General features: G+C 72.9%; 375 protein-coding genes, 10 pseudogenes and 2 riboswitches (1 of these 387 cut by a window edge). Of the genes and pseudogenes, 206 read left to right on the top strand and 179 right to left on the bottom strand.

From position 1 onward, the window contains the following. Positions 1-44 precede the first annotated feature (44 nt). Positions 45-497: a helix-turn-helix domain-containing protein gene (locus C1N81_RS09145; RefSeq protein WP_394428235.1), complete on the top strand. Its 453-nt coding sequence runs from the start codon at positions 45-47 to the stop codon at positions 495-497. Positions 498-600: 103 nt separating this feature from the next. Here the strand turns inward: C1N81_RS09145 and C1N81_RS09140 are convergent, their stop codons facing one another. Next, a complete protein-coding gene (locus C1N81_RS09140) occupies positions 601-1407 on the bottom strand; it encodes a bestrophin-like domain (protein WP_394428233.1) in 807 nt (268 codons plus the stop codon). A gap of 308 nt (positions 1408-1715) precedes the next feature. Between C1N81_RS09140 and C1N81_RS09135 the strand changes: the two genes are divergently transcribed. Then, positions 1716-2642, top strand: a complete 927-nt coding sequence (locus C1N81_RS09135) for an NADP-dependent oxidoreductase (RefSeq protein WP_394437824.1) — start codon at positions 1716-1718, stop codon at positions 2640-2642. A 6-nt stretch (positions 2643-2648) separates the two neighbouring features. Here C1N81_RS09135 and C1N81_RS09130 read toward each other — a convergent pair whose 3' ends face one another. Continuing rightward, positions 2649-3323 (bottom strand): DUF5701 family protein, encoded by a 675-nt coding sequence (locus C1N81_RS09130; protein WP_394428231.1) that lies wholly within the window; start codon positions 3321-3323, stop codon positions 2649-2651. Between the two features lie 96 nt (positions 3324-3419). After that, on the bottom strand, positions 3420-3785 hold the full coding sequence (locus C1N81_RS09125) for an STAS domain-containing protein (protein WP_394428230.1): 366 nt from the start codon (positions 3783-3785) through the stop codon (positions 3420-3422). A 685-nt stretch (positions 3786-4470) separates the two neighbouring features. Here C1N81_RS09125 and C1N81_RS09120 point away from each other — a divergent pair. From C1N81_RS09120 to C1N81_RS09105, 4 genes are all read left to right on the top strand, one after another. After that, entirely contained in the window at positions 4471-5034 is a 564-nt protein-coding gene (locus tag C1N81_RS09120; protein WP_394428229.1) for a DUF488 domain-containing protein, read from the top strand. Between the two features lie 14 nt (positions 5035-5048). Then, a complete protein-coding gene (locus C1N81_RS09115; protein ID WP_394428227.1) occupies positions 5049-6167 on the top strand; it encodes a glucose 1-dehydrogenase in 1119 nt (372 codons plus the stop codon). 21 nt (positions 6168-6188) lie between these two features. Further along, positions 6189-6398: a hypothetical protein gene (locus C1N81_RS09110; protein WP_394428225.1), complete on the top strand. Its 210-nt coding sequence runs from the start codon at positions 6189-6191 to the stop codon at positions 6396-6398. Positions 6399-6461: 63 nt separating this feature from the next. After that, on the top strand, positions 6462-7844 hold the full coding sequence (locus tag C1N81_RS09105) for a mycothione reductase (RefSeq protein WP_394428223.1): 1383 nt from the start codon (positions 6462-6464) through the stop codon (positions 7842-7844). Between the two features lie 54 nt (positions 7845-7898). Here the strand turns inward: C1N81_RS09105 and C1N81_RS09100 are convergent, their stop codons facing one another. Next, positions 7899-8270 (bottom strand): ArsR/SmtB family transcription factor, encoded by a 372-nt coding sequence (locus C1N81_RS09100; RefSeq protein ID WP_394428221.1) that lies wholly within the window; start codon positions 8268-8270, stop codon positions 7899-7901. 117 nt (positions 8271-8387) lie between these two features. Here C1N81_RS09100 and C1N81_RS09095 point away from each other — a divergent pair, with 117 nt between their 5' ends. Both C1N81_RS09095 and C1N81_RS09090 read left to right on the top strand, forming a co-directional pair. Further along, positions 8388-10349 carry a heavy metal translocating P-type ATPase gene (locus tag C1N81_RS09095; protein ID WP_394428219.1) on the top strand — a complete coding sequence of 654 codons (1962 nt, stop codon included), beginning with the start codon at positions 8388-8390 and terminating at the stop codon, positions 10347-10349. Between the two features lie 17 nt (positions 10350-10366). After that, positions 10367-10759, top strand: a complete 393-nt coding sequence (locus C1N81_RS09090; protein ID WP_394428218.1) for a thiol-disulfide oxidoreductase DCC family protein — start codon at positions 10367-10369, stop codon at positions 10757-10759. 49 nt (positions 10760-10808) lie between these two features. Here the strand turns inward: C1N81_RS09090 and C1N81_RS09085 are convergent, their stop codons facing one another. Together C1N81_RS09085 and C1N81_RS09080 are read right to left on the bottom strand one after the other, a co-directional pair. Beyond that, positions 10809-11036, bottom strand: coding sequence for a DUF5133 domain-containing protein (locus tag C1N81_RS09085; protein ID WP_394428217.1), 228 nt, complete (start codon positions 11034-11036; stop codon positions 10809-10811). 113 nt (positions 11037-11149) lie between these two features. Beyond that, positions 11150-12115 (bottom strand): esterase/lipase family protein, encoded by a 966-nt coding sequence (locus C1N81_RS09080; protein WP_394428216.1) that lies wholly within the window; start codon positions 12113-12115, stop codon positions 11150-11152. 243 nt (positions 12116-12358) lie between these two features. Between C1N81_RS09080 and C1N81_RS09075 the strand changes: the two genes are divergently transcribed. Beyond that, positions 12359-13639: a helix-turn-helix domain-containing protein gene (locus C1N81_RS09075; protein WP_394428214.1), complete on the top strand. Its 1281-nt coding sequence runs from the start codon at positions 12359-12361 to the stop codon at positions 13637-13639. Here the strand turns inward: C1N81_RS09075 and C1N81_RS09070 are convergent. Both C1N81_RS09070 and C1N81_RS09065 read right to left on the bottom strand, forming a co-directional pair. Beyond that, positions 13608-14873: a GDSL-type esterase/lipase family protein gene (locus C1N81_RS09070; RefSeq protein WP_394428213.1), complete on the bottom strand. Its 1266-nt coding sequence runs from the start codon at positions 14871-14873 to the stop codon at positions 13608-13610. The two genes, C1N81_RS09075 and C1N81_RS09070, sit on opposite strands and share 32 nt — an antisense overlap. 251 nt (positions 14874-15124) lie before the next feature. Then, complete coding sequence (locus C1N81_RS09065) at positions 15125-16357, bottom strand: cytochrome P450 family protein (RefSeq protein WP_394428212.1); 1233 nt, start codon at positions 16355-16357, stop codon at positions 15125-15127. Between the two features lie 263 nt (positions 16358-16620). Here C1N81_RS09065 and C1N81_RS09060 point away from each other — a divergent pair, with 263 nt between their 5' ends. Together C1N81_RS09060 and C1N81_RS09055 are read left to right on the top strand one after the other, a co-directional pair. Next, positions 16621-17487, top strand: coding sequence for an AraC family transcriptional regulator (locus C1N81_RS09060; protein WP_394428211.1), 867 nt, complete (start codon positions 16621-16623; stop codon positions 17485-17487). A gap of 234 nt (positions 17488-17721) precedes the next feature. Further along, a complete protein-coding gene (locus C1N81_RS09055; protein WP_394428210.1) occupies positions 17722-17964 on the top strand; it encodes a hypothetical protein in 243 nt (80 codons plus the stop codon). Positions 17965-18106: 142 nt separating this feature from the next. Here C1N81_RS09055 and C1N81_RS09050 read toward each other — a convergent pair whose 3' ends face one another. Further along, the gene (locus C1N81_RS09050; protein ID WP_394428209.1) at positions 18107-18364 is read right to left on the bottom strand and encodes a hypothetical protein; all 258 of its coding nucleotides are present in this window, start codon (positions 18362-18364) and stop codon (positions 18107-18109) included. A gap of 150 nt (positions 18365-18514) precedes the next feature. Between C1N81_RS09050 and C1N81_RS09045 the strand changes: the two genes are divergently transcribed. Then, a complete protein-coding gene (locus C1N81_RS09045; RefSeq protein ID WP_394428208.1) occupies positions 18515-19066 on the top strand; it encodes a putative immunity protein in 552 nt (183 codons plus the stop codon). A gap of 23 nt (positions 19067-19089) precedes the next feature. On the opposite strand, the gene C1N81_RS09040 is transcribed toward C1N81_RS09045, so the two are convergent. The 5 genes from C1N81_RS09040 to C1N81_RS09020 all read right to left on the bottom strand — a co-directional run bounded on the left by C1N81_RS09040 (position 19090) and on the right by C1N81_RS09020 (position 22549). Next, the gene (locus C1N81_RS09040; RefSeq protein WP_394428207.1) at positions 19090-19635 is read right to left on the bottom strand and encodes a GNAT family N-acetyltransferase; all 546 of its coding nucleotides are present in this window, start codon (positions 19633-19635) and stop codon (positions 19090-19092) included. Between the two features lie 112 nt (positions 19636-19747). Continuing rightward, on the bottom strand, positions 19748-20866 hold the full coding sequence (locus tag C1N81_RS09035; RefSeq protein ID WP_394428206.1) for a glycoside hydrolase family 43 protein: 1119 nt from the start codon (positions 20864-20866) through the stop codon (positions 19748-19750). A 288-nt stretch (positions 20867-21154) separates the two neighbouring features. Continuing rightward, positions 21155-21571: a pyridoxamine 5'-phosphate oxidase family protein gene (locus C1N81_RS09030; protein WP_394437822.1), complete on the bottom strand. Its 417-nt coding sequence runs from the start codon at positions 21569-21571 to the stop codon at positions 21155-21157. Then, positions 21472-22077, bottom strand: coding sequence for a pyridoxamine 5'-phosphate oxidase family protein (locus C1N81_RS09025; protein WP_394428205.1), 606 nt, complete (start codon positions 22075-22077; stop codon positions 21472-21474). Before C1N81_RS09025 ends, C1N81_RS09030 begins: the two co-directional genes overlap by 100 nt. A gap of 7 nt (positions 22078-22084) precedes the next feature. Next, the gene (locus tag C1N81_RS09020; protein WP_394428203.1) at positions 22085-22549 is read right to left on the bottom strand and encodes a VOC family protein; all 465 of its coding nucleotides are present in this window, start codon (positions 22547-22549) and stop codon (positions 22085-22087) included. A 171-nt stretch (positions 22550-22720) separates the two neighbouring features. Here C1N81_RS09020 and C1N81_RS09015 point away from each other — a divergent pair, with 171 nt between their 5' ends. After that, positions 22721-23296, top strand: a complete 576-nt coding sequence (locus C1N81_RS09015; protein WP_394428202.1) for a CGNR zinc finger domain-containing protein — start codon at positions 22721-22723, stop codon at positions 23294-23296. 74 nt (positions 23297-23370) lie between these two features. On the opposite strand, the gene thrS is transcribed toward C1N81_RS09015, so the two are convergent. From thrS to C1N81_RS08995, 4 genes are all read right to left on the bottom strand, one after another. After that, the gene (gene thrS, locus C1N81_RS09010) at positions 23371-24600 is read right to left on the bottom strand and encodes a threonine--tRNA ligase (protein WP_394428200.1); all 1230 of its coding nucleotides are present in this window, start codon (positions 24598-24600) and stop codon (positions 23371-23373) included. 244 nt (positions 24601-24844) lie between these two features. After that, a complete protein-coding gene (locus C1N81_RS09005) occupies positions 24845-25486 on the bottom strand; it encodes an HAD-IA family hydrolase (RefSeq protein WP_394428199.1) in 642 nt (213 codons plus the stop codon). An 89-nt stretch (positions 25487-25575) separates the two neighbouring features. Continuing rightward, positions 25576-26631, bottom strand: coding sequence for an NAD(P)/FAD-dependent oxidoreductase (locus C1N81_RS09000; protein ID WP_394428198.1), 1056 nt, complete (start codon positions 26629-26631; stop codon positions 25576-25578). A 236-nt stretch (positions 26632-26867) separates the two neighbouring features. After that, positions 26868-27875, bottom strand: a complete 1008-nt coding sequence (locus C1N81_RS08995; protein ID WP_394428197.1) for an NAD-dependent epimerase/dehydratase family protein — start codon at positions 27873-27875, stop codon at positions 26868-26870. A gap of 171 nt (positions 27876-28046) precedes the next feature. Here C1N81_RS08995 and C1N81_RS08990 point away from each other — a divergent pair, with 171 nt between their 5' ends. Then, on the top strand, positions 28047-28268 hold the full coding sequence (locus tag C1N81_RS08990) for a DUF7489 domain-containing protein (protein WP_394428196.1): 222 nt from the start codon (positions 28047-28049) through the stop codon (positions 28266-28268). Positions 28269-28406: 138 nt separating this feature from the next. Here C1N81_RS08990 and C1N81_RS08985 read toward each other — a convergent pair whose 3' ends face one another. Both C1N81_RS08985 and C1N81_RS08980 read right to left on the bottom strand, forming a co-directional pair. After that, on the bottom strand, positions 28407-28733 hold the full coding sequence (locus C1N81_RS08985; protein WP_394428195.1) for a hypothetical protein: 327 nt from the start codon (positions 28731-28733) through the stop codon (positions 28407-28409). Then, positions 28726-29271 carry an RNA polymerase sigma factor gene (locus tag C1N81_RS08980; protein ID WP_394428194.1) on the bottom strand — a complete coding sequence of 182 codons (546 nt, stop codon included), beginning with the start codon at positions 29269-29271 and terminating at the stop codon, positions 28726-28728. The genes C1N81_RS08985 and C1N81_RS08980 overlap by 8 nt, the downstream gene beginning before the upstream one ends. 116 nt (positions 29272-29387) lie before the next feature. Between C1N81_RS08980 and ctaD the strand changes: the two genes are divergently transcribed. The 3 genes from ctaD to C1N81_RS08965 all read left to right on the top strand — a co-directional run bounded on the left by ctaD (position 29388) and on the right by C1N81_RS08965 (position 32526). Then, positions 29388-31007 (top strand): aa3-type cytochrome oxidase subunit I, encoded by a 1620-nt coding sequence (ctaD, locus tag C1N81_RS08975; RefSeq protein ID WP_394428193.1) that lies wholly within the window; start codon positions 29388-29390, stop codon positions 31005-31007. Between the two features lie 84 nt (positions 31008-31091). Beyond that, the gene (locus C1N81_RS08970; protein WP_394428192.1) at positions 31092-32078 is read left to right on the top strand and encodes a S8 family peptidase; all 987 of its coding nucleotides are present in this window, start codon (positions 31092-31094) and stop codon (positions 32076-32078) included. Between the two features lie 46 nt (positions 32079-32124). Then, on the top strand, positions 32125-32526 hold the full coding sequence (locus C1N81_RS08965; RefSeq protein ID WP_394428191.1) for a ribosomal maturation YjgA family protein: 402 nt from the start codon (positions 32125-32127) through the stop codon (positions 32524-32526). Here C1N81_RS08965 and C1N81_RS08960 read toward each other — a convergent pair. Beyond that, positions 32502-33476: a helix-turn-helix transcriptional regulator gene (locus tag C1N81_RS08960; protein WP_394428190.1), complete on the bottom strand. Its 975-nt coding sequence runs from the start codon at positions 33474-33476 to the stop codon at positions 32502-32504. The genes C1N81_RS08965 and C1N81_RS08960 overlap by 25 nt on opposite strands. A 205-nt stretch (positions 33477-33681) precedes the next feature. On the opposite strand from C1N81_RS08960, the gene C1N81_RS08955 reads away from it, so the two are divergent. Beyond that, the gene (locus C1N81_RS08955) at positions 33682-34104 is read left to right on the top strand and encodes a VOC family protein (protein WP_394428189.1); all 423 of its coding nucleotides are present in this window, start codon (positions 33682-33684) and stop codon (positions 34102-34104) included. A 22-nt stretch (positions 34105-34126) separates the two neighbouring features. Beyond that, positions 34127-35227, top strand: a complete 1101-nt coding sequence (locus C1N81_RS08950; RefSeq protein ID WP_394428188.1) for a winged helix DNA-binding domain-containing protein — start codon at positions 34127-34129, stop codon at positions 35225-35227. Positions 35228-35249: 22 nt separating this feature from the next. Here the strand turns inward: C1N81_RS08950 and C1N81_RS08945 are convergent, their stop codons facing one another. The 3 genes from C1N81_RS08945 to C1N81_RS08935 all read right to left on the bottom strand — a co-directional run bounded on the left by C1N81_RS08945 (position 35250) and on the right by C1N81_RS08935 (position 37737). Beyond that, positions 35250-35675: a cupin domain-containing protein gene (locus tag C1N81_RS08945; protein WP_394437820.1), complete on the bottom strand. Its 426-nt coding sequence runs from the start codon at positions 35673-35675 to the stop codon at positions 35250-35252. A gap of 163 nt (positions 35676-35838) precedes the next feature. Then, positions 35839-36588: an SDR family oxidoreductase gene (locus C1N81_RS08940; protein ID WP_394428187.1), complete on the bottom strand. Its 750-nt coding sequence runs from the start codon at positions 36586-36588 to the stop codon at positions 35839-35841. Positions 36589-36840: 252 nt separating this feature from the next. Beyond that, positions 36841-37737 (bottom strand): RNA polymerase sigma-70 factor, encoded by an 897-nt coding sequence (locus tag C1N81_RS08935; RefSeq protein ID WP_394428185.1) that lies wholly within the window; start codon positions 37735-37737, stop codon positions 36841-36843. A gap of 348 nt (positions 37738-38085) precedes the next feature. Between C1N81_RS08935 and C1N81_RS08930 the strand changes: the two genes are divergently transcribed. After that, positions 38086-38637: an HAD domain-containing protein gene (locus tag C1N81_RS08930; protein ID WP_394428184.1), complete on the top strand. Its 552-nt coding sequence runs from the start codon at positions 38086-38088 to the stop codon at positions 38635-38637. A gap of 44 nt (positions 38638-38681) precedes the next feature. Further along, entirely contained in the window at positions 38682-39926 is a 1245-nt protein-coding gene (locus C1N81_RS08925) for an MFS transporter (protein WP_394428183.1), read from the top strand. Here C1N81_RS08925 and C1N81_RS08920 read toward each other — a convergent pair. Together C1N81_RS08920 and C1N81_RS08915 are read right to left on the bottom strand one after the other, a co-directional pair. Next, complete coding sequence (locus C1N81_RS08920; RefSeq protein ID WP_394437818.1) at positions 39874-41316, bottom strand: sensor histidine kinase; 1443 nt, start codon at positions 41314-41316, stop codon at positions 39874-39876. The two genes, C1N81_RS08925 and C1N81_RS08920, sit on opposite strands and share 53 nt — an antisense overlap. Before the next feature lie 50 nt (positions 41317-41366). After that, entirely contained in the window at positions 41367-42065 is a 699-nt protein-coding gene (locus C1N81_RS08915) for a response regulator transcription factor (protein WP_394428181.1), read from the bottom strand. A 161-nt stretch (positions 42066-42226) separates the two neighbouring features. On the opposite strand from C1N81_RS08915, the gene C1N81_RS08910 reads away from it, so the two are divergent. The 5 genes from C1N81_RS08910 (at position 42227) to C1N81_RS08890 (ending at position 48542) form a co-directional block, all read left to right on the top strand. Then, a complete protein-coding gene (locus C1N81_RS08910; RefSeq protein WP_394428180.1) occupies positions 42227-43564 on the top strand; it encodes a ferredoxin reductase family protein in 1338 nt (445 codons plus the stop codon). Positions 43565-43647: 83 nt separating this feature from the next. Next, positions 43648-44058, top strand: coding sequence for an FMN-binding protein (locus C1N81_RS08905; RefSeq protein ID WP_394437816.1), 411 nt, complete (start codon positions 43648-43650; stop codon positions 44056-44058). Position 44059: 1 nt separating this feature from the next. Continuing rightward, positions 44060-44842 (top strand): FAD:protein FMN transferase, encoded by a 783-nt coding sequence (locus C1N81_RS08900; RefSeq protein WP_394428179.1) that lies wholly within the window; start codon positions 44060-44062, stop codon positions 44840-44842. A 121-nt stretch (positions 44843-44963) separates the two neighbouring features. Then, positions 44964-47000, top strand: a complete 2037-nt coding sequence (locus tag C1N81_RS08895; protein WP_394428178.1) for a glycosyl hydrolase family 28-related protein — start codon at positions 44964-44966, stop codon at positions 46998-47000. A gap of 183 nt (positions 47001-47183) precedes the next feature. After that, positions 47184-48542 carry a phosphatase PAP2 family protein gene (locus C1N81_RS08890; protein ID WP_394437815.1) on the top strand — a complete coding sequence of 453 codons (1359 nt, stop codon included), beginning with the start codon at positions 47184-47186 and terminating at the stop codon, positions 48540-48542. 123 nt (positions 48543-48665) lie between these two features. On the opposite strand, the gene C1N81_RS08885 is transcribed toward C1N81_RS08890, so the two are convergent. Further along, entirely contained in the window at positions 48666-49913 is a 1248-nt protein-coding gene (locus C1N81_RS08885; RefSeq protein WP_394428177.1) for a glycosyltransferase, read from the bottom strand. 136 nt (positions 49914-50049) lie between these two features. On the opposite strand from C1N81_RS08885, the gene C1N81_RS08880 reads away from it, so the two are divergent. Together C1N81_RS08880 and C1N81_RS08875 are read left to right on the top strand one after the other, a co-directional pair. After that, positions 50050-50784: a D-Ala-D-Ala carboxypeptidase family metallohydrolase gene (locus C1N81_RS08880; RefSeq protein ID WP_394428176.1), complete on the top strand. Its 735-nt coding sequence runs from the start codon at positions 50050-50052 to the stop codon at positions 50782-50784. A gap of 48 nt (positions 50785-50832) precedes the next feature. Further along, positions 50833-51753 carry a bifunctional helix-turn-helix transcriptional regulator/GNAT family N-acetyltransferase gene (locus C1N81_RS08875; protein WP_394428175.1) on the top strand — a complete coding sequence of 307 codons (921 nt, stop codon included), beginning with the start codon at positions 50833-50835 and terminating at the stop codon, positions 51751-51753. Here C1N81_RS08875 and C1N81_RS08870 read toward each other — a convergent pair. Further along, positions 51737-52630, bottom strand: coding sequence for an LLM class F420-dependent oxidoreductase (locus tag C1N81_RS08870; protein WP_394428174.1), 894 nt, complete (start codon positions 52628-52630; stop codon positions 51737-51739). The genes C1N81_RS08875 and C1N81_RS08870 overlap by 17 nt on opposite strands. A 165-nt stretch (positions 52631-52795) precedes the next feature. On the opposite strand from C1N81_RS08870, the gene C1N81_RS08865 reads away from it, so the two are divergent. Together C1N81_RS08865 and C1N81_RS08860 are read left to right on the top strand one after the other, a co-directional pair. Then, complete coding sequence (locus C1N81_RS08865; protein WP_394428172.1) at positions 52796-53482, top strand: peptidoglycan-binding domain-containing protein; 687 nt, start codon at positions 52796-52798, stop codon at positions 53480-53482. Positions 53483-53756: 274 nt separating this feature from the next. After that, complete coding sequence (locus tag C1N81_RS08860) at positions 53757-55748, top strand: hypothetical protein (protein ID WP_394428171.1); 1992 nt, start codon at positions 53757-53759, stop codon at positions 55746-55748. Positions 55749-55832: 84 nt separating this feature from the next. Here the strand turns inward: C1N81_RS08860 and C1N81_RS08855 are convergent, their stop codons facing one another. Beyond that, positions 55833-56006, bottom strand: coding sequence for a CsbD family protein (locus C1N81_RS08855; protein WP_394428169.1), 174 nt, complete (start codon positions 56004-56006; stop codon positions 55833-55835). Positions 56007-56290: 284 nt separating this feature from the next. Between C1N81_RS08855 and C1N81_RS08850 the strand changes: the two genes are divergently transcribed. Beyond that, positions 56291-56461 carry a hydrophobic protein gene (locus C1N81_RS08850; RefSeq protein WP_223775182.1) on the top strand — a complete coding sequence of 57 codons (171 nt, stop codon included), beginning with the start codon at positions 56291-56293 and terminating at the stop codon, positions 56459-56461. 104 nt (positions 56462-56565) lie between these two features. On the opposite strand, the gene C1N81_RS08845 is transcribed toward C1N81_RS08850, so the two are convergent. Further along, complete coding sequence (locus tag C1N81_RS08845) at positions 56566-56967, bottom strand: ATP-binding protein (protein ID WP_394428168.1); 402 nt, start codon at positions 56965-56967, stop codon at positions 56566-56568. 176 nt (positions 56968-57143) lie between these two features. On the opposite strand from C1N81_RS08845, the gene C1N81_RS08840 reads away from it, so the two are divergent. From C1N81_RS08840 to C1N81_RS08815, 6 genes are all read left to right on the top strand, one after another. Then, positions 57144-57665 carry an AAA family ATPase gene (locus C1N81_RS08840; RefSeq protein ID WP_394428167.1) on the top strand — a complete coding sequence of 174 codons (522 nt, stop codon included), beginning with the start codon at positions 57144-57146 and terminating at the stop codon, positions 57663-57665. Positions 57666-57763: 98 nt separating this feature from the next. After that, entirely contained in the window at positions 57764-58249 is a 486-nt protein-coding gene (locus C1N81_RS08835) for a hypothetical protein (RefSeq protein WP_394428166.1), read from the top strand. A 311-nt stretch (positions 58250-58560) separates the two neighbouring features. After that, positions 58561-59430: a nucleic acid/nucleotide deaminase domain-containing protein gene (locus C1N81_RS08830; protein ID WP_394428165.1), complete on the top strand. Its 870-nt coding sequence runs from the start codon at positions 58561-58563 to the stop codon at positions 59428-59430. Between the two features lie 40 nt (positions 59431-59470). Continuing rightward, positions 59471-61153 carry a WD40 repeat domain-containing protein gene (locus C1N81_RS08825; protein ID WP_394428164.1) on the top strand — a complete coding sequence of 561 codons (1683 nt, stop codon included), beginning with the start codon at positions 59471-59473 and terminating at the stop codon, positions 61151-61153. A gap of 143 nt (positions 61154-61296) precedes the next feature. Then, entirely contained in the window at positions 61297-62997 is a 1701-nt protein-coding gene (locus C1N81_RS08820) for a WXG100-like domain-containing protein (RefSeq protein ID WP_394428163.1), read from the top strand. Between the two features lie 43 nt (positions 62998-63040). Then, on the top strand, positions 63041-63658 hold the full coding sequence (locus tag C1N81_RS08815; RefSeq protein WP_394428161.1) for an SUKH-4 family immunity protein: 618 nt from the start codon (positions 63041-63043) through the stop codon (positions 63656-63658). A 78-nt stretch (positions 63659-63736) separates the two neighbouring features. On the opposite strand, the gene C1N81_RS08810 is transcribed toward C1N81_RS08815, so the two are convergent. Then, positions 63737-64096, bottom strand: a complete 360-nt coding sequence (locus C1N81_RS08810) for a DoxX family protein (protein ID WP_394428160.1) — start codon at positions 64094-64096, stop codon at positions 63737-63739. Positions 64097-64404: 308 nt separating this feature from the next. Here C1N81_RS08810 and C1N81_RS08805 point away from each other — a divergent pair, with 308 nt between their 5' ends. Together C1N81_RS08805 and C1N81_RS08800 are read left to right on the top strand one after the other, a co-directional pair. Next, positions 64405-65250 (top strand): LysR family transcriptional regulator, encoded by an 846-nt coding sequence (locus tag C1N81_RS08805; RefSeq protein ID WP_394428159.1) that lies wholly within the window; start codon positions 64405-64407, stop codon positions 65248-65250. Positions 65251-65388: 138 nt separating this feature from the next. Further along, a complete protein-coding gene (locus C1N81_RS08800; RefSeq protein ID WP_394428158.1) occupies positions 65389-66447 on the top strand; it encodes a hypothetical protein in 1059 nt (352 codons plus the stop codon). Between the two features lie 65 nt (positions 66448-66512). Here C1N81_RS08800 and aztD read toward each other — a convergent pair whose 3' ends face one another. The 4 genes from aztD to aztB form a co-directional block, all read right to left on the bottom strand. Further along, positions 66513-67721 (bottom strand): zinc metallochaperone AztD, encoded by a 1209-nt coding sequence (aztD, locus tag C1N81_RS08795; RefSeq protein WP_394428157.1) that lies wholly within the window; start codon positions 67719-67721, stop codon positions 66513-66515. Positions 67722-67794: 73 nt separating this feature from the next. After that, positions 67795-68772 carry a zinc ABC transporter substrate-binding protein AztC gene (aztC, locus tag C1N81_RS08790; RefSeq protein WP_394428155.1) on the bottom strand — a complete coding sequence of 326 codons (978 nt, stop codon included), beginning with the start codon at positions 68770-68772 and terminating at the stop codon, positions 67795-67797. Next, positions 68769-70118, bottom strand: a complete 1350-nt coding sequence (locus tag C1N81_RS08785) for a hypothetical protein (RefSeq protein ID WP_394437813.1) — start codon at positions 70116-70118, stop codon at positions 68769-68771. Before C1N81_RS08785 ends, aztC begins: the two co-directional genes overlap by 4 nt. Positions 70119-70164: 46 nt before the next feature. After that, positions 70165-71088: a zinc ABC transporter permease AztB gene (aztB, locus tag C1N81_RS08780; protein ID WP_394428154.1), complete on the bottom strand. Its 924-nt coding sequence runs from the start codon at positions 71086-71088 to the stop codon at positions 70165-70167. 15 nt (positions 71089-71103) lie between these two features. On the opposite strand from aztB, the gene aztA reads away from it, so the two are divergent. Then, positions 71104-71889, top strand: coding sequence for a zinc ABC transporter ATP-binding protein AztA (aztA, locus tag C1N81_RS08775; protein ID WP_394428153.1), 786 nt, complete (start codon positions 71104-71106; stop codon positions 71887-71889). 43 nt (positions 71890-71932) lie between these two features. Further along, a complete protein-coding gene (locus tag C1N81_RS08770; RefSeq protein WP_394428152.1) occupies positions 71933-72916 on the top strand; it encodes an alpha/beta fold hydrolase in 984 nt (327 codons plus the stop codon). Here the strand turns inward: C1N81_RS08770 and C1N81_RS08765 are convergent. Further along, a pseudogene (locus tag C1N81_RS08765) lies at positions 72891-73366 on the bottom strand (dienelactone hydrolase family protein). The gene C1N81_RS08770 and the pseudogene C1N81_RS08765 sit on opposite strands and share 26 nt — an antisense overlap. Before the next feature lie 103 nt (positions 73367-73469). On the opposite strand from C1N81_RS08765, the gene C1N81_RS08760 reads away from it, so the two are divergent. The 3 genes from C1N81_RS08760 (at position 73470) to C1N81_RS08750 (ending at position 76352) form a co-directional block, all read left to right on the top strand. After that, positions 73470-74054 (top strand): TetR/AcrR family transcriptional regulator, encoded by a 585-nt coding sequence (locus C1N81_RS08760; RefSeq protein ID WP_394428151.1) that lies wholly within the window; start codon positions 73470-73472, stop codon positions 74052-74054. A 187-nt stretch (positions 74055-74241) separates the two neighbouring features. Then, on the top strand, positions 74242-75000 hold the full coding sequence (locus tag C1N81_RS08755; protein ID WP_394428150.1) for an SDR family NAD(P)-dependent oxidoreductase: 759 nt from the start codon (positions 74242-74244) through the stop codon (positions 74998-75000). A 110-nt stretch (positions 75001-75110) separates the two neighbouring features. After that, on the top strand, positions 75111-76352 hold the full coding sequence (locus tag C1N81_RS08750) for a cytochrome P450 family protein (protein WP_394428149.1): 1242 nt from the start codon (positions 75111-75113) through the stop codon (positions 76350-76352). Between the two features lie 50 nt (positions 76353-76402). Here C1N81_RS08750 and C1N81_RS08745 read toward each other — a convergent pair whose 3' ends face one another. After that, on the bottom strand, positions 76403-76690 hold the full coding sequence (locus C1N81_RS08745) for a hypothetical protein (protein WP_394428148.1): 288 nt from the start codon (positions 76688-76690) through the stop codon (positions 76403-76405). Between the two features lie 249 nt (positions 76691-76939). On the opposite strand from C1N81_RS08745, the gene C1N81_RS08740 reads away from it, so the two are divergent. Further along, positions 76940-77878 carry a helix-turn-helix domain-containing protein gene (locus tag C1N81_RS08740; protein WP_394428147.1) on the top strand — a complete coding sequence of 313 codons (939 nt, stop codon included), beginning with the start codon at positions 76940-76942 and terminating at the stop codon, positions 77876-77878. Between the two features lie 42 nt (positions 77879-77920). On the opposite strand, the gene C1N81_RS08735 is transcribed toward C1N81_RS08740, so the two are convergent. The 6 genes from C1N81_RS08735 to C1N81_RS08710 all read right to left on the bottom strand — a co-directional run bounded on the left by C1N81_RS08735 (position 77921) and on the right by C1N81_RS08710 (position 84772). After that, positions 77921-79438, bottom strand: a complete 1518-nt coding sequence (locus C1N81_RS08735; protein WP_394428146.1) for an alpha/beta hydrolase domain-containing protein — start codon at positions 79436-79438, stop codon at positions 77921-77923. A 159-nt stretch (positions 79439-79597) separates the two neighbouring features. Beyond that, entirely contained in the window at positions 79598-80605 is a 1008-nt protein-coding gene (locus C1N81_RS08730) for an ABC transporter substrate-binding protein (RefSeq protein WP_394428145.1), read from the bottom strand. 35 nt (positions 80606-80640) lie between these two features. Continuing rightward, positions 80641-81402, bottom strand: coding sequence for an ABC transporter ATP-binding protein (locus tag C1N81_RS08725; protein ID WP_394428144.1), 762 nt, complete (start codon positions 81400-81402; stop codon positions 80641-80643). Positions 81403-81445: 43 nt separating this feature from the next. Continuing rightward, complete coding sequence (locus C1N81_RS08720; protein WP_394437811.1) at positions 81446-82474, bottom strand: FecCD family ABC transporter permease; 1029 nt, start codon at positions 82472-82474, stop codon at positions 81446-81448. Between the two features lie 186 nt (positions 82475-82660). Continuing rightward, a riboswitch (cobalamin riboswitch) is annotated at positions 82661-82749 on the bottom strand. 77 nt (positions 82750-82826) lie between these two features. Continuing rightward, complete coding sequence (locus C1N81_RS08715) at positions 82827-83675, bottom strand: endonuclease/exonuclease/phosphatase family protein (RefSeq protein WP_394428143.1); 849 nt, start codon at positions 83673-83675, stop codon at positions 82827-82829. A 263-nt stretch (positions 83676-83938) separates the two neighbouring features. Next, positions 83939-84772, bottom strand: a complete 834-nt coding sequence (locus C1N81_RS08710) for a PIG-L family deacetylase (RefSeq protein ID WP_394428142.1) — start codon at positions 84770-84772, stop codon at positions 83939-83941. Positions 84773-85055: 283 nt separating this feature from the next. Between C1N81_RS08710 and C1N81_RS08705 the strand changes: the two genes are divergently transcribed. The 4 genes from C1N81_RS08705 (at position 85056) to C1N81_RS08690 (ending at position 88237) form a co-directional block, all read left to right on the top strand. After that, positions 85056-86009, top strand: a complete 954-nt coding sequence (locus tag C1N81_RS08705) for an alpha/beta hydrolase (RefSeq protein ID WP_394428141.1) — start codon at positions 85056-85058, stop codon at positions 86007-86009. Continuing rightward, positions 86006-86347: a hypothetical protein gene (locus C1N81_RS08700; protein WP_394428140.1), complete on the top strand. Its 342-nt coding sequence runs from the start codon at positions 86006-86008 to the stop codon at positions 86345-86347. Before C1N81_RS08705 ends, C1N81_RS08700 begins: the two co-directional genes overlap by 4 nt. 31 nt (positions 86348-86378) lie before the next feature. Beyond that, positions 86379-86795 carry an ankyrin repeat domain-containing protein gene (locus tag C1N81_RS08695; protein ID WP_394428139.1) on the top strand — a complete coding sequence of 139 codons (417 nt, stop codon included), beginning with the start codon at positions 86379-86381 and terminating at the stop codon, positions 86793-86795. Between the two features lie 140 nt (positions 86796-86935). After that, the gene (locus tag C1N81_RS08690) at positions 86936-88237 is read left to right on the top strand and encodes a hypothetical protein (RefSeq protein ID WP_394428138.1); all 1302 of its coding nucleotides are present in this window, start codon (positions 86936-86938) and stop codon (positions 88235-88237) included. 140 nt (positions 88238-88377) lie between these two features. On the opposite strand, the gene C1N81_RS08685 is transcribed toward C1N81_RS08690, so the two are convergent. From C1N81_RS08685 to C1N81_RS08670, 4 genes are all read right to left on the bottom strand, one after another. Continuing rightward, entirely contained in the window at positions 88378-89586 is a 1209-nt protein-coding gene (locus tag C1N81_RS08685) for a phospholipase D-like domain-containing protein (RefSeq protein ID WP_394428137.1), read from the bottom strand. Positions 89587-89938: 352 nt separating this feature from the next. Beyond that, a complete protein-coding gene (locus C1N81_RS08680) occupies positions 89939-90850 on the bottom strand; it encodes a GNAT family N-acetyltransferase (RefSeq protein WP_394428136.1) in 912 nt (303 codons plus the stop codon). Positions 90851-91031: 181 nt separating this feature from the next. Then, positions 91032-91238, bottom strand: a complete 207-nt coding sequence (locus C1N81_RS08675) for a hypothetical protein (RefSeq protein ID WP_394428135.1) — start codon at positions 91236-91238, stop codon at positions 91032-91034. 139 nt (positions 91239-91377) lie between these two features. Continuing rightward, positions 91378-91935, bottom strand: coding sequence for a GH25 family lysozyme (locus tag C1N81_RS08670; protein WP_394428134.1), 558 nt, complete (start codon positions 91933-91935; stop codon positions 91378-91380). A gap of 149 nt (positions 91936-92084) precedes the next feature. On the opposite strand from C1N81_RS08670, the gene C1N81_RS08665 reads away from it, so the two are divergent. Then, positions 92085-92603, top strand: a complete 519-nt coding sequence (locus tag C1N81_RS08665; RefSeq protein WP_394428133.1) for a hypothetical protein — start codon at positions 92085-92087, stop codon at positions 92601-92603. A 1-nt stretch (position 92604) separates the two neighbouring features. On the opposite strand, the gene C1N81_RS08660 is transcribed toward C1N81_RS08665, so the two are convergent. From C1N81_RS08660 to C1N81_RS08650, 3 genes and pseudogenes are all read right to left on the bottom strand, one after another. Then, positions 92605-92997: a VOC family protein gene (locus C1N81_RS08660; protein ID WP_394428132.1), complete on the bottom strand. Its 393-nt coding sequence runs from the start codon at positions 92995-92997 to the stop codon at positions 92605-92607. Positions 92998-93092: 95 nt separating this feature from the next. Next, positions 93093-93386, bottom strand: a pseudogene (locus C1N81_RS08655) (ArsR/SmtB family transcription factor); the annotation flags it as partial. Positions 93387-93474: 88 nt separating this feature from the next. Further along, a complete protein-coding gene (locus tag C1N81_RS08650; RefSeq protein WP_394428131.1) occupies positions 93475-94056 on the bottom strand; it encodes a TetR/AcrR family transcriptional regulator in 582 nt (193 codons plus the stop codon). Positions 94057-94162: 106 nt separating this feature from the next. Between C1N81_RS08650 and C1N81_RS08645 the strand changes: the two genes are divergently transcribed. The 3 genes from C1N81_RS08645 to C1N81_RS08635 all read left to right on the top strand — a co-directional run bounded on the left by C1N81_RS08645 (position 94163) and on the right by C1N81_RS08635 (position 96478). Continuing rightward, positions 94163-94606 carry a MerR family transcriptional regulator gene (locus C1N81_RS08645; protein WP_394428130.1) on the top strand — a complete coding sequence of 148 codons (444 nt, stop codon included), beginning with the start codon at positions 94163-94165 and terminating at the stop codon, positions 94604-94606. After that, the gene (locus C1N81_RS08640) at positions 94603-95580 is read left to right on the top strand and encodes an NAD-dependent epimerase/dehydratase family protein (RefSeq protein ID WP_394428129.1); all 978 of its coding nucleotides are present in this window, start codon (positions 94603-94605) and stop codon (positions 95578-95580) included. Before C1N81_RS08645 ends, C1N81_RS08640 begins: the two co-directional genes overlap by 4 nt. Before the next feature lie 127 nt (positions 95581-95707). Then, entirely contained in the window at positions 95708-96478 is a 771-nt protein-coding gene (locus tag C1N81_RS08635; protein ID WP_394428127.1) for a phosphotransferase, read from the top strand. A gap of 46 nt (positions 96479-96524) precedes the next feature. Here the strand turns inward: C1N81_RS08635 and C1N81_RS08630 are convergent, their stop codons facing one another. Then, on the bottom strand, positions 96525-97163 hold the full coding sequence (locus C1N81_RS08630; protein ID WP_394428125.1) for a LysE family translocator: 639 nt from the start codon (positions 97161-97163) through the stop codon (positions 96525-96527). Between the two features lie 124 nt (positions 97164-97287). On the opposite strand from C1N81_RS08630, the gene C1N81_RS08625 reads away from it, so the two are divergent. Both C1N81_RS08625 and C1N81_RS08620 read left to right on the top strand, forming a co-directional pair. Then, the gene (locus tag C1N81_RS08625) at positions 97288-97839 is read left to right on the top strand and encodes a CGNR zinc finger domain-containing protein (protein WP_394428124.1); all 552 of its coding nucleotides are present in this window, start codon (positions 97288-97290) and stop codon (positions 97837-97839) included. Between the two features lie 139 nt (positions 97840-97978). After that, a complete protein-coding gene (locus C1N81_RS08620) occupies positions 97979-98740 on the top strand; it encodes a ZIP family metal transporter (RefSeq protein WP_394428123.1) in 762 nt (253 codons plus the stop codon). 19 nt (positions 98741-98759) lie between these two features. Here C1N81_RS08620 and C1N81_RS08615 read toward each other — a convergent pair whose 3' ends face one another. From C1N81_RS08615 to C1N81_RS08605, 3 genes are all read right to left on the bottom strand, one after another. Further along, a complete protein-coding gene (locus C1N81_RS08615; protein ID WP_394428122.1) occupies positions 98760-100337 on the bottom strand; it encodes an oxidoreductase in 1578 nt (525 codons plus the stop codon). A 48-nt stretch (positions 100338-100385) separates the two neighbouring features. Further along, a complete protein-coding gene (locus C1N81_RS08610; RefSeq protein WP_394428121.1) occupies positions 100386-101903 on the bottom strand; it encodes an alpha/beta hydrolase in 1518 nt (505 codons plus the stop codon). A gap of 65 nt (positions 101904-101968) precedes the next feature. Beyond that, positions 101969-103231, bottom strand: a complete 1263-nt coding sequence (locus tag C1N81_RS08605; protein ID WP_394428120.1) for a serine hydrolase domain-containing protein — start codon at positions 103229-103231, stop codon at positions 101969-101971. 847 nt (positions 103232-104078) lie between these two features. Here C1N81_RS08605 and C1N81_RS08600 point away from each other — a divergent pair. From C1N81_RS08600 to C1N81_RS08570, 7 genes are all read left to right on the top strand, one after another. Beyond that, entirely contained in the window at positions 104079-105317 is a 1239-nt protein-coding gene (locus tag C1N81_RS08600) for an ATP-binding protein (protein WP_394428119.1), read from the top strand. Further along, positions 105314-106159, top strand: coding sequence for a roadblock/LC7 domain-containing protein (locus C1N81_RS08595; RefSeq protein WP_394428118.1), 846 nt, complete (start codon positions 105314-105316; stop codon positions 106157-106159). Before C1N81_RS08600 ends, C1N81_RS08595 begins: the two co-directional genes overlap by 4 nt. Further along, positions 106152-106535 carry a DUF742 domain-containing protein gene (locus C1N81_RS08590; protein WP_394428116.1) on the top strand — a complete coding sequence of 128 codons (384 nt, stop codon included), beginning with the start codon at positions 106152-106154 and terminating at the stop codon, positions 106533-106535. The genes C1N81_RS08595 and C1N81_RS08590 overlap by 8 nt, the downstream gene beginning before the upstream one ends. A 4-nt stretch (positions 106536-106539) precedes the next feature. Further along, positions 106540-107100: a GTP-binding protein gene (locus C1N81_RS08585; protein WP_394428115.1), complete on the top strand. Its 561-nt coding sequence runs from the start codon at positions 106540-106542 to the stop codon at positions 107098-107100. Positions 107101-107111: 11 nt separating this feature from the next. Beyond that, a complete protein-coding gene (locus C1N81_RS08580; protein ID WP_394428114.1) occupies positions 107112-108500 on the top strand; it encodes a cytochrome P450 family protein in 1389 nt (462 codons plus the stop codon). Positions 108501-108593: 93 nt separating this feature from the next. Further along, positions 108594-109841 carry a cytochrome P450 gene (locus C1N81_RS08575; protein ID WP_394428112.1) on the top strand — a complete coding sequence of 416 codons (1248 nt, stop codon included), beginning with the start codon at positions 108594-108596 and terminating at the stop codon, positions 109839-109841. Then, the gene (locus tag C1N81_RS08570) at positions 109838-110623 is read left to right on the top strand and encodes an enoyl-CoA hydratase/isomerase family protein (RefSeq protein ID WP_394428111.1); all 786 of its coding nucleotides are present in this window, start codon (positions 109838-109840) and stop codon (positions 110621-110623) included. Before C1N81_RS08575 ends, C1N81_RS08570 begins: the two co-directional genes overlap by 4 nt. 119 nt (positions 110624-110742) lie before the next feature. Here C1N81_RS08570 and C1N81_RS08565 read toward each other — a convergent pair whose 3' ends face one another. The 4 genes from C1N81_RS08565 to C1N81_RS08550 form a co-directional block, all read right to left on the bottom strand. Continuing rightward, complete coding sequence (locus tag C1N81_RS08565) at positions 110743-111030, bottom strand: hypothetical protein (RefSeq protein WP_394428110.1); 288 nt, start codon at positions 111028-111030, stop codon at positions 110743-110745. 67 nt (positions 111031-111097) lie between these two features. Next, positions 111098-111547: a spore-associated protein gene (locus tag C1N81_RS08560; protein ID WP_394428109.1), complete on the bottom strand. Its 450-nt coding sequence runs from the start codon at positions 111545-111547 to the stop codon at positions 111098-111100. A 132-nt stretch (positions 111548-111679) separates the two neighbouring features. Beyond that, positions 111680-113887: a FlgD immunoglobulin-like domain containing protein gene (locus C1N81_RS08555; RefSeq protein ID WP_394428108.1), complete on the bottom strand. Its 2208-nt coding sequence runs from the start codon at positions 113885-113887 to the stop codon at positions 111680-111682. 111 nt (positions 113888-113998) lie between these two features. Beyond that, positions 113999-114958, bottom strand: coding sequence for a LacI family DNA-binding transcriptional regulator (locus tag C1N81_RS08550; RefSeq protein ID WP_394428107.1), 960 nt, complete (start codon positions 114956-114958; stop codon positions 113999-114001). Positions 114959-115176: 218 nt separating this feature from the next. On the opposite strand from C1N81_RS08550, the gene C1N81_RS08545 reads away from it, so the two are divergent. Both C1N81_RS08545 and C1N81_RS08540 read left to right on the top strand, forming a co-directional pair. Then, a complete protein-coding gene (locus C1N81_RS08545; protein ID WP_394428106.1) occupies positions 115177-116538 on the top strand; it encodes an NCS2 family permease in 1362 nt (453 codons plus the stop codon). Next, a complete protein-coding gene (locus tag C1N81_RS08540; protein WP_394428105.1) occupies positions 116535-118307 on the top strand; it encodes an adenine deaminase C-terminal domain-containing protein in 1773 nt (590 codons plus the stop codon). Before C1N81_RS08545 ends, C1N81_RS08540 begins: the two co-directional genes overlap by 4 nt. A 37-nt stretch (positions 118308-118344) precedes the next feature. Here the strand turns inward: C1N81_RS08540 and C1N81_RS08535 are convergent, their stop codons facing one another. Beyond that, positions 118345-118917 (bottom strand): TetR/AcrR family transcriptional regulator, encoded by a 573-nt coding sequence (locus C1N81_RS08535; protein WP_394428104.1) that lies wholly within the window; start codon positions 118915-118917, stop codon positions 118345-118347. Between the two features lie 59 nt (positions 118918-118976). Next, a complete protein-coding gene (locus tag C1N81_RS08530) occupies positions 118977-119678 on the bottom strand; it encodes an SDR family oxidoreductase (protein WP_394428103.1) in 702 nt (233 codons plus the stop codon). Between the two features lie 137 nt (positions 119679-119815). Here C1N81_RS08530 and C1N81_RS08525 point away from each other — a divergent pair, with 137 nt between their 5' ends. Beyond that, positions 119816-120211 carry a VOC family protein gene (locus tag C1N81_RS08525; RefSeq protein ID WP_394428102.1) on the top strand — a complete coding sequence of 132 codons (396 nt, stop codon included), beginning with the start codon at positions 119816-119818 and terminating at the stop codon, positions 120209-120211. An 18-nt stretch (positions 120212-120229) separates the two neighbouring features. Here the strand turns inward: C1N81_RS08525 and C1N81_RS08520 are convergent, their stop codons facing one another. Together C1N81_RS08520 and C1N81_RS08515 are read right to left on the bottom strand one after the other, a co-directional pair. Next, entirely contained in the window at positions 120230-121276 is a 1047-nt protein-coding gene (locus tag C1N81_RS08520; RefSeq protein ID WP_394428101.1) for a sensor histidine kinase, read from the bottom strand. A gap of 10 nt (positions 121277-121286) precedes the next feature. Further along, positions 121287-121982: a response regulator transcription factor gene (locus C1N81_RS08515; RefSeq protein ID WP_394428100.1), complete on the bottom strand. Its 696-nt coding sequence runs from the start codon at positions 121980-121982 to the stop codon at positions 121287-121289. A gap of 87 nt (positions 121983-122069) precedes the next feature. On the opposite strand from C1N81_RS08515, the gene C1N81_RS08510 reads away from it, so the two are divergent. Both C1N81_RS08510 and C1N81_RS08505 read left to right on the top strand, forming a co-directional pair. Continuing rightward, positions 122070-122765 carry a D-alanyl-D-alanine carboxypeptidase family protein gene (locus C1N81_RS08510; protein ID WP_394428099.1) on the top strand — a complete coding sequence of 232 codons (696 nt, stop codon included), beginning with the start codon at positions 122070-122072 and terminating at the stop codon, positions 122763-122765. A gap of 38 nt (positions 122766-122803) precedes the next feature. After that, positions 122804-123793, top strand: coding sequence for an endonuclease/exonuclease/phosphatase family protein (locus tag C1N81_RS08505; RefSeq protein ID WP_394437809.1), 990 nt, complete (start codon positions 122804-122806; stop codon positions 123791-123793). A gap of 103 nt (positions 123794-123896) precedes the next feature. On the opposite strand, the gene C1N81_RS08500 is transcribed toward C1N81_RS08505, so the two are convergent. Both C1N81_RS08500 and C1N81_RS08495 read right to left on the bottom strand, forming a co-directional pair. After that, positions 123897-125264: a carbohydrate-binding protein gene (locus tag C1N81_RS08500; protein WP_394428098.1), complete on the bottom strand. Its 1368-nt coding sequence runs from the start codon at positions 125262-125264 to the stop codon at positions 123897-123899. A 212-nt stretch (positions 125265-125476) separates the two neighbouring features. After that, complete coding sequence (locus C1N81_RS08495; RefSeq protein WP_394428097.1) at positions 125477-126556, bottom strand: LysR family transcriptional regulator; 1080 nt, start codon at positions 126554-126556, stop codon at positions 125477-125479. Positions 126557-126662: 106 nt separating this feature from the next. Between C1N81_RS08495 and C1N81_RS08490 the strand changes: the two genes are divergently transcribed. The 3 genes from C1N81_RS08490 to C1N81_RS08480 all read left to right on the top strand — a co-directional run bounded on the left by C1N81_RS08490 (position 126663) and on the right by C1N81_RS08480 (position 129714). After that, positions 126663-127601, top strand: coding sequence for a helix-turn-helix domain-containing protein (locus C1N81_RS08490; protein WP_394428096.1), 939 nt, complete (start codon positions 126663-126665; stop codon positions 127599-127601). A gap of 35 nt (positions 127602-127636) precedes the next feature. Continuing rightward, the gene (locus C1N81_RS08485; protein WP_394428095.1) at positions 127637-128494 is read left to right on the top strand and encodes a dioxygenase family protein; all 858 of its coding nucleotides are present in this window, start codon (positions 127637-127639) and stop codon (positions 128492-128494) included. A 350-nt stretch (positions 128495-128844) separates the two neighbouring features. Next, positions 128845-129714, top strand: coding sequence for an MBL fold metallo-hydrolase (locus C1N81_RS08480; RefSeq protein WP_394437806.1), 870 nt, complete (start codon positions 128845-128847; stop codon positions 129712-129714). Between the two features lie 40 nt (positions 129715-129754). On the opposite strand, the gene C1N81_RS08475 is transcribed toward C1N81_RS08480, so the two are convergent. The 3 genes from C1N81_RS08475 to C1N81_RS08465 are packed head-to-tail and all read right to left on the bottom strand — an operon-like array spanning position 129755 to position 133164. Further along, positions 129755-131128 carry an MFS transporter gene (locus C1N81_RS08475; protein WP_394428094.1) on the bottom strand — a complete coding sequence of 458 codons (1374 nt, stop codon included), beginning with the start codon at positions 131126-131128 and terminating at the stop codon, positions 129755-129757. Between the two features lie 38 nt (positions 131129-131166). Beyond that, positions 131167-132087: an amidohydrolase family protein gene (locus C1N81_RS08470; RefSeq protein ID WP_394428093.1), complete on the bottom strand. Its 921-nt coding sequence runs from the start codon at positions 132085-132087 to the stop codon at positions 131167-131169. A gap of 45 nt (positions 132088-132132) precedes the next feature. Further along, positions 132133-133164, bottom strand: coding sequence for an amidohydrolase family protein (locus C1N81_RS08465; protein WP_394428092.1), 1032 nt, complete (start codon positions 133162-133164; stop codon positions 132133-132135). A 211-nt stretch (positions 133165-133375) separates the two neighbouring features. Between C1N81_RS08465 and C1N81_RS08460 the strand changes: the two genes are divergently transcribed. From C1N81_RS08460 to C1N81_RS08440, 5 genes are all read left to right on the top strand, one after another. Then, on the top strand, positions 133376-134053 hold the full coding sequence (locus tag C1N81_RS08460; RefSeq protein WP_394428091.1) for a response regulator transcription factor: 678 nt from the start codon (positions 133376-133378) through the stop codon (positions 134051-134053). Positions 134054-134066: 13 nt separating this feature from the next. Next, a complete protein-coding gene (locus C1N81_RS08455) occupies positions 134067-135470 on the top strand; it encodes a sensor histidine kinase (protein WP_394428090.1) in 1404 nt (467 codons plus the stop codon). Then, positions 135467-136447, top strand: coding sequence for a TAXI family TRAP transporter solute-binding subunit (locus C1N81_RS08450; RefSeq protein ID WP_394428089.1), 981 nt, complete (start codon positions 135467-135469; stop codon positions 136445-136447). The genes C1N81_RS08455 and C1N81_RS08450 overlap by 4 nt, the downstream gene beginning before the upstream one ends. Positions 136448-136601: 154 nt before the next feature. Next, positions 136602-136850, top strand: coding sequence for a DUF6233 domain-containing protein (locus C1N81_RS08445; protein WP_394437804.1), 249 nt, complete (start codon positions 136602-136604; stop codon positions 136848-136850). A gap of 112 nt (positions 136851-136962) precedes the next feature. After that, positions 136963-137145, top strand: coding sequence for a hypothetical protein (locus C1N81_RS08440; protein WP_394428088.1), 183 nt, complete (start codon positions 136963-136965; stop codon positions 137143-137145). 72 nt (positions 137146-137217) lie between these two features. Here C1N81_RS08440 and C1N81_RS08435 read toward each other — a convergent pair whose 3' ends face one another. Then, positions 137218-138108, bottom strand: coding sequence for a class I SAM-dependent methyltransferase (locus C1N81_RS08435; RefSeq protein WP_394428086.1), 891 nt, complete (start codon positions 138106-138108; stop codon positions 137218-137220). A gap of 130 nt (positions 138109-138238) precedes the next feature. Between C1N81_RS08435 and C1N81_RS08430 the strand changes: the two genes are divergently transcribed. Next, positions 138239-138910, top strand: coding sequence for a TetR/AcrR family transcriptional regulator (locus C1N81_RS08430; RefSeq protein WP_394428085.1), 672 nt, complete (start codon positions 138239-138241; stop codon positions 138908-138910). A 28-nt stretch (positions 138911-138938) separates the two neighbouring features. On the opposite strand, the gene C1N81_RS08425 is transcribed toward C1N81_RS08430, so the two are convergent. From C1N81_RS08425 to C1N81_RS08415, 3 genes are all read right to left on the bottom strand, one after another. Next, a complete protein-coding gene (locus C1N81_RS08425) occupies positions 138939-139439 on the bottom strand; it encodes a pyridoxamine 5'-phosphate oxidase family protein (RefSeq protein ID WP_394428084.1) in 501 nt (166 codons plus the stop codon). A 146-nt stretch (positions 139440-139585) separates the two neighbouring features. Then, positions 139586-140998 carry a hypothetical protein gene (locus tag C1N81_RS08420; protein WP_394428082.1) on the bottom strand — a complete coding sequence of 471 codons (1413 nt, stop codon included), beginning with the start codon at positions 140996-140998 and terminating at the stop codon, positions 139586-139588. Positions 140999-141149: 151 nt separating this feature from the next. Continuing rightward, complete coding sequence (locus C1N81_RS08415) at positions 141150-142616, bottom strand: aminotransferase class I/II-fold pyridoxal phosphate-dependent enzyme (protein WP_394428081.1); 1467 nt, start codon at positions 142614-142616, stop codon at positions 141150-141152. 109 nt (positions 142617-142725) lie between these two features. On the opposite strand from C1N81_RS08415, the gene C1N81_RS08410 reads away from it, so the two are divergent. Further along, positions 142726-143820: a carboxylate-amine ligase gene (locus tag C1N81_RS08410; RefSeq protein ID WP_394428080.1), complete on the top strand. Its 1095-nt coding sequence runs from the start codon at positions 142726-142728 to the stop codon at positions 143818-143820. Between the two features lie 30 nt (positions 143821-143850). Here the strand turns inward: C1N81_RS08410 and C1N81_RS08405 are convergent, their stop codons facing one another. After that, positions 143851-144591 carry a dienelactone hydrolase family protein gene (locus C1N81_RS08405; protein ID WP_394428079.1) on the bottom strand — a complete coding sequence of 247 codons (741 nt, stop codon included), beginning with the start codon at positions 144589-144591 and terminating at the stop codon, positions 143851-143853. A gap of 335 nt (positions 144592-144926) precedes the next feature. Here C1N81_RS08405 and C1N81_RS08400 point away from each other — a divergent pair, with 335 nt between their 5' ends. Both C1N81_RS08400 and C1N81_RS08395 read left to right on the top strand, forming a co-directional pair. Further along, positions 144927-145505 (top strand): hypothetical protein, encoded by a 579-nt coding sequence (locus C1N81_RS08400; protein WP_394428078.1) that lies wholly within the window; start codon positions 144927-144929, stop codon positions 145503-145505. Between the two features lie 61 nt (positions 145506-145566). Then, complete coding sequence (locus C1N81_RS08395; protein WP_394428077.1) at positions 145567-145929, top strand: DUF6479 family protein; 363 nt, start codon at positions 145567-145569, stop codon at positions 145927-145929. A gap of 144 nt (positions 145930-146073) precedes the next feature. On the opposite strand, the gene C1N81_RS08390 is transcribed toward C1N81_RS08395, so the two are convergent. Continuing rightward, positions 146074-146883: an SDR family oxidoreductase gene (locus tag C1N81_RS08390; RefSeq protein ID WP_394428076.1), complete on the bottom strand. Its 810-nt coding sequence runs from the start codon at positions 146881-146883 to the stop codon at positions 146074-146076. Positions 146884-147033: 150 nt separating this feature from the next. On the opposite strand from C1N81_RS08390, the gene C1N81_RS08385 reads away from it, so the two are divergent. The 3 genes from C1N81_RS08385 to C1N81_RS08375 are packed head-to-tail and all read left to right on the top strand — an operon-like array spanning position 147034 to position 148224. Next, a complete protein-coding gene (locus C1N81_RS08385) occupies positions 147034-147288 on the top strand; it encodes a DUF6480 family protein (RefSeq protein WP_394428075.1) in 255 nt (84 codons plus the stop codon). A 60-nt stretch (positions 147289-147348) separates the two neighbouring features. After that, positions 147349-147711 (top strand): STAS domain-containing protein, encoded by a 363-nt coding sequence (locus C1N81_RS08380; RefSeq protein ID WP_394428074.1) that lies wholly within the window; start codon positions 147349-147351, stop codon positions 147709-147711. Positions 147712-147735: 24 nt separating this feature from the next. After that, positions 147736-148224 carry an ANTAR domain-containing protein gene (locus tag C1N81_RS08375; RefSeq protein ID WP_394428073.1) on the top strand — a complete coding sequence of 163 codons (489 nt, stop codon included), beginning with the start codon at positions 147736-147738 and terminating at the stop codon, positions 148222-148224. 166 nt (positions 148225-148390) lie between these two features. On the opposite strand, the gene C1N81_RS08370 is transcribed toward C1N81_RS08375, so the two are convergent. Further along, the gene (locus C1N81_RS08370; RefSeq protein WP_394428072.1) at positions 148391-148753 is read right to left on the bottom strand and encodes a hypothetical protein; all 363 of its coding nucleotides are present in this window, start codon (positions 148751-148753) and stop codon (positions 148391-148393) included. Positions 148754-149047: 294 nt separating this feature from the next. Here C1N81_RS08370 and C1N81_RS08365 point away from each other — a divergent pair, with 294 nt between their 5' ends. The 6 genes and pseudogenes from C1N81_RS08365 to C1N81_RS08340 form a co-directional block, all read left to right on the top strand. Next, the gene (locus C1N81_RS08365; RefSeq protein ID WP_394428071.1) at positions 149048-149827 is read left to right on the top strand and encodes a SigB/SigF/SigG family RNA polymerase sigma factor; all 780 of its coding nucleotides are present in this window, start codon (positions 149048-149050) and stop codon (positions 149825-149827) included. A 47-nt stretch (positions 149828-149874) separates the two neighbouring features. Beyond that, positions 149875-150600, top strand: a complete 726-nt coding sequence (locus tag C1N81_RS08360; protein ID WP_394428070.1) for a GAF and ANTAR domain-containing protein — start codon at positions 149875-149877, stop codon at positions 150598-150600. A gap of 103 nt (positions 150601-150703) precedes the next feature. Then, a complete protein-coding gene (locus tag C1N81_RS08355) occupies positions 150704-151516 on the top strand; it encodes an SDR family NAD(P)-dependent oxidoreductase (protein WP_394428069.1) in 813 nt (270 codons plus the stop codon). A 153-nt stretch (positions 151517-151669) separates the two neighbouring features. After that, positions 151670-151864 carry a hypothetical protein gene (locus C1N81_RS08350; protein WP_394428068.1) on the top strand — a complete coding sequence of 65 codons (195 nt, stop codon included), beginning with the start codon at positions 151670-151672 and terminating at the stop codon, positions 151862-151864. Between the two features lie 106 nt (positions 151865-151970). Then, positions 151971-152744, top strand: a complete 774-nt coding sequence (locus tag C1N81_RS08345) for a helix-turn-helix transcriptional regulator (protein WP_394428067.1) — start codon at positions 151971-151973, stop codon at positions 152742-152744. 31 nt (positions 152745-152775) lie between these two features. Further along, positions 152776-153123: pseudogene (locus C1N81_RS08340) on the top strand (DUF3291 domain-containing protein); the annotation flags it as partial. Between the two features lie 182 nt (positions 153124-153305). On the opposite strand, the gene C1N81_RS08335 reads toward C1N81_RS08340, so the two are convergent. Then, positions 153306-154046 carry an SDR family oxidoreductase gene (locus tag C1N81_RS08335; RefSeq protein ID WP_394428066.1) on the bottom strand — a complete coding sequence of 247 codons (741 nt, stop codon included), beginning with the start codon at positions 154044-154046 and terminating at the stop codon, positions 153306-153308. A gap of 187 nt (positions 154047-154233) precedes the next feature. Here C1N81_RS08335 and C1N81_RS08330 point away from each other — a divergent pair, with 187 nt between their 5' ends. After that, positions 154234-154812 (top strand): TetR/AcrR family transcriptional regulator, encoded by a 579-nt coding sequence (locus tag C1N81_RS08330; protein ID WP_394428065.1) that lies wholly within the window; start codon positions 154234-154236, stop codon positions 154810-154812. 117 nt (positions 154813-154929) lie between these two features. Here C1N81_RS08330 and C1N81_RS08325 read toward each other — a convergent pair whose 3' ends face one another. Next, complete coding sequence (locus C1N81_RS08325) at positions 154930-155772, bottom strand: maleylpyruvate isomerase family mycothiol-dependent enzyme (RefSeq protein WP_394428064.1); 843 nt, start codon at positions 155770-155772, stop codon at positions 154930-154932. Between the two features lie 218 nt (positions 155773-155990). On the opposite strand from C1N81_RS08325, the gene C1N81_RS08320 reads away from it, so the two are divergent. Both C1N81_RS08320 and C1N81_RS08315 read left to right on the top strand, forming a co-directional pair. Beyond that, entirely contained in the window at positions 155991-157454 is a 1464-nt protein-coding gene (locus C1N81_RS08320) for a lipase family protein (RefSeq protein ID WP_394428063.1), read from the top strand. A 52-nt stretch (positions 157455-157506) separates the two neighbouring features. Beyond that, the gene (locus C1N81_RS08315; RefSeq protein ID WP_394428062.1) at positions 157507-157944 is read left to right on the top strand and encodes a lipocalin-like domain-containing protein; all 438 of its coding nucleotides are present in this window, start codon (positions 157507-157509) and stop codon (positions 157942-157944) included. Positions 157945-157965: 21 nt separating this feature from the next. On the opposite strand, the gene C1N81_RS08310 is transcribed toward C1N81_RS08315, so the two are convergent. Together C1N81_RS08310 and C1N81_RS08305 are read right to left on the bottom strand one after the other, a co-directional pair. Further along, positions 157966-158994 (bottom strand): adenylate/guanylate cyclase domain-containing protein, encoded by a 1029-nt coding sequence (locus C1N81_RS08310; protein ID WP_394428061.1) that lies wholly within the window; start codon positions 158992-158994, stop codon positions 157966-157968. Further along, complete coding sequence (locus tag C1N81_RS08305) at positions 158991-159440, bottom strand: universal stress protein (protein WP_394428060.1); 450 nt, start codon at positions 159438-159440, stop codon at positions 158991-158993. The genes C1N81_RS08310 and C1N81_RS08305 overlap by 4 nt, the downstream gene beginning before the upstream one ends. 102 nt (positions 159441-159542) lie before the next feature. Between C1N81_RS08305 and C1N81_RS08300 the strand changes: the two genes are divergently transcribed. Both C1N81_RS08300 and C1N81_RS08295 read left to right on the top strand, forming a co-directional pair. Next, positions 159543-160601, top strand: a complete 1059-nt coding sequence (locus tag C1N81_RS08300; protein ID WP_394428059.1) for a sulfotransferase — start codon at positions 159543-159545, stop codon at positions 160599-160601. Between the two features lie 35 nt (positions 160602-160636). Further along, complete coding sequence (locus tag C1N81_RS08295) at positions 160637-161245, top strand: hypothetical protein (protein WP_394428058.1); 609 nt, start codon at positions 160637-160639, stop codon at positions 161243-161245. Here C1N81_RS08295 and C1N81_RS08290 read toward each other — a convergent pair. The 6 genes from C1N81_RS08290 to C1N81_RS08265 all read right to left on the bottom strand — a co-directional run bounded on the left by C1N81_RS08290 (position 161236) and on the right by C1N81_RS08265 (position 167589). Then, the gene (locus C1N81_RS08290) at positions 161236-161901 is read right to left on the bottom strand and encodes an MSMEG_1061 family FMN-dependent PPOX-type flavoprotein (protein ID WP_394428057.1); all 666 of its coding nucleotides are present in this window, start codon (positions 161899-161901) and stop codon (positions 161236-161238) included. The two genes, C1N81_RS08295 and C1N81_RS08290, sit on opposite strands and share 10 nt — an antisense overlap. An 83-nt stretch (positions 161902-161984) precedes the next feature. Next, the gene (locus C1N81_RS08285; protein ID WP_394428056.1) at positions 161985-162971 is read right to left on the bottom strand and encodes an SDR family NAD(P)-dependent oxidoreductase; all 987 of its coding nucleotides are present in this window, start codon (positions 162969-162971) and stop codon (positions 161985-161987) included. An 89-nt stretch (positions 162972-163060) separates the two neighbouring features. Further along, positions 163061-163999 (bottom strand): AraC family transcriptional regulator, encoded by a 939-nt coding sequence (locus C1N81_RS08280; RefSeq protein WP_394428055.1) that lies wholly within the window; start codon positions 163997-163999, stop codon positions 163061-163063. 40 nt (positions 164000-164039) lie between these two features. Next, a complete protein-coding gene (locus C1N81_RS08275) occupies positions 164040-165134 on the bottom strand; it encodes a SagB family peptide dehydrogenase (RefSeq protein ID WP_394428054.1) in 1095 nt (364 codons plus the stop codon). Between the two features lie 64 nt (positions 165135-165198). Next, a complete protein-coding gene (locus C1N81_RS08270) occupies positions 165199-167358 on the bottom strand; it encodes a YcaO-like family protein (RefSeq protein ID WP_394428053.1) in 2160 nt (719 codons plus the stop codon). A gap of 93 nt (positions 167359-167451) precedes the next feature. Then, the gene (locus C1N81_RS08265) at positions 167452-167589 is read right to left on the bottom strand and encodes an azolemycin family RiPP peptide (protein WP_394428052.1); all 138 of its coding nucleotides are present in this window, start codon (positions 167587-167589) and stop codon (positions 167452-167454) included. A 283-nt stretch (positions 167590-167872) separates the two neighbouring features. Here C1N81_RS08265 and C1N81_RS08260 point away from each other — a divergent pair, with 283 nt between their 5' ends. Then, positions 167873-168061: a hypothetical protein gene (locus tag C1N81_RS08260; RefSeq protein WP_394428051.1), complete on the top strand. Its 189-nt coding sequence runs from the start codon at positions 167873-167875 to the stop codon at positions 168059-168061. A 106-nt stretch (positions 168062-168167) separates the two neighbouring features. On the opposite strand, the gene C1N81_RS08255 is transcribed toward C1N81_RS08260, so the two are convergent. Continuing rightward, on the bottom strand, positions 168168-169133 hold the full coding sequence (locus tag C1N81_RS08255; RefSeq protein WP_394437802.1) for an alpha/beta hydrolase family protein: 966 nt from the start codon (positions 169131-169133) through the stop codon (positions 168168-168170). A gap of 332 nt (positions 169134-169465) precedes the next feature. On the opposite strand from C1N81_RS08255, the pseudogene C1N81_RS08250 reads away from it, so the two are divergent. Beyond that, positions 169466-169900: pseudogene (locus tag C1N81_RS08250) on the top strand (SOS response-associated peptidase); the annotation flags it as partial. 48 nt (positions 169901-169948) lie between these two features. Here the strand turns inward: C1N81_RS08250 and C1N81_RS08245 are convergent. After that, positions 169949-171595, bottom strand: a complete 1647-nt coding sequence (locus C1N81_RS08245) for a purine-cytosine permease family protein (RefSeq protein WP_394428050.1) — start codon at positions 171593-171595, stop codon at positions 169949-169951. Positions 171596-172105: 510 nt separating this feature from the next. On the opposite strand from C1N81_RS08245, the pseudogene C1N81_RS08240 reads away from it, so the two are divergent. After that, positions 172106-172660, top strand: a pseudogene (locus C1N81_RS08240) (nucleotide pyrophosphatase); the annotation flags it as partial. 31 nt (positions 172661-172691) lie between these two features. After that, positions 172692-173351 carry an ATP-binding protein gene (locus C1N81_RS08235; protein ID WP_394428049.1) on the top strand — a complete coding sequence of 220 codons (660 nt, stop codon included), beginning with the start codon at positions 172692-172694 and terminating at the stop codon, positions 173349-173351. Between the two features lie 9 nt (positions 173352-173360). On the opposite strand, the gene fabV is transcribed toward C1N81_RS08235, so the two are convergent. Together fabV and arr are read right to left on the bottom strand one after the other, a co-directional pair. Further along, positions 173361-174572 carry an enoyl-[acyl-carrier-protein] reductase FabV gene (fabV, locus tag C1N81_RS08230; RefSeq protein ID WP_394428048.1) on the bottom strand — a complete coding sequence of 404 codons (1212 nt, stop codon included), beginning with the start codon at positions 174570-174572 and terminating at the stop codon, positions 173361-173363. 165 nt (positions 174573-174737) lie between these two features. After that, positions 174738-175148 (bottom strand): NAD(+)--rifampin ADP-ribosyltransferase, encoded by a 411-nt coding sequence (arr, locus tag C1N81_RS08225; RefSeq protein ID WP_394428047.1) that lies wholly within the window; start codon positions 175146-175148, stop codon positions 174738-174740. Positions 175149-175323: 175 nt separating this feature from the next. Here arr and C1N81_RS08220 point away from each other — a divergent pair, with 175 nt between their 5' ends. From C1N81_RS08220 to C1N81_RS08195, 6 genes are read left to right on the top strand one after another with little or no spacing between them, the layout of a single operon-like run. Next, a complete protein-coding gene (locus C1N81_RS08220) occupies positions 175324-176172 on the top strand; it encodes an STAS domain-containing protein (protein ID WP_394428046.1) in 849 nt (282 codons plus the stop codon). Beyond that, positions 176169-176549, top strand: coding sequence for an STAS domain-containing protein (locus C1N81_RS08215; protein WP_394428045.1), 381 nt, complete (start codon positions 176169-176171; stop codon positions 176547-176549). The genes C1N81_RS08220 and C1N81_RS08215 overlap by 4 nt, the downstream gene beginning before the upstream one ends. Further along, the gene (locus tag C1N81_RS08210) at positions 176546-176965 is read left to right on the top strand and encodes an ATP-binding protein (RefSeq protein WP_394428044.1); all 420 of its coding nucleotides are present in this window, start codon (positions 176546-176548) and stop codon (positions 176963-176965) included. The genes C1N81_RS08215 and C1N81_RS08210 overlap by 4 nt, the downstream gene beginning before the upstream one ends. Next, positions 176962-178032, top strand: a complete 1071-nt coding sequence (locus tag C1N81_RS08205; RefSeq protein ID WP_394428043.1) for an ATP-binding SpoIIE family protein phosphatase — start codon at positions 176962-176964, stop codon at positions 178030-178032. The genes C1N81_RS08210 and C1N81_RS08205 overlap by 4 nt, the downstream gene beginning before the upstream one ends. Further along, on the top strand, positions 178029-179876 hold the full coding sequence (locus C1N81_RS08200) for a hybrid sensor histidine kinase/response regulator (RefSeq protein WP_394428042.1): 1848 nt from the start codon (positions 178029-178031) through the stop codon (positions 179874-179876). The genes C1N81_RS08205 and C1N81_RS08200 overlap by 4 nt, the downstream gene beginning before the upstream one ends. Beyond that, a complete protein-coding gene (locus tag C1N81_RS08195; RefSeq protein WP_394428041.1) occupies positions 179873-181534 on the top strand; it encodes a SpoIIE family protein phosphatase in 1662 nt (553 codons plus the stop codon). Before C1N81_RS08200 ends, C1N81_RS08195 begins: the two co-directional genes overlap by 4 nt. A 39-nt stretch (positions 181535-181573) precedes the next feature. On the opposite strand, the gene wrbA is transcribed toward C1N81_RS08195, so the two are convergent. After that, entirely contained in the window at positions 181574-182173 is a 600-nt protein-coding gene (gene wrbA, locus C1N81_RS08190) for an NAD(P)H:quinone oxidoreductase (protein WP_394428040.1), read from the bottom strand. Positions 182174-182314: 141 nt separating this feature from the next. Between wrbA and C1N81_RS08185 the strand changes: the two genes are divergently transcribed. After that, entirely contained in the window at positions 182315-183022 is a 708-nt protein-coding gene (locus C1N81_RS08185; protein WP_394428039.1) for an N-acyl homoserine lactonase family protein, read from the top strand. 255 nt (positions 183023-183277) lie between these two features. After that, positions 183278-183562: pseudogene (gvpJ, locus tag C1N81_RS08180) on the top strand (gas vesicle protein GvpJ); the annotation flags it as partial. Between the two features lie 49 nt (positions 183563-183611). Here the strand turns inward: gvpJ and C1N81_RS08175 are convergent. Continuing rightward, positions 183612-184052 carry a VOC family protein gene (locus C1N81_RS08175; RefSeq protein ID WP_394428038.1) on the bottom strand — a complete coding sequence of 147 codons (441 nt, stop codon included), beginning with the start codon at positions 184050-184052 and terminating at the stop codon, positions 183612-183614. 433 nt (positions 184053-184485) lie between these two features. Here C1N81_RS08175 and C1N81_RS08170 point away from each other — a divergent pair, with 433 nt between their 5' ends. From C1N81_RS08170 to C1N81_RS08120, 11 genes are all read left to right on the top strand, one after another. Beyond that, positions 184486-185337: a DUF2637 domain-containing protein gene (locus tag C1N81_RS08170; RefSeq protein WP_394428037.1), complete on the top strand. Its 852-nt coding sequence runs from the start codon at positions 184486-184488 to the stop codon at positions 185335-185337. 179 nt (positions 185338-185516) lie between these two features. Continuing rightward, positions 185517-186437: an ATP-binding cassette domain-containing protein gene (locus C1N81_RS08165; protein WP_394428036.1), complete on the top strand. Its 921-nt coding sequence runs from the start codon at positions 185517-185519 to the stop codon at positions 186435-186437. Continuing rightward, complete coding sequence (locus C1N81_RS08160) at positions 186434-187213, top strand: ABC transporter permease (protein ID WP_394428035.1); 780 nt, start codon at positions 186434-186436, stop codon at positions 187211-187213. Before C1N81_RS08165 ends, C1N81_RS08160 begins: the two co-directional genes overlap by 4 nt. A gap of 67 nt (positions 187214-187280) precedes the next feature. Further along, positions 187281-188528, top strand: a complete 1248-nt coding sequence (locus tag C1N81_RS08155) for a sensor histidine kinase (protein ID WP_394437800.1) — start codon at positions 187281-187283, stop codon at positions 188526-188528. Positions 188529-188566: 38 nt separating this feature from the next. Further along, the gene (locus tag C1N81_RS08150) at positions 188567-189259 is read left to right on the top strand and encodes a response regulator (protein WP_394428034.1); all 693 of its coding nucleotides are present in this window, start codon (positions 188567-188569) and stop codon (positions 189257-189259) included. A 76-nt stretch (positions 189260-189335) separates the two neighbouring features. Next, complete coding sequence (gene murJ, locus C1N81_RS08145) at positions 189336-190112, top strand: murein biosynthesis integral membrane protein MurJ (protein WP_394428033.1); 777 nt, start codon at positions 189336-189338, stop codon at positions 190110-190112. Between the two features lie 24 nt (positions 190113-190136). Then, positions 190137-190874, top strand: coding sequence for a lipid II flippase MurJ (locus tag C1N81_RS08140; protein WP_394428032.1), 738 nt, complete (start codon positions 190137-190139; stop codon positions 190872-190874). Positions 190875-190915: 41 nt separating this feature from the next. Next, positions 190916-191662 carry a class I SAM-dependent methyltransferase gene (locus tag C1N81_RS08135; RefSeq protein WP_394428031.1) on the top strand — a complete coding sequence of 249 codons (747 nt, stop codon included), beginning with the start codon at positions 190916-190918 and terminating at the stop codon, positions 191660-191662. A gap of 264 nt (positions 191663-191926) precedes the next feature. Continuing rightward, positions 191927-192838, top strand: coding sequence for a hypothetical protein (locus C1N81_RS08130; protein WP_394428030.1), 912 nt, complete (start codon positions 191927-191929; stop codon positions 192836-192838). Beyond that, the gene (locus C1N81_RS08125) at positions 192835-193827 is read left to right on the top strand and encodes a hypothetical protein (protein ID WP_394428029.1); all 993 of its coding nucleotides are present in this window, start codon (positions 192835-192837) and stop codon (positions 193825-193827) included. Before C1N81_RS08130 ends, C1N81_RS08125 begins: the two co-directional genes overlap by 4 nt. A 3-nt stretch (positions 193828-193830) precedes the next feature. Beyond that, entirely contained in the window at positions 193831-196614 is a 2784-nt protein-coding gene (locus C1N81_RS08120; protein WP_394428028.1) for a hypothetical protein, read from the top strand. Between the two features lie 13 nt (positions 196615-196627). On the opposite strand, the gene C1N81_RS08115 is transcribed toward C1N81_RS08120, so the two are convergent. Together C1N81_RS08115 and C1N81_RS08110 are read right to left on the bottom strand one after the other, a co-directional pair. Further along, positions 196628-197248, bottom strand: a complete 621-nt coding sequence (locus tag C1N81_RS08115; protein WP_394428027.1) for a DUF305 domain-containing protein — start codon at positions 197246-197248, stop codon at positions 196628-196630. A 130-nt stretch (positions 197249-197378) separates the two neighbouring features. Next, positions 197379-197861 (bottom strand): DUF6153 family protein, encoded by a 483-nt coding sequence (locus C1N81_RS08110; protein WP_394428026.1) that lies wholly within the window; start codon positions 197859-197861, stop codon positions 197379-197381. Positions 197862-198052: 191 nt separating this feature from the next. Between C1N81_RS08110 and C1N81_RS08105 the strand changes: the two genes are divergently transcribed. The 3 genes from C1N81_RS08105 to manD all read left to right on the top strand — a co-directional run bounded on the left by C1N81_RS08105 (position 198053) and on the right by manD (position 201338). Further along, complete coding sequence (locus C1N81_RS08105; protein ID WP_394428025.1) at positions 198053-198766, top strand: methyltransferase domain-containing protein; 714 nt, start codon at positions 198053-198055, stop codon at positions 198764-198766. 79 nt (positions 198767-198845) lie between these two features. Next, positions 198846-199883: a hypothetical protein gene (locus C1N81_RS08100; RefSeq protein WP_394428024.1), complete on the top strand. Its 1038-nt coding sequence runs from the start codon at positions 198846-198848 to the stop codon at positions 199881-199883. Positions 199884-200096: 213 nt separating this feature from the next. Further along, a complete protein-coding gene (manD, locus tag C1N81_RS08095) occupies positions 200097-201338 on the top strand; it encodes a D-mannonate dehydratase ManD (protein WP_394437799.1) in 1242 nt (413 codons plus the stop codon). A gap of 171 nt (positions 201339-201509) precedes the next feature. On the opposite strand, the gene C1N81_RS08090 is transcribed toward manD, so the two are convergent. Genes C1N81_RS08090 through C1N81_RS08080 form a run of 3 tightly spaced genes read right to left on the bottom strand, consistent with a single transcriptional unit; the run spans position 201510 to position 203414 of the window. After that, positions 201510-201704, bottom strand: a complete 195-nt coding sequence (locus C1N81_RS08090) for a DUF2795 domain-containing protein (RefSeq protein ID WP_394428023.1) — start codon at positions 201702-201704, stop codon at positions 201510-201512. A 32-nt stretch (positions 201705-201736) separates the two neighbouring features. After that, a complete protein-coding gene (locus tag C1N81_RS08085; RefSeq protein ID WP_394428022.1) occupies positions 201737-202141 on the bottom strand; it encodes a DUF2795 domain-containing protein in 405 nt (134 codons plus the stop codon). Positions 202142-202169: 28 nt separating this feature from the next. Continuing rightward, a complete protein-coding gene (locus C1N81_RS08080; RefSeq protein WP_394428021.1) occupies positions 202170-203414 on the bottom strand; it encodes a baeRF2 domain-containing protein in 1245 nt (414 codons plus the stop codon). Positions 203415-203599: 185 nt separating this feature from the next. Here C1N81_RS08080 and C1N81_RS08075 point away from each other — a divergent pair, with 185 nt between their 5' ends. Continuing rightward, positions 203600-204547, top strand: coding sequence for a DUF389 domain-containing protein (locus tag C1N81_RS08075; protein WP_394428020.1), 948 nt, complete (start codon positions 203600-203602; stop codon positions 204545-204547). Then, positions 204547-205239, top strand: coding sequence for a (2Fe-2S)-binding protein (locus C1N81_RS08070; RefSeq protein WP_394428019.1), 693 nt, complete (start codon positions 204547-204549; stop codon positions 205237-205239). The genes C1N81_RS08075 and C1N81_RS08070 overlap by 1 nt, the downstream gene beginning before the upstream one ends. A 96-nt stretch (positions 205240-205335) precedes the next feature. On the opposite strand, the gene metE is transcribed toward C1N81_RS08070, so the two are convergent. Both metE and C1N81_RS08060 read right to left on the bottom strand, forming a co-directional pair. Beyond that, positions 205336-207672, bottom strand: a complete 2337-nt coding sequence (gene metE / locus C1N81_RS08065; protein WP_394428018.1) for a 5-methyltetrahydropteroyltriglutamate--homocysteine S-methyltransferase — start codon at positions 207670-207672, stop codon at positions 205336-205338. Positions 207673-207838: 166 nt separating this feature from the next. After that, a riboswitch (cobalamin riboswitch) is annotated at positions 207839-208065 on the bottom strand. Positions 208066-208085: 20 nt separating this feature from the next. Then, positions 208086-208970, bottom strand: coding sequence for an alpha/beta fold hydrolase (locus C1N81_RS08060; protein WP_394428017.1), 885 nt, complete (start codon positions 208968-208970; stop codon positions 208086-208088). 53 nt (positions 208971-209023) lie between these two features. Between C1N81_RS08060 and C1N81_RS08055 the strand changes: the two are divergent. After that, positions 209024-209143 (top strand): annotated as a pseudogene (locus C1N81_RS08055) (tRNA (adenosine(37)-N6)-threonylcarbamoyltransferase complex transferase subunit TsaD); the annotation flags it as partial. Positions 209144-209212: 69 nt separating this feature from the next. On the opposite strand, the gene C1N81_RS08050 reads toward C1N81_RS08055, so the two are convergent. Further along, on the bottom strand, positions 209213-211186 hold the full coding sequence (locus C1N81_RS08050) for an NAD-binding protein (RefSeq protein ID WP_394428016.1): 1974 nt from the start codon (positions 211184-211186) through the stop codon (positions 209213-209215). 175 nt (positions 211187-211361) lie between these two features. Here C1N81_RS08050 and C1N81_RS08045 point away from each other — a divergent pair, with 175 nt between their 5' ends. Continuing rightward, positions 211362-212042, top strand: coding sequence for an Lsr2 family DNA-binding protein (locus C1N81_RS08045; RefSeq protein WP_394428015.1), 681 nt, complete (start codon positions 211362-211364; stop codon positions 212040-212042). Positions 212043-212134: 92 nt separating this feature from the next. On the opposite strand, the gene C1N81_RS08040 is transcribed toward C1N81_RS08045, so the two are convergent. Further along, positions 212135-212512, bottom strand: coding sequence for a hypothetical protein (locus C1N81_RS08040; RefSeq protein WP_394428014.1), 378 nt, complete (start codon positions 212510-212512; stop codon positions 212135-212137). Positions 212513-212595: 83 nt separating this feature from the next. Here C1N81_RS08040 and C1N81_RS08035 point away from each other — a divergent pair, with 83 nt between their 5' ends. The 4 genes and pseudogenes from C1N81_RS08035 (at position 212596) to C1N81_RS08020 (ending at position 216045) form a co-directional block, all read left to right on the top strand. Then, positions 212596-213519, top strand: a complete 924-nt coding sequence (locus C1N81_RS08035; RefSeq protein ID WP_394437798.1) for a phosphorothioated DNA-binding restriction endonuclease — start codon at positions 212596-212598, stop codon at positions 213517-213519. 159 nt (positions 213520-213678) lie between these two features. Continuing rightward, a complete protein-coding gene (locus C1N81_RS08030; protein ID WP_394428013.1) occupies positions 213679-214581 on the top strand; it encodes a phosphotransferase family protein in 903 nt (300 codons plus the stop codon). Between the two features lie 130 nt (positions 214582-214711). Next, a pseudogene (locus tag C1N81_RS08025) lies at positions 214712-215281 on the top strand (dihydrofolate reductase family protein); the annotation flags it as partial. A 107-nt stretch (positions 215282-215388) separates the two neighbouring features. Further along, positions 215389-216045, top strand: coding sequence for a maleylpyruvate isomerase family mycothiol-dependent enzyme (locus tag C1N81_RS08020; protein ID WP_394428012.1), 657 nt, complete (start codon positions 215389-215391; stop codon positions 216043-216045). A gap of 113 nt (positions 216046-216158) precedes the next feature. On the opposite strand, the gene C1N81_RS08015 is transcribed toward C1N81_RS08020, so the two are convergent. From C1N81_RS08015 to C1N81_RS07995, 5 genes are all read right to left on the bottom strand, one after another. After that, on the bottom strand, positions 216159-217748 hold the full coding sequence (locus tag C1N81_RS08015) for a dipeptide ABC transporter ATP-binding protein (protein ID WP_394428011.1): 1590 nt from the start codon (positions 217746-217748) through the stop codon (positions 216159-216161). Continuing rightward, positions 217745-218734 (bottom strand): ABC transporter permease, encoded by a 990-nt coding sequence (locus C1N81_RS08010; protein WP_394428010.1) that lies wholly within the window; start codon positions 218732-218734, stop codon positions 217745-217747. The genes C1N81_RS08015 and C1N81_RS08010 overlap by 4 nt, the downstream gene beginning before the upstream one ends. Then, a complete protein-coding gene (locus C1N81_RS08005; RefSeq protein WP_394428009.1) occupies positions 218731-219738 on the bottom strand; it encodes an ABC transporter permease in 1008 nt (335 codons plus the stop codon). Before C1N81_RS08005 ends, C1N81_RS08010 begins: the two co-directional genes overlap by 4 nt. Before the next feature lie 2 nt (positions 219739-219740). After that, positions 219741-221459, bottom strand: a complete 1719-nt coding sequence (locus tag C1N81_RS08000) for an ABC transporter substrate-binding protein (RefSeq protein ID WP_394428008.1) — start codon at positions 221457-221459, stop codon at positions 219741-219743. Positions 221460-221634: 175 nt separating this feature from the next. Then, positions 221635-221730 (bottom strand): Ms4533A family Cys-rich leader peptide, encoded by a 96-nt coding sequence (locus C1N81_RS07995; RefSeq protein ID WP_394428007.1) that lies wholly within the window; start codon positions 221728-221730, stop codon positions 221635-221637. Positions 221731-221905: 175 nt separating this feature from the next. Here C1N81_RS07995 and C1N81_RS07990 point away from each other — a divergent pair, with 175 nt between their 5' ends. Then, entirely contained in the window at positions 221906-222790 is an 885-nt protein-coding gene (locus tag C1N81_RS07990) for an aldo/keto reductase (RefSeq protein WP_394428006.1), read from the top strand. A gap of 107 nt (positions 222791-222897) precedes the next feature. On the opposite strand, the gene C1N81_RS07985 is transcribed toward C1N81_RS07990, so the two are convergent. Then, entirely contained in the window at positions 222898-223506 is a 609-nt protein-coding gene (locus tag C1N81_RS07985; protein WP_394428005.1) for a DUF4352 domain-containing protein, read from the bottom strand. 342 nt (positions 223507-223848) lie between these two features. Here C1N81_RS07985 and C1N81_RS07980 point away from each other — a divergent pair, with 342 nt between their 5' ends. Further along, the gene (locus C1N81_RS07980; protein WP_394428004.1) at positions 223849-224043 is read left to right on the top strand and encodes a hypothetical protein; all 195 of its coding nucleotides are present in this window, start codon (positions 223849-223851) and stop codon (positions 224041-224043) included. A gap of 14 nt (positions 224044-224057) precedes the next feature. Here C1N81_RS07980 and C1N81_RS07975 read toward each other — a convergent pair whose 3' ends face one another. After that, complete coding sequence (locus C1N81_RS07975; protein ID WP_394428003.1) at positions 224058-225335, bottom strand: MFS transporter; 1278 nt, start codon at positions 225333-225335, stop codon at positions 224058-224060. 211 nt (positions 225336-225546) lie between these two features. Further along, complete coding sequence (locus C1N81_RS07970) at positions 225547-226374, bottom strand: NAD(P)H-binding protein (RefSeq protein ID WP_394428002.1); 828 nt, start codon at positions 226372-226374, stop codon at positions 225547-225549. Between the two features lie 240 nt (positions 226375-226614). Here C1N81_RS07970 and C1N81_RS07965 point away from each other — a divergent pair, with 240 nt between their 5' ends. Next, positions 226615-227613, top strand: a complete 999-nt coding sequence (locus C1N81_RS07965; RefSeq protein ID WP_394428001.1) for an aldo/keto reductase family protein — start codon at positions 226615-226617, stop codon at positions 227611-227613. Between the two features lie 63 nt (positions 227614-227676). Here the strand turns inward: C1N81_RS07965 and C1N81_RS07960 are convergent, their stop codons facing one another. Further along, positions 227677-228096 (bottom strand): SHOCT domain-containing protein, encoded by a 420-nt coding sequence (locus C1N81_RS07960; RefSeq protein ID WP_394428000.1) that lies wholly within the window; start codon positions 228094-228096, stop codon positions 227677-227679. A gap of 312 nt (positions 228097-228408) precedes the next feature. Between C1N81_RS07960 and C1N81_RS07955 the strand changes: the two genes are divergently transcribed. Together C1N81_RS07955 and C1N81_RS07950 are read left to right on the top strand one after the other, a co-directional pair. Further along, entirely contained in the window at positions 228409-228774 is a 366-nt protein-coding gene (locus tag C1N81_RS07955; protein ID WP_394427999.1) for an ANTAR domain-containing protein, read from the top strand. 124 nt (positions 228775-228898) lie between these two features. After that, the gene (locus C1N81_RS07950) at positions 228899-229276 is read left to right on the top strand and encodes an ANTAR domain-containing protein (protein WP_394427998.1); all 378 of its coding nucleotides are present in this window, start codon (positions 228899-228901) and stop codon (positions 229274-229276) included. A gap of 17 nt (positions 229277-229293) precedes the next feature. Here C1N81_RS07950 and C1N81_RS07945 read toward each other — a convergent pair whose 3' ends face one another. After that, positions 229294-229935, bottom strand: coding sequence for a TetR/AcrR family transcriptional regulator C-terminal domain-containing protein (locus C1N81_RS07945; RefSeq protein ID WP_394427997.1), 642 nt, complete (start codon positions 229933-229935; stop codon positions 229294-229296). A 96-nt stretch (positions 229936-230031) separates the two neighbouring features. On the opposite strand from C1N81_RS07945, the gene C1N81_RS07940 reads away from it, so the two are divergent. The 3 genes from C1N81_RS07940 to C1N81_RS07930 all read left to right on the top strand — a co-directional run bounded on the left by C1N81_RS07940 (position 230032) and on the right by C1N81_RS07930 (position 232692). After that, entirely contained in the window at positions 230032-231477 is a 1446-nt protein-coding gene (locus tag C1N81_RS07940) for an FAD-dependent monooxygenase (protein WP_394427996.1), read from the top strand. 106 nt (positions 231478-231583) lie between these two features. Continuing rightward, on the top strand, positions 231584-232072 hold the full coding sequence (locus C1N81_RS07935; protein WP_394427995.1) for a hypothetical protein: 489 nt from the start codon (positions 231584-231586) through the stop codon (positions 232070-232072). A 110-nt stretch (positions 232073-232182) separates the two neighbouring features. Then, a complete protein-coding gene (locus C1N81_RS07930) occupies positions 232183-232692 on the top strand; it encodes a phosphatase PAP2 family protein (RefSeq protein WP_394427994.1) in 510 nt (169 codons plus the stop codon). A gap of 21 nt (positions 232693-232713) precedes the next feature. Here C1N81_RS07930 and C1N81_RS07925 read toward each other — a convergent pair whose 3' ends face one another. Next, positions 232714-233949 carry a beta-ketoacyl-[acyl-carrier-protein] synthase family protein gene (locus C1N81_RS07925; protein ID WP_394427993.1) on the bottom strand — a complete coding sequence of 412 codons (1236 nt, stop codon included), beginning with the start codon at positions 233947-233949 and terminating at the stop codon, positions 232714-232716. A gap of 154 nt (positions 233950-234103) precedes the next feature. Here C1N81_RS07925 and C1N81_RS07920 point away from each other — a divergent pair, with 154 nt between their 5' ends. The 3 genes from C1N81_RS07920 to C1N81_RS07910 all read left to right on the top strand — a co-directional run bounded on the left by C1N81_RS07920 (position 234104) and on the right by C1N81_RS07910 (position 236040). Continuing rightward, on the top strand, positions 234104-234640 hold the full coding sequence (locus C1N81_RS07920) for a TetR/AcrR family transcriptional regulator C-terminal domain-containing protein (protein ID WP_394427992.1): 537 nt from the start codon (positions 234104-234106) through the stop codon (positions 234638-234640). A gap of 102 nt (positions 234641-234742) precedes the next feature. Beyond that, a complete protein-coding gene (locus tag C1N81_RS07915; RefSeq protein WP_394437796.1) occupies positions 234743-235381 on the top strand; it encodes a hypothetical protein in 639 nt (212 codons plus the stop codon). Beyond that, positions 235378-236040 carry a hypothetical protein gene (locus C1N81_RS07910; protein WP_394427991.1) on the top strand — a complete coding sequence of 221 codons (663 nt, stop codon included), beginning with the start codon at positions 235378-235380 and terminating at the stop codon, positions 236038-236040. The genes C1N81_RS07915 and C1N81_RS07910 overlap by 4 nt, the downstream gene beginning before the upstream one ends. A 79-nt stretch (positions 236041-236119) precedes the next feature. Here C1N81_RS07910 and C1N81_RS07905 read toward each other — a convergent pair whose 3' ends face one another. After that, on the bottom strand, positions 236120-236965 hold the full coding sequence (locus C1N81_RS07905) for an SDR family NAD(P)-dependent oxidoreductase (protein ID WP_394427990.1): 846 nt from the start codon (positions 236963-236965) through the stop codon (positions 236120-236122). A 36-nt stretch (positions 236966-237001) separates the two neighbouring features. Next, the gene (locus tag C1N81_RS07900; protein ID WP_394427989.1) at positions 237002-237436 is read right to left on the bottom strand and encodes an Rrf2 family transcriptional regulator; all 435 of its coding nucleotides are present in this window, start codon (positions 237434-237436) and stop codon (positions 237002-237004) included. Between the two features lie 187 nt (positions 237437-237623). Between C1N81_RS07900 and C1N81_RS07895 the strand changes: the two genes are divergently transcribed. Then, positions 237624-238379 (top strand): SDR family NAD(P)-dependent oxidoreductase, encoded by a 756-nt coding sequence (locus C1N81_RS07895; protein WP_394427988.1) that lies wholly within the window; start codon positions 237624-237626, stop codon positions 238377-238379. A gap of 252 nt (positions 238380-238631) precedes the next feature. Here the strand turns inward: C1N81_RS07895 and C1N81_RS07890 are convergent, their stop codons facing one another. Then, positions 238632-240065 carry an FG-GAP-like repeat-containing protein gene (locus C1N81_RS07890; RefSeq protein ID WP_394427987.1) on the bottom strand — a complete coding sequence of 478 codons (1434 nt, stop codon included), beginning with the start codon at positions 240063-240065 and terminating at the stop codon, positions 238632-238634. A gap of 149 nt (positions 240066-240214) precedes the next feature. Here C1N81_RS07890 and C1N81_RS07885 point away from each other — a divergent pair, with 149 nt between their 5' ends. Both C1N81_RS07885 and C1N81_RS07880 read left to right on the top strand, forming a co-directional pair. Further along, entirely contained in the window at positions 240215-240727 is a 513-nt protein-coding gene (locus C1N81_RS07885; protein WP_394427986.1) for a TspO/MBR family protein, read from the top strand. Positions 240728-240770: 43 nt separating this feature from the next. Continuing rightward, positions 240771-240965, top strand: coding sequence for a hypothetical protein (locus C1N81_RS07880; RefSeq protein WP_394427985.1), 195 nt, complete (start codon positions 240771-240773; stop codon positions 240963-240965). 102 nt (positions 240966-241067) lie between these two features. Here the strand turns inward: C1N81_RS07880 and C1N81_RS07875 are convergent, their stop codons facing one another. Next, entirely contained in the window at positions 241068-242291 is a 1224-nt protein-coding gene (locus C1N81_RS07875) for an Rv0909 family putative TA system antitoxin (RefSeq protein ID WP_394427984.1), read from the bottom strand. Between the two features lie 82 nt (positions 242292-242373). On the opposite strand from C1N81_RS07875, the gene C1N81_RS07870 reads away from it, so the two are divergent. From C1N81_RS07870 to C1N81_RS07860, 3 genes are all read left to right on the top strand, one after another. Beyond that, positions 242374-243303, top strand: coding sequence for a LysR family transcriptional regulator (locus tag C1N81_RS07870; protein WP_394427983.1), 930 nt, complete (start codon positions 242374-242376; stop codon positions 243301-243303). Between the two features lie 79 nt (positions 243304-243382). Then, the gene (locus C1N81_RS07865; RefSeq protein ID WP_394427982.1) at positions 243383-243910 is read left to right on the top strand and encodes a 2'-5' RNA ligase family protein; all 528 of its coding nucleotides are present in this window, start codon (positions 243383-243385) and stop codon (positions 243908-243910) included. A gap of 399 nt (positions 243911-244309) precedes the next feature. After that, positions 244310-244633: an STAS domain-containing protein gene (locus C1N81_RS07860; RefSeq protein WP_394427981.1), complete on the top strand. Its 324-nt coding sequence runs from the start codon at positions 244310-244312 to the stop codon at positions 244631-244633. A gap of 224 nt (positions 244634-244857) precedes the next feature. Here C1N81_RS07860 and C1N81_RS07855 read toward each other — a convergent pair whose 3' ends face one another. From C1N81_RS07855 to C1N81_RS07845, 3 genes are all read right to left on the bottom strand, one after another. Next, a complete protein-coding gene (locus C1N81_RS07855; RefSeq protein ID WP_394427980.1) occupies positions 244858-245781 on the bottom strand; it encodes an ion transporter in 924 nt (307 codons plus the stop codon). 137 nt (positions 245782-245918) lie between these two features. Continuing rightward, the gene (locus tag C1N81_RS07850) at positions 245919-246527 is read right to left on the bottom strand and encodes a YdcF family protein (RefSeq protein ID WP_394427979.1); all 609 of its coding nucleotides are present in this window, start codon (positions 246525-246527) and stop codon (positions 245919-245921) included. A 45-nt stretch (positions 246528-246572) separates the two neighbouring features. Next, positions 246573-247343, bottom strand: coding sequence for an SDR family NAD(P)-dependent oxidoreductase (locus tag C1N81_RS07845; protein ID WP_394427978.1), 771 nt, complete (start codon positions 247341-247343; stop codon positions 246573-246575). A 143-nt stretch (positions 247344-247486) separates the two neighbouring features. Here C1N81_RS07845 and C1N81_RS07840 point away from each other — a divergent pair, with 143 nt between their 5' ends. Together C1N81_RS07840 and C1N81_RS07835 are read left to right on the top strand one after the other, a co-directional pair. Next, entirely contained in the window at positions 247487-248083 is a 597-nt protein-coding gene (locus C1N81_RS07840; RefSeq protein WP_394427977.1) for a TetR/AcrR family transcriptional regulator, read from the top strand. Positions 248084-248100: 17 nt separating this feature from the next. Continuing rightward, positions 248101-249165, top strand: coding sequence for a protein kinase family protein (locus tag C1N81_RS07835; RefSeq protein WP_394427976.1), 1065 nt, complete (start codon positions 248101-248103; stop codon positions 249163-249165). A gap of 20 nt (positions 249166-249185) precedes the next feature. Here the strand turns inward: C1N81_RS07835 and C1N81_RS07830 are convergent, their stop codons facing one another. The 8 genes from C1N81_RS07830 to C1N81_RS07795 form a co-directional block, all read right to left on the bottom strand. After that, complete coding sequence (locus C1N81_RS07830; protein WP_394427975.1) at positions 249186-249869, bottom strand: alpha/beta hydrolase; 684 nt, start codon at positions 249867-249869, stop codon at positions 249186-249188. Between the two features lie 40 nt (positions 249870-249909). After that, complete coding sequence (locus tag C1N81_RS07825; protein ID WP_394427974.1) at positions 249910-250710, bottom strand: DUF1295 domain-containing protein; 801 nt, start codon at positions 250708-250710, stop codon at positions 249910-249912. Further along, positions 250707-252020, bottom strand: coding sequence for a class I SAM-dependent methyltransferase (locus C1N81_RS07820; RefSeq protein ID WP_394427973.1), 1314 nt, complete (start codon positions 252018-252020; stop codon positions 250707-250709). The genes C1N81_RS07825 and C1N81_RS07820 overlap by 4 nt, the downstream gene beginning before the upstream one ends. Next, entirely contained in the window at positions 252017-253300 is a 1284-nt protein-coding gene (locus C1N81_RS07815) for a class I SAM-dependent methyltransferase (RefSeq protein ID WP_394427972.1), read from the bottom strand. Before C1N81_RS07815 ends, C1N81_RS07820 begins: the two co-directional genes overlap by 4 nt. Beyond that, a complete protein-coding gene (locus C1N81_RS07810) occupies positions 253297-254049 on the bottom strand; it encodes a DUF1365 domain-containing protein (RefSeq protein WP_394427971.1) in 753 nt (250 codons plus the stop codon). The genes C1N81_RS07815 and C1N81_RS07810 overlap by 4 nt, the downstream gene beginning before the upstream one ends. Continuing rightward, complete coding sequence (locus tag C1N81_RS07805) at positions 254046-255362, bottom strand: NAD(P)/FAD-dependent oxidoreductase (RefSeq protein ID WP_394437795.1); 1317 nt, start codon at positions 255360-255362, stop codon at positions 254046-254048. Before C1N81_RS07805 ends, C1N81_RS07810 begins: the two co-directional genes overlap by 4 nt. 91 nt (positions 255363-255453) lie before the next feature. Continuing rightward, positions 255454-256110 carry a class F sortase gene (locus C1N81_RS07800; RefSeq protein WP_394427970.1) on the bottom strand — a complete coding sequence of 219 codons (657 nt, stop codon included), beginning with the start codon at positions 256108-256110 and terminating at the stop codon, positions 255454-255456. A gap of 85 nt (positions 256111-256195) precedes the next feature. After that, positions 256196-256630, bottom strand: coding sequence for a hypothetical protein (locus tag C1N81_RS07795; protein ID WP_394427969.1), 435 nt, complete (start codon positions 256628-256630; stop codon positions 256196-256198). 328 nt (positions 256631-256958) lie between these two features. Here C1N81_RS07795 and C1N81_RS07790 point away from each other — a divergent pair, with 328 nt between their 5' ends. From C1N81_RS07790 to C1N81_RS07780, 3 genes are all read left to right on the top strand, one after another. Continuing rightward, positions 256959-257264 (top strand): STAS domain-containing protein, encoded by a 306-nt coding sequence (locus C1N81_RS07790; RefSeq protein WP_394427968.1) that lies wholly within the window; start codon positions 256959-256961, stop codon positions 257262-257264. Further along, positions 257254-257748 (top strand): ATP-binding protein, encoded by a 495-nt coding sequence (locus C1N81_RS07785; RefSeq protein WP_394427967.1) that lies wholly within the window; start codon positions 257254-257256, stop codon positions 257746-257748. The genes C1N81_RS07790 and C1N81_RS07785 overlap by 11 nt, the downstream gene beginning before the upstream one ends. Positions 257749-257823: 75 nt before the next feature. Further along, the gene (locus tag C1N81_RS07780; protein ID WP_394427966.1) at positions 257824-258222 is read left to right on the top strand and encodes a VOC family protein; all 399 of its coding nucleotides are present in this window, start codon (positions 257824-257826) and stop codon (positions 258220-258222) included. A 55-nt stretch (positions 258223-258277) separates the two neighbouring features. Here the strand turns inward: C1N81_RS07780 and C1N81_RS07775 are convergent, their stop codons facing one another. After that, positions 258278-258574: an STAS domain-containing protein gene (locus tag C1N81_RS07775; RefSeq protein WP_394427965.1), complete on the bottom strand. Its 297-nt coding sequence runs from the start codon at positions 258572-258574 to the stop codon at positions 258278-258280. Continuing rightward, on the bottom strand, positions 258574-262749 hold the full coding sequence (locus tag C1N81_RS07770; RefSeq protein ID WP_394427964.1) for a SpoIIE family protein phosphatase: 4176 nt from the start codon (positions 262747-262749) through the stop codon (positions 258574-258576). The genes C1N81_RS07775 and C1N81_RS07770 overlap by 1 nt, the downstream gene beginning before the upstream one ends. Before the next feature lie 353 nt (positions 262750-263102). Between C1N81_RS07770 and C1N81_RS07765 the strand changes: the two genes are divergently transcribed. Beyond that, a complete protein-coding gene (locus tag C1N81_RS07765) occupies positions 263103-263471 on the top strand; it encodes an STAS domain-containing protein (RefSeq protein WP_394427963.1) in 369 nt (122 codons plus the stop codon). A 174-nt stretch (positions 263472-263645) separates the two neighbouring features. Further along, positions 263646-264416: an SDR family oxidoreductase gene (locus C1N81_RS07760; RefSeq protein WP_394427962.1), complete on the top strand. Its 771-nt coding sequence runs from the start codon at positions 263646-263648 to the stop codon at positions 264414-264416. Positions 264417-264435: 19 nt separating this feature from the next. Here the strand turns inward: C1N81_RS07760 and C1N81_RS07755 are convergent, their stop codons facing one another. Next, positions 264436-265302: a LysR family transcriptional regulator gene (locus tag C1N81_RS07755; protein ID WP_394427961.1), complete on the bottom strand. Its 867-nt coding sequence runs from the start codon at positions 265300-265302 to the stop codon at positions 264436-264438. Positions 265303-265467: 165 nt separating this feature from the next. Then, the gene (locus tag C1N81_RS07750) at positions 265468-266373 is read right to left on the bottom strand and encodes an alpha/beta fold hydrolase (protein ID WP_394427960.1); all 906 of its coding nucleotides are present in this window, start codon (positions 266371-266373) and stop codon (positions 265468-265470) included. Between the two features lie 85 nt (positions 266374-266458). Between C1N81_RS07750 and C1N81_RS07745 the strand changes: the two genes are divergently transcribed. Further along, the gene (locus C1N81_RS07745; RefSeq protein ID WP_394427959.1) at positions 266459-267040 is read left to right on the top strand and encodes a TetR/AcrR family transcriptional regulator; all 582 of its coding nucleotides are present in this window, start codon (positions 266459-266461) and stop codon (positions 267038-267040) included. Positions 267041-267070: 30 nt separating this feature from the next. Here the strand turns inward: C1N81_RS07745 and C1N81_RS07740 are convergent, their stop codons facing one another. Then, entirely contained in the window at positions 267071-267850 is a 780-nt protein-coding gene (locus C1N81_RS07740) for an SDR family oxidoreductase (protein WP_394427958.1), read from the bottom strand. A gap of 387 nt (positions 267851-268237) precedes the next feature. Between C1N81_RS07740 and C1N81_RS07735 the strand changes: the two genes are divergently transcribed. The 9 genes from C1N81_RS07735 (at position 268238) to C1N81_RS07695 (ending at position 276043) form a co-directional block, all read left to right on the top strand. After that, positions 268238-268972, top strand: coding sequence for a GAF and ANTAR domain-containing protein (locus C1N81_RS07735; protein WP_394427957.1), 735 nt, complete (start codon positions 268238-268240; stop codon positions 268970-268972). Between the two features lie 51 nt (positions 268973-269023). Continuing rightward, entirely contained in the window at positions 269024-269719 is a 696-nt protein-coding gene (locus C1N81_RS07730; RefSeq protein WP_394427956.1) for a GAF and ANTAR domain-containing protein, read from the top strand. Between the two features lie 167 nt (positions 269720-269886). Next, positions 269887-270354, top strand: coding sequence for an STAS domain-containing protein (locus C1N81_RS07725; protein ID WP_394427955.1), 468 nt, complete (start codon positions 269887-269889; stop codon positions 270352-270354). After that, positions 270347-272527 carry a SpoIIE family protein phosphatase gene (locus tag C1N81_RS07720; RefSeq protein WP_394427954.1) on the top strand — a complete coding sequence of 727 codons (2181 nt, stop codon included), beginning with the start codon at positions 270347-270349 and terminating at the stop codon, positions 272525-272527. Before C1N81_RS07725 ends, C1N81_RS07720 begins: the two co-directional genes overlap by 8 nt. 193 nt (positions 272528-272720) lie before the next feature. Then, positions 272721-273152, top strand: a complete 432-nt coding sequence (locus C1N81_RS07715) for a DoxX-like family protein (protein WP_394427953.1) — start codon at positions 272721-272723, stop codon at positions 273150-273152. Continuing rightward, positions 273149-274105: a DUF3419 family protein gene (locus tag C1N81_RS07710; protein WP_394427952.1), complete on the top strand. Its 957-nt coding sequence runs from the start codon at positions 273149-273151 to the stop codon at positions 274103-274105. The genes C1N81_RS07715 and C1N81_RS07710 overlap by 4 nt, the downstream gene beginning before the upstream one ends. Beyond that, complete coding sequence (locus tag C1N81_RS07705) at positions 274093-274875, top strand: DUF2071 domain-containing protein (RefSeq protein WP_394427951.1); 783 nt, start codon at positions 274093-274095, stop codon at positions 274873-274875. Before C1N81_RS07710 ends, C1N81_RS07705 begins: the two co-directional genes overlap by 13 nt. Beyond that, positions 274872-275621, top strand: coding sequence for a class I SAM-dependent methyltransferase (locus C1N81_RS07700; protein WP_394427950.1), 750 nt, complete (start codon positions 274872-274874; stop codon positions 275619-275621). Before C1N81_RS07705 ends, C1N81_RS07700 begins: the two co-directional genes overlap by 4 nt. Continuing rightward, positions 275618-276043, top strand: a complete 426-nt coding sequence (locus C1N81_RS07695; protein ID WP_394427949.1) for a hypothetical protein — start codon at positions 275618-275620, stop codon at positions 276041-276043. The genes C1N81_RS07700 and C1N81_RS07695 overlap by 4 nt, the downstream gene beginning before the upstream one ends. Here the strand turns inward: C1N81_RS07695 and C1N81_RS07690 are convergent. From C1N81_RS07690 to C1N81_RS07670, 5 genes are all read right to left on the bottom strand, one after another. Then, a complete protein-coding gene (locus C1N81_RS07690; RefSeq protein ID WP_394427948.1) occupies positions 276036-277979 on the bottom strand; it encodes a CASTOR/POLLUX-related putative ion channel in 1944 nt (647 codons plus the stop codon). The genes C1N81_RS07695 and C1N81_RS07690 overlap by 8 nt on opposite strands. Positions 277980-278152: 173 nt before the next feature. Further along, positions 278153-278509 carry a hypothetical protein gene (locus C1N81_RS07685; RefSeq protein ID WP_394427947.1) on the bottom strand — a complete coding sequence of 119 codons (357 nt, stop codon included), beginning with the start codon at positions 278507-278509 and terminating at the stop codon, positions 278153-278155. Positions 278510-278592: 83 nt separating this feature from the next. Continuing rightward, positions 278593-279273 (bottom strand): hypothetical protein, encoded by a 681-nt coding sequence (locus tag C1N81_RS07680; protein ID WP_394427946.1) that lies wholly within the window; start codon positions 279271-279273, stop codon positions 278593-278595. A 102-nt stretch (positions 279274-279375) separates the two neighbouring features. After that, the gene (locus C1N81_RS07675) at positions 279376-279756 is read right to left on the bottom strand and encodes a hypothetical protein (protein WP_394427945.1); all 381 of its coding nucleotides are present in this window, start codon (positions 279754-279756) and stop codon (positions 279376-279378) included. Positions 279757-280003: 247 nt separating this feature from the next. After that, positions 280004-281188, bottom strand: a complete 1185-nt coding sequence (locus tag C1N81_RS07670) for a cation:proton antiporter (protein ID WP_394427944.1) — start codon at positions 281186-281188, stop codon at positions 280004-280006. Positions 281189-281467: 279 nt separating this feature from the next. Here C1N81_RS07670 and C1N81_RS07665 point away from each other — a divergent pair, with 279 nt between their 5' ends. Further along, complete coding sequence (locus C1N81_RS07665) at positions 281468-281728, top strand: hypothetical protein (RefSeq protein ID WP_394427943.1); 261 nt, start codon at positions 281468-281470, stop codon at positions 281726-281728. 20 nt (positions 281729-281748) lie between these two features. On the opposite strand, the gene C1N81_RS07660 is transcribed toward C1N81_RS07665, so the two are convergent. The 5 genes from C1N81_RS07660 to C1N81_RS07640 all read right to left on the bottom strand — a co-directional run bounded on the left by C1N81_RS07660 (position 281749) and on the right by C1N81_RS07640 (position 287130). Beyond that, entirely contained in the window at positions 281749-282630 is an 882-nt protein-coding gene (locus C1N81_RS07660; protein ID WP_394427942.1) for an STM4011 family radical SAM protein, read from the bottom strand. A 7-nt stretch (positions 282631-282637) separates the two neighbouring features. Continuing rightward, complete coding sequence (locus tag C1N81_RS07655; RefSeq protein ID WP_394427941.1) at positions 282638-284056, bottom strand: STM4012 family radical SAM protein; 1419 nt, start codon at positions 284054-284056, stop codon at positions 282638-282640. Next, on the bottom strand, positions 284053-284859 hold the full coding sequence (locus C1N81_RS07650; protein ID WP_394437793.1) for an STM4013/SEN3800 family hydrolase: 807 nt from the start codon (positions 284857-284859) through the stop codon (positions 284053-284055). Before C1N81_RS07650 ends, C1N81_RS07655 begins: the two co-directional genes overlap by 4 nt. 73 nt (positions 284860-284932) lie before the next feature. After that, entirely contained in the window at positions 284933-286174 is a 1242-nt protein-coding gene (locus C1N81_RS07645) for an STM4014 family protein (protein WP_394427940.1), read from the bottom strand. After that, the gene (locus tag C1N81_RS07640; RefSeq protein WP_394427939.1) at positions 286171-287130 is read right to left on the bottom strand and encodes an STM4015 family protein; all 960 of its coding nucleotides are present in this window, start codon (positions 287128-287130) and stop codon (positions 286171-286173) included. Before C1N81_RS07640 ends, C1N81_RS07645 begins: the two co-directional genes overlap by 4 nt. A 176-nt stretch (positions 287131-287306) precedes the next feature. Here C1N81_RS07640 and C1N81_RS07635 point away from each other — a divergent pair, with 176 nt between their 5' ends. The 4 genes from C1N81_RS07635 to C1N81_RS07620 all read left to right on the top strand — a co-directional run bounded on the left by C1N81_RS07635 (position 287307) and on the right by C1N81_RS07620 (position 289875). Then, the gene (locus tag C1N81_RS07635) at positions 287307-287633 is read left to right on the top strand and encodes a hypothetical protein (protein WP_394427938.1); all 327 of its coding nucleotides are present in this window, start codon (positions 287307-287309) and stop codon (positions 287631-287633) included. Positions 287634-287738: 105 nt separating this feature from the next. After that, on the top strand, positions 287739-288917 hold the full coding sequence (locus C1N81_RS07630; RefSeq protein ID WP_394437791.1) for a DUF6745 domain-containing protein: 1179 nt from the start codon (positions 287739-287741) through the stop codon (positions 288915-288917). Between the two features lie 263 nt (positions 288918-289180). Next, a complete protein-coding gene (locus C1N81_RS07625; RefSeq protein WP_394427937.1) occupies positions 289181-289708 on the top strand; it encodes a hypothetical protein in 528 nt (175 codons plus the stop codon). Positions 289709-289716: 8 nt separating this feature from the next. Beyond that, the gene (locus C1N81_RS07620) at positions 289717-289875 is read left to right on the top strand and encodes a hypothetical protein (RefSeq protein WP_394427936.1); all 159 of its coding nucleotides are present in this window, start codon (positions 289717-289719) and stop codon (positions 289873-289875) included. Between the two features lie 80 nt (positions 289876-289955). On the opposite strand, the gene C1N81_RS07615 is transcribed toward C1N81_RS07620, so the two are convergent. From C1N81_RS07615 to C1N81_RS07600, 4 genes are all read right to left on the bottom strand, one after another. Continuing rightward, positions 289956-290579, bottom strand: a complete 624-nt coding sequence (locus C1N81_RS07615; protein WP_394427935.1) for a VC0807 family protein — start codon at positions 290577-290579, stop codon at positions 289956-289958. 108 nt (positions 290580-290687) lie between these two features. Further along, complete coding sequence (locus C1N81_RS07610) at positions 290688-291320, bottom strand: TetR/AcrR family transcriptional regulator (protein WP_394427934.1); 633 nt, start codon at positions 291318-291320, stop codon at positions 290688-290690. Between the two features lie 100 nt (positions 291321-291420). Beyond that, positions 291421-292413 carry a Gfo/Idh/MocA family protein gene (locus C1N81_RS07605; protein ID WP_394427933.1) on the bottom strand — a complete coding sequence of 331 codons (993 nt, stop codon included), beginning with the start codon at positions 292411-292413 and terminating at the stop codon, positions 291421-291423. Continuing rightward, positions 292410-293789 carry an NDP-hexose 2,3-dehydratase family protein gene (locus C1N81_RS07600; protein WP_394427932.1) on the bottom strand — a complete coding sequence of 460 codons (1380 nt, stop codon included), beginning with the start codon at positions 293787-293789 and terminating at the stop codon, positions 292410-292412. The genes C1N81_RS07605 and C1N81_RS07600 overlap by 4 nt, the downstream gene beginning before the upstream one ends. A 310-nt stretch (positions 293790-294099) precedes the next feature. Here C1N81_RS07600 and C1N81_RS07595 point away from each other — a divergent pair, with 310 nt between their 5' ends. From C1N81_RS07595 to C1N81_RS07565, 7 genes and pseudogenes are all read left to right on the top strand, one after another. Beyond that, complete coding sequence (locus tag C1N81_RS07595; RefSeq protein WP_394427931.1) at positions 294100-306699, top strand: type I polyketide synthase; 12600 nt, start codon at positions 294100-294102, stop codon at positions 306697-306699. Next, positions 306696-321680 carry a type I polyketide synthase gene (locus tag C1N81_RS07590; RefSeq protein WP_394437789.1) on the top strand — a complete coding sequence of 4995 codons (14985 nt, stop codon included), beginning with the start codon at positions 306696-306698 and terminating at the stop codon, positions 321678-321680. The genes C1N81_RS07595 and C1N81_RS07590 overlap by 4 nt, the downstream gene beginning before the upstream one ends. Positions 321681-321799: 119 nt before the next feature. Continuing rightward, the gene (locus C1N81_RS07585; RefSeq protein ID WP_394427930.1) at positions 321800-322867 is read left to right on the top strand and encodes a glucose-1-phosphate thymidylyltransferase; all 1068 of its coding nucleotides are present in this window, start codon (positions 321800-321802) and stop codon (positions 322865-322867) included. After that, the gene (locus C1N81_RS07580; protein WP_394427929.1) at positions 322864-323649 is read left to right on the top strand and encodes a futalosine hydrolase; all 786 of its coding nucleotides are present in this window, start codon (positions 322864-322866) and stop codon (positions 323647-323649) included. The genes C1N81_RS07585 and C1N81_RS07580 overlap by 4 nt, the downstream gene beginning before the upstream one ends. 293 nt (positions 323650-323942) lie before the next feature. Then, on the top strand, positions 323943-348224 hold the full coding sequence (locus C1N81_RS07575; protein ID WP_394427928.1) for a type I polyketide synthase: 24282 nt from the start codon (positions 323943-323945) through the stop codon (positions 348222-348224). A 99-nt stretch (positions 348225-348323) separates the two neighbouring features. Beyond that, the gene (locus C1N81_RS07570; RefSeq protein WP_394427927.1) at positions 348324-358688 is read left to right on the top strand and encodes an SDR family NAD(P)-dependent oxidoreductase; all 10365 of its coding nucleotides are present in this window, start codon (positions 348324-348326) and stop codon (positions 358686-358688) included. A 40-nt stretch (positions 358689-358728) separates the two neighbouring features. Next, positions 358729-369564, top strand: a pseudogene (locus tag C1N81_RS07565) (type I polyketide synthase); the annotation flags it as partial. 65 nt (positions 369565-369629) lie between these two features. Here C1N81_RS07565 and C1N81_RS07560 read toward each other — a convergent pair. From C1N81_RS07560 to mqnE, 9 genes are all read right to left on the bottom strand, one after another. Further along, positions 369630-370664, bottom strand: a complete 1035-nt coding sequence (locus tag C1N81_RS07560) for a ketoacyl-ACP synthase III family protein (RefSeq protein WP_394427926.1) — start codon at positions 370662-370664, stop codon at positions 369630-369632. Between the two features lie 142 nt (positions 370665-370806). Then, positions 370807-374952, bottom strand: coding sequence for an AMP-binding protein (locus C1N81_RS07555; RefSeq protein WP_394427925.1), 4146 nt, complete (start codon positions 374950-374952; stop codon positions 370807-370809). Positions 374953-374963: 11 nt separating this feature from the next. After that, positions 374964-375815 carry an ABC transporter permease gene (locus tag C1N81_RS07550; protein WP_394427924.1) on the bottom strand — a complete coding sequence of 284 codons (852 nt, stop codon included), beginning with the start codon at positions 375813-375815 and terminating at the stop codon, positions 374964-374966. Further along, positions 375815-376804, bottom strand: a complete 990-nt coding sequence (locus C1N81_RS07545; RefSeq protein WP_394427923.1) for an ATP-binding cassette domain-containing protein — start codon at positions 376802-376804, stop codon at positions 375815-375817. Before C1N81_RS07545 ends, C1N81_RS07550 begins: the two co-directional genes overlap by 1 nt. Before the next feature lie 115 nt (positions 376805-376919). After that, on the bottom strand, positions 376920-378125 hold the full coding sequence (mqnC, locus tag C1N81_RS07540) for a cyclic dehypoxanthinyl futalosine synthase (protein WP_394427922.1): 1206 nt from the start codon (positions 378123-378125) through the stop codon (positions 376920-376922). A gap of 33 nt (positions 378126-378158) precedes the next feature. Beyond that, the gene (locus tag C1N81_RS07535) at positions 378159-379058 is read right to left on the bottom strand and encodes a menaquinone biosynthetic enzyme MqnA/MqnD family protein (RefSeq protein WP_394427921.1); all 900 of its coding nucleotides are present in this window, start codon (positions 379056-379058) and stop codon (positions 378159-378161) included. Between the two features lie 56 nt (positions 379059-379114). Then, on the bottom strand, positions 379115-379876 hold the full coding sequence (locus C1N81_RS07530) for a thioesterase II family protein (RefSeq protein WP_394427920.1): 762 nt from the start codon (positions 379874-379876) through the stop codon (positions 379115-379117). A 115-nt stretch (positions 379877-379991) separates the two neighbouring features. Then, positions 379992-380294 (bottom strand): ferredoxin, encoded by a 303-nt coding sequence (locus C1N81_RS07525; RefSeq protein WP_394427919.1) that lies wholly within the window; start codon positions 380292-380294, stop codon positions 379992-379994. Positions 380295-380378: 84 nt separating this feature from the next. Then, a complete protein-coding gene (gene mqnE / locus C1N81_RS07520; RefSeq protein WP_394427918.1) occupies positions 380379-381542 on the bottom strand; it encodes an aminofutalosine synthase MqnE in 1164 nt (387 codons plus the stop codon). 398 nt (positions 381543-381940) lie between these two features. Between mqnE and C1N81_RS07515 the strand changes: the two genes are divergently transcribed. From C1N81_RS07515 to C1N81_RS07505, 3 genes and pseudogenes are all read left to right on the top strand, one after another. Further along, positions 381941-382801: a 1,4-dihydroxy-6-naphthoate synthase gene (locus C1N81_RS07515; RefSeq protein WP_394427917.1), complete on the top strand. Its 861-nt coding sequence runs from the start codon at positions 381941-381943 to the stop codon at positions 382799-382801. Between the two features lie 288 nt (positions 382802-383089). Continuing rightward, positions 383090-393439, top strand: a pseudogene (locus tag C1N81_RS07510) (type I polyketide synthase); the annotation flags it as partial. Positions 393440-393504: 65 nt separating this feature from the next. Beyond that, the gene (locus C1N81_RS07505; protein WP_394427916.1) at positions 393505-403014 is read left to right on the top strand and encodes a type I polyketide synthase; all 9510 of its coding nucleotides are present in this window, start codon (positions 393505-393507) and stop codon (positions 403012-403014) included. A gap of 215 nt (positions 403015-403229) precedes the next feature. On the opposite strand, the gene C1N81_RS07500 is transcribed toward C1N81_RS07505, so the two are convergent. The 6 genes from C1N81_RS07500 to C1N81_RS07475 all read right to left on the bottom strand — a co-directional run bounded on the left by C1N81_RS07500 (position 403230) and on the right by C1N81_RS07475 (position 414997). Further along, positions 403230-403796: a LuxR C-terminal-related transcriptional regulator gene (locus C1N81_RS07500; protein WP_394427915.1), complete on the bottom strand. Its 567-nt coding sequence runs from the start codon at positions 403794-403796 to the stop codon at positions 403230-403232. Positions 403797-404360: 564 nt separating this feature from the next. Beyond that, positions 404361-407261 (bottom strand): helix-turn-helix transcriptional regulator, encoded by a 2901-nt coding sequence (locus C1N81_RS07495; protein ID WP_394427914.1) that lies wholly within the window; start codon positions 407259-407261, stop codon positions 404361-404363. Positions 407262-407873: 612 nt separating this feature from the next. Next, positions 407874-410762, bottom strand: coding sequence for an ATP-binding protein (locus C1N81_RS07490; RefSeq protein ID WP_394427913.1), 2889 nt, complete (start codon positions 410760-410762; stop codon positions 407874-407876). Between the two features lie 257 nt (positions 410763-411019). Beyond that, entirely contained in the window at positions 411020-412441 is a 1422-nt protein-coding gene (locus C1N81_RS07485) for an acyltransferase (protein ID WP_394427912.1), read from the bottom strand. A gap of 7 nt (positions 412442-412448) precedes the next feature. Continuing rightward, positions 412449-413669: a cytochrome P450 gene (locus tag C1N81_RS07480; RefSeq protein ID WP_394427911.1), complete on the bottom strand. Its 1221-nt coding sequence runs from the start codon at positions 413667-413669 to the stop codon at positions 412449-412451. A gap of 104 nt (positions 413670-413773) precedes the next feature. Beyond that, positions 413774-414997, bottom strand: a complete 1224-nt coding sequence (locus tag C1N81_RS07475; protein ID WP_394427910.1) for a cytochrome P450 — start codon at positions 414995-414997, stop codon at positions 413774-413776. Between the two features lie 341 nt (positions 414998-415338). On the opposite strand from C1N81_RS07475, the gene C1N81_RS07470 reads away from it, so the two are divergent. The 4 genes from C1N81_RS07470 to C1N81_RS07455 all read left to right on the top strand — a co-directional run bounded on the left by C1N81_RS07470 (position 415339) and on the right by C1N81_RS07455 (position 418704). Then, positions 415339-415584, top strand: coding sequence for a ferredoxin (locus C1N81_RS07470; RefSeq protein WP_394427909.1), 246 nt, complete (start codon positions 415339-415341; stop codon positions 415582-415584). Between the two features lie 11 nt (positions 415585-415595). Continuing rightward, a complete protein-coding gene (locus C1N81_RS07465; protein ID WP_394427908.1) occupies positions 415596-416843 on the top strand; it encodes an activator-dependent family glycosyltransferase in 1248 nt (415 codons plus the stop codon). A 71-nt stretch (positions 416844-416914) separates the two neighbouring features. Continuing rightward, positions 416915-417919, top strand: a complete 1005-nt coding sequence (rfbB, locus tag C1N81_RS07460) for a dTDP-glucose 4,6-dehydratase (protein ID WP_394427907.1) — start codon at positions 416915-416917, stop codon at positions 417917-417919. Beyond that, positions 417913-418704, top strand: coding sequence for an AfsR/SARP family transcriptional regulator (locus C1N81_RS07455; RefSeq protein ID WP_394427906.1), 792 nt, complete (start codon positions 417913-417915; stop codon positions 418702-418704). The genes rfbB and C1N81_RS07455 overlap by 7 nt, the downstream gene beginning before the upstream one ends. A gap of 29 nt (positions 418705-418733) precedes the next feature. Here the strand turns inward: C1N81_RS07455 and C1N81_RS07450 are convergent, their stop codons facing one another. Further along, positions 418734-419738 carry an NAD-dependent epimerase/dehydratase family protein gene (locus tag C1N81_RS07450; protein ID WP_394427905.1) on the bottom strand — a complete coding sequence of 335 codons (1005 nt, stop codon included), beginning with the start codon at positions 419736-419738 and terminating at the stop codon, positions 418734-418736. A gap of 203 nt (positions 419739-419941) precedes the next feature. Between C1N81_RS07450 and C1N81_RS07445 the strand changes: the two genes are divergently transcribed. Together C1N81_RS07445 and C1N81_RS07440 are read left to right on the top strand one after the other, a co-directional pair. Continuing rightward, positions 419942-420535 (top strand): dTDP-4-dehydrorhamnose 3,5-epimerase family protein, encoded by a 594-nt coding sequence (locus tag C1N81_RS07445; protein WP_394427904.1) that lies wholly within the window; start codon positions 419942-419944, stop codon positions 420533-420535. Between the two features lie 53 nt (positions 420536-420588). Beyond that, complete coding sequence (locus C1N81_RS07440; protein WP_394427903.1) at positions 420589-421812, top strand: macrolide family glycosyltransferase; 1224 nt, start codon at positions 420589-420591, stop codon at positions 421810-421812. A gap of 71 nt (positions 421813-421883) precedes the next feature. Here the strand turns inward: C1N81_RS07440 and rfbH are convergent, their stop codons facing one another. Next, positions 421884-423185 carry a lipopolysaccharide biosynthesis protein RfbH gene (gene rfbH / locus C1N81_RS07435; protein WP_394427902.1) on the bottom strand — a complete coding sequence of 434 codons (1302 nt, stop codon included), beginning with the start codon at positions 423183-423185 and terminating at the stop codon, positions 421884-421886. 292 nt (positions 423186-423477) lie between these two features. Here rfbH and C1N81_RS07430 point away from each other — a divergent pair, with 292 nt between their 5' ends. Next, positions 423478-424842: an acyltransferase gene (locus C1N81_RS07430; RefSeq protein ID WP_394427901.1), complete on the top strand. Its 1365-nt coding sequence runs from the start codon at positions 423478-423480 to the stop codon at positions 424840-424842. 30 nt (positions 424843-424872) lie between these two features. On the opposite strand, the gene C1N81_RS07425 is transcribed toward C1N81_RS07430, so the two are convergent. Beyond that, positions 424873-425493 (bottom strand): HAD family hydrolase, encoded by a 621-nt coding sequence (locus C1N81_RS07425; RefSeq protein WP_394427900.1) that lies wholly within the window; start codon positions 425491-425493, stop codon positions 424873-424875. Between the two features lie 205 nt (positions 425494-425698). Between C1N81_RS07425 and C1N81_RS07420 the strand changes: the two genes are divergently transcribed. From C1N81_RS07420 to C1N81_RS07405, 4 genes are all read left to right on the top strand, one after another. Then, positions 425699-426049 (top strand): DoxX family protein, encoded by a 351-nt coding sequence (locus tag C1N81_RS07420; RefSeq protein WP_394427899.1) that lies wholly within the window; start codon positions 425699-425701, stop codon positions 426047-426049. Between the two features lie 48 nt (positions 426050-426097). Next, a complete protein-coding gene (locus C1N81_RS07415) occupies positions 426098-426712 on the top strand; it encodes a nucleosidase (RefSeq protein ID WP_394427898.1) in 615 nt (204 codons plus the stop codon). A 91-nt stretch (positions 426713-426803) separates the two neighbouring features. Further along, positions 426804-428024, top strand: a complete 1221-nt coding sequence (gene metK, locus C1N81_RS07410; RefSeq protein ID WP_394427897.1) for a methionine adenosyltransferase — start codon at positions 426804-426806, stop codon at positions 428022-428024. Between the two features lies 1 nt (position 428025). Further along, positions 428026-428658, top strand: a complete 633-nt coding sequence (locus C1N81_RS07405) for a 4'-phosphopantetheinyl transferase family protein (RefSeq protein WP_394427896.1) — start codon at positions 428026-428028, stop codon at positions 428656-428658. A gap of 200 nt (positions 428659-428858) precedes the next feature. Here the strand turns inward: C1N81_RS07405 and C1N81_RS07400 are convergent, their stop codons facing one another. Further along, on the bottom strand, positions 428859-429242 hold the full coding sequence (locus C1N81_RS07400) for a hypothetical protein (protein WP_394427895.1): 384 nt from the start codon (positions 429240-429242) through the stop codon (positions 428859-428861). A 145-nt stretch (positions 429243-429387) separates the two neighbouring features. Continuing rightward, positions 429388-429876, bottom strand: a complete 489-nt coding sequence (locus C1N81_RS07395; RefSeq protein WP_394437787.1) for a TetR family transcriptional regulator — start codon at positions 429874-429876, stop codon at positions 429388-429390. Positions 429877-430103: 227 nt separating this feature from the next. Here C1N81_RS07395 and C1N81_RS07390 point away from each other — a divergent pair, with 227 nt between their 5' ends. The 6 genes from C1N81_RS07390 (at position 430104) to C1N81_RS07365 (ending at position 436155) form a co-directional block, all read left to right on the top strand. Further along, positions 430104-431546, top strand: a complete 1443-nt coding sequence (locus C1N81_RS07390) for an aldehyde dehydrogenase (RefSeq protein ID WP_394427894.1) — start codon at positions 430104-430106, stop codon at positions 431544-431546. Between the two features lie 180 nt (positions 431547-431726). Beyond that, the gene (locus C1N81_RS07385) at positions 431727-433349 is read left to right on the top strand and encodes a tannase/feruloyl esterase family alpha/beta hydrolase (protein WP_394427893.1); all 1623 of its coding nucleotides are present in this window, start codon (positions 431727-431729) and stop codon (positions 433347-433349) included. 72 nt (positions 433350-433421) lie between these two features. Continuing rightward, a complete protein-coding gene (locus C1N81_RS07380; protein WP_394427892.1) occupies positions 433422-433850 on the top strand; it encodes an SRPBCC family protein in 429 nt (142 codons plus the stop codon). 139 nt (positions 433851-433989) lie between these two features. Continuing rightward, complete coding sequence (locus C1N81_RS07375) at positions 433990-434352, top strand: peptidase inhibitor family I36 protein (RefSeq protein ID WP_394427891.1); 363 nt, start codon at positions 433990-433992, stop codon at positions 434350-434352. A 106-nt stretch (positions 434353-434458) separates the two neighbouring features. Then, positions 434459-435580: a hypothetical protein gene (locus C1N81_RS07370; protein ID WP_394427890.1), complete on the top strand. Its 1122-nt coding sequence runs from the start codon at positions 434459-434461 to the stop codon at positions 435578-435580. After that, on the top strand, positions 435577-436155 hold the full coding sequence (locus tag C1N81_RS07365) for a hypothetical protein (protein ID WP_394427889.1): 579 nt from the start codon (positions 435577-435579) through the stop codon (positions 436153-436155). The genes C1N81_RS07370 and C1N81_RS07365 overlap by 4 nt, the downstream gene beginning before the upstream one ends. 52 nt (positions 436156-436207) lie before the next feature. On the opposite strand, the gene C1N81_RS07360 is transcribed toward C1N81_RS07365, so the two are convergent. Then, entirely contained in the window at positions 436208-436906 is a 699-nt protein-coding gene (locus tag C1N81_RS07360) for a L,D-transpeptidase family protein (RefSeq protein WP_394427888.1), read from the bottom strand. A gap of 213 nt (positions 436907-437119) precedes the next feature. Here C1N81_RS07360 and C1N81_RS07355 point away from each other — a divergent pair, with 213 nt between their 5' ends. Together C1N81_RS07355 and C1N81_RS07350 are read left to right on the top strand one after the other, a co-directional pair. After that, complete coding sequence (locus C1N81_RS07355) at positions 437120-437707, top strand: TetR/AcrR family transcriptional regulator (RefSeq protein ID WP_394427887.1); 588 nt, start codon at positions 437120-437122, stop codon at positions 437705-437707. Between the two features lie 95 nt (positions 437708-437802). Next, positions 437803-438510, top strand: coding sequence for a type 1 glutamine amidotransferase domain-containing protein (locus C1N81_RS07350; protein WP_394427886.1), 708 nt, complete (start codon positions 437803-437805; stop codon positions 438508-438510). A gap of 141 nt (positions 438511-438651) precedes the next feature. Here C1N81_RS07350 and C1N81_RS07345 read toward each other — a convergent pair whose 3' ends face one another. Continuing rightward, positions 438652-439218, bottom strand: a complete 567-nt coding sequence (locus tag C1N81_RS07345) for an NADPH-dependent FMN reductase (protein WP_394427885.1) — start codon at positions 439216-439218, stop codon at positions 438652-438654. Positions 439219-439263: 45 nt separating this feature from the next. Beyond that, a complete protein-coding gene (locus tag C1N81_RS07340; RefSeq protein WP_394427884.1) occupies positions 439264-439917 on the bottom strand; it encodes a CatB-related O-acetyltransferase in 654 nt (217 codons plus the stop codon). Positions 439918-440034: 117 nt separating this feature from the next. On the opposite strand from C1N81_RS07340, the gene C1N81_RS07335 reads away from it, so the two are divergent. Continuing rightward, a complete protein-coding gene (locus C1N81_RS07335) occupies positions 440035-440658 on the top strand; it encodes a TetR/AcrR family transcriptional regulator (protein ID WP_394427883.1) in 624 nt (207 codons plus the stop codon). Between the two features lie 62 nt (positions 440659-440720). Here the strand turns inward: C1N81_RS07335 and C1N81_RS07330 are convergent, their stop codons facing one another. From C1N81_RS07330 to C1N81_RS07315, 4 genes are all read right to left on the bottom strand, one after another. Beyond that, positions 440721-441287, bottom strand: a complete 567-nt coding sequence (locus C1N81_RS07330; RefSeq protein ID WP_394427882.1) for a dihydrofolate reductase family protein — start codon at positions 441285-441287, stop codon at positions 440721-440723. A 96-nt stretch (positions 441288-441383) separates the two neighbouring features. After that, positions 441384-441665 carry a hypothetical protein gene (locus C1N81_RS07325; protein ID WP_394427881.1) on the bottom strand — a complete coding sequence of 94 codons (282 nt, stop codon included), beginning with the start codon at positions 441663-441665 and terminating at the stop codon, positions 441384-441386. 122 nt (positions 441666-441787) lie between these two features. Further along, complete coding sequence (locus C1N81_RS07320) at positions 441788-442213, bottom strand: DUF2267 domain-containing protein (protein ID WP_394427880.1); 426 nt, start codon at positions 442211-442213, stop codon at positions 441788-441790. Between the two features lie 124 nt (positions 442214-442337). Further along, positions 442338-442538, bottom strand: a complete 201-nt coding sequence (locus C1N81_RS07315) for a hypothetical protein (RefSeq protein ID WP_394427879.1) — start codon at positions 442536-442538, stop codon at positions 442338-442340. A gap of 100 nt (positions 442539-442638) precedes the next feature. Between C1N81_RS07315 and C1N81_RS07310 the strand changes: the two genes are divergently transcribed. The 3 genes from C1N81_RS07310 to C1N81_RS07300 all read left to right on the top strand — a co-directional run bounded on the left by C1N81_RS07310 (position 442639) and on the right by C1N81_RS07300 (position 445477). Further along, positions 442639-443817, top strand: a complete 1179-nt coding sequence (locus C1N81_RS07310; RefSeq protein WP_394437785.1) for a damage-control phosphatase ARMT1 family protein — start codon at positions 442639-442641, stop codon at positions 443815-443817. An 85-nt stretch (positions 443818-443902) separates the two neighbouring features. After that, positions 443903-444745, top strand: coding sequence for an alpha/beta fold hydrolase (locus C1N81_RS07305; RefSeq protein ID WP_394427878.1), 843 nt, complete (start codon positions 443903-443905; stop codon positions 444743-444745). 111 nt (positions 444746-444856) lie between these two features. Then, positions 444857-445477: a dihydrofolate reductase family protein gene (locus tag C1N81_RS07300; RefSeq protein WP_394427877.1), complete on the top strand. Its 621-nt coding sequence runs from the start codon at positions 444857-444859 to the stop codon at positions 445475-445477. A 108-nt stretch (positions 445478-445585) separates the two neighbouring features. Here C1N81_RS07300 and C1N81_RS07295 read toward each other — a convergent pair whose 3' ends face one another. Continuing rightward, positions 445586-445741, bottom strand: coding sequence for a DUF6131 family protein (locus C1N81_RS07295; protein ID WP_394427876.1), 156 nt, complete (start codon positions 445739-445741; stop codon positions 445586-445588). A 478-nt stretch (positions 445742-446219) separates the two neighbouring features. Between C1N81_RS07295 and C1N81_RS07290 the strand changes: the two genes are divergently transcribed. Continuing rightward, positions 446220-447527 (top strand): prolyl oligopeptidase family serine peptidase, encoded by a 1308-nt coding sequence (locus C1N81_RS07290; RefSeq protein WP_394427875.1) that lies wholly within the window; start codon positions 446220-446222, stop codon positions 447525-447527. 52 nt (positions 447528-447579) lie between these two features. Here C1N81_RS07290 and C1N81_RS07285 read toward each other — a convergent pair whose 3' ends face one another. The 4 genes from C1N81_RS07285 to C1N81_RS07270 all read right to left on the bottom strand — a co-directional run bounded on the left by C1N81_RS07285 (position 447580) and on the right by C1N81_RS07270 (position 450628). Then, the gene (locus tag C1N81_RS07285; protein ID WP_394427874.1) at positions 447580-448077 is read right to left on the bottom strand and encodes a hypothetical protein; all 498 of its coding nucleotides are present in this window, start codon (positions 448075-448077) and stop codon (positions 447580-447582) included. A 99-nt stretch (positions 448078-448176) separates the two neighbouring features. Beyond that, complete coding sequence (locus C1N81_RS07280) at positions 448177-449025, bottom strand: hypothetical protein (protein ID WP_394427873.1); 849 nt, start codon at positions 449023-449025, stop codon at positions 448177-448179. Continuing rightward, positions 449022-449918 (bottom strand): hypothetical protein, encoded by an 897-nt coding sequence (locus C1N81_RS07275; protein WP_394427872.1) that lies wholly within the window; start codon positions 449916-449918, stop codon positions 449022-449024. Before C1N81_RS07275 ends, C1N81_RS07280 begins: the two co-directional genes overlap by 4 nt. Further along, the gene (locus tag C1N81_RS07270; protein WP_394427871.1) at positions 449915-450628 is read right to left on the bottom strand and encodes a hypothetical protein; all 714 of its coding nucleotides are present in this window, start codon (positions 450626-450628) and stop codon (positions 449915-449917) included. Before C1N81_RS07270 ends, C1N81_RS07275 begins: the two co-directional genes overlap by 4 nt. Positions 450629-451172: 544 nt before the next feature. Between C1N81_RS07270 and C1N81_RS07265 the strand changes: the two genes are divergently transcribed. Together C1N81_RS07265 and C1N81_RS07260 are read left to right on the top strand one after the other, a co-directional pair. Then, positions 451173-451487, top strand: coding sequence for a hypothetical protein (locus tag C1N81_RS07265; RefSeq protein ID WP_394427870.1), 315 nt, complete (start codon positions 451173-451175; stop codon positions 451485-451487). Positions 451488-451618: 131 nt separating this feature from the next. After that, positions 451619-452224, top strand: a complete 606-nt coding sequence (locus C1N81_RS07260; protein WP_394427869.1) for a TetR/AcrR family transcriptional regulator — start codon at positions 451619-451621, stop codon at positions 452222-452224. A 22-nt stretch (positions 452225-452246) separates the two neighbouring features. On the opposite strand, the gene C1N81_RS07255 is transcribed toward C1N81_RS07260, so the two are convergent. Beyond that, on the bottom strand, positions 452247-453101 hold the full coding sequence (locus C1N81_RS07255) for an SDR family NAD(P)-dependent oxidoreductase (RefSeq protein ID WP_394437783.1): 855 nt from the start codon (positions 453099-453101) through the stop codon (positions 452247-452249). 229 nt (positions 453102-453330) lie between these two features. Between C1N81_RS07255 and C1N81_RS07250 the strand changes: the two genes are divergently transcribed. Together C1N81_RS07250 and C1N81_RS07245 are read left to right on the top strand one after the other, a co-directional pair. Then, positions 453331-454275 (top strand): quinone oxidoreductase family protein, encoded by a 945-nt coding sequence (locus tag C1N81_RS07250; protein WP_394427868.1) that lies wholly within the window; start codon positions 453331-453333, stop codon positions 454273-454275. Between the two features lie 125 nt (positions 454276-454400). Beyond that, positions 454401-455222, top strand: a complete 822-nt coding sequence (locus C1N81_RS07245) for an alpha/beta fold hydrolase (RefSeq protein ID WP_394427867.1) — start codon at positions 454401-454403, stop codon at positions 455220-455222. A gap of 66 nt (positions 455223-455288) precedes the next feature. Here the strand turns inward: C1N81_RS07245 and C1N81_RS07240 are convergent, their stop codons facing one another. Together C1N81_RS07240 and C1N81_RS07235 are read right to left on the bottom strand one after the other, a co-directional pair. Next, positions 455289-456779 (bottom strand): carboxylesterase/lipase family protein, encoded by a 1491-nt coding sequence (locus tag C1N81_RS07240; RefSeq protein WP_394427866.1) that lies wholly within the window; start codon positions 456777-456779, stop codon positions 455289-455291. Between the two features lie 25 nt (positions 456780-456804). Beyond that, positions 456805-457719, bottom strand: a complete 915-nt coding sequence (locus C1N81_RS07235; protein ID WP_394427865.1) for an MBL fold metallo-hydrolase — start codon at positions 457717-457719, stop codon at positions 456805-456807. A 188-nt stretch (positions 457720-457907) separates the two neighbouring features. On the opposite strand from C1N81_RS07235, the gene C1N81_RS07230 reads away from it, so the two are divergent. Together C1N81_RS07230 and C1N81_RS07225 are read left to right on the top strand one after the other, a co-directional pair. After that, complete coding sequence (locus C1N81_RS07230) at positions 457908-460730, top strand: helix-turn-helix transcriptional regulator (RefSeq protein WP_394437782.1); 2823 nt, start codon at positions 457908-457910, stop codon at positions 460728-460730. Positions 460731-460848: 118 nt separating this feature from the next. Then, positions 460849-461373, top strand: partial view of a Na+/H+ antiporter subunit A gene (locus tag C1N81_RS07225; RefSeq protein ID WP_394427864.1) — the 5' portion only. 2382 nt of this gene lie beyond the right edge of the window; 525 of the gene's 2907 nt are visible here — the first part of the coding sequence; the start codon lies at positions 460849-460851; its stop codon lies beyond the right edge, outside the window.

Here is a 461373-nt window from a genome sequence, read left to right as displayed (position 1 = left end):
GACACCTGTTCGATGAAGAGAGAGACGAAGAGAAGGGCGACGCATTGACGCGTACGAGCAAGCAGGTCAAGAGGGGCAGCAAGAAGAGCAAGAAGAAGGGCCGCAGGCACCGGACGGTCAACCGGACGCCCCGACCGGTGGGTCCGGCCCGCACGGCGGCCCGGTCCCGGGCGGACCTGACCCCCGCCCAGGACAGCGAGCGCAGACAGGCTCCGACCGTCCCGGCCCCCGCCACCGAGGCACAGCACGACGGTGAGCGGGGCCGGGGCGACGCCGAGGTGGTCGCCAAGCTGAACCGGACCACCCACACCACCTGGACGTGGCTGCGGGAGGCGGCGCCCGAACGCGCCTGGACGGTGGAAGAGGTGAGCGAGGCGGTCGGCTTCACCCCGCGCACCGTCACCCGCCACCTCCAGACCCTGGCCACCCACGGTCTGGCGGCCCAGGACGACAGCGGGGCGTGGCGGACGACGGCCACCGCGGGCGCGGCCGGCTGACACGGTCCGAAGAACCCGGGCCGGGGCGCCGAAACGGCCCCCGGCCCGACCCGCGCCGTGCCTACCACCGCGCCGCGGCAAGGGCGCGGCCTCTGATCAGGGCTCACGCACTGGTCGTGCGGCGGTCTCCCTCGGCGTCGCAGGGGATCTCGGCCGCGGGGCTGTGCGCGAGGTAGTCGCGTTCGGCCTGCCGTTCCGTCTCGCTGATCGCGGTCGGGTCCACCGAGGTGATGCCGCCGAAGGGCCGGTCCACGTCCCGGATGATGCACAGGGCCGTGGTGAGGAGCGCTGTGATCACGGCCAGGGTGATCAGCTGGCCGCGGTTGTTCTTGCGGGGCAGGCAGATGCCGAGCGCCATGACCGTGACGAGCAGCGTGGCGAGGAGGAACCAGAAGATGGCGCTCGGAATGCTGGGCGTCGCCTGGGTGAGCCGTTCGTCGCGCTCCTCGGAGCGCTTGTTGTCGGCGGCGGTCAGCATGCCGAACACCGGCTTGCCCTCCACCTTGCCGAACGTGCGCCGCAGGTCCGTCGACCAGACGCTCGGCGCGGCCGAACCGTGCCCGTCGGACATCGCGGGCCATTCCTGATGGCGTACGGCCCGCGCGTAGCAGACGGCGTCGGCCTGCACCCTGGCCCGCTGCTCCGCGGGCGCGTACTCGGCGCTCTCGACGAGCTGGTCCACGGCGCGGGCCTCACCGCGCGAGGCGACCTCGGCCTTTCCGTACGATCCGGACGCCGTGACGAGGACGAACGCGAGCAGCAGCACGGTCAGTGTCAGCATGGGCCCGACGAGGTCCTTGACGGCCATGCCCTCGTCGTCGTCGGCCTTGATCAGCCGGGGCCGAAGCCAGCGGTTGGCGGCGAGACCCGCGAGCAGCGCGAGCACGGCGACGACGATGACGACGACCACGGGAAGACCTCCGGTGCGGGGACACCCCGAGAAACACGGGGCGGGCCTGTAGAAGGTGCCCTTGGCACATGCGGGTGCCACGGTGTGTGCGCGCCGTGCCTCCTAACGGGTTACGCCGCCTGCGCCACCGGCAGCGGTGGCCCCGCCGACTGCCTGCGGCAAACATGGGTACCGGGAGTGTTTCCACACATAACGTCCACCCATGACGTCCGTACATGACGTCCATCCATGACGTCCGTACATGACGTCCGCATACCGTTCGTCCGGAGTGAGACATGGGCAGCAACGACCAGAGCGAGCAGGCCACGATGAAGGCCATCACCTACGACAAGTACGGGGACAACGGCGTCCTGTCCCTGACCGAACAGCCGGTGCCGAAGGTGGGCCCCGGCGAGGTCCTCGTACGGGTGCGGTACGCGGCCGTGAACCCGGTCGACTGGAAGGTGATGTCCGGCGGCCTCGACGCGATGATGGACACGTATTTTCCGGTGATCCCGGGCTGGGACGTGTCCGGTGTCGTGGAGCGCGTGGGCATCGACACCCCGGAGTTCACGGCGGGCGACGAGGTGTACGCGTACGCCCGCAAGGACTATGTGCACGGCGGGACCTTCGCCGAGTTCGTGACGGTCCCCGCGCGGGCCGTGGTCGCCAAGCCGCGCTCGCTGAGCTGGGGCGAGGCGGCCGGGGTGCCGCTGGCCGGGCTGACCGCGTACCAGTCGCTGACCCGGCTCGGCACGGGCAGCGGGGACACGGTGCTGATCCACAACGCGGCGGGCGGCGTCGGCACGTTCGGTGTGCAGATCGCGAAGGCGCTCGGCGCCCGGGTCATCGCCACGGCGTCGGAGAGCAACCACGACCGGCTGCGCGAACTGGGCGCCGAGCCGGTCGCTTACGGGGACGGCGAGGCCGACCGGATCAAGGAGCTCGCGCCGGACGGGGTCGACGTGGTCGTCGACTATGTCGGCGGCGTCCTGGACACCACGCGCGCGGTCCTGCGCGAGGGCGGCCGGCACGCCTCGATCGCCGACCCGGACGTGATCGGGGCGGGCGGCCAGTGGATGTGGGCCCGCCCCGACGCGCAGGGTCTGCGCGCGCTGGCCGACCTCGCCGATCAGGGCAAACTCCGGGTCCCCGTGGCCGAGACGTTCCCCCTGGAGCGCGTCGCGGACGCCTTCGCGCTCAGCCAGGAGGGACACGTCCACGGCAAGATCCTGATCAAGGTGGGGGACGCGTAGGACCTGCTACCGGCCCGATCCGCGCCCCGTGGCCGAGCCGAACCCCAGCCAGGTGTGCCGGTTGCCCCACCAGCACCAGCCGACCTTCGGTGCGCCGCGCCGCTCCCGGCCGTCCCGCCCCGTGCCGTTGCTGATCCAGATCGCCGGGGTGCGGGCGTCGAAGGTGCCGTCGGCCTTGCGCAGCCGGGAGCCGATGGTCATGAAGCAGCGGTTCCGTTCGAGGGCGGCGGGCTGCTGGAGCACCCAGTGGATGCCTTCGGTGAGGAGCAGCGGCGTGCGGTTCTCCCCGGTCAGGGCGGGCAGCGCCTCGTCGGGGCTCCAGTCGGCCAGGCGGTCGCCCCGGTCGACGCCGGTGACGAGGTAGAGCGGCGCGTCGGGCACCTCGACGCCGCTCGGGGCGAACGCGTCGACGTCGGCCATGTCCACGACGACGAACCCCGGCCTGCCGTCGCGGCGGAGCAGCGGCGCGAGGGCGGACGCGGGCACCCGGCCCGGGTGGACGGCGAGCAGCACGTCACCGCCGTCCCCCGGCCCCGCGCTCTCGGCGAAGGCCCGCAGTTCGTCGGCGGACAACCCCGCGAGGTCGTGCACCCCGAGCTCGATGAGGCGCTCCGCCTGGGTGGCGAGCGGCGGAAGAGGGGGGACGGTGACGGTGGGTGCGGCATGCGAGGTCTCGGGCAAGGCTCTCCTCGGTCCGTGGCGTGGTGGAGCGGTGACGAGCGGCGGTCCTGAAGCCCAACGGGGCGAGCCGCCCCGGCGTTCCCGATTCCGCTTCTCCTATCGGGAACTCGGCCCGCCGACCGGGTAGCGGTACGGCGGGGAGGACGCGGGGACGTCGCGCAGGGGGAGCTGGTCGCGTACGGCGCTGTAGGACAGGGCGTCCGCGACGCACCGGCTGGGGTTGGCGAGGGTGAGGCTGCCGCCCGCCTGGTGGAGGGCGTTGCGCAGGCCCAGCAGCGTGTAGAACGTGGCGTTGTCGCACCGGGTGACGGCGGACAGGTCCATGAAGAGATGGCGGCTGCCCTCGGCCAGCACCGTGGAGGTCGCGTCGCAGAGGACGGGGATGCTGCCGGTGTCCAGCTCACCCGTCAGCGCGAACTCCATGAAGAAGCCGGGTGTGTCGGGCGTGCGCCGTACCGCCATGCGGGGGCTCCGGCCGCACCGCCCGCCCGCGTCGGTGCCCACCGCGCCTCACACCCGCGGGTGGGTGTGCGGCGACGGGGCGGCGGCGGAACCGTGCGCCGCCGCGGATCGTGCGAGGTCGGTCTCGGATGTACGCATGTGGGCCCCCAGGGCTGAAGCGCCTCCATCGTCCCACCGCGCGGAACCGGCCATCCCTCGCATGGGGCGACGTCACTCTCCCCTGGCACCGTCGTGCCCGAATCGTTACCTCGCGGTGGTTCCCGAAGCGGCGGGGAGGCCCACGCCTCGCGGCGTTCCAGCGGTCCGGCGCGGCGGGATACCGTGCGGGAGAGGTTGGGACCACAGCCTCGTGGTCTCCCGGGACTGCCGCGCAGCCCCGGGAGACCGCAGAGCGGCGCCGCGCCGGGTGCGCCCGTCCCCTTCGTGTTCAACGATGGACGCAGAGCGTTCACCGATGGACGCGGAGCGCGGGCGTCCGGGCGGGCAGCGGAGCCGCCGGGAGGGCCCGCACTCGTACGACCGCGTCAGCCGCGCGGGCCCGCACGGTCCGTGAGCGCTGGGATGGATGGTGCGCCATGGCCCGCAGGGACCCGATCGCCGAGCCCTGGAGCGGGCGGGCCCCGTACGGGCCGGGGGAGCGGTGGCCGGTCCGGGCGGGCACCCGTGCGGCCGAGGAGTACGGCAGGTGAGCACGGGTACCCCGGACGACCTGGTGACGTTCGGACACGGCACGGCGGGGCCCGAGGACCTCGTCGCGCTGCTGCGGACCGCGGAGGTGCGTTCGGTGGTCGACGTACGCATCGGTCCCGGCAGCCGCCGCAACCCGCACCTCGCCCGCGACCGCCTCGCCGAGTGGCTGCCCGGGGCGGGCATCGGCTACCGCTGGGAGAAGGCGCTGGGAGGTTTCCGCAAGGCGCCGCCCGACTCCCCGGACGTCATCTGGCGCAACGCCTCCTTCCGGGGCTACGCCGCCCACACCCGCGACCCCGCCTTCGTGGCCGCCATGGACCGGCTCCTCGCGGACGCCGCCCGTACGCGGACGGCCGTGATGTGCGGCGAGGCGGTCTGGTGGCGTTGTCACCGGCGGCTGATCGCCGATTTCGCCGTCGTGGCCCGCGACGTGCCCGCCCACCACCTCATGCACGACGGACGCCTGACGCCGCATCCGCCGACACCGGGCGTGCGGCTGCGCCCCGACGGACTGCTGGTCTACGACGATGTGGCGGCGGCCGGAGGCGACGACACATGACGAGAAGGAGCCCCATGCGCGCGGTGACCGTCCGGCCGAACGACCCGGACTCGCTGGAAGTTCGTGACGTACCCGAACCGGAACCCGCAGACGGCGAGCTGCTCGTCGACGGACTCGCCGTCGGCGTGTGCGGCACCGACAAGGAGATCGTCGCGGGCGACTATGGCGGGGCGCCGCCCGGCAGCGAGCGGCTCGTCATCGGCCACGAGTCCCTCGGCCGGGTGCGCCGCGCCCCGCGGGGGAGCGGGTTCAGCGCCGGTGACCTGGTGGTGGGGGTGGTGCGGCGGCCCGACCCCGAACCGTGCCCGGCGTGCGCGCACGGCGAGTTCGACATGTGCCGCAACGGCGACTACACCGAACGCGGCATCAAGGAGCGGCACGGCTACGCGTCCCAGGTGTGGACGGTCGAGCACGACTACGCCGTGAAGCTCGACCCCGGGCTCGACCGCGTAGGGGTGCTCATGGAGCCGACGACCGTGGTCGCCAAGGCGTGGGAGCAGGTGGAGCGGGTCGGGGCACGCGCCTGGTTCGACCCGCGGCGCGTCCTGGTGACGGGCGCGGGCCCGATCGGGCTGCTCGCCGCGCTGCTCGGCGCGGAACGCGGCCTCGACGTGCACGTCCTCGACCAGGTCGACAGCGGCCCGAAGCCCGCTCTGGTCGGCGACCTCGGCGCGAAGTACCACAGCGACGGCATCGAGCGGGCCGTCGAATCGGTCCGGCCCGACATCATCATCGAGGCCACCGGTGCGAGCCACATCGTCTTCGAGGCCATCGCGGGCACCGCCGCCTTCGGCGTCGTCTGCCTCACCGGGGTCTCCCCGAAGGGCCGCCGGATCTCCGTCGACGCGGGCGCCCTCAACCGCGAGCTGGTCCTGGAGAACGACGCGGTCGTCGGCTCGGTCAACGCCAACCTGCGCCATTACCGGCAGGCCGCCGACGCCCTCGCCCGCGCCGACCGCGGCTGGCTGGAGCGGATGATCACCCGGCGGGTGCCCCTGGAGCGCGCCGCCGAGGCCTTCACGGCACAGGACGACGACATCAAGGTCGTCATCACCCTGAACGACCACGACCACGACCACGACCAGGACCACGAGAACCGGAACGAGAACGAGAACGACCACGAGCACGCGTAACGACGCGAAGGAGCACAGACCATGGAGCACCACATCATCGCCGAGCGGACCGAACCGGGCGGCGACACCATCAAGGAATGGCACATGGTCCGCGCCGGCGACACGGCCGCGATGTGCGGCCACAAGATCGACCTCGCGGAGGCGACACTGCCGCCGGAGGCGTGGGGGACGGAGCAGGCGAAGCCCTTCTGTCACTCCTGCGGCGCGCTGTTCCTGCGCGAGTCCCCGTGAACGGCGCGAACCCCCGTGCGGGGCGAAGGGTATGAAATGTCCGGCGCGGGCTACTGATGCGTTATGGCACATCATGATCTCGTCGTGATCGGTACGGGCTCCGGGAACGCCGTCGTCGACGACCGCTTCGCGCATCTGGACGTGGCGATCGTCTCCGAGGGCCCTTTCGGCGGCACCTGTCTCAACGCGGGCTGCATCCCCAGCAAGATGCTGTCCGTCACCGCCGAGGTCGCGGACGCGGTCCGGGACAGCGAGCGGCACAACGTGAAGGCCCCGGTGGAGGAGCTCTCCTGGCCGCAGGTGCAGGAGCGGGTGTTCGGCAGGCTCGACGCGCAGGCCGTGGAGGGCGAGCGGGGGAGACGCGACACGCCGTGGGTGACGGTGTACCGGGGACGGGCACGTTTCACCGGCGAGCGCGCGCTCCTCGTCACCACGGAGTCCGGCGAGACACGTGTGACCGCCGACCGGTTCCTGGTGGCGGGCGGCGGCCGGCCGGTCGTGCCGCCGCCGGTCGAGGACTCCGGGCTGCCCTACGAGACCTCCGACACCGTGATGCGGATGCCGTCCGTGCCGGGACGCCTGGTCGTGGTGGGCGGCGGATACATCGCGGCCGAGCTGGCCCACGTGTTCCACACGGCGGGGGCCGAGGTCACCGTCGTGGAGAAGAGCGAACGGCTGCTCTCCGGCGAGCAGGACGAAGAGGTCTCGCAGGCGTACACCGACCATGTGCGGCCCCGCTGGGACCTGCGGTTCGGCCGGGAGGTCACCGGCGTCGAGGGCAGCCCCGGCGATCTCACCGTCCTCCTCGACGACGGCACCCGGCTCCCCGCGGACACCCTGCTCGTCGCGGTGGGGCGCCGCTCCAACACGGATTCGCTCCATGTCGACGCGGCGGGTATCGCCTGCGACGACAAGGGTTTCATCAAGGTCGACACCCAACTGCGCACCAGCGCCGACGGGGTGTGGGCGCTCGGCGACATCACCGACGGCGGGCCGCCGCTCAAACATGTCGCCAACCGCCAGGCGGAGGTGGTCGCCCACAACCTCCTCCACCCGGACCGGCCGCGCGAGATGTCCTACGAGGCCGTCCCCTCGGCCGTCTTCGCGCACCCGCAGATCGGCCAGGTCGGAGTCACTGAGCAGGAGGCGCGCGAGCGCGGCCTCGACTATGTGGTGGGCCGCCGCGCCTACGAGGACGTCGCCTACGGGTGGGCGCTCGAGGACACCGAGGGTTTCTGCAAGGTGCTCGTCGACCGGGACACGGGCCTGATCCTCGGCGCACACGTGCTCGGCCCCCAGGCGGCCACGCTCGTCCAGCCGCTGGTCCTCGCGATGTCCCTCGGCATCACCGCCCGCGACATCGCCGAGGGCCCGCTGTGGATCCACCCGGCGCTGACCGAGGTCGTCGAGAACGCGCTGCGCGACGCCCTCGACCGCTTGCCGTAGGGAAGTCCGCAGGGGAAATTCGCAGGGGGATGCGCAGGCAAGTCCGCAGGAAAGTTACCCGGCAGCGGCACCGGGGGTGTCGCGGATGCCCATGCGCAGGTGCTCCACGTGGTAGAGCGCCTGGTCGAGCAGTTCGGCGACGTGGTTGTCGTAGAGGGCGTAGATGATCGAGCGCCCGTGCCGCTCGCCGGTGACGAGGCCGAGGTTGCGCAGCAGGCGCAGTTGGTGGGAGCAGGCCGACGCCTCCATGTCGACGGCCTCCGCCAACTCGCCGACCGAGCAGGACCCTTCCTGAAGACGGGCGAGGATCCGCAGCCGTGAGGGGGTGGCGAGGGCCTGGAGGGTGGCGGCGACGTCGGCGGTGCCGACGGCGTCGAGGCGCTCGCGGGTGGTGGCGCTGCTTGCGGTGTCCGTTCCGTGGCCCATGGAGGCATCATACCGGCGACATGTGAAGACCTATTCAGGTGTTCCTGTATGGTGTGCGCGTCGGCCGGCCCCCGCCCGGCCTCCCTCCGACCCGTACCCGCGAAGGGTTGCTCCGCCATGCCTCCAGTCCTCGACCAGCGGCCCGCACCGGCCGCCGCCGGGCCACGCCGCACGGCCCCGCGCAGGCGCACCCGCGCCCTGGCGCTGCCCGAGGCGCGGTGGGCGCTCGCCGCCCTGGTCCTGTTCCTGTTCGCCCTCGCCCTCGACCTGCTCGGCGCCCCGGCCTGGACGTGGGGCCCGCTGTACGCGGCCGTCTACGTCAGCGGCGGCTGGGAGCCCGGCCTGGAAGGGCTGAAGGCGCTCAAGGACAAGACCCTCGACGTGGACCTGCTGATGGTCGTCGCGGCCCTCGGCGCCGCCGCGATCGGGCAGGTCCTCGACGGCGCCCTCCTCATCGTCATCTTCGCCACCTCCGGCGCCCTGGAGGCGCTCGCGACCGCCCGTACCGCCGACTCGGTGCGCGGCCTGCTCGACCTCGCCCCGGCCACCGCCACCCGCCTGCTGCCCGACGGCGGCGAGGAGAGCGTGCCCACCGACTCCCTGGCCGTCGGCGACACGATCCTGGTACGGCCCGGCGAGCGGATCGGCGCGGACGGCCGGGTCCTCGACGGCACCGGCGACGTCGACCAGGCCACCATCACCGGCGAGCCGCTGCCCGTGGCCAAGCGGGCCGGCGACGACGTGTTCGCGGGCACCGTCAACGGCACCGGCGCCCTGCGCGTCCGCGTCGAGCGCGACCCGGCGGACTCGGTGATCGCCCGCATCGTGAAGATGGTCGAGGAGGCCTCCGGGACGAAGGCGCCCACCCAGCTCTTCATCGAGAAGGTCGAGCAGCGCTACTCGCTCGGCATGGTCGTCGCCACCCTCGCCGTCTTCGGCATCCCGCTGGCCGTCGGCGCCGGACTCCAGCCGTCCCTGCTCCGCGCCATGACCTTCATGATCGTCGCCTCGCCGTGCGCGGTGGTCCTCTCCACCATGCCGCCGCTGCTCTCCGCCATCGCCAACGCGGGCCGCCACGGCGTCCTCGCCAAGTCCGCCGTGGTGATGGAGCGTCTGGGCGCGGTCGACACCGTCGCCCTCGACAAGACCGGCACCCTCACCGAGGGCACCCCGCACGTCACCGACGTCCGGCCGCTGCCCGGCACGGGCCTCAGCGAGGACGGCCTCCTCGCGCTCGCCGCCGCGGCCGAGCACCCCAGCGAACACCCGCTGGCCCGCGCCGTCGTCCGCGCGGCCCGCGAGCGCGGACTCACCCTCGCCGCGGCGGACGGCTTCACCTCCGTCCCGGGCAAGGGCGTCACCGCCGTCGTCGACGGGCACACCGTCGAGGTGGGCGCCCCGGCGCGGCTCGCCCCGGCCGCCACCGACACCGTCCAGGACCTCGAAGAGGCGGGCCGCACGGTGATCCTCGTCGTCCGGGACGGAGAACCCGCAGGGCTCCTGGGCATCGCCGACCGGCCGCGCCCCGACGCCGCCGCCACCGTCGCCGCGCTCACCGCACTGACAGGGCGGGCACCGACCCTGCTGACCGGCGACAACGAACGCGCCGCCCGCCACCTCGCCGCCGAGGTCGGCATCACCGACGTACGGGCCGGACTGCTGCCGCAGGACAAGGTCGCGGCGGTGCGCGCGTGGGAGGCGCGGGGTCGCCGGGTGCTGGTCGTCGGCGACGGGGTCAACGACGCCCCGGCGCTCGCCGCCGCGCACACCGGCATCGCCATGGGCAAGGCCGGCTCCGACCTCGCTCTGGAGACCGCCGACGCCGTCGTCGTCCGCGACGAACTGGCCACGATCCCGGCCGTCGTCACCCTCGCCCGCACGGCGCGCCGCCTGGTCGTGCAGAACCTCGTCGTCGCGGGGGTGTTCATCACCGTCCTGGTCGCCTGGGACCTGATCGGCACGCTGCCGCTGCCGCTCGGTGTCGCCGGGCACGAGGGCTCGACCGTCCTCGTCGGCCTCAACGGTCTTCGCCTCCTGCGCGACTCGGCGTGGACCGGGTCACGGGGCGGGCGGGCCTGACGCGTCATGCTGGGAGCATGATGATTCAGCCCGTTCTCGTCTTCGACGGTGACTGCGGTTTCTGCACCACGTCGGTGAAGGTCGCCGAGCGGTGGGTCCGCCCGCGCTGCGAGATCGTCCCCTGGCAGTTCGCGGACCTGGACGCGCTCGGCACCACCCAGGAGCGCGCGCGGTACGAGGCGCTCTGGGTGACACCGGCGGGCACGGTGTACGGCGGCTCCCGGGCGGTGGCCAAGGCCCTCATGAGCGCGGGCGGGGCCTGGCCGGTCCTCGGCGCGCTGCTGACGCTGCCCCCGGTGAGCTGGGCCGCGCACGGCGTCTACCGGCTGATCGCGGACAACCGGCACCGCCTGCCGGGAGGGACGGCGGCCTGCGCGGTGGCGGGCCGCCGACCCGCGGAGCGACCGTAGGACCGTGTCATGGGCCGGTCGGGCCTGAGCCGTCCGCCTTCCGTCGGCTCTAGGCCGGCAGGAGGGAGTCGTCCTCCGGGCGGGCGCCGGGGAGGCGGTGGCGGGCGGCGATCAGGGCCGCGTCGATGTCGGCGGTCCCGGTCGCGATGCACAGGGAGTTCGCCACCTCGTCCATGCGCCGGCGGACCGCGTCGCTGCCCTCGGCGGCGTTGAGGGCCTGCAGCGTCTCGTACTGCTGGACGAGGTCGTTGAGCACGGCGGGGTGGGCCATCAGCATGGCGTGGACTCCTTCGGGGTGCGGAGCGCGGGGGCGCGGCCGGGGGTTCGACGCCCCAGTGCCCGCGCCCGCCACCCTCACACCCGCATATGCCGCCCCAGGCGCCGCCTCCCTCACAGGAGTTGCAGCCCGAAGCCCCGGCAGTCCGGCTTGAAGTCCTTCGGCCCGCCCGCCAGGGCGTTCATGGTGATCTGGAGCGTCGGATCGTCGTTGAAGAGCCCCATGTGCCCGGCGCGGTCGGTCGGGCAGGCGTCCTGCAGCACCACGTTGTCGACGTTCTCTCCCTTGAGCGCCTGGCTCGTGTACGGCGTGACGACCGTGTCGTACTTCGTCATGACGACCGTGTAGCGCGGGCCCGCCGGGACGGTGTCGCCGTCCGCCCACATCTGGCGGGTGTAGTCGGAGGTGTTCGTCTGCTCGATGACGCCCGGGAACCGCCCCACGTCCGACAGGTGGGTGACGAACCCCATGAGGTTCAGCTTCTCGCCCAGGCCGACGATGCCGTTGAGGTCGGTACCGTGCGAACTGGGCGCCCAGCCGACGTACTTGTCGACCTTGCGCGCCCCGTCCATCTTCTTCATCCACCACATCGGGACGCTCCCGCCGAGCGAGTGCCCGACGATGTTCACCTTCCCGGCGCCCGTCGACGCGAGGACCTTGTCCACGAACGCGTCGAGTCGCGCCGCCGACGCGCGGTTCGGCCCGAGACCGCCGATCCGGTTCAACGAGACCGACGTGAAGCCGTAGTTCATCGCGTAGACGCAGTACCCGGCGTTCTTCAGCCGGGGCGCCGCCTTCACGAAGTTCGCGCCGAAGTTGAAGAACGTGCCCGGCAGCAGGACGACCGGCTCGGGGTGCTCCGGGCCCGGCCTGCACGACCAGTCGTTGGCGCCCGGCACGGCGTCCGGCGAACTCACGTAGTTCCACAGCGCCTCCGCCACACCCCCCTCACGCAGCGGGGGCGCCTCCGCGGCCCGCGCCGGGGCGGCCGACGCGACGGTGAGGACGGTGGCGGCACAGACGGCCGCCGAGGTCAGCCCCGCGCGGAGCGTGCGCGCGGACGACATGGTCACTGACATGGGGTCTCCCGAATGCGTGGTGGGGTGGCGTGTCCCAGCAGACTGAAGGACCGGCCGCCCCACGGACCCCGGCTGTCGTCCAGACATCAAGGGCACCGTTTGTGAGCCGTCACAAAGGAGGATCCGCTCCGAGACCTCCCTCACACCAGCCGCCACGCCCTTGACGCCCCCGCGCGGGGCCAGCGACTTTTGCTACCGCGCACAGGGGAACGATCCCGGACCGGTGCAACGAAGGGCGGGCGCATGGAGCGTGGCAACGGCACACCGATGCCGCTCGCCTTCGACGGGATCGTCCTCCACCAGCGCCTCAGCGAGGCCCTCCCCGTCCTCGCGGGACGCGTGCTCGAACGGCTCGTCGACCATGTACCGGTCTACGACACGATGCCCGCCGAGCAGCTCAGAGGAGAGATCCGCCGCGTCGTCGAGCAGGGCATCGGCTCCTTCGCCGCCATGCTGCGCACCGGGCAGCTCCCCACGGACCACCAACTCCTGGCACTACGGCAGTCGGCCGCGAAACGTGCGGAGGAAGGTGTGCCCGTCGAGGCCGTCGTGCGCGCCTACCACGTCGGCGCGCAGGAGTGTCTGCAACAGATGCTCGGTCAGGCCAGGGCCGACGACCTGGAACACGTGCAGGCCGTGACCGTCCTCGTGCTGCAGTTCCTGGAGCGGATGACGGTCACCGTGGTGGCCGGGTTCTTCGCCGAGCGCCAAGCCGTACTCGGCGAGGAGCAGTCGGCGCGGCAGGCGCTGCTCAGCGCGCTGGTCGAGGGCGCGGACGCGGCGGGCACCGCCGCCCGCTGGGGCCTCGACGTGCCGTCCTGCTACCTCGTCCTGGACCTCGCCGTTGGCCCGCACCCGGACGAGGCGCTCGACGGGGTCAGCCCGGCCATCGCGGGCAAACGCAAACTGCGCCGGATACGTGTCGAACTCGACCGGCACATCGACGGCACCGTTCTGACCGCCCTGTCCGGTGACGGCGGCCTCGCGCTCGTCCCCTGCCGCACCCCACCGGACCAGGTGACCGAGCAGGACTGGGCGCGGGTCACCGCCGCCCTCACCCACATGCGGCGGGTCGCGGGCGTCGACATCATGGCGGGCGCGGCGGCCGCCGCACCCGACGCCGTCCCGGCGGCTGTGACCCTGGCCCAGGAGGTACGCCGGGTGGCGGCGGCCTCGGAGCGGCCGCCGGGACTGTACCGGCTCCCGGACGTGCTCCTCGAGTACCAGCTGATGCGGCCGGGACCGGCGCGCGACGAACTGGCCCGGCTCGTACGGCCCCTGACCACCCGCCCCGAACTCCTCGACACGGTGCGCGCGTACCTGCGGTGCGGACTCAGCAGGCGCTCCACCGCCCAGGAGCTGTGCGTGCACCCCAACACCGTCGACTACCGGCTGCGCCGCGCCGCCGGGATCACCGGCCTGGACGTGACGAGCGGCCCGGACGCGCTACGGGTCCGGGCCGCGATCAGCGCCCTCGACGCGACGGCGGGGTCTACCGGGACGTCACCGTCGGCAGGGAGATGAAGTCGGCGAGCGCCTGCTGACCGGCGACGTTGACATGGACCCCGTCCCCGGTGTCGTAGGCCGGGTCGATGCTGTTGGGCCGCACCGGGTCCTTCAAAACCTGGTCGAAGTCGAGGACCCCGTCGCAGGTGCCGGAGCAGTTCCCGTACTTCTTCACAAAGGTGCCGACCGTCTGCCGGTCCCGGTTGTTGGCGTCGGTGTAGCCGGGGCGCGGCGTGATCGGCGTGACGTAGACCTTGATCCCGGCCTTGTGGAGGCGGGCGAAGGTCTCGCGGTAGCTGCCGATGATCTGGTCCGCGTCGCACCCGGCGGCCAGGTCGTTGGTCCCGTAGTAGAAGAGCACGGCCTTGACGCCGTGCAGGGAGAGGACGTCGCGGTCCAGGCGGGCCAGGGAGTCCAGGCCGCGGAAGGCTTCGCCGGTGCCGGGGCAGTCGGCGAAGCTGGTGGTGCCGATGACGCCCGCGTTGGCGACCGCGAACTGGCGGCCCTCGGGCAGCTCGGCGCGGATCCGGCGCGCGAGGTCGTCGGTCCAGCGCCGGTTGTTGCCCAGGTCGGTGCAGCCGGGACCGCAGTCGGTGCTCCCCGTGCCGTCGACGACGGAGCTGCCGTAGGCGACGAGGGTGCCCTTGAGGGAGCTGTCGCGCACGTCGACCGCGCTGACCAGATAGGTCGACTCGACCGTCCGGGTGTACGCGGCGCCGCTCGTGTCCCCGGTCAGGTCGCCCGAGCCCGGCGCGGACAGGTAGTTGGTGCGGAAGGCGGAGTCGTGGCGGCCCGCGTCCGCCTGCCCCGACACGGAGAGGGACACCGCCACATCGTCCTGGGCCCGGGTCCGCAGCGGCACCGGATCGCTCCACACCTCGCCCCCGGCCGGCACCACGACCGCCCCGCGCCCCCCGAACCTGACCGTCCGCGCCGCACCCCGCAACGCCGCGCTCTTGCCGTCACTGCCCGCGACGGTGGCCGCGCCGATGGACAGCGGGCTCTTGGAGAGCGTGTTCTGCACCCGTATCCGCAGCGCGTCCCCGCCCTGGCTCAGGTGGCTGATCATCCGGACGGACTGATCGCGCAGCGGCGCCGGCGCGAGACTGTGCTGCGGGTTGGCCCACGAGGTGTGCCAGGAACCCTTGGACGCGGGCCGCTCCCCGGCGGCGTCCGGTGCCTCGGCTGCCGCGACGGACGCGGTACAGGTCAGCGCGGCGGCGAGGAGGAGGGCCGATGCGGCTCGGAACATGAACGCTCCTTCGACGGGGTGGGGGAGGTGCGGGGGCGGCTCCCGAGGCTCCTGAGAGCCATGAGCGGCATGAAAACACAGGTGCCCCTGGTACGAGTAGGGCGCCTGTGCACCAGCCGCACCGCCCCGTACCGAACCCCGCCGCCCCGCCTCGCACCGTCGGTCACAGGAGACGTGACGAGCCGGTGGCCGGGACAACACCGTTTCCGCGCACAGGCGTTGGCGCCGCGCGTACGGCCCGCCGGCCGAGGTCAGCCTCCGGTGCCCGGGCGCAGGATCACCGGCAGCTCCGCGTGCCCGTTGGAGATGAACGACCCCGCCGGACGCAGGTCCCCGGCCGGGACCGCGAGGGCGAGATCCGGGAAGCGGGTGAACAGGCCGCGCAGCGCCGTCTCCGCCTCCATGCGGGCCAGGGCCGCGCCGAGACACACGTGCACGCCGTGGCCGAAGGCCAGATGGCTCTTGCCGATCCGCGTCACATCGAAGGTGTCCGCACCGGAGCCGTGCAGATCGGGGTGGCGGCCCGCCGCGGCGTAGGACGCCAGGATCGCCTCGCCCCGCCGGATCACCAGGCCCCCCGCCAGCTCGATGTCCTCGACCGCGTACCGCATCGGCAGGTGGGCGACGGGCGCCTCGTAACGCAGCGTCTCCTCGACGACATCGGCCCAGGTGCTCTTGCCGTCCCGGACGAGGGCGAGCTGTTCCGGGTGGGCGAGGAGCGCGGCGATGGCCTGGTCGAGGAGGTTGACGGTGGTCTCGTAGCCCGCGCTGACCACGAGGAGCAGCGTGTCGAGCAGCTCCTGCTCGCTGAGTGCGGAGCCGTCGTCGTCGCGGGTCGCGATGAGGACGGAGGTCATGTCGTCGCCGGGCCGTGCGCGCTTGGCCGCCACCAGATCGGCCATGATCGCGTACAGCTCCTCGGTGTTCGCCGCGGCCTCCTCGACGTCGAGCCGGGTGTCGAAGACGTTGTCCACGGTGCGCCGGAAGTCGCGCTGCGCGGGCTCCGGCAGGCCCATGAGTTCGCTGATGACCCGGATCGGCAGCGGATACGCGAACCGCTCGCGCAGATCGGTGACCGCGCCGGCCGGTGCGGTGGCCAGCTCGTCGAGCAGCGTACGGGTGATCTCCTCGACGCGTGCCCCGAGCGCGGCGATGCGGCGCGCGGCGAAGGCCGGACTGATCAGCCGCCGCAGGCGCCGGTGGTCGCCGCCGAAAGCGGTGAACATGTTGTCCACGGCCACCCACAGCGCGAGCGGCCACACACCGACGATTCTGTCGGGGAACAGCGGCCAGTGCTGCCGTGGGTCCTTGGAGACCCGCGCGTCGGTGAGCAGCTGCTTGAGCAGGGCGGGGTCGGTCACCGCCCACGCCTCGACGCCGAGGACGTCGACCCGGGCGGCCGGACCGCGCGAGCGCAGCTCGGCGTCCTCCGCGTGCCGGTCGGCCCCGGCGGCGTCCAGGACAAGGATCTCCGGCTGGTGCATGCGAGGCTCTCCTCGTGACGCGACGGAGTGGCGGACGTGCGCACCCGGCGGACAAGGGCCGAAGCGCACCTCGGAGGAACAACGCGATCGCGCTTCAGCCTAGTTGGCCCTCGCGGACCGGTGAAGGGCGCTCGCCGGAGCGGAGCGGGACACATAGGGCGCAGGGCGGCCACGCGGACCCGACCGGACCGGGCACGGATTGTCGGGTCCCGGCGGGTGGCCGCTGCCTAGCGTGAGGCGAGTCGAAAGGAAGGAGGCCGGGGATGCTGGACCGGCTCAACCAGGCACTGGACCATCTCGAGCACCACCTCGATCAGCGGGTCGAGGTGGCGGAGCTGGCCCGGATCGCGGCCACGTCGGAGTACCACCTGCGCCGGATGTTCTCCGCGCTCGCGGGGATGCCGCTGTCGGAGTACGTCCGGCGCAGGCGCCTCACCGTGGCGGGCGCGGAGGTGCTCGCCGGACGGGAGTCGCTCCTGGACATCGCCGTGCGCTACGGCTACGGGTCCGGCGAGGCGTTCGCCCGCGCGTTCCGTGCCATGCACGGGGTGGGTCCCGGCGAGGCCCGGCGTGAGGGCACGGCGCTCGTGTCGCAGCCCCGGCTCACCTTCCGTCTCATCGTCGAAGGGATCAGCAGCATGCGCTATCGCGTCGTGGACAGGCCGGACTTCACCGTGGTCGGGATGAAGGCCCGGGTGCCGCTCGTGCACCTGGGCCCCAACCAGGCGATCATCGATTTCGTCCGCGGGATCGACCCGCGGGTCCTGGAGCGCCTGGACGACCTGTCGGACCAGGAGCCACGGGGCATCGTCGCGGTCTGCGACGATCTGGACCCGAGCCGCGCCGAGGGCACCTCCCTCGACTACTACCAGGGGGTCATCACCTCGGCGTACGCCCCGGAGGAGGCCGCCGTGCTCGCGGTCCCGGCCGGGACGTGGGCCGTCTTCACCACGTCGGGGCCCGCTCCGCAGGCGATCCAGGAACTCTGGCGGGACGTGTTCACGGAGTGGTTCCCGTCGAACCCGTACCGCAGCAGGCCGGGCCCGGAGATCCTGCGGACCGAGTGGTCGCAGGACAAGACGCGGGCCGATGCCGAGCTGTGGCTTCCGGTGGAGCGGGAACAGGCCTGACGGAGTCGGCGGACGCGGCGACCGTGCCGACGAGAGCCGTACCGTCGATCACCGGACGACGGCGCCGACGAGATCTTCGCGTCATGATGTACTGCCGTCCCTTCGTCACGTACGCGGATGTCGTGCGTCTGCGGGTGACCGTGTACGCGACGGCTGAAACGGGGGATTCCGGCGCGAGGACATCCGGGATGAACCGACAGGTGTCACACGTGCCGGGGCGAGCACTCGGTGGTCATGACGCACTGGAAGATCGCCATAGAGACGGAGAACGACGGCGGCCTGGTCACGGCCGTCGAGCCGGACGCCCTCGCCCATGCCTTCGACGTCGACGGCGGGCAGATCCCGCATCCGGTCTCCTCCCCGTACGCCCTCAAACAGGACGTCGACTGGGAGCTGCCGCTCCAGCGCGGCAAGCGCTGCCCCGTCTGCGCGGAGACGGTTCCGCCCGGGAAGGGCGACCCCTCCGGGCAGTACTGAACCGGTCGTGCGGCGGCCGGGCCGGAGGGTCGGTTCGGGGGGTCGGTTCGGGACGGCCTGAACGGCTGCCGCCACGACCGCCGGTGAGGACGGTTCGGGGCGAGCAGCCGCTCAGGAAGTACTACGTTCGAGAACGACCTCGTCAGTCGTTGTCCCAGTCGTAGCCGGTCTCGAAGCGCCAGCCACCGGCGTTCTCGTAGCCGGCCGCCCACATGTCGTGGTTGGTGACGCCGAGCGGACCACCGACGTTGGACGCGGACTGGCCGGCGACGTGGCCCTCGTTGTAGTAGACACCTTCGCCGCGGGAGCCGCCGTCGTCGTCGGAGGCCATGGCGGGCCCGGCCGCCAGGAACCCGGCGAAGGTGGCGACGGCGAGAGCGGTTGCAATGCGATTCAGCACAGTTTTCTCCTTGTGTGCGAGTGGAGTGGATCCCTTACACAAAAAGCTGTTCTGAGCTGCGGCGCATCTTCTCTGGCCCAGTTGGCTGACCCTGGCGGGCGGGCCGACCGGGCGCGGAGTCCGCCGTGGCGGGTCGTGCAGGATGGCGCCATGACGGCAGAACACGCGGACGAGATCGTCCTGAGCAAGCAGGAACTGCGCGCGGTCACCGGATTCGCCGCGGCGTGCGCCGAAGAGGTGCTCGACGTGTTCGAGACGGACCGACCGGACGACGCGCGACCGCGTGAAGCGATAGACGCCGCTTGGGAGTTCGCCCGGGGCGGCGAACGCGGAAAGGCTCTGCGGGACACCGCGTCGGCCGCCCTCAAGGCGGCGAAGGGCGCGAAGACGGTGGCCGCCCGGGAGGCCGCGTGGGCGGCGATGTCCGCGGCGGCCGCCGCCTATCTGCATCCGCTGGCCAAGGCCACGCAGGTCGGACACATCCTCGGTGCCGCTGCCCATGCGGCCAGGGCGGCCGAGCTTCGCGCGGGCGACGATCACGGCGTCGGTGCCGACCGCGTCGAGCGGGCGGTGCGGCGCGCGACGCCGGTCGTCGTCGACGTACTCAGGCGCTATCCGGCGGCTCCTCAAGGGGGCGGGCGCGTGGGGGAGTTGACGCGAGCGCTGGATGCCCGGCTCCGGTCGCGCGACTCGGGTGGGTGAGTTCACACGTCGGACCGGTGAGTTCACACCAGCGCGCGACGGTACCGGAGTTCCTCCAGCGTGACCGCGTCGTAGACGTCCGCTTGGGTGGCGCCGTCGGCCCGGTATCCGGCCCGCTCGTAGAAGCGGCGTGCCCGCCGGTTGTCGCGGAGCACCCACAGCGTCGACGTGTCGAAACCCGACGTCTTCAGCCATAGGTGTGCCTGGATCAGGAGGTCGCCGCCGATGCCCTGACCGAGCAACTCCGGTGCGACGTACAGGGCATAGACCTCGGCTTCGCCCCCGCCCTCGCTCTCCCCCTCGCCCTCCGCCGTGCCGGGCGCCGCGCTCCGGTCCGGTCCGCAGGAGACCCAGCCCACCGGCCCGTCGGCGCCGACCGCCACGAGGTTCGCCGAGTTCGGCCGGGGCCGGGCGAACATCCGACGTCGCCGCGCGACATCGTCCTCGACCGTCATCGCGTCCAGGTACGACCGGGGGACGATGCCGTCGTAGGCCGCCTGCCAGCCGCGGACCCGGATCGCCGAGACGGCCTCGATGTCGGCCTCTCTCGCCATTCGCACCTGCGCCATCGCGCCACGGTACGGCCGTGGGCAGGCGCGGGGCGACCCCTTAAACGCTCGTCACTGTCTTGACGGGTGACGAGCGCTCTGGCGGATTGATAACCGTTCAGGACGGTGACGGTCACTCGAAGAACTTGAGGCTCCAGCCGGTGTTGGTCTCGGCGCCGGGCACGTTGGCGCGCTTGTAGGTGGTGTTGCCCCACCAGACGAACGAGCCGCTGTACCAGTGCCGGTTCTCCCAGGAGTAGGGGGTTCCCTTGGCGACGGCGTGGAACATGGAGGGGAACTTCTGCCCGGCGGGCGGGCTCGTGTTGATGTCGCCGTCGAGCAGGACGAAGCTGTGGTGGCCGGGGCCGTCGACGTACAGCGTCGGGTCCCAGCCGGTCATCATCGTCTCGCGGTGCGAACCGAAGAGGCAGCCGTTCGACTTGTACCAGTCCCATACGTACGTGGGGTCGCCGCCCGCCCGCAGCCGCAGGTCGGCCAGGCAGTACTGGTCGCTCCAGCTGCCGTTGGCGGAGTAGACGATGTGCAGCTGCCCGTTCGGGTCCTTGATCGCCTCGGGGGCCTCGTTGATGTACGGATTGCCGACGACGCGTTCCCAGCCCTCGCGCGGCTGCGAGATGATCGACCGGCCGCCCGTCGGGGTCGTCGGGTCGCTCATGCGGGCGATGTACAGGTTCTGCTCGACGTTGGTGTCACCGGCCCAGCCCGACCAGACGAACCAGCGCTGCCCCTGGAACGTGAACAGGGTGCCGTCGATGGCCCACTTGTCGTCCGGGAGCGCCAGCTTCTTCGCCGCCGTGTACCCGCTGTCCGGCGCGGCGGAGCTGATGACGTACATGCGGTGGGCGGCGGAGCGGCCGGCCGAGAAGTAGATGTAGTACCGGCCGCCGTCCCGCACGATCTCCGGCGCCCACACCTCCCCGAGCCCGCCGGTGTCCGACCACACCTTCTTCGCGGCGGCGGAGGCGAGGCCGTCGAGCGACGACGCCTGCCGTACGACGATCCCGCCGTCCGCGGACTGGACGGCGACGTAGGTGCTGCCGACGCGCAGCACGCTCGGGTCCGCGGCCCGCAGTCCGGTCGCGCCCTGCACGGACGCGGCCCCCTCGGGCGCCGCTTCCCGCTCGGGCGCCGCCCCCTGCGCGGTGTCGGGCATCGAGAGGGCGAGCGGGACGGCGAGCGCGCCCGCCAGGAGGAGAGCGGCGGCAGCGGAGGAGCGTCTGAGGATTCCCATGGGCTTCTTCCCTCGTGGGGGCACGTGTGGGGGCGTGCGTGGGGGTGTGGGTGGAGCCTGGTTACATCGTTGGAAGCGCGCCCCCACAGGCTCCCGAAGCACATGAGTCATGTCAACGCCTGCGTCAACGCAGGTATCGGAGCATCGAGTTGGTTCAACGTTTACCCCTGCGAGTGCCTCCCGGCGGACGGATCACGTGACGGACGGATCACGTGACGGACGGGTCGCGTGACGGACGGGTCGCGTGACGGACGGGTCGCGTGACGGACGGGTCGCGTGACGGACGGGTCACGTGGCGGACGGCCCATGCGGCGGCGGGTTGAAGCGGGAGAACTCGGGCGCGCTCCAGCGCAGCGGGGAGGTGTCGGCGATGCGCACGGCCCGCTCGACGGTGAAGTCGACGACGCGCTGCGCGCCCGGCAGGGGAGCCGCGTGTCCCGGATCCCAGTCCACGGTGGCGGTGCCTGTGAGGTGGAGCAAGGTGCCCGTCGCCCAGTCGGGCAGCAGCAGGCCGGCGCGGGGGTTCAGCTCCAGGTTGCCGAAGGTGTTGAACATGGCGTTGCCGATGTAGTCGGGCCAGCGCAGTCGGGTCGGGCTCAGGGCGGTCAGGAAACCGGGGTTGCCGCCGCGGTGGGAGGCGTCGGCGTTGCCCGCGGGATCGGCCGTGGCGACGAAGAAGGTGTCCGCCCGCCCGACGAACTCCAGGTCGGCCGCGCTGAGTTCGTGTGCGTGAATGGGGGCCTCGGCGTGGTGCCGGGCTGCCACCGCGCCACCCGCTTCTGGATGTACTTGGGGCAGTTGGCGTAGATCTGGTCCGCCTCGATCTCGATGCCGTCCGTCGTCCGGTGTGCGGTGCCGTTGATCCGCATACGGCGTCGGCTGCCGGGGTCCAGGGCGATCAGGCCGACGCGGGCCGTGTCCGTGAGGACGGCGTGGAGAGGATCGCCGGGTACCGGCGCGGCGGCGACGGCCAGCGTCGACGGGCCCGTGACGGTGAGGAAGCCGGGAAGGCCGGTGAGGAGCGAGGCCCAGACGTCGCCGCGGTGGTCGGTGGCACCGACGACGATCATGGGCTGCTCGGCGAGGAAGTGGCGTGCCGCCTCCGGGAACCGGTCGCGGATGACCGCCGAGACGGCGCGGGCGGCCTCGCTCGTACCGGCCCGTTCCTGGGCGGTGAGTTCGCCGCGGTGGTACGTCGTGTGGGTAGTCATGGTCAGCCTAGAAGAAGCCGCAGGTGGGCTCGGTGCCGGCCGGGGCGGGAGCGCCCTCCGCGCCTTCGGGGACGTAGATCTCCAGGCGGATGCCGTCGGGGTCGGTGAAGAAGATGCCGCCGGACGCGGCGCCCTCGGCGTGGGCGACGACGCCGTCGTGCGCGAACTCGGCGCCCAGCTCGCGCAGCACGGCCTCGGCGGCGGCGATGTCGTCGAGCGACTCGACCTGGAACGACAGGTGGTGCAGCCCGGCGGAGCCGGTGGCGAAGCCGTCCGTGCTCTGCTGCCACAGCGTCACGACGAGCTCGCCGTCCCGGCCGAGGAAGGCCCAGCGCCTGCTGTCGGTCTTGCCCTCGGCGAGGGTCTCGAAGCCGAAGACGCGGGAGTAGAACGCCAGGGAGCGGTCGAGATCAGTGACGTTGAGGCCGATGTGGCCCGTGCGGAGCGTGGCGGGGGCGGGGGAAGAAGGCATGACGGCTTCCTTTCGGCTCGCGGGCCGGTGCGACGGAGAGCCCGCCGTCACCTAACCGGTGAAAGCGAGATTACTGGTTGGGTGCTGGAGCTGCAACCAGCAAAACGCGCTTAGCCGGTTGGGGTGGCATCCTGTGATGGCATGGCTCCTGACACGAAAGGGCCCACAGCAATGAGCACACGCCCCGTCCACGCCGCCGACGCGGACCCCCGCCCCCTCCTCGGCGAGCCCATGCCTCTGGACCTGCTCAACACACGCTGGACCGACGACGCCGGCCCCCACGACCTGCTCGCGCAGCCGGGCGGGCTCGCGATCTGGCTCTCCTCGGCCGGACTCGCGGGGATCGCCCCGGACCACCCCGAGACGCTCGACGCGCTCCTGGATACGCGCGACGCGCTGGCCGCGCTCGTCGACACCGGGAACCCCGACCCCGACAACGCGCGGCGCAGGCTCAACGCGACGCTCGACCACGGGCGGATCCGCCGCGCACTCGGCCCGGCCGGCCCGCAGACCGTCGTCGAGACGGACACCCCCGGCTGGCTCGCCGCCTGGCACGCCGCCGAGTCCTACCTGCGCCTCGTCGAGGACCGCCCCGACCGCATCCGCCGCTGCGCCAACCCCGTCTGCACGCTGCGCTTCTACGACACCTCGAAGAACGGCGCCCGCCGCTGGTGCTCGATGTCCCTGTGCGGCAACCGCGCCAAGACGCGCCGCCACTACGCGCGGCAGCACGAACGGAACGGCTGAGGAGCGTTCGGGGCGGCACGAACGGAACGGCTGCGGAGCGTTCGGGGCGGCAGGGCGGGAGGTTGGTGGCGTGGCTACGCCACCACGTCCTCGTCCCACAGCTCGGTGCTGTGCGCCTCGACGAGAGCGGAGATGCGGGCCAAGGCCTCGCCGACCGGCCGCGGACCGAGCCGGCGTCCGTCACGCAGACGGAGAGCGACCTGCTGGTCAGCGGCTTCCTTGGCGCCGATGACCGCCTGATAGGGGGCGAGCCGGGCGGCGCGGACGCGGGCGCCCAGGGTCCCGCGGTCCGGCCCCGCGATCTCGGCGCGCAGCCCGCGGTCGAGGCACAGCCGGGCGAGAGCCTCGGCGTCCGGGAGTTCGGCGTCGGACACGGGCAGGATCGCCAGCTGGGTCGGCGCGAGCCAGGCGGGGAAGGCGCCGCCGTGCTGTTCGACGAGGTGTGCCATGGCCCGTTCCACGCTGCCGATGATGCTGCGGTGGATCATGACGGGGCGGTGCCGGGCGCCGTCCGCCCCGATGTAGTGCAGGTCGAATTGTTCGGGCTGATGGAAGTCGACCTGGACGGTCGACAGGGTGAACTCCCGTCCGGCGCTGTCGCGGACCTGCACATCGATCTTGGGCCCGTAGAACGCGGCTTCGCCCTCCGCCGCCTCGTAGGGGAGCCCGGAACGGTCGAGGACTTCGGTCAGCAGGGCGGTCGAACGCCGCCATTTCTCCGGCGCGGCGACGTACTTGCCGCCGGGGCCCGGGAGGGAGAGGCGATAGCGGGCCGGGCTGATGCCGAGCGCCTCGTACGCCCGCCGGATCAGCTCGAGGGCGGCCCGCGCCTCCTCGGCGGCCTGGTCCAGGGTGCAGAAGACGTGCGCGTCGTTGAGCTGGATGGCCCGCACCCGGGACAGACCACCGAGCACGCCGGAGAGCTCGGAGCGGTACATGCCGCCCAACTCCGCCATGCGCAGCGGTAGTTCGCGGTAGCTGTGGGCGCGGGAGCGGTAGATCACCGCATGGTGCGGGCAGAGACTGGGCCGCAGGACGACCTGCTCCCCGCCGAGCTCCATCGGCGGGAACATGTCGTCGCTGTAGTGCGCCCAGTGGCCCGAGATCTCGTACAGTTCCCGCTTGCCGAGCACCGGCGAATACACATGGCGGTAGCCGGCCCGCCGCTCGACGCCGCGGACGTACTCCTCCAAGGTGTGCCGTACGGCGGCGCCGTCGGGCAGCCAGTACGGCAGGCCCGCGCCGATCAGCGGGTCGGTGTCGAACAGGCCCAGCTCGCGGCCGAGTTTGCGGTGATCGTGCATGGTGGTTCCCCTGTGCTCGTCGGGCGAGCGACCGCAGAACGAAGCCCCGGGCCACTCGACCCGGGGCTTCGGACTACGACATCGGTCAGCGCGCCGGGACACTCTCCGGCGTAGTCGTCACCACAGCGCGCTTCATGCCCCGCAAGCTAGCAGGACGCCGGGCACACCCGCGCGTCCTTTTCCGGGCGGGACCCCGGGTGCCCGGAGAACCGTGCCGACCGGGTGAGCGAACCGCAGGCACAGGTTACAGCGCGGGCGCGCGATGGAGCGGGGCCAGCGCGGCGCGCAGAGTGTCGGGGCCGCAGTAGAGCAGGCCGGTCATGCCGAGCGCGATCGCGGCCTCGACGTTCTCCGACCGGTCGTCCACGAAGAGGCACCGGTCCGGGGCGACCCCGGCGCGACGGGCCGCGATCCCGTAGATCTCGGGGTCCGGCTTGGCCACCCGTACCCGGGCGCTGCTGACGACGTGGTCTGCGAAGTCCGCGAGCCCCAGCGTCTCCAGGTCGTCTTCGAGGGCCGGCGTCGCGTTGGTGACCAGCACCAGCGGCACCCGCGTCTTCGCCGCGAGCAACAGCTCGACCACGACCTCGTCGGCCCGGAACGGGGCACGCGCGAGCGCCGTCGCCAACTCCCGCGCCCGCGCGCGCGGCACCCGCTCCGCGAGGCGGTCCGTGACGGCCTCCACCCACTGCTCCGTGGTGATCGCGCCGAGCAGCAGCGGCAGATCGGTCTCGGGCGCGTAGGCCACGCTCTCGGTCGTCCCGAGCGGCAGTCCGGCCGCGCGCTCCAGAGTGGCGAGTTCCGTGGTGTCGTAGAAGCGGATCACGTTGTCGAGGTCGCACAGCACCGCGTCGAAGGGCCTGTGCGCAACGGTCGAAGTCGTCACGCCCGAGTCTTAACAGGAGGGGACGGCGCGCCGACCACCGGGTCTCACCTCCTGCGGTCTCGAACTCCCCGCACCGAGCGCTCCCGCCCCTACGCCGTCGCATCGGCGGGGCGGCAGCGTCGCAGCTCGCGGGCCGGTGCGCCGGTCACGAGTTCGTCCGCGACGAGCCGCCCGACCGTCGGCGCCAGGGTGACGGCGGAGTGCATGACGGCGACGTAGACGGACCGGTCCGGCGCCACGTATCCGATGACGGGCCCGTTCGGCGGGACCGGCCGCCCGCGGGTGCGCTGGCCGAGGAAGCGGCACTGTTCGGCGCCGCGGAAGGCCGTTCGCAGGCGGCGCAGCGCGTCCCGCCCGGCCGACGGGGAAGCGACCGGCGCGCCGCCGCCGAGACCCTGCGCCAGCGGCATCCACAGTTCACCGTCCCGGACCTCCCGTACCTCGAAGTCGGGCCTGGCCACGATGGACCTGACCAGCCCGGGCGGGGCGCCGATCCGTACGAGGGTGGCGGGGGAGGAGAGCACGGACAGACCCGGCGCGACGGGTGCGCAAAGGCGCGGAATGTCGGTTCCGGCGGTGAGGACGACGGTCTCGGCGGCGAGGTGGCCCGTCGGCGTCAGCACGCCCCGCACTCGTCCGCCGGCCAGGTGCAGGGCGCTCACCGCGGTGTCGTGGAGCACGGTCGCTCCGTACGCGGCGGCGGCCGTCACGAGGGCGCGGGTCAGCGCCGTCGGGTCGACGCCCACGTCACCCGGGGTGTGGAGGGCCTGCTCAGGCGGATCGCGGAGGTGGGGTTCGAGCGCCGCGATGTCGTCGCGCCCGATCCGGAACCGGCCCGGCGCGGGCGGCTCCGTACTGCCTGAGTCGTACGGGTCCCAGGTCAGGGAGCCGGTCCGGCGCAGGGCGACGTCCGGCAGCTCGGACTCGAGGCGGCCGTGGTCCGCCAGGACGTACGCCCGCAGGTCCCGCGCCCCGCCGGGCCAGTCGCCGCCCGCCTCGCTGATCCAGGCGAAGGAGTCGCCGGTGACGTCGGCGGCCGGCGCGGCCCCGCGCTCGACCAGGGTGACCGGGACGCCCCGACGTGCCAGGTGGTAGGCGACGGAGGCACCGACGATCCCCGCGCCTACGACGACAACGGCCGACATACGTTCCTCCTCCGCCCCACGCCCACCTCCTGGCGGCCGCCACCTGTTCCTGGCCGCCGCCACTTACCTCTTGGCGGCCGCCACCTGTTCCTGGCCGCCGCCACTTACCTCTTGGCGGCCGCCACCTGTTCCTGGCCGCCGCCACTTACCTCTTGGCCGCCGCCACCTGTTCCTGGCCGCCACCTTCTTCGTCCCGCGCCTGCCTCCGGGCCGCCATCTCCCTCACCCCGCGTCGCCTACCCCCGGGCCGCCGGCTCCGCGCCCCACGCCTCCAGCAGCTCTCGTTCGCGCGCGGCGCTGAGGCCCGCGCGGCGGGGCCGGTCGAGCCCCTGCTCGCGCTCCCAGCGCAAGGTGTCCGCCAGCATCTCGCGCCGGGGACGGTGCCGCAGGCCCGCCGCGCGGGCGGCGGTGCCGGTGCGGGCGCTGAACCCGGCCCAGTCGGGGTCGGCCATCCACATCGCGAGCGACTCCGGGCCCATGAACTGCGCGACCTCCCGCCCGAGCAGCCAGTCCGCGTCGGGTTCCACGACGGGCCCGATGTGGCCGCCGATCTCGCGCGACAGGGCGACCCACTCCGCGAAGGGCAGCACCGGGCCGACCGCGTCGTACGTACCGGTGGTCCCCCTCTCCGCGCAGTCGAGCAGCCACGCCGCGAGGTCCCGGGCGTCGACGGCCTGCGTCACGATGCCGTCGGGGGCCGGTACGAGCATGGGGGCCAGCGGTGCGCGAGCCGCGCGCCCGACCCAGTAGCCGGTGCGGCAGCTGTGGTCGCCGGGGCCGCCGATCAGTCCGGCGCGCGCGATGAGCAGCCGGTCGCCGAGTGCGGCCGTCGACGCCTGCTCGCAGGCGACCTTGGCCTCGCCGTACTCCTCGCCGTCGACCTCGTCCCGTTCGGCCGCCGGAAGCAGCGGTGTCGACTCGTCGGCGTCCGGCCGGGCCTGCGTGGCGTAGGCGCTGACCGAGGACACGTACGACCAGTGCGCCGCCCGGGGGCCGAGCGCCGCCAGGGCCCCGCGGACGAACCCCGGCTGCCAGGACACCTCGAACACGGCGTCCCAGTCCCGGTCGGCGAGGGCCTCGTACGCCGACGGGTCGCGCCGGTCGGCGACGACGAGGGCGGCGCCCTCCGCCACGTCGCCGCTCTCCCCGCGGGCCAGGCAGGTCACCCGGTGCCCGCGCGCAAGCGCCTGCCGCGACAGCTCACGGCCCACCCATGCCGTTCCACCCAGAACCAGAATCTCCATCGGGCGACTCAAACACGGCGTGTGCGCCCGCGAGCGGCGGCTTCGCCGTGGGCGTAGCGGGGTTGACGTATGGGGCCCGGCGCGACGTGCGGGGGCGGGAGGACATTTGTCCTGCCCAGGACGGTACTCGTCGCTCTGCCGCGCCGGTCGCGCCCCTCGTAGGCTCGCCTCATGGTCACATCGCACAAGCCAGGACGGGACGACGCCTGGGAAGGTGTCGTCGAGGACAAGTCGCGGGGCATGCTCGACGGCTCCAACATGTACCACTTCGTCGAACTCCGCCGGACCGACGGGGAGTCGATGAGAATCCGCGTCGACCGCAGGCTCTGGAAGTCGGTCGGCGTCGGGGACCGGCTCGTCAAGCAGGCGGGCAGCGATCCGGTCAAGGGCTGACCGCGTACGGCGCCGGTGGCGGGCCCGTAAGGGCCGGCCCGGCCCGTCCGGAACGTCGGTGACGCCGGAGCGTGCAGGCGCTCCGGCGCCACCGACAGCGTGGGAGGCGGCCGGCGGGGGCATGGCCCACCGCCTCGGCTACCTCTTCTCCTCCCGTACCGCGTCCGGATGCACCGGCGACCCCACAAACTCCCGCGGCGTGGAACGCGGTTGGCCCGTCGCGCTCGCCGGGGGAGCCGCCGCGTACGACAGGGCGAGTACGAGGAGCGCGGCGACGGCGCACACGGCGATCTCGGCGCGCAGGACCAGGGCCCGGCGGGCGCGGCGGGTGCGGCCGCTGTGGAGGAGGCGGCCGAGCGCGCGTTCGGCACGGTGGTGCAGGGGGCCGTCCGTGTAGCGGGGGTCGCCGGCCGGGACCGGGTCGGCGCGGCGCATCAGGGCGAGGTCGTCGAGGGGGTCAGGCACGGTCGCGGTCTCCTGAGGTCACGGTCATGTTCATCCGGTCGATCTCGGCGCGCAGCCGGCGCCGGGCGCGGTGCAGCCGCATCGCCGCCGCGTTCTTTCCGCACTCCAGGGCGACGGCCAGCTCGTCGAGCGTCAGCTCCTCCCAGGTGGTGAGGCGCAGCGCCTCCTGGTCGGCGGGGCTCAGCCGGGCCAGCGCCTCGTGGACCCAGGCGCCGGGCCGTTCGGCGTCGGGCCCGGAGACGACGTGGCGGCGGTGGGCGCTGTCGTGGTGGGTGAGGCGGTCCAGGAGCCGGCGGCGCCGGCCGAGCCCCCGCACGGTGTTGGCGAGGCAGTTGCGGGCGACGGCGTAGAGCCAGGGCAGCGGGGTCTCGGGCGGGAGTTCCGCCCGGCGCCGCCAGGCTATGGAGAAGACGTCGGCGACCACCTCCTCGACCTCGTGGGCGGCCCCCGGGTCGAGTCGGCGCGCCACGAAACGGCTGACCGCCCAGTAGTGCGCGCGGTAGGCCGCCGCGAAGGCTTCGTCGTCGGTCGTGCTCATGCTGCGTTGGTGTCCGGCACGGCCCCGATCTTCACACCTGACCTGTGTGATCTTTCCGGTGGGGTGCGACGGGCCCGTGCGGTGAAGCGCGGGGCGGGTCCGGACACCTACGGGGCATGAGATCTTCGAGGTGGGTCACGTGGCTGACCAGCACGGACCACAAGACCATCGGCACGCTCTACCTGGTCACCGCGTTCGCCTTCTTCTGCCTGGGCGGGGTCCTCGCCCTGTTCATGCGGGCGGAGCTGGCCCGGCCCGGCACGCAGATCATGTCGAACGAGCAGTTCAACCAGGCGTTCACGATGCACGGCACGATCATGCTGCTGATGTTCGCGACGCCGCTGTTCGCCGGGTTCGCGAACTGGATCATGCCGTTGCAGATCGGCGCCCCGGACGTGGCGTTCCCGCGCCTGAACATGCTCGCGTACTGGCTGTATCTGCTCGGTTCACTGATCGCGGTCGGCGGCTTCCTCACGCCGCAGGGCGCGGCGGACTTCGGCTGGTTCGCGTACGCGCCGCTCTCGGACGCCGTGCACTCACCCGGGGTCGGGGCCGACATGTGGATCATGGGGCTCGCCCTCTCCGGGTTCGGCACGATCCTCGGCGCGGTCAACTTCATCACCACGATCGTGTGCCTGCGCGCGCCCGGCATGACCATGTTCCGAATGCCGATCTTCACCTGGAACGTGCTGCTCACGGGCGTCCTCGTCCTGCTGGCCTTCCCGGTGCTGGCGGCCGCGCTGTTCGCCCTCGAGGCCGACCGGAAGTTCGGGGCGCACATCTTCGACGCGGCGAACGGTGGCGCGTTGCTCTGGCAGCACCTGTTCTGGTTCTTCGGACATCCGGAGGTCTACATCATCGCGCTGCCGTTCTTCGGGATCATCTCCGAGGTCATCCCCGTCTTCAGCCGCAAGCCGATGTTCGGCTACTCGGGCCTGGTGGGCGCGACGATCGCGATCGCGGGGCTCTCGGTGACGGTGTGGGCGCATCACATGTATGTCACCGGGGGTGTGCTGCTGCCCTTCTTCTCCTTCATGACGTTTCTGATCGCGGTGCCGACGGGGGTGAAGTTCTTCAACTGGATCGGCACGATGTGGCAGGGCTCGCTGTCCTTCGAGACACCGATGCTGTACGCGGTCGGGTTCCTGATCACCTTCGCGTTCGGCGGCCTGACCGGGGTGATCCTCGCGGCGCCACCGCTCGACTTCCACGTCGGGGAGACCTACTTCGTGGTGGCGCACTTCCACTACGTCGTCTTCGGCACCGTCGTCTTCGCCATGTTCGCCGGCTTCCACTTCTGGTGGCCCAAGTTCACGGGCAAGATGCTGGACGAACGCCTGGGAAAGATCACCTTCTGGACGCTGTTCGCCGGGTTCCACGGGACGTTCCTCGTGCAGCACTGGCTCGGCGCCGAAGGGATGCTGCGGCGCGTCCCCGACTACCTCGCCGTGGAGGGGCTGACCGGGCTCAACACGGTCTCGACGATCTTCTCGTTCGTCCTCGGGATGTCCTTCCTGCCGTTCCTCTACAACGTGTGGCGGACCGCGCAGTACGGGGTGCCGGTCGGCGTCGACGACCCCTGGGGGTACGGGCGTTCCCTGGAATGGGCCACCTCGTGCCCGCCGCCCCGGCACAACTTCGTGGCGCTGCCGAGGATCCGCTCGGAGTCACCGGCGTTCGACCTGCGCCACGCCGACGGCTCCGCCGCGCCCGAGCCGGTGGCGGTGGACCGGTGACGAACGGCCCGCACCCCGGCGCGGTGCCACACGTTCGGACCGTTTGCGCGTGCGGGGCGCACCAGTGCCGATCAGGCTCGGACCATGCGTATGCGTATCCGTACCTCGTTCGCCCTGTGTCTGGCGGTCGGCGCACTGACGGTGACCACCGCGTGCGGTGGCGGCGGTGACCAGGCCGACCCCGACCCCATGCGGGACGACCAGTGGGCGCTCGACGCGATCCGGCTGCCGCAGGCGTGGAAGACGGCGAAGGGCGAGGACACGGTGATCGCGGTCGTCGACTCGGGCGCCGACCCGGACCACCCCGACCTGAAGGGCAGGCTCGTCGACGGCCACGACTTCGTCGACAACGACGACGAGCCCAAGGACATGAACGGCCACGGCACACATGTCTCCGGCATCGCCGCCGCACACACCGACAACGGCGTGGGTGTCGCGGGCGGCGCGCCCGGCGCGAAGATCATGCCCGTACGGGTGCTCGGGACCGACGGCTCGGGCAGCAACGCGAACATCACCAAGGGCATCGTGTGGGCGGCCGATCACGGCGCCGACGTCATCAACCTCTCCCTCGGCGAAGGCCCGCTGATGTCGAACCTGCTCCAGGGCGGCATCCTCAACCAGGCCATCCGGCACGCCCACGACAAGGGCGCCGTGGTCGTCGCGGCGGCGGGCAACGACGGCGCGAACACCCAGCCTTACAAGGTGGACACACCCGTGCTCGTCGTCGGGGCGAGCGACCGGGACGGCAAGGCCGCCTCGTTCTCCAACTTCGGCGCGCAGCAGGCGGTTTCGGCGCCCGGCGTCGACATCCTGTCCACGCTGCCCACGTACCGGACCAAGGAGTCCCTGAAGAACACCTCCGGGTACGGGAAGCTCTCCGGTACGTCGATGGCGTCGCCGTACGTCTCCGCGCTCGCGGCGCTCCTGCACCAGCGGGGCCTCGCGCCGGACGCCGTCATGTCCACCATCCGCGACACCGCCACCGACCCGGGACACGAGGACAAGCTGGGCCGCGGCATCGTGAACGCCGACGCGGCGGTGAAGACGGCGGCGAAGAAGGCGGGCGGCTGACCGGGCCCCGTACGCCCGCGGCATCAGGGGCACGTAGGGTCCGGGCATGAGCAGACGGTGGTGGGGGCTGGTCGTCGCCGTGGTGACGGTCGCGGCGGGGCTGGCGATCAGGTCGTGGACCGGCGGGCCCTTCGCGAAGTACGCGGGGGACGCGCTGTACACGGTGCTGGTGTGTGCGGTGGTGGTCGTGGTGGCGCCCCGGTCGCGGCCCGTCGTGGCCGCGGGCATCGCGCTGGGGTTCAGCTGGGCCGTGGAACTGCTCCAGATCGTGGGCATCCCCGCGGCTCTGCGGCCGCTGCTCGGGGCGACGTTCAACGCGCCCGATCTGTTCTGGTACGTCGTGGGGGCCGGGGCGGGGTGGTGCCTCGTCGCCGCGCCGGGGTGGCGACGCGCGGCAGGCGGATCACCGGCCGGGCCCGCCGTTCACCCGGACGCGGCGCGGCCGTAGCGGGCGGCGAGGTCGGCCAAGGCCGTGTGCAGCTCGGGCGGTCCCACGACCTCGAACTCCGCGTCGAAGCAGCCGATGGCGGCGGCCAGTCCGGTCCATGACCAGGAGCCGAGGGTGAGCCGGCAACGCCGGGGACCCAGCTCCTCGACGAGGCCGTCCCCAACGAAGGGCGCGGCCTCGGCGGCCGGGAGGTGGAGGATGACCTCACCCTGGCAGGGCCACTCGGTGGCGCTGCCGTCGTTGCCGCGAAAGCGGCTGATGACGAAGGCGGAGACGGTGTCGGCGGGGAGTTCACGCGGGGTGAAGCGGGGGCCGGTGGGGGTGCGCGGCCGGACGCGGTCGGCCCGGAAGACGCGCCAGTCCTCCCGGTCGAGATCCCAGGCCACCAGGTACCAGCGGTGCGACCAGGTGACCAGATGGTGGGGCTGCACGCGGCGCGGCCCGGCCGTCGCGCCCGCGGCGGCATAGTCGAAGCGCAGCTCCTCGCGGGCGTGGATGACGCGACCCAGCTCCACCAGGATTCGGCTGTCAACCTGCGCGGCACCGGACGTGTCGGCTGTGGTGGGCGGCCGGACAGCCGTGACCCGCAGCGAGTCGATGCGGTGGCGCAGACGGTCCGGCATGACCTGGCGGAGGGTGGCCAGGGCGCGGGCGGCGTCCTCGGCGACGACGGTGTCGGCCGCCGCCGTCCGCAACGCGACGGCCAGGGCGACCGCCTGACCGTCGTCGAACAGCATGGGCGGCATATGTGTGCCCGCGTCCAGCCGGTAGCCGCCAGACGGGCCCTTCACGGTCGTGATCCGGTAGCCGAGTTCGCGCAGCCGGTCGATGTCGCGGCGCACGGTGCGCGGGGTGACGTCGAGCCGCTCGGAGAGGTGTTCGCCGGACCAGTCCCGATGTGTCTGCAACAGGGAGAGGAGGGCGAGCAGCCGGGAGGACGTCTTCTGCATACGTGTCCTTCTGACTTCCTGGAGCTGTGCGGCGATCAGCGAGTGTGCGGGCGGTCAGCGAGCGTGCGGGCGGTCAACGGCTGTCGAGCAGTGGGTGTCGAGTAGCGGACACACCCTGTCCTGTACCTCCGTCATAGTGGCACACGAGCCGCCCGGGAGGCACCACACCCGCGAGGCGCCCGCACACCTAGGCAAGGAGCCCGTCATGTCCGTCACCACCACCACGCACCTGAACTTCCGGGGGGACGCCCGCGATGCACTGGACTTCTACCGGTCCGTCTTCGGCGGGCGCACCGTCGCCGTCACCTACAAGGACGCGGGCGCCGTCGGGAACGAGAACGAGGCGGACTGGGTCATGTGGGGCGAGGTGACCGGTGCCGACGGCTTCCACGTCATGGCCTACGACGTCCCGTCCCACCTCCCCTGGAATCAGGGCGAGAACCCGTTCTTCGTCTCCGTGCGCGGCGACGACGCCGAGGAGATCACCGCCCTCTGGCGCGGGCTGGCCGAGGGGGCGGCCGTCACGCGAGCGCTGGAACCCGCGCCATGGGCACCGCTGTACGGCATGTTGACCGACCGCTTCGGCGTCACGTGGGTCCTCGACGTCGCCGCTCCCTACAACGGCTGAGCCCGGACCGCCGGAGAATCCCATGACCGTGCTCGACAGCCGCGCCCTCAACCGCGCCACCCTCGCCCGCCAACACCTGCTCACACGCGCCGACACCTCCGTGGCCGGGGCCGTCACCCACCTGTGCGGTCTGCAGGCACAGGAGCCGCAGGAGCCGTTCGTCGGGCTGTGGTCGAGGGTCGCCGGCTTCGAGCCCGGTCACCTGGACGACGCCCTGACCGGCCGCACCGTGGTGCGCACCCACCTCATGCGCCGCACCGTCCACCTCATGAGCGCCCAGGACGCGCTCGCGTGGCGGGCCCGCCACGACGCCATGCTGCGCCAGCGCGTCCTCGGCACCTACCGCCGCGAACTGGCGGGCGTCGACCTGGACGAGGCCGCCGCCGCGGGCCGAGCGGTCATGGCCGACCGTCAGCCGCGCACCATGAGCGAACTGGTGCAGGCGGTCCGCGACCGGTGGCCGGACCCGCCCCGCCGGGCCCTCGGCGAACTGCTCGTCGCCGCCCTCGTACCCATGGCCCAACTCCCGCCCCGCGGCCTGTGGCAGCGGACCGCGGGCGTCCGCAATCTGCCCCTGGCCACCTGGCTGGGGCGGGAGATCGACCCCCTGCCCGACGACGACGGCACCGACCCCGTCGGACAGCACCTCGTGCGCCGCTACCTGGCCGCCTACGGCCCGGCCACCAGTGCGGACCTGCGCGCCTGGTGCGGCCTTGCCGGGCTGCCGGCCGCCGTCAAAGCCGTCCGGGACGAGCTCGTGACCTTCCGCGACGAACACGGCCGTACCCTCCTCGACCTGCCCGACGCGCCGCGCCCCGACCCGGACACCCCGGTCCCGGTGAGGTTCCTGCCGGCGTTCGACAACGCCGTCCTCGGCTACCGCGACCGGAGCCGGATCATCGACGACGCCCACCTCGGCCTGTCCGTCGCGGGCCAACGCGTGGTCCTCGTCGACGGGCGCGTCGCCGCGACCTGGACCGTACGCGATCGCCGCCCGCAGGTCAGCCCGCTGCGCCCCTTCACCCCCATCGAACGGGAGGCCGTCGACGCCGAGGCCCAGGAGCTGGCCACCTTCCTGGACGAGCAGGTCGTCACACCGGCCGCTTCACCCGTACTGTCCTAGGCGCACGGCCGCTGACGCACCGTCATTCGAAGTCGCACCCCGGGTTGGCGGCGTCCCTCGCGAACGGGGCGCCGTGCGGCAGCACGTAGAGAACGTCGAGGACCACGTCGGTGGTGCCCCGGTTCTGGCCGAGATGCACGTGGTCCGCGCCGGACGGCTCCTTGAGTGAACTCCCCTTCTTGTACACGCCGTCAGAGGCACAGGTGGCGTCGAAGTGGCTGAGAGTGCCCTGTCTGACGAAGCCGTACAGGGTGCCGTCGTGGTAGTGCCAGCCGGTGCCCTGACCGGGCGGGACGGTTATCTCGCGCAGGATGTAGTCCCGGCCGCCGATCGTGGTACTGGCGATGAGTCTCGCGGTGACACCGGGGCCGCCCGGGGTCGCGTGAGCGCTGGTGACGGTGGCGGCGGGGACGATGAGCGCGGCGCACGCGGCGCCGATCACTCCCAGACGTGACACGTGACGTGACACGTGACGTGACACGTGACGTGACACGTGACGGGACAGATGACGTGACACATGACGGGACAGACGACGGGACACATGACGGGACAGATCACGTGACAGATGGCGCATGGCAGATCCTTTCGGGAGCACAGTGTCGGTCAACGCTTCACGCCTGCTGCCGCGCGGCCCAGTCCGCGAAGCGCGTGGCGCCGACGTGCGCGTCGGGTCCGGGCAGGAGCGTCGTCTCCCGCAGCGCGACGCCGAAGTACGTGGCGTCGGGGTCGGTCACGACGGTGCGCGGGTCCTTCCGCGCGGCCAGGACGTCGCGGACCAGCTCGTCGAGTCGGAAGGTGTCGGGGCCGGTGACCTCGACGACGCCCTTCACCGGGGCGCCGACGGCGGTACGGCAGACGGCGGCGGCCACGTCGTCCGAGTACACGGGCCGGATCCTGGCGGGGGCGAGACGGACGGTGTCCCCGTGGGTCGCCTCGGCGGCGATGCCCTGGACGAACTCGAAGAACTGCGTGGCGTGCACGAGGGACCAGGGGATGCCGGACGCCTTGATCAGTTCTTCCTGGGCCTGCTTGGCGCGGAAGTAGCCGCTGTCCTGGAGGCGTTCGGTGCCGACCACCGACAGGGCGACGTGGTGCGTGACACCGGCGTCGGCCTCGGCCCTGAGGAGGTTGGCGGTCGACGTGCGGAAGAACTCCATCACGGCGTCGTCCGCGAACGAGGGCGAGTTGGACACGTCGACGACGACCTCCGCGCCTTCGAGGACCTCGGCGAGGCCCTCCCCGGTCAACGTGTTGACGCCGGTGTTGGGCGCGGCGGGCACCGCCTCGTGGCCTTGCTCCTCAAGCTTGGTGACCAGCTTCGAGCCGATGAGGCCGGTGCCGCCGATGACGACGATCTTCATGACTGTCTCCTTCCGGGTACGGGGGTACTTCCGGGTACTGAGGTACTGAGGTACTGAGGTACTGGGGTACTGGGGTACTGGGGTACTGGGGTAGCGCAGGGGGCGGGACGGGCGGGAGGACCTACTCGGCCAGCTTTCCTCGCGGGGCCGGGCTCCGGGTGGCGGCCACGATCGCCCCGATCATTCGCGTGTTCATCGACACTGACCGGGGCCGCGTTCGATGTGTGACACCTGTCCCGGGACGGGAGGAGTTCAGGCCGCCAGGGACGCCACGTACGGTGCCAGCTTGGCCGGGTTCATGATCCACATGAGGCGTTCGACGCCGTGCGCGGAGATGTCCAGGGACAGCAGGGCCACGGCGTCGCCCCCGGCGGAGACGAGGACGGCCGGCCGGCCGTTGGCCTCGGTCCACCGGACCTGCGCCCCGGGCCAGAAGCGCGGCGCGAACGCCACGAGGTACCGCGACACGTGAGCGCGGCCGACGACCGGGATCCTCGACGCGCCGCGCTTCCCTCCGCCGTCGGAGTAGCTGACGACATCGGTGGCGAGGACCTCTTCGAGCACCGCCAGATTCCCGGTGCGCGCGGCGTCCAGGAACACTTCGAGGAGGCGCCGGTGGTCGGCGGCGCTCACCCGTTCCTTGCGCTGCGCGGTGAGGTGTTTGCGGGCACGGCTCACGAGCTGACGTGTGTTGGCCTCGCTGGTCTCCAGGATCTCCGCGATCCTGCGATACGGGTAGTCGAACGCCTCGCGCAGCACGTACGCGGCCCGTTCCACCGGGTTCAGCTTTTCGAGGAGCAGCAGGACGGCCAGGTCGACGGCCGCCGCCCGTTCGGCCCCGATCTGCGGGTCCGCCTCGGTGTTGACCGGTTCGGGCAGCCACGGGCCGACGTAGGTCTCGCGCCGTACGCGGGCGGACTGGGCGTAGTTGATGGCGAGACGGGTGGTGATCGTGGTCAGGTACGCGGCGGGTTCGACGACGTCCGCGCGGTCGACCTTCCGCCAGCGCAGCCACGCGTCCTGCACGATGTCCTCGGCCTCGGCGACGCTGCCGAGCACGCGGTAGACGATGCCGAACAACTGGGGGCGGACGGCGAGGAAGTCCGCCGTCGCCCGGTCGAGGGAGGAGGCGTCGCCACCAGCGTCCACGGTCGCCCCTTCCGGCGTGCTCGCTGCTATGCGCGTCCATGCTACAAACCGGCGCCGGACGACACGTCGCACATTGTCGTCCCGCACCGCGCACCTCACACCTGTCGTCTCGCACCCCGTACCACCGGTCCGTGTCACACATCGGCGACGATCCAGGTCGAGTGGGAGCCCGGCGACCCCGGCAGGCCGGCGGCACGTTCTGGGAGCCTGGCGGCGTCGCGATCCACTACCAGGACGGCAACGCCCTGACCGCGAACGCCAGTGCGCCGCAGCGCCCCACGCGAGCGCCGCGGCGCTCCGGATAGCCTTCGCTGCCCGGAGTTTTCCCACGCGCCCTATGTTGTCCGCGTGACCAGTGCCGCGTTGCCCCTGCTGTTTCTCGATGTAGATGGGCCGCTCATTCCCTTCGGGGCCACGGCGCGGGAGATGCCCGGGGGGTATCCGGTTCATCGGCCCGCGCGTCCGCCGCGCGGCGTCGTCGCGAATCCGCTTGTCGACCGGATCGACCCGGCGCTCGGGCCACGGCTGTCGGCCCTGCCGTGCACGCTGGTGTGGGCGACCACGTGGGGGTCCGAGGCCAACGACTGCGTCGCCCCGTGGCTCGGCCTGCCCGAGCTGCCCGTCGTGGAGTGGCCCGACGCGGACAGCGAGGCGCACGACGACGGTCACGTGCCCGGCGTGCACTGGAAGACCCGCGTCCTGTTCGACTGGGCCGACGGGCGGCCGTTCGCCTGGGCCGACGACGAGATCAGCGACCGGGACCAGGTGTGGCTCGACGCGCGGCGGCCGGGACACACCCTGGCCCACCGTGTCGATCCCCGATTCGGCCTGCTGGACAGCGACTTCGCCGCGCTCGACCGGTGGCTGCGGCGGCACCGGGGCGCCGGAACGGCTGGTTAGGGTACGGACGTACGTTCGCCGTCCCGCCCCCGGAGGCCCGCTCCATGCACCCCGTCCCTCTGGACCCGCTCGTACGACGCCACCGCGCCGCCCTCCGGCTCTGCTTCGCGATACCCGGGCTCGCCCTGGCCACCTGGGTCACGCGGACGCCCGACGTGCGGGACCGGCTCGACGCGTCGACCGCCGAGATGGGGCTCGTGCTCTTCGGCATGTCGATCGGCTCGATGCTCGGCATCCTGGTGGCGGGCGCGCTGGTGGCGCGGTGGGCGACCCGGCCCGTGATCGTCGCCGGGATGCTGCTCGTGCTGGCCAGCGTCGCCACCGTAGCCCTCGGAACGACGTACGCCTCGGCCCCGGCGGTCGCCTTCGGTCTGCTGCTCATCGGCGCGGGCATCGGCCTCTCGGAGGTCGCCAGCAATGTGGACGGCGTCCATGTGGAGCGGCAGCTGGGGCGCCCCGTCCTGCCCGCCCTGCACGGGTGTTACAGCCTCGGCACCGTGATCGGGGCGGCGCTCGGCGTGGGCGGCGCCCTGGCCGGTGTCCCGGTGCCATGGCATCTGGCGGGCATGTTGATCGTCGTCGTAGGGCTTTTCGCCTACGCGGTGCCGGGGCTGCGGCCCGGGATCGGCAGTCGGTCCCCGGCCCAGCAGTCCGAGGACGCTGCCAGTGCGGGGGTCAAGGAGCGGCGCCTTTTCCTCGACCCCCGGCTCCTCATGATCGGCGGTGTCGTCCTCGGGATGACGTTGGCCGAGGGCGCCGCGACCGACTGGCTGCCGCTGCTGATGGTCGACGGCCACGACATGCCCGCGGGCCTCGGCTCCCTGGTGTACGCGGGGTTCGCCGCGGCGATGGCGGCGGGCCGGTTCGCGGGCGGCCCCGTGGTCGCCCGGGTCGGCCGCCCCGCCGTGCTGGGCGGCGGCGCCCTGCTGACCGTCGCGGGCATCGCCCTGGTCTCCTTCGTGGACTCCCCGGCCGCCGCGGGCTGTTCCGTGCTGCTCTGGGGGATCGGCACCAGCCTCGGCTTCCCCCTGGCCCTCTCGGCGGCGGGCGAGTCCGGCCCAGACACGGTCGGCCGCACCGCCCTGACCTCCCGGATCGGCTACGTGGCGCTGCTCGCGGGCCCGCCCGCGCTCGGTTTCCTCGGCGAACACCACGGGCTGCGCGCCGCGATGGTCCCGGTGCTGCTCCTGATGCTCGTCGCCGCCGCGCTGTCCCCGGCGACCGCCGCGCCCGGGGTCAGGGCACCGGCAGCCGCACCGCGAACACCGTCGACCCCGGCCGGCTCGTGAGGGTCAGCGTGCCGCCGTGCGCGTGGGTGAGGGAGCGGGCGACGGAGAGGCCGAGACCGCTGCCGCCGCGTTCGCGCGTGCGCGCCTTGTCGACGCGGTAGAAACGGTCGAAGACCTTCGCCCGGTCCGCGGGCGGGATGCCGGGGCCCGCGTCCTCGATCCGCACCACCGCCGTGTCCCGCTCCCGGACGACCGCCACGGACACACGTGTTCCGGCGGGTGTGTGCACGGCCGCGTTGGCGAGCAGGTTGTCGAGGACCTGCCGGACCCGCCCCGCGTCGACGCGCAGCCGCAGCGGGGCCGAGCGCGCCGGAACCGTCACCATGAGCGGGCGGTCGGGATGCCCGGCCCGGAACGCGGCGGCCGCCTCCTCGACCAGTTCCACGAGGTCCGCGTCCCGCAGCCGGAGCGGCGCGTCCATCTCGGCCTCGTCGAACCGCGCGAGCAGCAGAAGATCGTCGAGGAGCACCCCCATGCGGGCGGCCTCGGCGCGCAGCCGTGCCAGGTGTCTGTCGCGTTCCTCGGGCGCGTTGGCGGCGGCGTACTGGAAGAGGTCGGCGTAGCCCCGTACGGACATGAGCGGGGTGCGCAGTTCGTGCGAGGCGTCTGCGACGAAGCGGCGCAGCCGCTGTTCGGCGTCGGCGCGGACGGCGAGCGAGTCGTCGATGTGCTCCAGCATGGTGTTGAACGCCGCGCGCAACTCCTCGACCTCCGGGCCGCCGCCCCGCTTGTCGGCGCGGATCGGCAGCCGGGCCGCGGACTCGGTCAGGTCGTGCGAGGCGATACCGTGCGCGGTGTGCGCCATGTCGCTGAGCGGGTTGAGGCCGCGGCGCAACATGCGGCGGCCGGACTCCACCAGCGCCGCGAGCGCGAGGGCGAAGGCGACGACCTGTACACCGATCAGCCGATGCAATGTGTCGTCGATGTCCCGCGTCGGCGCCGCGCTCACCAGCACCACCCCGGGGGAGACCGCGCAGGCCCGCAGCCGGTACTCGCCCCTGCCGTCGAGGTGCACGGTGCGCAGCACCTCGGTGCGGTCGGTGATCTGCTTCTCGGCCAGGGAGGTGAGCGGCGCGATGTCGCGGGGCAGATCGCCGCGTTCCTCGGGTGAGCGCAGCTCGGCGGTGTGGCCCGACACGTCGTACACGGCGTAGTACCAGCGGTAGTACTTCTTGCCCTGGAGCGTGCCGTTCGCCGCGATGCTCTTGGACTGGGCGACCTGCGCGAGCCCGAGCTGATCGTCCAGCTGGTGCGTCAGATAGTCCCGCATGTATGTCGTGAGGGCCGTGCCGACGACGGCGAACACCACCAGGGCGAGTGCCCCGAGGCCGAGCGCGAGGCGGGTGCCGAGCCGCAGCCGCCGATACGCGCGGCGCACCCGGTCGGCCACCCGTCGCACCTGGGGCACACCTCGGGCACGTCGCACACGTCCTACGTTTCTCACTCGCCCGCCTGCTGCCGTATGACGTAGCCGAAACCGCGCACGGTCTCGATCAGCGGCGCCCCGCTGTCGTCGTCGTCCAGCTTGCGGCGCAGACGGCTGACGACCAGCTCCACGACGTTCGAGCGCCCACCGAAGCCGTACTCCCACACATGGTCGAGGATCTGCGCCTTCGTCATCACCGTCGGCGACTTGCGCATCAGGAAGCGCAGCACCTCGTACTCGGTCGGCGTGAGGGTGAGGGACCGCTCGCCGTGGCGCACCTCGTGGGTGTCCTCGTCCATCGACAGCTCGCCGATCCGCAGCACGGACCGCTGGAGGTTCGGCCCGGCGCTGCGCCGGAGCACCGTGCGCAGGCGCGCCATCAGCTCCTCCACCGCGAACGGTTTGACCAGGTAGTCGTCGCCGCCCCGGGTCAGCCCCGCGACCCGGTCGGCGACGCCGTCGCGCGCGGTGAGGAAGACCACCGGCACCATCGTGCCCGCCGCGCGCAGCCGGTCCAGGACGCCGAAACCGTCCACCCCCGGCAGCATCAGGTCGAGCACCACGATGTCCGGGCGGAACTCGCCGGCCAGTCTCAGCGCGTCCTCGCCGGTGTGCGCGGTGACCGCGTCCCAGCCCTCGTAGCGGGCGACGGTCGCGACGAGGTCGGCGATCGGGGGGTCGTCGTCGACGACGAGGAGGCGCACTTTTTCCACCCGCTCATAGTGCGTCATGGCGCAGGCCGGCCCGTATGCCCCGGCTCACACAGCTGACTCATTGATAAGGAGTTGTCAGCAGTCCGACAGGTTCCCGACAGCTTCCGCGGGCCAAGCTCGAACCGTCCCGTCTCCCCGCATCAGCAAGGAGCTGCCGTCCTGTGACGACCGTCCAGTCACCCGCCGCGCCGCCCACGGCGACACGCCCCCGCGTAGTGGCCCGCGCGGGCCTCTACGCGGTGCTCGCCGCCAACGCGGCCGTCGTCGCCTGGTTCTTCGCCCAGGCGGGCTTCGCCTCCAACGCGCTCATCGTCATCGGCCGCCTCACCGGTCTCTACAGTGCGCTGATCATGGCGTTCCAGCTGGTCCTCGTCGCCCGGCTGCCCTGGCTCGACCGCCGCATCGGCATGGACCGGCTGACCGCCCTGCACCGCTGGACGGGCTTCGCCCTGCTGTGGTCGCTGCTCGCCCACGTCGTCTTCATCAGCTTCGGCTACGCGGACGGCGCGGGCGTCGGGCCCGTCACCGAACTCGTCGACCTGGCCCGGACGACGGAAGGTGTGCTGCGCGCGGTCGTCGCCCTCGGCCTCATCCTCGTCGTCGGCGCGGTCTCCGCCCGCTGGGCCCGCCGCCGTCTCGCCTACGAGACCTGGCACTTCATCCACCTGTACACCTACGTGGCCGTGGTCCTCGCCTTCACGCACCAGGTCGCGGTCGGCACGACCTTCACGTCGTCGTCCGCCGCGACCGCGTACTGGTACACGCTGTGGGGCGCGGCCCTCGGCGCGGTCCTCGTCGGCCGCGTCGTGCTGCCGCTGTGGCGCAACCGGCGCCACCGGTTCCGGGTCTCCGCGGTCGTCCCCGAGTCGGACCACGTCGTCTCGGTCCACATCACCGGCCGCGACCTCGGCCAACTGCCCGCCCAGGCAGGGCAGTTCTTCCTGTGGCGGTTCCTGACGAGGGACCGCTGGTGGCAGGCGAACCCGTTCTCGCTCTCCGCCGCGCCCGACGGCCGCTCCCTGCGCCTGACCGCCAAAGCGGTGGGGGAGGGCAGCGCCAACCTGCGACGCCTGAAGCCCGGCACACGTGTCTTCGCCGAGGGGCCCTACGGTGCCTTCACCGCCCTGCACCGGACGCGGACCGAGTCGCTGCTCATCGCGGGCGGCGTCGGCGTCACCCCGATCCGCGCCCTCCTGGAGGACCTGGACGGCCACACCGTCGTCATCTACCGCGTCGCCTCCGAACGCGACGCCGTCCTCCACGACGAACTGCGCGACCTCGCCCTCGCCAAGGGAGCCGAGCTGCACCTCGTCACGGGCCCGCCCGTCCCCGACCGGCTCGCGCCGCGCGAACTGGCCCGCCTCGTGCCGGACCTCGCCGACCGGGACGTCTTCCTGTGCGGGCCGCCACCGATGATGAACGCCGTCCTGCGCACACTCGGCGACCTGGGTGTGCCCAAGCGGCAGATCCACTTCGAGCGCTTCAGCCTGGCCGGCTGACGAGGGCGCCCACGAGGCCGAGCACGAGGCTGAGCACGAGATCCAGGACAAGGACGGACAAGGAAGCAGACGTGAAGCGAAACATCCCCCGGGCCGTACCCGTCGTCGCCCTCAGCATCGTGGGCCTGGTCGCCGTCTGGCGCTACGAGCCCTCCATCGGCGGTACGACGGCGGTCGCGGAGCCCGCCGGCCCGGCGCCCTCGGCACCCGCGCCCACCTCGACCGGCTCCTCGTCCCAGGTCGTCACCGGGTCGACCGTCACCACCGAGAAGGGGCCCGTCCAGGTCCAGGTCACCTTCGACGGCGACAGGATCTCCGCGGTGAAGCTGCTCCAGCAGCCCAACCACCCCCAGACGGCGGCGGCCGTGCCGAAGCTCGTCGCCGAGACGCTGGAGGCGCAGAGCGCGGACGTCGACACGGTCACCGGCGCGACGATCACCAGCGACGCCTACGTGGAGTCCCTTCAGGCGGCGCTCGACGCGCGGGGCGCCTGACGTGCGCCGCGTCGAGCACGTCATGGGGTTCCCGGTCTCGCTGCGGATCGACGACGATGACGTGGCCAAGGAGGCCGTGGACGCCGTCTTCGCGTGGCTGCGCGAGGCCGACGCGCGGTTCAGCCCCTTCAAGGCCGACAGCGAGGTGTCGGCCTACGGCCGCGGCGACCTCGCACCGCACGAGCTGAGCGAGGATCTCACGGAGGTGCTCGGCCTGTGCGAGCGCTACCGGCGCGCCACGGGCGGCGCGTTCGCCACCCGCCTGCCGGGGCGCGGTTTCGACCCCTGCGCGGTGGTGAAGGGCTGGTCGGTGCAGCGCGCCGCACAGTCGTTGCGCGCGGCGGGTGTGCGGCGGTTCTGCCTGAACGCGGGGGGCGACGTCGTCGTCTCCGGCGGGCCCTGGCGCGCGGGGGTGCGCCACCCGGAACGCGCCGACAAACTGTGCGCCGTCCTCGACCTGACCGACAACGCGGTCGCCACCTCCGCCCGCTACGAGCGCGGCGACCACATCATCGACGGCCGCACCGGGCGCCCCGCGACCGGCCTGCTCAGCATGACCGTCGTGGCCCCCACCCTGACCGAGGCGGACGCGGTCGCCACCGCGGCGTTCGCGCTGGGCGGCGAGGGCGTCGAGTGGGCGGCGGCCCTGCCGGGGTGCGAGGTGTTCGCCGTGGACGCCGGGGGAGGGGTGCTGCGGACGGACGGCTTCCCCCTTCACGAACCGAGCGCACCCCACACGGTCAGCGCACCCAACGCGATCTGCGCACCCGACGCAAGAATCTGACAGAGGAACGCAAACAAGGCTCACCCGTACCGGAAATCTCGCACGAACACCTTGTGGCGATGTGCCAAGGCGCCCTACTGTCACGGCACTTGCGCAGCGCGACGAGAGAAACGAGATCCGGATGCCGTGGTACCCCCTGTCGTGGCACTCACCCCGCGCGACCGTGGCCCTGACCGCCACCACGGCCGTGCTCGCCCTCGCCCTGGCCCAGCCGGCCCTCGCCACCGGCCACTCCGCCCCGGCGCCCACCCCCGTGACCCGCGCCGCCCTCGCCCCGACCCTGGCCGAAGGGCGCGGCGCCGACGTGCCCTTCGTCGAGCAGGAGGCGGAGAGCGCGCGCACGAACGGCACCGTCATCGGCCCGGACCGCACCGCGTACACGCTGCCCTCGGAGGCATCGGGCCGCTCCGCGGTGAAGCTGAGACCGGGCGAGTACGTCGAGTTCACCCTGGACCGCGCCGCCAACGCGCTCACCGTCCGCTACAGCATCCCGGACAGCCCCACCGGGGGCGGCATCACCGCCCCGCTGGACCTGAGGGTCGACGGCAGGCGCGAGGCGCCGGTGGAGCTGACCTCGCGGTACGCGTGGCTCTACAACCAGTACCCCTTCAGCAACGATCCCCGGGCCGACCTCCTGCACCCCGACTGGTGGATCACCGAGTGCGGCTGCGTGCCGTCGGCGACGACACCCGCCCCCGTCATCGCCAAGCCGTTCCGCCCGAGCCACTTCTACGACGAGACACGTGTGCGCCTCGACCGGACCTACCGGGCCGGTGACACCGTGCGGCTGACCGCGCCCGCCGGTACGGAGGCCGCGTGGACGGTCATCGACCTGCTCGACTCGGAGCTGGTCGGCGCCCCGCACATCGAGGCCCGCGCCGCCAACGTCCTGCGGTACGGAGCCGACCCCACCGGACGCCGGGACTCCGCCGCCGCGATCGAGCGGGCCGTCGCCGACGCGAAGCGCCGCCACCTGAAGGTGTATCTGCCACCGGGCACGTATCAGGTCAACCGGCACATCATCGTCGACGACGTGACGATCGTCGGCGCGGGCAACTGGTACACGACCGTCAAGGGCCACCAGGTCACCCTCGACACCCCCGCCACCGACGGCTCCGTGCACACAGGTGTCGGCTTCTACGGCAGGAGCGCGGCGGACGGCGGCAGCCGCGATGTCCATCTGTCCGGCTTCGCCATCGAGGGCGACGTCCGTGAGCGCATCGACACCGACCAGGTCAACGCCGTCGGCGGCGCCATGAGCGACTCCACGATCGACGGCCTGTACCTGCACCACACCAAGGTCGGCCTCTGGTTCGACGGCCCCATGAGAAACGTACGGGTGACGCGGAACATCATCGTCGACCAGATCGCCGACGGCCTCAACTTCCACACAGGGGTGAGCGACTCCCTCGTCGCACACAACTTCCTGCGCAACACGGGCGACGACGCGCTCGCCATGTGGGCCGAGAAACAGCAGAACACCCGCAACACGTTCGCCCGCAACACCGTCCAGACCCCGGTCCTCGCCAACGGCATCGCCCTGTACGGCGGTGCCGACACCACGGTCTCCGGCAACCTGATCGCGGACCCGGTCCGCGAGGGCAGCGCCCTGCACATCGGGGCACGGTTCGGCGCGGAGCCCTTCACCGGCCGCCTCCGGATCACCGACAACACGACCGTGCGGGCCGGGACGTACGAGCTGAACTGGAAGATCGGGCTCGGCGCCATCTGGTTCTACGCCCTGGACAAGGACATCGACGCCGACATCCGGATCACCGGCGACCGCTACCTCGACAACACCTACAACGCGATCATGCTGGTCTCCGACTACGCGGTGAAGGACCAGTACTCGATCAAGAACGTCCACTTCAAGGACGTCAAGGTCGACGGCACCGGCACCTCCGTGCTCAGCGCCCGCGCGGCGGGCACGGCGTCCTTCGAGAACGTCGACGCGCGCAACGTAGGAGCCGTCGGCGTCAACAACTGCGGGGCGTTCAACTTCCCCGCGACCGGCTCCGAGTTCACCGTCGAGGACCGGGGCGGCAACGACGGCGGCGGCACGACGGGCCCCTGGCTCGCCGCCTGGGAGCTGCCCAACACGATCACCTGCGACGACCGCCCCCCGGTCGTCCCGCCGCCGGCGCCCGGCGCCTGGTGAGCCCTTGGGCGGGCCCCGTAAGCCCATAGGAGGGGCTGCATGTCGCCGTATAGGGTGAGCCGACTTGGTCACATGTCGGACACATGAATAAGCGGCGAAAAATTGAGATCAACGGTTACGCGTGAGCTATCGCGAGCAGGACGCGGCAGCGGCGGGGCCGACGCACGGCGTCGGCTCCGCACTCTGCTGTGGAGCGCGGCGGGGGTCGTGACGCTCGGTTTCCTCATCACTCTGGAGATCGTCGCGCGCCGCTACGGCGAGTCCGGCCCCTTCACCCTCGGGGCCCGGGAGCTGATCTTCGCTCCGGCGTCCGGGCCCCTGCTGTACGTCAGCATGGCGCTGATGATGGTCGTCCTGACCTGGCGGGAGCGGGCCGTCGCGTTCGGCGCCGCGATAGGCATCGACGTCGTCTTCTGGCTCGTCCGGTGGGCCGTCGACGCCAAGATGATGTTCGGCAACGGGGCGCTGATCGTCACCCTCGCCTTCGGCGTCCTCGCCCTCACCCGCCGCAAGGGCGAGGAACGCGCCCTGCTGCTCAAGGGCGTCGGCCTCGCCCTGCTCCTCCTCGCGGGCCGCAAGACCGGCGACACCTGGCTGATGATCACGTGGAAGACGCAGCCCACGGTCCTCGACCCGTACGTGGCCGTCGCCGACCACGCGCTCGGCGAACCCTCCTGGCTGGTCGGCCGGCTCGTCGAGGCGACGGGCTCGCTCGGCGCCCACGTCCTCGACTGGGTCTACGTCCAACTCGCGGCCTGCGCGGTCGTCGTCGCCCTGTACCAACTGCGCCACGTGAGGACGGCGCGCCGCTTCCCGCGCCACCACCTGCTGCGCACGTTCCTCGTCATCGGACTGCTCGGCCCCGGCATCTACATGATCTTCCCGGTCGTCGGGCCGGTCTACGCCTACGGCACCGAGGGCGGCCTCTGGGCGGCGGCGAACCTGTGGCCGCACACGCTGCCGGCGCTCACCGCCCCGCACCCGATACCGTTCGACGACATCACCCCGCGCAACTGCATGCCCAGCCTGCACACCGCCTGGTCCACCGCGATCTTCCTGCACTCCCGCAGAGGCCCGCTGCTCCTTCGCTACGTCGGCGCGTTCTGGCTGGTCGCCACGCTCGCCGCGACGCTCGGATTCGGCTACCACTACGGGGCCGACATCGTGGCCGGAGTCGTCTTCACGCTCACCATCGAGACGGGCCTGCGCACCTTCGACCGCGCACGGCGACGCGAAGGGGTCCTCCTCGCGGCCTACGGCGCCACGGTCTTCACCGCGCTCCTGCTCGCCTACCGCTACCTGCCGATGACGATGGCCGAACATCCCTGGGTGTTCGGCCCGCTGATGATCCTTTCGATGGTCTCGGTGATCCTCGGCTACATGGGGCTGACCCGCCGCTGGCGCGCGGAGGACGCCCAGGACGCCCCGCTGACGGCCCGCCTCCCCCCACCGCGCCTCACCCCGCCGCCCCCCTCCGACCTGCGCTCGGACACCACCCCGGACGACCCGACGGGCCCGAAGCAACCGGCCGGTATGTCCTAGCGCCCCACGACCCCGGCGATGAGATCGTGCACGAGGAACTCGCCGGGGCGGCGGTTCTCTTTGAGGTGTTCCACACCTCTCCCGGGCCGGGGACGGGTATCCCGACGCCCGGGTCCACGCGGGTCATGACGGGCTCAGCCGTTCGACCGCGTCGAGCACCCGCCGCGCGCCGTCCTCCTCGGCGAGGCGTGCGGCGACGTGCCGGGCACGGCTCCGCAGCGCGGGTTCGCGTACGGCCTCGGCGATCGCGTCGCCCAGGCGGCCCGCGCTGAGGCGCTGGTGGCGCACCGGCTTCGGCGCCACGCCGAGCGCGTGCAGCCGGGCGGCCCAGAAGTGCTGGTCGAGCTGGACGGGGACGGGCACGGCCGGGACACCGGCGCGCAGCGCGGCGGCGGTCGTCCCCGCACCGGCGTGGTGCACGGCGGCGGCGGTCCTGGGGAGCAGCCACGCGTGCGGCACCTCCCGCACCGTGATCACGTCGTCGTTCTCGACGTGCAGGCCGCTCCAGCCCGCCTGCACCACGCCGCGTACCTTCGCCCGCCGCAGGGCCGAACCGATCAGGCCGCTCAGCCGGTCCGCGTCGGCGGCGACGAAGCTGCCGAACCCGGCGAAGACGGGCGGCGGGCCCGAGGCGAGGAAGTCGACGAGCCGCGCTTCGGGCCGCCAGCCGGGCGGGATCGCGGGCCACCAGTACCCGCAGACCTGGTGCCCTTCGGGCCAGTCGCGCGGGCGGGGCACGACGTGCGCGCTGAAGCCGTGCAGCACCTGACGCCCCGGCGGCGGCCGCACCGGACGGCCGAACGGGCCGCTCGGAAGGCCGAGTTCGCGGCGCAGATCGCGCAGGACCGGGCCGAAGACGCGGTCGGTCCCGGCCTGGAGGGCGTGCCCGCCGAGCAGGTTGCCGTAGGGGCCGAGGGAGCGGGCGCCGGTGAGGACGGGGGCGAACGCCGTGGTGGGCCGGATCGGCTGGAGGTAGACGCCGAGGGCGGGAAGACGCAGGGCTTCGCCGAGCGCCGCGCACAGGGGGTCGGTGACGGTGGAGCTGAGCAGCACGTCGGCGCCCTGGCGCACGGCGTCGTGGACCCCGGCGGTCAGGCGCGGCATGAACGCCCGCGCCATGCGGACCAGCCGCGTCATCTGCACGGCCGGGTTGACCGCGCGGGCCACGCCCTGACCGCCCGCGGACGCCAGTTCGCCGCGCGGGTCGACGGGCAGGGACCGGAAGCCGAGCCCGTGCGCGGTCACCGCGGTCCGGAACCGTTCATGCGTCGCGAGCGCCACGTCGTGCCCGGCGGCGCGCAGCCGCACGCCGAGGCCGGTGTAGGGGGCCACGTCGCCCCAGCTCCCCGCTGTCACGATCAGTACGCGCATGAGGGCAGCATGTCAGTCGCGCGGGCCCATGTCGGCGTGTGCGGCCCGGTCCTGACGGGTCGGGTCCTATTGACGCGCGTAGCGCGGGAGCGGCAGTGTCGGGGTTCCGCACCTCACCCCACACCCGGGAGGCACTGTGTTTAGACGGCACCTTCGCGCCCTGCTCTCGCTTGTCATGCTCGCCTCACTGACGGTCCTCGGCACCGCGGCCACGACCGGCACCGCCCACGCCGACGGCTGTTACACCTGGAACCGCACCCTCAGCCAGGGCGCCACCGGCGAAGACGTGCGCCAGTTGCAGATCAGGGTCGCCGGATACCCCGGATACGGCGCCGTCATCGCCGTCGACGGACAGTTCGGGCCCGCCACGAAGGCCGCGGTCACGCGCTTCCAGCAGGCGTACGGCCTGGCGGCGGACGGCGTCGCGGGCACGAACACCTTCAACAAGCTCTACGCGCTCCAGGACAACGACTGCACGCCGGTCCACTTCACCTACGCGGAGATGAACCGCTGCAACTCCGACTGGTCCGGCGGCGCCGTCTCCGCCGCCTCCGCGAAGGCCAACGCGCTCCAGCAGATGTGGAAGCTGGAGGCCCTGCGCCACGCCCTCGGCGACCGCCCGCTGAGCACCAGCAGCGGCTTCCGCTCCACCGCCTGCAACAACGCCGTCGGCGGCGCCGCCAACAGCAACCACCTCTACGGGCGCGGCATCGACCTCGTCGGCTCCCCGTCGTTCTGCGAGATCGTCAAGCAGGCCCGCAACCACGGCTTCAACGAGATCCTCGGCCCCGGCTACCCCGGCCACAGCGACCACGCCCACCTCGGCAGCCAGGGCTCGCGCTTCTGGTCGGCTTCCTCCTGCGGCATTTAGACAGGGTCACCGCTGTCCGGTCGCCCGTTCTCTGACTAAAGTCAGAGGATGGGCAACGGGCATGTGGACCAGGTACGGCGCTTCAACCGGACCGTCGCCGAGCGCGTCGGAGTACTGCACGACCGCTACCTCGGCGGCGTACGCCCCTACGGACAGGCCCGCCTGCTGTGGGAACTCGGCGGCGATGACGCCGCGTCCGCCGTCGACGTGCGCAGCCTGCGGGACCGCCTGGGCCTCGACTCCGGCTACGTGAGCCGGCTGCTGCGCGCGCTCGAGAGCGACGGCCTCGTCACCGTCGCGCCCCACCCCCGCGACCGGCGGATCCGCACCGCCCGGCTGACCGCCGCCGGACGCGAGGAGCGCGCGCGACTCGACGCCAGGAGCGACGCCCTCGCCACCGACCTCCTCGCACCGCTCGACGCCGGCCAGCGGTCCCGGCTGACCTCGGCGATGGCGGAGGTGGAGCGCCTCCTGACCGCCTCCGTGGTCTCCCTCGAAGTGCTCGACCCCGGCCACGCGGACGCCGCGCACTGCCTGCGCGCCTACGCCGACGAACTGGGGGACCTCTTCGAGAACGGCTTCGACCCGGCGCACAGCCTGCTGCCCGACCCCGCCGAACTCCGCCCGCCCCGCGGCCTGTTCCTCGTCGCCCGGCTGCACGGCGAACCCGTCGGCTGCGGCGGCCTCAAGCTCCCGGCCGGCGCCCCCGCGGAGATCAAACGGCTGTGGATCAGCCCCCGGGTCCGCGGCCTCGGCCTCGCCCGGCGCCTCCTCGCCGCACTGGAGGAGCGCGCCGCCCGGCACGGCAGCGACCGCGTACGCCTCGACACCAACAAGGCGCTGCGAGCCGCCACGCGCCTCTACCGCACGAGCGGATACCGCGCGGTGCCCGCCTTCAACGACGAGCCCTACGCCCACCACTGGTTCGAGAAGGCCATCGGGGCGGCGGAACCTACAGCACGTCCCTGAACGCCTCGGCCAGCGCGCGCCACTGCGCCCGCGGCAGTCCGGGCCCGTCCTCGGCGGACGTGAGCACCTGAAGCGCCACATGGTCGGCGCCCGCGTCGACGTACTCCTGCGTCCGCTTGCGCACCTGGTCGGTGTCGCCCAGCGCGAAGAGCGCGTCGAGCAGCCGGACGCTGCCGCCGCCGTCGAAGTCGCTCTCGGAGAAGCCGAGGCGCAGCAGGTTGTCCGTGTAGTTGGGCAGCCGCAGATACATGCTCAGCATGGCGCGCGCGGTGCTACGGGCCCGGTCGAGATCGGTGTCCACCACCACGGACAGCTCGGGCGCGAGCAGCGCGCCGGCGCCGAGGGCCTCCCGCGCCTGCGCCGTGTGCTCGGCCGTGACCAGGTAGGGGTGGGCTCCCAGGGCGCGGTCGGCGGCGAGACGGAGCATCTTGGGGCCGAGCGCCGCAAGGACGCGGCGGTCGCCGGGCACGGGCGGCACCGCGGCGTCGAGCGCGTCGAGGTACTCCACCATCGTGCTGTAGGGCTTCGTGTACCCCTTCACCATCGGCCCGTGGCTGACGCCGAGTCCGAGGACGAACCGCTCGCGGTCCTGCGCGGGAACGGCCGCGAGCCGCGCCGTGACCTCCTGCGCCGTGTGGTCCCAGATGCTCAGGATGCCCGTGGCCACGGTGACCGTACGGGTGGCCGCGAGCGCGTCCGCCGCGTCGTCGGGGGAGGGGCTTCCGCCGAGCCAGACCGTGCCGTACCCGAGCGCCTCCAGTTCGGCGAGCGCTTCCGTGATACCCGTGCGTTCCTCCGGGGTGGCCGCCCGCTGCGCGCTCAGCGCGCTGCTCCAGATGCCGATCCGCCCGAATGCCGTCTGCGCTTGTGAGGTCATGGTGTGATCAACCCTGCCCCGCCCCGGCTATTCCCGCCATCCGGAGAACGCGCCGGACGGACCCGGTTATCCCTCCCTGAGCAGGCCCTCAACGCAACCTTAAAGATCACCGAGGCAGGGCGGGAGCCCCCTTTCCCGGCCCGTCCGGCGGCTACCTTCGGCCGGGTGAGTCCCGAACCAGCCGCCCCAGACCCGTACAAGTACCCCGCACTCTCCGCCTACCTGACGCAGCGGTCCGAGACGTGGCGGTCCGAGACACGACGCTCCGAGCACGTCCGTCCCGCGCCCACCGGAGGCCCGCGGGCGTCGACGGCGCGTGGCCACCGCCGCCATGCCCGCCCCCGTCCGGCGCACGGACGCCGCCGGGCCGCCGTGCCGGCCTCGTACGGCTACGCGTCCGCCGCGCTCCTCGTCTTCGCGACCCTCGCGTTCCTGGCGCCCTCGCACCGGCCGACGGCCCCGGACACGCCGCGTGCCGCGCCGCCCCGGCAACCGGAGATCCCCGCGCCGCCCCCGGAACCGACAGCGCCGCAGCGGTCCGCACCGAAGACGCCCGAGACGCCGCGGACACCCGCGCGGCAGACCGGTTCGCAGGCCCCGTCGAAGCGCCCGGAACCGTCGCCGACGGCAGCCGCGCCCGAGGTGCTGCGGCTGGGCAGTTCGGGGCGGCCGGTCGTGCGGTTGCAGGAGAAGCTGCGGCAACTGCGGCTCTACACCGGCCCGTTGAACGGCCACTACGACCAGGAGGTCGCCGCCGCCGTGGCGCGCATGCAACAGGCGCGGGCCGTACCGGAACCGCTCGGTGTCTGCGGGCCCGCCACGCGGACGGCCATCGACGCCGAGGCGCTGTGAGCCCGTCGGCGTCGTGGCAGGGCGTGGTGGGGGCGGGCGGCGACCCCTGGACACCACCCGACAGGTGCCGCCCGCCCGAACCACCGGCAGACCCGCGAACGGGGGGCGTGACGCAGGCCTGCTCACCACCCGGGTGCCCCTTGCACACCGGTGCACACGTCCCGTTTCGTCGGGGTCCGGACCGGGAGCGCGGGACACCGCGGGTGACCGTCGACCCGTCCAGTCGTTTGAAGGGTGACCGCCCCACTCCTCCTTCGACGCGGGAGCAGCGACGATGCCGACCCTTCGCCCCGGCCGACCGACCTTTCGCCCCGGCCGACCGACCCCCCGTACCCGGATAGCCGCCGAGCGGGCGGAATCCGCTCTCGTCGAGCAGTACACCGGCCTCGTACGCCTGGCCTACCTCACCTTCCCGGCCTCGCTCTCGCGCCATCGCCGGGTGCTCATGGCCCACGCGGCCGCCCAGCACGCCCTGCCCGGCGCACGGAAGCTTCGTGTGCCGGGCCCTCGTACGTCGGGCGACGGTCCCGAGGTCGCCGCCGACGCGCTACGGGTACGGGTGCTGCACGCCGCGCTCGCCGTCGCGCACCGCCCCGCGGGGTGGCCGAGCGCGCTGCCACCGCCGCGCGCCCTGCTGCCGCGCCTGCCCGTCGTGTGGGGGCTGCGGCTGTTCCCGCGGGCCGGCGGCGCCGAGGAGATCGCGCTCGGCCGGGCCCTCGCCGACGCCTCCGCACCAGCCAGGGCGGCGTTCGTCCTGCGCGCGATGGACGGTTTCTCCGACGAGCGCACCGAGGCGCTGCTCGGCGCCGCCGGCGTCCCGGAACCGGCCGACGCGCTGCGCGAAGCCGCGGGCCTGGACGGGGAGGCGGGCCCGGCCGCGGGCGCGCTGCTGCGCTCGCAGGAGTTCGACGCCTGCCTGGTGCAGACCCGGCCCACGGACCTGGTGCGCCGCGCCCGCCGCAGAAGGACGGCGTGGGGGATCGGCGTCGTGGCCGCCGCCGTCGTGGCCGCGGCGCTCGTCGTCCCCGGCGACGACCCCGTCCCGCACACCCCTGACCGTTCCGCCTCCGCGGGGCGCGCCGTACTTGACCCCGACCGGCTGGCCCGGACCGGCGCCGACACCTGGGCGGACACCTCGCGGGTCGACTTCACGGCGTGGCCCGCACGAGGCGACAAGACCGACGACCGGGACCTGCTCGAACGGGCGCTGCGCGCCTGGGACACGCCCTCCTCCGACGCGGCGGCCGTCCGGGTCACGGCGACGCCGTACACCCCGGTCGACGCCCCGCCCCGCGCACCGCAACTGCTGTTCGCGGGTGAGGTCGACGGGGCCACCGTGGTCCTCCTCAGCGACGGCGAGCGGCTCGCCCGCTACACCGACGCGGAGGGCGACACGCGCGCCTCTCTCGCCCTGGCCCGCGTCGACGACGCCGACGTGACCACGGCCGCCACGGTGGTCCTGACCCGCGCCGACGCATCCGCCCGCTACCTCACGGCGCCCTGGATCACCCAGGCGGCGACGCGCGACCTGATGCGGCCCGACACCCTGGCCGGGAAGCTGCACGTGTCGAAGGACGGCGTGACCGACGCCGTGCCCGTCGCCGCCGCGGGGGACTGCGACCGCCGCCCCGTACTCCAGCTCCGCTCCTCCTCGAAGATCGTGGAGCACCACACCTTCCTCGTCACCGACCTCGGCGGGCTCTCACCCGTCCACCTCACCTACACGCCGCTCCCGGGCCACGGCACCCCGCCGCCGCGCCAGCCCCGCGAGGCCACCAGCGGCAAGGCCCTCCTCGCATGGGCGCGCACCGCCTGCCGCCTCGGACCCTGGGACGGCGGCACCGTACGCGCAGTGAACGCCTGGGACTTCGCCGAACAGGACCTGCCCGAAGGCGGCGGACACGCGGTGTGGAGCTGCGCCCGCGCCTCCACCTGGCGGGGCCCCGGAGACGTCGCCCTGCTGCTGCGCACACCCTCCTCGTCCGTCACCCGGCCCGCCGCACTCGCCGGTCAGGCACGGAACACGGCCGCGTGCAGCCGGTTCGGGCAGCACGTGGTGGCCTCCACCCGCTGGAAGTCACCGAAGGACCACTGGTACGTGCTGGCCGCGGGCAGCCGCGCGGTGACCCGGATCGAGACGAGCGGCGCGGTCGACACCGAACGCTCCGCCCGCACCCTGGCCGTACGGGCGCCCGAGCGGGGCGCGGTGACGGTGACGGCACGGCTGGACGACGGGGAACGGCTGGACGAGGTCGGCGCGGACTGAACGAGTTCGGCACAGCCGAGACGTCGAGAGGGGCGACCCCGTGCACGGGGCCGCCCCTCTCGACGTCTGGGACGCGGGCGAGCGCTAGTGCTTGCCCAGGTCCTTGGTCTTCTCCTTGGCCTCGCGGGCGTCGCCCCGGGTCTGCAGGGCGCGGCCCTTGGCGGCGAGGGACTTGTTGCCCGTGGCGCGCCCGGTCGCCGCCGCAGCCGCTCCGGCGGCCTGCTCGGTCTTCGCCTTGGCCTTCTCGCCGGCGCTCATGTCCGTTCACGCTCCTTGGCTAGACATCGTGTGGGCTGCACATCGTGTGCTGGGGATCCGCCTGGCCGCTCAGCGGCCCGGTAAACATGTGAGGCGCTACGGGCGCTACGTGAGGCGCTATGTGAGGCGCTCATGAACGCGCGGTGCGGTGCACGGCGTGTGACCTGACCGGAACGGGGCACTCCACCGGCCGGGCGGATGCCCCGCACCTCGTGAAAGAAACGTGACTTTTGTGTGTTTGTAAGGAGGGGTTAAGAGCACACGAGGGCCAGGAGGTAATAACAATGGTTCCCCTGCTTCTGGTTCTTCTTCTGGCTCTGATCCTCTTCGGCGCGGGCTTCGCACTGAAGGCACTGTGGTGGATCGCCGTCATCGTGCTCGTGGTGTGGCTGCTCGGCTTCGTGATCCGGCCCGCCGCGAGTGGCGGCCGCAAGGGTCGCTGGTACCGATGGTGACCCACATGTGAACACCTGAAAGGGGCCCCGGCCACAACGGCCGGGGCCCCTTTCAGGTGTTCACATGTGGAACGCGTATGTCAGATGCCCGGTGTCGGGTGTCGTCAGGGACGAGGGGGCGGCGCCAGTTCGGCGGTGATCGTCTTTCCGCCGGTGCTGTGCCGCTCGACGGTGACCGAACGGGCCAGGCTCCGCACCATCAGCCAGCCGAAACCGCCGGGCACGCTGGGATCGTGGGGAAGCAGCAGCGGCTCTCGCTCGCTGCGGTCGCTGACCTGCACCACCAGCACGTGTGCGTGGACGCAGGCGCTGAAGCGGGTGATGCCGCCGCCATGGCGCAGCGCGTTGGCCGCGAGTTCGCTGGCGATCAGCAGCGCGTCCTCGTGCAGCCGGCGCGCCTGGTGGCGTGGCAGGCCCTCGCACAGGGGGAGCACGGCCGTACTGGTCTCGGCCCGTGCTTGGGAACAGGTCATGCGCTCCGTGAACGGCAGGGCGGGAGCGCTCATGGCGGCAACCTCCTTCGTACGTACATGCTTGCTCGTCTTTCTGCGTATCCGCTTGCCCGTTCACCGGATGGGGCACACACCGACCCTGCGCGCGGGCGGTCGCGGTGCGCTCGTCGTACCCGTTCTGTGACGCGCACGGCACCGGCCGGCGACGTACGCGGCGCTAGCGTCGGCGCATGATCGTATGGCTCAACGGGACACATGGCGCGGGCAAGACGACCACCAGCGCGCTCGTGCAGCGGCTGCTCCCCGGCTCGCGGGTGTTCGACGCCGAGAAGGTCGGCGAGACGCTCATGGACATCAGGCCCGGGCTGCCCGAGACGGACAACTTCCAGCACTGGCCGCCGTGGCGGACCCTGGTCGTCGAGACCGCGCGCCGCGTCCTCGACTACACCGGCGGCACGCTGGTGATGCCCATGACCGTCCTCGTCGAGGAGTACTGGCGCGAGATCAGCGCGGGCCTCGCCCAGCACGCCATCCCCGTACGGCACTTCGTCCTCCACGCCGACCAGGACACCCTGCGCGGGCGCATCGAGGGGGACACGGTCATGGGCCCCTCCGCGTTCCGCCTCGCCTACCTGGAGCCCTACGCCGAGGCGTGCCGCACCTGGCTGCACGCCGAGGCGACGGTCATCGACACGACGCGGCTGACACCGGCAGAGGCGGCGTCGCGGATCGCGGAGTCGGTCAGAGGCTGAGCGTTCGAGGGGTTGAGGGCTGGGTTGAGGGCTGCCGGTTGACGGTCGACGGTCGACGGTCGACGGTCGACGGTCGACGGTTCGGAAGGGAGCCAGGTTTGTTCGTTCTCCTGATGTACGCCGCCGTACTCGCCGCGCCGCTGTGGCTGATCGCGGTCGTGGCGAAGCTGCTCTCGGTCGCCTTACCGGGGCGCCGCCCCGACTGGGGCAGGGACCTGCTGCGCTGGTGCGCGGCCGCGATGGCGGTGGCGGCCACGCTCGTGTACGCGATCGGGCTCGGCACGGTCCAGTCGGACGCCCACGACGCGGAGTCCGGCGCGGGCTCCGCCCCGGCGAAGCCCTGCCGCTCCCTGGCCCCCGAACTGCTCGACCAGCTGGCGAGCCACGAACCCCGCTACCTGCCACTGGGCTTCGACTGCGTCCTGAGCGACGGAACCGTCGTCGCGGGCACCGGCGGCTACGACTGGTGCAACGCCTTGACGGCCGGGTGCGCCGTAGCGGCAGTGCTGCTACTGATCGCGACGGGCTTCCTGGACGAACTCCGGGCCAGAGCGGCGGTACGGGGGGCTGCCGCGAAGCCGTGACGTGTGCCGTGCCGGCGTCCGTCCGTCCGTCCGGCGTGACGGGCGTGTCCTCTACGGGTTCGGCCGGTTGTGTGCGGGGTCCGGCGCGCCGCGACCACGATCAACGCGAGCGCCGCGCAGGCGATGACGTCACACGCTATCCAGTCCATGTCCATGTCCATGTCCATGTCCGTGTCCGTCCTTCCCCGCCCGAAGCCGACCGGTGAAGCCTAGACGCTGCCACTCGTCCCGGATTCGGCACACCCTTCCGGGGCGCGCTCGGTCTGCGCATAGGGTGAGCCCGGTAAGTCCGTCACCATGGAAGGTCTGTGATGCCCGAGCTGCCCTCGGACCCCGCCGTCGCACAGTTCGGCCCCCAGGGGCTGCGCCGCATCAGCGTGCCCGCCTCGTACGGGACCGTGCCCGCGTCGGCCCGCACCCACCTCGCGCAGGTCGGCGTGCCGCTGCATGTCGGCCCGTACTTCATCGCGGCGGACGACACCGACGGGATCACCCTCGGGATGTTCACCGGGCACCGCGGGGTCACGCTGCAGGGCGACTGGGCGGAGTGGGTGCGCATCGGCACCGACCGCCTGGCGCACCTGTGCGTCCGCACCGACGGTTCGGTGCAGGCCCTTTTCCTCGGCCGTGACGAACCCGCCCTGTTCGTGAACTCGGACATCGCCGCTTTCACACACTGCGCCGCCGTCCTCGACCGCGCCCTTCCGGTGCTCGCCGCGTCCGACGGGCTGCAGGCCGCGGCCGAGGCGTTCGGCGCGCTGGTCCAGGAGATCCGGCAGATCGACCCGGAGGCCGTCGCCGACCGGGAGAACTGGTGGTCTCGGGTGCTCGACGACGTGCGGCACGCCCTCAACTTTCCGTTCTCGTCGGCGTTCGAGTTCGTCGACGGGCAGGGCGCGAAGCAGATCGTCACCGCCCAGGCGGGCCCCGGCCGGCTGCACCCCGAGGAGCAGCTGTGGCAGCAGCTCTCCTCCTCCGGCGTCGAGCCCGAGCAGGTCCTGCGCGTCTACTGCGAGCTCGAACCGTGCATGATGCCCGGCCACTACTGCGCCGCCTGGCTGCAGGCGGTGCTTCCGCACGCCGAGTTCACGCACAGCTTCGACTACGGGGAGAGCGCGGAGTCCCGCGAGGAGGGCCTCAAGGAGCTCATCACGCACGCCGCCCAGCAGGACCAGCGGTGACGCGAGGCGGGACAGCCGACGGAACCGTGGAGGTGGACGCATGAGCGCCGAACCCGCCCTGCCCTGGTCCCGGCCCGCTTCCGGGCGCGAGCCCGCCGCGGCCGCCCTGCTCGCCTGGCTCGGCGACCCGGCCGCCCCCGGCCTCGCCGTCGTCACCGGCTCCGAGTACTGCGGGAAGTCGCGGCTGCTCGCCTGGCTGATCGGGCACGGCACCCGGCCCGGCACCGTCGGCGAGCGCCGCGTCCACGGCTTCGTGCCGCTGCCCGGCCAGACGGTGACGACCACCGCCTGGATGCTCGGCGAACAGTTGTCGACAGAGGCCGGTTCTCCGGGCGCCCTGCTGGCCGGGCTCGCCGCCGACCCGCGCCGCACCGTCATCGCGCTGCCCGATCTGCACGCGGCCGAGGAGCCCGACGCCCTCACCGAACTGGCTCTGCAACTCGCGGCGTTGGGGCATGTACGGGTACTGGTCGAGGTCCGCTCCGGTACGTCCTGGGAGCGGCAGCTCACCGCAGGGCCGTGCGCGCGGATGGACCTGGACGAGCCCCAGTGGACCGACGAGGCGCGTCGCGCGTCCTGGGACGCCGAGCACCCGGAGCCGCCCGCGAAGCAGGACGCCGCACCGGCGGAGCCGGTCGATCTGGACGATCCGGCGTCGGTCTGCGCCGCCGACCCCTGGAGCGTGACCACCGCCTACGAACGCTCCGAGGAGAACCATGGCGGGCTGCGCGCCGCCTGGCTGCGGGCCGGTATCTCCCTGACCCGCGAGCAGCCGCCCGCCGAGCGGGCCCTGGTCCTGCTCGCCGCCCTCGGCGACGCGGGGGACCCGCGGCTGCCCGCCGCGCTCACCTCGCTGGCGCGGGACGCGTCCTGGTCGGTCGTCTGGCACCGGGTGCGCGGCGACGTGACCCCGCCGTGGCCGGGTCCCGTCCGCTCGGCGGCGGTCGGCAGCGGCCCTCTGGCGGGGCAGCTCGTCGTCGCCGACCACCAGGGCACGGTCCGGGTCCTCGACGCGGAGAGCGCCGCCGCCGTCGGCCGCCTCCCGCACTCCGCGCCCGGCGGCCGCGCCGTCGCGGAGCACGGCGACGGCGCCGTCACCGTCCTGGACGAGCACGGCCGTCTGCACACGCAGCGCGCCGCCGAGGCCGTGAAGCAGGGCGGGATCGCGGCCCTCCTGGAGGACGGCCCCTCCCCGCAGGACCAACTCCTCGACGCGGTCCGGGAGTACACGGAGCGTCAGGGGGAGCAGGTCACCGCCCTGACCGGTGGCGCCGGGGACCGGGTGGTGCTCGGTGATGCCGCCGGGACGGTGCATGTGGTGGCCGCGGGCGCCGCGCCGCGCACCGCCGCTCTGCACCGAGGGCACGTCACCGCGGTCGCCGGGACCGACCTGCCCGTCTCCGCCGAAGGCGACACCGTCCTCCTGTTGTACACGGGCGGCGTCGACGGCACCGTACGCGCGTGGGCTCCGCACGCGGACCCCATGCCCGAGCCGGTGGCCTCCCGCGACTGCGCGGTCGTGGCGGTGGCGGTGACGACGGTGGACGGCGGCCCCGTCCTCGCGGTCGCCTGGGCCGACGGCCTCGTGGAGCACCGGGTCCTGGAGGAGGACCGGCTGCGCACCTTCCGTCCCGGCAGCCAGGCCAACGCCCTTGCCTTCGCGGCGGAGGGGGACCTGATGGTGGGGACGGACGAGGCGCTGGTGCGGCTGCGAGCGCGGTGACAACTCCGTTGTCTTTGCCGCCACATGGGGGTCTTGTCACAGAACTGTAGTGCGGCGGGGCTGCCTTGTGCACCTGACAACCTGCACCGTTAGCCTGAGGGGGCAGGTGTCGCAGCAGGTGATGGTGAGCGGAGCGCACACGTATGGGTCTGGTACTGCCGAGCGTCATCGACGAGGCGCTCGACCTCATCGGGGTCAGCTGGCCCAACGTCGACGAGGACGACTACTTCGAGATGGCGACGTCCATGCGGGACTTCGCCGACAAGTTCGAAGGCCATGGCGGCGACGCGGACAAGGCGGTGAACCGCATCCTGTCCTCGTCCGAGGGCTGGGCCGTCGAGTCCATGCAGAAGCACTGGTCGCACGTGAAGGTCGGCCACCTCGACAAGATCCCCGAGGTGGCGCGGCTGTTCGCGACCGCCTGCGACGGCGTCGGGGAGATCATCCGCGGACTGAAGGTCAAGGCGGGCGTCGAACTCGGCATCCTCGCGGGCACCATCGTCGCCGAACTCGCCGCCGCCCCCTTCACCCTGGGCCTCTCCGCCGCGGCCGCCGCCGGTGAGATCGCGCTGATGCGCACCATCGTGAAGCGGCTCATCGACGAAGCGGTCGACCAGATCGTCGACGCGCTGATCACGAAGGTCACCGAGCCCGTCACCGGCAAACTCGCCGAACTCGTCTCGGACATGACGCTCGATCTGGCCGAGGGCGCCTTCAACCCCGGTGACAAGCCGGGCGGCATGCAACTGGCGTCCGCGGGCGACGAGGCCGGGGGCTCGGGATCCGGCGGCGCGGGCAAGCGGACCGTCATCGACCACCTCGAGTTCGAGGACGGCGCGGGCAAGGTCTCCCGGCACGGCAGCGACCTGGGCAGTCAGTCGAACGTCCACCTCACCAGCGGGCGCAGCTCCTTCGGCAAGACCAAGGGCAAGGATCCGATAACCGCGTCGTTCGACGCGATCCTCGAAGGCGCGATCGACGGCCTGGAGAAGGCGACGCTGAAGGTGACGAAGCATGTCACCGACACCGTCCCGGACCGGGTGAGGGCCGCCTCCAAGCACCAGAAGCGCAAGGACCGCGACATCGGCGACGACGCCGAGCGCGTCGACGTCAAGCGGGTCAAGCGCGACGGTGACACGCCCATGTACCTGCTCAGCGACGACGGTTCGATCCGCCAGCTGCACCACGACGGCACGACCAGCCCGGTCCCCTCCACCGACAAGTCCGGCGTGCACGACGTCCTCGGCAACAAGGCCTGGTACCCGTGGAACAACACGGGCGAGAAGCAGAGCAAGGTGAAGAACAAGAAGGGCGCCAAAGGCAACAAGGTCACCTCGACGAAGGTCGCCCCCGGAAAGACCGAACTGGGCCGGGCCGCTCAGCTCGGCCGCTACGCCAATCGCAGCGAGGGCCGTGGTTATGTCCCGGGCGGCAACTACGCCTCGGCCATGTACGACGACGGCAAGGGCAAGAAGTTCATTCTTGTCGGCGCGAGCGGCAAGGCCCACTCCGAACGCTCCATCGGGCACCCCCTGATCAAGAAGGGGCACCAGGACTTCGTCAGCGAGCTCTATACGGAACGCGAGCCCTGTCAGAAGAATCCCAAATGCGACAAGTATCTGGCGAAGGTGTTCCCCGACCATCTCGATGTCACCCACAGCCAGAAGTACGACCAGCACGAGAAGCTCCCCGACGGCACCGACGTCAGCGACTACAAGAAGGACCGGGAGCACCGCGCCTATATCAAGTGGCTGCACGACGAGTGGGACAAGAAGGGCGTCGCGGGCGGGCGCACTGATACGGTGATGGACCTTTCTCCCTCGGACAACAAATTCGTCCCCTAGAAGTTCGCGGCGCCCCTGTCGCCGCTGAATTCGGAGTGCGGCAGTGCTTTTCGACGTCACTCGCGGCGACCTCGTCGACCTGTTCGGCGAGGACCGCCTCGTGACCTTGCCCGTCACCGCTTTCCCGCCCGCCGCGGCGGACACGGAGGGCGCCCGTCTGCTGCAGACCGTCGGTGTCCCCACCGGGACGCTTCTGCTGCGTGAGCCCGACGGGGACAGCGGCCGGCTGGCTCTCGTGCGGGACCTCGTGGACACCGAGGACTTCGAGGACGCCGAGGAGGGCGCGGACGCCTGGCCCGTCATCGGCTGGCTGCTCAACGCCCATCTCGCGCTCGACCCGGACTCCGGCAAGGTGTACGCCTTCGACGACGACGAGGAGACCGTGCAGGAACTGCACGCGGACGTCTCCTCCCTCGTCCAGGTCACTTCCCGGCTTCAGCACCTGCTCGACACGTTCGCCTTCGGGGGCGACGACAGCGACGAGGAAGCCGAGTTCGAGCGCCTGGCGGGCGAGGTGAAGCGGATCGCCGACGAGACGAGCGCGGTCGACCCGTCGCCGTTCCGGGACGACGAGACGGCTTGGTCGGTGGTGGGCGAGGAGATCGCGGCGGGCCAGCGGTTCGTGGACGGCAGCCCGGGGGCGCGCTCGCTGTACGGGTGACAGTCGGTGTTCTCGGCAGGCGGCGGTCTCGACAGGCGGCGGTCTCGACGGGCGGGGGGTCTCGACGGGCGGGGGGTCTCAACGGGCCGCGGCTGTCCAGAGGGTGGCCGCCGCCAGGACGATCAGCGCGACGTTGAGTGCGATCCGCCGGTCCGCACCGGTCAGATGGACGGCGATCGCACCCAGCTGGAGCACGACGAGTCCGGCGGCCGCGGCCACCGCGAGCGCGGGCGCGATGCCCGTCAGCGGCGGCAGGATCAGGCCGGCGGCGCCGAGCACCTCGACGACGCCGAGCGCTCTGACGGCCGGCAGGGGGATGCGGTCGACCCAGGCCATCATCGGCCGGAGCTGATCGCGGCTGCGGATCACTTTCAGGGCGCCCGCGTAGAGGTAGAAGAGGGCGAGCGGGCCCGCGAGGATCCAGTGGGCGATGTTCATGGTTCCCGTTCGTATGGGGTGTGTGGACGTATGGGGCTTATAGGGCTTATAGGTCTTAGGGCTTGTAGCGCTTATGGAGTGTGCGGGTCGGGCCGGGTGGCTTCAGGACGGGTCGGCGGCGGGCTCGATCGCGTAGCGGCTCATCGCGTCGATCCCGGGGCCAGGACGGACCCGGCGACGGCGAGCCGGTGCCGCGCTCCGCGGTCTTTCGCTGCTTCCTCGGTCATGGTCACGAGTTCAGCGCGAGGCCACCGCCGCTGTCCAAGACCGGTCTGGCCGACTCGATACCGCCTGGGTATCGTTGCAGCGTGGAGCTACGGACCCTGCGTTATTTCCTGGCCGTCGCCGAAGAACTCCACTTCGGGCGGGCCGCGGGACGGCTGCACATGAGCCAGCCGCCGCTGAGCCGGGCGATCAAACAGCTGGAGGCGGAGGTCGGGGCGCCGCTCTTCCTGCGTTCCCCCACGGGCGTCACGCTCACCCCGGTCGGCACGGTCCTGCTGGAGGAGGCGCGGGCGCTGCTCGACCACGCCGAACGCGTCCGGGCCCGGGTGAGCGCGGCGGCGGGCGCCTCGACCCTCACCGTCGGCATCCTGGGCGACATCACCGACCCGGGGGTGTCCAAGCTGGCCGCCGCGTTCCGGCGCAGGCACCCCGGCGTCGACATCCGCATCCGCGACGCCGAACTGACCGATCCCACCTGCGGGTTGCGGGCCCATCTGGTCGACGTCGCCCTGACCAGGGCCCCGTTCGACGAGACCGCCCTGACCGTACGGGCCCTGCGGGACGACCCCGTCGGCGTGGTCCTGCGCGCCGACGACCCGCTGGCCCGGCGCGGCGCACTGCGCCTGGCCGAACTGGGCGAACGCCGCTGGTTCCAGTTCCCGAAGGGCACCGACCCGATCTGGCAGGCGTACTGGAACGCGGGCAGCCCGCGCGAGGGGCCCGTCGTGCGGGCCGTGCAGGAGTGCCTCCAGGCGGTGCTCTGGAACGGCACGGTCGGCCTGGCCCCGCTCGGCCACGATCTGCCCGCGGAGTTCGCCCTCGTACCGCTCGTCGACATGGCACCGAGCCGGGTGGTGGCGGCGTGGAACGAGAACGACACCAATCCGCTCATCCGGTCGTTCGTGGAGATGGCCGTCGCGGCGTACTAGCGGCGTACTAGCGGCGTACCAGCGGAGTACCAACCGAGTACCAGCGAAGTACTAACGGCGTGCTGGTGCCGTATCAGGGGAGGGCGAACCGGCAGGTCCGGACGGCCCGTTGTCAGTGCCGCCGCCTACATTGGCGTCATGGTGATCGACAAGCAGACACTCGCGGCGGCCTGGCGGCGGACGGCCGCACGGCACGCCCTGCTCACCGACGTTCCCTTGCCGCCGGTCGCGGCGTCGGAGGACGAGCTGGAGGAGTGGGCCGACCGTGCCGAGATGACGGGGGACGACCGCCTGTTCCTCCTGCTCGACGAGGACGGGACGGTGCACGGCTGCCTCGGCGCCCACGAGCGTTTCGCCACCCGTGACCTCGACGAGGTGGTGTACCTGATAGCCGAGGCCGCTGTGCGCCTGCGCGCCGACAGCCTCGCGGAAGCGGCGGAACTGCTCGACCGGATCGACCCGGCGTGGGGCGGACGGTTCCGCGGCCGCGACCCGGAGGAGACCGCGGCGGCCGAGACGTGCGGGCGCGACCCGCTGGAGGGGCTGGCCTGGATCGCCGGGTCCTGGCGCGAGCAGGCACCGTACACGCACCTCGCCTTCCACCGCGCGGCGCCCGGACAGCGCGTGGACGCCGAGCAGTTGGCCCTGTTGTACGGGGCGGACCCCGCGCAGGTCACCGGCGGGACCCGGCTGCGGGACCTCATGGCCGCCGACGACGGCCGGACCTACTGGGACCGCCAGTGGAAGAGCTGCTGCTTCGGCGAGGCGGGCGGGTGGACCTATCTGCTGCACCACGACACACCGCCGGGTGGATTCGCCGACAAGGAGGCGTACGCGGCACTCGGCATCAAGGAACACGTGCGGTTGTCCGCCACCATGGCGAAAGCCATCTACACCTTCGACTACGTACGGGACGGCCACCTTGTGGACGACGGCGACATGAGCACGATCGAGCTGGGGTCGTACGACCGTGGTTACGCGCCCTACTGGCGCGGCGGTGAACTGGACTTCCTCAACCGTGCTCTCCGCCGCGCCGAGCTGGACCACCCCGAACTCACCGACTCCTACCAGGTGTACTTCCACGCCCTGGAGGACGCCCTCGGGCTGCGGCTGCCGCGCGAGGAGTTCGCCGAGGGGGAGGTGCGGGCCGCGTACTGGGCCGGGGACCCGCACCGACCGGCTGGCGACCCGCACTGACCGGTTGGCGACCCGCACCGACCGGCTGGCGACCCGCACTGACCGACTGCCGCCGTCGCGGGTGGTCAGTGCGGTGCGACGCCTGACAGCTCGTTGCTGCTCTTCGGCAGGGTGACCGAGGCGAGCTTCCTACCGGAGTCCAGGTCGAAGGCGTGCACCTTCTTCGCGGCGGGCTCCGAGACGTACGCGGTGCGGTCGCGGACGAAGAGGTTGGGACGGGTCCGCTGCCAGTCCAGCGGCTCCTGCCAGGCGCTCACCGCCGGGATCTTCTTCACCTTCTTGCCGCTCGCCGGGTCGATGACGTGGATGGCGCCGTCGGTGCCGAGCACGAGCGCCTCGCCGTGCGGCCCGCGCGCCAGCGACCTGAACGTGTAGCTGGTGCCGAGGTCCACGAGGCGCAGGGTCTTCTGCTCGGTGTCGATGAGGGACACCCGGGTGGGCCGTTCCAGCTCCGCCTCCGGGTCGGTCTTGTAGTCGCCGAGCAGGACGGGGGAGACGTCGCTGCCGGCCTGGTTGCCGATGCGGCCGTAGGCGTCGGGGGCGTCGATCTTGGTGAACTCGCCGTCCTTGTAGAGGAGTACGCCGTCCTCGCAGCCGACGGCGATGGCCTCGTCCTTGGCCGCGGCCTCGCCGTGGACGCCGGGGCACGACTCGTTCCGGGCGACTACCTTGTCGTTCTTGTCCAGCACGAGGGCGCCGGTGCGCTTCTCCTCCGTGCCGACGGTGGTGAGGAGTTCGCCGTTCTCCAGCTCGATGGCGACGCCGTGGTGCGCCTCGGCGGAGGTGTACGTGCGCCCTTCGGGCTTCTTCCCCCCGCTGCGGTCTGCGGCGTGCGCGAGGTCTGCGGGGTTGAAGACGTTGACCTCGCCGGTGCCGTCCGTGAAGAGCGCCGTCTTGCCCGCGTGACGCACGACGTGGCCGGGCTTGGCGCCCTTGTACTCGATGGCCGTGAGCTTCTGACCTGCGGCGTCCAGGACACGGAAGCCGCTGTCGGTGGAGACGACCACATGGTCCGCGTCTCCGGCGGGGTTGACGCGGTTGTACCCGGCGAGCCGGATCGTGCCGGTCCGCTTCAGGGTCTCGCCGTCGAGGATGTACAGGCCGCCGTCGAAGGTCGCGACGACCGGGTCCGAGACCCGGGCCGCGGACGCGTCCGCGTTGTCGTTCTCGTCCTGCGCTCCGCAAGCGGTGAGGGCGGTGGCGACGGCGAGGGTGAGCGCCGTGGCGGTGACGACCCTGCCGGTGCGCCTCGGCCTGCGTATGGAGGTGTTCATGGGTGTGTGCGTTCCTTTCCGCGCCGCGGGGCGGCACGTGTGAGGGGGTTTCGAGGGGTGTGGGGGAGGCGGTTCAGGTGAGGCCGTCGGTCATCGCCCTGGTGTTGGCGCGCATCATCCGCAGATACGTGTCCGCGCCCTCGCCCTTCGCGGTCAGCGACTCGGAGTACAGCTCGACGACCTGGACCCCGCCGCCGAGTTCGGCGCGCAGCACGTCGGCGAGCCGTTGGGGCTGGGAGGAGTCCGCGAACACGGTCCGCACCCCCGCCTTGTCCATCGCCCGGGTGAGGGAGCGCAGATCGGAGGAGCTGGGCGAGGCGAGCGTGGTGCCGCTGGGCACGACCGCGCCGATCACGCGGAGGCCGAAGCGGTCGGCGAGGTAGCCGAAGACGTGGTGGTTGGTGACGAGGGCGCGGCGTTCCTCCGGTACGGCGGCGAAGGACCGCTCCATCCAGTCGGTGAGCCGCGCGAGGCGGCTGTCGTAGCGTTCGGCGTTGGCACGTATGGCGGCGCGGTCGACACCGTCGACGTGCTCGATGACCTGGTCGGCGATGAGCCCGGTCGCCTTGCGTACGCGGTCGGGGTCCGTCCAGAAGTGCGGATCCGGCTGTCCGGCGTCGTCCCGCGGCCCGCCGTCCGCGCCCGCGTGGAACGTGAGCGGGTCGACCGCCTCGCCCACCGCGAACGTGGCCACACCCGCCTCCCGAGCGGTGTCCACATGACGCGCCACGTTCTCCTCCAGGCCGAGCCCGTTGTGCACGACGAGGTCGGCGCGTTCCAACTCGGCGGCCTGCACGGCCGAGAGACCGAAGGAGTGCGGGTCGGCGTTGGGCCGCATCAGCACGGTGACCTCGGCCTCGGACCCGGCTATCTGCCGGGTGACGTCGCCGAGGATGTTGGTCGTGACGACGATGCGCGGGTGGTGCCCGCCGCCGGTACCGCACGCCGTGGCCGACACGGCGACGACGGCCAGCGACAGCAGGCCGAGGACCAGGGCGCGCAGCCGTGCCGCCCCCACCCGGACGCGCTGCCTCGCCTCCGCGCGGCTCATCGGCCGGTCTCCGCCATGAGGACCGGCTCGATGTCCAGGTCGAAGGAGCGCGCGACGCGCAGCGCGTCGTTGTAGTCGACCTCGTGCACGCGCCGACCGTGGGGGTCGTTGACGTACGCGCGACTGCGGTCGACCTCGATAACAGGTGTGCCGGTGCCGGTACCTGTGCCTGTATGTGTGCCTGTGCCTGTACGGGTGCCGGTACGGAGCCGGGTCAGCTGCTTCGTGCGGCCCGTCTGTTCGCCGGTGGTGATGTCGTAGCCGTGCAGGGCTCCGTCGCTCTCCAGGACGAGCAACGGGGCTCCTTCGCCGGCGGTGTTGGCGGCGACGACCGTGCCGGTGCGCACCCGGGTCCAGGTCCGTTCACCGACGTCGAGGACCCAGACCGCCCGGGGCCCGGCCGCCGCCGTGAGGGTGTCGCTGCCGGCGCGGTGCCGGAAGACGGTGGCCCGCTCCGTGGCCGGGACCTTGCCGGGGTACGGGATCATCTCGGCGGTGAAGGCCCCGCCCTCTTTCCCGCTCTTCTCCCCGCCCCTCTCCCCGCTGTTCTCCTGTACGAGGAGGGCTCCTTCGGCGCAGCCGAACACGACTCCGCGCCGGGTGACGGCGTCGCCCTGCGGCCGCGCACACGTGCGGGCGCCGTCAGGTGTGTCGAGCTGTTCGCCGTCGCGGTCGAGCACGACGAGTTCGGCCGTGTCCGTGTCCTCCTTGCCGGTGGGCCGTTCAAGGGCCAGGAGGTGTTCGGAGTACGGGACGACGGCGCCCTCATAGCTGCCCGGCAAAATCCGGGTCGAGGTGATCGTGCCCTTGTCCAGCGCGGTGCGGTCGTAGAGGACGGCGCGTCCGTCCTTGCCGACGGCCGCGGTCACGGCGGCGTCGCTGCGGACCTCATCGGCGGCCTTGCCGGGGAGTGCGCCGACATCGCGTATCTCGGCGCGGTAGTAGTGGACGTGGTCACCGTGGTCGACCAGCCAGGACCCGCTGTCGAGCACATGTGTCGCCCGCGACGTGTGCAGGTAGCCGAAGCGTCCGTCCGTACCGAGACGGAGCGCGCCCTTGGTCCGCGCGGTCCGGGTCACCTTGCCGGTGAGGAGGTCGAGGACGCGGGTCTCTCCGGTTCCGGGTTCGTTCAGGATCAGCCGGGCCTGCTGCTCGGCGGCCTCCTTCGCGCCTTCCACGTACCCGTGCGGGCGCGGGGTCGCGGTGCCGGCCGGCCGGGCGTCGTCGCTGCCGCCGCCGTGGCCGTCACCGTCGCCGGAAGCGCAACTGGTGACCAGGAGCGCGGCGAGGGCCAGCGCGGAGGGGGCCCGGAGAGGGTGTGGTTTCGGGGTGCGGATCCGCGCCATGCGGGTCCGCACCGTGTGCTTGCTTCCGACGGTCAAGAAGATCGCCTCAGATTTCGTTCGGTCGAGGTCGCGGGTGCGGGTGTGGGTGTGGGTGTGGGTGTGGGTTCGGGTTCGGGTTCGGGTGCGGGGCGGCGTCGGCGGCGGTCGGCCGTGGACGGTGATGCCGTAGCCCCGACGCGACGTGGGAGAGGAAGAACAGGCTCACGGCGAGGGCCGAGACCGTTGCCCCGGCGGCGGTGCCGAGGTGCCACGACAGGAGCAGCCCGCCGAACGTCGCGGCGACCCCGATGACCGCCGCGAGCGCCATCACCCCGCCCACGCCGCGCGCCCAGGGCAGGGCCGCCGCGGGCGGGGCGATGAGCAGGCCGAGGACGAGCAGCGTTCCGACGATGTGGAACGACGCGACGATCGCCAGGCCCAGCAGACCGAGGAGCACGGCGTGTGCGAGGCGCGGCCGCAACCCGAGCGTGCGGGCCTTGCGGGGGTCGAACGCCAGGGCCAGGAAGGCGCGGTGGCCGAGGAGCGTCACCGCCAGCGCCGCGAGGAGGGCCCCCGCGAGCAACCACAGGTCCTGCTCGCGGACGGCGAGCACGTCGCCGAAGAGGAAACCCGTCAGGTCCACGGCGAACGACTGCGACCGCGACACGATGATCACGCCGAGCGAGAGCATGCCGACGAACAGCAGCCCGATCCCGGTGTCCTGGGAAAGCCTTCGCGCCCGGCCGAGCGCCGAGACCCCCGCCGTCATCACGGTGGCGCTCACCACCGCCCCGACCAGCAGGTTCCCGCCGGACAACGCGGCCAGCGCCACCCCCGGCAGCAGCCCGTGGGACATGGCGTCCCCGAGGAACGCCATGCCTCTGAGCACCACCCAGGTGCCGGCCAGTGCGCAGATCGCCGAGACGAGGATGCCGCTCCACAGGGCGCGCTGCACGAATGTCACTTCGAAGGGGGTCGTCAACCAGTCCACGGCGAGGACACTACAATGAAAATCATGTTCAACAAACCGGCCGCTTCCGCCACACCACCCCGCTCGCTCCCGGATCTCGCCCCACGCATCCAGGTCGCCGACCTGTGCGCGGGCTACCCGGGCCGCCCGGTGCTGCATCAACTCACGGCAGCCATACCGGCGTTGGCGGCCACGGCGCTCGTCGGTCCGAACGGCAGCGGCAAATCGACCCTGCTCGGCGTTCTCGCCGGTGTGATCCGCCCGACATCAGGGACGGTCCGGTACGACGGCGGACGCCCGCCCGCCTTCGTCCCGCAACGCACGGCCGTCGCCGACGCCTTGCCGCTCACCGTGCGGCAGACGGTCGCGATGGGGCGCTGGGCCGAGCGCGGCCCCTGGCGGCGGCTGACCCGGCGCGACCGCGCCATCGTGGACGCGGCCCTCGACCGGCTCGGCATCGGCGACCTGGCCGCACGCCAGCTGGGCGAACTCTCCGGCGGGCAGCGGCAACGTGCCCTCATCGCCCAGGGGTTGGCCCAGGAATCGGACCTGCTGCTCCTCGACGAACCGACCACGGGGCTGGATCCGCGGGCCAGAGAGGTCATCGGAACGCTCCTGGCGGAACTCGTCGCCGACGGCGTGACCCTCGTCCAGGCCACGCACGACCTGACGGCCGCACGCCTCGCGGACGCCTGCCTCCTGCTCCACGACGGCCACCTCGCGAACGCGGGCCACCCCGCCGACGTCCTCACCGACGCGGCCCTCGACAAGGTTGCCGATCCGGCAAGCCCGTTCGCGCATGGCCCCTGCCGAACCGCATGATCGGCACACCAGGCCCCACCCGCCCGTGAGCCGAGGAGAGAGCATGTCGCCGCGTACACCGTCCGCCGACCTCCATCACCGCACCGTCGAAGCGCCCGCCGGGCGTCTGCACCTGGTCGAGCGGGGGAGCGGGCCGCTCGTTCTGCTGGTGCACGGGTTTCCCGAGTCCTGGTACTCGTGGCGGCACCAGCTCCCGGCCCTCGCCGCGGCGGGATACCGCGCCGTGGCGATCGACGTACGCGGGTACGGCCGCTCGTCCAGGCCGGAGGCGCCGCACGCGTACGGCCTGCTCGACCTCGCCGAGGACAACGTCGCCGTCGTCCGCGCCCTGGGTGCGGAGTCCGCGGTGATCGTCGGGCACGACTGGGGTGCGAACATCGCGGCGACCTCCGCCCTGCTCCATCCGGAGATCTTCAGCGCGGTCGGACTGCTGAGCGTCCCCTACGCGCCTCCCGGCGGCCCGCGCCCCACGGAGATGTTCGCGCGGATGGGAGGGGACCAGGAGTTCTACGTCTCGTACTTCCAGGAGCCGGGCCGCGCGGAGGCGGAGGTCGAACCGGATGTCCGGGGTTGGCTCGCCGGTTTCTACGCCGCGCTGTCGGCCGACACGATGCCGGGCCCGGACGCGCCCGACCCGCACTTCGTGACCCGCGACGGCGGACGGCTGCGCGACCGCTTCCCGCGCGGTCGACGGCCCGCGTGGCTGAGCGAGGAGGATCTCGACGTGTACGCGGGGGAGTTCGAGCGTACGGGTATGACCGGGGCGTTCAACCGCTATCGCTCGATGGACCGCGACTGGGAGGACCTCGCCCCGTACGCCGGCGCCCCGGTCAAGCAGCCGTCCCTGTTCATCGGCGGTGCGCTGGACGCGTCCACGACCTGGATGGCCGACGCGATCGACGCCTACCCCACGACCCTGCCCGGCCTGGTCTCCTCCCACCTCCTGGACGGCTGCGGCCACTGGATCCAGCAGGAACGCCCTGACGAGGTCAACCGGCTCCTCACGGCTTGGCTCGGTTCCCTGTGAGGCTCCGGTCCAGGAGGGGAAGCAGCCGCTCCCAGTGACGTCGCAGCCCTGAGGCGCTGAACGCGTCGGTGTCGGACATCGTGAAGCCGTGAACGGTGCCGGGGTAGATCTCCGAGGTGTGCTCGACACCTGCCGCGTCCAACGTGTGAACGAGCTCGGCGAGCGCCTCAGGTGTGAGGTCGCCCTCGGCGTGCCCGAAGTGGGCCCGAGCCTTGAGCCGTGCGAGGAGTTCGGGACCGTCGGCGTGCACGGGGGCGTGGAACGCGGCCACGGCGGCCACCCGCTCGGGATGAGCCGCGGCGGTCCGTACCGCGAGAAGACCGCCGAAGCGGGTGTGCGTTCGTCTTCGCCGATGTGTGCGGGGAGTTCGACGACCGGGGTCGGGCCGTGCCGGTGGAAGACGCTGGGGACGAGCACGTAATACCCGTGTCCTGCCAGCTCGCAGGCCATGTCGCGCAGGACGGGCCGGATACCGAAGCCGTCCGTCCACGGACCTGGTCGTGACCGACAGAGATACTTGACCGATCGTTCTTGATTCTTCTAGGGTTCCGTCGTGGCCAGGACCAAGGAATTCGATCCGGACGCCGCGCTCCAGTCGGCTCTCGAGCTGTTCTGGCGGCGCGGGTACGAAGCGACGTCGGTGGCGGACCTCGTCGAGCATCTCGGCATCGGCCGCGCCAGCCTGTACGCGACCTTCGGCACCAAACGCGAGCTGTACCTGAAGGCGCTGGACCGGTACGCCGAGTCGCGCGACCCGCTCCTGGTCGCCGAGTTGTCGCAGCCGGGCCCGGCGCTGCCCGCGGTGCGGGCGCTGGTGCGCCGCTTCGCGGCGGAGGCGGCCGCCCCCGACCAGCGGCTGAACGGCTGCTTCGTCACCAACACCGCGGCCGAACTCGCCCCGCACGACCCCGCCGCCGCGCGCAAGGTCGAGCTGAGCTGGGAGCACATCGAGACGCCGCTGCACTCCGCGCTCGTACGGGCGCAGGTGCAGGGGGAGTTGACGCGGGACCGTGATCCGCGGGCGCTGGCCCGCATGTTGCTCGTCCTGTTGCAGGGGCTGCGTGTCGTCGGCAAGGCGTCGGACGATCCCGCCCGGGTGCGGGACGCGGCCGAGCAGGCGTTGACACTCCTCGACTGACACGGCCGTCCCGTGCGGCGCGAGCCACCCGGGTCGGTTTCCTGCGTCCTGATATTGGATCGATCGGTTCAGAAATGCTGTTGCTGTCGCCAGTCCAGCAAGGCGGCGGGCCACCCGCGTCCATCGGCCTGCGTCCATCGGCCTCCATCCATCCGCCCCCACCCATCAACCTCCAGGAGTCATCGCCATGCATCGCTTCGTCGGCAAGAACGTCCTCGTCACCGGTGCCGGATCCGGGCTCGGCCGGGCCATCGCGCTCGCCTTCGCCGCCGAGGGCGCCGGCGTGGTCGTCGCGGGGCGCACCGCCGCCTCCCTCGACGAGACGGTGGGCCTCATCGGGGCAAAGGGCGGTACGGCCGTCGCCGTCACCGCCGACGTCACCGACTCGGGTCAGTTGCGTCGCCTCGTGAGCGAGAGCGTCGACCGGCTCGGCGGACTCGACATCGCGGTCAACAACGCGGGCATCCTGCGCGGTGCGGGGCTCGTCGGCGACGTGAGCGAGGAGGACTGGGAGGCGGTGCTGCGGACCAACGTCACCGGGGTGTGGCTGGCCATGAAGCACGAGATCGCGCACATGAAGGACAGCGGCGGTGGCGTCATCGTCAACATCGCCTCCAACCTGGGCGCCCACCGGCGCATCCCGAACGCCGCCGCGTACATCACCTCGAAGGCGGCGGTCTCCGCGCTGACCCGCGCCGCCGCTCTCGACCACATCCACCAGGGCGTCCGGATCAACGCGGTCAGCCCGGGGGCCTCCGCCACCACGATGTCGCTGCGGCCCGGCGAGACGGAGGCGGAGCGCGCGGAGCGGATGAAGTCGGAGAGTCCGCTCGGCCGCGTCGCGGAGGTCGAGGAGGTGGCGGCGGCGGTGCTCTACCTCGCCTCGCCCGCGGCCGGCGCGGTGGTCGGCACCGATCTGGTCGTCGACAGCGGGGCCTCGGCCTGAGCGACAGGCACCGGGGCCTCCTCCTGTTGGTCCCGTCGCGCGCGCGAACTTGCCGCCGCAGCACATCCATTGGGCGCGGAGGGAGTGGACGGAACACCTAGGGTGAGCGTATGGACCTTCCTGACGGTCGGCTCGCCGATGACCTGATCACCGACCCGTACGGCGCCTACGAGACCTTGCGGACCTCGTCGCCGGTGCACCGGATCAGGGGCACCGACGGGCAGCCGGCCTGGATCGTCACCCGTTACGAGGACGTACGGGCGGGGCTCGCGGATCCGCGCCTTTCGCTGGACAAGAAGAACGGGCTCCCCGGCAACTACCACGGCTCACGACTGCCGCCGGCGCTCGACGCGAACCTGCTGAACATGGACCCGCCCGACCACACACGTATCCGGCGCCTGGTCGGCAAGGCCTTCACCACGGGCCGGGTCGAGCGACTGCGCGCACCGGTCCGCGTACTGGCCGACGGCTTCCTCGACGCCCTTGGGCCGCACGGCAGCACGGACCTGATCGCCGCCTACGCGGCACCGCTGCCGATCGCCGTCATCTGCGAGCTGCTCGGTGTCGCGCCGGACCGGCGCGGTGACTTCCGCGGGTGGGCGCAGGCGCTCCTCGTGCCCGACCCGGACCGGCCCGAGGACGGCAAGAAGGCGGTCGCGGCGATGCTGTCCTACTTCGTCGAGCTGATCGAGCACAAGCGGCACAGCCCCAAGGACGACCTGCTGTCCGATCTGATCGCGGCCCATGACGCGGAGGACGGCCGGCTGTCCGAGGACGAACTGCTGAGCCTGGCCTTCCTCATCCTGGTCGCCGGGTTCGAGAACACCGTGCAGCTCATCGGCAACGCGGTCCTGGCGCTGCTCCGCCACCCCGCGCAACTGGCCGCGCTGCGCAAGGACCCGAGCAGGATTCCGGCGGCCGTGGAGGAGGCGGCCCGCTACGAAGGCCCCGCGCTCCTCGCGATCCGCCGCTTCCCCACGCAGGACATGGCGATCGGCGGCGTGACCGTGAAGGCGGGGGAGACGGTGCTGCTCTCGCTGTCGGCCGCCAACCGTGACCCCGGCCGGTTCCCCGACCCCGACCACTTCGACGTCGGCCGCGACACGGCCGGGCACCTCGCTCTCGGGCACGGCATCCACTACTGCCTGGGCGCGCCGCTGGCCCGCGCCGAGACCGAGATCGCGCTCCGCGCGCTGCTCGAACGGTTCCCGCGGCTCGAACTCGACGTGGACGCCGGGGACCCCGCCCCCTGGCGGCGATCGCTGCGCGCCCGGGGCCTCGACCGGCTCGCGGTGCGTTACGAGGCCGGCGCTTCGCCCGTCATCCGTTCGGATGAGAACGCCCGCGACTGAGGCCGCGGCCCGCCCGGTTCCCCCGTGGGCGGGCCGCGGCGGTCCGGAGGTTACCCCTGCTGGGTGTTGATGCAGCTCGCCCAGCCGTTGCCGATCTCCAGGCCGGTGTTCTCCCAGGTGCTGCGGTAGAAGTTCTTGGTCCCGCCGTCGGTGTGGTCGTAGGTGAAGCGGGCCATGCCGCCCTCGCCGTCCCAGGTCACGTACGCCTTGTAGTGGTGGCGCTCGCAGTCGTTGGGGAAGGGCCAGTCCGGGTCGGCGTGGGCCGGCGTCACCGCCAGGAGGAGGGCCCCCACGGTCGTGGTGAGGGCGGTGGCGGCGTGCCTGAGGGGCTTGTGCATGCGTGCTCCTTGGTGGTTCTCGTGGGTGGGTTCGCCCGGCCGTCCGGTGCCTCGGGTGTGTTCCACGAGGAGGGCTTCCGGGGCGGGATGAGTGCAGTTTGTGGCGGTCCGGAAAGGCTGTGCAAGCTCGTCCCGGTTGCTTCGCTGATGTCGGGATCCCTATCGTTCCGACCTGCTGGGACGGCGCGATCCCGGGACGGGGGACGGCCCGCTGAAGCACCGTCACGCCACACGGAGAGGGCCACGCCGATGGCCGACGGACAGGGTGAGGGGACGGTCGCTCCGGCGCAGCGGTTGGGCGCCGCGTTGCGGTCCTTGCAGCAGCGCTCCGGGCGGACCCTGCGGTCCCTCGAGGCCGAGGTGCTGATCAGTGACTCGTCGCTGTCGCGCTATCTGCGGGGCAGTACGGTCCCGCCGTGGTCCACGGTCAGGGACTTGTGCCGGGCGCTGGGCGGGGACCTGGTCGAGTACCGGGTGCTGTGGGAGGCCGCCGACCGGAGCCAGAGCCCGTCCGGGCCGGAGACGCCGCAGGTCAGCACTGTCGTGCCGGTACGGGTACGGGCACCCGGCGAACACGAGCTGAAGCCGGGTCCGGCCCCGGCCCCGACCCCGGTTCCGGCTCCCACTCCGGCTCCGAAGCGTGTACGCGGCGACGGCCGCTGGGCCCCATTGCGTCAGCGCTGGGCCGTCACCGTCTTCGGTGTGCTCGCGGGCGGGGTGCTCGGCGCGCTCCTCACTCTCTTCCTCGCGATGCCCGAACGGGACCCGGCGCAGGAGTCCGCCGGGCCCGCCGCGGTGACCGGTCTCGGCGACCGGCCCGGCCGGTCCGAGGCGGTGCGGCCCTTCATCAACCGGGCCACCGGGCACTGCCTGGACCACAGCCTCGACCACGGACTGCGCACCTATCCGTGCAACGGGCTGAGCTACCAGCGGTGGACCGTCCGCGCCCTGCCCGACGGCGCTTTCCAGATCCGCAATCACGCCACCGGGTCCTGCCTGAACAGCGCCGAGGCGGTCCTGCGCGTCGGCGGCTGCGCCACCTCACCGTCCGGCACGTGGTCGGTGAAGGCCTGGCCCGACGAGTCGGTGGGTCTGGTCGGCACGGCGACGGGCGCCTGCGTCGAGGACGGCACCGACGGACTGCGGCCCGCCCCCTGCGGGCGGACGGACCGCCAGCGGTGGGGCTGAGCGCGGACGTTCGCTTCGAGCGGGCTACGGGTCAGCTACGGATCAGCCGCCGATGTCCGCGTTCTGCGCGGCCGTGACGATCGCCGCCGCGTCCTCGGGCAGCAGGTACCCCTCGGCGACGGACGTCCGCGCGGCGGCGCGGACCTTGGCCACGTAGTCGGCATGGGTCGGGTACAGGCGGCTGAGCACGGGTTCGGGGGTGGCCGGCAGGCGCGGGTCGGACGGGTCGCCCTCGTCGTGCCGGTCCCAGGGGTCGGCGTCGCCGTTCCACGGGTCGCGGGCCCCGTACAGGCCGCAGAAGACGCCGCTGTCCGTCGTGGAGCGGGTACCGGTGAGGGTCCGGGTGGGCACGGTGACGTCGGGCAGCCGGACGCCGCCGGTGGCCAGGCCGGTCGCCGGGTCGCGCAGGACGGTGCTCAAGTGGGCGCCGCCCGGCGGCCGTTGACCGCCGTCGGCCCAGCCGGCCAGGTGGCGCAGCGCCGCGTTCATCGCCCAGTGGCCGGGGCCGTCGTTGAACGGGGCCGAACCGGCGGCGCAGTCGGGCGACGGGGCCGCCGCGCCCGCCGACTTCCGCACGGTCGGGTTGCCCAGGTCGTAGGCCCACTGGTCGCCGTGCGCGGTGCCCGCCAGCTCCCAGTGCACGACGCTGTCGGTGTCGGGCTGCCGGGCGGCCGCGGCGCCGGGCACGTCGGTCTCGGTGAGTACGACGAACGTCGGCTCGGCCAGATCGGTCCTGATCCGGGACGGGTTCGGCATCAGCAGGGTGTCGGCGAGCACCCCGCTGAGCGGGGCGGCGATCGCGCTGTTGCTGTGCACCATGAAGCCGTCGTAGACCTTGGCCACCGGGTGGACGGCGTTGACGTACGTCGTCATGAAGCCCGCCGACTGGGACTCCCCGTCGGCGAGGAGCGTCCTGACCGGGAGGCCGCCGAGCGGGTCCGGGCCGTCCGGGGACCGTAGCGCCTGTCCGGCCTGGGAGAAGATGTCGTAGGCGAAGGCGTCGCCGGGGTGGACGAGGCTGCCGTAGCGGGCCGGGTCCCAGCCCTTCAGGCCCTTGATCTGGCCGAGGCCGCCGTTGACGCCGACGGCCTGCGCCGAGACGCCGACCCAGGCGTAGCCCTGGCGCAGCAGCTCGTCGCGCTGGAACCAGTAGTCGGGGGAGAGGTCGAGCTGGCCGCTGACGTTGAGCCATTCCACGACCACCGTGCCGTTGAACTTCGCCGGGTCGGCGGGGCGGCGCACCAGCAGGCGGCTCCTGTAGTCGGCGGTGCCGGAGGCGCGGACCTTCCAGCGGCCGTCCGAGGTCCACAGACCGGACTTGGCGTACGAGGTGGCCGTGCCGGAGAGGAAGTACTCCCGCTCGGTGTAGCCGAACGAGCCGAGGTCCTCGGCGGCGGCGAGGAACGGGAAGCCGTGGCTGCCTTCGGGCGGGAGGGTGACGGCCGGGGGCGCGGCCGCCGCGGAAGCGGACGGGGGCAGGGTGAGGAGGGCGCCGCAGAGCAGCGCCCCCAACGCGGTGGCGGTGACGGACCGCCGGGACAACCGGGCGAGTGTGCGCACGAGGTGCCTCCGTGGATGCGGGTCCCCGAGGGGCTGCGACCGCAGTGTCGAGGCGGGCGCGACCTGTCGGCATCGGCGATTCCACCGGTGTCCCGTGGTGCGTGCGTCCGGTGTCCCGGGCAGCGCGTCGCGTCCGGTGTCCGTCCCGGAGCGCGCGTGTCAGGAATCGGCGGCGTGCTCGCGCAGGTACGCGCCGAGCCGTTCGATGGCTGACGGGTTGCGCGGGCTCTCGACGAGGTCGGCGTAGTCCAGGGTGTAGATCCGCTTGTTCTTGATCGCGGAGACGTTCCGCAGCGGTGGGTAGGAGAGCAGGAACTTCTTCTTCTGCGCCGCGCTGGTCGTGCCGTAGTCGTTGATGACGACGACGTCGGGGTTCCGCTTCACGACGGTCTCCCAGCCGACGGTCGTCCACGAATCCTTGAGGTCGTGCAGGAGGTTGACGCCACCGGCCTCGCTGATGACCTGCTCGGGCGCGGCGTAGCGGCCGGACGTGAACGGCTGGTCCTGGCCGCTGTCGTAGAGGAAGACCGAGGGCTTGTCGGCGCCCCGGGGAGCCTTCGCCCGTACGGCGGCGATCCGTGCCTTGTACTCCGCGACCAGTTTGCGGGCGCGCTCCTCGACGCCGAAGATGCGGCCGAGGTGGTCGAGGTCCGTGTAGAGCGCGTCGAGCGGCGGCATGATCCCGCGCGAGGTGCCGGTGACCGCGTTGCGGCAGGACTCGGTGAGCAGATACGTGTCGACACCTGCCTTGTGCAGCTCGTCCGGCGTCAGCGTGTTCTCGTTGAACCCGTAGTTCCAGCCGGCGAAGACGAGGTCGGCGCGGGCGTCGAGGGCGATCTCCTTGGTGATGCGGTCCTTGCCGAGCCACTTCACCTTGTCGTACGCGTCCTTGTACGGGAGGTCCTCGGTGGCGCCCTTGTCGGCGGGCATGACGTACCCGGCCATGCGGTCCTCAAGGCCGAGCGCGAACATCAGCTCGGTGATGCCGACGTCGTTGGTCACCACCCGCTCGGGGCGCTTGTCGTAGGTGACCTTCTTTCCGCAGTTGGTGACGGTCACCGCCCGCGTGTCACCGCTCTTGGACTCGGACGCGACGTCCGCTCCGCAGGCGGTCAGGGTGAGGGCGGCGGCGAGGCCGAGCGAGGCGGTGGGCAGGAGCTTGCGCACAGGAGCCTTCCAAAGGGGCGAGGGATTGCGGGAGTTCAGGGGGCGAGCTGGTCGAACAGGAACTGGGTGGTGCCGGTCTCCGGGTGGCGGACCCGGTGCGCGCGGACGCCGAAGACGTCGGCGAGCAGCGCGGGGGAGAGGACCTCGTCCGGCGGGCCGGAGGCGACGACGCGCCCGCCGTGCAGGACGTGCAGCATGTCGCAGTGGGCGGCGGCGAGGTTGAGGTCGTGCAGGGCGGCGAGGACGGTCGGGCCGCTCTTGCGGACCCTGCCCAGCACGTCGAGCTGGTGGGCGATGTCGAGATGGTTGGTGGGCTCGTCCAGGACGAGGACGCGCGGCTCCTGGGTCAGCGCGCGGGCGATGAGCACCCGTTGTTTCTCGCCACCGGAGAGCGACAGGAAGCCACGTGTCGCCAGGTGTGCCACCCCGGCCTGCTCCAGCGCGTACCGGCACAGTTCCCGGTCGCGGGCGGCGGTGCGGTCGCGGTGCGGGAGGCGGCCCATCGCGACGACCTCGGTGACCGTGAAGTCGAAGTCCGCCGCCGACTCCTGCGGCAGCGCGGCGAGCAGCCGCGCCGCCGCCCGCGGGTTCATGCGGTGCACGTCCTCGCCGTCGACGCGGACGAGGCCGGCGTCGGGGCGCCGGGCCCGGTAGACGCACCGCAACAGGGTCGACTTGCCACTGCCGTTGGGGCCGACGAGGCCCACGAAGGTGCCGGCGGGCACGTCGAGCGTGACCTCGTCGACGAGCCGGACGCCCGCCACCTCGACCGACACACCTTCGACGTCGAGCCGCACGTGTTTCTCCTCCTCGGGAACGAACCGCAGTACAGGGGACGGGTCAGCGCCCGGCGAGCGCGTGGCCGCCGCGCCGCATGAGCAGCAGGAACGCGGGCACACCGAGGGCGGCCGTCACCACGCCCACGGGCAGTTCGGTCGGTGCGAGCACCACGCGCGACACCACGTCGGCCCACACGAGCAGCACGGCCCCGGCGAGCGGCGCGACGGCCAGGACGCGGCTGTGCGAGGCACCGACGAGCATCCGCACGAGGTGCGGCACCATGAGGCCGACGAAGCCGATCGCCCCGCTCACGGCGACGACCGTGCCGGTCATGGCCGCCGTCACGACGAACAGTTCCCGCCGCAGCCGGTCGGGCGGTACGCCGAGCGCCGCCGACGTCTCGTCGCCCATCGCGAGGGCGTCGAGCGAGCCCGCCCGCACCCTGAGCCACAGCCAGCCCGCCACCACGGTCGCGGCGACCAGCGGCACCTTCGGCCAGGTGGCCCCGCCAAGGCTGCCGAGCAGCCACATCATGGCCGCGCGCGCCGCCTCGCCCCGTTCGGCGCCGAAGACCATGACGGTCGTGACGGCCTGGAACCCGTAGGCGAGGGCCGTGCCGGTCAGGACGAGGCGCAGGGGGCTGAGTCCGAGGGGTGAGCGGGCCACCGCGTAGACGATGAGGGTCGCGGCGAGCGCGGAGAGGAAGGCGGAGAAGGAGAGCGCCCAGACGCCGAGTCCGGCGAGCGCGCCGAACAGGATGACCGCGTTGGCGCCGACCGCGGCGCCGGAGGAGATACCGAGCACGAAGGGGTCGGCCAGGGCGTTGCGCACCAGCGCCTGGACGGCGACACCGACCGAGGCGAGGCCCGCGCCGACCACGGCCGCGAGGACGACGCGCGGGAAACGTATCTCCCACACGATGGTGTAGGCCCCCGCGTCCGCACTGCCCAGCTCCCCGCCGCTGAGCCCGGCCCACATCAGCCGCACCACCTCCCGCCAGCCCAGACCCGCGGCGCCGAGGGCGACCCCGCACGCGAGCGAGGCGATCAGCACGAGCGCGAGCCCGATGACCAGCGGGACGGTCGGCAGGTGTCTTCGGCGCGCGCGGGAGACACCCGCGGAATCCTGGACAGCGGCGGTGCGGAGCAAAGCGGGCGCACATCCTCCGGGTCGGTGCCACGGCCACAGCGGGCAGGGCACCTGAGGACCGGGAGGGCCTCGGCGGTCCCTGCTCGCAGTCCACGGCGAGCGGTCGACGGGTCGCACACCTGCCGTGGGTGATCGGACTCGCGCGGCCCGGACTCGGACGAGAACAGGCCACGCACACCGTTGCGGGACAGCGCCGGACTCGCACCGGCTTCCCCCACGGAAGGCAGCCGAAGCGTAGCAAGCCGGGGTCAGGGGCGGGGCAGGCGGGCGGGACTTACCGACGGCGCACCGGTCACCACGCGGGGTCGATCTCCGCGTGCAGGGGATGGTGGTCCGAGTACGGGCTCGGGCGCACCTGGTGGGTGAGCGGGGCGATGCCGCGGAGGAAGATGTAGTCGAACTTGCTCTGCCAGTCGGTGGTCGGCTCGCAGGCGCCGCCGTCGGGGAACGGGCGGCAGGCCGGATCGGCGTCCTTCGCCAGCGCCCACAGCGGGCGCAGTTCGGCGGCGTCCGGCACGGCGTTGAAGTCGCCGAGGACGATCGTGTGGTCGTGGCGGGCGACCTCGTCGGCGAGCACCCGCGCCTGGCCCGCCCGGATCTCCGGTTGCCTGCGCTCGGCGAAGTGCGTGTTGAAGACGCGGACGGACCGGCCGCCGACCTTGGTCGTGACGGCCAGGTACCCGCGGTCCTCGGTCCCGCCGTCGGGGTACTCCACGTTCACGGGGTCGCTCATCGGCGCCGCGGAGAGGATGGCCTGGCCGAACCCGCCGCCGTGCCAGGGCAGACCTCCGCAGCGGTTCCAGTTGCGCAGCACCGATCCGTACTCGACCTCGTAGACGAGACCGTAGAAGACCTCCAGGTAGTCCCGGATCTTCTCGACGTCGCGGACACATGCCTCCTGCAACCCGAACACCTGCGGCGCATACGTGGCGATCTCAGCGGCGCGGCCCATGTTCTGGCCGCTCCCGCACGGGTTGCAGATGTTCCAGGTCAGGACCCGGTTCGGCACGATGCCCTGGGCGGCGTCGGCGGGCAGCGGCTTGGCGATGAGCGCGCCGCTCGGGGCGCTGGGGCCGATGAGCACGATGCCGAGGGCGGCTATGGCGATCGCGAACAGACGTGTGCCCCGTCCGAGCACCATCGCCTCCCTGGAGTGGACGAACACGCGGTCACATGGCATCACATGCGGTCTTCGTAGCACGAAGAGTAGGCGACAAGGTGTCACCGGCACACGTCCGGGTCGAGCCGTTGTCACCGGCACACGTCCGGGTCGAGCCGTTGTCACCGGCACGGCGACGGGGACGCGACCCGCCACCCCGAGTGCGTCCAAGCCCGGTCGGCGGCCGCGCGCCTCTCCGCGCGGGAGCGGCGCGCGGCCACCAAGACCGTCGAGGGCCCGGCCGGTCAGCGCAGTCCGGCGAAGAGGTCGTTCTCGGGCACCGGCGCACCGGTGGTGTCCTGGACCCGTACGAAGGTCTCGATGCCCATGAACTCGCCGAACCGCTCCTTGCCCATCTTGAGGAAGAAGATGTTCTCGCCCTGGCTGGCGTGCGCGGCGAGGGAGTCGAACTTCTGCCCGCTGAACGCGGTGGTGTCCACCCAGGTGGTGATCTCGTCGTCCGGCAGGCCGATCTCCGCCATCGCCTCGGCCTCGGCGGGGTCCGGCTCCGGCATGTCCTCGCCGAACTCGCGCATGATCTCGCCGAAGCGCTCCATGCCCGAGCGGGGCATGGTCGTCCAGTACACCTTCGGGGTCAGATCGGTCAGCTCCAGCGCGGCCATCGTGATGCGGTGGGCCTGGATGTGGTCGGGGTGGCCGTAGAAACCGTTCTCGTCGTAGGTGACGACCACGTCGGGGCGGTAGTGCCGCATCAGCTCCGCGAGCCGGGCCGCGCCCTCCTCCACGGGGGTCTTCCAGAACGAGCCCGGGGCGTCGTTGCTCGGCCAGCCCATCATCCCGGAGTCGGCGTAGTCGAGCATCTCCAGGTCGCTGATCTTGAGGACTTCGCAGCTCGCCTCGAGCTCCTGCCGGCGCATCGCGGCGACGGCCGCGGGATCGTGGCCGGGATCGCCCGGCTTCACCCCTCCCGGCCCGTCCCCGCACGCGCCGTCGGTACAGGTCACGAGCACCGTGCGGATACCGTCCGCCGCATAACGCGCCAGGACGCCACCGGTGCTGGTCGCCTCGTCGTCGGGGTGGGCGTGCACAGCCATGAGCGTCAACGGCCGGTCAGTCATGGAACGGTCCTCCTGCGGACATATGTGTTTCGGTACGAGGGCACGGCGGACCTGCCTGGGTGCCGCTCCCTCAGGCGGTGCAACAGCGCGGGGCCGCATCGCTGTTCCCGGGGCCCCGTGCCGCTGTCCGGCGCCACGCTCCCGGACTTTCCGGCCGAATGTGCTCGGGCGGCCCCGGCCGCATCCGCGTAGCGTCGTACCCGGCATGTCACGAACCGGGTCCAGGTTCTGTCCTAGGTGTGGGGGACCTCCCCGGATCCGTTCGCCTCCCTAGGAGTACGCCATGAACGACGACATCGTTCTGGAACCGGCCGCGCAGCAGTTCGCCGACGCGACCGCCCGGCCGCCGCTGCTCTACGAACTCGGGGTCGAGGGCGCCCGCCGACTGCTCGACGAGGTGCAGTCCGGGCCGGTCGGGAAGCCGGACGTGGACGAGAAGTGGATCACGGTCGCGGCGGGGGCCGGGGACGTGCGGGTGCGCATCGTCAAGCCCGTCGGCACCACCGGTGTCCTGCCGGTGATCCTCTTCGTGCACGGCGGCGGCTGGATCCTCGGCAACGCGGGCACCCACGACCGCCTCGTGCGGGAGCTGGCCGTCGGCGCCGGGGCGGCGCTGGTCTTCGTCGAGTACGACCGCTCCCCGGAGGCGAAGTACCCCGTCGCCGTCGAGCAGGCGTACGCGACCGCACAGTGGATCACCACCAAGGGCGGCGACGAGGGCTTGGACGGTTCCCGCCTCGTCGTCGCCGGTGACTCGGTCGGCGGCAACATGAGCGCGGCGCTCACCCTCCTAGCCAAGCAGCGCGGCGACGTGACCTTCCTCCACCAGTCGCTCTACTACCCCGTCACCGACGCGGGACAGGACACCGAGAGCTACCGGACCTTCGCCCACGGCCCGCACCTGACCGCCAAAGCCATGGAGTGGTTCTGGGACGCCTACACCACCGATCCGGACGAGCGGAACCAGATCACCGCGTCGCCGCTCCGCGCGACCCTGGAGGACCTGCGGGGGCTCCCGCCCGCGTTCATCATCGTCGACGAGAACGACGTGCTGCGCGACGAGGGCGAGGCGTACGCCCGCAAACTGACCCGGGCCGGCGTCCCGACCACCAGCGTCCGCTACAACGCCACCCTGCACGACTTCATGATGCTCGACCCGGTCCGTGGGACGCGGGCGTCGTCCGCGGCGGTCGCCCAGGCCGTCCAGGTCCTGCGCGAGGCGCTGGGGACGGCGTGAACACCGGCGAACAGGCCTCGCGCGGCCTGGCCGACATCGAGGCGTACCTGTACCGGGAGGCCCGCCTCAGCTCCGCGCGCCGACGCGTCGCCGCATTCATCGAGCGCACCGAAGGACTCACGTACGAGCAGCGCAGAGACATCGAGGAGTGGTATCTCGACGAGCAGATATACGTGGCCCGCATGGTGACGGAGCACATCGCCGAGAGCGTCGACGCGGCGGAGGAAGCCCACCACACCCGGTTCGCACGGTGGCTGCGCGGCACCCTGTGCGCCATGGTGGTGACGGTCGTGGTGACGTTCGTGTGCACGGCGGTCGTCGTGGGGTCGATGACCTGACACGGCACCGGGGCGGCTAGCCTCCCGCCCCATGAACCAGCGCAGACGAAAGAAGCTCACCCGGCGCCTCTTCCACGCCATCTGGACGGGCGACCCGGCCGGTGCGCGGGCGGCGCTGCGGGCCGGTGCGGACCCCACCTGGACGGACAGCGAAGGCACCACCTTCCTGTACACGGCGGCCGTGCAGGGAGAGGCGGAGATCGTCCGCCTCCTCCTGGCGGCGGGCGCGCCGCCCGACGCCGAGAGCGAGGGGGCCGGAGCGGAGGGCACCCCGTTGTGCGCCGCCGCCTGCTGGGGGCACACCGAGGCGGTACGCGCGCTGCTGGCACACGGCGCGGACCCGCACCTGCGGGAGGACCGCGGCACCGGCCGGACGCCCCTGCAATGGGCGGACAACGGCCCGCACCCCGCGACCGCCGCCCTCCTCACCGCCGCGACGGGCACGTGACAAGGTCGGTTACCTCACAGAAAAAACACAGTCGGCGAGAGCAACTGCCCGAATCTGTCTGGGTTTGACGGCCCCGCCGAGGTCCGGACGGCGCAGAAAGGACCGGCCCGGAAGTCGTTCATGATCGTACGATCCTGCCCGTGAACATACGCCGCACCCTCTCCCTCGCCGTGGCCACCGCCGCGATCGTCCCCGCCTTCTGCCTGACCGCCGCCCCGGTGTTCGCCGCGACGTCCGCGGCCGCCGACGAGTCGGCCCGGCCGACCTACGACGAGCTGAAGAAGGCCGCCGAGGACGCGGACACGGCGTACGAGAAGGCCTCCGCCGACAAGAAGGCGGGCCTGGAGAAGCTGAAGGCGCTGTTCGACGCCCTCGACCACGACGACACCCACCCGCTGCGCGCCGCGTACCTCGCCGCCGACAAGGCGTACACCACCGCCAAGGACGACCGGAAGACGGCGGACGACGCCGTCACGGCCGCCGAGGCGAAGCTGGAGTCCGCGGCCGAGGCCGACAAGCCCGCCGCCCAGGCCGAGCTCGACACCGCCCGCACCGCCGCGCGGACCGCCGCCGACGCCGAGCGGGACGCCGAGACCGCACGGGACGAGGCGCGCGAGGCCATCACCGACGTCAGGGTCGCCGAGTCCCGTGTGTACAACGGGCTGACCAACGCGGAGAAGAAGGCCGCCGAGGACAAGAAGAACGCGCACGCCGCGCTGGAGGCCGCGCGCGAGTGCGTGCGCACGGACGACCTCACCGTCCTCGCCAAGGGCCTGCCGCAGAAGATCGTCGCGGGCACGACCACCGACTTCACGGTGACCGTCGCCAACAGCACCGACCGCACCCTGACGGTGCGGCCGCTGATGATGTTCCGCCTCGACGCCACCAACGACCGCCAGCACTTCATGACGGTGCAGTGGTCGCGCGACGGTGCGCCGTGGCAGGAGCTCGACCAGATGGAGAACCACCCGACCACCATCGAGTCGATGAAGCCCGGCGCCTCGACCGATCTGCGCCTGCGTCTCACGCTGGTCGACAACACCCCGGCCATGAAGGCGTGGGGGCTCCTCGCGGGCGACGCCGGCGACCCCTACAACCCGTGCGTGCTCGGCCCGATGAAGCGCTACGACTTCTCCGTCCTGACCGCGGGCAGCGAGTCGCCCGCCCCGGGCGACGCCGAGCCCGGCGAGGTGCCCGACAAGGACCGCCCGGCGCCCGGCGACGCCCCGAAGACCGACGCCCCGAAGACCGACGCTCCGAAGGACGCCCCGCAGGGCGGCACCTCCGGCAAGCCCGTGCAGGGCGTGGCCGACGAGCAGAGCGGCGGCCTGGCCGCCACGGGCTCCTCGAACGTCGTGCCGGCCGCGGCCGTCGCCGCCGGTGCCGTGGCCCTCGGCGCGGGCGCCGTGGTCGTCGCCCGGCGCCGTCGCGCCACCAGCTGATCCACGCGAGGGGCGGGCGCCTTCGCGCCCGCCCCGATCCGCACACCCGCGCACCCGCACGCAGGTCTCCGCGGTCTCCGCGGTCTCCGCGGTCTCCGCGGTCCCTCTGGTGTCTGTGCTGTCTGTGGTCTCCGCGGTTCCTACAGGAAGTGCTGCACGGCGCGCGTGGCGACCTCGGCGGCGCGGAACCCCAGCGGACGCTTCGCCCAGCGGCCGGGGTCCACCTTCACGCTGTGGGTCACGTCGTTCTCGTAGTCCGCGTCGAGGGCGGCGGTGAACTCCGGGTCGAGCACGGCGAGCATCACTTCCTCGTCGTGGTCGAGGGAGCGCCGGTTGAGGTTGGCCGAGCCGATGAGCGACGCGGTGCCGTCCACCGTGACGATCTTGCAGTGCAGCATGGTCCGCTGGTACTCGCGTACGCTCACGCCGCACTCGAGCAGCTTGTGGTAGTGGTGGCGCCCGGCGATCCGGCTGATCTGCTTGTCGGTGTGCGGCCCCGGCACGAGGAGTTCGACCTCAACACCGCGGCGCGCGGCCGTGCACAGCAGCTCGACGAAGTGGTCGTCGGGCGAGAAGTAGGCGGTGGCCAGGCGCAGCCGCTCCTCCGCGGACTCGATCGTCGCCCGCAGCAGCGTCTGGATGTCCTGCCAGCCGATGCTCGCCGACCCGCGCACCACCTGGACGACGGAGTCGCCCTTCGGCTCGTGCTCGATGAACCGGTCGCGCTCGTCGAAGAGTTCGTCGTGGCACTCCGCCCAGTTCTGGGCGAAGGCGGCGCAGATCCCGTCGACGGCCGGACCCTCCACCATGACGTGCGTGTCACGCCACTCGTGCGGCCCGCGCGCGTCCCCGCACCACTCCTCGGCGATACCGACACCCCCGGTGAACGCCGTCACCTCGTCGACGACGAGCACCTTGCGGTGGCACCGGTGGTTCTGCTTGAACGGGGACAGCAGCAGAGGCTTGCGGAACCAGGCGACGTCGACCCCCGCCTCGTCCATCAGGTCGAGCAGATCCCGCTCGATGGTGCGGCTGCCGAACGCGTCCAGGAGCAGCCGTACGCGCACACCGGCGCGCGCACGCTCGGCGAGGACGTGGGCGAACTCCCGCGCTATGTCGCCCTTCCAGTAGACGAACGTCATCATGTCGACCGTGTGCCGCGCCTCACGGATCGTCCGCAACATGGCGGGGAAGATCTCGTCGCCGTTGCGCAGGGGCGTCAGCTTGTTCCCCTCGGTCGCGGCCACGCCGATGAGGCGCTCCATACGACGTCGCAGCCGCTGTGTCCGATCGGACTGAGATCTCTCGGAGGCCGGGTCGGCGACCGGGGCCGCGGTACTGACAGACATGAACTTCTCCAGGTAGGAGCTGTAACGGGGGGCGCGCATCCGCATGCCCCGTCACGTTTCGTTCACACCTGACGCCCTCGGACACGACACCGTTGAGGGGGTGGGCCCGGCCGTGGCACCCTCCGCGGATGGATACGCGGGAGAGCGCGTCGTGGGACCCTACCTCCCCATGCGCGCGGCGGGCCTGCACCTGGCCGGCATGGACATTCACTTCTTCAGCCACTCCGAACTCGCCGCACTGCTTCCGGCGGACGAGTTCACCGCCGTTCTTCCTCCGCGCGTCCACCGCACCCGGCGCGGCCCGGCACACCTGGGCCAGTGGTCGCAGTGGGAGGCCATCTACCGACGGGCCTCACCACCCGCCTCCCATGAGTTCGGGGTAGTCGAAGCGGTAACCGGCGAAGTCGGCGATGTGGACGTAACCGAGACGCTGGTACAGGGCGTTGCTGGTCGGGTTGGCCGGGTCCGTGAAGAGGACGACGTCCGTCGCGCCCGCAGTCAGGGCGGCGCCGCTCGTCTCCACGGTGACCGCCCCCGCGTAGCCGCGACCGCGGAGGTGGGCCGGGGTGTAGACGGGGTCCACCCGGACCATGCCCCCCGTGACCGAGGTGGCCGCGGCCATGGCGACGGGTGTGCCGTCCTCGGCCTCCCAGAAGGTGAAGTGCCGGTCGCCGAAGCGCGACGCGTCCCAGCGTCCGGCGTCGATCAGGTCGATCGACACCTGCTCGCCGACATCGACGCAGAACGCACGGCACCAGCGGACGATCCGCTCCCGGTCCGTCCCGCCGGCGGCGCGCCCCCGCCCCTCGGGAAGCGGCCGGGGCGGGGTGAGGGTGCCGAGCCGGTAGAGGTGTGTCCACCAGAAACGTGTCGGCGCCGCCCCCGTGTGTCGCGGCCAGGCCTCGGCGAAGGCACCGGCGGTGTCCACGTCGGCGATGACGTATCCCGGGAGGTGGCCCAGCGCGGCCAGGTGTGCGGCGAGGGTGTGGACCTGCTCGAAGGAGAGGGGCGTGAGGCCCAGGCGGCCGCGCGGGGTGAGGTAGAGGATCGCCCGCACCTCACCGCCCGCTTCCAGCCGGCCGAACACGGGGACGTCGGCGGCATCGGCGGTTCCGGCGGGCGGGCCCGTGCGGAGCTTCTCGATGTCGGTCAGCGGCGTGTTGTGCAGAGCGGGGCGCGAACGCAGGAAGTCCCCGGCTCGGGCGAGGAAGTCGTCGACGTCGTGGGTGAGGTGCCAGCCTTCGGGCCAGTCAGCGGGAAGCATGCCTCATGGTCCCGGATGGGTAGCGCGCCGTCCGCCGCCCGGGGCGTACAAAGAGGCCCCCGCCGCCCGGGGCACACAAAAAACGTCGGCCTTCCTCATGGGGCCCGGGGATGGGCGGGACCCTGAGGAAGGCCGCTCGGTCACCGTGCGGGTCGGCGACGCGCGCCGGGCCGCCGGGTGATCAACGGGTGGGCGCGGTGACCCAGCCCTTCTTCACCAGCTGGTCACAGTGCCACTTGCTCTGGGACGGGGACTCGCCCTTCGCCTTCGTGGCCGCCATGCAGTCCTTGTAGGGGAACGGCGGCCCGTCCTGGGAGGCGGGCGCCGCGCTCGCCACCGAAGCGGCAAGGCCGGTGGCGGCGATGGCCGTGGCCAGGGCAATGCTCATTCGACGCATGAAAGTGCACCTTTCGCTGAGTACGGGACGGACCTGCACGAACCTCAACGGTCCCGGCCCGTGCGACGGCACGCCCGCCCTGCGGCCCCCACCCGTATGCAGGAATCGTCCGCACCGTGTGCGGCCCGGTTCAGGCGCCGTCGGCCCAGCCGCGGAGCGCGTCGCGATCAGGGAAGTGGGCGACGTTCTTGTCGTGGGGGTGGGAGGTGTACTGGTGGAACAGCCAGTCGGCCTGGATACGGGGTTCGCCTGCGGTGACGTAGTCGGCGATCCACAGGCCGTCTCCGGCGTAGGAGGCGGTGTCGGCGTTGAGCCAGAAGTCGCGGTTCGTGTAGAGGACGACGCGGTGGTGCGGCCGTTGCTTCTTCAGCCGGCGGATGAAGTAGTCCTTCTCCTTGCTGGAGGCGTGGCTGCCGTTGCCGGTGGCCTCCCAGTCCACGGCCAGCACGTCGCCCGCCGTGTCGGGGATCTTGGAGAGGAAGTGGCGGGCCTGGGCGCGGATACGGCCCGGCCACAGGAAGTGGTAGTAACCGACCACCAGTTTCGCGCGGCGGCCCGTCCGGGTCTGGGCTTCGAGATGGGGGTTGGCGTAGCTGCGGCCCTCGGTCGCTTTGATGAAGACGAACGACTGGTCGTCGGTGGCGTAGGAGGGCGGCTGGTACGCGCTGATGTCGAGGCCGTGCAGCATGTGGGGCTCCTCGCCGTGGTTCGTGCCTGGCGCTGCCCGGGTGATGCCCGCTGCGGGCGTGACGACCCGCGACCCGTGGTTCGAACGTGGATGTGGCTGGTCGCCCATATGGGTGCGCGCGGGCGGGGGCGCCCTGAGAGGATCCCGGCATGTTCGCTTACGGGATCGAGGGCTACCTGCCGCGCTGGTCGAGTGACCTCGCCTCGGTCGTGGCGGACCACGGCCGGCGCCTGCGCGCGCTCATCGGCCGTCCGCTGAGCCGCGTATGGCAGGTCTGGGACACCGAGGACGACGAATGGTTCCGCGACTGCCCGGTCGTGCTCGACTTCTCGGGCGAGCGGGTGGAGATCAATCACCGCAGGTTCGCCGATCTCTCGATCGCCTGGAACACGGTGGACCCCGGCCGACCGGTTCTGTGGCCGGGGTTCGACCTCCGCTGGCGGACCGGCGCGGACCCCGAACTAGGCGCACTGCGGGGTCAGATACTCCAGGACGTGGAGCTGCTCGAGTGGAGCGGGCCCGATGCGGCGCAGGGATCGCTCGCCGTCTCTTTCCGCTTCCCCGGAGATCGACTGACGATCGCCAACGCCCTCGACGAGAACGAACTGGCCTTCGGGCCACCGGACCCGCGCTACCGGCAACGCCACTCCCGGCCCGGAGCCGTGTGAACTACTTCGGTTCCGTCGCGATCTGGATGAGGTTGCCGCAGGTGTCGTCCAGGACGGCGCTGGTGACGTCGCCCATCTCCAGGGGCTCCTGGGTGAAGCGCACGCCGAGGCCGCGCAGGCGCTCGTACTCGGCGTGGACGTCGTCGACGGCGAACTGGGCGAGCGGGATGCCGTCCTGGACGAGGGCGTCGCGGTAGGTGCGGGCCGCCGGGTGGCCGGCGGGTTCGAGGAGGAGTTCGGTGCCGCCGGGCTCGTCGGGGGAGACGACCGTCAGCCATCGGTCCTGTTCGCCGACGGGCACGTCGTGCTTCTTCACGAAGCCGAGGACGTCGGTGTAGAAGGCCAGGGCCTTCGCCTGGTCGTCGACGAAGATGCTGGTGAGGTGGATCTTCACGGTGCGTTCTCCTGGGGTTCGGTGGCCTGGGGTGCGGTGACCTGCGGTCCGGTGGCGTGCGGTCCGGTGGCGTCAGGTCCGGTGGTGTGGGGTTCGGTGGCCCGTGGTCCGGTGGGGTCGGGGAGGGGCCAGCGCTCGGTTATCCGCCGCAGAGGGGCCGTGTTGAGGTCGTGGAACTTGTAGCGCCCCTCCCGCCTGCTCTCGACGAGCCCGGCGGCCTCCAGTACCGCCAGATGCTGGGAGATCGCCTGGCGCGACATGCTGAGCCGGTGCTTCATCGCCAGGCGTGCGCACAGCTCGAAGAGGGTCTGCCCGGATCTCTCGGCGAGTTCGTCGAGGAGGGTGCGGCGGGTGGGGTCGGCCAAAGCTTTGAAAAGGTCATCGGCCATGACTCCACCATAGGCAAGCCTGTGCTTGCATGACAACCGCGGCGGCAGCGGCCGACGGAGGCCGCCGGTCCGCGCCGTCGTCGTGGGGCTACGAGGCCCGGGCCAGGATGCCCTCGACGCCGCGGAGGAACGTCTCGGTCACCGGCGCCGGGTCCGTGAGGCACCCGGCGGCCATGGCGCCGTCGCGGAGCATGACGAAGTGGCGCCCCGTCGCGTCGGCGGGCGCGCACCCCGCCCGGGTCAGGAGCTGGGTGGCGGTCTCCAGGAACCACTCCCGGTGGGCGAGCACGGCCCGGTGGACGGGGTGCGCGGGGTCGGGATACTCGGCCGCCGCGTTCAGGAACGCGCATCCCCGGAACCCGGGGGACCGGATGCTGTCGGCGATGGCGCCGCTGACGGCCCGGACCGTGTCGGCCGGCGTCAGCTCCCGCGCCCGGATGGCGGCCACCTGCGCGCGCAGACCGTCGTCGGCCCGCTGGAGGTAGGCGACGATCAGCTCTTCCTTGCCCTTGAAGTGCCGGTACAACGTGGCGCGGGTGACCTGGGCCTCGGCGATGATCCGGTCCACGCCGACGGAGTGGATGCCCTCCGCGTAGAAGATCCTGGTGGCGGTGTCGAGCAGTCGGGACCGCGCTTCCGACGTGCTCCCGGTGGGTGTGCTCGCGCTCATGTTTTCACGGTACCAGCCAGTGAGGGAGAACGTTCGGTCCCGCCCGTCTCGACCCCCATCTCCCGACATTTGCCTTCAAGCGCTTGAGGTGTGTTCTGCTCGCCCCATGACAGCAACCGCCTTCTCCATCCAGGACGTGGCCCGGCGCAGCGGGCTCAGCGAACCGACCCTGCGCTACTACGAGGAGATCGGTCTCATCGGCCCGGTCGACCGCGACGAGCGCAGCGGGCACCGCCGGTACGGGGAGGGGGACCTCGACGAACTGCAGGCGCTGGCCTGCCTGCGGGCGGTCGGCATGAGCATCGAGGACATGCGGACCTACCAGGGCAACCGGACCCGGGGCCGCTCCGCCGCGGCCGAACAGCGCGACCTGCTGCTGCGGCACGCCGACCGCGTCGAGGCGGAGATCGCCGCCCAGCACGCCCGGCTCGCCTACCTGCGGGAGAAAGCCGCCCTGTGGGACGCGCGGGAACGCGGCGACGCGGCGGCGGAGGCCGAGGCGACCCGGCGTTCCCTCGATGCGGCCCGGCGGCTGGAGGGGACGCGATGAGCCGGGTCCTGGTCACCGGTGGCTCCGGATACCTCGGAAGCCAGCTGGTCGCGGCGCTGCTGCGGGCCGGCAGGGAAGTCCGTACGACGGTGCGCTCGCTCGACCGCGAGCCGGAGGTGCGGGCCGCCGTGCGCCGGGGCGGCGCCGACGACGCGGGCCTGGAGGTCGTCGCGGCACACCTGATGGCCGACGACGGCTGGGCCGCCGCGCTCGACGGATGCGAGGAGGTCCACCACGTGGCCTCGCCGATCCCGGCCGTCCAGCCCGACGACCCCGACGAACTGATCGTGCCCGCCCGCGAGGGCACGTTGCGGGTGCTGCGCGCGGCCCGTGACGCGGGCGCCCGGCGCACCGTGCTCACCTCGTCCTTCGCCGCGGTCGGCTACACCCCCAAACCCGGCGCCGAGTTCACCGAGGCCGACTGGACCGACCCCGGCACCCCCGGCCTCGCCCCCTATCCCCGATCGAAGGCGATCGCCGAACGCGCCGCCTGGGAGTGGGCGGAACGCGACGGCGGCGGCATGGAACTCGTCGTCCTCAACCCGACGGGCATCTTCGGCCCCACCCTCACCACCACGCTCGGCTCGTCCATGCAGCTGATCAAGGCGATGCTCGACGGGGCGATGGACGTCGCGCCCCGCGCGCGTTTCGGCATCGTCGACGTGCGGGACGTCGCCGACCTGCATCTGCGCGCGATGGCCGCGCCCGGGGCCGCGGGCCGCCGGTACCTGGCCGTCGCGGACGGGCCGACGCTCAGCTTCGTCGAGCTGGCCGGCGTCCTGCGCGACCGGCTCGGCCCGCTCGCCGCCCGCACGCCCCGGCAAGAGGCGCCCGGAGAGGATCTGCCCCGGCCGGTCATCCACAACGACCGGGCCCGTGACCAACTCGGCTGGCGGCCGCGCCCCGCCACGACGACGCTCGTGGAGTCGGCCGAGTGCCTGGGGGACCTGTCGCTCGTGACAACACATCCCTGATCCGGCTCCAGGCACGACAGATCCGGAACCGTGCACGCCAGATCCGGAACAAGGCACGCCGGATCCGGCACCAGGCACGACAAAAGCGCGGTGCGCGGGCGGCGTGCCGGTGCATAACCTCCTCGGCGTGACGAACGAGGACGTACTGCAGGACGACGCGCACCGGCAGGTCGTACGGCTCGGCGACACCGTCCGCCGCCCCGTGCAGCCCTGGAGCGCGACGGTGCACGCGCTGCTCGTCCACCTCGAAGCCGTGGGCTTCACCCGCGCTCCGCGCTTCCTGGGGATCGACGACCGGGGCCGGGAGATCCTCAGCCACATCGAGGGCGCGGCAGGGCCGTCGGGCTGGGCCGAGGTCCAGGCCGAGGAGGGCCTGACGGCCTTCGCCCGGCTGCTGCGCGACTACCACGACGCCACCGAGGGGTTCGTCCCGCCCGACGGCGCCGTCTGGGCGCCCGGAGGGGCGGAGCCCGCCGCGGGGGACGTCGTCTCGCACGGTGACTTCGGTCCCTGGAACGTGGTCTGGCGCGAGCGGCGCGCCGTCGGTCTCATCGACTTCGACTTCGCGCGCCCCGCCCCGCGTCTGCACGACATCGCCTACGCGCTGCAGTTCGCCGCGCCCTTCAGGGACGACACGGAGTGCGTCCGCTGGCTGCGGTATCAGCGACCGCCCGACCGCCGCCGGCGCCTGGAGCGGTTCTGCGCCGCCTACGGACTGACGTCCACCGAGGGTGTCGTGGACGCGGTCGTCGACCGGCAGCGCGAGAACGTCGACCGTGTACGCCGGCTGGCGGCCGCCGGGATCGAACCGCAGGCGGCCTGGGCGTCCGACGGGTATCTGCCGGAACTGGAGGAGAAGCTGGCGTGGAGCGAAGCGCACCGGCACCTGTTCCAGTGACCTCCGCCTGCCCTCCCCGTCATGTCCCTCACGTCTCTCGCTCTCCTCATGACATGACGCTGCTCAACGCGTCCTCCAGCAAGAGGGTCGCTAGGACGGCGAAGGTGAGGCCGACGACGACGTTCACGAGAAGGGCCGTACGACGCCCCCGTACCAGCCCCTGACCAAGGCGGCCCGCGCACAGGCCGACGACGCTGTCCCAGACGAGCCCCATCACGAGGAAGATCAGCCCGAGGGACAGCAACTGAAGTGACAGAAGGCCGCGTTCGGGGCTGGTGAAGCGTGGCAGGAATGCGGCGAAGAACAGCACGATCTTCGGGTTGAGCAGGTTGGTGAGCACGGCCCGGCGCAGCACTTGACGGGTGGGCGGTTGTCGCGCGGTCGCCGTCGGTGCCGCCCCGGCCGTGCGGAGTGTGGTCACCGCCAGCCATCCGAGATACAGGCCACCGGCCAGTTCGACCAGCAACAGCGCGGCAGGTGTGGTGCGCAGCAGGACGGCGAGCCCGAGTGCGGCGGCGGTCACGTGCACCGCCATGCCCAGGGCCATGCCGGTGGCGGAGACGAGGCCGGCCCGCGGACCACGCTCGAGCGCCACCGCCACGATGTACGCGGCGTCGGGCCCCGGGGCGACGGTGATGACCGCGACGGCGGCCAGGTAGGCGGGCAGAAGGGACAGGTCAAGCACGGCAACTCCCGCGTCGTCGGTGCAACGCCCGGCGCTGTAACGCCTTATTTCCCTCCAACACGTTACGGATGCGGGAGCATGTGCGCAACGGGTAAACCCGCCGCAAGGCGTTACGCTGACGTCCATGGCCGTCTCTTTCACGGAAATCGCCCCCGACGCCCTGGTGGACCTCGTCAACGGCTGGGGCGCGCTGCCGCGCCAGGGGGACGGGAGGGCGGACGCCCCGCACCGGGCCGTCTCCTCCCTCACGCGCCGCCTCAGTCTGCCCACGCGCGTGAACTCCGCGCTGACCGTGCGGACGCTCGCGGACGCGGCGGACCGACTGCACGCGGTCTTCGCCGCGCAGAACGGCGAGGCGTGCGCGCGGGAGCTGACGCGGCTGCTGACCAATACGGGCGTGCGCCCCGCCATGGAGGCGGGAGCCTCGGGAAGCCTCGGTGCGGCATGGAGTGTCGACTCCGCGAAGCAGGTGCTGCCCGCGGCGGCGGCGATCACCCTGCGCCAGTTCCTCGCCGACCGCGGATTCGACCGCATTGGCGTCTGCACCGGGGGCCACTGCGCTGACGTCTACCTCGACCAGTCACCCGCGGGCCGGCGCCGCTTCTGCTCGGTGACGTGTCAGAACCGGGCGCGGGTCGCGGCCTTCAGACGGCGCCGGGCGGACGCCGTCGGCTGAGGGGTGCCGCCGAATGGCCGGTCCGGTCATGCCCCGGTGGCTCCGTCGAGGCGTTCGCGGATGAGGTCGGCGTGGCCGTCGGGTGTCGTCCTTGTCGGCACACTGTGAGCGCGTTCCTGGTTCGGGTACCGATGGTCGTATGACACATGTGGTGCAGGCGGGACTGTGGGGGCTGGTGGCCGGATCGGCGTTGCTGGTCGGGGCGGTGCTCGGGTACGGGGTGCGGATCCCGCAGAAGGTGATCGCGACGGTGATGGCGTTCGGCGCCGGGGTGCTGCTGTCCGCGGTCTCCTTCGAGCTGGTGGACGAGGCGTACAAGAAGGGCGGCCTCGGCCCCGCCGCGATCGGCACGCTCGCCGGTGCCGGTGCCTACACGCTGGGCAATGTGTGGCTCGGACGGCGCGGCGCCCGGCACCGCAAGCGTTCGGGGAGCGGGCGGGGACCGTCGCAGCCGGGGGAGGACGAGCAGAGCGGGTCAGGTACGGCGCTGGCGCTCGGCGCGCTCCTCGACGGGGTCCCGGAGTCGGCGGTGATCGGCGTCAGCCTGCTCCAGGGCGGGGCGGTGAGCCTGGTGACCGTGGCGGCGGTGTTCATCAGCAATGTGCCCGAGGGGCTGTCGAGTTCGGCGGGGATGAAGCGGGCCGGGCGCGGCAAGGCATACGTGTTCGGGGTGTGGACGGCGATCGCGGCGGCGAGCACGGTCTCCGCCGTCCTGGGCTATGTGGTGATCGGCGCGTTCTCCCCGGCGGTGATCGCCGCCGTGACGGCTGTGGCGGCGGGCGCGATCCTCGCCATGGTCGCGGACACGATGATCCCGGAGGCGTTCGAGGAGGCACACCTGGCGATCGGTCTGGTGACGGTGTGCGGGTTCCTGATCTCGTTCGCCCTCTCACACGTGTGACCCGCTCCCCTTGCGTGTGTCACGGGCGGGCGAGCGCACGGGTGATGCCGGTGGCGGCCGTGGTGGCGAGGACCCAGCCGGCCACGGTCAGGGCGTAGCCGAGCCATTGCCCGGCGCCGTGCGCCGCGTAGGCGGTCTCCTGCCCGAAGGCGGTGAGGGGCACGAGCAGGTCGAGGGTGTAGGCGAGCGCGTTGAAGGGCGGCGCCTTCGCCGCTTCGAGCGGCGCGGGCGGATGTGCGTGGAAGAAGAGCGCGCCACCGGCGAGCAGCGCCGCGAGCCAGAGTCCGGCGCGCAGGGGGCGGTAGCCGTAGCCGACGGTGGCGTCCTGGAGGTAACCCCACAGGCGGGTGAGCGGGGGGAGCAGGGAGCGGCGGTGCCGTTGCTTGGCGAGCAGGACGGTGCGGGCCTCGTCCTCGTGGCCGAGGCGCCGGTAGGCGGCGGCGAGTTGCTCGTAGGGCTGGGGCAGGTAGCCGGTGGTGCCGCGCCGCAGCCAGGCGAGGCGTTCGACGGCGGGCAGGGGCGTGGCGAGGGCGTCGTAGGTGGCGTCGGCCAGGCGCAGGTCGGCGGGCCAGGTGGGCGGGGTGTCGTAGACGGTGCCGAGGTGTGCGTTGCCCGCGTCGACGGTGCCCTCGGGCGGGCGCCGGGTGCGCAGATCGGTCTCGCGGGCTCGGACCAGCCGGAGGGAGAGGGCGGTGTTCCGGGGGTTCCTCAGCGTGGTGTCGTGGAAGCTGAGCCGCGTGCCGATGTGGGTGCCGTCGAGTGTGACGCCGCCGTCGACGGTGAGGCCGACGCCGAGGTCGAAGTTGCGGGTGATCTGGACGTCGACGGCCTCCAGGGCGATGTCACCGGGGTTGCTCAGGCGCGCCCCGCAGAAGCCGATCGCCGCCGCGACCGTGGCGCCGGAGAGGATGACGCGGCCCTCGGCGCTGAACCGGGGGTGGCAGGTGAAGTCCTCGCCGGTCCGGACGTGGTAGGCGTCGAGGGCGTGGCCGCCCGGGTTGCGCAGGGAGGCGCCTTCGAGGTCGAGCTCGCCGGAGACGACGGCGCCGGAGAGGCGGAACGCGCCCTGGACGGCGAGGTCGGTGCCCAGGACGTCGCCGCCCACGGTGAGCCGGACGGCCGAGATCGCCTCGGTACCCGGGGCGGTGATCACCGCGTCGCGGAGGTCCCAGTCGCCGTGGATCTGCGCGCGGCTCACCACGAGGGGCCCGCTCAGCTGTGAGCGGGCCACCACGAGCCGGCCGTCGATCTGCGCCGAGTCGGCGACCAGACCGGGCAGGACGCAGCCGGTGAGGATCAGGTCGCGGGTCCTGGCGCCCCGGAGCAACGGCACCTCGTCGAAGCGGCACTGATCGAGGACGACCGGCGCGGCGATCTCGGCGAACCGCAGGTCCAGGGTCCCGGTGATCCTGGCACCGGTCAGGCGCAGCGCCGGGCGCTCACCCGGGGCGGGCACGTCGCCGTCGCCCAGCAGCAGCGCGGCGACGACCTCCGCCCGTACGCCCTCCCGCTGCCGCGGGGTGACGTGTACGGCTTCGCCCCGGGCGAAGGAGCGCCACAACTGGCCTTCGGCGGCGTTGAGTTCGTCGGTATGCATGATCGCCGATCATCCCGGTGCGCGCCTGTCCAGGACAACTGGCAAAGCTCACCGCTCGCGCGCGTCGCAGTCGACGTCCTTGGCCGGCAGCCGGCCGGTGGCGAGGTAGGCGTTGACCGTGGCGTCGGCGCACGCGGAACCGTAGACGCCGAACACCGCGTGCTGGTCGGCGCCGCGCAAGGTGACCAGGCGGGAGGAGGGCCAGGCCCGGCGCACCGCCGTCGCGCCGTCATAGGTGGTGCGGGGGTCGCCCGTGGCGTTGACCAGGAGGGCGGGCAGGTCGGCGCGGAGGGTGGCCGGGCGTTCGCGGGGCGGGTCCCAGAAGGTGCACGGATTGAGGTTCTCGGTGACGGGGCCGAACAACGCGTCACGCGCGCGTGCCCGTTGTATGTCGCGCCAGTACACCTCCGGGTTCCTCGGTGCGGCGGCGTCGCCGCACAGGATCGCGGTCTGGACGCTGCCGTAGGCGGAGTTGGCGCCGGTCAGTTCGAAGTCGAGGACGCCGGCGAGCCAGGGCGAGGGGGTGACGTGCTGTCCGTCCGCCGCGCGCCGCAGGTCTTGGACGCCCCGGGCGAAGTCCCCGTAGGCGGCGTCGTTGTCCTGCGAGAGTCCGTTGAAGAGGACGAGGGGGAGGATGTGCTCGTCCACCCGGTGGTCGCCGAGGCGCAGCGGGGCGCGGGTGGCGGCGGCCTGGAGGCGGTCCACGGACTTCAGGACGGCCGCCCGGGTGCGGCCGAGGCCGTAGGTGTCGTCCCGGGCGGCGGCCCAGGAGGCCCAGCCCTCCAAGGCGTGGCGGTTGGCCTTCCCGGCGCCCCGCAGGAGCCGGGGCCCGTAGGCGGCGGGGTCGATGACACCGTCCAGGACGACGCGGTCGGTGCGCCCCCGGAACATGCTCGCGTAGACCTCGCCCAGGTAACTGCCGTACGAGTAGCCGAGGTAGGAGATCCGCCGCGCGCCGAGCGCGGCGCGGACCACGTCCATGTCGCGTGCGGTGTTGCGGGTGGTGGCGTACGGCAGGACGTCACCTGCGTGCCGGCGGCAGCGTTCGGCGAGGTCGCGGGAGAAGGCCGCCATGCGGTCGAACCCGGCGCGGTCGGCGCCCGCGCCGCGGAAGGCGGAGCCGGTCGGCCACCGGCAGTCCAGCGGGGTGGAGCGGCCGACGAAGCGCGGGTCGACGCCGACCACGTCGTAGCGGGCGGCGACGTCCTTCATCGCCTTGGTGACCCAGGGCGGGTCCCCGATCGTCTGGCCGCCGGGTCCGCCGCCGTTGAGGAGCAGCGGGCCGACGCGGTGGGCGGTGTCGGTGGCGCGGATCCGGGAGACGGCCACGGTGATCGTCCGGCCGCGAGGGGCGTCGTAGTCGAGCGGTACGGTCACGTCGGCGCACTCGGCGCCCGCCTGTTCCAGCTCCTTGCCGGTCGCGTCGTCCGGGTCGAGCACGCAGCTCTTCCAGTCGAGGCGCTGCTGGTGGTAGCGGGCGAGCGGGTCGGCGGCGGCGTGGGCCTGCGGGGCGGTGGCGGGCAGCGCGGTCAGGGCGAGCGCGGCGGCGGCGAGACCGAGGGCCACTGTCCTGGCCGTCCTCGCTGGACTCGCCGTTCTCGCGGGGCCTTGGGGAGAGTGGGTTGAGCGCGTCACTGGTGTGTCCCTTCCGTCAGGGGCGTCGGGTGTGCGAGGTGCGTTGGGTGTGCGAGGTGCGTCGGGTGTGCGGACGGTGGGTCCTCGCAGAAGGCCGTCTCGACGACGGCGAGGAAGTCCTGTTCGGCCTGGAGCGTGTCCGGTACCTGGTTGAGCGCGACGGCGACGGCGCGTCCGCCGGGGCCGACGGCGGTCAGCGCGCGGTGACCGCCGGGCACGGTCCCCGCATGGCCCCACCACTGGCCGCCGCAGCGCAGCGGGGACGCGATCAGGCCGAGTCCGTAACGGGCGCCGGGCCAGAGCCGGTCGGGGTCGGCGGCCACGGTGCGGCGCATCTCGGCGAGTTGGGCCGGGGGCAGCAGACGGCCGCCGAGGAGCGCGGCGGCGAATGTCGTGAGGTCGGCGGGTGAGGAGACGAGGGCGCCGCCGACGCCGCCGAAGCTCATGTTCCAGGCGGTGCCGTCGGCGAGACGGCCGTCGTCGCCGGTGAAGTAGGAGCGGGAGTGCGGGCCTTGGACGCGCGTGGCGTCCCCGGGCCAGTACGTGGCTCGCAGTCCGAGGGGGTGGATGACGCGGCGCGTGATCTCCGCCTCGGGGGAGCGGCCGGTGACCTTCTCGATGATCAGGCCCGCGAGAAGGTAGTTGGTGGTGGCGTAGTGCCACGCACCGTCGGGGCGTGGCAGGTCGAGGGCGCGGTCGACGAGTTCGCGCGGCTCGAAGTGGCGGTACCGCAGGCGCTCGGGGTGCTCCCATTCGGGGGCTTCGAGGTAGTCGGGCAGGCCGCTGGTGTGCTGGAGCAGCCGGCGTACGGTGATGCGGCGGCCGTCGTGTCCGTTGCGCCGGATCAGGCCGGGCAGGTAGCGGTCGACGGGCGCGTCGAGCGCGAGGCGGTGCTCGGCGGCGAGTTGGAGGACGACGGTCGCGGTGAACGTCTTCGTGACGCTGCCCGCGCGTAAGTGGTCGGCCGCGTTCATGGGGCGTCCCGTGGCCCGGTCCGCCGCCCCGGCGGCCTCGGCGTGAGCCCCACAGGGTGTGCGCGGCCCGACGTCGGTGACCAGGACCGCTGCTCCGGTGATCCGGTCGCGGTCGACGAGGGTGCGCAGTGACCGCCGCAGCTCTTCGTGGGGTCCGCAGACGGTACGCGGCCCGGCCTCGGCCGGTTGTGCCGCAGCCGGGGCGACAGGCGCGAGGAGAGCCGCCAGCAAGGCCGCGACACCGGTACGTCTGCGCAGACTTGCGCTGATCAGGGAGGGTGGCATGGAGCCACGCTAGGGAGCGGCGCCGACCAGGTCACTCGGGGTGGCTGCCCAGTCCGGGGTGGGGGCAGCAGCAGTACGGGGGTACGGCAGACCCCCCGGGCGAGGGGCGCGCGGCCGAGGTGGTTACCTTGCGAGATGGCGAGGTGAGTACCTTGCGGGATGGCCGAGGTGAGTACCTGGCGGGATGGCCGAGGTGCTTACCTTGCGGGATACGGTGGCCTCCGCGCCGGCCCGTTCCGGGCGGCCCCCGGCCGCCCCGCACCCGGAAGGTTCCTCCCGCCGCCCCAGCCGCCCCAGCCGCGCCCCGCGTGTGAAGATCCCGTGCATCCTTCGGGGACCCGCGTACCGGGATGTGGCGCACCGCCCGCCCACCCGCATCTACAGGCCTGTAGATTCTGGCCAACTTCCGCCCTTGTACTGGCTGAAAACATCCCCTCAGGTGTTGCGGCCCACGGGCGCCGCCACCTCGCGGCGCGGGCGATTCTCCAGGTGTTCACCTACTGGGCGAGGTGTTAATGCGCCCGTCGACGTTCTATTGAAAACCGGACATCACGCCTGGTGGTGGAGGTGGACGAGGGGGTGTTCCCCGTGGTCGAGAGGGTGTTTCGCCGCCCGTCGGCACTGGGATGTGTGGCCCCTCGGGAGCGCGTTCCGGCACGGGATCCGAGCCGTGATCACGGTGATAGCATCCCGGCATCCGCGATCTTGATCCACTCGTCCCGCGCGCCGCCTTGCGACGCGACCCGCGCATGTGCCTCGCCCGCCGGGCGATGCCCCGGGCCGTGTCGTGGGCCCCGACGAGGTGCATCTGTCGCTCACTGCATGCCATGCGCCGAGAAAGGTTTCCATGACACGAGACGCACTTGTGTGGTGCCTGGTTGCGATAGCCGCGATATCCATCGCCGCTGTTGTGGCACTCACCGCCCGCAGTAGAGCCCTCGCGGCGAAGAAGAAGCAGACCGAGGCGGAACTGCGCCAGCAGTTGACCACCCTGAACAGCCAATTGCACGTCTCCCGCGTCGAGTTGCAGCGCATCTGGGACGAGCGCGACGGCGCCATCCTGGAGGCGAAGGAGGCAGCCGAGGAGAACACCAAGGCCGTCCTCAAGGGCGCCGCCAGCTTCCTGCAGAGCCTCGCGGCCGAGCAGACCACGCTGCTCGACGGCGTCCAGCGGCGCTACGGAGGACACGCCGTCCTCAGCGACCTCCTGGACGTGAACCACGCCAACGCCCAGATGGCGCGCAAGGCGCAGGGCATCGCCGTGATGTGCGGCGCGCCGCTCGGCCGCCGCTCCCGGCCTGCCAGCGTCTACGACGTGGTCCGCAGCGCCCAGGGCCAGATCCGTAACTTCAACCGGGTCGCCATCATGCAGCAGACCGGCCTCGCGCTGAAGGCGTCGGCCGTCGCGCCCGTGGCGCTCGCCGTCGCGGAGCTGCTTGACAACGCTGCCAGCTTCTCCCAGCAGGACGCCCCGATCGAGGTGACGTTCCAGCGGGTGCAGAACAACCTGTGCATCGTCATCGACGACGCCGGTGTCAGCATGAGCGACGAGGACCGGCAGCGGGCCACCGCACTGCTCTCCGGCAACGATGTCCCCCGCCTGTCGCAGCTGGGCAACCAGCCGAAGTTCGGTTTCCCCGTCATCGGCCTGATCGCCCGTCAGTACGGCTTCAAGGTGGACGTCACCGGAGTCTCCCGGTACGGCGGCGTGCGCGCCGTCGTCCTGCTGCCCGAGGAGCTGTGGACCATGGAGGAGACGCCCCCGCAGGCCGACGACGCGCCCGCGCAGCGCAGGGAGGCGGCGGTCAGCCCGATCCGCCAGCCCGAGCCGCGCGTCCAGGCCGAGCAGCCGCGTCCGGAACCGCGTGCCGAGGCGCCGAGGCGTACGGTGCACGGTCTGCCGAAGCGCGGAGCGCGCCAGTCCCCGGTCACGAGCGTGACCGACGCCGCGGCCGGCCGGCCGGGCCCCCGGGGCGCCACGGAGGTGCCGCGCACCTCGGGCCGCAGCCTCGGCGCCTTCCAGCGGGGAACGATGTCGGGCCGCAACCTTGAGGCGGCCCCGGCGGAAGGGTCCGAAGACGAATGACCGCAGACCTGTCCTGGATGCTCCAGGACATCGTGCAGAACGTGCCCCGGGCGCGCCACGCCGTCCTGCTGTCCGCCGACGGCCTGCCCCGCGGCGCGACCGAGGGGCTGGACGCCAAGGACGTCGGCACCATCTCCGCCGCGATGGCCGGCATGCAGTCCCTCAGCCGGGCCACCGCCCACTTCGCCGGTCCGGCCAAGGACGGCGAGTGGAACCAGACGATCATCGAGTTCTCGCACGGCTGGATCTTCCTGATCGGGGCCGGTCAGGGCGCCTACCTCGCCGCGGCGGCCGAGCCCGACGTGGACATGCAGCAGATCTCCTTCCGGATGCACCGCCTGGTGGCCCGGCTCGGCAACAACCTCACCTCGGCGCCGCGCGTCCCGACGGACGAGGGCGCGGCGGGCGGTTCCGGTGACGCGGCCCGGCAGTCGGCCACGAGCAGCGCGGGGTTCGTGCTGCCCGCCCTGGACCGGGCCGTCGCCGAGGTGCAGGGCGCCCGGCACGCCGTACTGCTCGGCGGCGACGGACTCCCGATCGGGGCGACCGCGGGCATGCCCCGTGACCTCGCGGACACCATCTCCGCCGCCATGACCGGCATCCACGCCTACAGCCGGGTCACGGCCCAGTTCGCGGGGGACGTCGAGGAGCCCGCGTGGCGGCAGACGGTCATCGAGTTCTCGCACGGCTGGATCTTCCTGATCGCCGCCGGGGGCGGCGCCTTCCTGGCCGCCGCCGCGGAACACGACTGCGACATCGAGGAGTTCACCACGCGCCTGCACGAGGTGGTGCCCGAACTGACCGCGCAGTCGGCGTACGGCGGGGGAGCCGCTGATGTCTGAGGACCCGGACGAGGGGCCCGAGCTCACCGCCCCGTTAGTGCCACTGTTCGTGATCACCAACGGGCGCGCCCTGCCCCCTGAGCACCAGTACGAACACACCGCCCTGGTGACCGCCGCCCGCGACGGCGGGACCGCCGCCCGCGGACTGTCGCCGGAAGCGCGCACGGTCGTCGACCTGGTCGCCGACGGATTCCTCTCCGTCGCCGAGGTGGCCGGCCACACCCATCTGCCGCTCGGTGTCGTGCGCATCCTCCTCGCACAGCTGGAGGAGAGCGGCCTCATCCTCGTCAGAAAGCCCATACCGCGCGCCGAACGGGTCGACAGGGAACTGGTCAGCGCCGTCCTCAATGGCCTGAAGAACCGATTCGGAGCGTGACTTCTTGTACCTGGATCCAGACGTCTCCCATGCGGTGAAGATCCTCATAGTGGGGCACTTCGGGGTCGGGAAGACCACCTGCATCGGCGCCCTCTCCGAGATCGAGCCGCTGCGCACCGAGGAGGAGATCACCGAGGCCAGCGTCGGCTTCGACGACCTCTCGGGCACGCCGGACAAGACGACCACGACCGTCGCCATGGACTTCGGCCGCCTCAGCCTCAGCGAGTCCCTCGTCCTCTACCTGTTCGGCACGCCCGGCCAGGAGCGGTTCAAAGAGATGTGGGAGGAGCTGTCGCGGGGCGCCCTCGGCGCGCTGGTCCTCGTCGACCCCGAGCGCCTGGACGAGTCGTTCCCGGTCCTCGACCTCGTGGAGCGGTTCGGCCTGACGTACGCGATCGGCGTCAACCACTTCGACGGCACCGTCGACTATCCGCTCGAGGAGGTGCACGAGGCGCTGAACCTCTCGCCCGAGACGCCGGTCGTCAAGTGCGACGTACGCGACGAGCAGTCCGCGGCGCAGGCACTCATCACCCTCGTGAAGCACCTCATGTCCCTGCTCGCCTAGGAGCCCCCGCCATGCAGCACCCCCAAGACACCTCGCACATACCGCCGGGCTGCCCCGCGCACGAGAACCTCCACCTGTACGGTCCCTCGTTCGGCGCCGACCCGGACGGGCACTACGCGCACCTGCGCGCGGCCGGACCCAGCGCGCCCGTGGACATCGCCCCTGGCGTCGAGGTCGAGCTGATCACCAGCTACGACGCGGCCCTGCACATCCTGCACAACCCCGCGTCGTTCGTCCGCGACTCCCGGCGCTGGAACGCGCTCAACGAGGGGCGCGTCCCCGCCGACAGCCCGGCCCTGCCGATGATGGGCTACCGGCCGAACGCGCTGTTCAGCGACGGCGCGGCGCACGCGCGGCTGCGCCAGGTCGTCACCGACAGCCTCGCGACGGTCGACGAGCGCCAGCTCGTCCGGCTCACGCAGCAGTCCGCCGACTACCTGATCAGCCGCTTCAGCGCCGAGCGCGGCGGCGAGGCGGACCTGATGGCGGCCTACGCCGCCCCGCTGCCGCTGCTCGTCTTCAGCCAGCTGTTCGGCTGCCCGCCCGAGATCGGTGACCGGGTCATCTCCGGCATCAGCGGCATCTTCGAGGGCACGCCCGGCGCCGACGAGGTCCTCGCCGGCGCGCTCAGCGAGCTGATCGCCCTCAAGCACCGCCGCCCGGGCACCGATGTGACGTCGCGTCTGATGCAGCACCCGGCCGGGCTGAGCGACGAGGAAGTCCTGCACCAGCTCGTGACCCTGCTGTCCGGCGGTACGGCGCCGCTCGCGGCGACCATCGGCACCAGCACCGCGCTGTACCTGGGCGAGGACTGGCAGGCCGGGCTCCCGGTCGAGGGCGCCGTCTCCCAGACGCTGTGGAACTACGCGCCGATCGCCAACTACGCGGCGCACTACCCGACGCACGACGTCGAGCTCGGCGGCCGCACGATTCGCGCCAACGATCCGGTGCTGATCTCCTTCGCCGCGGCCAACACCGACCCAAAGCTGAGCGTCCACCGCGAGCAGCTCAGCGCCAAGGCGCACCTGGGCTTCGGGGCCGGGCCGCACGCCTGCCCCGCCAAGGACCCGGCGTTCATGATCGCGGTCACCGCCGTCGAGTCGCTCCTCAAGCGGCTCCCCGACGTCGAGCTCGGCCGTCCGTTCGCGGCCCTCGCGTGGGTGCCCTCGCCGTGGAGCCGCTCCCTGGTGACGCTTCCCGTGCGTTTCACTCCGCGAACGATTCCCTTTGCAGGGGGCGATATGGGGCAGTCGTCCTCCGGTTCCGCTTCGCGGCCGGCCGCCGCGCCCTCGGATGCGCTGCTGTCACGGAACAGCCAGGTGGACGCCGGTTCCGCTGCTTCGAAGCAGCGCAAAGGGGGTCTCTTCAGCCGATTCCTCTCCTGGACCCGGGGCGAGTGATTTAAGTAACTCTGTGAAAACAGTAAGTAATTGGATGGTTCAACGATCTTGTGGGTATCCATGGCGCTCGATGCTCAGGAAGGAGCCGTCGCCATGGGAGTTGTCTCCACCCAGCCCTACGATCGTCGGGCCGCCGTCTCACTGTTCTCACGACTGCGAACCGCCAAAGGACAGGCCGACCCCTTTCCCCTGTACGCCGAACTCGCGGCGAGGGGCGGGGTCAGCCCGGCCCCCTGGGGCGGCTCCCTCGTCACGGACTTCGACATCTGCGATCAGATCCTGCGAAGTCGCGAGTGGCTCGAACCGGACGCGCGCTGGCGAGAACGGCAGGGGGCGGGCACACGCTGGAACGCGCCCTCCTCGCGGGAGATGGGCAAGACCCTTCCCGCGCTCAACCCCCCGGACCACACGCGCGTACGCCGGGCCGCCGGCGGATTCGACCGCTCGACCATCGCCGACCTCGGCCGGATCGTCGAGACCGTGACCGACCGGCTCCTCGACTCGCTGGCCGGGCAGTTGCGCGAGGGCCCGGCCGACTTCGCCGCCGCCGTCGGCGAGGAGCTGCCCGTCGCGGCCGTCGGGCACTGGCTCGGACTGCCCGCGGCGGACTGGCCCCGGCTGCGCGCCCTCACCCACGAGCAGGTCTTCACGCAGGAACTGCTGCCGTCCGCCAGCCAGCTCGCCAGGTCGGACGCCGCCACGGCCGAACTGCGCGACTACTTCGTGGAATTCGTCCGCGGCCGGCGCGCCCGGCCGGGCGAGGACCCCGTGTCCGGATGGATCCGGGCGTGGGACGCACTCGAACCGGACCGCGCCGAGGCGGACGAACAGGTCTACCTGCTGGCCCTGTTCGTCGTCCTGGCCGCCCTGGAGACGACCGCGACGCTGCTGACAACGATGGCACTGCGCCTTGTCGAACACCCCGGGCGGTGGGAGCTGCTGACCTCCTGCCCCGATCTCGTCCCCGCATTCGTCGAGGAGTCGCTGCGCTACGACCCGCCCACCCATGTCATCAGCCGGGTCGCCTCCCGCGACACGGTCCTGGGCGGCGTCGAGATACGCCAGGACGAGATGGTCCACCTCATGGTCGCGGCGGCGCAGCGCGATCCGGCCCGGCACCTCGACCCGCACCGCTTCGACCCGCTGCGCCGCCCCGCCCACCTCGCCTTCAGCGGCGGCATCCACTACTGCCTCGGTGCCCCGCTCGCCCGGCTGGAGGCGCAGACCCTGCTCCGCCGCCTGGTCCAGCGCCTTCCCCGGCTCACCCTCGTACGCCCTCCGACCTGGGCGCCCCGTGTGGCGTTCCGGCGCCCCCTGAGTTTGGACGTTGCTTTCGCATGACAATGCTGAATCGTTTCTTCGCCGGGTCGTCCGGGGCGTCCCGCAAAGCGGTCCTCGTCGAGGAGGACGGCCCGGTGCTGCACGTGCGCCTGAACCCCGACGGGCAGGGCGACGACACCCTGGGCGCCGCCGTCCTCGACGACCTGACGGCGGTCCTGGACGACCTCCACGACCGCCCCGGCGTACGGGTCCTGGTGCTCTCCTCGCTGGGCGAGAACTTCTGTCTGGGCGCCGACCGCGCCGAGTTCCAGGCCGCCATGGAGACGGACCCGAGCGGCGCCGCCCTGCGCCGCATCGCCGACAAGGCCCACCGGCTGTGCCAGGCGCTCGAGAACACGCACGCGGTCACCATCGCCCAGCTCCACGGCAAGGTCATCGGGGCGGGCCTCGCCCTCGCCTCCTACTGCGACCTGCGCGCGGGCGCGGACACCTGCACCTTCCGTATGCCCGAGGTGGGCATCGGCCTCGCCCCCGCCTGGGGCGGCGCCATGGGCCGCCTCATCTCCGAGGCCGGGGCGGCCAGGATCCGCGAACTCATGCTGACCTGCGACACGTTCGACGCCGACACCGCGCACCGGATCGCCCTCCTGCACAAGGTGGTCCCGGCCGACGGCCTCGAACGGGCCGTCACCGCCTGGACCAGACCCCTCGGCCGTCGCGCGCCCGAGGCCCTGATCACGACGAAGCGCATGTTGACGGCCTACTCCCGGGCCGACCGCGTCGCCGACATGACCCTGCTGGACTCGCAGTTGCTGGCCGCGCAGGTGGTACGGGCCAAGTGAGGGGCGGGCGAACGGCTGCCCGGCGCTGGGTGTGGGTGTGGGTGTGAGCGTGGGTGTGGGTGTGAGCGTAGGTGTGGGTGTGAGTGTGGGTGTGCCGACGTCCGGTACGTGTGCCGGGATCAGCCCACACCGCGGTGCGCGGCCCACATCTCCCCGGCCCGTCCCGCCGCTCGGGAGATCAGCGCCGCCAGTTCGGGCTGGTCGGGGACGGGGAACGACACGTAGGCGCCCCGGCCGCCTTCGACCGGCCTGCCGTACGCCTTCGTGGCGAGACGGCCGTCCGGAAGGAGCCGGACGTTGAGAGTGGTGAGGCTGAACACCTGGCCGCGCCGGGTGTCCGTCCAGCGGAGCGCCTCCGGGATCTTCACGTTGATCGCGAGCGCACTCACTTCGAGGTCGTCGTCCATGCCTGGATGATCGCACGCACGACACCGCCCCGGCCGAGGTTCTGGACCCGGCCGGGGCGGAACGCCGTCAGCGGACCGTGGTGACCCGCTGCTCCTTCAGCGCACCGCAGTTGGAGCCGGCCACCGAGACGTAGATGTTCTTGATGTTGCCGCCCCAGTCCACGCAGTGGGCCTTGCCGTACACGTAGGTCGGGCCCGCGTACGAGGTGTAGCGGCCGTAGTCCGAGTCGCCCTGGTCGGTGTCGGGCACGTAGACGTACGCCGACATGTCGACCGCGGTGCCGGGGGTGGAGCGGATGGTGGCGACACAGTTGCGGCCGTTGCTGCTGTTGTAGGTGAGGTAGATGGTCCCGAGCGATCCGACCGCCGCGGAGTTCACGGTCTTGTACGCACTTCCGCAGACCTTCTGCGGTGTGGTGTTGGGTGCGGCGGAGGCCGGTGACGCCAGGACGGCCGTGGAGCCCGCCGCGAGAGCCGCCACCGCGGACAGTGAGAGAACAGAACGGTTGAATCGCATATTTCCCCCTTGTTGTTCTTGGAGTGCTTCCTCCTGCTTGGTGTGACATCCCGGACCGGCGAAGGGTTGTTGTGCCCTCGCCGAAGTGGCCGAGATACGGCGGCGTGGCCGGGAATGTGCGGTGACGTGGTGTCAGTTCACCTTTGTCGTCCCGGACACGGACAGGGCGGCGCCCTGACCGTCGCGGGGCTCGGCGGTCAGGTCCCAGGTGTACGTGCCCGAGGCGACCCGGCGCCCGTCGTCACCCGCTCCGTCCCAGGACGCGCGGACGGCGGCGGCAGCGGTGGCCCCGGTCAGCGTGCGCACGACGGAGCCGCTCGCGCCGTACAGCTTCAGCGTCCAGGTGGCGGGCTTGCTGAGCTGCCACACCGGCTGCCAGGGCGATCCGGTCGTCGGACCCGGGCCCGCCTCGGTCTGCGCCTCCATCTGAGCCAGGGGAGAGGTGGGCACCTTCGCGGTGACCAGCGCCACCTCCCCGAAGCCGGCGGTCAGGTAGGCGATGTTGCCGCCGAACCGGTCCACCGCCCAACGCCCGGTGCTGCCACCCGTGTTCCGGTCCGAGGCGGGCAGCACGGCCACGGTGCGCGTGGTCGCCGTACCCGTGTGGAAGTCGGTGAGCAGCAGCGCGTGGCTGGTGCGGTCCTCACGGACCAGATAGCCGTCGGCGAGCCGGACCGGCCCGGCGGGAACCGTGACGCTGCGGCCGGTGGCGCGGTCGTACACCCCCGCGGAGCCGCCGCAGGACCAGTACAGCCAGGTGTTGACCGCCTGGAGTTCGGTGGGCGTGCACGGGGCGCCGGTCTCGACCGTCGCCACGTTCCTCTTCGTCTTCAGGTGGTAACCGACGACGCTGCCCGGCGTGGTGCCCGGGGTCCACAGCAGCTGGCCCCAGATCGCCGCGGCCGTACGGGTGCGGCTGAGCACGATCGCGCCGTCGGCGCCGCGGGCGAAGTCCGCGACTTTCTGCACACCGGCGGTGCCGCCGTTGTAGAGGACGTAGCGGCCGGTGCCGGTGCCGATGCGGCCCTTGGTGTCGCCGGTCGACGCGGTGGAGGCCGAGTTGGTCCCGGTGGTGGTGTACACCGCTTCGGAGGCGCCCGGGGCCGTCGCCAGGTAGGCGAGCCTGCCGTCGCCGAGCGCTTCCAACTGCGGGCAGGCCGCGTCCCCGGCGAGGCAGGGCGAGACATCGACGAGGCCGGCGCGCAGGGTCTGGCGGCCGGTGGGCCTGCCGTCGCGGTCGAGCGGGATCGCGTAGGCGGTGTTGACGCCGCCGGTGTTGGTGGGGTTGCCCTGGAGCAGCAGCTCACCGCCCGCGAGCAGCAGCCCGTCGATGTACCCCCGGCCCGCGGGTACGCGCAGCACGCGGGTGGCGGTGGCGTCGCCGCTCGCGGTGGCGGTGATCCGGTGGACGTACCAGTCGTCGCTGTCCGCGCCGCCCGTCGCGAGCGCGCCGCCGTCGAGACTCGGGCCGATGGAGCCGTGCGCGTTGTCGATCAGCGTGTGCCGGACACCGGTCGCCAGGGAGGTGGCCTCCACGGTGGGGTGCTGGCCCGCGGGCACGAACTCCGGGTTGCCGGTGAGCAGTTGGTCGCCCACGACGGCCAGGTGGTAGCCCGCGTACGAGGTGATCGCCACGGGCTCCGTCCCGGGCTCGGCGCCGGTGCGCAGCGCGCTGTTGCCGACGACCAGCCAGCGGTCGTTGAAGAGGACCGCCTCCGAGCCCGCCAGCGATACGCCGAACGTGCCGTCCGCGAGGTCGACGAGGCCGGTCGACACCTTGCCGTCCACGCGGTGGCCCACGGCGAGGTACCGGACGGAGCCGCCCTCGGTGACCGTGCCCGTCAGCTCGGCGCCGGACGGCAGACCCGTCACCGGTATGTCCCGCGTGGCGCCGTCGTCCCCCGCGCGCAGCACGTGCAGCGCGCCCGCCGCGTCCTTGGACAGCACACTCCAGCCGACAGCGGCCAGATAGGTGTGCCCGGCGGGCACGGTGACCTCGGCGGTGACGCCGGTGGCGTGGTGCTCCTGCGTCACGACGCTGCCGCTGCGGGTGCTGAGCACGTCCGCGCCCGAGGCCAGGTCGTCCGGGCCCGCGTGCGCGGGCGGGGTGACACCCTCGTAGTCCACCCAGAGCGCCTGCGGCGAGGAGCTCTGCGGCAGCGTGTAGCGCAGGCCGGACGCGCCGGCCCAGAGGTAGCGCACCTCGGTCGGCCTGATCAGGCTGAACTGGGTCGTCGCGACGGGCTCGTCGGCGGCGTACGCGGGTGCGGTCTGCGCGGCGTACGACAGGGCCAGCATCCCGCCGACGGCCAGGACGCCAAGTCTTCGTGAACGGCTCATGTCGGTGTTCCCTCCCCGGTGGCGGCGCGGGAGCGGGTGCCCCGCGCTCGCGCACATGCAAGCCAGGTCAGCGGGCGAGCAGCGGAAGGGAGGATGAACAGCCGGTGTGGATCAGCGGGAACGTGGGGGTGCCGTCGAGGCCCGCAGGACGGGCGCCGCGGGCAGGCGCGAGGTGACCGTGCGGCGGTGCCCGGTGATCAGGTCGTGCAGGCGGGTGACGGCGAGCGAGCCGACCTCGCGCAGCGGTACGTCGAGCGCGGTGACCGGCGGTGTCGTCGCGCTGAGCGTGCTCAGGTCGTCGGCCGCCGCGAGGCTGATGTCCTCCGGGACCCGGCGTCCGGCCGCACCGAGCCCGTGCAGCAGGCCGAGCGCCAGATAGCTGTTGTACGCGAGGACGGCCGTGGCGGCTTCGGGCACGGCGGCCGACGCCTCGATCCCGGCGTCGAAGGTGGGCGGCAGGGGGCCGAGCACATGGACGCGGGCGCCCGCGTCCGCGGCCCGCGTGGTGAGGGTGGCGCGCCGCTGCTCGTCCGCCCAGGAGCCGGCGGGTCCGGAGACGTAGGCGATGTCGCGGTGGCCCAACCCGAGGAGATGGTCGAGGAGTTCGGCCAGTCCCGGCACCGTGTCGGCGACGACGGCGGGGAGTCGCCCCACCTGGCGGTCGACGAGCACGAGCGGGCGGCGCCCGGACCGCTCGCGCAGCGCCGCGTCCGTGCCCACGGGCGTCACCATGATCAGCCCGTCGGCCTGCTCGGAGAGCCGGTCGGCCAGGGCGGCCTCGCGCTCGGCGTCGTACTCGGACACGGCGATGAGGAGATGGCTCTCGGTGTCCTCGGCCGCCTGCTGCGCACCGATGACCAGCGGCGCGAAGAACGGGTTGGAGAGCGTCGGCACGATCAGTCCGACGAGCCCGGTGCGGCCGGTGGTGAGGGCGCGGGCCGCCGCGTTCGCCTTGAAGCCGAGCCGGTCCGCCGCTTCTCGCACCCGCTCCCGCGTGGCCTGCGCGACCATGTCGGGGCGTTGCAGCGCGCGCGAGGCGGTGGCCTTCGACACCCCTGCCGCGCGTGCCACGTCCAAGAGCGTCGCCACCGCTGTCCCCCAGTCCGCAGTCCTGCCGAAGGCGCCGACGGCCCGCGGGGTGTCGGCGGTGTCCGGTGGCCGAGATCTCGGCCGGACCCTGTTCTCTTCGGCTTTTTCCCGTGTCATCATACCTGCAACCGGTCTCTGCAACCGGTTGCAGGAACCGGTTGCAGAGACCGTGACCACCCCTCACTCCCGCCGAGGTACCGATGTCCACCACCGCTCCGCCGACCGGCGAGCAGACCGGCGCCGCCCCGGCGCCCGCCTCCCTCGTCGAGCGGCTCTTCCGCGTCCGCGGGCGCGGCAGCAGCCACCGCACCGAGCTCGTCGCCGGCGCCTCGATGTTCATGGCCGCCGCGTACGCCGTCGTCGTGGTCCCGGGCCAGCTGGCCAACGCGGGGGTGCCGCACGGCGCCGCCACCACGGCCGTCATCATCGCGATCGCCCTGGCGACCCTGGCCATGGGCCTCGTCGCCAACCTGCCCTTCGTCGTCGCACCCGGCCTCGGCGGCGTCGCCCTCGTGGCGTTCACCATCGTCGGCCAGGACCACGTCCCCTGGGACACGGCCCTCGGCATGGTGTTCTGGTCCGGCGTCGCCTTCCTGGTCCTCACGCTGCTCGGCATCCGCGACCTCGTCACGCGCCTGATGCCGATGAACCTCAAATACGCCATCAGCGGCGGCCTCGGCCTCTACATCGCCCTCATCGGGTTCCGCGACGCCGACCTGGTCGTCGGCAACGCCGACAAGGCCGCGCTCGCCGTCGGCGACCTGTCCGAGCCCGCCGCGCTCCTCGCCCTGGGCGGCCTGCTGCTGCTCACCGCGCTGGCCTCGCGCAAGGTGCCCGGCGCCTTCCTCATCACCATCGCCGCGGTCACCGTCGTCGGCATCCCGCTGGGGGTGACGGACGTGCCGGACAGCCTCTTCGCGGCGCCCGACTCGCCCGGTCCGCTGCTGTTCGACATCGACATCCTCGGCGCGCTCAAGCCCGAGTACTTCCCGTACATCTTCGCCTTCTTCGTCTCCGAGTTCTTCTCCATGACCGGCACACTCCTCGCCGTCTCGGGGCGGGCCGGGCTGCTCGACAAGGACGGCAACATCCCCGGCGCCCGCCGCCCCTTCCTCGTCGACTCGGTCTCCGTGATGGGCGGCTCGGCGGTCGGCGCTCCCTCGATGACCGCCTACCTGGAGTCCTCGGCCGGAGCGGACGCGGGCGGCAGGACCGGGCTCGCCTCCGTCTGGGCGGCCTGCGGGTTCGCGCTGCTGCTGCTCGTCACCCCGTTCGCCACGTTGATCCCGTCGGCGGCCACCGCCCCGGTGCTCATCTACATCGGCCTGAACATGCTCGGCGCCCTGAAGAACGTCGACTTCAAGGACCCGACCAACGCCATTCCGGCGGCGCTTACCGTGGCGACCACCCTGTTCTTCGGCAACTTCGGCACCGGCATCGCCACCGGCCTCGCGGCGCACGTCCTGGTCAAGACCGTGAGCGGCCGCGTCCGCGAGGTGGCCTGGCCGCTGTGGATCGTCATGATCCCGCTCGGCTACTACTTCTACACGCTCGTCCCGTGACGGTCCCCGCCGCCCGCGCCGACACCCTTCCCAAGGAGCACGACCCCATGAGTGACCAGCACGACCTGCGGATCCGCGGCGGGCGCGTGGTGTCCACCTTCACCGGTGAGGAGTTCGCCGCCGACGTCCTCGTACGCGGCGACGTGATCAGCGCGGTGCTTCCGCCCGGCGCCCCGGCCGACGCGCGCGAGGAGATCGACGCGACCGGCATGCTGATCGTCCCCGGGTTCGTGGACGCGCACATGCACATCGAGAGCGCGTTCCTCACGCCGCAGGAGTTCGCCGCGGTGACGCTCGCCCGCGGCACGACGACCGTCCTCGCCGACCCGCACGAGATCGTCAACGTCGCCGGGCGCGACGCCATGCGCTGGATGATCGACGCCGGACGCGAGACCGCCCAGACCCAGCTGTGGGGCGTGCCCTCGTGCGTGCCCGCGTTGGAAGGGCTTGAGGAGGCGGGCGCCGCGCTGTCCGCCGACGACATCGCGGAGATGCTGCGGTGGCCGGGCGTGATCGCGCTCGGCGAGGTCATGGACTACCGGGCCGTGGTCGGCGGCGACCGGCGGATGCACGACATCACCGCCGCGGCCCGCGCCCAGGACGCCATCCTGGACGGGCACTGCCCCAACCTCACCGGTGCGGAGCTGAGCACGTATCTCGCCACGGGTGTCGACTCCGACCACACCAAGAACCGCACCGAGGTCGTCCTGGAGAAGGCCCGTCTCGGCATGACGATGATGCTCCAGGAGAAGTGCCTCCATGAGGAGGTCGCGGAGGCTCTGCTCGCGCTGCCGCAGCTTCCGCCGCTGTGCCTGGTCACCGACGACCTCGCCGCCGACCACATCGTCGACAAGGGCCACCTCGACCACATCGCGCGGGTCGCGGTCGCCGCCGGTTTCCCGCCGCACGTCGTCCTGAAGGCCCTGACCTGGACACCGGCCCAGCGCCTGCGCCTGCACGACCGGGGCGTCGTCTCCCCGGGCAAGCGCGCCGACCTGGTGCTGCTGCGCGGGGAGCTGGCCGCGTTCGACCCGGCCCTGGTGCTCGTCGGCGGCCGGATCGCGGGCCGGGACGGCGCACCGGTCCGGCCGGTGACGACCGACGACGCGTCCGGCCTCGTCCCCCTCGACAGCCGCGTCGACGTCGAGCCGCAGGACGCGGAGGCGTTCCGGTGGCCCGTGGATCTGCCCGACGGTGTGCACACGTTTCGCGCGATGCGGGTCAACCAGCGCGACACCTACACCGAGGCCGCGGAGATCGAACTCCCCGTGCGGGGCGGTGAGGTGGAGTGGGAAGGCCGCACCACAATCGTGCGGGTCCGCAACCGCTACGGGCGTCCGGGCGCCGTCTTCGCCCCGTTGCTGGGCCGCGAACTCGCCGAGGGCGCCGTCGCCTCCACGTACGCGCACGACAGCCACAACCTTGTGACGATCGGTACGTCGCGCGCGGCGATGGCGGCCGCCGCCACCACCGTCCTGGCCGACGGGGGAGGGGTCGCGGTCGTCCGGGGCCGCGAGGGCGCGACCGTCGCCGCGCGTATGCCGCTCCCCGTCGGCGGCGTGCTCTCCGCCCGCCCCGCCGGTGACGTCGCCGAACAGGCGGCCGCCGTCCGCGCCGCCCTGGAGGACTGGGGCTGGCTGCACCTCAACCCGTTCATGAGCGTGTCGACGCTGACGCTCGCCGTCTCACCGGCGCTGAAGATCACCGACAAGTCCCTGGTGGACGTCGTACGACGGGAGCCGGTGGGGGCGACGACGGGAACGGGCTGAGGGGCGGCGGACCCGGGGCGCTGCTCGGTCCTGGGCGCTACTTCATGCCCGCCGCGTCGAGCAGGGCCCCGGCCGTCGTCGTGGCCAGGCCCCGCAACGTCTCCGCCTTCGCCCCGGCCCGCGCGCTCGCTCCGTCGAAGACCAGGGTGAGCTGACGGGCGAGCAGCTCGGGGTCGCGGGCGCCGCCGCGCTCGGCCTCGGCGCGGAAGACGTCGGTCAGGCTGTTCTTGGCACGCAGGGCGACGGTCCGCGCCGGGTGCGCGGGGTCCTTCAGCTCGACCAGGACCGACAGGAACGGGCAGCCCTGGTAGCCCTCCGCCGCCGACGCCCGCTCCAGCTGCTCGAACACGTAGAGGATGCGCTCGCGGGGCGGCCGTGCCTCCGCCTCGTCCAGGCCGAACGTGCGCCGGTACTCGGGTGCCCGCCTGCGCAGGCTCTCCGCGAGCACCTCGTCCTTGCCGCCGAAGAGCTGGTACATCGAGCGCTTGGACACTCCGGCGGCCCGGCACAGGGCCTCGACGCCGATGGAGACACCGTCGCGGTAGAAGAGGTCCATGGCCGCGTCGAGCAGCCGGTCCCTCGGGGACGCCTTGTCCGTGCTGGTGGCCATGGAGTGACACTACCTCCGGGTACGGACGATCCGAAACCGATCGGTGTACGGGGCCGTGGTCAGGCGGCCAGCTGCGGGTACAGGACCGGGATGTCGGCCGAGAGTCCTGCCTTGACCTGGCGGGTCAGCTCGTCGGCGAGCACCTCGTGGGCCCCGTTCTCGATCCCGTCGAGGGCCTGGGCGGCGACGTCGGCGGGGGTGGACTTCGGGGCGTCGATCGTCGCGGTCATGTCCGTGTCGACGTACCCGACGTGGAGCCCGGTGACGGCGATGCCCCGCGGGGCGAGGTCGAGCCGCAGCGAGTTGGTCTGGGACCAGAGCGCGGCCTTCGACGCGCTGTAGGAGCCGGCCAGGCCGATCCACGACAGGACGGAGTGCACGTTCAGGATGTGTCCGCCGCCGGCGCGCTCGATGACGGGGACGAAGGCGCGGGTGGTGAGCAGCGGCCCGTAGAAGTTCGTCTCGAAGTCGCGGCGTACGTCGTCGAGCGGCGAGTCCAGGAAGGACGCCTTGGTGGACACGCCCGCGTTGTTGATCAGGATGGTCACGTCGCCCGCCTCGCGCGCGGCGGCCTCGACGGACGCCGGGTCGGTGACTTCGAGCGCCAGCGGCACGGCGCGCGGGTCCGTGATGGTGCGCGGGTCGCGGGCGGTGGCGTACACCTTCTTCGCCCCTCGTGCGAAGAGGCCGTCCACGAGGGCCTTCCCGATGCCCCTGCCGCCGCCCGTCACCAGGACCACTGCGCCTTCGATCGCGGTCATGACTCGCTCCGTCCGCCTTGTTTGGAAACCGATCGGTTTCCTCTTGCCGGAAGAGTAAACCGATCGGTTTCACGTGGCAAGCCCCGACCGATCCCGGCCTCGGTAAGCTGCTCCTCTCGCGTCGACAGGGGGAGCGGATGACCAGCAGGTTCACGGAGTTGGTGCTCGACTGCCACGATCCGGAACGGCTCGCGGCCTTCTGGTGCGCCGTCCTGGACTTCCGGGTGATCGACCGGAGCGAGGGCAAGGTCGAGATCGGATCGTGGGAGCCGACCGTCGAGGAGGTCCGGGCCCGCCAGATGCCGCCCACGCTGGTGTTCGTGCAGGTGGCCGAGGGCAAGCGCGTGAAGAACCGCCTCCACCTCGACGTCAGCCCGGTCGACAGGAGCACCGGCGACGAGGTGACCAGGCTCCTCGGTCTCGGTGCCACCACGGTCGACGTGGGCCAGGGGCCCGGCCGGAGCTGGGTGGTCATGGCCGACCCCGAGGGCAACGAGTTCGACGTCCTGCGCACCCTGGCCCCGCCGGACTGAGAGCCTCCGCGCACACCGTCAGGCCGCGGGAAGTTCCGCCGTCATGCGCAGGCCGCCCGAGGAGCGCGGTGTGAGGGTGAGTGATCCGTCGTGGGCCTGGGCGATCGTCTTGGCGATGGCCAGACCGAGGCCCGCCCCGGCGTGATCGGTGTGGACGCGCTCGGTGCCGCGCTGGAACGGTTCGCTGAGTGTCGCCACGAGAGCCGGGGCGAGCACCTCGCCGGTGTTCTCCACCGTCAGCACCACCCGGCCCGCCTGGACCCCAGTGCTGACCCACACGGTGCCCCCGGCGGGCAGGTTGTGGACGATCGCGTTGTGCACGAAGTTCAACGCCAGCTGGCGCAGCAGCGCGGGCGAGCCCTGGGTCGTGCTGATGTCGCCGTGGATCTCGATGGCGACCCCGTGCTTCTCCGCCAGGGGCAGGAGCGTCTCGACGGCCTCCTCCGCCACGAGCGACAGGTCGACACGCTCGCGGGCGAAGGACCGCTGCTCGGCGCGGCTGAGCAGCAGGAGCGCCTCGGTCAGGCCGATCGCCCGGGTGTTGACGGTGTGCAGCCGGTCGAAGAGTGCGTCGGCGTCGCGGTCCGGGTCGCTGCGGGCCACGTCGAGGAGCGTCTTGGAGATGGCCAGCGGCGTACGCAGCTCGTGGGAGGCGTTGGCCGCGAACCGGCGCTGCTCGGCGACGTGCGCCTCCAGCCGGGCGAGCATCGTGTCGAAGGCGTCGGCCAGCTCACGGAACTCGTCCTCGCGGCCCGGCAGCCGGACGCGGTGGGACAGCGAACCGGTGGCGGCCAGCCGGGTGGCGGCCGTGACGCGGGTCAGCGGCGCGAGCATCCGGCCCGCGAGGAACCACCCTCCGACCAGGCCGAACAGCAACAGGAACGCCAGCACGACGGCCGCCATCGGAGCGAAGGCGCGCAGGATCGGCAGACGGTATCCGGGCTGGACGACGAGCCCGGGGTGCGGCACACGCATCAGGAAGACCCAGGCGGCCGCGAGCAGCAGGACACCGGCGAGGGTGAGGAATCCGGCGTAGCTGAGGGTGAGTTTCAGCCGCACGCTCATCCCGGGTTCCCTATCCACGGTCCACCTCCTCGGACCCCGTACGGGCAGGGGTCTCGATGCGGTAGCCGACGCCCGGCACCGTGGCGATGAGCCAGGGCTCGCCGAGACGCTTGCGGAGCGCGGAGACCGTGATGCGCACGGCGTTGGTGAACGGGTCCGCGTTCGCGTCCCATGCCCGTTCGAGCAGCTCCTCGGCGCTGACGACACCGCCCTCGGCGCCGACCAGGACCTCCAGCACCGCGAACTGCTTCCTGGTCAGCGCGACGAACCGGCCGTCCCGGAACACCTCCCTGCGGAACGGGTCGACGCGCAGCCCCGCGATCTCCCGCACCGGCGGCCGACTGTGTGCCCGCCTGCGGTCCAACGCCCGCAGCCGCAGGGCGAGTTCCCGCAACTCGAAGGGTTTCGTCAGGTAGTCGTCCGCGCCCAGCTCGAACCCGGACGCCTTGTCGTCGAGCCGGTCGGCGGCGGTCAGCATGAGGATCGGCATCCCGCTGCCGGAGGCGACGATGCGCCGCGCGATCTCGTCACCGGACGGCCCCGGCACGTCGCGGTCGAGGACGGCGATGTCGTACACGTTGACGTCCAGCATCTCCAGCGCCGTCTCCCCGTCCAGCGCGATGTCGGCCGCGATCGCCTCCAGGCGCAGGCCGTCACGGATGGCCTCCGCCATGTAGGGCTCGTCCTCGACGATCAGCACACGCATGGGACCGAGGCTACGAGCCGCCGTGTATCGGCGGCATATCGAAAACCGCATACGTGTCGGCAACATGGCCGCTCCTTGACTGACGGTATGCATCGGACACCGCCTCCAGCACACACACCACCCTCGACACACACACCCGCCCGGCCGGGGCGCCGGGCCCGGTGGTGGCTCGTCGTCCTCGTCCTGGTCGCCGTCGTCGCGGCGGGCACCGCGGCTCTCACCCGGGTGGGAACGCGTTCGGGAGCCGCCTCCGCGCAGCCTCCCCCGACGGCGGCGCCACCTCCGCAACCCTCACCGCACGGCTCGCGCGCGGCGCGCGACGGCACCCCCGACGCGGCCGACGGCGTCGTCCCCGACGGGACGACCGTCTTCGACACCGCCGTCCCGGCCGTGGCCCGCCTCGACCCCGGCCTGCGCGACGCGCTGCGCCGGGCGGCGCGGGCCGCCGGGGCAGCGGGCACCGTCTTCCGCGTCAACAGCGGCTGGCGCTCCGCCGACTACCAGAACCAGCTGCTCCGCGAGGCCGTCGCCGAGTACGGCTCCGAGGACGAGGCCGCCCGCTGGGTGGCGACCGCGGCCACCTCCCCGCACGTGTCCGGCGACGCCGTCGACCTCGGCCGCGCCGACACGACCGCCTGGCTGTCCGAGCACGGCGCCGCCTACGGGCTGTGCCAGATCTACCGGAACGAACCCTGGCACTACGAGCTGCGCGCCGCCGCCCCCCGCGACGGCTGCCCGGCCATGTACGCCGACCCCACCGAGGACCCGAGGATGCGGCCGTGATCACCAGTCCCACCCGTGTGCGCGGCAGTGCCCGCCGGATCGCCCGCTTCCCCCTGCACCCCGAAGCGTGGAGGCGCGGCCGGATCGTGGCGGCGTCCGCCGTCCTCCTGGCCCTGTTCCTCCTGCTGCACACCCACCTGCCGAACCGCGTCGGCAACCTCGGCAGCCTGGTCGACACCTTTCTCCCGTGGTGCGGCGTGTTCGTCCCCGTCCTGCTGGCGGCGGCCCTCTGGCGGCGCTCCGCGTGCGCCCTGGCGGCGCTGCTCCTCCCGGCCCTGGTGTGGCTGAACCTCTACGGCGGGCTGCTCGCCGACCGGTCCCGCGCGGGCGGCGACCTCACCCTGGTCAGCCACAACGTCGGCGCGGACAACCCCGACCCGGCCGCCACCGCCCACGCCCTCGCGGCCTCGGGCGCCGACGTCCTGGCCCTGGAGGAGATCACCCCGCGGGCCCGGCACACGTATGAGAAGGAGCTGGTGACGGCGTACCCGCACCACGTCGTGCGCGGCACCGTCGGGCTGTGGAGCACACTCCCGCTGTCGGGGACCGAACCGGTCGACATCGGCATGGACCACGGGCCGCTCGCGGCGACGAAACCGCGCGGAGCCGACACGGCCGACAACCGGGCGCTGCGCACCACGCTCACCACCGACCGCGGCCCGCTCGCCGTGTACGTGGCCCACTTCGCCTCCACCCGGGTCACCCCCAGGGACGGCTTCGGGACGGACCAGCGCAACCGCGGGGCGCAGGCGCTCGGTGCCGCCGTCGCCACCGAGCGGACCGGGCGGGTCGTCCTGCTCGGTGACCTGAACGGGTCCACGGCCGACCGCGCGTTCTCCGGCCTCACCGCACACCTGCGCTCGGCCCAGGACGTGGCCGGCGCGGGCTTCGGGTTCAGCTGGCCTGCCAGGTTCCCCGTGGTGCGGATCGACCAGATCCTCGTACGGGGTGTGGAGCCGACGCGTTCCTGGGTGCTGCCCGCCACTGGCAGCGATCACCGGCCGGTGGCGGCCAAAGTCGCGTGGTGAGCGCCGGGTCGGCCGGGTCGGCGTTCTTCATGCCGGCGGTGCCGGTGGTCCGGCCGCGGTGAGCGGGCGCGGGGCCACCGGCACGTGCGGAGTCGGGCAGCGCTCACACCCGCTGCCACAGGGCCGGAACGTTCGGCGGTTCCCAGCCCGCCTGGGCCTGGTGGCCCTGGAGGCAGCGGTAGGTGGCGCCGCCGTACGTGACGGTGGCGCCCGCCTGGTAGACGGTGCCCGCCGCCCAGGTGCCGCCGGGCTCGCCGGGCTCGCCGGGCTCGCCCGGGTCGCCGGGGCCCGACGTGGTGGTCTTCAGGGTGAGGCCGTAGCTCTGCAGGATGGGGTTGATCGGCTGGAAGTAGGTCGTGCCGCCGCTCGTGCAGTTGCCGGAGCCGCCCGAGGTGACGCCCTGGGCCTGGCTGCCGGAGATGAACGAGCCGCCGGAGTCGCCCGGTTCGGCGCACACCGAGGTACGGGTGACTCCGGAGACGGTGCCCTCCTGGTAGGTCACGCTGGTGTTGAGCTGCTGCACCGTGCCGCAGTGCCAGCCCGTCGTGGACCCTGAGCGGCACACGGAGGAGCCGACCGTGGCCTGCGTGGACCCGGCGACCTGCGCCCCGGAGCCGGTCACGTACGGGGTCGCGGTCCAGTTGGCGTTGGTGGCGACCCACGCCATGTCGTTGCCGGGGAAGACGGACGCCTGGAACGTGCCCTGCGCGACCCGGTTGGAGCCGGACGTGGTGGCGCCCGCCCGGCCGCAGTGACCGGCGGTGGCGAAGCCCTGCTGGGTGCCGCGGGTGATCGGGAAGCCGATGGAGCAGCGGCTGCCGCTGCCTATGTAGTAGGCGTCGCCGCCGCGCAGGTCGTAGAGCGGACGTGGCTGTTCTGTGGCCCGCTCGATCCGGGCGAGGGAGGCGTCGACGCCCGCCGCGGCGAGCAGGGAGCGGGCGGCGTCCGCCCGGGTCGCCTGGACGACCAGCTTGTTGGCGGTGACGTCGACGTACCAGACGGGTGTGCCGGTGGTGGCGTGGCGGGCGGCAGCCCGGTCGACACGTGTCTTGGCGGCGTCGAGGGCGGCCAGGGTGTGGTCCACGACGACGGCGTCGGCGCCCCGCGCGCGGATGACGGACACGTCGGCCGGTTCGGTCGTGGCCACGGTCAGGGTGTCGGACACGGCCCCGCTCACCCAGGCGCCCGCGAAGTGCGCGCCCACGGCGGCGCGCAGGCGGCCCGCGGTGGCGCCCGCCCCGGCCTCGTTGGCCAGACGGTGGCCCGCCTGCTGCCGGGTGAGGCCGAGGTCGCGCTGGAGCGCGGCGAGCAGGGCGGGCGGGGCCGCGTCGGTGCGCAGGGTCTCGGCGGCCGTCAAGGCGGCGGGGGACGGTGCCGGTCGCGCGTGCGCGGAGCCGGTGAGCCCGGAAACGAGCAGGGCGCCGGCCGCCGCGACGGCGGCACATGTGGCCCTGAGGTGTCTGTGGGGCATGGGGAGGTCTCCTGGGGATCGGTGGGTCGGCGGCTGCCAGGTGTGCCGGTGGCTGCCGGGTGTGCCGGTGGCCGCCAGATGTGCCGATGGCGGCCCGGTCGATCGGCGGCTGTCCGGTGGATTCGGCGGCTGTCCGGTGTATTCGGTGGCTGCTCGGTGGAGCTGTGGGGAGTGCCGACACCGTAGGAGGAGCGGTCGCGACCCGTAAGACGTCAGCCGGCCCCCTGCCCGCGCGTTATGGAACCGCGAGTGCGGGGACCGCGCGGCGCCGAACCGTCGGCGGGGTGCGGGCGCAGGTCCGGTGCCGGGTGCGCCACGGCGTCCGGTTCCGGGTGGCGCTGGGCGAGCCACCGCGCGTAACTGTCGCTGCGCGCCGCCGCGTTCGCATGTGCCTCGCGCGCCTGGGCCAGTACGGTCGCCGCGGTGTCCGCCGGCTGCCCGGTGGGGAGCCAGCCGAGGAGATGCCGCCACGACAGGGGCGTCCCGGCGAGCGGACGGATGGTGAGCCCCGGCGTCGGCGGGAAGGTGGCCCGGCACAGGCCGACCGCCCGGCCGACCTGCACGAGGTGGACGCAGGACGCGGTGTCCGTCTCGTACATGCGCCGGGGTGTGAACCCGGACCGGGCGCAGGCCGCCGTGAAGCAGTCCGCGAAGCAGCCGTCGCCGGGCACGCACGACCACTCCTCGTCGGCCAGCGCGGTCAGTTCGACCTCCCGGCCCCGGGCGAGGCGGTGGCCGTCGGCGAGCATCACGAAGACCGGGTCGACGGCGACCTCCTCCCAGCGGACTCGCGGCGACTCGGGCGGCTCCGGGGGAGGGGCGAGGCCGCACGCCCCCGTGAGCACGAAGTCGAGGCTGCCCTCGGTGAGCTGGGTGGCGAGAGCGCGCTCCGACCAGGAGGCGCGGGTGGAGACGGTGGTGGCGGGCGCCGCGTCGGCGAGGCGGTCGACGAGGGCGCCGAGGAGCGGCCCGTGCGTCCCGCCGAGCCGCAGCCGCGTCCGCTGCCGGGCCCCGTCCGGCCGGGTCCGGGCGAAGTGGGCGGCCTCGCGCTGGAGTTCGCTCACGGCGGGCAGCACGATCCGGGTACGTTCCAGGACCAGTTCGCCGAGTGCGGTGGTCCGTACGCCGTGCCGGCCGCGCTCGAACAGCGGCCCGCCCAGGGCGCGTTCGATGCGCTTCAGCTGGGCGCTGAGGGCGGGCTGCGCGACCCCGAGCACCACCGCCGCCCGGGTCAGGCTGCCGGCGTCCGCGATGGCCCGGATGGTCTTCAGATGCCGCAACTCCAGCTCCATGAGGGGAGCTTGCGGCGGCCCGGCGGAACGGGCAAGGGGTTGGTACAGACCAGAACGGGAACGCATGTGCCCGACCCGGCCGGTGTCCGCGAGAGGAGCGCGACCGATGCGCAGCACCACCGTCCTACCGGGAGCCCCGAGCCTGCCGCACGGCGCCGGGGACGTGCCGCTGCACCGCCTGGAGGTGGCCCGGCCCGGCGCCCCGCCGTTCGCCGCGGGCTCCTTCGACGAGGTGGGCCCGATGTCCCGGTGGGACCGGCCGCACCGGCACACCTTCTACGAGATCGCGCACGTCCGCGCGGGTTCCGGCGCCCACGTCGTCGACCTGGCCCGATGGCCCGTGCGGCCCCCGCAGCTCGCGGTGATCCTGCCCGGTCAGGTGCACCACTGGGAGGGCGGCCGGGGCCCCGAGGGGTCGCTCGTCCTCTTCACCGACGACTTCCTGGTGGACCACCCCGGCGACCGCGAACTGCTGCGGAAGCTCGGGGCCCGCTGCTGGTTCGGGCTCGACGCCGAACACGACCGCTCGATCCGTGTGCTCATCGCCGAACTGGCCGCCGAGCACCGGCAACGCGCCGCCGGACACGAGAGCGTCCTGCGGTCCCTGCTCCACGTCCTCGTCGTCCGCGCCGCCCGGATCCCGGCCCCCGAGCGGCCCGGCCGGGTGCCGCGCGCCGAAGGCCGTACGGCCGCCGTCGCCGAGGACTTCGCGCGGCTCATCGCCCGCCCCGGGGCGGCGGCCCTGAGTGTGCGGGAGTGTGCCGACCTGCTCGGGGTCACACCCGGCTACCTCACCCAGGCGGTCCGTGCGGCCACCGGCCGCCCACCCGGCCGGCTCCTCATCGAGACACGTGTCTACCAGGCACAACAACTGCTCGCTCACACCGAGTTGTCCGTACGGCAGGTCGCCGCCCGCACCGGGTTCGACGACCCCGCCTACTTCGGCCGGTTCTTCCGGCGCGAGACCGGAAGGAGCCCCGGCGCCTTCCGAAAACACCACAGCCGTGCGCACCAGTCCCTCGAAGCACCTCCCGCGCCCGCCTAGCTTCGGTGCCCACCACCCCCCCACGAGGAGGAGACATGGACGAAGCAGGCATACGCGGCGCGGACCCGGGCGATCCCGGCACCGACGGCGGAGCGGACTCCCCCCGGCTCGTGCGCCGCAAGACGGTGCTGCGCGCGGCGCTCGCGGCCACGGTCGCCGTCCCCGCCGCCCTGGCCGCGGGCCCGGCCCTCGCCCGTACGGCGGCGACGAGCGGCGGGACGCCGGAGCTGACCCCGGAGTGCGACGACGGCGACGACCCCACCCCGGAGCAGATCGAGGGGCCCTACTTCAAACCGAACTCGCCGCTGCGCTCCAACCTGCGGGAGTCAGGTCTGCCCGGCACCCCGCTCACCGTGACCGGCTACGTCTTCGGCCGCGCCTGCCTCCCCGTCCCGGACGTCCTCCTCGACTGGTGGCAGGCCGACACCAACGGCGCCTACGACAACACCGGCTTCCGCCTGCGCGGCCACCAGTTCACCGACGCCCGCGGCGCGTTCACCCTCACCACGATCGTGCCGGGCCTGTATCCGGGGCGCACCCGGCACCTGCACGTCAAAGTGCAGGCGCCCGGCCGCCGGGTCCTGACCACGCAGCTGTACTTCCCGAACGAGCCGCGCAACAACACCGACACCATCTTCGACCCGCGGCTGCTCATGACCGTGCGGGACGGGGGCGGCGGCCGGGAGGCGGCCTTCGACTTCGTCCTCGACGTCCCCCAGGACCCGGGCCCCGGCACACCCACCCCGCCCGGCGGCACCTGGGCCGTGGGCGTCACCTACCGGGCGGGTGACCGGGTCACATATGCGGGGCGCGGCTATGTGTGTCTCCAGGCACACACGGCCCAGCCGGGATGGGAGCCGCCCCATGTGCCCGCACTCTGGCGAGCCGGGTGAGCCGGTGGCCGGGCGAGCCTCCTGACGGGCCTCGCCCGGCCGCGCGGCACGCCCGCGGGCCCCCTCCGCGGGGCTGTCCCACCGCCCGGCCGCGGAGGGGAGGGCCGGGCACCGCGACAGCGCTGGATCCGGCGGACCGGAGCGATGGCGCGGACCGGAGCGATGACAGGGACTGCGTGGGGCAGGTCGGCCACCGGCCGGCGAGAGACCGAGTCATCGCTCCGGCACCACCCGAGCGGTCACTTTCGTCCCTGTTTCGCCTAATAGGTGTTGTTTCGAGTCGGTGTCCCGGGCAACCCGGCGGCCGAGAGTGCGCCCTGCCCCCGCCACGACACGAAAAGGCACGGATGATGCCCCCGACGCAGACGACCCCGCCGGTCACCGTGGAGTTCATCGGCAATGCCACGATGCTGATCCGCCACGGCGACGTGACCCTGCTGACCGACCCGAACTTCCTCCACCGCGGCCAGCGCGCCTATCTGGGGCACGGCCTGAGCACCAAACGGCTGCGGGAACCCGCGCTCGGCATCGACGACCTGCCCGCGGACCTCGACGCGGTCGTCCTCTCCCACCTGCACGGCGACCACTGGGACCGGGTCACCCGGCGCGGCCTGGACCGGTCGTTGCCGGTCCTCACCACCCCGCACGCGGCCCGCCGCCTGCGCCACCTGCACCGCTTCCCCCGGGCGGAGGCGCTGGAGACCTGGCAGAGCCGCACGGTCGCGGGCCGCACGCACCAGGTCGCGGTCACCGCTCTGCCGGGCCGCCACGCCGGGCTCGTCGTGCAGCGGCTGCTGCCCCCTGTCATGGGGAGCCTGCTGGAGTTCGGCCCCGTCGGCGGCCCGGTGACCCTGCGGCTCTACATCTCGGGGGACACCCTGCCGTTCGCCCCGGTCGTCGCCGCCATCGCCCGCCGCTGCCCCGACCTGGACCTCGCCGTCCTGCACCTCGGCGGCACACGTCTGCCGGGCGGCTTCGTCGTCACCATGGACGGGGCCCAGGGCGCGGCGTTCGCGGAGCGGCTGGACCCCCGCTGGGTGATGCCGGTCCACTACGAGGAGTACACGGTGATGAAGTCCCCGCTCGTGGACTTCATCGGCGCGACGCGGGCGCGCGGCCTGGGGGAGCGGGTGGTGGTCTGCGAGCGCGGCGGCCGGGTCGCGCTCCGCCCCGGCGAGGCCCCGCGGGCCGAGCCGCCTCCCGCGGCTCGGCGGGCCTGACGCGCGGACCCCGGGGACCGCCAGGTGGTGGGGCGCCGTCCTAGCCGGCGCCGACCGTCTGGGCCCGTTCCTCCCGCCGTGCCTCGGCGGCCGCGAGGCGGGCCCGGCGTGTGCGCGGGCCGAACAGCGCCAGGACGAGGGCGCCGACGAGCCACGTACCGGCGATGAAGTAGAAGACGCTCCGGTACCCGTGGGTGCTGTAGAGCGCCGCCACGATCAGCGGCCCCGCGGCGTTCGAGAGCCGCCCGAGGCCGTAGGAGACGCTCGTGCCGAGGGAGCGGCCGTGGGTGTCGAAGAGTTCGGGCGAGTACGCGTACGCCAGGGCCGTGTAGCCGCGCTCGAAGAAGTTCACCAGGAAGCCGAACACGACGATGAGGACCGGGCTGAACGTGAGCCCGTACAGGAGCCCGCACCCCGCGATGACCGTGCCGAACACGGCGAGCGACCACTTGCGCTCGAAGCGGTCCGTGACGAGGGAGGCCAGGTACGAGCCGAGCGGTGCGCCGACGGTCGTGAGAGCCGCGTAGAAGACGGACTTCTCGACGCTCATGCCCTCCTTGGCGAGCAGCGTCGGCGCCCAGCTCGAATAGCCGAAGAAGCCGATGGTCTGGGTGACCCACAGGACCGTCAGGAGCAGCGTCGGGTAGAGGTACTTCTTCTGCAGGAGCAGCCGCAGCGGGGCCTTCCGGAAGACGGCCGCCTCGACCGGCGGGGCCGGTTCGGGCAGCGGCCCCTTCTCCGCCGCGACCTGCGCCTCTATCTCCCGCAGCACCTTGTCGGCGGCGGCGTGGTCGCCCCGGCTCTCCAGCCAGCGGGGTGATTCCTTGAGCCGCCGGGTGAACAGGATCAGCAGGACGCCGAGCGAGCCCCACAGGTAGACCAGGCGCCACGACCAGTCGCTGAGCGGGACGACGGCGCTGGCGATGAGGTTGGTGACCGGGGTGCCGCAGATGCCGATGACGATGGCGTAGGCCTGGTACTTGCCGCGTACGGCCGCCGGATACATCTCGTTGACGTAGACGACGGCGACGACGGTCATCGCCGACAGGCCCGCCGACGTCAGGACGCGGAACACGCCGAGGGACACCAGGTTCCAGGAGAAGACCGAGGCGAACGAGAAGAACGCGAAGAAGAACGTGGTCTGCAGCAGGGCCCGTTTGCGGCCCCAGCGTTCGGCGACGGCACCGCCGACGACGGAGCCGATGAACATGCCGAAGAACGACAGGGACGTGACATAGGCGACCTGGTCGACCGTCACCCCCCACACGTCGATGAGTTTGGGTGCCGTGGTGGCGAAGCTGTTGATGTCCGCGAACTCGAAGAAGTAGGCGAAGGAGACCGCGAGCAGGGTGAGCTTGTGGAACCGGGAGACGGGCAGCCTGTCGATCCGGTTCAGTGCGTTGGAGGGTGACATGTGACGCCTTCGTCAGGTTGTCGGGGGCGGGAAACGGCTCAGGCGTCCTCGCCCGGCCAGTACAGGCGCATCGGGTTGTCGACGAGGAGCCTGCGCTGCTGCTCCTCGTCCACCGCCACCTGCGGCAGGTAGTCGACGAGGAGCCCGTCGTCGGGCATGTGGTCGGTGAGGTTGGGGTGGGGCCAGTCCGTCCCCCACAGCACCCGGTCGCCGAACTCCTCGACGACGCGGCGGCCGAAGGGGACGACGTCGGTGTACGGGTGCCGTTCGCCGTCGAGCGCGGCCGGTCCGGTGACGCTGAGGCGTTCGGGACACGTCACCTTCACCCACACGTCGTGCCGGTCGACGAAGCGCAGGAACCGGCTGAACTCGGGGCTGTCGGCGCCCTTGGTGACGTCCGGGCGGCCCATGTGGTCGATGACCAGAGGGGTGGGCAGCGAGCCGAAGAAGTCCTCGAGGCCGGGCAGGTCCGCGCTCTCGAAGTAGAGGACGATGTGCCAGCCGAGCGGGGCGATCTTCCGGGCGATGGTGGTGAGCGCGGCGGTGGGCGGCGCGTCCACGAGGCGCCGTACGAAGTTGAAGCGCACCCCGCGCACACCGGCCGCGTCAAGGGCGAACAACTCGGATTCGGTGATGTCCGGGCGGACGGTGGCGATGCCACGGGCTCGGCCGTTCGCGGCACGGACCGCGTCGACCATGGCGGAGTTGTCCGCGCCGTGACAGGTGGCCTGCACGATCACATTGCGGGCGAGGCCCAACTGGTCCCGCAGCGCGAAGAGTTGATCCTTGCCGCCGTCGCACGGCGTGTACTTGCGCTCGGGCGCGAAGGGGAACGCGGCCTGCGGGCCGAAGACGTGACAGTGGGCGTCGACGGCACCGGCGGGGAGCCGGAACGTGGGCCGGGACGGGTTCCGGTACCAGTCCAGCCAGCCGGGCGTCTTGGGGGAAGGGGTGTGCATGGTGCGGTCTCCGGGCTGATCTCTCACGGGTCTCACGGGCGTGGTTCAGCGGCCCTGACGCTTCAGGAGGGCGTCGAGGCGCGGGTAGACGGCGCGGGCGTTGTGCTCCTGGACCGCCGCCAGATCGTCGGCGGGCAGCCGTGCCGCCTCGGCGTACCGGCGCGTGTCGTCGAAGTGGTGGCCGGTGCACGGGTCGATGTCCCGGACGGCGCCGATCATCTCGGACGCGAAGAGGATGTTCCGCGCCGGAACGACGTCGTAGAGGAGGTCGGAGCCCGGCTGGTGATACACACACGTGTCGAAGAAGACGTTGCCGAGGACGTGTTCCTCCAGGGGCGGCTTGCCCAGCGCCATCGCCAGGCCCCGGAACCGGCCCCAGTGGTACGGAACGGCTCCGCCGCCGTGCGGGATGACCAGGCGCAGCGTGGGGAAGTCGCGGAACAGGTCGCCCTGGACGAGCTGCATGAACGCGGTGGTGTCGGCGTTGAGGTAGTGCGCGCCGGTGGTGTGGAACGCCGGGTTCACACTCGTACTGACGTGGATCATGGCCGGGACGTCGTACTCCACCATCTTCTCGTAGACGGGGTACCACGAGCGGTCGGTGAGCGGCGGCGCGCTCCAGTGGCCGCCCGACGGATCCGGGTTGAGATTCACCGCGACCGCGCCCAACTCCTCGACACAGCGCGTCAGTTCGGGGACGCAGGTGGCCGGGTCGACGCCGGGGGACTGCGGCAGCATCGCGGCCGGGGCGAAGCGGTCCGGATACAGTGCGGCGACCCGGTGGCACAGGTCGTTGCAGAGCGACGCCCAGGCCGCCGAGGTCGCGAAGTCGCCGATGTGGTGCGCCATGAACGAGGCGCGCGGCGAGAAGACGGTCAGGTCGATGCCGCGCTCGTCCATGAGGCGCAGCTGGTTCGGTTCGACGGACGCGCGCAGCTCGTCGTCGCTGATCCGCAGATCCGTCCGGGCGGGGGCGGGTGAGCCGGCGGGATCGGTGAGCGAGGCGATCTGCCGCTCGCGCCAGTCCGCGAGGGCCTGCGGTGCGGTCGTGAAGTGACCGTGACAGTCGATGATCATGGTGAGGTGTCCTTTTACGGGTACGGCTCGTCGTCGTCGACGGCTGCAGCCTCGTCCCCGCCCGGGCCGCCCGCCGACGGCCCGCACACCGAACTAACCGTCCCTTAACATTCGGCCCCTCCACCGAGCGCCCGGACGGCTCCGCCCACCGGTGTGGTCTACATTCATCGGGCGGTGTCCCTACAGACATCGCAGATGGGAGGTGGTGAAGGTGCAGATTCTGCTGGCCGAGGACGACGACGGCGTGGCCGCCGCGCTCCTCGAGGTCCTCTACGACCACGGGCACGTCACCCGGCGCGTCCGGCACGGCCGGGAGGTGCTGACCTACCACCGCGGATCCGATCTGCTGCTCCTGGACCTGGGCCTGCCCGACATCGACGGCCTCGACGTGCTGCGCTCCCTGCGCGCGGTCAGCGACATGGCGGTGGTGGTGCTCACCGCCCGCGGCGACGAACGCTCCGTGGTGCGCGGGCTGCGCCTCGGCGCCGACGACTACCTGGTCAAACCGGTCCGCCTCGCGGAACTCCTGGCCCGCATCGACGCCGTCACCCGCCGCTCCGCCGCGCGCGGCGCCCCCGGAGCCGCCGGCGCCCGCAAGGTCCGGGCCGGCGACGTGGAGATCGACCTCGACGCGCGCCGGGTCGCCGTCGACGGCACCCCCGTCGAGCTGACCACCAAGGAGTTCGACATCCTCGCGGTCCTGGCCGCCCGCGCCGGTACGGCCGTCAGCCGCGAACAGGTCCTCGACGAGGTGTGGGGCGACGCCCACCACGGCGTGTCCCGCTCCCTCGACGTGCACCTCACCCAGCTCCGCACCAAGCTCGACCGGCCCCACCTGCTGACGACGATCCGGGGCTTCGGCTACCGGTTCGGCGACGCGGCGGACTGAGGGAGACCGGCTCGTGCGCAGAAGGGTCCAGGCCGCGCTCCTGGCGTTCGTGGTGCTCACCGTCGCCGCGTTCGCCGTGCCGCTGCTGGTCTTCACCGCGTCCGACCGCACGCAGGAACTGGTCCTCGCCCGCAGCTCCGACCTCGACCGCTTCGGGGCGCTCATGGACCAGGCCGCGACCACCGGCGACGTCTCCGGGCTCGCCGCCGAGGCGCGGCGCTACACCCAGCTGTACGGAGAGGCGCTGGTCGTCACCGACACCGGCCACGAACCCGTCGTCGAGACCGGCGGCATGCGCGCCGCGGACCCCGCCGTCTCCCGCCTCATCGACGCGGCCCTGCGCAACCAGACCGCACACCCGACGACCTCGCTGACCCCCTGGTCACGGGGGTACCGGATGTTCGCCGAGCCCGCGGGCACCGGCACCCGGGTCTCCGGAGCAGTCGTCCTGCGCGCCTCCGTGCGCACCGCCGCGCACGACATCGCCTGGCGCTGGGCCGCCGTCCTCGGCGCCGCCGCGCTGGTCGCCGTCGGCTGCACCGCCCTGGCGCGCGCGGTCACCGGCTGGGTGGTCCGACCGCTGCGCCGCCTCGACCGCGCCGTGGGCCGGCTCGCCGCAGGACTGCCGCCCGCGCACACCCGGGCGTCGGGCCCGCCCGAGCTGCGCCAGCTCGCCACCGGGTTCAACCGGATGGCGAGCACCGTCACCGCCGCCCTGGAACAGCAGCGCCGCCTCGTCGCCGACACCTCCCACCAGATGCGCAACCCCATGGCAGCGCTCAGACTCCGGGTCGACGCCCTCCACACCCACCTGCCCGCCACCGCGCAGCGCACGTACACCGGTGTCACCACCGAACTCGACCGCCTGGAGACCCTCCTCGACGACATGCTGGCCCTCGCCACCGCCGAACACCGCGCCGGTGAACTGACCGTCGGCGACGGACCCGCCGTCTCCTGCGACGCGGCGGCGGTCGCGACCCAGCAGCACCGGCGCTGGGAACCGCTCGCCCGTCGCGCGGGAGCCCGGCTCATCCTGCGGGCGGGCGGCCCCGCCCCCGCCGTCTGCACGGAGCACGAACTCGTCCAGATCACCGACGTCCTCCTGGACAACGCCATCAAGTACGGCGGCCGGGGCGCGCGGATCACCCTCGGCTGCGCCACCGAGGGCGCGTGGGTCACCCTCACCGTCACCGACGACGGGCCCGGCCTGGACGCCGAGGAGCGCGACCAGGCGACGCAACGGTTCTGGCGCTCCGGCCGGCAGACCGGCACCACCGGCACCGGCCTGGGCCTCGCCATCGCCGAGCAGCTCCTCACCGGACGCGGCGGCCGCCTGGAACTGCGCCCCGCCGCACCCCACGGCCTGTCCGCACGGGCGATCCTGCCCAGCGCCGACACGGCGGACGGTGCCCGGTGAACCGCCGCACCGCCCTGCGCGCCGCGCTCGGCACCACCGCCGCCGTGGCCCTCGGGGGCGCGCTCGCCGGGGACCGGTCCGCCCGGACGCACGGCCCCAGCGCCGTCCTGCGCCTGGCGACCGGCGAACCCACCGCGTTCTACGAGGCCTTCGGCCACCTGCTCGCCGAGCAGCTCACCGCCGAACACCCCGGCCTGGAGTGCCGTGTCCGCACCACCGCGGGCAGCGTCGACAACATCGGGCTGCTGCGCGACCACCGCGCCGACCTCGCCCTCGTCCTCACCGCCACCGCCCAGGACGCGGCGGGCACCGGCGTCTTCCCGCACCCCGTGCCGCTGCGGGCGATCGGCCGGGTCTACGAGACGTACCTCCAGTTCCCCGTACGCGCCGACGCGGGCGTGCGGAGCGTGGCCGACCTGCGCGGACGCGTCGTCTCCCTCGGGCCCCCGGGCTCCGGCGCCGCCGTGTTCGGCGAACGGCTGCTGCGCGCCGCGGGCCTGTCGGCGCCCTCCGACGTCGACGTGCGCCACCTGCCGCTGAACGAGGCGGCCCGCGCCATGGCGGCCGGCACCGTCGACGGCCTGCTCGTCGCGGGAGGCGTCCCCCTGCCCGCCCTGAAGAACCTCGACGAGGGGCCCGGCCTGCGCTTCCTGCCACTGGCCGCACTGCTGCCCCGCCTCGGGGGCGCGGAGAGCCGCGCCGGAGCGGGCCTGGAACAGGTCGCGTTCCCCCAGGGCGCCTACCGCACGGCGGGCGGCGTCGCCACCATCGGCGTCTCCAACCTCCTCGTCTGCCGCCCCGACCTGGACCGCGACGTGGCCGACGCGCTCGCCCGCCTCCTGGTGCGCCGCGCCGGTTCCCTCGTCCCCGGCAACGCCGTCGGCACCCAGTTCCTCGACGTCCGCAGCCTGATCGGCACGGGCGGCATCGCGCTGCATCCGGGGGCGGCCGCCGCGTACCGGGCGCTGCACGGCTGAGCGGCCCGCACCGTCTCCCGGGCCCCTTCGGGCCGAGGTCACGCACGTCACTAGAATCGAACGTGTGACCGATCGTGCGCCGCTGACCCGCCTCGACCTGCTGCGTTTCCTCCAACGCGTCCAGGAGTAGGACCTCGCGCGCACCAACAGGTGGATCGCGGACGAGGAGCGGCGCGAGACGGAACGCGCGCGCGGAGCGGCGGCCCGGCCACCGGCACCGCAATGGCTCATCGAACGCGGACTCCAGGGCCGCCACGCGGTCTACGTCCATGTCGGCGGCTGCCACATGGCGGGCAAGCGCTCCCGCGCCGCCACCCGGGACCAGGCGCGGCACTCCCTCACCAGCGGCATCGACGCGTGCCCGCACTGCCGGCCCGACACCGCGCTCGGCGTACTGGAGTAGGGGCCGCGGGCCCCGGGGTGCGTGGACCTGGGGCGCGGCCCACCCTGGAGTCGTGGGGGCCGAGCGCATCGCCGCGCAACCGCGTACTCATCCGGGAGGAACCGTGGACCCCGTGAACCCCTTGAAGCCCGTGAACCCTGTGAACCCCGACTTCGCCGACGTCCCCCCGCTCTGTCCCACCTGCGGCAAGCCGATGGTGGAACTGCTGGACGAGAGGTCCTTCGACCCGACCACGGGCCATGTGCATCAGCGCTGGGAGTGCCCGGACGGCCGGCTCGGCACTCACCTGGACTGACCGCGCGGGCCGTCGCCGACGAGCCGTGACGACGTCGGCCTTGTGTCCCTGCGTCAGCTTCGTGTCCCTACGTCAGCCTTGTGACCCTGCCCCGCCGACGCGTACGGCGGTGGTGGCCAGCGTGGTGTAGGGCATCGTGAAGTGGCCTCCCAGCGCGTCGATGGCGGAGCCGACCGCGTCGAGGATCTCGGCCAGTTGCCCGGCGCCGAGCCTGGTGAGGGTGCCGGTGGTCGGGAGCAGAGCGAGCCACTGGTCGCGGGTGTAGGTCCGCTCCCAGTCGAACCGCCACTGCTCCGGTGCGCCGAACCGTCCCGACGCGCGGATCTGGTCCGCGGTCTTCTCGTATCCGGCCTGGTACATCGCCAGCGAACGCCGTGCGGGCTGCGCGCTGAACGGGGAGTCGGGCGCCACCCGGCGCAGGGCGGCCGCGAACGGCTCGGCCACCTCGGCGGGCGGCTCGAAGACGTGCCCGAAAACGGCCAACAAGCCGCCGGGCCGCAGTACTTGAGCGGCTTTCACCGCACCGACGGCCGGATCCACCCAGTGCCACGACTGGGCGGCGATGACGGCGTCGAAAGCGCGTCCGTGGGGCTCCCACGCTTCGAATGTCGCCACCTCGACCCGCACCTCGTGGGCGCGCGCACGCTCGGCCATCCGCGCGTCGGGCTCGACGCCGAGCACGGTGCAGCCGGCGGCCAGAAACTGCCGGGCCGCGATGCCCGTACCGCAGCCGATGTCGAGTACGTACGGCCCCGGGCTCGCGGCGACGACACGGGCCACGAGCTGCGCGGGGTAGCCGGGGCGGGCCTCGTCGTAGCGCTCCGCGTCGGTGCCGAAGGACTCGGCCGTCAGCCGGGCTTCGTGGGGCTGGGCGGGTGCGGGTGCGGGTGCGGGTGTGGGTGCGGGTGCGGATCGGGGTTCGGGTTCGGGGTGCTCCGGCTGCTGCCGGGGTAAAGTGGGCATGCGGTCACTTTAATGGGCGGGTGCCCACCTGTTAATGGGCGGGCGCCCATTCATTGAGCGGCCGGACGGTGGCCCGGACGCGGGACAGGACGATGGCGCCGGACGACAGCCCGGACGAAAGGAACCCCGAGTGCCGACCGGAGTGCACCTTCGCGACGCGCGGCAGCAGCTCTTCGACGCCGCCGAACGCGTCCTGCTGCGCGCGGGCCCGATGGGGCTGACCAGCAGGGCCGTCACCGAGGAGGCCGCCTGCTCCAAGGGCGTCCTGCACCGGCACTTCGCCGACTTCGACACCTTCCTCGCCGAACTCGTCCTCGACCGGGCCGCACGGCTGGAGACCGAGGCGCGGGCGCTGCGCGAGGCCGTGGGCACCGGCACCGTGACCGGCAATCTCACCGGCGCGCTGACCGGCCTGTTCAGCCCCGTCGTCGTCGCGATCATCCCGCTCATCACGTTCCGGGACGAGCTGCGACTGCGCCTGCGGCGGGCGGTGCTGCCTGGGGGGAGCGGCGCGGGTGGCGCGGGTGGTGGGGGTGGTGGGGGTCGTGATGGTGGCGCGGGCGGTGGTGGTGGCTTGGCGATCCTCTCCCAGCTCACCGCCGCGGTCCGCGACTACCTGACCAAGGAGCGCGCGCTCGGCCGCATCGCCGCCGACGCCGACATCGACTCCCTCACCCTGTCCCTCGTCGGCGGTGGCCATCTCCTCTTCGCGGACCGCGACCCCGGCCCGCCGACCGAGGCCGCGGTCGGCAAACTGGTCACGACAGCCCTCGCCGACGCTCTGCGACGCCGTCCTTCCTGACCGCGCGGGGAGGCGCTCGCCCCGAGCCTCATGCAGCCCACGAACCGTCGCGCATGACGACCCTGCCGCGGAGTTCCGGCTCGCCGCGCCAAGCCCGGACCGTCCTCGGGGTCACACGTATGTACAGGTATGCGCTCTCCTCCGTGCGCGGATCCCAGCCGAACTTGTCCGCGAACGCCTCCGCCGCGTCGCCCGGCACCGCGTCGTCCGGGTACCCCTCGGCCTCGCCCTGGAGGAGGACGACGTCGAGGGTGTCCGGCAGCGCCAGGTGTACGCGCGGCTCCGCGCGGATGTTGCGCGCCGTCGCGGAGGTGGCGGTGGTGCACATCCACACTGCTCGGCCGTCCCAGTGGAACCACAGCGGCACGTGATGCGGCCCGTGGTCGGGGTGTGCCGTCGACACCCACATGTCCCGCTCAATGGCGAGCCGCCGCAGGGTGTCGCGGACGCGGTCCGCCGTCCGGCGGCCGACGCTTCCCGCGGTACTCGTGACGGCGTTCGTGGCGTTCGTGGTGTTCGTGGTGTTCATGAGAAGCGACCCTAGCCACGCGGCAGGGACGGGCGCCTGAGGCGCGGGACCTACGCCGGTGACCGACACGCCGCTGCCCCGGTGCGGCGACGGGGTCCGGGGGATCCGTCGTCCGCGGCCGGGGCAGCCTCAGCGGTGCGTAGTGCTCAGACGCGCTCGACCGGGGCACGGTCGGCGGCCGGGCCGCGCAGGGCCGCGACCGTCATCGCCACGACGAGCAGCGCGGCGAGCGCCGCGACGACCGCCGACAGCGCGGGAAGCGGCGACGGAGCACCGTCGGGGCGCAGCGCCGCCGTCAGCGAGTCGAAGCCCAGCCGGTTGTCGACGAGGTGGCCGACGACCAGCGCACCGGCCACCAGGGTGGCCGCGACGGGCACGGACAGCGAGCGGCTCACGCAGAGCGCGATGCCCGCCGCGGCGCAGATGGCGGAGATGCCGATCGCCGCGGAGACGCTGAACGCGGACCCACGCGACCAGTCCATCGGGAAGTGCGCCGCCGCGCAGAGCAGCATCAGCACCCCGGCGGCGCGCCGCGTCCAGACCAGGGGAGTGGCCGGGCCGTGCTCCCTCTTGCGCGCTTCGGGGGCGTCCGACGCCGTCTCGGCCGCGGTGTGCGCGGGCTCGGCGGGCGGGGCGGCCGGCTCGGCGGGGGCGACGGGCGTCGCCTCCACCACGGGCGCGCCGCTGCGGCCGTTGTCGCTCAGGCTGTTGATGAGCTGGAGGAGGTCCTCGACGGACCTGCTGGTGGCGGCGGTGTGCACCGCTTCGGCTCCGGTGCGCGGGTCGTGGGTGGTCGTCGAGAGCAGCCGGACGAGGCGGGTGACCTCCGGGATCGGCCGCTCCTGGGTGGCGTGCCGGATCGCCTCGTCCATGTGGTCGGCGGGGTACTCGGGCGGGCCGAGCAGCTCGACGAGGCGGGTGACGTCGTCCACGGGCCGGGCGACGGCGGCGAGGCGCATGACGGACGCGGCGGTCTGTGCGCCCTCGGGCGTCTGCTCCAGGCGGGACACCAGGTCGGCGATGTCGTCGAGGGGCCGCGACACGACGGCGATGCGCAGAAGCCGCTCCACGGCTTCGTTGTCGGCGTCCGAGGTGTCCGGCGCCGGCCCGACGGGCATCTGATCGGCCGCCGTCTGATCGGCCGACATGTGCTGCGCCGACACCTGCTCTGCCGAGACATGCTCCGCCGACACATGCTCCGCAGACACGTACTCGGCGGGCATCTGCCCGGCCGTCATCTGATCCGCCGCCACCTGATCCGCCGCCACCTGATCGGCCGTCACCTGATCCGCCGCAGGCGCCGCGCTCTCCTGAGGGACACCCGTGCCGGGCGCCGGGGGATACGGCGGTGCGGCGACCGGAGGCGCACCGGCGTCCGCCGCCCACGCCGGCGGGGCGCTGACCGGGCGGACGTGCGTTCCCTGCGGCATCGGCGCCGGCGGAGCGGCGGGCGGAGGTGGGGCGGCGACTTGTGCGGTGCCCCAGTGGACGGGCGTCGAGACCAGGGGGTCGCCGGTCCCGGATGTACCGGGCTCGGCGGAATATGACTCAGTGGCCATCTTCGCTTCTCCATTCCAGCGGGCTTCCTCGCCCCGCGCATGAGCGTTATCCCGTTGTATGCACCCTTCATTCACCCCGCCACCGGAACGGCCGGTTGGTGGTACGTACTGCATCCCTTGGGGGACACGTCGGCGAGACGCCGCGTGGAAATCAGTCCTCGACCGCCACGCGCACCGTCCTGACCTCGGTGTCGGCCGCGTCCGGCACGACCATGCCGGCGTCCACGCCCTCGCGCAGGTACCGCAGGACGTCCTGGTCGAGGCGCTCGCCGGGGAGCGCGGCCGGGATGCCGGGCGGGTAGGGCGTGAGCATCTCCGCGGTGACGCGCCCCGCGGCCTTCTCCCACGGCACCTGCTCGACCTGTCCGAAGTAGGCGTCGCGGGGGAGCATGACCTGCTCCAGGCGGAGCGAGGCGGGATCGGGCACGTGCATCCGCTCGGCGGGGCGCAGTTCGTCCGCGTGGGTGGCGACGTCGAGCAGCGCGGCGATCAGCTTCTCCGTGCTCTCGGTGTCGTCCGCGTGGGTGAGCTGGGCGCTGGTGCGCCGGTGGTCGGAGAGGTGCATGTTGACGCGGTGGCGCTCGCGCAGCCGGTCGGCGATCCGGTAGCCCGTGGTGCCCAGACCGGTGATGTCGACGGTGATCTGGAGCGGGTCGAGGTCGTACGCGCGGCCGGGCCCGCAGAAGTCGTCGCGGCCGTGGACGTGCATGCCCTGGATGTCGCCGACGCGGGCCCGCACCGTGCCGGCGAGGGCGAGCGTGTCGTCGTAGAGCGCGCGGCCGTGCTCCACCATCTGGCGGCGCCAGCCGTCGAGCGCCGCGTACAGGAGTACGGAGGGGCTGGTGGTGCCGAGGAGGTCCTCGCGGCTCTTGAGCACCTCGGGTTCGATCAGGTCGCCCTGGAGGTGGAAGACCGAGCCCTGTTCGAGCCCCGAGCCCATCTTGTGCACGGAGGTGACGCACACGTCGGCGCCCGCGTCCATGGCCCAGGTCGGCAGGTCCGGGTGGAAGGGCAGGTGGGCGCCCCACGCCTCGTCGACGATGAGCGGCACCCCGCGCTCGTGGCAGGCCTCCGCGATGGCGGCGAGGTCGGAGCAGGTTCCGTACGGCGTCGGCGTGGTGACCAGGGCACCGCGCGCGTCGGGGTGCTCGGCGAGTGCGGCGCGGAAGGCGTCGGCCGACGGCGGGTGGGCGAGGTGGAGGTCCGCGTCCCACGTGGGGTCGACCCAGATCGGCACGATGCCCGCGAGGACGAGACCGGAGACCACGGACTTGTGCGCGTCCCGCCCGACCAGGAGTTTCTCGTACGGGCCCGCGACGGCCAGCATGGCTGCCTTGACCGAGAGGGAGCTGCCGCAGGTGGAGAAGAAGGTGTGGTCGGCGCCGACGGCGTCGGCCATCAGCTCCTGGGCCTTGCCGAGCACCCCTTTGGAGGACCTGCGGTCGTCCAGGCCGCTGAAGGCGAGGATGTCCGAGCGGAACACGTCGTCCCCGAGAGCCGCGCGGACACGGGGGTCGGCACCGCGCCCCTGCTTGTGGCCGGGCGGCGTGAAGGGGGTCTGGCCCTCGGCGTGGTACGCGGTCAGCGCTTCGAGCACGGGTGCCTGTGAGTGGTCCATGGCATCCCGGATTCCCCGCCTGATCTGGGCAAAAACCCCACGGATCCCGGACGGCGCACCGGCCGAACATGTCCGATTAATCACTTTGGTCCACGGGTACCCGTAGCCCATGATCACGGTTGGGGTCGAGGAAGAGTACCTGCTGCTCGATCCGGAGACCTGCCTCCCGGTCCCGGCCGCGGACGAGGTGCGGGCGCTGGCCGGACTCGGGCCCATGACCCAGGACGGCGAGGTGCAGGCGGAGCTGCTGCAGGCTCAGGTCGAGGTCGCCACGCCCGTCTGCACCGAGCTTGACGAGGTCGGCGGTCATCTGCTGCGGCTGCGCCACGCGCTCGGCACGGCGGCCGAGAAGCACGGCTGCCGCCTCGCCGCCACCGGCGTCGCGCCCTTCCGCACGGGCACACCCGAACCGGTGACGCGCCATGCCCGCTACCTGGCCCTGCGCAACCAGGCCCCGCAGCTCGTCGCCGAGCAGCTCGTCAACGGCGCGCACGTGCACGCGGCCGTGCCCGACAAAGAGACCGGCGTCGCCGTCCTGAACCGCGTCAGGGTGTGGCTGCCGGTCCTCGTCGCCATGTCCGCGAACTCACCCTTCTGGGACGGCAAGGACACCGGCTTCGCGAGCTGGCGCACCGTGATGTTCGGCCGCTGGCCCGTCAGCGGACCCCCGCCCCGCTTCACCTCCCTCGACGACCACGACAGCCGCGTCCTGGCGCTCCTGGAGACCGGCGCCATCAGGGACACCGGCCAGCTCTACTGGCAGGCACGCCTCTCCGAGCGCTACCCGACCATCGAGGTCCGCTGCACCGACGTGCAGCTGCGCGCCGACGCGGCGGTCATGTTCGCCGGACTCGTCCGCGCCCTCGTCGCCACCGCCCTCCGCGAGCACGAGGCGGGCGCCCCGGTCCCGGAGTGCCCGCACGAACTCCTCCAGGCCATGAACTGGCACGCCGCGCGGCACGGTCTGAGCGGCCGCCTGATGGACCCGGCCGGCCGCTCGCGCAAGGCGGGCGACGTCCTGTGCATGCTGCTCGACCACCTCGCCCCGGCCCTGGACGAAGCCGGCGACACCCGCGAGGTGACCTCACTGGTGCACCGGCTCCTCCAGGAAGGGACCCCGGCCGACCGTCAGCGCCGCGCCCTGACCGAGGGCGGCCTGCGCGGGCTGACGGAACTGATCACCGCCGAGACCGCGGCGACCTGAGCCGGGGCCGGGGCGCCGACCGCGGCGGCCCTAGCGCAGATGCCGGGCGAAGAACCGGGCCGCCGCGTCCCCCTCGTACGGGGGGACGCCGGTGTGCCCGCCCATGTTGGCGTGCAGCCCCTTCTCGGTGGAGCCGAAGGCGTCGAAGAGGTCGAGGGCCGCCTGCCGGTCGTTGCCCTCGTCGTCCCACTGCAGCAGGACGTGCAGCGGGATGGTGACCCGCCGCGCCTCGTCGAACGTGGCCCGGGGCACGAAGCTCCCCGCGAACAGGGCGGCGGCCGCGATGCGCGGTTCGACCGCCGCGAGCCGTACGCCGAGGGAGATGACGCCGCCCGAGTATCCGACCGGGCCGCCGAGTTCCGGCAGCGACAGGAGCGCGTCGAGGGCGCTCTGCCACTCCGGGACCGCCCGGTCGGCGAGCGGGAGGACGAGGGCGTCGATGATCTCGTCGGTGACCGGTTCGCCCGCCGTCAGCGCCCGGCGCAGTGCGGCGCGGGCCTCCTCGGCCGCGGGCCACCGCGGCCGCTCCCCGCAGCCCGGAAGCTCGATCGCGGCGGAGGCGAAACCGTCGGCCGCGGAGCGCCGGGCGCGGGCCGCGAGGCGGGGGTGCATCGCGGGCAGGCCGAGCGCCGGGTGACCGAGCAGGATCAGCGGCACCGGCGTCCGCGGGGACGCCGACGCGGGCGTCCACAGGAAGCCGGGGATCTCCCCGAGGGTGAAGGTGCGTTCGAGGACACCGTCGTCGAGGTGCCGCTCAGAGGTGAAGTCCATGGTCGTGCCTTTCGGGACAGCGCGTGAAGCGGCGCTCCCGGGCGTGACCTATCGCCCGACCGTGACCCCGGAGGGGAGCACCCATGTCGATACAGCGTTCACGGGTACCACCTCCTCGTTCTCTCGCACGGCCGCCCGGAACGTAGCAGGAGCCGCCCCCGCGCGGCAAAGGTTTTTTGTCCGCCGCAGGCCGGGGCACCCGGGGCCCATGGGAGCAGCGCGTGTGGTGCGGTCGATCGAACGGGCGGCGGCGGGCGACGAGGCGGGACTGCCTCATCGGCTGTGCCGGGCGATGTGCGAGAGCCTCGGGATGGACGGGGCCGCGATGTCACTGAATGACCCACACCGAGGCGCGCCAGCTGTTGTGCGCCAGCGGGGACGAGGCGCTGCGCCTTGAGGAGCTGCAGTACGAGTCGGCGGAGGGGCCGTGCATGACGACCTCCGAGACCGGGACACCCGTCGTGTGCGCGGACCCGGGCGAGTATCTGACCGAGTGGCCCATCTTCGGCTCCCGGATGCGCGAGGAACTGCCCCGGGTGGCCCTCGTCCTGGCGCTGCCGCTGATCCCGTCCGGTGCCAGGAAGCCGATCGGCTCCGTGGACGTGCTGCGGCACACCCCGTTGCGCCCCGGCGACCAGCTCATGACGCAGGCCCTCGCGGCGGCCCGGAGCGTCACCGACATCCTGCTGCGCCGCGCCTTACGGCACTTCGGGGGCGCGGACCCCCTGCCGTGGGAGCCGTCCGACGTCATCGACGCCCACTGGGGCAGGGCGAGACAGACGGCGGGACGGCTCGCCGCGCGCCGCAACATCGCCGTCCCGGACGCACTCGCCCTTCTGCGGGCACGCGCCTTCGCCACCGGACGCCCGCTCCCGCAGGTGTGTGCCGAGCTTTTCGACGAACCGAGCGGCTGAGTAAGCCGCCGGACGTCGTAAGCGGAAGCTAATTTTCCGGCAGGGCGGGTACAACACAGCCATGGAGAAAAACGAGTGGGTACTGGCCATCTCTTCGACGGCGGCTTTGCTGATGTGGATTGCGGGCGTCGTAGTCGTCCTCGTCCTGATCGGCGCGTTTATCCTGGGGCGCCGTATTCAGAATCGTGAGTCGCGCCGGCCGAGCCCGGAGGAGCAGCCGACCCTGCCCGAGGGCGGCCCCGTCGGCGAGGTGCAGGAGTATCGCGACCCCGATGAGGTGCCGCAGGACGGCCACCGGCTCCTTCCGCACGAACTCAAGGGCGGTTACGGCACGTCGAGCACGCACAAGAGCGCGTCGCAGGATCCCGAGGACCACCGCAAAGGCAACAACAGCAGCTTCGGCAGCGGTGGATTCGGCAGCTGACGAGGAGCGGACGAAGAGCCTTTCCGTACGGAAAGGCAGCCCCGGGGACCCACGCAATTCATCCGGACGACGCCCCTTCACCGGCCCCGACCCGAAAAATTCGGGCTCGGGGCCGACGCGTTCCCAGAAATTGCGGCCCTCTTCTCAGGGGCGCCGCCACGCGTCACTGTGCAGGTGGGAACCGGCCTGCGGGCCCATCCGGAGCATCCCGCCGTCGGCCACATAGGACGAGCCGGTCACGTACGAGGCCTCGGGGCCCGCGAGGAACGCGACGACGGCGGCGATCTCCCGCGCGTCACCGGGCCGGCCCAGCGGGATGCCGGGGCGGCTCACGCCGTGCACGTCGACGTCCTCCTGGCCGGTCATGGGCGTGGCGATCTCGCCGGGCGCGACGGCGTTGACGGTGATGCCGTGCTCCGCCAGTTCCAGCGCCATCACCTGTGTCAGCAGCCCGAGCCCGGCCTTGGCGGCGCAGTACGGGGCCGCGCCGACCCGGGGCTGGTGCTCGTGCACCGAGGTCACGTTCACGATGCGTCCGCCGCCGCCCTGCCGGATCATGCGGCGCGCGGCGTGCTGGCCGCACAGGAACGGGCCGACGAGGTCCACGTCGAGCACGCGCGTCACGTCCTCGTGCCTCAGGTCGAGGTAGGGCGTCGCCGTGCCCGTACCGGCGTTGTTGACGAGGACGTCGAGCCTGCCGAGTTCCTCCGCGAGGTCGTCGACCACCGTCGCGGCGTCCGGCAGCCGGGTCAGGTCCATCCGGGCGACGGCCGCGCGGCGTCCATGACCGCGTACCTCCTCCGCCGTCCGCTCGGCGCCTTCCCGGTCGCCGTGCCAGGTGATGCCGATGTCCATCCCGGTTGCGGCGAGCCGGACGGCGGTGGCCCGGCCGATGCCGGAGTCCGCGCCGGTGACGACGGCCACTCGACCGGTGGAAGCGGTGGGGGCGGTCATGGGGGCTCCTCACGTACGACGTCGCCGCGCCCGGACCGGGCGGCGTGCACTCGCGGGTGCCCGCGGACACCCGCGCCCACCGTGCCGCGTACCCGCGGATCGTGGCGGGACCGGAGGTGAGCCCTGGCGTGTCGTGGGAACTCGGGACGCATGAGCCCTTCCCAGCCACCGACCCCGAACCCCAGCCCGGATCCGGACCCCCGGACCTCCACGGGGATCGAACCCGGCGGGAGCGTGCCGCCGGGGGAGACCCCGCCCGCCGAGAGCAGCATGCCGGGGGCGGGGCCCCAGGAGACGCACAACCCGACGAAGGGGTGGGCGAAGGGCCCCTTGACGGCGATCATCGCCGTGGTGGTGCTGGTCGCGGCGTTCTTCCTCGTCTACGCGCTGGTCCTGCTGCTGTGACGCCGTCCCGAGCAGGTAGCTTTGTCTCCTTGCGATGCCGCAGTCGTCCCAGGGGAAATCGTGCCGGAGATCAGTGACAGGACAGCAGCAGGACGCCTCAGGGTCACCACCACGACCCGGGGCGACGCCCGCGTCATCTCGGTGAGCGGGGAGATCGACCACGAGACGGGCCCGCCGCTGCGCGAAGCCGCCGTGGAGGCCCTCGCGGGCCGCGTCCCGCACCTCGTCGTGGACCTGACCGCCGTGACCTTCATGGACTCCGCGGGCCTCAACATCCTGCTGCGCGCACACCGCAGGGCCGTCGACGCCGGGGGCCGGCTGCGGCTGGCCGGGGTCGGCACCAATGTGCTGCGCATCCTGCAGATCGTGGGCATCGACGGGGTCATCGACCTCTACCCGGACGTCGAGGCCGCCCTCGCCTGAGCGCGGCGGGGCCCGGGAGGAGCGATGGTGAGCGGAGCGGGCGGACCGGCATCGTCCCGGGGTGCCCCGGGTGCCCCGTCGTCGTGGGGTGTCTCCGAGCAGAGCCGGCTGTACTGGCGCCAGGCCGGGAGCCGCGCCGTGACCCTGCGCCGATGGGCGCGGGACCGGCGCGCGCACGCGGTCCTCATGCGGGCCCGGACCCTGGAGATGCGCGAGGCCGCGCGGACCATGCTCGGTGGCCCCATGGGACCCGTCATCGACACGGCCGGGGCGAGTGCGCCGTGGACCGGGCCCTCCGTCATGGTCGAGCAGGCGGCCTGGGTCCTGATGGGGCGTCTCGGCTGCTCCCCGGAGGAGGCGCTCGGGGTGCTGCGCGAGCGCGGCGCCCGGGACAACCGGACCTTGGAGCACGTCGCCCGGGACGTCCTCGCCGACCACGAGACAAAGCGCGCGCCAGGTAGCGCCGAACCGGGCCGCCCGGATCAGGAGCCGGGCACCGGCCCGGAGCGCTGAGCCGGTCGGGCGGTCCGGACGACCGGGGACGCGCAAGCTGGTCGGGCGGTCTGGGCGACCGGGGGCGGGCAAGCTGGGCGGGCGCTCCGGACGACCGGGGACGAGCAAGCTGGTGGGGCCGCGACCACGGGCCGGGCCCCACACCTAGTCTCCCACTCTTGCCGGGTTACGCCAGAGGTGTGACGTACGTGCCCGGGTACGAGTCGGTGTCCGCGCCGTATGTCGCCGTGGTGTGGAGCAGCACACGGAAGTGATCGGCGCTGCGGCTGAAGCGGACGACCTTCTCCCCGGGCGGGAAGTCCACGCCCGCGTGGAAGCAGAGTGTGAGCAGGGTCTGCTGGAGCTGGTGCAGCAAGGAGGCGGGGAGCGGCAGGGCCGGTCGGTCGGAGTAGTCCTGGCGCGCCTGCTCAAGCGCGCTGAGCAGGGACCGGGAGTCCGCGCAGTCCTTGCTGCGCCCGTACTCGAGAAGCTCGCACGCCTCGGTGATCAGATCGGCCGGCGCGGGGATGAGGTCAGCGTTGCTGGTCATGGCATACGGCTAACCCATCGCACGGGGCGCCGCAACAGCACACGTGTCCCGAGATGCGGTGACACGTACGTGTGGCGATGCTCGACATACGGCGGACAGCGCCGCGCACCGCACGGCGGTGCGGGCGAGCTGTGCCCTCCCCCTCCGGTGGTTGTTTGCCGACGGAGGCGCAGGGCAGCCGGGTTCAGAGTGCTTGGGACAACAGGCGCATTGCGGGATCGGCCGATCCGGATGCCTGTCGTCACGGGGTGCCGCTTCCCGCGGTCACATCACCCCGTACGAATGGAGCACCCGATGGCCGTGCGCCGTCCCCACACCGACGCTCCCGACACCGCGGCAGCCTTCGTCCGGCTGGTCGCCGCGCCCGCTGGACGAGAGCGGGAACTGCTGGTCGAAGAGCTGGTGACAGCCTGGCTGCCGATGGCCCACCGGATCGCCGTCAAGTTCAAGGACCGCGGCGAGAACCTGGAGGACCTCCAGCAGGTCGCCGCGATGGGCCTGGTGAAGGCGATCGAGCGCTACGACCCCGCGCAGGGCGCCTTCGAGGCGTACGCCGTTCCGACGATCACCGGGGAGATACGCCGCCACTTCCGCGACCACGGCTGGGACGTCCGCGTCCCGCGCCGGGTCCAGGAACTGCGCAACAAGGTCCGGGTCGCCCGCCGGGACATCCTCGACCAGCCCGGCCGCACCCGTGAGCCCGCCCTGGAGGAGATCGCCGCCGGCGCGCAGCTGACGCTGGAGGAGGTACGCGCGGGGATGGAGGCGCTCGACAGCTACCGTGCCCTGTCCCTGGACGCCGCGACCGCCTCCGGCCAGGAGCAGGGGGACGCGTTCAGCCTGGCCGACACTTTGGGCGGCGAGGAGGCCGCGTACGACCGCATCGACGCGCGCGAGGCCGCCAAGGCGGGGCTGCGCGCCCTGCCCGAGCGGGAACGCCACATCCTGTACCTGCGCTACTTCGAGGACATGACGCAGGCCCGTATCGCCGAGAAGATCGGCGTCTCGCAGATGCAGATCTCCCGCCTGATCAACCACAGTTGTGCCCGCGTCCGCGACCGGGCCGCCGCCTAGCGCGCGGGCGGTGGGCCCGCACCCGGCACCTGGCGAAAGGAGAGCGGATGAGCACCCGGGGCACGTACGACAGCAGCCACATCACCCAGTGGCTCCTGGACATGGAGTCGCTGGAGGACTTCCTGCAGACGCTGACCGACGCCGCCCTCGCACTGGCCCCTTGCGAGGGCATCGGGGTGACGCTGGAAGGCCACGGCAGGCCGACGACCGTGGTCAGCGTCGGGACCGTGGCGGCGAAGCTCGACGAGAAGCAGTACGGGCAGGACGACGGCCCCTGCCTGCAGTCCCTGCGCAGCGGCGAGGAGGTGGCCGTCCACGACATGCTGCACGAGCACCGCTGGGGCGACTACCCGGCCTACGCCGTCTCCTGCGGCATCCGCTCGTCCCTGTCGCTCCCGATCGCCGCCCACACCGACACCGCGGGCGCGCTCAACCTGTACGCCGCCCCGCCCGACGGGCTCGCCGACGCCGACCTCGGCGCCCTGCGCTCCCTCGCCGCCCAGGCCACCGGCGGGATCGCCCTGGCACAGCGCTTCACCGACGCCCAGCAGTTCGCCGACCAGATGCAGCACGCGATGCGCTCGCGCGGCGTCATCGACCAGGCGCTCGGCATCATCATGGGCCAGCGCCACTGCACCGCGGACGAGGCGTTCGGCATCCTGCGCTCCGCCTCCCAGCACCGCAACATCAAACTCCGGGACCTGTGCACCCAACTGGTCACCAACGTCACCGGCCGCCCGCCCACGGAACCCGAACTGCGGGGCCGGCCCTGAAGGGCGCGCCGTTCGCCCGGCCGGCCGCGCACGGACGCGGCGGTGCGGGTGAAGCCGCCCACCTCACGGGCTTGGCCCGGGGCGCGGCGGTTACTCGTAGACCATGACGGAAACACGGCCACTCGCCCTGATCACCGGCGCGTCCAGCGGAATCGGCCTCGCACTGGCCGCGCAGTTCGCGCGGCACGGTTACGACCTCGTGGTGAACGCCGAGGACGAACGGCTCGAGTCCGCGGCCCGGGACCTGCGGGCGAGCGGCGCCGAGGTACACGTCGTCCGCGCCGATCTCCGCACCTCCGAGGGGCGCTACCGGCTCCTCGACGCGCTCGGCGAGCTGACGGTCGACGTGGCTGTGCTCAACGCCGGAGTGGGACAGGGCGGCGCCTTCGTCGACACCGACCTCGCCGACGACCAGGCGGTCATCGACCTGAACGTCACCGCGAACGTCCGCCTCGCCAAGACGCTGCTGCGGGCCATGGTGGCGCGCGGCACCGGCCGCATCGCCTTCACCTCGTCCGTCGCCGCGACGGTGCCCGGCTCGTTCCAGCCCGTCTACAACGCGTCCAAGTCGTTCGTGCAGTCCTTCGCCCAGGCGCTGGCGGAGGAGGTGAAGGACACCGGCGTGACGGTCACCTCGTTCATGCCGGGCCCGACGGAGACGGACTTCTTCCGCAGGGCGGGCATGGCGGACGACACCCGGATGGGCGCCATGAGGAAGGACGACCCCGCGCAGGTGGCGGCGCAGGCGTACGAGGCGATCGTGAAGGGCGAGCGGAAGGTCGTCACCGGCTCGCTCCTGACCAGGGCGCAGGAACTGGCGGGGAAGGTGGTGCCCGACGGGGTCAAGTCCGCGGCCCACCGGCGGATGGCGCAGCCGGGCACCGGTCCCGGGGACGGAAGCGGGCCGAAGGGGTAGGACGCCACCGCTGCCCGGGGAGGCACTGACGTCGTCCAGGTGCTCACACGCCGAACGTTTCGGACGGCGCACAGGTGTCACTCGGGTCGCAGCACGTGTCTCGGACCACGACCGATACGTGTCTCGATCCGCAGGTGACGCAAGGAGGAAGCCATGTCGAATCCGCAACAGCCCGAACTGCGGCGCAGCGACAAGGGAGCGGGCACGCCGCAGGACAGTGAAGCCCGTAAGGCGGCACAGCCCACCGCGGTGAACGGCGGCCACGCACACGGTACGGACCGCGGCGGAAAGGGCGGTGGCAAGGGCGGCGGCACGCCTCCCGAGCAGCAGCCGGACCACCCCGCCTGAGCGCCCGCGACGGCGTCCGCCAGGTAGGTCGCGACGGCGCCCGCGACGTCGGTCGCACCTCTCTACCGCCAACCCCGGTTGTTCATAGAGTTCCTACACTGGCCGGGTGGAAGACATCGATGCGATCGCGGCCCTGCAGGATCCGGTGCGCCGTCGCCTGTACGAGTACGTGGTGGAGCAGGGCCGCGAGGTGGGCCGCAACGAGGCGGCCGAGGCGGCCGGAGTGGCGCGGACCCTGGCCGCGCACCACTTGGACAAGCTCACCGACGTCGGCCTGCTGGACAGCGGCAGCCGCCGCCTGACCGGCCGGACGGGACCCGGTGCGGGCCGCCCCGCCAAGGTCTACTCGCCCGCCCGCGCCGAACGGTCCGTGTCGCTGCCCGCCCGCGACTACCGCACCGCCGCCGAACTGCTCGCGGAAGCCGCCGAGCAGGCGGGCCTCGACACCCGGCTGTTCGAGACGGCCCGCAGGCGGGGCGAGGCCGACCGGGGCTCCGCAAGGCCCTGCGCCAACGTGCACGAGGCAGTGGATGTGCTGGCCGCCCGTGGCTACGCCCCGCACCTGGAATCCCCCGACGCGGGCGACGGGGAGGGTGCCACGGAGGGCGACAGGAAGGGTGACGGCGCGGGCCTGCGCGTCGTGCGGATGCGCAACTGCCCCTTCCACGTGGTCGCGGAGCGCTTCCCGCCCCTCGTCTGCGGCATGAACCTGGCGCTGCTGGAAGGGCTGATCGGCGACGGTCCGGTGAGGGCGCGGATGGACGCCCGGCCGGGGGAGTGCTGCGTGGTCCTCGAAGACTCCGGAGGGGTCCTCGAAGGGTCCGGAGGGGTCCTCGAAGGGTCCGGTGGCGACGACGCTTCTAAAAACAACCTTCATTGACATAGAAAAGCCTCCGTGCTGGGATGGCGCCATGACCTCACCCCGACGCGCCTTCCAGCTGGCCGAGTTGAACGTCGTCACCCTTCGCCATGCCTTCGACGACCCGCACATGGCGGAGTTCGTCGCACAGCTCGACCCGATCAACGCCGATGCCGACGCCGCGCCCGGCTTCGTGTGGCGGCTCGTGGCCGACGGGGCCAACGACGCGACCGGTCTGCGCCCGGCGGGCGAGGACGTCGTCGTGAACCTCTCGGTGTGGGAGAGCCAGGAGGCGCTGTGGGACTTCACCTACCGCAGCGGACACCTGGAGGTGATGCGGCGCAGACGCGAATGGTTCGACCGGCACGTGCAGGCGCACCTGGTGCTCTGGTGGGTCCCGGCCGGGCACATCCCCACCGTCGAGGAGGCCCTGGAGCGGCTGACGACACTGCGGGCCGACCCCCGCGGCTTTCACCTTCGCCTCCTCCTACTCGGCGGAGGAGGCCGACGGCCCGCTCCGGGTGGGGTAGGCGCCTTGCGTGCCGGGCGTCGGGGCGCAGGCGGGGGTTTGCAGGCAGGCTCTCAGCGGCCCGTGGCCAGGTTCGCGCCGCCCGTGCAGTCCAGGACCACGCCGGTGATAAAGCCGTTCGTGGCAAGGGAGTTGATGGCCGCCGCGACCTCCTCGGGCGCGCCGACGCGGCCCACGGGAGTGGTTTTCGCGAGACCCGCGAAGAGTTCCTCGCGCTGCGCGGCCGGGACGCGGCTCCACCAGGGGGTGTCGATGACGCCGGGGGAGACGGCGTTGACACGGCGCGGGGCGAGTTCGACGGCGAGCGGGGGGACCATCGCCTCCAGGGCACCGTTGATCGCGGCCAGGCCGGCGGTGCCGGGGAAGGCGGCGCGGGCCGAGGCGGCCGTGATGAAGGTGACGGAGGCGCGCTCGGTCAGGTGAGGTAACGCCGCCTGCAGTACGCGGAGTTGGGGCCAGAACTTCGCGTCGAAGCCGTGTGCCAGCCCGGCCAGGTCCAGCGAGGCGAACGGGCCGCTGCCCGCCGCGCCGCTGACCGCGATGACCAGGTGGTCGATGGGGGCGGTGGTGGCGAAGAACGCCTCGATGTCCGTCTGCGCGGTGGCGTCCATGCGGTACGTGGTCGTCTTGCCGCCGATCCGGGCCGCGGCCTCGTCGAGCTTCGTCCGGTCGCGTCCGGTGATCGTGACCTCGGCGCCGCCGCGGGCGAAGAGGGCGGCGGTGGCTTCGCCGATGCCGGAGCTGCCGCCCATGACGACGGCGTGAGCGGTGGTGGAAGGTGCTGCGGTTTCCATGGTGAGCCCGTCTTCTTCTTGTGGTGTGTGGTGTGTGGGTGTGTCGGTGTGGGCGGAAAGGCGTGAAGGCTCTCCGCCTCCCCTCTTTGTCGAGACCGTCGGTCTCGGTAAGATGAGTGTTGCCGAGACCGGTAGTCTCGTCAAGGGGTTCGGGTTCACGAGCGACGAAGAAGGTCAGGTGACGGTGATGAGTGCCGAACGCGCCCACACGGGACGCCGCCGCAATGAAGAGGCCCGCCGGGCCGTCCTCGACACGGCATTGCGGCTGATCGCGGACGCGGACGGCGCGTCCGTCGGCGTCGACGCCATCGCGCGGGAGGCGGGTGTCGGCAAGCAGACGCTCTACCGGTGGTGGCCCTCGAAGGGTGCGGTGCTGCTCGACGCGCTGACCGACCGCGCGGAGCGAGCCGTGCCCGTGCCGGACTCCGGCTCCCTGAGCGCGGATCTGCGGGCTCTCATCACGTCGACGTTCGCGGAGGCGCAGGCGGCGCCGGTCGGCCCGGCCCTGCGGACCCTGGCCCAGGAGGCCGCCCGCGACCCCCATCTGGCCGATCTGATGCGGGAGTTCACCCAAGCGCGCCGGGCCGCACTGCGCGAGGTGCTCGCGCGCGGGCGGGAGCGGGGCGAGTTGACGCCGGACAGCGACCTCGACCTGATGGTGGATCAGGTCTACGGGGTCTTCTGGTACCGCTTCCTGCTCGGCCACGCACCACTGGGCGAACGGGAGGCCGTGCGGCTTGCCGACTCCCTCGTACCGCCTGAGTAGACCGGCCTGCCTAGACCGTCTGCTTAGACCCGCCTGAGCAGACCCGCCTGAGCAGCCCCCGGCCCAGTAGCCGCCCCAACTGCCCCGCCCCGTTGGACCTCGCCCCGTCGGGCCGTCTCAGCGGACGATGGACACGATCCGGCACGCGGCCTCCGCGAACCGGCGGTCGCCCCGTACGCGGGCGCGGGACAGGGCCTGAGCGGGTTCGATGCCCCGCGTGGCCAGGCGCCAGGCGGTCTCCGTGTCCAGCGTCACGGCCGCCTCGGGGCGGGCACGCGGCGCTTCGGCCAACGACCACCGGCCCTTCGCCGCGGTCGCCGCCCATGTACCACCGGCCGGGCCCTCGACCAGGACCTGGACCTGCACACCTGGCGGCGCCGACACATGTCGGAGGGTGTGCGGCAGCGCCCGCATGAAGGTGTCGAGGACGAGGGTCAGGGCGCGCGGTCCGGGGTCGGTGGCGAGGCCGACCGCATGGCGGATCTGCTGGCGATGCGTCCAGTGCTCGGTGAACTCCCGCGCGATGTCGAGCCACGCCGGTGCGGGATCGACGCCCGCCCAGGACACGCCGAGGGCGGGCGCGTCGAGGTCGGCCGCGGCGAACCGCCGGGCGAGCCGGGTGCCCGCGTCCGCCAGCGCGTCGACGAGCGCTGCGGGGCTCTCGTCCGCGTGCAGGTCGACCCATTCCTGGTTGGTGCGGTGGATGAAGGTCTCGACCGTCTCCCCCTCGGCGAACCCGCCCCGGGAGCCGTGACCGAGGCGGCTGTGAAAGTCGCCCAGGAGGTGGGCGGCGACGTCGTGCACCGTCCAGTGCCCGGCCGCCGTCCGGCGCCAGTCGGAAGGCGCCAGATCACTCAACGTCCTCAGGAGGGAGCGGAGTTCGGGGCCGAACAGGGCGCGCGCGTCGAGGGGGCGGCCCAGCCAGCTGGTGTCGGGCACGCCGCCGGTCCCAGGAGTCATGGTCGCAGCGTGTCAGCCGGGAGCGGGGGCGCGCCATCGAATACTCCGCACACACCTGCGCCGTCCCGCGCGCCGTGACTTCGTTGCGCCGCGCGCACAGTTTCAGGGGGCAAGGGTGTGGTCCCGCTGACTATTCGGGCTCGCGTCGCCGCTGCGAGCCTCACGGTGACCGGAACGGTCGACCGACCCCGGCCGTTCGCCACCGACCCAGGGAGCACATGGTGCGCAGACCAGGAACGAGCGGCAGCGGATCACGAGCCGACCGCGCGGGAGCGCGCGGCGCGGGCGTCGCACGACGGGGCAGGCGAGCCCTCGGCCCACTGCTCGCCGCGGCTCTGGCGGGCGGCGCCTTCGTCGCACCCGCGACGACGGCCGAGGCGTCACCCGCCACCACCCCGACAGCAGCGACCGCCGCCGCCACCCCGACAGCAGCGACCGCCGCCGCCACCTCGACAGCAGCGACCGCCGCCCCCACCCCGACAGCAGCGACGGCCGCCACTTGCTCCGCCGCCGACGCGGACATCTACCGGCCGCCCGCCGCCGTCACCGCGGCCCCGGGCAGCGTCCTCGTCTGCAAGGCGACGGACCTGCCGCATGTGCCCGGCTCCATCCCCCTGCACGCGTGGAAAGTGCAGTACAGCTCCCGTGACAACGCGGGCGCCCCCGTCGCCGTGTCCGGCACGATCGCCGTGCCCGACGAGGCGTGGCGGGGCTCCGGCAGCAGGCCGGTCGTCGCCTTCAACCCCGGCACCCTGGGTCTCGGTCCGCAGTGCGCCTTCTCCAAGCAACTGTCCGGCGCCTACCAGGACATGTACGAGGGTGACAACATCGCCGCGCTCCTCAAGGCCGGTTACGCGGTCGCGGCGACGGACGGCGCAGGCTACCTGGACGGCCGGACCCACCCCTACGTGTCCGGGGGCGACGCGGGGCACGCCCTGCTCGACGTCGCGCGCGCCGCGTCGCGCGTGCCCGGCAGCGGTGTCGCGCAGTCGGCCCCGGTCGGCCTCTGGGGTTACTCCGAGGGCGGCGCGGCCAGCCTCTGGGCCGCCCAGCTGGCAAGCTCGTACGCGCCGGAGCTCAATGTCGTGGGTGACGCGTCGGGCGGCGTTCCCGGGGACCTGCGCGTGGTGGCCGAGGGGCTCAACGGGGGCGCTTTCGCCGGGTTCCTGGCCGACGCCGTGATCGGGCTCGCGGCCTCGCACCCGGCGATGCCCTTCGATGAACTGTTCAACAGCTCGGGCCGCTCCGCGGTCGCCAGGGCCAAGTCGCTGTGCCTGGCGGGCACCGTCGCCGGGTTCGCGGGACAGAAGCTGGAGAACTTCACCGAGCGGGGTCTGTCGCTCGAGCAGATCTACGCCCTGACCGGGACCGACGGCAAGACGTGGGGGCAGGTCGTCGACGAGCAGAAGCTCGGGACGGGGATCGGCCGGAAGGGGTCGGGTGCCCGGTACGAGATCAAGTTCCCCGTTCTCCAGTACCGCGGCATGCTCGAGGAGGTCATCCCCACCTCGACGGAGGACGCGACCCGAAGGGCATACTGCTCCGCCGGGATCACCACGCAGTGGAAGCTCTACCCGGGCGACCACCTGCTGGCCGACCAGCAGGCCAAGGACGACGTGGTGAAGTGGCTCGGCGACCGCTTCGCCGGACGCCTCGAACTCGGCAACTGCCTGATGCCGTAGAGCCCGTGACGAGTGGACGAGTACCCGAAGAGACCCGGGAGGGGTGGTGGACATGGCGCACGCGGCGACGGAGTCGCTGGTCGGCGTCTGGGACCTGGTGAGTTTCGAGGTCCGGGCGGCCGACGGTCGGGTGGAGCGTCTGTTCGGGGAGCACCCGACCGGCCTCGGCATCTACACGCCGCAAGGACTCGTCTCCGCCCAGCTCATGGCGGAACGGAATCCGGCGGGGGCCGATCCGGTGGCGGCCGGGCCGGCGGCCCTCCCGCGTTTCCTCGCGTACGCGGGCCGCTACCTCCTCGATCCGGAGTCGCGCAGTGTCGCACACCACGTGGAGTGCGGTTTCGACCCGTCGTGGGTGGGCCTCGTCCTCCGCCGCAACTATGAGCTGGAGGGTGACCTGCTGATCCTCCGCCCGCCCGCTCAGGCGGAGGGGCAGCCCGTTCTCACCTGGCGCAGGCGCGAACCCCTCGGCGGTCAGGTAGCCCGGTAGACCTGCCCCACCTGCCCGCCGTCATCGGGCGCGGGCCGGCCGCAGCAGGACGGGCCGCAGCCTGCTGTACCCGCGCACCGACACCGGGCGCAGCACCTTCAGGTCGTACGCCGTCGTGCCCGCCAGCTCACCCGCGAACGCCGTGTCTGCCAGCACGGTGTCGGGGCGGGCCACCGCGGTGAGCCGGGCCGCGATGTTGACCGCCGCCCCGTACACGTCGCCGAAGCGGTGGAGGACAGCGCCGTGGGCCAGGCCGGTCCGCAGGTGCGGCAGACTCGGTTCGTCCTGGGCGCGCGCGGTGAGTTCCAGGGCGATTCCGGCGGCCTCGGACGCCGACTCGCAGACGAAGAGGACCTCGTCGCCGATCGTCTTGACGACCCTGCCGCGGCCCTCGGCGATCACATCGCCGGTCAGGCTCTCGAACCGGTCGAGGACGCGGGCGAGTGCGACGCTGTCGAGGCCGCGGGTCATCCGCGTGTACCCGACCATGTCGGTGAACCCCACGGCCAGATGGCGGACGTCGGTGTCCTCGCGGGGCGGCGCGGAGCCGTCCGCGAGCATCCGGCCCGCGGAGGCCGCGAGGTGGCGGCGCCACACGTGCCGCTGCAACAGCTCCAGCTCCGGCAGCAGGGCCGCGGCGTGCCGCAGCAGGGCGGCTTCGCCGTCGGGGGAGTCCTGGTCGTGGCCGAGCCAGTTCCAGAGGGTGTGCATCTGCCAGTCGGCGAGCCGGGACAGATGGTGGCCCAGGGCGCGGGCCATCATCGTCTCGCTCTCCTCCGTGATGAGCCCGGCCGCGATGAGGCGTTCGCCCGCGCGGAGCGCGTCGACGTCGGCGTCGGTGAACACCCGCGCGTCGTCGTCGACCACCGGGAAGCCGAGCACGCGCCAGATCTGTGCCGAACGCTCGGGCCGTACCCCCGACCGCTCGGCGATGTCCGGCCTCGTCCACAGGCGGCCGCCACCGAGCAGCAACTCCTCGATGACGCCGCGCAGTTCGTCGGCGCCGGACGGGCCTGCCGCCGGCTGCGCTTTCGGGTCCTTCGCACTCATGTGGTGTGCACGATCAAGACGTCGAGCCCGGCCTTCCTGGCGATGTCCGCGGGCACCGAGCCGAGGATGCGCCCGGCGAGCGAGCGCAGGCCGCGGTTGCCGACGACGACCAGATCGGCGGAGCACTCCTGGGCGACCCGGACCAGCGCCGGAACGGGCTCGTCCTGCACCGCGACCGAGCGGACGTCCGTCGCGCCCTCCGCCCGCGCCTTGTCGCTCGCCACCCGCAGCGTGTCCTCGGCGGGGGCGGAGCCCACCACCTGGTACGCCTCGGCGCCCAACTGGTCCTGCGCCTCGGACAGTTCGGCCCCGCGCATCGGGGAGTACGCGCAGGCGATCACGAGTGCGGCCCCGCAGGCCGCGGCGAGCCGGGCGGCGCTCGCGACCGCGGCGAACGACGACTCCGAGCCGTCCGTCCCGACCAGCACAGTCTGATAGGCGACCAAGGCAATCCCCTTACCCCGTAGTAAACTTACTTGAAAGTAAGGTAGGGCGTGGTGCGTGTCCTGGGCAAGATGTGACAGGAAAGTCCGGCGACACCACAGGGAGTGATCTTGTCCAGCCTGACCTTCGTCATCGGAACGGGTCGCAGCGGTTCCACCGCGCTGTCCCGCATCCTCCGCGCGCACCCCGACGTGCTGAGCCTCAACGAGTACATGGCCTCGGTCGGTGACACCGCGTTCCCCGAAGGACGGCTGACCGGCGCGGAGTTCTGGGAGGCCCTGCACCGGCCCACCCCCTACTTCGCGAGCATGATCCGCAGCGGGCTGCCGATGCCGGAGTTCCTCTACACGCGCCGCCCGGGGCGCTACTCGGCGCAGGCCGCCGGGATCCCCGCCCTCTCCCTCATGGTGCTGCCCCACCTCACCGACGACCCCGACGGACTCCTCGACGAGATCCGCGCGGCGGCCGTCGCCTGGCCCGCCCGGAGCGCCGCCGGGCACCACGAAGCGCTGTTCGCGTGGCTGAGCGCACGGTTCGGGCGCGGCGCCGTCGTCGAACGCTCCGGCTACTCGACGGGCTGGGCGCCGAAGCTGCGCGCCGCCTTCCCGTACGCGAAGTTCGTGCATCTCCACCGCGACGGGCCGGACTGCGCCCTGTCCATGAGCCGCCACCCCGGATACCGGGTCATCACCCTGATGCGCGAGATCAGGGAACGGACGGGCGTCGAGAACGTCGGCGACCTGACCCCCGAGCACCTGCGTCTCCTGCCCCCGGATCTGGCGCCGCTGCTGAACGAGCGCTTCGACCCCGCACTCGTCCGGGACCGGGACCTCCCCCTGCCGCGCTTCGGCGCCCTGTGGTCCGAACTCGTCGGCGAGGGAGCCCGGTTCCTCGACACCCTGCCCGCCGAGCAGCGTGCGGCACTTTCCTACGAGGACCTCCTCGACGGCCCCCGGACGGAACTGGCCCGGCTCGCCGCGTTCGTCGGGGTCGAGCCGCACGCGCCCTGGCTGGACGGTGCCTGCGCCCATCTCGACGGCAGCCGCCGGGGGAGCGCCGCACGGGAGCTGACCGCCGCGCAGTTCGACTCGCTGGTCACCAGCTGCGCTCCGGGCACGCGAGCGCTCGCCGGAAGCGCGGGTGACGGGGGCCGACGGGGGTAGCCGGTCGAGTACGAAGCGGGCGAAGGGGGCCGGGCATGTCACGGGCCGGGAAGTCGGGCAGGCGCGACCGGTGGGGCGCGATACGGCTCGCCCTGGTCGGGCTGGTGGCGTCGGCGTCGGCGGGCTTCCTGGTGGGCGCGGTCACCGGCGAGAGTTCGATGGATGTCTCGCGGGGCGTACTGTTCGCCGCCGCCTACGGCCTGTTGGTCCTGGCCGGTGTGGTCGTGGCGGCGTGCTGGGCCCGGCAACGTGCGGCGCGGTTCGGCCTGGGGGGCGCCCGGTACCTGCGGGTGGGCCGTCAGGTCGCGCGCGGCCGGGTTCCGGACGATCCCGCGGAGCGAGCGGCCGCGATCGACGTCGCCACACGTCAGGGCCATGCGCTCAGCACCCAGCGGCGCAGGTGGGTGCGGGGCCTGATGACGCTCGCCGCGCTGGTGTGGCTCCTGACCGGCGTGCTGGAGTTCAGCGACCGCGCCTACGGATTGGCCTGCTTCAACCTCGTGCTGGTGGTGGTGTTCCTGGTCAACTCGCTCACGCTGCGGCGACAGCGGCGGCGGCTGGAGCACGTCCGGCGCGAGTTGTGCCTGGACGAGGGCGCGCAGGACTCGCCGGAGGCCGGGCGCGCGGGCGGCGTTCACTCGTAACGCAGGCGCAGCGATTCCCGTTCGGTCTCCTCGATCTGCTCGACGGTCAGGCCGGGCAGGTCCAGCTGGGCCAGGGTGACCTGGGCGCTGGTCGGCTGGGCCTCGGCGGGCAGCCACCGTTCGGGCCGCCAGGCGTTGCCCCGCATCAGCGACTTCGGGCAGTGCGGGTACGCCTCGTCGACCCGCACCACGAGCGCCGTGACCGGCGGCTTCCCGACCGGGGTGAGCTGGTCGAGCAGGTCCTGGCGTGCCGAGACACAGGCCCGGCCGTTGACCCGGAGCGTGGTCGGACGGCCCGGGACGAGGAAGAGCAGGCCGACGTGGCCGGTCCGCACCACGTTGTGCAGGGTGTCGAGCCGCTTGTTGCCGGTGGCGTCGGGTATCGCCAGGGTCCGCTCGTCGAGCACCGAGACGAACCCGGGCGGGCCGCCGCGCGGCGTCACGTCCGCCCGGCCGTCGGTGTCCGCGCTGCCTATGAAGACCAGCGAGGAACAGCCGATCAGCGCCCGGGTCTCGGCGGTCAGCCGGTCGGTCTCTTTGCGGATCGAGTTCGGGTTCGGCTGCGGGTAGAGCGCGCGCAGCTGGTCCGGGCCGGTGAGTGCGTCCGCCCGGAGGGAGTCGAAGAGCAGGCCGGTGGTCCCGGCGTCGGTCGTCATACCGTCGACCCTAGAAGAAGGCCGGTGCGGTGCGATGGCCCAGTACGCGAACTCGCGCGCCCCAGGCTCCGCCTGAGTTGCCGTCAGGCCTGCGTCACCCCTGCGCGCGCCACGACGCCGCTCGCGTACGCCCACAGACGGTCGGCAGCCCCCGGGTCGAGGGCGTGGGCCGCCACCCCGCCCACGATGTGCTCGTCCTGGGCGCCGGAGACGACCGGCGCCTCCTGGTTGTCCTCGAAGTAGCGGCCTGTCACGCCCTTCACCAGCGGCGAGGCAGCGAGCAGGACGGAGGTCGAGGCGCCCTGGACCGCGGTCTTGTAGTAGGGCGTCTTGATGATCTCGCCGTTCTCGTCGACGGCGCCCATCGCCCGCATCGTCTCGGCGTCGATGTGGCGCTGAAGGTTGGTGCTGATCCAGCCGGGGTTCAGGGAGTTGGCGGTGATGCCGTCACCGGCCCATGCGCGGGCGCCCACGCAGAGCAGGACGTCCGCGGTCTTCGACTGCCCATAAGCGGTCCAGCGGTCGTAGGGGCGCCGCGCGAAGTGCGGATCGTCGAAGTCGAACGGGACGTCCCTGTGCGCGCCGGAACTGACCACGACCAGTCGGGCGGAGCCCGCCGCCTTCAGGTGCGCGTGCAGGCCGACGGCCAGCGCGAAGTGCCCGAGGTAGTTGGTGGCGAGCTGCGCCTCCCAGCCTTCGGCCGTCACTCGACGGTCGGGAAGCGCCATCACTCCCGCGTTCGCCACCAGGATGTCCAGGGGCCCCTGCCATGCCCGCGCGAAGGCGCGGACCGACCCGAGGTCCGCCAGGTCGAGCGGCGCCGTACGCACCGGGCCACCGCCCGGTACGCGGGTCAGGTCGCGTGCGAGGGGTTCGGCCGCCGCGGGGTCGCGCGTGGCGATGGTGACCTCCGCGCCGGCCGCCGCGAGGGCCCGCACCGTCTCCACGCCGATGCCCGAGCCGCCGCCCGTGACGACGACGCGCCGGCCGGTCAGATCGACACCGTCGATGACCTCGTGCGTGGTCGCGTGGGAGGGGAACGGGGTGGTCACGCGATGCTGCTCGTTCATGCTCGGTCCTTCTCGCCTCGGGATGCTTCTCCTTCACCGTAGGCAGGGAGGGACGGACGATCCATAAGTGAAAGACCGGGCTGCTTTCGTCAGCGTCCAGATTCCGTGGCGGTGTCCGGGCGCCGGGCGCGGTACTCACGCGGCGGGACGCCGGTGATCCGCTTGAACGCCGTACTGAACGCGCTCTCGGAGCCGTACCCGACGGTGCGGGCGATGGCGGCGATCGTGGCGTCCGACCGGCGCAGGCGCTGAGCGGCCAGTTCCACGCGCCAGCGGCCGAGGTAGTCGATCGGGCCCTGGCCGACGAGGTCCTTGAAGCGCGCGGCGAGCGTCGAGCGGGAGACCGCGCAGACCCGGGCGAGGTCGGCCACCGTCCACGGCCGCTCGGGACGCTCGTGCAGGGAGGTCAGCGCCGTGGCGACGACCGGGTCCCGCAGGCCCGCGAGGAGGCCCACCGTCGTCCCCGTGGAGTGGGCGAGGTGCAGGCGCAGGACGTGGACGAACATGACCGCCGCCAGGTGCTCGGCGACCAGGGACGAGCCCATCCTGCCGCGCAGCAGTTCCTCGCTGATCTGGGCCAGCGCCCACCGCAGGGTCTCGGCGTGCTCGCTCCCCGCCGGGACGTGGACGACCGGCGGCAGCTCGTTCAGCAGGAGGGCCGGGGAGCGCTCGCTCAGGGAGAAGTGCCCGCCGATCAGCAGCACTTCGTCGTGATCACCGTCGCCCGTCCGCGCGAGACCGCGGTCCGTCGTGGCGAACACCGACTCCGCGTCCACCGGCACGGCGTCCGGGTCACTGCGCAGGATGTACGGGAGGGGCCGGGTCAGCAGATAGCAGTCGCCCTCCTTCAGCGCGACGGGCTCCGCGACGCCCTCGACCTGGAGCAGACACGCGCCCTGCCTGACCGCGTTGAACTTCACCCCGGACGGCGCCCGGAACCGCACGGCCCAGCGGCCACCGGCCCGCAGCCCGGCCGACAGGTGACCGCGCAGCCCGAGCAGGGCCAGTACGTCCTCCAACGGGTCCACGCCTCATTTCTATCAAGGCCGCCGCGGGCGCACCCGGCGCTCACACCTCGGCAGCGGCGGCGACCAGGCCCAGCGCGAGGTTGCCGACGTGCAGCAGGCCGTCCCGGTGCGGGCCCAGGAAGGCGGCTTCGGCGGTGGGGCGCATGACACCTGTCGGGCAGGCGGCCAGGCCCAGGTCGGTCGCGGTGAGACACATGGTCTGCAGCAGGCAGCCCGTGTCGCGGTAGACGAGGCTGAGGGCGAGCCCCTCGTACTTCCAGCCGGTACGGGCGGCACACGAGGCGAGGTAGAGGCTGACGGGCGGCGCCTGGTCCAGGTATCCGGGGGCGGTGGCCGTCTCGCGCAGGAGGGTCGCCGCGCTCTCGTCCCACGGGGACAGCCGGTGCAGCGCGTGGTCGAACGGGTCGTAGTGGTGGATGCCGGGGGAGAGTCCGGCGACGTCGCGTGCGAGCACGTAGACCTCGACGCTGTGCCGTCCGCCGCCGGACGGGGAGGGGCGACGGGTCTGTTCCCACTCGGGCGGACCGAGACGTTCCCGTACGCGCGCGGCACGGGCGAGGAAGGCGTCGAGCAGGGCGAGGGGGAGCGGGGCGGGGGCGAAGGTACGCAGACACGTCCGCTGGGAGAGCACCGTGCGCAGCGGACGGCTGGGATAGGCGTCGTCGCCGGTGAGCGGGGTGGTCCCGGTGGCCTCGGGGTGGTGGAGGCGTGCGGGGGGCGGCTTGCCCCGCTGGGTGTGCGGGGCGGGGCCGCGGGCGGCCCGGGCATGGGCGGCGAGTTCGTACGGGGTCAGTCCCTGGGCGACGGGGGCCGGGCCGGCGGAGGAGAGGATGATGCCGGCCGCCGCCAGCCGCTCCAGGTGGCGCCGGGTCGTCCCCGGATCCTTGCCGTCGCCCGGCCACAAGGTGTGCGCCTGTTCCGCGGTGAGCGGGGCGGCGAGCACGTTCAGGAGCGAGAGCAGCGGCGCGCGGGCGGTGAACTGGCGCCAGCGGCGGCAGTCGACGAGGACCGCGCCGGCCCCGTCCTGCCAGGCGAGCACCAGGTCGGGGTTGCGCCGGTAACGGATCTCGTCGGGTGTCCGCGGGTGTGAGCCGGGTGTGTGCCGCGTCGGCGCCGGGTGTTCAGGGGGGTTCATGTGTCCGGGGTTCATGTGTCTCCGGTTCCGTGGGCGCGGAAGGCGGCCGGGGCGGTCCTCCGCGTCACATGAAGGGCAAGGGCAGCGGGTTCAGTTCCGGCTCCGTCAGCGGGGTCGTCCGGGCCCCCATAGCGACCGGCGCCTCGCGCACACGGGGGCCGCCCCGGCGGTGGAAGTCGCTGCGCAGGGTGATCGGGCACAGCCCCGGCACCACGGTTCTGACGACCGTCACCCCGCACTCGGCGACATCGACGGGCGTGATGTCCACGGCGACCGCCTCGTAGCCGCGCCGGGCCAGCCGCCGGACGCCTTCCGCCACGTCGGCGGGGTGCCCGCCGCTCGGCCGCTCGGCGGCGGGCGCCCGCACCGGCCCCTCGTCCCAGAACGCCAGGTGCCGTACCCGGTCGGGCGCCCAGTAGTAGAGGGAGAACTCCTTCAAGGTCGTCAGCACGTCGTCCGGGCCGGGGATGTCCTCGCCGTCGTCCAGGTGTTCCTGCCACAGCCGGGCGCCCGCCCAGCCCAGACAGCCCTCCTCCAGCGCCCCGAGCAGGGCCGCCTGCGGGTCCAGGTCGGCGCGCGCGGCGTGCGTGGTGACGGGGCGGCGCTCGGTGTGCCGGAGGAACCGCACGCCCACGGCGGGGATGCCGAGGTCGGTGGTCAGGTCCTTGGCCGTGACCGAGACCCCCTGCGCGCGCACCCGTGCGACGAGGTCACGGGCCGGGCCCTCGGGCAGCGCGTCGAGGTCGAGCGTGGGCAGCGTGAGCCGGTTCGCCCAGAACAGCACCGTCGCGTCCCGCTCCACCGCCTCCATCAGACCGCCGTGGACCGCGTGGTGGTAACTGCCGCCCGCGGCAAGGCCGGTGGAGATCGGGTCGTACCAGGCGCGGTCGCCCGGCCGGAACCGGTAGGGCAGGTAGACGGCGGACGCCGGCACGTAGCGGACGGCGCCCGTGCTCAGGCAGCGGCCCGGCACCCAGTCGGTCTCGGCGTCCGGGTCGCAGGGGGCCAGCCGGTTCTGCCGGGCGTACTCCGCGGGCGAACCGAGCGGCAGCGTACGGGGATCGACCGCCTCCTCGCCCAGTGCGGACCAGGAGGCGCGCAGGAGTCTCGCGGGGTCGTAGACACCGGCCGCGTACCGCTCCATCGTCTCGCCCACCGCGCAGACCCGCGCCGTCACCGGATCGTTCTTGACCGCGCCGCCGCGCGCCTCGGCGGACACCGGGGAGAACCACCGTGTTTTCGTCATCCCCGCCGTGCGTGCGTACGTGGCGCCGCCCAGCGCGCTGTCCCGCTCGTCCACGCGGAGCTGGAGCACCAGGCCGGTGAGCGGGTCGACGGCGGGGCGCATCCGCTCCCATGACGCCGCGTCGTCCGTACGGTCCGGCTCCTCGGGCCGCTTCGGCAGCGGGACGACGTGGGCGCAGGCCGGGCAGTTCGGCAGGTGGAGGAGGCGGTGCTCGACGCGTTCGAGCGAGCCGTGCGCGACTTCCGACAGGGTGCCGGCGCCCGGTGCGGGAGCGGCGCAGCCGGCCAGGAGGGTGAGCACGGCGTCGGCGAGCAGTCCGACGACGACCGGCGTGCTCGGCCACGCGGGGTCGTGCGCCGCGCCGAACAGGACGTCGAGCGGCAGATCGGCGATGGCCTGCCATGTGTGGTTGGCGCGGAGCCTGCGCACCACGCACACGGCGCACGCGGTGTGCGGCGGCGCGAGCGTGGCGAGGAACAGCCGTGTCGGAGTGGAGAGATACGCGACCATCGGCGTCCCGGTCTCCAGAGCGGCCCGTACCCGCGCCACCAGGTGCTCCTCGGGGACGGAGAGGGAGACCACCGTGACGGCCGCCGCGTCCTCCTGACCCTCGGCGGCGGTCCGGACCCCCGCACGCGCCAGCTGCGCGCCCAGTTCCGCCGCCAGTGCCCGGGGCGCGACGAGCGCCACCTCCCGGTCGCGGAGCGCCGCCATGTCCCCGTACAGGGGATGCGTCTCCCGCCCGCCGCCGTGCGCCATCCCGCGCTCGTGCAGGGCCCGCGACACCTGCTCGGGCACCGCGTCGAGGCGGACCGTCCGCGCGTCCGCCCCCGGCGGCGGGGCGATCCGCAGGGCGACCCGGAGGGTCTCGGTGCTGGCACAGACGTAGAGCCGGTCGTCGCGGGGCACGAGCCGCACATCGGCTCGCAGTTCGCGCCGTGACGCGATCGGGGCGTCCGTGTCGTCCGTGTCGTCCATCTGATGCCTTCCGCGACGTCGAGGAGAACCAGGTGCCGTGCCGTACGGGGCGGTGCTCCTGGCCGCGCTGCGGCGGCCAGGAGCCGGGAGCCGCTACTCCCGGGTCGGCTCCGCCTCGGCCGCGAAGCACAGGCAGCTGTGCCCGGCGAAGGCCTCCTCCGTCTCCGGTACCGTCATCTCCTCGAACAGGGACTCGGCGGTGGTGTCGAACTCAAGGGTGGTCGATTCCACGATGTCCTCCTTGGAAGCCTGCTCTGCTGATGGACCGACGGGCCGCACCGGCCCCGAACCGCGTCGGAGGTCCGGACGCACCCCGTTCGCCTCAGTGAAGGGCCCGCGCGACGACGCCGGACAGGGCTCCTTCGGCTAACCACCCTGATGGGTGGAGTGGAGGCCCTGCGGCGCAGGCTAGGGGCGTGCGGAGGCGCGGACACCGTTCCCGCGAGTGCGTCCAGTAGGTTGACCGTGGTCGTCCTTGTCGGAAGGACGGCCACCCCAGGGAGAGTGGGCCCGGATGGTGCAGGCGAGGAGTTACGCCGACTCGGCCGGCAGCGCGGATCTGCACCAGGCGCGCCACGAGGCCGAGACCATCAGAAGACGCGCCGCCGAACTGCGGCGCCAGGCCCGGGACTTGGTGCGCAAGAGCCGGAGGCAGCGGCAGGCCGCCGAGGCGGCGGCCGCGCGCCTGCGCCAGAGCCGCTGACCGCGGGACGAGGACGCCGGTGAACCGGACGAGCGGCCGCTGACCGTTCGGCAGCAGGGCGGTGCACCACGCGGATCCGCCGGGCGCCCGGATCAGGGACGGGGCGCTACTTGGTGTCGACGCGGCCGATCGTCGTCCCGGCGTCGGCGAGGGCGGCGACGGCCCTCTTCCAGGTGGTGTCGGCCGAGGTGAGCGCGCCGCGCAGATAGGCGGTGGTCAGGCGCTGGAGGACGGCGACGCGTTCCGGGTTCTCGTCGGTGGTCTCCGCAGCCTCCCAGTTCGGGATGCCGCCGAGGGAGTGCTCGGCTCCGAACAGGGTGAGCAGGTCGGTGGCTCCGGGGCTGTGGGTGTAGGCGTCGGTGAACCAGTCGGGGCCGCGGCTCGACATCGTGGAGCGGTCATGGTCACCGGCGACGACGAGCGCCGGCGTGGTCAGCTCGGCGAAGGACGGGTTCATGAAGGGCAGGTGCTCCTTGGCGAACGGGGCCAGCTCCTCGCCGCCGAGCCCGGTCGCCGCCAGCAGTACCCCGGCTTCGACCCGCCGGTCCGCGTAGTCCTGCCCCGCGTTCCCGGACGCGTCGAGGACGCGCGCACCGAGCAGCAGCTGTGCCGTCTGCGCTCCCCAGGAGTGCCCGGCGACGACGACCCTGTCCCTGTCGACCCGCCCGGCGAGCCCGGGTACGGCCGCCTCGACGGTGTCGAACTGGTCGAGGGCGCGGACCAGATCCTCGCGCCGCTCGGTCCAGACGCGGCCGAACTCCGGGTGCTCGAAGGAGATGCCGTCCCGCCGGGAGTCCAGGTGGGAGGGCTGCACGACGACGAAGCCGCGCGAGGCCCAGAAGGCCGTCAAGGGCGCGTAGCCGTCGTAAGACCAGCCGTTGCCGTGCGAGAACAGCAGCACCGGCAGGTCCGTACCGGTGGCGGGCGCGGACACCCGCACGTTCAGGGGGACGGCCCGGCTGGGCGCGTCCAGCGCGATGGGGGCAACGGAGACGACACGGTCGCCGGCGCCGACGATCGCGTCCAGGGCGCGCACGACCGGGGTGTCGGTGGTCGCGGGGGTGTTGCTCATGAGGTCATCAGTCCTTCGGATCGGCGCGAGGAATGCCGGAACCGCCCGGCGCACACAAAAGCGGAGCGGTGCTCCAAATAATATGGAGCGCCGCTCCGCTTTGCAACGCGGTCGGCGGTACGGGGCGCACTGCGCCTCATACTCCGCGAGCAGTTGCTGGAGCCGGACGCCGTCGGTCCGCCAATCGGTGTCCTCCCGCGTCTCGTCGACGGCCGGGTTCGGCGTCCTGTCGCCGCCCAGGAACAGCACGTCCAGCCACATGTGCTCGACCCGCCGCATGTGACTGAAGAACGGGCGCCGCGCCGCTCGCCGGGAAATGGCACAGTGGCGGTATGTGCGGTCGATACGTCGCCACTCGTGGCCCTCAGGATCTGTCCCGCCTCTTCGACGTGCGGGACTGGCGGCCGGAGGAGGTGATCGAGCCGAGCTGGAACGTCGCGCCGACCGATCCGGTCCCCGCGGTCCTGGAGCGCCCCGCCGGGCCCGGGGCCGAGCGGGCGGGGCGCCAGTTGCGGGCCCTGCGGTGGGGGCTCGTGCCCTCGTGGGCGAAGGACCCGAAGATCGGCGCGCGCATGATCAACGCGCGGGTGGAGACGGTGCACGAGAAGCCCGCTTTCCGCGCCGCCTTCGCCAAGCGCCGCTGCCTGCTCCCCGCCGACGGGTTCTACGAGTGGGACCCCGTCAAGGACGAGTCCACCGGCAAGACGCGCAAGCAGCCTTACTTCATCCACCCCGCCGACGGGTCGGTGATGGCGCTCGCGGGCCTGCAACGTCCGCAACAACGGGCCGCGGCTGCTCACCGCCACCGGGTGAGGTCAGCCGGCCGGCAGCACATGGTCGCCGACCTTGTCCGTGCTGAGGCACAGGGAGCAGACCACGGCGTCGTGCGTGGCGCAGGCGGCCAGGTCGGGGCGCTCGTAGGACTGGTGGCAGACGTGGCAGTCGAGGGTGACCGCGCTCGGGTTGCCGTCGGTGTCGAGTACGGGGGTGTCGATGCCGTCGTCGGTGCGGCGCAGGTAGTACCTGCCCTTCGTGACGATCGCCATGACCGGGGTGAGGACGAAGGCGATGACGACCGCGGCGACGGGTGAGTACGGCTGGAGGGTGTCGCCGAGGGCGTGGAAGTACATCGCGATGGAAAGCCCGGACGCGGCGACGAACGCCACCACACCCACCGGGTTGACGGCGTAGAGCATGCCGCGCCGGAACTCGGGGGTGAGCGGGGACAGCTTCAGCAGGTACTTGTTGACGCCGATGTCGGTGGCCACGGTGACGACCCAGGCGATGGCGCAGTTCGAGTAGAAGCTCAGGATGCTGTTGAGGAAGCTGAACATGTCGGCCTCCATCAGCGCGAGCGCGAAGCCGAGGTTGACCAGGACGAAGACCATCCGGCCCGGGTAGTGCTTGGTGACGCGGGTGAAGGAGTTCGTCCAGGCCAGGGAGCCGGAGTAGGCGTTCGTCACGTTGATCTTGATCTGGCTGATCACGACGAGCACCACGGCCAGCGGCAGCACCAGCCAGGAGGGCAGCATCGCGTCGAAGGCCCCCTTGAACTGCTGGATCGGCTCGGGCGCGACGTCCGGGCCCACCGCGGCGAGGATGTATACGGCGAGGAAGACACCGATGGCCTGCTTCAGCGCGCCGAGGACCACCCAGCCGGGACCGGCCATGACGACCGCCGTCCACCACGTGCGCTTGTTGGCCTCGGTCTTGGGCGGCATGAAGCGCAGGTAGTCGATCTGCTCGCCGATCTGCGCGATGAGCGAGAGGCACACACCGGCGCCGAGGAGCACGGAAGCCGTGTTCACGCCCCCGTCGCCGTCGGTCCCGGCGTAGGCGAGGAAGCGGTCGACCGTGCCCGGGTCGGTGGCGACGAGGTAGACGAGCGGGCCGACCATCAGGAGCAGCCAGACCGGGGTCGTCCACACCTGGAGCTTGCTCAGCGCCTTCATGCCGTAGATCACCAGCGGGATCACCATCAGCGTGGAGACCAAGTAGCCGAGCCACAGCGGCAGTCCGAGGCCGAGCTTGAGCCCCTGCGCCATGATCGAGCCTTCGAGGGCGAAGAAGATGAAGGTGAAGCTGGCGAAGATGACGCTCGTGAGCACCGAGCCGTAGTAGCCGAAGCCGGAGCCGCGGGTGATCAGGTCGAGGTCGATGTTGTAGCGGGCGCCGTAGTAGGCCAGCGGGAAGCCGGTGACGAAGATGACGACCGCGGCGACGGCGATCGCGAGGAGCGCGTTGCCGGTGCCGTGGGTCAGGCCGATGCCGGCGCCGATGGAGAAGTCGGCCATGTACGCGATGCCGCCGAGCGCGGTGGTGGCCACGACCATGGGGGTCCAGCGGCGGTAACTGCGGGGCGCGAAGCGGAGGGTGTAGTCCTCCAGGGTCTCCCGCACCGCCTGGTCCTCGGCGGCCTGGGGGATGTCTGGCGTGGTCCGTCGTGACGCGGTCGTACTCATGCCGGGCCTCCTGGTGGGGGCTCTGGGGGTGCGGGCTGGGGCGCGTGCGGTGGAGAGTCCGGCTCCGTGCGCGGTTCTGCCGCTCCCCACGGCCGGTCACGGTAGGAATCGCGTGTTACCCGTGACGTGCCTTGTCGTGAACACGATGTTTCCGTCCCGTCCGGCGTCCGCCCGGGAAGTGCGCTTTCGCATACGGAAGGTGAGCCCAGGGCCCTGTCGTGAATGTCCATGGCTATTCGTCCACGTGTCACCGAAAGATAACGGGTCTGGTCCAACGCTGCTGTGCACTCAGGGGCCTTGACCACCATCCGACCCACCATCCGACCCACCACCCGATCCATCAGCGGAGGACCGCAATGCCGCCTCGCACCCCCGGCGTCTCCCGCCGCTCACTCCTCGTCGGCACCGCCACCGCGGCGCTCGCCCTGACCCTTCCCGCGACCGCGTCCGCCGCCGCGAAGACCCCGAAGGTCCTCGTCATCGGCCTGGACGGCACCCTCCTCAGGGGCGAAACTCACCGGCCCCGTCGACGAGACCGGGATCGGCGCGGGCACCGTCGGCTTCACGCACACCCCGCCGAGCGGCTGGTCGGTCGACAACTCCGCCATGGGCACGGGCGGGGTCACCGAGTGGCGCGGCTGGTCCTTCACCACGGACGAGTTCTGGACCAAGGCCGAACGCGACCAGCAGCGCGAGTCCAACATCAGGGCCCGCGACGTCTTCGCCGTGGCCGACGGCGACGAATGGTCCGACAGGACCGTCTCGGGCACCTTCGACTCGACCCTCGTCAGCCCGGACTTCCCGGTCACCGGCGGCCGTCCGGCGACGCTCACGTACACCACCTTCTACCGGCAGGAAGCGCCGCAGAAGGGCGAGGTGCTCGTCTCCTACGACGGCGGCACCCCGGTGGCGGTGAAGACGTACACGGCCGACACCTCCTCCCGCACCGAGCTCCTCACACTCCAGGTGCCCAGCGGGGTCAGCAGGGCGAAGGTGCGGTTCCGCTGCACCGGGGGCAACAACTGGTTCTGGACGGTCGACGGGGTCGGGATCGCCCCGAGCTGAGAGACGGGGTGCCGGGCTCCATACTCCTCGGATGGACACACCCGGCACGCCACGCACACCGAGCGCACCCGGCACCCCGAGGGCTGCCTGGCGCAACACCACGCACGACTGGGCGGGCACGGTCGACCTCGACCACCTCGCGGACATCCGGCAGCGCCCGGCCGTCCTCGCCCCCGGCGGGCTCCGGCACCTGATCCTCGAAGTCGTCGCCTACGCGGCGGACGAGGCCGCAAGCGGCGGCGGCGGACGGTGCCGGATCACGCTGTACGCCGACGGCTCCGTGGCCGTCGGCGACGACGGGCGGGGCACCGACACCCGCCGCGACGCACACGGCCGGCTCGTGAAGAAGCCGGTGATGGCGACGAAGGACCTCCGCTTCTTCGACGACCCCGGCGCGCCGCCGCTGCCCGACACCCACCCCCGCCGGGGCATGTCCGTCGTCGCCGCGCTCAGCACCTGGCTCGTGCACACCAACCGCCGCCGCGACGGATCCTGGACCCAGCGCTACGCGCACGGCGTGCCCGCGACCGGCCTCGAACCGCTCGCCGGTGACGGCACGACCGGGACCGTCGTCCACTTCCTGCCGGACGGCGAGGCCGCGCGCACGGCCCACCCCCTCACCGCCGACGACCTGGCACGGCTCGTCGCGGCATGGCCGAGGCTCTCCGTCGAGATCGACGACCGGCGCTGAGGCGGCAGGTCAGAGCGGGGGAGTGGGCCAGGGGACGTCGGTCTCGACGGGGGCCGTGTAGTCGACGCCGGGCACGGAGAAGCCGTAGAGGCGGCGGACCTCGTCGCCGAACCAGTCGAGGTCGGCGAGTTCGCCGAGGGTGGCGTCGGTGACGTTCGACCAGCGTTCCGCGACGGCGCGCTGCACGGCGGGGTCCAGCTCCCAGGCGTCGAGACGGACCCGCCCCTCGTCGTCGAGGCCGAGCGGCCGGACGCCGGTCAACTGGTCCCACAGGTCGACCAGTTGACCGACCGGGTCCACCATGTCGGCGCCGAGGACGCCGCGCAGCAGTCCGATGTACAGGGCGATGCCGGGGATGGCGGTGGAGGACTGGGTGACCGCGGCGGCGTTGACCGAGGTGAAGGACCGGCCGCCGACGGTCTTGGCGAGACGCTCGTGCAGCGTGCGCGCGGTGGCCTCCAGATGGGCCTTCGCGGCGCCGATGGTGCCCTGCCGGTAGATGGGCGCGGTGAGCGGCGAGCCGATGTAGGAGAGGGCGGCGGTGGAGAAACCGTCGGCGAGCAGCGCGCGGTCGCCCAGGAAGGTGATCCACCGTTCCCAGTCGGCGCCGCCCATCACCGCCACCGTCCGCTCGACGTCGTCGCCCTCGGCCGGGGTGGTGGTGACGTCCTTCACCCCCGGGGCGCCGTCCTCGTCGAAGACCAGCGTCTTGGTGGTGTAGGGCGCGCCGACCGGCTTCAGGACCGAGGCGTGCACGGCGCCGGTGTCCGGGTCGGTGCGGCGGGGCGCGGCCACGGAGTAGATCAGGTGGTCGAGCCGCCCCCCGAACCGCTCGGCGAGCACGTCCGCGACCCGCTCCTTCATCGCGTCGCCGAACGCGTCGCCGTTGAGGAACACCATGTCCCGCCCGTGCTCCCGGGCGAGCCGCGCGGTGGCCGCGGTGCGGTACCAGCCGGCCGTTCCGGTGCGGCGCGCGGGCGCCTTCTCGAAGCACACGCCGATCCCGCGGATCCCCGCGCGGGCAAGGCCCGCGACGGTCGCGGCCAGCCCGTACCCGGCGGACGAGCCGACGACCAGGGCCACCGGTCCCTCGCCCCCGGAGGCGGCGGACGGCCGGGGGACGGCCCGCCACATCGCCTCGACCGACCGCGCGCAGCCGTCCGGATGGGAGTCGAGGAAGAGGAAGCCCCGGCTCTGCGGCGCAATGACACGTGCGCTCACGGTGTGTCCCGGGTGTCGTCGTGGACAAGGGCGCGGCGGCCGCCTCGGCCACCCCGTCCCGCCAGTCTGCTGCCAGGCCCGCGCACACCGGGATCCCCGGAGCCACAACGTTGCACGGCCCGCCTTGGTGGGTTCCCCACTGGCCCCCGCCGCGGTCCCGGCCCCTCAGTTGATGATCTCGGCGCGCCCTTCCGAACGCATCGTCGCCAGCCGGTCCCGCCACATCCGGAGGGCCTCGGGCGTCTGGCGCGTCCAGTCGGTGACCTCGCCGACGACGCGGAGCGGGTCCCTGCTGCGGTAGGACCTCGTGGGGTTGCCGGGGAACTTCTTGTCGGTGACGTTCGGGTCGTTCTCGAACTCTCCGACCGGTTCGACGACGTACACGCGCGGGTCCCCGTCCCCCGCGGCGAGCTCGGCCGCGAGGCCCGCACCGTCGCGCAATGCCGTGAAATAGATGTGGTTCATCACGATCTCGGGCCGGTAATTGGACCGGAACCCCGCGGTGAGCCGGTCGCCGACCCGCAGATCGGCCTTCGTCCCGTGAAAGAACGGCCCCTCGTCCAGCACCTCACGCATCGCGGCAGGCTACCAACCGGCCGGGACGAGGGCGAGGGACCGGGGCACCGGTCGCCCGCGCGAAAACCCGCCATATCACTCCGGGCAGGCCCTGTGGGGGCGACCGCGAAACGGGGCGTGTGATGACGTATCCTCAGCCAGATTGACGTTTTGAGCATCCGGTTGAAGGGCTGACATGGCGAGCGAGATAGGCGCGCAGCGCCTGCACGAACTCCTGACGACACAGCGTGAGGAGTTCGTCGCGACGTGGGTTCGCACGGTGGGCGCGACGCTGCACGGCCGGTTGAGCGATGCCGAGCTGGCGCGCGAACTCGGTGACCTGTACGACGCGTTGACGAACGCGGTCGCCGGGGGCGGCCTGGCCGGGCGCAGCAGCGCCTTCGGCGAGGTGCGCAGCCTGCTGGTGGAGCTGTCGCGCAACCGCGCGCGGCAGGGTTTCACGCCGACGGAGACCGCGGTCAGCGTGTTCGCGCTGAAGCAGGTCCTCGAGCCCAGCCTGACCGGTGACAAGGACGGCAGCGACGCCTACCTGGCGCTGGCGCGGCTGCTCGACGATCTCGGTCTGTTCACGGTCGAGGAGCACGCCCGCACGCGTGAGGAGATCATCTCCTCGCAGGCGGAGCAGCTGCTCGAACTGTCGACGCCGGTGGTCAAGCTCTGGGAGGGCGTCGTCGGCGTGCCGCTGGTCGGCACGCTCGACTCGGCGCGGACCCAGGTGGTGATGGAGAAGCTGCTGCAGGCGTTGGTGGACTCCAACTCCACGCAGGCCATCATCGACATCACGGGTGTGCCGACGGTGGACACGCAGGTCGCCCAGCATCTGCTGAAGACCGTCGTGGCCGCGCGGATGATGGGCGCGACCTGCACCATCTCCGGTGTGCGCCCGCAGATCGCGCAGACCCTCGTGGCGCTCGGGGTCGAGTTCGGCGACATCCCGACGAAGGCGACCCTCGCGGACGCCCTGCGCTTCGCCCTCGCCGACGCCGAGCGGCAGCGTGCGCTCGCGGCCGGGGGCGCGCTGTGAGCGAGCGAGTTCCGATCATGAAGATCGGCGACGTGCTCCTCGTGTCGATCCAGACGGATCTCGAGGACCAGACGGTCCTCGACCTGCACGAGGACCTGTCGGAGCGGATCGTGTCGTCCGCCGCGCACGGCGTGATCATCGACATCTCCGCCGTGGAGATCGTGGACTCGTTCGTGGGCCGCATGCTGGCCACGATCGCGTCGATCTCCCGCATCCTCGGTGCGACGACCATCGTGTGCGGTATGCGCCCCGCGGTCGCGATCACGCTGGTGGAGCTGGGGTTGTCCCTCAAGGGAGTGCGGACCGCTCTCAACCTGGAGCAGGGTCTCGCCCTCCTGCGCGGACTGCGTGCTGCTGAGTCCGGCGTCGGAGCATGAGCGAGTACGGGGCCGAAGGAGCCCCGGCGGAGTCGGTCACCGTCGCCGGCAACTCGGACGTGGTCACCGCGCGCCAGATGGTCCGCACCATGGCGCAGCAGGCGGGGCTGCCGCTCGTGCAGCAGACGAAGCTGGTCACCGCCGCCAGTGAGCTGGGCCGCAACATGGTGGTGTACGGCAAGGGCGGAGTCATCCGCAGCCGTATCACCACCGAGGGCAGCCGCAAGGGCGTGTGGGTGGAGTTCCAGGACGAGGGCCCCGGCATACCCGACGTCGAGCTGGCGCTCACCGACGGGTGGACGTCCGGCGGCGGCATGGGCCTGGGGCTCAGCGGTGCCCGGCGACTGGTCGACAAGTTCGATCTGGAGACCGGCCCGCAGGGCACCACGGTGAGAGTGGTCAAGTGGAACCGGTGAGCAGTTATCTGGTCATCGAACCCGAGGACGTGGTGTGGCTGAGGGCGGGCGGCGCCCTCGCCGCCACCGCCCGCAGGGAGGCCGCGGCGCTCGCGACCCGGATCGGCCTGGCCGAGAGCCGGGTGGCCGACGTGTCGCTGGCCGTGACCGAGATCGCCACCAACCTCGTACGGCACGCCGACGACGGGGCCATCGCCCTGCGCACGAGCCGGATGGGCAACCACGTCGCGGTCGAGTGCCTGTGCCTGGACACCGGGCCGGGGATCGCCGACCTGACCGGCGCGGTCCGCGACGGCTACTCGAGCGGCGGCACGCTCGGCATCGGCCTCGGCGCGATCGAGCGGCTCGCCGACACCTTCGACGTGCACTCGCTGCCGGGGCGCGGCACCGTCCTGCTCGCCCGTTTCCACGCCGACCGTTCCCTGACGTACGGCCTCACCGGTGACAAGGGCACGGACGGGGTCGACGCACGTCCGGTCGCGGCCGGGCTGACGCGGCCCATCAGCGGGGAGACCGTGTGCGGCGACACCTGGGCGGTGCGGGCCGGCACGGCGGCGGACGACGGCCCGCTGATGGTGCTGATGTGCGACGGCCTCGGGCACGGGCCGCTCGCCGCGCGGGTCGGTGAACGCGCCCGCCAGGTCTTCCGGCAGTCGACGGCCGAGCACCCGAGCGACCTCCTGCGGCAACTGCACGAAGGGCTGCGGGGCACACGGGGCGCCGCTCTCGCGGTCGCCCGCCTCGACCCGCGGGCCGGCCGCGTCGACCTGTGCGGCGTGGGCAACATCAGCGCGTTCATGGTCGAGGAGTCCCGGCGGTCCGCGCTCCTCTCGCACCCGGGGATCGTGGGCGCGCAGATCCCGACGGTCCGCACCTACTCCGCCGACCTGAAGCCGGACACCGCCCTGGTGATGCACTCCGACGGGCTGCACCAGCGCTGGTCGCCCGCCGACCTGCCCGGGCTGCTGCGGCGCCACCCCGCGGTGATCGCCGGGCAGATCCTCAACCAGGCCGGCCTGCGGCGCGACGACGCGGGCATCGTCGTGGTCCCCGTACCGTCCCGATGAACGAGACCCCGGCGGGGGCGTACGAGCTGTACGCCACCGCCCTCGATGACCAGCAGAGCGTGCTGATGATGCGCCGCTGCCTGCAAGCGGTGTGCCGCGCCGTCGGGGTGCAGGGGTCGACGCTGGTACGGATGGCGACGGTCCTCAGCGAGGCGGGCCAGGACCTGCTCGGGGCCGAGGGGCTCAGCGGGCGCCTCGGCCTCCTCGCGACGGCCGGCGGGCTGCGCGTGGAGGCGCGGCTCGCCTGGAGCGGCGCGCGACCGCTGAGCCGGGGCGTCGCCGCCGCCGCCGAACGGCTGCTCGACAGGGTGGCGGTCGCCCCGGACGGGCACGGCGTCGTCTTCGCCCAGCAGGCGCCCGCCACCGGACAGCACCCCGAGGAGGTGGCGGCCGCCTGCCGCGCGGCTCTGCAGACGGTGGACGGCGTGGACCTCGGCGAGGTCCTGCGGCTGCAGAACAGGAACCTGCTCGCGGCCCTGGAGGAGTCACGCAGCCAGCAGGACGAACTGACCCGTCTGAACGCGGAGCTGGAGGACACCAACAGCGGCGTCGTCGCCATGTACTCCGAACTCGCCCGCGAGCTGGAGGAGACCAACAGCGGCGTCGTCGCCCTCTACGCCGAACTGGAGGACAAGTCCCGCCAGCTCCGGGAGGCGTCGGAGTCCAAGACCCGGTTCTGGGCCAACGTCAGCCACGAACTGCGCTCCCCGATCAACTCGGTCATCGCCCTGGCCCGGCTGCTGCTCGCCCCGGAGTCGGACCGGCTGACCGACGAGCAGCGCCAGCAGATCACCATGATCTCGGCCTCGGGCACCACCATGCTGGCGCTCGTGGAGGAACTGCTCGACGTGGCCAAGGCGGAATCGGGCCGTATCGACCCGCACTGGGCCCCCGTCGACCTGCGGACACTGCTGCATCTGCTGCGGGGCACCATGCAGGGCATGACCCGCCCCGGCGTCGCCCTGCGCATCGCGGATCCGCGGCTGCCCGTGGAGCTGATCAGCGACGAGGTCATCCTCACCCGCGTCCTGCGCAACATCCTGTCCAACGCGCTGAAGTTCACCGAGCACGGTGAGGTGGAGCTGGCGGTCGCCGCGGAGCGACGTGACGAAACCGACTGGTTCGTGCTGAGCGTGCGCGACACAGGGGTGGGTATTCCAGAGGACCAGGTGGAGAAAGTCTTCGAGGAGTTCTACCAAGTGCGTGGACAGCATCAGCGCGGCCGGGCCGGCACGGGCCTCGGGCTGCCCTACGCCCGACGGCTGACCAGCATCCTCGGCGGCCGGCTCACCCTCACCAGCCGCCCCGGACACGGCACCCTGGTGACGGTCGAGCTGCCCGCCGGGCCCCCCGGGCCCACACCCCTCGCGACGGCCGACCGGACCGCCGCCGAGGACGGGTCCGATGCGCCCCCGGCGCGCCGTCCGTTCGCCTCGGTCGTCCTGGTCGACGACGATCCGGCATCCCTGGCCGCCCTGCGCCCCCTCCTGTGCGAACTCGCCGATCAGCACACCGAGATCAATGACAGCACCCGTGCCATGGACACCATCCGGCACCTGCGCCCGGACGCCGTCGTCGTGGACCTGATGATGCCCGCGCCCGACGGCTACGCGCTCCTCGCCGCGCTCGACGCCGACCCCGGCACGGCAGCCCTGCCCGTCGTCGTCCTCAGCTCCGCCGATCCGCACGAGGTCGACCAGGCACGGCTGCGCGGCCGGACCATCCTGCCCAAGGCGCACCTCACGGCGGCCGCGCTGACCGCCGCCCTCACCGCGGGCCGGGGAGCGGGCGGCGAGGAGAGCGCCGGGGCCCCGACGTTCGACAAGGACGCCGATCAGCCATGACGTACACCGCAGCCGACGGCGGACCCGCGCTCGTCCTGGTCGTCGACGACAACCCCATCGCCCGCTACGTCCTCGGCACCACCCTGCGCCGGGCCGGACACGACATCATCGAGGCCGAGGACGGCACCAGCGCGCTCGAACTCCTCCGCACGGCGCCCGTCGTCCCGGAGGCGGCGATCATCGACGTGCAGCTGCCCGACCTGACGGGCTTCGAGGTGTGCGAACGCATCAAGTCGAACCCGCGCACCGAGGGCGTGCCCGTCCTCCACATCTCCGCGACCGCCGTCAGCGCCACCGACCGCACCCAGGGCCTCAACCGCGGCGCGGACGCCTACCTCACCGAGCCCATAGCGCCCGACGAGCTCATCGCGACGCTCTCGGCGACCCTGCGGTACACCCGCGCCCGCCGCCGTGCCGAGACCCTCGCCGAGCGGCTCCACCAGCTCCACGGCGCCACCCTGGCGCTCTACAGCGCCCCCGACACGGCCGCCCTCGCCCGCGCCGCCGCCACCGGCGCCGCCACCGTCCTGGGCCGTCCCGCCACGGTGACACTGACCGCGCCCGACGGCACCGTGCACACCTCGCAACACCCGCACACACCCGCGGAGCCGGACGCACACGTCCTCGCGGAGGCGGCGACGCTGCTGAGCGGAGGCGGAGTCCAGGTCGCCCCCTACACCTCACCCCTCGACGGCCGCCGCTACCTCCTCGCCGCGGCCCGCACGAAGGGCGCACGCCCGCCCACCTGCATCGCCGTCCCGCACCCCGCGGGCCCCGCCCGCACCACCGACGCGGCGGAAGACGCCGAGGCCCCGCACGGCGGCGCGGGGGCACACGGCGCCGAACCCGCCTCCCAGGACGACGAGGAACTCCTCGCCCAGGTCACCCACACCACGGCCCTCGCCCTGGAGACCCTGCGCACCTACAGCGAGGAACACACCCTCGCGCTCACCCTCCAGCGCAGCTTCCTGCCCGAGGCGCTCCCCGACACACCCCACGCCCGGCTCGCCGTCCGCTACCTGCCCGCCAGCGAACAGGCCGAGATCGGCGGCGACTTCTACGAGGTCCTCACCACCCCGGGCGGACTCATCACGGCCATCGGCGACGTCGCGGGACACTCCCTCGAAGCGGCGATGATCATGGGTCAGCTGCGCCACGCCCTGCGCGCGTACGCCCTCGAAGGGCATCCGCCGCACGTCATCCTCCAGCTCCTGGACACCCTCCTCACCACCGTGGCGCCGGGTGTCACCGCCACCCTGTGCATCACCCTGCTCGAGACCGACGCCGACAGCGACACCGGCGCCCGGACCCTGCACATCGCCAACGCCGGACACCTGCCGCCGCTCCACCTCGGCCCGGCCACCGAACCCACCTACCACCACCGGCACGGGCCTCTCCTGGGCCTCAGACTTCCGCAGCCGACCGCAGGCACCATCCGGCTGCACCCCGGTGACCTGCTCATCCTCACGACAGACGGGCTCATCGAGCATCCCAGCGAACACCTCGACGTGTCCCTCGACCGGCTGGCCGCCATCGCCGCGAAGGGGCCCGACGCACCCGAGGACATGTGTCACCACCTGCTCACGCACCTGCCGCCCACCGGACGTGACGACGTCGCCCTCATCACCCTCGCGACCCGGGAACTGCCCGCGAAGTGAGCGGCCGGGCCGTCGGGCCCGGCCGGTCGGCGGCGCCGGTCAGCGCAGGCGCTCGGCGATGTCCGCCAGGTGACGGCCCTGGTAGCGGGCGGCCTCCAGCGTGGCCTCGTCGGGGGTCTCGCCCCCGCCGCTGGCCCAGCTGGTGCCGTAGGGGTTGCCGCCGGCGGCGAACAGGAGAGGGTCGGTGTAGCCCGGCGGGACGATGAGGCAGCCCCAGTGGTAGAACACGTTGTTGAGCGACAGGATGGTCGACTCCTGGCCGCCGTGCCGGTTCATCGCGGAGGTGAAACTGGTGGCGGGCTTGTTGTGGAAGACACCCGCCTGCCACTGCCCTCCGGCGAGGTCGATGAACTGCTTGAGCTGCGAGGCGACGTTGCCGAACCGGGTCGGGCTGCCGAACGCGTACGCCGTCGCCCACTCCAGGTCATCGAGCGTCGCCTCCTCCACCTCGTTCTTCGTGGAGTCCACGTGTGCGCGCCAGGCGGGATTGGCGTCGATGGCGGTGTCCGGCGCCAGCTCGTGGACCCGGCGCAGACGGACCTCGGCGTTGCGGGACCGGGCCCCCTCCGCCACCGCCTGGGCCAACTGGTGGACGTTTCCGGTAGCGCTGTAATAGACCACAGCGACGCGCGTGCTCATGGACGGGCTCCTGACTCGGGCGAAGGGACGGAGACCTCACTTTTGCCGCAAACCGCCCGGCCATGAAGCGACACGCCGTCGAGCCGCCCGGTGTCCGCCGAACGCACGCGCCGGCCTGCCGGTCCGGGCAGGATGGCCGCCATGGGGAAGAGCATGGCGGTGCGCCGCCTCGATCTGGGGTACTTCGTCCGGCCCGCGGCGGAGACGGGAGGCCCGCGACCGCGCGTCGAACCCGTCCTCGCCTATCTGGTGCGGCACGAGCGGGGGCTGATCCTCTTCGACACGGGCATCGGCGCGGGGGATCCCGACGCCGAGGCGCACTACCGTCCCCGGCGCCGCGCCCTGCCGGAGGCGCTGTCCGCGGCCGGGGTCGCCCTCGGCGACATCTCCCTGGTCGTGAACTGCCACCTCCACTTCGACCACTGCGGCGGAAACCCCCTCCTGGGCGGCAGGCCCATCCTGGTCCAGGAGAGCGAGCTGGCCGCCGCCCGGCGGGGCGACTACACCATCGACGCGCTCGTCGACTTCCCCGGCGCGTCCTACGAGGTCCTCACCGGCGAGGCCGAGATCCTGCCGGGCGTCCGGATCGTCCCGACCCCCGGACACACCCCGGGACACCAGTCGCTCGTCCTGAGGCAGAGCGACGGCACCGTGGTCCTCGCGGGCCAGGCGCACGACTTCGCCTCCGAGTTCGGGTCGGACCAACTCGCCCGCCGCGCCGCGCTGGACGGCACGGAGCAACCGCTGCCCGGGCACGCGCCCTGGCTGGCGCGGCTCGCCGAGTTCGACCCGCGCCGGGTGCTGTTCGCCCACGACTGCTCGGTCTGGGAACCCGCGGAGCAGCGATGACGCGGGAGCGGGCCGCCTGACAGGACTGATCCACCGGGAGCCGGGCACACGCACGGGGCACGGCAAACGAGAGGCAGGCTCCAGCACGCGACGGTGAGGGGCGGGACGCATGAGCGGCGTGACAGTGCGGACACCCGGCAGCTGACCTCCCCCATGAGGTTGTTGACGGTGACGACGTTCGCGGGCCGGGCGCCACTGACGCGCCCGGCACTCACGTGGTGGCCGCCTTCCTCCCCGACCAGAAGAGGCGAGTTCATGAGTACGGTCCCGGCGCGGCGGGGTGGCGGACAGGGCGGCACCAGCGGCCTCTACGACGTCCTGGAACTGATCCTCGACCGGGGCCTCGTGATCGACGCCTACATCCGGGTGTCCGTCATCGGCATCGAACTCCTCACGATCGACATCCGGGTCGTCGTGGCCAGCGTCGACACGTATCTGCGTTTCGCGGAGGCGTGCAACCGCCTCGACCTGGAAGCGGGCCCGAGCCGGAGCCTGGGCCTGCCGGACCTGATGGGCGGCGGGAGCAAGTCGGGCTCCCGCCGGGCCTGACGCCACGGCCGCTCCACGCGGCGACGCTCGCCGAACGCCGTCAGCTCACCTGCTCGGCGAGCCCGACGATGATCCCGGCCGGGCCGCGCAGATAGCAGAGCAGGTAACTGTTCTCGAACCGGGCGATCTCGCCGAGGACCTCCGCGCCGTGCGGGCGCAACCGCTCGACGGTGTCCTTGATGTCGTCGACGGCGAACATCACCCGGTGCGTCCCGATGATGTTGTGCGGCTTGTCGCGCGCCCCGTCGTCGACCGGCGCGGGGCTGCCGTACCGCGCCAGTTCGAGCCGGCTGTGCCCGTCGGGGGTGCGGACCATCGCGATGTCGCAGACCACGCCGTCGAGCCCGGTGCACTGATCGGCGAAGCCCCCTTCGATCCGCGCCCTGCCCTCCAGCTCCAGACCGAGCTCCACGAAGAACGCGACGGCGGCGTCCAGGTCCTCGACGACGATGCCCACGTTGTCCATCCGCTGAACCGTCATGCTGTCTCTCCTCCTCGACGACGCGGCCGCTCCCGGCCGCTCCTGCCTCAGGGACGAAGCCGACGCCATGTTCTCGACATCGGGAGCCGCGACACGCCGCCTCCGCGGTCTTGAACGGGTCCGTCACGACCACGGAGGCGCCGGTCCGGTGCAGAGCTGCAGAACCGATCAAGCGCTTGCCCGAATTGCCCACAATGCGACTTTGCGGCCACCCGTATGCCGCACATCCTTCCCCGCGCAAGAACGGTTGTGCGCAATATGACGACAGTGCGGCGGCAGATCCGATCGGAACGTCCGGCAACCGATGCACAGGTTGACGCGGTCGCACGTGTCGACGCAACTGGCGCCAGCCGTATGGGGTGGTGGTACTACACGCCGCCAGGAAGAGACGCCGCGAACGCCAGGTCGCAGAACGGCCCCCGGCGGCACCCCCGTGCATGACACGTCAGGCCGTCACCGCCGCACCCAGCCCTTCATCCCCGGCCCCTCCACCGACAGCCCCGTACAGCCAGGCCACTCGCAGCAGTGGGAAACGCCCTTCGCGCCGCTCGACTCCGTGGGCCCGCAGTGGGATCCGACCGAGGAACTCGCCGACCTGCTGAGCGAGGCCATCGACCACGAGACCTACGCCGAGCCGGACCCGGAGACGGGCGGCATCGCCGTCTTCGCCGAGGAGACGGACCCGGCCGCCCCCGACACCGAAGAGCCCGACGCCGCCACCGGCCCCGCGTCCGACGACACGGCCGCCGAGCCGCAAGCACCCCCGCGCGCCCGGCCCGTGCGCCGCCACCGCTCCTACTCCCGCGCCCGCAAACGGCCGTCCGGCGGCCTCCTGCGCATGGCCAGCGTGGTGATCGCCGCGCTCGCCGCCGTCACCGTGTCCGTGGTGTGCGTCTTCGGCGGCATGGTCAGCTACCACCCGCTGCGCCAGCTCGCCGTGCACCGCACCGCCTCCTACACGGTCAACGCCTGGCCCCTGCTGATCTACGGGCCCTGGATCGTCGCCTCCCTCTCGGTCCTGCGGGCAGGACTGCACCGGCGCCGCGCCGCCCACTCCTGGGCGGTGGTCCTGCTCTTCTCACTCGTCGCCATGGTGCTGTGCGTCGCGCAGGCCGGACACCGGCCCCTGGACGCGGCCACCGCGGCGCTCCCCGCCCTGGCCTCGCTGGTCTGCTTCCAGCAGCTGATGCGCCAGATCACGCTGAGCCGCCCGCCACGCCAGAGCCACCCGCGCCACCGCGTCCGCGCCGCCGAACCCGCACGGAAGCGACCGGATCTGCGGTGAGCCGCGCGCCTGCCGGGTGCCTGGGGCGCGAATGGGAACCTTTCACCGGCCCTCGCGGTCCGTAGCACCGCGTTCCACCGGCCCTACGGGTCCGTAGTGCCCCGGTACTACGGCACCTTGCGAGGCCGGGTGCCCGGGGCGGACGACCCGCCGGGGCGGCGCACGGCATCGTCCCTGCCATGACGATCCGAGCGCACGGCCTCACCAAACGCTACGCCGACAAGACCGTCGTCCAGGACCTGACCTTCACCGTCGAACCCGGCACGATCACCGGCTTCCTCGGCCCGAACGGCGCGGGCAAGTCCACCACCCTGCGCATGCTCCTCGGCCTGGACGCCCCGACCTCGGGCAGCGCCACCATCGGCGGACGCCCCTACGCCGCCCACCCCGCACCCCTGCGCGAGGTGGGCGCGCTCCTGGAGGCGAAGGCCGTCCACCCGGGCCGCAGCGCCTACCACCACCTCATGGCGCTGGCCCACACCCACGGCATCCCCCGCTCCCGCGTCCAGCACGTCCTGGACGTCGCGGGCCTCACCGACATAGCCGGTAAACGGGTCGGGGGGTTCTCCCTCGGCATGGGACAGCGCCTCGGCATTGCCGCCGCCCTGCTCGGCGACCCGGCCGCCCTGATCCTCGACGAACCGGTCAACGGCCTCGACCCCGGCGGCGTCCTGTGGATCCGCACCCTCCTCAAGTCCCTCGCCGCCGAGGGGCGTACGGTCCTGATCTCCTCGCACCTCATGGGCGAGACGGCGCTGACCGCCGACCACCTCGTCGTCATCGGCCGGGGCCGCCTCCTCGCGGACACCACGGTCGCCGACCTCGTCCGCGTGTCGGGCGCGGCCCACGTCAAGGTCGTCACCCCGGACGCCGCCCGCCTGCGCTCCCTGCTGAGCGGAGCCGAGGTCACCACCGAAGCCCCGGACACCCTGCGCGTACGGGGGCTCGACGCGCCCGGCATCGGCCGGATCGCCGCCGCGCACGCCGTCCCCCTCTGCGAACTGAGCCCGCGGACGGTCTCCCTTGAACAGGCCTTCATGAACCTCACCCGTGACGCGGTCGAGTACCGGGCCGCCACCCGGACAGGAGCCGCACGATGACCACGACCCTCCCCGCCGCCCACACGGTGACGGCGCGCCGTGTCCTGTACGCGGAGTGGCACAAGTTCCGTACTCTGCGATCCACTTGGTGGACCCTGGGGCTCGCGACCGCGACGGTGGTCGGCATGGGCCTCGTCATGGGCCGTACCTACGACGGTGGCGACGCCGACGTCGACGCGGTCCTCCTCACCCTCTTCGGCTCGCAGCTCTCGCAGATCTGCGTCGCCGTCCTCGGCATCCTGACCACCGCGAACGAATACGCGACGGGGCTCGTGCGTGCCACGATGGCCGCGGTGCCGCGCCGTCTGCCCGTGCTCTGGTCGAAAGCCGGGATCTTCACGGCCTGCGCGTTCACTCTGACCTTCGCGACCAACGTGGTGACGTTCCTGCTGGCCCAGATCTGGCTCTCCGACACCGACAAGGCTCTCTCCCTTACGGACTCCGGAGTCGTCGGCGCACTCGCCGGCAACGCGGCGGGCGTCACCCTCCTCGGCCTGATCGCCCTCGGCCTGGGCGCCCTGTGCCGCTCGATTCCGGCCGCCATCGGGGCGTTCGTCGGCCTCGTCATGATCCTGCCCGAGGTGCTCGGGGCGATCGACAACGACCTCGTCCAGGGCGCCGTGAAGTACTTCCCCGCCCGGTCCGCGGAGTCCCTCGGCACGGTCACCCGGCTGGCCGGCCATCACACCCCCGCCGTCGGACTGCTCTGCCTCCTGGGATGGGCCGCCGCCGTGCTCGCCGGGGCCGCACTGCTTCTCAAGCGCCGTGACGTGTGACCAGGATGAGCATGTGACGCCCGTACCCGGCGAGCCCGAACTCCGTGAGCCCCTACCTCGCGAGTCGGTGCCCCGCGAGCCCGAACTCCGCGTGTCCGAGCCCCGTACCAGCCGTTTTCTGCACGGCACCGCTCAGCGGGTGCGCGCCTTCGACCGGCGCCGCCCGCTGGTGTGGGACCTGCTCCTGACGGGGTTCTGCATAGTCTCGGCCGTCGTCGACTCCGTGGGCGGGGGCTGGAAGAACACCGCGACCGACACACAGGTGCCCGGCCCGCTCGTCCTCGTCATCGGCCTCGCCCTGACCGTCCCGCTGCTGTGGCGCCGCACCCGTCCCATGACGGCGCTGACGGTCATGGTCGCGGCCGGCGTCGTGAACAGCGCGACCGGCGCCATGCTCCAGGTGGCGCTGGTCCAGCTCTGCGTCGTCTTCAACGTCGCCCTGCGCGGGCGCCTGCGCACCCTGCTCCTGGCCTGCGCCTCGACGCTGGTCCCCGTCGTGGTCGGGGCCGTCCGCCATCCCCGGGGCAGCTGGGACGAGCAGGTCGTCCCGCACTTCTGGTCCCTCGTCGTCGTCTGCGCGCTCGGCATCGCCGTCCGCAGCCGCCAGGACTACACGCACTCCCTCGTCGAACGCGCCCGCCGGCTCGAGGTCGAACGCGACCAGCAGGCCCGGCTCGCGGCCGCCGCCGAACGGGCCCGCATCGCACGCGAGATGCACGACATCACCGGCCACCACCTCTCCGTCATCACGGGCCTCGCCGACGGCGGCTCCTACGCGGCCGCCCGCACCCCGGAACGCGCGGGCCAGGCGCTCACCGCGATCGCGACGACCAGCCGCCAGGCCCTGACCGAACTCCGCCGCCTCCTGGACGTGATGCGCGAGGAAAACCCTCCGCCCGAACCGGAGTTGACCCCGCAACCCGCCCTGGCCGATTTCGACGCCCTCGTCGACGGCGTACGCACGGCGGGCCTCCCGGTCGCCCTGTCCCACACCGGCACACCATCCGCCGCCCCACTACCACCCGGCACCCAGCTCGCCCTCTACCGCATCCTGCAGGAAGCGCTGACGAACACCCTCAAACACGCGGGCCCGCGCGCCACCGCCACAGCCTCCCTCACCTACACCCCCGACGCCGTCACCCTCACCGTCACGGACACCGGCCGCGGCGGCTCCCCCGACGGCAGCGGGCGGGGCCTGACCGGCATGAGGGAGCGCACCTCCCTCTACAACGGCACACTTGAGGCGGGCCCGCTGGCGGAGGGAGGCTGGCGGGTGACCGCCCGCCTCCCCGTACCCGGAGACCCGCTCACGTGAACCCGCCCCCCGCGTCATCGCCGCCGTCGCCGTCGCCGATGCCGAAGCCGACGACGGCGTCGGTCCTCGTCGTCGACGACCAGCCCATGCAGCGCTTCGGGTTCCGCATGCTCCTGGAGAGCCAGGACGACCTCAGCGTCGCGGGGGAGGCGGGCACCGGCATGGAAGCCGTCCGCCTCGCGGACCGGCTGCGCCCGGACGTCGTCCTCATGGACATCCGTATGCCGGGCATGGACGGCATCGAGGCCACGCGTCGCATCGTGTCCGCCACGTCCGGCTCCGCGGCAGGCCCGCGCGTCCTCATCCTGACCACGTTCGACATGGACGAGTACGCGTACGCGGGACTGCGGGCCGGCGCCTCCGGTTTCCTCATCAAGGACGCTCTCCCCGAGGAACTCCTCGCGGGTCTCCGCGCGGTGGCGGCGGGCGACGCGATAGTGGCCCCGGCGCTGACCCGCCGCCTGCTCGACGCCTACGTCCGCCACCTCCCCGCCGCACCGGGCGCGACGGCCCCGCCCGACCCCCGCGTCACCGCGCTCACGGACCGCGAACGCGAGATCCTCACGGTCGTCGCACGGGGGTGGACCAACGCGGAGATCGCCGCACGCCTGCACCTCGCGGAGTCCACCGTCAAAACACATGTCTCCCGGATCCTCGCGAAGACGGGGGCGCGGGACCGGGTCCAGGCGGTGATCGTCGCGTACGACGCGAGGCTGGTGGAACCGGCCTAGAGACGCGCCTGCGGGGGAGAGGTGTGCGCAACAGGCGTGCGGTGCCACAGAGAGCCTGAGGAAGTCCAGTGCTCTCATGGCGGCGGGCACCGTCGTGTCGCGCGTCACCGGATTCCTGCGCACCCTCGTGATGGCCGCCGCCATCGGCGTGGGCGTGCTAAACGACTCCTACCAGGTCGCCAACGTCCTGCCCACGATGGTCTACGTACTCGTGGGCGGAGGCGCGCTGAACGCGGTGTTCGTACCGCAGCTGGTGCGCGCCATGAAGAACGACGACGACGGGGGCGAGGCGTACGCCAACCGGCTGCTCACCCTGGTCGTCGTGGTGCTGGCCGGGGTCACCGTCGTCTGTGTGCTGGCGGCGCCGGCGCTGGTGCATCTGATGTCGCCCGACATCGCCTCCGACCCGCGGCGGATGGCCATCACCGTGGCCTTCGCCCGCTACTGTCTGCCCACCATGTTCTTCATGGGCGCGCACGTGGTGCTGGGGCAGATCCTCAACGCCCGGGGCCGCTTCGGGGCGATGATGTGGACCCCGGTCCTCAACAACGTCGTGATCATCGCCGCGTTCGCCGGGTTCATCTGGGCCTTCGGGGACTTCACCTCATCCGGGACGAGCCCGGAGACCATCACCCCGCAGGGGGTGCGGCTGCTCGGGCTCGGCACCTTGCTGGGCCTCGCCGTGCAGGCACTCGCGATGCTGCCCTCACTGCGCGATGCGGGCTTCAGGCTCCGCCCCCGTCTCGACTTCCGCGGGCACGGCCTCGGCAGGGCTCTGGGGTTGTACGCGGTGATGCCGGATCCGGTGTGCCCGGACCGCTCGGCGAGCGAGCCCGCCTTGGTGGCGAGTTGAGTCACGACCACCATGCCGATCTGGTTGACGAGGACGAAGAGCAGAGTCCATTTCGCCGGCTACGCGCTCCTGCTCTGGCAGATGCCGCAGGCCATCATCACCGTGTCGGTCATGACCGCCGTCCTCCCGCGGATCTCGGACGGCGGCGATGTCGCCGTCCTGGGCCGAGCGGGAGCCGTGGGGTTGCCGATGGCCACGCTGCTCTACTCCGGCTCCGACGCCGAGGGCGCCCGGGGGATCGGCCGCGTCCTCATGGCGTTCGGTCCGGGCCTGGTCCCCTACTCGGTGCAGTACGTGGTGCTCCGTGGCTTCTACACGTTCGAGGACACCCGGACGCCTTTCTACAACACCGTCGTCGTGGCCCTGGTGAACGCGGGCGCCGCCTGGCTGTGCTTCACGCTGCTTCCGCCGCGCTGGGCCGTGACGGGGATGGCGGCCTCGTACGGGGCGGCCTTCGCCGTCGGGGTCGTCGTGGCCTGGCGGCGGCTGCGCGCTCGGCTGGGCGGTGACCTGGACGGCGCGCGCGTCCTGCGCACCTACGGGCGGCTGGCGGGCGCGGCAGCCCCGGCGGCGGCCGTCGGCGGAGGCGCCGCCTTCGTGCTGAGGGGGAGCCTGGGCGGCGGCGTGCCAGGGGCGGCGGTGTCGCTGTTCGTCGGGGGCGGCATCTTGCTCGGCGTCTTTCTGCTGCTGGCCCGTCTGCTGCGGGTGGAGGAGCTCAATTCGTGGGGCGGGGCGGCCCGTTCGGGGCGAGGGGCGCGGTAACTCGTTGGACATCGCCGGGTTCCGCGGTGAGCCTGGGGTGTATGGAGCAGGAGGAGATCTGGGACGCCGATGCCGCTCGGCGCTATGAAACGCCCGGGGCCGGCATGTTCGCGCCGGAGGTCCTGGGGCCCGCCGTGGAGCGGCTCGTGCGGCTCGCCGACGGCGGGGCGGCGCTCGAGTTCGCGATCGGCACGGGCCGGGTGGCGGTACCGCTCGCCGAGAGGGGGGTCTCCGTCACCGGCATCGAGTTGTCGCGGCCGATGGTGGAGCAACTGCGGACCAAGGTCGACGAGGCGACGATCCCCGTGGTCATCGGTGACATGGCGACCGCTGTCGCCCCCGGCGAATACAGCCTGGTCTACCTCGTGTTCAACACCATCTCCAACCTGCTCACCCAGGACGAGCAGGTCGAGTGCTTCCGCAACGCGGCCCGCCATCTCGGGCCCGGCGGCCGGTTCGTGATCGAGCTGTGGGTGCCCGAGGTGCACAAGCTGCCGCCGGACCGGAAGGCCGTCGTCCTCGGCTCCGGGCCCGGTCACATCAGTCTGGACACGTATGACGTGCTCACCCAGCACGTCGTCTCCCACCACTTCGACTTCGCGGAGGCCGGGCGGACCGCGCGCCTCTTCCGGAGCCCGCACCGCTACATCTGGCCGGCGGAACTCGACCTGATGGCGCGGCTCGCCGGGTTCGAACGGGAGACGAGGCACGCGGACTGGGCCGGTGCCGCGTTCACCGCCGATGCGGGTTCTCACGTCTCCGTCTACCGCATTCCCGCCGCGCGGTAGCGTGCGACGGCCGCTGCCGGCCTGCCGGACCGCGTGGTCGTCCGGGTGGCGTCACCGCATGGGCGTCCGGCAGGCGTCCGGAATCCCATTGAGCACAGGGGACCCGCGCGGCACCGAATTCCGAATACATGTGCGCCGCCGATAAGAGGCACCCCGCCGGGGTCGGCAAATAGGTCGCAATGGCCCTTCCGCCGCCGCGCTTCCGCCAACTACGCTCGTCGCAGCGCCATGTCACGGCGCTTTCAGGAGGGGCGGGGCGGGGGGATGACCGACTCCGGGAACTATGCGGCTCGTGCCGCGGCGCTTCGGGAAACCGCGAAGTGGGTCGCGGCCATCTTCGCCGGTGCCGGAGTGATCCTCTTCTCCGGGCTTTCCTTCACGAATATCGAAAAGGTCGCCGCGTCCGACTATTGGCCGGTCCCCGTCCTGCTGGCGGCGATTCCCGTGTGCGCGGCGACGGTCGCCGTGCACGCCGCAGCGCAGATGATCAGTGGCGGCCTGCCGGACGTGCGTGCCCTGTTGCCCCGGCTGATGGAGAGCGGGAGTCCCGGGATACGCGACGACCTCCTGCGCGACAAGGTGGAGAAATACACGCCGGCCACAGTCGCCACGTACGGGAGCATAGAAGCCTTCGAGAATCATGTCGTCGAGGCACGGAAACGTATCCGGGAAGCACAAAAGGCGTTCGAGGCGCAGCGCACACCGGACAATCGGCGAACAGTGGACGCCGAACAACGAAACCTCGCGGATCTGCAAGAGGGTGTCCGGGACCTGATTCTCTGCGCGGAATTCATTCAGGCCGAGGAACAGTACGCCAGGATACGGAAGCGGCTGCTCGTCGCCACCGTCACCGGTGTCGTCGCCGCCGCGCTCTCCGGAGTGACCGCCGCGAGGATGACCCCGGCGCCGGAGGCCGAGGCGACCGCGGCGGCGATCACCGGCCCTCTCCATGTCCGCGTCTATCCACGGGGCGGGCACGAACGTCCTTCGTGCCCGGTACGGAACGGACAGGAGGCGACAGCCATCGGCGGGACCCTGGCGCAGCCGCTGCTCGTACTGCCCGCGACAGCACCGGCGCGTGAGGCGCCTTCCCAGTGCCACCGCCCTTGGCGCTGGGAACCCGCGAGCGACGCGGTGGTGATCGTTCCACAGGGCGACCACGGGGGAGACGGATGACCAGCACATTGATGATCGAGACAGCCATCGCCGCCTACGAGCTGCGGGGCTTTCCCTACGCGCGGCGCGAACTGGATCCGAGGAAGGACTGCAATGACCTGGATCTGTGGTGTCCCGTCGACGGATGGCAGACCGCCGAGGACATCGGTGACTTCGTCGCGAAGCAGGCCGCCGCACGGCAGCCGGCCCTCGTGGTCGTCCAAGGGGGCAGCGGCACGGGGCGGACGTCCCTGGCGAACTACCTGATCCACCGGTGGGCGATTGGCCGCGCGAGCGCACCGGGCATCGGCTTCGACCCGGCCAAGCTGATCGTGGCCAACGGCCGGATGGAGGACTACGCGGCGGAAGAGGCGCTGTGGGACTGGGTCCTGGGCCTCTATCCGCAGGCGGTCGACAAGAACTACGAGCCCAGTGCCGCCACCGAGGAGGCCTTCAACACCCTGGTGGACAAGAAGCCCGCCGCCATCGCGGCCGCGCTGCAGACGTTCCTGCGCAAGCTCACGGGTGACCTGGCCTCGAAGGGCTGGGCCCTCGCCGGGATCCTCGAGGACGTCAAGAAGCAGGAGCTCCTGGCCCTGGCCAACAGGAGCCTGAAGTACGTCGATTCGCTGCTGATCACGACCGTCGAGGACACGGTCGGCAACCTCGACGCCGTCATCAAGAACCTCGGTTCGGCCCTGGACAGCAATGCCTCGCGCGTCGTGCGGCTCGGAGAACTCGACGGACCGGAAGCGCGCCAGGTCATCGTCAGGCGCTGGGAGACCTACGCCAGCGGAGAACTGCCCTTCGACCAACAGGCGGTGGAGGACGCCTTCGCCCTGAAACGCCGTCCGGTGGCGCGCGTCCTCGTCCTCATGGAGCTGCTGCTGACGGGCAAGGTCAACGTGGACCAGCCCGTGCGCTGGCCGGACGCGCGGCTGCGGTTCAGCAACGACGAAGTGATCGCACGCATCCCGTACCTCGACGAGCTTCTGCTCGCGGGGAGGTGACCCATGCCTCCGGACCGCAACCCCTTCCCGCCGCACGCCACCATGACGCTGGACGCCCTGGCGGCGTACCGGCTCGACGACTTCCCGACCTCGCTGTCCCGCATCCCGCTCGAACGCCTGCTGTCGATCCAGCGCCGGTACGTGCAGGACCCGGCCGCCGGCCGGGCGGTGGCGCTGCACGGCCCGCACGGCAGCGGGAAGACACACACCCTCCTCGTCGCCCTGGCCACGGCGCACGCCGGCGGACCACCGGTGAAGCCGTGCATCGTCATGTACGTCCGTGCCGACGGCCCCGATCCGCTCCTGCTCTACCGCAAGCTGATGTCCCGCTGGACGCTCTCCGAACTGACCGACCTCGCCGAACAGGCCTTCGCGGGGTACGCGATGGACGAGTTCGTCGCCTCCCGCACACCCGAGGGCGGCGAGACGGCGGACACCAGGCGGCTGCGCGACAACCCGCACCTGGTCAGGCAGGCCATCAGGGACAACGAACTGTCCTACACCGCCGTGGCGGACCGGGTGGAGCTCGACATCAGGCGCATCCAGGGCGGTTACGGCGCCTTCGAACGGGTCCTGCGCAGTCTGTCCAACCCGGCCCTGCGGCAGGCGGCCCACCGCTGGCTCCTCGCGGAGGACGTCAGCGACGAGGAGCGGGACCGGCTCGGCGTACCGGGCGCCATCGACCAGCCGTCCGAGATCCGGAAGGCCATCCACGTCCTGGCCACGCTCGCCCGCAGGGCGGGCCGGCCGTTCACGCTGGCCATGGACCAGATGGAGGCGTTCCTGCGGACGGCCGACGGACGCATCGACGGAACGAACGCCGGGCTGTTGCGCGGAGTCGTCGAGGACCTGGTGCAGGAGAACGCCTTCGTCGTCGCCGCCGTCGCGGAGCAGGTGTGGCAGGAGATGCCCCCGGACCTGCGCCAGCGATTCGGACCTTCGGAGATCTGCATGCCGGAGCTGTCCGTCGCCGAGGCGGAGGACGTCCTGGCCGCGTACCTGGCGCCCTGGCCGCCCGGGCCGGGGCAGCCCAGGACGTTCCCGTTCCTGCCCGACGCCGTGCGCCAGCTCCTCGCGGAGAGCGGCGGCAACATCCGGCGCTTCCTCCAGGCGAGCCACGTCGTCTTCGGGGCATGGCCACCGGGATCCGCGGCCATCGACCGGGGCGCGGTCCGCTCGGCACTGAGTTCGGCGGGCGGCGACCGGGCACCCGACGAGAGCGCTGTCCGCCGTGCCGTCGAGGACGCCCTGCTCAAGTCCAACCGGCGCTTCCGCACCGACTACGTCGTCGACGGGCAGCACATCGAGTACGCCGTACTGAGCGGCGAGCGGGTGGTCCTGGCTGTCGAGGTCGTCCAGGCCGTCTTCGCCCAGGACGAGGCGAAGCGGGCCGCGCACAAGATGGAGAAGATCCACGCGCTGCGCCAGCACCGGCCCGCCGTCGTCCTCGTCGTGGTCGGCTACTCCTCGCCCGACGTGCGGAACAAGCTGCGCGAAGCGGCCGGGCACGTCCTCACCGCCAGCAGCCGGGGGTTCGCCGCCGAACTGGAGCGGGCGCTGACGGAGGCGGCTCCCGAGGCGGACCACCTCGACCTCGATGTGCTCGACGAGCGGCTGGAGCGGCTGCGCCGGGAGACGGTGACGCTGATCCAGCAGCGGAGCGTGGACGAGCAACTCGTGGCGACCCGCTTCCAGCAGATCACGACAGAGCGCTCGGTGTCCCAGTGGAGGGAACAACTGCAGCGCTTCCGCCTGCTGTGGCTGCAGGAACGCGAACACCTCGAGCAGGAGATCGACCGGCGGCGCTCGCACCGCAGGCAGGCCGAAGTGGCGGAGATCGTCCAGCTCCACGACGAACACATCAAGAAACTGGCCGCACGCGCACGCCTGCGCCGCGATCAGGAACTGGCGATGCTGGGCAGCGCCACGCTCCTCCTGATCGCCGTCGCCACGTACGTCGCCGTGATGCTGTCGGTGCCCTCCTACCTGCCGGTCTTCGCGGCGGTCATCGGCATCGTCATCCTGCCGGTTCCGGTGATCCTGCGTCAGCGGCAGCAGGGCGCGGTGGCGGCGGACCGCGTGCGCACCATGGACGATCTCACCAGACTGGCACGCCACGAGGCGTCGCCGGACGTGTTCAGCCACGACGCCTTCGACCGCTTCAGCGCGATCGTCAGCCATCACCTCTTCACGGACGACGCCGACGCGCTGCTGCGGGCGGCCCACCACGAACCGTCCGCGCTCATCCGGCGCGCCCTCGTCGCCGAAGCGGTCGCCCGTGACCCCGGGCTGATGGGGCAGGCCGTCGCGTCCGGCGCGGACCCCGCCGATCTCAGCAGCGCGGTGGAGGCACACCCCGACAGCGCCGGGCTGCGGGAAGCGCCCCCACCGCTCCGCGTCCTCGCCTTCCTGCGGCTCAAGTCCCTGCGCGACCAGGACCGGCCCCCGGGCCCGCCACCGTTCGCGCAGCGCACGTGGCTCGAACAGTTCGCGGCGGCCACCGCCACGACGATCTCCGCGCTGCCTCCCGCGATGAGCCGCCTTGTCCTCGCCTACGAGAGGGACGACGACGAACTGCTCGCCGACGCCATCCGCGACGTCACCGAGAGGGACCTGCGGCAGGCGACCACCATGCTGCAGTCCGGCGGCGACGAAGGGCTCGTCGGCTACTACTGGCTGGAGTCCAGGGACGCCGTCCACGACGTGTACGTGTTCCTGCGCAAAGCCCTGTACTTCCTGGCCGGAGGCGTCGAGCGGCCGCCCGCGGGCGACATGCCCGCGGGCTAGCCGTCCGGGCCGGTCAGCTCTTGCCGAGCAGGCCGGTCATCAGGGAGATCTCCGCGGACTGGGAGGTGATGACGGAGTCGGCCATCTTCTGGGCGCCGGGGTAGGCGCCTTCGGCCTTCTCCGTCTTCGCCATCGCCACCGCGCCCTTGTGATGTTCGATCATCATCTTCAGGAAGGCGGTGTCGAACTTCTCGCCGGACGCCGACTTCAGGCTCCCCATGTCGGCGGCGGTCATCATGCCGTTCATGTCATTCATGTCATTCATGTCGTGCGTGGAGTGGTTCATGGCTCCTGCGGAGGGGACCCGCTCGCCCCATGACGTGAGCCAGCCGGACAGTGTCCTGATCTCCGGGGCCTGAGCCTTCTCGATCTCGCTCGCCACCTTCTTGACCTCGGCGGACCCGGCCCGCGAGGGAGCGAGGCCGGCCATCTCGACGGCCTGACGGTGGTGGGGGATCATCCCGGTGGCGAAGGCGACGTCGGCGGTGTTGTGCTGCGCCGGGGAGGCCGGGGTGTCGTCGCCCGATCCGCACGCGGCGAGTACGAGGGCGGTGGCGCCCGCGACGGCGCCGAGGGCCGAGCGGCGGATGAGGTTCTTGCTCATGACGGTGTGACTCATGATGGTGTGACTCATGATGGTGCGACTCCTTGATACGCGGCCCTGCTACGGGCATGCGTCGAGGCGGAAGAGAACGTGACCGGAGCGCGACACCGCGTCCGCCCGCCCGGGCAGGGCCGGGGCGCGAGGTGCCGTGCGGGCCGTCCTAGATCCGCAGGAGTTGCAGTTCGGCAAGGTCGGGCGGTGCGCGCCCGCCCACGGGAGCCCCGGCCGCCACGCCGGACAGCACGCGCGTCGGCAAGGGGACGCCTGCCGCGGGAGCCGGCGGGGGAGGGGTGTAGGCGGCGACGACACCCGCCGCGGCGCACGTCGCGTCCGCGTGATGTGCGTGTCCCGAGCCGCCGGAGCCACCGTCGGCTCCGTGCGCACAGGCCCCGGCGGCTTCCATGACCGGCTCACCGGCCGGTACACCGGCCGTGTCGGGGACGCTGTCGGATGCGGTGTCAGCCGCCGTCCTGTGGGTCATCATCACCGCACCATGACCGCTGCCCGCCGCCCCAACCATGGCCGGTGTCGGACCGGGGGCAAGGCCGTGCATCGCCAGCACACCGGCCAGCACCGCGAGCACCAGCAGCACGACGCCGCGCCCGGCGGGGCGGTGACTCGGCGGCCGGTGGGTGCGGGACATGCGGCCATCGTACGGGCCGGAACTGCACGCGCCGCCCCCACCCGCCGGGGAGCCGACTGTTTGCCGGACCGGCAACTTCGTGTGCCGTTCGGCGCGGGGCCGGTGCATCATCGGCAGCACGCGGCGCGCAGCGCGCCGGACCGGACGGCAGGGGTGCCGAACGACACCCTCGGCAACAGGAGGCGTCGCACATGACGGGGCACCACGAGCACGGCGACACGCACGGCCACACACACGGCGACACCCAGGGCCACACCCATGGCGACACCCATGACGAGCAGGCGGCCGCCGACATGTTCGAGCCGGCGGCCTGGGACGAGCGGTACGCGGGCGAGGAGCGGTTCTGGAGCGGCGAGCCCAACCCGCAACTGGTCGCCGCCACCCGCGACCTCGCCCCCGGGACCGCGCTCGATGTCGGATGCGGGGAGGGCGGCGACGTCGTCTGGCTGGCCAAGGAGGGCTGGCGGGTGACGGGGGCCGACTTCTCGACGGCGGGGCTCGCCCGTGCGGCCCGCCACGCGGAGCAGGCGGGGGTCGCCGACCGGGCCGACTGGTGGCAGGTCGACGCCCGGACCTTCGATGCCGAGGGCCGCTCGTTCGCGCTGGTCACCAGCCACTATCTGCACGCGCCGGACGGCGGCATGGTCGACGTGACCCGGCGCCTCGCCACGGCTGTCGCGCCCGGCGGACTGCTCCTGGTCGTCGGCCACGCGCCGTCCCACGAGTTCACACAGCTCTCCGAGAGCCACCGCAAGGCGATGTTCCTCGCCGAGGAGCTGCTTCCCGGTCTCCCCGACGACTTCGAGCCCGTCCTGGTGGAGCAGCGTTCCCGCACGCTCAAGCGGGACAGCGGCCCGGTCGAGGCCGAGGACTCGGTCCTGCTGGCCCGCCGCGCGCAGCACTGACCCATGAGCCCGGCCCGGCCCCTTTCCCCTGCGTCGTGCCGCTACCCTTGCGGACGTCGTCGCGAGGGGAGGGGCAGCCGTGCGGGTCGGATCGGCGCGTGCCGCCGCCGAGCAGTGGGTCGCCCGGTACGCCCGACCCGAAGCCGGCTACCGGGGCGCGTACTTCAGCGGCTCGACCGTCGGGCTGCCGGACGACGCGGAGCTGGAGCCCTCCTCGGACGTCGACGTCTTCGTCGTCACCGCCGAGGACGACCCTCCGGCCAAGCCCGGAAAACTCCGCCACCAGGGCGCGCTGCTCGAAGTGAGCTACCTGCCCCGGAGAGAGATCGCGTCCGCCGACACCGTCCTGGCGTCGTACCACCTGGCCGGCAACTTCCGTACCGACGCGATCATCGACGACCCCACCGGCGAACTGCGCAGACTGCACGCACACGTCGCGCACCACTTCGCGGCCCGGCCCTGGGTCCGCCGCAGGTGCCAGGACGCGCGCCACCGGATCGAGTCCCGCCTCGCCGCGCTCGACACCTCCGCGCCGTTCCACGAGCAGGTGTTGTCCTGGCTGTTCCCCACGGGCGTGACCTGCCACGTCCTTCTCGTCGCCGCCCTGCGCAACCCCACCGTCCGCGTGCGCTACGTGGCCGCGCGCGAGGTCCTCACCGCGTACGGCCACCCGGATCTGTACCCGGAGCTGCTGCGCCTTCTCGGCTGCTCGCACCTGTCGGCGCGGCGTGTCGAGCACCATCTGAGCGAACTCACCGCGACGTTCGACGCCGCCGCGCGAGTGGCGCGGACCCCGTTCTTCTTCAGCAGCGACATCACGCCCGCCGCGCGGCCGATCGCGATCGACGGCAGCCGGCGGCTCATCGACGCGGGCGACCACCACGCGGCCGTCTTCTGGATCATCGCCACGTTCGCCCGCTGCCACACGATCCTGGCGGCCGACGCGCCCGAGCTGCACGAAGCCCGCGCCCCCGCCTTCCGCGCGGCGGTCGCCGACCTCGGCATCGACTCCGCCCACGACCTCGTCCAGCGTTGCGACGAGGTGATCCGCTTCCTGCCCCGGCTCTGGCGGACGACCGAGGAGATCCTGCGGCGCAACCCCGGCATCACCGACTGACCGGGGAACCGTCCGCCCGCACAAGGGGCATTGATCGGCATGGCTGACGGGAGGCCGTCGACCGGGATATCTCTGGACGCGTACGGCGTCGTAGTGGCGCAGGGCAATCTGATCCGCACCGATCCGCACCGATCCGCACCGATCCGCACTGATCCGCACCGAGCCGCGCCGGGCCACCAGCCCGGCGTGGCCCGTCCGTTCGAGGAGCACCCTGTGAAGATCACAGCTGTCGACACCCTCATCACCAGCCCCGGCCGCAATTTCGTCACCCTTCGCATCACCACCGACGACGGCCTCACCGGCCTCGGCGACGCGACCCTCAACGGCCGCGAACTGGCCGTCGCCTCCTACCTCCGCGACCACATAGCCCCGCTCCTGGCCGGCCGTGACGCCGGAGCCATCGAGGACACCTGGCAGTACCTCTACCGCGGCGCCTACTGGCGGCGCGGCCCGGTCACCATGGCAGCCGTCGCCGCCGTCGACACCGCCCTGTGGGACATCAAGGCCAAAGCCGCGGGCATGCCCCTGTACCAACTGCTCGGCGGCGCCTCCCGCACCGGCGCCCTCGCCTACGGACACGCCTCGGGGCGCGACATCCCCGAACTCATCGACTCCGTACGCGCGCACCTGGAGGAGGGCTTCCGCGCCGTCCGCGTCCAGAGCGGCATCCCCGGCCTCGACTCCGTCTACGGGGTCGCCGCCTCCGCGGCCGGGCAGGGCGAGCGCTACGACTACGAACCCGCCCGCCGTGCCGGGGAGGGGCCCGCACGGCCCGCCGAGGAGATCTGGGACACCCGCGCCTACCTGCGCCACATGCCGCGCGTCTTCGAAGCCGTACGCCACGAGTTCGGCCCCGAACTGCCGTTGCTGCACGACGGCCACCACCGTATGACGCCGATCCAGGCGGCCCGCCTCGGCAAGGACCTGGAGCCCTATGACCTGTTCTGGCTGGAGGACGCGACCCCGGGGGAGGACCAGGCGGCCCTGCGCCGCATCCGCGAGCACACCACGACGCCCCTCGCCATCGGCGAGGTCTTCAACTCCGTGCACGACTACACGACGCTCCTGTCGGAGCGGCTCATCGACTACGTGCGCTCGGCGGTCACCCACGCCGGTGGCGTCACCGGTATGCGCAAACTCCTCGACCACGCCGCCGTGTTCGGTGTGAAGTCCGGGATGCACGGCCCCACCGACATCTCGCCCGTGGGCATGGCCGCCGCGCTCCACCTGGACCTGGCGATCCACAACTTCGGCATCCAGGAGTTCATGCGCCACTCGGCGGAGACCCTGGAGGTCTTCCGCACGTCGTACCGCTTCTCCGCCGGTCTCCTGCACCCCGGCGACACCCCCGGCCTGGGTGTGGAGTACGACGACGAGGCCGCCGCCCGCTTCGCCTACCGCCCCGCGTACCTGCCGGTGAACAGGTTGCGCGACGGCACGGTGCACGACTGGTGACCGGCGGGGGAGCGGTGGCGTCAGCTGAGCGCAACGGGCAGATCGGCGCCGCGCTCGACCTCGACGAGGGCCGGGCCCCGGGCCTGTGTACGCACATCGCTCTCTCGCGCGCGAAAGGCGCCCGGCCAGGACCTCGTCCCGGCAGGCGCCTCAGCCCCGTATCGGGCGTCGCTACGCGTTCTTGAACACCGCCTTCTGGACCTCGTCCGGTCCGTCGAAGCGGTCCGGCCGGGTGTCGTCGAGCTTCGAGACGACGGAGTCGTCCGCGCCGTTCTTCCGGGCCAGTTCCACCAGGTCCTCCTTGCTGGTGGGGTACTCGGCGCCCTTGAGGGCCTTCTGCAGGTCGATGGGGCTCAGGTCCGCCATGGCGGTCTCCTCGGGCTGGTGGTGGGGGGCTGCTACGGACGGTCGTCCTCGACAGCGGTGACGATCTCGGTGACGTTCGTGTACGTGGTCCCGTCCGGCAGGCGGCGCGCGGCCTCCAGGACGTAGTCCGGCGCGTGATGGGCCCGCAGGGTGTCCAGGACGGTCCGCCGGTCGGCCGGAAAGGCGGCTCGTTCGAGGTGGCGCGCCAGCTCCAGGCGCAGGGACTCGGTGTCGGCCTCCGCGCGGGCCTCGTCGCGGGCCTCGCCGGGCGGGGGGACGGGTCCGCCGGGGTCCACGCGGATGTCGTCGTCCGCCGGGGGCTCGGGGTCGTTGCCCTCCTCCACGTGTGTGTGCTGACCGGACCGGAGATACCCCTCCAGTTCGTGTTTCATCTCGTCGTCCTTGCGGGGACCGACCTGGTTGCTGCCTCGCTCCATGGGTGCACACCTCGGTTCGTGCGAAGGGTTACTGGTCGCTCCGGGTCTCGTCGGCCGCGTCGGTGACCTCGTACGTCCAGCGCAGCAGCGCGCCGATACCGCCGACCGGGATGTCGGTGACGACCGCGCCCGCCGGGCCTCCCGTCCGGTCCGTGCCGTCCGACGCCTCGTGGCCGGCGTCGGCGTACAGGGAGGGGTTGTCGTCGGGAAGGGGGAGGACGAGCACGTCGGCTCCGGTGACGGCGGCCGAGCGCAGCAGGGCGTCGTCCGCGCGTACGGGGTACGGGTCGCTCTCTCCCAAAGTGTGCGCATCGCTGCGCCGTACCGCCACTTGGTCGGGGCCTGGGCCCACCCAGGTCTCCCGGGCCAGGTCGGGCCCGTCGGGGCGCAGCAGCAAGGTGTCGATCCGGTGCTCGCGCGCGGCCTCGACGACGGCCGGAACACCCTCGACGGCGCTCTCCGGCCGGTCGTCCTTGCGCGCGCGGCCGGAGCGGAAGCGGTCCAGGGCTGCCTGGAGGCGGCGGCTCGTGTGCTCGCTCCGGGCGCGTTCGACGGCCTCTTCGAGCGCTGAGGAGTCGGAGCCCGCGGCACGGCCGCCGTGCTCGGTCTCGACCGTGGCCTCGCGGACGGCTTCCGGGAGCTTCTCGTGCACCGCGTGCCGTTCGCGCGGATCGCCCACGAGGACCACCAGCTCGGCGCCGGACTCCTCGTAGGCCGTGGCCAGTGCCTCGGCGATCTCGGCGGCGTTCTGCTCCCAGGTGTTCTCCACCTTCAGCTGGAAGTGCCGTTCGGACCAGTCGGAGCTGGACGTGCGGTGGACGGGCCACTGCTGCCCCTCGACGCCGCCGACGTCCCGCGATCCGCCGGGGCCGCGCCGTTCGAAGTCGGCGCCGGTGCGGTCCACGTACGCGACGAGGCAGACGGGGTCCTGGCCGCACAGCTCGACCAGCGGCGTCAGCCGGGGCAGCGGGCCCCAGAAGGTGAGCTGGCCCTGCGGGGCGCGGGAGAGGCGGTGACTCAGGACCACCTCGCCGTCGGCGGCGAAGAGGGCCCGGCCCGTCGGGTACTCCGCGACGGCCGTGCCGGTCAGGGTGTCGCCCACGGCCCGCACGGTCGCGGCGTCGGTGCCCTGCTCCTCCAGCGTCCTGCACACCTCGCGTACGGACAGCTCGCGCCGCTTGGCCCCGGACTCGTCGTTCTGGCCAGGATCGAAGTAGACCGTGGCCCATGGGCCGGCGCGGTCGAAGAGCGGCCCCAGAAATGACACATGCATGTTTCCTCCTCGATCATCCCGCTTCACCCTTTTCGCTCCTTATGGGGCCTGGGTACCCGGGGCGCCGCGAGGAAACCTCCCGGAATCCGGAGACCCTCACGAAATGCCGACCGGTCGGGCCCGCGAGCCGTCCCCCGCGCACAGCCGACGGCCGGCGTCGGGGCGGGGCCGGTTACGGTACGCGGATGCTGCATCTGCGTTTGATCACCCCGGCGGGCACGACGGACGCCGTGGTGCGTCTGATCGAGGACACGGTCGGCACCACACACCTGGTTCTGCTGCCAGGGGCGGCCCGTGACCCGGCGGGGGACGTCGTGATGTGCGACGTCGCCCGGGAGGCCGGTGACGAACTCATCGACGGGCTGCGGAAGTTGGGGCTCGACCGGACGGGCTCCATCGCCGTCGAGGACATCGACCTGTCCCTCTCGCGGCGTGCGGAGCAGGCGGAGGAGGCGGCGCCCGGCGAGGGCGCGGACGCCGTGCTGTGGGAACACCTGGAGGAGACCACCCACGAGGAGTCGACGCTCACCGTCACCTACGTGGCGTTCCTCCTCGTCGCCACGATGATCGCGGCGTGCGGTGTCGTCCTGGACAACGCCATCCTGATCGTGGGCGCCATGGCCGTCGGCCCGGAGTTCGGCCCGCTCGCCGGGGTCTGCACGGCCCTGGTCCAGCGCGCCCCGCGCCTCGCCCTGCGCTCGCTGGTCGCGCTGCTCGTCGGGTTCGCGGCCGCGATGGCGGTGACCGTGGGCTTCAGCGCCTTCATGGACGCGGTGGGCCTGTTCACCAAGGGGCAGCTGGAGGCGGAGCGCCCGAACACGGGGTTCGTCTACGCGCCGGACTGGTTCTCGTTCGTGGTCGCGGTGCTCGCGGGCGCGGCCGGCATGCTCTCCCTCACGTCGGCGAAGTCGGGCGCGCTGGTGGGGGTGGCCATCTCGGTGACCACCGTGCCCGCGGCGGCGAACGCCGCGGTCGCCCTCAGTTACGGCGACATGACCCAGACGTGGGGCTCCTCGCAACAGCTCCTGCTCAACCTGCTGGGCATCGTCCTGGCCGGCACGTTCACCCTTCTGACGCAGAAGTTCCTCTGGGCCAGGCAGCGTGCACGGACCGCGGAACGGGTCGGCCGCTGATGCCCGGGACGGAGCCCCGCGCGCTCCCGGCGGACGACGCGCTCCGGGACGTCACCGAACTGGGCGGATTCTTCGTCCTACCTGCCGGTGGTGGTGGGCACGGCGCCGGGGCGCCGTCGTTCGCTGAGGGCTTCGCCGCGCGGGCCCGTGAGGTGAACCGCAGGTACGCGACGACGACCGAGGCACGTGTCGGCTGGTCCATCGCCCACCTGGGGCTCGCCGCGCGGCTCTGGTCACCGCTCCTCGCGTGCACGGTCCTGCACGGCATCGTGCTCGATCTGAGCCGCGTGGAATGGGCCGACGACAGCTCGGCGATCCGCCTGCGGGGCGCCGCCGAAGGACGCCTCGTCGCCCCATTCCGACTCCCCGACGTGGTCGAGGCGGTGTACGAGCAGGTGGCCGGCCCGCTGGCGGCGCTGGAGAGCACCTTCGACGTGAAGGTCGCGCCCCGGCTCCTGGACGGCAACGTCGCCTCCGCGCTCGTCGGATCCGCGGCCGTACTGCTGCGGGCACGCCCCGGAACGGGCCCGGCGGTGACCCGTCTGACCCACGCCCTGCTCGGCACCGGGCGCCTCACGGGCACGGGCCGCGTCACCGGCCCGGGGCTGTCCTTCCGGCGCAACAGTTGCTGCCTCTACTACCGTGCGCCCGGCGGCGGGAAGTGCGGCGACTGCTGTCTGACGGGCCGCTGACGGCCGACAGCGGAAGGTCACGCGCGATCCGTCGGGCCGGGCGGGCACGGTCCGTGCCTGCCCGGCCCGACGGATCGCCACCGGAGGGCCGGTCCGTCAGGAGGCGCCGTCGGCGTCGTGGTGCTCCAGTTCCCCGCGGACGGTGCGGGCGGCGGCGACCAGGTTCTCCAGCGAGACACGTGTCTCGGGCCAGCCCCGGGTCTTCAGGCCGCAGTCCGGGTTGACCCACAGCCGTTCGGCGGGGATGGCGTCGAGCCCCGTACGCAGCAGGGCGGCCGCCTCCTCCCGGCCGGGGACGCGGGGGGAGTGGATGTCGTAGACCCCGGGCCCCGCCTCGCGCGGGTAGCCGTGCCCGGCGAGTTCACGGGCGACCTGCATATGGGAGCGGGCGGCCTCCAGGCTGATGACGTCGGCGTCGAGATCGTCGATGGCCTGCACGATGTCGCCGAACTCGGCGTAACACATGTGCGTGTGGATCTGTGTCTCCGGGCGCACACCCGAGGTGGTGAGCCGGAACGCCTCGGTCGCCCAGGCCAGATAGGCGGCGTGGTCGTCGGCGCGCAGCGGGAGGGTCTCGCGCAGGGCGGGTTCGTCGACCTGGATGACGGAGGCGCCGTTCGCCTCCAGGTCGTCGACCTCGTCGCGCAGGGCGAGGGCGACTTGGCGCGCGGTGTCCCCGAGCGGCTGGTCGTCGCGGACGAAGGACCAGGCGAGCATGGTGACGGGCCCGGTGAGCATGCCCTTGACGGGCCGGTCGGAGAGGGACTGGGCGTACGTGGTCCAGCGCACCGTCATCGGCTCCGGCCGGGAGATGTCGCCGGCCAGGACCGGCGGACGCACGTACCGGGTGCCGTAGGACTGGACCCAGCCGTGCTGCGTCGCCAGGTAGCCGGTGAGCCGCTCGGCGAAGTACTGCACCATGTCGTTGCGCTCGGGTTCACCGTGCACGAGGACGTCGAGGCCGGTCTTCTCCTGGAAGGAGATCACGTCGCGGATCTCGGTCCTGATGCGCTCCTCGTAACCCGCCGTGTCGAGACGTCCGGCGCGCAAGTCGGCTCGTGCGGCGCGCAGTTCGGCCGTCTGCGGGAAGGAGCCGATGGTGGTGGTCGGCAGGAGCGGGAGGCGGAGGCGGGCGCGCTGGGCGGCGGCCCGCTCCGGGTACGCCTGGGCGCGGCGGGTGTCGCTCGCGGTGACGGCGGCGGCGCGGGCGCGCACCGCCGGGTCGCGGGTGATCGGCGAGGTGGCGCGGGAGGACAGGGCGGCCCGGTTGACCGCCAGTTCGGCGGTGATCGCGTCCCTGCCGAGGGCGAGCCCCTTGGCGAGCGCGGCGGTCTCGGCGGTCTTCTGCCGGGCGAAGGCCAGCCAGCGCCGGATCTGCGGGTCGATGTCGCGTTCGAGCGTCGCGTCCAGCGGGACGTGCAGCAGCGAGCAGGAGGTGGCGACGTCGACCCGGTCGGCGAGCCCGAGCAGTGTTCCGAGCACGGTGAGCGACTTCTCCAGGTCGTTGACCCAGATGTTGCGGCCGTCGACGACACCGGCGACGAGGCGTTTGCCGGGCAGCCCGCCGACGGCGGCGAGCGCGTCCAGGTTGGCGGCCGCCGGGCCGGTGAAGTCGAGGGCGAGCCCGTCGACCGGCGCCTTGGCGAGCACCGGAAGCGCGTCGCCGAGCCGGTCGAAGTACGACGCGACCAGGAGCTTCGGCCGGTCGGTGAGGCCGCCGAGGTCGCGGTAGGCGCGGGCGGCGGCGTTCAGCTCGGCCGGGGTGCGGTCCTGGACCAGGGCGGGTTCGTCCAGCTGCACCCACGCGGCGCCCGCCGCCCGGAGGTCGGCCAGGACCTGGGCGTACACGGGCAGCAGCCGGTCGAGGAGGGTGAGCGGGTCGAAGTCGGCGGCGACGCCGGGCGCGGGCTTGGCGAGCAGGAGATAGGTGACCGGCCCGACCAGCACCGGCCGGGGCGCGAGGCCGAGGGCGAGGGCTTCCCCGACCTCCGCGACCTGCTTCGCGGAGTCGGCGGCGAAGACGGTGCCGGGCCCCAACTCGGGCACGAGGTAGTGGTAGTTGGTGTCGAACCACTTGGTCATCTCCAGCGGGGCGGCGTCCTGGGTGCCGCGGGCCATGGCGAAGTAGCCGTCCAGGGCGTCGGCGTCGAGGGCGGCCCGGTGGCGCTCGGGGACCGCGCCCACCATGACGGTGGTGTCCAGGACATGGTCGTAGTACGAGAAGTCGCCGGTGGGGACTTCGGTGAGGCCCGCGTCGGCGAGTTCCCGCCAGTTGGCGCGGCGCAGGTCGGCGGCGGTGGCCCGGAGGGCGTCGGCGGTGACGCGGCCCTTCCAGTACCCCTCGACCGCCTTCTTCAGTTCGCGGCCCTGGCCCTGGCGGGGGTAGCCGTGCGCGGTGGCGCGAGCTGCCGCGGCGGCGGTGCTGGTGGTCACGGAGATCTCCTTCGAGAGACGTATCCCTTGGATCCCGGGGACTCGTTGGGCACGAAGGAGTGACACGGACGGCGGGGCGATGCCGCGCGCCGAAGGCGCGGTCCCGTCCGCCGCACATGTACGCCGACCCGCCCACGAGGTCACACGGAATGTCCGTGTGCGCGTCGTACGCACACGGGCAGTCGGCAGGTCTTCGGACTCGTGAGCACGTCCGTCCGAGGCCGGACGGGACACCTACTGGCCGTCGCTTCCCAGACCTCTTTCCCGAGGCCCAGTGCGTATGACGGCGGTCGTTCCCACTCACCGCTGCGGGGCAGTCCCGGAGTTTCACCGGGTTCCCTCTTACGACGCCCTGCCTGGCTGACAGGGCGAACCAGCTGCGGGAGTCACCCTAGGCGTTGTCGACGGGTGTGTCACTGCCGGTCGGCCGCGGCCCGCACGAACCGCCGCAGATGCGCCCGGGTCTCGGCGGGGCGCTCCAGCCACGGCTCGTGTCCCGCGCCGTCGACCCGGGTCAGCGGAGCACCGAGGCGCGCGGCGAGCGAGGCGAGCGCGGACAACGGGCGGGGATCGTCGGCGCCGCCGAGGATCTCCAGCTGCCGGGGCAGACACGCGGCCAGTTCGTCGAGGCGCTGCCCGACCGGGTCGGCGCGTCCTTCCGCCCCGAGTTCGCGGTTCATCGTCCAGTTGACCGGGCGCCGGTGCCGGGCATCCTGTGCGGCCCAGCCCCAGGCGCGTTCGGGGTCGGCGTGGTCGGTGAACCAGGACAGCGTCAGCAACTCGGTCTCCTGCTCCTCCGTGCGGCGGGTCAGGTTCTGGAGTGCGCACAGGCGTTCCCGCTGGTCCGGTGTCATCCGCCGGTCCCGCGCCGCCCGGTCGGCCGCGCGCCAGTCGCCGACGAACGGCCCGCACAGGAGAAGCATCGCGGCCACGCGGTCCGGGTGGGCCATGCAGAAGCGGGCGGCGAGGTCGGTGCCGTAGGAGTGGCCGATCAGTACGGCCGAGGGCAGGCCCCAGAGGTCGAGGAGTTCGGCGAGATCGTCGAGGTGCCGTGCGAGGGTGTGACGGCCCTGCCAGGGGGACTTGCCCGTGCCGCGTTGGTCGTAGCGGTACACACGTGTGAGGTCCGCCGGCATGACGGCGACGTCGTGCAGGTAGTCCGGCAGGCCGGGCCCGCCGTGCAGCAGGACCACGGCGGGTGCGTCACCACCCCGCCGCGTCGGGTCGTCCAGCCGGACCCAGTGCAGGCGGGCGGTGTCGGTCATGAGGGCGTACCCGTGCGTCTCCGTCAGATCCACCGCGCAGAAACTACCGGTGCGGCGCGGACTTCACCACACCACCCCGGCCTCCGCGGAAGGCGCTGCGGGCCTGCCGCGAGCATGGCGTGCGGACGCTGATCGTGGTCGGCGGGGTGGCGGCCAACTCCCGTGTGCGGGCGCCCACCGAGGAACACTGCCGGGCCGCGGACGTCGAAGACGTCGGCGGCGCGCCGCGTGACGCCATAGGGGTGCCGGGCGTCCTACGGGCTTCGGGGCGGCGGTCAGGATCTGGCCCGGTACGGTACGCGGCCGAGGAGTTCGGCGAGACCCTGGCGGGTGGTGGCGAGGACGACGCGGTCCTGGGCGCGCAGGACATAGCCGGGCGGGAGGTTCCAGACCAGCCCGGTGGTCTGGGCCCCGGAGGCGTCGTGCGCGGGGGACGCGGTGAGGTCCGGGCGGCGGTCCGCGGGGGCGGCCGGATCCAGGGCGAGGACACGCCAGTGCCCCGGCCGGAAGGACTCGGCGATGGTGCGGCCCTCCAGATGCGGATGACCGGCGACCTCCAGGGCGGCGAAGAGCAGGACGCTGCGTTCGACGGGTATGGCGCCCAGGATCTGCCGCCCCATCATGGCCCCCGCGAAGGCGGGCGCGGCGAGCGTGGAAACGCTCCGGCTACGGGTCAGGGCGCGCGGGTGGGCGGCGCGCAGGGTGCGGTAGACGGCGGCGGCGAACGCGTCGTCGTACAGGCGGAGCACCACGCGCAGATCGGGTTTGAGGGCCCGCGCCGACAGGGCCGCCTCCAGGTTCGTGGCGTCGATGCTCGTCAGCGCGAGCAGGGAGTGCGCGCGGTGCACCTTGGCGGCCTCCAGCACGCCGTCGTCGGTGACGTCGCCGATGACGGTCGGGACGCGCAGGCGGCGCGCGAGCGGGATGCCGCGCGCGTCCGGATCCTCCTCGATGCAGACGACGGGGATGTCGAGCTCGCGCAGGCGGGCCAGGACACGGGAGCCGATCTTGCCGAGGCCGAGCAGCACGATGTGACCGGACAGGCCGCGCGGCGGGCGGCGCAGGGTGGCGGTGGTGCGGAAGGTACCGAGGGCTTCGAGGACGGCGGCGAGCAGCACGGGAAGGAGCAGCAACCCGGCGAAACCGGTGAGGAGTTGCAGAACCTTGCGGGCGGTGGGCTCGCCGATCGCGGGATCGTCGATGGCGAACAGGTCGAGCAGGGTCAGGTACCCGGCGTGCAGCGGGTGGATGTGGTCGCCGGTGGCCCAGGTGGCGATGGCGAGGCCGAGGACGCTGACGGCCAGGCCGAACAGGGACCAGCGCAGGCGGCGCGAGAACAGCGAACCCAGCTGCATCGTCCGGGCTTTGACGCTGCGGGACGAGCCGCCGCCCGTGGTGGGCGCCACGGCCTGGAGGACGATCGTGCCACGCCCCGCGGCGTCCTCGACGGCCCGTTCGTCGGGCAGGAGCAGCGGGCTGTCGCCGCCGTCCGTCTCCGAACTGTCGGATCCGGCGGGGTCGTTGGTGGTGGTGGAGAGCAGGGCGAGGGTGGCGAGTCCCGGGTCGGCCGTCGCGCCGTGCCGGGGCGGGGTCCGCTCCACGGCGCGCAGGAGCAGACCGTCCGCCTGGATGACCTTGCTGGTGCCCGCCACGGCGGTGGCGGCGAGCGCGGGGGCGGCGGTGTCGGCGTCGGACAGGACGGTGGTGGAGGTGTCCCGGGCGGCCGGGTCGAGGCCGGGCGTGGAGAGGGCGGCGGCCTGGTCGAGGAGGGCGGCGAGGTGCTGGCCGAGGCTGCGGTTGTAGAGGCGGATGACCAGGCGGAGCCGCGGGTTGAGGCGGCGGGCGGTGAGCGCGGCACGGATGTTGGTCTCGTCGTCGTCATGGACGAGCGCGAGCGCGCTGGCCTCGGTGACCCCCGCCTCCGTGAGCGCCTGTTCGTCGAGCACGGGGGCCTGGAGGACGTGCACGGGGTCGTCCGCGGGGTCCGGCTCGGCGTCGGGCGCGCGGTCGGGTGTGCGGTTGAGGAGGTTCTGGACACGGTTCAGCAGGGTGGCCGAACGGACATGCGCCCGCACGGCCGGCCCGGACGACGTCTCGTCGCCGGGGCCGGTCGCCAGGACGACGGTGACCCGCTCGGCATAGACGGTGCGCAGCTCGGCGGCGAGACGTTCGGCCAGCGCGTCGTCACCGCACACGATCATGTGCCGTCCGGGCGCGGGCCGTTGGGGTTGGCGGGGCAGCGTGTCCATGGAACCAGTCAAGCGGACGGTTCCGGCGGCGGGACCAGCAGGTGGGGGTGGCCGCCCGCGGCGCGGCACGCGTTCTTCACGGGGCGGGTGGCCGGGGCATCCTGTACGCGACCGGACCGCCGGGCCCGCGGACGCGTCAGACTCCGGGATCACCTCTGCACAGGAACAGGAACGAATGAGCCCTCTCGATCGCCTCAAGGAACTCTGCCCCCCGCCGCGGCCGAAGCAGCAACCGGTGGACTGGGCCCGTGTGGAGGCCGCCCTCGGCACCCCGCTTCCCGGCGACTACAAACACCTCACCGCCACCTACGACCCCGGCTGCTTCATCGGCTTCCTCTGGGTCCACGACCCTCGGCACACCTCCGTCCACGTCAACCTCGTGGGCCCCGCCGTCGACCGGCTGCGCGAGCAGATGAGGACCGACCAGAAGCGGGGCATCTGTCCGGCCCCCGTCGACGCGGCGCTGCTCCTGCCCTGCGGTAGCACTGACAACGGTGAGCAACTGTTCTGGGTGACCGGCCCGGGGGAGACGCCGGACGCGTGGACGATCGTCGTCAACGAAGCACGTGGACCCCGCTGGTTCCACTTCGCGGGGAACCTGACGGAGTTCCTGGTGTCCGTCCTGGGCGGAGAGACAGCGGTTCCGCAATTCCCCGATGGCCTCCTGAGGGGCGGCGTCGGGTTCAGGCCCTCGGACCTCGATCAGTGGTATCCGCCGCTTCCGCCGGTGAAGCCGCAGCTCGACGGGGCCGCCGTCCGCGCCTGGGGCCGGGCGAACGGCTTCACCGTCCCTATGCGCGGACGCATCCCGGCCGCGGTGTGGGAGGCGTGGGAGCAGGCGCACGAGGACGCCTGACCCGTCCCCGGGTTCGGTCACCGGCCACCCTCGCCCCGGACGTCGCGGAGAAGGTGCGTGCGGCGTCCTATTCCGCACACCATGACGGCACCTCAGCCGCGTCGGCCCGTCCTGTGCAGCGACTGGACCAGCAGCAGGGCAGCCGCGGTCCCGGCGCCGACCGCTCCCACCGCTCCCGCGGCCAGGGCCTTGTGGGACGACTTCCAGGACATCACCGACCACCGTGAATGCGCCGAGAACAGGGACCCCGTACTCAGCCACGACCCGGTCGAGATCAGCGACAGCGCGGAACCGATCGAACCGGCCGACAACGCGCTCCCGATGGACCCGACCGACAGCGCCGAGCCGACGGACCCGATGGAGAGCACCGAACCCACGGAGCCGATCGACAACACCGAGTCCTGCGACCACAACGACAGCACCGAACCATGGGAAGAAGGGCGGCCCGACCGTACCGGCAGTTTTGTCATGCGGCGATTCTGCCTCGCGGACGCCCGGGTGTCCCGCCTCGGCCGTCGAAAGCTCGCCCCGGCCCTGGCAGGCTGGCCCCGTGATGACGCGAGACGAACTCCTCGGCGCGCTGGCCGGGTTGCGGCGGGCGCAGGTCGGGGGGCGGCGGGCGCCGCACAAGCCGTTGCTTCTGCTGTGGCTGCTGGGGCGGTTCGTGGGGACGGGCAGTACGGCCGTGACGTACGACGAGGCCGAGGAGCCGGTCAGCCGGCTGGTCAATGACTTCGGGCCCCCGGTGACCAGCCCGGCGCGGGCGCGCGAGCGGGCGGCGATGCCGTTCGTGCACCTGGAGCGTGTGCTGTGGGATCTCAGGGACGCGACGGGCGCCGAGATCGGCCGGGAGGTCCCGGAGCGCGGGACGTCGCTGCGGAGAGCAGGCGCGCACGGGCGGCTGCGGCCCGAGGTGGAGCGGCTGCTTGCCGACCCGGAGATCCTTGCCGCGGCGGCGCGGCTGCTCCTGGAGCGGCACTTCACCCCGGCCCTGGAGGCGTCCATCTGTGATGCCGTCGGGCTGGATCTCGTCGCGCCGGACGGCACGACGCGCAGCCCCGCCGAGCGGACACGGCGCAGGCGCCGGGCCGGGTTCGCCGAGGAGGTGCTGCGGGCCTACGCGTATGCCTGCGCCTTCTGCGGTTATGACGGCGCCCTCGGGCGGAACCCGGTCGGCCTGGAGGCGGCGCACGTCCGGTGGCACAGCCAGGGCGGCCCGGACGAGCCGCACAACGGCCTGGCCCTGTGCTCCCTGCACCACACCCTCTTCGATCTCGGTGTGCTCGGGCTCCTGCCCGACCTGCGCATCCAGGTGTCCCCGTTGTACGTGGCGCGGAGTGCGGCCGGTCAGTCACTGCACACCTTGCACGGTCGGACCGTGACGGCGCCGCAGCCGGGCCGCCCGCCGGTGGACACCGAGTTCGTCGTCTGGCACGGCCTCCAGGTCTTCAAGCGGCCCGGTGCGCAAGCGGCTTGATGCGCAGGCCCCTTGATGCGCGGGCCCCGTGATGCGCGGCCCGCCACCCGTCAGGCAGCGCGAGAAAAGCCTTTGCATGCGTCCGCGTCCGGATGATGACCTGGCCCGGTGATCGAGCGCGACGGAGCGCCGGGTGTCCGGCCGAGGACACATGCGTGGGTGAGCAGGCAACTGGAGCCCGGGGAGCGGGTCGTCGAGGCGGTGCCGTTGCACGGCGGCATCACCGCGGAGATGCGCAGGCTGACCATCGGCGGTCGGGACGGCGGGACCCGGAACCTCGTGCTGCGGACCTTCGTCGGCCAGGAATACGCCGAGGACTGGCTGGGCCGGGAGGCCGCCGCCCTCACCCTCCTGCCGGGAACCGGTGTGCCCGCCCCTGAGCTGGTCGCTCTGGACCCGAGCGCGGCGCAGTGCGAGTACCCGTCGCTCCTCATGACCCATCTGCCGGGGCGGACGGTGCTCGGCGACGAGGGGGTGGAGCACCGTGTCGCCCTGCTGGCCCGGCAGCTCGTGGCGATCCACGCGGTGCGCCCCGCCGAGCGGCCCCGCCCGTATGTGGCCCTGACGAGGGCCGACACCGTCGTGACTCCGCGCGGCGCCGACACGCGCACCTGGGCCGCGGCGATCGACGTGATCCGCAGGCCCGCACCGCCCTACGAGGGCCGCTTCCTGCACCGGGACTTCCAGCCCGGCAACGTGCTGTTCGACGTCCCGTCGTCCGGGCCGGCGGCGGCCGGGATCACCGGCGTCGTCGACTGGGCGGCGGCGTCCTGGGGTCCGGCGGACCTCGATGTGGCGCACTGCGCCGCCGCTCTGGCCCTGCTGCACGGTCCGGAGTGGGGCCTGCGGTTCTCCGAGGCGTACGAGGAGGCGGGCGGGGAGCCGGCCGCCGACCCGGGCCGACGACTGTACTGGCTGGTCCGTGACGCGCTGGCCTCATCGGAGGAGGTGCGGCCGGTGTCGCGGGGCTGGCGGGAGGCCGGGCGGGGCGAACTGACGACGCGCGTGGTGGAGGAGCGGCTGGACGCCTATGTCGCCGCGCTGATGGACCTCTGGGGCTGAGCGGAGGGCGCCGATGAGTTCTCGGGACGGCCGAAGTCTTCCCTGTGACCCGTGTGTCCGGTCCGTCGCCCACCGGCGGCGCCCATCAGTGAGCGGCCGCTCCGGCCGCTCCGGAGGAAGCAGCGAGGCCATGACGAACAATCCGATCCGGCTCTACATGACGATGTCGCTCGACGGGTACATCGCCGGACCCGACGACGAACCGGGGCAGGAGCTCGGGCGCGACGGCTGGCGGCTCTTCAACTGGCTCGACGACCGGGACTCCGACGGCCCGAGCGGCCAGGTCTACCGCGAGGCGCTGGCCACCGGCGCGCTGATCTCCGGCCGCCGGACCTTCGAACTCGCCGGGCGGTGGCAGGGCGACCACCACGACGGTGTGCCGATCTTCGTCCTGACCCACCGGATCGACGAGGGGGACATGCCGCCGGGCCACGCGCGCTTCGTCACCGACGTGGAGGACTGTGCCCGCCGGGCCCGTGCGGCGGCGGGGGACAAGGCGGTCATGGTGCACGGGGCGGGGGCGGCCCAGGCGCTGCTCCGGGCGGGGCAGCTGGACGAGATGGAGATCCACCTCGTGCCGGTTCTCCTCGGGGAGGGCCGGCGGCTCTTCGACCATCTGGGCAGCGGGCACATCGAGCTGGACCTCGTCCGACGCCTCGAAGGCCGCGACGTCACGCATCTCCGCTACCGGGTGCTTCGATCCGGGGACGGGTCCGCGTCCGCGTCCGGGGAGGGGTCCGCGTCCGGGGACGGGTCCGGGTCCGCGTCCGGCGAGGGCACCGCCTCCGCGTCCGAGGAGGGCACCGCGTGAGCACGCCCCCGACCACGGGAGAGGCGAGCCCCTGGCCGCTGATCCGGGCCGAGCGCGCGGCGCTGGCCGCCGATCTCACGGAGCTGCGCGACGACCGATGGGCGACGCCGTCGCTCTGCGCGGGGCTCTCCGTGCGGGAGGTGCTGGCCCACCTCACCGCCGGGGCGAGCCTCAACGCGGTGCGCTGGTTCGCCGGGGTGCTCCGCTGCCGGTTCGACTTCGACCGGCAGGTGGCGATGCGGCTGTCCGAACAACTCGGCGCGACCCCGGCGGAGACGCTGGAGCGGTTCCGGCGGACCGTGCCCAGCCGGACGAAACCCCCGCTCCCCGCCATGGCCATGCTCGGCGAGACGCTCGTCCACGCGGAGGACATCCGGCGCCCCCTGGGGATGCGTCGGGACTACCCGGTCGAGGTCGTCACGCGCGTGGCCGAGTACTACCAGGGGTCGGACCTGGTCGTACTCGCCAAGGGCCGCATCGGCGGCCTGCACCTGGTGGCGACCGACGGCCCGTTCGCGACCGGGTCCGGCGCGCTCGTGTCCGGGACGACCCTGGCGCTGACGATGGCCATGACCGGACGCACGGCCTTCCTCGACGACCTGTCGGGTGACGGTGTCGAGCGCCTCCGCGAGCGCTCCGGAACGGCGGCGTGACAGGCCAGGAACCTCCAGGGGGGACCCCGAAATCGCGGAATTCCGAAATCGCGGAAGCCCGAAATCGCGGAAGCCCGGAACCCCGGAACTCCGGAACCCCGGCCCTGCTCGGTTCAAACCGATGCCGACAACTCCGCCCGTTCCGCCCTGCGTCGTTCCGCCAGCGCGGGGTCGAGCGCGGGGACGGCGGCGAGGAGCCGTCGCGTGTACGGGTCCCGGGGCTCCGCGTAGACCGTCTCCACGTCGCCCTCCTCGACGATCCGGCCCCCGCGCATCACCGCGACCCGGTCGCTGACCTGCCGTACGACGGCGAGGTCGTGCGCGATGAAGACCAGGGCCAGGCCCAGTTCGCGCTGCAACCGGCCGAGCAACGCGATGACCTGGGCCTGCGTCGTCACGTCGAGTGCGGAGACCGCCTCGTCGCAGACGATCAGGTCCGGGTCGCCCGCCAGGGCCCGCGCGATCCCGACCCGCTGGCGCTGGCCCCCGCTGAACTCGTGCGGATACCGGTCGTACTGCCCGGGGTCGAGGCCGACGCGTTCGAGGAGGTCGCCGACGCGGGAGCGGAGGACGCTCTCGTCGCGCTCGCCGGACGCGCGCAGGGGGTCGGCGACCGACTCGCCGATGGAGCGGCGCGGATTGAGGGAGGACTGCGGGTCCTGGAACACCATCTGCACGCGCGCCCGCCGGGCGATGCGGCCGGACGTGGGGTCGAGCAGTCCGACGAGCATGCGTCCGAGCGTGGTCTTGCCGCTTCCGCTCTCGCCGACGATGCCGAGGGTCTCGCCGCGGCGGACGGCGACGGAGACGCCGTCGACGGCGGTGTGGGCGGAGGAGCCCTTGCCGAAGACCCGGACGAGATCGACGGCTTCGACGAGCGGTTCGCCCGCCTCCTCCTTCACCGAGGCCGGCTCGGTGACCGCGGTACCGGCCGTGACGCGGGGCACCGCCGCGAGCAGTGCCCGCGTGTACGGCTCGCGCGGGGCCAGCAGGACGTCACCGACGGGCCCGCGCTCCACGGCCCGCCCGGACCGCATGACGAGCACGTCGTCGACCGACTCCGCCGCGACCGCCACGTCGTGCGTGACGAGGAGCAGGCCCATGCCCGTCTCGGTCCGCAACTGGTGCAGCAGGTCCAGGATCTGGGCCTGCACCGTGACGTCCAGGGCGGTGGTCGGCTCGTCGGCGATGAGGAGCCGCGGCTCGCAGGCGAGGGCCATCGCGATCAGCGCCCGCTGGCGCATGCCGCCGGAGAACTCGTGCGGCCTGGACCGCGAGCGCCGAGCGGCATCGGGGATGCGGACCCGGTCGAGGACCTCGACGGCCCGCGCCCGCGCCGCGCGCCGGGAGACCCGGTGGTGGACCCGGTAGACCTGGGCGATCTGGTCGCCGACGGCGTAGTACGGGTCGAGCGAGGACAGCGGGTCCTGGAAGACCATCGCTGCGCGACCGCCGCGCAGCGCGCGCAGCTCGGTGTCGTCCGCCGCGTTCACGTCGACTCCGGCGACCTTGACGGAACCGGTGACCTTTGCCCCGGTACCGCGATGGAGGCCGAGCAGTGCGTACGCCGAGGCGCTCTTGCCGGAGCCGGACTCGCCGACGACACCGAGCGCGCGGCCCCGTTCGAGGGTGAACGACAGGTCCCGTACCGCCTGTACGTCGCCGAACGAGATGGAGAGACCGGAGACTTCGACCAGGCTCATGCGAGCACCACCCGTCGGTCGGCCATCGCGTGCAGGACGTCCGCGACGGTGTTGGCGAGGACGACGAAGAACCCGGTGGTGAGCACCAGGCCGACGACGACCGGAAGGTCCACGGTCTTGACGGCGTCGACGAGTTCCCGGCCCACCCCGGGGATGCCGAAGAGGGACTCGGTCAGGACGGCGCCGCCGAACATCGAGCCGACGTCGAGCGCGGCGAGCGCGATGACCGGTGCCAGCGCGCCGCGCAGGGCGTGCCGGCCGACCAGCGTCCCCTCGCCGACCCCGTACGCGCGGAAGGTGCGCACGTGGTCCTCGGCCAGGGTCTCCAGCATCGAGGCGCGGGTCATCCGGGCGTACGGGGCCGCCGACACCAGCGCGAGGGAGATCCAGGGCAGCAGCAGGTTCCATGCCCACTGCTCGGGGTCGTCGGTGAAGGGCACGTAGTCGGGGAACGGCAGGATCTGGAGCCAGGTCACCAGCAGGATGATGAGCAGCAGCCCGACGACGAAGACCGGGGTGGCCATCCCGGCGAGCGTGATCCAGGTCAGGACGCGTTCGGTGACGCGGCCGCGCCGCCACACCGAGAGCACGCCGGTGCCGACGCCGAGCACGATCCACAGCACGAAGGCGCCGACGACGAGCGAGGCGGTCGCCGGGAGCTTGGCCAGGATCAGCTCGGTGACCTGCTGGTCGCTCTGGTAGGAGAGGCCGAGGCAGGGGGCCTGGCAGTGCATCACGCCGGTTCCGGTGGAGTAGTCGCGACCCGCGAAGAGAGCCTCGACGAAGTGCGCGTACTGCACGTACAGCGGGTCGCCCAGGTGGAGTTGCGCGCTGACCTGCGCGACCTGTGCGGGGGAGCAGCGGGGGCCGCACGCGATCTGCGCGACGTCGCCGGGAGCGACGTAGAAGGCGGCGTAGACGACGATGCTGAGCGCGACGAGGACGAAGACCGCCCCGCCGACGCGCCGGAGCAGGAAGCCCCTCATGCGTCGGCTCCCTTCTTGGCGCCGCGGCGGCGGCCGGTGCCGATCCGCAGCCGGGACTCGGCGCGCGGGTCGAGCGCGGTGCGCACGCCGTCGCCGAGGACCGTCAGCGCGAGCACGGTGACGAACAGCAGCAGGGCGGGGATCAGCAGATAGCTCGGGGCCGCCTGGTACCAGGTGTCGGCGTCGCTGAGCATCTGTCCCCAGGACGGGGTGGGCGGCTTGATGCCGACCCCGAGGAAGGACAGGGCCGCCTCGACGACGATGTTGGCGGGGAAGAGCAGCACGGCGTACGTGATGACGGGCGCGGCCAGCGCCGGAAGCAGCTCGCGCCGGGCGACCTGCCACCCGCTCCAGCCGCTCAGCCGGGCGGCGGCGACATGGTCGAGCGATTTCAGCGCGAGGGTCTGGGCCCGCACGATCTTCGAGGTTCCGGCCCAGCCGACGAGGCCGATGACGACGGCGATCAGGACCGGGCGCGGGAAGGAGGCTGGGACGACAGCCAGGGCGCCGAGCGCGATGACCATCACGGGCAGGGCGACCATGACGTCGGTGACGCGGCTCAGCGCCTGGTCGACGAAGCGGTTGCCGAGCCCTGCGGCGAGCCCGACGGCGACGCCGATGAGCACCTGGAAGAGGGTCGCGGTGAGCGCGACGCCGAGGGAGACGCGGGCGCCATAGACGACGCGGGCGAACAGGTCGCGGCCGGTGAGGGGTTCGACCCCGAGCCAGTGGTCGGCGCTGATCCCGCCGAACGAGCCGGTCGGTACGCCGCCGGTCGCCGAGTCGACGAGCGCCGGGTGGTACGTGGTCGGGTTCTGCCCCTCGATCGCGGTGAGCAGGGGTGCGGTGAGGGCGACGAGGACGAGGAGGGCGACGACCGCGCCCGCGACGAGGGCCGCGCGGCGGGCCCGCAGGCGCCGCCAGAACGTACGGCCCCCGGGGGCGGGAGCCGCGATCACGGCGCCCGCCCCTTCCGTCTCCTCGGCGAGGAGTGTCTGTGCCATGGCTACTTGACCGCGACCTGCGAGACGTCGAGCACACCGGTCCAGTCACTGATCACGATGTTCTTGACGGACTTGCCGTACAGGCGCTTGTAGACCGGGTGGAACAGCGGCACGGTCAGGGCCTGCTCGCCGACCTTCTTGTCGAGGGCGCCCCAGCGCTGCGCGGCGGCGCTCAGGTCGGTCAGCTTGTTGATCTCGTCGATCTCCTTGTTGACCGAGGCGTCGTTCAGCTGGGCCGCGTTGAAGTTGTAGCCGGACTTGACGATCTGGCGGCCGTCGAAGATCGGCGCGAAGAACGGGCCGCCGGAGGGCCAGTCGGCGCCCCAGCCGGTGAGGAAGAAGCCCGGCTCGCTCTTCACGTCGTGGATGGTGTCGGAGTAGTCGTTGTCCTCCAGGCCCTGGAGCTTGACGGTGATGCCCGCCTTCTTCAGCGCCTCCTGGACCGCGGTGGCGATCTCCGGGCTGGTGGCGAAGTCCTTCTCGTTGGAGTGCGTGAGGGTGACGGTCAGGCCCTTGGCGTAACCGGCCTCCTTCAGCAGCTCCTTTGCCTTGGCCGCGTTGCCGGACTTCCCGGCGGGGAAGTGGTCGTAGGGCGTGTGGCCGAAGGACTTCTGGTCGGGCAGGAACGTGGTCGCGGCCTCGGCGAGGGAAGAGCCGCCCGCCGCGTTGACCACGGAGGAGCGGTCGACGGCGTAGGCGATCGCCTGGCGCACCTTCGGGTTGTCGAACGGCTTCACCTTCGGGTTGAAGGCGATGTAGTTCGTGTAGCCGAAGTGTCCTGTGCCGACGCGGGCGGCGAGATCCTTGTCGCCGCTGACCTTGGCGAGTTCGGCCGGGCCGAGGTTGGTGTCGGTGGTGACGGCGGCGGCGTCGGCGCCCCGGGACGCGGAGAGCCGCTGGTTGATGACGGCGGAGTCGAGACCGGAGCGGACGTCGATCCGGTCGGGGTAGGCCTTGCGCTCCTCGTCGGTCGCGGCCGACCAGTGGGTGTTGCGCTCAAGGACGAGCCGCTCGCCGTCGCCCTCGTTCCTCACGACCTTGTACGGGCCGGAGGAGAGTGGGTGCTGCTCGTACTTGGTGCCCTTGTCCTTGGCCTGCGGCACCGGGGTGGTCTGCGTCTGGGTCGCGAGGTAGGGGAACTCGCCCTCGGGCTTGTTCAGGTGGAAGACGATGGTCTTCTCGTCGGGCGTCTCGATCGAGTCGAGGCCCTTCTTGTCCTTGTACGGGCCCTCGTAGTCGGCCCCGCCGATCAGCCAGTCCCGCAGGTAGGGCGCGCCGCCGGACAGTTCGGCGGCGAAGGAGCGCTCGATGCCGTACTTGACGTCGGCGCTCGTGATCTTGCTGCCGTCCTCGTACCTGAGGCCGTCCTTGAGCGTGAACGTCCACACGGTGGCGTTCTTGCTCGGCGTGCCGAGGTCGGTGGCCAGGTCGGGGACGACCTTCGCACCGGCGGCGCCGTCCTCGCGGTTGCGGGTGGTGAGCGTCCGGAAGACGAGGGAGGGGATGTTGCCGCCGCCGGAGGTGTAGAGCCGGGCGGGGTCGAAGTCGGTCTGCGGGCTGCTGTTCAGGACGGTGAGCGTGCCGCCCTTGTGCGGGGTGCCCGAGGCGCCGGCGGAACCGCTCCCGCTGTCCTGGGGGCCGCAGGCCGCGGCGCCCGCGCCCACGGCGAGTACGGCTGCCGCCGCGGTGAGGCGGCGCGATATGAAGGGCGGTTGACGCATCGGGACATGACCTCTCGGAGTACTGCCATAACGGGATGAAAACCGCGCAGGCGGCACCGAGGAGTTCAGATGGCCGGGATGGCGACCGGATGCACCGGGGACTGTCGCGCCTGCGAGGGGAAGGAATGCAGGTGCGCAGTCGGGAACAAGGCCGACGCGCGCACGCCTGCAGGCGTCAGCAACAGTGGATGTCGGAAACGCTGTGCCCGGTCACACCGATGAGCGCCAGCCGGAAGGCGGCGTTCGCGGGGGTGAAGGAGCTGCGTGACATGGACAGGAATATGGATCACTGATCCGGGAAATGTCAACGCGGGGTGAGACGAAACGTCTCAGTGGCCGGACCGGCGGATCAACAGGGCACACGTGCGGCGCAGTTGACCCAGAAGTCCCGCCCGAAGATGACCGTACGCGTTTGAGAGACTTCCCCCGTGGTTACGTCGTCCACCATGCAGACACGATTCATCGGCAATGACACCGTCGGACGCCACGAGGTCGGGGCCATCGGGCTCGGCCTGATGACGTTCGACCAGAGCGGGACCCAGCCGCGCGGCCGGCTCCTCGACACGGTGACCGCCGCCCTGGACGCCGGCGTCACCCTCTTCGACACCGCCGACGCCTACGGACCCGGCGCCGAGAAGGGCGCGGACGCGCAGGGCGAGAACGAGCGCCTCATCGCCGGACTGCTCGACGAACTCGGCGTCCGCGACCGGGTGCTGCTCGCCACCAAGGGCGGGCACGTCCGCACCGACGGCGGCGACTGGGACACCGACAGCTCCGCGCCGCACCTGCGCGCGTCCGTCGACGACTCGCTGCGCCGCCTCGGCGTCGAGCAGCTCGCCCTGTGGCAGCACCACCGGCCCGACCCGGCCGTCCCGTACGAAGAGGTCATCGGCACCCTCAAGGAGGTCCACGACAGCGGCAAGGTCGCCATGATCGGCCTGTCCAACGCGGACCCGGAACAGATCCGGCAGGCCCACGCGGTGCTCGGCCCCGCGCTCGTCAGCGTGCAGAACCAGTTCTCCCCGGCCTTCCGCAGCAGCCGCCCGGAGATCGACGTCTGCGCCGAACTGGGCCTCGCCTTCCTGCCCTGGAGCCCGCTCGGCGGCCTCGACCGCGCCAAGGGACTCGCCGAGGACCACCCCGCCTTCCAGGACGTCGCCACGGAGCTGGGTGTCAGCCCGCAGCAGGTGGCGCTGGCCTGGGAGCTCGCCCAGTCCCCCGTGGTGATCCCGATCCCCGGTGCCAAGCGCCCCGCCTCCATCACCGACTCCGCCGCCGCGGCCGACCTGAAGCTCAGCGCGGAGCAACTCGCCCGGCTCGACGCGGCCTGACCCGCCCGCGCCGCCGTGCGCGGGGCGGGCGTCCGGGCCCCGCGACGCGTGAGACACCGGACGGCTGCGGCAGCTTGCGGCAGGCCGCGGCTGTCCGGCTGCGCCGGCTACTCCGGCAGAAGGACGGCGAAGGAGCCTCTGCCAGGGCCGTCGTAGTACGTGACCGTGCCGCCGTGCCGCGGGACATCCAGGACGACGGAGCCCGTCACCGCCTGACCCGGCCGGTACTCGGCGTCGAGATCCGGCCCCTCGACGGATTCACCCGTGGTGCAGTCCCGCAGCGAGGTCTTCGCGTCCTGCCACTGCATGGCGCCGCGCGCCGCGAAGCGCCCAGGCGCCTTGCCGACGTTCTTCAACGTCAGCGTGAGGACGAGGTACTGGCCATGGACCGGGTCGTTCGCCGTGCCGAGGTCCGCGGCCGTCACGTACTTCGCCGACTCGACCTTGACGCTCATCCGCGTCCGGACGGCCTCGCCCGCCTCGTCGAAGACGTCGAAGGGGCCCCGCGTACCCACGACGAGCAGCGGCGCCGGACCGGCCCCCGGCGCTCCGGCCGGCTCACCCACATCGACCTTGCCGAAGGAGGCGGACGCTTCGACCGGCTCGCTGGGCGCTGCCGCGTTCCGACCACCGCCCTCGCCGGAGCAACCGCACAACACGGTGGCGAGCGCGACAGGAACGGTCAGCAGAGCGGCAAGGCGGACGTGGCTGCGCATGGCGAACCCCCCCAAGAATCAGCGGCCTCCCCAGCCGCACCATGGCGCAAGCCTAACGAGGGCACGTTGTCGGTGGGACGGTGCATGATCGACGTGCCCATGCGCATATGGACGCGCACGGAGTGGGGGCAACATGTCGATCAACGGTGGGGGGAGCGAGGCCATGCACGTTCATGGTGAAGGGCCGGATGAAGACCCGTATCCGGAGGTGACCGCTTCGGGCGGCCTCGGGCCCGCCCTGAGCCCACCGCGTCACAGTGGTCCGCCCTTCTGTCGTCCGATTTCCACCGGAGGGAGAGGGGCCTCCTGCGCCGCCTCCACGCGGACGAGGTGCTGCGGGGCATGTTCCCGACGATCACGCTTCGTGCCGTGCGCCTGCGGGTCGATCCGATGAACTCGACGAGTCGGCAGGTTCTGGTGTGCGAGGCGGCCCCGGAACGCTATGAGGCGCTGCGCGTGGGGGTTCCGGAAGCCGCCTGGACGGAAGTACCGGCCGGTGAACTGATCGCCTGCCTGAGAACCTCCCTGGGTCGGTGACCCTCGTGCGGGGCCTAACCGTCGGAAGGCGATCGGGGTGTGGACCTCCGGGCCTTCCGGCGGGGTCCCGTCCCGGTCGGAGCCTGTTCAGAGTCGGTGGTCGCGGGCCGGCGGGGGCCGATCGTCGGGGACACCACCGCCATGACGGCGAGTACGCAGGACAGCGCGGCGAACCCGGCCGAGAACGTGGCCACTTGCGCGGCGAAGCCGAGCAGGAGGGAGCCGAGGCCGGTGCCGGTGTCGTAGCCGATGTTCCAGGCGACCGAGGTGGTGTGCCGGTTCTTCGGCCCGGCCTGATTGAGCGCTTGGACGAGTGTGATGCTCTGCAGCCCGCCGTACGCCGCCCCGAGCAGGACGAGTCCGCACAGCAGGAGCATCACACCGGGCGCGGCGGAGCCGATGGCCACGGCGATCAGGGCGAGTCCGGCGCCCGCGGCCACGAGGAGGGCGCAGCTCAGGGGGCGGGGTGAGAAGCGGTCCACCAGCACTCCGAAGCCCCAGCGGGTGCCCGCGGCTGTCGCGGTGAAGAGGAGGAGTGCCGTTGCCGCGAGAGCCGCCCGCTCGGCGAACTGAGGGGTGAACGTGAGGACGGCGCCTCCGGCCGAGGTCACCAACAGCAGGGTGGTGAGCGGCAGCCAGATGCGGCGGAGGACGGTGAGCGAGGACGCCGTGCCGGCGTCGCCCCCGGCGATCCGCTCGGGGTCGGGGGCCGCGGCCCGGGTGTCCACCGCCCGGCCCAGCGTGCGCGCGAAGGGCAGCGCCAGGACCGGCACCGCACCGCACGCGATGATCGTGGGCAGGGCGAAGGCCGCGGTCAGGGCCGGGGCCGCCGGGGTCAGCACCATCTGCGGCAGGGCGACGGCCAGACCGTACAGGCCGATGGCCGCCCCCTGGCGTTCACGCGGGGCGAGCATCGCGACGGCGGTGGAACCGCACACGGTGATGATGCCGAAGCCGAGTCCGCGCAGGGCGGTGGTGACCAGGATGGCCCACAGGCTGTCGCTGACGGCCTGAACGGGCGCGGGCAGTCCGAGCAGCAGAGCCCCGAGCGACAGGGTGCGGGACCAGCCCAGGGTGCGCAGAGCCAGTTTGACGAGCAGCTGGGCCAGGACGGTGGCGGCCATCAGCGTGGCGGTGACGAGTCCGGCGCCGAACTCGTCGGCGCCTCCGTGCAGGGCCCATTGCGGGGTGACGGGCAGCAACAGTGCGAAGCCCGAGAAGCAGAGGAGCACCAGCACCAGGAGGTGCGGTATGCCGGGCGCGGTCAGGACGGACGACTTGGTGCGGGTCATGGGCAGTCTTGCTTTCTGCGCCGCCCGTGTGGACGACGTAGGGGGCAGATGTCGGCACATGGGTGTGCGCGGTGCGGCTCGGCGCTCGCCCAGGGGCCATGCCTGCGAATGTAACGGCCGCCTCAGGCGCGTCGGAGGTCGGCGGTTGGCAGTCGGCAGTCGGCAGTCGGCGGTCGGCCGTCGGCCCGTAGCGGTGGTGATGTCGCCGCGGCTACGTGGACGTGTCGGTGAGGAGTGCGCCAAGCGCCTGGTCCAGGGCGGTGGGCGGGCGGCGGAGGACATGCGCCAGGTCGTCGGTCTGCCGTTCCAGCGCGCCGGAGCGGATCTGGTCCTCCAGCCAGCCCTGGACGCCCGGGGCACGGTCCTGCCGTACGCGATGGGCGACGGGTCTGCCGCAGACGCGGGTCAGGGCCGAGGCGAGCTCCGGGTAGGTCCACAGGGTGCCGGTGAAGTCGTAGGCGCGGCCCGTATGGCCGTCCTCGGTGAGGATCCGCGCCGCGGCTTCGGCCAGGTCGGCGCGGGTCGCGGTGTTGAGGCCGCGCCCGCCCGTCGCGTCCCGCACCTCTCCTGACGCGCGCGCGACCCGCAGCGCGGGGTGGAGGAACCCCTCGCTGTAGAAGGGGTGGCGCAGCAAGGTGTGCGGCAGGCCCGCGGCCTTCAGGGCGTGTTCGGTGGCGTGGTGCGCCGCGGTGACTCCGTCGGAACGGGTGTCGGCGTCCAGGAAGCTGGTGTAGGCCACGGCGCCCACGCCGGCGTCGCGGGCGGCGTCGACGGCGGCCCGGTGCTGCCGGATGCGGCGGGCGGGGTCGAGTTCCGGTGAGGAGATCAGCAGCAGACGGTCGGCGTCCTGGAAGGCGGTGCGCAGCGTGCCGGGCGCGTCGTAGTCGCCGTGGCGCACTTGGACGCCCCGGGCGGCGAGATCGGCGGCCCGCTCCGGCGCGCGTACCGCGACGGCGAGCTGCGACGCGGGGCGCCGGGCCAGCAGTTGGTCGACGACCAGTCGCCCCAGGACACCGGAGGCGGCGGACACCACGATCATGGAGATTCCCACTCCTTCGCCGTGCGGCTGCACCGTGCGGCCGGCTTTCGCGGCCGCGATGACCGCCACACCCTCGGACACCGGCCGCGTGCCCGTCAAAGGGTTTTCCGTACGACGATCGGGCAACCCTGGACCCCGGCACCGCCTGCGACGCGGCCGCCCCAGGTGCCGTCAATACCGCGCTTCGGCCGACGTCTCGTCGACGCTGGCCACACGGTCATACCTACGCAAGGAGCAACCATGCGCTACCGCAGGCTCGGCGACTCGGACCTTCAGGTCTCCGAGATCTCGCTCGGATCCTGGCTCACCTACTCCGGCGGCATCGAGGCCGACAAGGTCCGGGCCTGCACGGACGCGGCGTTCGACGCGGGCATCAACTTCTTCGACACCGCCAACGTCTACGGCAGGGGAGCCGCGGAGACGGCCTGGGGCGAGATCCTCTCCTCCCGCCCCCGCGACTCCTACGTGCTGGCCACCAAGGTGTTCTTCCCGATGTCCGACGACCCGGCCGACCAGGGGCTGTCCGCGGCGCAGATCGCCAAGCAGATCGACGCCTCCCTCACCCGGCTGCGGACCGACCACGTCGACCTGTACCAGGCGCACCGGTTCGACCCCTCGGTGCCCGTCGAGGAGATCGTCGAGGCGTTCCGGAAGGTCGTGGAGCAGGGCAAGGCCCGCTACATCGGCTTCAGCGAGTGGACCCCGGAGCAGATCCGGGCCGCGATCGACGTCGCGGGCCCCGGCCTGTTCGTCTCGTCGCAGCCGCAGTATTCGATGCTGTGGCAGGCCCCGGAGGCCGAGGTGTTCCGTCTGTGCGCCGACAACGGCATCTCCCAGATCGTGTGGTCGCCCCTCGCGCAGGGCGTGCTGACCGGCAAGTACAAGCCGGGGCAGCCCGTCCCGGAGGGCAGCCGGTTCGCCTCCGCCGACATGGCCGTCTCCAAGGATCTGGTCTACAGCGACGCCACGCTCGAAGCGGTGCAGCGCCTCGTCCCGATCGCAGAGGAGGCCGGGATGAGCATGCCCACCCTGGCGCTGGCCTGGGTCCTTCGCCGCCGCGAGGTCGCGTCCGCGATCACCGGCGCTTCGCGCCCCGAGCAGGTCCACGCCAACGCGGCCGCTTCCGGCGTGGACCTGTCGGACGACCTGCTCGCAGCCGTCGACCGGGCGCTCGGCGACGCCCCCGTCACCGGGCCCACCCTCGCCCCCGGCGCCCGAACGGGCGTCAAGCACCGCTGAGCCGTGCGGCGCCGGGCGGTCGGGACGACGGGGTGCCGGGCGGTCGGGACGACGGGGTCCGGATCAGTGCAGCACCTTGCCCTTCGCCCGCTGGAACTCCTCCTCCGAGATGTCGCCCTGCTCCCTGAGCCGGGACAGCTTCGTCAGTTCGTCGGCCGGGGTGGCGGGGGGCGTGTCGGCCGCGGCGGTCCGGCGTACGTAGTCGTCGAAGGCCTTCTGCCGGGTCTCCGCCGCCCGCACCTCGCGGTGGCCCATGCCGCGGCCGCGGGCGAGGACGTAGACGAAGACGCCGAGGAAGGGCAGCACGATCACGAAGACGATCCAGGCCGCCTTGAGCCATCCGTTCAGGTCGTCGTCGCGGAAGACGTCGCCGATGATCCGGAAGAGCAGGAAGAACCAAAGGATCCACAAGAAGAACCACAGCGTGGTCCAGAAGACGCCGAAGAGCGGATAGTCGTAGGCGAGAGTGACGGAACTGCTCACAGTGCTGCTCTCCTTCCTCGCACCCGCGCGGGTTCCGCGCCGGCGGCAGGTGTCCCTCCGGGAGTTGCCCCTCATTGAGCGACGCACCGACGGCGGACGGCATCACCCGCGAAAGGTGAGTCGAGTCGCGCGTGATCCCGGTGGCCCCCGGGCCTCTTGACGGGGGTGGCGGTCCACCCGTGCCACCCGTTCGGCCCCGCCGTGCCGCCGTCGCGCGAACGGGACTTGAGCCCGCGGGCCCGCGCTGACCGGCGGCGGAGGGCCTCCGGTGGGAAACTGGCGCCGATGCCCCCCTGACCCCGGAGGCAAGAGTTGACGTCCGATGCACACAAGCAGGCCGCCCGCACGGGACCGGTGGCGGCCGAGGCGCGCGTGGCGGCGCTGGAGAAGGAAGTCGTCCAGTTGCGTGAGGCGGTCGTCTCGCACGCCGATGTGGACCGGGCCATCGGCGTCATCGTCGCGTTCGCCCGGATCCCGCCCGGACGCGCGTGGGACGTGCTGCGTGAGCTGTCCCAGCACACCAACATCAAACTGCGTCACGTGGCGCTCCTGATCATCCAGTGGGGCCACACCGGCGTCCTGCCCGCCGAGATCCACGCCGAGCTGAGGCGTCGGCTGCAGGGCTGTCAGGGGCGCCGTCCGCGGGCGCAAAAGGCTTCCTCGCCGCCTCCCCGCTGAGCGCTCGGTGCGCAGGGTACGCGGTTCGCGCTGGTCAGAGCGGGTTACTTGCATACGGGGCGGGAGCGGAGAGACGGTAGTGAGTGCTGTGACATTGCTGCCCCCCTGACCCCGGAGGCACGAGTTGACGCGCCAAGCATCGAAGAACGCCGCCGACCCGCGATCGCGCGGCACCGAAGCCGAAGTGGCGGAGCTGCGACAGGAGAACGAACAGCTGCGGGAGGCGGTCGCCTCGCACGCGGACGTCGACCGGGCGCTCGGCGTCCTCGTGGCCCTGGCCCATGTTCCGCCCGGCCGGGCCTGGGAGATGCTGCGGGACATCTCCCAGCACACCAACGTCAAGCTCCGCGTCGTGGCGCTGCTGATCATCCAGTGGGGCCACACCGGCGTCCTGCCCGCGCGGATCGAGGACGAACTGCGACGACAGGTGCGCGCCTGCCGCGGACACCGGGCGCCCGGTGCCCGGCGGGGGCCCGGCAGGGGCGGCTGCCGGGCCCGGTGACCGGTTCCGACGCGGTGTCAGTCCGAGGGCAGTGAGCGCAGGATGCGGCTGAGCCCGTACGCGAAGCGGTCCTCGAAGGACGTGTCGGTCAGGTAAGGGGCGGCCAGGCCGAGGGAGGGGAAGTCCCCGGCCGCCGACGCCAGCGCCTGCGTGAAGCGCTCCGGGTCGGCCGCCGTGCCCGTCGCCGCCTGTTCCTCCTGGGTGAGGCCGAGGACGAAGTAGAGGACGGTCCAGCAGGCCCACGCCGCTTCGCGCGCGGGCAGCCCTCCGTCGAGCAGCGCGCCGACCATCGTCTCGGCGAAGGCCAGCGTCGCCGGTTCGGCGGCGTAGGTGCCGGTGACGATGGCGGCCCCGTCGCGGTGGGCGAGCAGCGCGCGGCGGTAGCGGCGGGCGAGTTCGGCGACCCGCTCGTCCCAGGCGGCGGGCAGCGCGTCGAGGGGGGCCTCGGCGACGATCGCGTCCGCCATCAGTTCCAGCAGCCGCGCCTTGGTCTTGGCGTGCCAGAGCACGGTGTTCATGCGGACCCCGAGCCGGTCCGCCGTGCCGCGCACGGAGACGGCGTCCGCGCCTTTGTCGTCGAGCAGCTCCAGCGCCGCGCGGACCACGGCCCGGGTGTCGAGACGGGGTCCGGCGGCGGTCCGCGTTTGCTTTTTGGTCACTGACCTAGTCTACTGACGATCACGCTTCTTGGTCGCTGACCAAGAAGCGTGGGGGCGGCGCGAGAAGGGCCGTCACAGGACGAGGAGAGGGACGCCATGGAACAGGTCATCGTCGTCGGAGCAGGACCGGTGGGACTCTGGCTAGCCGCCGAACTCCGCCTGGGCGGCGCGGAGGTGACGGTCCTGGAGGCCCGGCACGCGCGCGACCCGCACTCCAAGGCGCTCACCGTGCACCCGCGCACGCTCGAAGTGTTCGCGCTGCGCGGGGTGGTGGACCGGTTCCTCGCCGAAGGACGCCGCATCCCCGACGGCCACTTCGGTGGCCTGGACGAACGGATGTCCTTCGCCGGTCTGGACACCCCGTTCCCCTTCACCCTCGCCCTGCCGCAGGCGCGCACCGAGGAACTCGTCGAGGACCACGCGCGCGCCGCGGGAGCGCGCATCCGGCGAGGACACAAGGTCACGGGACTCACGCAGGACGAGCACGGGGTGACGGTGCGGGCGGCGGGGCCCCAGGGGTCCTACGAGATGCGCGCGTCCTACGTCGTCGGCTGCGACGGCACCCGCTCCACCGTCCGCGAGGCCGCCGGAATCGACTTTCCCGGCACGGACGCCACCACATGGGGGTGGCTCGGCGACGTCGTCCTGGACGAGCCGCCGCACACGCCCGTCCTCAACGTCTCGGGGCCGCACGGCGGCCTGATGGTGGTCCCCCTGCCCGACGGTGTCCATCGCATCGTCGGCGGAGACCCCGAGGGGCGGCACGGCGAACGTCCCGGACCCCTCACCCTCGACGAACTGCGCGCCAAGGTCACACGTATCGCGGGCAGCGACTTCGGCATGCACACCCCGAGCTGGCTGTCCCGGTTCGGCAACGCCGCGCGGCAGGCCGCCCACTACCGCGCCGGCCGGGTCCTGCTGGCCGGCGACGCGGCCCACATGCACTATCCGGCCGGCGGCGTCGGCATGAACGTCGGCATCCAGGACGCCACCAACCTGGGCTGGAAACTCGCCGCCACCGTCCGCGGCGCCGCGCCCGAAAGCCTCCTGGACACCTACCACGCGGAACGCCACCCGGTCGGCGCGGACCTGCTGCTCAGCACGCGGGCCCAGACGGCGCTGATGAACGCCCACACACCGGAGATCGCCGCGCTGCGCACCCTGCTCGCCCAGTGCATCGCCACCGTCCCCGCGTTCTCCCTGGAACTCGCGGGCCGCCTGTCCGCCCTCGCGGTCGCCTACCCCGCGCCGGGAAAGCATCCGCTGACCGGCCGACGCGCCCCCGACCTGGCGCTGAACGGCACCGGCCTCTTCGCTCTCCTGCGCCCCGCCCGGCACGTCCTGCTCGACCTGACGGGCGCCGGGGTCCTGCCGGGCCCCTGTCACCGCGCCGCGCCGGCCGAGCCCCCCGCGGAATGGTCGAAGGTGCGGGCCGCACTCGTACGGCCCGACGGTCATGTCGCCTGGGCCTGCGACGAGACGGACGACGCGGCCCTGGCCCGAGCCGCCCGCGAGGCGGTGGCGGCGGCGTACGCGGGCTGAGGTGAAGCGGGCGTCCTCCCTGCTCAGAGGCCATGCCGCCACTCCCCGCACACAGTGTGGCGAAGCCGCGTCGATTGAGCGCATGACCCGGGGGTAGTCGCACCGCATGCTTGAGACACTCGCAGCGGCGCCGACATCGCTCGCACGTGCGCTCCCCGGGCGCCCGGCCTCCCGGCACGCCCGGGCGCGTCGCCGACGCGGCAAACTGCACCGGCGGCTCCTCGCCTACCGCGACGTGCAGATCGTCCACTCGCCCGCACCGGCAGCCACGGCCGACAGTCTGCTGCTGGTCTACACCCGCCGCATCGTCGGCCAGCTCACCTACGAGGTGTGCGAGGAGTGCGGGAGCGGAGTGATCACCGAGATGTACGTGGCCTCGCCGCTGCAGGACAGCGGTCTCGGTATGCGCGCCGTGGCCCATCTGCGCGCGTGCTACCCCGATGTCGCCTGGCGCAGCCGTCTCACCCGGCGTGCGACGCGGGGTCTCGTGCACCGCATGCGCCTGCCCCACACCGAGACCGCGGGCACCTGCGCGCACAAGGAGATCGGCGGGCAGCCGGGCACCGGGGCCCTGCCGGCACAGCGGGCGGCCTGAGCTCGCCGCACGTCTCAAGACCGCGCGCATAGGTCGCGCATAAGTGCGGATCTTTGGGAAACTCCCAGGTCATGGGCGTGATGTCAGAGATTCGTGAGACGGACCGGAGCGTGAGCAAGGGGCTGGCCGCCAGTGCCCCGCCCGCTCTGCACCGTACGTTGTCGGCCGTGGAAAAAGCGGCGGAGCGTTCCAAGCTGTGGTGCGGCGCGGCCGTGGCGATGGCCACGCTGGGCGGGCCGCGCGGACGCAGGGCCGCCACCGCGGGCCTCACCGCCGTGGCCCTGGCGCAACTGGTGTCCAACGCCGTGTGCAAGCAGCTGGCCGATCGCCCCCGGCCGCCGAAGGAATGGTTCCCGCACGACGAGGCGGAGGACCGCCCCGACTCCTCCTCCTTCCCCTCCGGCCACACCGCCGCCGCCGTCGCCTTCACCGCCGCGGTCGCCGCCATCTGGCCACCCGTCGGCGCCGTGTGCGCGGTACCGGCCGCTCTGGTCGCCGTCGAACGCGTGCAGAGCGGCGCCCACTACCCCAGCGACGTCGCGGCCGGCGCGGCCATCGGAGCGGCCGCGGCCTGGCTCGCCCGCCATGCGCCGCGACTGGCGCTGCGTTCGTGGCTCTGACGGCTCGGTCGGTCGTTCGTGTCACCGCGCCCCGGTGAAGACGAGTGAGACGTTCTGGCCGCCGAAGCCGAAGGAGTTGCTGAGTACGGCCTGTTGCGGCGCGTGGCGGGGCTCGGTGACGAGGTCGAGTGCGCGGGTGATGTCGGGGTCGGCGCCGGTCGCGGTGAGGTTGCGGGTGGGCGGGATGGTGGCGTGCTCGACGCTGAGGACGGCGATCAGCGCCTCGATCGCCCCGGCGGCGCCGAAGAGGTGGCCGAGCGCCGCCTTGGGGGCGGTCACGGTGGCGCGGCCGAGGAGCTGCCCGATCGCGTGGGCCTCGGCGGCGTCGCCGAGCGGTGTTCCGGTGGCGTGGGCGTTGACATGGCTGATGTCCCCGGGAGCCAGCCCTGCCTGGGTGAGGGCCTTGCGCATGGCCGCGATCTGGCCTGATCCGTCGGCCGCGGGCGCCGTGATGTGGTGCGCGTCGGCCGCGATCCCGGCCCCCGCGAGCACCGCGTGGACGCGGGCGCCACGGGCCCGGGCGTGCTCGGCGCTTTCCAGAACCATGACGGCGGCGCCCTCGCTGAGGACGAATCCGCTGCGGTCGGCCGCGAACGGCCGGGACGCGGAAGCGGGGTCGTCGGTGTGCCGCGACAGCGCCTTGGCCTGGGCGAAGCCCGCGACGGTGATCGGGGTGATCGCCGCCTCGGTGCCGCCCGCGATGACCACGTCCGCCTCGCCCGCGCGGATGAGCCTGGCACCCAGGGCGATCGCCTCGGCGCCGGAGGAACAGGCCGAGACCGGCGTGTAGACCCCGGCCCGTGCCCCGTACTCGATGCTGATCAGCGCCGCCGCCGCGTTCGGCATGAGCATGGGGACCGTGCGGGGTGAGACGCGTCGGGTCCCGGACGCCTCCAGGACGTCGTCCTGCGCCAGCAGCGTCTGTACGCCGCCGATGCCCGTACCGATCGCCGCCGCGAGCCGGTCCGGATCCGCGTCCGGGGTGCCGGCGTCGGCCCAGGCCCCGGCCGCCGCGGCGAGGGCCGCCTGCTGGGAGCGGTCGAGCCGCCTGGCCCGCACGGGCGACAACGACTCGGCGGGGTCGGCCGCCATTGTCCCCGCGACGGTCTCGGGCAGGCCGTCGCCCTCCTGCTCGCCCATGACTCCGCCCCGGATACCGGATGCCCCGGCGAGCAGGGCGTCCCAGGTGGACGCCGCGTCCGCGCCGAGCGGTGTGATCGCGCCCAGTCCGGTGACGACGACTTCGGTCCGGTCCATGCCCTCAACCCTCATCCTTCTTGTATGCGATACAACGAACAGGCGCAGTTGTATCACATACAATTCGTGGGTGGAGAAAAAGCGAACCGCAGCCCGTTCAGTTCCGGCCCGGCCCCGTGAGCGCGGTCACGCGACGAAGCGCAGACTCGTGGAGGTGACCGCACAGCTCTGCACGGAGCGACCCGGCGCCGAGTTGAGCGTCGCGGAGATCGCGAAAGCGGCAGGCGTCTTCCCCAACCAGGTCACCTACCACTTCGGCTCCAAGGACTCGCTGCTCGTGCACGCCGCCTTCCTCGGCCTGCTGCACGACGCCCAGCGCGTCGAACGCGTCGGCCGCCAGGCCCCGGACGCGGCGGCGTTCCGGCGGAACATCGCGCGGGCCGTACTCGCCATGCCCTCGCTCCCGTCCGTCGCGCGGGCGCTCGCCGCCGGGATCTCCAAGCCCGAACTCGCCCCGGTGGTCGACCAGCACCTCCAACTGCTGTTCCGGCAGTCCGAACGGTTCGTGCGCCAGTTCCTCGGCAGCCGCGGCTGGCAGGCCCGGCGCCCGCCCGACGTGGAGGCCCGCACGTTCTGGAGCACCGCGCTCGGCGCCGTCCTCCTCGTCCGCGCCGGAGCGCACGGCAAGGTCGCCGACCTCGACCTCGCCGGATCGCTGACCATCCACGACGGAACCACCGATCCCGACTAGCTCCCGAGGGGGCGTCGCGGGCGGGGCGTGCGGGGGCGGGCGGGCGGCCAAATTGTGTGGCGGCGCGGCACCCCTTCCGGCATTGTCCTGCCTGTGTGGGAGATGCGCCCCGTGCTGGAGATCTTCGCCTTCGACGACTTCGCGCTCTGGCCTGTGGGCGAGCACGAGCCGTACGGCTACCTCGTGCTGAACGGGAAGATGACCCCGGCCGACGTCGGCACGGCGGTCATGCGGATCGCCGACGACAACGCCGTCGAACCGGACCCGCGGGACGAGCCCCGCCCGACCGATCCGCTCGACGCGTTCCTGCACGGGCTGCTCACCATGCCCGACCTCATCGCCTCCGGCGGATTCCGGGTGACCGACGACGCCACCGGCACGGTCTACGTCGAGCCGGGCTGCTGCAACGGCCTGGAGTCCTGGCGGGACTGGCTGGAACTGTTCGACGGAACCGGCCAGGCCGCCTTCGGACACGATCCGTCGTCCATGGCCGAGCGCGTCGGTGACAGCGTCCGCCTGACATATGACGTCATGCCGGACGCCGACGCCGACCCCGACGCGGACAACCCGGTCGTCGAACTCCCCGTGGACCAGGTGCGCGCCCTCGTCACCGGTGCGCACCAGGACCTCCGGGACTTCTTCGGCCTCGCCGAGACCTGGGCCGAGAAACACCTGCCGACGCGGAGCGCCGCCGTCACCGCCGCTCTCGCCCGCGCCCTGGACCTGGCGTCCGACCGGTGACCAGCTTCCTCACCCAACGGGCCCGCGTGCACGACACCCGCCTGTCTCCCGACCGGCGCCACATCGCGCTGCGCACCTGCCTCGCCTGCTTCGCGCCCTACGGCCTGCGGGCGACCTACCACCACCTGACGCTGAGCGCCGCGATCCCTCGCCGCCTTGAGGCGGACCCGGCGGCGCTGGTGCGGGCGGTCGAGGAACTGCACGCGGCGCGACTGCTGTGGCTGGAGCGGGTACAGGAGTACACCGCATGGCGCCGGGCGGAGAAGCAGGCCGGGCGGCGCGACGTCCCGAGCCCTCGGCCGTGGTGGGACCGGATGGCGTGGGCGGGGGCGGAACGGGCCTGGTACGACGATCCCCTCCGCCACCCGTCGCTGCTGCTGCCCGCATATGTGCGGCGGCGCAACGCCCTCATGGACGGCGCGGAGCTGCCCGGCTGTCCGGCCTGCGGGGACGAGGGGCCGCTCGCGTCGCAACCGCTGGAAGCGCACGAGGACGGCCGCGGGCGGATCGACCTGTGCGGCCGCTGCGCGTGGGCGCCGGCGCCGTGTCCGTGCGGGCGCCGCCACCCACTGGTGCGGGGCATCCAGTACGGCTGGAATCAGATCTGGCGGCGGGCGCACATGAACGACACCGGGGCACCGAACCCGCATTGGCCGTAGGACCCCGCGGAGCGTCCGGCCCTCACCGATCCCGGCGCGCGGTCGGCCGACGACGTACGGTGCGCTCCGCGCCGGACCGTTACGCCGGGCCTTGATAGCGCGGAGCGAGAGTACTGCCGGACGAGGCGCGGAGCCCCGTCTCCGCCTCCGTGACACGGTCGACCGCCGCGGCGTCGACCAGCCCGGGCACGCACACGGTCTCGCCGTTCTCCAGAGCCTTGAACGAAGCCGCCACCACGTCCTCGACGGGCATGCCCCCATCGTCGTGGACCCGGGCCCGCGCGCCGCCCACCGGTTCCTGACCCTGCGTGAGGTGGAACTCGGTCGCGGTGAGCCCGGGGCACACCACCTGGACACGGACCGGGGACGCGGCCAGCTCCGCCGCGAGGGTCCGGGTGAAGGTGACGACGTACCCCTTGGTCCCGCCGTAGACCGCTCGAGTCGGCAGCGGGCCGGGCGGCAGCGATCCCGCGAAGGCGAGGGTGGAGGCGACGTTCACCACGGTGCCGCGGCCGCGGGCCAGCATGCCCGGCACGGCGGCGCGGGCGAGCCGGGTGACCGCCACCACGTTCACCGCGATCACCTTCTCCAGGAGGGCGGGATCGGTTTCGGCGAAGGGGCCGTAGCCGTTGATGCCCGCGTTGTTCACCAGCGTCTCGATGTCGTCCCCGGCGGCCCGCCGCGCCACGCGGTCCACCTCGCCGGCGTCGCTCAGATCCGCGACGAGGGTTTCCACGCGAACGCCGTGATGCGCCTCGGTCAGCTCCGTCGCGAGCGCCCGCAACCGCTCCGCGCGACGGGCGACCAGCACCAGGTCGTGGCCGTCCGCGGCGAGCCGTCGCGCGTAGGCCGCTCCGATGCCCGAGGAGGCACCGGTGACGAGCGCCGTTCCCCTGACGAGTGAAGATTCCGCTTGCATGGTCATGGAGCTCCCTTGTGTGGATCGACGCGCGGCGGAAGGTCAGCGCGGTGCCGCGAGTACGTCCTTGAGTACGTGCGCGAGCGTGACGTGGGCCAGCTCGTCCCGCAGGGTCTTCTCGATGCCGTCGTAGATGCCCCGCATCGCCGGCTGGATGCCATGGCCCACCACGCAACCGTGGTCGGGGGTGGTGCGGTGCAGCGCGAACAGCGGGCCGGGCTCCACGGCCTCGTACACGTCGAGCAGCGTCATCGACTCCAGATCGCGCGCCAGTGACCAGCCCGCGCCCACGCCGCGCCGGGACTCCACGAGCCCGGCCCGGCGCAACTCGCCGAGCAGGCGGCGGATCACCACCGGGTTGGTGTTCGCGCTGGACGCGATCTGCTCGGAGGTGGCGACGTCATGGCCCTGGCGCTGGTAGAGGCCGATCCAGGCCAGCGCGTGGGCGGCGATGGTCAGCCTGCTGTTGGCGCTCATGGACCTCACCCTCCGGCTGACGGCAGCGACAGTAACGCTTCATGTTACGACGCCGGATCGCGGCGGCGACGGGGCCGCACCCAGTCGTAACAGAGTTAGTTGCGATGCCCTGTCGTAACAACTATGGTTTCGACAGCGGTGAGAGTCGCGACAGCAGTTCCGAAGGTCAAACAACGAGGTGAGAACCATGAGCAAGCCACTCGCGGGCAAGGTCGCCCTGGTCACCGGCGGTTCACGCGGACTGGGAGCGGCGACCGTACGGTTGCTGGCCGATCAGGGCGCCGACATCGCCTTCACCTATGTCAGCTCGGAGGAGCGGGCGCAGGCCGTCGTCGACGACGTGCAGGGCAGGGGAGTGAAGGCCGTCGCCATCCGGTCCGACCAGGCGGACACGGGGCGGGCACCGGCGCTGATCGACGAGGTCGTCGCACACTTCGGCGGCCTGGACATCCTCGTCAACAATGCGGCGATCTCCGTCGAACAGGGCCGCATGGTGGACGACCCGGACGCCGACATCGCCGCACTGGACCGGATGCACGCCACCAACTACCTCGGCGTCATCGCCGTCACCCGGGCCGCCTCCCGCGTGCTGCGCACCGGCGGCCGCATCGTCACGGTCAGCTCCGGCCTCGGCTCCCGGGTCGGCGCCCCCGGCCTCGCCGACTACGCGGCGACCAAGTCGGGCATCGAGAGGTACACCCTGGGCGTCGCACGCGACCTCGGTCCCCGCAACATCACCGCCAACGTCGTCGAGGCCGGGCTGATGGAGGGCGGCATGGAGGGCCCGGGCCCCGAAACCCTCAAGGCACTGCTCAGCTCGCTGTCCCTGCAACGCATGGGCCGCCCCGAGGAGATCGCCGAAGCCATCGCCTTCCTGGCCGGCCCCGGGGCGTCGTACGTGACGGGCGCGGTCCTCGACGCCCACGGCGGCTACAACGCCTGACCTGGACGCAGGTCTACGTCCAGGGCGAGCAGTAGGCCGAGTCCCGCACCGGCCCGTCCAGCGGCCCGCGCGTTCCTGACGTCGTCATCAGATTTCGGTCGTCCAGACTCCGCCCGGGTGGTCGTTCGGGAACGGATCATCAGTCATGCGCGGAGGGCACGCGGTGGTCGTGCGGGCCGGTACACCTGCATTCGTCCTGGACAACCCGGCGGGTCGCAGTGCGAAGCGGCCCGCGTCGGCTGGGCAGGTGTTTCAGCGGGCCAGTACGGAGCCGTACTTGGTGGCGCCCGTCAGGTTGAGGGCGGTCGGGGAGAGGGCGCGGGTGTTCTGGGCGAGGGCGCCGGGGAAGGACCAGATGCCGCCGGCGGCGTCGTTCTCCTGGGGTGCGCTCACGGCCAGGTCGGCCCGCGCGGGCGAACCGTAGGTGCCGAGAGCGACAGCGCTGCCGAAACGGTCGCCCGCCTCGGCGGTGCCGGGAACGCCTGCGCTGCCCTGGTGGTAGCCGTACCCGCCGGTGACGGGCCCGTCGGCGGTGCCCTTGAGCACGACGACCATGCCCGCGTTCCTGGCGCTGCCGATCGCCTCGCTGTCGATGCCGACGGCCAGCTCCGGGTAGCCGTCGGCGTCGGTGTCACCGGCGGCCAGGGAGTACCCGAAGTCGTCGTCGGCCTCGGCGGTGCCGGGGACACCCGGGCTGTCCTGGGTGATGCAGTCGAAGGCGCCGCCCACACCCGCGCCCTTGGCCCCGTGGAGAGTGAGAACCGCCCCGCCGTTCAGGTCGTCGCACCACTTGGAGCGGCCGTCCTCGGAGTCGGGGTTGGGGTGCAGCAGGCCGACGGCGAGGTCGTCGACACCGTCCCGGTCGAGGTCGGCGACCGCGAGGGACTGGCCGTAGTCCGGCGTGCTCCAGCTCTTGAGGGGCTTGTCCGCCGCGTCCCAGGTGTAGACGTCGATGCCGGAGTTCTCCAGGGCGCGCCAGGTGACGGCGAGATTGTCGACGCCGTCGCCGTCGAAGTCACCGGTGGCGAGGTCGCGGACCCGCCCGCTCATGCCGAGCCCGGCGATGCGCGCGGTGGTGTCGGGCGTGGCGGCGGTGAGCGGGCCGGGACGCCAGACGAGGGAACCGCTCTCCTCGCCCGCGACACCGATGGCGAGGTCGATGTCCCCGTCGCCGTCGAAGTCACCCAGGCCGAGCCGCTCACCGAGCTTGTCGAACTCCCCGGCCCCCTTGGCCACGGAGAAGCCGCCCGCGAAACCGCCGGGCGCACCCCGTACGACGCTGACCATGCCCTCACCGTCCGTGGTCCCGGCGGCAAGATCCTCGCCGGGCGCGCCCACCACCAGGTCCGCGTAGCCGTCGCCGTCGGTGTCGGCGCTCTCCACGGCGGCCCCGAAACGGTCGTACGCCTCCGCGGCGCCGGACACGCCGGGGCTGTTCTGGCTGATGGTCGTGGACCCCTTGGACCCGAGACCACCGGGTCCGCCCCAGATGACGTTCACATAGCCTGCCTGCGCCTTGCCGGCCACGGTGGCGTCGGGCACCCCGACGGCGAGGTCCTGATAGCGGTCACCGTTGAAGTCGCCGCGCAACGCGGGCGCCGCACCCGCCGCGCCGGCCGTCGGCAGGGACAGGCCGGTCGCCGCGAGGGCCGCGGCGGCAGCGGTGACGAGAAGACGAAGACGCACAGGCCAACTCCCGTTCGAAGGTGCTTTCTTGTGGGGGGTTCGACTGCCTGGGACGGACAACGGTTGTACGCGGACGGCACCGATTCCGGTGGATCGGCGGTCCCCCATGCGCACCGAGTGGTGGGCCGGGTGCGGGGAACACGTGAGGCATGAGGCTACTGAGTACTTTGTCGAGGCCCGCGCGACGACCGGAGCGGGGTGCGCTGCGCAGCTACGTTCCCGTGGGCGCGGGGGTGGCGACCGCGGCGCTGGTGGGGTCGCTGGCCATCGATCCGGACGACGTCTGGTACCGCTCCCTGAAGAAGCCGCCGTGGCAGCCGCCCCCGGCGGCCTTCGGCGCGGTGTGGACCCCGCTGTACCTCTCCATCGCGGCGGGCGGCGGACGCACTCTGCGCCGGGCCCCGGCGAAGGAGCGCCGCCGCTGGGCGAAGGCACTGACCGTCAACCTCGCCCTGAACTCGGCGTTCGGCTGGTCCTTCTTCAAGGCCCGCACGCCGTACGCGGGCTTGGCCGTCACAGCGGCCACGGCCGCCTCGTCCTGGGATCTGGTGCGGCGCGCCGCACACCTCGACCGGGGGACGGCGGTCGCCCTCGTTCCCTACGCGATGTGGTGCACCTTCGCCACCGCCCTGAACGCGGACATCGCCCGGCGCAACAGGTGACAGACGGCCATCAGCACCCCGCTCCGTCGGGGATGATGGCCGGGTGTCCATCCGCATCAGCGCCCTCGTCTCGGCCTTCGGCGTCCTCGTCGCGGCCCTGCTGCTCGTCTCCGCCGTTCATGAGTACCGTTCCGGGGCATCGGCTCTCTGGGTCGGGGCGGGGGCCGCGCTCCTCGTCGGCGCCTCGTACACGCTCGTGCGGGACGTGCGGCGGCTCCGTTCGCGGCAGACGGGCTGAGCGGTATCGCGCGGCGCCGTGCACTGCCATTCCCTGTCCGGGGGAGCGGAGCGCGAAAGCGCCCCCGGCCGAAGAAGCCGGGGGCGCCAGAAGCACAAAACCTCAGTGCTGATCCGTGCCGCTGCCGCTGCCGCTGCCGTAGCTGCGGCGGGCGGCGTCCGCGGCCTTGTCGGTCTGCGCGTCGTACTTGTTGCCCGTACGCTCGTCAATGACCCGCTCGGCGCTTTCGACGCCCTTGTCGGCCTGGTCCGGATGGCCCTTGGCCATCTGCTTGGCCTTGTTCGCGACATCGCCCAGCTTGCCCATGGTGAATACCTCCCACGTTCGTACGTGCGTTGTGCTTGATCCCAGGTACCCCGGATCTCCAGAGGAATCCTTCCTTCCTCTTCTTTTTCGAGCGGCAGGCAGCCGCCGGGAGATGGCGACCCCCGCCAGGCAGAGCGCGCCGCCGACGAGGCCGTACGCCGTGGGGATCTCGGCGAGCAGCAGCCACGACATCAGCACCGAAACGGCGGGGACCGCGTAGGACACGGCGGAGAGCCGGCCGGCGTCCATGCGGCGCAGCGCGTAGGCCCAGGCGGTGAAGCCGATCGCGGTGGGGAAGGCGCCGAGGTAGACGGCGCCGGTGATCGCTCCCGCGGACGCCGACCGCACTTCGCCGACGAGTTGGGGTGCCCAGGGCAGCAGGGCGACGGTGGCGACGACGCAGCCGAGCCAGATCGCGGTGAACCCGTCGACGTGGCGGAGCGTGGCCTTCTGGACCATGACCCCCGCGGCGTAGAGCACGGCGGCCAGCAGGCACAGCAGAACTCCCGCCCAGTCGCGATGCGTGCCGGCCCCGGCCGCGATGAGCGCGGTGCCGCCCAGCGCGACGAGCGAGCCGACGACGAGCGCGCGCGAGAAGGGTTCACCGAGAAATTTTCCGGCGGCGACGGCGACGAGGAGCGGCGCGACGTTCACCAGCAAGGCCGCTGTCCCGGCGTCCACGTGCTGCTCGCCCGCGTTGAGAGCGACGGTGTACCCGGCGAGCCACAGCACGGCGTAGGCGGCGATCAGCGCGAACGCCCTGCGGGACACGCGGACGCGGACGGTCCGCCGGGCCACCGCGAGCACCGTGAGCGTGGCGGCGGCGACGCCCAGCCGCAGCAGTGCCAGCGGCGCGGGGGACAGCGTGTGCCCGATGTCCCGGATGGCGACGAACGCGGAGGCCCACAGCACCACGGCGAGGCCGGCGGCGGCCGCGGTTCTGCCCAGGTGCGAGGAGGTGGTGGCGGCGGTGCTCGGGCCCGGGATGGTGGGCTGGGCTGTCTCTCGAAGATCGGTCACTCCGTCATCGTCGGCCGCCACCTGTGTTCAGGACAAGCGACGTATTCTGTACGTTCGTTAAGCGCTGCTGTACGGTACGCGTATGTTGGACATTTCCCGACTTCGCGTACTGCGGGCGGTCGTCGCGACGAGTTCGATCCGCGCGAGCGCCGCCGCGCTCGGCTACACCCCCTCCGCAGTGAGCCAGCAGCTCGCCACTTTGCAGCGGGAGACCGGGCTGCAGTTGTTCGAACGATCCGGTCGCGGCATCGAGCCCACTGCGGCAGGCCGGACCCTCGCTGCCGAGACCGAGACGTTGTTCGAGGCGGTCGGCCGGGTCGAGCGCGTGGTAGGCGATCTGCGCGCCGGGCGGGTGGGCAGTCTCTCGATCGGCTACTTCAGCTCGGCGGGCTCGGCGTTGCTGGCGCCGGTCGTCGCCGCGCTGCGCACCGAGTTCCCGGAACTCCGGCTCGATTTGCTCCTGACCGAATACACGCAGGGCGACCCGGACCTGGACATCTTCGTGGAGGAGACGGGCGCCGAGCACCCCGGGGCCGTCCATGTGCACCGGCTCGCCGAGGACCCCTACTACGCCGTCGTCCGCGTCGACGATCCGATCGCCGGTCTGCCGGAGGTACCGCTCGCGGACCTCGCGGAGCGGCACTGGGTGGACAACGACCTGCGCGAAGGGGCCTGCCGCCAGGTGCTCCTCAACGCGTGCGCCCAGGCCGGGTTCGCCCCGAGTTTCGTGGTGGAGACGCACGACTACCGGACGGCGATGTCTTTCGTGGCGACGGGCATCGGGCTGACGGTGGTACCGGCGCTCGGCATCGGCGAGCTGCCGGAGGAGCTGACCACCGTCCGGCTGGTGTCCCCGGCCCCGGTGCGGTACCTCAGTCTCGCGGTGAAGGATTCGGTGGCGCGCCATCCTGCCGTCCGGCGCGCCGTCGAGCTGCTGGAAGGTCTGGTGTCCGCGGCGAGGGCCGAGCGGACCGAGAGGGTGGCGGGCGCGGCGGTGGCGCCGCCGGTCTAGCCCCGGTCGCCGTGTGCTGGGTGGGTGCTGCGTGGCGCGCCGACCCGCCCGGCGGCGGACGGGACCCTAAGCTGCCGCGGTGCACACTGTCGAGCTGCTGCCCGACCCGGCCACGGAGGACCGGGTGGTCCGCGTCTGGCGCGCGCTGGCCGCCATCGGGCTGCCCAGTCAGGCGGGCCACCGCCACCCCACGAACCGGCCGCATCTGACGCTGGCCACGTCGGCCGAGCTGACACCGAGCGGTCGTCCCGGGCTCGTCCCGGCGCTGAGCGTGCTGCCCGTGCCCCTGCGTCTTGAAGGCGTCGTCCGCTTCGGTGGGCGGACCCGCGTCCTGGCCTGGCGTGTCGTTCCCGGCGCTGAACTGACCGCGTTGCAGCGTCAGGTGTGGGAGCTTCTGCGCGCCGACGGCGACGAGGACCGCAACCCTCTGCACGACCCCGAGAACTGGACCCCGCATCTCACCCTCGGCAGATCCCGATCCGCGGACGCTCGTTGGCCGGACGGCTCGCTCCCGGCGGAACTGGCCGAGCCGTGGGAGGGAAGTCTCACACTGGCCCGCAGCTACGACAGTGTGCGGCGGACGGTGGTACCGCTGGCTGAGGGCTGAGGGCTGAGGGCTGAGGGCTGAGGGCTGAGGGGTGGGGGCGGTGAGCGGAGTGCGGAATGCGGAGTGCGGAGTGCGGACAGGCGTGGGACACGCCTCGTGGCCGCGCGTCCCACCGTCCGACCTCGACCGCCGCGCCCGTCAACACCCCACTCCGCCATACCGTTTCGGCCACCGCGGCCCGCACCCGGATTCTGTTCGACAGGAACCGTCCTGGCGTCCACCCCGCCGACTGTGCGACGGTAGGGGGACAAGAGACTGAGCCGATATACGCAAGCGTCGGCTCTTCGGCAACCGGACGTTGCCCCCTTCACGGGCATCCGGCACCCGCCGAAGCCGCCGGCCCCCCACCCATGGGGCCGTAGCGTCTTCGGTCTCATCAACCCCCGAAAGGGGGCCAGCATGGACATCACCACTGAGCTGAACGGCCACCGGGCCACGCTCACTCCGCATGGGGACATCGACTTCGACACCTTGGACCAGGTGCAGGCCGGCGTGGCCTGTCTCCCGACCGCCACCACCCACGTGGTCTTCGACCTGAGCGACGTCCCGTTCGTCGACATAGCCGGTCTGCGCCTGTTCGACTCGTCGCGGAACTTCGCCCACGTCACCGTCGTCCACCCGAACCCTCAGGCCCTGCGCGTGCTCCGACTGGCCGTGCGGCTGTTCCCGCACATGGACTTCGAGCGCCATCTGTCGGAGGCCGACCGTTCGCAGGTCGCGTAGCCCTGTAAGGACCCCGCGTCGCCCGTGGCGCTTTCCCGCGTGAAACCGAGGCCGCGGGCGGCGGCGCCGCGACGGACGCTGGGACACGCGGGCGCGCGAGACCTACGACCGCGGTAACGGGGCCGGCGCACACCCCCCTCGCCGCAGCCGCCCGCAGGTCCGACCGGTTCGGCGGACGACTGCCAGGAGAGCGGGCCGTCCGAGGCGGCCCATTGCAGAGGGCCTCAGTCCGTTGCCGCGCTGCCGACCGGGCGGGGTGCCGACAGGGCCGGCAGGGGCGTCATGCCCGCCAGGCCCTCCTCCAGTTCGTCGAGTGCTCTGCGTGCCGTGGTGATGCGCTGCCTGAGCTCCTCCTCCGACAGGGAGGCGGGCGCGGTGGCCTCGGCGGAGGGGGCGGGGTCCGGCTCCTCCATGGCGCGGGCCTCGTCGAGCGAGGTGATGACGACGCCGATGAGGACGTTGACCAGGACGAAGGAAGCGATGAGAACGTAGGAGGCGAAGTAGACGATGCTCCAGCGGGAGATCTCGAGACCGGCGCGGACCGCGTCGCCGAGCCCGTCGAGCGTCATGAGCAGGAAGAGGGTGAGCACCGCGCGGCCGATCGAGCCGAAGTGCTCGGGGTCGGAGGTGGCGAAGAAGACCCAGCCCACCATCGCGTACACGTAGAGGAGCAGGCCGCCCACGAGCAGGAAACTGACTGTGCCGGGCAGGCTGCGGCCCACCGCGACCAGCACGATGCGCAGTTGGGGCAGGAAGCGGGCGGCGCGCAGCACGCGGGCCAGCCGCAACAGCCGCAGCACCGTGGCGTTCTCGCGGACGAGGGGCAGGAAGGCGCACACCACGACGGCCAGGTCGAACAGGTTCCACGGGTCACGCCAGAAGGCGCGCGGCCGGTCCGCGTGCGCGGCGATCCGCACCAGGATCTCCGCCGTGAAGACGGCCAGGAAGACGTGCTCCACCAGTTTCAGCTCGTCGTGGAAGCGGTCGCTGACGCCGCTGTAGGTCTCGACGCCCAGGACGGTCGCGTTGACCAGGATCAGAACGAAGACGGTGACGGCGAACCAGCGCGCGTCGGTGACGGTCCGGGCGCGGGCGGCGAGGGTCGCCCTCGCGGCCGGGCCGGCTAAGCGGAATGTATTGCTGCTCACGGGAGTTGGATCTTACGTGCCTCACGGCCGGTCGGGCCCTTCGAGCGTGTGGCGGGGGCCCGTGCTCCGCCGGTGTGTCGCACCCCGCCCGGATGCGAACCTCGTACTCCGCCCGGATCCGGAACCCCCCGCTCACGTCATGCGCGACGCCCCGGACGAACCCGTCGCTCCTTGGGTTCGAGGGCGCGGAGGGTCCACAGCCCGTACAGGGCCAGCAGCGGCTTGACGGCCGTCCACTCGCCGAGGCGGCAGTCGTCCGCGCCCGCCAACTTCCCTGCCAGATCGGGGCGTTGGCGCCGCAAGTACGCCCGCGCCTTGAGCGCGTGGGCAGGCTGGGAGACGATCTTGATGCGGTCCACGCCGTCGAGAAGGGGGATCACGCAGGTGATGTTCTCCCACGTCGTCGTGGACCGCTCCTCAAGGAGCGCCGGGCCGTCGAAGCCGAGGACCGTCCTCGCGTAGTCGGCCATCAGTCGCGCCTCCGTGGCGCCGTCGCCGGTCGTCCCGCCGCTGAAGATCAGGCGGGTCTCGCGCGTGCCACCGTCGAGGGAGCGGAGACCGGCGCGGACGCGCCATCGGTTGATGACGTTCGCCGACGTCCCCGGGTTCCGGTAGCCGAGCACGACCACCGCCTCGCAGGCGCCTTCGCCGGTCCCGACGAGCGTCCGGGACCAGCGCCGGTTCAGCCACTCTCCCCAGGCCAGGGCCGCCACCCCGGCCATGACCAGTCCTGTCCTTCGCCGCATGGGGCGACTCTAGGCCAGGTCATGCCGGTGCGGCGTGGCGTCGTGTCACGCCGCGACCACCGCGACGCCCGTCCGTCCGCCGTCCACGTCCACCACGGTGCCGTGGACGAAGGACGCCTCGTCGCTCGCCAGCCACAGCGCGGCGTGGGCGATCGCGGCGGGTTCGCCGACCGTCCCCGACGGGGTGCCGTGCATCATGACCTGGCCGGGGCCCGGGGTGCTGCCCTCGGGGGCGGGCGGCAGGATCACCCCGGGGGAGACGGCGTTGACCCGGACGCCCCGGGGTCCGAACTCCGCCGACCAGGCCCGGGTCAGGGTCTCCATGGCGCCCTTGGTGGAGCTGTAGAGGGCGCCCGCGGGGACGCCCAGGCGGGCGATCCAGGAGCCGAGGTTGATGATCGTGCCGCCGCCCGTGGCCGCCATGGCGGGGGCGACGGCCGCGGTCAGGAAGAACGGCGCCTTCACGTTCACGGCGTAGACGTGGTCGAAGGTCTTCTCGTCGGTGTCGGTGGTGGAGGGCGACGGGTAGACGCCGGCGTTGTTGACCAGTACGTCGATCCGGCCGCCCAGGGCCGCGGTGGCCTCCTCTGCGAGTGCGCGGGACGCCTCCGCGCTGCCGTCGAGGTCCGCCGCCACGAAGTCGGCCCGGCCGCCTGCGGCGCGGATGCCGGCGACGACGGCGGCTCCGCGTCCGGTGTTGCGTCCGGACACGACGACGTGCGCGCCCTCGGCGGCGAACACCTCGGCGATGGCCTGACCGATGTTGCTGGTGGACCCGGTGACCAGTGCCGTCTTGCCCTGCAGTCGTCCAGTCATGGCGTGCTCTCCCTGTTCGCTGTGCGTATCTCGCTCGCGTGGTGCCCTACGGTGCTCCGCGAAAAATGGACCGGCAAGTCCAGCCTGGGGGTACCGTTGTGCCGTAAGCCCGGGAACCACGTACGCGGGAGAGGGAGGGCGGCATGGGTGAGACGCTGACCGCGAAAGGGCAGGCCACCCGGGCCCGCATCGTCGAGGGCGCGGCCGAGGTGCTGCGCGAGCAGGGGGTCTCCTTCACGCGGCTCGACGACATTCGGGCCCGTACCGCCACCAGCAAGAGCCAGCTGTTCCACTACTTCCCCGGCGGCAAGGACGACCTGCTCCTGGCCGTGGCCCAGTTCGAGGCCGACCGGGTGCTGGAGGACCAGCAGCCGCACCTGGGCCGCCTCGACTCGTGGGAATCCTGGCAGCGGTGGCGGGACGTGGTGGTGGAACGCTATGAACTGCAGGGCGACCATTGCCCGTTGGGCGCCTTGTTCCTCCAGGTCGGACGGTCGAGCCCGGGCGCGCGGGCGATCGTCACGGAGCTGATGCGGCAGTGGCAGGAGCAACTCGCCCGCGGAGTGCGCGCCATGCAGGCCAACGGCCTCGTCTCGTCCCGCCTCGACGCGGACCGGACGGCGGCCGGACTGCTCGCGGGGGTCCAGGGCGGTGTCACGATCATGATGTCGACCGGTGACTCGACCCACCTCAGGGCCGCCCTCGACACCGGGATCGACCATCTGCGGTCCCACCCGTGACGGGTGAGGTGTCCTCCGTGACCAGCCTGGATCCGTCCCATGACGCGCGGCTCGCCACGCACGCGAGGGTTGCCACGGCGCTGGCGCGATGCGGCGACCGACAGCTGCGCGCTCTCGTCGACGCCGCCGCCCCGGCCGGTGCGGGCATCGGCGGACAGACAGTCCTGGTGGAGGTCGCGGGGGCCACCGTCTTCGTCAAGCAGGTCCGGCTGACCGATCTGGAGCGCAGGGCCGACCACGTCCACTCCACGGCGAACCTGTTCCGCCTCCCCGTCTTCTGCCACTACGGCGTCGGCCGCATCGGCAGCCCGGGCTTCGGCGCCTGGCGTGAGCTGGCCGTGCACACCATGACGACGGACTGGGTGCTGGCCGGGGACCACGACGGGTTCCCGCTGATGCACCACTGGCGGGTGCTGCCGGACGCGGGCCGGGCGCTGCCCGAGGAGCTGGCCGACGTGGAACGAGCCGTCGCCTACTGGGGCGAGGGCTCATCGATGCGCGGCCGGATCGAGGCGCTGCGACAATCCTCGGCGAGCATCCTGCTGTTCCTGGAGTACGTTCCGCACACCCTGCACGACTGGCTGGCCGCCGAGATCACGGCCGGGGGCCGGGCGGCGGAACGGGCCTGCGCCATGGTCGAGCGGGAGCTGGAGACCGGCATCGAGTTCATGAACACCCGTGGGCTGCTCCACCTCGACGCCCACTTCGAGAACATCCTCACCGACGGTCACCGGCTCTACTTCGCCGACTACGGCCTCGCCCTCTCCGCCCGCTTCGACCTCGCCCGGGACGAGGCCGACTTCCTCACCCGCCACCGCACCTACGACCTCGCCTACGCCCGCACACACCTGGTGAACTGGCTCGCTGTCGCCCTGTACGGCCACGCGCCCGACGCGCGCAGGGCGTTCGTGCGCGCCTGTGCTGACGGAAGACCTCCCGAGGGCGTTCCGGCGGCGGTCGCGGACGTTCTGGGCCGGCATGCGCCGGTCGCCGTGGTGATGGGGGAGTTCTACCGCCGCTTCCGGGAGACGGACCGCGCGGTCCCCTACCCCCTGGAGGAGCTCCGCGCGATCGGTGGGTGATCCGGGCGGCGTGCCCCGCCTCACTCGGGCGGGGGCGCGGTCCACGGTCGCAGGAGGTCCGCGACGGTCGTCGCGGTCGTGCGGTGCCAGCGGGCGCTGTCGCGCAGCATCGCGTGGTCGCCGCCGGGCACGATGTGGGCCCGCGCACGCGCGCCGGCCAGGCGGGCGCGTGCGACGAACGTCGACGACGCCTCGGCGGAGGTCACGCGGTCGCGGTCGCCGTGGAGGACGACGACGTCCTTGCCGCTCAGGTGGGCGACGGGCTCGCCCGCCGGGCACCAAGGCGCGAGTGCCACGACGGCTCTGACCTGCGGTGCCCGCGCCGCCGCCAGGGCCGCGCGGCCACCCATCGAATGGCCGACGAGAACGACCGGCACGTCACCGACGAGCCGTTCCAGTTCGTCGAGGGCCCGCTGGGCATCACGGAAGGCGTCGGCCCCCTGCCCGTTCCAGCCGCGTACGCGGTAGCGCACCTGGGCCAGGGCGACCGGATCGGGCGGCAGGGCCGCGGCGACCGCGCGCACGAAGGGCCTCATCCGCAGAGCGGCGAGGTGCCAGGGCCGTGCGGGGGAGTGGCTGTCGGCGCGGCCGCCGTGCAGGAAGAGCACCGCGGCCCGGGGGTCGGGCGGGGTGCGGCGCGGGATCAGCGCCGGAGCGTCGTCCTCCTCCGCGCGGGTGCGGTGTTCGTTCTCGATGCCGGTCATGTGCCCTCCTGTGCTGTACCCCTGCCCGCTGCCACGGATGTCATCGCCGGGGCGGCAGCGGGAAGAAGCCGCTGGTGCGGGCCGCGTACTGGGCGTAGCCCGGCCGGTCGGCCATGTGCTGTTCGAGGAGTCGTTTGCCGCTGCCCTTCGTCAGCAGCAGAGTCATCACCACCGGCGACACGACGCTGACGGCGGCGGCGGGGAGCGCGTCGCAGGCGATCAGGAACAGACCCCACCACACGCAGAAGTCGCCGAAGTAGTTGGGGTGGCGGGTGTAGCGCCACAGGCCGCGGTCCATGATCCGGCCCCGGTGCGCCGGGTCCGCCTTGAACCGGGCGAGCTGCGCGTCACCGACCGCTTCGAAGGCGAGGCCGACGGCCCACAAGGCGGTGCCCGCCCAGGCGAGACCGGTGACCGGCCCCGGCACGTAGGCGGCGGCCTGCACCGGCAGAGACACGAGCCAGACGAGCGCCGCCTGCAACAGGTAGACCATGCGCAACGCGTAGAGGTTCCGGTTCCCGGGGGCCTTGGCGAGGAGCCGTTCGTAGCGGGGGTCCTCGCCGTGCCCGCGTCCGCGCCGGGCGATGTGGACGGCCAGGCGCAGGCCCCACACGGCGGTCAGGACGGTGATCAGCGCCCGCCGCGCCGGGTCGCCGCTCCCCGCCGACGCGAGGCAGGACACGACGGCGACCGCGGCGAACCCGAGCCCCCAGGCGACGTCGACGATCCGGTGCACCCCCTTGCGCACGGCCACGGCGAAGGTGGTGAGCAGGACGGCGAGCGCGGCGGCGGCCGACCAGGCGAGGTTGGCCGCGAAGCCGGCCCAGGGGAAGCCGTTCACCGCTGCTGCTCCAAGCCGTCGTACCAGGTGTGCGGTGTCATCGGTGTGCCGCCGCCCGGGGCGGTCGTGGGCCGGGTGGCGAGGATCTGGTCGACGCCCATGCGCCGCTCCTCGAAGGCCAGCGCGCCGCCGACCAGGTACAGCCGCCACACCCGGGCCCGCTCCTCGCCGACGAGCGCGACGACGTCGGCCCAGCGCTCCTCCAGCGTCCGGTGCCAGGCGGCGACCGTACGCACGTAGTGTTCGCGCATCCCTTCCGCCGAGCGCACCTCGAGGCCCGCGCCCTCCAGGAGGTCCAGGGTGTCGCCCAGGGGACGCATGTGCATGTCGGGCGCGATGTACGCCTCGATGAAGGCGCCGCCGCCCGGAGCGGTCGCCCCGCGGGACATCTGCTGGACGAGGACCCGGCCCGCGGGCCGCAGCAGGCGGTACAGCGCCTGGGCGAAGGCCGGGTACTCGGCGTCGCCGACGTGTTCGCCCATCTCGACGGTGGCGATGGCGTCGTAGCCGCCGCCCGCGATGTCCCGGTAGTCCTGGCACACCACGTCGACCCGCTCGGTCAGGCCCCGCGCGCGGACCTGTTCCCGTACGTGGGCGGCCTGTTCGCGCGCCAGGGTCACGGCGGTGACCTGCGCCCGGTGGTGCTCGGCCGCGTACAGGGTGAGGGAGCCCCAGCCGCAGCCGATGTCGAGGAGGCGGGAGCCGGGGGTCAGGGCGAGCTTGCGGCAGATCAGTTCCAGCTTGGCGCGCTGCGCGTCCGCGGCGGTGAAGTCCGGCTTGTCACTGGCCCAGTAGCCGCAGGAGTAGGCCATGGTCTCGTCGAGGAGCAGCCGGTAGAAGTCGTTCGACAGGTCGTAGTGGTGGCTGATGGCGGCGCGGTCCCGGGACTTGGTGTGCAGGGCGCCGCGCAGCCGCGCCTGGGAGGCGGGCGGCGCCGGGGCGGGCCCGGCCGCGCCGAGGCGGACGGCCGTCGCGACGGCCCGGGCCCGGTCGGCGGGGCTCAGCCGGGGCGCGGACAGGGCCCCTTCCCGGGCGGCCGCCCACATGGCGCGCAGGCCCGTGGCCAGGTCGCCCTCGACGTCGATCTCGCCGGTGACGTATGCCTGGGCCAGGCCCAGCTCGCCCGGCTGCCACAGCAGGCGGCGCAGCGCCCGGCGGGAGCGCACCACGACCACGGGGCCTTCGGCCGGCCCGGTCTCGCTGCCGTCCCAGCCGCGCAGGCGGACGGGGAGGGGGCCGCCGAGCGCGGTCCCGGCGAGGGCGGCCAGCCGGTGCGCGACACCGGTGCGGGGGGAGGCGGGGGCACTCATCGCTGGGGGTTCTCCTTGGTGAGCAGGTACTGCTGGACGTCGAGGTAGCCGGAGCGGAATCCGGCTTCGGAGTAGGCGAGATAGAACGTCCACATGCGGCGGAACGTCTCGTCGAAGCCGAGGGCGGCGACCTCGTCGGCGCGTGCGGTGAAGCGTTCGCGCCACAGCCGCAGCGTCTCGGCGTAGTGGGCTCCGTAGGCGTCGCGGCGGGCGATCGTGAGGCCGGTGTGGTCGCGCACGGTCGCGGCGACGGCCTCGGTGGAGGGCAGCAGACCGCCGGGGAAGATGTACTTCTGGATCCAGGTGTAGGTGGCGGCGCTGGCCAGCATCCGCTCGTGCGGCATGGTGATGGCCTGGAGCGCGGCCCGGCCGCCCGGTGCGAGACGGTCCTCCAGGGTGCGGAAGTACGTGGGCCAGAACTCGGCACCGACGGCCTCGATCATCTCCACGCTGACGACGGCGTCGTACGTGCCCTGTACAGCGCGGTAGTCGCACAGCTCGATGGTGATCCGGTCGTCGAGCCCGGCCGCCGCCGCGCGGGCGCGGGCGAGGTCGCGCTGTTCGGCGGAGAGGGTGATCGAGGTGACCCGTGCTCCCCGCGCGGCCGCCTGCATGGCCAGTTCCCCCCATCCGGTGCCGATCTCCAGGACCCGGCTGCCGTCGTGCACGTCGGCGAGGTCGAGCAGCCGGTCGATCTTGCGGCGCTGGGCGTCGGCGAGCAGGTCGAAGCGGGCGGGCAGGGCGCGGAAGAGCGCGGAGGAATAGGTGAGGGTCTCGTCGAGGAAGAGGGCGAACAGGTCGTTGGACAGGTCGTAGTGGTGGCTGATGTTGGCCCGCGAACCGTCCGGGGTGTTGCGCCGCGCCGACGGCTGGCGCGGCGCCCACAGCTTGCGCAGCCTCTGCAGCGGCGCGGGCACCAAGTCGGCCGCGTTGGCGGCGAGTTCGGTGAGGACGCCGATCAGGTCGGGGGTGTCCCACTCCCCGGCGAGATACGACTCGCCGAACCCGATGAGCCCCTGGGTGCCGATGCGGGCGTGGAACGCGTCGGGCCGGTGGATGGTCAGGGCCGGTCCGCCCCGGCCCAGTACCGGCCCGTCCGCGTACCGCACGCGCAGCGGCAGCCGGTCGAGCGCGCGGCGGACGACGGCGGCGGCAGCCGCCGCCCGTACGCGGGAGGCGGCCGGCACGGCGGCGACGTCGGGCCAGCGCTCCGGATCCACGGTGGCGGGGGGCGGCACGGCCGGGGGAGCGGTGACGCAGTGGGGTTCGTGGGTGGTCATGAGACGTTCTCCGAGGTCCTGGGGTCGGGGTGCGGGTCGGGGTGCGACGGGCGGGGCTGTACGGGCAGCCCGCGCAGGTACAGGCGGATCCCGTGCAGCCGGATGGCCGCGGACACGGCGAGCGTGGACCACGGCCGGCGCAGGGCCAGGCGCAGCAGGGTGCGGGTGCGGACGTCGCGCCGTGGGCCGCGCACGGTGGCGGTGAAGGGCCTGCCGCCGTCGCGCTCCAGGTGGACGGTGAGGTCGACCCGGTCGCCCGGCGCGGGCAGCCGCATCCGGTAGCGGCCGTCGACCGGGAAGAACGGCGAGACGTAGAAGTCCTTGCCGACGACCGCCCGGCCGGTGCTGTCGGGGCGCAGGAGGTAGCAGTGGCGCTGCCCGTAGGTGTTGTGGACCTCGGCGACGGTGCAGCGGGGTGCGCCGTCGGGGCCGTGGCACCAGTAGAGGGTGAGCGGGTTGAACACGTGGCCGAACACGCGGGCGTGGGTGAGCATCACGACGTGGCCGCCCTCCAGGTCGACGCCGTGGCGGGCGAGGAAGGCGTCGAGTCCGGCGCGGATGGTCGGCGCCCCGCCGTCGAAATGGTCGCGGGCGTCGAACCGGGCCAGCGGCCGCAGCGGCGCGGGCAGTTCGGGCGGACGGTCGGGGTCGGTCAGCCACATGTAGGTGTGATGGCGCAGGGTGTAGCGGCGCGGAGAGGTGCGCACGTGGGCGATGGCGACGCTGTAGAGCGCGGGGGCGGTGCTCACCAGCGCACCCCTAGAGCCTCGGCGGCCATGACCCCCGAGCGGCAGCCGTCCTCGTGGAAGCCCCAGCCGTGATAGGCCCCGGCGAAGGCGGTGACGGCTGTGTTCAGCTCCGGCAGGCGCTGCTGCGCGGCGACCGACTCGGGCGTGTAGACGGGGTGTTCGTAGACCATGCGGGCCAGGACCCGGTCGGGGTCGACATGTGTCTCGCCGCCGAGTGTGACCACGTAGGTCTCCGGTGCGGTGATGCGCTGGAGCCGGTTCATGTCGTAGCTGACCTGTACCCGGTCCGCGGTCGCCGTGCAGGACGGCATCCGGTAGTTCCAGGAGGCGCGGGCGCCGCGGGCGCGTGGTAGTTGCCGGGTGTCGGTGTGCAGCAGCGTGGTGTTGCGCGAGTAGGTGAACGCGCCGAGTACGTCCTTCTCCCGCGGTGTGGCGTCGGCGAGGAGACCGAGGGCCTGGTCGGGGTGGGTGGCGATGACGACCGAGTCGTACGTGTGCGTGGTGCCGTCCCCCAGGGTGAGGCGGGCGCCGTCCGGATCCCGCTGGACGGCCCTGATGGGCGTCGCGACGCGCACGGTGTGCAGGTGGCGGGCTATCCGCTCGACGTAGGTGCCGGAGCCGCCGGTGACGGTGCGCCAGGTCGGTGTCCCGCCGACCGAGAGCATGCCGTGGTGGTGCAGGAATCGGAACAGGTAGGCGGCCGGATAGCGCTGGGCGGTCGCGGCGTCGCAGGACCACACGGCCGACACCAGCGGCGTCACGAAGTGCGTACGGAAGTACGGGGTGAAGCCCTCACGGTCGAGGAACGCGCCCAGGGTGAGGTCCTCCTCGCCGCCCCGGGCCAGGACCCGTCGCGCGGCCTGGTGGAAGACGGGCACCTGGGCGAGGAGCCGCAGGTAGTTCCCGCGCAGCGCGCGGGAGGGCTGGGCGAACAGTCCGGCGGGGCCGCGCGCGCCCGCGTACTCAAGGCCGCAGCCCTCGCACCGCACCGACATGCTCATCTCCGACTCCTGCGTGGCGACGCCGAGTTCGTCGAAGAGCCGTAGGAGGGTGGGGTAGGTGCGGCGGTTGTGCACGATGAAGCCGGAGTCGACGCGGTGCGTTCCGCCGTCGGGCGACGCCAGCTCGTGGGTGTGGGCGTGTCCGCCGAGCCGGTCGTCGGCCTCGTAGAGCGTGACGTGCCGCGCGCGGGCCAGCACGTAGGCGGCGGTCAGCCCCGCCACCCCGCTGCCGATCACCGCGGTGCGTCGCAGCCCGCGCTCCCCGCCGCCCCCGAGCCCTTCGGCCGCCCGCGACGTGCTCGCCGCCCCCATGTCCATCTCCGCTCCTCCTCGCCCGGCCCCGAACGGGGCCACGGCTGTAATCCGGAGCAGGTCGGGGGGCGGATTGGCGGCGGATGATCAGTTATTTCGCGAGCGGGCCCCGCCCGGTGAGATGGGCGCTGACGACGACGTTGCCGTTGTACTGCCCGCGCCGGTGGTCGTAGCCGCCGCCGCAGGTGATGAGGCGCAGTTCCGGGCGGCCGGTGTCGGCGTACACCTTGTCGTCGGGGTAGTCGGCGGCGTCGTAGACGTCGATGGCGTCGACGGTGAAGCGTGCGGTCACCCCGTCCTCTCGGGGCACGTCGATGTGCATGCCGGGCTCCAGGGTGCCGAGGTCGTAGAAGACGGCGCGGCCGGAGGGCAGGTCGACGTGTCCGGCGATGATGGCGGTGCCCTGGCCGCCGGGGGAGGGGCCCCGACTCCACCAGCCGGCGAGCTTCGGGTCGTCCTCGGGCGGCGCTTCGAGGCGGCCGTCGGCGGTGAGGCTCAGACCGGTCAGCGGGGCGTCGACGCGGAGATCCGGGATCCGTACCCGGATGGGCCGTGACGCCGGCAGCGGCTGCGCGGCCGGGGCGGCGGCCGTCGTGCGCTGACTGTGGCGCTGCGGCGGCTGGGGCGGCTCCTGGCTCTGCTCGATACCGGTGAAGCCGAAGGCGACGGCCGCGCTGCCGACGAGGAGCAGCGCCCAGACGCAGCCTGCGGCCCGGGTCTTCGTCCTTGCTGTGCGTTGCGGGGCCACGGCCCGCCCTCCCGGGATCTGTCGTCGGGGCGGGTGTCGCCCGGGGAGCCAGCCCCGGGCGGCACCCGGTCACCCGGGCCGGTGGTCAGTGCCGGCGGCCGGAGGCGGTGCGGCGGCGCAGGTAGACACCCGCGGCGGCGGTGACGGCGAGCGTGCCGGCGGCGGCCAGGGCGGGGGTGCCGAACAGGTCGCCGGAGCCGGTGCCGGTGTGCATCGCGCCGGTCGGCTTCTGGGTGGGGTTCATGACGGTGTCGCCGCAGATGCGCTGCGCCTCGGAGGCGGCGGAGTCGGCCTTCTGCTTGAGCTGGTCGACGTTGTCCTTCTCGGCCGTGCCGGGGTGACCGCCGTCGTCGATCTGCTTCTGGTAGTCGGCGAGCGCGGACTTGTAGGCGGTCTCCGCCTCCTGGGCGGCCGCGGTGGCCGGGTCGCACTGGGTGTCGGAGGCCGAGGCCATCGGCGCGGCGAACAGCAGGGCGGCGCTGGCGAGGGCGGTGCCGGTGGCTATCTTCAGCGAACGCATGTACTTCCTCCAGGGGAAGAGCCCGCAGCACACCGTAGGCCGCTATGAAGGGCTCATGGCTGGAGGTAAACCCGCTCACTCGGGCGGTGCGCGACACGCCGAGGGCGTTCCGGCGCTCCAGGGCCCATTGCCGACGGCAACGTCGCAGGCCAGCCCGGGGCGGCTGCTGCCAACGGGTGAACCCGCACCGCCTGCTCCGAACGGGCGCCGCCCGCCGGTACGGAAGCGGCTGCGCGGGACCGTCGCGTCACCGGTCGGCGGACGATGACAGAATGGCGCCGTGCGAGCGTCGGTGCGAATCAGTTGTGACCCAGGCCCGGAGCAGTCGGTGATCGCCCTCTCGGGTGATTGCGACGAGGAGACCGAGCCTGCCCTGACAGCGGCTTTGACCAAGGCGCTGGCGGGTGCTCCCGCGGTGTTGGTCGTCGACGTGGCGGGCCTGCGCTTCGCCGACTCCACGCTTCTGCACGCATTGCTGGAAGCATGGCGGACACAGAAGGACGGGCAGCGCCGGCTCGTCGTGCGCGGGCCGTTCAGCGTCGGCGTGCGGCGCCTGCTGACCGAGACAGGGACCCTGGACCTCTTCACGGACCTCCCGGGGCAAGGCCACGAGGATCAGGGGGATGCGGAGTGAGTACGGTGTGCAGGCCCCCGGACGGGGCTCCGAGCGACACGTGGTCACCGTGATGGGGCCGGGCCGCGGCGGCGACCGCGAACGGCCCCGGTCCACCGCCGACGACGCCCCGCAACTGTCCGGCGCACAGGCGCGGGAACAGGTGCGCGACACGGTCCTGGCCTGCGCGGCCCTGGCCGGGAAGAGTCCGGAAGCGGTGCAACAGCGGGTGGCCGACGCGGAGTTGATCTGCTCGGAGCTGGTCTCCAACGCACGCCGCCACGGCAGCGGCCTCACCTCGTTCCGGGTGTGGCACGAGCGCGGCTGTGTCCTCATCGAGGTGAGCGACCGCAGCGCGGCCCTGCCGGTCACCCCCGGCGGGCACCGGGCCGAACCGGGCGGTTTCGGCTGGGCGCTGGTGCGCAAGCTCGCCGCGAGCGTCTCGGTGAACGCGCACTCCGACGGCACCGGGAAGACCATCACCGCCTATCTGCCCGTGCGCTGACGCGGACCGCCGCGCCGTCCGTCCGGTGTCGCCGAGGCGGCCCTCTCCGGACCGCCGGGCGGGAAGAATGCGGGCATGGAACTCACCCAGATACGCCTGCTGGTGTCCGACTTCCCCGCCGTCTACCGCTTCTACCGGGACGTGCTCGGGCTGAAGCCGCGGTCCGAGGCGGAGAGCGGCCCGTACGCCAAGCTCAGCCCCGACACCGGGCACGCCGCGATCGCGCTGCAGGACCGGGCGCAGATGGCGGGCGTGCTGGAGCGGCTGGAAGCGGAGGGCGAAGGTCACCGGGCGCTCGTGGTGCTGCGCGTGGACGACCTGGACGCGACCCACGCGGCGCTCACCGCGCGAGGCGCGCGGTTCCTCCGGCCCCCGGGCCCGATGGGCGACCGGATGCGGGTCGCCTACCTGGAGGACCCGGAGGGAAACCTGATCGAACTGCAGGAGTGGCTGGCGCTGCGCGCCGGCGCCTGAGCGCCCCGCGGTGCGGGTGCGTCGCGGGGCGCTCAGGTGTCCATGGCGTGACCCGTCACTTCGCCGGAGGGTCGGCCTCGCTGGTGAGGTCGCTCAGGCCGGAGATGGCCAGGACCGGCGCCAGCAGGGAGTTGGCGATCAGCTGGATGCGGTCGGCGTGGGGGAAGAGCACGCTCAGGCCCGCGCTGTCGAGGTACTCGACACCGCTCAGGTCGAGGACGAGAGCGCCGGACGTGCCCGCGAGCGCGGCGGCCAGCTCGCCGGCGTTGCTCATGTCGATCTCGCCCACCGCGGTCAACGCGGCGGTGCCGTCGGGGCGCCGGCCGGGTGTGAGGGTCAGAGGGGTAGTCATCAGGCGATCCTCGTGTGCATGTCGACGGTGGTCCCGGCCGGTCCAGGGGTGACGGTGACCTGCTGCATCAGGGCACGCATCAGCCGCAGACCGCGACCGCGGTGGGTGTTGAGCTCGGGCTGGGGCGTCTTCCACTGCCCCGTGTCGGCGACCGTCAGACGCAGATTGTCGACGAACGCCTCGGCACGGAAGTGGACGACGTCACCGGGGGCGTCGCGGTGCCCGTGCTCGATCGCGTTGGCGCAGGCCTCCCCGGCGGCCACCAGGATGTTCTGCGCGGTCGCCGGGGGCAGCTCACACTGTTCGAGCCAGCCGCGCAGAGCTTTGCGGACGGGCGCGAGCTGCGCCGATTCGGCGGGGAAGGTCATCTCCAGCGGTGCCGGGTGCCGGTACAGGAGGAGGGCGACGTCGTCGTCGAAGCCGTCGGCCGGAGCCAGCCGGGACATGACGTCGGTGGCGAGGTCGTCGACCGCGCTGTCGCGGCCGTCCTGGAGCGCCTCACCGGCCTGGGTGATGCCGACGCTGAGCGGACGGCGGCGGCGCTCGACGAGCCCGTCGGTGTAGAGCAGCAGGGTCGAGCGCGCCGGGATCGTACAGGTGGCCTCAGGGCGCATATTGCCCGGCCGGACGGCGAGGGGCAGGGACCGGCCGCTCTCGAGGAGGTGGGTGGTGCCGTCGGGGCGGACGAGGATGCCCGGCGGGTGGCCCGCGCTGGAGTAGGTCAGGTGCCCGGTGTCGGCGTTGAGGACGCCGCAGAAGACCGTGGTGCACATGGCCCCGGGGATACCCGCCGCGAACTGGTCGAGGGCCATCAGGGTCTGCGCGGGGCTGGCGTCCTGCAGCAGCAGGGCGCGGCAGGCGCTGCGCAGCTGCCCCATCACACTGGCCGCCTCCAGACCGCGCCCGACACAGTCGCCGACGACGATGCCGATCCGGCTGTCGGGAAGGGTGACCGTGTCGTACCAGTCGCCGCCGACCTCCAGCGGCTGGGTGGCGGGCTCGTAGCGGACGGCGAACCCGGCGGGCAGGTGGGACGGGCCGAGGATGGCGCGCTGCAGGGCGATGGCGGTCTCGCGCTGCTGGTCGATCTGGTGGGCGCGGGCCAGGCCCTGGGCGAGGTGCCCTGCCAGCAGGGACAGCAGGAGCTGGTCCTCGCCGGTGAACGGGCGGTTCTCGCCGAGGTCGATCCACAGCGCGAGCGGCCCGTCGGGGTATTCGAGGAGGATGCCCGCGCCGCCCTGGGCGAGGGTCGGGGTGAGCGGGGCCTGATGGCGCAGGTCGGCCAGTGCCTGCCGGCGCTCCTCGGGCAGCCGCTGCCAGGTGAGGGCGGGGTCCGTGGAGGTGAGGGCGGGCTGGTCGCCGCGCTCGAAGACGGCGGCGGTGACGCGCTCGGCCCGCCACAGCTCCCTGAGCTCGGTGAGGGCGCCGCTCACCGCCTCGGAGAGACAGGTGGCCCGCGACAGGGACGTGCTCAGGGCCGCCAGGGCCATCTCGCGCTGGATGGCGTAGTGCTCGGCGCTCACGTCACGGAAGGTGCCGACCACGACGGAGCGCCCGGAGTCCGGGTCCTGGACCTGGTTGAACGTGGCCGTGACCCACAGACGGTGGCCGTCCCGGTGGGTGACGGGGATGGTGTAGCTGCCCCGGGTCTGGTCGAGCAGGGTCGAGAAGGCCTCGGCGACCTGCCGGTGCGCCTCGGGGTCCGTGGCCGCGTCGGGCCACCAGGGGTGGATCGGCTGGTAGGGAAGGTTGTCGGTGTCGTAGCCGAGGATGGTGGTGAACGCCGTGTTGATCTCGATGACGGCGCCTGCCTCGTCGCAGACGAAGAAGGCCTCCTGGAGGGAGTCGACCAGCGCGGTGCGCCAGCGGGCGTGGTGGTTGCGCAGCCGCGCCATCTCGACGTTGGTACGCACCCGTGCGAGGAACTCGGCCGCTGCGAACGGTTTGACGAGGTAGTCGTCGGCGCCCGCCTGCAGCCCCTCGATCGACGCCTCCTGCCCGGCCCGCGCGGACAGCAGCAGCACCGGCACGGACGCGGTCCGCTGATCGCTGCGCAGCAGACCGACGAGGCTGAGCCCGTCCAGGTGGGGCATCATGACGTCGCTGACCACCAGGTCGGGGGCGTCGTCCCGGATGCTGTCGAGGGCCTGGCGGCCGTCGTCGACGGTGTGGACCTCGTAGCCGGCGTCGCGCAGCAGCCGGCTGAGGTACTCGCGCATGTCGGCGTTGTCGTCGGCGACCAGGATCCGGGCCAGGGCGGCCGTCGGCGCGCCGGCGGGCGGCGCCGCACCGGCGGAGGCGGCCTGGTGCCCGTCGCCGGTGGGCGACGCGTCGGCCTCCTTGTCCGGGAGCCAGCGCAGGGCTTCCTGCACGAACGGGTCGGCGGCGAGAACCGCCGGGTCCCCGCCGTCGGCGGGGCGCACCGCGTCGGCGGGAAGGTGGGCGTGGCCGAAGGGCAGGCGGATGGAGAAGCAGGTGCCCCGGCCCTCGGTGCTGTCGGCGGTGATGGTGCCGCCGTGCAGGGTGACCAGCTCCTTCACCAGGGCGAGCCCGATGCCGCTGCCCTCGTTGGAGCGGGAGCGGGCGTTCTCTATGCGGTGGAACCGCTCGAAGAGGCGCGGCATCTCCTCGGCGGCGACGCCGATCCCGGTGTCATGGACGTCCACCACGGCCTCGGGGCCCTCGGCCCGTACGGTGACGCGGATCGAGCCGTCGAAGGTGAACTTCAGGGCATTGCTGAGGAGGTTGAGGACGATCTTCTCCCACATGCCCCGGTCGACGTAGACGGAGTCGGGCAGCGGTGCGCACTCGACCTCGAAGTCGAGCCCGGCCTTGTCGATGGCGGAACGGAACACACTGGCCAGCTCGCCGGTGACCGTGGCCAGTTCGACCGGCTCATAGCTCGCCTGCATCCGCCCCGCCTCGATGCGGGAGAAGTCGAGGAGGGTGTTGACCAGCTTGCCGAGGCGCAGCCCGTTGCGGTGGATGACCTCCAGCTCGGCGCGTACCCGCGGAGCGGCGTCGGCGAGTTCGTCCTGCAGCCCTTCGAGCGGCCCCATGATCAGGGTGAGGGGGGTGCGGAACTCGTGGCTGATGTTGGAGAAGAACGTCGTCTTCGCCCGGTCCAGCTCCGCGAGTTCCTCGGCCCGGCGCTGCTGGGCCTGGTAGCTGCGGGCACTGGCGATCCCCGTGGCCACGTGCCCGGCGACCAGTTCCACGAAGCCGCGGTAGTCCCCGTCGAGCGCCCGGTAGCGGTTCAGGCCGGCCACCATGAACCCGTACGGTGCCCCGCCCTGCTGCAGCAAGGGCACCACCATCGCCTCGGCGGGCGCCTTGGCCCACGGCCCGGACGGAAGGTCGGCGAACGGCGGCCCGTCGAGGGAGACGTCGGCGGACTCCCCGCGGGCCGCGGCGGCGGCCGGCCACGGCGTCCCGGCGCCCGCCGGGAGGAGTTCGAGCGCGGCGGGGTGACCGGCCGGCAGGCCGCTCGTCGCGGCAAGGGCGGCGCCGCCGTCGTCCCCGAACAGATAGGTCAGGGTGAAGGGCAGATCGTGCGGGTTGCGGCCGAGCTGCTCACCGGCGAAGTCGAGCATCTCCTGCTCGGTGCGGACCACGCTCGGATCGGACCCCAGATCCCGCAACGTGGCCATACGGCGCTCACCGATGACCCGCTCGGTGTCCTCGCTCACCACGCACAACATGCCGACCACGGCGCCGCCGTCGTCACGCAGCGGGCTGTAGGAGAAGGTGTGGTAACTCTCCTCGACATAGCCCGAGCGCTTGAGGAACAGCAGCAGCGCCTCGTCCCACGTCGACTCGCCCGTGGTCAGCACGGTGTCGATCCGGGGCCCGATGTCGTCCCAGATCTCCGCCCACACCTCGCTGGACGGCCTGCCCAGCGCCCACGGGTATTTCTGCCCCAAAGTATTGCGGCGGTACGCGTCGTTGCAGAAGAACGTCAGCTCCGGACCCCATGCCATCCACATGGCGAACTTCGACGACAGCAGAATGCTCACCGCCGTCCTGAGGCTCTGCGGCCAGCTGTCCGGCTCCCCGAGGGGGGTCGCCGACCAGTCCACCCGGGACAGATCCTTGCCGACCCTTTCCTCCGCCGCGAAAATGTCGTCCCCGGCCCTCGACGGCACGGTCAGCTCGCCGTCGTCCGCACGTGTCACTGAACACCCTTTCCTCAGCCCCCGGCCCTGGCGTATTGCGCCCGCGGGCCGCGCTCCATTGTGCCGTCAAAGCCGCATGCCCAGTAGAGACGATTTCCTGCGCCCGCCAAGGGGCCTATTCGGCTCGGGTCGTAGGATGAGACGGCCGTGCCCCTGAAGGCGGCAGTCACAGCAGACGGCACCGGGCGGAAGGCAGCGCATGACGGCGACCCAGCGACGGACGCCGAGAGCCTGCCGGCCATGTCATACACACTTCGCATCGAACTGGGCACTGGAGACAGCGACGACACCGTGCCGCTCGCTGCCCGCTCTGTCCGTCCCACCCGCCCCTCAGCGTCCCCACAGGAGAAAAGGTGACCGACCGCACCTTGACCGCCACCCGACGCACGGACCCCTCGGGGGTCGTCGTGCTGACCGTGGACGGCGAACTCGATCACCACACCGCCCCGGAAGTCACGCAGGTCCTGCACCAGACACCCTTCACCCCTGACAGCCCCGTGGTCATGGATCTCGCCGGCCTCACCTACTGCGACTCCACCGGCATCACGGTGTTCGTCGGTGCCTTCAACCGCTCCCGGGAGACCGGCACCCCGCTGATCCTCGCCGCGGTGCGGGACGACCTCATGCGCGTACTCCAGATCGTCGGGCTCGATCAGATCTTCACCTTCCAGCCCACCGTCGAGCGGGCCATCGCGACCCTGCACACCTCCGCCGAGTCCTGACACCAGAGTCCTGACACCAGGACCCTGCGGACGCGTTATAGGCATCTCCTCTATCCCCTGCTGCAATTTCGTCTTTGCCTCTCCATATTTACCGGACCTACGGTGATCGAGCCCGCCGGGAAGACACCTTCCCGGCGCGGGCGAAAAGCCGGAGAGTTCGAGAGGGACAACGCAATGAACGCGATGGACAGCAATACGCGGACGCGGGAATTCAAGGGGAAGCGCGCTCTGGTCACCGGCGGAACGCGCGGCATCGGAGCGGCCATCGTGCACCGGCTCCTCGACGCCGGCGCCGAGGTGCTCACCACCGCCAGATCGGCGACGCACACAGGACCGCAGGGGGCGGCCTTCGTGGCGGCCGACGTCCGCACCAGGGCCGGGGCGGAGTCGATCGCCACGGCCGTGCGGGAGACGCTCGGCGGGGTCGACTTCGTGATCCACAACGCGGGCGGCGCACAGCCCTACGACAGCGCCCTGTCCATGACCGACGAGGTCTGGCAGGACGCGCTGGAGCTGAACTTCCTCTCGGCGGTACGGCTCAACGCGCTTCTCGCCCCTGCCATGCGGGACCAGGGCGCGGGCGTGATCGTGCACGTGTCCTCGGCCGCGGTGCCCGCCGTGCCGCCCCCGTTCCTGCACTACACGGCGGCCAAGGCGGCCCTGGAGAACTACAGCCGCGGCCTCGCCGCCGAACTGGCGCCGCACGGCATCCGGGTCAACACCGTGTCACCCGGCAGGACCGCCACGCCCGGCGGCGAAGCCACCCGCAAGGAGTGGGCGCTCCTGGACCCGGGCCCGGGTCAGGCCGCCAACACCCCGCCGCTGGGCCGCGAGGGCGCACCCGACGACATCGCGGACGCGGTGCTGTTCCTCGTGTCCGACCGGGCGGGCTGGCTGACCGGGACCAATATGGTGGTGGACGGCGGAGAATTCTCCCGACCGTGAAAGGGTGAATTCGGGTCCGTCACCAATTCTCGTTGCGCAAAAGTTCGAGCAGAGCGGTTTTCGCCGGGCTCGTGCCATTGCGGAGTACGGCGATGACCGGCTGGGACACGACCGGGAGGACCGGGCGAACGAGATGCTCGTGCCCCGCGGGCACCGCGGAGGCCGGGACGAGCGTGGCGCCGAGCCCGTCCGCGGCCCAGCGGACGGCCGTCGAGGTCCGGGAGGTGCGGGCGGCGGTGGCCGGCGTCAGGCCGTTGTCCCGCAGCGCGGAGACGAGGACGGTGTCGAGCGCGCTGTCCCGGTCGAACCGCACCCACGGCTCGCCCGCCAGGTCCCGCAGCTCGACCCGGTCCGCCGCGAGCCGCGGGTCATCGGCGCCCAGCACCACGACGAACTTCTCCTCGCCGAGGTGGTGGGCGTCGGCGGGGGTCCGCTCGCACGCCGCCATCAGCGCGAGGTCCAGCGTGCCCCGCCGGCACAGCCGGTCCAGCTCGGCGGAGCTCGGCTCCTCGAAGACGGTGACCTCCAGGTGCGGGAAGCGCCGGCGCAGCGCGCTCAGGGCGCCCGGCAGCTGACGGGCGCCATAGCCCATCTGCACCGCCACGACCAGCTCGCCCGCCGTGTCGTCGGCGCCCGCCTTCGCCGTCTCCCTGGCCCTGCGCGCCGCGGTCACCGCGACTTCCGCCTCCCGCAGGAACGCGCGGCCGACCGTGGTGGGGACCAGGCCGGTCGGCGTGCGGTCGAACAGCTCCACCCCGAGTTCCCGCTCAAGGCCGCGGATCTGCTGGGACATCGACGGTTGCGCGACACGCAGCAGCTGCGCCGCCGCGGTCACGGAACCGGCCTCGGCCACGGCCAGGGCGTACTCGAACTGGCGAAGGCTCATCGGTCGCCGTCCCCTTCCGTGGACACGCGGGACCGCGTCGGCCCCGGCGACGCGAGGATACCGGCGACGCGGGCGGGTCCTCGGCGGGTGAAAGGCATCGCCAACGGCACACGGCTCCAACTCCGGGACCGCGACGGCTCCGGCGCCTGCCCACCCGACCCGGTCTCAGGCGTTGCCGGTGGTGAGGAAGGCGCCGAGCGCGGTGGCCACGGCGCCGGGCTGTTCGTCCGGGATGAAATGCCCCGCGTCCGCGACGACGACGCCGGTGACGTGCTCCGCCCATGGCCGCAGGGAAGCCGCCATGTCGGGGATGGAGCCATGGCTGCCGGAGATCCCGAGGACCGGGACCGTGAGGCGCTGTCGTTCCAGCGCTTCGTGGTTCTTCCGCGCCGATTCGGCGGCGTCCCGGTAGTAGGCCAGGGACGCGCGGAGACCGCCGTCGGCGGCCACGGACGCGGCGTACCGCTCGATGTCGGCGGCGTCGAAGGTGGTGGGGGAGAAGGACTTGGCCTTGAGGAACCAGCCGACGTACTCCCGTTCGCGTCCGGTGAGGAGCGTCTCGGGCAGGTCGGGCACGAGGTGGAAGGCGAAGTGCCAGGTCTTCCAGGCCTGTTCGGGGTCGGTCGGAACCGCGTCGGGGAGGGTGATGCCCGGGATTCCGGCGTCGAGCAGTGCCACGCCGTGCAACTGGTTTTGGTGGGGCAGGGCGAGGGAGAAGGCGACCCAGGCGCCGATGTCGTGGGCCGCCAGCCAGTATGCCGAGACTCCGAGCGCCTCGACGGCGGCGTGGACGTGCGCGGCGACCGTGTGCGTGTCGTAGCTGATGTCCGGGCGCTCCGAGTGGCCCTGGCCCGGCAGGTCGATCGCGATGACGCGGAACCGGTCGGCCAGCTGCGGCATCACCTTGTGCCACGCCCACCAGGTCTGCGGGAATCCGGCGAGGAGCACGACGGCCGGGCCGTCCGGGCGTCCGCCCTCGACCGCGTGCACGCGGGCGCCGCCCGTGTCGAGCCATCGGTGGGTGAAGCCGTCGAGGTGGGGGAGTGGCAGGTCGCGGACAGGGTTGTCCATGGTGTTTCTCCACTGGTCCGGTGTGCGGTATGCCCGCACCCTAACCCATCTTGAACCGAGCGTTTCAAGATGGGATGATGGTGCCATGGCAGGCAAGAAGCAGTTCGACATCGCCACGGCGCTCGACGCCGCAATGCTCCAGTTCTGGCGCGCCGGCTACGCCGACACGTCGGTGGGCGACCTGTCCCGGGCGACCGGACTGAACCGCAGCTCCCTCTACTCCTCCTTCGGCGACAAGGACGCGCTCTTCCTGCTCTGCCTGGAGCGCTACACCATGCGCTACGGAGACAAGTACGACGCCGCGCTGTTCGGCGCCGCCGACCGGCCCCTGGCGGCCGCCCGGGCGTTCTTCGACGTCACCCTGGAACGCCTCGCGGACCCCGGCGTGCCCGACGGATGCCTCGTCGCCCAGACCGTCATGGCGGCCCCGGTGCTGAGCGCGGATGTCGCGGCGCGTGCGCGGGAGGCGATCGGCCTCCAGCACACCCGCCTGCGCGCCGCCCTCCGGACCGCCCGGCCGCACGACGACACGGCCGACGCCCTCGCCACCCACCTCGCGGCCGTGAACCAGTCCCTCGCCGTCATGAGCAGAGCCGGAACGAGCGCCAAGGACTTGCGCGCCATCGTGGACATAACCCTCGACGGCCTCGCCCGAACGCTCACCTGACCCCTGGTTGAGTCGGAACCCCGCCGACGGTCACTCGGGGAACGGGCCGCGCACGGATACCCCTCCGTCGAGCACCATCTGCTGCCCGGTGACGTAACGCGCCTCGTCGGAGGCCAGGTAGACGGCCGCCGCGGCCATTTCCTCCGGCGTGCCGTAGCGGCCCACTGGAATCTCCGGCACCCATTCACCTCCAGCCTGACCGCTGTTGACCCCCGAGCTGATGGCTCCGCCGGCGACGATGTTCATCCGGATGCCATCGGCCGCGTACTCGGCGGCGACGGTGCGCGCCAGACTGGTGAGCCCGGCCTTCGCGGCGCCGTACGCGGCCTGCTTCGGCGCGGCCATGAAGCCGGTGACCGACCCGACACCGACGATGCTCCCGCCGGTTTTCTGCTCGAGGAACAGGCGCAGTACGCGCCGTACCGCGCGGGCCACGTAGCGCAGGTTCAGGTCGTAGACGGTCTCCCAGTCCTCGTCCCGCATCTCGTGGAGCCTGACCGCGGGGACGAAGGCCATCTGCCCGCCGACCACGGTCACCAGAATGTCCAGGCCGCCGAGTCGTCCGGCCGCGTCCGTGATCAGGTCGTCGAGCTGTTCGCGGACGCGGACGTCGCCGCTCAGCGCATGGGCGGTGTGTCCGGCCGCCCGTACCTCCTCCGCCGCCTCGGCCGCCCGCCCGGCGTCCACGTCGGCCACGGCCACCCGCGCCCCCGCCGCGGCGTAGGCGCGGACGATGGCGCGCCCGATGCCCTCCCCGCCCCCGCCGAGAACCAGCGCTCTCCTGCCGTCGAGCCTGCCCACCCCGGTCATGCACCCTCCCCTGTCGTCGAGTGGGCCAGAGTAGTTCGCGACGACGGTCCGATCCGGCCGGTCGTGGGCCGGTGTGCCGCACCGTGTACGTCGGGCAGCGGCCCGTGCGCCGCCTTGCCCCCGTTCTGGCGGCGCCGGCGCGGTCGGGGCGCGGGCTTCCGCCGTGGCCCGACACCGTGGCGGGGCTCGCCGACCAACTCGGCGCACGACGAGGCGTGTTCGCGTCCGGCTGTCCAGCCCTCCGCGCGAGGAGTAGCGTGAGCGATGGCGTGAACCCGCCTGTCGCGGCGCGCATCGAGCCGGGTCGGACCGTTCCGCCGGATTCCGCCCTGACCCCGCGCTCCAGCGACACACAGCCCCCTCCCGGGGGCGGAGGCAGGTCAGGTCATGACGGTCACCACGCGTGAACTGGACATGTGCCGGGCGGTACTCGATCTGATGAGCCGCCCGCCGGATCTCGACGTGCTGGAACTTCTGCACGACCTGACCGCCTACGCGGCGGCGTTCGTCCCCGTGCGGGCCGGGATCACGGTGCTGGACGACGCCGGTGACGTGGCCTATCTGACCGCTTCCGACGAGCTGTGCCGCCGCTTCGAGCAGGAGCAGCTCGACCTGGACGAGGGGCCGTGCCTGGACAGCGCCCGCAGCCACGACCCGTTGCCGGTGACCTCGCTGGACAGCGAGGAGGCCGCTGCCCGCTGGCCACGCTTCGCGCCCCGCGCGCTGGCCGCCTCGATCACCGCCGTGGCGGCGCTGCCCCTGCACACCCCCGAGCTGATGCTGGGCGCGCTCAACCTGATCAGCACCGGCCCGCCCCTGCCCCAGGAGCGGGACCTTCGGCTGGTGCAGGTCCTCGCGGACGCCGCCGCGCTCGCCCTGACCCACCGCCGGGACGTCGTCGGCCGGGAGGAGACCATCCGCCAGTTGCAGACCGCCCTGGACAGCCGGATCGTCATCGAACAGGCCAAAGGTGTCCTCGCCGCCCGCCTTCAGGTCCCCATGGACGAGGCGTTCGCACTGCTGCGCGCCCATGCCCGCTCCAGCCGGCAGCGTCTGACCGTCCTCGCCACCCGGATCGCGGGCGGCGACCTCCCGGACGCCCTGCTAGGGCAGGGCGGCTGAGGCGGCCGGCCGTGCCCGCCCGACACCTCCCACCCTGGTGGGGGGCCGGCCATGGACGGACGTGACCTCGCCGACCTGCTGAGGCGCATGCGCCGGGCCGCCCGTACCGGACATGACCTGTCCGCGTTCTCCGCCCGCGCCCTGGCCCACCACACCCACGTGGACTCCCTGACCCTCAGCCTCATCTCCGCCCTGGGCGCGTGCGAACCGCTGTGGGGCGATCCCGAGGACCGGATCGGGCTCCCGCTGGAGGACCTGCAGTACACCCTCGGCGAAGGCCCCACTCTGGACGCCGCCCGCGCCCGCCGCCCGGTCACCGCGCCCGACCTGCACACCGCCGTCCGGTGGCCCGCCCTGGCCGAGGCCGCCCCCGCCGTCTCCACCGCCCGCGCCGTCGCCGCGCTCCCCGTCCGCCTGGGCGTCATCGTCCCCGCCGTGCTGACCGCCTACCGCACCTCGCCCGGCCCCTTCACCCCCGACCGGCTGACCACCCTCACCACCCTCGCCCACGCCCTCATCCATCCCCTCCTGCACACCACCGGCCACCTCACCGACACCGGTGCGGGCTCGCCCGACCTGCTGCGGGCGGAGGTGCATCAGGCCGCCGGCATCACCTCCGTCGACCTCGGCATCCCCATCGACCAGGCCCTGCTGCGACTGCGCTCGCACGCCTGGGCGCACGGGAGGCCGCTGCGCGAGACCGCCCACGACGTGGTCACCGGCCGTCTGCACCTGGACCCCGGCTGACGCACCTTCCGCACGACGGGCGCTGGGCGTGCGGGCCCGGGGACGGCGGCCGTCCGCACTCATGGGACCGGGGCTGACCTGCGGCCGGAGCGTGGCTCCCCGCCCGCCGTCCTTATCATCGAGTGGTACCCGTGGCACGGATGTGGAGGCGGCTGAGGGTGTTCTCGGTGGATGTCAGGCTGGACGAGCGGGCGTGTGTGCTCGCCCTGCGCGGGGTGCTGGACTTCGACAGCGCCGTCCAGCTGCGGGAGGCGGCCGACGGGCTGCTCGGCGCGGCGGAGCCGCCGTCGTCGGTGGTGGCCGACTGCACCGGGCTGGAGTTCTGCGACTCCACCGGGATCAGCTGCCTGATCGTGATCTATCAGCGGCTGCAGGCGCACGGAGGCGTGCTGCGGCTGGCGGCCGCGCCCGCGTCGGTGGCGCGAATCTTCCGGCTCACGGGCCTGGACCAGGCCATTTCCGTGCATGAGACAGTTCACCAGGCACTCGGTGCAGGTGGCGGCGTACTCGGGGTACCTGCCGGGGACGGAGTGTCCGGGGCGCGAGCGGAGAGCGAGAGGCGGCAGGGCGATGACCCACGTACCGAACAGGCAGCCTTTCCCGACCGCGAGGTACGGCGCCGGTCCGATGTCTGAGGACGACGAGACGAAGGGACTGCACGCCCTGTTCGGCCGGTCCTCCGTCATCTTCGCGTCCCTCACGGGCCCCGCCCACCTCGTGGAGGCGGCCAACGACTCCTTCTTCACGGCGATCGGCCGGGGCGAGCGGGCCCGTACGGGGCTGCCGCTCGCGCAGCTGATGCCCGAACTGGCCGGGCAGGGCTTCCTCACCCTCCTGGACCGGGTCTACCGCACAGGCAAGCCCTACACCGCCCGCGACGCCCGGGTCATGCTCGGCACGGGCCCCACCGTGCGGGAGGGCTTCTTCGACTTCACCTACGAGCCCCGCACGGACGCCGGCGGCATCGTGTCCGGGGTCCGGGTCCTCGGGGTGGAGACCACCCAGATCGAGCACGCGCGGCGGCTGACCGCCGAGCACGGGGCGCTCCTCGAACAGATCGCCCGGCAGGCCCCGCTGACCGACGTACTGGCGGGCATGGCCCGTGTCATCGAGGACCTCACCCCCGAGGAGGTCCTGGTCTCCGTCCTGCTCGCCGACGCCGACGGACGCCACCTGCGCCACGGCGCCGCTCCCAGCCTCCCGGCGTTCTACAACGAGGCGATCGACGGCATCGCCACCGGTGAAGGCGTCGGCTCCTGCGGCACGGCGGCGCACCGCCGGGAGGCGGTCATCGTCAGCGACATCGCCACCGACCCGTTCTGGGACGACTTCCGTGATCTGGCCGACCGCGCCGGGGTGGCGGCCTGCTGGTCCACCCCGATCCTCGCCCGCGACGGCTCCCTGCTCGGCACCTTCGCGATGTACCACCGCACGCCCCGCAGTCCGCAACCCTCCGACCTGGCCCTGGCCCGCGTGTTCGCCGGCACCGCCGCGCTGGCCATCGAACGCCACGAGGCCGAGCAGGCCCGTCTGGCGGCCGAGGCGCGGGAGAAGGCCGCCCGGGACGACCTGGCCTTCCTGCTGAAGGCCAGCACCGTCCTGACCTCCCGCCTCGACTACGCTCAGACCCTGGAGCGGCTGGCGGAGATGTGCGCACCGACGCTGGCTCCCCTGGCCGCCGTCGACATCGTCGAGGGCGGCCGCGTCAGGCGGATCGCCACCGTCGCGGCCACCCGCCGGCAGGAGGGGCTGCTCGCCGCGCACATCCCCGTCTACGACGCCGCCGACGACGCCGTCGCCCGGGTCCTCGGCACCGGTCTGAGCGAGGTCGCCCGCCGCGCCCCGACCGGCCCCGGCCCCTGGCAGGACCTCGGCGTCACCGGCTACCTGTGCGTCCCCCTGACCGACCGGGACAGTGTCTTCGGCACGCTGACCCTGCTGTCCACCGGCGAGCACTCCTTCGACGGCCACACCGTCGCCCTGACCGAGGAGCTCGCCCGCAGGGCCTCGTCCGCCGCCTTCAACGCCCGCCAGTACACGCAGCGCGCCGCGCTCGCCCGCGATCTGCAGGCCGGTCTCCTGCTCGCCCAGGTCCCCGCCCTGCCCGGCGCGGAGGCCGCCGTCTACTACCACCCCGCCGGTGAAGGACTCGACATCGGCGGCGACTTCTACGACGTCTTCCCGCTGGCCGACGGCCGCTGGGCCTTCATGCTCGGCGACGTGTGCGGGCGCGGAGCCCACGCCGCCACCACCACCGCGCTGGTGCGCCACACCGCCCGCGCCGTCGCCCCGCTCCTGCCCGGCCCCGACATGGTCGTCGACGCCGTCAACCGGGCTCTCCTGGAACGCCCCCACACCCACGGCACCGGCTTCGTCACCCTCGTGTACGGACACCTCACCCCGACGGCCGGGGGCGGGCTCGACATCACCTTGGTCCGCGCCGGACACACCCTGCCCCTGGTCATCGACGGACGCGGCGCCGCCCACCCGTTGCAGAGCCAGGGCGCCCTCCTCGGGATCGCCGCCGACCCCGAACTGCCCTTGTGCCACCTGCACCTCAAGCCGGGCGAGAGCCTGCTGCTCTACACCGACGGCATCACCGAGGCCCGCGACGACGACCGCGACCAGTTCGGCGAGGAGCGTCTCGCGGAGACCCTCGGCGCCGCCCTGGGCGCCCCGCACTCGGCGCAGGACGTCATCGACACCCTCACGCGGGCGGTCCGTGCCTTCACCGGTGGCCACGACGTCGACGACGACCAGGCGGCACTCGTCCTCACCGCCACGCAAGAGCTGCCGCGCCGCGACTGACCAGCACGGCGCGCAGGAGGCGCACGGCGCGCAGGGCCCGCTCGGGGGTGCAGCCCCACCAGTAGTCCCACCAGCGGGCACGGTCGTCTTGACGCCGCGTCGCATCAATCCCGTACACGGCACCGTACCGCTACCGCTACGCTGTTCTTGAACGCGTTCAAATCAGCGGATCGACGAGATCGGTGCGATGCACATGAACCAACGGGCCGACTTCGGCATGTCCACTGCCGTACAGGGGGAACGCACCGCCAGGGACCGGGGCGGTGAGGCGGCGCGCTGGGCCGTGGCCCTCGTGTGGTTCTACGAAGGCTTCTGGTGCAAGGTCTGGCCCGGGCGGACGGACCAGCGGGCCATCGTCGGCGACGTGCCGTTCCTTCCCGACCGGGCGCTGACCGTGGCCCTGGTGGCGATCGGCCTGGCCGAGGTCGGCATCGGCGTGTGGGTGCTCGCCGGGCGACGGGTACGCCTCGCCGCCCTCGTCCAGACGGCACTGGTGGTGGGGTTCAACGCGGGCGGCCTGCTGTTCAGCCCCGGCCGGATCGAGGAACCCGGGCGGCTGCTCACACAGAACCTGGTCTTCCTCGTCCTGATCTGGAAGCTCTCCCCGAGGCCGGCCGTCCGGTGAGCGCCAGCCCATCGAACGCCACCCCATGGTCCCGCGGCCGGATCATCGGCGGACTCGGCGGCCCCCGCCTTCTGTTCGGCCGGATGTACGAGGACAGCGCCATCGAACGGAGAGTCCTGCCACCGACCGGCGCACGGGTGCTCTGCATCGCCTCCGCGGGCGACACCGCCGCCGCCCTCCACGAGGCAGGACACGACGTGACGGCCGTGGACCTCAACCCCGTCCAACTCGCCTACGCGCGGCAGCGGCTCGCCGGGGGCGCCACCGCGGACGGCTCCGCCGAAAGGCTGATGCGCCTCGGGCGAGGGGCGGCCGGTGCGTGGCTGCCCGCCTGGCGCGCGCCCGCGCTCCATACCTTCCTCACCCTGGACGACCCCGCCGAACAGGCCCGGCGATGGCGTGCGGAGCTGGACGGTCCGGGGCTGCGCCGCCTGATGCGCGTCACCCTGCGCCCCGGTGGCGCCCTCGCGGCAGCGCTGCGGCCCTCCTTCGCCGCGGTCGTCCCCACCCGCTTCGACGAGGTGCTCAGACAGCGCGTCGAACGCACCGTCACCGGCCACCCGAACGCCCGCAACCCCTGGATGTGGCGACTGCTCGCGGGCGCCGAACCCCCGGACACCGCACCGCCGTACGCCCCCGGTCTCCGCCTCGTCCACGGTGAGGTCGTGGACGTCCTCGAGCGGTCGCCGCGCGGCGCCTACGACGCCGTGACCCTCTCGAACGTGCTCGACGGCCCCGGACTCGCGTTCGCCCGCCGCCTGCACACCGCGGTACGCCACGCCGTACGCCCCGGCGGCACCGTGATCCTGCGCAGCTTCCGCCGGCCCGGGCCGGCCGGCCCGGGATGGGCCGCACAGGACCGCTCCGCGCTGTGGGGCGTCGTGCGCGTCCTCCGGCTGAGCACCGGCCCGGCCCCGACCGACGACAGAAGGATCGAACCGTGCGACACCTGATACAGCGTCACCCCATACCCATCCGCACCCACTTCGCGCACTCGCTCGTCCTGACGTACGCCCTGCCCGCCGAAGTGCTGCGCCCTCTCGTACCACCGGCCCTGGACCTCGACACGTATCGCGCCGGTCCGGAGGAACCGCGGTACGGCTTCGTGGCCGTCGCCCTCGTCGACACCCGTGCGCTGCGGCCCGCGGCCGTCCCCGCCCGGCTCGGCCGCGACTTCCTGCTCACGGGCTACCGGGTCTTCACACGTTTCCCCACCCCCGACGGCCGGACCATGCGCGGCCTGCGCATCCTGCGCAGCGACACCGACCGGCACCTGATGCGGCTCGGCGGCAACCTGCTCACCCGCTACAACTACCGCCGCGCACACATACGTACATGTGTCTCGGACGGCATCCTGGAGTTCCGCGTCGACAGCGCCGACGGGCACGCCGACCTGACCGTGCGCGCCGATCTGCGCAGCGCCCCCGCGCCCCTGCCACCGGGGAGCCCGTTCACGGACGCGCGCGCCGCCCGGCGGTTCGCGGGGCCGCTGCCCTACACCTTCGAGTACGAGGCGCGGACCCGCTCCGTCATCGTCGTCAAGGCGTCACGCGCGCAGTGGGACCCGCGACCCGTCCGTGTCGACGTGGACCGGCTGACGTTCTTCGACCACGGGCCGCTCGCCCACACGCACCCCGTTCTCGCCAACGCCTTCCATGTCTCCGGCGTCGACTACGGCTGGGAACGCGGTGTGCGCCGCGACGAGAGCGGCGGTGCGAGATGACCGCGCGCCACTCCGGCGTCCGCGACGTCATCGCCTACAACTGGCCGCAGTACGCGGCAGGTCTGGCCACGGCGCTGGCCGCCGCCGGCCTCGCGGGACGGCTCCCGCCCGCCCTCGGCCGCCTCGCCCGCGCCGGATCCGCCGCCGCCGTCACCCTCCTCGGCTCCGCCACCGCCGCGAGCTGGTACGTCTACGACCGCTCGGAGCTGTACACCTACGACTGGCTGGCGGACCTGCTCCCCGCCACCCCGACCACGTACGCGGTGGTCAGCACCGGACTCGACGAGGTGAGCGCCCCGCTCGCCGAGCGCTGGCCGGCCGCCCGGCCCACCGCCGTCGACCTGTACGACCCGGCGCTGACGGACGAGGGCTCCATCCGCCGCGCCCGGCGCCGCGTGCCACCGCCCGCACACGCCGTGCCGGGCCGCCCCGACGCACTGCCGCTCCCCTCGGGCGGGACGGACGCGGTCCTGCTGGTCTTCGCGGCACACGAACTCCGCCGGGCACGCGACCGGGAGCGGCTGTTCACCGAGTGCGCGCGCCTGCTGCGGCCGGGCGGCACACTGCTCCTGGCCGAACATTTGCGGGACCTGCCGAACAAGGCCGTGTTCGGGCCCGGCGCCTGGCACTTCCTGTCCCGCGCCGAATGGCTGCGCCTCGCCGCCCATGCCGGACTGCGGCCGACGGCGGAGCGGCGCACGGCCCACCTGGTCACGGCGTTCACCTTCACGAAGGACCAGGTGTGACCGAGTTCCTCACCCTCACCGGCCAGTTGCGGCTGGCCGGCCTCGCGCTCATCGTCATGGCACTGGTGCACGCCACGCTCCCGCGCATCCTGGGCTGGCCCGCGGACCTGCGTGACAGCAGCCTGCTGACGCGGCAGGTCTCGTACGCCCACCTCGTCTTCATCGCGCTGACCTGCGCGCTGCTCGGCCTCCTTCCGCTGGCGTTCGCGCCGGACCTTCTCACCGGTGCGCCGCTGCCCACGTTCCTGCTGTGCGCCCAGACGCTGTTCTGGGGGCTGCGCTGGGTCATGGAGTTCGCCTACTTCTCACCGCGTCTGTGGCGCGGCAACCGCCTGCGCACCGGGGGACATGCGGCTCTCGCCGTGCTGTGGACCTGGGTGACGGGGGTCTTCGCGGCGGCGACCGTGCACGTACTCAGGTGAGGGGGCCGACGACGACCACTTGGTCCCCGGCCGTCCAGCGGCGCCGTTCGCCCTTCGGAGGGTTGATCCGCACGCCGTAACGAGGGCCGGTCGAGGACTCCGCACGGACGCGGTAGCCGATGGCGCACTGGCCTCGGTGCCGTGCCGCGGCGACGACGGTGGCGTAGGACGTCTCGTGGTCCGGCCGCACGTAGTCGCTCGCGGGCCGCAGGGTGATCCCCGTGCCGTCCGCCGAGAAGAGTTCGTCGAAGACGGCCGCGAGGTGCCGGTTCTGGGAGATCTGCGCCATGAGCAGGCCGACGAGCTTGCCGCTGATGATGACGTCGGCCCCCGGGCCGATGGGGGCGAGCGCCCGGCTGCGGTCGTCGACCAGTTCGGTGACCACCGGCAGTTCGCGCCCGGTGACCTCCTCGAGCTGTCGCAGCAGCAGGAGGGTGACGAGCGCGTGGTCGTCGGGGTCGCTCGCCCGTGCCGCGGAGCCGGGGTCGGGGCCGAGGACGATGACGCCGTCGTAGGAGGCGACGTCCAGGGTGTTGAGGGTGTCGGGGCGGGTGACGTCACCGTGGTGCACGGTGACGCGGAGGGCGGTGCCCGGCCCACCGTCCGGGCAGCCGGTCGGGGCGCAGGTCGGGTCGCGCGGGTTCTCCAGGTCGTTCAGGGTCTCCATCGTCGTACCACCGTGACCGGCCACCACGTCCAGGATCGACCCGGGCCGGGCACGGCGGCGTAACTGATCGACCAGGAGCGGGACCCGCCGGTTGTGGCCGAGCAGGAGAATGCGCTTCGGCCCGGCGGGTGTGGCGGGCCCGCCCGCCATCGCCGCCTCCTCGACCAGCTCGGCGCAGTCCCCGACGCAGGCCGTGTCGTCGTCCTGGGTGATGAGGACGAGCCGGTCGCCCGGGGCGATCAGCGTCTCCGGCGACGGGTTGAGCAGCGGGGTGTCTTCCCGTACCACTCCCACCGGGCTCGACGTCGGGTAGGCCAGCAGGGCGTCGCCGAACGGACGGCCCACCAGGGCGGGCGCGTCGACCACGTAGAACTCGTCGCCCGCGAAGTCGAGAAGCTCCTGATGGACGAGGGAGAGCCCCGGGCAGTGGACCGCCTGGACGATCAGCCGGGCGGTGACGGCATCGCTCTCCAGGACGGCGCCACCCGGTCCGGCGGCGAGATCGGCGGCGAGCCGGAACCGGTCGTCCCGGACGGCGGCGACGACGGGCGGCCGGGCCGTCTCCGCGGCGAGGACCGCCCCGAGCGCCAGCAGGGTCTTGACCACTTCGGCATCGGCGTCGGGTTCGTCACGGGGCAGTACCAAGACCACACCCGCGGTGGCCGGGCTGGTCAGGGCGAGCACGGCCGGGTCGGTGGTGGGGCCGCTGCGGCAGATCAGCCGCAGACGACCCGGCGCGCCGACCTTCGCGGCCAGGGACTCCTCCATGAGGGTCTTGTCCCGGTCCGCGAGAACGGCCACGGTCGCCCGCGGACAATTGCTGTGGGCCGCCATCAACTCGCCCACCACCGTGTAGACCTGCTCCGACCATCCCAGGACCACGGTGTGCCCCTGTTCCAGCACCGTGGAACGACCCCGCCGCAACGCGGTGAGCCGGTCCGTGAGCGCCGTCGTGATCAGACCGACGAGCGTGGAGACGTACAACAGCGCCACCAGAGCGAGCAGCAGGGACAGCGACACCCGCAACGGCGGCCCCGTCCCCGCACCCAGCCGCAACGTCTGTCCGGTGAGCCGCCACACCTCCGCAAGGCGGCCCGTCATCGACACGGGGGCGTCCGGGTCGGTCCACACCAGCACCGCGTTGGCCGGGACGACGACGGCCAGACACAGCACCGCCATCCACCCGACGAGAGCGGCGGCCCCCCGCGCCAACGTACGGTCGAACCAGTAACGCGCCCTGTCCCCGGGCCGAAAGCGGCGCTGCGCCACCCTTTCCCCTCCCTCACGTCGACCACGTCGAACCGCCCGCCGGAGAGCGGGTGTGCATACATGTGTCGAAGTGTGAGTGGCGGGTCGCCGCGAAGAGCGGGCTTTTGTCGGTGTTCATTCCTTCGGGGTGTGGTGCCGTCCTCGACGCGGACGGCGGAGCTCTTGGGACGACCTCACCAGGTGCGGCCCCCGGACCTGGCCCGTCGCTCCCGTCGGACGCGCAGCGTCATGACCAGACCGGGGATGCCGAGCCCCAGCAGCAGCGGAAGTGCGATGAGGGCGACGGCCCAGCAGACGAGGGCGAGGTAGCCGAGGGCCTGTTTGTCGCGGTCCGCGTCGGCCAGGACGAGAAGCACGAAACCGGCGACGACGGCCACCGCCATGAGGACCGCGAGGCCGATCGCGAGACCGAGCAGGATCGCGGCCCACCGCCGGTAGCCGGGGCCCAACTCCCCGCCGTGGGGCGGCGCGTGACCTGGGGGCGGGCCGGGCACCGGTGCCGGGTGCCGGGGTGGCCAGTGATCGGACATGAGGCCCAGTTCTACTGGGTGCCGACGCGGAACACCACCCCCGCCGCCCCGTGGCCCGAGCCGCGGCACGGCTCCACCCGGGGTCACTTCTTCGCGGAGTCCCACGCTCCGGCGTGGAAGCTGCGCAGCAGGGCGATCAGCGCGGCCGCGAGCCGCCAGTCCACCCCGGGGGTGTGCATGTGCAGTGCGTCGCCCTTGGACCTGAACTCCAGCGGGACCTGTCCGTTCGCGCGCCATCTGATGCGGCGGGGCGCCCGCGCGAAACCGGTCTCGTTGTTCGGCACGGTGTCGAGAACGGTGGACACGAGCAGCACCACCATGAAGGGCAGCAGCAGCCACCACATCCACCACCACACGATGCGGCCCTTGAAGCCGACGGCGTCGGGGCCGCCGGCCTGTGTCACGATCCAGCGGGTGCGCAGGCGCCTGCCGCGCAGCGCCTTCTCCCGCACGAGTGTGCCCACATGTTCGCCGTGTGTGCCCAGCACCTGGAACCGTGCGACACCGCCGCGCGCGGACTGTGTCACCACGGTCGCCACACGTTCCCGCCGGGTGTCGTCGAACCAGAGCGCGAACGCCCGCGCCCCGCTGCGGCGTGCCGCCCGGTAGGCCGGTATGCCTCCGGGCGGCAGTTCGCGCTCCACGTACACCGCCGACGGCGCCGCTCCCGACGTGTCGGCGAAGCTGACCATGTGCCGCACTTTCGCGGGTGTGCGGTCGTCGCTCTTCTTCGGGCCGCCAAACATGGTCAGTACGTTGCTCATCCGGGGGCTCCTCCTCGCGTGTGGCCGGGCAGGGCTGCAGTCTCACGCACGGGCGTGCGCGGGGTACAGGCGGCGCCACCGGATGAGCGGGCCGGGATCGGGTCAGGGGCCGGGGCACTCGTAGGCGTAGGTCGCCTCGATGTTCTCCTGGAGCGTCGAGACCCAGGTGAACCGGGTGCTCCGATCCGGCGCGAGAGCCTGGCAGGTGGGGTCGACGTGGTAGTCGAGCTGGACGCTGACCCGGTCGATCTGGCGGCCGCAGTCGTTGCGGACCTCGGCCCACCTGTTGAAGATCGTCGGGTGTCCGCCGCCCTGGGCGGTGATGACGAGGCAGGCGGTGCGTGCTCCGCTGCCCGCCGGCACGGCGTCCGCCGCGCCGACCGGGGCGGCCGACGCGGCCCCGAGAAGCAGCGTCGAGGCGAGGGCGAGCGCGGGGGGCAGGAAACGGCGTCGGTGCATGAGGGACCGAAGGCTGGAACGCATGTTTCTCCTCTGTGGGACTGAGTGGGGGTGACGGCCCATCACATGATCGGAGGGCCGGAAGCCGCCGTCCGAGGCGCGGTCCGGAGGTCCGTGACCGCTCCGGGGAACCGGGGCGTCTCCGAGTCTGTGGCGATGCGCCGGACCCCCACAAGCGGGTCCCGGCCGCTTCGCCGATGTCGGGATCCCTACTCCGCTGACCTGCCGGGACGTACCTGTCCCGGGACGGGGGCAGTCGCGCCGCGCGGGGCTACCAGCTCTCGGTCTCCGCCGACCGGGTCAGCTCGGGCCGTACCTTCCGGGCGCGTGCGCGAAGCCGCATCGCCAGCAGCGGGAAGACGAGGACGGAGATCATCGCCGCGCCGACGAGGGCCGCCGCGTCGCTCTTGGCGAGTACGTGCTCGTCGACGCCGATCGTCGTGATGGCGACGACGAGCGGGAGGCAGGCGGCGGAGTAGAGCGTCAGCGCCCGCCGGCTGAGCGGCGTGAGGTCGCGCGGCGCCAGCAGGTACGCCGGCAGGCCCCGTACGAGAAGGAACAGGACCAGGAAGACGGGCACGAGGAGCAGCGGGCGGCCGCCGTGCAGCAGCGACGACAGGTCGAACTCGATGCCGGTGACGATGAAGAAGAGCGGCACGAGGAAGCCAAAGCCCATCGCCTCCACCTTCTGCAGCACCTCCGCACTGCTCTCCGGGGCCGCGCTGTGCAGCACGAGCCGGGTGAGGAGGCCCGCGGCGAAGGCGCCGAGCAGCACGTCGAGACCGAAGGCCCGGGACAGCGCGAGCATGGCGACGAGCAGCAGCATCACGAAGCGGACCGCGAACTGCGCGCTGGTGTGCAGCGTGTTCCGGACGACCGCGGTGAACCAGAAGGGGCGCGGGCGCAGCGCCCAGAACACGGCGGCCGCGGTGATCGCCGCGAAGCCGGCCAGGACGGCCGTGGAGACGCCGGGGGCGCGCCCGCTGAGCAGCACGGAGATCGCGATGATGGGGCCGAACTCGCCGACCGCGCCGAACGCCATCATCACCGTTCCGAAGCGGCCGTCCAGGTCGCCGCTGTCGCGCAGGATCGGCAGGACCGTGCCCAGCGCCGTACTGGTCAGGGCGGTGCCGATGATCACGGCGCGGGCCGGGTCGAAACCGGTCAGGGCCAGCGCGAGACCGAGACCGAGGACGAGCGAGATCACCCAGGCCCACACCGAGCGGCGCAGCGTGTCCCCGCGGATCTCGGCGAACTGGATCTCGTAGCCCGCGAGGAAGATCAGCATCGAGAGACCGAGGTCGGAGAGTACGTCGATCACGTCGCCGCCGTGCGCCCAGCCGAGCACGTCGGGGCCGATGAGGATGCCGAGGACGATCTCGAAGATCACCACCGGGATCCGTGCCCAGCGGCCGGCCCCGTGGGCGAGGAGCGGCGCGAGCACGGCCGCCGACATGATCAGGATGAGTGTCGCAGCCTGGCCCACACCGTTCCCCCGCCCGTGTCGCACCGGATTCCGCTGCATCGACCCTGTGGGCTACGGACGTCCGGCGCACGCGGGACCGGCCGTGCGGGTGACCGGCCGTGCGGGTGACCGGTCGTGCGAGTGACCGGTCGTGCGGGTGGGGCCGGGGCCGGTCACCCATTCGGAGGTTGTCGTCTGGGGCCTTCCGCACGGCTCCGTCACGATCGAAGGACGATCCGGTATGGAGCCGGCCGATGAAGGGGAAGTTCCGTGATCCGCAAAGCCGTAGCAACCGCGTCCGTCACTCTGGCCCTGCTCGTCGCGGCGCCCGCCGCCGCGTGGGCCGCCCCGATCGCACCCGAGAAGGACCCCGTCGAGATATGCAAGAGCCTCGTCGCGCTCGTCAAGGTCCTCAACCCGTCCATCCCCGCGGCCGACCTGGACAAGCTGTGCGAGCCCAAGGAGCAGAGCCCTTCGACCTCGCCTTCGCCCTCGACGTCTCCCTCGTCCTCGCCCGCGGCCCCTCAGTAGACGCCCCGCCCCGCGCTCCGTCAGGGCGCGAGTGACAGCGGCGTCCTGAGCGCGTGCACCGGCGCCGCCGGTATCCGCTCCAGGACGCCGCCCGCGAACACGTCGTACAGCGGCAGCGTCTCCAGATGGACGTAGCCGATGTGACAGTCGCAGACCGCGAGCGGGCAGGCCCGGGGCGCGAGCGCCGCGCGCCAGGAACCGTCGTACAGGTTGCCCAGCTCGGAGCGGACGAAGTGGCAGCGGCGCACCGTGCCCTCGCCGTCCACCGAGACGACCGACGAACCGGTTCGGCAGGGCAGCCCCGCCGAACGGTGCGGGTGTCTGCTGTACGGGAAGAGGGGGTCGACGGCCGTCCAGGCCGCGGCCTCCTCGTCCGTGTAGGTGCGGCCCTCCGCCGCGTTCACCCACAGGTACACCTCCGGCGGCAGCGCCTCGCGCAGGGCGCGGGCCTGCGCCAGATGGTCCGGGAAGCCCACCACGCCGACGCTGAACCGCACACCCCGCCGCGCCAGTTCCCGCGTCTTGCCGAGGAACCGCTCGTAGGGTGTCTGCCCCGGGTGGAACGTGCACCACAGCGCCAGCGTGTCCAGGTCGGCGTCGGCGAGCCACTCGGTGCGGCAGCTCAGATTGGTCTGGATGGCCACGCGCGCGACGTGCTCCTGGTGCGACAGCTCGACCATCGCTTTCCGGTACCAGGAGCGCACGAGCCCCTCGCCCCACGGCGTGAACAGGACGGACAGCCGGTCCTCGCGCTGCCCGGCCGCCCAGCCGGTGAAGCGCTCCAATGCCGCACGGTCCGCCCGCAACTGCGCTGTCGCATCGCGGCGCTTGGCGAACGGGCAGTACGGACAGTCGTAGTCGCACGAGGCCAGCGGGCCCCGGTACAGCAGGGTCAGATCCATCGGGCGCTCACCTCGGTTCGTACGCGGCCATCGCGGCGCGCACCTCGGGGGAGAACAGCTCGGGGCCGAGCGCGTCCGAGTGCGCCAGGCCCTCGGGCGTCAGCCGCAGCCGCGCCCCGTCGTCGTACGCGTCGTACGGCTCCAGCCAGCCGCGCGCGGCGAAGGCGGCGAGTTCGGCCGGGAAGTCGTCGGACGGGCCCGCGCCGAACCGGGTCCGGTAGTCCTCCACCGGCATGCCCTCCGCTTGCAGCAGCGACTGGAGCAGGTGACGGCGGCGCGCCTCCCGTCCGTCGACGCGACGCCCGTGCCGTGCCCGCGCGAACTCCTCGGGCGAGGTGGCCGTGTAGTCGTCGATGATCGCGCGGATCTCCCGCATGTCGACGGCGTACTCGAAGGAGTAGTGCAGTGACGACGTGTACGAGCGGGCGCCGCAGCCCAGACCGATCATGCCGTCGGTCTGACAGGCGTAGTCGTCCGGGCCCTGCGCGGGCGCGTCCGCGCGCCGGAACATGCGCATCGACACCTGCTCGTAGCCGTGCTCCAGGAGATGGTCGCGGCCCTGGCGGTAGAGGCGGAGACGCTGCTCGTCCCAGGCCCCGTCGGAGAGAGGGGCGGCGCCGCGGCCCAGGCCGGTGAGCGGCCGGACGTAGAGCGGGTAGAGGTACAGCTCCTCGGGGCGCCAGGTGAGCGCCGCGTCGAGGGAGGTGCGCCAGCTCGCCGGGGTCTGGCCGTCGATGCCGTAGATCAGGTCGATGTTGAGCACCGGGATGTCCGTGTCGCGGATGCGGGTGAGCGCCGCCTCCACGTCCGCGCGGCGCTGCGGGCGGACCGCGGCACGGGCCTCCGCGTCGACGAAGCTCTGCACGCCGATGCTGAGCCGGGTCGTGCCGCGCTCGGCGAGGACCGCGAGCCGCTCCGCGGTGGCCGTCGAGGGGGAGGTCTCCACCGACAGCGGCACCGCCCTGAGGTCCGCGCCCATCCGGAGCTCGGCGATGTCGCACAGCCGGGCCAGCTCGTCCGCGTCGAGGAAGGTGGGGGTGCCGCCGCCGAACGCCGCGTTGGCGAACCGTACGTCCGTGGCGTCGCCGAGCGCCTCGCGCACCGCCACGGCCTGCCGCTCCAGGGCGTCCAGATAGCGGCCGGTCAGCTCGTCCGGGGCGCCGATGCGCGTGAACAGATTGCAGAAGCCGCAGCGGACCTCGCAGAACGGTATGTGGAGGTAGAGGGAGAGCGCGCCCTTGGGCTCGGCACGCCACAGGTCACGCAGCGCGGGACGCTCGGGCAGCGGCCGGTAGGCGGTCTTGTGGGGGTAGGCGTAGACGTAACTTTGGTACGGGCGTGCGCTGTTGGGGAGGAGGGACCCGGCGTGTCCGGCGTGCCCGGCTTGTCCGGTCGGCCCGGCCGCTTCGGCGGTGGTGGTGGTCATGCGGTCGGCTCCAGGAAGAAGTGGGCGTAGGGCACGGTCCAGACCGCTTCGTGGCCGAGGCGGTGGCCGGTGTAGCCGTCGTCCCCGTAGGTCGTGCCGTGGTCGGAGCAGACGATGGCGAAACAGCGGCGGCGCGAGCTCATCGCCGCGAACAGCCGCCCCACGTGCCGGTCGATGTACTCCAGAGCGGCGGCATGGGTCTCGCGGGTGTCGCCCGACGCGCGCGTGGCGCCCGGCAGATGGAACCAGTTGGGCTGGTGCAGCGCCGCCGCGTTCACGAACAGGAACAACCGCTTCTCGCGGGGGAGCTCGGTGACGATCCGCTCCGCACGCGCGACCTGGCTCTCGAACGACGTGGGGGAGGCGACCCCGAACTCCGGCTCCCAGTGGCTCTCCTGGAACAGGCCGGGCAGCACGCTCCCCAGGGCGCCTTGCCGGTTGAAGAAGCCGACCCCGCCGACGCACACGGTCCGGTACCCGGCCGCTGCCAGGCCCGACACCAGGTCCGGGGTGTCGAAGACATAGGTGCGGCCCGCCGTGGTCTCGCTGCCCGCGAACTGAGCGGCGAACAGCCTCGGATGCGGGCCGGGCGCCGCGGGGGTCGGCAGGAATCCGGCGAACATGGCCTGGTGGGAGGCGTACGTGAAGCTGCCCGGCGCATGCCGCTTCTCCCAGGTGCCGCCCGGCAGATGGCGGGCCAGGTGAGGGATGCGGCCCGCCTCCGCCAGCTCGGCCGCCACGTCGTGGCGCAGCGTGTCGAGGGTGAGCAGCAGGAGGTCGTCGCGGCCCACCACCTCGTTCATGTCGGGATCGGCCGCGCTCGTATCGGGATCGGCCGACGCGCCGTCCGGGGCGGGCGGTCGTGGCGAGGTGGTGTCAGATACGGGCATCGAGGGTCCTTGCGAGCGGATGTGCGGCGGCGGGAGCCGCCCGGTGCGGGGCGACGAAAGCGGCCGGGGCCCGCGTGGGGTGCTCGGCGTCGGGGAAGTGCCGGAGCACGGCGGCGACCTGGGCCGCGTACGTGTCCTGCCCCTCGGCGCCGCTGCCGGGCAGACCGGTCAGGCGGGGCAGCAGATCGCCGAAGGCGTTGACCTCGCCGACGGTGAAACGCCGCCAGCCCACGGAGGGCAGCAGGTCGACGCCGACGCAGAGCGTCCGGGGGAAGCAGGCGGCGGCCCGCTCGCACAGGTCGAGTGCGTGCGCCCAGGACGCGCCCGCGGCCTGCCTGGCGGCGGCCAACTCGCCCCGCAAACCGCCCAGGTGCAGGTTGGTGAGCGGGGTCCGGCTGGTACGCACGACGGCGTGTGTGGCGCGCCCCGCGATCACGACGACCCGCAGATCGGCCGCGCGTCCGTGCAGCGACGCCTTCGGCAGCCAGCGTTCGACGTGCAACCCGTCCGGTGCCAGCGCGTCCACGATCGCCGCGATGTCGCTCTCGCGCGTGTAGCGCCGTACGCGAAGGGAGTTGTGGAGGACGCCGTCCGTCAGTTCCACGGAGGTCGTGGCGCGGATGCGGCCGGGTCCGGCCGTCTCCAGGGCGAGAACGCCCGAGGCCGACGAGCCGTGGGCCGGTTTGACGAACACCCGGGGCGAACCGTGCTCCGCCATCAGCGCCCGTACGTCGTCCCAGCCGCGCACCTCGGCGGCGCCGCCGGACGTGGGGGAGGCCGGAACGGCCACCCCCGCGGCGTCGAGAACGCGATGGCAGTGGCGCTTGTCGAACAGCACGGCGAGGTCGTCGGGGTCGTCGAGCCGGACCCCGCCTTCGAGCGAGCCCACGGCCGCCAGGAACCGCCGGTACCACCGGGCGCCGCCCTCGACACGCGTCGGATCGGACACGTCGCGCAGGGCGCGCTCGACCTCCTCGTCCTCGCCTGCCGAGTCGACTCGCACGATCTCGTGGTCGGCGAACGAGGCCCCGCCGTCACGCAGTACGTCCCGCCACGCCACCACACGCGGCGCCGGCAGTCCGGCATCCCGTACAGCGGCGGTGAACAGGTCCACCCGGCGGTTGCCGGGGTTGCCGACGACCGCGAGACGCAGCGGCGCGCTCGGGTTGTCCGGGGTATCCGGTACGCCCGGGGTATCCGGTACGCCCGGGGTGCTTTGCCTGGTCATTCGCCGACCGAGACGTACCGCCACACGGTGTCCCCGTCCTGGTCCTCGTCCGCGTCGTCGGCGTCGAGGTCGACCTCGACGCCCGCGGGCACCAAGGAGTCGAGAACGCGCTGGCGCAGCCCCTCGCTCAGGTAGTTGTGGTGCAGGTCGAGCTTGCTCAGGTGCGTCAGCGGCTGGCCCGCGAGGAGCGCGGTGGCGCCGTCGTCGGTGAGGACGCCCATCGACAGGTCGAGCGTGTCGAGCCGGGCCACCACCGGGGCGGCCGCCACGGCCGCCGCGATCTCGTCCTGGATCTCGCTGTTGCACAGGGCCAGGTGCTTCAGGGCCGGCAGCCGGGCGCCCGCCAGGAGGGGCTCGACGTCGGCGACGGTGGAGTCGCCGCCGTAGTCCGAAGTGCCCAGCCACAGGGCGAGGCGGGTCAGGGCGGGCAGGTCGCTCGCCGCGATGCCGCGCACCGCCTCGGCGGGCAGACCGCCGGTCTCCACGGTGAGGGAGCGCAGCCGCTCGTGGCGCACCGCCGGGAACGCCAGGCTGGTCCCACCGCGCACCGCGAACTCCGTCAGCTCCGGGAAGCCGTTGAGCAGCGGGGTCACGTCGCCCTGGGTGATCCAGGAGATCTCGCACTCCTCGAAGACGATGTCGCCGAGGAACAGCGCGCGCAGCGCCGTCAGCCGGTCCCGCGCTTCGAGGAGCGCCGCGATGATCGGCTCCGGCCCGTTCTCGTACGGGTCGCTCCACGCGCCGACCACGATCGCTTTGACGCGGCCGAGGTCCACGGCCTTGGCGAACCGGGCGAACGCCTCCGGCCACGTCTCCTCGCTGTCGTAGGACTCGACGGAGATCCGCCACGCGACGGTGTCGGCCGCGGGCAGCGCCGCGGGGTGCTTCGCGTCCGCCGCCGGAAAGTCGAAGGTGGGCAGGCCGTACAACTCCTGCAAGTGGTTCCCGATGGTCATGTCCGCTCCGTCCCCGATCCGTTCGCGCCGTCCGCGATCTCCGTTGGAAGTGAAGTTGTATCAACCGGCACTGACATCGACCGCCGCGGGGCGGCGTCCGGCCGCCGTTGTCAGACCCTGCCTCTACCGTCGGAAACGACGCGGCCGCACTCGGCGGACCGTGGGACGGGAGAGCCATGTACCGGCAGGGAGACGTGCTGATCGTGCCGCTCGCGGAGGGCGCGGTGCCCCCGCACACAGCGGACGCCCCCGACGAGCCGCGGGACGCCCGAGGGCGGCTCGTGCTCGCGCTGGGCGAGGTCACCGGCCACGCCCACGCGGTCGTCGGACCTGGCCGACTGGTGCGCGAACCGGGCCCGTTCGGCCCGCTCCTGCTCCATCTGCCCGACGGGGGACGGGTGGTGCACGAGGAGCACGCGGCGATACCGCTGCCCAAGGGCTGGTTCCGCGTGATCCGGCAGCGGGAGTACGTGCCGGGGTCGGTGCGGATCGTGGCGGACTGAGCTGGACAGGGGCGGGGACGTCGAGTGAGCGCGGACGGGGAGATGCGGGGGATGCGGGGGATGACCGACATGATGGGGGCGGATCGGATGACGCCGATGGAAGAGATGGGTGCACCGGCCGGGGGCGGCGCAGCGGCCGAGGGTGACGCACCGGCCGGGACGGTTGCGTCTGACGGAGTAGGCGCACCGCTCGGGGCGGGGGTGCAGGAGGTCGCGGGGAGCGGCCCGGCGGACCTGGCGCACTGGCGGGCGGTGGCCGCCGCCACCGGGCCCGCCGACCGGGATGCCGCCGAGGCCGGTGTGCGGCGCGCCTACCGTGCGGCCGGGCTGGCCGAGCCCGAGCGCATCCTGTGGGCGGACTCGCCCCGCGCCGCCGTGCTGCTGCTCGTGCGGCTGGCCGAAACCGGCGAACAGGGTTCCCCCGTCCGGGACGTGATCCGCAACGCACCATGGGCCGAGGCCCGTGAGCGGCTGCACGCGCGGCTCGGCCCGGCCGGTTGGGCCGCGCACTGGAACGCCACGGGCGGCCGTCTGTGGGACAGCACTCAGATGCTGGTCGACCGCATCAGAACGGGCCTGGTGGAGGAACTGTCCGCGCCGTCGCGCACGGTCGCGGGCGCGCGGGACCGCAGGAGCGAGACCGCGATCCGGCTGATGCTCCTGGACGCGGTGCTCGGCCAGCACGAGGCGGCCTGGCTCAGCGCCTTCGGGGCGGCGGACGCGGAGTCGGACCTGCGACTGTTCGCGCTCGACGGGTTGGCGCAGGTCGCCCGGTCGGCCGGATGGTGGTGGCCGTACGAGCGGGTGGCCGTGGTGTGCGAGCGGCCCACCGCACTGCACCGCGACGAGGCCGGCCGCCTCGACTGCGCGACAGGGCCCGCCCTGGCCTTCCCCGACGGATTCGCGCTGCACGCCTGGCGCGGTATGCCCGTGCCCGCGGACTTCCTGGCCGGGCTCGCCGGGCTGACCCCGCAGCGCATCCGCGAGGAGGAGAACGCGGAACTGCGCCGGGTGATGCTGGAGCACTTCGGCTACGACCGCTATCTGACGGAGTCCGGCGCGGAGCCCGTGCACCGGGACGCCACCGGCATTCTGTGGCGGGTCCAGCTCCCCGGCGACGAGGACGTGGTGATGGTGGAGGTCGTCAACTCCACCCCGGAGCCCGACGGCACCCACCGCACCTACTGGCTCCGCGTGCCCCCGCGCACGAGAACCGCACGCGAGGGCGTCGCCTGGACGTTCGGCCTGCAGGCGGACGCGTACGAGCCACAGCGCGAGACGTGACGGCGACGGCGACGGTGACAGCCCAGGCAGCGGATCCCGCCGGGTCGACGAACAGCGCGGCCGACGGCGCGAGCGCCATCACGGAGGAGTGGCACTTCTACAGCGGTCTGCAGCGGTCTGCAGCGGTCTTCAGCGGTCTTCAGCGGTGTACAGCGGCGGTGATGCGTTGGTTGCCCGGCACCGTGGCCACGACCGTGACAGTGACCGGTGCCACCACCGCAATCCGCGTTTGAACGTGTTCAAAAGAGGCGTACGATCCTGTCATGAGTGACAGAGCCGCCCAGCTCAAGGGCGTTCGTGCGTGGTTGGTCCTCTTTGTCGTGTGCCTCGTGCTCAGCGGGGCCACGGCCTTTCCGCTCGTGCATGAGCTGCGCTGGGCCGAGGACCTGTTGAACTGGCTGTCCGTCGGTGAGCACCTGCCCGCGCTGATGGAGTGGGTGGAACGCGTCCGTGCCGGACTCGACGAGGCCGACGCGGACTATCCGTTCCTGCTCTACGGCACGGACTGGCTGGCCTTCGCCCACCTTGTCATCGCCGTCGCGTTCTACGGGCCCTACCGCGACCCGGTGCGCAACGTCTGGGTGATCGAGTTCGGGATGATCGCGTGCGCCGGGATCATCCCGCTGGCCCTCATCTGCGGGCCGGTCCGGGGGATTCCCTTCTGGTGGTCGGTGATCGACATGTCCTTCGGGGTGTTCGGGTTGATCCCCCTGTACGTGGTGCGGCGGAAGATCAAGCGGCTCGAGGCGCTGACCCGCACATCCGGCGACGCCGCCCCCGTGCCGGCCTGAGTGACCGAGTGGCTGACAGCCCGTTCGGATCCTGGCCGCACGATCACAGGTCCGTCCCGGAGGACGTCACCCGTCGTCCGTCGCTCGCCTTCGACGAGGACGGCCTCCTCCGGCGGGTGCTCGCTCCGTCCGGGCAGGACGTCGTCGTACGCGGCCTGGTCAGGTGACCGCGGCGCGGCCTGTTGGCCGACGGGCACGTGCCCGTCACCGTCTTCAGGTCCCGCGCCGCGACGCGTCGCCCTCGTGCTCAGCGGCCGAACGCGCGGCGGCCCGGTCCGCGCTCACCGAAGATCTTGGTCAGGGTCTTCGACCGGAACAGGACGATCTGGGTGATCACCTGGAGGAGGATCCACGACACCGCGTACAGGGCGCCGTCCAGAGCGGGCACGGTGTCGACCGGGAGGGTGTACGCCATGATCAGCCGCGCCAGCGCGTCGCACAGCAGGCCGACGCCCCACAGCACGGTCAGGGCGCGCCATACGCGGCGGAAGCCCGCGTCCGACTCCCACAAGTGCTCCAGTTTCTCGGTGCGTCCGGGCAGCAGGGTGCGCAGTGCCTGGTAGGTGAACGGCCGCGCGGTGAACAGGGTGATCAGGAGCCAGACACCGGCCAGCGCGGTGAACAGGCCGTTGCGGGCCAGGGCGATGCGCGGGTCCGAGGTCAGCAGCGAGGCCAGCGCGCTCACCAGGAGCAGGGCGACGGTGAAGACGCCGATGGCGTCCAGTTTGCGGTGGCGTATCGCGGAGTGGAGCGTGTGCAGCGCGGGTGCGGAACCACTGAGCAGCAGTGCGGTGATCTCACTCGCACCGGCTTCGCGGAGCACGTAGTAGAGCCCGACGGGCAACACGATGTCGCAGACGACGGTGATCACGAAACCCCAGCGTGAGGAGGAGGTTTCGGGTGGGGTGGGGGGAGTCGCCGTCGTGGGCTGGGGGCTGGGTGTGGGGGAGGTCATGAAGTGTGCTCCAGGGGGAGGGCCTTACGGCGTACGCTGCACGGCCTGCGTACAGCGGTCGAACATGTCTGCCAGTTCCCGGGCGCACCGGTCGAGGTCGAGCGCCGCTTCGCACACGTGGTGGCGCAGGACGTTGTCGATGGCACCGCGAATGGCCAGAGCCATGGTGAGGCAGTCGAATTCGGCGAACTCCCCGGCCGTGCGGCCCTGTTCGAGGAGTGCGCCGAGCCGGTCCACCGACATGACCCTGCGTTCGATGGTCTCCAGGCCGGTGATCTGCTGATCCCCGATCATCCGCACGATCTCGGTGAGCGCCTGGGTGTCGAGCGGATAGCGGGCGGCGAAGTCGAAGTGGGTGATGACGTACGCGCTGAGCTTTCCGCGACAGGTGTTCTCCTCGCTCATCCGCGCACCCGCCAGTTGGTCGGCCTTTTCCATGATGGTGTGGACAACTTCGGCGAACAGCTCGGGTTTACCGGAGAAGTGGTACGAGATCATCCCGGTACTGCTGAGTTGGGCCTGCTGTGCGATCCTCGTGAATGACGTCTTCGCATATCCGGATTCGGCGAGCGATTCGATAGCCGCCTGTACTATCTGGGCTCGCCGTGCTTTCTGCGTGAAGGTCCGGGTATTCGCCTTGGCTGTCTTGGCCATCATGGCTTCAGGTTAGCCGGGTCATGATCGGGATTTTCCTAAAGTTCAAGAGTCCGTAGTCGCGCGGTGACACGTCCCTGTGCCTCGCGCGGCTCCTTGCCGGTCAGTGCGCCTGAACCCGCCGTGCCGTCGCGCGGACGACGTCCACCAGATCCATCGTGGCGAGGGAGCCGGTGTGCGGCCCAGTGGTCACCCCGGCGCGTATCGCCTCGGCGAACTCGTCGAGCAGCAGCATCAGTTGATCCGCCGCAGGCAGGGTCAGCCGCTCCTCGCGGTCCTGTTCCTCGATGAGCAGCGTCGGCTGGTGGGTGGGCGGCGGGGTGAACGCGCGCGTCACGGTCAGCCGCGCCCGGTCGCCCCACAGCGTGTAGGTCGACGCGTAGGTGTGCTCGAATCCGAACGTAAGATCGGCCAGCACCCCCGACGGGGAGGTCAGGAGTACCTGCCCCGACAGGTCGAGGCCGTCCGAGGCCCGGGTGCGCAGCGTCGCGCCGGCCACTTCGAGACCGGGACCGAGCAGCAGCACGGCGGCCCGCAGCGGATACACGCCGACGTCGAGGAGCGCGCCGCCGCCCAGACGGGAGTCGTAGCGGATGTCGTCGTCCGGCAGCGGCGGGATGCAGAACGCGGCGCTGAACGAGGCGGGCCGTCCGAGCCGGCCGTCGGCGGCCAGCGCGCGCACCCGGTCGTGCTGCGGGTGGTGGAGGAACATGAAGTTCTCCCGCAGCGTCAGGCCCCGCTCCGCCGCCAGCGCGCACAGCGAGCGCGCCTCGGCCGCATCGGTCCCGAGGGGCTTCTCCACCAGGACGTGCTTGCCCGCGCGCAAAGCCCGCTCGGCCCACTCGTGGTGCAGGGCCGTCGGGGTCGACACGTACACGGCGTCGATGTCGGGGCGCGCGAGGAGCGTCTCGGCGTCCTCCTCGGCCGCGCACCCGAACTGCTCCGCGAACAGGGCCGCCTTCTTCGCCGTCCGTCCGGCGACGGCCACCAGGTCCCATTGCGGCATCCGCGCCATCGTGGGCAGTACGCGCCGCTTGGCGATCGACGACGTACCGATCGCTCCCAGCCGCAGCGGCGCGGCCGCGGGCGCCGTCACAGCGACCTCAGCGCGGTGATCAGGGTGCGTGCCTGCACGTTCAGGTGGTGGCTGTAGCGCAGCAGCTCGTCGACCTGGTGCGCCGACACCCAGCGGAACTCGTCGGACACGAGGGGCAGCTCGTCCTCGACCTCGATGATCATGTAGTGGCTCTGCGCCTCCAGGAAGCGCCCGCCCTCCTCCGACAGCAGCACGTCGTACGCGGCGGTGCCGCGACGCTCGCGGACCTCGTCCCAGTACGGCGGCCAGGCGTCCGGCGGCAGCTCCGCGTAGTTCTCGGGCGTGTACTGCACCGTCGGGCCGAGCTCGACGACGGTCAGGAAGCCCGCTTCCGCGCGGGCGCGCAGCAGGACGTGCGGTACGCCGTCCACCCGCCGGACGAACAGCGCCGCCGTGCCCGTGCCGTGCGGCGCGATGAGCGGCTGCGACCACGCCGCGACCTCGCGCCGTCCCGAGACGACGTCGACCGCCACGACGCTGAAGTGGCGTCCGCTCACATGGGACACGGTGTGCGGGTCGCGCCGCCAGCCCTCGGTCTCGGCGAGCCCGATCGGCGTCACCCGTACGTCGTGCTCCGCCCTGCGCCGGGTGATCCAGCTGCGGATCTCGGCGTCCGTGTGCAGGGAGGGGGCGGGGCCGGTGGCGTCGGGCCGCCAGTCCGGCAGGCAGGACAGGACGGTACGGGCGTCCATGTTCACCACGTTGTCCTGCCGCAGAAGCATGTTGACCTGGCGCAGTGTCAGCCAGGCGAAGTCCTCGCCGGCCTCGACCTCGGGGCCGACCCGCACGATCATGTTGCGGTTCCGCTTGCGCAGGAACCAGGAGCCCTGCTCCGACTGGAGCACGTCGGCGATCACCGAGCCCGGCTCGGGGCGGCGGAAGCAGTCCAGGTACTTCACGGCCGAACCGCCGTGCACGCGCAGGTAGTTGCTCTTCGTCGCCTGGATCGTCGGGGACAGCTGCATCCCGTTCACATTGCCCGGCTCCGACTTCGCCTGCATCAGCAGGTGCGGGATGCCGTCGAAGTCCCGTACGGCGATCCCCAGGATGCCGATCTCGGGCTGGTCGATGACGGGCTGCTCCCACGCGGCCACCGGGCCGAAGTCCGAGCGGACCCGCAGCCCGTGCACCGCGAAGAACCCGCCGCTCGCGTGGCGCAGGTCGCCGGTGCCCTCCTCGAACCGCCAGCCGTCGAGCTCCGCGAACGGCACCCGCTCCACCTGCTGCGGCTGCGTACGACGCCGGTCCTCCAGCCACGCGGCGAGCTCCACGTCGCTCAGCACACCGCCCTCGACGGCCGCCGCCGAAGCGGCCAGCGCCGCCCGGATGCCGGCCTCCTCGCCGCGCGACGGCGCAGGCGCGGTTGTCGGAGCCATGGATCTGCCCTTCTCTCGATGCGGGACGGCCCCAAGACTGCCCGCTCGAATTCCGGCATTCGCCTAGAACATCGCCCTTGCGGCGGCTTCCCCCGCTGGCTACTATCCGCGGCCGCTTACGGTCCGCCCGGCCCGAAAACGTTCGCCGTGGGGCCTTCGCCAAAACCCGCGACATGCCGGTGGCCTGTCCGCCGGAAGGGCCCTAGAGATTCCCCTAGAGCGTTTCCTCCCCTCGCCGGACGGCCCCCGACCTCGTGCGAATGTGTGAACCGTCCCCGCCCTCCCGCCCTCGGTATTTGGAGTGCCATCGATGAACGAGCCGGTGCCCACCGACGTCCGGAACACCGCTCCGGGCCCTGAGCCCGTGGCTGTCGTCGGCCTCGCGTGCCGGCTCCCCGGCGCCGACGATCCGGCCGCGTACTGGCACCTGCTCACCGAGGGCCGCGGCGCCGTCACCGACACCCCCGAGGACCGGCGCACCGGTGTGCCCGCCGACGGCTGGCCCACCCCGCACGGCGGCACGGCGCCCCTGCGCGGCGGATACGTGACCGCCCCCGCCGACTTCGACGCCACGTTCTTCGGCATCTCGCCCCGCGAGGCCGACGCCATGGACCCGCAGGCCCGGCTCGCCCTCGAACTGGGCTGGGAAGCACTGGAGCACGCCGGCATCCCCGCCACCGCCGCCCCGCGCGCCACCGCCGTCTACCTGGGCGCGGACACCTGCGACTACGCCGACGTCGTCCGCGACGCCGGGCAGGGGGCGGGACACCACACCCTCACCGGCCTCAACCGCTCCCTCATCGCCAACCGCCTGTCCTACGCGCTCGGCGTCAGCGGCCCCAGCATGACGGTCGACAGCGCGCAGTCCTCCTCCCTGACCGCCGTCCAGCTCGCCTGCGACAGCCTGCGCCTCGGCGACAGCGAAGTCGCCCTCGCGGGCGGCGTCCACCTCAACCTCAGCCCCGAAAGCACCCTCGCCGCGGCCCAGTTCGGGGCGCTCTCCCCGGACGGCGCCTGCCACACCTTCGACGCCCGCGCCAACGGCTACGTACGCGGCGAGGGCGGCGGAGTCGTCGTCCTGAAACTGCTCTCCCGCGCCCTCGCCGACGGCGACCACGTCCACGCCGTCATCCGCGGCGGCGCCCTCAACAACGACGGCACCGGCACCAGCATCACCACCCCCGACGCCGACGCCCAGGCAGCCGTCCTGCGCGCCGCCTGCCAGCGCGCGGGCGTCGACCCCGCGGGCATCGGCTACGTCGAACTGCACGGCACGGGGACCCGCGTCGGCGACCCCGTCGAGGCCGCCGCGCTCGGCGCGGTCCTCGGCACCGCGGAAGGCCGGCGCGCGCCGCTCGCCGTCGGCTCCGTGAAGACCAACATCGGCCACCTCGAAGGCGCGGCGGGCATCGCGGGCCTCCTGAAGACCGTGCTGTGCCTCAGCCACCGCCGGCTGGTGCCCAGCCTCCACCACGAGGAGCCGAACCCCGCCATCGACCTGGACGGCCTCGGCCTCCACGTCCAGCGCGCGACCACCGACTGGACCCCGGCCGTCCCCGGCACCCCGCTGCGCGCCGGAGTCTCCTCCTTCGGCATGGGCGGCACCAACGTGCACCTCGTACTCGAAGAGGCTCCGGCGACGGAGGCGGCCCCGGCGACGGAGGCGGACCCGGGGGCCGAGACGACCGTGCTGACAGAGACGGCCGCGACGACTGAGGCGACTGGTACGACCGAGGCCACCGAGGCCGCGGCGGAGCCCACCGTGCCGTGGCTGCTCTCCGCCGCCACGCCCGAGGCGCTCCGCGCCCAGGCCGACCGCCTCGCCGCGCACGTCCGGGACAGCGGAGCCGGCCCCGTCGACACCGCGTGGTCACTGCTCACCACCCGTACCCACCTCGCGCACCGGTCCTTCGCCGTGGGCGCCGGCACCACCGCTCTGCTCGACGGAATCACCACCGCGACCCCGGCGGGACCGGTCGACGGGGACATCCACCGCCCGGTGTTCGTCTTCCCCGGCCAGGGCAGCCAGTGGCCCGGCATGGCGGCCGAACTCCTCGCCGGATCGCCCGTATTCGCCGCCCGGCTCGCCGAGTGCGCGGACGCCCTCGCCCCGCACGTCGACTGGGACCTCGCGGCCGTCCTGCGCGGCGACCCGGACGCCCCGCCGCTTGACCGTTCCGACGTCGTACAGCCCGTCCTGTGGGCCGTCATGGTGTCCCTCGCCGCTCTGTGGCAGTCCCACGGGATCCGGCCCGCCGCCGTCGTCGGTCACTCCCAGGGCGAGATCGCCGCGGCCGTCGTCGCCGGCGCGCTCAGCCTGGAGGACGCCGCGCTCGTCGTCGCCCTGCGCAGCAAGGTCCTCGTCCCCCTCGAAGGCCGCAGCGGCATGGTGTCGCTCGCCCTCGCCCAGGACGACGCCGTCCGCTTCGTCGCGCGGTGGGGCGACCGCGTCACCGTCGCCGCCCTCAACGGGCCCGCCTCCACCGTCGTCTCGGCCGACATCGACACCGTCACCGACATCCTCGCCACCGCCGAACGCGAGGACGTGCGCGCACGCCGCGTCGGCATCGACTACGCCTCGCACTCCCCGCACGTCGAACCCGTCCGCGAGGAGATGCTGCGCGCCCTCGCCCCCATCACCCCGCGCCGCCCGGACGTGCCGTTCCTGTCGACCGTCACCGGGGACTGGCTCGACCGCCCGGCCACCGACGCCGCCTACTGGTACGACAACCTCCGCAACCCCGTCCTCCTCGAACCGGCCCTCCGCGCCCTCACGCTCGCGGGCCACGGCGCCTTCGTCGAGGTCAGCCCGCACCCCGTACTGACCGCACCGGTGCAGGACACCGTCGAGACCAGCGCGGGCCCCGGGCACGCCGTCGTCACCGGCACCCTCCGCCGCGGCCAAGGCGGCGCCGCCCGCTTCCAGACCTCCCTGGCAGCCCTGTGGACCCGGGGCGCCGACGCCGACTGGACACCCTTCTTCACCGGCCTCGCACCGCGTCGCGTGCCGCTTCCCACATACGCGTTCCAGCGCCGCCGCCACTGGATCGGCGGCGCTCCCGGAACCGTGACGCCGCACCGGACGCACCGCACGCACCCGAACGTGGACGCTGCCGACACCGCCGCTACGGACCTTGAGCGCGACCGCGTACTTGCCCGCGACGGCGTACTTGCCCGCGATGCCGCGCTGGACCGCGATACCGCGCTGGACCGCGATACCGTGCCGGACCGCGATGCCGCGCTGGACCGCGATGCCGCGCTCGACCTCGTCCGCGACTGTGCCGCCGTCGTCCTCGGCCACCCGGACCGCACCCAGGTCGACCCGCAGCGAACCTTCAAAGAACTCGGCATCGACTCCGTCACCGCCGTGGAACTGCGCGACCGGATCAACACCCTGTCCGGCGCCCGCCTCCCCACGACCGCCGTCTACGAGTACCCGACCCCCGCCCGCCTCGCCGCGCACCTGAGCGCCCCCGACGCCGCGACCGACGACACGGACCGCCCCGACCGCCGCACCGCCGCGGACGAGCCGATCGCCATCGTGTCGATGGGCTGCCGCTACCCCGGCGGCGTCCGCTCACCGGAAGACCTCTGGCGCCTGGTCCGCGACGAGGCGGACGCCGTCTCCGCCTTCCCCGCCGACCGCGGCTGGGACCTCGACGCCCTCTACGACGCCGACCCCGACCGCACCGGCACCACGTACGTCCGTGAAGGCGGGTTCCTGCACGACGCGGGCGAGTTCGACGCCGCCTTCTTCGGGATCTCGCCGCGCGAGGCGACCGCGATGGACCCGCAGCAGCGGCTGCTCCTGGAGACCACCTGGGAGACCGTCGAACGGGCCGGACTCGACCCCCGCGCCTTGCACGCCAGCACCACCGGCGTCTTCGTCGGCGCCACCGCGCCCGAGTACGGTCCGCGCCTGCACGAGGCCGGAGAGGCCGTCGAGGGGCACGTCCTCACCGGCACGACGGCCAGCGTCGCCTCCGGCCGCATCGCGTACGCGCTGGGTCTGGAGGGGCCGGCGGTCACGGTCGACACGGCCTGCTCCTCGTCGCTCGTCGCCCTGCACCTCGCCGTCCGCGCCCTGCGCGCCGGAGACTGCTCGCTCGCCATCGCCGCGGGCGCCACCGTCATGTCGAGCCCCGGCATGTTCGTCGAGTTCGGCCGCCAGCGCGGACTCGCCGCCGACGGCCGCTGCAAGCCCTTCGCCGCCGACGCGGACGGCACCAACTGGGCCGAAGGTGTGGGCGTTCTGCTCCTGGAGCGCCTGTCGGAGGCGCGGGCCAATGGCCACCAGGTGCTCGGTGTCGTACGCGGCTCGGCGATCAATCAGGACGGCGCGTCGAACGGCCTGACCGCGCCGAACGGCCTCTCCCAGCAGCGGGTCATCCGCGCGGCACTGGCCGATGCAGGCCTGTCGGCCGGGGACGTGGACGTGGTCGAGGCCCATGGCACGGGCACCAAGCTCGGCGACCCGATCGAGGCGCAGGCGCTGCTTGCCACCTACGGGCAGGAGCGCGCGGCCGAGCAGCCGTTGTGGCTGGGGTCGTTGAAGTCCAACATCGGTCACGCCCAGGCCGCGGCAGGAGTCGGCGGCGTCATCAAGATGGTGCAGGCCATGCGGGCGGAACTCCTCCCGAGGTCCCTGCACGCCGAAGCCCCCTCGCCGCTCGTCGACTGGCAGTCCGGCGCGGTGGAGCTGCTGGCGCAGACCCGGGACTGGGCGGAGCCCGACGGGCGTCCGCGCCGGGCCGCGGTGTCGTCCTTCGGGATCAGCGGCACCAACGCCCACGTCATCCTCGAAGCCGCACCCGAGCCCGTCGTCACCGACAAGCCCGAGAGCGCCGTCACCCTGCCCTGGCTCGTGTCCGCCCGCACCCCGTCCGCGCTCGCGGAACAGGAGCGGCGGCTCGCGGAGTTCACCGCCGACACCACGACCCATGACCCGGTGGATGTGGCGTGGTCGTTGTGGCGGTCGCGGTCGGCGTTCGAGTGCCGGTCGGTGGTGGTCGGGGGAGAGCCGGTGGTGTCGGGCTCGGCGGTGGCCGCGGCGTCGTCCCCGGTGTTCGTGTTCCCGGGGCAGGGGGCGCAGTGGGTGGGGATGGCGGTCGAGCTTCTCGACTCCTCTGCGGTGTTCGCGGCGCGGTTCGAGGAGTGTGCCGTCGCGCTGGACGAGTTCGTTGACTGGTCGTTGATGGATGTGGTGCGGGGTGTGGAGGGTGCGCCCGGGTTCGACCGGGTGGACGTGGTGCAGCCTGTGTTGTGGGCGGTGATGGTGTCGCTTGCGGCGTTGTGGGAGTCGTTCGGTGTGAAGCCGGCTGCGGTGGTGGGGCATTCTCAGGGTGAGATTGCTGCTGCTGTGGTGGCGGGTGCGTTGAGTGTGTCTGATGGTGCTCGGGTGGTGGCGTTGCGGTCGCGTGCGATCACGGCGTTGGCCGGTCGTGGCGGCATGGTCTCGGTTGCGCTTCCGGCGCAGGGTGCTCAGGAGTTGGCCGATCGCTGGACGGGTCGGGTGTCGGTGGCCGCCGTGAACGGGCCGACCTCGACCGTGGTCTCCGGTGACGCCGACGCGCTGGATGAGCTGGTCACGTACGCCGACGCCGAGGGCATCCGCGTCCGCCGCATCGAGGTCGACTACGCCTCGCACTCGGCCCATGTGGAGTCCATCGAGGCCGAGTTGGCGGACGTTCTGGGTTCGGTGACGGCCCTGGAGCCGTCCGTTCCGTTCCTGTCCACCGTGACGGGGGAATGGATCGACTCCGCTGTCACGGACGGCCGGTACTGGTACCGCAACCTGCGCCAGACCGTGCAGCTGGCGCCCGCCATCGCCGCGCTGGTCGCCGAGGGCCACGGCGCGTTCCTGGAGATGAGCCCGCACCCGGTCCTGACGGTCCCGGTCGCCGAGACCGTCGAGGACGCGGGCGCGGATGCGGTCGTGGTGGGTTCGCTGCGGCGCGGTGAAGGCGGCCTCGACCGCTTCTACCTCTCCCTCGGTGAGGCCTGGGCGCGGGGCGTTGCCGTCGATTGGGCGCCTGCGTTCGATGGTCTGTCTCCTCGCCAGGTCGATTTGCCGACTTATGCCTTCCAGCGCCGCCGTTACTGGCTTGAGGTGCCGAAGGCGCAGGTCGCCGCCGACCCTGTCGAGGAGCAGTTCTGGCGGACCGTCGAGGAAGGTGACCTGGAGGCGCTCGCCGGCACGCTCGGTGTCGAGGAGGGGCTGGACGCGGTCGTCCCTGCCCTGGCCGCCTGGCGCACCGCCCGTCGCGAGCGGGGCGCGGTCGACGGCTGGAGGTATCGCACGGAGTGGAGGCCCCTGCCCGTCGCCGCGCCGGCGTCGATCGGCGGGACCTGGCTGCTCGTCGTCCCGGAGCAGTTGGGCGACGATCGGCTCGTCGCCGAGGTGCTGTCCGCGCTGGAGACACGCGGCGACCGTGCGGTCGTCGTGACCGCCGCCGGAGACCTGGACGGTGCCGCGTTCGCCACTCTGCTCGCGGAGTCCGGCGCCGGGTCGGCCGACTACGCCGGGGTGCTGTCGCTCCTGGCCCTGGACGAGCGCCCGCACCCGCGGCAGCCCGCCGTGCCGCTAGGCCTCGCCGGGACCCTCACGCTCGTCCAGGCCCTCGGCGGCGCGGAGATCGACGCACCGCTGTGGTGTGTGACCCGGGGTGCCGTGGGCACCGGTCCGCAGGACGCGCCGACCGCGCCCGGGCAGGCCGGTGTGTGGGGCCTCGGCCGGGTCGCCGCCCTGGAACACCCCAAGCGGTGGGGCGGGCTCGTGGACCTCCCGGCCGCCGGGACCGACCAGGCCGTCGACCTGCTCCTGGACACCGTCACGGCGGGCACCGCGGAGGACCAGGTGGCCCTGCGCGACGGCACGGCGTACGGCCGTCGCCTTGTCCACGCGGCCACCGGCGGCAAGGCGGCCCCGCGCGAGTGGAAGCCGCGCGGCACGGTCCTTGTCACCGGCGGTACCGGCGCGCTCGGCGCCCACGTCGCCCGTTGGCTGGCGGCGCGGGGAGCGGACCACCTCGTCCTCACCGGCCGCCGCGGTGACGGCGCCCACCTGGCCGACCTGCGGGACGAACTCGCGGCCCAGGGCACCCGGCTCACCGTCGCCGCCTGCGACACCGCGGACCGCGACGCCCTTGCCGGCCTGGTCGGCAGCCTCGCCGAGGACGGCAGCCCCGTACGTTCTGTCGTTCACGCGGCGGGCGTCAGCGTGCTCGGCCCGATGGCGGAGACCGGCGTCGACGACCTCGCCGCCACCCTGTCCGGGAAGGTCCTCGGCGCCGCCCGCCTCGACGAGGTCCTCGACGCCGCCGAGCTCGACGCCGTCGTCTACTTCTCGTCGATCTCCGGTACGTGGGGCGTCGCCGACCACGCCGCGTACGGCGCGGCCAACGCGATCCTCGACGCCCGCGCCGAACGCCGCCGCGCCGACGGCGCCCCGGTGCTCTCCGTCGCCTGGGGACCGTGGGCGGGCGGCGGCATGATCGCCGAGTCCGTCCAGGACGACCTGCGCCGCAGGGGCGTCCCCGTCATCCGGCCGAGCGCCGCCGTCGCCGGGCTGCAGCAGGCCCTCGACCACGACGACACGGTCGTCGCGGTCGCCGACGTCGACTGGCGCCGTTTCGCCGAGGTCTTCACCTCGGTGCGCAGCAGCGCCCTGCTGGCCGAACTGCCCAGCGCACAGGCCGAGAACACCGACACAGCGGTCAAGGACGGCGACGAGACCTCCGCCGCGCTCCGCGCCCTGGCCGACCTCCCGCCCGCCCGTCGACTCGCCGCACTGCGGACGCTCGTCGCCACCCATGTGGCGGCCGCACTGGGCCACGCCGACACCGAGGCCGTCAGCGTGGAGGCCGCGTTCAAGGACCTGGGCTTCGACTCCCTCACCGCCGTCGCCCTGCGCGACCGGCTGCACCGCGCCTCCGGCCTCAAACTCCCCACCACCGTTGTCTTCGACCACCCCAGCATCTCCGCACTCGCCGCCTTCCTCGACGACGTCGCGTTCGGGGCACAGGACCACGAGCAGACGGACACGCGGCCGGGGACCGAGGTGGCGCGCGCGGCGGACCTCCGGGGCGCGGGCGACGACGAGGACGACGACCCGATCGCCATCGTCTCCATGGGCTGCCGCTTCCCCGGCGGCGTCCGCACCCCGGAAGACCTGTGGCGGCTGGTCCTCGACGGCACCGACGCGATCACCCCGCTCCCCACCGACCGGGGCTGGGACCTGGCCGCCCTCTACGACCCCGACCCCGACCACCTCGGCACCAGCTACGTGCGCGAGAGCGGGTTCCTCGACAGCGCGGGCGAGTTCGACGCCGCCTTCTTCGGCATCTCGCCGCGCGAGGCGACCGCGATGGACCCGCAGCAGCGGCTCCTTCTCGAAACCTCCTGGGAGACCCTGGAGCGGGCCGGAATCGACCCGAAGAGCCTGCGGGGCAGCTCCACCGGCGTCTACGTCGGCCTCACCGACCAGGAGTACGCCACCCAGCTGCGCGCCGCGTCCGGCGACAACGAGGGATACCTCGCCACCGGCGCGGCGGCCAGCGTCGCCTCCGGCCGCATCGCGTACGCGCTGGGTCTGGAGGGGCCGGCGGTCACGGTCGACACGGCCTGCTCCTCGTCGCTCGTCGCCCTGCACCTCGCCGTCCGTGCCCTGCGCGCGGGCGAGTGCCGCCTCGCGCTGGCGGGCGCCGCCACGGTGATGTCGGGACCGGGTGCGTTCGTCGCCTTCAGTCGGCAGCGCGCGCTCGCCGCCGACGGCCGCTGCAAGCCCTTCGCCGCCGACGCGGACGGCTTCGCGCTCTCCGAGGGCGTCGGCGTCCTGCTCCTGGAGCGCCTCTCCGACGCGCGGGCCAACGGGCACCAGGTCCTCGGTGTCGTACGCGGCTCGGCGATCAATCAGGACGGCGCGTCGAACGGCCTCACCGCCCCGAACGGGCCCTCCCAGCAGCGGGTCATCCGCGCGGCGCTCGCGGACGCGCACCTGTCCGCCGGGGACGTGGACGTGGTCGAGGCCCACGGCACGGGCACCAAGCTCGGTGACCCGATCGAGGCGCAGGCGCTGCTTGCCACCTACGGGCAGGAGCGGGCGGCCGGGCAGCCGTTGTGGCTGGGGTCGGTGAAGTCCAACATCGGGCACACGCAGGCCGCGTCCGGCATGGCCGGGATCATCAAGATGGTGCAGGCCATGCGCCACGGCACGCTGCCCATGTCCCTCAGGGCGGAGGAACCGTCCCCGATCGTCGACTGGTCCACGGGCACGGTCGAGCTGCTGGCGCAGACCCGGGACTGGGCGGAGCCGGACGGGCGTCCGCGCCGGGCCGGGGTGTCGTCCTTCGGCATCAGCGGCACCAACGCCCACGTCATCGTCGAGGCCCCACAACCGGCCGGCGAAGAACCTGCCCCGGTCCGTGAGTCCGCGCCCGCCCTGCCCTTCCTGGTCTCCGCCCGGACCGAAGAGGCACTGACCGCCCAGGTCCGTCAGCTGACCGCACACCTGGAGTCCACACCCGCGGACCCGGTGGATGTGGCGTGGTCGTTGTGGCGGTCGCGGTCGGCGTTCGAGTGCCGGTCGGTGGTGGTCGCGGGGGAGCCGGTGGTGTCGGGCTCGGTGGTGGCCGCGGCGTCGTCCCCGGTGTTCGTGTTCCCGGGGCAGGGGGCGCAGTGGGTGGGGATGGCGGTCGAGCTCCTCGACTCGTCGCCGGTGTTCGCGGCGCGGTTCGCTGAGTGTGCTGCGGCGTTGAGTGAGTTTGTGGACTGGTCGCTCACCGATGTGGTGCGGGGTGTGGAGGGTGCGCCCGGGTTCGATCGGGTGGATGTGGTTCAGCCCGTGTTGTGGGCGGTGATGGTGTCGCTTGCGGCGTTGTGGGAGTCGTTCGGTGTGAAGCCGGCTGCGGTGGTGGGGCATTCTCAGGGTGAGATTGCTGCTGCTGTGGTGGCGGGTGCGTTGAGTGTGTCTGATGGTGCGCGGGTGGTGGCGTTGCGGTCGCGTGCGATCACGGCGTTGGCCGGTCGTGGCGGCATGGTCTCGGTCGCGCTGGCGGCCGAGGGCGCTGCTGACCTGGCGGGTCGTTGGCCGGGTCGGGTGTCGGTGGCCGCCGTGAACGGGCCGACCTCGACGGTGGTCTCCGGTGACGCGGACGCGCTGGATGAGTTGGTCGCGTACGCCGACGCCGAGGGCATCCGCGTCCGTCGTATCGAGGTGGATTACGCCTCGCATTCGGCTCATGTGGAGTCGATCGAGTCGGAGTTGGCGGAGCTGCTGTCTCCGGTGACGGCCTTGGAGCCGTCGGTGCCGTTCCTGTCGACGGTGACGGGGGAGTGGGTCGAGCCGGGTCAGACCGATGGCGGGTACTGGTATCGCAACCTGCGGCAGACGGTGCAGCTGGCGCCCGTTGTGGCGAAGCTGGTGGCCGAGGGCCATGGCGCGTTCCTGGAGATGAGCCCGCACCCGGTGCTTACCGTTCCGGTCGCCGAGACCGTCGAGGCTGCCGGTTCGGATGCCCCGGTCGTCGGGTCCCTGCGGCGCGGCGAAGGCGGCCTCGACCGTTTCTACCTCTCCCTCGGCGAAGCCTGGGCGCGGGGCGTTGCCGTCGATTGGGCGCCTGCCTTCGATGGTCTGTCTCCTCGCCAGGTCGACTTGCCGACTTATGCCTTCCAGCGCCGTCGATACTGGCTTGAGGTGCCCAAGGCGCAGGTCGCCGCCGACCCCGTCGAGGAGCAGTTCTGGCGGACCGTCGAGGAAGGCGACCTGGAGGCGCTCGCCGGCACGCTCGGTGTCGAGGAGGGGCTGGACGCCGTCGTCCCTGCCCTGGCCGCCTGGCGCACCGCCCGTCGCGAGCGGAACGTGCTCGACGACTGGCGCTACCGGGTGGTGTGGAAGCCGTTCGCCGCTCCTGGCAGTGGCGCCCTCACCGGCGACTGGCTGCTCGTCGTGCCGGAGGCCCGGGACGGTGACGACCTGACCGCGCGTACCCGTCGGGTGCTGACGGAGTCGGGGGCCGGCGTCGTGCCGGTCGTCGTGCCCGAGCAGGCGGACCGTGCGGTCCTCGCCGAACTGCTCGACGCCGCAGTCCTGGACGCGGGAGGGGTACCGGCGGGAGTGCTGTCGCTGCTCGCCCTCGACGACGAGCCGGACAAGCGCAGCCCCGGTGTCACCAAGGGACTGCTGGCCTCCATGGCGTTGAGCCAGGCCCTCGACGACGCCGGGGTCCGCGCCGGTCTGTGGACGCTGACCCGCGGGGCCGTCACCGTCGACACCGACGACGAGCGGACGCCGAACGCGGATCAGGCCGCCGTCTGGGGCCTCCTCCGGGTCGCCGCGCTCGACGACCCCGAGCGGGCCGGGGGCCTGGTCGACCTCCCGGCCACCGATGCCGCCGACGCTGACGTGCTGGCCCACCTGCCCGCCCTGCTGGCCGGGGGTGAAGGTACGGCCAAGGAGAGCGAGTTCGCGCTGCGGGCCGGTGCCGTGGGCGTCCGGGTCCGCCGCATGGTGCGCTCCCCGCTCGGCGCCGCACATTCCGGCGGGGCGTCCGCGTGGCAGCCGCGCGGGACGGTCCTGGTCACCGGTGGTACGGGCGCGCTCGGCGCCCACGTCGCCCGGGACCTCGCCCGGGAGGGTGCCGAGCACCTCGTCCTGACCAGCAGGCGCGGCCCCGACGCGCCCGGGGCGGCCGAGCTGGGGCGGGAGTTGGCCGATCTCGGCTGCCGGGTGACGATCGCCGCCTGCGACGTCGCCGACCGGGCCGCGCTCGCCGCGCTCCTGGCCGGTCTGCCCGCCGAGCCCGCGCTGACGGCGGTCGTGCACACCGCGGGCGCCGTCGACCAGGCGCGGCCCCTCACCGAGGTCGACGCGGGCGAGGCGGTCGACCTGATGCACGCCAAGGTCGTCGGCGCCCAGAACCTGCACGACCTGCTCGCCGGGCACCCCTTGGACGCCTTCGTGCTCTTCTCCTCCGGCGCCGGGGTCTGGGGCAACGGCGGCCAGGGACCGTACGCGGCGGCCAACGCCCACCTCGACGCCTTCGCCGAGCGGCGCCGAGCCGCCGGGCTGCCCGCGACCTCCGTCGCGTGGGGTGCCTGGGCGGGCGGCGGCATGGTCGACGCCGAGGTGGCGGAGCAGCTGCTCCGGCGCGGCGTGCCCGCGATGGAGCCCCGGCTCGCCGTCCGCGCCCTGCGCGAGTCGGTGACGGCGGACGACGCGACCGTCGTCGTGGCGGACATCCGCTGGGACCGCTTCGTCCCGGCCTACTGGGCCCACGGGCACCGTCCCCTCATCGACGAGATCCCGGACGTCCAGGCGCTGTCGACCACTGACGCCGCCGACGCCGCCGAGCAGGCCGGGGACGCGGCGGACGGGGCCCCGGCCCTGGGCGGGCTGCGCGCCGAGCTGACCGCACTGCCCCCGGCCAAGCGCAGGCGTCGCCTTGCCGAGCTGATCCGTACGCACGTCGGCGCGGTCCTCGGTGACGGAGCGGCCGAGGCGGTCAAGCCGGGCAAGGCGTTCCGCGACATGGGCTTCGACTCCCTGACCGCCGTGGAGCTGCGCAACAGGCTCGGCGCCGCCCTCGGCACCAAGCTCTCCGCGACGCTCGTCTTCGACCACCCCACGCCGAACGCGCTCGCCGACCACCTGGGCGCCGAGCTGTTCCCGGCCGACGACGACGGCGCCACCGGCCTCGACCCCCGGCTCCGGGAGATCGAGGCGGCCTACCGCGCCGACTCCGACCCGGCGGGCCGGCGGGAACTCGTCGACGCGCTGCGCGGCCTGCTCGACTCCTGGACCGCGTCCGCCGCCACCGGCGACACGGCCCCCGCGGCCGTCGACGAGGAACTGGTCGGCGCCTCCGACCAGGACATGTTCGACCTGATCGACAAGGAACTCGGGATCTCCTGAGCGGTCCCCGACACGACATCCCGATTCTCGAAGGGCTGACTGGCATGGCCAACACGGACAACACCGAGGACAAGCTGCGGGACTACCTCAAGCGCGTCACCACGGACCTGCGGCAGACCCGCGGCAGACTCACCGAACTGGAGACGCGGGCGCACGAGCCCGTCGCCATCGTGGCCACCGCCTGCCACATGCCCGGCGGAGTGCGCAGCCCCGAGGACCTGTGGCGGATCGTCGCCGACGGCGTCGACACCGTCTCGGATCTGCCGACCGACCGTGGCTGGGACATCGACGCGCTGTACGACCCCGACCCCGAGCACATCGGGACCAGCTACGTCCGCCAGGGCGCCTTCCTCCACGACGCGGCCGAGTTCGACGCGGGCTTCTTCGAGATCTCGCCGCGTGAGGCGACCGCGATGGACCCGCAGCAGCGGCTCCTCCTGGAGACCACCTGGGAGGCGTTCGAACGCGGCGGCATCGACCCCACCACCCTGCGCGGCAGCTCCACCGGTGTCTTCGTCGGCGCCAGCAACCAGGCGTACGCGCCCGACGGCACCCGCGCCCCCGAGGGCATCGAGGGACACCTGCTGACCGGCGGGTCCGCCGCCGTCCTGTCCGGCCGCATCGCCTACAACTTCGGCTTCGAGGGCCCGGCCGTCAGCCTCGACACCATGTGCTCCTCGTCCCTTGTGGCCCTCCACCTCGCCGTGCGGGCCCTGCGGTCCGGCGAGTGCTCCATGGCCGTCGCGGGCGGCGTCACCGTCATGGCCAGCATGCGCAACTTCATCGAGTTCAGCCGCCAGCGCGGACTCGCCGCCGACGGCCGCTGCAAGCCCTTCGCCGCGGGCGCCGACGGCACCGGCTGGGGCGAGGGCGTGGGCGTCCTGCTCCTGGAGCGCCTGTCGGACGCGCGGGCCAACGGCCATCAGGTCCTCGCGGTCATCCGCGGCTCGGCGATCAACCAGGACGGCGCCTCGAACGGCCTGACCGCGCCGAACGGGCCCTCCCAGCAGCGCGTCATCCGCGCCGCACTGTCCGACGCGGGCCTGACGGCCGCGGACGTCGACGTGGTCGAGGCCCACGGCACGGGCACCAAACTCGGCGACCCGATCGAGGCCCAGGCGCTCCTCGCCACCTACGGCAAGGAACGCGACGCCGACACCCCGCTGTGGATCGGCTCCCTCAAGTCCAACGTCGGCCACACGCAAGCCGCTTCCGGTGTCGCCGGCGTCATCAAGATGGTCGAGTCGCTGCGCCACGGCGTGGCGCCCGAGTCGCTGCACGGCGAGGAGATCACCCCGCACGTCGACTGGTCATCCGGCACCCTGCGCCTGCTCACCGAGGCCGTCGACTGGCCCGAGACCGGTCGGCCGCGCCGCGCGGGCGTCTCCTCCTTCGGCGGCAGCGGCACCAACGCCCACGTCGTCCTGGAGCAGGCGCCGGCCCCCGAGCCCGCCGAGGAGACGGCCGTCGAGGACGCCGCGCCGGCCGGCGAGGACGCCGCGCCGGCCGGTGCCGCGCTGCCCTGGCTGCTTTCGGCCCGCTCGGACACCGCACTGCGGGAGCAGGCGCGGCGGCTCGCCGACCGCGTCGAGTCCGCCGAGCTGTCCGCCGTCGACGTCGCCCACGCCCTCGCCACCGGCCGCGCCGCTCTTGAGGAGCGCGCCGTCGTCGTCGGCGCCGACCGCACGACGCTCCTGAACGGCCTGCACGCCCTGGCCCGCGGCGAACAGCCCGCGACCGCCGCCCGCGGCCTCGCCGAGAGCGAGAGCGCGGACCCCGTCTTCGTGTTCCCCGGGCAGGGGGCGCAGTGGGTGGGCATGGCGGTCGAGCTTCTCGACTCCTCGCCGGTGTTCGCGGCGCGGTTCCAGGAGTGTGCCGTCGCGCTGGACGAGTTCGTCGACTGGTCGTTGATGGATGTCGTGCGGGGTGAGGAGGGCGCGCCCGGGTTCGACCGGGTGGACGTCGTACAGCCCGCTTTGTGGGCCGTGATGGTGTCGCTTGCGGCGCTGTGGGAGTCCTTCGGTGTGAAGCCCGCCGCGGTGGTGGGGCACTCTCAGGGCGAGATCGCTGCCGCTGTGGTGGCGGGTGCGTTGAGTGTGTCTGATGGTGCTCGGGTGGTGGCGTTGCGGTCGCGTGCGATCACGGCGTTGGCCGGTCGTGGCGGCATGGTCTCGGTCGCCCTTCCGGCGCAGGGTGCTCAGGAGTTGGCCGATCGCTGGACGGATCGGGTGTCGGTGGCCGCGGTGAACGGGCCGACCTCGACGGTGGTCTCCGGTGACGCCGACGCGCTGGATGAGCTGGTCACGTACGCCGACGCCGAGGGCATCCGCGTCCGCCGCATCGAGGTCGACTACGCCTCGCACTCGGCCCATGTGGAGTCCATCGAGGACGAGTTGGCGGACGTTCTGGGTTCGGTGACGGCCCTGGAGCCGTCCGTGCCGTTCCTGTCCACCGTGACGGGGGAGTGGATCGACTCCGCTGTCACGGACGGCCGGTACTGGTACCGCAACCTGCGCCAGACCGTGCAGCTGGAACCCGCCGTCGCCGCGCTGGTCGCCGAGGGCCACGGCGCGTTCCTGGAGATGAGCCCGCACCCGGTCCTGGCCGTCCCGGTCGCCGAGACCGTCGAGGCGGCCGGTTCGGACGCTCCGGTCGTCGGGTCCCTGCGGCGTGGCGAAGGCGGCTTCGACCGCTTCTACCTCTCCCTCGGCGAGGCCTGGGCGAAGGGCGTCGCCGTCGACTGGGCCGCCGCCTTCGCGGAGCTGTCGCCGCGCCGGGTCGACCTGCCGACCTACGCGTTCCAGCGCAGCCGCTACTGGCTCGACCTGCCCAAGGCGCAGGCCGACGCGGACCCCGCGCAGGAGCAGTTCTGGCGCAGCGTCGAGGAAGGCGACCTGGAGGCGCTCGCCGGGACGCTCGGCCTGGAGGGAACTGACGGTCTCGGCGACCTCGTGCCCGCGCTCTCCGCCTGGCACCGGGGACGACAGGGCCGTGCCCGCCTCGACAGCTGGCGCTACCGGGTCGTGTGGCGGCCGCACCGCCTGCCGGAGGACCACGAACTCAAGGGCACCTGGCTGCTCGCGGTGCCCGCGGAGCAGCTGGGTTCGCCGCTCGTCAGCGGGGTCGCCGGGGCGATGGGCCGGGCCGGGGCGACCGTCGTCACCCTAGTCATGGCCGACGACGACCTCGACCGCGAGCGGATCGCCGCCCGGCTGACCGCCGCCGTCGCCCAGACCGGCACCGACTCCGGCACCGACTCCGGCACCGAATCCGGCACCGAATCCGGCGCCGACTCCGTACAGGGCGTCGTCTCGCTGCTCGCCCTCGACGAGCGCCCGGCACCCGCGCACCCCGGGGCGACCGCGGCGATGGTCTCCTCGCTGCTGCTCGTCCAAGGGCTGCTCGACGCCGACATCGACGCCAAGATGTGGTTCCTCACCAGCGGAGCCGTCGCCACCGGCGCCCAGGGGGACGCCGTCGACCACCCGGTCCAGGGCGCCCTGTGGGGCTTCGGCCGTGTCGTCGCCCTCGAACAGCCGCGCCGCTGGGGCGGGTTGATCGACCTCCCCGCCGACGTGGACGACGACACCGCCCACGGACTGGTCGCCCTCCTCGCCGCCCGCGGCGACGAGGACCAGGTCGCCCTGCGCGGGCGCGATGCCCACATCCGCCGCCTCGTCCGCGCGCCGCTCGCCGGCCGGAGCGCCCCGCGCACCTGGCGCACCGGCGGCGCCGCGCTCGTCACCGGCGGCACCGGCGGCCTCGGCGCCCACACCGCCCGGCTCCTGGCCCGCAGCGGCGCCGAGCACCTCGTCCTGACCAGCCGCCACGGGGCCGACGCGCCCGGCGCGGCCGAACTGGAGCGGGAGCTGACCGGCCTCGGCTGCCGGGTCACCATCGCGGCCTGCGACGTCGCCGACCGGGACGCGCTGCGCCGCCTCGTCGAGCAGGTCGAGGCCGACGGGCCCGCCATCCGTACCGTCGTCCACACCGCGGGCGTCGGGATGCTCGCGCCGCTCGCCGACACCGAGCTCGACTTCTTCGCCGAGGGCGCCCGCGCGAAACTGCTCGGTGCCGCGAACCTCGACGTGCTCTTCGACCACGACCGCCTCGACGCCTTCGTCCTGTACTCGTCCGTCGCGGGCACCTGGGGCAGCGGCGACCACGGCGCCTACTCCGCGTCGAACGCCTACGTCGACGCCCTCGCCGAGAACCGCAGGGCCCGCGGCCTGACCGGCACGTCCCTCGCATGGGGCATCTGGAGCCCCGAGGGCGGCGGCATGGCCGTCAACGTCGTACGCGAGCAACTGCGCTGGCGCGGCATCCCGTTCATGGACGCCGACCTCGCCGTCGCCGGGCTCCAGCAGGCACTCGACCACGACGAGACCTTCCTCGCCGTCGCCGACATCGACTGGGAGCGCTTCGTCCCCGTCTTCACCGCCGCCCACCCGCGGCCGCTGCTCCACGAGGTGCCCGAGGTCGCCGAGGCGATGAAGGCCGACGAGGCCGTTCTCGACCGCGCCACCGACCGGCGCGGCGGACTGCGCGAACAGCTCGCCGCCCTGCCCGCCGCCGAACGCGAGCGGGCCCTCACCGACGTGGTCCGCACCCAGGTCGCCGCCGTCCTCGGCTACGCCGACGGCAACGACGTCGCCGCCACCCGCGCCTTCCGCGAACTCGGCTTCGACTCCCTCACCGCCGTCGAACTGCGCAACCGCCTCAACGAGGCGACCGGCCTGGCCCTGCCCGCCACCATCGTCTTCGACCACCCCAACGTCCGTGACCTCGTACGCCACCTGCGCGGACACCTCATCGACGACAGCGCCGACGAGCAGCCTGCCGCGCTCCCCGCCGTACCGGCCACCCGCCCCGCCCACGAGGACGAGCCGATCGCCATCGTCTCCATGGGCTGCCGCTTCCCCGGCGGAGCGCACTCGCCCGAGGACTTCTGGCGGCTCGTCCTCGACGGCACCGACGCGATCTCCCCGCTCCCCGCCGACCGCGGCTGGAACGTGGAGGACCTGTACGACCCCGACCCCGACCGGGCGGGCACCACGTACGCGCGGGACGGCGGATTCCTGCACGACGCGGGCGAGTTCGACGCCGCCTTCTTCGGGATCTCGCCGCGTGAGGCGACCGCGATGGACCCGCAGCAGCGGCTCCTCCTCGAAACCTCCTGGGAGACCCTGGAGCGGGCCGGCATCGCCCCCGACAGCCTGCGCGGCAGCGACACCGGCGTCTTCGTCGGCGTCTCCCACCAGGGCTACGGCGCCACCGGCGAGGTCCCCGAGGGCCTCGAAGGCCACCTGATCACCGGCACCGTCACCAGCATCGCGTCCGGCCGCGTCTCCTACACCCTCGGCCTCGAAGGCCCGGCCGTGACCATGGACACCGGGTGCTCCTCCGCGCTCGTCGCCATGCACGTGGCGATGCGCTCCCTGCGCTCCGGCGAGTGCTCCCTCGCGCTGACCGGCGGCGCCGCCGTCATGGGCGAGCCGATCGGCCTGGTCGGCTTCAGCCGCCAGCGCGGCCTCGCCGTGGACGGCCGCTGCAAGGCCTTCGGCGCGGGCGCCGACGGCATGGGCATGGCCGAAGGTGTCGGCGTCCTCCTCCTGGAGCGCCTGTCGGACGCGCGGGCCAACGGACACCAGGTCCTGGCCGTCGTACGCGGCTCCGCCATCAACCAGGACGGCGCCTCCAACGGCCTCACCGCCCCCAACGGCCTCTCCCAGCAGCGGGTCATCCGCGCGGCGCTCGCGGACGCGAACCTGTCCGCCGGGGACGTGGACGTGGTCGAGGCCCATGGCACGGGCACGAAGCTCGGTGACCCGATCGAGGCGCAGGCGCTGCTTGCCACCTACGGGCAGGAGCGCGCGGCCGGGCAGCCGTTGTGGCTCGGGTCGGTGAAGTCCAACATCGGGCACACGCAGGCCGCGTCCGGCATGGCCGGGATCATCAAGATGGTGCAGGCCATGCGCCACGGCACGCTGCCCAAGTCCCTGCACACCGAGGAGATCACCCCGTTCGTCGACTGGTCGGCGGGGCAGGTCGAGATCCTCACCGAGGCACGCCCCTGGGAGCGGAGCGACGACCGGCCGCGCCGCGCGGGCGTCTCCTCCTTCGGAGTCAGCGGCACCAACGCCCACGTCATCCTCGAAGAGCCGGAGCCCGTTGGGATCGGGGCCGCCGAGGAAGCGGCACCGGCCTCCGACGACCAGCACACGGCGGCCGTCGTCCCCTGGCTGATCTCCGCCCGCTCCCAGGCCGCCCTGCGCGACCAGGCGGTGCGGCTCCTGGCCCGTATCGAGGGCACGGACACCGACCCGCTCGACGTCGCGCACTCCCTGCTGACCGGCCGCGCCGCTCTTGAGGAGCGCGCCGTCGTCGTCGGCGCCGACCGCACCACCCTCCTGAACGGCCTCCGCGCCCTGACCACCGGCGCCACCGCCACGAGCTTCGCCCGGGGCACCGCCCCGCACAGCGGCGAGACCGTGCGGCCCGTGTTCGTGTTCCCCGGGCAGGGGGCGCAGTGGGTGGGCATGGCGGTCGAACTCCTCGAATCCTCGCCGGTGTTCGCGGAACGGTTCGCTGAGTGCGCCGTCGCCCTGGACGAGTTCGTCGACTGGTCGCTGATGGATGTCGTGCGGGGTGAGGAGGGCGCGCCCGGGTTCGACCGGGTGGACGTCGTACAGCCCGCTTTGTGGGCGGTGATGGTGTCGCTTGCGGCGTTGTGGGAGTCGTTCGGTGTGAAGCCGGCTGCGGTGGTGGGGCATTCTCAGGGTGAGATTGCTGCTGCTGTGGTGGCGGGTGCGTTGAGTGTGTCTGATGGTGCGCGGGTGGTGGCGTTGCGGTCGCGTGCGATCACGGCGTTGGCCGGTCGTGGCGGCATGGTCTCGGTCGCGCTGGCGGCCGAGGGCGCTGCTGACCTGGCGGGTCGTTGGCCGGGTCGGGTGTCGGTGGCCGCCGTGAACGGGCCGACCTCGACGGTGGTCTCCGGTGACGCGGACGCGCTGGATGAGTTGGTCGCGTACGCCGACGCCGAGGGCATCCGCGTCCGTCGTATCGAGGTGGATTACGCCTCGCATTCGGCTCATGTGGAGTCGATCGAGTCGGAGTTGGCGGAGCTGCTGTCTCCGGTGACGGCCTTGGAGCCGTCGGTGCCGTTCCTGTCGACGGTGACGGGGGAGTGGGTCGAGCCGGGTCAGACCGATGGCGGGTACTGGTATCGCAACCTGCGGCAGACGGTGCAGCTGGCGCCCGTTGTGGCGAAGCTGGTGGCCGAGGGCCATGGCGCGTTCCTGGAGATGAGCCCGCACCCGGTGCTTACCGTTCCGGTCGCCGAGACCGTCGAGGCTGCCGGTTCGGATGCCCCGGTCGTCGGGTCCCTGCGGCGCGGTGAAGGCGGCCTCGACCGTTTCTACCTCTCCCTCGGCGAAGCCTGGGCGAAGGGGCTCACCGTCGACTGGACGTCGGTCTTCGAGGGCCGGTCGCCGCGGCAGGTCGAGTTGCCCACGTATGCCTTCCAGCGCAGCCACTACTGGCTGGAGCCGGTCGTCAGGGAGCAGGCCGACGGCGTGCTTCCCGGCGGTTTCGACCTGCTCGACGACGGGTTCTGGGCCAGCGTCGACAGCCACGACGTGGACTCGCTCGCCGAGAGCCTCGGCATAGAGGACGTGCGCTCCCTCGCCGAGGTCGTGCCCGCGCTCTCCTCCTGGCGGCGCGACCGGATCAACCGCTCCACGCTCGACGGGTGGCGCTACCGCGTCGCCTGGCAGCCCCGCACCGAGCGGTCCGCCCGCGCCGACGACCTCCCCGCCACCTGGCTGATCGTCGTGCCCGCCGGACACGAGGACGACCCGCTGGTGCGGCAGGTCCAGGCGGCCGTCGACGAGCGGTCGGCCGGAGCGCTGCTCCTCGTCGCCGACCGGGACGCCGCCGAACGCGACCGTATGGCAGAGCTCGTGGACCAGCGCGTCGACGGCGTCGAGATCGGCGGCGTGCTCTCGCTGCTCGCCCTGGACGAGTCGCCGTGGTCCGCCGAAGGCGCCATGCCCACCGGCCTCGTCCTGTCCGCCGCGCTGCTCCAGGCGCTCGGTGACGTCCGGGTCGGCGGCCCCGTGTGGTCCGCGACCCGCGGCGCCGTCTCCGTGCACCGCGGCGACGTGCTGCGCACCCCGCTCCAGGCGATGAGCTGGGGCCTCGGCCGGATCGCGGCCCTGGAGTACCCGCAGCGCTGGGGCGGCCTGATCGACCTGCCCGAGACACTCGACCCCCGAGCCGCGCGCCGGCTCGTGACCGCACTGTCCGGCGTCCTTGAGGAGGACCACCTCGCGGTGCGTCCGTCCGGGCTCTTCTCCCGCCGGCTCGTTCGCGCGGGGCAGGGCCCCCGGCCCGGCGGCACCTGGCGGCCCTCGGGCACCGTCCTGGTCACGGGAGGCACCGGCGGCCTCGGCCGGCACGTCGCCCGCTGGCTCGCCCGGGGCGGCGCCGAGCACCTGGTGCTCGCCTCCCGGCGCGGTCCCGACGCCCCCGGCGCCGACGAACTCGTCGCGGAACTGGCTGGGTTGGGGACTCCGGCGACCGTCGTCGCCTGTGACGTCGCCGACGCCGACGCCGTGCGGCGGCTCGTCGACGACCTGCCCGGCGGCGGCACGCTGACCGCCGTCGTGCACACGGCGGGCATCATCGACGACGGCGTCATCGACACGCTGACCCCGCAGCGCGCGCACGGCGTCATGCGGCCCAAGGCCGATGCCGCGCTCGCCCTCGACGCAGCCACCCGCCACCTCGACCTCGACGCGTTCGTCCTGTTCTCCTCCATGGCCGGCACGCTCGGCGGGCCCGGCCAGGGCAGCTACGCGGCGGCCAATGCCTTCCTCGACGCCCTCGCCGCCCGCCGCCGGGCCGAGGGGCTGCCCGCCACCTCCGTCGGCTGGGGCACCTGGGCCGGCGGCGGCATGGTCGGGGAGGAGGTCGCCGAGCGGCTGCGCCGCGACGGCGTCCCGCCGATGGACCCCGAGCTGGCCATCGCCTCCCTGCAGAAGGCGCTCGACGAGGACGAGGAGTTCCTCATCGTCGCCGACGTCGACTGGAAGCTGATCACCGCCCGCGCGTTCGCCGCACTGCGCGAACTCCCCGAGGCGCGCCGTGCCGTCGAGACCGACAGCGCGGCGAAGAAGGAGACCGAGACCGTCGACGGGCCGCCGCTCGTCCGACGTCTCGCCGCCCTGTCGGCCGCCGAGCGCCGGGCCGCGCTGCTCGCCGAGGTCAGGTCGCAGGCCGCCGCGGTGCTCGGCCACGACGACGCCGACGCCGTGCCCGACGGGCGCGCCTTCCGCGACCTCGGCTTCGACTCGCTGACCGCCGTCGAACTGCGCAACAGGTTCGCCGAGTCCACCGGTCTTCGGCTGCCCGTCACGCTCGCCTTCGACCACCCCTCCGCCAGCGCCCTCGCCGCCCACCTGGACAGCGAACTGTTCGGCGCGGACACGGCGGGCGACGCCCTCCCGCAGCTGCCCACCGCCGCCGTGGACGACGACCCGGTCGTCATCGTCGGCATGGGCTGCCGCTTCCCCGGCGGCGTCACCTCGCCGGAGGAGCTGTGGCGCCTGGTCGCCGACGGCACCGACGCCATCACCCCCTTCCCCGCCGACCGGGGCTGGGACGTCGAGAACCTCTACGACCCCGACCCCGAGCGCATCGGCCACTCCTACGCACGGCACGGCGGATTCCTGCACGACGCCGACCGGTTCGACCCGGCCTTCTTCGGCATCGCCCCGCGTGAGGCCGTCGCGATCGACCCGCAGCACCGGCTGCTGCTCGAAACGTCCTGGGAGGCGTTCGAGCGCGCCGGGATCGACCCGGACCGGCTGCGCGGCGCCCGCGCGGGCGTGTTCGTCGGCTCCAACTACAACGACTACGGCAGCCGCGCCCGCCGCGCCCCCGAGGAACTGGAGGGCTACCTCGCCACCGGCAGCGCCAGCAGCGTCGCCTCGGGCCGCATCGCCTACACCTTCGGCCTGGAAGGGCCCGCGGTCACCGTCGACACGGCCTGCTCCTCCTCCCTGGTGGCGATGCACCTCGCCGTGCAGGCCCTGCGGTCCGGGGAGTGCGAACTCGCCCTGGCCGGCGGTGTCACCGTGATCTCGACGCCGGACACCTTCATCGAGTTCAGCCGGCAGCGCGCCCTGTCGCCCGACGGCCGCTGCAAGGCGTTCGGCGCGGACGCCGACGGCGCGGGCTGGGCCGAAGGCGTCGGCCTGCTCCTCCTTGAGCGCCTCTCCGACGCCCGCCGCAACGGCCACCCCGTGCTCGCCATGGTCGCCGGTTCCGCCGTCAACCAGGACGGTGCCTCCAACGGCCTCACCGCGCCCAGCGGCCCCGCCCAGCAGCGCGTCATCCGGCAGGCCCTCGCCTCCGCCGGACTGTCGCCGCAGGACGTGGACGCCGTCGAGGCGCACGGCACAGGGACCAGCCTCGGCGACCCCATCGAGGCCCAGGCGCTGCTCGCCACCTACGGCCAGGACCGGCCCGCCGACCGGCCGCTGTGGCTCGGCGCGCTGAAGTCCAACATCGGGCACACGCAGGCCGCCTCGGGCGTCGCGGGCGTCATCAAGATGGTGATGGCGATGCGGCAGGGCGTCCTTCCGCGCACCCTGCACGCCGAGCAGCCCTCGCCGCACATCGACTGGTCCTCCGGGTCCGTCCGGCTGCTCCACGAGGAGCAGGGCTGGACCCCCGGTGACGCCCCGCGCCGGGCCGGCGTCTCCTCGTTCGGCGTCTCCGGCACCAACGCGCACGTCATCCTCCAGGAGCCGGACGCCCCCGCCGCCGCCGAGCTGGACCGCCCCGCCGGGCGCACCGACGGCGTCCTGCCCTGGGTGCTCTCCGCCCGCTCCACCGCCGCACTGCGCGACCAGGCCCGCCGCCTCCTCGACCACCTGGCTGGCCGTCCCGACACCGAGCGTGCGGACATCGCCCTGTCGCTGGCCACGACCCGCGCCCACCACGACGAGCGGGCGGCCGTCGTCACCGACGCCGCGGACGGCCTGACCGAGGCGCTCACCGCCCTCGCCGACGGCCGCGAGCACCCGCTGCTCACCACGGACCGGGCCCGCGGCGGCAAGGTGGCGTTCCTGTTCTCCGGACAGGGCGCCCAGCAGGCAGGCACCGGACGCGTCCTGTACGAGCGCTACGAGGCCTTCGCCGACGCCCTCGACGAGGTCTGCGCCCACCTGGACGCCCACCTCGCACTGCCGCTGCGCGACGTCCTGTTCGCAGAGCCGGACACCGAGGAGGCCGCTCTCCTCGACAGCACCGCCTACACGCAGGCCGGGCTCTTCGCCGTACAGGTCGCCCTGTACCGGCTCCTGGAGAGCCTGGACGTACGGCCCGACGCGCTGCTCGGCCACTCCGTCGGCGAGATCGCCGCGGCCCACGTCGCGGGCGTGCTCACCCTGGAGGACGCCTGCGAGCTGGTCGCCGTGCGCGGCCGTCTCATGGGCGACCTTCCCGCGGGCGGCGTCATGATCTCCGTACAGGCCGGTGAGGACGAGGTGACCCCGCTGCTCGCCGCCCACGAGGGCCGGGTGGCGGTGGCCGCCCTCAACAGCCCGCAGGCCACCGTCCTGTCCGGCGACGAGGACGCGGTCACCGCGGTCGCCGCCGAACTCGCCACCCAAGGACGCAAGACGCACCGCCTCAACGTCAGCCACGCCTTCCACTCGCACCACATGGACGGCATGATCGACGCCTTCGCCGCCCACACCGGCGGACTCCGGCACACCGAGGCCGCGCTGCCGGTCGTCTCCACCGTCACCGGGCGGCCGGTCACCGCCGACGAACCCTTCGACGGCGCCTACTGGGTGCGCCAGGTCCGCGAGGGTGTCCGCTTCCACGACGGCGTCCGCGCCCTGGAGGAGCAGGGCGTCACCACGTACGTGGAGATCGGTCCCGGCGGAGTCCTGACGGCCCTCGCCGGCGACTGCGTCGACGGCGACGCCACGCTCGTGCCGACCCTGCGCCGCGACACGGAGGAGGAGTCCTCGCTGACCTCCGCGCTCACCCGGCTCCACACGCACGGCCACCGCGTCGACTGGGACACCTGGTTCGCCCCCACCGGCGCCCGCCGCACCGAGCTGCCCACCTACCCCTTCCAGCGCCGCAGTTACTGGCTGGAGACGACCGGACCCGACACCGACCGCACGGACCTCGACGCCGTGCACCACGGCCTGCTGACCGGAGCCGTCCCGCTCGCCGAGAGCGCCGGGACCGTCCTGACCGGCACCGTCTCCGTGGACGGCAGGCCCTGGCTCGCCGACCACGCGCTCGACGGCCGCATTCTCTTCCCCGGCACCGCCTTCCTCGACCTCGCCATGGAGGCCTGCGCCCACACCGGAGCCGTCCGCGTCGCGGACCTGACCCTGCAAACTCCGCTCGTCCTCCCCGAGAACGGCGCCGTCCAGCTCCAGGTCGCCGTCACCGCGGCCGACGCCCACGGCGACCGCGCCCTCACCGTGCACTCCAGGACCGCCGACACTTCCGGCGCCTGGACCCGGCACGCCGAAGGCACCCTCAGCGACAATCCGGCGCCCATCGCCCCCGCACCCCTTCCCGCCGCGTGGCCGCCGCCCGGCGCCACCGAGGTAGCGGTGGGCGGGCTGTACGAGCGCATCGCCGCCGGAGGCTTCGCCTACGGGCCCGCCTTCCGCGGACTGCGCGCCGCCTGGCGCGACGGCGACACGGTGTACGCGGAGATCGCCCCCGAGGACGGCGAACACCTCCAGGGCACCGACCGGTTCCGCGTCCACCCCGCCCTCCTCGACGCGGCCCTGCACACGGTGGCTCTCGCCGCCGGCCAGCGGGACGGAGGCACGGTCGTCCCGTTCACCTTCTCGGACATCACCGTGCACCGCGCCGGGCCCACCGCCCTGCGCGTCCGCCTCACCCCCGACGCGGAGCACACCTACCGGGTGGCGCTCCTCGACGGCACAGGCCAGCCCGTCGCCGACATCGGCGCCCTCACGCTCCGCCCGGTGGACACCAGCGCCCTCCCGGCCGCCCCGGGCCGCGGCGCCCTTCACCGCCTGCGCTGGACACCCGCCGCACCCGAAGCGGCTTCGGCGGGCGCCCCGCACGTGCTCGGCGACGCGGCACCCTGGCTCGCGGACGCCGTCCGGCACACCGATCCGGCCGAACTGGCCGCCGCCACCGGCGCGCTCGGCGTACCCGGCGCCGTACTCGCCGCCGTCCCGCAGACGTACGGGGACGAGGACCTCGGCGCCGCCACCCGGCACGCCACCGCGCACGCCCTGCGCCTGGTCACCGCATGGCTCGCCGAGGACGACCTGGCCGGCTCCCGGCTCGTGGTGCTCACCCGGAACGCCGTCGCCACCGGCGCCGACGACCGGCCGCACACCGACCCCGCGCAGGCCGCCGTATGGGGCCTGGTCCGCGCGGCACGCGCCGAGAACCCGGGGCGCTTCGTCCTCGTCGACCACGACGGCAGCGCCGCGTCGCTGGCACGGATCGCCTCCCTGCCGGTCCTGGAGGAGAGCGAGATCGCCCTGCGCGACGGGGTCGCACTGACCCCGCGTCTCGCCCGGGTCAGCCCGGCGGACACCCCCGCAGCGCCCACGGACCGCGCACCCGGCGACGGCACCGTCCTGATCACCGGAGCCGGTGGCGTCCTCGGCCGGCGCATCGCCCGTCACCTCGTCACCGCCCACGGCGCCCGCTCCCTGGTCCTCGCCGGGCGGCGCGGCGAAGCCGCCGAGGGGATGCCCGAACTCCGCGAGGAACTCACCGGACTCGGCGCCCACGTCACCGTCGCCGCCTGCGACGTCGCCGACCGCGACGCCCTGACGGCGCTGCTCGGCGCGGTGCCCGCCGACCGACCGCTGACCACCGTCCTCCACACCGCCGGCGTCCTCGACGACGGCATCGTGCAGTCCCTGACCCCCGAACGCGTCGACACCGTGCTGCGCGCCAAGGCCGACGCCGCCGTCCTCCTGGAGGAACTGACCCGCGACAGCGACACGGACCTCGTCCTGTTCTCCTCGGTCGCCGGCACCTTCGGCGGCGTCGGCCAGGCCAACTACTCGGCCGCCAACGCCTTCCTGGACGCCTTCGCCGCCCGCCACGACACCCCCGAGCGCCGGGTCCGCTCGCTCGCCTGGGGCCTGTGGGCCGAACGCAGCGGCATGACCGGCAAACTCGGCGACGCCGACCTGCGCCGCATCGCCCGCAGCGGCCTGCGCCCCATGGAGAGCGACCACGCGCTCGCCCTGCTCGACGCCGCCCTGAGCGCCCCGGAGCCCTGGTACGCGCCCGTCGACCTCGACCCCGCCGCCCTGCGCGCCTCCGACGGCAGCGTGCCCGACCTGGTCCGCGACCTCGTACGGGCCCGCACCCGGCGCCCCGCGGAAGCGGCGGCCACCGGCTCGGCGGCGCCCGCCCCGGGCGACCTGAACGCACGCCTGGCCGCACTCGCCCCCGCCGACCGGCACGCCGCCGCCCTGGACGCCGTCCTCACCCAGGCGGCCCTCGTCATCGGCCACGACAGCCCCGACGCCCTCGACCCCGAAGGAGGCTTCCTCGACAGCGGATTCAACTCCCTGACCGCCGTCGAACTCCGCAACCGCATCGGCGCCCTCGCGGGCGTACGACTGCCCGCGACCCTGATGTTCGACTACCCGACCCCGGAGCGCCTCGCCGCGCACCTCCTGGAACGCCTCACCCCCGAGGACCGGCCCGCCCCGTCCCCGGTCCTCGATCAACTCGACGCCCTGGAAACCGAGTTCAGCGGAGCGGCGCTCGACGACACGCTCCACGACCAGCTCCGCGCCCGGCTGCGCGGCCTCCTCGACCGCCTCGAAGGTGTCGCGGGCCTTGCAGGGGCCCCGGCGGCCCCGGCGGACGCCGACGAGGTCTCCGACGACGAACTGCGCGCCTTCCTCGAGGGCGACCTCGACGACGCCTGAACCCCGCCGAAGTCGTCCCGGCCGCGACCCCACGGTCCGGCCGGGACGACCGCAGGCCCCAGCCCCAGCCCCAGCTCCACCCCCGACCCGTCACCCGTCACCCGTGATCTGGATGGACCATGAAAGCTCTCGTGCTCGCGGGGGGATCCGGTACGCGGCTGCGACCGATCACCCACACCTCCAGCAAACAACTGGTCCCGGTAGCCAACAAACCGATCCTCTTCTACGGCCTGGAGGCCATCGCCGAGGCCGGCATCACCGACGTCGGCGTCATCGTCGGCAGCACCGCCGCGGAGATCCAGGCCGCCGTCGGTGACGGCTCGGCCTTCGGACTCGACGTCACCTACATCCCGCAGAGCGAACCCCTCGGGCTCGCCCACGCCGTCCTCATCGCCCAGCCCTTCCTCGGCGACGACGACTTCGTCATGTACCTCGGCGACAACTTCGTCCTCGACGGGATCAGCGACGTCGTCGAGGCGTTCCGCAAGGACCCCCGCGACGCCCACGTCCTCCTCACCCGCGTCGGCGACCCCACGGCCTTCGGCGTCGCCGTCATCGACGACCACGGCAACGTCGTCGAGCTGGAGGAGAAGCCGAGCCGGCCGCGCAGCGACCTCGCCGTCGCCGGCGTCTACCTGTTCACCACCGCCGTCCACGAGGCCGTCGCCGCCATCTCGCCCTCCGCGCGCGGCGAACTGGAGATCACCGACGCCCTCCAGTGGATGATCGACCAGGACATGGACGTCTCCTCCACCGTCATCACCGGCTACTGGAAGGACACCGGCAACGTCACCGACATGCTGGAGGTCAACCGCACCCTCCTCGAACGGCTCCAGCCCCGCATCGACGGGTACGTCGACGACGAGAGCGAGATCATCGGCCGCGTCCGCATCGAGGCGGGCGCCGAGGTGCGCCGCTCCCGCATCGTCGGCCCCGCCATCGTCGGAGCGGGCAGCGTGGTCACCGACTCCTACATCGGCCCGTCCACCTCGGTCGCGGAGCAGTGCCACATCGCCCACAGCGAGATCGAGTACTCCATCGTGCTGCGGGAGTCGTCCTTCGACCACATCCGGCGCGTCGCCGCCTCCCTCGTCGGCCGCAACGTCAAGGTCACCCTGACACCCCGGCTGCCCGCCGCGCACCGCCTCGTGATCGGCGACCACGGGCAGGTCCAGATCTCTTCATGAACCCCGTCCGCCTCCTCATCGTCACCGCCGTCGACGCCGAGCGCGACGCCGTCGCGCACGGCCTCGGCCCCGCCACCCCGCTCCCCGCGCCCGGCCTGCCCGGCCGCACCCTGCTCCGCGTCACCAGCGACGAGTCGGTCTCCTGCGGGGACGCCTTCGGCATCCCGTCCACCCTCCGCCGCCGCCCCCTCACCGCGGACCTCCTGAGCGGTGGGGTGGGCCCCGCCGCCGCGGCCGCCGCCACCGGCGCCGCGCTCACCGCCGCCGCCGTCCGGGAGGACCCCTACGACCTGGTCATCTCCGCGGGCATCGCGGGCGGCTTCGCCCCCATCGCCGCCGTGGGCTCCGTCGTCGTCGCCGACCGCGTCATCGCCGCCGACCTCGGCTGCGAGACGCCCGACGGGTTCCTGTCCGTCGACAGCCTCGGCTTCGGCACCACCGAACACGCCTGCCCGCCCGACCTGTCCGCCGCCGTCGCCCGCGTCCTCGGCGCCGTCCACGCACCGGTCCTGACGGTCTCCACCGTCACCGGCACCGAGGAGCGCGCCCAAGCGCTCCAGCGGCGCCACGCGGCCGCCGCCGAGGCCATGGAGGGCTTCGGCGCCGCCGAGGCCGCCGCCCTGCACGGGATCCCGCTCCTCGAAGTCCGCACGGTCTCCAACACCGTCGGCCCCCGGGATCGGGCCGCCTGGCGGATCCCCGACGCGCTCGCCGCCCTCCGCGACGCCTTCGCGGTGCTCCACTCCGTCCTCGCCCGCGGCGCCCCGCCGCCCTACACCTGACCCGCCCGGCCCCGGCCCCCTCGCGGTGGTCCGGGGCCTTCGCCACGGTGCGGCCGGCGCCGGGCGCACCGCTCCGGCCTGCGCGAACGACGGCCCGCGCGCGAAGTTCAGGCGTTTCCCCAGACAACCCGGCCGGCCACCGAAATAGCCCCTGAGCCGGGTCATGCTGTCCCCACCGCACTCGGAGCCGAGCGTCGGACCCATGCCCGCGCAGGGCGCCCCGGGGACGACGCGACGGGCCCGGCGCGGACCGCCGCTCCGTCACCGAAACCGAAACAGCATGGGGGCAGTCCATGACGAAGGAAGCGCAGCTTCGGGACTACCTCAAGCGGGTCACCGTCGATCTCCACACCACCCGCCGCAAGCTGCGGCAGCTGGAGGCCCGCGAGCAGGAGCCCGTCGCCATCGTCGGAATGAGCTGCCGCCTGCCCGGCGACGTACGCACCCCCGACGACTTCTGGGACCTGCTGGTCTCCGGGACCGACGCGGTGACGGACTGGCCCGCCGACCGCGGCTGGCCCGCCCCCGAAACGCAGACCGGCACCGGCGGCACCGACGACAGCTCTGCCACCGGTGGCGGCCGGCGGCGCGGCGGCTTCGTCCCGGACGCCACCTCCTTCGACCCCGCCTTCTTCGACATCTCCCCGCGCGAAGCCCTCGCCATGGACCCGCAGCAGCGCCTGCTGCTCGAAGTGGTCTGGGAAGCCTTCGAACGCGCCGGCATCGACCCCGCCACGCTGCGCGGCAGCCGCTCCGGCGTCTTCGTCGGCTGCAGCGACCAGGGCTACACCTCGGGCCTGCGCGAGGTCTCCGACGACGTCCGCGGCCATCTGCTCACCGGCAACTCCATGTCCGTCCTGTCCGGCCGCGTCGCCTACACCCTCGGTCTTGAGGGGCCCGCGGTCACCGTCGACACCGCCTGCTCCTCCTCCCTCGTCGCCCTCCACCTCGCCGCCCAGTCCCTGCGGTCGGGGGAGTGCTCCCTCGCGGTCGTCGGCGGCGTCACCGTCATGTCGAGCCCGGGCGCGTTCATCGAGTTCGGCCAGCAGGGCGGCCTCGCGGGCGACGGCCGCTGCAAGGCCTTCTCCGACGACGCCGACGGCACCGGCTGGGCCGAGGGCGCGGGCACGATCATCGTCGAGCGGCTCTCCGACGCCCGCCGCAACGGCCACCAGGTCCTCGCCGTCCTGCGCGGCAGCGCCGTCAACCAGGACGGCGCCTCCAACGGCCTCACCGCCCCCAACGGCCTCTCCCAGCAGCGCGTCATCCTCGCCGCCCTCGCCAACGCCGGGCTGCCCGGGGCCGAGATCGACGCCGTCGAGGCGCACGGCACCGGCACCGCCCTCGGCGACCCCATCGAGGCCCAGGCGCTCCTGGCCACCTACGGACAGGGCCGCCCCGCCGACCGCCCGCTGCTGCTCGGCTCCGTCAAGTCGAACATCGGCCACACGCAGGCCGCCGCGGGCGTCGTCGGCGTCATCAAGTCCGTCCTCGCGCTGCGCCACGGCGTCCTGCCGCCCACCCTGCACGCCGACACCCCCTCCACGCATGTCGACTGGAGCGCCGGGAACGTCGCGCTCCTGAGCGGGCCCACCGACTGGCCCGCCACCGACCACCCGCGGCGCGTCGGCGTCTCCGCGTTCGGGCTCTCGGGCACCAACGCGCACGCCGTCATCGAGCAGGCCCCCGAGGCCGCTGAATCCGCTGATGCGGCCGACTCCGCCGACCCCGCCGAGTCCCCCGACTCCGTCGAGTCCACTGGGGACGAGGCCGCCTTCGAAGCGGCCCAGCGCACCGGTCTCCCCGTCCTGCCGTGGCTGCTGTCCGCCCGCGACGACGACTCCCTGCGCGCCCAGGCAGGACGCCTCGCCGGCCACCTGACCGCGCACCCGGCGACCGACCTCTACGACCTGGCCGCCTCCCTCACCACCACCCGCACCGCCTTCGAACACCGGGCCGCCGTCCTGGGCGGCGACCGCACCGAACTCCTGGACTCCCTCACGGCGTTGGCCCAGGGCGAGCCCGACGCCCGCACCCTCCTCGACACGGTCCGGGAGGGCAGGACGGCGTTCCTGTTCGCGGGGCAGGGCGCGCAGCGGCTGGGCATGGGGCGCGAACTGTACGACGCCTTCCCGGTGTTCGCGGAGGCCTTCGACGCGGTCTGCGCGCTGGTGGGGGAGGAGCTGCGGGGTGTCGTCTTCGGTGATGACGCCGAGCGGCTGAACCGTACGGAGTGGACGCAGCCCGCGTTGTTCGCGGTGGAGGTCGCGCTGTTCCGTCTGGTCGAGTCCTTCGGGGTGCGCCCGGACTTCCTGATGGGCCACTCCATCGGTGAGATCGCCGCCGCGCATGTCGCGGGGGTCATGTCGCTTGAGGACGCGTGTGCCCTGGTGGTGGCGCGCGGCCGGTTGATGCAGGAGCTGCCTGCCGGTGGTGTGATGGTGGCTGTCGAGGCGGCGGAGGCGGAGGTGCTTCCGCTGCTGGTCGACGGGGTGTCGATCGCTGCCGTCAACGGCCCGCAGGCCGTGGTGATCGCCGGTGCCGAGGCGGCTGTCGAGGAGGTCGCCTTCGAACTCAAGCAGCAGGGTCGGCGCACGTCGCGGCTGCGGGTGTCGCACGCCTTCCACTCGCCGTTGATGGAGCCGATGCTCGACACCTTCCGTGAGGTGGCCGAGCGGATCACGTACGCGGCGCCGTCGATCCCGGTCGTGTCGAACGTGACCGGGCGCCTCGCGGACCCCGCTTCAGCCGATGGCGAGTTGGTGTCGGCCGAGTACTGGGTGCGGCATGTGCGGGAGGCGGTGCGCTTCGCCGACGGTGTGAGCGCCCTCGCCGCGCACGGCGTGACGCGTTTCCTGGAGATCGGCCCCGACGGCACCCTCACCGCCCTCGCCCACAACTCCGTGCCGGACAGCGACGCCCTGTACGCGCCGGTGCTCCGCAAGGACAGCCCGGAGACCAATGCCCTCCTGAGCGCCCTCGCGCGACTGCACCTGCGCGGCGCCGCCGTTCAGTGGGCCGCGCTCCTGCCGGGGGCGCGCACGGTCGAGCTGCCCACCTATGCCTTCCGCCGCGACCGCTACTGGCTGGAGCGCTCGTACGCCGAGGACGGTTCGGCCGTCGGCGCGGCGGGCCCGTACCACCGTGTCGTCTGGCGCACCGTCGCCGGTCTGCCCGAGGGCGTGCGCCTGGCCGGCCGCTGGCTGTTCGTGCGGCCCGCCACGTCCGAACGGGACGACGCGCTCACGTCGGTGCTCACCGACGCCGGGGCCGAACTGGTCGTCGTGGAGCATCACCGCACCGACACGCGCGCCGAGCTGGCCCGCCGTGTCGCCGCCGCGACCGGGGACGACCCCGTGACCGGGGTCGTGTCCACGCTCGCCCTCGAAGACGGGGACGAGGAGGTGCCGCACGGCGTCCTCGCGACGGCCACCCTGACCCAGGCGCTCGGCGACGCTGGCGTCCAGGCGCCGGTCTGGACCCTGACCCGCGGAGCCGTCACCGCCACCGCGAGCGACGAGGCGCCGCTTCCGGACCAGGCCGCCGTGTGGGGCCTCGGCCGCGTCGCCGCCCTGGAACACCCCGACCGCTGGGGCGGCCTCGTGGACCTCCCGCCGGCCCTGGACCGGCGCTCGGCCGCCCGCCTCGTCGCCCTGCTCGCCGGAGGTGTGCGCGAGGACCAGGCCGCGATCCGCCCCGGGGCACTGCTCGGCCGCCGTGTCGTCGCGGCGCAGGCCGGGTCGGAAACGGCCTGGCAGCCCGCCGGTACGGTCCTGGTGACCGGCGGCACCGGCGCGCTCGGCGCCAGAGTCGCCCGGTGGGCGGCGCTCCATGGCGCCGCGCACCTGGTCCTGGTCAGCCGCAGCGGCGATCAGGCGCCGGGCGCCGAGGCGCTCCGCGCGGAACTGCGCGACCTCGGCGCCGAAGTGACGTTCGCGGCGCTCGACCTGACGGACCGGGCCGCGCTCGCCGCGCTGCTCGACGCCCACCCCGTCGACGCGGTCGTCCACACCGCGGGCGTGCTGGAGGACGGCGTCCTCGACGGCCTCGCCCCCGAAGCCTTCAGCCGGGTCTTCGCCGCGAAGGTGACCGGCGCCCGCCACCTCGACGAGCTGACCCGGGACCGCGACCTCTCCGCGTTCGTCCTGTTCTCCTCCTTCGCCGGGACCGTCGGCTCCGCCGGTCAGGCCAACTACGCCGCCGCCAACGCCCTGTTGGACGCCCTCGCCGAGCGACGCAGGAGCGCGGGCCTGCCCGCCACCTCGATCGCCTGGGGGCCGTGGGCGGGCGGCGGCATGGCCGCCGACGCCGACGCCGAGGGCCGCCAACTGCGCGGCGGTGTCGGACTGCTCGACCCGGACCGGGCACTGGACGCCCTCGCGGCCTGTGCCGGCTCCGCACCCGCCACCGCCCTCGTGGCCGACATCGACTGGAACCGGTTCGGCCCCGCCTTCACGGCCGTCCGCCACAGCCCCATGCTCACCGAGGTGTTCCGCGCCCCGGCCGGACCCGGGACGACCGCAGAGACCGTCGCCACCGGCCTGCGGGCCCGCCTCCAGAACCTCGACCCCGAGTCCCGCCGCCGCGAACTCCTCACCGAGGTCCGCACCCGGGCCGCCGCCGCCCTCGGCTACCCCGGCCCCGAACGGGTCGGTGCGGACAAGGCGTTCCGCGACCTGGGCGTCGACTCGCTGATCGCGGTGGAGTTGCGCAACGTCCTGGCGGCCGTCTCGGGCGTCGCACTCCCGGCGACGGCCGTCTTCGACCACCCCACGCCCCAGGCGCTCGCCGCGTTCCTCGACGGCGAACTGTTCGGTGACGTCGTCCAGGCCGCCACGACGACCGTGGCGGCGGTGGACGAGCCGGTCGCGATCGTCGGCATGGCGTGCCGTTTCCCGGGCGGCGTGGAGTCGCCCGAAGACCTGTGGGCCCTCCTCTCCGACGGCCGTGACGGCATCGGCGACTTCCCCACCGACCGAGGCTGGGACCTCGACCTGCTCTTCGCCCCCGACCCGGACAACCCCTACGCCAGCCACACCGCACGCGGCGGCTTCCTGACGGGCGTCGGCGGTTTCGACGCGGAGTTCTTCGGGGTGTCGCCGCGCGAGGCGCTGGCGATGGACCCGCAGCAGCGGCTGCTGTTGGAGGCGTCGTGGGAGGCGGTGGAGCGGGCCGGGATCGACCCGCGTTCGCTGCGCGGCAGCCGCACCGGTGTGTTCGCCGGGACGAACGGCCAGGACTACCCCGCTCTGTTGAGCCTGTCGGAGGGTGACTTCGGCGGGTATGTCGGTACGGGGAACGCGGCGAGTGTGGCCTCGGGCCGGGTCTCGTACGTGCTCGGCCTCGAAGGCCCGGCGGTGACGGTGGACACGGCCTGCTCGTCCTCCCTCGTCGCCCTGCATCTCGCCGCGCAGGCGTTGCGGTCGGGGGAGTGTGACCTGGCGCTGGCCGGTGGTGTGACGGTGATGTCGACGCCGGGCGCGTTCGTGGAGTTCAGCCGGCAGGGCGGTCTCGCGGGTGACGGCCGGTGCAAAGCGTTCGGCGAGAGTGCGGACGGCACGGGCTGGGGCGAGGGTGTCGGTGTCCTGCTGGTGGAGCGTCTCTCCGACGCACGCCGCAAGGGCCACCGGGTGCTTGCGGTGGTGCGCGGCTCGGCGGTCAACCAGGACGGTGCCTCGAACGGCCTGACCGCCCCTAATGGCCCCTCGCAGCAGCGGGTGATCCGCGCCGCGCTGTCCTCGGCGGGTCTGTCGGCGGCGGACGTGGACGTGGTGGAGGCGCACGGCACGGGCACGAAGCTCGGTGACCCGATCGAGGCGCAGGCCCTCCTTGCCACCTACGGGCGGGAGCGGGCCGGGGACCGCCCGCTGTGGCTCGGTTCGGTGAAGTCGAACCTGGGTCATACGCAGGCGGCTGCCGGTGTGGCCGGTGTGATCAAGATGGTGGAGGCACTTCAGCACAAGGTGTTGCCCGCGACGTTGCACGCGGAGGAGCTGTCCTCGCATGTGGACTGGTCGTCCGGTGCGGTCCGCCTGCTCACCGAGCGGCAGGAGTGGCCTGGCGATGAGCGTCCGCGTCGCGCGGGTGTGTCGTCGTTCGGGCTCAGCGGCACCAACGCCCACGTCATCCTCGAAGAGGCGCCGCAGGAAAGCGCGGAGCCGGTCCGGTCCGACGCCCTGCCTGTGGTGCCGTGGGTGCTGTCCGGCCGTAGCTCCGACGCTCTGCGCTCCCAGGCAGCCCGTCTGCTGGAAACCGTACGCTCCGCGCCCGAGAGCGACGCCGTCGAGATCGGTACCGCCCTCGCCACCACGCGTACGGCCTTCGAGAACCGAGCTGTCGTCTGGGGCGGGGACACCACCGAACTCCTCGCCGGTCTGGACGCGTTGGCCCAGGGCGAGCCGCACCCTCGTACCCGCACGGGCACCGTCGACGAAGGTCGCATGGCGTTCCTGTTCGCGGGCCAGGGTGCGCAGCGGCTCGGTATGGGGCGCGAGCTGTATGACGCCTTCCCGGTGTTCGCGGAGGCCTTCGACGCGGTGTGCGCTTTGGTGGGGGAGGAGCTGCGAGGTGTCGTCTTCGGAGATGATGCCGAGCGGCTGAACCGTACGCAGTGGACGCAACCCGCGCTGTTCGCGATCGAGGTCGCGCTGTACCGCCTCGTCGAGTCCTTCGGGGTGCGCCCGGACTTCCTCATCGGCCACTCCATCGGTGAGATCGCCGCCGCTCACGTGGCCGGGGTGCTGTCCCTGGCGGACGCCTGCGCCCTGATCGTTGCGCGTGGCCGGCTCATGCAGGAACTCCCCACCGGTGGCGTGATGGTGGCCGTGGAGGCGTCGGAAGTCGAGGTGCTTCCCCTGCTGGCGGACGGGGTGTCCATCGCTGCCGTCAACGGCCCGCAGGCCGTGGTGATCGCCGGTGTCGAGGCGGCTGTCGAGCAGGTCGCTCACGCACTCAAGGAGCAAGGCCGACGCACGTCGCGTCTGCGCGTCTCGCACGCCTTCCACTCCCCGTTGATGGAGCCGATGCTCGACGCCTTCCGTGAGGTCGCCGAGCAGATCACCTACGCGGCGCCTTCGATTCCGGTCGTGTCGAACGTGACCGGACGCCTGGCCGCCGAAGGCGAGTTGGCGTCGGCCGAGTACTGGGTCCGGCACGTACGCGAGGCCGTCCGCTTCGCCGACGGTGTCGACACCCTTGCCGCCGAAGGGGTGACCCGGTTCCTGGAGATCGGCCCCGACGGCACCCTCACCGCCCTCACCCGGAACTGTGTCACGGACGGCGACGCCCTGGCCGTGCCGGTGCTGCGCAAGGACCGGGCCGAGGCAGACACGCTGTACGCCGCCGTGGCCGCTCTGCACACCGTCGGCGCCCCGGTCGGCTGGGACAAGGTGTTCGCCGGGGCGCGGCCCGCGTCCTTGCCGACGTACGCCTTCCAGCGCTCCTGGTACTGGCCCGAGCCGCGGCGCGGTGCGCACCCCGTGAACGGGACCGGTGCGGCTGCGGCGACGACGGCCGGGGAGGCCGCGTTCTGGGAGGCCGTGGACCGGGGTGACGCCGAGCGGCTCGCCGGTGTGCTCGACCTCGACGGCGACGTGCTCGACGGGGTCGTCCCCGCGCTGTCCGCGTGGCGGCGTGACCAGGTCGAGCGGACGACTGTCGACTCCTGGCGCTACCGCGTGCGCTGGGAGCGGCTGGAGTCCGGCGACGGACGTGCGGCCGGCGGGCGCTGGCTGCTGCTGCAGTCCGGTGACGGCCCCGCCCTGTCCGGCATCGAGGAGTTCGTCCCGGGGATCGAGCGCGTGGAGTGCGCGGCCGGGGTGGAGCGTGAGGCGCTCGCCGAGCTGCTGCGCGCCGTGGGCGCCGACCCGGAGCCCGTCGCCGGTGTGCTGTCCTGCCTGCCTGATGTGGAAAGTGCGCTCGCCCTCGTGCAGGCCCACGCCGACGCGGCGCTCGCCGCGCCGTTGTGGCTGCTGACCAGCGGTGCCGTCGCCGTGGGCGGCGGGACCGAGGCCGTGGTCGAACCGGCGCGGGCCGCCGTGTGGGGGCTGGGGCGCGTCGCCGCCCTGGAACACCCGGACGTCTGGGGCGGGTTGATCGACCTGCCTGCCCGCCCGGACCGGCGCTCGCTCGCCCGGGCCGCCGCCGTGCTCGCCGCCCGCGACGAGGACCAGGTCGCCGTGCGCGGCACCGACGCCTACGCGCGCCGCCTCGTGTCCGCGCCCGCGACCGCCGCGACCGGCGAGTGGACGGCCCCCGAGCGCGTTCTGATCACCGGCGGCACCGGCGCCCTCGGGTCGCGGGTCGCCCGCTGGGCCGTCGGGCACGGTGCCCGGGAGCTGGTGCTGACCAGCCGGCGCGGGGCCGATGCGCCAGGCGCGGACGAGCTGCGGGACGAACTTGCGGCGGCCGGGGCGCGGATCACGGTCGTCGCCTGCGACATGGGGGACCGCGACGCCGTCGCCTCCCTGCTGGCCGAGCACCCCGTCGACGCCGTGCTGCACTGCGCCGGTGTCCTCGACGACGACGTCATCGCCTCCTACGGCCCCGACCGGCTCGCGGCCGTCCTGGCCGCCAAGGCGGACGCCGCCGACCACCTGGACGAACTGACCCGAGACAGCGGCCTGTCGGCGTTCGTGACGTTCTCCTCCATCGCCGGTGTGTGGGGGAGCGGCGGCCAGGCCGCCTACGCCGCCGCCAACGCGCACCTGGACGCCCTCGTCGAGCGCCGCCGGGCCCGCGGCCTGTCCGGTACGTCCGTGGCCTGGGGGCCGTGGGGCGGCACCGGCATGGCCGCCGACGAGACCTCCCGCGCGCTCCTCGAACGGCGCGGACTGCGCCCCCTGGACCCGGACGCCGCGCTGACCGCTCTGGGCCGCGCCCTCGCCGCCCGGGACACCGCCGTGGTCGTGGCCGACGTGGACTGGGAGCGGTTCGCGCCCGCGTTCACCACCGGCCGTCCCAGCCCCCTGCTCGCCGCCCTGACGGGCGGGGACACCGCGGCGCCGGCCCCGACCGCATCCGCCGCAGCGGGCGGCGCGCTGCGCGACCGGCTCGCCCCGCTCGGCGCGGAGGAGCGCGACGCGGCCCTGCTCGACCTGGTGTGCCGCCGGGCCGCAGCCGCGCTCGGGCACAGCGACCCGGCGGCCGTCACCGTCGGACGCGCCTTCCGGGAGATGGGCTTCGACTCGCTGACCGCCGTCGAACTGCGCAACGACCTCACCGCCGAGACCGGCGTCGCGCTGCCCAGCACCCTCGTCTTCGACCACCCCACGCCGCTCGCCGTCGCCGCCCACCTGCGGGACGCGCTGTTCGGCGCCGAGCGGGAGGGGCACGACGAGGTGACGGTGCGGGCCACCGACACCGACCCCGTCGTCATCGTCGGCATGGGCTGCCGCCTGCCGGGCGGCATCGAGGGACCCGACCAGCTGTGGGAGCTGCTGGCCGCCGGTGGCGACACGGCCGGCGGGTTCCCCGAGGACCGCGGCTGGGACCTGACGGCCCTCCTGGAGGCGAGCGACACGGCGTCCGGCGGGTTCCTGTCGCAGGCCGCCGCGTTCGACGCCGCGTTCTTCGGCATCAGCCCCCGCGAGGCGCAGGCCCTCGACCCGCAGCAGCGGCTCGTCCTGGAGACCTCCTGGGAGGCCCTGGAGCGCTCCGGGATCGCCCCCACCGCACTGAAGGGCTCGCGCACCGGCGTCTTCGTCGGCGCCGGAAGCTCCGGCTACGCCACCGGACTCACCGAGGTCCCCGAGGGGCTCGGCGGCCACCTGCTGACCGGCCAGGCGGGCAGCGTGGTCTCCGGCCGCGTCGCCTACGCCCTCGGCCTGGAGGGCCCGGCCGTCACCCTCGACACCGCCTGCTCCTCCTCACTCGTCGCCCTGCACCTCGCCGTGCAGTCGCTGCGCTCCGGCGAGAGCGACCTGGCGCTCGCGGGCGGCGTCACCGTCATGGCCGACCCCGGCGCCTTCGTCGAGTTCAGCCTCCAGGGCGGCCTCGCCCCCGACGGCCGCTGCAAGGCGTTCTCCGACGACGCCGACGGCACCGGCTGGGCGGAGGGTGTCGGCATCCTCGTCGTCGAACGGCTCTCCGACGCGCGCCGCAACGGCCACCGTGTGCTGGCCGTCGTGGAGGGCACCGCCGTCAACCAGGACGGCGCCTCCAACGGCCTGACCGCGCCCAACGGGCCCTCGCAGCAGCGCGTCATCCGGCAGGCCCTCGCCTCCGCCGGGCTCACCCCGCAGGACGTCGACGCCGTCGAGGCGCACGGCACAGGGACCGCCCTCGGCGACCCCATCGAGGCACAGGCGCTGCTCGCCACCTACGGGCAGGACCGGCCCGCCGACCGACCGCTGCTGCTCGGCTCCGTCAAGTCCAACCTGGGGCACACACAGGCCGCCGCCGGAGCCGTCGGCATCATCAAGATGATCCTGGCGCTGCGCGAGAACACCCTGCCGCGCACCCTGCACGCGGACCGCCCCTCCTCCCGCGTCGACTGGCAGGCAGGACAGATCCGCCTCCTCGACGAAGCCGTCGCCTGGCCCGGCGCCGACGACCGGGTCCGCCGCGCGGGAGTCTCCGCGTTCGGTGTCTCCGGCACCAACGCCCACGTCGTCCTGGCGGAAGCCGAACCGGCGCATACGGCCATCGAGTCGCCCTCGTCGGGTGACCCGGCCGTCTCCGGCACCGGCCGCACCGCCCTGCCCTGGCTGCTCTCCGCCCGCAGCGAGTCCGCCCTGCGCGACCAGGCCACCCGCCTCCTCGCCCACCTGGAGCAGCGCCCCGAACTCGGCGCCGCCGACGTGGCGCACGCTCTCGCGTTCACCCGGGCCCCGCTCGAGCACCGGGCCGTCGTCACCGGCACCGGCCGCGACGCCCTGCTGGCCGCGCTCGGCACCCTCGCCGCCGAAGGCACCGACCCCGCCGTCGTCACCGGGTCCACCCTGACCGGCGGCGGCCTCGGGTTCCTCTTCGCGGGCCAGGGCACCCAGCGGCCCGGCATGGGACGCGGCCTGTACGACGCGTTCCCCGTGTACGCCGACGCGTTCGACGCGGTCTGCGGACACTTCGACGGGCTGCTGCCCCGGCCGCTCGCCGAGGTCGTGCACGGAGCCGACGCCGACACGCTCAACCGCACCGAGTTCGCACAGCCCGCCCTCTTCGCCGTCGAGGTCGCCCTCTACCGGCTCGTGGAGTCCTTCGGGGTACGCCCCTCCCACCTCCTCGGCCACTCCATCGGCGAGATCGCGGCCGCGCACGTCGCCGGGGTGATGACGCTCCCCGACGCCTGCCGACTGGTCGCGGCGCGCGGCCGGCTGATGCAGGCGCTGCCCGAGGGCGGCGCGATGATCGCCCTCCAGGCCGCAGAGGAGGAGGTGCTGCCGCTGCTCGCCGGACGGGAGGACGTCCTCGGGGTGGCCGCCGTCAACGGCCCCCGCTCCGTGGTGGTCTCCGGTGACGAGGACGCGGCCCTGGAGGTCGCCGCCCACTTCGCCGCACAGGGCCGCAAGACGACCCGCCTCCGAGTCAGCCACGCCTTCCATTCGCCGCGCATGGAGCCCATGCTCGACGACTTCCGCGCCGTCGCGGCCGGCGTCGAGTACGCCGAGCCGCGGATCCCCGTCGTCTCCGACCTCACCGGCGCCCTCGCGGGACCCGGTGAACTGACCGACCCGGAGTACTGGGTCCGGCACGTGCGGCACGCCGTACGGTTCGCCGACGGCGTCACCGCCCTGGAGGAGCTGGGCACCGGCCGCCTGCTCGAACTCGGCCCCGACACCACCCTCACCGCGCTCGCGCAGAACGCCTGGCAGGGGCCCGCGCCGGTCGCCGTTCCCGCGCTGCGCGACGACCGCGACGCGGCGGAGACGCTGCTGAGCGCCGTCGGTGCCCTGCACGCCCACGGCACCGCCGTCGACTGGCGTGCCGTGCTCGACACCGTGGCGCCCGGCGCGGTCCCCGTCGACCTGCCCACCTACGCCTTCCAGCACCGGCCCTACTGGATCGAGTCCACCGCCACCGGGGACCCGGCCGCCGCCGGGCTCGTCCCGGCCGGACACCCGCTGCTCGGCGCCGTCGTGCCGTCGGCCGTCGACGACACCCTGCTGCTCACCGGCCGCCTCGCCGCCCGCGGCGCGGGCTGGCTCGCCGCCCACCGCATCGGCGGCGCCGCCGTCGTCCCGAGCACCGCCTTCGTCGAACTCGCCCTCGTCGCCGGGGTGCACGCGGGCCGCCCGCAACTCGGCGAACTCGTCCTGGAGCGCCCCCTCGCCCTGCCCGAGCACGACGGCGTCGCCCTCCAGATCCGGGTCGAGGCCCCCGACGCCCGCGGCGACCGCGCGTTCGCCGTGCACGCCAGGCCCGCCGCGGACACCGGCGCGGAGTGGACCCGGCACGCCGCCGGTGTGCTGACCGCCGAGACGGAGCCCATCCCGGCCCACGACCTCACCGCCTGGCCGCCGCCCGGCGCGCGGGAACTCCCCACCGACGGCCTGTACGCCCGCCTGCGCGAGGCCGGACTCGACTACGGGCCCGTCTTCCAGGGCCTCACGGCCGCCTGGCAGGACGGCGACGCCGTGTACGCGGAGGTCGCGCTGCCTGAGTCCGCGGCCGGCGACGCAGCCCGCCACGACCTGCACCCGGCGCTCCTGGACGCCGCGCTGCACCCCGTGGGCCTCGGCGCGTTCGACGGCCTGGGCGAGGGCCGCGTGCTGTTCACCGCCGGTCCCGCCCGCCTGTTCGCGACCGGCGCCACCACCCTGCGCGTCCGCCTGGAGCGCACCGGGCCCGACACCCTCGCCCTCACCGCGGCCGACGCGGTCGGCGAACCCGTCCTGAGCATCGGCTCCCTGCTGCTGCGCCCGGCCCCGGGTAGTACCGCGGGCCAGGGGACGGGCGTGGCCGTCGCGTCGACCACCGGTCAGGAGGTCGCCCCGGCCAATACTTCGGCCACCGGCCAAGTGACGGTCTCGGCCGTCGGCCAGGAAACCGTGTCCACCACCGCGACAGCCACCGGTGAGGAGGCTTCCCCGGCCGCCGTTTCGGCGACCGGTCAGGAAACGGCCGTGGCCGCCGCCGCGTCGGCCACCGGCCGGCGGACCACCCCGGTCACCACCCCGGCCCGCCGCCGCGCAGCGACCCGCACGCAGCCGCCCGGCAGCCTCCTGGAGCGCCTCGCCGCCCGGCCCGCCGCCGAACGCGAGCGCACGCTGCTTGCCACCGTCCGCGAACGCGTCGCCGCCGTCCTCGGCCACAGCGGCCCGGACGAGGTCGAACCGGCCCGCCCGTTCACCGACCTCGGCCTCACCTCGCTGACCGCCGTCGAACTCCGCAACGCGCTCAGCGCCGCCCTCGGCGTCACCCTGCCCGCCACCCTCGTCTTCGACCACCCCACCCCGACCGCGCTCGCCCACCACCTCGCCGACGACCTGTTCAACGCCCCCGAGGCGTCCGGCCCCGTAGCCGTACGGCGCGCCGTCGACGACGACCCGATCGCCGTCGTCGGCATGGCCTGCCGCTACCCGGGCGGCATCGCCGACCCCGAGGACCTGTGGAACCTGGTGCGGGCCGGGGCCGACGGCATCTCGCCGCTGCCCACCGACCGCAACTGGAACCCCGAGACGCTCTACCACCCGGACCCCGACCACCCGGGCACCGTCTACACCCGCGAGGGCGGCTTCCTGCACGACGCCAGCCGCTTCGACCCGGCGTTCTTCTCCATCAGCCCCCGCGAGGCCCTCGCCATGGACCCGCAGCAAAGGCTCCTCCTGGAGGTCTCCTGGGAGGCCCTGGAGCGCGCGGGCGTCGACCCGGCAGCGGCGCGCGGCTCCTCCACCGGCGTCTTCGCCGGTGTCACCTACCAGGACTACGTGACGATCCTCGCCGCCTCCGACGACAACTTCGAGGGCTACGTCGGCACGGGCAACTCGCCCAGCGTCCTGTCCGGCCGTATCTCCTACGCCCTCGGCCTGGAGGGCCCCGCGGTCTCCGTCGACACCGCCTGCTCCTCCTCGCTCGTCGCCCTGCACCTCGCAGCCCAGTCCCTGCGCCAGGGGGAGTGCGAACTCGCCCTGGCCGGCGGCGTCACCGTGATGTCGACGCCCGGTTCCCTCATCGAGTTCAGCCGCCAGCGCGCGCTCGCCGAGGACGGCCGCTGCAAGCCGTTCTCCGCCGACGCCGACGGCGCCAGCTGGGCCGAGGGCGTCGGCATGATCGTCCTCGAACGGCTCTCCGACGCCCGCCGCAACGGCCACCAGGTGCTCGCCGTGATCCGCGGCTCCGCCCTCAACCAGGACGGCGCCTCCAACGGCCTGACCGCGCCCAACGGGCCCTCGCAGCAGCGCGTCATCCGGCAGGCCCTCGCCTCCGCCGGACTCGCCCCGCAGGACGTCGACGCCGTCGAGGCGCACGGCACCGGGACCACCCTCGGCGACCCCATCGAGGCACAAGCACTGCTCGCCGCCTACGGGCAGGACCGCGACGAGGACCGGCCGCTCTGGCTCGGCTCGCTCAAGTCGAACATCGGGCACAGCCAGGCCGCGGCCGGTGTCGGCGGCGTCATCAAGATGGTCATGGCCCTGCGCGAGAACCTGCTCCCGCGCACCCTGTACGCCGAGAACCCGACCCCGCACGTCGACTGGAACGCCGGGAACGTCCGCCTCCTCACCGAGGAACAGCCCTGGCCCGAGACCGGCCGCGCCCGCCGCGCCGGCGTCTCCTCCTTCGGCATGAGCGGCACCAACGCCCACGTCATCGTGGAACAGGCCCCCGAAAGCCCCGAACGCCCCGCCGCGCGCACCACGCTCCCGGCCGTTCCCGTCCTGCTGTCCGCCCGCACCCCGGCCGCGCTCCGCGCCCAGGCCGCACGGCTCCGCACCCACCTGCGCACCCGCCCCGGCACCCCGCTCGCCGACCTCGCCTACACCCTCGCCGTCGGCCGCGCCGCCCTCACCCACCGCGCCGCCGTCCTCGCCGACGACACCGCCCAGCTCGACGAGACCCTGTCCGCGCTTGCCGCCGACGCGCCGCTCACCACGCCCGTCCCGGTCGGCAGCGCGCTGCCCGGTGGCGCCGAACCCGTCCTCGTCTTCCCCGGACAGGGCGCCCAGTGGGCGGGCATGGGCCGTGAACTCCTCGCCGCCTCCCCGGTGTTCGCCGACTGGATCGAGCGTTGCGAGCAGGCGCTCGCCCCGCACGTCGACTGGTCCCTGACCGCCGTCCTGCGCGGCGACGAGGACGCCGCCGACCTCGGCCGCGTCGACGTCGTCCAGCCCGCACTGTGGGCCGTCATGGTCGCCACCGCCGCCCTGTGGCGCGCGCACGGCGTCCGCCCGGCCGCCGTCGTCGGCCACTCACAGGGCGAGATCGCCGCCGCCTGCGCGGCCGGGGCCCTCACCCTGGAGGACGGCGCCCGCGTCGTCGCCCTGCGCAGCCGCGCCATCACCCGGATCGCCGGGACCGGCGGCATGATGTCCGTGCCGCTGTCCGCCGACGAGACCCGCGCCCGTATGGAGCCGTGGGCGGAGCACCTGGCCCTCGCCGCCGTCAACGGCCCCGCCTCATCCGTCGTCTCCGGTGAGGCCGCGGCCCTCGACGAGCTGCACGCCGCGCTCGTCGCGGACGGCGTCCGCGCCCGTAAGGTCAACGTCGACTACGGCTCGCACTCCGCGCAGGTCGAGGCGATCCGCGACACCGTCCTCGACGCCCTCGACGGGATCGCCCCGCGCGACGCGGAGATCCCCTTCCGCTCCTCGCTCACCGGGGACTGGCAGGACACCACCGGGCTCGACGCCGCCTACTGGTACACCAACCTGCGCGAGACCGTCCGCTTCGAGGACGCCGTCCGCGGCCTGATCGCGGCAGGGCACCGCACCTTCATCGAGGTCGGCCCGCACCCCGTGCTCGCCGTCGGACTGCGCGACACCCTCGACGCGGCCGGTGTCGACGGCGCCGTCCTCGGCTCGCTCCGCCGCGACCAGGGCGACCTGCGCCAGCTCCTCATCGCGCTCGCCGAGGCCCATGTGCACGGCGTGGACGTCGACTTCGGGACCGTCTTCGACGGCACCGGCGCCCTCCGCACCGACCTGCCCACCTACGCCTTCGAGCACCAGCGGTACTGGCCCACCGTCCGCGAGGCGGCGGCGGCCGACCTCGCCGCGAGCGGCGCCCTCACGGCCGACTCCGTGGAGGCCCGCTTCTGGGAGACCGTCGAGCAGGAGGACCTGGAGTCCCTCACCGACAGCCTCGACCTGCCCGCCGACGCCCCGCTCAGCAGCGTCCTGCCCGCCCTGTCCCAGTGGCGGCGCACCCGCAGGGAACGCGCCACCACGGACGCCCTGCGCTACCGGGTCGCGTTCAGCCCCCTCGACACCGGCGCGGCCACCCTCACCGGTACGTGGCTGATCGTCGCGCCCGCCGAGGAGGCCGGGCACGCCGAGGTCGTCGACGCCGTCGCCGACGCGCTGACCGCGGGCGGTGCCCGCGCCGTCCGGCGGATCGTCGTCCCCGACGGCATCGCGGACCGCGCCGCCCTCGCCGCACTGCTCACCGCCGACGAGGACACGCGTCCCGCAGGTGTCCTGTCCCTGCTCGCCCTCGACACCCGGGACCACCCCGGCCACGTAGCCGTCCCCGTCGGTCTCGCCACCACCCTCGCCCTGATCCAGGCCCTCGGCGACCTCGGCATCGACGCGCCCTTGTGGTGCGCCACCCGTGGCGCCGTCGCCGTCGGCTCCGCCGATCCCGCGCCCGACGCCGACCAGGCCCTCGTCTGGGGCCTCGGCCGGGTCGCGGCCATGGAGCACTCCGACCGCTGGGGCGGCCTCGTCGACCTGCCCGTCGAGCTGGACACCCGCACTGCCACCCGGCTCGCCGCCGTCCTCGCGGAGCCCGGTCAGGAGGACCAGATCGCGCTGCGCGCCACCGGCGCCCACGGCCGCCGCCTGGTCCACGCCCCCGGCGCCGGCGCCCCCGCCGAGACGTGGCGGCCCCGCGGCACCGTGCTGGTCACGGGCGGTACGGGCGCCCTCGGCGGCCATGTCGCCCGCTGGCTCGCCGACCGCGGCGCCACCCACCTGGTGCTCGCCGGTCGACGCGGCGCCGACGCGCCGGGCGCCACCGACCTGCGCGACGAACTGGCCGCGCGCGGCGTCGAGGTGACCCTCGCCGCCTGCGACGTGTCCGACCGCGCCGCCCTCGCGGAGCTGCTCGCCGCGATCCCAGCCGACCAGCCCCTGGACGCCGTCTTCCACGCGGCGGGAGCCCTCGACGACGGTGTCGTCGACTCGCTCACCCCGGACCGGATGGACCCCGTCCTGCGCGGCAAGGCGACCGCCGCCCGTGCCCTGCACGAGCTCACCCGCGACCTCGACCTCTCCGCGTTCGTCCTGTTCTCCTCCACCGCAGGCGTCCTCGGCGGCGCCGGACTCGGCAACTACGCGCCCGGCAACGCCTACCTCGATGCCCTCGCCGCCGAACGCCGCGCGGCCGGACTGCCCGCCACCGCCGTCTCGTGGGGCCTATGGGCCGACGGCGGCATGGTCGGGGACAGCGCCGGGGACCGCATGCGCCGCCACGGCGTCCACCCCATGGACACCGCCGCCGCCTGCGAGGCCCTCGGCCACGCCCTCGACCTCGGCGACACCCACGTCGTCGTCACCGACCTGCGCTGGGACACCTACGCCCCGTCCTTCACGGCGCCACGCCCCAGCCACCTGCTCGACGAACTCCCCGCCGCCCGCGCGGCGTTGGAGAGCGTGCGGCAGAGCGCGGGACCGGCCGTCGACGACATGTCCTCGCTCCACGCCCACCTGGCCGCCCTGCCCGGCTACGAACGGGCCGGAGCCGTCCTGGAGATCGTGCGCGGACACGTCGCGGGTGTCCTCGGCTACCCGGCCGCCGACGCCGTCGACTCCGAGCAGCCCTTCACCGACCTGGGCATCGACTCGCTCAGCGCCGTCGAACTGCGCAACGGCATGAACCGCATCACCGGCCTGCGCCTGCCCTCCACCCTCGTCTTCGACCACCCCACCTGCCGCGCCCTCGCCGACTTCCTGCTCGCCGAGGTCGCCGACAACACGGCCGACGACGCGACGGCGGAAGCGCCCGAGCGAGGCCCGCGCCGCGACGCCACGGACGACGACCCGATCGCCGTCGTCGCGATGGGCTGCCGCTTCCCCGGCGACATCCGCACCCCCGAACAGCTGTGGACCATGCTCCTCAACGGTGAGGAGGGCCTCGTGCCCTTCCCCGAGGACCGCGGCTGGGACCTGGACGCGCTGCACGACACCGAGTCCGGCAAGACCGGCACCGTCGCCACCCGCACCGGCGGCTTCCTCACCGACGCGGGCGGCTTCGACCCGGCCTTCTTCAACATCTCGCCGCGTGAGGCCGTCGCCATGGACCCGCAGCAGCGACTGCTGCTCGAAATGGCGTGGGAGACGTTCGAGCGGGCGGGCATCGACCCGCGCGGCCTGCGCGGCAGCCGTACCGGCGTCTTCGCGGGCACCAACGGCCAGGACTACACCGGCATGCTCGCCGCCTCCGGCGAGGACTTCGAGGGCTACATGCTGACCGGCAACGCGGCCAGCGTCGTCTCGGGCCGGCTGTCCTACACGTTCGGCCTCGAAGGCCCGGCGGTCACCGTCGACACGGCCTGCTCCGCCTCCCTGGTCGCCCTGCACCTCGCCGTGCAGTCCCTGCGCACGGGGGAGTGCGACCTCGCCCTCGCGGGCGGCGTCACCGTCATGGCCTCGCCCGGCCTCTTCGTGGACTTCAGCCGTCAGCAGGGGCTCGCGGAGGACGGCCGGTGCAAGGCGTTCGCGGAGGCCGCGGACGGCACCGGGTTCTCCGAGGGCGGTGGCCTGCTGCTGGTGGAGCGGCTGTCGGACGCGCGCCGCAACGGGCACCCGGTGCTCGCGGTGGTCGCCGGTTCGGCGGTCAACCAGGACGGTGCGTCCAACGGATTGAGCGCGCCGAACGGTCCCTCGCAGCAGCGGGTCATCCGCGCCGCTCTGGACTCGGCCGGGCTGTCCGCGCGCGACGTGGACGCGGTGGAGGCACACGGAACGGGCACCAAGCTCGGTGACCCGATCGAGGCGCAGGCCCTCCTTGCGACGTACGGCCAGGACCGTGACGGGGACCGGCCGTTGTGGCTGGGTTCGGTGAAGTCGAACGTCGGTCACACGCAGGCCGGTGCCGGTGTGGCGGGTGTGATGAAGATGGTGCTCGCGATGCGGCACGGTGTGCTGCCCGCGACGCTTCACGTGGACGCTCCGTCCTCGCACGTGGACTGGGAGCAGGGCGCGGTCGCCCTGCTCACCGAGGCGCAGGAGTGGCCCGAGACGGGGGAGCGTCCGCGCCGTGCGGGCGTGTCGTCCTTCGGCATCAGCGGGACCAACGCCCACGTCGTCCTGGAAGCCGTGCCGGAAGAAGCCCAGAGCCAGGAGCCGGCCGCGCGGACGGAGGGCCCGGTGCCGTGGGTCCTCTCCGCCCGCAGCCGTGACGCCCTGCGCGCCCAGGCCGCCCAACTCCTCGACCACGCAGGCCGGAACCCCGACCTGACCACCGCCGACCTCGGCCTCTCGCTCACCGCGACCCGCGCCGTCTTCGAGCACCGCGCCGTCGTCCTCGGCGCCGACCACGCCGCCCTCACCGACGGGCTGCGGCTGCTCGCGTCCGGTGAGACCGGACCGCACACCGTCACCGGCACCCACCGAGGCGACGGGAAGACCGCGTTCCTGTTCTCCGGTCAGGGCGCCCAGCGCCCGGGCATGGGCGCCGGACTGTACGAGGCGTTCCCCGTCTACGCCGACGCCTTCGACGCGGTCTGCGCCCACTTCGGGGACGACGTCCGCGCGCTCGTCCTCGGCGACGACGCCGAACGCCTGAACCGCACCGAGTGGACACAGCCCGCCCTGTTCGCCGTCGAGGTCGCCCTCTACCGCCTGCTCGCATCCTGGGGCGTGCGGGCCGACTTCGTCGCCGGACACTCCATCGGCGAGATCGCGGCCGCGCATGTGGCGGGCGTGATGTCCCTGGAGGACGCCTGCGCCCTGGTAGCCGCCCGCGGCCGTCTCATGCAGCAACTGCCGGACGGCGGCGCCATGTTCGCCGTCGAGGCCGCCGAGGACGACGTGCTGCCGTTCCTGGAGGGCCACCCGGACGCCGGTGTCGCCGCCGTCAACGGGCCGCGCTCCGTGGTCGTCTCCGGTACCGAGGACATCGTCGCCGGTATCGCGGCGAAGCTCGCCGCCGACGGACGCCGCACCACCCGGCTGCGCGTCAGCCACGCCTTCCACTCGCCGCTCATGGAGCCCATGCTCGACGCGTTCCGCACCGTCGCCGCCGGTATCTCCTACGCGCCGCAGCGGATGGCCGTCGTCTCCAACGTCACCGGCCGGGCCGCCGCCCCCGGCGAACTCCAGGACCCCGAGTACTGGGTGCGCCACGTCCGCGAGGCCGTCCGCTTCGCCGACGGCGTGAGCTGGCTCGCCGAGCACGGCGCGGACCGGTTCGTGGAGGTCGGCCCCGACGGCACCCTCACCGCGATGGCGCAGAGCTGCCTGCCCGACGCGGACCAGGCCCTCTTCGTCCCCGTCCTGCGCAAGGACCGTGACGAGCGGGAGACGCTCCTCGACGCCCTCGCCCACGCCTTCACCCACGGCGTGAGCGTCGACTGGCCCCGCCTCTTCGACTGCACCGGCGCCCGCGTCACCGCCCTGCCCACCTACCCCTTCCAGCGCCGCCGCTTCTGGCCGAGGCCGCCCGTGCTGCTCGGCGACGTCACCACCGCGGGACTCGGCGCGAGCAGCCACCCGTTGCTCGGCGCCGCCGTCGAGCTGGCCGACGGGAGCACCCAGGTCTTCACGGGCCGCCTCGCGCTCGGCACCAGCCCCTGGCTCAAGGACCACGCCCTCACCAGCACCGCCCTGTTCCCCGCCACCGGCTTCCTCGACCTGGCGCTGCACGCGGGTGCCAGGACCGGCTGCGAGCAGGTCGCCGAACTGACCATCCTGACGCCGCTCACCCTCCCGGAGCGGGGCGGCGTGCAGGTGCAGGTCCGGGTCGAGGCACCGGACGCCACCGGGGCCCGCCCGCTGACCGTGCACGGCAGGCCCGACGACGCCGAGCCCGGCACACCCTGGACCCTGCACGTCAGCGGACTGCTCACCGAAGCCGCCGCACCGGCCGCCGCACCGTACGACTTCACGGTCTGGCCGCCCGAGGACGGCGCTGAGGTGGCGCTCGACGGCTTCTACGAGGCGTTCGCCGACCGCGGGCACCTCTACGGTCCGCTCTTCCAGGGGCTGACCCGGGTGTGGACGCGCGGCGACGAGGTGTTCGCCGAGGTCGCCCTGCCGGCCGACGCGGACCCGGCGGCCGACGCGTTCGACCTGCACCCGGCCCTCCTGGACGCCGCGCTGCACGCGGTGATGTTCGTACCGATGAAGGACGCCGGCCGCCTGCCGTTCTCCTGGAACGACGTGCGCGTCGACGCCGTCGGCGCCTCCGCGCTGCGGCTGCGGATGGTCCAGGAAGGACCGGAGGCCATCGGTCTCGCGCTCGCCGACCCGGCGGGCAGGCCCGTCGCCTCCGTCGGCTCGCTCACCCTGCGCGAACTCACCGGGGACCTCGCCGGTTCCACCGTCGGCGCCCCCGACGCCAAGGGCCTGTACGAGCTGGACTGGCAGCCGCTCACCACCCCGGCCACCTCCGCGGACACCAGGACCGCATGGACGGTCGTCGGCGCGGGGGAGGCGGACGAACTGGCCGCCGCACTGCGCGCCGCAGGACACACCGCGCACGCCGTCCCGGACCTGGAGACCCTCGCCGAGGCCGACGAGATCCCCGACACCGTCCTGTACGCCGTACCGGTCGACGCCGCCCACCCGGGCTCGGAGGCCGACGCGGCCCGCGTCACCACCGGCCGCGCCCTGGACCTCGTACGGCGCTGGCTGGACGAACCCGCGTTCCTGCACGCGCGCCTCGCCGTCGTCACCCGGTGCGCCGTCCCGGCCGCGCCACGGGCCGCCGACCCGGCGCAGGCCGCCGTGTGGGGCCTGGTGCGGGCGGCCCGCACCGAGAACCCCGGCCGCCTCGTCCTCGCCGACACCGACGGCACCGCCGCCTCCCTGGCCGCGCTGCCCGCCGCGCTCGGCGACAGCGCCTTCGAGGCCGCCGTCCAGGACGGCAAGGCGCTCGCACCGGGCATCGTGCCGTTCGACACCGGCCGGGCCCTCATCCCGCCGGCCGACACCGAGGCCTGGCGGCTCGGGGTCGAGCGCAAGGGCACCCTGGAGAGCCTGCGCCTGGCCCCCTGCCCGGAGGTCACCGCGCCGCTCGCGGCGAACGAGGTACGGATCTCGATGCGCGCCGCCGGTGTCAACTTCCGCGACGTGCTGACCGCGCTCGGCATGTACCCGGGCGACGCCACCGCGATCGGCCTCGAAGGCGCCGGTGTCGTCACCGAGGTGGGCTCCGGTGTGACGGAGCTCGCTCCCGGGGACCGGGTGATGGGCATGTTCGCCGGTGCGTTCGGCCCGGTCGCCGTCGCCGACGCCCGGATGGTCGCGCGCATCCCGAAGGGCTGGAGCTTCGCCGAGGCCGCCACCGTCCCGATCGTCTACCTCACCGCGTACTACGCGCTCGTCGACCTCGGCGGGCTCAAGCCCGGCGAGCGGGTGCTCGTGCACGCCGCCGCGGGTGGCGTGGGCTCCGCGGCCGTCCAGCTCGCCCGCCACCTCGGCGCCGAGGTGTACGGCACCGCGTCCCCCGCCAAGTGGGACGCCCTGCGCGCCGCCGGACTGGACGACGCGCACCTCGCCTCCTCCCGCGACCTCGGCTTCGAGGAGCGGCTGCGCACCGCCACCGACGGCGACGGCTTCGACGTCGTCCTGGACTCCCTGGCCCGGGAGTTCGTGGACGCGTCCCTGCGGCTGCTGCCGCGCGGCGGCCGGTTCCTGGAGATGGGCAAGACCGACGTCCGCGACCCCGCACAGGTCGCCGCCGACCACCCCGGCGTCGCCTACCGCGCCTTCGACCTGGTCGAGGCGGGTCCGGACCGGATCGGTGAGATCCTCGCCGACCTCGTCGACCTGTTCGGACGCGGTGTCCTCAAGCCGCTGCCGATGGCCGTGTGGGACGTGCGCCGGGCCCCGGACGCGTTCCGTTTCCTCAGCCAGGCCCGCCACATCGGCAAGGTCGTCCTGACCCTGCCGACCGCGCCGGACCCCGAGGGGACCGTCCTGCTCACCGGCGGGCTCGGCGGGCTCGGCCGGATCACCGCCCGCCACCTCGTCGCCGACCAGGGCGTCCGGCATCTGCTGATCGCCGGGCGGCGCGGCCCCGACGCGCCCGGAGCGGCCGAACTGCGAGCCGAACTGGCTGAGTTGGGTGCCGAGGTGACCGTCGCGGCCTGCGACGTCGCCGACCGCACCGCGCTCGCCGCGCTCCTCGCGGGTATCCCCGCCGACCGGCCCCTGACCGCGGTGGTGCACACCGCGGGTGTCCTCGCGGACGGCGTGCTGTCCTCGATGACCCCGGAGCGCTTCGCCGAGGCGCTGCGGCCCAAGGCCGACGCCGTGGCCGCCCTGCACGAACTGACCCGCGACCTCGACCTCGCCCGGTTCGTCGTCTTCTCCTCCGTCGCCGGCACCTTCGGCGGCGCGGGACAGGCCAACTACTCGGCGGCCAACGCGTTCCTGGACGCCTTCGCCCACCACCGCCGCGCCCAGGGCCTGCCCGCGGTCTCCCTCGCCTGGGGCACCTGGCTGCCGGAGGCGGGGATGACCGGGGAGCTGGGCGACGCCGACCGCGAGCGCCACGCCCGTACCGGCATGGTGCCGCTCGACGCCGCCCACGGAATGCGGCTGCTCGACGCCGCGGCCGCCACCGACCGGGCCGCGCTGCTGCCCATGCACCTCGACCCGGCCGCCCTGCGCGAACACCACGACGTCCTGCCGGTGCTCCTTCGCGGCCTGGTCCGCACCCCCGCGCGACGCCGGGCAGGTGCCGCCACGGCCGCGACGCCCGCCGCACAGGCACCGCAGACGCTGGCCGAACGGCTCGCACCGCTGCCCGCCGCCGACCGCGAACAGCTCCTCGTCGACGTGGTCGCCGAACAGGCGGCGGCCGTCCTCGGACACGGCTCGGCCGCCGAGGTCGACCCCGAACTCACCTTCAAGGAGCTGGGCTTCGACTCGCTGACCGCCGTCGAACTCCGCAACCGGCTCGCGTCCGCCACCGGACTGCGGCTGCCCGCCACGCTGGTCTTCGACTACCCGACCGCCCTCGGCCAGGCCCGCCACCTGCTGGGCGAACTGGCCCTGCCCGAGCCGCCCGGCACCGCGCAGGCGCTGCTCGGCGAGATGGACCGCCTGGAGGGCGCGCTGCGCGACTCCGACATGGCCGGCGAGGACCGCGACAAGGTCACCGCCCGGCTGCGCGAGCTGCTCGCGCACTGGCAGGGCGAGCCCGTCGCCCCGGCCGACGTCCCCGAGCAGGAGGACGAGGAGCTGGCCGGGGTCGAGTCCGCGGGCGACCTCTTCGACCTCATCGACCGCGAGCTGGGGGACGTATGAGCACCCCACTGGTCCTCTTTCCGGGACGTACGAGCACCCCACCGGTCCTTTTGCCCGCCCCCGACGCCCCGGCCCGCCCGGTTCAAGGAAGTGACACACGTGGCTGACGACGACAAGTACGTGGAATACCTCAAGCGGGTCACGGGTGAACTGAGGCAGACCCGCCGCAAGCTGCGCGAGGTCGAGGACCGCAGCCGGGAGCCCATCGCCATCGTCGCGATGAGCTGCCGCTTCCCCGGCGGCGTCCGGACGCCCGAGGACCTGTGGCGCCTGGTCGACGAGGGCGGCGACGCCATCGGGCCGCTGCCCGAGGACCGCGGCTGGGACATCGCCGACCGCTACGACCCCGACCCCGACCGGCCGGGCACCTTCTCCACCCGCGAGGGCGGCTTCCTCGGCGACGCCGCCTCCTTCGACGCCGCGTTCTTCGGCATGAGCCCCCGCGAGGCGCTCGCCACCGACCCGCAGCAGCGGATCCTCCTCGAAGCCTCCTGGGAGGTCCTGGAGCGCGCGGGGATCCGCCCGCAGTCCCTGCGCGGCAGCGCCACGGGCGTCTTCGTCGGCGCCGCGACCTCCGGCTACGGGCAGGGCCCGGTCGAGGTGCCCGAGGACGTGCACGGCCTGATGCTCGCCGGGAACGCGACCTCCGTCGCCTCCGGCCGCATCTCCTACGTCCTCGGCCTGGAGGGGCCCACCGTCACCGTCGACACGGCCTGCTCCTCCTCGCTTGTCGCCCTGCACTGGGCGGTGCAGGCGCTGCGGGCGGGGGAGTGCGACCTCGCGATGGCGGGCGGTGTCGCCGTGATGGCCACGCCCGGCCTGCTCTTCGAGTTCAGCCGCCAGCGCGGCCTCGCCCCCGACGGCCGCTGCAAGGCGTTCGCCGACTCCGCCGACGGCACCGGCTGGTCCGAGGGCGTCGGCCTGCTCCTGGTCGAGCGGCTCTCCGACGCCCGCCGCAACGGGCACCCCGTCCTCGCCGTGGTCCGCGGCTCCGCCGTCAACTCCGACGGCGCCTCCAACGGCCTGACCGCGCCCAACGGGCCCGCCCAGCAGCGCGTCATCGAACAGGCCCTCGCCAACGCCGGGATCACCGCCGCCGACGTCGACGCCGTCGAGGCGCACGGCACCGGCACCACCCTCGGCGACCCGATCGAGGCCCAGGCGCTCCTCGCCACCTACGGCCGCGCCAAGGACGCCGAACAGCCCCTGTTCCTGGGCTCCCTCAAGTCCAACCTCGGCCACACGCAGGCCGCCGCCGGAGTCGCGGGCGTCATCAAGACGGTCATGGCGCTCCAGCACGGCAAGCTGCCCCGCACCCTGCACGTCGACACGCCGTCCACCCACGTGGACTGGGACGCGGGCCACGTCCGGCTGCTCACCGAGCCCGCCGACTGGCCCGTCACCGAAGGCCGCCCGCGCCGCGCCGCCGTCTCCTCCTTCGGCATCAGCGGCACCAACGCGCACACGATCCTGGAGGCCGCCCCGGAGTGGACCGAGGAGCCCGAGGACGCCGGACAGGCGGCCACCGTCGTACGGCTTCCGCTCGCGCCCTGGCTGCTGTCCGCGCGCGGCGCCGACACCCTGCGCGGCCAGGCCGCCCGCCTCCTCGGCCACGTGGACGCCCGCCCCGGCGACGACCCGCACGTCACCGCGCGCGCCCTCGCCGCCGCCCGGCAGTCCTTCGAGCACCGCGCCGTCGTCCTCGCCGAGTCCACCGACGCCGCCCGCGACGCCCTCGCCGCCCTCGCGGCGGGGGAGGAGCACCCGGCCGTCGTCACCGGCCGCACCCTGCGCGGCGCCACCGCGTTCCTCTTCTCCGGGCAGGGCGCCCAGCGCCCCGGCATGGGCCGCGAGCTGTACGCCGCGTTCCCCGCCTTCGCCCGCGCCTTCGACGAGGTCTGCGCCCACCTCGACCCCGAACTCGGCCTCTCCCTGCGCGATGTGGTCCTGGACGGGGCTTCGGACGACGAGGCGCTGCGCGGGACGGGTCTCGCCCAGCCCGCCCTCTTCGCGATCGAGGTCGCCCTCTTCCGGCTCCTGGAGTCGTGGGGCGTCACCCCCAAGTACGTCCTCGGCCACTCCCTGGGCGAACTGTCCGCCGCGCACGTCGCCGGAGTCTGGTCCCTTCCCGACGCCTGCCGCCTGGTCGCCGCGCGCGGCCGGCTCATGCAGGCGCTGCCGCAGGGCGGCGCCATGGTCGCCGTCGAGGCCGCCGAGGACGAGGTGCTCCCGCTGCTCGCCCCGCACGGCGACGCCGTCTCCGTCGCCGCCGTCAACGGACCACGCGCCACGGTGATCTCCGGTGACGCGGCCGTCGTCGAGGCCGTCGCCGCCGAACTCGGCGCCCGGGGCCGCACCACCCGCAGGCTGCGCGTCTCGCACGCCTTCCACTCGGCGCGCATGGACGCCGTCCTGGACGACTTCCGCGCGGTCGCCGAGACCGTCACCGCGCACCCGCCACGCCTGACCGTCGTCTCCAACCTCACCGGCGGCCCCGCCACCGCCGACGAACTGGCCTCCGCCGACTACTGGGTGCGCCACCTGCGCCACGCGGTCCGCTTCGCCGACGGCGTCGACTGGCTCGCCGCCCACGGCGTCACCCGCTACCTCGAACTCGGCCCCGACGCCACCCTCACCGCGCTCGCGCGCACCTGCCTGCCCGACGACACGACCGACCGGGTGTGCGTGCCGCTGCTGCGCAAGGACCGCCCCGAGGCCCACACCCTCCTCGCCGGAGTGGGCACCGCCCACGCGCACGGCGTCCCCGTCGACCTCGACGCCTTCCTGGGCAGCGACCCCGCGGACCCGCGCATCGACCTGCCCACCTACGCCTTCGCCCGCGACCGCTACTGGCTGCGCCCCGCCCTGACCACCGCCGACGTCACCGGCGCGGGCCTGACCGGCACCGGGCACCCGCTGCTCGGCGCCGTCGTCCGCGTCGCCGACGACGACCGGGTGCTGCTCACCGGGCGCCTGTCCACGCGCGCCCAGCCGTGGCTCGCGGACCACACCGTCTCCGGCGCCGTCCTGCTGCCGGGCACCGCGTTCGTCGAACTCGTGCTGCGCGCCGGTGACGAGGTCGGCTGCCGCCTCCTCGACGACCTGACCCTGGAGGCACCGCTCGTCCTCCCCGCCGACACCGGCGTCCAGCTCCAGATCGCGCTCGGCGCCCCCGACGCTTCCGGCCGCCGCCCGGTCACGGTGCACGCGCGGCCCGACGCGGACGACGACAGCCCGTGGACGCGGCACGCCACCGCCCTGCTCGCCCCGGCCCCCGCCGAGCCGGAGACCGGCCTGACCGCCTGGCCGCCCGCCGACGCCCGGCCGGTCGCCCTCGACGGCTTCTACGAGGGCCTCGCCGCGCAGGGCTACCAGTACGGCCCCGTCTTCCAGGGCCTGCGCGCCGCCTGGCGTTCCGGCGACACCTGGTACGCCGAGATCGCCCTCCCCGAGGACCAGTACCGCGACGCCGCCCGCTACGGACTGCACCCCGCGCTGCTCGACGCCGCCCTGCACGCCCAGCTCACCGGCGACGGCACGGACGGTGAGGGCGAGGGCGAAGGCGGCGGCGTGGGACTGCCGTTCGCGTTCAGCGGCGTCAGCCTGCACGCCGTCGGCGCCACCGAGCTGCGCGTCCGCCTCGACCGCGGCGCCTCCGGTTCCGTGCGCCTGACGCTCGCGGACGGCGCCGGGGACCCGGTCGCCACCGTCGACTCCCTCGTCAGCAGGCCCGTCACGGACGGAGCGCTGCGCGCCGCCCGGCCCGCCGACAGCGCCCTCTACGCGGTGCGCTGGACCGGCGCCGACCTCGCTTCCGCGCCGGACACCGAGGGCTGGCGGCTGGCCGGCCAGGAGCCGGCCGAGGGGCTCGTCCCCGTATGGCCCACGCTCGGCGGCGATGACGACGCGCCCTGCGCCGTCGCCGTCCTGCCGACCGCCTCGCGCCCCGGCGAGACACCCGCCGACGTGGCGGGCCGCACCCTGACCGACCTCCAGAACCTCCTGGCCGACCCGCGCACCGAGAACGCCCCGCTCGTCGTCGTCACGCGAGGAGCCGTCTCCGCCGACGGTGAGGACGTCACGGACCTGCCCGCCGCCGCCGTCTGGGGCCTGGTCCGCGCCGCGCAGACGGAGAACCCCGGCCGCCTCGTCCTCGCCGACGTCGACGACACCGACGCCTCACGGGACGCGCTCGCCGCCGCCGTCTCCGGTGCCGTCGCCGTTGCCGGGGGAGCCTCGCAACTCGTGCTGCGCGAAGGCCGGTTGCTGACGCCCGCGCTCGTCCGTACCGCTGCCGGGGACCCGGCCCCCGCCTGGGACGCGGACGGTACGGTCCTGATCACCGGCGGCACCGGCGCGCTCGGCGCCCTCGTCGCCCGCCACCTGGTCGCCACGCACGGCGTGCGCTCCCTGCTGCTGCTCTCCCGGCGCGGAGCCGACGCCCCCGGCGCCGACGAGCTGAGCGCCGAACTCACCGCCCAGGGCGCCGAGGTACGGATCGAGGCCTGCGACGCCGCCGACCCCGACGCCCTCGCCGCCGTCCTGACCCGGGTTCCCGCCGACCGGCCGCTGCGCGCCGTCGTGCACACCGCCGGGGTCCTCGACGACGGTGTCCTCGGCTCGCTCACCCCCGAACGCCTCGCCGGTGTCCTGCGGGCCAAGGCGGACGCCGCGCTCGCCCTGCACACCGCGACCCGCGACGCGGACCTCACCGCGTTCGTCCTGTTCTCCTCCGCCTCCGGCCTCCTCGGCGGCGCAGGACAGGCCAACTACGCCGCCGCCAACACCGTCCTGGACGCCCTCGCCCACCACCGCCGCGCCAACGGCCTGCCCGCCACCTCCCTGGCCTGGACCCTGTGGGACCACGACAGCGGCATGACCGGCAGACTCGGCGACGACGACCGGCGCCGCATCGCCGCCTCGGGCCTGCCCGCCCTCGACCCGGACCGGGCGCTGGACCTGCTCGACGAGGCCGTGGGCGGTGCCGAGCCGCTGCTCGCGCCCCTGCGCACCGACGCCGCCGCCCTGCGCGCCGCCGCCTTCGCCGGGCGGCTGCCCGCCCTGCTGCACGGCCTCGCCCCCGCGCCCGCCCGCCGCGCGGCCCGCGCCGCCGACGGCGACTCCTCCGCGCTCGGCCGCAAACTCGCCGGGCTCTCCGCCCCCGACCAGGAGCGGCTCCTCCTCGACGTGGTGCGCAAGCACGCCGCCGTCGCCCTCGGCCACGGCACGGCCGGCGCCGTCGACGGCGAGCAGTCCTTCAAGGACCTCGGCTTCGACTCCCTCACCTCCGTCGACCTGCGCAACCGGCTGAACGCCGAGACCGGACTCCGGCTGCCCGCCACCCTCGTCTTCGACCACCCGAGGCCCAGCGCGCTCGCCCGCTATCTCGTCGGTCAACTCGCCGGTACAAGTGAGCAGTTCGCCGCGACCACGGTCGCCGCCGGGCAGGACGACCCGGTCGTCATCGTCGGCATGGCCTGCCAGTACCCCGGCGGCGTCTCCTCGCCCGAGGACCTGTGGCGGTTCGTCTCCGAGGACGGCGACGCCATCGGCGCCTTCCCCACCGACCGCGGCTGGGACCTCGACCGCCTGCCCGGCCTGGAGGCCGGATTCCTGTACGGCGCCACCCACTTCGACGCCTCCCTCTTCGGCATCTCGCCCCGCGAGGCCCTCGCCATGGACCCCCAGCAGCGCCTCCTCCTGGAGACCTCCTGGGAGACCTTCGAACGCGCGGGCATCGACCCGCTGTCCCTGCGCGGCAGCAGCACCGGCGTCTACGTCGGCGCCATGGGCTCCGGCTACGCGTCCGGGCTCGCCGACATCCCCGAGGGCATGGAGGGCTACATCGGGCTCGGCGTCTCCGGCAGCGTCATCTCCGGCCGCGTCGCCTACACCTTCGGCCTCGAAGGGCCGACGATGACCGTCGACACGGCCTGCTCCTCCGCCCTGGTCGCCCTGCACCTCGCGGCCCACGCGCTGCGCCAGGGCGAGTGCGCGATGGCCCTCGCCGGCGGCGTCACCGTCATGGCCACGCCGGGCACCTACACCGAGTTCACCGCGCAGAACGGCCTCGCCGCCGACGGCCGCTGCAAGGCCTTCGCCGAGGGCGCCGACGGCACCAGCTTCTCCGAGGGCGTCGGCATGCTGCTCCTCGAACGGCTCTCCGACGCCCGCCGTAACGGCCACCCCGTCCTCGCCGTCGTCCGCGGCTCCGCCACCAACCAGGACGGCGCCTCCAACGGCCTGACGGCCCCCAACGGTCCCTCCCAGGAACGCGTCATCCGGCAGGCCCTCGCCTCCGCCGGACTGTCGGGGGCCGACGTCGACGCCGTCGAGGCGCACGGCACCGGCACCACCCTCGGCGACCCCATCGAGGCGCAGGCCCTCTTCGCCACCTACGGCCGCGAACACACCGACGACCAGCCCCTGCTCCTCGGCTCCGCCAAATCCAACTTCGGGCACACCCAGGCCGCCGCGGGCGCCGCCGGTGTCATCAAGATGGTCATGGCGATGCACCACGGCGAACTGCCGCGCACCCTGCACGTCGACGCGCCCTCCCCGCACATCGACTGGTCCAGCGGCACCATCGACCTGCTCACCGAACCCCGCCCCTGGCCCGCCCGGGACGACCGGCCCCGCCGCGCGGGCGTCTCCTCCTTCGGCATCAGCGGCAGCAACGCCCACGTCGTCCTGGAGGAACCGCCCGCCGCCGCACCCGCCCCCGAGCGGCCCGCGCCCGCCGCCGTACCGCGCGTGCACCCCGTCTCCGGACACACCCCGGACGCGCTGCGCGCCCAGGCCGCCCGCCTGCGCACCCACCTGCTCCAGCACGACGACGACACCTACGACGCCCGCGACCTGGCGCACAGCCTCGCCGCCGCCCGCAATCCGCAGGCACACCGTGGCGCGGTCGTCGCCGCCGACCGGGACGAACTCCTCACCGGACTCGCCGCCCTCGCCGCCGGGGAGAGCGCCCCGCACGTCACCACCGGCACCGCCGACGGCGGCATGATCGCCGTCCTCTTCAGCGGGCAGGGCGCCCAGCGCCCCGGCATGGGCCGCGAACTCCACTCCACGCAGCCCGTCTTCGCCGAGACCTTCGACGCCGTCTGCGCCGAACTCGACCGCCACCTCGACGGGCCGCCGCTGCGCGACGTGGTCTTCGCCGCCGAGGACAGCGCCGAGGCCGCGCTCCTCGACCGCACCGCCTACACCCAGGCCGCCCTGTTCGCCTTCGGCACCGCCGCGCACGCCCTGGCCGCCTCGTGGGGCGTACGGGCCGACGTGCTCGGCGGCCACTCCATCGGCGAACTCACCGCCGCGCACGCCGCCGGGGTCTTCGACCTCGCCGACGCCTGCGCCCTTGTCGCCGCCCGCGGCCGGCTCATGCAGAACCTGCCCGAGGGCGGCGCGATGGCCGCCCTGGAGGCCACCCAGGAAGAGGTGCTGCCGCTCCTCGAAGGCCGCGCCGACCGCGTGGCGATCGCCGCCGTCAACGGGCCCGTCTCCGTGGTGGTGTCCGGCCAGGTGGCCGATGTCGACGCGCTCGCCGCCGAGTTCGCCGGGCGCGGCCGCAAGACCCGGCGCCTGCGCGTCTCGCACGCCTTCCACTCGCCGCTCATGGACGCCATGCTCGACGACTTCCGGGCCGTCGCCGCCCGCGTCCGCTACGACACCCCCACCGTCCCGGTCGTCTCCAACCTCACCGGCGCTCTCGCCACCGGCGACGACCTGGTCACCCCCGAGTACTGGGTACGCCATGTGCGCCAGGCCGTCCGCTTCGCCGACGGGGTGAGCGCCCTGGAGGCGGCAGGCGTCACGCACTTCGTCGAACTCGGCCCCGACGCCACCCTGGCCACCCTCGTGCAGGACGGCGTCACCGACCCCGCGGCGGTCACCGCCGTGTCCCTGCTGCGCCGCGACCGGCCCGAGGGGCGCACCGCCCTGCTCGCCGCCGCGACCCTGCACGTCAACGGGAGCGCCGCCGTCCCCGCCACGCCCCTCGACACCGGGGCGCGGACCGTGCCGCTGCCCACGTACGCCTTCCAGCGGGAGCGGTTCTGGCTGGAGTCGTCCGCGGCCCCGGCCGCGTCCGGTGAGGACTCCGCGTTCTGGGACCTCGTCCGGACCGCCGACCCCGCCGCGCTCGCCGAGCGGCTCTCCGTCGACGCGGACGCCCCGCTCAGCGCCGTCCTGCCCGCGCTCGCCGCATGGCGCGACGAGGACCGCAAGCAGGAGGAGACCCGGCGCTGGGAGCACCGGGTGGTATGGCGTCCCGCCGCGGAAACCGGCGCCGCCACGCTCACCGGCACCTGGCTCGTCGCGGTCCCCGGCCGCCTCGCCGGCACACCGTGGGCCCGCTCCGTCACGGACGCGCTCACCGCGCACGGAGCGGACGCCCGGGTCCTGCCGGTCGACTGCGCGACGGCCGACCGGGCCGCTCTGACCGCGGCCCTCGCGGATCTGCGCGGGGGCGGCGGGGGTGCGGGTCCGGCCACGGCTCTCGCCGGTTCGCGCGAGGGTGGCGAGGACGCCGGTCCGGCCACGGCTCTCGCCGGTTCGCGCCAGGACGGCGAAGGCGCCACCGGCGCCGGTCCGCGCGGCGGCGGCTACGGCGCCACGGCCGACCCCGCCGCTCCCGCCGACCCCGCCGGTCCGGCCCCCGCCCTCACCGGCCCGGAGCAAGACGCAGCCCCCGCCTGGGCAGGCGTCCTCTCCCTCCTCGCTGTCGACACCGAGCCGTTGCCCGCCCACGAAGCCGTCCCCGCCGGGCTCGCCGCGACCACCGCTCTCCTCCAGGCCCTCGCCGACGGCGCCGCCGGGGCCGACCCGGGCCGTCTGTGGGCGCTCACCGCGGGCGCGACCGGCGTCCTCGGTACGGAGGCGCCCGCCGTGCCGGAGCAGGCCGCCGTATGGGGCCTGGGACGCACCGCCGCGCTCGAACACCCCCAGCTGTGGGGCGGCCTGGTGGACCTGCCCGCGGGCACCGACACCGCCGTCCCCGCCGACGTGGCCCGGCGCCTCGTGGCCGCCCTCGCCGACACCTCGGGCGAGGACCAGATCGCCGTACGCGGCGCCGGGACCTTCCTGCGCCGCCTCGAACACGCCCCGGCGGGCCCGGCGACGGACGGCCCGGCCCTGACCGGCACCGTCCTCCTCACCGGCGCCACCGGAGCGCTCGGCCTGCGCACAGCGACCTGGCTCGCCGCGCAGGGCGCCACGCGCATCGTCGCCGTGAGCCGCTCGGGCGCGGGCTCCGACGGTGCGGCCCGCCTGAAGGACGCCCTCGCCGACACCGGCACCGAACTCGTCCTGACCGCCTGCGACACCGCCGACCGCGACGCGCTCGCCGCCCTCCTCGCGGAGCACCCCGTGGACGCCGTCGTGCACACCGCGGGCGTCCTCGACGACCGGCTCCTGGACGGCATGGACGCCGACGCCCTGGACCGCGTCCTGCGGCCCAAGCTGGCGGCCGCCCGCCACCTCGACGAGCTGACCCGCGACCGCGACCTGAGCGCGTTCGTCCTGTACTCGTCGGTCTCCGGCACCCTCGGCACCATCGGGCAGGCCAACTACGCGGCGGCCAACGCCTACTTGGACGCGCTCGCCGAGTCGCGCAAGGCCGATGGACGCCCGGCCACCTCGCTGGCGTGGGGCCCGTGGGCCGGTGGCGGCATGGCGAGCGCCGACGCCGACACCGAGGCCCGGATGCGCCGCGGCGGCGTCAACCCGCTCGACCCCGGCAAGGCCACCGACGCCCTCGGCCGGGCCACGGCCCGCCCCGACGCGGTCCTCGCCCTCGCCGACATCGACTGGGCCCGCTTCGCCCCCGGCTTCACCACCTCGCGGCCCAGCCCGCTCCTCGCCGACCTCCCCGAGGTCCGCGACGTGCTCGCCCAGCGCCCCGAGACCACCGCGGGCGCCCCCGAGGCGCTGCGCGACCGGCTCGCCGGACAGTCCGCCGCCGAACGCGAACGCACCCTGACCGCCCTCGTGCGGGCCGAGGCCGCCGCCGTGCTCGGCCACACCGGCACCGACCGGGTCGGCGCCACCACCGCGTTCAACGCGCTCGGCTTCGACTCCCTCATGGCCGTCGAACTGCGCAACCGCATCGGCGCCGCCACCGGCCTCGCCCTGCCCGCCACGCTCCTCTTCGACCAGCCGAGCGCGCAGGCCCTCGCCGGGTACCTGCGCGGCCGGCTCACCGAGGACACCGACGGCGCGGCCGCGGTCCTCGCCGGACTCGACTCCCTGGAGGCCGCCCTCGACGGGCTGCCCGAGGACGACGCCCGGCGCGACCGCATCGGGGCCCGGCTCCAGTCGCTCCTGGGACGGTTCGGCGGCACGGTCGCCGTCACCGCCGCGCCCGCGTCCCCGGACGGCGGCGACGTGAGCGACCGGCTGGAGTCCGCCGGCGCGGACGAGATCTTCGACTTCATCGAGAACGACCTCGGCATCTCCTGACGAGACGGCCACGGGACCTGAGAACGGGTGAGACGACATGACCGATGAGGACAAGCTCCTCGGCTACCTGAAGAAGGTCACGGCCGACCTGCACCAGACGCGCCAGCGCCTGGCCGCGGCCGAGGCACAGCACAGCGAGCCCATAGCGATCGTCGCGATGGGCTGCCGCTTCCCCGGCGGCGTCGGCGACCCCGACGACCTGTGGCGCCTGCTCGACCAGGGCACCGACGCCATGACGGAGTGGCCGCGCGACCGCGGCTGGGACACCGACGCGCTCTACGACCCGACGCCCGGAACCCCAGGGCGCAGCTACACCCGTACGGGCGGATTCATCGACCGTGTCGGCGACTTCGACGCCGGGTTCTTCGGCATCTCGCCCCGCGAGGCCGTCGGCACCGACCCGCAGCAGCGCATCCTCCTGGAGATCTGCTGGGAGGCCCTGGAGCGGGCGGGCATCGACCCGCTCGCCCTGCGCGGCAGCCGCACCGGCGTGTTCTCGGGCACCAACCTCCAGGACTACACGACGCTGCTCAGCCACTCCGACAACGCGGGCGACGACGGCGTCGGCAACTCGCCCAGCGTCCTGTCCGGTCGGATCTCGTACACCCTGGGCCTGGAGGGCCCGGCCGTCTCCGTCGACACCGCCTGCTCGTCCTCCCTGGTCACCCTGCACCTGGCGGCACAGGCGCTCCGGGCGGGGGAGTGCGACCTCGCCCTGGCCGGCGGCGTCACCGTCATGTCGACGCCCACGATCTTCCTGGAGTTCAGCCGCCAGCGCGGCCTGTCGGCGGACGGCCGCTGCCGCGCCTTCGCGGACGCCGCCGACGGCACCGCCTGGGGCGAGGGCGCGGGCGTCCTCGTCGTCGAGCGGCTCTCGGACGCCCGCCGCAACCACCACCCCGTGCTCGCCGTCCTGCGCGGATCCGCCGTCAACCAGGACGGTGCGTCCAACGGCCTGACCGCGCCCAATGGTCCCTCGCAGGAACGCGTCATCTGGCAGGCGCTGAAGTCGGCGCGCCTCGTGCCCGCCGACGTCGACGCCGTCGAGGCGCACGGCACCGGCACCACTCTCGGCGACCCCATCGAGGCCCAGGCCCTGCTCGCCACCTACGGCCAGGACCGGCCCGCCGACCGGCCGCTGCTGCTCGGCTCCGTGAAGTCGAACATCGGGCACACCCAGGCCGCCGCAGGTGTCGCGGGCATCATCAAGACGGTGCTCGCGCTGCGCGCCGGACGCCTCCCCGCCACCCTCCACGTCGACCGGCCGAGCGGGCACGTCGACTGGAGCGCCGGACGCGTCGAACTCCTCACCGAGAACAGGGCCTGGCCCGACACCGGCGACCGGCCCCGCCGCGCGGGTGTCTCCTCCTTCGGCGTCAGCGGCACCAACGCCCACGTCATCCTCGAACAGGCGCCGCCCACCGATCCGGAGGACGCCGCCGCACCTGCCGACGCCGCCCCCCGCCCCCGCGCCTTCACCGTCTCAGGGCGCACCGCCGCCGCCCTGCGCGACCAGGCCGCCCGCCTCGCGGCCCACGTGCGCGCCGCCCCGGACGACGCGCTGCGCCCCGCCGACCTCGCCTGGTCCCTCGCCGCCACCCGCCCGGCGCTCGAACACCGCGCTGCCGTCGTCGCCCCCGACCTCGACGTGCTCCTGCGCGGCCTGACCGCCCTGGCCGACGGCGCCCCCGACCCGGCCGTGGTCCGCGGCGTCGCCGACACCGAGGGCGACCCGGTCTTCCTCTTCCCCGGCCAGGGCCCGCAGTGGGAGGGCATGGCCGTCGAACTGCACGCGGCCGACGCCCGGTTCCGTACCTTCTTCGACGAAGCCGCAGCGGCCGTCGAGGCGTTCACCGACTACCGCGTCCTCGACGTGCTGCGCGGCGCCCCCGGCGCCCCGCCCCTCGACCGCCTCGACGTCGTCCAGCCGACCTTGTTCGTCGTCTGCGTCGCCCTCGCCCGTCTGTGGATGGCGTGCGGGGTGCGCCCGGCCGCCGTAGCCGGACAGAGCCAGGGCGAGATCGCCGCCGCGCACATCGCGGGCGTCCTCACCCTGGAGGACGCCGCCCGCGTCGTCGTCACCCGCTCCCGCGAACTGACCGCCATCACCGGGCGCGGCGGCATGGTCGCCGTCCCGCTGCCCCTCGCCGAGGTCGAGCAGCTCCTCGCACCCTACGAGGGCCGGATCTCCGTCGGCTCCGTCACAGGACCGCGCTCCGTCACCGTCTCCGGCGACGCCGAACCGCTCGCCGAACTCCTCGCCCGCCTCACCGACGACGGCATCCGCGCCCGCCGCGTCCCCGTCGACTACGCCTCCCACTGCGGCCAGGTCGAAGAGGTCAAGGACGCCCTGCTCGCCGGGTTCGCGCCCGTGCGCCCGCGCCCCGCAGAGATCCCCTTCCACTCCACCGTCACCGGCGCCCGCGTCGAGGACACCACCACCCTCGACGGCGCCTACTGGTACGAGAACATCCGCCGCACCGTCCGCTTCGAGACCACCGTGCGCGGCCTCGCCGACGCGGGCCACCGCGTCTTCGTCGAGGCGGGCCCGCACCCCGTCGTCACCACCGCCGTCGGCGACATCCTGGAGGACCTCGGCATCACCGACGGCGCGGTCCTCGGCTCCCTGCGCCGCTCCGAGGGCGGACCCGAGCGGTTCCTCGCCTCCGTGGCCGCCCTCGCGGTGCGCGGCGGACCGGTCGACTGGGCCGCCGTCCACGACGAGCCCGCCCACCGCGTCGACCTGCCCGTCTACGCCTTCCAACGCCGCCGCTACTGGCCGGGGTTCAGCGCCGGTGCCGCCACCGAGTCCGCCGCGGACACCGCCGACGCACCTTTCTGGGAGGCCGTCGACTCCGGCGACCTCACCACCCTCGCCGCCGCCCTCGACCTCGACGAGGCGACCGTCGCGACCCTGGCCCCGGCGCTCGCCGGCTACCGGCGCCGCAGCAGCGACCGCGCCACCGCCGACCGCTGGCGCTACCGCATCGCCTGGGCGCCGGTCCAGGTCGCCGACGCGCCCTCGCTCAGCGGCCGTTGGGCGCTCCTCGTGCCGCGCGGCCACGAGGACGGCCCCGAAGCCACCGCCGTACGGGACGCGCTGACGCGCGCGGGCGCCGAGTGCCTGCCCGTCGTCGTCGACCACCCCGCCGACCGCGCGGTCCTCGCCGACGCCCTGGCCGGACCGGTCGCCGGGGCCCGGGGCGTGCTCTCCCTGCTCGCCCTCGACGACACACCGCAACCCGAACACCCGCAGCTGCCCGGCGGGTTCGCCGCCTCGGTCGCCCTCGTCCAGGCGATGGACGACCTCAACGCCCGCCTCCCGGTCTGGTTCCTGACTAGCGGCGCCGTCGCCACCGGCCCCGACACCGCGCCCGCCCGCCCCGCCCAGGCCCTGGTGTGGGGCTTCGGACGCGTCGTCGCCCTGGAACAGGCCGACTGCTGGGGCGGCCTCGTCGACCTGCCCGAGCGGTGCGACGCCCGCGCCGCCGACCGGGTCGTCGCCGTCCTCGCCGGAACCGACCACGAGGACCAGGTCGCCGTCCGCGCCACCGGCGTCCTCGGCCGCCGCCTGGAGCGCGCCGCCATCGGCGGACGGCCCGCCCGCCGCGCCTGGAACCCGCGGGGCACCGTCCTCGTCACCGGCGGGACCGGCGCCCTCGGCCGCCACGTCGCCCGCTGGCTCGCCCGTACGGGCGCCGCGCACCTCCTCCTCGTCAGCCGCTCGGGCCCCGCCGCCGAGGGCGCCGACGAGCTGCTCGCCGAGCTGACGGCCACCGGTGCCACGGCCGACCTCGTCGCCTGCGACATCGCCGACCCGGCGGACCTCGCCGCCCTCCTTGCCTCCATCCCGGAGGAGCGGCCCCTGACCGCCGTCTTCCACACCGCCGCCGTCCTCGACGACGGTGTCATCGGCTCCCTCACCCCGGAGCGCCTCGCCGAGGTCCTGCGGGTCAAGGTCGGCGGCGCCCTGAACCTCGACGCCGCCACCGCAGGGCTCGACCTGTCCGCCTTCGTCCTGTTCTCCTCCTCGTCGGGCGTCTTCGGCAGCCCCGGACACGGCAACTACGCGCCGGGCAACGCCTACCTCGACGCCCTCGCCGAGGACCGCCGCTCGCGCGGTCTGCCCGCCACGGCGGTCGCCTGGAGCGGCTGGGCCGACGGCGGCATGGCCTCCGGCACCGTCGGCGAACGCCTCCAGCGCCACGGCGTCCGCCTCATGGACCCCGCCGTCGCCTGCACCGCCCTCCAGGACGCCCTGGAGCAGGACGACACGACGCTCGTCGTCACCGACATCGACTGGGAAGTCTTCGGCGCCGAACTCGACAAGGGACGCCCGCGCCGCCTCTACACCGGCCTGCCCGACCTCGAACGGCTCCGCGCCCAGCGCCCGGCCGCCGCCCCGAGCGGATCCGCCGACGAAGGCGACGACGTACTCGCGGCCATCACGGCACTCGGCGAGGCCGACCGGCGCCAGGCCCTGCTCGAACTGGTCCGCGCGCACATCGCCTACGTCCTCAATCACCCGAGCCCCGACGACGTCGAACCCGCGCGCGCCTTCCGCGAACTGGGCTTCGACTCCCTCACCGCCGTCGAACTGCGCAACACCCTCGGCGAGGCGACCGGCATGCGCCTGCCCGCCACCCTCGTCTACGACTACCCGACCCCCGCCGCGCTCGCCGAGCACCTCAGCGAACGCCTCGCCCCGGCCGCCGACCGCGCCGTGTCCGGCGGTCTTGAAACCCCGGCACGTCCGCAGACCGGCGAGGACCCCGTCGTCATCGTCGGCATGGCCTGCCGCTTCCCCGGCGACGCCGACACCCCGGAGCGGTTCTGGCGGCTCCTCAGCGACGGCACCGACGCCCTCGGCCCCTTCCCCGAGGACCGCGACTGGGACGTGGCCGCCCTGTACGACCCCGAGCCCGGCAGGGCGGGCCGCACCTCCACCCGCACCGGCGGCTTCCTCGACGGCTTCGCCGACTTCGACCCCGGCGTCTTCACCATCTCGCCCCGCGAGGCCCTCGCGATGGACCCGCAGCAGCGGCTGCTCCTCGAGATGGCGTGGGAGTCGTTCGAGCGGGCGGGCATCGACCCGCGCAGCCTGCGCGGCAGCCGCACCGGGGTGTTCGCCGGCACGAACTACCAGGACTACACGGCCCGTCCGATCGCCCCGGGCGACGACGTCGGCGCCCACCTCGGCACCGGCAACTCGGCCAGCGTCCTGTCGGGCCGCATGTCCTACACGTTCGGCCTCGAAGGCCCCGCGGTCACCGTCGACACCGCCTGCTCGTCGTCCCTGGTAGCCCTCCACCTGGCGGCGCAGGCCCTGCGCGCGGGGGAGTGCGATCTGGCGCTCGCGGGCGGTGTGACGGTGATGTCGACCCCCGGCCTCTTCGTCGACTTCAGCCGTCAGCAGGGTCTCGCGGCGGACGGCCGCTGCAAGGCGTTCGCGGACGGGGCCGACGGCACGGGCTTCTCGGAAGGCGGCGGTCTGCTGCTCGTCGAGCGGCTGTCCGACGCCCGCCGCAACGGGCACCCGGTGCTCGCGGTCGTCGCCGGTTCGGCGGTCAACCAGGACGGTGCGTCCAACGGATTGAGCGCGCCGAACGGTCCCTCGCAGCAGCGTGTCATCCGCGCCGCTCTGGACTCGGCCGGGCTGTCCGCGCGCGACGTGGACGCGGTGGAGGCGCACGGTACGGGCACCAAGCTCGGTGACCCGATCGAGGCGCAGGCCCTCCTTGCGACGTACGGCCAGGACCGTGACGGGGACCGGCCGTTGTGGCTGGGTTCGGTGAAGTCGAACGTCGGTCACACGCAGGCGGGTGCCGGTGTGGCGGGTGTGATGAAGATGGTGCTCGCGATGCGGCACGGTGTGCTGCCCGCGACGCTCCACGTGGATGCTCCGTCCTCGCACGTGGACTGGGAGCAGGGCGCGGTGGCGCTCCTGACCGAGGCCCGCGCGTGGCCCGAGACGGGGGAGCGTCCGCGCCGTGCGGGCGTGTCGTCCTTCGGTATCAGCGGAACCAACGCCCACATCGTCCTGGAAGCCCCGCCCGAGGAGCCGCGGAACGAGGAGGAGCCGGCCGCGTGGACGGGGCCGGTGCCCTGGGTCCTCTCCGGCCGCAGCCAGGACGCCCTGCGCGACCAGGCCGCCCGACTGCTCGACCACGTCGCCGCACATCCCGAGGTCCGGCCCGCCGACACCGCGCTGGCACTTGCGACCACCCGGACGGCGTTCCCGCACCGGGCGGTCCTTGTCGGCGCCGACCACGACGCGCTCACCACCCGGCTGCGCGCCCTGGCGGACGGGACCATGCCGCCCGCCACGGCCCGCTCCGGCGGCAAGACCGCGTTCCTGTTCACCGGGCAGGGTGCCCAGCGCCTCGGCATGGGCCGCGAACTGCGCGCCGCCTACCCGGTGTTCGCCGAGGCCTTCGACGCCGTGTGCGAGCGCGTCCCCGGCCTCGACGAGGCCGTCCGCGGTGACGACGCCGAGCTGCTCCAGCGCACCGAGTACGCCCAGCCCGCCCTGTTCGCCTTCGAGGTCGCCCTCTTCCGCCTGCTCGCATCCTGGGGCGTGCGGCCCGACCTCGTAGCAGGGCACTCCATCGGTGAGATCGCGGCCGCCCACGTGGCGGGCGTCTTCGACCTGGACGACGCCTGCGCTCTCGTCGCCGCCCGCGGACGCCTCATGCAGGCGCTCCCGTCCGGCGGGGCGATGGCCTCGGTCCGGGCCGCCGCGGACGAGGTCACGCCGCTCCTGGCCGGCCGCGAGCACGAAGTCGGCATCGCCGCCCTCAACGGGCCCGAGGCGACCGTGATCTCCGGCACCGAGGCGGCCGTCGCCGCGATCCGCGACCACTTCACGGCGGCCGGACGGCGGGCCACACGGCTCCGCGTCAGCCACGCCTTCCACTCACCCCTGATGGACCCGGTCCTCGACGACTTCCGTGCCGTCGCCGCCCGCGTCTCGTACACCGAACCGGCCCTGACCGTGATCTCCGGCCTGACCGGTGAGAGCGCCACGCCCGGACTGCTCACCGACCCCGAGTACTGGGTGCGGCACGTCCGCGAACCGGTCCGCTTCCACGACTGCGTCACGCGCCTGCACGGCCTCGGCGCACGCCGCTTCTTGGAGGTCGGACCCGACGGCCCGCTCACCACGCTCGCCGAGTCCGCGCTGACCGAGCAGGACGCGCCGAGCACGGACGAGTCCGTGTTCGTGGCGGCCGTCCTGCGCGACAAGCCCGAGACGGAGCGCCTGCTCACCGCCGTCGGCACGCTGTTCACCCACGGCGTCGCACCCGACTGGGCGGCCCTCCTGCCCGGCGCCCGCGTCGTGCCGCTGCCCACCTACGCCTTCCAGCGGCAGCGGTACTGGCTGCCGACCGCCGCCTCGGCCGGCGACCCCGAGGCCGCCGGGCTGCGCACCGCGGAACACCCCTTCCTCGGCGCCGAGATCACCCGGGCGGACTCCGACGACCTCCTGTTCACCGGGCGGCTCTCCCTGCGCAGCCACCCCTGGCTCGCCGACCACACCGTCCTCGGCCAGGTCATCCTGCCCGCCACCGGCTACCTCGACCTCGCCGTGCACATCGGCGACCGCACCGGCTGCGGACACCTGGGAGAACTCACCCTGCTCAGCCCGCTCGTGGTGCCCGCCGAGGGCGCCGTACGGCTCCAGGTCACCGTCGACGGCGCCGACGACACCGGCCGCCGCGCCTTCACCGTCTGGTCCCGGAACGCCGGGGACGACGCGTTCCGGTCCGCCGGGGACGACGGCGACTGGCAGCGGCACGCGCAGGGCGTCCTCGCCCCGCGGGCACAGGCCGCCCCGGCCGACGACCTGACGGCCTGGCCCCCGCCCGGCGCACAGGAGATCTCCGCCGCCGACCCCTACGAGGCCTTCGCCGCCGCCGGGTTCGCCTACGGCCCGAGCTTCCAGGGCCTCGGCACCGTGTGGGAGCGCGGCGACGCGGTGTACGCCGAGGTCGCGCTGCCCGAGCCGTACCGGCAGGACGCCGCACACCATGCCCTGCACCCGGCGCTGCTCGACGCGGCCGTGCAGACGCTGCTCGTCCGCCGCCCCGGAGTACGGGACGAGGACGGGGCGGCGCCCATGCTGCCGTTCGCCTGGACCGGACTCACCCTGCACGCCACCGGCGCGACCGCGCTGCGTGTACGCCTCACCCCGGCGGACCACGAGCACGGCTACCGGGTCCTTGTCACCGACACCACCGGACAGCCCGTCGCCACCGCCGACTCGATCACCCTGCGGGCCGTGTCCGCCGCCCCCGCCCCGGACACCGGCAGGCCCGAACTGCTGCGCCTGGACTGGCAGGAGCTCCGTCCGGTCCCCGAGGCCCCGCGTCCCGGCACGGTGCGCTGGATCCTCCTCGGCGAGGGCGACGACCGCGTGGCCGCCGCACTCGACGCGGCCGGGGTCCACCTGGAGACCTACGCCGACCTGGAGGCCCTCGGCAAGGCCGTCGACACCGGCATGACCATGCCCGATGTGGTCCTTGCCGCGCCCGAGGCGCAGGGCCAGGCCCTGCCCGAGACGGTCCGCGGCCATCTGGCCCGCGCCCACGAGCTGATGTGCGGCTGGCTCGCCGACGAGCGGTTCGCCGACGCCCGCCTGGTGTTCGTCACCCGCTCCGCGATCACCGCGGACCGCGTCGGCCAACCGGATGTGCCGGGTGCCGCCCTGTGGGGCCTGGTCCGCACCGGCCAGGCCGAGCACCCCGGCCGCTTCCAGCTGGTGGACCTGGCCGGCGACGTCGAGGACGGCGACGATCCCGCCCTGCTCGCCGCCGTCGCGGGCGGACGCCCGCAGACGGCCGTCCGGGGCGGCCGCGTCCTACACCCCGACATCGCACCGGCCGCGACCGGCGACGCGCCCGCCCTCGCCGACGGCACCGTGCTCGTCACCGGCGCGACCGGCACCCTCGGCCGCACCGTCGCCCGCCACCTCGTCACCCGGCACGGCGTACGCTCCCTGCTCCTCGCGGGGCGGCGCGGGCCCGCCGCCGACGGAGCGGACGCCCTCGTCGCCGAGCTGTCCGAACTCGGGGCCAGGGTCCGCCTGGAAGCGTGTGACCTCGCCGAACGCGCCGAAGTGGAGCGCCTGTTGGGTCACGTGCCCGCCGATTCGCCGCTGACCGGCGTCGTCCACGCGGCCGGTGTCACCGACGACGCCGTCCTCACCGCCCTCGACGGCGAACGCTTCGACACCGTGCTCCGGCCGAAGGCGGACGGAGCCTGGCACCTGCACGAACTGACCGCCGCCCACCCGCTCGCCGCGTTCGTCCTCTTCTCCTCCGCCGCGGGCACCTTCGGCGCCCCCGGCCAGGGCAACTACGCCGCGGCCAACAGTTTCCTCGACGGACTCGCCGCCCTGCGACACTCCACCGGGCTGCCCGCCGCCTCCGTCGCCTGGGGCCTGTGGGGCGACGCCAGCGGCATCACCGGCCGCCTCTCCGACACCGACCGCGGCCGCCTGGCCCGCGGCGGCCTGCGGCCCCTCGCCGCCGAGGACGCCCTCGCCCTCCTGGACGACGCCCTGGCCACCACCGACCCCTCGGTGATCGCCGTCGCCACCGCCTCAGGACGGTCCGGCGTACGGGCGCTGGTCCGGCCCGCCGCTCCGGCGGCTGTCCGCAGGGTCGCGTCCGACGCCCCGGCGGCGACTCCGGGCAACCTCCTCGCCGGACGCACCCCCGAAGAGGGCCGCGCCCTGCTCACCGGCCTGGTGCGCGAGCTGGCCGCCACCGTCCTGGGACACGCGGGCCCGGACGCGGTGGAGCCCGACCGGCTCTTCACCGAGCAGGGCTTCGACTCCCTGACCGTGGTCGAACTGCGCAACCACCTCGCCACCGCCACCGGCCTGAAACTCGCCCCGACCCTGCTGTTCGACCACGCGACCCCCGAGGCGCTCGCCGCCCACCTGCACGGCAGGCTCGGCGAACAGAGCGGACAGGGTGCGCCGGACACCGGCCAGGACCGTACGGGGGCGGCCTCCGTCGCCGTACGCGCGGAGGACACCATCGGCGGACTGTTCAAGCAGGCCTGCCTGGACGACCGGGTCGACGACGGCTTCACCCTGCTGCAGGCCGCCGCCGAACTGCGGCCGACGTTCACCTCGCCGGACGAACTCGCCTCCGTCCCCGGGGCGATCCGCCTCTCGGCCGGTGACACCGCCGCCCCGCTGGTCTGCTTCAGCTCCTACGTCGCCCTCGCCGGCGTCCACCAGTACGCCCGGTTCGCCTCCGCCTTCCGCGGCCGGCGCGACGTCTGGGCGCTGCCCACCCAGGGCTTCGGCACCGGGGAGGCGCTGCCCGCCACCTTCGACGCCGTCGCCGACCTGCACGCCGAGGCGGTGCGACGTACCGTCGGCGACACCCCGCCCGTCCTGCTCGGCTCGTCCTCCGGCGGCGTCCTCGCCCTGTCGACGGCCCGGCGGATGCAGGAGCGGGGCGCCGCACCCGCCGCCGTCGTCCTGCTCGACACCTACATGCCGCGCGCGGACTCCCCGTTCCTGCGGTTCTCCCAGCAGATGCTGGGCGGCATGTTCGACCGCGAGTCGATGTTCGCGCACATGGACTCCGACCGGCTCACCGCGATGAGCTGGTACGTGTCGATGATCGGCGAATGGGAGCCGGGCCCCCTCGACTGCCCGGTCCTCCTGGTCCGCTCCACCGAGCCCCCGGTGCCCGCCGCCCCCGGCGAGGAACTGCGCCCCGAGGAATGGCAGACGGCGTGGGAGCGGGCGCACACCGTGCTCGACGTCCCCGGCAACCACTTCACGATGATGGAGGACCACGCCCGCTCCACGGCCGAGACCACCGACACCTGGCTGACCGGCCTCGGCGCCTGACCGACCGAACGAACGCCGAAGGGCCCGCACCCTGCGCAGGGTGCGGGCCCTTCGGCGTACGCGCTCTATTCGGCCCAGTGCGGGACGGCGGTGACGGTGACGACGGCCGCGCTGCACAGCCAGCCGGGGCCCTGCGACACCAGCAGGACGTGGTCGCCCGGCCCGACCTGGCGGGTGCGGACCAGGTGCTCCAGGGTGATGAACACGTCGGCGCCGCCGACGTGCCCCACCGACCGGCCGAACTCCCAGCTGCACCGCTCCATCGTCAGGCCGAGGGGCAGCATGATCGAGTACTCGATCATCCGGCCGTCCATGTTGATCGGGACGACCTTGGCGAGGTCCGTGGCGTTCAGGCCGGCGTCCACGAGGGAGCGCTGGATGACCTCCAGGTCGAACAGCGTCAGCTTCTCCATCGTCTCCGACAGCGGCATCTCCCGTTCGGTGAACCGCTGCGCCCGGTCGGCCATGTCCGACATCGAACCGGCGTCCTCCCGCAGCAGGAGCGGCCCGTCGCCGCGGTGCCACTTCTCCAGCTCGTGCAGCACACCGGAGTTCAGCGAGCGCACCTCGGCGAACCCGCCCTCGTCGCTGATCAGGGCGGCGGCCGCGCCGTCGCCGAGGATGTACGCCTGCCCGAAGCCCTTCCAGCGGTCCATGGTGGGGGAGGAGAAGTTCTCGCCCGTCGTCAGGAGCACCGAACCGGCCCCGGCGGCTCCGGTGAGCTTGCCGATCGCCACGTCGAGCGCGCTGAGCATGCCGTCGCAGCCCTGCTGGAGATAGAGCGCGGGCAGCCGCCCCAGGCCGAGTTCGCGCAGCACGTAGCCGGGCGGGTAGGCGCCCTCGGGGGCCTGGTAGTGGACGGCGGTGTGGATGTGCGCGCCCAGGTCCTCGGGGTCGACCTTCGAGCGGTCCAGGGTGATCCGGGCCGCCTCGACGGCCATGTCCATCGCCGGTGTGTCCCCTGCGATGTGAGCACCCGTCAGGCCGTTCGCGGCCTGGATCTCCGCGTCCAGCTTCCCTTCCGCGACCGCCTGCTCGGCGCTCGCCCACTCGGGCAGCACCACGCCGAGCGACTCGATGTGGACGTTCTCTACACGCATCAGTTCCTCCTCTGACCAGGGCGTCCCTGGCCGTCGACCACGGCGCCGGACGCGACACGGGCGGTACCGCACCACTGGGTGCCGTACCGCCCGTGCCGTACGTCCGGCTGTCAACCGTCGGCCCGCCTCGAGAGCCTGTCTCTCAGTCGGCGAGCAGTTCCTTCGTGAGGTGGCGGGCGAGCCCCGCCGGGGTGGCGAAGTCGAAGACCACCGCCGCGGGCAGCGAGAGACCCGTCGCCGACTCCAGCGCGTTGCGCGCGGTGAGCGCGGTCAACGAGTCGAAGCCGAGGTCGCGGGTCTCCTTCTCCTGGGAAACCTGTCCCGCCGAGGCGAGCCCGAGCGCGGTCGCGAAGTGCGTACGCACCAGCCGCAGCACGGTGTCCTCCTGCTCGGCCCCCGTGAGCGCGGCCAGGCGGTGGCGCAGTCCGCCGGGGTCGGCGACCGTGTCGCGGGCCCGCCGCCTGACCACCTCGGCCGTCAGGTCGCGCAGGAGCGCCGCTGATCCGGTCAGGGGCCCGGTGGTCCGCCGCTCGGGGAGTTCCGGCCGGTCGGCGAGGAGCGCGGGCCTGCCGGTCGCGACGGCCGACGCGAACAGGTCCGCCGCCTCGTCCGCGGCCGTGCCGGAGCCGCGCAGCGACACCGCCGCCACCCCGGCCGCGCGCAGGTCACGGGCCCACACGTCGAACACCGCCGCCACGGCCGCGTCCGCGAGCCCCGCCGTGGCGGGCGCGGGCGTCGCGAACACCACGGAGGTCACCCCGCGTGCGGGCGCGGACCGCACCAGTTCCAGCGCGGGGTCGATCAGCGGGCGCAGCGCGGCGTCCACGTCGGCCTGCGTCCCGGTCGTCGCCCCGTCGGTGCGAACGGCGGCGGTGAACAGCACGGTGCGCGGATCGCTTTCGAGCAGCGCCCGGACGGCGCCGGCCGGGTCCACCGGCTCCCAGCGGACCGGTTCGGCCGCCTTGCTGGAGTCCGGCAGCCGGTCCGCGACGTTCTTCGCGTACGGCCCCGCGAGGTGGGCTCCGCCCGTTTCGGGCCGGGCGAGGAGCGTCTCGGCGGCGGTGGGTGCCTCGTCCCCGGCGAACAGGGCGGTCCCGTCCCGGGGGAGGAGGACGACGCCGTTCTGGGCGGTTCCGTCCCGGGTGACCGGAGGGGTCTCGTCCTGGGGGAGCACGACGGGCCGGTCACCGGACGGACCGGTCGGGGCAGCGGCGGGGACCCGTACCGCGCGCGGTGTACGGGCCTGTCCCGAGCGCAGCGCGATCCTGGGCTCCTCGCCGGCCACCGCGGACTCGACCCGTCGCCAGGACCGCTTGACGCCGTCCGTGTCGATCAGCACGAAGCGTCCGGGCGCCCGGTCCTGGGCGGCGCCGACGAGACCCCACGCGGCGGCCGCGGTGGCGTCCGCCGGTTCGTCGTCCGTCGTGGCGACCGCGCCGCGCGTGAGCACGACGAGCCGGGTCTGCGCGAGCAGGGGGTGGGCGAAGTGCCGTATCCACTCCAGGGCCGCGCCGACCGCCGTGCGCACCGCGTCGGCCGGGTCGGCGTCCGGGTGAGCGGCCGGGGCGGGGGAGACGACCACGACGTCCGGGACGGGGGCGTCCGCGTCGGTGGCCGCCGTCAGGAGCGTCGGCAGGTCGGGGTGGGCCTCTGCGTAGCGGCCAGCCGACATCAGACCGGCCCGGGCTCCGTACGGGTCCGGGCCGACGACGGCCCAGCGGCCCTCGCGCGCGGCGGCCCGGGGCAGGTCGATGTCCGCCCACAACTCCTCGAACAGACCGTCCTGCTGGCTCGCCGAGGCGGTCCGCACGTCGCGCGTGTCGAGCGGGGCGCAGAGCACCGCGCGCGCATCGAGCACCGGGTCACCGGCGCCGTCGGCGGCCTCGATGTCCCAGGTGCCGTCCGCCGCGCGCCGCAGCCGCACCCGCAGCACCGACGCGCCCACGGCGTGCAGCGACACGTCGCGCCAGCGCACGGCGACCGGATCGTCGCCGGAGCCGGAGCCGGAGCCGGAGCCGGAGCCGGAGTGTCGTGTCGCGCTCGCGAGGGCCGCGTCGAGGAGGGCCGGATGCAGCGCGGGGTTCTCGTGCGCGGCCGCCCAGTCGGGCAGCGACACCTCCACGAAGACCTCGTCGTCGCGCCGCCACACCCCGCGCGGCATCCGCGCGGGGTCGGTGCCGTCGGCGTCGGCCGTCCCGGCGACGGGGTCCGCGCCGTGCGGTGGCCATACCGCCAGGCCGGTCCCCGGCTCCGCCGCGGCGGTGGCCGTTACCGTCGCCGACGCGTGCCGGGTCCACGGTCGCCCGGCCGCGCCGCGTGCGTCCCGGCGCCCGTGCACCGTCACGCGCCGGACACCCTCGGCGTCGGGCGCGCCGACGGACACGCGCAGTTGGACGCCCGCGTCGCGCGGCAGCACCAGCGGGCTGTCCGCCGACAGGTCGAGGACCCGGGCGCAGCCGGCCCGGCCCGCCGCGTGCAGGACGAGGTCGAGGAGGACGGCCCCGGCGACGACCGTCGCGCCGTCCACGCGGCGCAGCAGGGTCGGGTCGGCGTCGGCCGCCGTGATCCGCCCGGTGCACACCAGCTCGTCGCGCTCGGGCAGTTCGACGGCGGCGGACAGCAGGGGGTGGCCCGCGTCGTCCACGCCGAGGTCGACGGCGCCCGTGTACCGGGCCGCCGTCTCGTCGGGCTGCCGGGACTTGCGCCACAGCAGCCGTGCGGGCAGCCCCGCGAGGAGTTTGCGGGCGACCTTTCCGGCCGGGTTGCGCGGCACCTCGGCGATCTCGTGGATCTCCTCGGGGAGCTTGAACGCGGACAGCCGCTGACGGCAGGCCGCGAGGACCGCCTCCACGTTCAGGCCGCCCGCGGCGGGGACCACGTAGGCGACCGGGACCTCGCCGAGCGACTCGTGGGGGACGCCCGCGACGGCCGCGTCCGCGACGCCGGGCGCCTGCGCGAGGACCTGCTCCACCTCGCGGGGGTGGATGTTCTCGCCGCCGCGGATGATGAGTTCCTTGAGCCGGCCCGTGATGGTCACGTAGCCGTCGGTGTCCTGGCGTGCCAGGTCGCCGGTGCGGTACCAGCCGTCCGAGAGGACGGCGGCGGTCTCCTCGGGCTGGTGGTGGTAGCCGAGCATGAGCGCGGGGCTGGAGACCCAGATCTCGCCCTCGGCGCCCTGTTCCACCTCCTCGCCGGTGCGCGGGTCGGTGAGGCGCAGCGTCAGACCCGGCAGCGGGATGCCGCAGGAGCCGGGGACGCGGGTGCCGTCGGGCAGGTTCGTGGTGATCGCGCCGCCGGTCTCCGTCGAGCCGTAGCTGTCGAGGAGCGCGATGCCGAACGCGGACCGGAACGAGTCGTGCAGGGACTGCGGGCAGGACGATCCGGCGACCATGCACACGCGCAGCGGCGGCACCTCCGTCTGGCCGGCCCGCGCGAGCTCCGCCATCTGGTGGTACATCGTCGGCACGCCCACGAGGAAGGTGGCGTCCTCGGCGACGGCGCGGCCGAGTACCTCGTCGGCGGCGAGTCCTTCGGTGATGCAGGCGGTGGCGCCGACCGCGACGACGCCGAGCACGCACACGTTGTGCGCCACGGCGTGGAACAGCGGCATCGGCCACACCACCCGGTCCTGCGGTGAGAGGCCGAGCAGCGGGGCGTTGCAGGACGCGGTCGCCCACAGCGAGGTGCGCTGGGTGGACACGACGCCCTTGGGCAGCCCGGTCGTCCCGGAGGTGTAGAGCATCCAGGCGGGTTCGTCGAGGCCGAGGTCGTCGCGGGGCGGGTCGCGCAGCGACCACGTGAGGGCGAGGTCCTCCCAGCGCGGCAGCTCCTCGTCGGCGGCCTCGGCGAAGCCCGGCTCGGAGTCGTGGCCGACCAGGACCACCGTGACGCCCGGGCGTGCGGCCAGCACCCGGCGCACTTGCGGGAGTTGGGCGGCGCCGGTGATGACCAGCTTGGCCGCGCAGTCGTCCAGGAGGTGTGCCAGTTCCGAGTCGGTCGACTTCGGGTTGAGCGGCACGCCCACGGCGCTGGCGCGGGTGATGGCGAGGTAGCTCTCCACCGTCTCCACCCGGTTCGGCAGGTAGATCACCGCGGAGGCGCCCCGTTCGAGCCCGAGCCCGACCAGATGACTGGCGACGCGGGCGGTACGCCGGTCCAGCTCGGCCCAGGTGACCGACGTGCGGGCGTCCTTGAACGCCGTCCGGTCCGGTTGCCGGGCGGCGTGCCCGGCGAGCAGTTCGTGCACCGGGCGGATCAGGTCCGCCCGGAACGTGGCGTCCGTGGTCACCGGGGCCCCTTTCACGAGGCGGACGAACGGTAGCGGCGCACCGCGAGTGTGCGGCCCACCACGGCGATCAGCACCGACCAGCCGAGGGAGACAAGGATGGGGTGTTGTGCGGGCCAGGCGCCGGTCGCGGTGAGCCCTGGGTTGCCGAACAGCTGACGGGCCGCCTGCACCGTGGCGCTGAGCGGGTTCCACTCCGCGGCCCACCGCAGCACGGTCGGCAGCGTGGAGGGCGCCACGAACGCGTTGGACAGGAACGTCAGAGGGAACAGCCACAGGAAGTTGCTGGTCGCGGCGGCTTCCGGGGCGCGGACCGACAGGCCGATGACGACGCCGACCCACGACAGCGCGTACCCCAGGAGCAGGAGCAGGGCGAACGCCGCGACGGCGCGCAGCAGGCCGTGGTGGATGCGCCAGCCGACGAGCAGCGCGCACAGGATCATGACGGCCACGATGATGGTGTTCTGCACCAGGTCCGCGACGGTGCGGCCGGTGAGCAGCGCGCCGCGCGCCATGGGCAGCGACCGGAACCGGTCGACCATGCCGCTCTGGACGTCGTTGGCCATGCTGACGCTGCTGTTGCTCGCCGTGGCGAAGGCGATCGTCTGGGCGAAGAAGCCCGGCATCATGTACTCGCGGTAGGCGGTGGCGCCCTCCGCTCCGGGCAGGCTGAACGACCCGGCGAAGATGTATGCGAAGAGCAGCACGAACACCACGGGCTGCACCAGGCTGAGGATGAGGACCTCGGGGATCCGTACCATCCGGATCACGTTGCGCCGGGTGACGACGAGGACGTCGCGCACGGATTTGGCGGCTGTGCCGGGCTTGAGTTCGGGTACGGGCGGTGCCGCTGCCGACACGTTCATCACTCCTTCTCGCTCGGCGCGCCGGCGCCGACCGCTGTGGGTGCGGGGTCCCGCGGGGTGTCGTCGGTGAGGGCGAGGAAGACCTCGTCGAGGGTGGGGCGGCGCAGGCCGATGTCGGTGATCTCGATGCCGTCGGCGTCGAGTGCGGCGATGACCTCCGTCAGCAGGCGCACCCCGCCCTCGACGGGTACGGAGACGGTGCTGCGCGGCCGGTCGACGTCGGGCGCGCGGCTGCCGAACCGGGCGAGCAGGCCCGCGGCGTCGTCGAGCCGTTCGGGCCAGGCCACGACGGTCTCGATGCGCTGGCCGCCCGCCTGCGCCTTCAGGTCGCGCGGGGTGCCGCGGGCGATGATCTTCCCGTGGTCGACGACGGCGATGTCCCGGGCCAGCCGGTCGGCCTCCTCCAGGTACTGGGTGGTCAGGAGCAGCGTGGTGCCCTGGGCCACCAGGTCCTCGATGGCGTCCCACAGCATCAGGCGGCTGGTGGGGTCGAGGCCGACCGACGGCTCGTCGAGGAACATGACCGAGGGCCGCACGACGAGGGCGCCGGCCAGGTCGAGGCGGCGCTTCATGCCGCCGGAGTAGGTGCTCGACACGCGGTCGGCGGCGGCGGTCAGGTCGAACTGCGCGAGGAGCTCGTCGGCCCGCTGCTGGGCGGCCCGGGAGCGCAGTCCGTACAGTTCGCCGATCATGCGGAGGTTCTCACGGCCCGTCAGCCGGTCGTCCACCGCGGCGAACTGGCCCGAGAGCCCGATCGAGAGCCGGACCCGGTCCGGTTCGCGGACCACGTCGTGACCGGCGACGACGGCGGTGCCCGCGTCGGGGCGCAGCAGGGTGGTGAGCAGCCGCACGGTCGTGGTCTTGCCCGCTCCGTTGGGGCCGAGCAGTCCGAGCACGCCGCCTTCCGGCACGTCCAGGTCTACTCCGTCCACGGCCCGGACCTCGCCGAAGGTCTTGACCAGACCCGTGGCGTGAATGGCGCCCGGCATGGGCTTCTCCGTCCTCGTGTACAGGGGTGGGGGATGGCACTGCGTGGGGGGTGAGCGGGGAGCGCGTGCGTCCGGGGCCCGCGCAAGGGGTGAGCCCCGGACGTGCGCCCGGGGCTCAGGTGGCGGCGATCAGCTTCAGCTCGGGGTGGGCGGTGCCGCCCGCGATCGCGGTGGAGGAGACGTGGGAGACGATCCGCTCGTCGACGGGGTCGTTCGCCGGGTCGTCGTGGACGGCGAGGTGCTCGTACGTCGTGTTGCGCTGGGCGGGGACGCGGCCCGCGCCCCGGATCAGGGTGAGGAGTTCGACCAGGTTGGAGCGGTGCTTGGCACCGGCCGATGAGACGACGTTCTCCTCCAGCATGATCGAGCCGAGGTCGTCGGCGCCGTAGTGCAGGGAGAGCTGGCCGACCTCCTTGCCGGTGGTCAGCCAGGAGCCCTGGATGTGGCGGACGTTGTCCAGGAAGAGACGGGCGATGGCGATCATGCGCAGGTACTCGAAGAGCGTGGCCTGCGTACGGCCCTTGAGGTGGTTGTTCTCGGGCTGGTACGTGTACGGGATGAACGCGCGGAAGCCGCCCGTGCGGTCCTGCACGTCGCGGATCATGCGGATGTGCTCGATGCGCTCGGCGTTCGTCTCGCCGGTGCCCATCAGCATCGTCGAGGTGGACTCGACGCCGAGGCCGTGCGCGGTCTCCATGATCTCCAGCCAGCGCTCGCCGGACTCCTTCAGCGGCGCGATGGCCTTGCGCGGCCGCGCGGGCAGCAGCTCGGCGCCGGCGCCCGCGAACGAGTCGAGCCCGGCGGTGTGGATGCGCTGGATCGCCTCCTCGACGGACACCTTGGAGATCCGCGCCATGTGCTCGACCTCGGACGCGCCGAGGGAGTGGATGACGAGCTGCGGGAACTCCTTCTTGATCGCGGAGAAGTGCTTCTCGTAGTACTCGACGCCGTAGTCCGGGTGGTGGCCGCCCTGGAACATGATCTGGGTGCCGCCCAGTTCGACGGTCTCCGCGCAGCGGCGCAGGATGTCGTCCAGATCCCGCGTCCAGCCCTTCGCCGTGTCCTTCGGGGCGGCGTAGAAGGCGCAGAACTTGCACGCCGTGACGCACACGTTCGTGTAGTTGATGTTGCGCTCGATGATGTACGTCGCGATGTTCTCGGTGTCCGCGTACAGACGGCGGCGTACGGCGTCGGCGGCGGCGCCCAGCGCGTGCAGCGGGGCGTCGCGGTAGAGGTCGAGGGCCTCTTCCGGGGTGATCCGCCCACCGGCCGCGGCACGGTCGAGCACGGGCTGGAGCGGATGGGGTGCGGGTCGGGACATGGTGTCCGGGCCTTTCCGGTGGCGGGGAAGGGGTCAGTGGGCGGAGGGTTCGAGCAGGCGGACGGCGACATCGGGCGGGAACCCCTCGTCGCCGCCGCCCACCCGGCGGGCGAACTCGGCGATGCCGGCGAGCTGCGCGGAGCCGAGGGTGAAGTCGAGGGCCGTGGTGTAGTAGCGCTCCAGCGTCGAGGCGTCGAACTCCTCCCACTGCGAAGCCTGTTCGCAGACCTTGGTCACCTCCGCGAGCGACAGGTCGCGGGAGGCCAGCAGGTTGGAGTGGACCTGGCGCACCGTCTCCGGCTCCCGCGCCAGGAAGTCACGGCGCGCGGCGAACACGGCGAACACGAACGGCAGCCCCGTCCAGTCCTTCCACATCCGGCCGAGGTCGTGCACCTGGAGGCCCATCCGGGGCGCCTCGTGCAGCGACGCGCGCAGAGCGGCGTCACCGATGACCACCGCCGCCTTCGCCTCGGACATCATGGTCCGCAGGTCCGGCGGGCACATGTAGTAGTCGGGCCGCACGCCGACCCGCTCGGCGAGGAGCAGCTGCGCCAGACGGATGGACGTACGGCTGGTCGAGCCGAGCGCGACGCGCTCCCCGTCCAGCTCCTCGAGGGGCACCTGGCTGACGATCAGGCAGGACATGACGTCGCCGTCGCTGCCGACCGCGATGTCGGGCAGCGCGACCAGGTCGTCGGCGTGGCGCAGGAACTCAAGGAGGCTGATCGGGCCCATGTCGAGGTCGCCCGCCGCCAGGGCGTCGTTGAGACCGTCCGGCGTGTCGGCACGGAGGTCCATGTCCAGGAGGGTGCCTGTGCGGGCAAGCCCCCAGAACAGGGGCAGGCAGTTGAGGAACTGGATGTGGCCCACCCGGGGACGGCGTCGGCGCCCTTGCGTCGACTGCGCGGCCTCGGGGGCGAGTTGCTCGGTCATCGTGCACCACTCCGGAACGTTTCGAGGGGGAAGGCGAGGGGCGGGGGCGGCGGCGGTCAGCTTTGGCGGGCGGGTGCGGTGAAGTGCTCGTCGAGGACGGCGAGGACCTCGGCGGGACGCTCCGAGAGGAAGAAGTGGCCGCCGGTGAAGACCCGCACGTCGGAGCCGCCCGTGGTGTGCTCGCTCCAGGCCTGCGCCTCCGCGAGTGTCGTACGGGGGTCGGCGTCGCCGGTCAGGACGGTCACGGGGCAGCTCACGGCCGCACCCGGGTCGCAGCGGTAGGTCTCGACCGCCCGGTAGTCGCTGCGGATCGCCGGCAGCACCATGCGCAGCAGCTCCTCGTCCTGGAGGACCTGGGCGTCCGTGCCGGCGAGCGCCCGCAGTTCGGCGATGACCCCGTCGTCGTCGAGGGTGTGGACGCGCTCGTCCCGGGTGCGGGACGGAGCCCGCCGCCCGGAGGCGAACAGCCGGACGGGACCGGACCCGGTGGCCTCCATGCGGCGCGCCACCTCGAACGCGACCAGCGCGCCCATGCTGTGGCCGAAGAAGGTCAGCGGGCGGTCGTCGTCCCAGGTCGCGAGGGCCTTCGCGACCTGGTCGGCGAGCTCGGCCACCGAGGCGGGGCCCGGTTCCTGGCGCCGGTCCTGCCGCCCGGGGTACTGGATCGCGGCGACGTCGACGCGCGGGCTGAGCGCGCCGGCGACCGGCACGTAGAAGCTGGCCGAACCACCGGCGTGCGGGAAGCACACAAGGCGCTCGGCGGCGTCCGGGGAGGGCCGGAACCTGCGGATCCACAGGTTGTCGGTGGGGGAACTCATGGACGTACGTGTCCTTCCGGTGCGGCGGTATGTCCGCGGGTGCGTGCCCGGCGGCCCACTCACCGGGCGGCGGGACGGTGCCGCCCGGTGAGCGTGTGGGGGAGGGGAGAGGGGATCAGGCGTCCTCGGCCTCGGGGCCGTACACCTCGACCTTGTCGGAGACCCGGCGCACGTGGATGCACTCGCCGGGGCACTCCTTGGCCGAGTCGACCACGTCGGTCAGCAGATCGAGGCGGAGCCGCGTCGTCGCGCCCGGCGTCTGGAGCAGCTCGTCCTCGTCGTCCTTGACGTAGGCGAGCCCGTCGATGTCCAGCTCGAACACCTCGGGCGCGTACTGGGCACAGATACCGTCACCGGTGCACAGGTCCTGGTCGATCCAGACTTCCAGGTCCTCGTCGTTCGTTGTCTGCGGGGACATTCACACCTGCCTGGCAGTGTCGTCTCGGAGTCGTTCGGAGTCGTTCGGCGTCGTCTTGCCGTCGTGCGCGCGCAGCGGCGCGGGTCACACGCGCATCGGCTGCGGCGCCTCGCGGCGGGCCGGGTCGTGACCCTCGTACTCGCGGATGATCTCGTAACGGGTGTTCCGCTCGACCGGGCGGAATCCGGCGTCGCGGATCAGGTCGAGGAGGTCCTCGCGGGTCAGCTTGTTCGGGGTGCCGTAGTTGTCGGCGTCGTGCGTGATCTTGTACTCGACGACCGAACCGTCCATGTCGTCGGCCCCGTGCTGAAGGGCGAGCTGCGCGGTCTGGAGGCCGTGCATGACCCAGAAGACCTTGACGTGCGGCACGTTGTCGAACAGCAGCCGGGAGACCGCGAAGGTCTTCAGCGCCTCCGCGCCGGTGGCCATCGTGGTGCGCGCCTGAAGGCGGTTACGGACCTTGCCGTCCTTCATGTCGACGAAGTCGTGCTGGTAGCGCAGCGGGATGAAGACCTGGAAGCCGCCCGTCTCGTCCTGCAGCTCGCGCAGCCGCAGCACGTGGTCGACGCGGTGACGCCGCTCCTCGATGTGCCCGTAGAGCATGGTGCACGGGGTCTTCAGACCCTTCTCGTGCGCCAGACGGTGGATGCGCGACCAGTCCTCCCAGTGGGTGCGGTGGTCGACGATGTGCTGGCGGACCTCCCAGTCGAAGATCTCCGCTCCGCCGCCGGTCAGCGACTCAAGACCCGCGTCGATCAGCTCGTCCAGGATCTCGGACGCGCTCATCCCGCTGATCGTCTCGAAGTGGTGGATCTCCGTCGCCGTGAACGCCTTCAGGCCGACGTTCGGCAGCGCCTTCTTCAGCTCCCGCAGCGAGCGCGGGTAGTAGCGCCACGGCAGGTTCGGGTGCAGACCGTTGACGATGTGCAGCTCCGAGAGGTGCTCGTTCTCCATCGCCTTCGCCAGGCGGACGGCCTCCTCGATACGCATCGTGTACGCGTCCTGCTCACCCGGCTTGCGCTGGAACGAGCAGTAGGCGCACGACGCGGTGCACACATTGGTCATGTTGAGGTGCCGGTTGACGTTGAAGTGCACCACGTCACCGTTCTTGCGCGTGCGCACCTCGTGTGCCAGACCGCCCAGCCACGCCAGGTCGTCCGACTCGTACAGGGCGATGCCGTCCTCGCGGGACAGCCGCTCGCCGGAGAAGACCTTCTCCTCCAGTTCGCGCTTGAGCCCAGCGTCCATGGCCGGGAACCTCCTCGTTCAGTGCCTGGCGGCACGCGTAGTGGGTCTGTGCACGGGGGCGCGGGACGGAACGCCGGCGGGCCCGGGGACGATCGGACGTCCCGGCGCCGGCGGTCCACGGTCCCGGCTCTCGTGCCCGAAGAGGGGCGGGCACGCGAGCCGGGACCGCACCACACGGACACTCCGTCGTACCGGTGGACCGTCACGGGCCCGCGGGGCCGGCCAACCACGCGGCCGCCGCGGACCCCGGGCCCGTCGGCGGGCACCGACGCCGCGTCGGGTGGGGCTCCCCCATCCTCAGGGCAGGCAGTCTGGGGAAAACCCCACATCCGCAACGGCTTTGCTGAGGACACGACCGCCACATTCCGGGAACCGCCTCACCCCATGGGAGGAAATCCATGCCGGCGCCGCTGACCCTCGCCCACTCGCCCTGCCCCAACGACACCTTCGTCTTCCACGCCTGGACCGAGGGGCTGCTCCCCGACGCCCCCGACGTACAGCTGACCTTCGCCGACATCGACATCACCAACGGCCAGGCCCGGCGCGGTGAACTCGACGTCCTGAAGGTCTCCTACGGCGTACTGCCGCACATCCTCGACGAGTACGCCCTGCTGCCCTGCGGCGGCGCGCTCGGACACGGCTGCGGCCCGCTCGTCCTGGTCGCCGAACCGGGCGAGCCCGCCGCCCTCGCCGGGGCCCGCGTAGCCGTCCCCAGCACCACCTCCACGGCCTACCTGCTGTTCCGGCTGTGGGCGGCCGACACGGTGCCCGGCGGCGTCGGCGAGATCGTCGTCCTGCCGTTCCACGAGATCATGCCCGCCGTCCGCGACGGACGCGTCGACGCCGGGCTCGTCATCCACGAGGCCCGCTTCACCTACGGCCGCTACGGCCTGCACTGCACCGCCGACATGGGCGAGGAGTGGGAGAAGCGCACCGGACTGCCCATCCCGCTCGGCGCCATCGTCGCCCGCCGCTCCCTCGGGACACCCGCCCTGCGCTCTCTCGCCGACGCCACCCGCGCCTCCGTGCGGGCCGCCCGCCGCGACCCCGACGCCTCCCGCGCCTACGTCCTGCGCCACGCCCAGGAGATGGAACCCGACGTCGTCGACCAGCACATCGACCTGTACGTCAACGAGTTCACCACCGACCTCGGCGAGAACGGACTGCACGCCGTACGCACCCTGCTCGACCGCTCCGCCGGACTCGGCCTGCTGCCCCGCGTCCCCGAAGGCGCCCTCGACGCGACCCTCGCCCTCTGACCCCGCGGGCACTCCGCCCAGCTCACGCGGCGCCTTCCTGACGGCCCGCAACGCTAGAAGTTCTCTTAGAGCAGCCCGCCGACACCCCGTGCACCACCACAACCCTTCCCATAATCGGCCCCAGGGACAGGCCCGGCACCGGGAGCGCCACGGCCTGCCCCCGACGAGGGCACCGGGTGGCACGCCCGCCCCTCACCGGCCCCGGCGCCCACAAGGCGCCGGGGCCCGCCCGATACCCCGTGCCGACCGGCGGAGCCAGCGCGCCCGCCGCCGAAGGGAGACCGCCCTGTGAGCGAGGACAAGCTGCGCGACTTCTTGACCCGCGTCTCCAACGACCTCCAGCGCACCCGCGCCCGGCTGCGCCAGGTCGAGGGCAGGGCCACGGAACCGGTCGCCGTCGTCTCCATGAGCTGCCGCTACCCCGGCGGGGTCCGCACCCCCGAGGACCTGTGGAACCTCGTCGACAACGGCACCGACGGCATCTCCCCGTTCCCCGACAACCGCGGCTGGGACCTCGACTCCCTCTACGACCCCGACCCCGCGAGCCCCGGCACCTGCTACACCCGCGAAGGCGGCTTCCTCCACGACGCCGCCGACTTCGACCCCGCCTTCTTCGGCATGTCACCGCGCGAGGCCCTCGCCACCGACCCCCAGCAGCGCCTCCTCCTCGAGATCGTCTGGGAATCCCTCGAACGAGCCGGACTGCGCCCCTCCGACCTGCGCGGCAGCGCCACCGGCGTCTTCGCCGGGGTCATGTACAACGACTACGCCACCCGGTTCCCCGAGCCGCCCCCCGGCGTCGAGGGCCACCTCGGCAACGGCAGCGCGGCGAGCATCGCCTCCGGCCGCGTCTCCTACACGTTCGGCTTCGAGGGCCCCGCCCTGACCGTCGACACCGCCTGCTCCTCCTCCCTCGTCGCCCTCCACCTCGCCGTGCAGTCCCTGCGCCAGGGCGAGTGCGACCTCGCCCTCGCCGGCGGCGTCGCCTTCATGTCGACACCGGTCACCTTCCTGGAGTTCAGCCGCCAGCGCGGTCTCTCTCCCGATGGGCGCTGCAAGTCCTTCGCGGACGCCACCGACGGCACCGGCTGGGGCGAGGGCGCGGGCATCCTGCTCCTCGAACGCCTCTCCGACGCCCGCCGCAACGGCCATCCCGTGCTCGCCGTGATCCGCGGCTCGGCCGTCAACCAGGACGGCGCCAGCAGCGGCCTCACCGCCCCCAACGGCCCCTCCCAGCAGCGCGTCATCCGCAGCGCCCTCGCCTCCGCCGGGCTCACGGCCCAGGACGTCGACGCCGTCGAGGCACACGGCACAGGGACCAGCCTCGGCGACCCCATCGAGGCCCAGGCCCTGCTCGCCACCTACGGCCAGGACCGCGCGGACGACCGCCCGCTGTGGCTCGGCTCCCTCAAGTCGAACATCGGCCACACCCAGGCCGCCGCGGGCGTCGGCGGCGTCATCAAGATGGTCATGGCCCTGCGCCACGCCAGCCTGCCCCGCACCCTGCACGTCGACGCCCCCACCACGAAGGTCGACTGGACCGAGGGCGACGTACGCCTCCTCACCGAGCCCGTCGCCTGGCCACCGCAGGCGGAACGGCCCCGGCGCGCCGGGGTGTCCGCGTTCGGCGTCTCCGGCACCAACGCGCACGTCATCCTGGAGGAAGCCCCCGAGCCCGCACCGGAGGCCCCGGGGACGCGGGAGGACGACGCGCCGTCCGCGCACCCGGAGCCGCACCAGCTCCCGCTCCCGCCGGTGATCCCCTGGACCCTCTCCGCACGCACCACCGACGCCCTGCGCGACCAGGCCACCGCCCTGCTGGCCCACCTCGACGCCCACCCCGACACCGACCCCCGGGCCGTCGCCCGCACCCTCGCCGACGGACGCTCCCTCTTCGAGCACCGCGCCGCCGTCCTCGGCACCGACCGCGCCGGCCTCACCGCCGCCCTCACCGCCCTCGCCGCGGACGGCACCTCGCCCGACCTCGTCACCGGCACCGCCCGGCGCGGGGGCAGGACGGCGTTCCTGTTCTCGGGGCAGGGCGCGCAGCGGCTCGGGATGGGGCGTGGACTGTACGACGCCTTCCCGGTGTTCGCGGAAGCCTTCGACGCGGTGTGCGCGCACGTGGGGGAGGAGCTGCGGGACGTCGTCCTCGGCGAGGACGCCGAGCGGCTGAACCGCACGGAGTGGACGCAGCCCGCGCTGTTCGCGGTCGAGGTCGCGCTGCACCGCCTCGTCGAGTCCTTCGGGGTCCGCCCCGACGTCGTCATCGGCCATTCCATCGGGGAGATCGCCGCCGCGCACGTGGCGGGCGTGATGTCCCTGGAGGACGCTTGCGCGCTGGTGGTGGCCCGGGGCCGGCTGATGCAGGAGCTGCCTGCCGGTGGCGTCATGGTGGCTGTCGAGGCGGCGGAGGCCGAGGTGCTTCCCCTGCTGGCCGACGGGGTGTCCATCGCCGCCGTCAACGGTCCGCAGGCCGTGGTGATCGCGGGCGTCGAGGCGGCGGTCACCGCGGTCGCCGACGAGCTGAAGCGGCAGGGCCGGCGTACGGCACGGCTGAAGGTGTCGCACGCCTTCCACTCCTCGCTCATGGAGCCGATGCTCGACGCCTTCCGCGAGGTGGCCGAGCGGATCACGTACGCGGCGCCGTCCCTCCCCGTCGTGTCGAACGTGACCGGACGCCCGGCCGCCGACGGGGAGTTGGCCTCGGCCGCCTACTGGGTGCGGCACGTGCGGGAGGCGGTGCGCTTCGCGGACGGTGTGGACGCCCTGGCCGCGCAGGGCGTGACCCGTTTCCTGGAGATCGGCCCCGACGGCACCCTCACCGCCCTCGCGCGGACCGTGCTCAGCGACAGGGCCGAGGACGCGGTCCTCGTTCCCGTCCTGCGCAAGGACCGCGACGAGCCCCGGACGGCGGTCGCCGCGCTCGCGACGCTGCACGCCTCCGGCCGGACCGTCGACTGGAGCACGCTGCTGCCGGGCACCTCGGAGCCGGTCCCGCTGCCGACCTACCCCTTCCAGCGTCAGCGCTACTGGCTGGACCCGGTCGCGGGCCACGTCGGGCACCGGGGCGAACACCCGCTGCTCTCCTCGGGCATCGGCCTCGCCGACTCCACCAGCGTCGTGGCGACCGGACGTCTCTCGGCGCGCACACAACCCTGGCTCGGTGAACTCGCAACCGGCGGCGGCTCCCTCGTCGCCGCCTCCGTCCTCACCGACCTGGCGCTGCACACGGGCCGCACCCTCGGCGCCCACCGTCTCGGCGAGCTGCACGTCGACGAGCCGCTGCCGCTGCCGCTGCCCGGCACCGGCGAGACCGAGATACAGACCGTCACCGAGGCGGTCGCGGGCGAACAGCGCTGGACCTTCGCCCTCTACGCGCGGCCCTACGACACCGACGCCGACCTCGCCGACGCGTCCAGGACCTGGACCCGGCACGCGCACGGCACCCTCGTCGCCGTCGACGACACCGCCGAGGCAGCCGGTGGGCAGGGCGCCGAAGCATGGCCCCCGCCCGGCGCGACCCCCGTGGACCTGGCCGAGCTGTACGCGGCACTGGACCTCCCGGCCGACGAGGCGCCGCAGAGCCTGACCGCGGCCTGGCGCCTGGGCGACGAGGTGTTCGCCGAGGCCGCCCTCCCGGAGACGAAGGCGGCCGAGGCGGCCCAATACGCCGTGCATCCCGCGCTGTTGGACGGCACGCTGGTGGCGATCGGCGCGCTGGGCCGCCCCGTCCCGCACCTCGTGTCCTGGTCCGACCTCACGCTCCACGCGAGCGCCGCCGCGCACGTACGGCTGCACGTCGCCGCCCGCTCGGAGACGGAAGCCGCGCTCACGCTCCTGGACTCCACCGGGGCGCCGGTCCTCACCGCACGCGGCGTCACGACCCTGCCCTTCGACCCCGCCCGGCTCCCCGCCACCACCCGCAAGCGCGGCAGTGACCTGTACACCGTCACGTGGAGCCCGGTCGGCACCGCCGCCCCCACGCGACAACAGGACCCGGCCGTCGCGCACCACACTCCGGACGGACTCCTCGCCGCACTGGCGGAGACCTCGGACCCCACGCCCTTCCCCGACCTGGTCGTCGTCGCCTGGAAGGACCCCGACGCCACCGGTACGGACGTGGCAGCCGCCGTGCACACCGCCACCTCCCGCGCCCTCACCCTGGCACAGCGCTGGCTCGCCGATCCGCGGACGACCGGGGCACGTCTGCTGGTGCTCACGCGAGGCGCGGCCGCCGCCCTCGACGGGGAGAGCGTGTCGGACCTGACCACCGCCGCGGTCCGTGGCCTGTTCAAGTCCGCGGCCTCCGAGAACCCGGGACGGATCCTGCTCCTCGACGCGGACACCGCCCCCACCGACGAAGAACTTCGGGACGCCGTACGCCACGGGAACGACGAACTCGTCCTGCGTGAAGGCCAGTTGCTGGCCCCGAACCTCGTGCTCGCCCGGGACGCCGACGAGCAGACGGTCGCCGCCACCTTCCCGACGGACCGCACCGTCCTCATCACCGGAGGCACCGGCGGCGTCGGATCGGCCGTCGCCCGCCACCTCGTCACCCGGCACGGGGTCCGCCACCTCCTCCTCGTCACCCGGCGCGGCACGCAGGCCCCCGGCGCCGCCGAGCTCACGGCCGAACTCACCGCGCTCGGCGCCCGGACCACCGTCGTCGCCTGCGACGCCACCGACCGCGAGGCCCTCGCCGAGGCGATCCGTGGCCTGCCGTCGGCGCACCCGCTCGGAGCCGTGGTGCACGCGGCGGGAACGCTCGACGACGGCGTCATCACCTCGCTCACCCACGACCGGCTCACCACGGTGCTGCGCCCCAAGGCCGACGCGGCGGTCAACCTCCATGAACTCACCCGCGACCTCGACCTCTCCGCGTTCGTCCTCTTCTCCTCGGCCGCCGCCACGTTCTCGGGCCCAGGGCAGGGCAACTACGTCGCCGCGAACACCTTCCTCGACGCCTACGCCACCCGCCTGCGCGCCGAGGGCCGCCCCGCGGTGTCCATCGCCTGGGGCCTGTGGGAGACCGACAGCACGATGACGCGCGGGCGCACCGACGCCGCGCAGCACCGCGCCACCCGCAACGGCATCGGCGCCCTGCCCACCGAGGACGCCCTCGACCTCTTCGACCGCGCCCTGTCCCACACGGGCGGCACACCGCTGCCCCTCCGCCTCGACCGTGCCGCACTGCGCCGCGCCGCCGACCGGCTTCCCCCGCTCCTGCGCACCCTGGCCGGTGGCCCCGCCCTGCGCACGGCCGCCGCGTCCACGGCGCAGAAGGGCGAGTCCCTCGGCCTCCTGAGCCTGCCGGAGGCGCGTCGCAGGGACGCCGTCGGCGAGCTCGTGCACACCGCGCTGGCCACCGTGCTCGGCCACGCCCCCGGCACACGGATCAGCCCCGACACCTCGTTCAAGCACCTCGGTCTCGACTCCCTGACCGCCCTCGAACTGCGCAACTCCCTCTCCGCCGCGACCGGCACGGCCCTGCCGGCGACCCTGGTCTTCGACCACCCCACCCCGGAAGCCGTCACGGACCTCCTCCTCGCCGAGCTGGCACCGGCGGCAGGGGCGGGCGAAACCGCCGACTCCGGCACGGGCCGTACCGCGCAGGCCGTTCCACTCACCGACGAGCCCCTCGCCGTCATCGGCATGAGCTGCCGCTTCCCCGGCGGAGTCGAGACACCCGAACAGTTCTGGGAGCTGCTCCTGGAGGGCGAGGACGCCATCGGTGACTTCCCCGCCGATCGCGGCTGGGACAACCTCGACGCCCTGGGCCACCTTGACGACGACGACTCCGGCCCGTCGGCCTACACCCGACTCGGCGGCTTCCTCTCGGACGTGGGCGACTTCGACGCGGAGTTCTTCGGGGTGTCTCCGCGCGAGGCGCTGGCGATGGACCCACAGCAGCGGTTGCTGTTGGAGGCGTCGTGGGAGGCGGTGGAGCGGGCCGGGATCGACCCGCGCTCGCTGCGCGGCGGCCGGGTAGGCGTCTTCGCCGGGACGAACGGCCAGGACTACCCCGCCCTGCTGAATCTGTCGGAGGGTGACTTCGGCGGCTACGTCGGCACCGGGAACGCGGCGAGTGTGGCCTCGGGCCGGGTCTCGTACGTGCTGGGTCTTGAGGGCCCGGCGGTGACGGTGGACACGGCCTGCTCGTCCTCCCTCGTCGCCCTGCACCTCGCAGGGCAGGCACTGCGCGGCGATGAGTGCTCGATGGCTCTCGTCTCGGGCGCCACCGTGATGTCCACACCCGCTGCCTTCGTGGAGTTCAGCCGTCAGGGCGGGCTCGCGGGTGACGGCCGGTGCAAGGCGTTCGGCGAGGGCGCGGACGGTACGGGCTGGGGTGAGGGTGTCGGTGTTCTGCTGGTGGAGCGGTTGTCGGACGCGCGCCGCAAGGGCCACCGGGTGCTTGCGGTGGTGCGGGGTTCGGCGGTCAACCAGGACGGTGCGTCGAATGGTCTGACGGCGCCGAACGGTCCGTCGCAGCAGCGGGTGATCCGTGCCGCACTGTCGTCGGCGGGTCTGTCGGCGGCGGATGTGGACGTGGTGGAGGCGCACGGAACGGGCACGAAGCTCGGTGACCCGATCGAGGCGCAGGCTCTCCTCGCCACGTACGGGCGGGAGCGGGCCGGGGACCGGCCGCTGTGGCTGGGCTCGGTGAAGTCGAACCTGGGTCACACGCAGGCGGCTGCAGGTGTGGCCGGTGTGATCAAGATGGTGGAGGCGTTGCGGCACAAGGTGTTGCCCGCGACGTTGCACGCGGAGGAGCCGTCCTCGCACGTGGACTGGTCGTCGGGGGCCGTGCGGTTGCTCACCGAGCGGCAGGAGTGGACGGCGTCGGAGGATCGTCCGCGTCGTGCGGGTGTGTCGTCGTTCGGGCTCAGCGGCACCAACGCCCACGTCATCCTCGAAGAGGCGCCGCAGGAAAGCGCGGAGCCGGTCCGGTCCGGCGCCCTGCCTGTGGTGCCGTGGGTGCTGTCCGGCCGCAGCTCCGACGCCCTGCGCTCCCAGGCCGCCCGACTGCACGCCTACGCGCAGGCCAACACCGACGTCAGCCCCGCCGCCATCGCCGCCGCCCTGGTCGCGAGCCGGACGCCGTTCGAGAGCCGTGCCGTCGTGCGGGGCCGCGACCGGGCGGAACTCCTGGACGGCCTCGAACGCCTGGCCCAGGGCGGTCAGGCGGCCAACCTGACCCGCGGAACGGTGAGGGGCCACGGCAGGACCGCCTTCCTGTTCTCGGGCCAGGGCGCGCAGCGGCTCGGTATGGGGCGCGAACTGTACGACACCTTCCCGGTGTTCGCGGAGGCCTTCGACGCGGTGTGCGCGCACGTGGGGGAGGAGCTGCGGGGTGTCGTCTTCGGTGATGACGCCGAGCGGCTGAACCGTACGGAGTGGACGCAGCCGGCACTGTTCGCCGTCGAGGTGGCCCTGTTCCGCCTGGTGGAGTCGTGGGGCGTGCGCCCCGACGTGGTGGCCGGTCACTCGATCGGTGAGATCGCCGCCGCGCACGTAGCCGGGGTGATGTCGCTGGAGGACGCCTGCGCCCTGATCGTCGCGCGCGGGCGGCTGATGCAGGAGCTGCCTGCCGGTGGTGTGATGGTGGCCGTAGAGGCGTCGGAGGCGGAGGTGCTTTCGCTGCTGGTCGACGGGGTGTCGATCGCTGCGGTCAACGGCCCGCAGGCTGTGGTGATCGCCGGTGTGGAGTCGGCGGTCGAGCAGGTCGCTCACGCACTCAAGGAGCAAGGCCGACGCACTTCCCGGCTCCGTGTGTCGCACGCCTTCCACTCGTCGCTGATGGAGCCGATGCTCGACGCCTTCCGTGAGGTGGCCGAGCGCATCACTTATGCGGCGCCGTCGATCCCGGTCGTGTCGAACGTGACCGGGCGCCTCACCGACTCCGCTTCAGCCGAAAACGAGTTGGTGTCGGCCGAGTACTGGGTGCGGCATGTGCGGGAGGCGGTGCGCTTCGCCGACGGTGTGAGCGCCCTCGCCGCGCAAGGTGTGACGCGTTACTTGGAAATCGGCCCGGACGGCACCCTCACCGCCCTCGCCCAGAACTGTGTCTCCGACGATGAGGCGCCTCTCTTCGCGTCATTCTTGCGCAAGGACCGCGACGAGGTGGACGCCTTCGTCGCGGGTGTGGCCGCCGGTCACACGGCCGGTGTGCCCGTCGACTGGGCCGCGGTGACCGGGCCCTGCCCGACCGGAGGCGTCGACCTGCCCACGTACGCCTTCCAGCGCGAGCGGTTCTGGCCCCAGACCAAACGCAGCGGGAGCGCCCGGCGTCCCGATGTCTGGGAGGCCCCGGGAGCCGAGGAAGCACGCGAACTCGCCGGCGTGCTGGACATCAGCGAGGACGTCGTGCACGAGGTCCTCACGGGGTTCTCCGCCCGGCGCCGGGAGCGGACGGCGCGGGCCGCGGTCGACGGCTGGCGGTACCGCGTCGACTGGGAGACGGTGCCGATGCCGGTGCCGGCGACTCCGGCCACCGGCGCGGTGGGTCGTCCGGGTACGTGGCTCGTCCTCCACGCCGAAGGCGAGGCGGCGCAGGCCGACACCGTGACCGCCGCCCTGCCCGAACGCCTGCTCCTCCCGCTCCCGGAGCACCCCGATCGGTCGACGCTCGCCGCCACCGTCGCCGCGGCTGTCGCTGCGGCCGTCAAGGAGACGCAGACACAGGTGGCGGGGGCGCTGGTGCTGCCCGCCACGGTGGCCCAGGCGCTCGTCGCCACGCAGGCGCTCGGCGACGCCGAGGTCGGCGGGCCCGTGTGGTGGGTGACCCGGGGAGCCGTCGCCGTAGGACGGCCCGCCGACGGTCCGCTGCGCCCCGAGCAGAGCGCCGTCTGGGGCCTCGGCCGCGTCGCCGCCCTGGAACACCCCGAACGCTGGGGCGGCCTGATCGACCTGCCGGACACCACCGACACCGACACCGACACCGATATCGGCACCGGCACCGGCACCGACATCAACACCGACATCAACACCGACAGCGACACGGCACGCCTGCTCGCGGGCATCGTCGGCTCCTCCACGGAGGACCAGGTCGCCGTACGAGGCGGCCAGGTCTTCGCCAGGCGCCTGCGGCAGGACCTGACGCCGCAGGGCACCGGACAGGGATGGCGGCCGTCCGGACCGGTACTCGTCACCGGCGGCACCGGCGCCCTCGGCGCGCACGTCGCCCGCTGGCTCGTCCGGCAGGGCGCGGACGAACTGGTCCTCACCAGCCGCCGCGGGGAGAAGGCAGACGGAGCCGCCGAACTCGTCATCGAGTTGCGGGAGTTGGGTGCCCGGCAGGTAACCGTCGAAGCCTGCGACCTGTCCGACCGGGACGCCGTCGACGCGCTGCTGACCCGGCACCGGTTCGACGCCGTCTTCCACGCGGCGGGCGTTCCGGATCACATGCCCTTCGACGACATCGACATAGCCCACCTGGAGCGGACGACGGGTGCGAAGGCACACGGCGCCGTGTACCTGGACGAGCTGACCCGCGACCGGGACCTGAGCGCGTTCGTCGTGTTCTCGTCGATCGCCGCCGCGTGGGGGAGCGGGGCCCAGGGCGCCTACGCGGCCGCCAACGCCTGGGCCGACGCCGTCGTCGAGGACCGCGTCGCCGCCGGACGGGCGGGCCTCTCCGTGCAGTGGGGCCCGTGGGCGGGTGGCGGAATGGTGTCGAGCGCGGGCGCCGCCGAACTGCGGCGGCACGGACTGCGGGTGATGGACCCCGAGCGCGCCCTCCTGGGACTCGCGTCCGCGATGGAAGGAGCGACGGCGGGAGCCATGGGGGCATCCGGCGGCACGGTCGTCGCGCCACCCGGCGGCGCGGTCGCTGTGCCACCCGCTGGCGCGGTCGTCGTGCCACCCGCTGGCGCGGTCGTCGTGCCACCCGCTGGCACTGTCGTCGTGGCCGACGTGGACTGGGAGCGCTTCGCCCCCGCGTTCACCGTCCGGCGCGCCAGCCCCCTGCTGACCGGCCTCACGGGCGTCGATACCGTCGCGGCCGAAGCCACCAGGGACGACGACACCGGCGACGCCCGCGCCGCCCTCGTCGCACGCCTCGTGAACCGGCCTGAGAAGGAGCGCCGGCGGGCCCTGCACGAACTCGTCCGCGCGCGGGCGGGCCTCGTGCTCGGCCGCTCGACGGGCGCGGCCGTGGACCTCGACCGGTCCTTCCGCGACATCGGGTTCGACTCCCTCACGGCGGTGGAACTGCGCAACGAGCTCCACGCAGAGACCGGCCTGCGGCTGCCGACGACCCTGGTCTTCGACCACCCGACACCACGCCACCTCGCCGACCGCCTGTACGAGGAACTCTTCGCCGACGCGGAAGCGACACATGGCGAGGACGAAGCCTCGCTGCGCACCGCCCTCGCCGAGATCCCCTTCGCCCGATGGCAGGAGAGCGGCTTGCTGACGGCCGTGCTGTCCCTGGCGCGGGGTGGTTCGGACGCGCGGGGCGGCTCGGACGCCCGTGCCGTGCCCGAGCCCGCCGGACCCACGGTGTACGGCACCGCCCGGATCAAGGCCAGGGCCGACGCCCCGTCCGCGTCCGACGGACCCGACGCGCCCGACGCGATCGACGCGATGGACGTCGACGCCCTCGTTCAGCTGGCCCTGGGCGACTCCACCTCCTGACACACCTGCCCGCCGCCCTCCTCCCCGTCCGCCCGCGTACGGGCCATGAACCAGTGGAGCTGAGCATGTCCACCTCCGAAGAGCGCGTCGTCTCCGCGCTGCGCGCTTCTCTCTCCGAGAACGAGCGCCTGCGCCGGCAGAACGACGAACTCGCCCGCGCCGTCTCCGAGCCGATCGCCATCATCGGCATGGCCTGCCGCTACCCGGGCGACGTCACGATGCCGGAACACCTGTGGGACCTGGTCCTGGGCGGCGTCGACGCCATCACCCCGTTCCCGGCGGACCGGGGATGGGACACGGCGGACGACAGCGCGGAGGGACGTACCGGGCAGGGCGGATTCGTCGCCACGGCGACCGACTTCGACGCCGGGTTCTTCGGAGTGTCACCGCGCGAGGCGCTGGCGATGGACCCCCAGCAACGACTCGTCCTGGAGACGTCCTGGGAGGCCCTCGAACGCGCGGGCCTTGACCCCACCGCGGTGCGCGGCAGCCGCACCGGGGTCTTCGTCGGATGCAGCAACCAGAACTACGGCGCCGTCTCCGGCGACGCTCTGCCCGAGGGCATCGAAGGCCATCTGCTGACCGGCAACGCGGCAAGCGTCGTCTCGGGCCGCGTGTCGTACGTGCTGGGTCTTGAGGGCCCGGCGGTGACGGTCGACACGGCCTGCTCGTCCTCGCTGGTGGCTCTGCACCTGGCGGGACAGGCACTGCGAGCGGGCGAATGCGATCTGGCGCTGGCGGGCGGTGTGACGGTGATGTCCACGCCCGACGTCTTCGGCGAGTTCAGCCGGCAGGGTGGTCTTGCGGGTGACGGTCGGTGCAAGGCGTTCGGGGAGGGTGCGGACGGTACGGGCTGGGGTGAGGGTGTCGGTGTTCTGCTGGTGGAGCGTCTCTCCGACGCGCGCCGCAAGGGCCATCGGGTGCTTGCGGTGGTGCGGGGTTCGGCGGTCAACCAGGACGGCGCCTCGAACGGTCTGACCGCCCCCAACGGCCCCTCGCAGCAGCGGGTGATCCGTGCCGCGCTGTCGTCGGCGGGTCTGTCGGCGGCGGATGTGGACGTGGTGGAGGCGCACGGCACGGGCACGAAGCTCGGTGACCCGATCGAGGCGCAGGCCCTTCTTGCCACCTATGGCCGGGAGCGGGCCGGGGACCGTCCGCTGTGGCTGGGCTCGGTGAAGTCGAACCTGGGTCACACGCAGGCGGCTGCCGGTGTGGCCGGTGTGATCAAGATGGTGGAGGCGTTGCGGCACAGGGTGTTGCCCGCGACGTTGCACGCGGAGGAGCCGTCCTCGCATGTGGACTGGTCGTCCGGTGCGGTCCGCCTGCTCACCGAGCGGCAGGAGTGGAAGGCGTCGGAGGATCGTCCGCGCCGTGCGGGTGTGTCGTCGTTCGGGCTCAGCGGCACCAACGCCCACGTCATCCTCGAAGAGGCACCTGAGAGCGCGACGCCCCAGGAGAATGCGGAGCCGGAACCGCGGACCGAGAACTCACGCAAGGGCCCGACAGCCTGGCCGCTCTCCGGCCGCACCGAGGAAGCCCTGCGAGCCCAGGCCCGAGCCCTCGCCTCCTTCGCGGCGGGCAACCCCGGGATCGGGCTCGACCGGGTGGGCCTCGCGCTCGCGACGACACGCACGCAGTTCGAGCATCGCGCCGTCGTCCTCGCAGCTGACATGCCGAGTCTCACCGAGGCGCTCGAGGCACTCGCCGACGGGGGCACGGCCGGGGCGAAGACCACGCTCGGGAACAACCGCGGAGACCAGCCCCAGGCGTTCTTGTTCGCGGGGCAGGGTGCGCAGCGGCTCGGTATGGGGCGCGAGCTGTACGACGCCTTCCCGGTGTTCGCGGAGGCCTTCGACGCGGTCTGCGCGCAGGTCGGTGAGGAATTGCGAGACGTCGTCTTCGGTGAGGATGCCGAGCGGCTGAACCGTACGGAGTGGACGCAGCCCGCGTTGTTCGCGATCGAGGTCGCGCTGTACCGCCTCGTCGAGTCCTTCGGGGTGCGCCCGGACTTTCTGATGGGCCACTCGATCGGGGAGATCGCCGCCGCGCATGTCGCGGGGGTCATGTCTCTCGAAGACGCGTGTGCCCTGGTGGTCGCGCGCGGGCGGTTGATGCAGGAACTCCCCGCCGGCGGCGTGATGGTGGCCGTAGAGGCGTCGGAAGCCGAGGTGCTTCCGCTGCTGGTCGACGGGGTGTCGATCGCTGCGGTCAACGGCCCGCAGGCTGTGGTGGTCGCCGGTGTGGAGTCGGCGGTCGACCAGGTCGCTCACGCACTCAAGGAGCAAGGTCGACGTACATCTCGTCTGCGCGTCTCGCACGCCTTCCACTCGTCGCTGATGGAGCCGATGCTCGACGCCTTCCGTGAGGTGGCCGAGCGCATCACTTATGCGGCGCCGTCGATCCCCGTCGTGTCGAACGTGACCGGGCGCCTCGCCGACCCCGCTTCAGCCGACGGCGAGTTGGTGTCGGCCGAGTACTGGGTGCGGCATGTGCGGGAGGCGGTGCGCTTCGCGGACGGTGTGAGCGCCCTGGCCGCGCAAGGTGTGACCCGCTTCCTGGAGATCGGCCCGGACGGCACCCTCACCGCCCTCGCCCGGAACTGCGCGCCGGACACCGGCACTTCCCTCTTCGTGCCGATGTGCCGCAAGGACGACGCGGAGCACACCGCTGTCCTCCGCGCGGTGGCACAGGTGCACGTGGACGGCGGGGAGATCGACTGGGCTGCCGTGCTGAGGACCGAGGGCGGTGCTGGGCGGACGGTCGAGCTGCCGACGTACCCGTTCCGGCGCCGCCGCTACTGGCTCGCCCCGAACGAGCCGTCGCCCGGTGTCCCCGCCGGTCCGGCGCGGGCCTCCGCGGTGGTCGACGCCGGGTTCTGGGCCGCCGTCGAGCGCGAGGACCTTCCGTCGCTGGCCGCGGACCTCGCCCTGGAGCCGGAAGCGCTGGGGCCGGTGGTCCCGGCGCTGTCGAAGTGGTACCGGCAGCGGCAGGACCGGGCCGCGCTCGACGCGCTGCGGTACGAGGTGTCATGGCGGCCGCTGACCCGGGACGACGAGACGACGCCCGCCGCAGGTCAGCCCCGTACCGGACAGTGGGCGGTGCTGATCCCCGCCGGCCTCGGAGCCGCATCGCGCGGCACGGTGGACGACCTCCTCCAGGGCTTGCGGAAGCAGGGACTGACCGCGTACGTGGCCGAGGCGGACCTCACCGACCCCGCCGCCTGTGCCGAAGCCCTCGCGGGGGCGGCGAACTCCGACGGCCCGCGCCGCTTGGACGGGGTCCTGTCCCTGGCCGGTCTCGCCGCGTCCGGCGATCCGGTCACCGGCACCCTGTCCGCGCTGCGGGCGGTCGCGGAGGCCTCGGAAACGGGCGTTCGGCTGTGGGCGCTCACGCAGGGCGCCGTCGGCGTCGCGGACGCCGAATCGTCCGCCGTCCGGCCCGAGCAGAGCGCGGTCTGGGGACTGGGGCGCGTCGCCGCCCTGGAGCACCCGGACGTCTGGGGCGGGCTCATCGACCTGCCCTCCCAGGTGGACGACCGGGTGTGCGCGCGGCTCGCCGTCGCCCTGACACAGCTGAAGTCCGGCGAGGACCAGGTCGCCGTACGCGCACACGGCGTCTTCGGCCGCAGACTGGCACCGGCGGCCCCACTGCCCTCCCGGACGGAGAGCTGGAAGGCCGACGGCACCGTCCTCATCACCGGAGGCACCGGAGCCTTGGGCGCGCACGTCGCCCGCTGGGCGGTGGAACGGGGGGCCCGGTCCCTGCTCCTCGTCAGCCGTCGCGGCGAGTCGGCGCCGGGTGCCGACGAACTGCGGGCGGAACTACAGCAGTTGGGCGCTGACGTAGCCTTCGCCGCCGCGGACATCTCCGACCGTGACCAGCTCGCCGCCCTGCTCGCCGAGCATCCCGTCGGCGCGGTCTTCCACACGGCCGGGATCCTGGACGACGGCACACTGCTGACGACCGACGCCGAACGCATCGAGAATGTACGCGCCCCCAAGGCCACCGGAGCACTCCTGCTCGACGAGCTGACCCGGGACCGCGACCTCTCCGCGTTCGTTCTCTTCTCGTCGCTTGCCGGCACGCTGGGCAGCCCGGGACAAGGGGCGTACGCCGCCGCCAACGCCGTCCTCGACGCCCTCGCGGAACGGCGGCGTGCGGAAGGCCTCCCGGCCACCTCCCTCGCCTGGGGCCCGTGGGCCGGTGACGGCATGGCGGCGGAGACCGGCGGGCGCCGCAGGGGCCAGGGGGCGATGACGGCACTCGACCCCCGGCTCGCGCTCGCGGCCCTCGGCGCCGCGCTCGACGCGGGGGTCACCACCGAACTCGTCGTTGACGCCGACTGGGACCGCTTCGTCCCCGCCTTCACCACGGCCCGCCCCAGCGCGCTCCTCACGCCGGTGGCCCCCGCGCGCGCCGCCACGCAGACCCGAGGCGCCGAGGGGCCCGGAAATGACCTGCGCTCACGAGCGGCCGGTCTGCCGCGCGAAGCCGGGCAGCGACTCGTCCTGGAGGAGGTCCAGAAGCTCGCGGCTCAGATGCTGGGGCACGACGGTCCCGCACAGGTCGGTGCGGAGAAGGCGTTCCGCGACCTGGGCGTGGACTCGCTGATCGCGGTGGAGCTGCGCAACGTCCTCGCAGCCGTGTCCGGCGTCGCACTCCCGGCGACGACGGTCTTCGACCACCCCACACCCCAGGCCCTTGCGGCCCACATCTACGGCGAACTGTTCGCGGACGTGGCTTCCGTCGTCCCGACGACCGTGGCGGCGGTGGACGAGCCGGTCGCGATCGTCGGCATGGCGTGCCGTTTCCCGGGCGGCGTGGAGTCCCCGGAAGACCTGTGGGACCTGCTCGTCGACGGCCGTGACGGCATCGGCGACTTCCCCACCGATCGCGGCTGGTCAGCACTGGAGAGAGTCTACGACCGGTACGCCCAGGCCGACGGCGGCACATCGGAGTACGGCCAGGGCGGCTTCCTCTCGGATGTCGGCGGTTTCGACGCGGAGTTCTTCGGGGTGTCGCCGCGCGAGGCGCTGGCGATGGACCCGCAGCAGCGGTTGCTGTTGGAGGCGTCGTGGGAGGCGGTGGAGCGGGCCGGGATCGACCCGCGCTCGCTGCGCGGCAGCCGCACCGGTGTGTTCGCCGGGACGAACGGCCAGGACTACCCCGCCCTGCTGAGCCTGTCGGAGGGCGACTTCGGCGGCTACGTCGGCACCGGGAACGCGGCGAGTGTGGCCTCGGGCCGGGTCTCGTACGTGCTCGGCCTCGAAGGCCCGGCGGTGACCGTGGACACGGCCTGCTCGTCCTCCCTCGTCGCCCTGCACCTTGCCGGGCAGGCGTTGCGGTCGGGGGAGTGCGATCTGGCGCTGGCCGGTGGTGTGACAGTGATGTCGACGCCGGGCGCGTTCGTGGAGTTCAGCCGGCAGGGCGGTCTCGCGGGTGACGGCCGGTGCAAGGCGTTCGGCGAGGGCGCGGACGGTACCGGCTGGGGTGAGGGTGTCGGTGTTCTGCTGGTGGAGCGGTTGTCGGACGCGCGCCGCAAGGGGCACCGGGTGCTTGCGGTGGTGCGGGGCAGCGCGGTCAACCAGGACGGTGCCTCGAACGGCTTGACCGCCCCCAACGGCCCCTCGCAGCAGCGGGTGATCCGCGCCGCGCTGTCGTCGGCGGGTCTGTCGGCGGCGGACGTGGACGTGGTGGAGGCGCACGGCACGGGCACGAAGCTCGGTGACCCGATCGAGGCGCAGGCCCTCCTTGCCACCTACGGCCGGGAGCGGGCCGGGGACCGCCCGCTGTGGCTCGGTTCGGTGAAGTCGAACCTGGGTCACACGCAGGCGGCTGCCGGTGTGGCCGGTGTGATCAAGATGGTGGAGGCACTCCAGCACAGGGTGCTGCCCGCGACGTTGCACGCGGAGGAGCCGTCCTCGCACGTGGACTGGTCGTCCGGTGCGGTCCGCCTGCTCACCGAGCGGCAGGAGTGGAAGGCGTCGGAGGATCGTCCGCGCCGTGCGGGTGTGTCGTCGTTCGGGCTCAGCGGCACCAACGCTCACGTCATCCTCGAAGAGGCACCTGAGAGCGCGACGCCTCACGACGTGGAGACGGACGACGATGGCGCCGTTCTGCCCTGGCTCCTCAGCGGGCGGAGCGAAGCGGCTCTGCGTGCTCAAGCGGGGCGGCTGCTCACGGCACTCAAGGAGCGTGACGACTCCGCGCCCGCACGGATGGCGCGGGCTCTCGCGACGGCTCGTAGCTCCTTCGAGCAGCGCGCCGTCGTACTTGCCTCCACGCACCAAGAGCTCGCCGAGGAGCTGCGGAACCTTCAGTTGGGGGACGCGGGCCTGCGGACCGTCGTGGGCGAGGCCCGGGGCGGTGGCCGCACGGCGTTCTTGTTCTCGGGCCAGGGTGCGCAGCGGCCAGGCATGGGCGCTGAACTGTACGACACCTTCCCGGTGTTCGCGGAAACCTTCGACGCGGTCTGCGCGCACGTCGGTGAGGAGCTGCGGGATGTCGTCTTCGGTGAGGATGCCGAGCGGCTGAACCGTACGCAGTGGGCCCAACCCGCGCTGTTCGCGGTCGAGGTTGCGCTGTACCGCCTCGTCGAGTCCTTCGGGGTGCGCCCGGACTTCCTGATCGGCCACTCCATCGGTGAGATCGCCGCCGCGCACGTGGCCGGGGTGATGTCCCTGGCGGACGCCTGTGCCCTGATCGTTGCGCGTGGCCGGCTCATGCATGAACTTCCCACCGGTGGCGTGATGGTGGCCGTCGAGGCGTCGGAAGCCGAGGTGCTCCCGCTGCTGGCGGACGGAGTCTCCATCGCTGCCGTCAACGGCCCGCAGGCCGTGGTCGTCGCCGGTGTCGAGGCGGCTGTCGAGCAGGTCGCTCACACACTCAAGGAGCAAGGCCGACGCACGTCCCGGCTCCGTGTCTCGCACGCCTTCCACTCCCCGCTCATGGAGCCGATGCTCGACGCCTTCCGTGAGGTCGCCGAGCAGATCACGTACGCGGCGCCGTCGATCCCGGTCGTGTCGAACGTGACCGGACGCCTGGCCGTCGAAGGCGAGTTGGCGTCGGCCGAGTACTGGGTCCGGCACGTACGCGACGCCGTCCGCTTCGCCGACGGCGTCGACACTCTTGCCGCCGAAGGGGTGACCCGGTTCCTGGAGATCGGCCCCGACGGCACCCTCACCGCCCTCGCCCAGAACTCCGCGCCGGACAGCGACGCCCTCTACGTGCCGGTGCTCCGCAAGGACGGCCCGGAGCACGCGGCCGTGCTGCGGGCGATGGCGAGGTTCCACGTGGACGGAGGGGAGGTGAGCTGGGCTCCCGCACTCGGTGACGGGGTGGTCGGCGCGCCGGTGGACCTGCCCACGTACGCGTTCCAGCGCACACGCTTCTGGCCCACGGTCACCGGCGGCGGCACCCCGGCCACCCAGGCGACGGGGTCGGTCTCCGGCGACGACGCGTCGTTCTGGTCGATCGTCGAGGACGGGGCGCCGGACCTGGCGGACAGCCTGGGGGTGCCGCACGACGCGCTGGACGCCGTGCTGCCCGCGCTCACCGAGTTGCGCCGCGGGCACCTGGAGCGCGCCGAGGTCGACAGCTGGCGCTACCGCGTCGCGTGGGAGCCGGTGACGCTGCCGCCGGCGGCGCCTCTCACCGGACGCTGGTTGCTTCTCCAGGCACCCGGGGACGAGCCTCTGGCGGGGCTGGAGCGGTTCGTCCCCGGTCTGGAACGGGTGACCTGCGACGCCCTGGACCGGGACGCGCTCGTACGGGCACTGAAACCGGCGCTGGGGTCCTCCTTCGCGGCCGGTGTTCTCTCCTGCCTGTCGTTGCCCCGTACAGGCGGCGTGTCCAAGTCCAAGTCCGACCCCGAGTCGGATCATGCAGGCGTCGTGACCACGATGGCGCTCGTCCAGGCGCTGGGCGAGATCGGGGCGACGGCGCCGTTGTGGGTCGTCACCCAGGCCGGGTTCGGGCCCGGACAGGCGCCCGACGACCCGGCGCAGGCCGCCGTATGGGGCCTTGGCAGGGTGGCGGCGCTGGAGCACGCGGAACGCTGGGGCGGCCTCGTCGACCTGGCTCAGCAGCCCGGCGACGATGAACTGGCCGCTTTCGCCTCGGTGTTGTCCAGTGGTGGTAGTGCTGGCAGTGAGGACCAGGTGGCCGTGCGCGGCGCGACGGTCCATGCCCGCCGTCTGCGTCGCCCGGCCCCGCTGCCCGTCGCCGGATCGGACGCGTCCGGCGGTGACGACAGTCGGCGCACTCCGGCGACTCTCCTCGTCACCGGCGGGACCGGTGCGCTCGGAGTGCGGGTCGCCGAGTGGTTCGCCGAGCGCGGGACCAAGGAGTTCGTGCTGGTGAGCCGCGGTGGTCCGGACGCCCACGGGTCGGCCGACGCGGTGGCCCGGCTGGAGGCGGCCGGTGCGCAGCGCGTCGAGATCGTCGCCTGCGACGTCGCCGACCGCGCTCAGGTGGCCGCGCTCCTCGCGGACCACCGTGTCGACGGCATCGCTCACCTGGCCGGTGTGCTCGACGTGACCCAGATCGACGCGATGACACCCGCCCAGGTGGAACGGGCCATGGCGGCGAAGGCGCGGGGCGCCGTGCACCTGGACGAGCTGACGCGCGACCAGGACCTCGCCGCCTTCGTGGTGTTCTCCTCGATCGCCGGGGTGTGGGGCAGCGGCGGTCAAGCGGCCTACGCGGCCGCGAACGCGTGGGCCGACGCCGTGGTCGAACGGCGTCGTGCTCACGGGGCGGCGGGCGTCTCGGTGGCCTGGGGGCCCTGGTCGGGCGGCGGAATGGTCTCCGACGCCGGAGCGACGGAGCTGGAGCGCCGGGGCCTGCGGGTGATGGACCCCGGGCGGGCCCTGGTGGCGTTGGAAAGGGCGCTGGCCGGACGCGGTGGTCCGGTGGTGGTGGCCGACGTGGAGTGGCAGCGCTTCGTGCCGGCGTTCACCAGCCGCCGCACCAGCCCGCTCCTCGCGGGGCTGCCCGAGGCGGACGCCGTGGCGGAGGCGCAGGAGCCGGTGCCCGCGGCCGGGGGAGCGCTGCCCCCGCTGGTCGAACAGGTCGCCGCGCTGTCGCCGCAGGGGCGCGCCGACGCCCTCCTGGCCCACGTGCGCCGCGTCGCCGCGCAGGCGCTCGGGCACACCGACATCACCGTCGTGGGCGCCGAACGGGCCTTCCGCGACATGGGGTTCGACTCGCTCACCGCGGTCGAGCTGCGCAACGCGCTGATCAAGGACACCGGTCTCGCACTGCCCGCGACCCTGATCTTCGACCATCCCTCGCCGGCCGCCCTCGCCCAGCACCTCGACGCCGAACTCTCCGGCGGCGGCGGAACCATGGCGACCATGCTGGCCGACCTGGAGGCCGGGATCGACCGCATCCTGCAAGCCGGTCCCGACCAGGACGCCCGTACGCTGCTCGGTGCCCGGCTCAGGACGCTCCTCGGCGAGATCGAGGCGGCTGACGCCGGTGACGAGGCGGACGGTCCGTCGCTCGGCGACCGCCTGGACGACGCCAGCGACGAGGAGCTGTTCGACCTCATCAGCCGCGAGCTGGAGCAGTAGAAGGCGGGGCAGCAAGGAGCGGGGCAGCAAGGAGCGGGGCAGCGGGGAGCGGGGCAGCGGGGAGCGGTGCGGGCCACGTACCGAACCCGGTGGCCGCGCACACGAGCCGGCGGCCGTACCGGGATCGGTACGGCCGCCGTGGCCTCATGCAGGTGTCGCGGAGTCGCGGAGTCGCGGAGTCGCGGTGTCGCGGAGTCGCCGCGCGGTGAGGGGCGTTACTTGATGAACTCGGGCAGCACCCGCGGCGGCCACTGGCCGACGGACAGCATGCCCATGGAGTGGGCGCGGGCCACCAGGGCGGCACGGTTGGGTGCCTTGAGCTTCCGGAGCATGAGACCGACGTGGTACTCGACGCCCTGGCGGCTCAGGTAGAGCCGCGTCGCGAGCTGCACCGTGGAGGCGCCGCTGGCCACGCCTTCGAGGACCTGCGCGTCCAGCTTGCTGAGCAGCCGCTCCTTGGGGTGGAAGACGTACTCCTCGGTGTCCGCGCCGTCCGCGGCCTCGTCCGGCCGCACCTGTACGACGATGCCCGCCAGCACCCCCGCGGTGTTCTGGACGGCGATGCCGGTCAGTTCACCGGAGAAGACCCGGCCCTCGTCGCACAGACCGACCATGCGTGAGGCGAAACGATTGCAGCGCCCTTCCGAGAGCCGGCTGAAGTGGCGCCCGAGCACCGAAGGCGAGCTGGGGTGCAGAAGCTCGTAGAGATTCCGTCCGCAGACGTCGACCGAGGTGCGGCCGAACTGGACGGAGAAATCGGGTTCCGCTGCCACGATGTGCATATCGGTGTCGATGTGCGCCGTGTACAGACGGCGATTGGCCTGGGGATGTGGCCGGTTGTCGTGCTGTGTCCGCTGAGAAGCCGAGGGAGTGTGCGGAGCCGCCGCCCTGTCTCTGTTGTGCCAGGGGCCTGCTATTCGCGTGGTCACTGCGACGCACCGTCTTTCTGCATTCACCTGTGGGGGATCACTGCCTGTAGGCAGTTTTGATCGGAGGCGGTGCCGCTTGCCGGGGTCTTGCGCATTGGTCGATGGCCCGTCATGAGCACCTCTGATCAACTGCGGTTGAGCCTAGGAATCCTTGTGCAGACGGGTCAAGCAAACTTTTGCGTGGCTCCAAAACATTGTGGTTCGGTGGTTCGGTGGTGCGGTGGTGGAGGTGCGGTGGAGGCGGCACCGGCTGACGGGCGACCCGTCTGAGCGGGCATGTGTCACACAGAGTGAAGTGTTCGTCTCGTCTTCATACCGGGTTCGGGTCGCCCGTGTGCCGGGCCGCTGTGGGAGCCGGGCGCGTCCCATGAATACATGCCCGTTTCCGGGGCAGGTGGTGTCCGTCTGATGCCCGCTTCAGGATTGCCGTTCCTTGTCCAGCCTTTTGAGTGCCGCGTGCAGTTCGGGGCGACCGGAAATTCCGAGCTTTCGATACGAGTTCGTCAGATGTTTCTCCACCATGCGCGAAGAGGTGCCCAGTTGGCTTGATATCTCCGAGTTGCTGAGGCCGCCGGCGGCGAGACGGGCGACTTTGTGTTCCGACGGGGTCAGCCGGACACCGGGCGCTTCGGCCCTGCCCGGCTTCTCGGCCAGCTTGCCGCGTATGTGCTCGGCGAGGCGGGGGAGGTCGTGGTCCGTCGCCACCTCCAGTGCCCGTTTGAGAGTCGCCGATCTCCGGTTGCGTTGTGTTTCCTGGTGGGTCGCCAGTGCATACAGTGCCCGGCACAGGTCGTAACCGTTGTTGCCTTTCGTGAGCAGGGCGACGGCCTCGTCAAGCGCTTCGATGCCCGGCCGTCCGGCGGTGACCCGGCCCAGAACGATCAGGGAACGGCCCAGTCTGCTCTCGGACCCCCAGACGCGGTAACGGTCGACCTCCAGTTGAGCCGCGGCCATCGCCTCCTCGTGCTCGCCGAGACGGCGGTGCATGAGGGCGACGCACGAGGACCACGGCAGGACGACCGGGTTGAGCCAGCCGATCTGCTCGGTGCGCCGCCCGGCCGTCCGGTAGTGGTCGAGCGCGGTCCTGGGATCGTCGCGCCGGGCCGCCAGTGAGCCGCGCGCGACGTGCAGGATCGCCGCCAGGTGCTGGTTCTCGGCGTGCAGCCGGTGCTGGGTGAGGATCTGCTCCGCCAGCTCCGGCTGCCCGGTGTTCATCGCGACGATCGCGAGGACGGCCGCGCACACGGTGGGCAGCCCGCCGGTCTCCGGACCGGCGAGGGCGTCGGCCTGGATGATCTTGTCGCGGGCGTAGGCGCGGTGCCCGTCGGCGAGCGCGACCAGAGCCTGTTCGCAGCGGATGACGGCCTGTTCCACGTCGCTGCCGCGGCGTTGGGCGAGCCGGTTGGCCTCGCGGAGCCAGTGGGCGGCACCCTCGACCTGTCCGGCGCCGGCCAGGATGTTGACGACCAACGGCACGGTGGAGTGCACATGTTCCGGGGTGGGAGGCTCCCGTTCGAGGAGACGAGTGGATAACGTTGTCAGCTGCTGAGCGGGGGCGGCGTTGGCCACGAACGCGATGTGCATCAGGGAGCTGACGAGTTCCCGCTCGCCCGTGGTGGTCAGCGCAGGCGTCGGGCCGAGGTCGCGGAAGCGGCGCAGGGCCCGCTCGATGTGCCGGGGGTCCTGCGCGGACGCGACGTGCTCGCGCGCCTCCAGGCGCAGGGCCAGTTCGTGCTCCGCCCCGTCCTGGGCGCCCGAGCGGCGCAGTTCGTCGGCGACGGCGGCCCGGATGGTGTCGATGCGAAAGGTCGGCGGGTCCATCTGGAGCGGCCCGAGGCGCACGATCGCCTCGCCCCGTTCCCGCACCGACGCGAGCAGCGGCATGGCCTCCACGACGTGGCGCAGCGAAGCGGCGGTGGCGAAGCTGCGTTCGGCGGTCGCGAGGTCGACGAGGAGCCGGGCCCGGTCGTGCCCGGAGAGCGAGGAGTCGAGCAGGGCGCGCCGCAGGTAGCGTGCCGCGTCCCGGGGTGATCCGCGGCGCAGGGCGCTGTCGGCGGCGGTTCGCAGGATGCGCACCGCCTCCGGGCCGCGCAGGGAGATCGCGCCCATCAGCTGTTCGGCGGCGAGTTCGGCGGGGTGCCCGGTGCGGTGCAGGAGTTCGGCCGCGACGCCGCGCATGGCGGTGCGCTCCTCGACGGGCATGTTCTCCTCCAGGAGGTCCCGCAGGACTGTGCCGGAGGTGAGTCTGCAGGCGCGCGGGTCGGCGAGGCCGACGCGGCGCAGCACGTCGAGCGACTCGGTGAGCCCCGCGATGTCGAGTTCGGCGAGGCGGGCGACGGACCGGGTGTCCGCGGCCGAGCCGAGGACGGTCAGCGCGTAGGCGGTGCGGCGCACATGGTCGGGCTGTGAGCGCAGGAAGGTGTCGAGGCGCTGGCGTACGCGTTCGGGGCGCAGGGCCGCGGCGACGGCGGCGTCCGCCGCCGTGGGGCGCAGTCTCAGGTAGTGCGCCTCGTCCAGGACGGTGCGCAGCAGCAGGGGGTTGCCGCCGGTGCGGGTCGCCATGGTGTCCACGAACACCGCGTCCGTGGTGTCCCCGAGCGTCTTCTCGACGAGGAGGCGCACGCTGCTCCGGCCGAGTGCGGACAGTTCCAGAACCTGGTCGTGTTCCTCGGCGGCGGGTGTGTGGGGCTGTTCGGCGGTGTCCGCCGCCGTTGCGTCGTCCAGCGGGGCGAGGAGGTCGCGTACGTGCTGGCGGCTGCCGCGTACGTCGCCGGGGAGTTCGGAGAACACGAACAGGATCCGTCTTCGCGCGCGCTGTGCCAGTGGCAGTGCGAGCGCCTGGAGCGAGTCGATGTCCGCCCACTGGAGGTCGTCCACCATGAGGACGACGGTGCGGTCCTCGGCGACGGAGGCGAGGAGGGCGGCCAGCCATCGCGGGGCCTGTTGCCAGGTGAGCGCCGACCAGGGAGGGCGCCCCGCGACCGCGTCGTCGTGGGGGACCGGGGGCGAGGTGCCTTCGGGCAGTGCGTCGGCGGCTTGCCGCAGCAGCTCCGCGATCTGTTCGGGCGGGGTGACCGCGCGCAGTGAGTCCACCAACTGCCGTACGACGCCCAGCCGGAACTTCTCCTCGGCTGCCGACGCCTGGGCCCTGAGCAGGAGGATGCCCTGCTCGTGGGTGAGCGTGGACAGGCATTCCAGGAAGGCCGACCGGCCGACGCCCATCGGGCCCCGGACGACCAGGAGCGAACCCTGGCCGGTGGTGGCGCGGCGCAGTGCGGCGGTGGCCTGCGCCAAGGCCGACTCGCGTTCTAGCAACACGGTGCTGGTACTCCTCATGTGCGCCGGTGCCGGGCGGACCTCGGTCCGCCCGGGTTCGGCGTGCTCGGCTCGGCCGCGGACGCTACCGGTGGTCCGGGCCGGGGAAGCCGGCCGGGCCCGGGGGTGTGCAGACAGGCTCTAAGACCGGGTGCGGGCAAATCAGGGAGTAGCTCATGCCAGGTGAAGTCCCGAAGATGCACTCATTGTTGCTTGAAATCTTGAGTGTCAGCAGATCACAGCGAAGGGCGGCCCAGCAAGGGGAGATGGAAGGACAATATCCGAACGGCATTGTGCGCTTAATTGCAGAAAGCGCGTGCGCGCAGGGCGGGGCAGCCGCACGGCCCGGCGGAGCGGAAAAGGCCCGGTCGGCGCACGGGTCACCGGGTGCGGGCGGGCGCCGGAAGGCCCGGCAGGGGGCGGCCCGGCAAATGGTTCCGGGCCGGGTTCGGCCGCCGACGAGGGAGTGCGATATACGGGAAGACGTTCATTCGGCCGCCCATTGTCGGCAGGTTTCCTCAATCACTGTCAACGGTTTCGGTGGGCCCGGGGAAAACCGACAGCGAATCGACAGGTAGGGCCGCGGTCCTCAGCGCGGGGCCCGCCTACGGTCGGTCACTTCCGGCGGGTGCCGGCGCTGGCGTCCGTCGATTCCAGGGCGTCCCGCAGTTCGCGTCGCCCGGAGAGCCCCAACTTGCGGTACACCGAGGTCAGATGGACCTCCACGGTCCGCTGCGTGACGAACAGCGTCTCGGCGATCCACGCGTTGGACCTGCCGTCCGCCGCGAGCCGCGCCACCTGCGACTCGCTCTGTGTGAGCGCCGCCAGGCCGCGGGAGACCGGGCGCCGTGGCCGGGCACCGGTCGCGAGGAGAGCCCGGTGGGCGACCGTGTGCAGGGACTGGGCGCCGATCGTGTACGCCTCCTCCCAGCCCTTGCGCAGCACTTCGCGGGCGGCCTTCTTGTACCCGAGCCGCTGGAGCAGCTGCCCGCGCGCGACCCGTACCCGGGCGCGCATCAGCGCCGCCCCGGTGCCCGCGAGCACCTGCTCCGCCTCCTCCAGGAGCGGCGGCCTCTCGTCGTCGCCGACCGCCTGCGCCCACAGGCCGAGCCCCGCGCCCAGCGCGCACGGCAGATCCGCGGCCCGTGCCCGGCCGACCGCCTCCTCGGCCAGTGCGAGGGCCGCGCGGGAATCGCCGAGGGCGAGATGGGTGTGCCCGGCCCAGTACCACCAGAACGACAGGGACGGACTGACGCGCTGCCACTGGGCCTGCCGGTGGCCACATGCGTCGAGGTGTTCCAGGGCCCGTTTGGGGTCGTTCATCGTGAGGTGCAGGCGACCGCGGGCGCACAGCACCTCGTTCCAGTGCCAGGCGTCGTCCTCCACCGGGTCGGGAAGCTGCTTCTCCAGGGCGGCGGCCGCCTTGAGGTCGCCCCGGTCGAGCAGCGTGTGCAGGCGTACCGCCAGCGGCGTCGCCTGCTGCGACGTGGCGCGGGAGGGGGTCACGCCCTCCAGGGCCGTCGCGGTGGCCCGCAGCGCGTCGTCGAGTGCGCCGAGGCGCTGGTGCGCCTCGGCGCTGAGCGCGAGCAGACTCGGATACGTCGGGTCGAGCAGCGGGTCGATGGCGTCCAGCAAGCGCCGGTAGGCCCGCTCGGCCTCATGAGGGAGGTCGGCGTACAGGAGCACCGACGCCGCGGAGCCGAGGAAGGCCGCGTCGTCGGTGCTCGACGAGCCGCGGCCGGTGACGAGGCGGGCGGCGGCGATCGATTCGGCGACGCGGTCCAGGCGGGACACGGCGATGACGGCGCGGGCCGCGAGCAGGGCCCGCTCCTCGGGGGTGTCGCCGGGCAAGGAGAGGTCGAAGGTGACGGTCTCCAGAAGCTCGCTGTAGCCGGCGCGGTTGGTCGTGGCCGCTATCAGCAGTTGGGCCTCGAGCAGTTGCCGGGCGGCGAGGCCGGACGCGGGTGTCGCGGCGTCGGGGCGGTAGCGGTCGAGCAGGCCCACGGCGCGGGCCACCTGGCCCTGGCGGGTGAATGCCTCGGCGAGCGCCCCCAGCGCGGTCAGCCGCAGCTCCGGCGACGACGCCCGTTCGAGGCCCGCCGTCAGGTGGCGGACGCTGGCCCGCGGGTCGACCCGTATCTCGGCCACGCCGAGTTCGACGAGCAGGCTCGGCTCGCAGGTGTCCTCGCTGCCCTCCGGCACACAGGGCCGCAGCAGCTCCACAGCCCGTTCCGGTGAGACGCACAGCATCGCCTCGCGGGCCGCCTCCCGCAGCACCTCTCGGGCCCACGGCTCGCGTGCGGCCTCCGGGGCGCGGCACAGGTGTTCGGCGACGTCCGCGGGCCGCGCCCCGCTGTCGTGCAGGAGCCGCGCGGCCCGGCGATGGGTGGCCGCGCGTTCGTCCTGCGTCATGTCGCCGAGGACGACATTGCGCAGCAGGGCGTGGGAGAAGGACCAGGTTCCGTCGTCGTTCGAGGTGACGAGCCCGATCGAGATCAGCATCAGCACCGAGCGGGCGAAGGCGGTGCTGTCCAGGTGGGCCAGGCGGGCGCAGGTCTCCGAGGCGGCGCCGTCGCCGAGCACGGCCAGCGCCCGCGCGGCCTGGACGGTGGCCTCGGGCTGCCGCAGCAGCAGCCCCGCCGCCCGCAGCCGGAAGGCGGGGACGTCGTCCTCGCCCATGGACGTGAAGCGGGCCGCCGTGAGCGGGAGTTTCTCCTCGCGCAGCGCCAGGAGGAGCCGGGTCACCATCAGCGGGTTGCCGTTGGTGGCGGCCAGGCAGGACTCCTGGAACGCGGCGTCGGTCTCCGTCCCGAGGAGCCGGCTGGTCAGGCGGCCGATCCCGGCGCTGGTGAGCGGGCGTGGCCGCAGGATGTGGGCGAGGGGCAGGGCCGCGACCTCGTTCAGGGGCGGGACATGGGTGCCGCTGCGTCTGGCGACCGCGAGGAGCACGGGCAGCCCGGCCAGGCGGCGCGCGGTGTGGGCGAGGAACCGCAGTGACGCGGGGTCGGCGTCCTCGGCGTCGTCGACGGCGATCAGCAGCGGGCCGTCGGCGGCCGCGGATCTGACGACCTCGTGCAGTTCGGCCAGGACTCCGAAGGAGACCGTGGACGCGTCGACGTCGTGGCAGGGGAGCCCGTGCGGCCGGGACTCCGGGCCGCCGGGCGGGCCCTGCCGGGCAGCCTGGACGGAGCGGGCCCGGCCGTCCGCGTCCAGAGCGGTCAGCAGCGCGTGTGTGGTGCTCAACGGGAGCCGCGGCCCCGCCTGGCGGGCACAGGTGTGGGCGACGCGCAGGCCCAGGGTCCGGGCCCGGGCGAGCAGCGCGTGCAGCAGCGTCGTCTTGCCGATGCCGTCGGGGCCTTCGAGGAGCACCAGGGAGGGGCCGCCCGCCGCGGTGTTCCGGGCCAGCCCGTCGAGGAGGGCGAGTTCGTGCTCGCGCTCCACCAGATCCGGCTCCGCTTCGTCGGCTCGCCGGTTCTCCGGACTGCTCCGGTGCGCAGCGGTCATCACCCTGTCCTCCCTCCCGGAGCGCCCACGGCGGTCCGGGACATATGTGTGCGATCCGAGGGGAGGTTGCGTGAAGACCGCCGGCCGGACCTCGCGCTTCCCCCGGTCCTGGCTATCCTGGCCCATCGCGCGCTGGGGGAAGTGCTAGATCACTCTTTTCCCGAACCGCCGCCCTTCATCCCGCCTGATCTGGTCCGATTCGCTCGCGCCGGGGTCGCCGTCGCGGAGGTCCGGCCCGTATCCGCTCGATCCCGCTCTTATCGCCTGACCGTCGACCCGCTGTGCGCGTGCAGCCGCTCGCGCCAGGGCGGCGTGTCCACGAGGGCGGCATCCGCCTCGGGCAGGCACAGGTAGACGTCCCGGCCCCCGTTCTCCTGCGGCGTCGGAGCGATGTGCACCGTCGGGACGGGCAGGTCGGGGAACTCGTACCAGAACGGCCGGCCGGCGCCCAGGTCGATCCGGTACAGCGGGAACTGCGACCAGTTGTTGACGGAGATGGCGGTCGTCGCCACGTCGGGCGCCCGCACGGACATCACGTGGCGCGAGACGCCCTTGCCGCGGTAGGAGTTGAGGAAGGCGATCTCGTCGCGGATCTTGTCCTCGGTGTTGCTCTCCAGGCAGCGCCGCACGTCCCACGCGACCGCGCCCAGCGGCGCCTCACGCAGCCCGGCGGCCGTACGCGACGTCCAGCTGTTGCTGACGCAGTTGCCCCAGTACGAGGACGGCAGCGCGCCGCCGAGGCGGTGCTGTGCGCCGACGATCAGCCCGAGCCACTCGGTCGCGTCCGCGGGGCGGGCCCGCAAATCGGCCAGCACCTGCCAGACGTGGGCGGTCAGGGCGTCGTTCGTGGACACCCACGCGCCGGGCTCCGGGAGGGTGCGCTGCGACTCCGCTTTGAGCGCGGCCAGTTCCGTCGCGTCGAACCGGGTCGTCACGGTGGCGAGCTTGTTGCTGCCCGCCCGCAGCGTCGTCGTCAGGTGGCGCAGCCGGCCCACGCCGAGGAACGCGCGTTCCTGGCGCGTCGCCGGGTCCGCCGACGGCCGGCCCAGTGCGTCCAGCGCCTCGCGGGCGTGGGAGGGCGCGTCCCACATGAGGCCGAGGTGCTCGCGCGACCAGCTCTCCAGGAAGGCGACGGTGCTGCCGCCGTCCGCGAGGCTGTGGTTGATGAGCACCCCGAGGACGGAACCGCCGCCGCTCATCCGGGTCAGCCGGATCTTGAGCAGCGGGGTGTCCCGGCCGATGACGCCGAAGGCGCTCACCTCGCGCAGCATGTTCCCGATCACCGGGGCGGCGCGCAGGTCGTGGCCGTAGTCGCGCATCGGGTCGGGGCAGGACGCCTCGGTGAACCGGACGCCCGCGTCGTTGCAGACCACGCTCAGTCCGCCGTCCGCGTCCCGTTCGAGGCGCCCGGCGAGCAGCGGGTAGCGGCGCAGGGTCCGTGCCAGGGAGTCGCGCAGCGCCGCGCCGTCGAGGGTCTCGCGGTAGAAGAACGTCAGCGGCGTGTACCACGGACCGGTCAGCAGGTCGTAGCCGCTGAGGCGCACGCGGCGGCCGTCGCCCTCGCCGGAGCGGACGGTGTGCACCCGCTCCACGCGGCTGTCCACGACGGTGCGGAAGGCGGCGGCGCCCTTCTTCCGGTTGCCCGGGGCCGAGCCCTTCGCGCTGCTCTTTCTCGCCACGGCCGCCTCAGTCCCAGGCCAGGAGCAGCCGGTCGACGCCGTAGTGCACGGCGCGGTCGCGCAGCGGGACCTCCCCGGCCGGGGTCGCGAGCCGCAGCGTCGGGAAGCGGTCGAAGAGAGCGCGCAGCCCGATCCGCATGCTGGAGCGGGCCAGGTGCTGGCCCAGGCACTGGTGGGCGCCGAAGCCGAGGGCGAGGTGTTTGCGCGGGACGCGGGTCACGTCGAGCCGGTCGGGGTCGTCGAAGACCTCGGGGTCGCGGTTGGCGGCGGGCAGCGAGAGGACCACCGTCTGACCGGCCTTGATGGTCGTGCCGCCGATCTCGACGTCCTCGATCGCGCACCGGCTCGACCCCATCTGGGAGATGGTGAGGTAGCGCAGCAGCTCGTCCACGGCGCCGGCCTCCCACAGCTCGGGCCGCGCGCGCAGCTGGGCCAGCTGGTCCGGGTGCTCCAGGAGCGCGAAGGTGCTGAGGGCCAGCATGTTGGGCGTGGTGTCGAGCGAGCCGCCCAGCGTGAGGACGGCCAGGTTGACCAGTTCGTCCTCGGTCAGCTCGCCGGTCGAGGACAGCCGTCCGAAGAAGTCCTCGCCCTGGCGCTCCATCCGCTCCTTGACCATCGGACGGATCAGCCCGTCCATGGACTCCACGTGGTGGATGAACTCCTCCAGCGTGTACGTGAGCGTCATCAGCGCCGAGAAGTGCTCCTGGATGCCGTCCATCAGCTCGGGGGAGACGTCCATCAGCGAGCACACCGAGCGCAGGCTGACCTTTTCCGCGAAGTCGGTCACCAGGTCGGCGGGGGAGCCCTTGGCGGCCATCTCCTCCAGCGCCTCGTCGACGATCCGGGTCAGCTGCGGCTCGTACTGCTGGATGCGGCGCAGCGTGAAGTGACCGGCGAGGAGCCGCCGGTACTTGGTGTGCTCGGGGGCGTCCATCTTCGCGAACGAGCCGGGCGGCGAGGGCTGCGGCGCGTACTCGGTCATCGGGAACGGCGGCGCGACCACGTGCGCGAGGAGTTCGTTGCGGTGGCTGAAGCGGTCGTCGGCGAGGATCTGCCGGACCAGGTCGTGCCGGGTCACCAGCCAGCCGGAGGTGTCCTTCGGCGCCACCTGGAAGGTGACGGGGCTGACCGGTTCCTCGGCGCGGAGCCGGGCGTACGCGGCGGGCGGGTCGAACGGGCACTTCCCGCGTTCCGAGGGGATCACGGGCGGGTCGGGCCTGGTCTTCATGAACTCACTCCGTCGGCGAAGGGGGAGGGGGAGGGGCGGTCGGGGTCGGAGGGGCCGGGCTCAGGCGCGGTGGACGCGGAGCTCAAGCACGGTGGACGCGAAGCTCAGGCGCGGTGGACGCGGAGCGGCAGGTGCCGTGCGCCGAAGACGTTGGTGCCGTGCCAGCTGAGCCGCACCGTGGGGTCGACGCCGATGCGGTCGTACCGGTCGAGCAGGGCGTCGAGGGCGATCCGGCCCTCCAGCCGGGCCAGCGGTGCCCCGATGCAGTAGTGGATGCCGTGGCCGAACGCGGCCTGGCGGGAGTTGGAGCGGCCGGGAAGGAACGCGTCCGCGTCCTCGAAGACCCGCTCGTCGCGGTTGGCCGAGAGCAGCCACAGGTGGATCAGCGTATTGGGGGCGATCTCCACCCCGTCGAGGGTCGTCGCGGTCGTCGTGACCCGCTCGATCCGGGTGAAGGGCGGGCGAAGGCGCAGCGTCTCCTCGATCACCGCCGGGATCAGCGAGCGGTCCGCGCGCACCTTCGCGAGGAGTTCGGGGTCGCGGTCGAGGCACAGCAGCGCGTTGCCCACGAGCACCGAGGTGGTGATGTGCCCGGCGAGCAGCAGCAGCGTCGCGAAGCTCGCGATGTCCTCGTCGTCGAGGCGCTCGCCGTCGAGTTCGGCGCCGACCAGGGTGCTCAGGAGGTCGTCGAGCGGGTTCTCGCGCCGGGCCTCGATGAAGCCCTGGAGGTAGGCGGAGATGGTGACCGCCGTCTCCTCCATGCGGCGCACGCTCTCCGGGTCCTCCGGGTCGGTGGACAGGAGCTGGTCCGCCCAGCCCTGGAAGCGGTCGCGGTCCTCGGTCGGGACGCCCAGCATGCGGGCGATGACGGTGACCGGCAGCGGGTTGGCGAGCGTGTCCACCAGGTCGAAGGCGTCCCCGGCGGCGGAGTCCAGGAGCTGCCCGGTCAGTTCGGTGATCCACGGTTCGAGGCTGGCGATGAGGCCCGGGGTGAACGCCTTGCTCACCAGGCGGCGCATCTTGCCGTGCAGCGGCGGGTCCAGGAGCAGCAGGGTGCCGCGCGGGGCCTGCTTCTCGCCGCCGGAGAGCCTGCCGACCGTGTCGGAGGAGAACGTCGCGGTGTCGGCGAGGATCCGCTGCACGTCCGCGTGGCGGAAGACGTGCACATTGCCGCTCTCCTCGCGCCACACCGGGCGCTCCTCGCGCATCCGGGCCGCCCAGGCGAGCAGCGTGGTGCCGCCGTCCGGTTCCACGGCGGGCGGGCGTGCGAGGGCGGAGTCCGCCTCGGGTGCCGGGTCGAGCACGTCCGAGGTGCTTTGCTGCGCCACCCAGGTTCCCCTTTCACAGGTGTCGTACGACGGCTTCGGCCACGGAGGTCCCCGCAGTTACAGATCTACGGAGATTCGTCACAAGGGCCCTGCTCGTCCGATCGCCCGGTCACTCCAGCACGGCGCTCTCGCGGCGGGCCAGCGCGGGCCGCGCACTCTAGGGATTCACCGAGTCTTGGCCGCCGCGCCCTCCCGCGGGGCCTTCGCCACGGCGGCGTCGGGGCCGAATATCTGGAGGAAACCCCAGTCAGCGGCGGCGAGCGGCCGAAATTCGTTCCCGGCGCCGCAAGATGGGCTCGCTCCGGCATCCCGTCGAAGCGGCGAGCGCGCAGGAGGCCCGCATGGACATCGCGATCGACCACGACAAGTGCATCGGCGCCGGACAGTGCGCGCTGATCGCCCCCGAGGTCTTCGACCAGCGCGACGACGGCATGGCGCTGCTGCTGGTCGACCGGCCCGGCGCCGCGCAGGCCCCCGCCGTGCGGGAGGCCGCCGAGTCCTGCCCGCTGAGCGCCATCACCGTGGCGGAGCCCGGCGTGCCGGACGGCGGGAGCACCGCCCCCGGGCGCCCCCGCGGATCCGACTAGGAGAGGAACCCATGCGCGTTCTGTTCGCCGGCCTTCCGGAGAAGTCGCACGTCTATACGATGGTGCCGCTGGCCTGGGCCCTGACGGCGGCCGGGCACGAGGTGCTGATGGCCAACGCGCCGTCCCTGAACGAGGCCGTCACCGGCGCCGGCCTGGTGGCCGCCCCGGTCGGCAGCGATCACGACGTCCATCAGGACATGGCCCAGGCCCGGGACTCCCAGGACGCCGACGTCGCCAACTGGAGCCGCCTCGGCTACGGCGACGTCGACCACGCGAGCCTCGTGGAGCGCTACTCGATCAGCGTCCCGTACGGGTTCGCCCGCTACAACGACCCGATCGTCGACGACCTCGTCGCCCTCGCCCGCGACTGGAAGCCCGATCTGGTCGTCCGTGACCCCATCGCCTACGCGGGCGCCATAGCCGCCCGCGCCTGCGGTGCCGCACACGCCCGCCTGCTGTGGTGCGCCGACGTGTACGGCCAGGCCCGCAGCACCTTCGTCGAGCTGGCCGAGGACGTCCCCGAGGACCGGCGGGCCGACCCGCTCGCCGACTGGATCGACGAGCGCGGCCGTGCCTACGGCGTCTCCTGCGACGAAGAACTGCTCAACGGCCAGTTCACCCTCGACACACTCCCCGAGAGCCTGCGCCCGCCGAGCGACCTGCACCAGGTCTCCATGCGGTACGTGCCCTACAACGGCGCGGCCGTGCAGTGGGACTGGCTGCGCGAACAGCCCAAGCGGCCCCGCGTCTGCGTCACCCTGGGCCGCACCAACACGGAGGCCTACGGCGGCGACTACGTCGACGTCGCCGACGTGTTGCGCGCCCTGTCCCGGCTCGACGCCGACATCGTCGCCGCGCTCATGCCCGAACAGGCCGAGCAACTCGGCGACCTGCCGCCCAACGTCCTCGCCGTGAGCGGCGTGGCGCTGAGCAGCCTGCTGCCCACCTGCTCCGCAGTGGTCCACCACGGCGGCTGGGGCACCTTCTCCACCGCCCTGGTCAACGCCGTGCCGCAGCTCGCCCTCTCCACCCTCGTCGCCGACCAGGAACTGCGCGGCCGGAACTTGGAGGACAGCGGCGCGGGGCTCTTCCTGCACCACAGCGACGCCGACCCCGAGCGGGTCACCGATCTCACCCGGCGGCTCCTGGAGGACCCCTCCTTCGCCGCAGCCGCGGGCAGACTGCGCGACGAGTCCGCGGCCCTGCCCACCCCGCATGCCGTCGTCGGCGAACTGGAACGGCTCGTCGCGGCCCGCTGAACCACCGCTACCCATTCCCTAGGAAGGAGGACGGCGCCCGCTCGGCCCGCCCGGTGACGCGCCGCACCCAGATGAGTAAGACGCGCATCCTGGTGACCGGCGGGGCCGGCTTCATCGGCTCCCACTACGTCCGGACCCTGCTCGGACCCCTCGGGCCCGACGACGTGACGGTCACCGTCCTCGACGCCTTCACCTACGCCGCCAACCCGGCCAACCTCGACCCGGTGGCGGACAGCGACCGCTACCGGCTCGTCGTCGGCGACATCTGCGACAGCGACCTGGCCGACCGGCTGATGGCCGAGCACGACCAGGTCGTGCACTTCGCCGCCGAGTCCCACGTCGACCGCTCCCTGGCCAGTGCCACCGAGTTCGTCCGCTCCAACGTCCTGGGCACCCAGACCCTCCTGGACGCCGCGCTGCGCCAGGGCATCGACCGGTTCGTGCACGTCTCCACCGACGAGGTCTACGGCTCCATCCCCGAGGGCTCCTGCTCCGAGGAACAGCCCGTGAACCCCAACTCGCCCTACGCCGCGTCCAAGGCGTCCAGCGACCTGATCGCCCTGGCCTACCACCGCTCCCACGGCCTCGACGTCCGCGTCACCCGCTGCTCGAACAACTACGGGCCCTACCAGTTCCCCGAGAAGATCATCCCGCTGTTCGTCACCCGCCTCCTCGCGGGCGAGAAGGTGCCGCTCTACGGCGACGGTCTGAACGTCCGCGACTGGCTCCACGTCGACGACCACATCCGCGCCGTCGAACTCGTCCGCACCCGCGGCCGGGCCGGCGAGATCTACAACATCGGCGGCGGCACCGAACTCGACAACCGGGGCCTGACCGCCCTGCTCGTCGAGGCGTGCGGCGCCGGCATGGACAGCGTCGAGTACGTCACCGACCGCAAGGGTCACGACCGCCGCTACTCCGTCGACTGGCGCAAGGCCCACGTCGAGCTCGGCTACAAGCCGCAGAAGGACTTCGCCGAGGGCCTCGCCGAGACGGTCGCCTGGTACCGGGACAACGCCCACGTGTGGGGCCGGGCCACACAGCCCGCCGGGACGACGGGGACCGCACCGTGCTGACCTGGCGCACCCTCGGCCCGCTGCGGGTGTCGGCCGACGGCCGCGACGTCACGCCCACCGCGCCGAAGGTCCGCCAGGTCCTCGCCGTGCTGCTCGCCCGCCGCAACAGCGTCGTCCCGCTGACGGTGCTCACGGCCGAACTGTGGCCGGGGCAGCCCCCGCGCAGCGCCACCGCCACCGTGCAGACCTACGCGTACCAGCTGCGCAAGGCGCTGCACGGTGGTGTGGACCCGGGCCCCGGCGAGGGCGGCCCGCTCGCCACGCACCCGCACGGCTACGCGCTGCGGGTGCTGCCGGGGGAGTGCGACGCGGAGGAGTTCACGCTCTGCGCCGACCAGGCGCGGGCGGCGCTCGCCGACGGCGACCCGGCCGGCGCCGTCGCGCTCCTCGACCGGGCCCGGCTCCTGTGGGACGGGCCGCCGTTCGCGGACGTCGCGCACGGCCCGGCGCTGCACGGCCACGTCCAGCGTCTGGAGGAACTGCACCTGCACGCGGAGGAGTTGCGGATCACCGCGGGCTTCCACCTCGGCCGGCACCGTGAACTCGTCGCCGAGCTCAAGGAACTGGCCTGCGCGTATCCGCTGCACGAGTGGTTCCAGGGGACATTGATCATCGCTCTGGAGCGGTGCGGCAGGCGCAGCGAGGCGCTCGCGGTCTACCAGCGGCTGCGCGCGCTGCTCAGGGACGAACTGGGCCTTGACCCCTCCCCCGGTCTGCAACGGCTGCGCCAGCACGTGCTCACCGACGAGGTCAGCACGGCCGACCTCGATCTCCTGCCCGGCTGACGGCACCGACCGGACCCGCGGCCCGCCGCTCACGCACCGGCGGCGGGCCCGTCGTGGTGCTCGGCGGCGGCCCGCCACAGGTCCTCCACCATGTCGCGGGCGGTGCGCCGCGGTTCCCAGCCGAGGAGGGTGCGCGCGGCCGACACGTCCACGGCCATCCAGTCGGTGTCGGGCAGTGCCCGCGCGCCCGCGACCGGCCGCTCCACGAGCCGTGCGGGGCGGCCGCTGATCGAGATGAGCAGGTCCACCATGTCCCGCACCGGCTGCCAGGCGCCGCTCGCGATGTTCACCACGTGCCCGGCGGCGTCCTGGGCGCGCAGCGCCGCCACGACGGCCCGTGACACGTCCCGGGCGTCGACGAAGTCCCGGCTGCTGAGCAGCGGGGAGACCCGTACCTCCGGGGTCCTCCCCTGGGCCGCCTGGTCGAGGAGTTGCGCGGCCACCTGGCCGAGGAGGCTGCCGCGCGGGGTGCCGGCGCCGATGACGTTCGACAGGCGCAGCACCACCGCGTCGGCGGTGCCGCCTTCGACGGCGCGCAGGACCGCCCGGGTCCCCCGCAGTTTCGACCGCCCGTAGTCGTTGGCCGGCTCCTCCGGCGAGGTCTCGGTCAGCCACACCCCGTGGGGCTGCGGCGTGTACTCGTGCACGGACCCCAGCTGCACGAGGCGCGGCCGGTGCTCGGCCGTGGCGAGCGCGGAGAGCAGCCGGTCCACCAGGAGTTGGTTGCTGCGGCGCATCCCGTCGGCGGTCGGCGACCACACCTCGCCCGCGGCGTTCACGACGGCGACGGGGCCCGTCTCGTCGATGAGGTCGACCAGCGCCCGCGGCCCCGCGTCGACCAGGTCCATGGGGTGGAAGCGCCAGGACGCGGGCAGCTTGCGGGGGCGACGGGCCACGGCGAGTACCTCGTACCCGGCCTGTTCCAGGGCGGTGCCCACATGGCGGCCGACGAATCCGGTCGCCCCGAGAACCACCACCCGGCCGGACCTCCGGTCCGCAGTGCCGGGCCGCTGGGGCGCACCGACCTCCGCCATGTCCGATCTCTCCTCCCGGCCCTGCGCGGCGCGCGCCCGGCACACGTGTGCGTCCCGCACATACGCGGGTGTGACCCCTCCACTGAAGCAGCCGCCGTTCGAGGATCGCGCGAGGCCGCATCGAGTGGAGCGGGTCACCGACGGTCCTCGACCGGTCCTCGATGCGCACGACCTACGGTGGGGCCACCATGAAGGTTCGAGAGATGGCTGTGCCGGACGCGTACCACATCACCCCGCACCAGCTCCATGACGAGCGCGGCAGCTTCTACGAGTCGTTCCGGCAGGACAGGCTGGCCGAGGAGATCGGCCGCCCCGTGCCCGTGGCGCAGGTGAACTACTCGGTGTCGCGCCGCAGCACCCTGCGCGGACTGCACGGCACCCTGCTGCCGCCGGGACAGGCCAAGGTGGTGAACGTGGTGCGGGGCGCGGTCCTCGACATCGTCGTGGACCTGCGGGTCGGCTCCCCGACGTGGGGTGTGCACGAGGTGAACCGGCTGTCCGCCGACTCGGGGGAGACCCTGTTCGTCGCCGAGGGCCTGGTGCACGGCTTCCTCGCCCTCACCGACGACACCTGCGTGTCCTACCTGTGCTCCACCGCGTTCGTGCCGGGGACACAGGTCGACATCGATCCCTTCGACCCCGAACTCGCGCTGCCCTGGGGCCTGTCGGAGGCGCCGCTGATGTCGGCGAAGGACGCGTCGGCGGTCTCGGTCGCCGAGGCCCGGAAGACCGGACTGCTCGCCCGCTACGACGACTGCCTGGCGCACTACGAGGCGCTGCGCGAGAACGCCCGCTGACCCGCAACCGGCCGCCCGGCCCCGGCGGCCGGCCGACACCCACCGGAGAGCCGATGCCGTCCGGCACCCCTGCACCCGCCCGTCACTACGCCCTGTTGCTCTTCGCGGACTTCGGGCACGTCGCCCCCACCCTGGGGGTGGCCCGCGCCCTCATCGCCCGCGGCCACCGCGTCACCTACGTCGTCGACGAGCGCTTCAGGTCGCTCGTCGAGGACTGCGGCGCCCGCGCGGTCACCTACACCTCGGCCCGCGGTGACTTCTACCGCGCCGAGGACCCGAGCCCCGACCGGCTCGCCCGCGACGGCTACGACCTCCTCGTCGACACCGTTCGCACCGTCTTCCCGGCCGCCCGCGACGCCCTCGCCGCCGACCCGCCGGACGTGCTGCTCTACGACTTCGAGACGGTCGCCGCGGGCCGGGTCGCCGCCCGCGTCCTGGGCGCCGTACCGGTACAGGTCTGCCCGAGCCACGCCGCGAACGAGACGTTCTCGCTGCGGGCCCAGATGTGGGATCCCGGGCACCCGCTGATGGCCGAGGGCGCCAAGGTGCTCATCGACTTCATGGGCGAACACGGCATCGTCCTGGAGGAGATGGGCCGCTACGGCACCGAGTGGGACGAGCGCAACCTGGTCTTCCTGCCGCGCGCCTTCCAGATCGAGGGCGACAGCTTCGACGACCGGTTCGCCTTCGTGGGCCCCACCTTCACCGAGCCGGAGCCGGGCCTGTGGGCGCCGCCCACCGACGGACGCCGCGTCGCCCTGGTGTCGCTCGGCACGGAGTCGGCGGACCGCGGCGACTTCTTCCGGCTCTGCGCGCAGGCGTTCCCCGCCGAGGACTGGCAGGTCGTCATGACGCTCGGCCGGGACGCCGACCCGGCCCTTCTCGGGCCGCTGCCCGCGCACGTCGAGGCCCACCCCTGGCTGCCGCACCCCGCCGTCCTGCCGCACGCCGACGTGTTCGTCTGCCACGCGGGCATGGGCAGCCTGATGGAGTCCCTGGCCTACGGCACACCCGTCGTGGCACTGCCCCGCGCCCACGAACTCGCGCTCAGCGCACAGCGGTTGGAGGAGTGCGGGGTGGGGTGCACCCTGCCCAGGACCGGCCTGACCGCCCAGTCCCTCGCGGACACCGTCGCCGGCCTGCTCGCCGACCCCGCCGCACCGGCCGCCCTCGCCCGGATGCGGGACGCCGTGCGGGAGGCGGGCGGCGCCGCCCGCGCAGCCGACGTCCTGGAGGAGTGGACCGTACGGGCGCCCGCGCTCCCGGCGGCGAACTGAGCACCCGGACCGCGACCCACGAGGAAGGGGCCGGCACCTTGAGGTGCCGGCCCCTTCCTCTTCGCGTGGCGTCAGTGCGGCAGCGTCACGAACTCGCTGACCGTGTTGATGCTGTGGTCGATCATCTCGTCGGTCAGGCCCGGGTACACCCCGATCCAGAAGGTCCGCTCGGTGGTGATGTCGCTGTTGGTGAGCGGCCCGCTGACCCGGAACTCCCGGCCCTCGTAGGCGGGATGGCGGGTCAGGTTGCCCGCGAAGAAGCGGCGGGTGGCGACCTTGCTCGACTCCAGGTGGTCGATGAGCGCGCCCGGCGCGAACGGCGCGTCCGGCCGGACCGTGAGGGCGAACCCGAACCAGCTCGGGTCACTGCCCGGCGTCGCCTCCGGGAGCAGCAGGTGCGGCAGCCCGTCCAGGCCCTCCCGCAGCCGCGCCCAGTTGTGCCGCCGGGCCGCGCCGAACTCGTCGATGCGGGACAGCTGCTGCAGGCCGAGGGCCGCCGAGACGTCCGTCGACTTCAGGTTGTAGCCCACGTGGGAGAAGATGTACTTGTGGTCGTAGCCCTCGGGCAGGGACCCCATCTGGTGCTCGAACCGTTTGAAGCAGCGGTTGTCCTCGCCCGGCTCGCACCAGCAGTCGCGGCCCCAGTCCCGCATCGACTCCACGATCCGCGCCAGGATCAGGTTGTCGGTGAGGACACAGCCGCCCTCGCCCATCGTGATGTGGTGGGCGGGGTAGAAACTCTCCGTCGCCAGGTCGCCGAACGTGCCGGTCAGATGCCCCTCGTAGGTGCTGCCCAGGGCGTCGCAGTTGTCCTCGATGAGGAACAGGTCGCGGTCCTGCGCCAGTTGGGCGATCTCGCGCACCTGGAAGGGGTTGCCGAGGGCGTGCGCCATCATGATGGCCCGGGTGCGCGGGCCGATCGCCTGCTCCACCCGCTCCAGCGAGGCGTTGTAGGTGCCCAGCTCGATGTCGGTGAAGACCGGCGTCAGACCGTTCTGCAGGATCGGGTTGACCGTCGTGGGGAACCCGGCCGCGACGGTGATCACCTCGTCGCCCGGCTTCAGCCGGTCCTCGCCGAGCTGCGGGGAGGTGAGGCTGCTCAGCGCCAGCAGGTTCGCCGACGAACCGGAGTTGGTCAGGTGCGCCTTGCGCAGGCGGAAGTACTTGGCCAGCGAGCGCTCCAGCCGGCGTGAGCTGACACCGGCGGCGATCCGCATGTCGAGCGCGGCCTCCACCAGCGCCACCCGGTCGTCCTCGGTCAGGACGGCGCCCGAGGCGAGCACCGGGGTGATGCCCGGCACGAACCCCGACGAGACGGTGGAGCGGTGGTACTCGCGGACCAGGTCGAGGATCTCGGACTTGTCGTTCCCCACGGCTGATGGCCTCCTGTGTGTGCCGGTGGGGACGAGACGGACGGCCGGCTCGCAGTCGAAGCGGGTCCCCACGCCCGTATCGTTCGATCGGGAGAACCCCAGACCAGCACGGGCCCCCGCCCCCGGGCCAGGGACGCAGACCGAATCCAGGAATCCACCACACTTTGGCCGCCGGAAGACCGCCCGCGCCGGTTCTAGGGGATTCATGGCTCCGCTCACGGCAGTCTGCGGTGGCGGGCGGCCCTCACGGGTCCTTCGCCGACACCTGAAGAGCCGATTCCTGGAGACACGTATGAAGAACGGCCGTTCGTCGCGCCATTCCGGGCGCACCGTCGTCCTGCGCGGGGGAGGGCCGTCCGGCGAGCGGGTCAGGCTCGGCGTGCACGACCTGATGAACGGCACGTTCGCCACCCCGCGCACCTTCTTCTACCGGCGGACGCTGGACGACAGCGCCGTTGAGGAGTCCCTGCGCCGTACGCTCGCCCGGTACCCGCTGCTCACCGGACGCCTCGTACGCGACGCGGACGGCGGCCTCAGCGTGGTCTGCGACGACGCCGGCGCGGTCTTCGCGGTCGGCCACGCGGACCGGGCCATGCCGGACTACGGCCCCGACCGGCCCGCCCGGAAGGATCTGCGCCGCTACCTCCACGCCGTCAACGCCTTCCGCGTCGTCGGCCACGACACCCCGTTGCTGTCGGTCAAGGTCACGCACATGCGCGGCGGCGGCTCCGTCCTCGGCGTGTCCATCAACCACGCCGTGGTCGACGGGGGCGGCTACCTGGACTTCCTGCTCCACTGGTCGCGCACGCACGCGGGCGAGGACCACCCGGCGGCGCCGTACGACCGGACCCTGCTCGACGGCCTCGCCGACGGCGTGGCCCCGGCGGCGGACGATCCGCAGTACAGCGTGGTCACGGGAGGCCAGAAGCTCGGGTTCTTCTGGAAGGTCAACGCCGGTGCGCGGCGCATGCGCACGATCACCGTCCGCTTCACCGCCGACGAGGTCCTCGCCCTGCGGGAGACGGCGCGCGCGGGACAGGGGACCGACCAGCCCGCCGCCTCCAGCGGCGACGCGCTCGGCGCGCACCTGTGGCGGGTGCTCGGCGCGCTGCGCGACCGCGCACCCGGCGCGGAGGAGCGCCTGGGCATCGTGGTCGGCCTGCGCGCCGCGCTCAAGGACCGCCTCCCGGACGGCTACTGGGGCAACGCGGTCTCCAACACCACGGCCGTGCTCCCCGCCGGGGAGCTGCGGGGGGAGCCCCTCGCGCACACCGTCGCGGCGCTGCGCACGGCCCTGGACCGCGTCACTCCCGACCGGGTGCGTCAGGAGACCGCCTACCTGGAGGCGCAGCGCTCGGCCGGCCACTCGGGGCGCGTGTTCAGCCGGATGTCCCTCGACGCCTTCGAGGGCACGGTCGCCCTGAACAACTCCAGCCGGCTCCCCGTCTACGCCATCGAGTTCGGTGCCGGGCGGCCGTTCTGGTTCGAGTACCCGGCGAGCCCCATTCCGTGGACGGTGCTCCTCACCCCGACGCCGGACGACGACCACAGCCGCGACGTCCATCTGAGCGTGCCCCGCGATGCCGCCGACGCCCTGCGCGCACCGGAGTGGACGGCGCGGCTGCACGCCCCGGCGGAGCGGCTGCGCGGGTTCTGAGCGGGCCCCGCCGGCCCGGCCGGTCGGGGTTCAGACCCTGGTGGCGGCCAGGCACTCCAGTGAGGGGATCACGGCGCGCAGGTCGTCGCCCCGGACCGGGACGGCCGTACGGGCGTTCGTCTCGGTCCGGGCGTTGAAGGCGATGCCCAGGCCGACGGAGTCGAGGAGCGGGCCGTCGGCCCGGCAGGCGCCCACGGCCGCGCATTCCTGCGGCGTGAAGCCGAGTTCGTCCGCGCGCCGCAGGGCGAACTCCCGCTCGGAAGGGGGCACGGGCGCGCCTTCGGCGGTGCCCGTGAAGCGGCCGCGCACCGCGTCGAGCGGCTGGCCGAAGTAGGAGTGGAAGCCGAAGCGCTCGGCGAGGTGGGCGCCGATCGGTGACCAGGTGAGGCTGGAGATGACCGGTACGAGACCGTTGCTCCAGCACCAGCGGGTCGTCTCCTCGACGCCGGGGAGCACGGGCACGTCGGCCAGCCGGGTGTGCAGGGCCCCCTCGGTGATCCCCGCCCAGCGTGCCGGGGAGGTGTCCCGTGTTTCGTGCACGCTCGTGGGCCCGCTCAGCCCGAGGCGTTCCTCGACCAGGCGGGTCAGGCTGTCTCCTCGGACCACGACGCAGTCCACGGAGAAGAACACGGCAGCGATGTGAGCAAACATGAGAGTTGTTCGAGTATGCCACCGGTACGAGCACTCGCACCAGGAATTTCGGCGAACGTACCGCCGCGGACACATGTGATCGTTACCGCCACGGGCACCGGCAATCGTCACCGCTCCAGGCTCTAGGGATCTCCCTGTGTCATCGGCGCAAACATGGGGGCGGCCGTCATCTCGCGGCCGGTTGCCGTCTTCCCCCTGGAGAACCGTGAGCACCAACTACGTCTTCCTCACCGTCGTCCTCTCGCTGGTCCTCCTCGGTTCGGCGCTGGCCAAACTGAAGCGGCAGGAGTCCCTCGTCGCGAGCATGCGGGGGATCGGCGTGCCCGACACCTGGCTGCCCCGGCTCGCCGCACTGGAGATCGCCGGAGCCGCCGGTCTCCTTGTCGGCCTGGCGTTCCGGCCGCTGGCGGTCGCCGCCGGTGTGGGGGTGGTCCTCTACTTCGTCGGCGCCGTCGTCTTCCACGTCCGGGCCCACGACCGCAAGGGGCTCATCGCACCGGGCGCGCTGACCGTGGTCGCGCTCTTCGTCACCCTGCTGGCGCTCCAGAACCTCTGACCCCGGCCCGCCCGGACGGCGTCCCCTCCCGACAGGACTGAACCCATCATGCTGCAAGCCCCCCTGTCCGAAGCCTCCTTCACCGCCCGGCTCCACGGAGAGATACGCACCGGCCGGCCGTTGATCGTGACAGCGGCCGAGGCGGAGGCCGCCCGCTTCGACGCCACCTGCCCCGTGCTCGTCACCGGCATGGGCAAGGTACGGGCGGCCATGGAGCTGACGCGGGCGCTGTCGTCGGCGCAGGCCCGGCCCCGCGCGATCGTGAACCTCGGCACCGCCGGAGCGCTCAAGGACACGCTGAGCGGAATCGTGGAGGTGTCCCGGGTCATCCAGCACGACCTGCCCGACGACGTGCTCCACCAGCTGAGCGGCGCGCACTACGGCCGTCCGCTGACCATCAGCCCGAGCCCCGGCGCCACGCTCGCCACCGGCGACGCCTTCATCGCCGACGGCCGCGCGCGGACGCGCCTCGCGGAACACGCGGACCTGGTCGACATGGAGGGCTATGCGATCGCGTCGGTGGCCGAGCGGTTCGGGGTGCCGGTACGGATCGTGAAGTACGTCAGCGACCAAGCCGACGAATCCGCGCAGCGGGCCTGGCCGGACGCGGCGGCGGAGGCCTCCGGCGTGCTGGCCGACTGGATCCGGGAGCACCTGGTCTGACCCCATCACCGGAGGGAGCCGGGACCCGGACCCGGCTCTCCCGTCCGTGCGGTGTCCCGCCCCGGGCCACCGCGGCACCCACTGGAGAGACATGTCCCGTCGCCTGTTCACCTCGGAGTCCGTGACCGAGGGCCACCCCGACAAGATCGCTGACCAGATCAGCGACACCATCCTCGACGCGCTGCTGCGGGCGGACCCGTCCTCCCGGGTCGCCGTGGAGACGCTGATCACGACCGGCCTGGTGCACGTGGCCGGCGAGGTCACCACCAAGGCGTACGCGGACATCGCGTCCCTGGTCCGCGACAAGATCCTGGAGATCGGCTACGACTCCTCCGACAAGGGCTTCGACGGCGCCTCGTGCGGCGTCTCGGTGTCCATCGGGGCGCAGTCGCCGGACATCGCGCAGGGGGTCGACACGGCGTACGAGTCGCGGGTGGAGGGCGACGAGGACGAGCTGGACCGCCAGGGCGCGGGCGACCAGGGCCTGATGTTCGGCTACGCGACGGACGAGACGCCGACGCTGATGCCGCTGCCGGTCTTCCTGGCGCACCGGCTGTCGCGCCGCCTGTCCGAGGTCCGCAAGAGCGGCACGATCCCGTACCTGCGGCCGGACGGCAAGACGCAGGTCACCATCGAGTACGACGGCGACGAGGCGGTGCGTCTGGACACCGTGGTGGTCTCCTCGCAGCACGCCGCCGACATCGATCTGGAGTCGCTCCTCGCCCCCGACATCCAGGAGTTCGTGGTCGAGCCCGAGCTGAGAGCGCTCCTCGACGACGGCATCAAGCTGGACACGGGCACCTACCGGCTCCTGGTGAACCCGACGGGCCGGTTCGAGATCGGCGGCCCGATGGGCGACGCGGGCCTGACCGGCCGCAAGATCATCATCGACACGTACGGCGGCATGGCCCGCCACGGCGGCGGCGCGTTCTCCGGCAAGGACCCGTCCAAGGTGGACCGGAGCGCCGCATACGCGATGCGCTGGGTCGCGAAGAACGTCGTCGCGGCCGGGCTCGCGTCCCGCTGCGAGGTGCAGGTCGCCTACGCGATCGGCAAGGCCGAGCCGGTCGGCCTGTTCGTGGAGACCTTCGGCACCCACACGGTGGAGACCGAGAGGATCGAGCGCGCCATCGACGAGGTCTTCGACCTCCGCCCCGCCGCGATCATCCGCGACCTCGACCTGCTCCGCCCGATCTACGCGCAGACCGCCGCCTACGGCCACTTCGGCCGCGAGGAGCCCGAGTTCACCTGGGAGCGGACGGACCGCGTCGACGCCCTGCGCACGGCGGTGAGCCGGCCGCTGGGCCGATGACATGATCGAGCACATCCTTCCGCAGGGGGTGGCCGCCGCCGAGGCCTTCCACGACGCACCGGCCGCGGATCTCTATCCGCAGGAGGCCCGGATCGTCGCGCAGGCCGTGGCCGCGCGCAAGCGCGAGTTCGCCACGGTGCGGCGGTGCGCCCGCGAGGCGCTGGCCCGCCTCGGCCTGCCCCCCGTGCCGATCCTGCCGGGCCGGCACGGGGCCCCGAACTGGCCCGACGCGGTGGTCGGCAGCCTCACGCACTGTGCCGGTTATCGGGCCGCGGTCGTCGCCCCTGCCGCCGATCTGCGGCTCCTGGGCATCGACGCCGAACCCGATGCGCCGCTCCCGCGAGGAGTGCTGGAATCCATCACGCTCCCCTCCGAACTGCGCCTCGTACGGCATCTGCTCGTCCGGCGTCCGCGGGTGCGGTGGGACCGGGCGCTGTTCAGCATGAAGGAGGCGGTCTACAAGAGCTGGTATCCGCACACCGGTCACCGGCTGGACTTCCTGGACGCCGAACTCGACTTCGACGCGGACAGCCCCGTGTTCACCGCGCGGCTGCGCGTTCCAGCGGCCCCCCGTCTGGAGGGCCGCTGGCTGGCGGACAAAGGCTTGCTGGTCACCGCCATCGCGGCAGAGTGAGCGGCGGCCCGCCCGGGGACCTCACCGCACGACGACGTGGTCCCCGGCCGAGGCCGAGGAACACACCTCGTTGATGTCGTTCGGCTTGCCGTTGTCCACCTTCACGCGGGTGAACGAGACCCCGCCCTCGGGCCGCCCCGCCCGGCCGGCACCGCGGCCACGCCCGTGAGCAGCGCCGCTACGCCGCCGGCCACGACGGCTCAGCACTCGTTGGGCACGTTGCCCGTCTGGCTCCCCTTCAGCAGGCCGCCCCAGATCCAGCTCGAACCCGAGCCGAGCAGGACCCACTTGTCGTGCGAGTAGCCGTGCTGGCTCACCCACTGGCCGTGGGCCCAGCAGATGGCGCTGAGCTGGTAGTCGGCCGGGACCGAGTAGTTGATGCTGCACTGTGTGGAGGCACAGCTGCGGATGTTGGCGCTGGTCCAGGTGTACACCCAGGTATTGGCGGCCTTCACGTCGGACGTCTTCACCGCAGGGGCTTCGCGGTCCGCGGGCGCCGCCGCCGTGGCGGTGGGCGCGAACATGCCCGCGGCGGCCAGCAGCCCCGCCGCGACCGTCGTGATGACCTTGGCTCGCACATGCATGAGGAGAGACCTCCTGGCGCATCGGATTCGCTGGGACATCCAGCGCCAATGAGGCTAACCGGCACGAGTCGGCCCAGTGAGACATGTACTGGCCAATGCGCGGGCTGTGGTGCGGGGGACGGCCGTTTGGCCCGGGCCCCGTATGTCAGGCGGGCCCGAGCCCCTTCAGCAAGGTGTCGACGACGAGATCGGCCGCCTGCCCGTCGCTCAGCTCGGGCATGCGCCGGACCACGAGGTGCATCAGCTCGGGCAGCAGCGCCTGCGCCCACCCGTCCGGCACCCCGGACCTGAACGCCCCCTCGTCCACAGCGCGTTGCACGAACGCGTCGACCTCCCGCACCGACGCGTCCCTGCGCTCGCGCACGGCGTCGTCGGCGAGCATGCGGGTGAGGTCGACCGGCCAGGTGCGGTTCACCGCGATGATGTTCTCCACGTAGCGGTGCAGGGCCACCGCGACGGGTGCCTCCCGCAGCCGCGCGTCGGCGATGGCCTCCTCGATGGCGGCCAGCCGCGACGCGTAGATCGCCGCGAGCAGCTTCTCGCGGGTGTCGAACCGTCGGTAGACGGTCCTGCGGTCCACCCCCGCCTCCGCGGCGATGCTCGCAATGCTCGCGGCCGGATCGGCGGCGAGCATGCGCGCGCCCGTGGTCAGAACGGCTTGCAGGTTGCGTGCGGCGTCGGCTCTCATGCCCCCGATCCTAAATCAGCATTGTGCATGTTGCCGCACTAAGTGACACGTATCCGGTGCGAGTGCGTACGCTCTCCGCAGTAAGTGCTACATTGAAGTGACAGTTAAGCATTGAGGCGCCGCACGAGCAGACGCTCAAGGCGCAGAAGACACGCAGGGTTGGGAGAAAGAGCATGTTCACCTACGACAGGCTTTTCATCGGCGGCACCTGGGTCGAGCCGAGCGACCCCGAGCCGCTCGCCATCACCTCGCCGCACGACCGGTCCCTGATCGGCCGCGCCGCCCAAGCGCAAGCGGCGGACATCGACCGGGCCGTGGCCGCGGCCCGCGCCTCCTTCGACCGGGGGGAGTGGCGGCTGACCCCGCCCGCGGAACGGATCGCGCTGCTGCGCCGCTTCAACGCCCTGCGCGAGGAGAACGCGGAGCACGTCGCCCACCTGATCTCCCTGGAGAACGGTTCGGCGGGCTGGTTCACCCGGGCCGGACAGCCCGGCCTGACCCGGCAGGCCAACGCCTACCTCAAGGCGGCCGAGGAGTTCGCCTGGGAGGAGACCCTCACCCCCTCGGACCCGGCCGCCCCGGTACGCAGTGTGGTGCGCCGCGAGGCGATCGGCGTGGTCGCCGCGGTGATCCCGTGGAACTCGCCCTTCTCGTCCGCCACGTCGAAGCTGCTCCCCGCGCTGCTCGCGGGAAACTCCGTCGTCCTCAAGGTCTCCCCGGAGAACTCGCTGAGCATGGGCTTCCTGGCCGAACTCCTGGAGCGGGTGGGGCTGCCCGAGGGTGTGGTGAGCGTGCTGCCCGCCGACCGGGAGACCAGTGAGTACCTGATCTCGCACGCCGACGTCGACAAGATCGCCTTCACCGGTTCGACGCGGGCGGGCCGCCGCATCGCCTCGATCGCCGGGGAGCAGCTCAAGCGCGTCAGTCTGGAACTGGGCGGCAAGTCGGCGGCCGTCATCCTGCCCGACGCCGACCTCGACAAGGCCGTCGCGGGGCTGAAGTTCGGCTCGCTGCTCAACAACGGCGAGTCCTGCATCGCCCAGACCCGCATCCTCGCTCCGCGCGAGAGGTACGAGGAGGTCGTCACGGCCTTGAAGGACCTGGTCGGCTCGTTGAAGGTGGGCGACCCGAACGACCCCGACACCTTCATCGGCCCGATGATCCGCCCCGACCAGCAGCAGCGGGTGCGCGACTACATCCAGCTCGGCATCGAGGAGGGCGCCCGCCTGGTCGTCGGCGGAGCGCAGGTCCCCCAGGGTCTGGAGGCGGGCAACTATGTGACGCCCACCGTCTTCGCCGACGTCGACAACTCCATGCGCATCGCGCAGGAGGAGATCTTCGGCCCCGTCCTGGTCGTCATCGCCTACGACGACGAGGACGACGCCGTACGGATCGCCAACGACTCCGAGTACGGCCTGTCCGGCGGCGTCTGGTCGGCCGACGAGGAGCGCGCCCTCGCCGTCGCCCGCCGCATCCGCACCGGCACGGTCACCGTCAACGGTGCCTCCGTCGCCTTCGACGGACCGTTCGGCGGCTTCAAGGCCAGCGGCATCGGCCGCGAATACGGCGCCGTCGGCCTCGGCACCTACACCGAGTACAAGACCATCACCGTCTGACCCGGCCACGGTCCAACGTGCCTCTCACGTAACCGTCTTGACGGGTGATGAAGGCGCTGCCATGCTTGCGTCACCGCCTAAACCGGTGACGCGCAACGGGATGCGTTTACGCACTCTGCGCACACCTGGGCGGGACATTTCTTCGACCGACCAGCGGGGAGCATCATGGAACCAAAACAAATGAAAAAGGCTCTGACGATACTCGCGGCAGGTGTGCCGCTCGTCGCGGCGGTCGTGTGGCTCCCGACCGCCTCCGCGGAGGAGACCCGCACCGCTACCACCGCCGGAACCGCCACCTGCGCGGCGCCGCCCGTGCGGGCCCCCGCCGGCACCCGCGTCGAATCCGTGACGGCGGACCGACAGGCCGGGGGCACGATCAAGGGCACCGGACTCCTCGGCGGTGAAGCCACCGACGTCCCGGCGTTCTGTCAGGTGACGGTCGTCCTCACCCACCCGGGGGAGGGGGACCACGCCGCGGTGCGGACCTGGCTGCCCGAACAGAAGTGGAACGGCCGTTTCCAGGCGATCGGCGGCAGCGCCTTCAGCGCCGGTGACAACGGTGTCGGCCTCGGCAACGCGGTCAAGGACGGCTATGCCGTGACCACCACGGACGCCGGTGTGGGCGACGTCCTGGACACCAGCTGGGTCCTCGACAGCACCGGCAAGGTCAACCGCACGGCGCTGAAGAACTTCGCCTCCCGCTCACAGCACGAGGCCGCGGCCGTCGGCAAGGCGGCGGTGAGCGGCGTCTACGGCGAGCGTGCCGCCTACTCCTACTTCACCGGCTGCTCCACGGGCGGTCGCCAGGGCTACATGGAGGCCCAGGCATACCCCGACGACTACGACGGCATCCTCGCGGACGCGCCCGCCATCAACTGGGACGAGTACGTGGTCGCCACCCTGTGGCCGCAGGTCGTCCTGAACAACGAGAAGACCTATCCCACCGACTGCGAGCTGAAGGCGTTCACCGACGCCGCCGTCAAGGCCTGCGACAAGCTCGACGGAGTACGGGACGGCCTGGTCAACGACGCCTCCCGCTGCGACTTCGACCCGCGCCGCCTCATCGGCACCAAGGTCGAGTGCGAAGGCAGGGAACTGACGATCACGGCGGCCGACGCGGCCGTGGTCCATAAGATCTGGGACGGCCCCCGCACCCCCTCGGGCCGCAAGCTGTGGACCGGCGTCCCCGTCGGCGCCGACCTGAAGGGCCTGGCCCACTCCGAGCCGGCCGAACCCGGCGGCCCCGCCGTGGGGCGGCCCTTCCAGGTGCCCGCGCTGTGGGCACAGCTCTTCGTGAAGAAGGACCCGGCCTTTGACCTTTCCAAGCTCACCTACAGCGACTTCACGCAGCTGTTCAGGCAGTCGCAGGCCGAGTACGACCAGGTCATCGGCGCCGACGACCCCGACCTGTCGGACTTCCGCCGCTCCGGAGGCAAGCTGCTGACCTGGCAGGGCGACACCGACGAGTACATCCCCGCACAGGGCACCGTGCGCTATCACCAGCAGGTCGAGAAGCGCCTGGGCGGCGCCGCGCGGGTCGACGACTTCTACCGTCTCTTCCTCGCCCCGAACACCAGCCACTGCGGCCTCAACGGCCAGGACGGTTCGGCCGACGGCCTCGCCGCGCTGACCGACTGGGTCGAGCACGGCAAGGCGCCCGCCACCCTGCCCGCCACCCTGATCAACACCGACGGCCAGAAGGTCGAACGCGACCTGTGCGCCTATCCCCGGGTGTCCCACTACAAGGGCGGCGACCCGGCCCTCGCCGACAGCTTCCGCTGCGCCGCCCCGCCCCGGCACTGACTCAAGGGAAGCCACACCCACCCGTGACCGGCACCGTGATCGACGCGCCGTACACCTGAAACGAGACACATCATGGCAGTCGTCCGCTTCCATCTCCTCTCCCGGCTCGGCCCCAAGGACGTGCTCGGGGTGCTGACCGACTTCGGCCCCGGCCGCGCCCGGTCCTGGCCCACCATCGACGCCGACCACTTCGAGGTCCACGACCTGGGCGACACCTGGGCCGAGGTCACCGAAGGCACCGCCGCCGCCTGGGAACGGGCCCGCTACACGTGGGAGCCGGCCGGTGACACGGTCACGGTCACCACCCTCGACTCCAAGCTCTTCGGCGCGGGCGGCGGCTGGGTGTTCACGATGACGCCCGAGGGCACCGGCACCCGGGTCGACGTCGAACTGACACGGAGTCCCGGCACGCTCAAGGGCAAGATGCTCGCCGCGCTCCTCCCTCTGGTCGCGCCGAGTTCCCTGCGCAAGTCCTTCGCGGCGCCTCTGCAGGCCGGGTGACCGGCGAGCCCGCAACCACCGTCTTCCGGAGCCCGGTCGACCCGCGAGTCAACTGCCCCTCCGAAGTCAACTGACGCGCTCCTGCGCTCAGTTGGTCCGCAAGAAACCGACAAGCCCCGAAGAGGGCGAAGGAGTTCTCATGAAGTCGGCCAAGAAGGCCATGGTCGGTGCCGGTCTGGCGATGGCGGCGAGCGCCCTGATCGCCACCGCCACGACGCCCGCGTCCGCCGCCGCGTCGGCGAGCAACCTCAAGATGTGCCTGAACACCTATCTGGGAGGCGCCTGCGACTACGAGTATCTCGCCTTCTCGAACCTGACCTGGGGATCCGACGGAAACTTCCAGGACGGCATCTCCTCGATCAGCAACTACTCGGGCAAGACGTGGTGCCTCTACACCGACAACAACTACGGCGGCATCGAGGGTGTGTTCCAGAACAACTACACCTGGAACACGCTGAGTTATCCGTACAACGACTCCATCTCCTCCGGTCGCCCCTGCTGACGCAGACGACATCACGGCGGGCCGCGTCGTCCACCCCACGGACACCCCACTGACGCGGCCCGCCCGCTGCCCTGCACGCGAGACCAACCCCGAGGGAGCCGGAACTGTGCACTCGATCCGCGTCCGAGCGCTGCTCACCCTGTCCGCGGTCGCGGCCGGCGCGGTGCTGGCGACAGGCTGTGGCACGTCCGAGCAGGCGGCGCCGGAGAAGCCGGGCAACGAACTCGTCACCACGCTGGACGCGTTGCTCCCGGACGGAGCGACGAGCCGGCGTCCGCCTCCCGCACGTGCGGCCGACAACGGGCCCGTCGGCCGCGCCCCGTCCGCCTCCGTGATCGTCAGGAGAAACGGGGCCGAGGGGCGGGTGGACATCGTGGCGCGGCGCCTGCCGACACCCGTGGCCCCGGAAGATGTGAGCTGCCCGGACAGCGCGCTGCACCCGTACAGCAGATGCACGGAGGTGAACCTGCGCGGGGTGCGTCGGACGACCGACACCTCGCCGCTCGACGCTTCCCGCCCCTCGGCCGCCCGCAGGCTCACCACAGTCCTGACCTACCCGGACGGTCGCCAGCTGACGATCTCCGAAGCGAACACCCGTCCACGCACGACCACTTCACGCTCCTCCACCTCTCCGCCGCTGCCCTTGTCGCTCCGAGAGATCGCCGACATGGCCGGGTCTGCCGCCTGGGAACCCGTCCTGACGGCACTGCCGACCCCGGCCCCTGCGCGCCGAACCGGACCGGACATGGACCAGTCCACGCCCGCACGTCGGATCACCCGGCTGATCGTGCGCGCGCTGCCTCCGGCCGTGCGCGTGGGTGACGAGGGCGGACAGCCCGGCTACGGTCACCTCACCGTCGACGACGGACGGGGCCGATGCCTGATCGCTGTCACGGTGCAACGCTGGAAGCCGGGGGACCGGACCATCGGCGCCGTCTTCGACAAGGCGGGAGCGGGGAAGCGCGCGGACGGAACGCGGGTCATGACCGGCACCGGACCGGCCGCGAACGGTGGAGACGGCGCTGTCGAATGGCGGGCCGACACCCTGCGCCCCGACGGTCTCCGTGTACTCGTGACCGAGATCAACGCGCGGGCCTTCACACTGAGAGGAACGCGAGCCACACCGGCGCTCGACCTTGCGCAACTCACCGGGATCGCGTTGAACGGCGGCTGGAACGAAGTGGTCGGCGCACGGGCGGCCGGGACGGGGGAGGGGGCGGCGCGGTGACACTGCGTTCGGATGTGGCCGGGTTGCTGGCGGAGGCCGGCATCACCGACGTGGACGTCGACGATGCCGTGGCGGACGAGCACGTGCGCTGGTCCGCATATCAACGTGTCATCGCGGTGATCGCCACCTCGCCCGACCGCGACAGCGACCGGGACCGGGACCGGGACCGGGACCGTGCGATCGTGGCCACGCTCCTGCGCGACCCCCTGGAAATCCTGTCCAAGGCGGCGGTGGTCGCCCTCGTGGACCGCATTGCGAGGAAAGCGACCGGCCCCACCGAGTTCCGGCAGTGGTCGGCCAGGCTGCTGCCGGAGATCGAACGGTTTGGGACGGAGGGATGCCGCGCGTTCGTCCACCGCCGCATCGACGACTGGTTGTGCTGGCTGGCCGTGGAGGACGGTCACGTGCCGGCCGCCGCCGAGCTGGCGAAGGTCACGTACTGGATGCAGCGCCTCCTCGCCGACCGTTCGACGTCCCCGGCGGTCCTCGCTCTGCTCGCGGAGTCGGGCGGCAGCAGGGCGATTCGCAACGTTGCGAAGAACCGGGCCCGGAGCCGTGCGGTGAGAACGCGGTGAGGGGGTGGGCGGTCGATGCTCGGCGCGCACGCGTCGACCGCCCCTGGCCGGATCAGGTGCCGGGCTTGCGGCCGTAGACGAAGACGTCGTCGTTGTTGCGCAGCAGGGACCAGTACTTCTTCGCCGCGGTCTTCGTCATGTTGACGCAGCCGTGGGAGCCGGGCGGGTTCCACATGCTGACGCCGACGGAGTGGAACGCCTGGCCGCCGTCGAAGAACTGGCTGTAGGGCATGGGGACGTTGTAGATGGTCGACACGTGGTCGATGTGCCGCCAGTAGACCTTCTTCAAGCCGGTGCGGGTCTCGTAGCCGTTGCGTCCGGTGCGCACCGGGACGGGGCCGTAGACCAGGTTCTTGCCGTCCTGGATCCAGCTGATCTGGAGCGTGAGGTTGACGCAGGCTATGCGTCCCTTGTTGACGGGGCACTTGCCCGCCTTGTTCGGCGTCCTGCCCACCGCCTTCTGCTTGTTCATGAGGTCCATGACGCCCCAGGTGACAGGCCCGGCGTAGCCGATGTTGGGGGTGATGCCGTGCTTGGTCTGGAAAGCCTTGGTGGCCTTGCAGTCCGCGGCGGACTGCTTGCCGTCGACCGGGCGGCCGAGGAACTTCTCCACCTGCTTCTGATACGGGCCGCGCGATGTGGTGCAGCTGCCGGCGGCCTGCGCCGGAGATGCTCCCAGCGCCAGCGTCAGCGGTGCGACGAGCCCGGTGATCCCGAGGGCTGCGGCGCCCAGTCTGCGGATGTCCCCCATGGCAATCCTTCCCCTGCGTTGCGTGTGCCGGCCGGGCGCGGGCACGTCACCCGCGGCCGACCGTGGTCTGCACAACCAGACCAGGGGAAGCCCCGTCGGGTTGTATCGCTGCGTGCCTTGGTACGAAACGGTGACAAGCGCCTCGCGGACCTCGGGCACCCCTCCCTCCGCCGCCTCTAGACGACCGGTCTAGTTGGAGGTAGGGTGGGGGCCATGCCAGTCATTCAGGGCGACACGCGCCGCAGCATTCTCGACGCGGCGCAGCGGATCATGTCCCGCAAGGGATTCGCCGCGGTGGGGATCAACGAGGTCCTCACCGAGGCCGGCGTGCCCAAGGGGTCCTTCTACCACTACTTCAACTCCAAGGACGCCTTCGGCGAGGCGATGATGCGGTCGTACTTCAGCGACTACCTCGCCGACATGGACGGCGTCCTCGGCGAGCAGGGCCCGACGGCGGCACAGCGGCTGATGAACTACTGGCAGTCCTGGCGCGAGTCGCAGAGCGTCGACGAGTGCCAGGGCAAGTGCCTGGCCGTCAAGCTCGGCGCGGAGGTCTCCGACCTGTCGGAGTCGATGCGGCTGGCGCTGAAGGAGGGCACCACCGCCATCGTCGACCGTCTGGAGCGGGCGATCACCGCCGGTCTGGAGGACGGCTCGCTCGCCGTCGACGAGGACGCCCGCACCACCGCGCAGGTCCTGTACGACATGTGGCTCGGCGCCAGTGTCATGACCAAGATCCACCGGGACACCGGCCCGCTGACCACCGCGGAGACGGTCACTCGCCGGCTTCTGCACCTGTAATTCCGGGCCACGCCGCGCGCGTGGCTTTGTACCCAGCAGGAGACGACCGGTCTACTGTTGAAGTGGCCAGTACTTCCATCGAAGGAGCAGTACTCATGAAGGTCCTCATCGTCCTCACCTCGCACGACAAGCTCGGCGACACCGGCCGCAAGACCGGCTTCTGGCTGGAGGAGCTGGCCGCCCCCTACTACCGCTTCCGCGACGCCGGCGCCGAGCTGGTGCTCGCCTCGCCCAAGGGCGGTCAGCCCCCGCTCGACCCCAAGAGCAACGAGCCCTCGGCCCAGACCGACGAGACCCGCCGCTTCGAGGCCGACCCCGAGGCCATGGCCGCACTCGCCGACACCGTCCGCCTCGACTCCGTCTCCGCCGACGACTTCGACACCGTCTTCTACCCCGGCGGCCACGGCCCCCTGTGGGACCTCGCCGAGGACGCCACCTCCGTCCGCCTGATCGAGTCCACCCTGCGGGCCGGCAAGCCGCTGGCCCTGGTCTGCCACGCCCCGGGCGTCCTGCGGCACGCGGTGAACCCGGACGGCACGCCGCTGGTGCGGGGCAAGAAGGTCACCGGCTTCACCAACAGCGAGGAAGAGGGCGTCCAGCTCACCAAGGTGGTCCCGTTCCTGGTCGAGGACGAACTCGTCCGGCTCGGCGGCGACTACTCCAAGGGCGAGGACTGGGCACCGTATGTCCTGCGCGACGGCCTGCTGATCACGGGGCAGAACCCCGCCTCCTCCGGCCCGGCCGCCGACGCGCTCATCACCTTCGTCACCAAGGGCGACGAGACCGGCGCGTCCGGGGTGTGAGCGCCCGCGCCACGTCGTGACGTACGACCCCGCCGGGCCGTTGCCGTAGACCTGTACGGCAACGGCCCGGCGGCCGTTCGGCCGGCCGATCAGGACGTGACCTGACCGGCCCCGCACGCGCGGCCGGTCAGGTCGCCTCGTTCACGGTGTGCGGCGCAGGGGCGCGAGTGCCGACGTCAGGGTGACCACCTCGGTGAGCATCTGCTGGAGCGCGCTCTCGTGGTGTTCGGCGGGGGCGAACGTCGTGTACTGCTCGAAATCGCTCCGCAGCGACAGGTGGACCTGAGTGTGTACGGCGGTCAGTTGCACGGCCCCGGCGATATGGCGCAGGTGGTCGAGCGCGCGGGCGCCGCTCACGTTGCTGCCGTAGCCGACGAACCCGGCCGCCTTGTTGTTCCACTCGTTGTAGACGAAGTCGATGGCGTTCTTCAGCGCGGCGGGGATCGAGCGGTTGTACTCCGGGGTGACGAACACGAAGCCGTCGAGCGCGTCGATCTTCGCGGCCCAGGCGCGGGTGTGCGCGTGCTCGTAGTCGCCCATCCGGGGTGAGCGCGGCTCGTCGAACAGCGGCAGGGCGTAGTCGGCGATGTCGACGAGTTCGAAGGCCGCGTCGTCGCGTGCCGCGGCCGCCTTCTCGACCCAGCGCGCGATCTGCGGGCCGACGCGGCCGGGGCGGGTGCTGCCGACAATGATGCCTATCGTGGGCATGAAGGTCTCCACGTGCGGGTGAGGTGGGGGAGCGGCGGCGGGGTGTCAGGACCGTCCGAGGAGGGCGGCGGCCGCCTCCAGGTCGCCGACGGAGCCCGACATGATGGTCCGCACGTGTTCCGTGATGTGCTCGGCAGGCCAGTCCCACCAGGCGACGGCGAGCAGCCGGGCGACGGTCTCCTCGTCGAACCGGGTGCGCAGGACGCGGGCCGGGTTGCCGCCGACGATGCCGTAGTCGGGCACGTCGGAGGTGACGACGGCGCCGGTGGCGATGATCGCGCCGTGGCCGATACGGACGCCCGGCATGACGGTGGCGCCGTGCCCGAACCAGACATCGTTGCCGACGACCGTGTCACCGCGGCCCGGCAACCCGGTGATCAGGTCGAAGTGGTCGGCCCACGAACCGCCCATGGTCGGGAACGGGAACGTCGACGGGCCGTCCATACGGTGGTTGGCGCCGTTCATGATGAACCGGGTCCCGGTGCCTAGCGCGCAGAACTTGCCGATGACGAGCTTCTCGGGCCCGTAGTGGTACAGCACGTTGCGCGTCTCGAACGCGGTCGGATCGTCTGGGTCGTCGTAGTACGAGAACTCGCCGACCTCGATGAGCGGGGACTTCACCAGCGGCTTGAGCAGCACGACGCGCGGCTGCCCCGGCATGGGGTGGAGCACGGTGGGGTCGGCGGGAACGGGCGGCATCGTGAGGGCGCTTCCTCTCGGCGGGGGGTGCGGTCGCGGGGCGGGCTAGTGCGACAACTGTTGCGTTAAGATGCTGGCACAGCCAAGGACGTTGATCAACCGGATATGGGAATCCCGATGCCAGACGCGACGCGCACGACCACGACACCGGACCGCCGACCCGGGGGCCGAACTGCGCGTATCCGCACGCAAGTTCTCGACGCGCTGCGCGCCGAACTCGAGGAGAACGGCCACGAAGGACTCACCGTGGAGGGCGTCGCGACCCGCGCGGGCGTGCACCGGACCACCGTCTACCGGCGCTGGCGCGACGTGGGCGGCCTGCTCGTCGACGTCATCGAGGCCGCCGGGGAGATCGACTGGCAGCCACCGGACACCGGCTCCCTGCGCGGGGACCTGACAGCGCTCAACGAGGAGATCCAGCAGTCCCTTCTCGTGCGGCCATCCTTCGCCCTCGCCCTGATGGCCGCCTCCTTCCACTCCGAACAGGCCGCACAGGCGCAGACCCGGCTGTGGGACGACCGGTACGCGCAGTGCGAGATCCTCGTCGAACGCGCGGCCGGGCGCGGCGAACTCCCCTCACGGCACACGGATGCGCGCGGCCTCCTGATGACCGCCACGGCGCCCGTCTACCACCACCTGGTCCTGCAACGCGCCGATCCCGACCCGGGACTTCCGGAGCGGTCCGCCGCGGCGGCGGTGCTCGCGGCCACGGCGGGCGCGTTCTCCGTCGAGGCGAGCTGATACGTACCGCCGGCGCACAGGCCGCCTGACCGGCAGGGGAGGTGGGCGCAGCGGAAGGGCGCTCAGCGCCTCGTCTCGTACCTGGTCAGGATGGTGCCGCCGGGAAACGTCCGCGTCTCCACCAGGTCCAACTTCACCCAGCCGTCCAGCGCGGTGAAGAACGGCGTGCCGCCGCCCACCAGGACCGGATGGGTGGCGATGACGTATTCGTCGATCAGGCCGGCGCGCATGGCCGCTCCGGCGAGCGTCGCGCCACCGATGTTCATGGGGTCGCGGTCCTCGGCCTTGAGCCGGGTGATCTCGTCGATCGCGTCGCCGGTGACCAGGCGGGTGTTCCAGTCGACCTTGTCGATCGTCGAGGAGAACACGACCTTCGGCGTGTCCCGCCAGTTGCGCGCGAACTCGATCTCCGCCGGGGTGGCGCCGGGCTGCTGGTCGCCGGTCGGCCAGTAGGAGCTCATCGTCTCCCAGAGCTTGCGCCCGTACAGGGTCAGACCGCTGGCCTGCTCCTGGTCGAGCCACCACTGGAACAGTTCGTCGCTCGGCGGTCCGCCCCAGCTGATGTCGTCACCTGCCGCGGCGATGTAGCCGTCCAGGGACAGGTTCATGCCGTAGATCAGTTTCCGCATGGCGCAGCCTTCCGTCCGGGGTGTCCGTCGGTAGACCGGGGTGGCACGGGAAACTCATCGGTCGGTAACTCATCGGTCGGGAACGGTGGTGTGCCCTCACCCGGTCCTGTGCTGCAGATACTGGGACAGCGCCGTACCCGGACGGAAGGCGGCGGTCTCTCCGTCCATGTGGAAACTGCCGAAGCTGCCCACGACGACGGTCTCGCGCCGGTTCAGCGCCTCAGCGATCGAACCCGGGTGTTCCACGGTGCCGAACAGGGAGTCGAGGACGCGCTCGACGTTGTCGGAGGTGAGCTGTCCGCCGTTCCCTCCGTTCCCTCCGTTCCCCTGGTTCGCCGCCGCGTCGGTGGTCGTCTCGACGAGCTGCTTCTTGTCCATGCGTCCTGCCTGACAGTTGAAGACGTGGGTGTGAGGCCACTATGGGGGTGGCCGGTGGGCGGCGCACTTCCTGGTCGGCGTAGGTGCCGGGCGACGTACACGGCCCGTACGCACGTGTCCGTTCAGTTCGTGGCGTCCCTGGCGCGGCCGGAGGGAAGGAGCTGGCCGATGTCGCGCGGCAGGGCCGCGGTGATCTTCTGCGTCAGCTCCGGGGTGAGGGCGGCGTCGAGCACCTCCAGGACAGCCGCGGCCTCCCGCAGGGCGCCCTCCTCGTCCGTCGCCGCGCGAGCGGCGATGCGCCCGGTGAACGCGACGAGGTCGAAGCGCTCGCCCGACGGAGACGCGTCGCCCTCGGCGGAGGGTTCCGTCACCGACCCCATGGCGGCGGCCAGCGTCGGCGGCAGCTGGGCGGCCACGTGCTTCGCGAGTCCGGACGGCAGCCGTTCGGCCAGCGTCTCCAGCACGGCCCGCGTCGCCTGCTCGGCCGATCCGCGGTCCGGCAGCTGAGCGAGTGCCTGTACTTTGCCGATGATCTCGTCATGGTGCATGAGGTCGATGCCCTTCTTCGCAAGCGGACCCTGCTCGTCCCGTGCTCGTCCCGTGCGCGGACCGTGCGCGGACCGTGCGCGGGACGAGCACCGAACACGCGCTGACCGTCGCTCGCGAGGGTGGTCAGGGGAGGAGTTTGTCCAAGGCGGCCCGTCCCTCTGTGGCCAGCTTGTGTTCGGCCCAGGCGAGGTTCGCCGGGGTGATGTCTCGTCCCGCGGCCAGCACCAGATCCTCGGGCGAGACCTCGCCCTCGGTGCCGGTGTGCGTGACCGAGTCGGGGGTGGTGGGGTCGGGCTGAGGGGTCGAGTCGGGACGCTCGTTCATGGGGTCCTCCTATGGTGCTCAGCGGGGGCTCCCTTCACCCCACACGGCGCGACGGTGCGCCGCAACCCGGAGAGAAGCAGGAAGCGAGGACGTGGAAGCCATGCACCCCGACGACACCGAAGCGCCCGTCATCCGGAGCGACGAACGCGGATCCTTCGCCCGGAGCGTGCTGGCGGAGCGGCATCCGGCCCTCATCCGGAAGGTCCGCGACGCCTTCCCCTACGGGCCGGAGCAGCACCGGGCCCTGGACACGCTGCTCGAGCACGCCACGCACGGTGTGATCGAACCGCTGCCGCCCGGCGCGCATGACGCGTCGCAGTGGCGGGAGTGGGGACGTGAGTACTTCGGCACGTCCTGGTTCGAGGTGCCGTTCCTGTGGGCGGAGAGCTACTTCTACCGCCGGCTCCTCGAGGCGGTGGGCTACTTCCGGCCGGGGCCGTGGCAGGGCATCGACCCGTTCCGGCCGTTCAAGCAGGCGGAACTGCACACCGAGGAGGCCGACGCGGAACTCGCCGCGCTCGACCGGCTCGCCCCGCTGCCCGCGGCCGACCAGGCGCAGGCGCTGCTCCTCAGTTCGCTGTGGGGCAACCGCGCCGACCTCGGTTTCCGTATCTCCGCGGGCGGTGACGGTGCGGCGGACGCCGACTCCCGCCTTGTCGCGGACGACTCGGCCCGGCTGTGGTCCCTGCTGACGGCCGGCGCCCCGGCCACCGTATGCCTGGTCGCTGACAACGCGGGCCGTGAACTCCTGCCCGACCTGATCCTCCTCGACCACCTGCTGAGGCACCGGCACGCCGAACGAGTGGTCCTGCACATCAAGCCGTACCCGTACTACGTGTCCGACGCCACGACCAGTGACGTGATCGACTGCCTCCGCCGTCTGCGGACGGCCCGCGGCACGGCGGCGGAGGCCGGTGAGCGACTGTGGACCGCGATGCGGACCGGGCGGCTCGTCCTTCGGGCCCATCCCTTCTCCTGCGCCCCGCTCCCGTACGCGGACATGCCCGACGACCTGCGCGCCGAATTCGCCGGGGCCGCGGTGACGGTGTTCAAGGGCGACCTCAACTATCGCCGCCTGGTCGGCGACCGGCTGTGGCCGCCGACCGCCTCCTTCGCCGCGCGGACCGCCTACTTCCCGGGGCCGGTGGCCGCACTGCGCACGCTCAAGTCCGATGTCGTGGTCGGGCTCGACGCGTCCACGGAGGCGGCGCTCGTGGCCCGGCACGGGCAGAAGTGGCGTACGAGCGGGACGCACGCGCTGATCCAGGTCCGGCGTTGAGACGTGCCGCGTGCCTCGAAGGTGCGGGACGGCTCGACTAGAGTGCGGCGGCAGCGTTGGCCGATGGGGAGGGGCGGGTACGACGATGGCGGTGTTCCGCACGGACGACGGCATACGGATCGCGTACAAGGTGTACGAGGCGTGTGAGGTGCACGAGGTGCACGAGGCGTGCGAGGCGTGCGAGGTGCACGACGGTGCAGCGCGCCTGCCGCTCGTCCTGCTGCACCACGGCTTCATCGCCTCCGGGCGGACCAACTGGGAGCTGCCCGGCATCGTCGACGCGCTGACCAGGGCGGGCCGTCGCGTCGCCACCATCGACGCACGCGGACACGGCGCATCGGACAAGCCGCACGATCCCGCCCGCTACGGCGAGGCGAGGATGGCACGTGACGTGACGGCCCTGATCGACCTGCTGGACGAGCCCGTCTACGACCTGGTCGGTTACTCGATGGGCGCGATCGTCGCCCTGCTCACCGCGAGCGGCGACCGCCGGGTGCGGCGCCTGGTCGTGGGCGGAGTGGGCGCCGGGGTGGTGGAGTGCGGCGGCGTCGACACCAGGGTGATCGACGGCCAGGTGCTCCAGGACGCACTCCGCGCGGACGACCCGGGGTCGGTCACCGACGCGACGGCCGCCGGGTTCCGCGCCTTCGTGGACGCCATCGGCGGCGATCGGTCGGCCCTCGCCGCGCAGGCCGCCGCGGCCCACGCCGAACCCATCGCGCTGGAGGCGATCACCGCACCCGCGTTGGTCGTCGCCGGGCGCGACGACCCCCTCGCCGTCCGCCCGGAGGCACTGGCGGCGGCGCTCCCGCACGCCACCCTGCGCACGGTGGACGGCGACCACCTCGGCGCACTGCGCGCCCCCGAGTTCACCAGCGCCCTCGTCGAGTTCCTGAACGAGGATCCGGTGCTGTCGGCCACGGTGTGACGGCCGGTTCGGCCGGCGGCCGTCGCCGAGGGTTGCCGCCCGCGATGAGTTCAGCGTCGTAGGCCGGTCTACCCGCTGACCGACACCCCATGAAGCGGAAGGACCACTGCGATGGCGAAGCTCATCTCCAGCCTGTTCATCTCGGCCGACGGCGTCGCCGAGATCGACCCGGACTGGCACTTCCCCTACTTCGACGAGAACATGGGCCGCGCCGTCTCCGAGGACTACGAAACCTCCGACGTGCTGCTCATCGGCCGCGAGACCTACGACAGCTTCGCCGGCGCGTGGCCCGGACGCGAGGCCGCGGGCGGGGACGACGCGCCCTTCGCGAAGCAGCTCGGGGACGTGCGCAAGGTCGTCGTCACGCGACAGCCGCGGGAATTCACCTGGCGCAACTCCGAGCTGATCGCGGGCGAGCTCGTCGATGCCGTCACCGCGCTGAAGGCGGACCCCGGCGTGCGGGGCATTCTCGTCCCCGGGTCGCTCTCGGTGGTGCGGCAGTTGCTCGCTGCCGGGCTGATCGACGAGCTGCGCCTCTTGGTGCACCCGGTGGCGGCACGCAAGGGCCGCAAGTTGTTCGACGAGGGCGATGCGCCGTACCACCTGAGCGTGACGGCGACCGAAGTGTTCCCGACCGGAGTGATCCGCGTGATCTACGCCCCGGCCGAACCGCCCGCCGGGGCCGGTTACGACGAGGCCAAGGGGAAGCTCGGTGGCGACGACGCCTCGTGAGACCCCGGATCCCCGCACCGAGATGAGAAGAAAGTAAAGGGGCTGGGCGTGACTGTGGCGGTCCCGGCCTGGCCGGGACCGCCACAGGGTCGAGATATGCGGCTCGGGCTAGAAGTAGTGAGTGCGTCCGCCCACCTTGCGCCCGCTGGCTCCAAGGATCCACAGAAGCGCGCCGACGACGACGAGGATGCCGCCGATCGTCGTCAACAGGGAAACACCGACCAGCAGGCCGATCACGAGCAATATGGCGCCGAGGACGATCATGAGGTTTCCTCTCTTCGGGGCGTTGCGCGGTGCGTGAGCCCTCAGAGTCTCCAAGTGCCCTGCACTTGCCATCACATGCGTGTCGGTCGGCGCGGCTTCTTGAACGTTCACCCGTGAGACCGGGAGTGGACCTCTGGTGCGACCAGGAGTGGGCGTTCCGGAGCGGTAGCGATCCTCTGGCGGAGAAGGGCCGACACCCCGTCCGGCATCGGCACCGACACCTGTTCGCCGCGCGAGGGCGCCGATACCATGCGGGTTTGTACGCCACATGTCCCGCTCATGACATCCCGCGTCCCAATGACACCTGCGCCGACACTTGCGTTCCACTGACACCTGCGCCTCTCTGACACCTGCGCCTCTACACCTACGCCTCTGACACCCGCGCCTCACTGTCACTCGCGCCTCACTGTCACTCGCACCCCGCGCCGCCCGCACCGTGATGCAGCCTTCGCCGCCTTCGCGCCCCCGAGGAGTCCCTATGGCACCACGAATCAACCGTCGCACCATGCTGGCCGCGGGGGCAGGCGCCGCCGCCGGCCTGTCATTGCCCGGTGTCGCCGCGCACGCCGACGATCGGGGAACCCTCAGCGTCCCCTTCACCTTGAAGGCCCAGGTGCTCGACGGCGGCGAGCAGGTCACCTCGCTCACTCTCAGGACCGGCAGGCTCGGCCCGATCGACCCGGCCGGCCTGACCCCCACCACCTTCGGCGTGCATGCCAGGGCGAGCAGTCCGTTTCCCGTCCCGGCGGGCGAGACCATCCAGGGCGAGTACGACCTCGACCGCACGGTGACCGCCGTACGGCTCGACCACCGAGGCGACATCGTGCTCGAACTGAGTCACGGCGAAGGCCAGGCAGGTGGCGGCACGCTCGGCTACCTCGCGGCCGAGGGCCGCAACGTCATGCTCGACCTCACCTACACCCTTACCCAGCACGCCCCGCTCGCCCGGCGCCATCACCGGCCGCTCGTCATCGACACCTTCGTGCAGGACCCGCGGCTGTCCGACCCGGAAGTGGACGCGTTCAGTGCGCACGTCTCCGGCTCGGGCATGAAGTACCGGCTGTACACACCCGCCGATCCGCACTCCTCCCGAAGCTCCTCCCGAAGCTCCTCCCGACGGGGCAGACGCCCGCTCGTCGGCTGGCTGCACGGCGGAGGCGAGGGCGCCTCGCTGCGGAACCACTACTACGACAACGAGACCACGCTGCGGGCCAACCGCGGCGCCCTCGGTTTCGCCACCCCCGAGGCGCAGCGCATCTTCGGCGGCGCCTACGTGCTCGCGCCCCAGAGCACCTCCTACTGGATGCAGGACGGCCCCCGCTTCGCACCCCTCATCCACGAGATCATCGGCGAGGTCACCCGCCGCAACCGCAACCGCATCGACCTCGACCGCATCTACGTCGCAGGCTGCAGCAACGGCGGCTACATGACGATGAAGATGACCACCCTCTACCCCACCCTGTTCGCCGCCGCCGTGCCGATCTGCGGCATCGTCACGCCTCTCTCGCCCGGGGGCGCACCCCTGATCCCCGACAGCGAGCTGGCCGGGATCAGCACCCCCACCTGGCTCGTGACCTCCGCCGACGACCCCGTCGTGGACGCCCGGGCCAACACCGTCCACGCGCACGACCTGATCCCCGACTCGCTGCTGACGCTCTACGACCACGTCATATGGAACGGTCACCAGTTCCTCGGCCACTTCTCGTGGATCTACGTCGCCCGGAACGATCCCAGCGTCGATGGGACGCATGTGTGGCAGTGGATGGCTGATCAGCGGCGACGCTGAGTGGTGCTGACGCCTTCTATGAATCCGGCGTCGAGCGGATCCGGTGGCGTGGTCACCGCCGGAACAGACCTCGCCGCCGGCGGGGCCGCGTGGTGAACACCGTTCGCGGGATGCCCAGTGCGTCGAGCCGTGCCATGAGCCGCGCCTCCTCCTCCGCTGTGACGGAGATACAGAGGGCTGTGCCCGTGTCACTGGCGCTGTATATCTCGTGGTCCGCTCGCCAGGCCTCGGCATGGATCGTGTAGGGGACCAGGGCAAGGAGGACGTCGAACTGCGCGTCGTCGCGAACGTCGACGCCGATCCCCGTGGGGTCACTCTTCCCTGAGCGGACGCCTGCGGCCACTTCCGTGGCGGCCATCGCCAGCGCCTGCTCGTACGTCGGTACCACCTCCGGGGGCCAGGCGAGATCGCTGTAGGCGTCGATGTCCGCCTTCTCGACGCCGTCCCGCAGTGCACGAAGCGCCTCACGGTGGACCCGCACCACGTCCGCCTGCTCCAGGTCGTCACGGAGGAAGAGTTCTCGACGCGGTTCGTCAGCTGCGTTGGTCATGCGGCGCAGCTTCTCACGTCGAAGAGACATGGCAGAGAATCATGCGCCAGCGCAAGGCGGTTGCTCCCCGTCCGTCCGGGAAACAACCGCCCGCACATGTCAGCCGAGCAACTCGCTCTGCAGGGCGACCGTCTGCTGGAACGGGACCGCCTCGGCGGTGCCCTTCCGCTGCTGGGTCACCAGGCCCACCATGTCCCCGGCGACCAGATAGGCCTGGCGCAGGTGGGCCGCGCCGCGCGGCTGCGTCTCGTCGTACGCGTGCACGGTGACATCCGTGCCGCGCGCCTCCACCGGATACCTCTCGTCGAGTTCGACGTCCTGCGCCCCGACCAGATACCGCTGCGGCGACGTGGACCCCGACGCCAGGGTGTCGGCGAGGGCGGTGGCCTGGGCCCCGGTGCCGAAGTGGAGCAGGAAGATCCGGGTGCGGGTGCCGTCCGGCATGACCCAGGCGCGGCCGGTGATGTGGCGCAGGCCCGCGTCGGTCAGATCGACGCCGAGGCTCTCTCGTTCCTCGGCCTCGTACTGGGCGAGGAACGCCTTGGTCGTCACCCAGCCGCCCTCGGTGCGCAGCCCGGGGTCCGGGCGAGCGCCCGCGGGGGAGGGCAGGACGAGGGCGCGGGGATCGGCGTAATGCGCCCCGGCCCGGTTGCGCTGGTCGAAGGGGCGGGGAGCGCCCTCGGGCAGGGCGGGCCTGCTCAGCACCGGGTAGTCCCAGCGCCCGTCCGACTCGGTCGAAAGCCCCGGCAGATCGGAGCGCTTCTGCTGCGTGATGCCGTAGGCGGTGCCGCCCGCCGCGACGGCGAAGACGACGACGGCGGCGCTCCAGCGCAGCACGGCGCGCAGCACCCGCCGCGGCCGGACGGCCTCCGGCGGTCGCTCCTCCGCGACCGCGACGGTGACCTCGCCCGTGTGCTCGGGACGTTCCATGATCTGGTTCTCGCTCATACCGCCTCACCCACCGTGCCGAGACGGTCCAGTTGCGCGCCCATCAGTTTTGCCGGTTCCCCGGAGGCCAGCAGGGCCTTTCCGCTGCCGCCGTAGGGGGCCTTCTTCGTGCCCTGCGCCGTGAAGGTGACCACGACGTCGCCCTGATAGGCGGAGCAGAACAGCAGCTCCAGCTTCTCGTCGGCGTCGCTGGGCATCACGTAGCAGCGCGCGTCCTTGTAGCCCTTGATCCTGGGGCCCTTGCGGAAGACGCCGATGGCGTCGAAGACGGCCGTCGTCGAACGGGCGACGGTGCGGGCCGCGCCGCTGCCCTCCATCCGGGCCAGGGTCATCTGGGCGACGATGCCGCCCTCGGCCATGTCCTGCGAGGCGTACGAACGCATGGCCATGCCGGTGATCTTCCGGCGGTCCATCTCCCGCTCCATGCGCCGGCGCTGGGACAGCGGCAGGAGACGCAGCGACTTCTTGCGCAGCTCAGTGGCCTCCCGGCCGGTGAACTCCTTGTCGCTGCCGAACTCGTCCATGTCGGGCCCCGGCTCGTACCCGGTCGGGTAGGGCAGCAGCGACGCTCCGACATCCCGGTGGCCCGACGCGTCGGCGGCGTCCTGGCCGCGGGAGGGGAACTGCCAGCGGGGCGCGCCGGGATCGCGGTCCGCGGTCGCCACGCGGGAGGCCGTGACGCCGACACCGGTGCCGACGGCGCCCAGGACCAGTGCGGTCACGACGAGGCCCACGACCAGGCGGCGCCGTGACCGCCGAGGCGGCTGCGGCTCCTGTGGCGCCTGCTGTTGCTGCTCGTGCGGTTCCAACTGTGCGTGCCGTTGCAGTTGTTCGTGCTCGTGTCCGAGCTGCCGCTCGTCCGGTTCTTGTTGCTGTTGTCCGTCCACGCTCACATGCGCCCCCACTGCGCGCGAGCCAACTGCATGGCCCGCTTCTTGCTGACCGGCCGATCGCTGTTGCTCAGCCAGATGTGCATCATCAGGTCGCCGCGGCTCGCGACGGCCTCCGCCTCGTACCGTCCTGACTTCTGATCGCGCTGGGCGCCGACGTAGACCGTGCCGACGCCGGAGCCCGGGATGCCGTCGGGCGTGTCCTTCGGGAAGCTCCAGTCCATGGCTTCCTGCTGTTCGACCGCGGCGTCCTGCGCGTCGGTGCTCTCCAGGTCCCGGTACTGCGTGAGCCGGACCTCGACATCCGTGCCGCCCTCGGTCCACCCCACGTCCGCCGCGCGCCGGAACTCGCTCTCCAGCAGGTGCGAGAAGGCCCCTTCGGTATCCACGTAGGACGATGCGACGTCGGCGGTGTCCATCCAGGCGTCGTCGCCGGTGCCGCCGAACCGGTCGCGGGCCCCCTGGGGCGCGCGGACCAGCAGCCGGCGCAGATCGCCTTCTGTGCGAACGGCCCGGTCCTGTGCGGCGGTGAGCGGCTGCGGCGCGCCCTTGGCCTGCGCGATGTGCGGTTGGGACAGCACCGGGAGCTGGTCCACGGCACGGTCGGCCTGCACGATGTAGCCGGTGCAGACCCCCGCGACGACACCGAGCACGGCGGCGCCCGCGATCAGCAGCGTGGTGCGGCCCCGGCGACGCCGCGGCGTAGGCGGCACTCCCGCAGCCGTGTCGACGGGCGTCAGCTGCGGCCCTTCTGGCGGCAACTGTGGTTCCGCAACCGGCACCTGAGGTGCCGTCTGCGAAGTTTGTACGTCTTCCAACGGGTCCCCCCACGGAACTTGACGCACGGATTCCGTATCCGCGCGCACAGGAGACCCGCAGGGACCCGTGCAGGTTGCACGGATTTCGATAACGTTCGATAACGAAAACGCTTCGGTGAAACGCGGTCGCTCACGCCCCGACCGGACGCAGGCGCTGCCCACGCCGAGCGAGACATGGCTAGCCGTTCCGCGCCACCCTGGGCCGCGCTCGCACGACCCACATGTACCCGGCCAGCCCGACCGCTCCGCGCACCGTCGCGTCAGCCCAAGCGGGTGCGGCGCCGCCACCGGGACTCCACCCCAGACCCCAGAAGAGCAGCCAAGTCAGGGCGCTCGCCGCTGCGACGGCACTTCCGTACTGCGCGAGTGCGGCCTCGCCCCTTGGGGTCCGGCTGGGCAAGGTGAGAAGCGTGCTGGGCAAGGTGAGAAGCTCTCTTATATGCCTCCCCGTCTGCGGTTCTTCTTCTCGGCCGGTGTCGTCGGTACCGCCTTGTGGCCCGACGACACCGACAGCCCGTATGGCTACCCCTGCGAACTGGAACGTCTGCCGATCAGCCGCACCCTGCGCGAAGCATTGGTCGGACTGAGCGAGCGCTACCAGACGTCCATCGACTGGGACTACCCGCCGGGCCCGACTCCTTGGAGCCGGCGGCAACAGGATGAGTTCACCCGCCAGGCGGATGCCGCGCTACGCACCCTGCGCCGAGAGCTCGGCGGCGAGTGGACCGTCGTGGACCAGCGCCACACCCTGTGACAGACACCGCCCGAGGTGAGCGGCGGGGGGCTTCGTGTGCAGGACACATGTGCACACCCCGGACCGGAGGCCGCCCGGCGGCTACCGTTTCATGGCGTCCGTGCTGACGGCCCGCACGTATGCTCCTGTGCATGGATGCTGTGCAGCCGGTCCGTAAGCGTGACGGGGCCGCGACGCGGGAGGCGATTCTCGCCGCGGCGGTGGTGGAGTTCACCCAGCATGGTTACGCGCGGGCCGGGCTCCGGCAGATCGCCGGCCGGGCCGGTGTGACGGCCATGATGATCAACCGTTACTTCGGGTCCAAAGAGCTCCTCTTCGCTCAGGTGGTGGACCGGGTTTTTGAGCCGCCCACGGTGGTCGGTGACGAGGGCCAGGGGCTGTCGCGTGCTGTCGCGCACACGCTCGCCGAGCGCACCGCCCCCGGGGCCGAGGCTCTCGACCCGTTTCTGTTGCTGCTCCGTTCGGCGCAGGACCCCGAGGCGACGGACGCCCTTCGGTCCGGCGTCGAGAAACATGTGGGTGCCCGTCTGGCGGGGTTGCTGGAGGGGCCCGAGGCGGAGGTGCGGGCCCAACTCGGGCTGGCGCTGATCGCCGGGACTTGGTTGCTGCGCACCGTCGTCGGGATGCCGGCACTCGTCGACGCCGACGACGACAGGATCGAGGATCTCCTGGCCGCTATGCTCGCGCCGGTCACCGGTGAGGCCGGGGCCGGTTCCCACGATCGTCCGGCGTCGTGAAGGTCTGTCAGGTGTGTGTTGCTCAGAAGGCTGAGCGGATGAGCCCGCCGTCGACGCGGATCGTGGCCCCGCTGATGTACTGGGCGTAGCCGCTGCACAGATACGCCACCGCTGCCGCGATCTCGTCCGGCTCGCCGAAGCGTTCCTGGTCGTTGGGGATGAGCGCGTCGACGGCGTGGGGCCGGATCTCCTCCCAGGTGTCGCCCCAGCCGCGGGCCGGGCCGATCTGTGTGACGAGTTCCTTCGTGGCGTCGACGAGAACGGCCCCGGGCGAGACCACGTTCGACGTGACGCCGGTGCCCTTGAGATCGCGGGCCAGGGACACGGCGAGGTTGTGCCGGGCGGCGAGGGTGGCGTTGTACTGCGGGTGGGTGTTCATCGGCTGGGAGGCGAGTCCGCCGCCGATCGTGACGACCCGGCCCCAGCCGCGCGCCCGCATGGCCGGAACCAGGTGCTGGATCATCCGCACGCCGGACACGACATTGACGTTGTAGGTGTCTCGCCACTCGTCGGGAGTCGCCTCCGTCCAAGACAGCTGCCGGTAGAAGCCGGCGTTGTTGACGAGGATGTCCACGGGGCCGTCCGCGGTGGCCGCCCGGGCGACCTCGGCGGCCGACGCGTCGTCGGACAGGTCGCCCAGCACGGCGGTGGCGCTTCCGCCGGCCTCGCGAATCTCCCGCGCCACTTTCTCCGCACGCTCCTCGTCCCGGCCGTGCACCACGATCGCGGCGCCCTCAGCGGCCAGCAGCTTCGCGGTGGCCTCGCCGAGCCCGACGCTCGACCCCGTGACGAGCGCGCGCTTTCCGTTCAGATTCAGATCCGTGTTCTGCGTCCCTTTCCAGGGTTCCCGTGCCGTAGGGGCTGGGTGGTGCGTGATGTCGGTGTGTCGTGTCGGTGTGTCATGTGTGCCTCTCCGGTTAAGTATACAGCTGTAGACGTCTTCGGTGCGGGGTACTTGCGCACGCCGCCTACCTGCGCGCGTCGACATAGTTGCTTCCGCCCGGCACAGCGAGTCTGCTGATCACTCCGGCTCCCGTCGGGCGGCGCGCCAAGCCACCGCCACGACCGCCGGACATCAGAGACGCACCAGTGAAGGAGTTCTCGGAGTGATCGCCGCACATCTGAAGCAGTGGAGTACCGTCCCGGTCCTGGCCGACACACCCGTGCCGGACCTCGCACCATCCGGTGAGGTGCTGGTGGAGATGGAGGCGGCTGCCGTCACCCACCTGGACCTCACTCTCACCTCCGGGTCGTTCGCCTACCGGCCCGCTCTTCCCTTCACGCCCGGTACGGCGGGAGTCGGCCGGGTGGTCCAGGGCGAGGGGCTCGTGGGCCGGCGGGTCCTGGTCCGCGGCGCAGGCGTAGGTCTGGAACGGTCCGGCACCTGGGCCGAGCAGGTCGCTGTCCCTCTCGCGGGCGTGCGTACGGTGCCCGAGACCATCAGTGCCGCGCTGGCGGCCACCTGCTACTCGCCCCTGAGCACCAGCTGGGCGGCTGTCGGCCCGGTGGGTCAGGTCGGTCCGGGCGAACGTGTCCTGGTCACGGGTGCCTCCGGAGGGGTGGGCTCTTTGGCGGTCCAGCTCGCCGCTCGTGCCGGCGCTCACGTCCTGGCCGCCGTCCGCAGCGAGGAGAAGGCGGCCGGCGTACCGGATGCCGCGGGCGAGATCCTGGTCGGCCGTGACCCGCAGGCCCTCGCGGCGGCCTGTGCGGAGGACAGCATCGACGTCCTGGTGGACACCGTCGGCGGCGACACCGTTCCGGCCCTGCTGAACGCGATGCGGCCCGGCGGCCGCGCGGTACTGATCGGCTATGTCGCCGGCAGGGCGCTGAGCGTCGATCTGCCGACGCTGCTGGCCAGGGACGTCACGCTCGTGCCGGTGAACATGGTCCGCCGCCAAGTCCCCGACGACGTCTTCCACAGCCTCCTTGACCAGCTCGGCGACGGTCGCCTGCACCTGCCCACCACCACGATCCCCTTCGCCGACCTGGGCGAGGCGATCGGTGCCCGCGGCGACGGCACCGTGTCGGGCGCCGTGGCGGTCACCATGTGACGCGCCGGCCACCCGTCACCAGCGGCCCGAACGGCTGATCCGCACCCCGCCGACCGCGTGGGAGGAGGCATGGGTGCGGTCCCCCGTGGAAGGCGTGGTGCGGAGGACGAGAGAGGAGACCGGCGATGGACTGGACGCTTGACGAGGAATTCGCGACCCCGGAGGGCGTGATGCGCTGGGGAACCATGGGGAGCGGGGACCCGATCGTGCTGGTGCACGGCACGCCGTACTCCTCCTTCCTGTGGCGTGACATCGCTCCGGCACTCGCCCGCACCCGCCAGGTCTTCTTCTTCGACCATCTCGGCTTCGGCCGGTCGGAGCAGCGCGAAGGCCAGGACCTCAGCCTGGCGGCCCACGCGAGGAACTTCGCCGGGCTCCTGGACCATTGGCAGCTGTCCGCGCCCAGCGTCGTCGCCCACGACATCGGTGGTGCGGTGGCGCTGCGCACGTTGCTGCTCGAGGAGAGGAGCTACCGCGACCTGACCCTCTTCGACGCGGTGAGCGGCGGCGACTGGGAGCGTGGGCTCTTCCAGCTCTTCCTGGAGCACGAAGACGTGTTCAGGAGGCTTCCCGACTACGCGCACGAAGCGCTGGTCAGCAGCCACTTGCGGCACGCCACGCATGTCGGCTTCCGGCCGGGGGTCCAGGACATGTTCCTCGCGCCTTGGCGAGGGGATGCGGGGCAGGCGGCGTTCTACCGTCAGTACAGCCAGATCAGGCAGTCGGACACCGTCGCGTACGAGCACCTGCTGGGCGGCATCGAGCTTCCGGTGCGCATCGTCTGGGGCCGCGAGGACCGCATCCTGCCCCCGGAGTACGCCGAGTGGCTGCACGAACGCATCCCGCACGCGGAGCTGCACTGGATCGAGGGCGCCGGCCACCTGTTGCAGGAGGACGCACCGGGACAGCTCCTGGCCTGCCTGACAGCCGACTTCCCCCGGACCTGAGGCCCGGCGCGCGGCGGGCCGGGGGAGACGCGGGCCGGGGGAGACGCGGGCCCGGGGAGACGCGGGTCAGCTCCAGGCCGCGCGCTCCGGGCCGCGCGGGTCGTCGACCTGCGTCCACTCGGCGTCGATGCGCATCGTGGCCCGCCGCCCGGTGTCGTACGGGGCCCAGCCGGGGTCGCCGGTCCTGGCGAACCGGATCCAGGTCTCATGGACACGGGTGGCGAAATCCGCGGGGGGCTTGTCCGGGCCGAGCAAGCCGGTGGGTCCGCTCAGTCCGGGCAGGTCCGCGAGGTCGAAGACGAAGGGCAGTTCGACCGTATGGGTGGCGCCGAGCTCTCCGCCCAGGGCCTGGGAGCGCCAGGCGAACTCGTAGGCGTACGTGGCCGAACTCGGGTGAGCGGCATGGGCGTCGGCCAGGGCACGGCTGCCCGCGCCGAACAGCGCGTCGGCCATGACGGCGGAGCGGAGCTCGGCGTGCGACGCCTCGGGGCGGGACCCGCGGTACGTCTCGACGAGCCGCGCCGGATCCGGGTGCGAGCGGGCCGCCACTTCGTGGACGTCGGCGGCGGTCGAGGTGGCGTACGTGCCGACGGGGACCAGGTACAGGTTCCCCTCTTCGGTGTTGGTGCCGATGAGCAGGTCGACGTCGGCGCTCGGACCGGCCGCGACGGATGCGGCGGGCTGCGTGTCGAGGACCAGGCTGAAGGGGCTGAGCCCGAGCAGCGGATCGTGGTGGGTGGCGGTGCGCAAGTCGAGGCCCGCGAGCCCGGAGGCGGCCTCGACCAGGCGTTCGTCGGAGAGGCCCGCGAAGGCGTCGACGTGCGGCGCGATGTCCAGAGCGCGGGCCGCCGCACGGGTGACGCGAGCGGCTTGCTCGGTGGTGAACGCGCCGAGGCCGCTGCCGCTCTGCACGATCGCCCGGCGGACGAGTCCGGCCGCGCCGGGGTCGGCCAGGACGGCGCCGACGAGGGTCGCCCCCGCCGACTGGCCGAAGACGGTGACATTGTGCGGGTCCCCGCCGAACGCCGTGATGTTGTCCTGGACCCAGCGCAGGGCGGCGACGACATCGAGCAGGCCGCGGTTGGCGGGTGCGCCGGGGAGATCGAGGAACCCGGCGATGCCGAGCCGGTAGTTCAGGGTGACGAGGACGACGCCGTCGCGTGCGAAGGCGGACCCGTCGTACAGGGCGGAGCGCGTCGATCCGGCGACGAACGCGCCCCCGTGGACGAACACCATGACCGGCAGTCCGGCACCGCCGGCGACAGGCGTGCGGACGTCGACGGTGAGGAAGTCCTCGCCGCGGCTCCAACCGGCGCCGTAGTACGGGGACATGTCGATGCCGCCGAGCTTGCGTGCGGACTGCGGTGAGGTGGGCCCCGGCGTGGTGGCGTCCCGAACGCCGTCCCAGGGCGCGTGCGGCCGGGGCGGCGCGAACCGGTCGGCGCCGCGGGGAGGGGCGGCGTAAGGAATGTTCAGGAAGGCGGCGGTGCCGTTCTGGCGCATGCCGCGGACGGCTCCCCGCGCCGTGGACACGATGAGGTCGGTGTGGTGATGCACGGTGATGGTGCCTTTCCGCGGGGGCTCAGGCCTGCTCGGTGTACGGGGCGAAGGGCGCCCAGCCCTTGATGGCGAACTTGTCTCCCTCGCGCGCGACTTCGGCGGCGCCGTGGCCGCCCAGGTGCGCGGGGATCACGAGCGCGTTGGTGTCGGCCGCCCGGCCGAGCACCTTGCGGCGGGTGGCGCGGGCGCCCGCGGGGTCCTCGCAGAAGCAGCTGTTGACGTCCGGTTCGAGGATCTGCACCGGGCTGTGCAGCATGTCGCCGACGAACACCGCGCGGTCCGTTCCGGAGGTGAGGGTCAGGACGGAGGAGCCGGGGGTGTGCCCGGGGGCCGCGTCCAGACGCAGGTCGCCGTCGATGCGGTGGCTGTTCTCCCACAGCAGCGTCTGGCCTGCCCGGTGCACCGGGGCGACGCTGTCCTCGAACACGTTCTGATTGCCGCGGCCGAGCAGCGGCTTGTGGCCGTTCTCGGGGTTCCAGAAGTCGAAGTCGTCCTTCGGCATCAGATAGGTGGCGTTGGGGAAAGTGGGCACCCATTCCCGGCCGTCCAGGTAGGTGTTCCAGCCGACGTGGTCGACATGAAGATGCGTGTTGATGACGATGTCCACGTCCTCGGGTTCGACTCCCGCCCGGGCGAGACCGGCCAGGAAGTCCGTCCTGAGGTGGCTCCAGACCGGTGAGTACGGGCGTTCCTTGTGGTTGCCCACGCCGGTGTCGACGAGGATGTTCTTTCCCTCGCTGCGCAGCAGCCAGGTCTGGATCGCGGAGTTCACGAGGTTGGTCCCGGAATTCAGGAAGTGCGGGGTCAGCCAGGCGGCGGAGTCCTCCCACACGTTCTGCGGGCTGTCCGGGAAGAAAGTGCCGGGCGTCATGTCGACGGAGCCGAAGTATTCCCGTACGCGGGTGACACCGACATTGCCGAGCGTGATGTGATCCATGAAATGTCCTGCGATTCTCAGGGGATGCAGAGGAATTCCTGAACCGTACGAGCGGCCTCGGCGGGCGCGGTATCCGTCACGTGACTGCACCTGTGCGCCCGGACCGAGCGTCGGGCGCCGCCACTTGTAACCTGGGCGGGCACGGCAAGGCGGCTCCGTTCGCGCGAGCAGAATTCCTGGAGATCCTCGTGGATGAACGCGGCGGCGACCTCGATGCGGTCACCGGAGCGCGGCCGGGTCGAGGCACACCGTTCGAGCCGTTCGTCGGCCGGGACGCGGAGTCGGAACGCCTCTTTCACGCGGTGGAGGCGCCTTCGACCGACCCGGTGGTGATGCTGCTCGGCGCCCCGGGCACGGGCAAGAGCGCCCTGCTGGCCCGTGCGGCACGTCGGGCCGAAGCGGGCGGAACGCGCGTGCTGCGGGCCGACGGCAGCGAGTCGGAGTCGAAGCTGGCGTTCTCCACCTTGCATCAGCTGCTGCGGCCGCTGTCGGCGGAGGCGGACCACCTGCCGGAGAGGCAGCGCACCGCGCTCCAGGACGCCCTGGGTACGGGGCCGGGCACGTCGCGGGATACGAGTACCCCCGATCCGCTGTTGCTCGGGGGCGCCGTGCTGAGCCTGCTGTCGGCCCTGGGGGAACGGCAGCCCGTTCTCCTGGTGCTGGACGACGCGCAATGGTTCGACCGTGCTTCCCTGGACGCACTGTCCTTCGCCGCCAGGCGACTGGAAGGCGAACCGGTCACGATGCTGATCGCGGCCCGTGACGGCGAGCACCTCGCGGGATTCGACCGGCACGAGCCGACACTCACCCTGGGGCCGCTCGACGACGTCGCGGCGAACCAGCTCCTCGACCAGCAGCCGCTCAGCCTCACCGGTCAGGCCAGGACGCGCGTCCTCGACCAAGCGGAGGGCAACCCGCTGGCGCTGGTGGAGCTCGCGAGGGGAGCCACCGCTCAGGGCCTCGGCGTCGCAGGGCCGTCGACCGCGGGTCCGCTCCTTCTCACCGATCGCCTGGAGCGGATCTTCGCCGCTCGCGCGGACGGCCTTCCCACCGACACGACACGGGCGCTGCTGCTCCTGGCGGCCATGGACAGAGCCGACGCCCCGATCGCCGTCTCGGCCGGGCTGTCCGACGCCGATGACGACGTCTGGCTGCCCGCCGAACGGGCCGGGCTGGTCCGGCGCACCGGCCGGGGCCCACGGTTCCACCACCCCCTGGTCCGATCCGCCGTGTATCACGCCGCGTCCGCGGGCGCCCGGCGCGAGGCGCATCGCACGCTCGCCGCACTGCTGCGTGACGAACCCGACCGGCGTGCCTGGCATCTGGCCGCCGCCTGCCCGGGCCCCGACAGGGCGGTGTCGGCCGAGCTCGAGCGGACCGCCGACCGGGCCCGACGCCGCGGCGGCCACGCGGCAGCGGCCCGAGCCCTCCAGCGTGCGGCGGAACTCGCGCCGCGGCGCGAGGAGAGCGCCCGGCTGCTGGTCGACGCCGCGGCGGCGGCCGTGTTCACCGGTGACCTCGCCTGGGTCGAGGAACTGGCCGCCGCGGCACGCGCCCGTACGGACGACCCGGCGCTGCTCGCCTCCGCCGCCGTACAGAGCGGACGGCTGGCGATCCTGACCCTGCGTCACTCCGCGGTCTTCTCCCGACTGACCGACGCCGCCGAGGAGTGGGCGAGTGCCCGGCCGGCCGCCGCGCTGGACCTCTTGGCAGGCGCGGCCGTGGTCCGCTTCTACTCCGGAGAGGATTCCCAGCTGGCGCGCGTCCGGGACCTTCTGGGGCGCCTTCCGGAAGACGTCTCGTCCGCGGCCTCGCGTACCTGGGTGCGGGCCGTGGTGGACCCGTCCGGCGACAGGAGCGTATGCGTCTCCCTGCTCCCGGGGCTGGTCGCGGAGGCGGAAGCGCGGCCGGAACAGCTCACCACCGTCGGCATCATGGCCTGGCTGCTGGACGAGACCCCGCAGGCGGTCCGCGTCTTCGACGAGGCCTTCGACCGCTGGAAGGCGCAAGGGGCGCTACCGGAGGGGCTGGGCGGGGCGGTCGCCTGGGCCTATGTGGAACGAGGACGGTGGGACCAGGCCCGGGAGGTCTGCGCCCGCACCACCGCGGTGAGCCGTGCTACCGGCCTCGACCACGCCGCGGCCTGCGCGGCGGCCGTGGAGGCCACCGTGCTGGCCTATCAGGGCGACGCGGCGACGGCCCGCGCCAGGGCCGACGAGGCGCTCGCCCTGATCGATCCGCTGGAGAGCCGCTCGGTCTCCGTCTACGCCCGCCGAGCGCTCGGCGCCGCCGCGGCGGCGGAGGGCGCGTACGAGACCGCGTACGGCCAACTCCGCGGCGTCTTCACGGCGGACGGCGCGCCCGTGCACTACCACGCCTCCTACCCGGCCGTCGCGGATCTGGCCGCCGCGGCCGTCCGCTGCGGGCGCCGCGAGGACGCTGCCGCGATCGTCGAGCGGTGCGCACGTCTGCTCGCGGACAACGCCTCGCCCCGTCTGCGCGCGCTGGTCGACCGTGCCCGCGGCCTGCTGGCGGATCCCGGGGAGCCGGAGAACGCCGAGCGGTACTTCCGGGCGGCCCTTGCGGACCCGGCCCTCGCGCACTGGCCCTTTGAGAGGGCCCAGACCCTGCTCGACCTCGCCGAGTGGCTGCGCAGGCGTCGGCGCATCGCGGACTCGCGGGCGCCGCTCGGCGAGGCCCTGGAGATCTTCCGGCGCCTGGGCGCCCGCCCGTGGATCGAGCGCGCGCGGACCGAATCCCGTGCGGCCGGCCTCACCGTCACGGACACGGCCCCCGACGCCCTCGCCGAACTCTCCCCGCAGCAGCGGCAGATCGTCGGACTCGCCGCCCACGGACTGACCAACCGCGAGATCGGGGAGAAGCTGTTCCTCTCCCCGCGCACGGTCGGCTCCCACCTCTACCGCAGCTTCCCCAAACTCGGCATCACCACCCGCTCCCAACTCCGCGACCTCCTCGACGCCCCGTCCGCGCGGACCGGTCGCCGGCAGTGAGGCCCGGTGGCGGGGACGGCAGCCGCTTCGTCCACCGCCACCCCCGGATCCAGGGCAACCGCGCCCCACCTCGGCGCGCCCGCGCGGTATGTACCATATTTGCCGATATGCATGATCCATGACCGTACTGGTCCTGGCCCACCTCGCCCTCGCCCTCTGCGCCGCCCCGCTCATCCGCCGGGCCGGCCCGCGCGGCTTTGTCGTGCTGGCCCTGCCGCCCGTCGCCGCGCTGGTCTGGGCGCTGTGCCAGTGGGGCCCGGTCACGGATGGTGGGGCGCGGAGCGAGGCGTGGACGTGGGTCGAGGCGTACGACGTCCACGTGGCGTTCCGGCTCGACGCGCTCGCGCTGCTCATGGTGATGCTCGCCGCCGGGGTAGGGGCGCTGGTGCTGCTGTACTGCGCGCGGTACTTCATCCCCGGAACCCCGCAGCTGGGGCCGTTCGCCGGGAACCTGCTCGGGTTCGCCGGGGCGATGCTCGGGCTGGTCCTCGCCGACGACCTGATGATCCTCTACCTGTTCTGGGAGCTGACGACCGTCCTGTCGTTCCTCCTGATCGGGTACGACAGTGAGCACCGGGCGACCCGCCGCTCCGCGCTGCAGGCGCTGACGGTCACCTCGGTGGGCGGACTCGTCATGTTCGTC

It is taken from the genome of Streptomyces sp. SGAir0957 (assembly GCF_043523415.1).
The sequence above is the reverse complement of the archived record's forward strand: the minus strand, read 5'-3'. Positions and strand labels throughout refer to the sequence as shown.

Bases quoted from the DNA above. Each gene is read 5' to 3' on its own strand.
- C1N81_RS09135 (WP_394437824.1), top strand. From the start codon at position 1,716: ATGAAGGCCATCACCTACGACAAGTACGGGGACAACGGCGTCCTGTCC.
- C1N81_RS09125 (WP_394428230.1), bottom strand. From the start codon at position 3,785: ATGGCGGTACGGCGCACGCCCGACACACCCGGCTTCTTCATGGAGTTC.
- C1N81_RS09115 (WP_394428227.1), top strand. From the start codon at position 5,049: ATGCGCGCGGTGACCGTCCGGCCGAACGACCCGGACTCGCTGGAAGTT.
- C1N81_RS09110 (WP_394428225.1), top strand. From the start codon at position 6,189: ATGGAGCACCACATCATCGCCGAGCGGACCGAACCGGGCGGCGACACC.
- C1N81_RS09105 (WP_394428223.1), top strand. From the start codon at position 6,462: ATGGCACATCATGATCTCGTCGTGATCGGTACGGGCTCCGGGAACGCC.
- C1N81_RS09100 (WP_394428221.1), bottom strand. From the start codon at position 8,270: ATGGGCCACGGAACGGACACCGCAAGCAGCGCCACCACCCGCGAGCGC.
- C1N81_RS09095 (WP_394428219.1), top strand. From the start codon at position 8,388: ATGCCTCCAGTCCTCGACCAGCGGCCCGCACCGGCCGCCGCCGGGCCA.
- C1N81_RS09090 (WP_394428218.1), top strand. From the start codon at position 10,367: ATGATGATTCAGCCCGTTCTCGTCTTCGACGGTGACTGCGGTTTCTGC.
- C1N81_RS09085 (WP_394428217.1), bottom strand. From the start codon at position 11,036: ATGCTGATGGCCCACCCCGCCGTGCTCAACGACCTCGTCCAGCAGTAC.
- C1N81_RS09080 (WP_394428216.1), bottom strand. From the start codon at position 12,115: ATGTCAGTGACCATGTCGTCCGCGCGCACGCTCCGCGCGGGGCTGACC.
- C1N81_RS09075 (WP_394428214.1), top strand. From the start codon at position 12,359: ATGGAGCGTGGCAACGGCACACCGATGCCGCTCGCCTTCGACGGGATC.
- C1N81_RS09070 (WP_394428213.1), bottom strand. From the start codon at position 14,873: ATGTTCCGAGCCGCATCGGCCCTCCTCCTCGCCGCCGCGCTGACCTGT.
- C1N81_RS09065 (WP_394428212.1), bottom strand. From the start codon at position 16,357: ATGCACCAGCCGGAGATCCTTGTCCTGGACGCCGCCGGGGCCGACCGG.
- C1N81_RS09060 (WP_394428211.1), top strand. From the start codon at position 16,621: ATGCTGGACCGGCTCAACCAGGCACTGGACCATCTCGAGCACCACCTC.
- C1N81_RS09055 (WP_394428210.1), top strand. From the start codon at position 17,722: ATGACGCACTGGAAGATCGCCATAGAGACGGAGAACGACGGCGGCCTG.
- C1N81_RS09045 (WP_394428208.1), top strand. From the start codon at position 18,515: ATGACGGCAGAACACGCGGACGAGATCGTCCTGAGCAAGCAGGAACTG.
- C1N81_RS09040 (WP_394428207.1), bottom strand. From the start codon at position 19,635: ATGGCGCAGGTGCGAATGGCGAGAGAGGCCGACATCGAGGCCGTCTCG.
- C1N81_RS09035 (WP_394428206.1), bottom strand. From the start codon at position 20,866: ATGGGAATCCTCAGACGCTCCTCCGCTGCCGCCGCTCTCCTCCTGGCG.
- C1N81_RS09025 (WP_394428205.1), bottom strand. From the start codon at position 22,077: ATGACTACCCACACGACGTACCACCGCGGCGAACTCACCGCCCAGGAA.
- C1N81_RS09020 (WP_394428203.1), bottom strand. From the start codon at position 22,549: ATGCCTTCTTCCCCCGCCCCCGCCACGCTCCGCACGGGCCACATCGGC.
- C1N81_RS09015 (WP_394428202.1), top strand. From the start codon at position 22,721: ATGAGCACACGCCCCGTCCACGCCGCCGACGCGGACCCCCGCCCCCTC.
- thrS (WP_394428200.1), bottom strand. From the start codon at position 24,600: ATGCACGATCACCGCAAACTCGGCCGCGAGCTGGGCCTGTTCGACACC.
- C1N81_RS09000 (WP_394428198.1), bottom strand. From the start codon at position 26,631: ATGTCGGCCGTTGTCGTCGTAGGCGCGGGGATCGTCGGTGCCTCCGTC.
- C1N81_RS08995 (WP_394428197.1), bottom strand. From the start codon at position 27,875: ATGGAGATTCTGGTTCTGGGTGGAACGGCATGGGTGGGCCGTGAGCTG.
- C1N81_RS08990 (WP_394428196.1), top strand. From the start codon at position 28,047: ATGGTCACATCGCACAAGCCAGGACGGGACGACGCCTGGGAAGGTGTC.
- C1N81_RS08980 (WP_394428194.1), bottom strand. From the start codon at position 29,271: ATGAGCACGACCGACGACGAAGCCTTCGCGGCGGCCTACCGCGCGCAC.
- ctaD (WP_394428193.1), top strand. From the start codon at position 29,388: ATGAGATCTTCGAGGTGGGTCACGTGGCTGACCAGCACGGACCACAAG.
- C1N81_RS08970 (WP_394428192.1), top strand. From the start codon at position 31,092: ATGCGTATGCGTATCCGTACCTCGTTCGCCCTGTGTCTGGCGGTCGGC.
- C1N81_RS08965 (WP_394428191.1), top strand. From the start codon at position 32,125: ATGAGCAGACGGTGGTGGGGGCTGGTCGTCGCCGTGGTGACGGTCGCG.
- C1N81_RS08960 (WP_394428190.1), bottom strand. From the start codon at position 33,476: ATGCAGAAGACGTCCTCCCGGCTGCTCGCCCTCCTCTCCCTGTTGCAG.
- C1N81_RS08955 (WP_394428189.1), top strand. From the start codon at position 33,682: ATGTCCGTCACCACCACCACGCACCTGAACTTCCGGGGGGACGCCCGC.
- C1N81_RS08950 (WP_394428188.1), top strand. From the start codon at position 34,127: ATGACCGTGCTCGACAGCCGCGCCCTCAACCGCGCCACCCTCGCCCGC.
- C1N81_RS08940 (WP_394428187.1), bottom strand. From the start codon at position 36,588: ATGAAGATCGTCGTCATCGGCGGCACCGGCCTCATCGGCTCGAAGCTG.
- C1N81_RS08925 (WP_394428183.1), top strand. From the start codon at position 38,682: ATGCACCCCGTCCCTCTGGACCCGCTCGTACGACGCCACCGCGCCGCC.
- C1N81_RS08895 (WP_394428178.1), top strand. From the start codon at position 44,964: ATGCCGTGGTACCCCCTGTCGTGGCACTCACCCCGCGCGACCGTGGCC.
- C1N81_RS08885 (WP_394428177.1), bottom strand. From the start codon at position 49,913: ATGCGCGTACTGATCGTGACAGCGGGGAGCTGGGGCGACGTGGCCCCC.
- C1N81_RS08875 (WP_394428175.1), top strand. From the start codon at position 50,833: ATGGGCAACGGGCATGTGGACCAGGTACGGCGCTTCAACCGGACCGTC.
- C1N81_RS08870 (WP_394428174.1), bottom strand. From the start codon at position 52,630: ATGACCTCACAAGCGCAGACGGCATTCGGGCGGATCGGCATCTGGAGC.
- C1N81_RS08860 (WP_394428171.1), top strand. From the start codon at position 53,757: ATGCCGACCCTTCGCCCCGGCCGACCGACCTTTCGCCCCGGCCGACCG.
- C1N81_RS08855 (WP_394428169.1), bottom strand. From the start codon at position 56,006: ATGAGCGCCGGCGAGAAGGCCAAGGCGAAGACCGAGCAGGCCGCCGGA.
- C1N81_RS08850 (WP_223775182.1), top strand. From the start codon at position 56,291: ATGGTTCCCCTGCTTCTGGTTCTTCTTCTGGCTCTGATCCTCTTCGGC.
- C1N81_RS08845 (WP_394428168.1), bottom strand. From the start codon at position 56,967: ATGAGCGCTCCCGCCCTGCCGTTCACGGAGCGCATGACCTGTTCCCAA.
- C1N81_RS08840 (WP_394428167.1), top strand. From the start codon at position 57,144: ATGATCGTATGGCTCAACGGGACACATGGCGCGGGCAAGACGACCACC.
- C1N81_RS08830 (WP_394428165.1), top strand. From the start codon at position 58,561: ATGCCCGAGCTGCCCTCGGACCCCGCCGTCGCACAGTTCGGCCCCCAG.
- C1N81_RS08825 (WP_394428164.1), top strand. From the start codon at position 59,471: ATGAGCGCCGAACCCGCCCTGCCCTGGTCCCGGCCCGCTTCCGGGCGC.
- C1N81_RS08820 (WP_394428163.1), top strand. From the start codon at position 61,297: ATGGGTCTGGTACTGCCGAGCGTCATCGACGAGGCGCTCGACCTCATC.
- C1N81_RS08810 (WP_394428160.1), bottom strand. From the start codon at position 64,096: ATGAACATCGCCCACTGGATCCTCGCGGGCCCGCTCGCCCTCTTCTAC.
- C1N81_RS08800 (WP_394428158.1), top strand. From the start codon at position 65,389: ATGGTGATCGACAAGCAGACACTCGCGGCGGCCTGGCGGCGGACGGCC.
- aztD (WP_394428157.1), bottom strand. From the start codon at position 67,721: ATGAACACCTCCATACGCAGGCCGAGGCGCACCGGCAGGGTCGTCACC.
- aztC (WP_394428155.1), bottom strand. From the start codon at position 68,772: ATGAGCCGCGCGGAGGCGAGGCAGCGCGTCCGGGTGGGGGCGGCACGG.
- C1N81_RS08785 (WP_394437813.1), bottom strand. From the start codon at position 70,118: ATGGCGCGGATCCGCACCCCGAAACCACACCCTCTCCGGGCCCCCTCC.
- aztA (WP_394428153.1), top strand. From the start codon at position 71,104: ATGAAAATCATGTTCAACAAACCGGCCGCTTCCGCCACACCACCCCGC.
- C1N81_RS08770 (WP_394428152.1), top strand. From the start codon at position 71,933: ATGTCGCCGCGTACACCGTCCGCCGACCTCCATCACCGCACCGTCGAA.
- C1N81_RS08755 (WP_394428150.1), top strand. From the start codon at position 74,242: ATGCATCGCTTCGTCGGCAAGAACGTCCTCGTCACCGGTGCCGGATCC.
- C1N81_RS08750 (WP_394428149.1), top strand. From the start codon at position 75,111: ATGGACCTTCCTGACGGTCGGCTCGCCGATGACCTGATCACCGACCCG.
- C1N81_RS08745 (WP_394428148.1), bottom strand. From the start codon at position 76,690: ATGCACAAGCCCCTCAGGCACGCCGCCACCGCCCTCACCACGACCGTG.
- C1N81_RS08740 (WP_394428147.1), top strand. From the start codon at position 76,940: ATGGCCGACGGACAGGGTGAGGGGACGGTCGCTCCGGCGCAGCGGTTG.
- C1N81_RS08715 (WP_394428143.1), bottom strand. From the start codon at position 83,675: ATGGTGCTCGGACGGGGCACACGTCTGTTCGCGATCGCCATAGCCGCC.
- C1N81_RS08710 (WP_394428142.1), bottom strand. From the start codon at position 84,772: ATGACTGACCGGCCGTTGACGCTCATGGCTGTGCACGCCCACCCCGAC.
- C1N81_RS08705 (WP_394428141.1), top strand. From the start codon at position 85,056: ATGAACGACGACATCGTTCTGGAACCGGCCGCGCAGCAGTTCGCCGAC.
- C1N81_RS08695 (WP_394428139.1), top strand. From the start codon at position 86,379: ATGAACCAGCGCAGACGAAAGAAGCTCACCCGGCGCCTCTTCCACGCC.
- C1N81_RS08685 (WP_394428137.1), bottom strand. From the start codon at position 89,586: ATGTCTGTCAGTACCGCGGCCCCGGTCGCCGACCCGGCCTCCGAGAGA.
- C1N81_RS08680 (WP_394428136.1), bottom strand. From the start codon at position 90,850: ATGCTTCCCGCTGACTGGCCCGAAGGCTGGCACCTCACCCACGACGTC.
- C1N81_RS08675 (WP_394428135.1), bottom strand. From the start codon at position 91,238: ATGAGCATTGCCCTGGCCACGGCCATCGCCGCCACCGGCCTTGCCGCT.
- C1N81_RS08670 (WP_394428134.1), bottom strand. From the start codon at position 91,935: ATGCTGCACGGCCTCGACATCAGCGCGTACCAGCCGCCCTCCTACGCC.
- C1N81_RS08665 (WP_394428133.1), top strand. From the start codon at position 92,085: ATGTTCGCTTACGGGATCGAGGGCTACCTGCCGCGCTGGTCGAGTGAC.
- C1N81_RS08650 (WP_394428131.1), bottom strand. From the start codon at position 94,056: ATGAGCGCGAGCACACCCACCGGGAGCACGTCGGAAGCGCGGTCCCGA.
- C1N81_RS08645 (WP_394428130.1), top strand. From the start codon at position 94,163: ATGACAGCAACCGCCTTCTCCATCCAGGACGTGGCCCGGCGCAGCGGG.
- C1N81_RS08640 (WP_394428129.1), top strand. From the start codon at position 94,603: ATGAGCCGGGTCCTGGTCACCGGTGGCTCCGGATACCTCGGAAGCCAG.
- C1N81_RS08625 (WP_394428124.1), top strand. From the start codon at position 97,288: ATGGCCGTCTCTTTCACGGAAATCGCCCCCGACGCCCTGGTGGACCTC.
- C1N81_RS08620 (WP_394428123.1), top strand. From the start codon at position 97,979: ATGACACATGTGGTGCAGGCGGGACTGTGGGGGCTGGTGGCCGGATCG.
- C1N81_RS08615 (WP_394428122.1), bottom strand. From the start codon at position 100,337: ATGCATACCGACGAACTCAACGCCGCCGAAGGCCAGTTGTGGCGCTCC.
- C1N81_RS08605 (WP_394428120.1), bottom strand. From the start codon at position 103,231: ATGCCACCCTCCCTGATCAGCGCAAGTCTGCGCAGACGTACCGGTGTC.
- C1N81_RS08600 (WP_394428119.1), top strand. From the start codon at position 104,079: ATGACACGAGACGCACTTGTGTGGTGCCTGGTTGCGATAGCCGCGATA.
- C1N81_RS08595 (WP_394428118.1), top strand. From the start codon at position 105,314: ATGACCGCAGACCTGTCCTGGATGCTCCAGGACATCGTGCAGAACGTG.
- C1N81_RS08590 (WP_394428116.1), top strand. From the start codon at position 106,152: ATGTCTGAGGACCCGGACGAGGGGCCCGAGCTCACCGCCCCGTTAGTG.
- C1N81_RS08580 (WP_394428114.1), top strand. From the start codon at position 107,112: ATGCAGCACCCCCAAGACACCTCGCACATACCGCCGGGCTGCCCCGCG.
- C1N81_RS08575 (WP_394428112.1), top strand. From the start codon at position 108,594: ATGGGAGTTGTCTCCACCCAGCCCTACGATCGTCGGGCCGCCGTCTCA.
- C1N81_RS08570 (WP_394428111.1), top strand. From the start codon at position 109,838: ATGACAATGCTGAATCGTTTCTTCGCCGGGTCGTCCGGGGCGTCCCGC.
- C1N81_RS08565 (WP_394428110.1), bottom strand. From the start codon at position 111,030: ATGGACGACGACCTCGAAGTGAGTGCGCTCGCGATCAACGTGAAGATC.
- C1N81_RS08560 (WP_394428109.1), bottom strand. From the start codon at position 111,547: ATGCGATTCAACCGTTCTGTTCTCTCACTGTCCGCGGTGGCGGCTCTC.
- C1N81_RS08555 (WP_394428108.1), bottom strand. From the start codon at position 113,887: ATGAGCCGTTCACGAAGACTTGGCGTCCTGGCCGTCGGCGGGATGCTG.
- C1N81_RS08545 (WP_394428106.1), top strand. From the start codon at position 115,177: ATGTCCACCACCGCTCCGCCGACCGGCGAGCAGACCGGCGCCGCCCCG.
- C1N81_RS08535 (WP_394428104.1), bottom strand. From the start codon at position 118,917: ATGGCCACCAGCACGGACAAGGCGTCCCCGAGGGACCGGCTGCTCGAC.
- C1N81_RS08530 (WP_394428103.1), bottom strand. From the start codon at position 119,678: ATGACCGCGATCGAAGGCGCAGTGGTCCTGGTGACGGGCGGCGGCAGG.
- C1N81_RS08525 (WP_394428102.1), top strand. From the start codon at position 119,816: ATGACCAGCAGGTTCACGGAGTTGGTGCTCGACTGCCACGATCCGGAA.
- C1N81_RS08520 (WP_394428101.1), bottom strand. From the start codon at position 121,276: ATGAGCGTGCGGCTGAAACTCACCCTCAGCTACGCCGGATTCCTCACC.
- C1N81_RS08515 (WP_394428100.1), bottom strand. From the start codon at position 121,982: ATGCGTGTGCTGATCGTCGAGGACGAGCCCTACATGGCGGAGGCCATC.
- C1N81_RS08510 (WP_394428099.1), top strand. From the start codon at position 122,070: ATGCATCGGACACCGCCTCCAGCACACACACCACCCTCGACACACACA.
- C1N81_RS08500 (WP_394428098.1), bottom strand. From the start codon at position 125,264: ATGCCCCACAGACACCTCAGGGCCACATGTGCCGCCGTCGCGGCGGCC.
- C1N81_RS08495 (WP_394428097.1), bottom strand. From the start codon at position 126,556: ATGGAGCTGGAGTTGCGGCATCTGAAGACCATCCGGGCCATCGCGGAC.
- C1N81_RS08490 (WP_394428096.1), top strand. From the start codon at position 126,663: ATGCGCAGCACCACCGTCCTACCGGGAGCCCCGAGCCTGCCGCACGGC.
- C1N81_RS08485 (WP_394428095.1), top strand. From the start codon at position 127,637: ATGGACGAAGCAGGCATACGCGGCGCGGACCCGGGCGATCCCGGCACC.
- C1N81_RS08480 (WP_394437806.1), top strand. From the start codon at position 128,845: ATGCCCCCGACGCAGACGACCCCGCCGGTCACCGTGGAGTTCATCGGC.
- C1N81_RS08475 (WP_394428094.1), bottom strand. From the start codon at position 131,128: ATGTCACCCTCCAACGCACTGAACCGGATCGACAGGCTGCCCGTCTCC.
- C1N81_RS08470 (WP_394428093.1), bottom strand. From the start codon at position 132,087: ATGCACACCCCTTCCCCCAAGACGCCCGGCTGGCTGGACTGGTACCGG.
- C1N81_RS08465 (WP_394428092.1), bottom strand. From the start codon at position 133,164: ATGATCATCGACTGTCACGGTCACTTCACGACCGCACCGCAGGCCCTC.
- C1N81_RS08435 (WP_394428086.1), bottom strand. From the start codon at position 138,108: ATGCCCACTTTACCCCGGCAGCAGCCGGAGCACCCCGAACCCGAACCC.
- C1N81_RS08425 (WP_394428084.1), bottom strand. From the start codon at position 139,439: ATGAACACCACGAACACCACGAACGCCACGAACGCCGTCACGAGTACC.
- C1N81_RS08420 (WP_394428082.1), bottom strand. From the start codon at position 140,998: ATGGCCACTGAGTCATATTCCGCCGAGCCCGGTACATCCGGGACCGGC.
- C1N81_RS08415 (WP_394428081.1), bottom strand. From the start codon at position 142,616: ATGGACCACTCACAGGCACCCGTGCTCGAAGCGCTGACCGCGTACCAC.
- C1N81_RS08410 (WP_394428080.1), top strand. From the start codon at position 142,726: ATGATCACGGTTGGGGTCGAGGAAGAGTACCTGCTGCTCGATCCGGAG.
- C1N81_RS08405 (WP_394428079.1), bottom strand. From the start codon at position 144,591: ATGGACTTCACCTCTGAGCGGCACCTCGACGACGGTGTCCTCGAACGC.
- C1N81_RS08400 (WP_394428078.1), top strand. From the start codon at position 144,927: ATGACCCACACCGAGGCGCGCCAGCTGTTGTGCGCCAGCGGGGACGAG.
- C1N81_RS08395 (WP_394428077.1), top strand. From the start codon at position 145,567: ATGGAGAAAAACGAGTGGGTACTGGCCATCTCTTCGACGGCGGCTTTG.
- C1N81_RS08390 (WP_394428076.1), bottom strand. From the start codon at position 146,883: ATGACCGCCCCCACCGCTTCCACCGGTCGAGTGGCCGTCGTCACCGGC.
- C1N81_RS08385 (WP_394428075.1), top strand. From the start codon at position 147,034: ATGAGCCCTTCCCAGCCACCGACCCCGAACCCCAGCCCGGATCCGGAC.
- C1N81_RS08375 (WP_394428073.1), top strand. From the start codon at position 147,736: ATGGTGAGCGGAGCGGGCGGACCGGCATCGTCCCGGGGTGCCCCGGGT.
- C1N81_RS08370 (WP_394428072.1), bottom strand. From the start codon at position 148,753: ATGACCAGCAACGCTGACCTCATCCCCGCGCCGGCCGATCTGATCACC.
- C1N81_RS08365 (WP_394428071.1), top strand. From the start codon at position 149,048: ATGGCCGTGCGCCGTCCCCACACCGACGCTCCCGACACCGCGGCAGCC.
- C1N81_RS08360 (WP_394428070.1), top strand. From the start codon at position 149,875: ATGAGCACCCGGGGCACGTACGACAGCAGCCACATCACCCAGTGGCTC.
- C1N81_RS08355 (WP_394428069.1), top strand. From the start codon at position 150,704: ATGACGGAAACACGGCCACTCGCCCTGATCACCGGCGCGTCCAGCGGA.
- C1N81_RS08350 (WP_394428068.1), top strand. From the start codon at position 151,670: ATGTCGAATCCGCAACAGCCCGAACTGCGGCGCAGCGACAAGGGAGCG.
- C1N81_RS08335 (WP_394428066.1), bottom strand. From the start codon at position 154,046: ATGGAAACCGCAGCACCTTCCACCACCGCTCACGCCGTCGTCATGGGC.
- C1N81_RS08330 (WP_394428065.1), top strand. From the start codon at position 154,234: ATGAGTGCCGAACGCGCCCACACGGGACGCCGCCGCAATGAAGAGGCC.
- C1N81_RS08325 (WP_394428064.1), bottom strand. From the start codon at position 155,772: ATGACTCCTGGGACCGGCGGCGTGCCCGACACCAGCTGGCTGGGCCGC.
- C1N81_RS08320 (WP_394428063.1), top strand. From the start codon at position 155,991: ATGGTGCGCAGACCAGGAACGAGCGGCAGCGGATCACGAGCCGACCGC.
- C1N81_RS08315 (WP_394428062.1), top strand. From the start codon at position 157,507: ATGGCGCACGCGGCGACGGAGTCGCTGGTCGGCGTCTGGGACCTGGTG.
- C1N81_RS08310 (WP_394428061.1), bottom strand. From the start codon at position 158,994: ATGAGTGCGAAGGACCCGAAAGCGCAGCCGGCGGCAGGCCCGTCCGGC.
- C1N81_RS08295 (WP_394428058.1), top strand. From the start codon at position 160,637: ATGTCACGGGCCGGGAAGTCGGGCAGGCGCGACCGGTGGGGCGCGATA.
- C1N81_RS08290 (WP_394428057.1), bottom strand. From the start codon at position 161,901: ATGACGACCGACGCCGGGACCACCGGCCTGCTCTTCGACTCCCTCCGG.
- C1N81_RS08285 (WP_394428056.1), bottom strand. From the start codon at position 162,971: ATGAACGAGCAGCATCGCGTGACCACCCCGTTCCCCTCCCACGCGACC.
- C1N81_RS08275 (WP_394428054.1), bottom strand. From the start codon at position 165,134: ATGAACCCCCCTGAACACCCGGCGCCGACGCGGCACACACCCGGCTCA.
- C1N81_RS08270 (WP_394428053.1), bottom strand. From the start codon at position 167,358: ATGGACGACACGGACGACACGGACGCCCCGATCGCGTCACGGCGCGAA.
- C1N81_RS08260 (WP_394428051.1), top strand. From the start codon at position 167,873: ATGGTGCAGGCGAGGAGTTACGCCGACTCGGCCGGCAGCGCGGATCTG.
- C1N81_RS08255 (WP_394437802.1), bottom strand. From the start codon at position 169,133: ATGAGCAACACCCCCGCGACCACCGACACCCCGGTCGTGCGCGCCCTG.
- C1N81_RS08245 (WP_394428050.1), bottom strand. From the start codon at position 171,595: ATGAGTACGACCGCGTCACGACGGACCACGCCAGACATCCCCCAGGCC.
- C1N81_RS08235 (WP_394428049.1), top strand. From the start codon at position 172,692: ATGGACACACCCGGCACGCCACGCACACCGAGCGCACCCGGCACCCCG.
- arr (WP_394428047.1), bottom strand. From the start codon at position 175,148: ATGCGTGAGGTGCTGGACGAGGGGCCGTTCTTTCACGGGACGAAGGCC.
- C1N81_RS08220 (WP_394428046.1), top strand. From the start codon at position 175,324: ATGGCGAGCGAGATAGGCGCGCAGCGCCTGCACGAACTCCTGACGACA.
- C1N81_RS08210 (WP_394428044.1), top strand. From the start codon at position 176,546: ATGAGCGAGTACGGGGCCGAAGGAGCCCCGGCGGAGTCGGTCACCGTC.
- C1N81_RS08200 (WP_394428042.1), top strand. From the start codon at position 178,029: ATGAACGAGACCCCGGCGGGGGCGTACGAGCTGTACGCCACCGCCCTC.
- C1N81_RS08195 (WP_394428041.1), top strand. From the start codon at position 179,873: ATGACGTACACCGCAGCCGACGGCGGACCCGCGCTCGTCCTGGTCGTC.
- wrbA (WP_394428040.1), bottom strand. From the start codon at position 182,173: ATGAGCACGCGCGTCGCTGTGGTCTATTACAGCGCTACCGGAAACGTC.
- C1N81_RS08185 (WP_394428039.1), top strand. From the start codon at position 182,315: ATGGGGAAGAGCATGGCGGTGCGCCGCCTCGATCTGGGGTACTTCGTC.
- C1N81_RS08175 (WP_394428038.1), bottom strand. From the start codon at position 184,052: ATGACGGTTCAGCGGATGGACAACGTGGGCATCGTCGTCGAGGACCTG.
- C1N81_RS08165 (WP_394428036.1), top strand. From the start codon at position 185,517: ATGACGATCCGAGCGCACGGCCTCACCAAACGCTACGCCGACAAGACC.
- C1N81_RS08160 (WP_394428035.1), top strand. From the start codon at position 186,434: ATGACCACGACCCTCCCCGCCGCCCACACGGTGACGGCGCGCCGTGTC.
- C1N81_RS08150 (WP_394428034.1), top strand. From the start codon at position 188,567: ATGCCGAAGCCGACGACGGCGTCGGTCCTCGTCGTCGACGACCAGCCC.
- murJ (WP_394428033.1), top strand. From the start codon at position 189,336: ATGGCGGCGGGCACCGTCGTGTCGCGCGTCACCGGATTCCTGCGCACC.
- C1N81_RS08135 (WP_394428031.1), top strand. From the start codon at position 190,916: ATGGAGCAGGAGGAGATCTGGGACGCCGATGCCGCTCGGCGCTATGAA.
- C1N81_RS08130 (WP_394428030.1), top strand. From the start codon at position 191,927: ATGACCGACTCCGGGAACTATGCGGCTCGTGCCGCGGCGCTTCGGGAA.
- C1N81_RS08125 (WP_394428029.1), top strand. From the start codon at position 192,835: ATGACCAGCACATTGATGATCGAGACAGCCATCGCCGCCTACGAGCTG.
- C1N81_RS08120 (WP_394428028.1), top strand. From the start codon at position 193,831: ATGCCTCCGGACCGCAACCCCTTCCCGCCGCACGCCACCATGACGCTG.
- C1N81_RS08115 (WP_394428027.1), bottom strand. From the start codon at position 197,248: ATGAGTCACACCATCATGAGTCACACCGTCATGAGCAAGAACCTCATC.
- C1N81_RS08110 (WP_394428026.1), bottom strand. From the start codon at position 197,861: ATGTCCCGCACCCACCGGCCGCCGAGTCACCGCCCCGCCGGGCGCGGC.
- C1N81_RS08105 (WP_394428025.1), top strand. From the start codon at position 198,053: ATGACGGGGCACCACGAGCACGGCGACACGCACGGCCACACACACGGC.
- C1N81_RS08090 (WP_394428023.1), bottom strand. From the start codon at position 201,704: ATGGCGGACCTGAGCCCCATCGACCTGCAGAAGGCCCTCAAGGGCGCC.
- C1N81_RS08085 (WP_394428022.1), bottom strand. From the start codon at position 202,141: ATGGAGCGAGGCAGCAACCAGGTCGGTCCCCGCAAGGACGACGAGATG.
- C1N81_RS08080 (WP_394428021.1), bottom strand. From the start codon at position 203,414: ATGCATGTGTCATTTCTGGGGCCGCTCTTCGACCGCGCCGGCCCATGG.
- C1N81_RS08075 (WP_394428020.1), top strand. From the start codon at position 203,600: ATGCTGCATCTGCGTTTGATCACCCCGGCGGGCACGACGGACGCCGTG.
- C1N81_RS08070 (WP_394428019.1), top strand. From the start codon at position 204,547: ATGCCCGGGACGGAGCCCCGCGCGCTCCCGGCGGACGACGCGCTCCGG.
- C1N81_RS08050 (WP_394428016.1), bottom strand. From the start codon at position 211,186: ATGGACACGCTGCCCCGCCAACCCCAACGGCCCGCGCCCGGACGGCAC.
- C1N81_RS08045 (WP_394428015.1), top strand. From the start codon at position 211,362: ATGAGCCCTCTCGATCGCCTCAAGGAACTCTGCCCCCCGCCGCGGCCG.
- C1N81_RS08040 (WP_394428014.1), bottom strand. From the start codon at position 212,512: ATGACAAAACTGCCGGTACGGTCGGGCCGCCCTTCTTCCCATGGTTCG.
- C1N81_RS08035 (WP_394437798.1), top strand. From the start codon at position 212,596: ATGACGCGAGACGAACTCCTCGGCGCGCTGGCCGGGTTGCGGCGGGCG.
- C1N81_RS08015 (WP_394428011.1), bottom strand. From the start codon at position 217,748: ATGAGCCTGGTCGAAGTCTCCGGTCTCTCCATCTCGTTCGGCGACGTA.
- C1N81_RS08010 (WP_394428010.1), bottom strand. From the start codon at position 218,734: ATGAGGGGCTTCCTGCTCCGGCGCGTCGGCGGGGCGGTCTTCGTCCTC.
- C1N81_RS08005 (WP_394428009.1), bottom strand. From the start codon at position 219,738: ATGGCACAGACACTCCTCGCCGAGGAGACGGAAGGGGCGGGCGCCGTG.
- C1N81_RS08000 (WP_394428008.1), bottom strand. From the start codon at position 221,459: ATGCGTCAACCGCCCTTCATATCGCGCCGCCTCACCGCGGCGGCAGCC.
- C1N81_RS07995 (WP_394428007.1), bottom strand. From the start codon at position 221,730: ATGTCACGCAGCTCCTTCACCCCCGCGAACGCCGCCTTCCGGCTGGCG.
- C1N81_RS07990 (WP_394428006.1), top strand. From the start codon at position 221,906: ATGCAGACACGATTCATCGGCAATGACACCGTCGGACGCCACGAGGTC.
- C1N81_RS07985 (WP_394428005.1), bottom strand. From the start codon at position 223,506: ATGCGCAGCCACGTCCGCCTTGCCGCTCTGCTGACCGTTCCTGTCGCG.
- C1N81_RS07980 (WP_394428004.1), top strand. From the start codon at position 223,849: ATGTTCCCGACGATCACGCTTCGTGCCGTGCGCCTGCGGGTCGATCCG.
- C1N81_RS07975 (WP_394428003.1), bottom strand. From the start codon at position 225,335: ATGACCCGCACCAAGTCGTCCGTCCTGACCGCGCCCGGCATACCGCAC.
- C1N81_RS07970 (WP_394428002.1), bottom strand. From the start codon at position 226,374: ATGATCGTGGTGTCCGCCGCCTCCGGTGTCCTGGGGCGACTGGTCGTC.
- C1N81_RS07965 (WP_394428001.1), top strand. From the start codon at position 226,615: ATGCGCTACCGCAGGCTCGGCGACTCGGACCTTCAGGTCTCCGAGATC.
- C1N81_RS07940 (WP_394427996.1), top strand. From the start codon at position 230,032: ATGGAACAGGTCATCGTCGTCGGAGCAGGACCGGTGGGACTCTGGCTA.
- C1N81_RS07935 (WP_394427995.1), top strand. From the start codon at position 231,584: ATGCTTGAGACACTCGCAGCGGCGCCGACATCGCTCGCACGTGCGCTC.
- C1N81_RS07925 (WP_394427993.1), bottom strand. From the start codon at position 233,949: ATGGACCGGACCGAAGTCGTCGTCACCGGACTGGGCGCGATCACACCG.
- C1N81_RS07915 (WP_394437796.1), top strand. From the start codon at position 234,743: ATGCGCCCCGTGCTGGAGATCTTCGCCTTCGACGACTTCGCGCTCTGG.
- C1N81_RS07905 (WP_394427990.1), bottom strand. From the start codon at position 236,965: ATGACCATGCAAGCGGAATCTTCACTCGTCAGGGGAACGGCGCTCGTC.
- C1N81_RS07900 (WP_394427989.1), bottom strand. From the start codon at position 237,436: ATGAGCGCCAACAGCAGGCTGACCATCGCCGCCCACGCGCTGGCCTGG.
- C1N81_RS07895 (WP_394427988.1), top strand. From the start codon at position 237,624: ATGAGCAAGCCACTCGCGGGCAAGGTCGCCCTGGTCACCGGCGGTTCA.
- C1N81_RS07885 (WP_394427986.1), top strand. From the start codon at position 240,215: ATGAGGCTACTGAGTACTTTGTCGAGGCCCGCGCGACGACCGGAGCGG.
- C1N81_RS07870 (WP_394427983.1), top strand. From the start codon at position 242,374: ATGTTGGACATTTCCCGACTTCGCGTACTGCGGGCGGTCGTCGCGACG.
- C1N81_RS07860 (WP_394427981.1), top strand. From the start codon at position 244,310: ATGGACATCACCACTGAGCTGAACGGCCACCGGGCCACGCTCACTCCG.
- C1N81_RS07850 (WP_394427979.1), bottom strand. From the start codon at position 246,527: ATGCGGCGAAGGACAGGACTGGTCATGGCCGGGGTGGCGGCCCTGGCC.
- C1N81_RS07845 (WP_394427978.1), bottom strand. From the start codon at position 247,343: ATGACTGGACGACTGCAGGGCAAGACGGCACTGGTCACCGGGTCCACC.
- C1N81_RS07840 (WP_394427977.1), top strand. From the start codon at position 247,487: ATGGGTGAGACGCTGACCGCGAAAGGGCAGGCCACCCGGGCCCGCATC.
- C1N81_RS07830 (WP_394427975.1), bottom strand. From the start codon at position 249,869: ATGACCGGCATCGAGAACGAACACCGCACCCGCGCGGAGGAGGACGAC.
- C1N81_RS07820 (WP_394427973.1), bottom strand. From the start codon at position 252,020: ATGAGTGCCCCCGCCTCCCCCCGCACCGGTGTCGCGCACCGGCTGGCC.
- C1N81_RS07815 (WP_394427972.1), bottom strand. From the start codon at position 253,300: ATGACCACCCACGAACCCCACTGCGTCACCGCTCCCCCGGCCGTGCCG.
- C1N81_RS07805 (WP_394437795.1), bottom strand. From the start codon at position 255,362: ATGGGGGCGGCGAGCACGTCGCGGGCGGCCGAAGGGCTCGGGGGCGGC.
- C1N81_RS07795 (WP_394427969.1), bottom strand. From the start codon at position 256,630: ATGCGTTCGCTGAAGATAGCCACCGGCACCGCCCTCGCCAGCGCCGCC.
- C1N81_RS07785 (WP_394427967.1), top strand. From the start codon at position 257,254: ATGCGGAGTGAGTACGGTGTGCAGGCCCCCGGACGGGGCTCCGAGCGA.
- C1N81_RS07780 (WP_394427966.1), top strand. From the start codon at position 257,824: ATGGAACTCACCCAGATACGCCTGCTGGTGTCCGACTTCCCCGCCGTC.
- C1N81_RS07775 (WP_394427965.1), bottom strand. From the start codon at position 258,574: ATGACTACCCCTCTGACCCTCACACCCGGCCGGCGCCCCGACGGCACC.
- C1N81_RS07760 (WP_394427962.1), top strand. From the start codon at position 263,646: ATGAACGCGATGGACAGCAATACGCGGACGCGGGAATTCAAGGGGAAG.
- C1N81_RS07755 (WP_394427961.1), bottom strand. From the start codon at position 265,302: ATGAGCCTTCGCCAGTTCGAGTACGCCCTGGCCGTGGCCGAGGCCGGT.
- C1N81_RS07750 (WP_394427960.1), bottom strand. From the start codon at position 266,373: ATGGACAACCCTGTCCGCGACCTGCCACTCCCCCACCTCGACGGCTTC.
- C1N81_RS07745 (WP_394427959.1), top strand. From the start codon at position 266,459: ATGGCAGGCAAGAAGCAGTTCGACATCGCCACGGCGCTCGACGCCGCA.
- C1N81_RS07740 (WP_394427958.1), bottom strand. From the start codon at position 267,850: ATGACCGGGGTGGGCAGGCTCGACGGCAGGAGAGCGCTGGTTCTCGGC.
- C1N81_RS07735 (WP_394427957.1), top strand. From the start codon at position 268,238: ATGACGGTCACCACGCGTGAACTGGACATGTGCCGGGCGGTACTCGAT.
- C1N81_RS07730 (WP_394427956.1), top strand. From the start codon at position 269,024: ATGGACGGACGTGACCTCGCCGACCTGCTGAGGCGCATGCGCCGGGCC.
- C1N81_RS07720 (WP_394427954.1), top strand. From the start codon at position 270,347: ATGTCTGAGGACGACGAGACGAAGGGACTGCACGCCCTGTTCGGCCGG.
- C1N81_RS07715 (WP_394427953.1), top strand. From the start codon at position 272,721: ATGAACCAACGGGCCGACTTCGGCATGTCCACTGCCGTACAGGGGGAA.
- C1N81_RS07700 (WP_394427950.1), top strand. From the start codon at position 274,872: ATGACCGCGCGCCACTCCGGCGTCCGCGACGTCATCGCCTACAACTGG.
- C1N81_RS07685 (WP_394427947.1), bottom strand. From the start codon at position 278,509: ATGTCCGATCACTGGCCACCCCGGCACCCGGCACCGGTGCCCGGCCCG.
- C1N81_RS07680 (WP_394427946.1), bottom strand. From the start codon at position 279,273: ATGAGCAACGTACTGACCATGTTTGGCGGCCCGAAGAAGAGCGACGAC.
- C1N81_RS07675 (WP_394427945.1), bottom strand. From the start codon at position 279,756: ATGCGTTCCAGCCTTCGGTCCCTCATGCACCGACGCCGTTTCCTGCCC.
- C1N81_RS07670 (WP_394427944.1), bottom strand. From the start codon at position 281,188: ATGTCGGCGGCCGTGCTCGCGCCGCTCCTCGCCCACGGGGCCGGCCGC.
- C1N81_RS07660 (WP_394427942.1), bottom strand. From the start codon at position 282,630: ATGGATCTGACCCTGCTGTACCGGGGCCCGCTGGCCTCGTGCGACTAC.
- C1N81_RS07655 (WP_394427941.1), bottom strand. From the start codon at position 284,056: ATGACCACCACCACCGCCGAAGCGGCCGGGCCGACCGGACAAGCCGGG.
- C1N81_RS07650 (WP_394437793.1), bottom strand. From the start codon at position 284,859: ATGAACGAGGTGGTGGGCCGCGACGACCTCCTGCTGCTCACCCTCGAC.
- C1N81_RS07645 (WP_394427940.1), bottom strand. From the start codon at position 286,174: ATGACCAGGCAAAGCACCCCGGGCGTACCGGATACCCCGGGCGTACCG.
- C1N81_RS07640 (WP_394427939.1), bottom strand. From the start codon at position 287,130: ATGACCATCGGGAACCACTTGCAGGAGTTGTACGGCCTGCCCACCTTC.
- C1N81_RS07635 (WP_394427938.1), top strand. From the start codon at position 287,307: ATGTACCGGCAGGGAGACGTGCTGATCGTGCCGCTCGCGGAGGGCGCG.
- C1N81_RS07630 (WP_394437791.1), top strand. From the start codon at position 287,739: ATGGGTGCACCGGCCGGGGGCGGCGCAGCGGCCGAGGGTGACGCACCG.
- C1N81_RS07625 (WP_394427937.1), top strand. From the start codon at position 289,181: ATGAGTGACAGAGCCGCCCAGCTCAAGGGCGTTCGTGCGTGGTTGGTC.
- C1N81_RS07610 (WP_394427934.1), bottom strand. From the start codon at position 291,320: ATGATGGCCAAGACAGCCAAGGCGAATACCCGGACCTTCACGCAGAAA.
- C1N81_RS07600 (WP_394427932.1), bottom strand. From the start codon at position 293,789: ATGGCTCCGACAACCGCGCCTGCGCCGTCGCGCGGCGAGGAGGCCGGC.
- C1N81_RS07595 (WP_394427931.1), top strand. From the start codon at position 294,100: ATGAACGAGCCGGTGCCCACCGACGTCCGGAACACCGCTCCGGGCCCT.
- C1N81_RS07585 (WP_394427930.1), top strand. From the start codon at position 321,800: ATGAAAGCTCTCGTGCTCGCGGGGGGATCCGGTACGCGGCTGCGACCG.
- C1N81_RS07580 (WP_394427929.1), top strand. From the start codon at position 322,864: ATGAACCCCGTCCGCCTCCTCATCGTCACCGCCGTCGACGCCGAGCGC.
- C1N81_RS07575 (WP_394427928.1), top strand. From the start codon at position 323,943: ATGACGAAGGAAGCGCAGCTTCGGGACTACCTCAAGCGGGTCACCGTC.
- C1N81_RS07560 (WP_394427926.1), bottom strand. From the start codon at position 370,664: ATGCGTGTAGAGAACGTCCACATCGAGTCGCTCGGCGTGGTGCTGCCC.
- C1N81_RS07550 (WP_394427924.1), bottom strand. From the start codon at position 375,815: ATGAACGTGTCGGCAGCGGCACCGCCCGTACCCGAACTCAAGCCCGGC.
- C1N81_RS07545 (WP_394427923.1), bottom strand. From the start codon at position 376,804: ATGCCGGGCGCCATTCACGCCACGGGTCTGGTCAAGACCTTCGGCGAG.
- mqnC (WP_394427922.1), bottom strand. From the start codon at position 378,125: ATGTCCCGACCCGCACCCCATCCGCTCCAGCCCGTGCTCGACCGTGCC.
- C1N81_RS07535 (WP_394427921.1), bottom strand. From the start codon at position 379,058: ATGACCGAGCAACTCGCCCCCGAGGCCGCGCAGTCGACGCAAGGGCGC.
- C1N81_RS07530 (WP_394427920.1), bottom strand. From the start codon at position 379,876: ATGAGTTCCCCCACCGACAACCTGTGGATCCGCAGGTTCCGGCCCTCC.
- C1N81_RS07525 (WP_394427919.1), bottom strand. From the start codon at position 380,294: ATGTCCCCGCAGACAACGAACGACGAGGACCTGGAAGTCTGGATCGAC.
- mqnE (WP_394427918.1), bottom strand. From the start codon at position 381,542: ATGGACGCTGGGCTCAAGCGCGAACTGGAGGAGAAGGTCTTCTCCGGC.
- C1N81_RS07515 (WP_394427917.1), top strand. From the start codon at position 381,941: ATGCCGGCGCCGCTGACCCTCGCCCACTCGCCCTGCCCCAACGACACC.
- C1N81_RS07505 (WP_394427916.1), top strand. From the start codon at position 393,505: ATGTCCACCTCCGAAGAGCGCGTCGTCTCCGCGCTGCGCGCTTCTCTC.
- C1N81_RS07500 (WP_394427915.1), bottom strand. From the start codon at position 403,796: ATGCACATCGTGGCAGCGGAACCCGATTTCTCCGTCCAGTTCGGCCGC.
- C1N81_RS07490 (WP_394427913.1), bottom strand. From the start codon at position 410,762: ATGACCGCTGCGCACCGGAGCAGTCCGGAGAACCGGCGAGCCGACGAA.
- C1N81_RS07480 (WP_394427911.1), bottom strand. From the start codon at position 413,669: ATGAAGACCAGGCCCGACCCGCCCGTGATCCCCTCGGAACGCGGGAAG.
- C1N81_RS07470 (WP_394427909.1), top strand. From the start codon at position 415,339: ATGGACATCGCGATCGACCACGACAAGTGCATCGGCGCCGGACAGTGC.
- C1N81_RS07465 (WP_394427908.1), top strand. From the start codon at position 415,596: ATGCGCGTTCTGTTCGCCGGCCTTCCGGAGAAGTCGCACGTCTATACG.
- rfbB (WP_394427907.1), top strand. From the start codon at position 416,915: ATGAGTAAGACGCGCATCCTGGTGACCGGCGGGGCCGGCTTCATCGGC.
- C1N81_RS07450 (WP_394427905.1), bottom strand. From the start codon at position 419,738: ATGGCGGAGGTCGGTGCGCCCCAGCGGCCCGGCACTGCGGACCGGAGG.
- C1N81_RS07445 (WP_394427904.1), top strand. From the start codon at position 419,942: ATGGCTGTGCCGGACGCGTACCACATCACCCCGCACCAGCTCCATGAC.
- C1N81_RS07440 (WP_394427903.1), top strand. From the start codon at position 420,589: ATGCCGTCCGGCACCCCTGCACCCGCCCGTCACTACGCCCTGTTGCTC.
- C1N81_RS07430 (WP_394427901.1), top strand. From the start codon at position 423,478: ATGAAGAACGGCCGTTCGTCGCGCCATTCCGGGCGCACCGTCGTCCTG.
- C1N81_RS07425 (WP_394427900.1), bottom strand. From the start codon at position 425,493: ATGTTTGCTCACATCGCTGCCGTGTTCTTCTCCGTGGACTGCGTCGTG.
- C1N81_RS07415 (WP_394427898.1), top strand. From the start codon at position 426,098: ATGCTGCAAGCCCCCCTGTCCGAAGCCTCCTTCACCGCCCGGCTCCAC.
- metK (WP_394427897.1), top strand. From the start codon at position 426,804: ATGTCCCGTCGCCTGTTCACCTCGGAGTCCGTGACCGAGGGCCACCCC.
- C1N81_RS07405 (WP_394427896.1), top strand. From the start codon at position 428,026: ATGATCGAGCACATCCTTCCGCAGGGGGTGGCCGCCGCCGAGGCCTTC.
- C1N81_RS07400 (WP_394427895.1), bottom strand. From the start codon at position 429,242: ATGCATGTGCGAGCCAAGGTCATCACGACGGTCGCGGCGGGGCTGCTG.
- C1N81_RS07395 (WP_394437787.1), bottom strand. From the start codon at position 429,876: ATGCTCGCCGCCGATCCGGCCGCGAGCATTGCGAGCATCGCCGCGGAG.
- C1N81_RS07390 (WP_394427894.1), top strand. From the start codon at position 430,104: ATGTTCACCTACGACAGGCTTTTCATCGGCGGCACCTGGGTCGAGCCG.
- C1N81_RS07385 (WP_394427893.1), top strand. From the start codon at position 431,727: ATGAAAAAGGCTCTGACGATACTCGCGGCAGGTGTGCCGCTCGTCGCG.
- C1N81_RS07380 (WP_394427892.1), top strand. From the start codon at position 433,422: ATGGCAGTCGTCCGCTTCCATCTCCTCTCCCGGCTCGGCCCCAAGGAC.
- C1N81_RS07375 (WP_394427891.1), top strand. From the start codon at position 433,990: ATGAAGTCGGCCAAGAAGGCCATGGTCGGTGCCGGTCTGGCGATGGCG.
- C1N81_RS07360 (WP_394427888.1), bottom strand. From the start codon at position 436,906: ATGGGGGACATCCGCAGACTGGGCGCCGCAGCCCTCGGGATCACCGGG.
- C1N81_RS07355 (WP_394427887.1), top strand. From the start codon at position 437,120: ATGCCAGTCATTCAGGGCGACACGCGCCGCAGCATTCTCGACGCGGCG.
- C1N81_RS07350 (WP_394427886.1), top strand. From the start codon at position 437,803: ATGAAGGTCCTCATCGTCCTCACCTCGCACGACAAGCTCGGCGACACC.
- C1N81_RS07345 (WP_394427885.1), bottom strand. From the start codon at position 439,218: ATGCCCACGATAGGCATCATTGTCGGCAGCACCCGCCCCGGCCGCGTC.
- C1N81_RS07340 (WP_394427884.1), bottom strand. From the start codon at position 439,917: ATGCCGCCCGTTCCCGCCGACCCCACCGTGCTCCACCCCATGCCGGGG.
- C1N81_RS07335 (WP_394427883.1), top strand. From the start codon at position 440,035: ATGCCAGACGCGACGCGCACGACCACGACACCGGACCGCCGACCCGGG.
- C1N81_RS07330 (WP_394427882.1), bottom strand. From the start codon at position 441,287: ATGCGGAAACTGATCTACGGCATGAACCTGTCCCTGGACGGCTACATC.
- C1N81_RS07325 (WP_394427881.1), bottom strand. From the start codon at position 441,665: ATGGACAAGAAGCAGCTCGTCGAGACGACCACCGACGCGGCGGCGAAC.
- C1N81_RS07320 (WP_394427880.1), bottom strand. From the start codon at position 442,213: ATGCACCATGACGAGATCATCGGCAAAGTACAGGCACTCGCTCAGCTG.
- C1N81_RS07315 (WP_394427879.1), bottom strand. From the start codon at position 442,538: ATGAACGAGCGTCCCGACTCGACCCCTCAGCCCGACCCCACCACCCCC.
- C1N81_RS07310 (WP_394437785.1), top strand. From the start codon at position 442,639: ATGCACCCCGACGACACCGAAGCGCCCGTCATCCGGAGCGACGAACGC.
- C1N81_RS07305 (WP_394427878.1), top strand. From the start codon at position 443,903: ATGGCGGTGTTCCGCACGGACGACGGCATACGGATCGCGTACAAGGTG.
- C1N81_RS07300 (WP_394427877.1), top strand. From the start codon at position 444,857: ATGGCGAAGCTCATCTCCAGCCTGTTCATCTCGGCCGACGGCGTCGCC.
- C1N81_RS07295 (WP_394427876.1), bottom strand. From the start codon at position 445,741: ATGATCGTCCTCGGCGCCATATTGCTCGTGATCGGCCTGCTGGTCGGT.
- C1N81_RS07290 (WP_394427875.1), top strand. From the start codon at position 446,220: ATGGCACCACGAATCAACCGTCGCACCATGCTGGCCGCGGGGGCAGGC.
- C1N81_RS07285 (WP_394427874.1), bottom strand. From the start codon at position 448,077: ATGACCAACGCAGCTGACGAACCGCGTCGAGAACTCTTCCTCCGTGAC.
- C1N81_RS07280 (WP_394427873.1), bottom strand. From the start codon at position 449,025: ATGAGCGAGAACCAGATCATGGAACGTCCCGAGCACACGGGCGAGGTC.
- C1N81_RS07265 (WP_394427870.1), top strand. From the start codon at position 451,173: ATGCCTCCCCGTCTGCGGTTCTTCTTCTCGGCCGGTGTCGTCGGTACC.
- C1N81_RS07260 (WP_394427869.1), top strand. From the start codon at position 451,619: ATGGATGCTGTGCAGCCGGTCCGTAAGCGTGACGGGGCCGCGACGCGG.
- C1N81_RS07245 (WP_394427867.1), top strand. From the start codon at position 454,401: ATGGACTGGACGCTTGACGAGGAATTCGCGACCCCGGAGGGCGTGATG.
- C1N81_RS07235 (WP_394427865.1), bottom strand. From the start codon at position 457,719: ATGGATCACATCACGCTCGGCAATGTCGGTGTCACCCGCGTACGGGAA.